Annotated in this window: 421 protein-coding genes, 9 tRNA genes and 1 riboswitch (2 of these 431 cut by a window edge); of the genes, 255 read left to right on the forward strand and 175 right to left on the reverse strand. The window is 65.1% G+C overall.

Annotated features, from left to right (window positions below):
* The 3 genes in view from thiB to thiQ are tightly spaced (at most 1 nt apart) and all read left to right on the forward strand, a layout consistent with a single transcriptional unit that may run on beyond the window.
* Positions 1-207, forward strand: the 3' end of a protein-coding gene (gene thiB / locus A8950_RS03685) for a thiamine ABC transporter substrate binding subunit (RefSeq protein ID WP_133612245.1). 831 nt of this gene lie to the left of the window's left edge; the window shows 207 of its 1,038 coding nt (coding positions 832-1,038); the start codon falls outside the window, past its left edge; the stop codon is at positions 205-207.
* A 1-nt stretch (position 208) separates the two neighbouring features.
* Complete coding sequence (thiP, locus tag A8950_RS03690; protein ID WP_166644979.1) at positions 209-1,783, forward strand: thiamine/thiamine pyrophosphate ABC transporter permease; 1,575 nt, start codon at positions 209-211, stop codon at positions 1,781-1,783.
* Positions 1,770-2,471 (forward strand): thiamine ABC transporter ATP-binding protein, encoded by a 702-nt coding sequence (gene thiQ / locus A8950_RS03695; RefSeq protein ID WP_133612247.1) that lies wholly within the window; start codon positions 1,770-1,772, stop codon positions 2,469-2,471. The genes thiP and thiQ overlap by 14 nt, the downstream gene beginning before the upstream one ends.
* 3 nt (positions 2,472-2,474) lie before the next feature.
* Here thiQ and A8950_RS03700 read toward each other — a convergent pair whose 3' ends face one another.
* Positions 2,475-3,782, reverse strand: a complete 1,308-nt coding sequence (locus tag A8950_RS03700; RefSeq protein WP_133612248.1) for an aspartate aminotransferase family protein — start codon at positions 3,780-3,782, stop codon at positions 2,475-2,477.
* 191 nt (positions 3,783-3,973) lie between these two features.
* On the opposite strand from A8950_RS03700, the gene A8950_RS03705 reads away from it, so the two are divergent.
* Positions 3,974-5,812: a S9 family peptidase gene (locus A8950_RS03705; protein ID WP_133612249.1), complete on the forward strand. Its 1,839-nt coding sequence runs from the start codon at positions 3,974-3,976 to the stop codon at positions 5,810-5,812.
* A 6-nt stretch (positions 5,813-5,818) separates the two neighbouring features.
* Here the strand turns inward: A8950_RS03705 and A8950_RS03710 are convergent, their stop codons facing one another.
* Positions 5,819-6,493, reverse strand: a complete 675-nt coding sequence (locus A8950_RS03710; RefSeq protein WP_133612250.1) for a Fe2+-dependent dioxygenase — start codon at positions 6,491-6,493, stop codon at positions 5,819-5,821.
* Between the two features lie 55 nt (positions 6,494-6,548).
* Positions 6,549-7,739 (reverse strand): aminotransferase class V-fold PLP-dependent enzyme, encoded by a 1,191-nt coding sequence (locus tag A8950_RS03715; RefSeq protein WP_243735521.1) that lies wholly within the window; start codon positions 7,737-7,739, stop codon positions 6,549-6,551.
* Positions 7,740-8,067: 328 nt separating this feature from the next.
* Here A8950_RS03715 and A8950_RS03720 point away from each other — a divergent pair, with 328 nt between their 5' ends.
* The 7 genes from A8950_RS03720 to A8950_RS03750 all read left to right on the forward strand — a co-directional run bounded on the left by A8950_RS03720 (position 8,068) and on the right by A8950_RS03750 (position 15,753).
* On the forward strand, positions 8,068-9,180 hold the full coding sequence (locus A8950_RS03720) for an ABC transporter substrate-binding protein (RefSeq protein WP_166644980.1): 1,113 nt from the start codon (positions 8,068-8,070) through the stop codon (positions 9,178-9,180).
* Between the two features lie 72 nt (positions 9,181-9,252).
* Entirely contained in the window at positions 9,253-10,116 is an 864-nt protein-coding gene (locus tag A8950_RS03725) for an ABC transporter permease (protein ID WP_133612253.1), read from the forward strand.
* Entirely contained in the window at positions 10,113-10,928 is an 816-nt protein-coding gene (locus A8950_RS03730; protein WP_133612254.1) for an ABC transporter permease, read from the forward strand. The genes A8950_RS03725 and A8950_RS03730 overlap by 4 nt, the downstream gene beginning before the upstream one ends.
* A complete protein-coding gene (locus A8950_RS03735; protein WP_133612255.1) occupies positions 10,921-11,985 on the forward strand; it encodes an ABC transporter ATP-binding protein in 1,065 nt (354 codons plus the stop codon). Before A8950_RS03730 ends, A8950_RS03735 begins: the two co-directional genes overlap by 8 nt.
* On the forward strand, positions 11,982-12,575 hold the full coding sequence (locus tag A8950_RS03740; RefSeq protein WP_166644981.1) for a cysteine hydrolase: 594 nt from the start codon (positions 11,982-11,984) through the stop codon (positions 12,573-12,575). The genes A8950_RS03735 and A8950_RS03740 overlap by 4 nt, the downstream gene beginning before the upstream one ends.
* Positions 12,572-14,830: an MGH1-like glycoside hydrolase domain-containing protein gene (locus A8950_RS03745; RefSeq protein WP_166644982.1), complete on the forward strand. Its 2,259-nt coding sequence runs from the start codon at positions 12,572-12,574 to the stop codon at positions 14,828-14,830. Before A8950_RS03740 ends, A8950_RS03745 begins: the two co-directional genes overlap by 4 nt.
* Positions 14,827-15,753: a ribokinase gene (locus A8950_RS03750; RefSeq protein ID WP_133612258.1), complete on the forward strand. Its 927-nt coding sequence runs from the start codon at positions 14,827-14,829 to the stop codon at positions 15,751-15,753. Before A8950_RS03745 ends, A8950_RS03750 begins: the two co-directional genes overlap by 4 nt.
* Here A8950_RS03750 and A8950_RS03755 read toward each other — a convergent pair.
* Positions 15,750-17,219, reverse strand: coding sequence for a M81 family metallopeptidase (locus A8950_RS03755; RefSeq protein ID WP_133612259.1), 1,470 nt, complete (start codon positions 17,217-17,219; stop codon positions 15,750-15,752). The genes A8950_RS03750 and A8950_RS03755 overlap by 4 nt on opposite strands.
* 120 nt (positions 17,220-17,339) lie before the next feature.
* On the opposite strand from A8950_RS03755, the gene A8950_RS03760 reads away from it, so the two are divergent.
* Positions 17,340-19,406 carry an oxidoreductase gene (locus A8950_RS03760; protein ID WP_133612260.1) on the forward strand — a complete coding sequence of 689 codons (2,067 nt, stop codon included), beginning with the start codon at positions 17,340-17,342 and terminating at the stop codon, positions 19,404-19,406.
* A 175-nt stretch (positions 19,407-19,581) separates the two neighbouring features.
* Here A8950_RS03760 and A8950_RS03765 read toward each other — a convergent pair whose 3' ends face one another.
* The 8 genes from A8950_RS03765 to cyaY all read right to left on the reverse strand — a co-directional run bounded on the left by A8950_RS03765 (position 19,582) and on the right by cyaY (position 28,570).
* Positions 19,582-20,856 carry an MFS transporter gene (locus A8950_RS03765; protein ID WP_133612261.1) on the reverse strand — a complete coding sequence of 425 codons (1,275 nt, stop codon included), beginning with the start codon at positions 20,854-20,856 and terminating at the stop codon, positions 19,582-19,584.
* Between the two features lie 158 nt (positions 20,857-21,014).
* Positions 21,015-22,190, reverse strand: coding sequence for an acyl-CoA dehydrogenase family protein (locus A8950_RS03770; RefSeq protein WP_133612262.1), 1,176 nt, complete (start codon positions 22,188-22,190; stop codon positions 21,015-21,017).
* Between the two features lie 27 nt (positions 22,191-22,217).
* Positions 22,218-22,925, reverse strand: coding sequence for a transcriptional regulator BetI (gene betI / locus A8950_RS03775; protein ID WP_166644983.1), 708 nt, complete (start codon positions 22,923-22,925; stop codon positions 22,218-22,220).
* A 14-nt stretch (positions 22,926-22,939) separates the two neighbouring features.
* Positions 22,940-24,172: an aromatic ring-hydroxylating oxygenase subunit alpha gene (locus tag A8950_RS03780; protein WP_133612264.1), complete on the reverse strand. Its 1,233-nt coding sequence runs from the start codon at positions 24,170-24,172 to the stop codon at positions 22,940-22,942.
* Positions 24,173-24,462: 290 nt separating this feature from the next.
* Positions 24,463-25,371, reverse strand: a complete 909-nt coding sequence (locus A8950_RS03785) for a pseudouridine-5'-phosphate glycosidase (RefSeq protein ID WP_133612265.1) — start codon at positions 25,369-25,371, stop codon at positions 24,463-24,465.
* A 35-nt stretch (positions 25,372-25,406) separates the two neighbouring features.
* On the reverse strand, positions 25,407-26,333 hold the full coding sequence (locus tag A8950_RS03790) for a carbohydrate kinase family protein (protein ID WP_133612266.1): 927 nt from the start codon (positions 26,331-26,333) through the stop codon (positions 25,407-25,409).
* A gap of 9 nt (positions 26,334-26,342) precedes the next feature.
* Complete coding sequence (locus A8950_RS03795; protein WP_407644222.1) at positions 26,343-28,208, reverse strand: ABC transporter transmembrane domain-containing protein; 1,866 nt, start codon at positions 28,206-28,208, stop codon at positions 26,343-26,345.
* Between the two features lie 8 nt (positions 28,209-28,216).
* Entirely contained in the window at positions 28,217-28,570 is a 354-nt protein-coding gene (gene cyaY / locus A8950_RS03800; protein ID WP_133612267.1) for an iron donor protein CyaY, read from the reverse strand.
* A 236-nt stretch (positions 28,571-28,806) separates the two neighbouring features.
* Here cyaY and A8950_RS19995 point away from each other — a divergent pair, with 236 nt between their 5' ends.
* The 3 genes from A8950_RS19995 to A8950_RS03815 are packed head-to-tail and all read left to right on the forward strand — an operon-like array spanning position 28,807 to position 31,632.
* Entirely contained in the window at positions 28,807-29,286 is a 480-nt protein-coding gene (locus A8950_RS19995; RefSeq protein WP_133612685.1) for a DUF6932 family protein, read from the forward strand.
* Positions 29,283-30,560 (forward strand): XRE family transcriptional regulator, encoded by a 1,278-nt coding sequence (locus tag A8950_RS03810; RefSeq protein WP_133612268.1) that lies wholly within the window; start codon positions 29,283-29,285, stop codon positions 30,558-30,560. The genes A8950_RS19995 and A8950_RS03810 overlap by 4 nt, the downstream gene beginning before the upstream one ends.
* Positions 30,547-31,632: a beta family protein gene (locus A8950_RS03815; protein WP_133612269.1), complete on the forward strand. Its 1,086-nt coding sequence runs from the start codon at positions 30,547-30,549 to the stop codon at positions 31,630-31,632. Before A8950_RS03810 ends, A8950_RS03815 begins: the two co-directional genes overlap by 14 nt.
* Here the strand turns inward: A8950_RS03815 and A8950_RS03820 are convergent.
* Positions 31,586-32,182, reverse strand: coding sequence for a sce7726 family protein (locus A8950_RS03820; RefSeq protein WP_133612270.1), 597 nt, complete (start codon positions 32,180-32,182; stop codon positions 31,586-31,588). The genes A8950_RS03815 and A8950_RS03820 overlap by 47 nt on opposite strands.
* A 384-nt stretch (positions 32,183-32,566) precedes the next feature.
* Between A8950_RS03820 and rpmE the strand changes: the two genes are divergently transcribed.
* On the forward strand, positions 32,567-32,791 hold the full coding sequence (rpmE, locus tag A8950_RS03825; protein WP_133612271.1) for a 50S ribosomal protein L31: 225 nt from the start codon (positions 32,567-32,569) through the stop codon (positions 32,789-32,791).
* A 98-nt stretch (positions 32,792-32,889) separates the two neighbouring features.
* Here the strand turns inward: rpmE and A8950_RS03830 are convergent, their stop codons facing one another.
* Positions 32,890-33,339 carry a DUF1465 family protein gene (locus tag A8950_RS03830; RefSeq protein ID WP_133612272.1) on the reverse strand — a complete coding sequence of 150 codons (450 nt, stop codon included), beginning with the start codon at positions 33,337-33,339 and terminating at the stop codon, positions 32,890-32,892.
* A gap of 270 nt (positions 33,340-33,609) precedes the next feature.
* Between A8950_RS03830 and A8950_RS03835 the strand changes: the two genes are divergently transcribed.
* Positions 33,610-34,071, forward strand: coding sequence for an Hsp20 family protein (locus tag A8950_RS03835; RefSeq protein WP_133612273.1), 462 nt, complete (start codon positions 33,610-33,612; stop codon positions 34,069-34,071).
* A gap of 468 nt (positions 34,072-34,539) precedes the next feature.
* Here the strand turns inward: A8950_RS03835 and A8950_RS03840 are convergent, their stop codons facing one another.
* Positions 34,540-34,734, reverse strand: coding sequence for a DUF1192 domain-containing protein (locus A8950_RS03840; RefSeq protein WP_243735522.1), 195 nt, complete (start codon positions 34,732-34,734; stop codon positions 34,540-34,542).
* Positions 34,735-34,829: 95 nt separating this feature from the next.
* On the opposite strand from A8950_RS03840, the gene A8950_RS03845 reads away from it, so the two are divergent.
* Both A8950_RS03845 and A8950_RS03850 read left to right on the forward strand, forming a co-directional pair.
* The gene (locus A8950_RS03845; RefSeq protein WP_208109728.1) at positions 34,830-35,828 is read left to right on the forward strand and encodes an NAD(P)H-quinone oxidoreductase; all 999 of its coding nucleotides are present in this window, start codon (positions 34,830-34,832) and stop codon (positions 35,826-35,828) included.
* 218 nt (positions 35,829-36,046) lie between these two features.
* On the forward strand, positions 36,047-36,706 hold the full coding sequence (locus tag A8950_RS03850) for a DUF1013 domain-containing protein (RefSeq protein WP_133612274.1): 660 nt from the start codon (positions 36,047-36,049) through the stop codon (positions 36,704-36,706).
* Between the two features lie 127 nt (positions 36,707-36,833).
* On the opposite strand, the gene A8950_RS03855 is transcribed toward A8950_RS03850, so the two are convergent.
* On the reverse strand, positions 36,834-37,412 hold the full coding sequence (locus A8950_RS03855) for a hypothetical protein (RefSeq protein WP_133612275.1): 579 nt from the start codon (positions 37,410-37,412) through the stop codon (positions 36,834-36,836).
* 140 nt (positions 37,413-37,552) lie between these two features.
* On the opposite strand from A8950_RS03855, the gene A8950_RS03860 reads away from it, so the two are divergent.
* The 4 genes from A8950_RS03860 to A8950_RS03875 are packed head-to-tail and all read left to right on the forward strand — an operon-like array spanning position 37,553 to position 39,660.
* The gene (locus A8950_RS03860; RefSeq protein WP_133612276.1) at positions 37,553-37,909 is read left to right on the forward strand and encodes an ArsR/SmtB family transcription factor; all 357 of its coding nucleotides are present in this window, start codon (positions 37,553-37,555) and stop codon (positions 37,907-37,909) included.
* The gene (locus tag A8950_RS03865; RefSeq protein ID WP_133612277.1) at positions 37,906-38,673 is read left to right on the forward strand and encodes a hypothetical protein; all 768 of its coding nucleotides are present in this window, start codon (positions 37,906-37,908) and stop codon (positions 38,671-38,673) included. The genes A8950_RS03860 and A8950_RS03865 overlap by 4 nt, the downstream gene beginning before the upstream one ends.
* Positions 38,674-38,686: 13 nt before the next feature.
* A complete protein-coding gene (locus tag A8950_RS03870) occupies positions 38,687-39,226 on the forward strand; it encodes an SRPBCC family protein (RefSeq protein WP_133612278.1) in 540 nt (179 codons plus the stop codon).
* A gap of 5 nt (positions 39,227-39,231) precedes the next feature.
* Positions 39,232-39,660 (forward strand): SRPBCC family protein, encoded by a 429-nt coding sequence (locus A8950_RS03875; protein WP_133612279.1) that lies wholly within the window; start codon positions 39,232-39,234, stop codon positions 39,658-39,660.
* 4 nt (positions 39,661-39,664) lie between these two features.
* Here the strand turns inward: A8950_RS03875 and A8950_RS03880 are convergent, their stop codons facing one another.
* The gene (locus A8950_RS03880; RefSeq protein ID WP_133612280.1) at positions 39,665-40,906 is read right to left on the reverse strand and encodes an MFS transporter; all 1,242 of its coding nucleotides are present in this window, start codon (positions 40,904-40,906) and stop codon (positions 39,665-39,667) included.
* A gap of 213 nt (positions 40,907-41,119) precedes the next feature.
* Here A8950_RS03880 and A8950_RS03885 point away from each other — a divergent pair, with 213 nt between their 5' ends.
* A complete protein-coding gene (locus tag A8950_RS03885; RefSeq protein WP_133612281.1) occupies positions 41,120-41,689 on the forward strand; it encodes a hypothetical protein in 570 nt (189 codons plus the stop codon).
* A 354-nt stretch (positions 41,690-42,043) separates the two neighbouring features.
* Positions 42,044-42,979: a GNAT family N-acetyltransferase gene (locus A8950_RS03890; protein WP_133612282.1), complete on the forward strand. Its 936-nt coding sequence runs from the start codon at positions 42,044-42,046 to the stop codon at positions 42,977-42,979.
* Between the two features lie 7 nt (positions 42,980-42,986).
* Here A8950_RS03890 and A8950_RS03895 read toward each other — a convergent pair whose 3' ends face one another.
* From A8950_RS03895 to A8950_RS03940, 10 genes are all read right to left on the reverse strand, one after another.
* Entirely contained in the window at positions 42,987-43,595 is a 609-nt protein-coding gene (locus A8950_RS03895) for a class I SAM-dependent methyltransferase (protein ID WP_133612283.1), read from the reverse strand.
* Between the two features lie 2 nt (positions 43,596-43,597).
* Entirely contained in the window at positions 43,598-44,749 is a 1,152-nt protein-coding gene (locus tag A8950_RS03900; RefSeq protein ID WP_133612284.1) for a peptidoglycan -binding protein, read from the reverse strand.
* 3 nt (positions 44,750-44,752) lie between these two features.
* On the reverse strand, positions 44,753-45,898 hold the full coding sequence (locus A8950_RS03905; RefSeq protein ID WP_133612285.1) for a flagellar motor protein MotA: 1,146 nt from the start codon (positions 45,896-45,898) through the stop codon (positions 44,753-44,755).
* Between the two features lie 58 nt (positions 45,899-45,956).
* Positions 45,957-47,222 (reverse strand): OmpA family protein, encoded by a 1,266-nt coding sequence (locus A8950_RS03910; protein ID WP_133612286.1) that lies wholly within the window; start codon positions 47,220-47,222, stop codon positions 45,957-45,959.
* A gap of 134 nt (positions 47,223-47,356) precedes the next feature.
* Entirely contained in the window at positions 47,357-48,148 is a 792-nt protein-coding gene (locus A8950_RS03915) for an inositol monophosphatase family protein (RefSeq protein WP_133612287.1), read from the reverse strand.
* Positions 48,149-48,169: 21 nt separating this feature from the next.
* Positions 48,170-48,736 (reverse strand): elongation factor P, encoded by a 567-nt coding sequence (efp, locus tag A8950_RS03920; RefSeq protein ID WP_133612288.1) that lies wholly within the window; start codon positions 48,734-48,736, stop codon positions 48,170-48,172.
* A 417-nt stretch (positions 48,737-49,153) separates the two neighbouring features.
* Complete coding sequence (locus A8950_RS03925) at positions 49,154-49,756, reverse strand: response regulator transcription factor (RefSeq protein ID WP_166644984.1); 603 nt, start codon at positions 49,754-49,756, stop codon at positions 49,154-49,156.
* 257 nt (positions 49,757-50,013) lie between these two features.
* Positions 50,014-51,720, reverse strand: a complete 1,707-nt coding sequence (locus A8950_RS03930) for a methyl-accepting chemotaxis protein (protein ID WP_133612290.1) — start codon at positions 51,718-51,720, stop codon at positions 50,014-50,016.
* Positions 51,721-52,219: 499 nt separating this feature from the next.
* Complete coding sequence (locus A8950_RS03935) at positions 52,220-53,227, reverse strand: M48 family metallopeptidase (RefSeq protein ID WP_133612291.1); 1,008 nt, start codon at positions 53,225-53,227, stop codon at positions 52,220-52,222.
* Positions 53,228-53,233: 6 nt separating this feature from the next.
* On the reverse strand, positions 53,234-53,812 hold the full coding sequence (locus A8950_RS03940) for a LemA family protein (protein WP_133612292.1): 579 nt from the start codon (positions 53,810-53,812) through the stop codon (positions 53,234-53,236).
* Positions 53,813-54,183: 371 nt separating this feature from the next.
* Here A8950_RS03940 and recA point away from each other — a divergent pair, with 371 nt between their 5' ends.
* Positions 54,184-55,257: a recombinase RecA gene (gene recA, locus A8950_RS03945; protein WP_133612293.1), complete on the forward strand. Its 1,074-nt coding sequence runs from the start codon at positions 54,184-54,186 to the stop codon at positions 55,255-55,257.
* A 154-nt stretch (positions 55,258-55,411) separates the two neighbouring features.
* Here recA and A8950_RS03950 read toward each other — a convergent pair whose 3' ends face one another.
* Positions 55,412-56,563 carry a helix-turn-helix transcriptional regulator gene (locus A8950_RS03950; protein WP_133612294.1) on the reverse strand — a complete coding sequence of 384 codons (1,152 nt, stop codon included), beginning with the start codon at positions 56,561-56,563 and terminating at the stop codon, positions 55,412-55,414.
* A 127-nt stretch (positions 56,564-56,690) separates the two neighbouring features.
* Between A8950_RS03950 and A8950_RS03955 the strand changes: the two genes are divergently transcribed.
* The 9 genes from A8950_RS03955 (at position 56,691) to A8950_RS03995 (ending at position 66,920) form a co-directional block, all read left to right on the forward strand.
* Positions 56,691-57,638 carry a hypothetical protein gene (locus A8950_RS03955; RefSeq protein ID WP_133612295.1) on the forward strand — a complete coding sequence of 316 codons (948 nt, stop codon included), beginning with the start codon at positions 56,691-56,693 and terminating at the stop codon, positions 57,636-57,638.
* Positions 57,635-58,684: a hypothetical protein gene (locus A8950_RS03960; protein WP_133612296.1), complete on the forward strand. Its 1,050-nt coding sequence runs from the start codon at positions 57,635-57,637 to the stop codon at positions 58,682-58,684. Before A8950_RS03955 ends, A8950_RS03960 begins: the two co-directional genes overlap by 4 nt.
* Entirely contained in the window at positions 58,672-59,199 is a 528-nt protein-coding gene (locus A8950_RS03965; protein ID WP_133612297.1) for a hypothetical protein, read from the forward strand. Before A8950_RS03960 ends, A8950_RS03965 begins: the two co-directional genes overlap by 13 nt.
* Positions 59,200-59,371: 172 nt before the next feature.
* The gene (gene mobA / locus A8950_RS03970) at positions 59,372-60,013 is read left to right on the forward strand and encodes a molybdenum cofactor guanylyltransferase MobA (protein ID WP_133612298.1); all 642 of its coding nucleotides are present in this window, start codon (positions 59,372-59,374) and stop codon (positions 60,011-60,013) included.
* The gene (locus A8950_RS03975) at positions 60,010-61,353 is read left to right on the forward strand and encodes a hypothetical protein (RefSeq protein WP_133612299.1); all 1,344 of its coding nucleotides are present in this window, start codon (positions 60,010-60,012) and stop codon (positions 61,351-61,353) included. Before mobA ends, A8950_RS03975 begins: the two co-directional genes overlap by 4 nt.
* Before the next feature lie 129 nt (positions 61,354-61,482).
* Entirely contained in the window at positions 61,483-63,648 is a 2,166-nt protein-coding gene (locus tag A8950_RS03980; RefSeq protein ID WP_166644985.1) for a methyl-accepting chemotaxis protein, read from the forward strand.
* Positions 63,649-63,672: 24 nt separating this feature from the next.
* Entirely contained in the window at positions 63,673-64,563 is an 891-nt protein-coding gene (locus A8950_RS03985) for a cache domain-containing protein (RefSeq protein WP_133612301.1), read from the forward strand.
* Positions 64,564-64,699: 136 nt separating this feature from the next.
* Positions 64,700-65,620: a 3-hydroxyacyl-CoA dehydrogenase family protein gene (locus tag A8950_RS03990; RefSeq protein ID WP_133612302.1), complete on the forward strand. Its 921-nt coding sequence runs from the start codon at positions 64,700-64,702 to the stop codon at positions 65,618-65,620.
* Between the two features lie 25 nt (positions 65,621-65,645).
* The gene (locus A8950_RS03995; RefSeq protein ID WP_133612303.1) at positions 65,646-66,920 is read left to right on the forward strand and encodes an NAD(P)/FAD-dependent oxidoreductase; all 1,275 of its coding nucleotides are present in this window, start codon (positions 65,646-65,648) and stop codon (positions 66,918-66,920) included.
* 26 nt (positions 66,921-66,946) lie between these two features.
* Here A8950_RS03995 and A8950_RS04000 read toward each other — a convergent pair whose 3' ends face one another.
* Positions 66,947-67,810, reverse strand: a complete 864-nt coding sequence (locus tag A8950_RS04000; RefSeq protein ID WP_133612304.1) for a lysophospholipid acyltransferase family protein — start codon at positions 67,808-67,810, stop codon at positions 66,947-66,949.
* Between the two features lie 338 nt (positions 67,811-68,148).
* Between A8950_RS04000 and A8950_RS04005 the strand changes: the two genes are divergently transcribed.
* The 3 genes from A8950_RS04005 to A8950_RS04015 are packed head-to-tail and all read left to right on the forward strand — an operon-like array spanning position 68,149 to position 72,534.
* Positions 68,149-69,390 carry an aminotransferase class I/II-fold pyridoxal phosphate-dependent enzyme gene (locus tag A8950_RS04005; protein ID WP_133612305.1) on the forward strand — a complete coding sequence of 414 codons (1,242 nt, stop codon included), beginning with the start codon at positions 68,149-68,151 and terminating at the stop codon, positions 69,388-69,390.
* 4 nt (positions 69,391-69,394) lie between these two features.
* Positions 69,395-71,857, forward strand: coding sequence for an FtsK/SpoIIIE family DNA translocase (locus A8950_RS04010; protein WP_133612306.1), 2,463 nt, complete (start codon positions 69,395-69,397; stop codon positions 71,855-71,857).
* 17 nt (positions 71,858-71,874) lie between these two features.
* Positions 71,875-72,534, forward strand: a complete 660-nt coding sequence (locus A8950_RS04015; protein ID WP_133612307.1) for a LolA family protein — start codon at positions 71,875-71,877, stop codon at positions 72,532-72,534.
* Positions 72,535-72,541: 7 nt separating this feature from the next.
* Here A8950_RS04015 and A8950_RS04020 read toward each other — a convergent pair whose 3' ends face one another.
* The 5 genes from A8950_RS04020 to zwf are packed head-to-tail and all read right to left on the reverse strand — an operon-like array spanning position 72,542 to position 78,053.
* Positions 72,542-73,018 (reverse strand): PAS domain-containing protein, encoded by a 477-nt coding sequence (locus A8950_RS04020; RefSeq protein WP_133612308.1) that lies wholly within the window; start codon positions 73,016-73,018, stop codon positions 72,542-72,544.
* A 32-nt stretch (positions 73,019-73,050) separates the two neighbouring features.
* Positions 73,051-74,010: a glucokinase gene (gene glk / locus A8950_RS04025; protein WP_133612309.1), complete on the reverse strand. Its 960-nt coding sequence runs from the start codon at positions 74,008-74,010 to the stop codon at positions 73,051-73,053.
* Entirely contained in the window at positions 74,007-75,827 is a 1,821-nt protein-coding gene (edd, locus tag A8950_RS04030; protein ID WP_133612310.1) for a phosphogluconate dehydratase, read from the reverse strand. Before edd ends, glk begins: the two co-directional genes overlap by 4 nt.
* A gap of 26 nt (positions 75,828-75,853) precedes the next feature.
* Positions 75,854-76,558 (reverse strand): 6-phosphogluconolactonase, encoded by a 705-nt coding sequence (gene pgl, locus A8950_RS04035; protein WP_166644986.1) that lies wholly within the window; start codon positions 76,556-76,558, stop codon positions 75,854-75,856.
* 1 nt (position 76,559) lies between these two features.
* Complete coding sequence (zwf, locus tag A8950_RS04040) at positions 76,560-78,053, reverse strand: glucose-6-phosphate dehydrogenase (protein ID WP_133612312.1); 1,494 nt, start codon at positions 78,051-78,053, stop codon at positions 76,560-76,562.
* Between the two features lie 492 nt (positions 78,054-78,545).
* Here zwf and A8950_RS04045 point away from each other — a divergent pair, with 492 nt between their 5' ends.
* Positions 78,546-79,373, forward strand: coding sequence for a sulfotransferase domain-containing protein (locus tag A8950_RS04045; RefSeq protein ID WP_133612313.1), 828 nt, complete (start codon positions 78,546-78,548; stop codon positions 79,371-79,373).
* Between the two features lie 46 nt (positions 79,374-79,419).
* On the opposite strand, the gene A8950_RS04050 is transcribed toward A8950_RS04045, so the two are convergent.
* Positions 79,420-81,066: an aldo/keto reductase gene (locus A8950_RS04050; RefSeq protein ID WP_133612314.1), complete on the reverse strand. Its 1,647-nt coding sequence runs from the start codon at positions 81,064-81,066 to the stop codon at positions 79,420-79,422.
* Positions 81,067-81,253: 187 nt separating this feature from the next.
* Here A8950_RS04050 and A8950_RS04055 point away from each other — a divergent pair, with 187 nt between their 5' ends.
* Together A8950_RS04055 and A8950_RS04060 are read left to right on the forward strand one after the other, a co-directional pair.
* Positions 81,254-81,949, forward strand: a complete 696-nt coding sequence (locus tag A8950_RS04055) for an acylneuraminate cytidylyltransferase family protein (RefSeq protein WP_133612315.1) — start codon at positions 81,254-81,256, stop codon at positions 81,947-81,949.
* A 161-nt stretch (positions 81,950-82,110) separates the two neighbouring features.
* Complete coding sequence (locus A8950_RS04060) at positions 82,111-82,872, forward strand: SDR family oxidoreductase (protein ID WP_166644987.1); 762 nt, start codon at positions 82,111-82,113, stop codon at positions 82,870-82,872.
* A gap of 57 nt (positions 82,873-82,929) precedes the next feature.
* On the opposite strand, the gene A8950_RS04065 is transcribed toward A8950_RS04060, so the two are convergent.
* Positions 82,930-83,004: transfer RNA gene (locus A8950_RS04065), tRNA-Val, on the reverse strand.
* Between the two features lie 208 nt (positions 83,005-83,212).
* Here A8950_RS04065 and A8950_RS04070 point away from each other — a divergent pair.
* Complete coding sequence (locus A8950_RS04070; protein ID WP_133612317.1) at positions 83,213-84,046, forward strand: DUF3108 domain-containing protein; 834 nt, start codon at positions 83,213-83,215, stop codon at positions 84,044-84,046.
* A gap of 3 nt (positions 84,047-84,049) precedes the next feature.
* On the opposite strand, the gene gph is transcribed toward A8950_RS04070, so the two are convergent.
* Positions 84,050-84,727 (reverse strand): phosphoglycolate phosphatase, encoded by a 678-nt coding sequence (gph, locus tag A8950_RS04075; RefSeq protein ID WP_133612318.1) that lies wholly within the window; start codon positions 84,725-84,727, stop codon positions 84,050-84,052.
* Between the two features lie 135 nt (positions 84,728-84,862).
* Between gph and glmU the strand changes: the two genes are divergently transcribed.
* Positions 84,863-86,218 carry a bifunctional UDP-N-acetylglucosamine diphosphorylase/glucosamine-1-phosphate N-acetyltransferase GlmU gene (gene glmU, locus A8950_RS04080; RefSeq protein WP_133612319.1) on the forward strand — a complete coding sequence of 452 codons (1,356 nt, stop codon included), beginning with the start codon at positions 84,863-84,865 and terminating at the stop codon, positions 86,216-86,218.
* A 20-nt stretch (positions 86,219-86,238) separates the two neighbouring features.
* Positions 86,239-88,059: a glutamine--fructose-6-phosphate transaminase (isomerizing) gene (gene glmS / locus A8950_RS04085; RefSeq protein WP_133612320.1), complete on the forward strand. Its 1,821-nt coding sequence runs from the start codon at positions 86,239-86,241 to the stop codon at positions 88,057-88,059.
* 6 nt (positions 88,060-88,065) lie between these two features.
* Here the strand turns inward: glmS and serB are convergent, their stop codons facing one another.
* Positions 88,066-88,971: a phosphoserine phosphatase SerB gene (gene serB / locus A8950_RS04090; RefSeq protein ID WP_166644988.1), complete on the reverse strand. Its 906-nt coding sequence runs from the start codon at positions 88,969-88,971 to the stop codon at positions 88,066-88,068.
* Between serB and miaA the strand changes: the two genes are divergently transcribed.
* The 4 genes from miaA to ilvC all read left to right on the forward strand — a co-directional run bounded on the left by miaA (position 88,970) and on the right by ilvC (position 93,548).
* A complete protein-coding gene (gene miaA, locus A8950_RS04095) occupies positions 88,970-89,974 on the forward strand; it encodes a tRNA (adenosine(37)-N6)-dimethylallyltransferase MiaA (protein ID WP_133612322.1) in 1,005 nt (334 codons plus the stop codon). The two genes, serB and miaA, sit on opposite strands and share 2 nt — an antisense overlap.
* Positions 89,975-90,091: 117 nt before the next feature.
* Entirely contained in the window at positions 90,092-91,852 is a 1,761-nt protein-coding gene (locus tag A8950_RS04100; RefSeq protein WP_133612323.1) for an acetolactate synthase 3 large subunit, read from the forward strand.
* Positions 91,853-91,961: 109 nt separating this feature from the next.
* Positions 91,962-92,462 (forward strand): acetolactate synthase small subunit, encoded by a 501-nt coding sequence (ilvN, locus tag A8950_RS04105; RefSeq protein ID WP_133612688.1) that lies wholly within the window; start codon positions 91,962-91,964, stop codon positions 92,460-92,462.
* A gap of 66 nt (positions 92,463-92,528) precedes the next feature.
* Positions 92,529-93,548, forward strand: a complete 1,020-nt coding sequence (gene ilvC, locus A8950_RS04110) for a ketol-acid reductoisomerase (RefSeq protein WP_133612324.1) — start codon at positions 92,529-92,531, stop codon at positions 93,546-93,548.
* A 77-nt stretch (positions 93,549-93,625) separates the two neighbouring features.
* Here the strand turns inward: ilvC and A8950_RS04115 are convergent, their stop codons facing one another.
* Complete coding sequence (locus A8950_RS04115; protein WP_133612325.1) at positions 93,626-93,952, reverse strand: YnfA family protein; 327 nt, start codon at positions 93,950-93,952, stop codon at positions 93,626-93,628.
* A gap of 452 nt (positions 93,953-94,404) precedes the next feature.
* Between A8950_RS04115 and A8950_RS04120 the strand changes: the two genes are divergently transcribed.
* From A8950_RS04120 to A8950_RS04210, 19 genes are all read left to right on the forward strand, one after another.
* Complete coding sequence (locus tag A8950_RS04120) at positions 94,405-95,448, forward strand: rod shape-determining protein (protein WP_133612326.1); 1,044 nt, start codon at positions 94,405-94,407, stop codon at positions 95,446-95,448.
* Between the two features lie 199 nt (positions 95,449-95,647).
* On the forward strand, positions 95,648-96,553 hold the full coding sequence (gene mreC / locus A8950_RS04125) for a rod shape-determining protein MreC (protein WP_133612327.1): 906 nt from the start codon (positions 95,648-95,650) through the stop codon (positions 96,551-96,553).
* Entirely contained in the window at positions 96,550-97,068 is a 519-nt protein-coding gene (mreD, locus tag A8950_RS04130) for a rod shape-determining protein MreD (RefSeq protein WP_133612328.1), read from the forward strand. The genes mreC and mreD overlap by 4 nt, the downstream gene beginning before the upstream one ends.
* A 10-nt stretch (positions 97,069-97,078) precedes the next feature.
* Entirely contained in the window at positions 97,079-99,001 is a 1,923-nt protein-coding gene (mrdA, locus tag A8950_RS04135; RefSeq protein ID WP_133612329.1) for a penicillin-binding protein 2, read from the forward strand.
* A gap of 25 nt (positions 99,002-99,026) precedes the next feature.
* Positions 99,027-100,181, forward strand: a complete 1,155-nt coding sequence (rodA, locus tag A8950_RS04140; protein WP_407644225.1) for a rod shape-determining protein RodA — start codon at positions 99,027-99,029, stop codon at positions 100,179-100,181.
* A 127-nt stretch (positions 100,182-100,308) separates the two neighbouring features.
* A tRNA-Lys gene (locus A8950_RS04145) sits at positions 100,309-100,384 on the forward strand.
* 226 nt (positions 100,385-100,610) lie between these two features.
* Entirely contained in the window at positions 100,611-101,081 is a 471-nt protein-coding gene (locus tag A8950_RS04150; protein ID WP_166644989.1) for a PAS domain-containing protein, read from the forward strand.
* A gap of 315 nt (positions 101,082-101,396) precedes the next feature.
* The gene (locus A8950_RS04155) at positions 101,397-102,005 is read left to right on the forward strand and encodes a hypothetical protein (RefSeq protein ID WP_133612331.1); all 609 of its coding nucleotides are present in this window, start codon (positions 101,397-101,399) and stop codon (positions 102,003-102,005) included.
* A 15-nt stretch (positions 102,006-102,020) separates the two neighbouring features.
* Positions 102,021-102,779 carry a response regulator transcription factor gene (locus A8950_RS04160; RefSeq protein ID WP_133612332.1) on the forward strand — a complete coding sequence of 253 codons (759 nt, stop codon included), beginning with the start codon at positions 102,021-102,023 and terminating at the stop codon, positions 102,777-102,779.
* A 53-nt stretch (positions 102,780-102,832) separates the two neighbouring features.
* Positions 102,833-104,320 carry a sensor histidine kinase gene (locus A8950_RS04165; RefSeq protein WP_133612333.1) on the forward strand — a complete coding sequence of 496 codons (1,488 nt, stop codon included), beginning with the start codon at positions 102,833-102,835 and terminating at the stop codon, positions 104,318-104,320.
* Positions 104,321-104,491: 171 nt separating this feature from the next.
* Positions 104,492-105,484 (forward strand): BMP family lipoprotein, encoded by a 993-nt coding sequence (locus tag A8950_RS04170; RefSeq protein ID WP_208109729.1) that lies wholly within the window; start codon positions 104,492-104,494, stop codon positions 105,482-105,484.
* Between the two features lie 21 nt (positions 105,485-105,505).
* Positions 105,506-107,089: an ABC transporter ATP-binding protein gene (locus A8950_RS04175; RefSeq protein ID WP_133612334.1), complete on the forward strand. Its 1,584-nt coding sequence runs from the start codon at positions 105,506-105,508 to the stop codon at positions 107,087-107,089.
* Positions 107,086-108,234 carry an ABC transporter permease gene (locus A8950_RS04180; protein WP_243735523.1) on the forward strand — a complete coding sequence of 383 codons (1,149 nt, stop codon included), beginning with the start codon at positions 107,086-107,088 and terminating at the stop codon, positions 108,232-108,234. Before A8950_RS04175 ends, A8950_RS04180 begins: the two co-directional genes overlap by 4 nt.
* Complete coding sequence (locus A8950_RS04185; protein WP_133612335.1) at positions 108,227-109,201, forward strand: ABC transporter permease; 975 nt, start codon at positions 108,227-108,229, stop codon at positions 109,199-109,201. Before A8950_RS04180 ends, A8950_RS04185 begins: the two co-directional genes overlap by 8 nt.
* Before the next feature lie 4 nt (positions 109,202-109,205).
* Positions 109,206-109,595, forward strand: a complete 390-nt coding sequence (locus A8950_RS04190) for a cytidine deaminase (protein WP_243735524.1) — start codon at positions 109,206-109,208, stop codon at positions 109,593-109,595.
* Positions 109,592-110,386 carry a purine-nucleoside phosphorylase gene (locus A8950_RS04195; protein WP_133612337.1) on the forward strand — a complete coding sequence of 265 codons (795 nt, stop codon included), beginning with the start codon at positions 109,592-109,594 and terminating at the stop codon, positions 110,384-110,386. Before A8950_RS04190 ends, A8950_RS04195 begins: the two co-directional genes overlap by 4 nt.
* Positions 110,386-111,702 (forward strand): thymidine phosphorylase, encoded by a 1,317-nt coding sequence (gene deoA, locus A8950_RS04200; protein WP_133612338.1) that lies wholly within the window; start codon positions 110,386-110,388, stop codon positions 111,700-111,702. The genes A8950_RS04195 and deoA overlap by 1 nt, the downstream gene beginning before the upstream one ends.
* 14 nt (positions 111,703-111,716) lie before the next feature.
* Positions 111,717-112,937, forward strand: a complete 1,221-nt coding sequence (locus A8950_RS04205) for a phosphopentomutase (RefSeq protein WP_133612339.1) — start codon at positions 111,717-111,719, stop codon at positions 112,935-112,937.
* Positions 112,937-113,800, forward strand: a complete 864-nt coding sequence (locus tag A8950_RS04210) for a phytanoyl-CoA dioxygenase family protein (protein ID WP_208109730.1) — start codon at positions 112,937-112,939, stop codon at positions 113,798-113,800. The genes A8950_RS04205 and A8950_RS04210 overlap by 1 nt, the downstream gene beginning before the upstream one ends.
* Here A8950_RS04210 and A8950_RS04215 read toward each other — a convergent pair.
* Positions 113,797-114,576 carry an AraC family transcriptional regulator gene (locus A8950_RS04215; RefSeq protein ID WP_133612340.1) on the reverse strand — a complete coding sequence of 260 codons (780 nt, stop codon included), beginning with the start codon at positions 114,574-114,576 and terminating at the stop codon, positions 113,797-113,799. The genes A8950_RS04210 and A8950_RS04215 overlap by 4 nt on opposite strands.
* A gap of 120 nt (positions 114,577-114,696) precedes the next feature.
* On the opposite strand from A8950_RS04215, the gene A8950_RS04220 reads away from it, so the two are divergent.
* The 3 genes from A8950_RS04220 to A8950_RS04230 all read left to right on the forward strand — a co-directional run bounded on the left by A8950_RS04220 (position 114,697) and on the right by A8950_RS04230 (position 117,919).
* Entirely contained in the window at positions 114,697-115,947 is a 1,251-nt protein-coding gene (locus A8950_RS04220; RefSeq protein ID WP_279513018.1) for an MFS transporter, read from the forward strand.
* Between the two features lie 137 nt (positions 115,948-116,084).
* Complete coding sequence (locus A8950_RS04225) at positions 116,085-116,570, forward strand: hypothetical protein (protein ID WP_133612341.1); 486 nt, start codon at positions 116,085-116,087, stop codon at positions 116,568-116,570.
* A gap of 131 nt (positions 116,571-116,701) precedes the next feature.
* Positions 116,702-117,919 (forward strand): multidrug effflux MFS transporter, encoded by a 1,218-nt coding sequence (locus A8950_RS04230; protein WP_133612342.1) that lies wholly within the window; start codon positions 116,702-116,704, stop codon positions 117,917-117,919.
* A gap of 41 nt (positions 117,920-117,960) precedes the next feature.
* On the opposite strand, the gene thpR is transcribed toward A8950_RS04230, so the two are convergent.
* From thpR to A8950_RS04250, 4 genes are all read right to left on the reverse strand, one after another.
* Positions 117,961-118,524 carry an RNA 2',3'-cyclic phosphodiesterase gene (thpR, locus tag A8950_RS04235; protein ID WP_133612343.1) on the reverse strand — a complete coding sequence of 188 codons (564 nt, stop codon included), beginning with the start codon at positions 118,522-118,524 and terminating at the stop codon, positions 117,961-117,963.
* Positions 118,525-118,639: 115 nt separating this feature from the next.
* Positions 118,640-119,683, reverse strand: a complete 1,044-nt coding sequence (locus tag A8950_RS04240; protein ID WP_133612344.1) for an NADP(H)-dependent aldo-keto reductase — start codon at positions 119,681-119,683, stop codon at positions 118,640-118,642.
* Positions 119,684-119,704: 21 nt separating this feature from the next.
* Positions 119,705-120,862, reverse strand: a complete 1,158-nt coding sequence (locus A8950_RS04245; protein WP_133612345.1) for an FIST signal transduction protein — start codon at positions 120,860-120,862, stop codon at positions 119,705-119,707.
* A complete protein-coding gene (locus tag A8950_RS04250; RefSeq protein ID WP_133612346.1) occupies positions 120,859-121,530 on the reverse strand; it encodes an arylesterase in 672 nt (223 codons plus the stop codon). The genes A8950_RS04245 and A8950_RS04250 overlap by 4 nt, the downstream gene beginning before the upstream one ends.
* Between A8950_RS04250 and A8950_RS04255 the strand changes: the two genes are divergently transcribed.
* Positions 121,529-122,206, forward strand: coding sequence for an ABC transporter ATP-binding protein (locus tag A8950_RS04255; protein WP_133612347.1), 678 nt, complete (start codon positions 121,529-121,531; stop codon positions 122,204-122,206). The genes A8950_RS04250 and A8950_RS04255 overlap by 2 nt on opposite strands.
* Positions 122,207-122,208: 2 nt before the next feature.
* Positions 122,209-124,746, forward strand: coding sequence for an ABC transporter permease (locus tag A8950_RS04260; protein WP_133612348.1), 2,538 nt, complete (start codon positions 122,209-122,211; stop codon positions 124,744-124,746).
* Positions 124,747-124,752: 6 nt separating this feature from the next.
* Here A8950_RS04260 and A8950_RS04265 read toward each other — a convergent pair whose 3' ends face one another.
* Together A8950_RS04265 and A8950_RS04270 are read right to left on the reverse strand one after the other, a co-directional pair.
* Positions 124,753-127,578 carry a [protein-PII] uridylyltransferase gene (locus A8950_RS04265; RefSeq protein WP_133612349.1) on the reverse strand — a complete coding sequence of 942 codons (2,826 nt, stop codon included), beginning with the start codon at positions 127,576-127,578 and terminating at the stop codon, positions 124,753-124,755.
* 62 nt (positions 127,579-127,640) lie between these two features.
* Positions 127,641-128,258, reverse strand: a complete 618-nt coding sequence (locus A8950_RS04270) for a hypothetical protein (protein ID WP_133612350.1) — start codon at positions 128,256-128,258, stop codon at positions 127,641-127,643.
* Positions 128,259-128,474: 216 nt separating this feature from the next.
* On the opposite strand from A8950_RS04270, the gene A8950_RS04275 reads away from it, so the two are divergent.
* Both A8950_RS04275 and A8950_RS04280 read left to right on the forward strand, forming a co-directional pair.
* Positions 128,475-129,248, forward strand: a complete 774-nt coding sequence (locus A8950_RS04275) for an ABC transporter ATP-binding protein (RefSeq protein ID WP_133612351.1) — start codon at positions 128,475-128,477, stop codon at positions 129,246-129,248.
* A gap of 168 nt (positions 129,249-129,416) precedes the next feature.
* Positions 129,417-130,772, forward strand: coding sequence for a sensor histidine kinase (locus A8950_RS04280; protein WP_133612352.1), 1,356 nt, complete (start codon positions 129,417-129,419; stop codon positions 130,770-130,772).
* A gap of 145 nt (positions 130,773-130,917) precedes the next feature.
* Here A8950_RS04280 and A8950_RS04285 read toward each other — a convergent pair whose 3' ends face one another.
* Positions 130,918-131,460, reverse strand: a complete 543-nt coding sequence (locus tag A8950_RS04285) for a PRC-barrel domain-containing protein (protein WP_133612353.1) — start codon at positions 131,458-131,460, stop codon at positions 130,918-130,920.
* A gap of 327 nt (positions 131,461-131,787) precedes the next feature.
* Between A8950_RS04285 and A8950_RS04290 the strand changes: the two genes are divergently transcribed.
* Positions 131,788-132,036: a GlsB/YeaQ/YmgE family stress response membrane protein gene (locus A8950_RS04290; protein WP_133612354.1), complete on the forward strand. Its 249-nt coding sequence runs from the start codon at positions 131,788-131,790 to the stop codon at positions 132,034-132,036.
* Between the two features lie 16 nt (positions 132,037-132,052).
* Positions 132,053-132,601 (forward strand): PAS domain-containing protein, encoded by a 549-nt coding sequence (locus A8950_RS04295; protein WP_133612355.1) that lies wholly within the window; start codon positions 132,053-132,055, stop codon positions 132,599-132,601.
* Between the two features lie 7 nt (positions 132,602-132,608).
* Here A8950_RS04295 and A8950_RS04300 read toward each other — a convergent pair whose 3' ends face one another.
* A complete protein-coding gene (locus tag A8950_RS04300; protein ID WP_133612356.1) occupies positions 132,609-133,307 on the reverse strand; it encodes an HAD family hydrolase in 699 nt (232 codons plus the stop codon).
* A 52-nt stretch (positions 133,308-133,359) separates the two neighbouring features.
* Complete coding sequence (locus tag A8950_RS04305) at positions 133,360-134,457, reverse strand: HPP family protein (RefSeq protein WP_208109731.1); 1,098 nt, start codon at positions 134,455-134,457, stop codon at positions 133,360-133,362.
* A gap of 262 nt (positions 134,458-134,719) precedes the next feature.
* On the opposite strand from A8950_RS04305, the gene A8950_RS19400 reads away from it, so the two are divergent.
* From A8950_RS19400 to A8950_RS04325, 4 genes are all read left to right on the forward strand, one after another.
* The gene (locus A8950_RS19400) at positions 134,720-135,265 is read left to right on the forward strand and encodes a class I SAM-dependent methyltransferase (RefSeq protein WP_166644990.1); all 546 of its coding nucleotides are present in this window, start codon (positions 134,720-134,722) and stop codon (positions 135,263-135,265) included.
* A gap of 109 nt (positions 135,266-135,374) precedes the next feature.
* Positions 135,375-135,566, forward strand: coding sequence for a hypothetical protein (locus A8950_RS04315; protein ID WP_133612359.1), 192 nt, complete (start codon positions 135,375-135,377; stop codon positions 135,564-135,566).
* Between the two features lie 53 nt (positions 135,567-135,619).
* Positions 135,620-136,894: an MFS transporter gene (locus tag A8950_RS04320; RefSeq protein WP_133612360.1), complete on the forward strand. Its 1,275-nt coding sequence runs from the start codon at positions 135,620-135,622 to the stop codon at positions 136,892-136,894.
* A 179-nt stretch (positions 136,895-137,073) separates the two neighbouring features.
* Complete coding sequence (locus A8950_RS04325) at positions 137,074-137,850, forward strand: substrate-binding periplasmic protein (RefSeq protein ID WP_243735541.1); 777 nt, start codon at positions 137,074-137,076, stop codon at positions 137,848-137,850.
* A 68-nt stretch (positions 137,851-137,918) separates the two neighbouring features.
* Here A8950_RS04325 and A8950_RS04330 read toward each other — a convergent pair.
* Positions 137,919-137,994, reverse strand: a tRNA-Ala gene (locus A8950_RS04330).
* Between the two features lie 226 nt (positions 137,995-138,220).
* On the opposite strand from A8950_RS04330, the gene A8950_RS04335 reads away from it, so the two are divergent.
* The 6 genes from A8950_RS04335 to A8950_RS04360 all read left to right on the forward strand — a co-directional run bounded on the left by A8950_RS04335 (position 138,221) and on the right by A8950_RS04360 (position 141,375).
* Positions 138,221-138,502, forward strand: coding sequence for a YggT family protein (locus A8950_RS04335; protein WP_133612362.1), 282 nt, complete (start codon positions 138,221-138,223; stop codon positions 138,500-138,502).
* Positions 138,503-138,549: 47 nt separating this feature from the next.
* Positions 138,550-138,900: a DUF167 domain-containing protein gene (locus tag A8950_RS04340; protein WP_133612363.1), complete on the forward strand. Its 351-nt coding sequence runs from the start codon at positions 138,550-138,552 to the stop codon at positions 138,898-138,900.
* The gene (gene folD, locus A8950_RS04345; protein WP_133612364.1) at positions 138,897-139,772 is read left to right on the forward strand and encodes a bifunctional methylenetetrahydrofolate dehydrogenase/methenyltetrahydrofolate cyclohydrolase FolD; all 876 of its coding nucleotides are present in this window, start codon (positions 138,897-138,899) and stop codon (positions 139,770-139,772) included. The genes A8950_RS04340 and folD overlap by 4 nt, the downstream gene beginning before the upstream one ends.
* A gap of 66 nt (positions 139,773-139,838) precedes the next feature.
* Positions 139,839-140,261 carry an alternative ribosome rescue aminoacyl-tRNA hydrolase ArfB gene (gene arfB, locus A8950_RS04350; protein ID WP_133612694.1) on the forward strand — a complete coding sequence of 141 codons (423 nt, stop codon included), beginning with the start codon at positions 139,839-139,841 and terminating at the stop codon, positions 140,259-140,261.
* 67 nt (positions 140,262-140,328) lie between these two features.
* Positions 140,329-140,862, forward strand: coding sequence for a PAS domain-containing protein (locus A8950_RS04355; protein WP_133612365.1), 534 nt, complete (start codon positions 140,329-140,331; stop codon positions 140,860-140,862).
* 279 nt (positions 140,863-141,141) lie between these two features.
* Positions 141,142-141,375, forward strand: a complete 234-nt coding sequence (locus A8950_RS04360; protein ID WP_133612366.1) for a hypothetical protein — start codon at positions 141,142-141,144, stop codon at positions 141,373-141,375.
* 193 nt (positions 141,376-141,568) lie between these two features.
* On the opposite strand, the gene A8950_RS04365 is transcribed toward A8950_RS04360, so the two are convergent.
* Positions 141,569-144,079: a VWA domain-containing protein gene (locus tag A8950_RS04365; protein WP_166644992.1), complete on the reverse strand. Its 2,511-nt coding sequence runs from the start codon at positions 144,077-144,079 to the stop codon at positions 141,569-141,571.
* Between the two features lie 426 nt (positions 144,080-144,505).
* Here A8950_RS04365 and A8950_RS04370 point away from each other — a divergent pair, with 426 nt between their 5' ends.
* The 6 genes from A8950_RS04370 to A8950_RS04395 all read left to right on the forward strand — a co-directional run bounded on the left by A8950_RS04370 (position 144,506) and on the right by A8950_RS04395 (position 151,398).
* Complete coding sequence (locus A8950_RS04370) at positions 144,506-145,144, forward strand: histidine phosphotransferase family protein (RefSeq protein ID WP_133612368.1); 639 nt, start codon at positions 144,506-144,508, stop codon at positions 145,142-145,144.
* 155 nt (positions 145,145-145,299) lie between these two features.
* Positions 145,300-148,251 carry a hybrid sensor histidine kinase/response regulator gene (locus A8950_RS04375; RefSeq protein WP_133612369.1) on the forward strand — a complete coding sequence of 984 codons (2,952 nt, stop codon included), beginning with the start codon at positions 145,300-145,302 and terminating at the stop codon, positions 148,249-148,251.
* Positions 148,248-148,745: a chemotaxis protein CheW gene (locus A8950_RS04380; protein WP_133612370.1), complete on the forward strand. Its 498-nt coding sequence runs from the start codon at positions 148,248-148,250 to the stop codon at positions 148,743-148,745. Before A8950_RS04375 ends, A8950_RS04380 begins: the two co-directional genes overlap by 4 nt.
* Positions 148,746-148,941: 196 nt before the next feature.
* Positions 148,942-149,307, forward strand: a complete 366-nt coding sequence (locus tag A8950_RS04385) for a response regulator (protein ID WP_133612371.1) — start codon at positions 148,942-148,944, stop codon at positions 149,305-149,307.
* Between the two features lie 40 nt (positions 149,308-149,347).
* Positions 149,348-150,523, forward strand: a complete 1,176-nt coding sequence (locus tag A8950_RS04390) for a protein-glutamate methylesterase/protein-glutamine glutaminase (RefSeq protein WP_407644223.1) — start codon at positions 149,348-149,350, stop codon at positions 150,521-150,523.
* Positions 150,524-150,534: 11 nt separating this feature from the next.
* On the forward strand, positions 150,535-151,398 hold the full coding sequence (locus A8950_RS04395) for a CheR family methyltransferase (protein ID WP_133612372.1): 864 nt from the start codon (positions 150,535-150,537) through the stop codon (positions 151,396-151,398).
* A gap of 95 nt (positions 151,399-151,493) precedes the next feature.
* Here A8950_RS04395 and ctrA read toward each other — a convergent pair whose 3' ends face one another.
* Entirely contained in the window at positions 151,494-152,207 is a 714-nt protein-coding gene (gene ctrA, locus A8950_RS04400; protein ID WP_133612373.1) for a response regulator transcription factor CtrA, read from the reverse strand.
* Between the two features lie 409 nt (positions 152,208-152,616).
* On the opposite strand from ctrA, the gene fliI reads away from it, so the two are divergent.
* The gene (fliI, locus tag A8950_RS04405; protein ID WP_133612374.1) at positions 152,617-154,020 is read left to right on the forward strand and encodes a flagellar protein export ATPase FliI; all 1,404 of its coding nucleotides are present in this window, start codon (positions 152,617-152,619) and stop codon (positions 154,018-154,020) included.
* Positions 154,017-154,445: a hypothetical protein gene (locus tag A8950_RS04410; RefSeq protein ID WP_133612375.1), complete on the forward strand. Its 429-nt coding sequence runs from the start codon at positions 154,017-154,019 to the stop codon at positions 154,443-154,445. Before fliI ends, A8950_RS04410 begins: the two co-directional genes overlap by 4 nt.
* 34 nt (positions 154,446-154,479) lie before the next feature.
* On the opposite strand, the gene A8950_RS04415 is transcribed toward A8950_RS04410, so the two are convergent.
* The 16 genes from A8950_RS04415 to A8950_RS04490 all read right to left on the reverse strand — a co-directional run bounded on the left by A8950_RS04415 (position 154,480) and on the right by A8950_RS04490 (position 176,680).
* Positions 154,480-156,612: a hypothetical protein gene (locus A8950_RS04415; RefSeq protein WP_133612376.1), complete on the reverse strand. Its 2,133-nt coding sequence runs from the start codon at positions 156,610-156,612 to the stop codon at positions 154,480-154,482.
* Positions 156,609-157,394 carry a nucleotide-binding protein gene (locus A8950_RS04420; protein ID WP_243735525.1) on the reverse strand — a complete coding sequence of 262 codons (786 nt, stop codon included), beginning with the start codon at positions 157,392-157,394 and terminating at the stop codon, positions 156,609-156,611. Before A8950_RS04420 ends, A8950_RS04415 begins: the two co-directional genes overlap by 4 nt.
* A 29-nt stretch (positions 157,395-157,423) precedes the next feature.
* Complete coding sequence (locus tag A8950_RS04425) at positions 157,424-158,413, reverse strand: flagellar biosynthesis protein FlhF (RefSeq protein WP_133612378.1); 990 nt, start codon at positions 158,411-158,413, stop codon at positions 157,424-157,426.
* Positions 158,414-158,429: 16 nt separating this feature from the next.
* Positions 158,430-160,550, reverse strand: coding sequence for a flagellar biosynthesis protein FlhA (gene flhA / locus A8950_RS04430; RefSeq protein ID WP_133612379.1), 2,121 nt, complete (start codon positions 160,548-160,550; stop codon positions 158,430-158,432).
* Between the two features lie 65 nt (positions 160,551-160,615).
* On the reverse strand, positions 160,616-162,004 hold the full coding sequence (flbD, locus tag A8950_RS04435; RefSeq protein WP_133612380.1) for a sigma-54-dependent transcriptional regulator FlbD: 1,389 nt from the start codon (positions 162,002-162,004) through the stop codon (positions 160,616-160,618).
* Positions 162,005-162,023: 19 nt separating this feature from the next.
* Positions 162,024-162,875, reverse strand: coding sequence for a motility protein A (locus A8950_RS04440; RefSeq protein ID WP_133612381.1), 852 nt, complete (start codon positions 162,873-162,875; stop codon positions 162,024-162,026).
* A gap of 28 nt (positions 162,876-162,903) precedes the next feature.
* Entirely contained in the window at positions 162,904-163,239 is a 336-nt protein-coding gene (gene fliN, locus A8950_RS04445) for a flagellar motor switch protein FliN (RefSeq protein ID WP_133612696.1), read from the reverse strand.
* Positions 163,239-164,072: a FliH/SctL family protein gene (locus A8950_RS04450; protein ID WP_166644993.1), complete on the reverse strand. Its 834-nt coding sequence runs from the start codon at positions 164,070-164,072 to the stop codon at positions 163,239-163,241. Before A8950_RS04450 ends, fliN begins: the two co-directional genes overlap by 1 nt.
* Positions 164,073-164,111: 39 nt before the next feature.
* A complete protein-coding gene (gene fliG, locus A8950_RS04455; RefSeq protein WP_133612383.1) occupies positions 164,112-165,128 on the reverse strand; it encodes a flagellar motor switch protein FliG in 1,017 nt (338 codons plus the stop codon).
* A gap of 1 nt (position 165,129) precedes the next feature.
* Complete coding sequence (gene fliF / locus A8950_RS04460; RefSeq protein ID WP_133612384.1) at positions 165,130-166,809, reverse strand: flagellar basal-body MS-ring/collar protein FliF; 1,680 nt, start codon at positions 166,807-166,809, stop codon at positions 165,130-165,132.
* A 278-nt stretch (positions 166,810-167,087) separates the two neighbouring features.
* Positions 167,088-167,459 carry a CtrA inhibitor SciP gene (gene sciP / locus A8950_RS04465; protein ID WP_456073073.1) on the reverse strand — a complete coding sequence of 124 codons (372 nt, stop codon included), beginning with the start codon at positions 167,457-167,459 and terminating at the stop codon, positions 167,088-167,090.
* Between the two features lie 145 nt (positions 167,460-167,604).
* Positions 167,605-168,306 (reverse strand): flagellar hook assembly protein FlgD, encoded by a 702-nt coding sequence (locus tag A8950_RS04470; protein ID WP_133612385.1) that lies wholly within the window; start codon positions 168,304-168,306, stop codon positions 167,605-167,607.
* Positions 168,307-168,349: 43 nt separating this feature from the next.
* Positions 168,350-170,086 (reverse strand): flagellar hook-length control protein FliK, encoded by a 1,737-nt coding sequence (locus A8950_RS04475; RefSeq protein WP_166644994.1) that lies wholly within the window; start codon positions 170,084-170,086, stop codon positions 168,350-168,352.
* Positions 170,087-170,103: 17 nt separating this feature from the next.
* A complete protein-coding gene (locus tag A8950_RS04480) occupies positions 170,104-172,647 on the reverse strand; it encodes a hypothetical protein (RefSeq protein ID WP_133612387.1) in 2,544 nt (847 codons plus the stop codon).
* 15 nt (positions 172,648-172,662) lie between these two features.
* Positions 172,663-174,378 carry a flagellar hook-associated protein FlgK gene (locus A8950_RS04485; RefSeq protein WP_133612388.1) on the reverse strand — a complete coding sequence of 572 codons (1,716 nt, stop codon included), beginning with the start codon at positions 174,376-174,378 and terminating at the stop codon, positions 172,663-172,665.
* Between the two features lie 28 nt (positions 174,379-174,406).
* Entirely contained in the window at positions 174,407-176,680 is a 2,274-nt protein-coding gene (locus A8950_RS04490; protein ID WP_133612389.1) for a flagellar hook-basal body complex protein, read from the reverse strand.
* A gap of 241 nt (positions 176,681-176,921) precedes the next feature.
* Here A8950_RS04490 and rfbB point away from each other — a divergent pair, with 241 nt between their 5' ends.
* The gene (gene rfbB, locus A8950_RS04495; RefSeq protein ID WP_133612390.1) at positions 176,922-177,989 is read left to right on the forward strand and encodes a dTDP-glucose 4,6-dehydratase; all 1,068 of its coding nucleotides are present in this window, start codon (positions 176,922-176,924) and stop codon (positions 177,987-177,989) included.
* Positions 177,990-178,041: 52 nt separating this feature from the next.
* Here the strand turns inward: rfbB and A8950_RS04500 are convergent, their stop codons facing one another.
* Together A8950_RS04500 and A8950_RS04505 are read right to left on the reverse strand one after the other, a co-directional pair.
* A complete protein-coding gene (locus A8950_RS04500) occupies positions 178,042-178,779 on the reverse strand; it encodes a hypothetical protein (RefSeq protein ID WP_133612391.1) in 738 nt (245 codons plus the stop codon).
* Positions 178,763-179,545, reverse strand: a complete 783-nt coding sequence (locus A8950_RS04505) for an FkbM family methyltransferase (protein WP_166644995.1) — start codon at positions 179,543-179,545, stop codon at positions 178,763-178,765. The genes A8950_RS04500 and A8950_RS04505 overlap by 17 nt, the downstream gene beginning before the upstream one ends.
* 214 nt (positions 179,546-179,759) lie before the next feature.
* Here A8950_RS04505 and A8950_RS04510 point away from each other — a divergent pair, with 214 nt between their 5' ends.
* Positions 179,760-180,323, forward strand: a complete 564-nt coding sequence (locus A8950_RS04510; RefSeq protein ID WP_166644996.1) for a class I SAM-dependent methyltransferase — start codon at positions 179,760-179,762, stop codon at positions 180,321-180,323.
* A gap of 73 nt (positions 180,324-180,396) precedes the next feature.
* On the opposite strand, the gene A8950_RS04515 is transcribed toward A8950_RS04510, so the two are convergent.
* The 5 genes from A8950_RS04515 to A8950_RS04535 all read right to left on the reverse strand — a co-directional run bounded on the left by A8950_RS04515 (position 180,397) and on the right by A8950_RS04535 (position 185,273).
* Positions 180,397-181,122 carry a hypothetical protein gene (locus A8950_RS04515; protein WP_208109732.1) on the reverse strand — a complete coding sequence of 242 codons (726 nt, stop codon included), beginning with the start codon at positions 181,120-181,122 and terminating at the stop codon, positions 180,397-180,399.
* 20 nt (positions 181,123-181,142) lie between these two features.
* Positions 181,143-181,946, reverse strand: a complete 804-nt coding sequence (locus tag A8950_RS04520; protein WP_133612394.1) for a hypothetical protein — start codon at positions 181,944-181,946, stop codon at positions 181,143-181,145.
* 25 nt (positions 181,947-181,971) lie between these two features.
* Complete coding sequence (gene flaF / locus A8950_RS04525) at positions 181,972-182,421, reverse strand: flagellar biosynthesis regulator FlaF (RefSeq protein ID WP_133612395.1); 450 nt, start codon at positions 182,419-182,421, stop codon at positions 181,972-181,974.
* Between the two features lie 72 nt (positions 182,422-182,493).
* Entirely contained in the window at positions 182,494-182,850 is a 357-nt protein-coding gene (locus tag A8950_RS04530; RefSeq protein WP_133612396.1) for a flagellar biosynthesis repressor FlbT, read from the reverse strand.
* A gap of 176 nt (positions 182,851-183,026) precedes the next feature.
* Positions 183,027-185,273 (reverse strand): flagellin N-terminal helical domain-containing protein, encoded by a 2,247-nt coding sequence (locus tag A8950_RS04535; RefSeq protein WP_133612397.1) that lies wholly within the window; start codon positions 185,271-185,273, stop codon positions 183,027-183,029.
* 343 nt (positions 185,274-185,616) lie between these two features.
* On the opposite strand from A8950_RS04535, the gene A8950_RS04540 reads away from it, so the two are divergent.
* Entirely contained in the window at positions 185,617-189,030 is a 3,414-nt protein-coding gene (locus tag A8950_RS04540; protein ID WP_166644997.1) for a tetratricopeptide repeat protein, read from the forward strand.
* Positions 189,031-189,115: 85 nt separating this feature from the next.
* Positions 189,116-190,258 (forward strand): tetratricopeptide repeat protein, encoded by a 1,143-nt coding sequence (locus A8950_RS04545; protein ID WP_133612399.1) that lies wholly within the window; start codon positions 189,116-189,118, stop codon positions 190,256-190,258.
* Between the two features lie 139 nt (positions 190,259-190,397).
* On the opposite strand, the gene A8950_RS19930 is transcribed toward A8950_RS04545, so the two are convergent.
* Positions 190,398-192,632, reverse strand: a complete 2,235-nt coding sequence (locus A8950_RS19930) for a flagellin N-terminal helical domain-containing protein (RefSeq protein WP_133612400.1) — start codon at positions 192,630-192,632, stop codon at positions 190,398-190,400.
* 673 nt (positions 192,633-193,305) lie between these two features.
* Between A8950_RS19930 and A8950_RS04555 the strand changes: the two genes are divergently transcribed.
* Positions 193,306-193,728, forward strand: a complete 423-nt coding sequence (locus tag A8950_RS04555; protein WP_133612401.1) for a hypothetical protein — start codon at positions 193,306-193,308, stop codon at positions 193,726-193,728.
* Positions 193,729-193,775: 47 nt separating this feature from the next.
* Here the strand turns inward: A8950_RS04555 and A8950_RS04560 are convergent, their stop codons facing one another.
* Genes A8950_RS04560 through A8950_RS04570 form a run of 3 tightly spaced genes read right to left on the reverse strand, consistent with a single transcriptional unit; the run spans position 193,776 to position 195,708 of the window.
* A complete protein-coding gene (locus tag A8950_RS04560) occupies positions 193,776-194,213 on the reverse strand; it encodes a hypothetical protein (protein ID WP_133612402.1) in 438 nt (145 codons plus the stop codon).
* Positions 194,210-194,533, reverse strand: a complete 324-nt coding sequence (locus tag A8950_RS04565; protein WP_166644998.1) for a rod-binding protein — start codon at positions 194,531-194,533, stop codon at positions 194,210-194,212. The genes A8950_RS04560 and A8950_RS04565 overlap by 4 nt, the downstream gene beginning before the upstream one ends.
* On the reverse strand, positions 194,533-195,708 hold the full coding sequence (locus A8950_RS04570; protein ID WP_133612404.1) for a flagellar basal body P-ring protein FlgI: 1,176 nt from the start codon (positions 195,706-195,708) through the stop codon (positions 194,533-194,535). The genes A8950_RS04565 and A8950_RS04570 overlap by 1 nt, the downstream gene beginning before the upstream one ends.
* A gap of 290 nt (positions 195,709-195,998) precedes the next feature.
* On the opposite strand from A8950_RS04570, the gene A8950_RS04575 reads away from it, so the two are divergent.
* Both A8950_RS04575 and dksA read left to right on the forward strand, forming a co-directional pair.
* Positions 195,999-196,430, forward strand: coding sequence for a flagellar assembly protein FliX (locus A8950_RS04575; RefSeq protein WP_133612405.1), 432 nt, complete (start codon positions 195,999-196,001; stop codon positions 196,428-196,430).
* Between the two features lie 203 nt (positions 196,431-196,633).
* Positions 196,634-197,050: an RNA polymerase-binding protein DksA gene (gene dksA / locus A8950_RS04580; RefSeq protein ID WP_133612406.1), complete on the forward strand. Its 417-nt coding sequence runs from the start codon at positions 196,634-196,636 to the stop codon at positions 197,048-197,050.
* Between the two features lie 51 nt (positions 197,051-197,101).
* Here dksA and A8950_RS04585 read toward each other — a convergent pair whose 3' ends face one another.
* From A8950_RS04585 to flgF, 5 genes are all read right to left on the reverse strand, one after another.
* Positions 197,102-197,671 carry a nucleotidyltransferase family protein gene (locus A8950_RS04585; RefSeq protein WP_133612407.1) on the reverse strand — a complete coding sequence of 190 codons (570 nt, stop codon included), beginning with the start codon at positions 197,669-197,671 and terminating at the stop codon, positions 197,102-197,104.
* 168 nt (positions 197,672-197,839) lie between these two features.
* The gene (gene flgH, locus A8950_RS04590) at positions 197,840-198,610 is read right to left on the reverse strand and encodes a flagellar basal body L-ring protein FlgH (protein WP_133612408.1); all 771 of its coding nucleotides are present in this window, start codon (positions 198,608-198,610) and stop codon (positions 197,840-197,842) included.
* 15 nt (positions 198,611-198,625) lie between these two features.
* Positions 198,626-199,648 (reverse strand): flagellar basal body P-ring formation chaperone FlgA, encoded by a 1,023-nt coding sequence (gene flgA / locus A8950_RS04595; protein ID WP_133612409.1) that lies wholly within the window; start codon positions 199,646-199,648, stop codon positions 198,626-198,628.
* Positions 199,649-199,659: 11 nt separating this feature from the next.
* A complete protein-coding gene (gene flgG / locus A8950_RS04600; RefSeq protein ID WP_133612410.1) occupies positions 199,660-200,445 on the reverse strand; it encodes a flagellar basal-body rod protein FlgG in 786 nt (261 codons plus the stop codon).
* A 29-nt stretch (positions 200,446-200,474) separates the two neighbouring features.
* Complete coding sequence (flgF, locus tag A8950_RS04605) at positions 200,475-201,218, reverse strand: flagellar basal-body rod protein FlgF (RefSeq protein ID WP_133612411.1); 744 nt, start codon at positions 201,216-201,218, stop codon at positions 200,475-200,477.
* 335 nt (positions 201,219-201,553) lie between these two features.
* On the opposite strand from flgF, the gene A8950_RS04610 reads away from it, so the two are divergent.
* The 9 genes from A8950_RS04610 (at position 201,554) to A8950_RS04650 (ending at position 211,171) form a co-directional block, all read left to right on the forward strand.
* Positions 201,554-202,072: a flagellar basal body-associated FliL family protein gene (locus A8950_RS04610; protein ID WP_133612412.1), complete on the forward strand. Its 519-nt coding sequence runs from the start codon at positions 201,554-201,556 to the stop codon at positions 202,070-202,072.
* Between the two features lie 124 nt (positions 202,073-202,196).
* Positions 202,197-203,264, forward strand: a complete 1,068-nt coding sequence (gene fliM, locus A8950_RS04615) for a flagellar motor switch protein FliM (protein WP_243735526.1) — start codon at positions 202,197-202,199, stop codon at positions 203,262-203,264.
* Positions 203,265-203,271: 7 nt separating this feature from the next.
* Positions 203,272-203,751: a DUF6468 domain-containing protein gene (locus tag A8950_RS04620; protein WP_133612413.1), complete on the forward strand. Its 480-nt coding sequence runs from the start codon at positions 203,272-203,274 to the stop codon at positions 203,749-203,751.
* 9 nt (positions 203,752-203,760) lie between these two features.
* Positions 203,761-204,537 carry a MotE family protein gene (locus A8950_RS04625; protein WP_133612414.1) on the forward strand — a complete coding sequence of 259 codons (777 nt, stop codon included), beginning with the start codon at positions 203,761-203,763 and terminating at the stop codon, positions 204,535-204,537.
* Positions 204,538-204,771: 234 nt separating this feature from the next.
* On the forward strand, positions 204,772-205,158 hold the full coding sequence (locus A8950_RS04630; protein ID WP_133612415.1) for a response regulator: 387 nt from the start codon (positions 204,772-204,774) through the stop codon (positions 205,156-205,158).
* A 41-nt stretch (positions 205,159-205,199) separates the two neighbouring features.
* Positions 205,200-205,862 (forward strand): protein phosphatase CheZ, encoded by a 663-nt coding sequence (locus A8950_RS04635; protein ID WP_133612416.1) that lies wholly within the window; start codon positions 205,200-205,202, stop codon positions 205,860-205,862.
* 58 nt (positions 205,863-205,920) lie between these two features.
* A complete protein-coding gene (locus A8950_RS04640; RefSeq protein ID WP_133612417.1) occupies positions 205,921-206,637 on the forward strand; it encodes a hypothetical protein in 717 nt (238 codons plus the stop codon).
* The gene (locus A8950_RS04645) at positions 206,634-207,380 is read left to right on the forward strand and encodes a flagellar motor protein MotB (RefSeq protein WP_133612418.1); all 747 of its coding nucleotides are present in this window, start codon (positions 206,634-206,636) and stop codon (positions 207,378-207,380) included. The genes A8950_RS04640 and A8950_RS04645 overlap by 4 nt, the downstream gene beginning before the upstream one ends.
* Positions 207,381-207,406: 26 nt before the next feature.
* A complete protein-coding gene (locus A8950_RS04650; RefSeq protein WP_133612419.1) occupies positions 207,407-211,171 on the forward strand; it encodes a hypothetical protein in 3,765 nt (1,254 codons plus the stop codon).
* A 74-nt stretch (positions 211,172-211,245) separates the two neighbouring features.
* Here A8950_RS04650 and fliP read toward each other — a convergent pair whose 3' ends face one another.
* Genes fliP through A8950_RS04670 form a run of 4 tightly spaced genes read right to left on the reverse strand, consistent with a single transcriptional unit; the run spans position 211,246 to position 213,149 of the window.
* The gene (gene fliP, locus A8950_RS04655; RefSeq protein WP_133612420.1) at positions 211,246-212,004 is read right to left on the reverse strand and encodes a flagellar type III secretion system pore protein FliP; all 759 of its coding nucleotides are present in this window, start codon (positions 212,002-212,004) and stop codon (positions 211,246-211,248) included.
* Entirely contained in the window at positions 212,004-212,375 is a 372-nt protein-coding gene (locus tag A8950_RS04660; protein ID WP_133612421.1) for a flagellar biosynthetic protein FliO, read from the reverse strand. Before A8950_RS04660 ends, fliP begins: the two co-directional genes overlap by 1 nt.
* Before the next feature lie 49 nt (positions 212,376-212,424).
* Positions 212,425-212,763, reverse strand: a complete 339-nt coding sequence (locus A8950_RS04665; RefSeq protein ID WP_133612422.1) for a hypothetical protein — start codon at positions 212,761-212,763, stop codon at positions 212,425-212,427.
* On the reverse strand, positions 212,760-213,149 hold the full coding sequence (locus A8950_RS04670) for an EscU/YscU/HrcU family type III secretion system export apparatus switch protein (protein ID WP_133612423.1): 390 nt from the start codon (positions 213,147-213,149) through the stop codon (positions 212,760-212,762). Before A8950_RS04670 ends, A8950_RS04665 begins: the two co-directional genes overlap by 4 nt.
* A gap of 290 nt (positions 213,150-213,439) precedes the next feature.
* Here A8950_RS04670 and A8950_RS04675 point away from each other — a divergent pair, with 290 nt between their 5' ends.
* From A8950_RS04675 to A8950_RS04705, 7 genes are all read left to right on the forward strand, one after another.
* On the forward strand, positions 213,440-213,844 hold the full coding sequence (locus A8950_RS04675) for a flagellar basal body rod protein FlgB (RefSeq protein WP_166644999.1): 405 nt from the start codon (positions 213,440-213,442) through the stop codon (positions 213,842-213,844).
* Positions 213,845-213,905: 61 nt separating this feature from the next.
* Positions 213,906-214,313, forward strand: coding sequence for a flagellar basal body rod protein FlgC (gene flgC / locus A8950_RS04680; protein ID WP_133612425.1), 408 nt, complete (start codon positions 213,906-213,908; stop codon positions 214,311-214,313).
* A gap of 48 nt (positions 214,314-214,361) precedes the next feature.
* A complete protein-coding gene (gene fliE, locus A8950_RS04685) occupies positions 214,362-214,676 on the forward strand; it encodes a flagellar hook-basal body complex protein FliE (RefSeq protein ID WP_133612426.1) in 315 nt (104 codons plus the stop codon).
* A 96-nt stretch (positions 214,677-214,772) separates the two neighbouring features.
* Complete coding sequence (gene fliQ, locus A8950_RS04690; protein ID WP_133612427.1) at positions 214,773-215,033, forward strand: flagellar biosynthesis protein FliQ; 261 nt, start codon at positions 214,773-214,775, stop codon at positions 215,031-215,033.
* A gap of 10 nt (positions 215,034-215,043) precedes the next feature.
* Positions 215,044-215,805, forward strand: coding sequence for a flagellar biosynthetic protein FliR (locus A8950_RS04695; protein WP_133612428.1), 762 nt, complete (start codon positions 215,044-215,046; stop codon positions 215,803-215,805).
* Between the two features lie 9 nt (positions 215,806-215,814).
* Entirely contained in the window at positions 215,815-216,885 is a 1,071-nt protein-coding gene (flhB, locus tag A8950_RS04700; protein WP_133612429.1) for a flagellar biosynthesis protein FlhB, read from the forward strand.
* Positions 216,886-216,971: 86 nt separating this feature from the next.
* Positions 216,972-219,452, forward strand: coding sequence for a response regulator (locus A8950_RS04705; protein ID WP_133612430.1), 2,481 nt, complete (start codon positions 216,972-216,974; stop codon positions 219,450-219,452).
* Between the two features lie 91 nt (positions 219,453-219,543).
* Here A8950_RS04705 and A8950_RS04710 read toward each other — a convergent pair whose 3' ends face one another.
* Positions 219,544-219,921 carry an HU family DNA-binding protein gene (locus A8950_RS04710; protein ID WP_322090924.1) on the reverse strand — a complete coding sequence of 126 codons (378 nt, stop codon included), beginning with the start codon at positions 219,919-219,921 and terminating at the stop codon, positions 219,544-219,546.
* A 189-nt stretch (positions 219,922-220,110) separates the two neighbouring features.
* Between A8950_RS04710 and A8950_RS04715 the strand changes: the two genes are divergently transcribed.
* From A8950_RS04715 to A8950_RS04725, 3 genes are all read left to right on the forward strand, one after another.
* A tRNA-Pro gene (locus tag A8950_RS04715) sits at positions 220,111-220,187 on the forward strand.
* Positions 220,188-220,418: 231 nt separating this feature from the next.
* Positions 220,419-220,727, forward strand: coding sequence for an ETC complex I subunit (locus A8950_RS04720; protein WP_133612432.1), 309 nt, complete (start codon positions 220,419-220,421; stop codon positions 220,725-220,727).
* Between the two features lie 58 nt (positions 220,728-220,785).
* A tRNA-Arg gene (locus tag A8950_RS04725) sits at positions 220,786-220,862 on the forward strand.
* A gap of 133 nt (positions 220,863-220,995) precedes the next feature.
* Here A8950_RS04725 and A8950_RS04730 read toward each other — a convergent pair.
* Together A8950_RS04730 and A8950_RS04735 are read right to left on the reverse strand one after the other, a co-directional pair.
* The gene (locus tag A8950_RS04730; protein ID WP_133612433.1) at positions 220,996-221,976 is read right to left on the reverse strand and encodes a TerC family protein; all 981 of its coding nucleotides are present in this window, start codon (positions 221,974-221,976) and stop codon (positions 220,996-220,998) included.
* 64 nt (positions 221,977-222,040) lie between these two features.
* Positions 222,041-222,880, reverse strand: a complete 840-nt coding sequence (locus tag A8950_RS04735) for a universal stress protein (protein WP_133612434.1) — start codon at positions 222,878-222,880, stop codon at positions 222,041-222,043.
* 243 nt (positions 222,881-223,123) lie between these two features.
* Between A8950_RS04735 and nhaR the strand changes: the two genes are divergently transcribed.
* Positions 223,124-224,116 (forward strand): transcriptional activator NhaR, encoded by a 993-nt coding sequence (gene nhaR / locus A8950_RS04740; RefSeq protein WP_243735527.1) that lies wholly within the window; start codon positions 223,124-223,126, stop codon positions 224,114-224,116.
* Between the two features lie 96 nt (positions 224,117-224,212).
* Here the strand turns inward: nhaR and A8950_RS04745 are convergent, their stop codons facing one another.
* Positions 224,213-224,647 carry a DoxX family protein gene (locus tag A8950_RS04745; RefSeq protein WP_133612435.1) on the reverse strand — a complete coding sequence of 145 codons (435 nt, stop codon included), beginning with the start codon at positions 224,645-224,647 and terminating at the stop codon, positions 224,213-224,215.
* A gap of 154 nt (positions 224,648-224,801) precedes the next feature.
* Here A8950_RS04745 and A8950_RS04750 point away from each other — a divergent pair, with 154 nt between their 5' ends.
* Positions 224,802-225,695, forward strand: coding sequence for a LysR family transcriptional regulator (locus tag A8950_RS04750; protein ID WP_133612436.1), 894 nt, complete (start codon positions 224,802-224,804; stop codon positions 225,693-225,695).
* 12 nt (positions 225,696-225,707) lie between these two features.
* Here A8950_RS04750 and A8950_RS04755 read toward each other — a convergent pair whose 3' ends face one another.
* On the reverse strand, positions 225,708-225,947 hold the full coding sequence (locus A8950_RS04755; protein ID WP_133612437.1) for a hypothetical protein: 240 nt from the start codon (positions 225,945-225,947) through the stop codon (positions 225,708-225,710).
* A 265-nt stretch (positions 225,948-226,212) separates the two neighbouring features.
* Between A8950_RS04755 and A8950_RS04760 the strand changes: the two genes are divergently transcribed.
* The 6 genes from A8950_RS04760 to A8950_RS04785 are packed head-to-tail and all read left to right on the forward strand — an operon-like array spanning position 226,213 to position 232,298.
* On the forward strand, positions 226,213-227,451 hold the full coding sequence (locus A8950_RS04760) for a dienelactone hydrolase family protein (RefSeq protein ID WP_133612438.1): 1,239 nt from the start codon (positions 226,213-226,215) through the stop codon (positions 227,449-227,451).
* 1 nt (position 227,452) lies between these two features.
* On the forward strand, positions 227,453-228,961 hold the full coding sequence (locus A8950_RS19630) for an SDR family oxidoreductase (protein WP_133612439.1): 1,509 nt from the start codon (positions 227,453-227,455) through the stop codon (positions 228,959-228,961).
* Positions 228,962-228,971: 10 nt separating this feature from the next.
* Positions 228,972-229,763, forward strand: coding sequence for an ABC transporter ATP-binding protein (locus A8950_RS04770; RefSeq protein WP_133612440.1), 792 nt, complete (start codon positions 228,972-228,974; stop codon positions 229,761-229,763).
* Positions 229,750-230,454 carry an ABC transporter ATP-binding protein gene (locus A8950_RS04775; protein ID WP_133612441.1) on the forward strand — a complete coding sequence of 235 codons (705 nt, stop codon included), beginning with the start codon at positions 229,750-229,752 and terminating at the stop codon, positions 230,452-230,454. Before A8950_RS04770 ends, A8950_RS04775 begins: the two co-directional genes overlap by 14 nt.
* Before the next feature lie 6 nt (positions 230,455-230,460).
* Positions 230,461-231,351 carry a branched-chain amino acid ABC transporter permease gene (locus tag A8950_RS04780; protein ID WP_133612442.1) on the forward strand — a complete coding sequence of 297 codons (891 nt, stop codon included), beginning with the start codon at positions 230,461-230,463 and terminating at the stop codon, positions 231,349-231,351.
* Between the two features lie 2 nt (positions 231,352-231,353).
* On the forward strand, positions 231,354-232,298 hold the full coding sequence (locus A8950_RS04785; RefSeq protein ID WP_243735528.1) for a branched-chain amino acid ABC transporter permease: 945 nt from the start codon (positions 231,354-231,356) through the stop codon (positions 232,296-232,298).
* Here the strand turns inward: A8950_RS04785 and A8950_RS04790 are convergent.
* The 8 genes from A8950_RS04790 to A8950_RS04825 all read right to left on the reverse strand — a co-directional run bounded on the left by A8950_RS04790 (position 232,295) and on the right by A8950_RS04825 (position 238,716).
* A complete protein-coding gene (locus A8950_RS04790) occupies positions 232,295-232,960 on the reverse strand; it encodes a haloacid dehalogenase type II (RefSeq protein WP_133612443.1) in 666 nt (221 codons plus the stop codon). The two genes, A8950_RS04785 and A8950_RS04790, sit on opposite strands and share 4 nt — an antisense overlap.
* 72 nt (positions 232,961-233,032) lie before the next feature.
* Entirely contained in the window at positions 233,033-234,238 is a 1,206-nt protein-coding gene (locus A8950_RS04795; RefSeq protein WP_208109734.1) for an ABC transporter substrate-binding protein, read from the reverse strand.
* A gap of 58 nt (positions 234,239-234,296) precedes the next feature.
* The gene (locus A8950_RS04800; RefSeq protein ID WP_133612444.1) at positions 234,297-234,539 is read right to left on the reverse strand and encodes an Lrp/AsnC ligand binding domain-containing protein; all 243 of its coding nucleotides are present in this window, start codon (positions 234,537-234,539) and stop codon (positions 234,297-234,299) included.
* Positions 234,540-234,709: 170 nt separating this feature from the next.
* Positions 234,710-235,951, reverse strand: coding sequence for a kynureninase (gene kynU, locus A8950_RS04805; protein WP_133612445.1), 1,242 nt, complete (start codon positions 235,949-235,951; stop codon positions 234,710-234,712).
* A 1-nt stretch (position 235,952) separates the two neighbouring features.
* A complete protein-coding gene (gene kynB, locus A8950_RS04810) occupies positions 235,953-236,579 on the reverse strand; it encodes an arylformamidase (RefSeq protein ID WP_133612446.1) in 627 nt (208 codons plus the stop codon).
* Positions 236,580-236,669: 90 nt separating this feature from the next.
* Positions 236,670-236,858 (reverse strand): hypothetical protein, encoded by a 189-nt coding sequence (locus tag A8950_RS04815; protein ID WP_133612447.1) that lies wholly within the window; start codon positions 236,856-236,858, stop codon positions 236,670-236,672.
* A gap of 122 nt (positions 236,859-236,980) precedes the next feature.
* The gene (gene hisI, locus A8950_RS04820) at positions 236,981-237,391 is read right to left on the reverse strand and encodes a phosphoribosyl-AMP cyclohydrolase (protein WP_133612448.1); all 411 of its coding nucleotides are present in this window, start codon (positions 237,389-237,391) and stop codon (positions 236,981-236,983) included.
* A gap of 5 nt (positions 237,392-237,396) precedes the next feature.
* On the reverse strand, positions 237,397-238,716 hold the full coding sequence (locus tag A8950_RS04825) for an NAD(P)/FAD-dependent oxidoreductase (RefSeq protein ID WP_208109735.1): 1,320 nt from the start codon (positions 238,714-238,716) through the stop codon (positions 237,397-237,399).
* 196 nt (positions 238,717-238,912) lie between these two features.
* Between A8950_RS04825 and A8950_RS04830 the strand changes: the two genes are divergently transcribed.
* Positions 238,913-239,839 (forward strand): DMT family transporter, encoded by a 927-nt coding sequence (locus A8950_RS04830; protein ID WP_133612450.1) that lies wholly within the window; start codon positions 238,913-238,915, stop codon positions 239,837-239,839.
* Positions 239,840-239,842: 3 nt separating this feature from the next.
* On the opposite strand, the gene speB (A8950_RS04835) is transcribed toward A8950_RS04830, so the two are convergent.
* Positions 239,843-240,832: an agmatinase gene (speB, locus tag A8950_RS04835; protein WP_133612451.1), complete on the reverse strand. Its 990-nt coding sequence runs from the start codon at positions 240,830-240,832 to the stop codon at positions 239,843-239,845.
* A 277-nt stretch (positions 240,833-241,109) separates the two neighbouring features.
* Here speB (A8950_RS04835) and A8950_RS04840 point away from each other — a divergent pair, with 277 nt between their 5' ends.
* Both A8950_RS04840 and A8950_RS04845 read left to right on the forward strand, forming a co-directional pair.
* Positions 241,110-242,060 carry a DMT family transporter gene (locus A8950_RS04840; protein WP_133612452.1) on the forward strand — a complete coding sequence of 317 codons (951 nt, stop codon included), beginning with the start codon at positions 241,110-241,112 and terminating at the stop codon, positions 242,058-242,060.
* 16 nt (positions 242,061-242,076) lie between these two features.
* Positions 242,077-242,427 (forward strand): ethanolamine utilization protein EutQ, encoded by a 351-nt coding sequence (locus tag A8950_RS04845; protein ID WP_133612453.1) that lies wholly within the window; start codon positions 242,077-242,079, stop codon positions 242,425-242,427.
* 12 nt (positions 242,428-242,439) lie between these two features.
* Here the strand turns inward: A8950_RS04845 and A8950_RS04850 are convergent, their stop codons facing one another.
* Positions 242,440-243,978: a UxaA family hydrolase gene (locus A8950_RS04850; RefSeq protein WP_133612454.1), complete on the reverse strand. Its 1,539-nt coding sequence runs from the start codon at positions 243,976-243,978 to the stop codon at positions 242,440-242,442.
* A gap of 95 nt (positions 243,979-244,073) precedes the next feature.
* Here A8950_RS04850 and A8950_RS04855 point away from each other — a divergent pair, with 95 nt between their 5' ends.
* The 3 genes from A8950_RS04855 to A8950_RS04865 are packed head-to-tail and all read left to right on the forward strand — an operon-like array spanning position 244,074 to position 246,663.
* Positions 244,074-244,808, forward strand: a complete 735-nt coding sequence (locus A8950_RS04855) for a GntR family transcriptional regulator (protein ID WP_133612455.1) — start codon at positions 244,074-244,076, stop codon at positions 244,806-244,808.
* A complete protein-coding gene (locus A8950_RS04860) occupies positions 244,805-245,836 on the forward strand; it encodes an aldo/keto reductase (RefSeq protein WP_133612456.1) in 1,032 nt (343 codons plus the stop codon). Before A8950_RS04855 ends, A8950_RS04860 begins: the two co-directional genes overlap by 4 nt.
* A gap of 2 nt (positions 245,837-245,838) precedes the next feature.
* A complete protein-coding gene (locus A8950_RS04865) occupies positions 245,839-246,663 on the forward strand; it encodes an amidohydrolase family protein (RefSeq protein ID WP_133612457.1) in 825 nt (274 codons plus the stop codon).
* Between the two features lie 81 nt (positions 246,664-246,744).
* On the opposite strand, the gene A8950_RS04870 is transcribed toward A8950_RS04865, so the two are convergent.
* Entirely contained in the window at positions 246,745-248,478 is a 1,734-nt protein-coding gene (locus A8950_RS04870; RefSeq protein WP_133612458.1) for a SulP family inorganic anion transporter, read from the reverse strand.
* On the reverse strand, positions 248,475-248,729 hold the full coding sequence (locus tag A8950_RS04875) for a helix-turn-helix domain-containing protein (protein WP_133612459.1): 255 nt from the start codon (positions 248,727-248,729) through the stop codon (positions 248,475-248,477). Before A8950_RS04875 ends, A8950_RS04870 begins: the two co-directional genes overlap by 4 nt.
* A 193-nt stretch (positions 248,730-248,922) precedes the next feature.
* Here A8950_RS04875 and A8950_RS04880 point away from each other — a divergent pair, with 193 nt between their 5' ends.
* The 5 genes from A8950_RS04880 to A8950_RS04900 all read left to right on the forward strand — a co-directional run bounded on the left by A8950_RS04880 (position 248,923) and on the right by A8950_RS04900 (position 254,708).
* Entirely contained in the window at positions 248,923-249,771 is an 849-nt protein-coding gene (locus A8950_RS04880; RefSeq protein WP_133612460.1) for a fumarylacetoacetate hydrolase family protein, read from the forward strand.
* 21 nt (positions 249,772-249,792) lie between these two features.
* Positions 249,793-250,740 carry a carbohydrate kinase family protein gene (locus A8950_RS04885; protein ID WP_133612461.1) on the forward strand — a complete coding sequence of 316 codons (948 nt, stop codon included), beginning with the start codon at positions 249,793-249,795 and terminating at the stop codon, positions 250,738-250,740.
* Positions 250,741-250,753: 13 nt separating this feature from the next.
* Positions 250,754-251,419, forward strand: coding sequence for a transaldolase family protein (locus A8950_RS04890; RefSeq protein WP_133612462.1), 666 nt, complete (start codon positions 250,754-250,756; stop codon positions 251,417-251,419).
* A 142-nt stretch (positions 251,420-251,561) separates the two neighbouring features.
* Positions 251,562-252,500, forward strand: a complete 939-nt coding sequence (locus A8950_RS04895) for a dihydrodipicolinate synthase family protein (RefSeq protein ID WP_133612463.1) — start codon at positions 251,562-251,564, stop codon at positions 252,498-252,500.
* A 72-nt stretch (positions 252,501-252,572) separates the two neighbouring features.
* Positions 252,573-254,708: a malate synthase G gene (locus tag A8950_RS04900; RefSeq protein WP_133612464.1), complete on the forward strand. Its 2,136-nt coding sequence runs from the start codon at positions 252,573-252,575 to the stop codon at positions 254,706-254,708.
* A 115-nt stretch (positions 254,709-254,823) separates the two neighbouring features.
* On the opposite strand, the gene A8950_RS04905 is transcribed toward A8950_RS04900, so the two are convergent.
* Both A8950_RS04905 and A8950_RS04910 read right to left on the reverse strand, forming a co-directional pair.
* A complete protein-coding gene (locus A8950_RS04905; protein ID WP_133612465.1) occupies positions 254,824-255,228 on the reverse strand; it encodes a DUF3775 domain-containing protein in 405 nt (134 codons plus the stop codon).
* A 100-nt stretch (positions 255,229-255,328) separates the two neighbouring features.
* Complete coding sequence (locus tag A8950_RS04910; protein ID WP_133612466.1) at positions 255,329-257,902, reverse strand: cation-translocating P-type ATPase; 2,574 nt, start codon at positions 257,900-257,902, stop codon at positions 255,329-255,331.
* A gap of 134 nt (positions 257,903-258,036) precedes the next feature.
* Between A8950_RS04910 and acsA the strand changes: the two genes are divergently transcribed.
* The 9 genes from acsA (at position 258,037) to A8950_RS04955 (ending at position 267,568) form a co-directional block, all read left to right on the forward strand.
* On the forward strand, positions 258,037-259,806 hold the full coding sequence (gene acsA, locus A8950_RS04915; protein ID WP_133612467.1) for an acetate--CoA ligase: 1,770 nt from the start codon (positions 258,037-258,039) through the stop codon (positions 259,804-259,806).
* A complete protein-coding gene (gene pdhA / locus A8950_RS04920) occupies positions 259,803-260,801 on the forward strand; it encodes a pyruvate dehydrogenase (acetyl-transferring) E1 component subunit alpha (RefSeq protein WP_133612468.1) in 999 nt (332 codons plus the stop codon). Before acsA ends, pdhA begins: the two co-directional genes overlap by 4 nt.
* Entirely contained in the window at positions 260,798-261,799 is a 1,002-nt protein-coding gene (locus tag A8950_RS04925; protein ID WP_133612469.1) for an alpha-ketoacid dehydrogenase subunit beta, read from the forward strand. Before pdhA ends, A8950_RS04925 begins: the two co-directional genes overlap by 4 nt.
* Positions 261,800-261,814: 15 nt before the next feature.
* Entirely contained in the window at positions 261,815-262,981 is a 1,167-nt protein-coding gene (locus A8950_RS04930; protein WP_243735529.1) for a dihydrolipoamide acetyltransferase family protein, read from the forward strand.
* Entirely contained in the window at positions 262,978-263,238 is a 261-nt protein-coding gene (locus tag A8950_RS04935) for an acyl carrier protein (protein WP_133612471.1), read from the forward strand. Before A8950_RS04930 ends, A8950_RS04935 begins: the two co-directional genes overlap by 4 nt.
* Before the next feature lie 17 nt (positions 263,239-263,255).
* The gene (locus tag A8950_RS04940; RefSeq protein WP_133612472.1) at positions 263,256-263,465 is read left to right on the forward strand and encodes a ChaB family protein; all 210 of its coding nucleotides are present in this window, start codon (positions 263,256-263,258) and stop codon (positions 263,463-263,465) included.
* A gap of 156 nt (positions 263,466-263,621) precedes the next feature.
* The gene (locus A8950_RS04945; protein WP_133612473.1) at positions 263,622-266,033 is read left to right on the forward strand and encodes a Lon protease family protein; all 2,412 of its coding nucleotides are present in this window, start codon (positions 263,622-263,624) and stop codon (positions 266,031-266,033) included.
* Entirely contained in the window at positions 266,030-266,848 is an 819-nt protein-coding gene (locus tag A8950_RS04950) for a hypothetical protein (RefSeq protein ID WP_133612474.1), read from the forward strand. The genes A8950_RS04945 and A8950_RS04950 overlap by 4 nt, the downstream gene beginning before the upstream one ends.
* A gap of 174 nt (positions 266,849-267,022) precedes the next feature.
* Complete coding sequence (locus A8950_RS04955; protein ID WP_133612475.1) at positions 267,023-267,568, forward strand: host attachment protein; 546 nt, start codon at positions 267,023-267,025, stop codon at positions 267,566-267,568.
* A gap of 110 nt (positions 267,569-267,678) precedes the next feature.
* Here the strand turns inward: A8950_RS04955 and A8950_RS04960 are convergent, their stop codons facing one another.
* Positions 267,679-268,236 (reverse strand): TetR/AcrR family transcriptional regulator, encoded by a 558-nt coding sequence (locus A8950_RS04960; protein ID WP_133612476.1) that lies wholly within the window; start codon positions 268,234-268,236, stop codon positions 267,679-267,681.
* 270 nt (positions 268,237-268,506) lie between these two features.
* Here A8950_RS04960 and A8950_RS04965 point away from each other — a divergent pair, with 270 nt between their 5' ends.
* The 7 genes from A8950_RS04965 to A8950_RS04995 all read left to right on the forward strand — a co-directional run bounded on the left by A8950_RS04965 (position 268,507) and on the right by A8950_RS04995 (position 274,992).
* Positions 268,507-269,055 (forward strand): carboxymuconolactone decarboxylase family protein, encoded by a 549-nt coding sequence (locus A8950_RS04965; RefSeq protein ID WP_133612477.1) that lies wholly within the window; start codon positions 268,507-268,509, stop codon positions 269,053-269,055.
* A 164-nt stretch (positions 269,056-269,219) separates the two neighbouring features.
* Complete coding sequence (locus A8950_RS04970; RefSeq protein ID WP_133612478.1) at positions 269,220-269,849, forward strand: uracil-DNA glycosylase family protein; 630 nt, start codon at positions 269,220-269,222, stop codon at positions 269,847-269,849.
* Between the two features lie 165 nt (positions 269,850-270,014).
* Complete coding sequence (locus tag A8950_RS04975; RefSeq protein ID WP_133612479.1) at positions 270,015-270,806, forward strand: phytanoyl-CoA dioxygenase family protein; 792 nt, start codon at positions 270,015-270,017, stop codon at positions 270,804-270,806.
* Between the two features lie 404 nt (positions 270,807-271,210).
* Positions 271,211-273,316 carry an ATP-dependent nuclease gene (locus A8950_RS04980; protein ID WP_166645000.1) on the forward strand — a complete coding sequence of 702 codons (2,106 nt, stop codon included), beginning with the start codon at positions 271,211-271,213 and terminating at the stop codon, positions 273,314-273,316.
* A gap of 46 nt (positions 273,317-273,362) precedes the next feature.
* Positions 273,363-273,629: a hypothetical protein gene (locus tag A8950_RS04985; protein WP_133612481.1), complete on the forward strand. Its 267-nt coding sequence runs from the start codon at positions 273,363-273,365 to the stop codon at positions 273,627-273,629.
* A gap of 65 nt (positions 273,630-273,694) precedes the next feature.
* Positions 273,695-274,282 (forward strand): AbiTii domain-containing protein, encoded by a 588-nt coding sequence (locus tag A8950_RS04990; RefSeq protein ID WP_133612482.1) that lies wholly within the window; start codon positions 273,695-273,697, stop codon positions 274,280-274,282.
* Positions 274,231-274,992, forward strand: coding sequence for a site-specific integrase (locus tag A8950_RS04995; RefSeq protein ID WP_133612483.1), 762 nt, complete (start codon positions 274,231-274,233; stop codon positions 274,990-274,992). The genes A8950_RS04990 and A8950_RS04995 overlap by 52 nt, the downstream gene beginning before the upstream one ends.
* Here A8950_RS04995 and A8950_RS05000 read toward each other — a convergent pair.
* Positions 274,971-275,045 (reverse strand) — tRNA-Val (locus A8950_RS05000). The two genes, A8950_RS04995 and A8950_RS05000, sit on opposite strands and share 22 nt — an antisense overlap.
* A gap of 249 nt (positions 275,046-275,294) precedes the next feature.
* Here A8950_RS05000 and A8950_RS05005 point away from each other — a divergent pair.
* The 3 genes from A8950_RS05005 (at position 275,295) to A8950_RS05015 (ending at position 277,880) form a co-directional block, all read left to right on the forward strand.
* The gene (locus A8950_RS05005; protein ID WP_133612484.1) at positions 275,295-276,215 is read left to right on the forward strand and encodes an N-formylglutamate amidohydrolase; all 921 of its coding nucleotides are present in this window, start codon (positions 275,295-275,297) and stop codon (positions 276,213-276,215) included.
* Between the two features lie 4 nt (positions 276,216-276,219).
* Complete coding sequence (locus tag A8950_RS05010; RefSeq protein WP_133612485.1) at positions 276,220-276,798, forward strand: GNAT family N-acetyltransferase; 579 nt, start codon at positions 276,220-276,222, stop codon at positions 276,796-276,798.
* 398 nt (positions 276,799-277,196) lie between these two features.
* The gene (locus tag A8950_RS05015; RefSeq protein WP_133612486.1) at positions 277,197-277,880 is read left to right on the forward strand and encodes a glutathione S-transferase family protein; all 684 of its coding nucleotides are present in this window, start codon (positions 277,197-277,199) and stop codon (positions 277,878-277,880) included.
* On the opposite strand, the gene A8950_RS05020 is transcribed toward A8950_RS05015, so the two are convergent.
* Positions 277,877-279,298: an MFS transporter gene (locus tag A8950_RS05020; RefSeq protein WP_133612487.1), complete on the reverse strand. Its 1,422-nt coding sequence runs from the start codon at positions 279,296-279,298 to the stop codon at positions 277,877-277,879. The genes A8950_RS05015 and A8950_RS05020 overlap by 4 nt on opposite strands.
* Before the next feature lie 261 nt (positions 279,299-279,559).
* Between A8950_RS05020 and A8950_RS05025 the strand changes: the two genes are divergently transcribed.
* Both A8950_RS05025 and A8950_RS05030 read left to right on the forward strand, forming a co-directional pair.
* Positions 279,560-279,913: a cupin domain-containing protein gene (locus tag A8950_RS05025; protein WP_166645001.1), complete on the forward strand. Its 354-nt coding sequence runs from the start codon at positions 279,560-279,562 to the stop codon at positions 279,911-279,913.
* Between the two features lie 52 nt (positions 279,914-279,965).
* On the forward strand, positions 279,966-281,150 hold the full coding sequence (locus A8950_RS05030; protein ID WP_166645002.1) for an EAL domain-containing response regulator: 1,185 nt from the start codon (positions 279,966-279,968) through the stop codon (positions 281,148-281,150).
* 32 nt (positions 281,151-281,182) lie between these two features.
* Here the strand turns inward: A8950_RS05030 and A8950_RS05035 are convergent, their stop codons facing one another.
* The 3 genes from A8950_RS05035 to A8950_RS05045 all read right to left on the reverse strand — a co-directional run bounded on the left by A8950_RS05035 (position 281,183) and on the right by A8950_RS05045 (position 284,319).
* Positions 281,183-281,548, reverse strand: coding sequence for a DUF983 domain-containing protein (locus tag A8950_RS05035; protein ID WP_133612490.1), 366 nt, complete (start codon positions 281,546-281,548; stop codon positions 281,183-281,185).
* Between the two features lie 90 nt (positions 281,549-281,638).
* On the reverse strand, positions 281,639-282,733 hold the full coding sequence (locus A8950_RS05040; RefSeq protein WP_133612491.1) for an extracellular solute-binding protein: 1,095 nt from the start codon (positions 282,731-282,733) through the stop codon (positions 281,639-281,641).
* A gap of 89 nt (positions 282,734-282,822) precedes the next feature.
* Positions 282,823-284,319 carry a CoA-acylating methylmalonate-semialdehyde dehydrogenase gene (locus A8950_RS05045; protein WP_133612492.1) on the reverse strand — a complete coding sequence of 499 codons (1,497 nt, stop codon included), beginning with the start codon at positions 284,317-284,319 and terminating at the stop codon, positions 282,823-282,825.
* Between the two features lie 345 nt (positions 284,320-284,664).
* Here A8950_RS05045 and A8950_RS05050 point away from each other — a divergent pair, with 345 nt between their 5' ends.
* The 3 genes from A8950_RS05050 (at position 284,665) to A8950_RS05060 (ending at position 287,881) form a co-directional block, all read left to right on the forward strand.
* A complete protein-coding gene (locus A8950_RS05050; RefSeq protein WP_133612493.1) occupies positions 284,665-286,461 on the forward strand; it encodes a sugar-transfer associated ATP-grasp domain-containing protein in 1,797 nt (598 codons plus the stop codon).
* A 64-nt stretch (positions 286,462-286,525) separates the two neighbouring features.
* Complete coding sequence (locus A8950_RS05055; RefSeq protein WP_133612494.1) at positions 286,526-287,554, forward strand: lysophospholipid acyltransferase family protein; 1,029 nt, start codon at positions 286,526-286,528, stop codon at positions 287,552-287,554.
* An 18-nt stretch (positions 287,555-287,572) separates the two neighbouring features.
* Entirely contained in the window at positions 287,573-287,881 is a 309-nt protein-coding gene (locus A8950_RS05060; protein ID WP_208109736.1) for a hypothetical protein, read from the forward strand.
* 16 nt (positions 287,882-287,897) lie between these two features.
* On the opposite strand, the gene A8950_RS05065 is transcribed toward A8950_RS05060, so the two are convergent.
* Positions 287,898-289,334, reverse strand: a complete 1,437-nt coding sequence (locus A8950_RS05065) for a PAS domain-containing methyl-accepting chemotaxis protein (RefSeq protein ID WP_208109753.1) — start codon at positions 289,332-289,334, stop codon at positions 287,898-287,900.
* Between the two features lie 369 nt (positions 289,335-289,703).
* Between A8950_RS05065 and A8950_RS05070 the strand changes: the two genes are divergently transcribed.
* Positions 289,704-290,936 (forward strand): amidase, encoded by a 1,233-nt coding sequence (locus tag A8950_RS05070; protein ID WP_133612496.1) that lies wholly within the window; start codon positions 289,704-289,706, stop codon positions 290,934-290,936.
* Positions 290,937-290,940: 4 nt separating this feature from the next.
* Here A8950_RS05070 and A8950_RS05075 read toward each other — a convergent pair whose 3' ends face one another.
* The gene (locus tag A8950_RS05075; protein WP_208109754.1) at positions 290,941-291,456 is read right to left on the reverse strand and encodes an adenine phosphoribosyltransferase; all 516 of its coding nucleotides are present in this window, start codon (positions 291,454-291,456) and stop codon (positions 290,941-290,943) included.
* A 100-nt stretch (positions 291,457-291,556) separates the two neighbouring features.
* Here A8950_RS05075 and A8950_RS05080 point away from each other — a divergent pair, with 100 nt between their 5' ends.
* The 10 genes from A8950_RS05080 (at position 291,557) to A8950_RS05125 (ending at position 300,514) form a co-directional block, all read left to right on the forward strand.
* Positions 291,557-292,060: an Lrp/AsnC family transcriptional regulator gene (locus A8950_RS05080; RefSeq protein ID WP_166645003.1), complete on the forward strand. Its 504-nt coding sequence runs from the start codon at positions 291,557-291,559 to the stop codon at positions 292,058-292,060.
* Positions 292,061-292,302: 242 nt separating this feature from the next.
* Positions 292,303-293,601, forward strand: a complete 1,299-nt coding sequence (locus tag A8950_RS05085) for a type III PLP-dependent enzyme (protein WP_133612499.1) — start codon at positions 292,303-292,305, stop codon at positions 293,599-293,601.
* A 78-nt stretch (positions 293,602-293,679) separates the two neighbouring features.
* Complete coding sequence (locus A8950_RS05090) at positions 293,680-294,819, forward strand: MlaE family ABC transporter permease (RefSeq protein WP_133612500.1); 1,140 nt, start codon at positions 293,680-293,682, stop codon at positions 294,817-294,819.
* Position 294,820: 1 nt separating this feature from the next.
* Complete coding sequence (locus tag A8950_RS05095; RefSeq protein WP_133612501.1) at positions 294,821-295,585, forward strand: ABC transporter ATP-binding protein; 765 nt, start codon at positions 294,821-294,823, stop codon at positions 295,583-295,585.
* Positions 295,586-295,631: 46 nt separating this feature from the next.
* A complete protein-coding gene (locus A8950_RS05100; RefSeq protein ID WP_133612502.1) occupies positions 295,632-296,570 on the forward strand; it encodes an MlaD family protein in 939 nt (312 codons plus the stop codon).
* On the forward strand, positions 296,567-297,214 hold the full coding sequence (locus A8950_RS05105) for an ABC-type transport auxiliary lipoprotein family protein (RefSeq protein ID WP_133612503.1): 648 nt from the start codon (positions 296,567-296,569) through the stop codon (positions 297,212-297,214). Before A8950_RS05100 ends, A8950_RS05105 begins: the two co-directional genes overlap by 4 nt.
* A gap of 36 nt (positions 297,215-297,250) precedes the next feature.
* Positions 297,251-298,573, forward strand: coding sequence for an aspartate aminotransferase family protein (locus tag A8950_RS05110; protein ID WP_133612504.1), 1,323 nt, complete (start codon positions 297,251-297,253; stop codon positions 298,571-298,573).
* A 92-nt stretch (positions 298,574-298,665) separates the two neighbouring features.
* Positions 298,666-299,805 carry a DUF2336 domain-containing protein gene (locus tag A8950_RS05115; protein ID WP_243735530.1) on the forward strand — a complete coding sequence of 380 codons (1,140 nt, stop codon included), beginning with the start codon at positions 298,666-298,668 and terminating at the stop codon, positions 299,803-299,805.
* Positions 299,802-300,077, forward strand: a complete 276-nt coding sequence (locus tag A8950_RS05120; protein WP_133612505.1) for a hypothetical protein — start codon at positions 299,802-299,804, stop codon at positions 300,075-300,077. The genes A8950_RS05115 and A8950_RS05120 overlap by 4 nt, the downstream gene beginning before the upstream one ends.
* Before the next feature lie 104 nt (positions 300,078-300,181).
* Positions 300,182-300,514 (forward strand): BON domain-containing protein, encoded by a 333-nt coding sequence (locus tag A8950_RS05125; protein ID WP_243735531.1) that lies wholly within the window; start codon positions 300,182-300,184, stop codon positions 300,512-300,514.
* Positions 300,515-300,577: 63 nt separating this feature from the next.
* On the opposite strand, the gene A8950_RS05130 is transcribed toward A8950_RS05125, so the two are convergent.
* Together A8950_RS05130 and A8950_RS05135 are read right to left on the reverse strand one after the other, a co-directional pair.
* A tRNA-Pro gene (locus tag A8950_RS05130) sits at positions 300,578-300,654 on the reverse strand.
* A gap of 150 nt (positions 300,655-300,804) precedes the next feature.
* Positions 300,805-301,827, reverse strand: coding sequence for a polyprenyl synthetase family protein (locus tag A8950_RS05135; RefSeq protein ID WP_133612506.1), 1,023 nt, complete (start codon positions 301,825-301,827; stop codon positions 300,805-300,807).
* Positions 301,828-301,991: 164 nt separating this feature from the next.
* Between A8950_RS05135 and A8950_RS05140 the strand changes: the two genes are divergently transcribed.
* The 10 genes from A8950_RS05140 (at position 301,992) to A8950_RS05185 (ending at position 312,235) form a co-directional block, all read left to right on the forward strand.
* Complete coding sequence (locus tag A8950_RS05140) at positions 301,992-302,222, forward strand: putative signal transducing protein (RefSeq protein ID WP_133612507.1); 231 nt, start codon at positions 301,992-301,994, stop codon at positions 302,220-302,222.
* Positions 302,219-302,989, forward strand: coding sequence for a tRNA1(Val) (adenine(37)-N6)-methyltransferase (locus tag A8950_RS05145; protein WP_133612508.1), 771 nt, complete (start codon positions 302,219-302,221; stop codon positions 302,987-302,989). Before A8950_RS05140 ends, A8950_RS05145 begins: the two co-directional genes overlap by 4 nt.
* A gap of 33 nt (positions 302,990-303,022) precedes the next feature.
* Positions 303,023-303,265, forward strand: a complete 243-nt coding sequence (locus A8950_RS05150) for a PP0621 family protein (protein WP_133612509.1) — start codon at positions 303,023-303,025, stop codon at positions 303,263-303,265.
* Between the two features lie 176 nt (positions 303,266-303,441).
* On the forward strand, positions 303,442-304,320 hold the full coding sequence (locus A8950_RS05155) for a glycine--tRNA ligase subunit alpha (RefSeq protein ID WP_133612510.1): 879 nt from the start codon (positions 303,442-303,444) through the stop codon (positions 304,318-304,320).
* 3 nt (positions 304,321-304,323) lie between these two features.
* On the forward strand, positions 304,324-306,417 hold the full coding sequence (glyS, locus tag A8950_RS05160) for a glycine--tRNA ligase subunit beta (RefSeq protein ID WP_133612511.1): 2,094 nt from the start codon (positions 304,324-304,326) through the stop codon (positions 306,415-306,417).
* 8 nt (positions 306,418-306,425) lie between these two features.
* Positions 306,426-309,113: a pyruvate, phosphate dikinase gene (gene ppdK, locus A8950_RS05165; protein WP_133612512.1), complete on the forward strand. Its 2,688-nt coding sequence runs from the start codon at positions 306,426-306,428 to the stop codon at positions 309,111-309,113.
* Positions 309,110-310,048 (forward strand): methylmalonyl Co-A mutase-associated GTPase MeaB, encoded by a 939-nt coding sequence (gene meaB, locus A8950_RS05170; protein ID WP_166645004.1) that lies wholly within the window; start codon positions 309,110-309,112, stop codon positions 310,046-310,048. Before ppdK ends, meaB begins: the two co-directional genes overlap by 4 nt.
* Before the next feature lie 8 nt (positions 310,049-310,056).
* Positions 310,057-310,665 carry a CDP-alcohol phosphatidyltransferase family protein gene (locus A8950_RS05175; protein ID WP_133612513.1) on the forward strand — a complete coding sequence of 203 codons (609 nt, stop codon included), beginning with the start codon at positions 310,057-310,059 and terminating at the stop codon, positions 310,663-310,665.
* Complete coding sequence (locus A8950_RS05180) at positions 310,662-311,588, forward strand: phosphatidate cytidylyltransferase (RefSeq protein ID WP_133612514.1); 927 nt, start codon at positions 310,662-310,664, stop codon at positions 311,586-311,588. The genes A8950_RS05175 and A8950_RS05180 overlap by 4 nt, the downstream gene beginning before the upstream one ends.
* A gap of 2 nt (positions 311,589-311,590) precedes the next feature.
* Positions 311,591-312,235, forward strand: a complete 645-nt coding sequence (locus A8950_RS05185; RefSeq protein WP_133612515.1) for a lysophospholipid acyltransferase family protein — start codon at positions 311,591-311,593, stop codon at positions 312,233-312,235.
* 97 nt (positions 312,236-312,332) lie between these two features.
* Here A8950_RS05185 and A8950_RS05190 read toward each other — a convergent pair whose 3' ends face one another.
* Positions 312,333-312,848 (reverse strand): cupin domain-containing protein, encoded by a 516-nt coding sequence (locus A8950_RS05190; RefSeq protein ID WP_133612516.1) that lies wholly within the window; start codon positions 312,846-312,848, stop codon positions 312,333-312,335.
* Positions 312,832-313,905 (reverse strand): DmpA family aminopeptidase, encoded by a 1,074-nt coding sequence (locus A8950_RS05195; RefSeq protein ID WP_133612517.1) that lies wholly within the window; start codon positions 313,903-313,905, stop codon positions 312,832-312,834. The genes A8950_RS05190 and A8950_RS05195 overlap by 17 nt, the downstream gene beginning before the upstream one ends.
* A 131-nt stretch (positions 313,906-314,036) precedes the next feature.
* Between A8950_RS05195 and A8950_RS05200 the strand changes: the two genes are divergently transcribed.
* On the forward strand, positions 314,037-314,531 hold the full coding sequence (locus tag A8950_RS05200) for a hypothetical protein (RefSeq protein WP_133612518.1): 495 nt from the start codon (positions 314,037-314,039) through the stop codon (positions 314,529-314,531).
* A 27-nt stretch (positions 314,532-314,558) separates the two neighbouring features.
* Here the strand turns inward: A8950_RS05200 and ygfZ are convergent, their stop codons facing one another.
* Positions 314,559-315,467 (reverse strand): CAF17-like 4Fe-4S cluster assembly/insertion protein YgfZ, encoded by a 909-nt coding sequence (gene ygfZ, locus A8950_RS05205; protein WP_133612519.1) that lies wholly within the window; start codon positions 315,465-315,467, stop codon positions 314,559-314,561.
* A gap of 77 nt (positions 315,468-315,544) precedes the next feature.
* Here ygfZ and A8950_RS05210 point away from each other — a divergent pair, with 77 nt between their 5' ends.
* Both A8950_RS05210 and A8950_RS05215 read left to right on the forward strand, forming a co-directional pair.
* Positions 315,545-316,636 carry an ATP-dependent 6-phosphofructokinase gene (locus A8950_RS05210; RefSeq protein ID WP_133612520.1) on the forward strand — a complete coding sequence of 364 codons (1,092 nt, stop codon included), beginning with the start codon at positions 315,545-315,547 and terminating at the stop codon, positions 316,634-316,636.
* Entirely contained in the window at positions 316,626-317,132 is a 507-nt protein-coding gene (locus A8950_RS05215) for a TIGR02444 family protein (RefSeq protein ID WP_166645005.1), read from the forward strand. The genes A8950_RS05210 and A8950_RS05215 overlap by 11 nt, the downstream gene beginning before the upstream one ends.
* A 6-nt stretch (positions 317,133-317,138) precedes the next feature.
* Here the strand turns inward: A8950_RS05215 and A8950_RS05220 are convergent, their stop codons facing one another.
* The gene (locus A8950_RS05220; protein WP_133612522.1) at positions 317,139-318,605 is read right to left on the reverse strand and encodes a sensor histidine kinase; all 1,467 of its coding nucleotides are present in this window, start codon (positions 318,603-318,605) and stop codon (positions 317,139-317,141) included.
* 240 nt (positions 318,606-318,845) lie between these two features.
* Here A8950_RS05220 and A8950_RS05225 point away from each other — a divergent pair, with 240 nt between their 5' ends.
* On the forward strand, positions 318,846-320,027 hold the full coding sequence (locus A8950_RS05225; protein WP_166645006.1) for an MFS transporter: 1,182 nt from the start codon (positions 318,846-318,848) through the stop codon (positions 320,025-320,027).
* Positions 320,028-320,040: 13 nt separating this feature from the next.
* Here A8950_RS05225 and A8950_RS05230 read toward each other — a convergent pair whose 3' ends face one another.
* Positions 320,041-320,661, reverse strand: a complete 621-nt coding sequence (locus A8950_RS05230; protein ID WP_133612524.1) for a UbiX family flavin prenyltransferase — start codon at positions 320,659-320,661, stop codon at positions 320,041-320,043.
* A 294-nt stretch (positions 320,662-320,955) separates the two neighbouring features.
* Between A8950_RS05230 and A8950_RS05235 the strand changes: the two genes are divergently transcribed.
* The 6 genes from A8950_RS05235 (at position 320,956) to A8950_RS05260 (ending at position 330,923) form a co-directional block, all read left to right on the forward strand.
* On the forward strand, positions 320,956-321,126 hold the full coding sequence (locus A8950_RS05235; protein ID WP_133612525.1) for a YdcH family protein: 171 nt from the start codon (positions 320,956-320,958) through the stop codon (positions 321,124-321,126).
* Between the two features lie 473 nt (positions 321,127-321,599).
* Positions 321,600-323,294 (forward strand): 2-isopropylmalate synthase, encoded by a 1,695-nt coding sequence (gene leuA / locus A8950_RS05240; RefSeq protein ID WP_133612526.1) that lies wholly within the window; start codon positions 321,600-321,602, stop codon positions 323,292-323,294.
* A gap of 172 nt (positions 323,295-323,466) precedes the next feature.
* Complete coding sequence (locus tag A8950_RS05245) at positions 323,467-325,368, forward strand: propionyl-CoA synthetase (protein WP_133612527.1); 1,902 nt, start codon at positions 323,467-323,469, stop codon at positions 325,366-325,368.
* A 94-nt stretch (positions 325,369-325,462) separates the two neighbouring features.
* On the forward strand, positions 325,463-326,824 hold the full coding sequence (locus A8950_RS05250) for a S1C family serine protease (protein WP_133612528.1): 1,362 nt from the start codon (positions 325,463-325,465) through the stop codon (positions 326,822-326,824).
* Between the two features lie 258 nt (positions 326,825-327,082).
* Complete coding sequence (locus tag A8950_RS05255) at positions 327,083-327,910, forward strand: substrate-binding periplasmic protein (protein ID WP_166645007.1); 828 nt, start codon at positions 327,083-327,085, stop codon at positions 327,908-327,910.
* Positions 327,911-327,917: 7 nt separating this feature from the next.
* Positions 327,918-330,923 carry an HD domain-containing phosphohydrolase gene (locus A8950_RS05260; protein ID WP_133612530.1) on the forward strand — a complete coding sequence of 1,002 codons (3,006 nt, stop codon included), beginning with the start codon at positions 327,918-327,920 and terminating at the stop codon, positions 330,921-330,923.
* A gap of 54 nt (positions 330,924-330,977) precedes the next feature.
* On the opposite strand, the gene A8950_RS05265 is transcribed toward A8950_RS05260, so the two are convergent.
* Complete coding sequence (locus tag A8950_RS05265) at positions 330,978-332,690, reverse strand: DEAD/DEAH box helicase (protein ID WP_322090926.1); 1,713 nt, start codon at positions 332,688-332,690, stop codon at positions 330,978-330,980.
* Between the two features lie 276 nt (positions 332,691-332,966).
* Positions 332,967-333,629: a papain-like cysteine protease family protein gene (locus tag A8950_RS05270; protein ID WP_133612531.1), complete on the reverse strand. Its 663-nt coding sequence runs from the start codon at positions 333,627-333,629 to the stop codon at positions 332,967-332,969.
* A 151-nt stretch (positions 333,630-333,780) separates the two neighbouring features.
* On the opposite strand from A8950_RS05270, the gene amaB reads away from it, so the two are divergent.
* Complete coding sequence (gene amaB, locus A8950_RS05275) at positions 333,781-335,298, forward strand: L-piperidine-6-carboxylate dehydrogenase (protein WP_133612532.1); 1,518 nt, start codon at positions 333,781-333,783, stop codon at positions 335,296-335,298.
* 69 nt (positions 335,299-335,367) lie between these two features.
* Here the strand turns inward: amaB and A8950_RS05280 are convergent, their stop codons facing one another.
* Both A8950_RS05280 and A8950_RS19940 read right to left on the reverse strand, forming a co-directional pair.
* Positions 335,368-336,531 carry an MFS transporter gene (locus A8950_RS05280; protein ID WP_133612533.1) on the reverse strand — a complete coding sequence of 388 codons (1,164 nt, stop codon included), beginning with the start codon at positions 336,529-336,531 and terminating at the stop codon, positions 335,368-335,370.
* Positions 336,532-336,692: 161 nt separating this feature from the next.
* Positions 336,693-336,815 (reverse strand): hypothetical protein, encoded by a 123-nt coding sequence (locus A8950_RS19940; RefSeq protein WP_279513022.1) that lies wholly within the window; start codon positions 336,813-336,815, stop codon positions 336,693-336,695.
* A gap of 215 nt (positions 336,816-337,030) precedes the next feature.
* Here A8950_RS19940 and A8950_RS05285 point away from each other — a divergent pair, with 215 nt between their 5' ends.
* From A8950_RS05285 to A8950_RS05300, 4 genes are all read left to right on the forward strand, one after another.
* Positions 337,031-337,279, forward strand: coding sequence for a hypothetical protein (locus tag A8950_RS05285; RefSeq protein ID WP_133612534.1), 249 nt, complete (start codon positions 337,031-337,033; stop codon positions 337,277-337,279).
* 193 nt (positions 337,280-337,472) lie between these two features.
* The gene (locus A8950_RS05290) at positions 337,473-339,128 is read left to right on the forward strand and encodes a hypothetical protein (RefSeq protein WP_133612535.1); all 1,656 of its coding nucleotides are present in this window, start codon (positions 337,473-337,475) and stop codon (positions 339,126-339,128) included.
* A gap of 97 nt (positions 339,129-339,225) precedes the next feature.
* Positions 339,226-339,840: a hypothetical protein gene (locus A8950_RS05295; protein WP_133612536.1), complete on the forward strand. Its 615-nt coding sequence runs from the start codon at positions 339,226-339,228 to the stop codon at positions 339,838-339,840.
* 126 nt (positions 339,841-339,966) lie between these two features.
* Positions 339,967-341,133, forward strand: a complete 1,167-nt coding sequence (locus A8950_RS05300; protein ID WP_133612537.1) for an acyl-CoA dehydrogenase family protein — start codon at positions 339,967-339,969, stop codon at positions 341,131-341,133.
* 19 nt (positions 341,134-341,152) lie between these two features.
* Here A8950_RS05300 and A8950_RS05305 read toward each other — a convergent pair whose 3' ends face one another.
* The 3 genes from A8950_RS05305 to A8950_RS05315 all read right to left on the reverse strand — a co-directional run bounded on the left by A8950_RS05305 (position 341,153) and on the right by A8950_RS05315 (position 344,638).
* Positions 341,153-342,019: a 5-formyltetrahydrofolate cyclo-ligase gene (locus A8950_RS05305; RefSeq protein ID WP_133612538.1), complete on the reverse strand. Its 867-nt coding sequence runs from the start codon at positions 342,017-342,019 to the stop codon at positions 341,153-341,155.
* Positions 342,016-343,038 carry an NAD(P)H-dependent flavin oxidoreductase gene (locus tag A8950_RS05310; RefSeq protein WP_133612539.1) on the reverse strand — a complete coding sequence of 341 codons (1,023 nt, stop codon included), beginning with the start codon at positions 343,036-343,038 and terminating at the stop codon, positions 342,016-342,018. The genes A8950_RS05305 and A8950_RS05310 overlap by 4 nt, the downstream gene beginning before the upstream one ends.
* A gap of 85 nt (positions 343,039-343,123) precedes the next feature.
* Complete coding sequence (locus A8950_RS05315; RefSeq protein ID WP_133612540.1) at positions 343,124-344,638, reverse strand: UbiD family decarboxylase; 1,515 nt, start codon at positions 344,636-344,638, stop codon at positions 343,124-343,126.
* Positions 344,639-344,733: 95 nt separating this feature from the next.
* Between A8950_RS05315 and A8950_RS05320 the strand changes: the two genes are divergently transcribed.
* On the forward strand, positions 344,734-346,416 hold the full coding sequence (locus tag A8950_RS05320) for an SUMF1/EgtB/PvdO family nonheme iron enzyme (RefSeq protein ID WP_133612541.1): 1,683 nt from the start codon (positions 344,734-344,736) through the stop codon (positions 346,414-346,416).
* A 3-nt stretch (positions 346,417-346,419) separates the two neighbouring features.
* On the opposite strand, the gene A8950_RS05325 is transcribed toward A8950_RS05320, so the two are convergent.
* On the reverse strand, positions 346,420-347,265 hold the full coding sequence (locus A8950_RS05325) for an SPOR domain-containing protein (RefSeq protein WP_133612542.1): 846 nt from the start codon (positions 347,263-347,265) through the stop codon (positions 346,420-346,422).
* A gap of 192 nt (positions 347,266-347,457) precedes the next feature.
* On the opposite strand from A8950_RS05325, the gene A8950_RS05330 reads away from it, so the two are divergent.
* Positions 347,458-347,772, forward strand: a complete 315-nt coding sequence (locus A8950_RS05330) for a hypothetical protein (RefSeq protein ID WP_133612543.1) — start codon at positions 347,458-347,460, stop codon at positions 347,770-347,772.
* Between the two features lie 7 nt (positions 347,773-347,779).
* Here A8950_RS05330 and cobT read toward each other — a convergent pair whose 3' ends face one another.
* The 3 genes from cobT to A8950_RS05345 all read right to left on the reverse strand — a co-directional run bounded on the left by cobT (position 347,780) and on the right by A8950_RS05345 (position 351,306).
* Positions 347,780-349,666: a cobaltochelatase subunit CobT gene (cobT, locus tag A8950_RS05335; protein ID WP_133612544.1), complete on the reverse strand. Its 1,887-nt coding sequence runs from the start codon at positions 349,664-349,666 to the stop codon at positions 347,780-347,782.
* 12 nt (positions 349,667-349,678) lie between these two features.
* The gene (cobS, locus tag A8950_RS05340) at positions 349,679-350,674 is read right to left on the reverse strand and encodes a cobaltochelatase subunit CobS (RefSeq protein WP_133612545.1); all 996 of its coding nucleotides are present in this window, start codon (positions 350,672-350,674) and stop codon (positions 349,679-349,681) included.
* Positions 350,675-350,817: 143 nt separating this feature from the next.
* Positions 350,818-351,306, reverse strand: a complete 489-nt coding sequence (locus A8950_RS05345; protein ID WP_243735532.1) for a J domain-containing protein — start codon at positions 351,304-351,306, stop codon at positions 350,818-350,820.
* A gap of 251 nt (positions 351,307-351,557) precedes the next feature.
* Between A8950_RS05345 and A8950_RS05350 the strand changes: the two genes are divergently transcribed.
* Complete coding sequence (locus A8950_RS05350) at positions 351,558-352,043, forward strand: YchJ family protein (RefSeq protein WP_133612547.1); 486 nt, start codon at positions 351,558-351,560, stop codon at positions 352,041-352,043.
* 24 nt (positions 352,044-352,067) lie between these two features.
* Positions 352,068-352,340 (forward strand): BolA family protein, encoded by a 273-nt coding sequence (locus A8950_RS05355; protein WP_133612548.1) that lies wholly within the window; start codon positions 352,068-352,070, stop codon positions 352,338-352,340.
* Here the strand turns inward: A8950_RS05355 and A8950_RS05360 are convergent.
* Genes A8950_RS05360 through A8950_RS05375 form a run of 4 tightly spaced genes read right to left on the reverse strand, consistent with a single transcriptional unit; the run spans position 352,337 to position 356,179 of the window.
* A complete protein-coding gene (locus A8950_RS05360) occupies positions 352,337-352,957 on the reverse strand; it encodes a DUF2889 domain-containing protein (RefSeq protein ID WP_133612549.1) in 621 nt (206 codons plus the stop codon). The genes A8950_RS05355 and A8950_RS05360 overlap by 4 nt on opposite strands.
* Positions 352,954-354,300 (reverse strand): HlyC/CorC family transporter, encoded by a 1,347-nt coding sequence (locus A8950_RS05365; protein ID WP_133612550.1) that lies wholly within the window; start codon positions 354,298-354,300, stop codon positions 352,954-352,956. Before A8950_RS05365 ends, A8950_RS05360 begins: the two co-directional genes overlap by 4 nt.
* Positions 354,301-354,359: 59 nt before the next feature.
* Positions 354,360-355,475: a 3-dehydroquinate synthase gene (gene aroB, locus A8950_RS05370; RefSeq protein WP_133612706.1), complete on the reverse strand. Its 1,116-nt coding sequence runs from the start codon at positions 355,473-355,475 to the stop codon at positions 354,360-354,362.
* A gap of 20 nt (positions 355,476-355,495) precedes the next feature.
* Entirely contained in the window at positions 355,496-356,179 is a 684-nt protein-coding gene (locus A8950_RS05375) for a shikimate kinase (RefSeq protein WP_133612551.1), read from the reverse strand.
* A 239-nt stretch (positions 356,180-356,418) separates the two neighbouring features.
* Between A8950_RS05375 and A8950_RS19410 the strand changes: the two genes are divergently transcribed.
* The 10 genes from A8950_RS19410 (at position 356,419) to A8950_RS05420 (ending at position 364,090) form a co-directional block, all read left to right on the forward strand.
* Entirely contained in the window at positions 356,419-356,562 is a 144-nt protein-coding gene (locus tag A8950_RS19410; protein ID WP_166645008.1) for a hypothetical protein, read from the forward strand.
* Positions 356,563-356,875: 313 nt separating this feature from the next.
* Positions 356,876-358,432, forward strand: a complete 1,557-nt coding sequence (locus A8950_RS05380) for a hypothetical protein (RefSeq protein WP_133612552.1) — start codon at positions 356,876-356,878, stop codon at positions 358,430-358,432.
* A 6-nt stretch (positions 358,433-358,438) separates the two neighbouring features.
* Positions 358,439-359,368 (forward strand): site-specific tyrosine recombinase XerD, encoded by a 930-nt coding sequence (locus A8950_RS05385; RefSeq protein ID WP_133612553.1) that lies wholly within the window; start codon positions 358,439-358,441, stop codon positions 359,366-359,368.
* Between the two features lie 138 nt (positions 359,369-359,506).
* Positions 359,507-360,487: an HpcH/HpaI aldolase/citrate lyase family protein gene (locus A8950_RS05390; RefSeq protein ID WP_133612554.1), complete on the forward strand. Its 981-nt coding sequence runs from the start codon at positions 359,507-359,509 to the stop codon at positions 360,485-360,487.
* 31 nt (positions 360,488-360,518) lie between these two features.
* Entirely contained in the window at positions 360,519-361,478 is a 960-nt protein-coding gene (locus A8950_RS05395; protein WP_133612555.1) for an acetyl-CoA carboxylase carboxyltransferase subunit alpha, read from the forward strand.
* Complete coding sequence (locus tag A8950_RS05400) at positions 361,471-361,842, forward strand: hypothetical protein (RefSeq protein WP_133612556.1); 372 nt, start codon at positions 361,471-361,473, stop codon at positions 361,840-361,842. The genes A8950_RS05395 and A8950_RS05400 overlap by 8 nt, the downstream gene beginning before the upstream one ends.
* A 96-nt stretch (positions 361,843-361,938) precedes the next feature.
* Complete coding sequence (locus tag A8950_RS05405) at positions 361,939-362,646, forward strand: EF-hand domain-containing protein (protein ID WP_166645009.1); 708 nt, start codon at positions 361,939-361,941, stop codon at positions 362,644-362,646.
* 126 nt (positions 362,647-362,772) lie between these two features.
* Complete coding sequence (locus tag A8950_RS05410) at positions 362,773-363,357, forward strand: RNA polymerase sigma factor (protein ID WP_243735543.1); 585 nt, start codon at positions 362,773-362,775, stop codon at positions 363,355-363,357.
* Positions 363,354-363,641, forward strand: coding sequence for a hypothetical protein (locus A8950_RS05415; RefSeq protein WP_133612559.1), 288 nt, complete (start codon positions 363,354-363,356; stop codon positions 363,639-363,641). The genes A8950_RS05410 and A8950_RS05415 overlap by 4 nt, the downstream gene beginning before the upstream one ends.
* A gap of 2 nt (positions 363,642-363,643) precedes the next feature.
* Complete coding sequence (locus A8950_RS05420; protein WP_133612560.1) at positions 363,644-364,090, forward strand: periplasmic heavy metal sensor; 447 nt, start codon at positions 363,644-363,646, stop codon at positions 364,088-364,090.
* Between the two features lie 2 nt (positions 364,091-364,092).
* On the opposite strand, the gene A8950_RS05425 is transcribed toward A8950_RS05420, so the two are convergent.
* A complete protein-coding gene (locus tag A8950_RS05425) occupies positions 364,093-367,578 on the reverse strand; it encodes an indolepyruvate ferredoxin oxidoreductase family protein (protein ID WP_133612561.1) in 3,486 nt (1,161 codons plus the stop codon).
* A 146-nt stretch (positions 367,579-367,724) separates the two neighbouring features.
* Between A8950_RS05425 and A8950_RS05430 the strand changes: the two genes are divergently transcribed.
* Positions 367,725-369,188: a phenylacetate--CoA ligase family protein gene (locus A8950_RS05430; protein WP_133612562.1), complete on the forward strand. Its 1,464-nt coding sequence runs from the start codon at positions 367,725-367,727 to the stop codon at positions 369,186-369,188.
* Positions 369,189-369,207: 19 nt separating this feature from the next.
* A complete protein-coding gene (locus A8950_RS05435) occupies positions 369,208-369,882 on the forward strand; it encodes a hypothetical protein (protein WP_133612563.1) in 675 nt (224 codons plus the stop codon).
* Positions 369,883-369,884: 2 nt separating this feature from the next.
* Here the strand turns inward: A8950_RS05435 and A8950_RS05440 are convergent, their stop codons facing one another.
* Positions 369,885-371,672, reverse strand: a complete 1,788-nt coding sequence (locus A8950_RS05440; RefSeq protein WP_133612564.1) for an AMP-dependent synthetase/ligase — start codon at positions 371,670-371,672, stop codon at positions 369,885-369,887.
* A 128-nt stretch (positions 371,673-371,800) separates the two neighbouring features.
* Between A8950_RS05440 and A8950_RS05445 the strand changes: the two genes are divergently transcribed.
* From A8950_RS05445 to A8950_RS05455, 3 genes are read left to right on the forward strand one after another with little or no spacing between them, the layout of a single operon-like run.
* Positions 371,801-373,609: a M3 family oligoendopeptidase gene (locus A8950_RS05445; RefSeq protein ID WP_133612565.1), complete on the forward strand. Its 1,809-nt coding sequence runs from the start codon at positions 371,801-371,803 to the stop codon at positions 373,607-373,609.
* Positions 373,606-374,361: a hypothetical protein gene (locus A8950_RS05450; RefSeq protein WP_133612566.1), complete on the forward strand. Its 756-nt coding sequence runs from the start codon at positions 373,606-373,608 to the stop codon at positions 374,359-374,361. Before A8950_RS05445 ends, A8950_RS05450 begins: the two co-directional genes overlap by 4 nt.
* 55 nt (positions 374,362-374,416) lie before the next feature.
* On the forward strand, positions 374,417-376,009 hold the full coding sequence (locus A8950_RS05455; protein WP_208109737.1) for a zinc-binding metallopeptidase family protein: 1,593 nt from the start codon (positions 374,417-374,419) through the stop codon (positions 376,007-376,009).
* A 12-nt stretch (positions 376,010-376,021) separates the two neighbouring features.
* On the opposite strand, the gene A8950_RS05460 is transcribed toward A8950_RS05455, so the two are convergent.
* From A8950_RS05460 to A8950_RS05470, 3 genes are all read right to left on the reverse strand, one after another.
* Positions 376,022-376,927 (reverse strand): homocysteine S-methyltransferase family protein, encoded by a 906-nt coding sequence (locus A8950_RS05460; protein WP_133612567.1) that lies wholly within the window; start codon positions 376,925-376,927, stop codon positions 376,022-376,024.
* A 75-nt stretch (positions 376,928-377,002) separates the two neighbouring features.
* Complete coding sequence (locus A8950_RS05465; protein ID WP_133612568.1) at positions 377,003-379,009, reverse strand: amidase; 2,007 nt, start codon at positions 379,007-379,009, stop codon at positions 377,003-377,005.
* Positions 379,010-379,158: 149 nt separating this feature from the next.
* Positions 379,159-379,232, reverse strand: a tRNA-Gly gene (locus tag A8950_RS05470).
* Positions 379,233-379,935: 703 nt separating this feature from the next.
* Between A8950_RS05470 and A8950_RS05480 the strand changes: the two genes are divergently transcribed.
* The 6 genes from A8950_RS05480 to A8950_RS05505 all read left to right on the forward strand — a co-directional run bounded on the left by A8950_RS05480 (position 379,936) and on the right by A8950_RS05505 (position 385,133).
* Entirely contained in the window at positions 379,936-380,850 is a 915-nt protein-coding gene (locus A8950_RS05480; protein WP_208109738.1) for an OmpA family protein, read from the forward strand.
* Positions 380,851-381,095: 245 nt separating this feature from the next.
* Complete coding sequence (gene apaG, locus A8950_RS05485) at positions 381,096-381,488, forward strand: Co2+/Mg2+ efflux protein ApaG (RefSeq protein ID WP_133612570.1); 393 nt, start codon at positions 381,096-381,098, stop codon at positions 381,486-381,488.
* Positions 381,489-381,585: 97 nt separating this feature from the next.
* Positions 381,586-382,230, forward strand: a complete 645-nt coding sequence (gene folE, locus A8950_RS05490; RefSeq protein ID WP_133612571.1) for a GTP cyclohydrolase I FolE — start codon at positions 381,586-381,588, stop codon at positions 382,228-382,230.
* Positions 382,231-383,388, forward strand: coding sequence for an acetylornithine deacetylase (gene argE, locus A8950_RS05495; RefSeq protein WP_133612572.1), 1,158 nt, complete (start codon positions 382,231-382,233; stop codon positions 383,386-383,388).
* A gap of 18 nt (positions 383,389-383,406) precedes the next feature.
* Positions 383,407-384,285 (forward strand): DUF4743 domain-containing protein, encoded by an 879-nt coding sequence (locus tag A8950_RS05500; protein ID WP_133612573.1) that lies wholly within the window; start codon positions 383,407-383,409, stop codon positions 384,283-384,285.
* Positions 384,282-385,133 carry a DUF4743 domain-containing protein gene (locus A8950_RS05505; RefSeq protein ID WP_133612574.1) on the forward strand — a complete coding sequence of 284 codons (852 nt, stop codon included), beginning with the start codon at positions 384,282-384,284 and terminating at the stop codon, positions 385,131-385,133. The genes A8950_RS05500 and A8950_RS05505 overlap by 4 nt, the downstream gene beginning before the upstream one ends.
* Positions 385,134-385,168: 35 nt before the next feature.
* On the opposite strand, the gene A8950_RS05510 is transcribed toward A8950_RS05505, so the two are convergent.
* The 3 genes from A8950_RS05510 to A8950_RS05520 all read right to left on the reverse strand — a co-directional run bounded on the left by A8950_RS05510 (position 385,169) and on the right by A8950_RS05520 (position 387,410).
* Complete coding sequence (locus tag A8950_RS05510) at positions 385,169-385,858, reverse strand: TerC family protein (protein WP_133612575.1); 690 nt, start codon at positions 385,856-385,858, stop codon at positions 385,169-385,171.
* 40 nt (positions 385,859-385,898) lie between these two features.
* A complete protein-coding gene (gene gluQRS, locus A8950_RS05515) occupies positions 385,899-386,732 on the reverse strand; it encodes a tRNA glutamyl-Q(34) synthetase GluQRS (protein WP_133612576.1) in 834 nt (277 codons plus the stop codon).
* A 114-nt stretch (positions 386,733-386,846) separates the two neighbouring features.
* Positions 386,847-387,410: a hypothetical protein gene (locus A8950_RS05520; RefSeq protein WP_133612577.1), complete on the reverse strand. Its 564-nt coding sequence runs from the start codon at positions 387,408-387,410 to the stop codon at positions 386,847-386,849.
* Positions 387,411-387,681: 271 nt separating this feature from the next.
* Between A8950_RS05520 and panB the strand changes: the two genes are divergently transcribed.
* A complete protein-coding gene (panB, locus tag A8950_RS05525) occupies positions 387,682-388,542 on the forward strand; it encodes a 3-methyl-2-oxobutanoate hydroxymethyltransferase (RefSeq protein ID WP_133612578.1) in 861 nt (286 codons plus the stop codon).
* 26 nt (positions 388,543-388,568) lie between these two features.
* Positions 388,569-389,417: a pantoate--beta-alanine ligase gene (gene panC / locus A8950_RS05530; RefSeq protein ID WP_133612579.1), complete on the forward strand. Its 849-nt coding sequence runs from the start codon at positions 388,569-388,571 to the stop codon at positions 389,415-389,417.
* A gap of 6 nt (positions 389,418-389,423) precedes the next feature.
* Here the strand turns inward: panC and gpt are convergent, their stop codons facing one another.
* On the reverse strand, positions 389,424-389,903 hold the full coding sequence (gene gpt / locus A8950_RS05535; RefSeq protein ID WP_133612580.1) for a xanthine phosphoribosyltransferase: 480 nt from the start codon (positions 389,901-389,903) through the stop codon (positions 389,424-389,426).
* A 390-nt stretch (positions 389,904-390,293) separates the two neighbouring features.
* On the opposite strand from gpt, the gene A8950_RS05540 reads away from it, so the two are divergent.
* Positions 390,294-392,219 carry a potassium transporter Kup gene (locus A8950_RS05540; protein WP_133612581.1) on the forward strand — a complete coding sequence of 642 codons (1,926 nt, stop codon included), beginning with the start codon at positions 390,294-390,296 and terminating at the stop codon, positions 392,217-392,219.
* 186 nt (positions 392,220-392,405) lie between these two features.
* Entirely contained in the window at positions 392,406-395,129 is a 2,724-nt protein-coding gene (locus A8950_RS05545) for an HAD-IC family P-type ATPase (RefSeq protein ID WP_133612582.1), read from the forward strand.
* A gap of 36 nt (positions 395,130-395,165) precedes the next feature.
* On the opposite strand, the gene A8950_RS05550 is transcribed toward A8950_RS05545, so the two are convergent.
* From A8950_RS05550 to A8950_RS05560, 3 genes are all read right to left on the reverse strand, one after another.
* Complete coding sequence (locus tag A8950_RS05550; RefSeq protein WP_133612583.1) at positions 395,166-395,921, reverse strand: DUF3750 domain-containing protein; 756 nt, start codon at positions 395,919-395,921, stop codon at positions 395,166-395,168.
* Positions 395,922-396,344, reverse strand: a complete 423-nt coding sequence (locus A8950_RS05555; protein WP_133612584.1) for a DUF4864 domain-containing protein — start codon at positions 396,342-396,344, stop codon at positions 395,922-395,924.
* 153 nt (positions 396,345-396,497) lie between these two features.
* Positions 396,498-397,553, reverse strand: a complete 1,056-nt coding sequence (locus A8950_RS05560) for a hypothetical protein (protein WP_133612585.1) — start codon at positions 397,551-397,553, stop codon at positions 396,498-396,500.
* Positions 397,554-397,999: 446 nt separating this feature from the next.
* Between A8950_RS05560 and A8950_RS05565 the strand changes: the two genes are divergently transcribed.
* Positions 398,000-398,076: transfer RNA gene (locus tag A8950_RS05565), tRNA-Arg, on the forward strand.
* 1,220 nt (positions 398,077-399,296) lie between these two features.
* Positions 399,297-400,283 carry a D-erythronate dehydrogenase gene (denD, locus tag A8950_RS05570; protein WP_133612586.1) on the forward strand — a complete coding sequence of 329 codons (987 nt, stop codon included), beginning with the start codon at positions 399,297-399,299 and terminating at the stop codon, positions 400,281-400,283.
* 11 nt (positions 400,284-400,294) lie between these two features.
* On the opposite strand, the gene otnI is transcribed toward denD, so the two are convergent.
* The gene (otnI, locus tag A8950_RS05575) at positions 400,295-401,062 is read right to left on the reverse strand and encodes a 2-oxo-tetronate isomerase (protein WP_133612587.1); all 768 of its coding nucleotides are present in this window, start codon (positions 401,060-401,062) and stop codon (positions 400,295-400,297) included.
* Positions 401,063-401,356: 294 nt separating this feature from the next.
* Between otnI and A8950_RS05580 the strand changes: the two genes are divergently transcribed.
* Entirely contained in the window at positions 401,357-402,613 is a 1,257-nt protein-coding gene (locus A8950_RS05580; protein ID WP_133612588.1) for a flavin-containing monooxygenase, read from the forward strand.
* A gap of 21 nt (positions 402,614-402,634) precedes the next feature.
* Here the strand turns inward: A8950_RS05580 and A8950_RS05585 are convergent, their stop codons facing one another.
* Positions 402,635-403,372: a type 1 glutamine amidotransferase domain-containing protein gene (locus A8950_RS05585; protein ID WP_166645010.1), complete on the reverse strand. Its 738-nt coding sequence runs from the start codon at positions 403,370-403,372 to the stop codon at positions 402,635-402,637.
* 205 nt (positions 403,373-403,577) lie between these two features.
* Here A8950_RS05585 and A8950_RS05590 point away from each other — a divergent pair, with 205 nt between their 5' ends.
* Positions 403,578-403,775: a hypothetical protein gene (locus A8950_RS05590; RefSeq protein ID WP_133612590.1), complete on the forward strand. Its 198-nt coding sequence runs from the start codon at positions 403,578-403,580 to the stop codon at positions 403,773-403,775.
* Here the strand turns inward: A8950_RS05590 and A8950_RS05595 are convergent.
* Positions 403,772-405,031 (reverse strand): MFS transporter, encoded by a 1,260-nt coding sequence (locus A8950_RS05595; RefSeq protein ID WP_133612591.1) that lies wholly within the window; start codon positions 405,029-405,031, stop codon positions 403,772-403,774. The two genes, A8950_RS05590 and A8950_RS05595, sit on opposite strands and share 4 nt — an antisense overlap.
* Before the next feature lie 233 nt (positions 405,032-405,264).
* Here A8950_RS05595 and A8950_RS05600 point away from each other — a divergent pair, with 233 nt between their 5' ends.
* The 5 genes from A8950_RS05600 to A8950_RS05620 all read left to right on the forward strand — a co-directional run bounded on the left by A8950_RS05600 (position 405,265) and on the right by A8950_RS05620 (position 411,939).
* On the forward strand, positions 405,265-405,501 hold the full coding sequence (locus A8950_RS05600; protein WP_133612592.1) for a DUF1127 domain-containing protein: 237 nt from the start codon (positions 405,265-405,267) through the stop codon (positions 405,499-405,501).
* Positions 405,502-405,556: 55 nt separating this feature from the next.
* Positions 405,557-406,471, forward strand: coding sequence for a hypothetical protein (locus A8950_RS05605; RefSeq protein WP_133612593.1), 915 nt, complete (start codon positions 405,557-405,559; stop codon positions 406,469-406,471).
* 107 nt (positions 406,472-406,578) lie between these two features.
* A complete protein-coding gene (locus A8950_RS05610) occupies positions 406,579-406,944 on the forward strand; it encodes a group I truncated hemoglobin (protein WP_133612594.1) in 366 nt (121 codons plus the stop codon).
* Positions 406,944-407,966, forward strand: coding sequence for an adenylate/guanylate cyclase domain-containing protein (locus A8950_RS05615; RefSeq protein ID WP_133612595.1), 1,023 nt, complete (start codon positions 406,944-406,946; stop codon positions 407,964-407,966). The genes A8950_RS05610 and A8950_RS05615 overlap by 1 nt, the downstream gene beginning before the upstream one ends.
* A gap of 127 nt (positions 407,967-408,093) precedes the next feature.
* Entirely contained in the window at positions 408,094-411,939 is a 3,846-nt protein-coding gene (locus A8950_RS05620) for an AAA family ATPase (RefSeq protein WP_166645011.1), read from the forward strand.
* A 5-nt stretch (positions 411,940-411,944) separates the two neighbouring features.
* On the opposite strand, the gene A8950_RS05625 is transcribed toward A8950_RS05620, so the two are convergent.
* Positions 411,945-412,793, reverse strand: a complete 849-nt coding sequence (locus A8950_RS05625) for a LysR family transcriptional regulator (RefSeq protein ID WP_166645012.1) — start codon at positions 412,791-412,793, stop codon at positions 411,945-411,947.
* A 138-nt stretch (positions 412,794-412,931) separates the two neighbouring features.
* Here A8950_RS05625 and A8950_RS05630 point away from each other — a divergent pair, with 138 nt between their 5' ends.
* Positions 412,932-413,492: a GNAT family N-acetyltransferase gene (locus A8950_RS05630; protein WP_133612598.1), complete on the forward strand. Its 561-nt coding sequence runs from the start codon at positions 412,932-412,934 to the stop codon at positions 413,490-413,492.
* 16 nt (positions 413,493-413,508) lie between these two features.
* Complete coding sequence (locus tag A8950_RS05635; RefSeq protein WP_133612599.1) at positions 413,509-414,261, forward strand: cobalt-precorrin-6A reductase; 753 nt, start codon at positions 413,509-413,511, stop codon at positions 414,259-414,261.
* 1 nt (position 414,262) lies between these two features.
* On the opposite strand, the gene cobJ is transcribed toward A8950_RS05635, so the two are convergent.
* The 4 genes from cobJ to cobG are packed head-to-tail and all read right to left on the reverse strand — an operon-like array spanning position 414,263 to position 418,684.
* The gene (cobJ, locus tag A8950_RS05640; RefSeq protein ID WP_133612600.1) at positions 414,263-415,945 is read right to left on the reverse strand and encodes a precorrin-3B C(17)-methyltransferase; all 1,683 of its coding nucleotides are present in this window, start codon (positions 415,943-415,945) and stop codon (positions 414,263-414,265) included.
* A complete protein-coding gene (locus A8950_RS05645) occupies positions 415,945-416,679 on the reverse strand; it encodes a precorrin-2 C(20)-methyltransferase (protein ID WP_208109739.1) in 735 nt (244 codons plus the stop codon). The genes cobJ and A8950_RS05645 overlap by 1 nt, the downstream gene beginning before the upstream one ends.
* Positions 416,676-417,302, reverse strand: coding sequence for a precorrin-8X methylmutase (locus A8950_RS05650; RefSeq protein ID WP_133612601.1), 627 nt, complete (start codon positions 417,300-417,302; stop codon positions 416,676-416,678). The genes A8950_RS05645 and A8950_RS05650 overlap by 4 nt, the downstream gene beginning before the upstream one ends.
* On the reverse strand, positions 417,302-418,684 hold the full coding sequence (gene cobG, locus A8950_RS05655; protein ID WP_133612602.1) for a precorrin-3B synthase: 1,383 nt from the start codon (positions 418,682-418,684) through the stop codon (positions 417,302-417,304). The genes A8950_RS05650 and cobG overlap by 1 nt, the downstream gene beginning before the upstream one ends.
* A 100-nt stretch (positions 418,685-418,784) precedes the next feature.
* Positions 418,785-418,999: riboswitch (cobalamin riboswitch) on the reverse strand.
* Positions 419,000-419,173: 174 nt separating this feature from the next.
* Between cobG and cbiE the strand changes: the two genes are divergently transcribed.
* The 3 genes from cbiE (at position 419,174) to A8950_RS05670 (ending at position 423,243) form a co-directional block, all read left to right on the forward strand.
* Positions 419,174-420,388, forward strand: a complete 1,215-nt coding sequence (gene cbiE / locus A8950_RS05660) for a precorrin-6y C5,15-methyltransferase (decarboxylating) subunit CbiE (RefSeq protein ID WP_133612603.1) — start codon at positions 419,174-419,176, stop codon at positions 420,386-420,388.
* Between the two features lie 177 nt (positions 420,389-420,565).
* Positions 420,566-421,480: a methylenetetrahydrofolate reductase [NAD(P)H] gene (gene metF, locus A8950_RS05665; protein ID WP_243735533.1), complete on the forward strand. Its 915-nt coding sequence runs from the start codon at positions 420,566-420,568 to the stop codon at positions 421,478-421,480.
* Between the two features lie 119 nt (positions 421,481-421,599).
* Positions 421,600-423,243: an amidohydrolase gene (locus tag A8950_RS05670; protein WP_133612605.1), complete on the forward strand. Its 1,644-nt coding sequence runs from the start codon at positions 421,600-421,602 to the stop codon at positions 423,241-423,243.
* Between the two features lie 3 nt (positions 423,244-423,246).
* Here the strand turns inward: A8950_RS05670 and speB (A8950_RS05675) are convergent, their stop codons facing one another.
* The gene (gene speB / locus A8950_RS05675) at positions 423,247-424,200 is read right to left on the reverse strand and encodes an agmatinase (RefSeq protein ID WP_133612606.1); all 954 of its coding nucleotides are present in this window, start codon (positions 424,198-424,200) and stop codon (positions 423,247-423,249) included.
* Between the two features lie 130 nt (positions 424,201-424,330).
* Here speB (A8950_RS05675) and A8950_RS05680 point away from each other — a divergent pair, with 130 nt between their 5' ends.
* Complete coding sequence (locus tag A8950_RS05680) at positions 424,331-424,681, forward strand: PilZ domain-containing protein (RefSeq protein ID WP_133612607.1); 351 nt, start codon at positions 424,331-424,333, stop codon at positions 424,679-424,681.
* A 10-nt stretch (positions 424,682-424,691) separates the two neighbouring features.
* Here the strand turns inward: A8950_RS05680 and A8950_RS05685 are convergent, their stop codons facing one another.
* The 3 genes from A8950_RS05685 to A8950_RS05695 all read right to left on the reverse strand — a co-directional run bounded on the left by A8950_RS05685 (position 424,692) and on the right by A8950_RS05695 (position 427,616).
* Positions 424,692-424,988, reverse strand: a complete 297-nt coding sequence (locus A8950_RS05685; protein ID WP_166645013.1) for a PilZ domain-containing protein — start codon at positions 424,986-424,988, stop codon at positions 424,692-424,694.
* A 130-nt stretch (positions 424,989-425,118) separates the two neighbouring features.
* Positions 425,119-426,255: an NAD(P)/FAD-dependent oxidoreductase gene (locus A8950_RS05690; protein WP_133612609.1), complete on the reverse strand. Its 1,137-nt coding sequence runs from the start codon at positions 426,253-426,255 to the stop codon at positions 425,119-425,121.
* Complete coding sequence (locus A8950_RS05695; protein ID WP_133612610.1) at positions 426,252-427,616, reverse strand: MATE family efflux transporter; 1,365 nt, start codon at positions 427,614-427,616, stop codon at positions 426,252-426,254. Before A8950_RS05695 ends, A8950_RS05690 begins: the two co-directional genes overlap by 4 nt.
* 118 nt (positions 427,617-427,734) lie before the next feature.
* Here A8950_RS05695 and A8950_RS05700 point away from each other — a divergent pair, with 118 nt between their 5' ends.
* From A8950_RS05700 to glcF, 5 genes are all read left to right on the forward strand, one after another.
* On the forward strand, positions 427,735-428,685 hold the full coding sequence (locus A8950_RS05700; RefSeq protein ID WP_133612611.1) for a methyltransferase domain-containing protein: 951 nt from the start codon (positions 427,735-427,737) through the stop codon (positions 428,683-428,685).
* A 117-nt stretch (positions 428,686-428,802) separates the two neighbouring features.
* Positions 428,803-428,928 carry a type B 50S ribosomal protein L36 gene (gene ykgO / locus A8950_RS05705; RefSeq protein WP_133612612.1) on the forward strand — a complete coding sequence of 42 codons (126 nt, stop codon included), beginning with the start codon at positions 428,803-428,805 and terminating at the stop codon, positions 428,926-428,928.
* A gap of 149 nt (positions 428,929-429,077) precedes the next feature.
* A complete protein-coding gene (locus A8950_RS05710; RefSeq protein ID WP_133612613.1) occupies positions 429,078-430,565 on the forward strand; it encodes an FAD-linked oxidase C-terminal domain-containing protein in 1,488 nt (495 codons plus the stop codon).
* 2 nt (positions 430,566-430,567) lie between these two features.
* The gene (locus tag A8950_RS05715) at positions 430,568-431,779 is read left to right on the forward strand and encodes an FAD-binding protein (RefSeq protein WP_133612614.1); all 1,212 of its coding nucleotides are present in this window, start codon (positions 430,568-430,570) and stop codon (positions 431,777-431,779) included.
* 4 nt (positions 431,780-431,783) lie between these two features.
* Positions 431,784-433,070, forward strand: a complete 1,287-nt coding sequence (gene glcF / locus A8950_RS05720; RefSeq protein ID WP_133612615.1) for a glycolate oxidase subunit GlcF — start codon at positions 431,784-431,786, stop codon at positions 433,068-433,070.
* 7 nt (positions 433,071-433,077) lie between these two features.
* Here the strand turns inward: glcF and A8950_RS05725 are convergent, their stop codons facing one another.
* Positions 433,078-434,178 carry a M14 family metallopeptidase gene (locus tag A8950_RS05725; RefSeq protein ID WP_133612616.1) on the reverse strand — a complete coding sequence of 367 codons (1,101 nt, stop codon included), beginning with the start codon at positions 434,176-434,178 and terminating at the stop codon, positions 433,078-433,080.
* A gap of 84 nt (positions 434,179-434,262) precedes the next feature.
* Here A8950_RS05725 and A8950_RS05730 point away from each other — a divergent pair, with 84 nt between their 5' ends.
* From A8950_RS05730 to A8950_RS05740, 3 genes are all read left to right on the forward strand, one after another.
* A complete protein-coding gene (locus A8950_RS05730; RefSeq protein ID WP_166645014.1) occupies positions 434,263-434,853 on the forward strand; it encodes a tetratricopeptide repeat protein in 591 nt (196 codons plus the stop codon).
* On the forward strand, positions 434,853-435,560 hold the full coding sequence (locus A8950_RS05735) for a hypothetical protein (RefSeq protein WP_133612618.1): 708 nt from the start codon (positions 434,853-434,855) through the stop codon (positions 435,558-435,560). Before A8950_RS05730 ends, A8950_RS05735 begins: the two co-directional genes overlap by 1 nt.
* A gap of 64 nt (positions 435,561-435,624) precedes the next feature.
* Entirely contained in the window at positions 435,625-438,078 is a 2,454-nt protein-coding gene (locus tag A8950_RS05740) for a DUF1989 domain-containing protein (protein ID WP_243735534.1), read from the forward strand.
* 71 nt (positions 438,079-438,149) lie between these two features.
* Here the strand turns inward: A8950_RS05740 and A8950_RS05745 are convergent, their stop codons facing one another.
* From A8950_RS05745 to A8950_RS05755, 3 genes are all read right to left on the reverse strand, one after another.
* On the reverse strand, positions 438,150-439,493 hold the full coding sequence (locus A8950_RS05745) for an NAD(P)-binding domain-containing protein (protein WP_133612619.1): 1,344 nt from the start codon (positions 439,491-439,493) through the stop codon (positions 438,150-438,152).
* A 231-nt stretch (positions 439,494-439,724) separates the two neighbouring features.
* Positions 439,725-440,579 carry a phytanoyl-CoA dioxygenase family protein gene (locus A8950_RS05750; RefSeq protein ID WP_208109740.1) on the reverse strand — a complete coding sequence of 285 codons (855 nt, stop codon included), beginning with the start codon at positions 440,577-440,579 and terminating at the stop codon, positions 439,725-439,727.
* 61 nt (positions 440,580-440,640) lie between these two features.
* A complete protein-coding gene (locus A8950_RS05755; RefSeq protein WP_133612621.1) occupies positions 440,641-442,344 on the reverse strand; it encodes an APC family permease in 1,704 nt (567 codons plus the stop codon).
* A gap of 432 nt (positions 442,345-442,776) precedes the next feature.
* Here A8950_RS05755 and A8950_RS05760 point away from each other — a divergent pair, with 432 nt between their 5' ends.
* Positions 442,777-443,379: a hypothetical protein gene (locus tag A8950_RS05760; protein WP_133612622.1), complete on the forward strand. Its 603-nt coding sequence runs from the start codon at positions 442,777-442,779 to the stop codon at positions 443,377-443,379.
* 56 nt (positions 443,380-443,435) lie between these two features.
* Here the strand turns inward: A8950_RS05760 and A8950_RS05765 are convergent, their stop codons facing one another.
* The 5 genes from A8950_RS05765 to A8950_RS05785 are packed head-to-tail and all read right to left on the reverse strand — an operon-like array spanning position 443,436 to position 448,601.
* Positions 443,436-443,828 (reverse strand): hypothetical protein, encoded by a 393-nt coding sequence (locus A8950_RS05765; RefSeq protein WP_133612623.1) that lies wholly within the window; start codon positions 443,826-443,828, stop codon positions 443,436-443,438.
* 12 nt (positions 443,829-443,840) lie between these two features.
* A complete protein-coding gene (locus A8950_RS05770; protein ID WP_133612624.1) occupies positions 443,841-445,223 on the reverse strand; it encodes an FMN-binding glutamate synthase family protein in 1,383 nt (460 codons plus the stop codon).
* A gap of 54 nt (positions 445,224-445,277) precedes the next feature.
* A complete protein-coding gene (locus tag A8950_RS05775; RefSeq protein WP_133612625.1) occupies positions 445,278-446,114 on the reverse strand; it encodes a GltB/FmdC/FwdC-like GXGXG domain-containing protein in 837 nt (278 codons plus the stop codon).
* A 28-nt stretch (positions 446,115-446,142) separates the two neighbouring features.
* Positions 446,143-447,078, reverse strand: a complete 936-nt coding sequence (locus A8950_RS05780; protein WP_133612626.1) for a class II glutamine amidotransferase domain-containing protein — start codon at positions 447,076-447,078, stop codon at positions 446,143-446,145.
* A gap of 56 nt (positions 447,079-447,134) precedes the next feature.
* Positions 447,135-448,601: a glutamine synthetase family protein gene (locus tag A8950_RS05785; RefSeq protein WP_133612627.1), complete on the reverse strand. Its 1,467-nt coding sequence runs from the start codon at positions 448,599-448,601 to the stop codon at positions 447,135-447,137.
* Between the two features lie 346 nt (positions 448,602-448,947).
* Here A8950_RS05785 and A8950_RS05790 point away from each other — a divergent pair, with 346 nt between their 5' ends.
* On the forward strand, positions 448,948-449,685 hold the full coding sequence (locus A8950_RS05790) for a FadR/GntR family transcriptional regulator (RefSeq protein WP_133612628.1): 738 nt from the start codon (positions 448,948-448,950) through the stop codon (positions 449,683-449,685).
* Positions 449,686-449,801: 116 nt separating this feature from the next.
* On the opposite strand, the gene A8950_RS05795 is transcribed toward A8950_RS05790, so the two are convergent.
* Positions 449,802-451,142, reverse strand: a complete 1,341-nt coding sequence (locus A8950_RS05795) for an NAD(P)/FAD-dependent oxidoreductase (protein WP_133612629.1) — start codon at positions 451,140-451,142, stop codon at positions 449,802-449,804.
* Positions 451,143-451,305: 163 nt separating this feature from the next.
* On the opposite strand from A8950_RS05795, the gene A8950_RS05800 reads away from it, so the two are divergent.
* Positions 451,306-451,647, forward strand: coding sequence for a hypothetical protein (locus A8950_RS05800; protein ID WP_133612630.1), 342 nt, complete (start codon positions 451,306-451,308; stop codon positions 451,645-451,647).
* 9 nt (positions 451,648-451,656) lie between these two features.
* Here A8950_RS05800 and A8950_RS05805 read toward each other — a convergent pair whose 3' ends face one another.
* From A8950_RS05805 to A8950_RS05815, 3 genes are all read right to left on the reverse strand, one after another.
* Entirely contained in the window at positions 451,657-452,607 is a 951-nt protein-coding gene (locus A8950_RS05805) for a GlxA family transcriptional regulator (protein ID WP_133612631.1), read from the reverse strand.
* A 10-nt stretch (positions 452,608-452,617) separates the two neighbouring features.
* Positions 452,618-453,148 carry a glycine cleavage system protein R gene (locus tag A8950_RS05810; protein ID WP_166645015.1) on the reverse strand — a complete coding sequence of 177 codons (531 nt, stop codon included), beginning with the start codon at positions 453,146-453,148 and terminating at the stop codon, positions 452,618-452,620.
* Positions 453,149-453,215: 67 nt separating this feature from the next.
* Positions 453,216-454,391, reverse strand: a complete 1,176-nt coding sequence (locus A8950_RS05815; protein WP_133612633.1) for an NAD(P)/FAD-dependent oxidoreductase — start codon at positions 454,389-454,391, stop codon at positions 453,216-453,218.
* Between the two features lie 255 nt (positions 454,392-454,646).
* On the opposite strand from A8950_RS05815, the gene A8950_RS05820 reads away from it, so the two are divergent.
* Positions 454,647-455,144, forward strand: a complete 498-nt coding sequence (locus A8950_RS05820; RefSeq protein ID WP_133612634.1) for a GreA/GreB family elongation factor — start codon at positions 454,647-454,649, stop codon at positions 455,142-455,144.
* 160 nt (positions 455,145-455,304) lie between these two features.
* Here the strand turns inward: A8950_RS05820 and A8950_RS19945 are convergent, their stop codons facing one another.
* On the reverse strand, positions 455,305-455,336 hold the 3' portion of the coding sequence (locus A8950_RS19945) for a cold-shock protein (RefSeq protein ID WP_133612635.1). Its footprint extends 334 nt past the window's final position; the window shows 32 of its 366 coding nt (coding positions 335-366); the start codon falls outside the window, past its right edge; its stop codon occupies positions 455,305-455,307.

Consider the following 455,336-nt stretch of genomic DNA (forward strand, 5'->3'; position numbering starts at 1 on the left):
TTCCTCGCCTTCCTGGTTTCGCCTGCGGCGCAGAAGGTCCTGCCCACCACCAATTACATGTATCCCGCGCGCGATATCGGTGCCGATCTGCCGCAGGCCTTCGCCGAGCTGCCGAAGCCGGAGAAGGCCCTGCTGCTTCCGGCCGAGGAAGCCGCCGCCAATCGCGATGCCTGGATCAAGGAATGGCTGGCGGCGATCAGCGAGTGACATGCCGCTTCTAGCCCGCATAGGCCTGGTCCTGGCGGCGGCACTGGCTGCCGCCACGATCCTGGTCTTCGTCCTGCTGCTGGGAGCGGGCGGTGCCGGCGCACCGCAATGGGATTATATCGGCCGGGTACTGGCCTTCACCTTCCAGCAGGCGCTGCTCTCGACGCTGCTGGCACTCCTCGGGGCGATGCCGATGACGCGGGCGCTGGCGCGGCGGGCGGTATTTCCCGGCCGGTCGCTCCTCCTCCGGCTCTGCGCCCTGCCGCTGGTGATGCCGACCATCGTCGGCATCTTCGGCGTGGTCGCGGTTTATGGCGGCAATGGCTATCTCGCGGCGGCGGCCAATGCCCTGGGGGCCGGTTGGCGACCCGGCATCTACGGCCTCACCGGCATTCTCATCGCCCATGTCTTCTTCAACCTGCCGCTCGCCATCCGCCTGCTGCTGCCGGCCTATGCCGCCATTCCGGCCGAGACTTGGCGCCTCACGGCCCAGCTCGGCATGGGCGGTGGCGACATCTTCCGCGTGATCGAATGGCCGCTCCTGCGCCAGCGCCTGCCCTCGGTGGCGCTGGTCGTCTTCATGCTCTGCTTTTCGACCTTCGCCGTGGCGCTGACGCTCGGCGGCGGCCCGCGCGCCACCACGCTGGAAGTCGCGATCTACCAGGCGCTGCGCTTCGATTTCGATCTCCAACTCGGCGCCGTCCTGGCGCTGATCCAGGCCGCCTGCTGTGCCGCCGGGGCCTGGGCGGTCTGGCATCTCGGGCGCGACATGGCGCTCGGCCAGACGGCGCGGCTGGTGGCGCCGCGCTTCGATGGGCAGAGGCGGGGGGCACGTCTCGCCGATGCCGCCGTCATTCTTCTGGGCACGTTGTTCGTGGCCTTGCCGCTCCTGGCCCTGGTGCAAAAGGGGCTTGCCGGCCTGCCGGCGGCGGCGGCACCGGCCAGCCTCATGCGGGCGGCTCTCGTCAGTCTCGGCCTCGGCCTCGGCGGCGGGCTGTTGGCGACGGCGATCGGCTACGCGCTGGCCACGGCGCGCCAGGCGGCCCGCGATGCCGGCCACCGGCAACGCGCCCTGGTCCTGGCACTCATCGGTCGCCTCGGCCTCTTCGTCTCGCCCATGGTGATCGGCACAGGTATCTTCCTTGCCGCCAGCGGCCAGGTCGATCTCTACCGCTTCGCCGCACTCGGCGTCATCGGCCTCAGTGCCGTCATGGCGCTGCCCTTCGTGCTCTCGGTCCTCGAACCGGCGCTGGCTGATTCGGCGGCACGTCACGACCGGCTCTGCCGGGCGCTCGGCATCCACGGCTGGCACCGCTTTCGCGCCGTCGACTGGCCGACCCTGCGCAAGCCGATCGCGACGGCGCTCGCCCTATCCAGCGTGCTCGCCATGGGCGATCTCGGCGCCATCGCGCTTTTCGGCCACAAGGACATGGTGAACCTGACTTTGCTTCTCTACCATCAGCTCGGCGCCTATCGCCTCGACGGCGCCGCGGCAACGGCTCTCATCCTGCTGGTGCTGGCGCTTCTCTTCTACTGGTCGATCGAAAGATGGGTGGGCGGTCGTGAGTTACATTGAGATATCCGGCCTCGCCTTCACCTATGAGGACATGGAGATGCGCTTCGACCTCGCGGTCGAGCAGGGCGAGTTGCTGGCGATCATCGGTCCCAGCGGCGCCGGCAAGAGCACGCTGCTGGCGCTGATCGGCGGATTCGAGCAGGCCCTGGCGGGGGCGATCCGAATCGGCGGAGACGACATTTCCGCCCTGCCGCCGGCGGCGCGGCCGGTGACGACCCTCTTTCAGGATCACAATCTCTTTGCCCATCTCGGCGTCGCACAGAATGTCGGCCTGGGGCTGCATCCGGGGCTGCGCCTCAGCAAGGCCGATCGCGACCAGGTGGCTTGGGCGCTCGGCGAAGTCGGTCTGACCGGTTTCGAGGATCGCCTGCCCGGCCAGTTGTCGGGCGGCGAGCGCCAGCGCGTCGCCATCGCCCGCTGCATCTTGCGGAAGCGCCCGGTCCTGATGCTGGACGAGGCCTTCGCGGCGTTGGGACCGGCGCTCCGGCGCGAGATGCTGGAACTTGTCCTCGCCATCAAGGCGCGCGAGAATTTGACCGTCCTCATGGTGACGCACGACCCCGAGGATGCCCGCTTCGCCGCCGATCGCACCGCCTTCATTGCCGACGGCCATGTCGTCCTCAGCGGTCCGACGGCAGACGTGCTTTCCTCGCCCGATCCCGCCATCCGCGCCTATCTCGGGAGCTGAGCGCTATTCCAGCAGGCCCTTGCGCGAGAGGATGAATTCCTCGGTCTGGGCGATGAAGCGGTCGATCTGCGCTTCCGTGAGGGCAAGGCTCAATGCCATGTAGCCGCGGCGCGCGAAGAACAGCCCGACATCGATGAAGTCGAGATGCATCAGCTTGTGCAGCTTGCCGTGCAGCGCCTCCACCTCGGCGCTCTCGTGTCGCGGCCGGTCCGGCATCTCGCGGCTGAAATGGATGCCGAGGAACGAGCCGGTTCCCGTCGCCACAAGCGGGACGTCATGCTTGCGCGCCAGGTGGTTGATGCCGTCGCGCAGCCGGTCGCCCTTGGCATTGAGCAGCACCGCCGCCTCCGGCGTGTAAATGTCGCGCAGCCCCGTGAGGCCTGCTGCCATGCTCAGCACATTGTTGTTGAAGGTGCCGGCATGGGGCCAGTAGCCGGGCCTTTCCGGGTCATAGTGATCCATGATGTCGCTGCGTCCGCCGAAGGCGCCGAACGAGGCGCCGCCACCCAGATATTTGCCCAGCGTCGTCATGTCGGGGGTGACCCCGGTCGCCGCCTGCAATCCGCCGGAGGAAAGGCGCGACGACATCACCTCGTCGAAGATCAGGATGATGCCGAGCTCGCTCGCCGCCTGGCGCAGAGCGCCCAGGAAATCGCGCCGTGCCGGCAGGCAGCCACCGCTTCCCAGCATCGGCTCGATCAGGATGGCGGCAAGGTCGGCGCCATGCTGCCGGATGAGGGCGAGCGTGCCCTCGGTGTCGTTATAAGGCGCCAGCACCCAGTCGAGCGGCAAATTGATTGGAATGCCGCCATGGCCGAAATAGAGGACACCGCCATGATAGCCGCCGTCGAACACCATGATCTTGCCGCGCTTGGTGACGGCGCGTGCCGTCATCAGGGCGAAGACATTGGCCTCGGTGCCGGAATTGCAGAAGCGCAGCTTCTGCAGCGAGGGAAAGCGGGCAGAGATGAGGGCCGCCAGTTCCGCCTCGTATCGGTTGGGGCCGCCCAACACGGTGCCGTCATCGATCGCCTTCTTCATCGCCGCCTGGATCTGCGGGTTGGAATGGCCATAGAGCCCAGCCGAATACTCGCCGAGATAATCCACATAATCGTGGCCATCGAAATCGGTCAGGATCGCACCTTCGCCTTTCGCCCAGGCGAGCGGAAAGGGCGAATAATGTAGCACCGTCCGGGTATTGCCGCCGGGCATCGGCTGGCGCGCCGCCGCATGGCGCGCGGCACTCTCCGGATTGGCGGCGGTATAGCGTGCCTCGGCCTCGGCAATGGCGGCATCCAGGGAAACGTTCATGAATTCACCCATCGGCAGATCGATCAATATGGAATGGCAGTCTTAGCCCATTCGACATCGCATCGTCATCCCCGGGCCGGGGGGCAGTCGATGGGAATGAGGGGCGCTTGCCATGCCTTGTTGCCCGCATGCTAAAACGGGCCCGCCTGTTAAAACGGGTTCGATACCCCCTTTGTGCTGGAAACCGGAAATTGACGCTCGACCTCACCCGCTTCGATCCATTCCTCGCCCGGCTGCTCAGCCTTCCCACCCTCTATGGCGCCGTGCTGTCGCCGGATGGCAGCCAGCTGGCCCTGATCTGGGGCAAGCTGGGTCCGACGGCCCAGCTCTGGCTGCAGCCGGCCGATGGCAGCGCCAGCCCACGCTGCCTCGTTTCCGATAAGTGGGATTGCGATTATGTCATCTGGTCGCGCGACGGTCGCTCGCTCATCGTCGGCCAGTCGCAGGAGGGCGACGAGCGCATCTCGCTCCTGCAGGTCTTCCTGGATGGCCGGCCGTCGCGGCGCCTGACACCGGAGGCGCCGGATTATTACATCCATGGTGGCCAGTTGCTGGGCGACAACCGGCACCTCGTCTATGCCGCCAATCTCGACCCCGAGACCGGTGCCGAGATCGAGGAATCGGTCGTCTATCTTCACGACATAGAGACCGGCGGAAAACGGGCATTGGCGCGGACCGAGAGGCCGGCCTTCTGCTGGCCCGTCGTTTCGCCCGACGATCAGCTAGTGCTCTACGAGCGCAAGGATCGCCATCCCGCCGGCTACCAGCTCTGGCTCGCCGCCATCGACGGCTCCTTCGATCGCGAGATCGTCAATCTCGGCGACGACATCAAGGTGGACGGCACTTGGTCACCTGATGGCGCTCATATCGTGCTGACCGCCGACAGCCGGCAGGGCCGCCGCATCGGCCTCTGGCATCGTGCAACCGAGGCCATCGACTGGCTGGTCGACGACCCCGCGCGCAATGTCGAGGATGCCGATTGGCCACGGCGCGCGCCGCATCTCGTCATCGAGGAGGTGCGCCATGCGCGATCGCATCACTTCCTGCTCGATCCGGTGACGCGCGGCGAGGCCGCCTTCCAGCCCGGACCCGGCACCTACGCGCCGATCGGCGTCGATGCCGGCGGCCATTGGCTCGCCTGGCATTACAGCGCCGCGATTCCGTCCCGTATCCTGCGCCTCGAGGGGCTGCCGCCATTCAGGGAAGTGAACCGCCTCGCCCGGCATCCCGCCGATCCCGGCCTGGCGCCCGACGAACTGGCAGCGGCCGAGGATTACCGTTGGCATTCCGTCGACGGGCTCGAGATTCAGGGCTGGCTCTATCGCGCCAAGGGCGCGCCGCACGGCACCATCCTTCTTGTGCATGGCGGTCCCACCCATCACGACGAGGATTCTTTCGATCCCGAAATTCAGTATTACGCCGCCTGCGGCTTCAACGTGCTGACGCCGAACTATCGCGGCTCGACCGGTTTCAGCCTCGCCTATGAGGAAGCGATCAAGCAGGAGGGATGGGGCGGTCTCGAGCAGGAGGACATCCGCACCGGCGCCGAATCCCTCATTCGCGACGGCATCGCCAGGCCCGGAAAAGTCGGCATCACCGGCACGTCCTATGGCGGGTACTCGTCCTGGTGGGCGATCACCCGTTTCCCGGTCGAAACCATCGCCGCGGCGGCACCCATCTGCGGCATGACCGACCTGGTAGTCGATTACGAGACGACGCGACCCGACCTCAGGCCCTATTCCGAGGAGATGATGGGTGGTTCGCCAGCGACCGCGCCCGCGCGCTATCGCGACCGTTCGCCGATCCATTTCGTCGAGAACATCAGGGGCCGCCTGCTGATCGTCCAGGGCGAGAACGATCCCAACGTGACGCCGCAGAACGTGACCGACGTGACGCGGCGCCTGGATGCGGCCGGGATATCCTTCGACCTGCTGACCTTCCCCGACGAGGGCCACGGCATTGCGCGTCCGGAGAACCAGCGCGTGCTCTATCGTCGCATCGCCGGCTTCTTTGCGGCGGCCTTCGACTGACCGCCCCTAGCCCTCGCTCCACAGGCGCGTCAGGTTGGTGTGGATGCGGAAGGCAAGGTCGGTTTCCTTGCCGTTGGGGTCGATCGCATGCAGCCGGTCGCGCACCTCCATCACGTCGCTCAGCAACTGGCGATGCCGCTCGTCGCGGATATAGGACTGCACCCAGGTGACGGCGACCAGCCGCTCGCCGCGGGTGACCTTCGCGACTTCATGCAGCGTGCCCGATGGATAGACGACGGCGGAGCGCGCCGGCAGCTTGATCTGCTGCGGCCCGAATGGCGAGTGGATCTTGAGTTCACCGCCGTCATAGTCGCTGGCATCGTTGATGAATACCGTGACCGAGACGTCGGAACGTTCGCGCTGGAACCCCTGGCCCATCATGGCGTCGTCCACATGCGTGCCGTAGGACATGCCCTCGCGGTAGCGGCTGATGAGCGGCGGCCGGATCTTGTGCGGAATGGCGGCCCGCCGGAAGCCGGGCGAACGGGCAAGGGCGCGCACGACGATCTCCTGCATGACGCGGCGCCCCTCGGCCTCGCGCGAGACCTGCTCGTTATGCTTCACCATCTTGGCCCGGAACCCGGCGGTTTCCTTGCCGTCGACGAAGGGCAGTTCCTTCGTCAGGCGCAGCAATTCCTGCTGCTCGGGCACTGTCAGCACTTCCGGAATGGTCACCAGCATGTCTCAACTTTCCCCAAAACCTGGTTTTGATGTCGGTCAATCACCTTGATTCCCGTCACCGCAGCATCTGACGGACTCGCGCCAGAGAGTCAACCAGACGGTCTATATCCGCCATGGAATTGTGCACGGCGAACGAAATCCGCGCGGTTCCGGCAAGGCCCAGATGCTCCATCAGCGGCTGTGCGCAATGATGGCCGGCACGCAGGCAGATTCCGCTTTCCCCCAGCAGGGAGCCGATATCGTGCGGGTGCAGGCCGTCGATGACGAAGGAGAGGATGCCGGCGCGGTGCCGCGGGCGTCCGATGATCCTGAGCCCGGAAATCTCCGGCAGGCGCTCTTCGGCATGGGCAAGGAGGGCGGCATCGTGGGCGACGATGCGCGCGAAGCCGATTGCCTCGATGAAATCCAGCGCCGCGGCCAGACCGATCGCCGCCCCGATTGCCGGCGTCCCGGCCTCGAAGCGGCGCGGCCCGTCGGCATAGTCGGTATGGGCGATGCTGACCGAGCGGATCATGCCGCCGCCGCCCAGGAAGGGCGGCAGGTCGGCAAGTATGTCCCGCCGCACATAGAGCGCGCCGATCCCGTCCGGGCCATAGAGCTTGTGTCCGGTGATGGCGAGGAAATCGCAGCCGAGATTGGCGACATTCAGATGCATGTGCGGCGCCGCCTGGGCGGCATCCACCATCACCAGGGCCCCGGCCGCATGGGCATCGGCAATCATGGATTTCAGCGGCGTCACGGTCCCGATCGTATTCGCCGTCGCCGTGATGCAGACCAGCTTGGGCCGGCGCTCAAGCAGGGCGGCAAAGGCGCCGAGGTCGATATCGCCGCGGTGGTCAACCGGTATTGCTTCCAGGCGGAGATGCCGGCGGTCGCGCAGCATCTGCCACGGCACGATATTGGCGTGGTGCTCCAGCAGCGAGACCAGGATGAGATCTCCGGGCCGGAGCCTGGAATCGCCATAGGCATGGGCGACAAGGTTGATGGCCGCGGTCGCATTGGCCGTGAAGATGACCTCGTCCTCGCCGGCGCCGAGAAAGCGCGCCACCCGCGCCCGCGCGTTCTCATAGGCCTCGCTAGCGGTTTCGCTGAGGGCATAGAGACCGCGATGAATGTTGGCATATTCGTGGCGGTAGAAGCGGTCGAGCCGCTCGAGCACGGCCGCCGGTTTCTGCGCGCTGGCAGCGGAATCGAGATAGACGAGGTCCGGCAGTTCCGCCAGCAACGGAAAGGTGGACCGTGGCACCAGGGGCTGACTGGTGTCGGCTCGACTGCTGTCAGGGCGGTTTCGGTCGGGTCGATTTTCCGGTGCGCTCATGCCCCTTTTATTACCAAGCCCGTCCGGCCATGGCCACCTCGGCTCGCGGGCGAAAGCCTTCACTGCCTTGTGATGGCCGCACCGGCATTCGCCGGCGGGGAGAATAAGGGGAAACCCGGCGGTTACGGCCGGCCCTTGACGCTGGCGGATGGCAGTGGAAAGATCGTTTGTACACAAATGAAACGGCTTGAATGCCGAAATGAACCGTGTTCTGCTCGGTGGGACGGCACGGAACGTGCCTATGGAGGAGGGAATAATGACTGGGAAGACAAACTACCGCCGGTTTGCACCGGTGACGCGCCGCCGCTTCGTGGCGGGTGCCTCGACCCTTGGCCTCGCGGCTGGCCTCGGGGTGGGGCCGTTCATCCGCAGGGCCTCGGCCAATACCGAGGTCAAGGTCCTCAACTGGCAGGGCTACGGCACCGACGAACCCTGGGCGCTCGAAGCCTTCAAGGCGGCAACCGGGCTCGACGTGGTGCACGACTACTACAACTCCGAATCGGAGATGATCACCAAGCTGCAGACCAATCCCGGCACCTATGACGTCATCGTCACCAATTCCGCCTGGAACGGCCGCGCTTCGGAACTCGGCGTCATCCAGCCGATCGACAGCTCGCTCATCAGCAATTTCGCCGACCTCAACCCGTCCTTCCGCGATTCCGCCGTGCTCTCGGCCGATGGCAAGCTCTATGGTGTGTCCTGGGTCTGGGGCATGACCGCCATCGCCTATTCGACCGATGTCTTCAAGGAAGCCCCGACCTCGGTCGAGATCCTGTGGGATCCCAGCCTGGCCAAGCGCGTCTGTGTCCGCGACGACGCGATCGAGGCCGTGAGCTTTGCCGCCATCGCCACCGGCCAGGACATGAACCATCCCGCCGACCACGACAAGATCAAGGAAAAGCTTCTCGCCCTGAAGCCCAACCTCGCCACCATGTGGTCGTCGGAAGACGACTGGAACAAGCAGTTCCAGGCCAAGGCCTTCGACGTCTCGATCTATTGGAGCGGTTCGGCCTTCCGCAGCAAGAACACCTTCAACCTGCCGGTCGGCTATTTCGTGCCGACCGAAGGCGCTATCGGCTGGTTCGACGGTCTCGCCATCGGCACCGATGCGCCGAATGCCGAGGGCGCGCATAAATTCATCGACTACATGGTCAGCCAGGAATTCTATTCCAAATGGGCCGAGGTCGGCCCGCCGGCCTCCGCCAACAACAAGGCGATGGAAGGGCTTCCCGACAGCGACCCCTCCAAGGCGTTCTATCTCGACCAGGAGAACGTCAAACGTCTCCAGTTCATGGCACCGCTTTCGGATAAGGAGCGTCAGGACTTTTCTGATATCTGGGCCGAAGTGAAGACCGAGTTCGCGAAGTAACGAACCCGGGGTGAACGTAACGCCGCCCCAGCTTGAGCAAGCGGGGCGGCGTCTGCGTTCTGGGGGAACCAGATGACACCAACGACGCGCACGCGCTGGGCGATCTTCAGCCTGACCGGGCCGGCCTATCTGTGGCTTGCCTGTACCATCTTCCTGCCCTTGCTCGCCATGCTGGCGCTGAGCTTCCTCGACAAATCGCCGCTGGTGCCCAAGCCGCCTGAATTTACTCTTGGCAATTACGGCGCCTTCTTCGCCAAGGATTTCTACTGGTCGCTCACCCGCTGGTCGGTCGAGCTTGGCCTCTGGGTAACCTTCTTCTGCCTCCTCATCGGCTATCCCGCCGCCTATGCGCTCGCCAAGCGCATCAAGGGCCGCTGGCGCGAAGCCATCTTCCTGCTGATCGTGCTGCCCTTCTGGTCCAACGCGCTGGTGCGCATCTTCTCCTGGACCATGGTGCTGCGCTCCAATGGCATCGTCGATCTGACCGTGCAATCCTTCTTTCCGGGTGCACCCGCTTTCGATCTCCTCTTCAGCTATCCCGCGGTCATCATCGGCCTCGTCCATTCCTATCTCCCCTACATGATTCTCACCTGCTACATCGCCCTGCAGGCGATCGATGACAGCCTGGTCGAGGCCGGGCGCTCGCTGGGGGCGACATCCTTCACCACCTTCCGCCGCGTCGTGCTGCCCCTGAGTTTGCCCGGCATCGTTTCGGGCTCGGCGCTCATCTTCGTGCCCGTGATCGGCTCCTTCATGGAGCCGCGCATCCTCGGCGGCACCAAGGGGGCAACGCTCGGCATGAATATCGAGGAACAGTTCACGGTCACGGCGAACTGGCCGCTGGGTGCGGCACTATCCTTTATCCTGCTTGCGATCGTATTGGTGATTTTCGGCATCATCTACCCGTTCCTCCGGCGACAGGGAGGCAACGCATGAGACGCTTCCTCGATGGCGGCATCCGGCTCTATCTCGTCCTGGTGCTGATCTTCCTCTATCTGCCGATCCTGGTGATGGCGCTGTTCGCCTTCAACAGATCGCCGCTCTATGGCCTGCCCTTCGAATTCGACCTGGTCTGGTTCGAGGCATTGGCCGGCAACAAGCGTCTGCTCCAGGCCGGCTGGAACTCGGTCTGGATCGCGCTCGCCAATACCGTGATCGCGACGACGCTGGGCACCATGGCGGCGGTCGCCTTCGGCCGCTACACTTTCCGCGGCAAGACGCTGATGCAGGCGCTGCTGTTCCCGCCCATCGCCATTCCCTGGCTGGTGATCGGCACCGCCATGCTGGTGTTCTTCTTCTGGGTCGGCCGTTCGGTTGGCGCGCCCGGCATGGCGCGCGGCCTGCACGCGATCCTGCTCGGCCACGTCGCCCTGTCACTGCCCTATGTGATTTTCGTGGTCGGTGCCCGCCTCAACGACTACCCGAAGGCGCTGGAGGAGGCGGCAGCGACATTGGGGGCGACACCCTGGCAGGTGTTCCGCCGCGTCTCGGTGCCGATCCTCGCGCCCGGTGTGGTCGCGGCGGCGCTTTTCGCCTTTGCCGTTTCCTTCGACCAGTTCGTCATTTCCTATTTCCTGGCGCCACCCGGCGTCACCACGCTGCCGGTCGAGATCTACACCTCGATCCGCAAGGGTTTCACGCCGGAAATCAACGCCATCTCGACCATCATCATCGCCGTTTCCATGGGATTGATGCTGGTCGTCGCCAGGTTCTACCGTTTCGGTGGGGAGAGGTCGGGTAATGAGTGAGGTTGCCGTCACCGGCGCCATCAAGCGCTATGGGCAGGTCGCCGCGCTGGACGGGGTCGATTTGACTTTTGCCGATGGCGAGTTCTTCGGCCTGCTGGGACCGTCCGGTTCCGGCAAGACCACGCTGCTGCGCGCCATTGCCGGCTTCATTGCGCTGGATGCCGGCGAGATCAGGGTCGACGGCACCGACATCGCCCGCATTCCTGTGCACAAGCGCAATATCGGCATGGTGTTCCAGAATTACGCACTCTTCCCGCATATGAGTGTCGCGGAGAATGTCGCCTTCGGCCTTGATGTGCGCGATGTGCCCGCGGCCGAGATCAAGGCGCGTGTTGCCGAGAGCCTCGATCTCGTGCGCCTCTCCGGCCTTGAGGCCAGGCGGCCGCGGCAATTGTCCGGCGGCCAGCAGCAGCGCGTGGCGTTGGCGCGCGCGCTGGTTACGCGGCCCAGCGTGCTGCTGTTGGATGAGCCCTTGTCCGCCCTCGACAAGCACCTCCGCCAGGAGATGCAGGTGGAGCTTCGCCGCATCCAACGGCAGATCGGCATCACGACGATCTTTGTCACCCACGACCAGGAGGAGGCGCTGACCCTCTCCGACCGTGTTGCCATCTTCAACCAGGGGCGGGTGGTGCAGGCCGGGGCCCCGCGCGCGGTATATGAGCGCCCGGTCAACCGCTTCGCCGCCGGCTTCCTGGGCGAGGCCAATTTCCTGGAGGGCCAGGTGACGGCGCTGAGTGGCGGCGAGGCGCGCGTGGCACTTGTCGGCGGCGGCGAGCTTGCGCTGCCGCAGGGTGATCTGGCCGCGGGATCAGCGGTTCTCATCGCCCTGCGACCCGAAAAAATATCCATCGAGCCCGGAATGGCGGTCGGTGCCAATGCGGTCGCCGGCCGCATCACCGCCGCGATCTTCTCCGGCTCCAGCCTGACCTATCGCGTGGCGGTGGGCGAGCGGCTGATGATCGTCTTCGAGCAGAACAAGAGCCGGGCACCCCTCACCGAGGGCAGTGAGGTAGTGCTGCGATGGAACGCTGCCGACAATGTCGTGGTGGCGCCATGACCGTCCATCTGCCCCTGACCGACCGCAGCCAGCACATCGTCGTCGACATGCAGGAGGTCTTCGCGACCAACCCGCAATGGGGCTTTGCCGGCATCTACGAGATCGTCCCGGCGATTTCCCGCCTTGCCGCCGCAAAGCCGCGCCAGACGCTCTGGACCCGCTTCATTTCCGCCCATTCGGCCGAGGAGGCGGTGGGCGCCTGGGCTGCTCTTTATCGCCTCTGGCCGGGGGCGACGCTCTCGGCCGGTGCGCAGATGGACATCCTGCCGGCGCTGCAACCATACATCGCCGATCCCGCCCAGGTATTCGACAAGCCGACCTATTCGTCCTTCCACAGCGCGGCCCTGATCGCCGAATTGAAGCGGCGCGGTGCCGACACGCTGGTCCTTTCCGGTGTCGAGACCGATGTCTGCGTGCTGGCGACCCTGATGGAGGCGGTCGATCGCGGCTACTTCGTGGTGCTGGCCACCGATGCGCTCACCAGCAGCGATCCCGACGGCCACCGGCAGATTCTCGATGTCATCCCGCGGCGCCTCAAATCCCAGGTCTTCACCGCGACGATCGACGACATCCTGGAGCAATGGCGATGAGTTCTCGTTACCCCGCGCTCGCCCCGGCGCGGCACTGGAATACTTGGCGCAGCGAATACCCGGCGCAGATGATGCATCTGCCCCTGGGCCTTACCGTCACCCTCTGCGCCTATTCCGGCGCCGCCAACAGCTTTACCGATTTCCCGGCCAATGCAGGCGGCATCACCTACGGCCCACGCGATGTTGGGGCGGCGCAGGTTGCCTTCACCGCTCGACATCACGGCACGACGGTTGAGTTCGAGTGGGACCGGCCAGCCGGCGATGGTTCAGCAGGATTGGGCCTGCGCGGTTCCTGGCGCAACACCGAGAACGGCGAATGGGGTTTGCGTTTCTGGCTGCAGCCGGTCTTCGAGGTGGCGGACCGCCCCGATCTCGTCTGGCGCTATGACGAGGCGAGCGGCGTGCTCTCCAGCGAAATCGACGGCACCCATGTGGCCGTCATCGGCGATGCAAAGCCGCTGATGGCGACCTTCCACGAGAGCCGCGCGGCGCTGGCCGACGAGTACCGGGTGAAGGGCTATTTCTACCTCGCCTCGCGCGGAGTCGAGGGCCGCGTTCCTGCGCTGCGCTACAATTTCGACGAGACGCCGACGATGCGCTTTGCCGTTGGCCTGGGGCAAAGCGCGGCGGCCGCGCTGGATCAGGCGCGGCGGACGCTCGCCGCCCCGGCGCCGGCCGATCTGCCCGTGCGCCAGGCGGGCCGCGACGGCGGCAGCCTTGATGCCATCCGCGACATCGTGGGCTGGAACTCGGTCCATGATTTCATCAACGACTGGCCCTATATGAGCCTAAGCCGCGCCTGGGTGGCGCAGAAATTCGGCGGCTTCGGCCTCTGGCTTGACGACATCTGCTATCACGCCCTCGGCACCGCCCTGTTCGATGCCGAGATGGCGAAAGAGAGCATCCGCGCCGTGCTGGCGACAGAAACACCGGAAGGCAATCTCGCCTGCCTCATCACTGGCAACGATGCCTGGATCGACCGCTCGCAACTGCCGGTCTGTTCCCTCGTCATCTGGAAGATCTGGCAGCATACGGGTGATGACAGCCTGGTCGCGCCCAGCTTCCGCCGCCTCTTGAAGAACCATGATTGGTGGTTCGCGCGCCGCTCGGGTGCCCCGAAGAACTCGCCGGTCGCGGGCCTCATGGGCTGGGGCACCTCGGCAAATGTCGGCAGCGGCCTCTACAAGGGCACCAAGCTGGGCGCCAAGAACGAATCCACCATGGACAATTCGCCGCTCCATGACGAGACGGTATTCGATGCTGCCACCGGCTGCCTCGATGCCGTCGACGTGGCCCTGAACTCCGCCTTGGTGGTGGATGCCGAGGTGCTGGCCCTCTTCGCCGACCGCCTGGGCGAGGCCGCGATTTCGACACGCCTGCGCGCCCGCGCCGCCGATCTGCGCCGGCGCATCCACGCCGATCTCTGGGACGACACGCGCCGGGTCTTCGCCAACCGCCGCTGGTCCGGCAAATTCGTGCAGCCGCTGGCCCCCACCAGCTTCTATCCGTTGCTGGCCGATGCTGCCGATGCGGCACAGCGCGATGGACTCGTTAGAATTCTCGACGATCCCAACAAGTTCGGCGGAGAATGGCGGCTGCCCTCGATCACCCGCGACGATCCGGCCTATCACGACAATGTCTATTGGCGCGGCCGCGCCTGGCCGCCGCTCAATTACCTCACCTATCAGGGGTTGAAGCGTGCCGGGCTCGATCGCGCGGCGGGTACGCTCGCCGCCGACAGCCAGATGCTCTTCGCCCAGGCCTGGGCCAGGCGGCAATGCCCGGAGAATTTCAATGCCGAGACGGGCCAGGCCGACGACCAGCCGGATACCGATCTCTTCTATGGCTGGGGCCTGCTGCTGCCGCTCATCGCCGTCAACGAGATCATCGACGTCACCCCCTGGCATGGCTGGGAACTGACGCATCATCCCGGCGATTGGCGCCTCGGTCCCGTGAATGCCTTCGGACGGCAGGCCGTGATCGTTGCCGAGGGGGGCGTGCTGACCCTCTCGCTTGATGGCGGCCGTGTCTTTGCGATTGACATTCCGGGTCGCTTCCGCCACCTCGAAATCAGTGGCAGTCGCCTTGTCTTGGAGCCGCCGGTTTCCGGCGGCACGATCCGCCTTGGCCGCAAGGTCGCACGCGCTCTCTATGGCGGGGCGGCACTTGCCGCCGTGGCAGCGGGTGGCGATCATGTCATCACGCTGCCGCCGGTAGCGCAGCCGCAAAAACTGGAAATCGAGTTCGCGTCATGATCCTCGTTTTCGGCTCGCTCAATGTCGATGTGATGATCGCCGTCAAGCACCTGCCGCTGCCGGGCGAGACGGTGCTGGGGCCGGGCTACGAGCTCACCGCCGGCGGCAAGGGCGCCAACCAGGCGCTGGCTGCAGCGCGGGCCGGCGGCAAGGTCGTCATGGTGGGCTCCATTGGCGGCGATCCGCTGGCGGCGACGGCGATTGCCGATCTCCAGGCGGCGGGTGTCGATCTTTCCCGTCTCGCGCGAGTCGCCGATCCCACCGGTCTCGCCGCCATCTGCGTCGACCAGGCCGGCGAAAACCACGTCGTCGTCGCTTCCGGCGCTAACCGCCGCACGACGGCAGCCCAGGTCCCCGACGCCTTGCTTGGCCCCGATACGGTGCTCGTCCTGCAAATGGAAGTGCCGCTCGCCGAGAACTGGGCACTGATCGCCCGCGCCGAGGCCAGGGGTGCCCGCATCATCCTCAACCTCGCCCCGGCGGGTGCCGTCACGCGCGCAGCACTCGGGAATGTCGACTGGCTGATCGTCAACGAGAACGAGGCGAAGCAGGTGGCCGGCCATCTCGGCCTAGATGTGCCGGCGCGCGCCCATGATGCGGCGAAAATGCTTGCGCGCGAGTGCGACACCACGGTGATCGTGACATTGGGTGCTGCCGGTGCGGCGGCGTTTCTGCCAGGTGGCAGCGGTTTTTCCGTACCGGCTCTTCCCATTAAGCCGGTCGACACCGTGGGGGCGGGCGATTCCTTCGTCGGCAGCTTTGCCGCCGCCATCGATCGCGGCCTCGGCCTGCCCGAGGCACTCCGCTACGCCGCAACCGGCGGGGCACTCGCCTGCCTCAAGACCGGGGCCCAGCCCAGCCTGCCCACCCGCGCCGAAATCGAGGCGCGCCTGCCGGAACTCCCGGCGGCGCAGGCGATCTAGCGCCCCAGCAACGCCTTCGGCGCATATTTAAAATCGTAATGCTCCAGCGAGACACCCGCCGGCCCCGGCGCGTCGCATTCGATGATGCAGCGGGTAAGGTCGGTGAACCCGGCGCGGAAATGGTTCTTCGCCTTGACGCAGAGCAGGCCGATCTGCGCAAGGTCGATACCGTGGAGCGCAAAATAGGCAGGATCGTTCGGCGTCTGGCAGCCGCTGGTGACGATGACGCGAATGCCCGCCACCTCGAACATCGCGGTCTGCCCGACATCCACTTCGAGGTGATGATCGTAGGGCCCGACATTGCGGAAACGCCCGTCGGTGAGAGTGAGTACCTTCGCGCGCGCCTCAATCGGGGCGCCAAATTTGTTGCTGACCCGTCCGCCGAGTTGCACCTCGATCTCGGCACCCACACCGGCCGCGCGGGCGCGGGCGACTAGGCCCGGATCCCAGAAAAAACCGAACACAGTCAGCACGTCCGGCTTCATCTCCAGAAGGGCCCGCAGCAGCCCCGGCGTGTCGCCGATGCCGCCCGAGAGCGGATTGTCGGCGGGGTCGGTGACCGCGGCGGGCTTGCTGCCCGGTGTCGCCAAGGCCTGCGCTATCGCCTCCCTGGGCGAGGGCGGCTTGATCTCGAAGCGCGCGCGGCGATTTGCCATCTCCGCCGCCAGTTGCTCGGCGGCGCGGCTCGCCAGCGCGGCATCGCCATCGGTGATGACCAGGGCCGTCGGTCCGGCGAAGGGTGAATCGCCATAGGCGAAGCCGCCGAAGACGGTCGCTTCCAGGACGCCAGGCTGGGCCCGCCATTCTTCGGCGAGTGCGGCCATCTCCGCCATCGGCCCGTCTGTCGTGCGCATGTTGAAGCTGGTATAGACGGCGCCCACCTTGGCAATCGCCGCAATCGGCTTGACGCGCCCCTTCACCATGGCGGCAAGACAGGTGAGCGCCTGGGTCGCGACAACGTCCTTGTCGATATGCGGATAGGTCTTGTAGCCGGTCGCGATATCGATCTGATCGATCATCGCCTGGCCGATATTAGCATGGAGATCGAAGCTGACCGCAAGCGGAGTCCGGCCGATGGTGCCACGCACTGCCATCAGCAGATCGAGATCCGGCGTCGGGTTGCTCTCGGTGATCATCGCCCCGTGCAGCGACAGATAGACCGCGTCCCACTTGTCGCGGCCGAGCCCCGCCACGATATCCGCCTTGATCCGCGCATAGGCGGAATCTGCCACCGGCCCGCCCGGGGGTGCCCCGGCACATCGCAGGAATGTCACCTCCCAATCGGGATGCGCCTCGGCAAAGCTGACCACGGCGCCCATCTCGGTCGCCGTGCCGCGATAGAGGTCGATGGCGCCCTCGCCCTCGCCCCATTCCCGCGTCTCGAATGTGTCGAGTCCGGTGACGCTGGGCGAGAATGAGTTGCCCTCGTACCACATGCGTGCAACCGCGAGTTTGCGCCTGGTCATGATTTCCCCCGATGCGTCCTGCGTCCGACCCTAGCCGACGGCGTGGCTTGCGTCCATGTTGTACGCCCGTTTAAAGTCGCGCCGAAAAGACGACCAGAACAACAGGCAGGGGGAGATTCCATGTCCCGCGACCCGCGTTACGACATCCTGTTCGAGCCGGTGAAGATCGGTCCGGTGACGGCCCGCAACCGGTTCTTCCAGGTGCCGCATTGCAACGGCATGGGGCACCAGCATCCCCAGGCCCATGCGGCCATGCGCGGCATGAAGGCGGAAGGCGGCTGGGCCGTGGTCGCGACCGAGGAGTGCGAGATCCATCCCTCCGGCGATGTCAGCCCCTATGTCGAGGCGCGCATCTGGGACGATCACGACATCCCCTATCTCTCCATGATGACGGAGGCGGTGCATCGCCACGGCTCGCTGGCCGCGGTCGAACTGGTGCATAACGGTCCCTCTGCCTCCAATCTCTACAGCCGCGAGGTGCCGCTGGGGCCTTCCCACCAGCCCACCAATTATTATCCGTTCCAGGTCCGCGCCATGGACCGCGAGGACATCCGCAACTATCGGCGCTGGCACCGCGAGGCAGCCCTGCGCGCCAAACGCGCCGGTTTCGATATCGTCTATGTCTATGCCGGCCATGATCTGTCGCTGCCCATGCATTTCCTGCAGCGGCGCCGCAACCAGCGCATCGACGAATATGGCGGTTCTCTCGAAAACCGTGTCAGGCTCTTCCGCGAGCTGATCGAGGAGGCCAAGGAGGCGGTGGGGGACACCTGCGGCGTCGTCGTGCGCTTCGCGGTCGACGAAATGATGGGCGAGGACGGCATTTCATCGGAGGGCGAGGCCAAGGACATCGTCGCCATGCTGGCCGAGCTGCCGGATCTCTGGGACGTCAACCTCTCCAACTGGAAATACGATTCGCAAACCTCGCGCTTTGCCGAGGAAGGCTATCAGGAGCCCTTCACCGCCTTTGTGAAGAAGCTGACCTCGAAACCGGTGGTGGGTGTGGGCCGCTATACTTCGCCCGACCGCATGGTCTCCTTGATCAAGAAGGGTGTGCTCGACATGATCGGCGCGGCGCGGCCCTCGATCGCCGACCCCTATCTCCCGAAAAAAATCGAGGAGGGCCGCCTCGAGGACATCCGCGAATGCATCGGCTGCAACATCTGCATCACCGGCGACATGACCATCACGCCGATGCGCTGTACCCAGAACCCGACCCAGGGCGAGGAATGGCGCAAGGGCTGGCACCCGGAGATCATGCCGGCGAAGGCCTCGAACGACCGCATCCTCATCATCGGCGGCGGGCCGGCGGGGCTCGAAGCCGCGCGGGCGCTCGGCCAGCGTGGGCATGAGGTCGCGTTGGCCGAGGCGTCGACTGAACTCGGCGGCCGCGTCAATCTGGAATCGCGCCTGCCCGGCCTTTCCGCCTGGGGCCGCGTGCGCGACTACCGCTTGGGACAGATTGCGAAGATGAGCAATGTCGAGACCTATCCGGGCAGCCCCATGGGAGTGACCGACATCCTCGACCAGGGCTTCGAGCGCGTGGTGCTGGCGACCGGCGCCACCTGGCGCAAGGATGGGGTCGGGCGCTCGCATGCCTTTCCCATTCCGGGTCTCGATACGGCGAAGGTCTTCTCGCCGGACGACATCATGGCGGGGCGCCTCCCCGACAAGGGCCCGATCCTGGTCTATGACGACGATCTCTTCTATCTGGCCGGCGTGCTGGCCGAGCGTCTGGCGAAGGCAGGGCTCGAGGTCATCTATGTGACCACCGCCGATACGGCGTCGAGCTGGACCAGCAACACGCTCGAAGTCTACTTCGTCAACAAGCGGCTGCATGCGCTTGGCGTGCGCGTCATCTGCCAGCACGACCTCGTTGCCGTCAGGAATGGTGTCGCCGAAATCGCGCCGGCCTATGGCGAGGCGGTGCAGCATATTCCCGTCGGCGCCATCGTGCCGGTGACGGCGCGGCTGCCGAACGACGCGCTTTATCAGGAATTGATGGCGGCACCGGAGAAGCTCAAGGATGCCGGCATCAAATCGGTCACCCGCATCGGCGATTGCCTCGCCCCGGGGCTCATCGCCTATGCCGTCTATGCCGGCCACCGCTACGCCCGCGAGCTGGACGCCCCCGACCTCGGCGAAGTCAAATTCCGCCGCGCCCTCCCGCTGGTGACGACGCCTTAGCAGGAAACGGTCGCCCAGGCCGTTGCAACCATCCCCACCCAACCCTCCCCCTGAAGGGAGAGGGCTTTTCGCCCGAACTCGCACCGATACCTCGCTTTAAACTCACTCTCCTCGCGCCGCCGACGCATGTCGGCATTCGCCTCCGGGCGGAGGGAGGGGCGGGGTGGGGGCATTTCTACTCTTCCGCCTTCGCCGGCGGCGTGTCCGGATGCTCGCCGCGCGGGTCAAGCTCAGGCGCTGCATAGGCGCCCTGGGCGGGGGGCACGGGAACGAAGTTGCTCTGTTCTTCCGGCGTCTTCGCCCGGCGCATGGCCACACGGTAGAAGGCGAAGACGCCGATGGCGCCATAGCCCAGGCCCACGAACAGGAAGAGGGCGTGATCGCCGATCAACTTCATGACGAAGCCGGCGATGGTGGGGCCGATCGAAGCGCCAAGGCCCCAGGCGAACAGCAGGCCGCTTGATGCCGCGACGAAATCCTCGCGCGCCACGTAATCGCTGGTCTGGCCGATGCCCAGCGCATAGAGCGGCGACTGCACCGAGGAGAGCAGGAAAAAGAGCACCAGCAGCAGGGTGAAGGAGAGGTCCGGCGTCGCATAGACCATCACGCTGAAAAGCGCGGTCAGGCCGACGGTCAGGATCATGACCGGGCGCCGGCCGTATTTGTCGGCGGCATAGCCCACGGGGATCTGCGAGGCGAGCACGGCGATTGTGCCAACTGAAATCAGGAAGGATAGTTCCTTTTCGCCCATGCCTTGCCCCGCAATGAAGGCCGGCAGCAAGCCGTACATCGAACTGGTGAGGAACCCGGCACCGAAGCAGGAGACGACACCCAAAGGCGAAATCTGGAACAGCTTCTTGAGGCTGAGATGGGTATGCTCGGTCATCACCGGGTTGCCGATCTTGGTGAGGCCGAGCGGGATCATGGCGCTGGCGAGGCAGAGGGCGCAGAGGGCGAAGAGCAGGATGCCCTCCGGGTCATGGATATTGAGCAGCAGCGGCGAGACGCCGGAGGCGCCCCAGGAAACGGCGGTATAGATGGCGAAGATGCGGCTCCGGGTGGTGTCGGTCGATTTGTCGTTGAGCCAGCTTTCGATCACCACGAAGCCGCCCGCCAGGGCAAAGCCGGCAATGGCGCGCAGGCCGATCCAGACATAGGCGTTCTGGAAGACGAGGTGCAGGATGGTGGCATCCGCCGCCAGCACCACGAAGACGCCGAAGGCGCGGATATGGCCGACGCGGCGGATGATGCGCTGGCAGGTGAGGGTGCCGGCGAGGAAACCGACGAAATAGGCGGAAGCCGCGATGCCGATGATGGCCGAGGAGGCGCCCCAGCGCGCCAGCTGGATGCCGATCAGCGGCATCAATATGCCGAGCGCCACCTCGATCAGCGTGATGCCGATGATGACCGGCAAAATCGGCTGCAACACGCGCCACAGCGCCTGCGTCATGGCAAACCCCCGGAAAGCCCGGGCGACAGGCCGGGTCAGGGGGCTGAGTCTAGCGGCTTGGTGCGGGTGTTGACTAGCGTGCCCCGGGCACCACCTGTCTCCGGAACGACGGGCCTCCCGTAGCCCCTGTCGTCAACCCGGCATGGCGGCCAGCCAGCCTATTCGACCATCGAGCGGACACCGCGCTTGTTAATGCCGTTGGCGATAATGAGGCGCTGGATTTCGCTGGCCCCTTCCCAGATGCGGTCCACCCGGAGCTCGCGAAAGAAGCGCTCGGCCACGTTCTCGCGCATATAGCCGCGCCCGCCGAAAATCTGCACGGCGCGGTCGGCGACGCGGCCGGCCATTTCCGAGGCATAGAGCTTCGCCATCGAGCATTGCGCATGGGCGGTCTTCAGATCGGCGCCGGCATCGATCGCCCGCGCCACCTCATGGACCATGAGGCGCGCCGCGAACAATTCGGTGGCCGAATCCGCCAGCATGAACTGAACTGCCTGTTTCTCGATCAGCGGCTCGCCGAAGACGATGCGCGCCTTGGCAAACGCCGTCGCCTCCTCGATCAGCCGCTCGGCGGCGCCGCAGCAGCGCGCCGCGATCATCAGTCGCTCATAGCGGAACCAGGCATAGGTGAAGTCCATGCCGTCGCCTTCTTCGCCGATGCGGTTGGCGACCGGCACGCGCACATCGTGGAAGCGATAGATCGGGTGATGGGCGCGGTAGTTGTGGGCATAGGCTGGGGTCCGCACCAGTTCGATGCCGGGTGTCCCCTGGTCGACGAAGAAGAGGGCATGGGCACCCGCATTGGGGCCGCCGTCGATCTTCGCCTGGAAGAACATGAAATCGGCGAGGTTGCCGGAGGTCACGTGCCACTTCTCGCCGTTGAGGATGTAAGTGTCGCCGTCCCGCCGCGCGGTCGAGCGGATCGCATCGACGTCCGAGCCGGCTTCGGCCTCGGTGATGGCGTAACATTCGTGCTTCCGGTCGGCAATGATCGGCTTGATCCAGGTCTCGATCTGGTAGTCCGAGCAGGCTTCCAGCATCCAGCGCTGCGGGTTGTTGGAGCACCAGCCGAGACCGTTGGTGACGCGGCCGATCTGCTCCTGCGCTACTGCCTGTTCCAGCAGCGAGTAGCCCCGCCCACCCAGGCTTTCGGGAATGTCCATGTTGTAGAGCCCGGCATCGCGGGCGCCGGCCTTCATCTGCTGCCAGACCTCGTCGGGTACCAGCCCGTCATGCATCTCGGCATGCACTTCCCAGGGGATCAGATCCCGGTCGACGAAGGCGCGGACACGCGCCTGGATCTCGCGGGCGCGGGGCGGAAGCGGCAGGGTCATGGATACTCCAGATTTCGTGGCGGGTTTTCAGGCGGCGCTGCCGGCCGCGTCATTGGCAGCGGGGCGGCGACCGAATTCATTCGGGAAAAGGCCGGCCAGGAAGGCGCGGACACTGGCCTTGGCGGTTTCTCGGTCGGTCTGCTTCGGGTTGATCAGCATGTCGAGCCAGAGACCGTCGATCATGGCATTGAAGCCGCGCGCGATGAGAGCGGGGTCAATGTCCCGGTAGCCGCCTTCCTCGATCAGCCGCCGCATGGCGTCGGTCATGCTCTCCTGGAACGAGGTCGACAGGTCGGCGCAGAGTTTCGAGAATTCCGGCCGCCAGCGCGTCTCGCCCCAGAAGGCGTACCAGACGGTGACGTATTTCCGGTTGGCGTGGGTGCGCGCGAAATCCGCCTCGATCATGGCGTCGATCTGGGCGGCGGCGGATTTGCCGGCGCGGGCCAGCGTCTCCTTCACATGGCGCTCGTAATCGTCGACCAGGTGTTTGAGGGTCGCGATGAGGAGCGCATCCTTGCTCTTGAAATAGAAGTTGACGATGCCGACGGACAGCCCCGCCGCCTCGGCCACATCGGCAATCTTCACGTCGGAGAATCCCTTGCGTGCGATGCCGTCGATGGTCGCTTCGATCAGCTGCTGGCGGCGCGCTTCCTTGGCCAGTTCCCGGCTCATGCTCCTCGCCTCGTCTGGCGACGATCGCCGGGCGATGCCGGAACCGGCGGGGAAAACCACCATGCGCCCCATCCCGGTCAGGCCGCCGGTCGATCCTCCGCCAGCAGGGCATCGTTGCGCCGCCGCACGGTCCCGGATTCCGGCGCCTGCTTCTGGTTGACGACCGGACAGGCGGCGCGAATCCGATTGTGGAAATCTACCACCGCGTGCTCGTAATTGGAAAGCGGGCCGGGCTCGTAGCCGTGGCTCAGCATGCCGAGCTGTACGCGCTCGCACAACTCCCGGTCCTCGGCGCCGACCTGGCGGTTGATGCGCTGGTTGAGATACTGCACCACGCGGCGCTCGCGGCTGATTTCGCCCCGGGAATCGGGCCGCACGAAGACCGGATAGCGCATGGTGCAGCTGGTCCCGGTGCGGGGCAGGATCTGGAAGATGTCGAAGCTGTCGGGATAGATGTCGAGGCCGATATTGGGGGCCATGGAATAGAACAGCCAGGTGCGGCGCGTCTCGGGATCGAGCTCCTCCAGCACTTCCGGCGCCATCTTCTGGTACATGCGCTCGGCCCAGTTGCTGGAGGGCTTGTCCTTCAGCACGCTGACGCTGTGGGCGACGCCGTGCCGGTTGATGACGCCGGCAAGGTCGCTGTCCAGCAGGCGATGATAGCCGGGATGGCCGACCGGCACATGGTAGTTCTCGAGATTGTTGTCGACCGCGATCTTCCAGTTGCAGTTCCAGGTGTCGATCCAGGGCTCGCCCGCCGGCACCATTTCCTCCAGGCGATAGGGGGCCAGCAGGTCTGCCGCCTCGCCGAAGCTCTCGCGCAGGCTGGGGCCGCCGGGAACGATGCGGATGAAGACGAGGCCATGCAGGATCTCCATCTCGACCGGTTTCAGGCCGAGCTTCTCCTTTTCCACGCCGGGAAAGGTGTGCTGCGACGGGATCGCCTTCAGCTCACCCGTCATGTCGTAGCTCCAGCCATGGTACGGGCAGGTGATGCGCCCCTTGCAGCTGCCGCTGCCGTCCAGCAGTTTGGCTGCGCGGTGCCGGCAGACATTCATGAAGGCGCGCAGATCCCCATCCTTGCCGCGCAGGACGACCACCGAATCCTTCATCATGTCGAGGGTGGCGAAATCGCCCGCCTCGCGGACCTGGGAGATGTGGCAGACGAACTGCCAGGAGGGCAGGATGACGCGCTCGTATTCCAGTTCCGCCAGTTCGTCACTGCCATAGGTCCAGGCCGGCAGGCTGACCGCCAGTTTGCCGTGCTGCGGACCATTCTGCTGTCCCGCGAGGTTTTGCATCATCGTCATGACCGGCTCCCGATTGATCGCGTCTATATAGTCGTGATCATCTATTATGATACAAACAAAGTCAATGAATTCATCTAAATAGAATACTTATGCTGAATGGTGGTTCAATCAAAAACTAGAGGATTCAAGGACTTGGCGGCCCAGTCCTAAGCGGGCTTTCGGCGCTGCGGGATGGGCAGCAGGCCCCCGCGCCTTGCAGGTCGGCAATCGCCCCCCGCATGCATCTTCGCCTTCGTCTCCGGGGACGTGTCGTGGGAGTGGGGTGGGGTGAGGTGAGGGAGCTGCGCCTGTCAGCTGGCGACGGCTGTGGCGATTTCCGCGGCGAGGCGGGCGTTGTTGCGGATGAGCGCAATATTGGCGGCGAGCGAGCGCCCCTCGGTGAGTGCTGCCACATGCTGCAGCAGGAAGGGCGTCACCGCCTTGCCCTTGATGCCCGTCGTATCGGCTTCGACCAGGGCGGCATGCACCTGGCGCTCGATCTCGAGGGCGGGGATGGCATCCTGTTCCGGGATCGGGTTGGCAATAACGAGGCCGCCCTTGAGGCCCATTGTCCATTTCGCCTTCATGATGGCGGCGATCTCGGCGGCGCTGTCGGCGCGGAAGGGCGATTTCAGCCCGCAGCCGCGCGAATAGAAGGCGGGGAAGTCGTCGCTGCCGAAGGTGATCACCGGGACGCCCAGCGTCTCAAGATATTCGAGCGTCAGGCCGAGGTCGAGGATCGCCTTCGCCCCCGCGCAGACCACCGCCACGTCGCTTTGCGCCATCTCCTGCAGATCGGCCGAGATGTCCATGCTCTTGGCGGCCCCGCGATGCACGCCGCCGATGCCACCGGTGGCAAAGACGCGGATACCCGCCATGGCGGCGATGCGCATGGTGGCGGCGACCGTGGTGGCGCCGTTGCCGCCGGTCGCCACCAGCACAGCCATGTCACGGACGCTCGCCTTCGCCAGCGCGGCTGATTGCGCGATATGCGCGAGCTGGCCGTCATCGAGCCCGACCTTCAGCCGCCCGTCGAGAATGGCGATGGTGGCGGGCACGGCGCCGCCGTCACGGATGATGCGCTCCAGTTCGCGGCCGGTCTCCAGGTTCTGCGGGTACGGCATGCCATGGGCGATGAGGGTGGATTCGAGGGCGACGACCGGCCTTCCGGCCTTGATGGCGTCGGCCACTTCCGGCGCCAGGTCGAGATAGTTCTGCATCGGCCGCCTCCCCATGGGCTTGATCCTGCCGGGTGTCATCCTGTTGCGACGCTGCGAGCCGACCGCACGGCGCGGGATGCCATTTCCTGGCCCTTCCGGGCAGACTGCAGGGCGCTGCGTCCGCTGGCAAGGCCGAGGGCGAAGCCCGCCACCATGGCATCGCCAGCCCCGGTCACGTCGAGGATGCGCCCCCTTCCCCGGGCAGGGATCGCCTGCTGCCGCCCGTCGGCGCCGGAGAGGAAGCAGCCGGCCTTGCCGAGCCCCACCAGCACCTGGTCGACGCCGCGCGCATGGAGCGCCTGCGCCGCCGCGGCGAGATCGCGCGCGCTTGCCACCGGCCGCCGGGTCAGGGCGGCCAATTCGTCGCGATTGGGGGTGAGGGCGGCGAGCGGCAGCCTTGCCTTCAGCACCGCGCCGAGGCGCGCCGCCTTCGGCACCGAAACCGGATCGATCACCAGCGGGCGCCCGGCATCCGCCGCGATCCGCGCCAGCGCTGTCAGGCAGGGGCCAGGCAGGTTGCAATCCGCCACCAGCAAATCGGCCGCCGCCAGCGTTTGCGCGTGACGCTCGATATCGGCGGGCGTCAGCGCGTCCATCAGGCGCATGTCGCTGACCGCGATGACCAGCTCGCCCTTTGCGTCCAGGATCGCGTTGTAGCTGCCGGTGGCACCGCGCCGCCAGGCGAGGAGGGTGGTATCGATGCCGGAGGCCCGCGCCTCGCGCCGCAGCCGGTCGCCCATCGCATCATTGCCGACGATACTGAACAGCGCGACATCCGCCCCCGCCAGCGCCAGATTCTCGGCGATATTGCGGGCGACGCCGCCGGCGCTGGTGACATTGCTGCCGGGGTTCGAGGTTCGCGGCACCGCCTTGCCGGCGATGCGGCTCTTGATGTCCAGATTGGCGCCGCCCAATACGATGATTTTCGGCCCGGTGATTTTTGGCGCGATGATTTTCGGCACGGTGCTGGCCTACTCCGCTGCGTCCGGCTCGGCGGCCCCGCTGGCAGCGGCCCCATTGCCTGTGACCGGGTCGGGCCGTGCCGGCTGGTCGAACTGCAATTCGGCGAGGCGCGCGTACAATCCGCCCTGGCGAATGAGCTCGGCATGGCTGCCGATGGCGACGATGCGCCCCTTGTCCATGACCACGATGCGGTCGGCCTTCAGCACGGTGGCGAGGCGATGCGCGATGACGATGGTGGTGCGCCCCTGCATGGCGCGGTCGAGCGCCGCCTGCACCATCTGTTCCGATTCCGCATCGAGCGCCGAGGTCGCCTCGTCGAGCAGCAGCAATGCGGGATCGCGCAGCACCGCGCGGGCAATGGCGATGCGCTGGCGCTGACCGCCGGAGAGGCGCACGCCGCGCTCGCCGAGATGGCTCGCCAGGCCCTGCGGCAGGCGATCGAGGAATTCGGCGGCATGGGCGGCGCTGGCGGCGGCGCGCACCTCCGCCTCGTTCGCCTCCGGCCGGCCATAGCGGATGTTGTCGGCGGCCGTGGTCGAGAAGATCACCGGGTCCTGCGGCACCAGCCCCATGGCGCCGCGCAGGGCTTCCGGCGCGAAGCTGCGGATGTCGCTGCCGTCCAGCGTGATGCCGCCCTCATCCGGGTCGTAGAAGCGCATCAAGAGCTGGATCACCGTGGTCTTGCCGGCACCGGACGGCCCCACCAGGGCGATCGTCTCGCCGGGCTGGATCTCCAGGCAGAAATCGTCGAGGGCCAGCGCCTCGGGTCGCGACGGATAGCGGAAGGTGACATGGTCGAATTTGATCCGCCCCGCCACCTTGGCCGGCAGCTGCTGCGGGTGCGCGGGTGCCGCTATCACCGGGCGCGTGTTGAGAAGCTCCAGGATGCGCTCCATCGCCCCCGCCGCGCGCTGCAGATCGCCCACCACCTCGGTGATGGCGCCCAGCGACCCCGCCGCCAGGATCGCATAGAAGACGAAGGCCGACAGCTGCCCGGCCGAGATGGCGCCGGTCAGCACGTCCCTGCCGCCGATCCATAGCACGATCGAGATGGCGCCGAAGATCAGCAGGATGACGATGCCGGTCAGGAACGCCCGCGCCTTCACCCGCTGGCGCGCCGCGTCGAAGGCCTCCTCGACCCGCGCGCCGAAGCGCGCGCGTTCGTGCACTTCATGGGCGAAGGCCTGCACGGTGCGGATGCCATAGAGGCTCTCGGCCGCATCGGCCGAGACTTCGGCGATCTTGTCCTGCGACAGGCGCGACAATTTGCGCACCTTGCGGCCATAGACGATGATCGGCGCCACCACGAAGGGGATCACCAGGAAGACAAGGCCGGTCAGCTTCGGGCTGGTGATGAACAGCATGATGGTCGCCCCCACCAACATGATCGCGTTCCTGAGCGCGATCGAGGCGGAGGAGCCGACCACCGTCTGCAGCAAGGTCGTGTCGGTGGTAAGGCGCGATATCACCTCGCCGGTGCGCGTCACCTCGAAAAATCCGGGCGACAGGCTGACGATATGGTCAAAGACGGCCTTCCGGATATCGGCCACCACGCGCTCGCCCACCCAGGTCACCAAATAGAATCGGGTATAGGTGGCGGCGGCCAGCAGCACGGTGACGCCGAACAGGCCCAGCACCGCCTGGTCCAGGATCGCGGGGTCGCCCAGGCCGAAGCCGTTATCGATCAGGTAGCGCATGCCGCTGCCGAGCGCCAGCACGGTGCCGGCGGTGATGGCAAGGGCCACGGTGCCGGCGGCGATCTGCCAGCGATAGGGTTTGACGAAGCGGATGAGGTCGAAGAGGTGCCGGTACTGGCGCGAAACCGGCCGGTCGGGCTGATTGCCCCGCGTCATGTCGGCCGGCATCCGCGCCATTCCGGTCCTCAGCCCCGGCTGCCGGGTGCAACGGGGGCGAGTTCCACCGCCGCGCCGGCGATGGCGGAAAACTCGGCCGAGAGCACGGCATGCAGATCCGCCCCGCCCCGCGTCGGCTGCCAGCGGCCGCTTGCCGGATCGAAGGCATAATGCGCCGCACCGCTTTTCGGGCTGGACAGCCAGATCTCCTTATTGGCGGCATGCTTGTTGATGACATAGGTGCCGCCGTCCTCAAGCTCGATAGTCAGCACCGAGCCCTGGAGGTCGATATCCTCGATCCCGTCGGCCACGCCATCCTCGATCTCGGCCATCAGGGCCTTCAGCGTGGCATCGGCCAGTTTGTCGAAGGTGGCTTCATCCATGGGGCGCTCCGGCATTTCGGCAGGCCGCCCCGGGGTCGGGCGCGCGGCCTTGATCGGCATCACATTAATGCCCTGACATACAAGGCTTAAGAATGCCTCGCAACGGGGAAAGCCCGGCGGCCGTTAACCATTTTGTCGCGGGCTTGGCGATCCCTTATCCGCTTTCACCGAGTCCGATCCGCGGGGACTTTCATGTGTCACTTGCCTTTCCATTCTTACAACATTATTGTTGTATTATGATTCCTCCTCTAATTCATTTTACCGGCTCTCCTTGGCCGCTTTTGCCTCCGGGCATACACGAAGCAAGCCTCGCTGAGGTCGCGGCGGCATTCGCGACTAATCCCTGGAGGCGAAGCCTCTTTGATGGGTTGGTTGATGCGTCAGGCAGACTTTTGCGCGCTGGATGTCTCAGGATTTATCTGGACGGCAGTTACGTGTCCGGGAAGCCTAAGCCAGGCGATTTCGATGCTTGCTGGGACCCAGTTGGGGTTGATCGATCGAAGCTCGATGATGTGTTTCTGGATTTTCGAAACGGACGTGCTGCGCAGAAAGAAAAGTTTAAGGGAGAGTTCTTTCCGTCTTCGATGACGTGTGCTGACGTCGGGCGAGCATTTGTCGAGTTTTTTCAGCAGGATCGTTATTCAGGGAAACAGAAGGGAGTCATTTCTATTCCGCTTTCGCACGATCCGCTCCTATTCGGGAAAGTAGAATCATGATCTACAGTGACAAGCAGTACAGCGTATCAAGCGCGCAGCTTGCAAAGTTGCAGCAGGCGCTTGCTGCCGCGAAGGAGCACACTTCAGATCAGTCTTGGCTCAAAGACGCGGAAATTAATGCGCTCAAAAGCCAGATTGCGGATATTGAGGCTGAGCTTCTGGAATATGAGTTGCTTAAGTCTGGCGAAGTTGCCTTCTCGAAGACATATGATCTTGAGGAGTTGCCAAGAGTATTGGTGCAGGCGCGGATCGCGGCTGGCATGAGTCAAACGGACCTCGCCGAGAAACTTAACATGAAGCCGCAACAAGTGCAGCGGTACGAATCGACCGACTACATGGGAGCGAGCCTTTCGCGATTGATCGAAGTATCGCGCGCACTTGGGGTAACAGCATCGGGAAGTTTTGAAGGTCCAAGGCATGCAAGCAATTCGGTATTCACGTGGGGTGACTTTCACAATGTCGCTTGGGGGCAATTTCCATACAAGGAAATGATAAAGCGCAGATGGTTTGATGTGCCGCGTGGTGCGAACCCAATTGAGAAAGTGAAAGAGTATTTTTTTAGTGCAGCCGGACCGCAATTTGCGACGGCATTGCATAGGAAGAAAGTTCATAGCGGAAACGTGCCCAATGAGTATGCGCTGCTAGCTTGGCAGGCACGTATACTGGAACGTGCACGTGCTAAAGTCGAAGCAGGCAAGATTGGCGCGTTTGAGTTTGATGATAGGTGGTTGAAAGACCTGGTCCATCTAACCCAAAGAAAAGATGGCCCGGCGCAAGCGAGAGAACTTCTGGCAGCGAAAGGTATCATCCTCGTCGTCGAACGACACCTGCCTGGATCATATCTGGACGGTGCCGCAATGCTTGCTGAAGGGGGTCTGCCAGTCATTGGCCTAACGCTGCGCTACGACCGATTGGATAATTTTTGGTTCGTGCTGATGCACGAACTGGGGCATGTCTTCCTCCATCTTTTCGATGGGTTCCGTTTTGACTTCTTCGATGAGGAGAGCGCCAGCGATAACGATGTGATCGAAGCAGAGGCCGACAGGTTTGCTCTCAATGCGTTGATATCGGAAGAATTGTGGGATCGGTGCCTATCCCGGTTTGCGCTATCAGAAGAAGCAGTAGAGATTGACGCACAAACTATTGGAATCGACCCCTGCATCATTGCCGGTCGTATCCGCAAAGAGCGCGGGAACTACACCATCCTAAACGAACTAGTCGGTCAAGGCCAAGTGCGGTCGCAACTTGATGAGGCGAGCGATGATCTTGACTAAGGACATGTACGTGCCCGCATTGCGCTGGCGCCAAGGTGAGTATCAAGCGCTGGCGAGTCTTCCGGCTGCAGCCAAGGATCGTGTCTTGCCCTATGTTATCATTCCAGAGGTCGAGTTCGATTTTGAGTTGTGGCAACCGAAGAAAACTGTTCAGGAACACGTTCACCCATTTGCGGCTCGCTTCAATGCCAAATGGGGGCGTCGGCCAGCGCTGGTCGGCGTGCATCCGAGCATTTCAGAGAAACCGATGGGTGACGGTCGGGACACCTTCACTTATGTATTTGAAGCCTTGCGTGCCTTTCAGGCTACTGCAATACCGGTTATCCCGCTTGATGCATCTGTTGCCATAACAGCCTCCGTTCGAACAATCATTGCTGTCGATGGACAGGGGGCAGCTATAGCAGTTCGAATTGTCGATCTTATGAAACCGGATGCGCGGGCGCGCCTTGAAGCCCTTGCGAAATCGCTTGGGGTGGGGCTCGACGATATAGATTTGATTGTTGATTTCGGGGCGGCAAATTTTGAGCCATACGATGCGTTCGCTGGGGCATTTATTTCTGCCATGCGCCGACTTGGTGACGTAAGCGCCTTCCGCAATTTCGTAGTAGTTGGCACTGCCATCCCTGAGAGCTTTAAAGACGTCGCGAAGGGAATGGATAAACTAACGCGGCATGATTGGCTATTTTATCAGACGCTTATCAGCCGACTGCCTGTTGGCATGCGACGTCCAAACTATGGAGACTACACGATTGTCCATCCGGAGTTTGCTCCTGTAGACATGCGCAAGGTCAAGTCGGCCGGCAAGTTGGTTTACACGACGTCGGAGGTTTGGGAAATCCGAAAAGGAGGGGCGTTTCGTGACAACCCGGAGCAGATGCATGATCATTGCGCTTCGATTTTGGCCTCCGGCAAATTCAGCGGCGCGAGTTTTTCAAGCGGCGACGATTACATAGCCAAATGTGCCATTCGAGCGAAAGGACCAAGCAATCAGCCTTGGTGGAAGTTTGTCACTATTAACCACCACATCACTCATGTGCTGAATGACCTCGCCATCTTTGCCGACGGGTCATGACGCGTCGAATAGTGCCTGTGAGTTCGCGTAGAGTCATGTTTTCGCAAAGCAACTCGTAAAGCTGTCTTCTCGGCTTCCGTAGATCCTTTGCTCTATATCCAGCCAGGCTAAGCAGGTCGATAACTTCATCACGCCAAAGTAGATGCGCCAGCATGATCGGATCTAAGTCGGGGTTAGTGGCCGAATCTCGTACTACACAAAAGTTGATCGCACCTCTTGGACCTTGCTCGGCGGCAATAACGCCGCTCCAGTTAGGTGCGCTAGCCAAAATGCTCGCTACATGCTTTGGTGCTGCAACGAAAGTGAGCTTTTCAAGTGTCTGGCGATAGATGTTGATCTGGGTCTCCAGTCGCTCGAGGGTATCGATTGCACTCTTTATTTCGTAACCGTGAATGCATCCATTAATGACTGCCACATCGATACGACTCTTAGCGTGCGCTAGTCCAAGTTCGTCGATAACAAGTGCGTCAGGGTGAGTTTTGAAGCGCCGCAGGCGCTTGGCATGCAGTGCGAGACGAATATCTGAGTCTCTTGTTCCGATCCCAATCATTGTCTACGCGTTTGGCCCTTCTAACGTTCCTCATCCAGAGTTTCTGCGTTGGATTGACACTCGAATTTGCACCCAATGTAAATGACGAAACGCGTCAGTCGCGCCCGCTCGGGCAGCGTCTGGACTCGTAGTGTTCTTAGCGGCGCTGGAGGTAGTGATCCTGGAGGCCAAGAGGTGTGGATTTCTGAGGCCTCTGAAGATTGATCCAAATATGGTTAATTTTTGCTTAAACGAGGGGAGGTTGCCAAGAAATGAGCGGCGGCGTCCCCAGCCCCCGGACCCTTGCCATCCCGGCCCCCCTTCGTTATAAACCGGCCCCAATTGGCCCAAGGGGGGAACCCTCTTCCGGGTCGTTTCCCATTGGAGCCGTTAGGAGTTCGCGCCATGAAGGCCAACATTCATCCCGACTACCACGAGATCAATGTCGTCATGACCGACGGCACCAAGTTCAAGACCAAGTCGACCTGGGGCAAGGAGGGGGACACCCTCAACCTCGACATCGACCCGAAATCGCACCCGGCCTGGACCGGCGTCCACCGCCTCCTGGATTCCGGCGGCCAGTTGGCCAAGTTCAACAAGCGCTTCTCGGGCCTCGGCCTCAAGAAGTAAGCCCGCGCTTCCCATCCAGCGCCGGCAAGGACCAACGGCCGCCCCTGGGGGCGGCCGTTTTCTGTTGGCGAACCGGAGATCTTGATCCGAGCTGGCGTTCAGTTCGGGCCGCTGCCGCGCTGCGGCGGCCAGGAGCCGGCCACCCCGCGCTGCTCCGCCCGGTCGCCGATCTGCGCGTCGAGATGGGCGATTCGCTCATAGAGGTCGAGGCTTTTCGCCAGCAGGGTCTGGAAGTCGCCCGGCATGTGGCGCATCTCTTCGGCGGTGTCGCGGCCGCAGAGGTCGTGGCCGCCGAGGCGGCGCTCGGGCTGCAGCGCCTCGTCGAGGGTGAGTTCGCCGGTCAGCACGGCGCGATGGGTCAGCAGCCAGGCGAGGGATTCGGTCAGGCGCGACACCAGGCGCATGGTCTCGACCGAGGTGGTGAGGCCCTGGTCGATGGTCAGTTGCCGGTTGTCGCTCTCGGCACGGTCACTGAGATAGCGCCGCGCCTCGACCAGCAGGCTCATCGTCTCCGACATGGTGCGATCATAGAATTCAATGCTGGCCAATTCAGTCTGCTCGCTTCTCGCCTGCAGTTCGCCGCCATTCCGTCCGCCGGCTGCCCATTTTTGCACGGTGCGCGGCTTTCGGTAACAGACATCCAAGTGGTTAACAAAGCGTGATGAACCCGCGCCGGGGGGGCTTGAATGGCACCGGCCACCACCTAGATGTAGCTCTGCCGGTACGCCCGATCGTGGGTGCCGGTTCAGTTCGCCGGGTCGATCATCGTGATGACCCGTATCGTTGAACCCATGTTGCTCAAACCGGAGGATATGGCCATGCGCAATCTCGACCTCTCTCCCCTGTTCCGTTCCTCGATCGGCTATGACCGCCTGTCGCGCCTGATGGATGCCGCGCTGCGGACCGACGAAAGCCAGCTTTCCTATCCGCCCTACAATATCGAGCAGGACGGTGAAGATTCCTACCGCATCACCATGGCCGTGGCCGGTTTCGCGGAAGCCGATCTCACCATCACCGCGCAGGAGAACCAGCTCGTTGTCGCCGGCAAGCCGGCCAAGGACGAGAAGCCGCGCAACTTCCTGCATCGCGGTATCGCTGGCCGCGCCTTCGAGCGTCGCTTCGAGCTTGCCGACCATATCCGTGTCGTCGGTGCCGAGTTGGTGAACGGCCTGCTGCATGTCGATCTGAAGCGCGAGGTGCCGGAGGCGATGAAGCCGCGCACCATCAAGATCGAGGCGGCGAAGCCGCAGCCGCGCGTGATCGAGAACGAAGCCGCGTAAATTGGCGGCTGGCATGATGGCCGGGCATTGTCTCGGCCGCTATGCCGAAGCCAGAAAAGCGGAGGGCCGCTAACCGGGATCATCCGGTTGCGGCCCTCTCTATTTTCGTAAAGCCTCAGACCTGTCTAACTTGTCGCAGGCGAAAGTTAGGGTTGGAAGGCCGATGAGGTCAAGCCAGATTCGCGCATTCTACGGGCCAAACGCGCATTCGTGATGACAGCGTAATCCTGATTCGATCTGTCGTGATTTGATGCCGCACCTGCAAAAAAGAAAACCGCCGATCAGTGGACCGGCGGCAAGTTAGACAGGGAGGCATGAAACTGGATCGGAGAGATCCAGGAGAGGAAGAACGAGGTTCTTCCTGTCTGCCAAAATATCCTGCACGCGTGAACAAAGTGTTAACGGGAATCGAAATTTTCTTGCGTTCTTGCTGCTTTTCTGGGCGCTCTGCCCAGACTGAATGCATGTTCACTTTTTGAACAGGCTTTCAGCCGCCGAAAGATGCTTCTTCTTGCGCGCGATGTCTTCCTCCACCCGCCGGATCTCGACCTGCAATTCGGCGATATAGGCGTGAAGTTCGTCGACCGACATCGGCTCCAGGTTCTTCGGCTTCGGTTTCGCCTTCAGGGGTTCGAGATCGTCGGTATCCATCGCCTTGCTCATGACTTACGGGGATATCCGCGCAGTCTAATGCCGGGCCTTGCCAATTGCCATTCCGTGCCGCTAGGTCGGGGAAACAGTTCTTCCAAGAGGTCGCCATGATTCCCGCCGAGATGAACGCCGTCGAGATCGCCAGCTTCGGCGGGCCCGAGGTCCTGAAGCCCGCGCGCCGTCCGGTGCCGCAACCGGGGCCAGGCGAGGTGCTGATCAAGGTGGCGGCGGCCGGCATCAACCGGCCCGACGTGCTGCAGCGCCAGGGCGGCTATGCGCCGCCGCCGGGTGCCTCCGACCTCCCCGGCCTCGAGGTTGCGGGCGAGATCGTGGCGATGGCGGCCGACGTCACCGGCTGGCGCATCGGCGACCGCGTCACGGCACTCGTCTCCGGTGGCGGCTATGCCGAATATTGCACGGCGCCGGCGCCGCAGGTGCTGCCCGTGCCGGCGGGCTTCGATATGGTGCTGGCGGCGGCGGTGCCGGAAACCTTCTTCACCGTCTGGACCAATGTCTTCGAGCGCGGGCAATTGCGACCCGGCGAGACCTTCCTGGTGCATGGCGGTTCCAGCGGCATCGGCACGACGGCCATCCAGCTGGCCCATCATTTCGGCGCGCGCGTCATCGCGACGGTGGGTTCGGATGACAAGGCGAAGGCCTGCCGCGACCTCGGCGCCGATCTCGCCATCAATTACCGCGCGCAGGATTTCGTGGCCGAGGTGATGGCGGCAACGCAGAAGAAGGGCGCCGACCTCATCCTCGACATGGTGGGCGGCGATTACATCAACCGCAATCTCTCCTGCCTCGCCCTGGATGGCCGCCTCGTCATGATCGCCTTCCTGCAAGGCTCGAAGGCCGAGGTCAATTTCGCCCAAGTGATGATGAAGCGGCAGACCATCACCGGCTCGACGCTCCGCCCCCGCTCGGTGGCGCAAAAGGGCGCCATCGCCGCCGCCCTCCGGGAGAAGGTCTGGCCGCTCCTCGAGGGTGGCCAGGTCAAGCCGGTGCTCTACCGCACCTTCCCGCTGGCGGAAGCAGCGGCAGCCCATGCCCTGATGGAATCCAGCGCCCATACCGGCAAGATCGTCCTCACCATAGACGCCTGATTCCAAGGGCTTAGCGCCGGGATCACCGTCTGGCGCCAGGATTGCCGCATGGATCGCCGCAAAGATTGCCCTTGAGCGCCACCGGGGCGGGTGCTATGTGCCTCGCTTGAGGATCGCTGGCTGTCGGCCAGCCGGGCGGTCGTTTTTCCAAACATGGTCAAGTCGTTAGCTTGACCGCCCGTCGGGGTTGCCGCCCCGGTGGCGAAGGAGGATGAGTCATGACCCAAGTTCTGATGCCCAAGGCGACCGCCGTCTGGCTGATCGACAACACGGGCCTTAGCTTCGAGCAGATTGGCGCCTTCTGCGGCCTGCACCCGCTGGAAGTCCAGGGCATCGCCGATGGCGAGGTCGCGATCGGCATTGTCGGCCAGGACCCGATCGCCAACGGCCAGCTCACCGCCGAAGAAATCAAGCGCTGCGAGGACGACACCACCGCCAACCTGAAGATGGCGAAGTCGGACATCCCGCAGCCGCTGACCCGCACCAAGGGCCCGCGCTATACCCCTGTCTCGAAGCGCCAGGACAAGCCGGATGCGGTGGCCTGGCTCATCCGCCATCACCCGGAACTTTCGGACGCGCAGATCTCGCGCCTCATCGGCACCACCAAGCAGACCATCGCCGCCATCCGCGACCGCAGCCACTGGAACACCGCCAATCTGCGCCCGCGCGATCCGGTGCTCCTCGGCCTCTGCACCCAGACCGACCTCAACGCCGCGATCCTCAAGGCGCGCAAGGCAGCTGGCAAGCCCGCGACCCTCGATCCGCTGCCCGGCGAACACGCCGAGGAAGCGCCGGAGCCGATGCAGCAGCCGCTCGAGGACCAGGGGCAGAGCTCGCGCTGGGGCGATCTCTCGGCGCTGTTCCCGACCAAGAATTGATCATCCGCGCGCCAGCGTGGAAATGACGACTGTAGAAAAGACGACGGCGCCGCGATAAGCGGCGCCGTTTTTTCTTCTGTGCGATGCGGATACTGCGCCGAAGAAAGGCCTCGGCGCCGTCATCCGGTTACAGTCGCGCCGTGGCGTAACGCCCCACAGGCACCTCGCGGTCATTGATCCCGGCCCAGAAGCGGCCGAGCAGGCGGCAGCCGTCGAGGGTCAGGCGGCAGAGATCTGCAGCACCCATCTCGACCAGCGCCGGCCGCTGGCCGCTTCCCGGCACGCCGCGCGCCAGGTCGCGGCAAAGAAACCGCGTCGCCTCCGCCGGCTCGCCGAGGCGCCGCGCATAGATCTCGATGCCGAGGCCTTCCTGCGTCGCGATCTCGATGAAAAGACGTGCATGCGAAAGCCGCAGATCGCTCCGTGCCGCCCGGAACAGGGCGAGGAGCGAATGCGGGCCAGGCTGCGCGCTCCTTTGCGGGGTGGCGACAACCCGCTGTGCGGCGCCGGCGGGGAAATAGACCGGTGTTTCGCCGTCCGGCAGCAGGCGCGCCGCCGCGCGCCCATCGGCTACCAGCCGGCTGCAGGCAAGGCCGATCTCCTGGCTTTGCGTCTGGCCGCCAAAAACCGCCTGGGCGAGTTCACGCGTCGTACGGCCCGGCCTTGCCACCAGCAGATATTCGATCACGTCGCCAAGATTGGCCATCCCCAGCCCCGATCCCCAGCCGCAATAATTGTCAGACTAGAGCACATTCATCGTGGCTGCCAGAGGGTCGCTGAAACAGACGCATTTTTACCTTATAATTTCGTATTGACTTAATTAAGTAAATCATGAAATAAAGGCGCATGGACAGTTTCGCAGCCCTTTCCGACCCGACCCGTCGCCGCATTGTCGAATTCCTGGCGCCGGGAGAACAGCAGGCGGGTGCCATTGCCGCCCAGTTCGATCTGTCGGCGCCGGCCATCTCGCAGCATCTCAAAACCCTGCGCGAGGCCGGGCTGGTGCGGGTGCGGGTGGACGGGCAGCGGCGCATCTACAGCCTCGACGTGCACGGACTTGCCGAGATGGACGCTTGGCTCGCGCGCGTGCGGGCGTTCTGGCAGGGGCGCCTCGATGCCCTTGAGGAAGCCTTGCGCGCGGAGGATGCGGCGGCAGCGCGCGGTCGCAGGAAGGGCCCCGCGAAGAAGGGAGAGCGGACATGATGCGGCATGGCGTCATCACGTTGCGATCGGCCTGCGCGTCGGCACTGCTCGCCCTTGGTCTCATCGCAGCGACAGATCGGGCGACTGCAACCGACACAACCATCGAGCGGATGCCGGCGGCCCTGGAATCCGCCTTTGCCTTGAGCGCCCTGCCGCCGACCCTGCGCGATGAGGCCGGCGTCTATCTGCTCGACCCGGGAAAGGGTTACTACCTCGCGGCTCAGGGCAGCAGCGGCATTGCCTGCCTGGTCCAGCGCACGGCCTGGGAAATGGCCGATTACCGCGACGACATCTATTTTCCGCTCTGCTACGACGCTGCGGGTACCGCAACCTATCTCAAGGTGATCATGGATACCGCCGCCTTGCGCAGCGAGGGGCTGGAGCCTTCGAAACTAAAGGCGCTGGTCGAGCAGCGCTACCGGGACGGTACCTATCGGGCGCCCGAGAAGGCGGGGCTCTCCTACATGGTCGGGCCGCTGATGCGCACGGTGGGGCCGCCGGACATGCAGGTCCATACCATGGCGATGCCGCATCTGATGTTCTATGCGCCGGGCCTCAGCAACGCAGATATCGGGGCGAAGCCCGACCTCGCCAACCCGGGAAGCCTTGCCAATCCCTTCGTCGACCGGCAGGGCAACGACGCCCAGAGCTACATCATCCAGATGATCGGTGAAGCGGAGAAAGCCCGCATCCTCGCCGACGAGAAGCCGCTGCTGGAGGCGCTTTGCGCCTATCGCGACATTCTCTGCCTGCATCACCCTTGAGAGGAGCCGACCCATGAGCCCGCAAGTCGCCGAAAGTCATGGCACCATCACCGAAGCCGGCACGATCGTCTTCGAACGCCTGCTGCCGGGTCCGATCGAGCGGGTCTGGGAATTCCTCACCGATTCGGAAAAGCGCGGGCTGTGGCTGGCGCGTGGGCCGATCGAGCCGCGCATCGGCGGCCGGGTGGAACTCAGCTTTCGCAACGCCGAACTGTCGCCGGTCAAGGCGCCGCCGCCGAAGAATTACGAGGACGCCGATTGCAGTTCGGTCACCGGCAAGGTGACGGCCTGGGAGAAGCCGCACCGTCTCGCCTATCTCTGGGGCGATGGCGGCTCGGAGGTGACCTTCGAACTCGCGCCCGCGGGCCGGCAGGTGCGCCTCACCCTGACGCACCGGCGTCTCGACAACCGCCCCATAATGGTGAGTGTTGCCGGCGGCTGGCATGCCCATCTCGGCATCCTCGCCGACCGGCTCGCAGGCAGGGCGCCGCAGCCCTTCTGGCCGACCCATACGGCGCTGGAACGCGACTATGATGCGCGCATTGCCGGGTGACCGCCATGCCCAGCATCGAGCAGATCCAGTATGTAAAGGCACCCATCGGCAAGGTTTTCGCGGCCCTCACCACCGAACCCGGCCTCGCCGCCGTGTGGACCGACAGATTGTCGGTGACCCCAGCGCTGGGTGCCGTCAACACCTTCCATTTCGGTGAAGGCAAGCCGGACCGCATGAAGGTGGTGGCCTTCGAGCCCGACCGGCGCGTCATCTGGGAATGCATCGATTCCGACCCGCAATGGATCGGCACCGAGATCAGCTTCGAGCTGGAACAGAGAAGGGACAAGGTGGCGGTCACGCTGAAACAGGAGAAATGGCGCGCCGTCACCGAGTTCTACCGCTTCTGCAATTACAATTGGGGCGTCTTCCTTTTGAGCCTCAAGGGCTATTGCGAGGACGGCAAGGGGCTGCCCTACCAGGACCGCAAGTTCTGAGCCCTCATTCCGCTGGGAGCGGGGCGAGGCGCCCGGTACCGCGGTCCCTCATCAGGAACACCATCAGTCCGGCGAGGATCGCGAGGAAGATGGAGGAGAGCCAGATCCACTCGTAGGTTCCGATATTGTCGAAGAGATAACCGCCGGCCATGGCGCCGAGTGCTCCGCCCAGGGAATGGCCGGCAGAGATGAGGCCCATGGCGAGGCCCATAACGCGGAGACCGAGATGCGAAGCGGCGAGACTCGCCGTGGGCGGCACGGTCGAATAGTCGAAGATGCCGAAGAGCACGGCAAAGACCATCAGCAGTTCGACCTCGACGCCGATGTTGAGGAGCACGATGAAGGTGAGGCCGCGCAGCACATAGATCCCGCCCAGCAGCGTCACCCGGTTCATGCGGTCGGTCAGCCAGCCGGAGAAGATCATCCCTAGCATGTTGACCGCCGAGAGCAGGCCATAGGCCGTGGCGCTGGTGACCGGCCCGAAGCCGCAGAACTGGGCATAGGGCATGAGATGCGTCTCGATCACCCCTGTCGTGGTGAAGCCGCAGAGGAGGAAGCTCCAGAACAATATGTGGAAGGCGGGTTTGGTCAGCAGATAGGCTGTGTCGGCGGCGAAGCTGCCCTGGCTGCCGTGATGCGCGGCGGCGCTGCCCGGGCGCGGCGCCAGCATGCGCCAGAGGAGCGGCGCCAGCATCAGGCAGGCGATGCCGATGGCGGCATAGCTCCAGCGCCAGCTGAATTGGGCAAGGACGAGGGCGATCAGCGGCACGATCAGGAATTGCCCGCCGGTCGAGCCCGAGGTGGCGATGCCAAGGGCGAGGCCGCGATTGCGCTCGAACAGGCGCGCGATCGCCGTCGAGACCACATGGGTGGCAACGATGCTGAAGCCGGCACCTGCGATCACGGCCAGCGCCAGGGAGAAAACGAAGCGGTTGCTGGTGGCGGCGATGGCGAGGCAGCCGATGCCGATGAGGACGAGGCCGCCCGCGAGCAGCACCCGGACACCATGCCGGTCGACCATCCGCCCGGCAATGGGGGCGAGGCCCGCCATGACGAGAAGCGTCACCGCGACCGTGTTGGAGACATGGCTCCTGGACCAGCCGAGCTCGCTTTCCCAGATCGGCATGACAAGGCCGGTCGCGGCGCGCGCCGAAAAGGCGAGGGCAAGTGCCAGGAAAGCAAAGCCGACCACCAGCCAGGGCAGCAGATTGAAAGTTGACTGGTCCGGTCTTGGTGCCTCGCTCATTCTCTCATCCAATTTTCTGTGATGCCGTTCGGATCTCGGACGGCGGGCGGTCGCATCGCACGATGACGCGGCGCGGTCCAGTACACAAGCCGTACCCGCCGGCAGGACAATCCTCGTCCCGCGAACCCGCAACGTGTGCCGCGTCATAGTCTTGGACCCCTGGTCCCGGCTAGTCTTGTCCATTCTTGCGCTCGATCCCGAGGAGGCCCTGCCATGCGCAGCCTGCGGTCCGTGCTCTCCCTCCTGTTCGCCCTGGGCCTTGCCGCCTGCTTCGTGCAGCACGCCGAGCCGATCGGGGTGGCCGAGCCGGCCCGCGCCGGGCAATGGTCCGGCCTTTGGGTGGCACAGCCAGTCGAGCCCGGTGGCGAGCCCGGTTTCTTTCGGGTCGAGGATGTCGAGCCGTCCTCCGGGCGGTTCAGCGTGGCCGAGGCGGATCCCGACGGGAACCCGATCGAGGATGCCATTCCCCTGTTGTTGCGGCGTGTCGACGACACCTTGTTCATCGAGGTGCAGGAGAAGGACGGCGACCCCTGGCGCCTCTTTGTCGTGGCGTCGATGCAAGCCGACCGGCTCGAATTGGCCTGGAAACCGGTGGGTGAGCGGTTTGCTGTCGCCTTTACCGACGGGGCATTGGCCGGCCGCCTGGTGGTGGGGAGTGAGGTCGTGCCGGACGAACTGGTCCTCACCGATTTCACGCCGCAACGGCAAGGCCAATTCGCACGCAACTGGGCCGGCTTCTTCCTGCCGGAGCGCCTTGTCCTCATCCGGCCGGTCAACGAGTGAACCGCCCTTTCGCGGCCGACAGATGATGGCGGCCTTCCGCCGACTCGCGAGGCGCGGCAGATTTTTTGGGCCAGAATTCCTCGAATTCACCCCTGGATGTGCTGGATGTCCTAAAAGCGTACACAATAAGTAACTCAATTAAAAAGAAAACTTGCCAAAAATTCACATAAAATTTTAACGACTTGCGCTTTAGGATTGATTTTGTTGAGAATGAGAACCGCATCCTGTCGGGTGATTGGCTAAGGGGACAGGATGCCTTGGGCGCGAGTCCTGACGGGAATCGTTCTTGCCAATGCCTGGGTCCAACAGAAGGGATTTCGGGCAGAAGGGATGGCGGGAGCGAGCGAGGGGTGCATGACGCGGATCGAGAGCCAGTCCCAGATCGGGGGCCAGATCGAGGTTTCCGTCATCAAGGAGGTTGCTGACCTCCTGGAGGCGATGGAGATTCGCCGGGCGGTCTTCGTGCATGAATTCGGCTGCGCCGAGCACGAGGAATTCGACGGCAACGATTTCAGTGCCACCCAGATCATTGCCCGCGTGCACGGCCAGGTGGCCGGCACCATGCGGCTGCGCTATTTCGCCGATTTCGTCATTCCCGAACGCCTTGCCGTGCTGCCGCAATTTCGCAAGGGCCGCTATGGCGCCCGCGGCGTCGCCTTCGCGCTCGGCACCTTCGGCTTCAATTTCGCCCGCATGAAGGGCTATCGCCGCTTTGTCGGCTATTCGGTCCTGGGGTTGGAGCGTTTCTGGGACCATCTTGCCATGGCCAGTGACGGTCGCGTCGAGCGCTATGGCGACCACAGCATCGAATGCTCCGGCTCGATCTGCATCGGCGTCTTCGGCGCCCTCGATCCGATGAGCGGTGCGGTCGAGGGACGCGAGAACCATCATCTGCTGACCGCCTGCGAGGCCGATCTGCCGATGCTGGTGGCGGCCCGCGCCGCCGACATCCGCCGCGTGGCGGCCGAACTCGACGCCGCCGAGCGCGATCGCCAGGCGCATCTGGAACTGGTCATGGCCGGTACTGCCGCCAGCGACCGCCGTGCCAGCGACCGGCGCGGGACCGACCGTCGCGCCGGCGACCGGCGCCGCAACGACCGGCGTGCCGGCGAATGGTGGAATGCCGCCCCCTATCCGGGCGACCGGCGCCTCGCCAACCGGCGCTTGGCCGAGCGCCGCGACACGGCACAGGATCGCCGCGCCGCGGACCGCCGCACCGGCGACCGCCGCCAGGAACTGCGCCTCAGCCCAGCCGGCCAGCCGCAATTCGAATTCCACCAGATGGCGTGACGGGGCGCTAGAAGCCCCGCCCGAATACCAGCCGCGACCAGGTGACTTCGTCGCGCTGGAACTTGTCCTTCTTCCCCGCGAGCATCAGTTTCGTCTCCAACCCCAGCGCCTCGCCGAGCGCGCGGATGTTGTCGTCATCGACCGGGAACATGCGTCGGCCCGGCGGCGTGGGGCCGTGACGCAAGGACAGCGCCAGGATGCCGCCGGGGGCGATCAGCTCCGCGACGTTCGCCAGGATAGAGCCGCGTTCTCCGGCGTCGAAATGCATCAGCACGGCGGTCAGCATGACGATGTCGAAGGTCTTGCCCCGTGCCCTGACCCGCGCGAGGTCGGGGAGGGAATCATCCAGCCACTCGATCAGCGGCGAGGGGTGCAGGCGCACGGCATGGGCGCGCATCTCGGCCACGGGCTCGACCGCCAGGACATGGTCGCCCATGGCCGCGAAACCGGCGGCGTCGCGCCCGGTGCCGGCGCCGATATCGAGCACGTGGCGCGGCTGCGGCGGAAAGAACGGAAAGATCGGCCGGTGCAGCGCCTCGAAGGTGAAGCTCTCATACTGGACGGCGAGCCGATCGGCTTCCCTGGCATAGCCATCCGTGCCGGGGATCGGCGTCATCCTCAGCGCTGGTCCAGCTTGAACTCGATGCGGCGGTTCTTGGTGAAGGCCTCGTCCGTATCGGCGGGGTCGAGCGGGCGGAACTCGGCGTAGCCGGCCGTCACCAGGCGGTCGGGCGGCAGGCCGCGATCGATCAGGTATTTGGCGACGGCGACGGCGCGGGCGGTGGAAAGCTCCCAATTGGACGGGAACTGATAGGTGGCGATCGGCCGCTTGTCGGTATGCCCGTCGATGCGCAGCACCCAGTCGAGGTCTTCCGGAATGTTGAGCGAGAGCAGGATCAGCGTCGTCGCCAATTCGTCGAGCTGCGCCTTGCCGGCCTCCTCAATGGTGGCCGAGCCTGAGGCGAACAGCACCTCCGACTGGAACACGAAACGGTCGCCGACGATGCGGATGTCGTCGCGATTGCCCAGCACCTCGCGCAGCCGGCCGAAGAATTCCGAGCGGTAGCGCGCCAGTTCCTCGACCTTCGACGCCAGCGCCGCGTTAAGGCGGTTGCCGAGATCGACGATCTGCACCTCCTGCTCCCTGGTCTTTGCCTCGGAAGCTTCGAGGAGGGCGGAGATGCGGGCCAGTTCCTGGCGGAGCGCCAGCGTCTGCTGATTGAGGATTTCCATCTGCAGCCTGGCCTCGTCGGTAATCTTCTGCTTCTCGTCATCGGCCGAGAGCAGTTTCTGTGAGAGATCGTCCTTGAGGCTCTGCAGGGCGGCGATGTCGGCCACCAGGGCGGCGATGCGCTCGCGGTCGGCGTCGATGGTCTGATAGGCCTCTGCCAGCTTTTTCGCCTGTTCCTCGGAAAGGGCCGATTGCCGCTGTGCCGCGTCGCGCTCGCCGATCACCACGGTGAGCTGGTCCTTCAACTGGTCGCGCTCGGCGGTGGAACTCGCCAGCTCGCCGGACATCTGCGACAGCTGGGCGCGGAGATCCTCGCTGGTCTTCTGCTCCATCGCCAGCATCGAGGCGATCTCCAGCACCTGCGCATTGAGCTTGGCGAGCGCGTCGTCGCGGCCGGAGAGGGCGAGCGAGAGGAACATCTGCGCCACCACGAAGACCATGAGGACGAAGACGATGACCATGAGAAGCGTCGACAGCACATCGACATAGCCCGGCCAGGCCTCGAGCGGTCTTGAGCGGCGGCCTCTGGCGGCGCTCATGCCTTACCGCTCGCTGCTGGCGGCGGCGGCGATGGTGCGGGCCAACACCTTGATCTCGGCGCGGATGTCCTGGACCGACTGGTTGCGGCCCTGGGCCACATCCTCGGCCAGACGCGCGAGATGCGTGTCGATATTCCTGAGATGGGTCCGGCTGTTGGCGTCGATGCCGAAGCCGCCGCTGGCGGCGAGGTCGCCGAGGCGGCCCAGCGCGCTGCGCATCTCGCCCTGCATCTCGGCCAGGCGCGCCGTCACCTGCTGCTGGTTGTTGAGCTGGTCGCCCAGCATGACCAGCTGGTCGGCCAGCAGCTTGAAGCCCTGGGCCGAGGCGCCGCGCGCCTCCTCCGAGCGCTGCATGATGCGCTGCAGCTCGCCCATCGATTCCGCGGTCTGCTCCAGTAGCGCCTGGATATAGGCCGGGATCGGCTGGTCGCCGGCATCGGCGAAGGCGCCGCTGCCACTGGTGAGCCGGGTCTGGCCGGAGAGCCAATCCTCGAGCTCGTTGAAGAATCGGTTCTGCGCCTGGCTCGCCTGCAGTTCCAGGAAGCCGATGATGAGCGAGCCGGCGAGGCCGAAGAGCGAGGAGGAAAAGGCGATGCCCATGCCGGAAAGCGGTGCCGCCAGGCTGGACTTCAGCGTGTCGAAGGTGACGGCGGGGTCCTGGCCGCCGACAATCTGCAGATTGGTGATGGCATCGGCCACCCCCTTGACCGTGCCAAGCAGGCCCCAGAAGGTGCCGAGCAACCCTAAGAAGATCAGCAGGCTGGCGAGGTAGCGGCTGATCTCGCGGCTGTCGTCGAGGCGCGACTGGATGCCGTCCAGCAGCGAGCGCAGCGAGGAGGCGTTGAGGGTGAACCGCCCGGTCTTGTCCTTCAGCATTGCCGCCATGGGGGCGAGCAGGCGCGGCTGGGCGAAGCTGGACGGATAGCCGGCCTTGCGGAAATCCTCCAGCCAGTTGATGTCGGTGTTGAGGCGGATCACCTGCCAGAAGGTGAAAATGATGCCGATCACCAGCACCACGATGATGCCGGAATTCAGGGCCGGATTGTGCGAGAAGGCAATCGAGATCGGCCCCGCCAACAGACCGGTGGTGAGGCCGACCGCCGCCAGCGCCACCAACATCCAGATCAGTTGACGTGTCGGTCGGCTCATCGCGGATGGCTCATGTCAGAATTGCGCTGGTCGCAATCGCTCGCTGCCGGCGCGCCGGTCAGCCGGCACTCGGCACGATATCGACCCGGTCGGCCGGGCCGCCCTCGCTCTTCGAGCCCAGCGCCCGCACGTCGATGCGGTTCGAGCGCACGCCCTTGTTGATGAGGTATTTGCGCACCTCGAGGCCGCGCGAGAGTGCCTTGCGGCGGGCCTGGCTCTCGTTCTCGCCGCTGGCGCTGCTATAGGCCAGCACCTGCACCTTGATGCTGTCATCCGCCATCATGCGGTCGGCAATGGCGTCGAGTTCGCCGTTGGCACCGGCCGGCAGATCGTCGGCGCCGGGGTCGAAGACGAGGCGTGCCGAGCCGGCGGGGAGCGCCGCGGCGGCGGCATCTTCGGCCGGCGCTTCCGCCTCGGCGGCGGGTTCGACCGATGCGGTTTGGGTTTCGCCCTCGGCCGGCGGCTCGATGGTGGCGGGCTCGGCCGGCGCTGCCTCGCTGACGGGTTCTTCCGCTGCCGGCGCGGCCGGGGTCGCCTGAGCTTCAGCGGCTGCGGGTGCCGGGGCTGCCGCGATGGCACCGGCGGCGGTCTCGGCGGGCGAGGGTACGCTGGCCGGCACCTCGCTCGGCGGGGCCGGCGGGGTTGGCGGGCCGGATTCAAGCTGGGCCTCGACCGCCGCGACCTGAGCCGCCGCGGCTTGCTCGACCGCATCGGTGCTGGCGGCCTCACTCGGGACCACCTTGCGCGTCGTCTTCCGGGCGAAGTTCGGGTCGAACGGCTTGGCGCCGGGCTGCGGTGTCCCGATCAGGGCGACCGGCGCCTGGCCGGGGACGTTGAGATAGCTTTGCGGCGCGCCGGGATAGCCAAGCCCCGCCTGCTGCGGGGCATAGGGGTTGGCATAGGGCGCCACGAAGGGCGCCTGGGGAATCGGCGCGTTATAGGTGATCGGGCTGACCGCCGCCGGCCGGCCGGCCGGTCCGGTCGTCACCTGACCGGGCAGGAACTGGCTGCTGGGCGCTGCATAGACCGGCTGATAGGCCGGCGTACCATAATAGACTGGCGCAGCATAGGCCGGGGCCGCACCCTGCGGCGTGAAGACCGATTGCGGCTGTGCGCCCGGCGTTCCATAGGGCTGGTAGCCGGGGACCGGGTAGCCCGGTGCCGCATAGGGATTGAGCGCGCTGTAGTTGACGGTGACCGGGCCGTTGCCTGCCTGCGGAAAATAATAGGCTTGCTGTGCCTCGGCCGTCCCGGCCAGCGCCATCAGCGATGCCGCCACCATGCCCGCCGCCAGAGCGCGTCCGGAAAAAGCCTTCTGGGTCATATCCCGCCTGCCACTGCCTTGATTTTGTAGATCGCGATTTGGCGGTGACTATAACCGATCCGATTTTGTCCCTACAACCCGCGCTTTTGCGAAGCGGCAGAAGATGTTAGCGCCCACAGCCATCGTCGCGCGCGTCAGCGGTGGCCGATCAGCGCCTGAATCGGTGCATGGAGGGTGTTGTTGCTGGCCAGGATCTCGCCCGACTTCAGCATGCTCTGCCCGCCCTTGAGATCGCTGACATAGCCGCCGGCCTCCTTCACCAGGACGATGCCGGCCGCCATGTCCCAGGGCGAAAGAAATTCTTCCCAGAAGCCGTCGTAACGGCCCGCCGCGACATAGGCGAGGTCGAGGGCGGCCGCCCCCAGGCGCCGCACGCCGGCGGTCTCGCGCATCGCCTTGTCCATCTGGCCGAGGAAGCGGTCGAAATGACCGTGGCCGCGGAACGGGATGCCGGTGCCGAGCAGGCATTCGTTCATGTTCTTGCGCCCCGAGACGCGCATGCGCCGCTCGTTGAGGAAGGCGCCTGCCCCCTTCTCGGCCCAGAACAACTCGTCCTTGATCGGGTCGAAGACGACGCCGGCCACGATCTCGCCCTTGGCTTCGAGGGCGATCGAGATGGCGAAATGCGGAATCCCGTGCAGGAAATTGGTGGTGCCGTCGAGTGGGTCGCAGATCCAGCGATGATCCGGGTCGGAGCCTGCCTCGGTCCCGCTCTCCTCCATCATGAAACCGAAGCCGGGCCGCGCCTTCTTCAGCTCTTCCTTGATGATGCGGTCGGCCTTGATGTCGGCATTGCTGACGAAATCGGCCGGCCCCTTCTGCGAGACCTGCAGCTGTTCCACCTCGCCGAAATCGCGGCGCAAGCTGCGGGCCGCCTTGTCGGCGGCCTTGCACATGACATTGATGAGGGCCGAACGGGTTGCCATCGCTGGGTCAATCGCCTCCGCTCAGTCGCGCGCGCGTTCGACGTATTCGGAATCGGCTGTACGCACGACGATCCGGGTGCCGCTTTCGACATGGGGCGGCACCAGCACGCGGACACCGTTCTCCAGTACCGCCGGCTTGTAGGAAGAGGAGGCGGTCTGGCCCTTCACCACGGCATCGGCCTCGGTGATCAGGCAGACCACGGTTTCCGGCAGGGTGACCGAGATGGGCGAATCCTCATAGCTCTCGACTGTCACCACCATGCCTTCCTGCAGATAGACCACCGGCTCGCCGATCAGATCTGCATTCACGGTCAATTGCTCGAAGGTCTCGTTGTCCATGAAGGTGTAGTCCTCGCCCGAGGAGAACAGGAACTGGTATTCCTTCTCATCGAGGCGCACGCGGTCGACCGTGTCCGACGAGCGGAAACGCTCGTTCAGCTTGGTCCCATCGCGGATGTCCTTCAGTTCCACCTGCAGGAAGGCGCCGCCCTTGCCGGGCTTCACATGCTGCGTCTTCACGGCGCGCCAGAGGCGGCCCTGGTGCTCGATGATGTTGCCGGGACGGATGGCGTTGCCGTTGATCTTCATGGCGACCTGGTCAGTTTCTCAAAAGTGGGGAAATAAGGGGAAATGGATTTTTTGCGAAAGCGGGCGGGTTCTAGCAGGAAGGACCCGGGGAGTAAACCGGGCCGCTGTTCGTTGGCAGACATCCCCGGCGATGTTCGCGGTTTGATCTAAGCAAGTTAACCGTTGCGGTCCAGAATGGCCAGGCGCTCAATCCGTGCCTCGTCGCACGCGACGCCGGGAAGCGGCCTGTCGAAAGTGTGTGGGGGGTGGGAGCGCATTGCGGCCTTTGCCTACAGAATCTCCCGATGGCGAGCTGGCCGTTGCCGGCCATCATTGGGCGCTTTCCGGTGCGGTTTGGGCCGGGAGATGACGGCGGGATGATGGCATCCCTCGCGGGGGCGTATCTGGTGAGTGGGAAACCAGTTCCAATTGGAAGATCTAGTTGTCGTCGCGGCGGAGCGCCAAGGCCACGGCCTGGAGGCGGTTACTGACGCCGAGTTTGCGGAAGATCGAGGTGAGATGCATCGCGACCGTCATCGGTGCCATGGCGAGGTCGCGGGCGATTTCCTTGTTGGATTGGCCGCGGATGAGGCGGTCAAGCACATCCCGTTCGCGGCGGGTCAGCTCCCTGTGCCTGGGTTGTTCGTGGGCAGCTGCGCTGCCGGCAAAAATGCGCTGTGCCCCGCCTAGATGCTTGATCAAGGCCATGAGTTCATCCCAGCCGGCCTGGTGCGACAGCACAGCTGCGGCGCCGAGTTCGCGGGCGCGGATCTGGAAGGCGGCGTCAGGCTGATCCGTCAGCAACAGGATCCGCGACAGGGGGCAGGCATCACGGATGGAGAGCAAGCCGCTAAGATTTGCCATGCCCGGCAGATTGTCCGAAAGCACGATGATGTCGAAAGACTCTTCGTCCCAGCAGAGATCGAGCGCGCGTTGCAGAGTGACGGCCAGAGTGGTCTGGATTTCGAGATCCTGGGTCTGCAAGGCGATGGCAATTGCCTCGCTCAGCAATACGCGGTGATCAGCAAAAAGAACCCGCATGATGGCGCTGTCCTCCATCACTGTTGCGGTTGATTGCCGTTCAACGGACCCTGTTCCGTCTATCACGATTGACCGCACTGTAACCGCAGCCAAAACGCCGACGGGCAGGCATCTGCCTCAGGGGCCTACCGGTGGTCGCACCGGAAGGCGATACGGGTGATCAACCGGTTAGTTCCAGGCCGACCACTCGAGTTCAGCAAAAAAATTGATGAACATCAAATCCGGCCCATCCGGCCTGTCGCCGGATGGGCAGATGTTCAGGCCGCGCGCACGGTGTTAAGGAATTGATCCACCTGCTTTCTCAACTCCTCGCCATATTGAGCCAGCGAGCCTGCGGCCCCCTGGACCTGGGTGGCGGCAGCACCCGTTTCACCGGCAGCCTGCTGGACACTGGTGATATTCGAGGACACTTCCCTGGTGCCGTGCGATGCCTCCTCGACATTGCGGGCGATTTCGGAGGTCGCGGCACCCTGCTCCTCCACGGCGGAGGCGATGGCAGTCGAGATCTCGCTAATGCGCATGATGATGGCGCTGATGCCCTGAATGGCCGAGACGGCATCATTGGTCGCAGATTGAATGGTGCCGATCTGCGAGGAGATGTCATCCGTGGCCTTGCTGGTTTGGGTGGCCAGGCTCTTGACCTCCGACGCGACCACAGCGAAGCCCCGCCCCGCCTCGCCCGCGCGTGCCGCCTCGATGGTGGCGTTTAGGGCAAGCAGGTTGGTCTGGCTGGCGATGTCGCTGATCAGCTGGACGACGGTGCCGATCTGCTGCGCGGCTTCGGACAGGCTTTTGACGCTGCCGCTGGTGCGTTCGGCCTCGCGCACCGCCTGGCCAGCCACCGCCGAGGCTTCCGATACCTGACGCGAGATTTCGGAGACCGAACTGGAAAGTTCCTGCGCGGCGCTGGCGACGGTCTGGACGTTGGTGGCGGCCTGGTCGGATGCCGCCGCAACCGTGACCGCCTGGCGGGTGGTTTCCTCGGCGGTGGAGGACATGGTGAGGGCGGTCGCCTGCAATTCGGTGGCGGCCGAGGACACATTGCCGACAATGCCGCCGACGCTCGACTGGAAGCGATCGGCAAGCGCCAGCATGGATTGGCGTTTTTCGGCAGCGGCCCGTTCTTCGGCGGCGAGTTGTTCCCGCTTCAGTCGGTCGACCTCGATCGCGTTGTCCTTGAACACCTGGAGGGTGGCTGAGATCTCACCCACTTCATCCTTTCGCTCGGTGCCGTAGACCTTGACATTGAGGTCGCCGTTGGCGAGGTCGCGCAAGCAGCCGACGATCAGGCGGATGGGCTTGACGATGCCGAAGCGCGATATGATCCAGCCGAGCAGAATGCCGAGCACTAGGCCAAGCATCGCGATGGCACCGATGAAAAGGCTGCTTTTTTCATATTCAGCAGTGGCAGAGGCAGAGAATGTATCCACCTTGTTGCTGGTGTATTCCGAGAAAGCAACAATTGCGTCTTCCAGGGCCTTGGCGTCATCCTGGCTGCTCAACGCTTCGGCAATAATTCGTTCCTGATGGCCCGTCACCTCAACTTGACCGCTTGCGGCTTCCGCTGCTGATAGCGTGCTGGCGAGATTGGCCATGTATTTCTGATATGCGGCTTCGAGATCCGACAGCAAATCGATCTGACGCGCGTCAGCCGTTTCCTTGACTTCAGCGAGGCGGTCCTTGAACTGTTCTTCCAGGGTGCCGATCGTAGCCTTGGTGTTGGTAACAAATTCGGTTGTCGGGTTCGCGGCGACCTGAAACTCAGCTCGATTGAGGGCGATAACACTCTGGCGCATGCGCGCACCGGTAAAGGCCTCGCGCGAGGCCAGCTCCATTTCATTGCTGGCGTCGCTGAGGCTTTTCAACGAGGTCATGGCAGTTACCGTGATGACCGCGCAGATTGCCAGCAGCACGCCAATAATGACGAATATCTTGGTAGAGATCTTGAAACGGGAGAGATTCATGACGGACGTTCCTCAATGCATATATTCGCATACCGGTTGCAAGCGGTGCGTTGCGGGCGACATTGCGGAGGGTCGCGTTAAAAATATCTGAAAAAGGTATGGCGCATGATGCGCCCCCTAATCCATTGGGTACGGCAAAGTGAACGACCCCTAAGTAGTTAGGGGCTCAAAATCGGGGCGCGTGCCGTGATCAGGCTTGGATGAAGTGCTTTTGCAGGGGGCGATGTAGCAGTCACTCGCCTTCTAAGGGTGAAGGGCGATGCAGCGAAACGGCGGAGAGTTTGAAGACTGTCTGGCGTCAGCGCCCATGAGACAGCTTGCAGGATCTAAGGAACGGAGGGTTTTGATCTCATCGTAACGACGCAGGTGTGAATATGAGGCCAAAACTAAACTCCCCAAAACCCCTAGAAGAAGGTGGATTAGCTACTGCGGCGAGCCACTCGGAAGCATCGGAAATCCAGGTTAGGGCAATACGTGCGAATCTTTTCACTCAGCCGTCCTAACCCCGCCCGAGATTTGTCAGTCGCTCAATCCGCTCGGCGAGCGACGGATGGGTGGCGAAGAGGGCGCTGCCACCGCTTTTGAAGGCCTTCACCGGGTTGACGATGAAGATGTGCTGGGTGGCGCGGTTGCCGATCTCCGGCGCCTTTTCCTTGTGGCCTTCCAGCACCTTGAGCGCGCCGATGAGGCCCAGCGGGTTGCGGGTCAATTGCACGGCGGTGGCGTCGGCCAGATATTCCCGCTGGCGCGAGACGGCAAAGCGCACCGCCTGGGCGGCGAGCGGCGCCAGGATCGCGAACAGGACCAGGATGAGGAGCACGATGAGCGCCCCGCCGCCCTTCTTGCCGGAGCTGCGCGAGCGGCCGCCCATGCGCAGCGAACGCAAGGCGAGGTCGGAAACGAGGGCGATCAGCCCCACCATGATACCGACCGCCGCCATGTAGCGGATATCGAGGTTGAGGACATGGCCCATTTCGTGGGCGACGACGCCCTGCAGCTGTTCGCGGTTGAGGGATTTCAGGAGGCCGCGGGTGACGCCGATGGTGGCCTTCTGCGGGCTCATGCCGGTGGCAAAGGCGTTGAGGGCCTCGGTTTCGATGACAGCGACGCGCGGCTTCGGCAGGCCGGCGGCGATCGCCATCTCCTCGACCACGTTGTGCAGCACCGGCTCGGTCTCGGCCGTCACTTCCTCGGCACCGGTCAGCTTCATGATAATGCGGTCGCCCGACGAGAAGGTGACGATGCTGGCGATGATGCCAATTCCGCCGAGGGCAAGGGCGCCGAGGATGCCGAGGGCGCTGATGTTGAGCGTATCGGCGACCTGGTAATCGGCACTCGCCCAGGCTTCCAGCGCCCAGCCGATGACATAGCCGAGGATGAGGCCGAGCAGGATCAGGATCAGTATCAGCCAGCGCGTGTTGCGCCGGTTCTCGGCCTGGGCGGAGAGGAAATCGGTGCCGTTGACGCGCGGCCCGGTGACCGGCTCCGCAGTGACGGCGGCGTTCATCGGCGCCTAGCGCAGATCGACCTTGGGGGCCGCCTCGACCGCGGCGCGTTCCGCTTCCGCCACCTGCCACAAAGTCGCCTGCTCGAAGCCGAAGCGGCCGGCGATGAGATTGTCCGGGAAGCTCAGCACGGCGGTGTTATAGGCGGTCGCGGAATCGTTGTAGAACTGGCGCGCGAAGCCGATCTTGTTCTCGGTGCTGGAGAGTTCCTCCATTAATTGCTGCACCGTCTCGTTGGCCTTCAGATTGGGGTAATTCTCGGAGAGGGCGAAGAGGCGGCCGAGCGAGGCGGTAAGCGCGCTCTCGGCATTGAGCGAGGCGGCGCTGGGTGTCGCCGTGCCGGCATTGGCCTTGACCGCGGAATTGCGCGCCTCGATCACCTGGCGCAGCGTCTCCTGCTCATAGCCCATGTAATCCTTGACGCTCTCGACCAGATTGGGAATGAGATCGTAGCGGCGCTTCAACTGCACATCGATCTGCGCCCAGCCATTGGCCACCTGGGTCTTGAGGCGCACCAGCCGGTTGTAGAGCGAAACGCCCCAGAACCCGATCGCCACGATCAGGCCGAGCACGATCCAGAATGCCATCGCTGTTTCCCTCGGGTTGAATGCCCAGATGTTGAATGCCCAGAATGCGCGCGCCCGCGTCCGCCAACCCCCGCATCAGACCCGGCGGCGCCATCCTGCCGCATTGGTCCCGGATCGGCAATCGGCCCGGCTGCGGGCGCGCGATTCGCGGGCCCACCCACCACCTCCGCGGGGCCCCGGGCGGTCGTTTTCCTCTGGTAGGCGGCGATGCCCAGAGGGCCCCATATCTAGTTGTTTTAATGTCGAAAAGGTTTATTTGTTCTCTTTTCGATCTAAATACTTTACAACCGGAACAAAGAATGTACATTGAGGCCATTCGGCGCCGAAATTGTCACCCCTCCGGTGCTGTGATCTAAGGTGGGAGAACGCTTATGTCGCAGAACGTGGTGCGTATTCCGGACAGGGACAATATGGACAAGAACAAGGCTTTGGACGCGGCGCTGGCCCAGATCGAGCGCGCCTTCGGCAAGGGCTCGATCATGAAGCTGGGCTCCAGTGAGCAGGCGGTCGAGACCGAGGTAGTGTCGACCGGCTCGCTCGGCCTCGATATCGCGCTTGGCATCGGCGGCCTGCCGCGCGGCCGCATCATCGAGATCTACGGCCCGGAAAGCTCCGGCAAGACCACGCTCGCGCTCCAGGCCTGCGCCGAGGCGCAGAAGGCCGGCGGCACCTGTGCCTATATCGATGCCGAACACGCCCTCGACCCCGCCTATGCCGCCAAGCTCGGCGTCAATGTGGGCGACCTCCTCATTTCGCAGCCTGATGCCGGCGAACAGGCGCTCGAGATCGCCGACACGCTGGTCCGCTCCGGCGCCATCGACATCCTGGTGGTTGACTCGGTTGCCGCCCTGGTTCCGCGCGCCGAGCTCGAGGGCGAGATGGGCGACAGCCATGTCGGCCTCCATGCCCGCCTGATGAGCCAGGCCTTGCGCAAGCTCACCGGCTCGATCAACCGCTCGCGCTGCATGGTCATCTTCATCAACCAGATCCGCATGAAGATCGGCGTCATGTTCGGCAATCCGGAAACGACGACCGGCGGCAATGCGCTCAAATTCTATGCCTCGGTGCGCCTCGACATCCGCCGCATCGGCGCCATCAAGGACAAGGACACCGTGGTTGGCAACCAGACCAAGGTGAAGGTGGTGAAGAACAAGCTGGCGCCGCCCTTCCGCGTGGTCGAGTTCGACATCATGTATGGCGAGGGCATCTCCAAGACCGGCGAACTGATCGATCTCGGCGTTGCCGCCGGGGTGGTCGAGAAATCCGGCGCCTGGTTCTCCTATGGCGGCCAGCGCATCGGCCAGGGCCGCGAGAATGCCAAGCAGTTCCTGCGCGACAATCCGGCCATCGCCAACGATATCGAGCAGAAGATCCGCGCCAATGCCGGCCTCGTGGCGGGTGCCATGATGGATGCCGGCGGCGACAAGGAAAGTTCGGACGACTGAGATTGGTCGCCCTGCGCGGGCGGCTCTGGTGACTTCCGCCGCCAGAAAGGTGGCAAGCGCTCTCTCTCCGGCAGGCGCGCCGGTCCGGGACCAACCCCTGGCCGGCGCGCTTCGTCGTCTGGAAGAATGTGTTGTCGCCGGCAAGCCGCCCGGCTCAGCGCGTGCGCAGGAAGCAGAATCGTTCGATCCGCCGCAGCAGATCCTTTTGTCCGCGACTTCCGGTCTTGGCGAGGGCCGCCTTCAACTGCTTCCGGGCGGTATCGCCCTTGATGCGGCGTGCGCGCGCGAAGCTCTCGACGTCCTCGCCTGCGGCGAGGGCACCCACCACGCGCAGTTCCGCGTCGGTAAGGTCGAACAGCGCGGCAAAACGCTGCAACTCCAGCTCCGAGAAACTGTGCTCCAGGTCGAGGGGCGTCACGGTGACCAGGATCATCTCGCCCGGGACGTCCATTTCGCCGGGACCGCTCAGCTGACGCATCAGGCGAACGCCGAACTGGCGCCCGGTCCGGGCATCGACCACCAGCGCGCCTGTCCCTGAAGCCGGATCGGCGGATGATGGCGTCGGGTTCCGCATCGTCGCGATCGCCCGCTGCAGTGCTGCATTCGTGCGACTGTCGCTGAAGGCCAGGGCGCCCTCCTGCTGCTGCATCATCCCGGCGCGGATCAGTTCCTCGGCCAGGCGATTGCTGAAGCGGATTCGACCGCGCGCATCGACCAGCAGCACGGCCTTGCCGCTGTCATGCCACAGCTGACCCAGCATGTCGCGCTGGGTCGCGATGTCGCGCAGATGAAGATGCAGCCGCAGGCTCTGCGCGATATGCGGCATGAAGGCCTGCAGCCGCATCGTCTCGCGGCGGGAGAAAACGCCGGGACGACCCTTCGCCACCCCATACCAGATGAGCGTGCCGCCCATCGACATATGCGCCCCGGTGATGTCGTGCAGCCCGTTCTTCAACTGAAAGTCCTGATAAACGGGACTGTTCTGCCGTTCCTCCGCCGACCAGATGTCCCGATCCGCGATGACGGCGCCGGCATCGGTGTGCAATCTGCGGGGAACCCGTGGATCGATCGGCAGGTAGTCGCGCATATAGGCGCGGATGGCCTCCGGTTCGCCATGTTCGAAGCGGTTCAGGATCTCGGTCCGGCGCGCGGCATCGTAGACCATCAGATGCGTCGATTCGGCGCCGATATCCGCGGCGATGCCGTTCATGATACGCGGCCACAATTCCGGTGCCGACGCCGCTTCGTAGATCTCCTGAACCAGGCGCGAAAACGCGTCCCCGGCCGCATCCAATCCGCAAATCATGACAGCATGATTAGCGGGATGAAACTCGAATGCAACGATCCATTCCCCAAATGGGGAATGCGCCGGCGCCAATCCGCCGCTATTCAGTACATAGACGTGAGATTTGCCATGGAACAGTCGAGGAAAGATGCGCCACAACATCCTGACGCTTGCCGTTCTGCTGCCCCTGGCCGGGGCGGTCCTTGTCGCCTGCGAGCCTGGCATGGGGCCGTTTCAGCCAAGCCCCTTTGCCGGTTTTCCGCCGAATTTTGCCGATGCCAAGCTGAACGCCTATCGTGCGCAGTATCTCTCCGACATCTCGCAACTTGAGGCCGATCCGACCGCCTTCATGGGCAGAAACCAGCCGGGGATTACCTGTGCCATGTCGGCAGAGGCGCAAAAGGCCTTTGCCGAGGCCAGCTATATGCCGCCGCTCAATGAACGGAGCCCGACCTGGGAAAAAGTCACCAGCGCCAACGACTACCAAAAGAGCCCGCCGATCTTCGACCAGGCCACCGTCAAACTGCTGGAAGGCGATTGCACCGGCGGCGCGATCAACGGCCGGGCAAGCGTGCATGCCCGCTACAATCGCCTCGATCGAAGCGGTTTCGTGGCCGCGCAGCAGGGCGAGTATGTGAGCTTTCAAATCCTGGCGGTCGAGCTTCGCGAGACCTGCGACTATCTACAGTCGCGGCGCGCTGGGAATTGTGCGCGATACCAAGTGCTGACGCTCTCGGGCGCCACCATGTTCGAGGGCAAGCTGCTGCCCGACCAGGGTGGCGTGGCCCACAAAATTTTCGTCTTCGATTACGGCGCCTATGCCGATGACCGCGAGCGCGGGGTAGGTGTCGCCTTCCAGACCTATGGCGACAGCCACCCATTTGCGGGCCAGAACACCACGCTTGCCCGCTTGCCCGATGGCGCCGATCTGATCCGCTATGAAGAATATGCCGGCGGCGAGCCGCCGTCAGTCATCTATTCCCGTCTGCTGCCGGACTATCTGTTGCACGGACCGCTCTATTGGGGCGGCGGCATCGAGATGTCCTGCTACGACCATGGCAAGGAGGTTATGCGCGTGGATTGCGGGAGCGAATGATGAGCATCATCCGCCTTATCCTTTTGCTGCTCCTCGCTGGCCCGTCGACGGCACTTGCCCAGGAAGGCATTGAGGTCAGCCCGGAAGCGCTGCAGCAACTCATCGACCAGCAGCCGCTGGTGCCAAAGATCCCCGCCCGGCGCGACGGCTACGAGCTGCGCGATACCGCCGGCGGCGGCAAGGAGGGCGTATCGTTCCACAATGGCGATGCCTTCATCGGCGCCTTCCGCAAGAGCGTGTCGCCAACCGGCCGCATGAGCCATTGGGTCTTCGATCGTGGCATCTACGCCACGCAAGACGGCGACCGCTACAGCGGAACCTTCTATTATTTCCACTTCATGTATACCGAACTGGAAAAGGCGGCGACGCTGCTGCCGCAGGATGGCACCTATATCCTGGTCGGCAGCCATCTGCCGAGGGGCGGGCTGCCGAAATCCGGGATATTCTATGGCTACGTCCAGCAGCAGAAGCAGTTGGACTGGCTGGAAGCGAGCGAGGCATTCCTGGCCGAGTTCGAGCAGGAACATGCGCAACAGGCCCAACTCTACGTCGCCAAGATCCGCCGGGAGGAGGCGGAAGCCGCGGCCGAGGCGGAGAGCGGGTTTTCCTTCGGGCAGGCTCTGGCGCTGGGCCTGGGTGCCGCCGTCATCGGCACGGCGGATATTCCCTCAGCCGATGCCCTTCAAATCGGCGCGGCCCTGGCGACGGATGTGCTGAGCGGCGGCCAGACAAACGCCCTCGGCCAGTATACGAACAACCAGCAATCGGCGCTGCAATCCGCCACCGCGAATTCGGCCGGTTCCGGCGCCGGCTCCCCGGCCGGGGAGCCGGCGGCGACGGCGCAGTCCAGCTATCAGAGCGAGCAGGTGACCATTACCTGTCCGTCCGGTGTCTCCAGCGTCATTCCCCTATCCTTCAAGACCCAGGCCTGTCGCAGTGCCATGATCTCGTTTGCCAAGGCCTATGCCTGCAACATGATCGATGACATGAACGCCGCGGCGGCGAGCTGCCAGAATGCGTGCGGAAACGCCCAATGCCGCGAATGAACCTGAAAAACCTGCTGGCGGCGCCGCTGCTGTCCGGCGCGCTGTTGTCCGGCACGCTGCTGGCGCATTCCGCCCGCGCCGAGACGGTCGACTATGTTATGCTGGACGAGGCCACCAGGGCTGCCATCAAGCAGGCGTGCCATGGCTGGATCCTCCAGGACGCGGTCGACCGCATTGCCTCCTGGATCGATGCCGTCGCGCCGCTCTGCGATGCCGAGGAAGCGGCCCGGCTGCGCGCCTTGGCACAGCCGGCGCAGCCCGTTCCGCCTAAGCAGGCGATCGGCCAGGTGCCGAGCGATATCGGCGGCACCGGCTCCTGGGACCCGATCCGCATCGAGTGCCAGAACGAATACATGTGCGTCACCCAGCGCAAGCGGGCCGAGGTCATGGGCCGGCCGGTCAACCTCGCCGAATACCAGCGCATCGCCGCAGATTGCGATGGCGAGTATTGGTGCATCGAGGCCGCCTTCGACAAGTTGCCCGATCTCGATATCCCGCCGGCGGCGCAGCAATAGGTGGACACCGCGCGGAACACGGCGATAGAACTTCCATCTGCGCCGGTGGTGACGACGCCCGTCGGCAGGAGGCCAAGCGTGGAATAACCTATCCCGCCTGGACGGCTGCCCTCGCCTGAACGCCGCAGCGCGGTGCTGTACGGAAGGTTCGCCTGCGGCTATCTTGCCGGCCATGAACGGGACCATTCCAGCCATCATCCTGGCCGGCGGGCGTGCGTCCCGCCTCGGCGGTGGGGACAAATGTCTGCGGGTGCTTGGCGGGCGGCCGCTGCTCGCCCATGTGATCGACGCGATCGCGCCGCAGGCCTCGCCCCTCATCCTCAACGCCAATGGCGACGCGTTGCGCTTTGCCGCCTTCAATCTGCCGGTGGTGGCCGATGACCTGCCCGACCAGCCGGGACCGCTCGCCGGCATCCTCGCCGGGCTCGATTGGGTGGCGGCACAGCGGCCCGGGACCGAATGCGCGCTCAGCGTCCCGGCCGATTGCCCTTTCCTGCCGCCCGATCTGGTGGTGCGCCTCGCCGACGTCCGGGCCCGGCACGATGCCGAGATCGCGCTCGCCGAAAGCGACGGGCGTCTGCACCCCGTGATCGGCCTCTGGTCCGTCGCCTTGCGCAGTGATCTGCGCCGCGCCCTGACCGTCGACGGCTTGCGCAAGGTCGAACGCTTCTGTGACCGCCGTCGCAGCATCCGCGTGAACTTCGGCACGGTTGGCGGCGACCCCTTCTTCAACATCAACACGGATGCAGACCTTGTGGCGGCGGAGCGCCGCCTCGCATCGGTCGGTCCAGCCGCAGCCGGAGTTTCATCTTGACCTGCCGTTCCCTTGTCACCCCAGGTGCCGTCCTCGGCGCCTGCACCTTCCTGTTGCCGTTGCCGGGGCTCGCAGCCGATCTCGCCGCGTCCGAAATGGACGCCATCTGCGGCGACCGCGCCGGCTGCCAGATCATCGCGGTCAGCGACGCGGGCCGCGGCGCCACTGGCGCCGACCAGCGTGTCGCCGAGATCGTCCTTGCCCTGGACCCGGCGATGGTGGAACAGGGGGAGGTCGGCTGTCGCTCGACCGAGGCGGCGCTGGCGGGTGGCGATCCCGATGGCGGGCGCGAGTTCTGGCTGCTGGCCGGCGATGCCGCGCCGGTCCAGATCCTGTCGCTCTGCAATGACGGCTATGGCGCATCCGGCGTTGGGGAGGATCTGGTCGAGATCGGCGACAACATCGTCACCCACAGCCAGTATGGCGGCTCCGCCTGGCGCTGGCAGGTGAGCAAGACCATCCGGCTCGACCCGCTCGCGGTGCTGCGCGAGGAAAGCTGCTCCTATCACAACGTGGCGCCGGGCAGCGGCCGCCTGACCTTGGTCGATCACACGACCCTGTCGGCGCGCGAATATGGCTGGGTGGTTGCCGGCAGGGCGGAGGATGACCTGCCGATGGGCTGTCCCGAGGCGCCGGCGGATGCCACCCTTCCTTTGCCGCCACAGCCCGCAGGTGAAACGCTGGCGGGATATGCCGTGCCGGCACCCTTCGCCGCCGATGCCAGCCAAATGCCGGAGGGGACCACGCTGGGAAGCTGCGGCCTGTCGCTGGCGACCGATGGCGCCAGGGGCTTCCTCATTCACGGTGCGGCGGCGGCGCCCGAGCGTGCCGCGGAACTTCGCGTCATCGCCGAGACCGAAAACGCGCTCCTCATTCAGGTGCGCGACCCGTTGGCCAGCGACAATGCCGGGGCGACGTCATGGGTCGGCCAGCCCCATGTCGAGATCTGGACGGCGCAGGAGGGCGCCGGCGATGGCGCCACCGAGCACGTCCAGATCGGCATCACCCTGGACGGCCTGGTGCATGAGGGCAAGGGCAAGCTGGCGCAGCCGCCGGCGGTCACGTCATGGCCGGCGCTGGACGAGTTGGGCCGCGAGGTCACGGTCCTGCGCGTGGTCTGGGCCGATCCCTATGGCTTCCTCGCCGGGCTCGGCGTGGTCTATTCGCAAGCAGAAGGGGGCCGGCAGAAGCGCCTCGTCGCCAATGCGCCGATCCGCAAGAACACGCCGCTCTTCCTGCCCGGCGTCTGGAGCCATTATCCGGATGATTCCGGCATTCCCAATGGTGGTTGCGCTTTCACCGGCGAGCCGCCGCGACTTGACCTCGACTCCACTCCCTGATTGGTCGCGCAATGTTAACGCAGATTTAAGCTTCTCGACGGATTAATTCCCTATTCTCGATTTCTGAAATCGCCAAATTCAGGTCGCCAGCTATCGATCGCCAGCTGTTGATCGCCAGGGGGAATGATCATGTCCGTCGCAGAACAATCAAGTGGCACCGGCAAGGGGCGCATGGGCTTGCGCGCTCGCGTTTTGCTGTCCGGCATTCTGGTGATGTTTGCCGGTATCGGCGGTGCCGGCGGATTTGCCGGCTGGACCGCCTACAAGCAGGCGGAAAGCGACGCGATCGACAATCTGCAAGCGATCGCACAGGGTGCGGCACGGCAGGTGACCGGCGCCATCCAGCCGGCCATCGACATTGCCGAAACCATCGGCCGCGCCATGGAAGGCGCCAAGCAATCCGCCATGCCGCGCACCCAGATCAAGGATCTGGTGGTGCCGGTGATCGGCGCCAAGCCGGATTATGCCGGCAGCACGGTGGCCTTCGAGCCCAACGGCTATGACGGCAACGATGCCGCCTTCGCCGGCCAGGCACCGGAGCAGGATGCCGAGGGCCGCTTCGTGCCCTATTACTACAATTCCGATTCGGGCGTCGCGATCGAGACGCTGGTGATGACGATCGACGCCGGCATCGAGGGCTGGTACTCGGTCCCGCTCGCCAACAAGCGCACCACGCTGACGCCACCCTATATCTATCCGATCGACAACGTGCCGGTGCTGATGGCGACGGTGAGCGTGCCGATGATGGATGGCAGTACCGCCTTCGGCATCGCCACGATCGACATGAAGATGACCAAGTTGACCGAGGAACTCGGCCGCATCCGCCCGATGGAGAGCGGCGAGGTTCTGTTGCTCAGCGACAACGGAATCTGGGCTGCCAATCCCGACGCCAACCGGCTGGGCGAGGTCATCGCCACCGAAAGCTTTGTCGAGAAGAATGCCGCCGGCGAAGATGAAACCAAGACCCGCGACTTCGCCGCCGAATTGCCGCTGAAATCGCAATACGACCAGTTCCTGGCGAGCAAGGCCACCACACCCTGGGTCAAGGTGGATGCCACCAGCGGCAATTACCTGGTCTTCATGCCGATCAGCTTTGCCGGCCCCAGCGAGATCTGGACGCTGGTCATTCGCGTGCCGGTCGCGACCGTGCTGGCCAAGGCAAACCAGCTGCTCTGGACCATCGCCGCCATCGTGGTGGCGGCGCTGCTGCTTGGTGCCATCGTCTTCGCCTGGGTCGGCAACCGCATCGCCAAGCCGATCGTCGCCCTGGCCCAGGTGACCAGCGATGTGGCCCACGGCAACTTCGCCGCCGATGTCAGGGGCACCGAACGCGGCGACGAAATCGGCGAACTGGCGCGGTCGGTTGAGGTGCTGAAGCAGGGCCAGCAGGAAAAGGTGCAGCTCGAGGCCGAGCAGAAGGCCGCCGCCGCCCGCGCCGCCGAGGAGAAGCGCGCCGCCATGCAGGCGCTGGCCGATTCCTTCGAACGTTCGGTCAAGGGCGTGGTCGACATGGTCGCCAAATCCGCCCAGCAATTGCAGGACCATGCCCGCTCGATGACCGATGTCGCGGAGGGTGCGACCCACCGGATCGGCGAGGCCTCCGGCGCCACCGACCAGGCCTCGGGCAGCGTCGATGCCGTGGCCGCGGCGGCGGAACAGCTCTCCGCCTCGATCAGCGAAATCAGCCGCCAGGTGGCGAGTTCGTCCGAGGTGGCACGTGCCGCCGTGGGCGAGATCGGCAGCGCCAACGAGACCATGAAAGGCCTGGTCGCCGTCTCGCAGCGGATCGGCGAGGTGGTGAAGCTGATCACGGCGATCGCCGAGCAGACCAATCTGTTGGCGCTCAATGCCACCATCGAGGCGGCGCGCGCCGGCGAGGCCGGTAAGGGCTTTGCCGTCGTCGCCAACGAGGTGAAGGCGCTGGCCAGCCAGACTACCAAGGCGACCGAGGGTATTTCGGTCGAGATCCAGGCGATCCAGGGCTCGACCGACAATGTCGCCAAGGCGATGGCGACGGTGACGCGCACGATCGAGCGCATCGACGAGATCTCGAGCTCGATCGCGGCCGCGGTCGAGGAGCAATCGGCGGCGACGCGGGAAATCTCCAGCAACGCGCAGCAGGCTTCCGGCGGCACCCAGGCGGTGCGCCAGAACGTCACCGGCGTCGAGACGGCCGTGCGCTCGGCGCGCGACACCGCTTCCGGCGTGCTGAGTGCGGCCGAGATGATGGCCGAGCAGGCCCGCTCGCTCAATCGCGAGGTCGAATCCTTCATCAGCCAAATCCGCGCCGGGTAGCGTCATCCGATGCGGGGAAAGCCTATGCCGGAACGCCGCACGACAGCATGGTCGGCGGCAGCATGTATCCTGCTGGCGCTGGCTCTGACGGGATGTGCCGATGACGGAAGGCGCGCGGCGCAACGCACCGAAGCCGAGGCCGTGGCGCGCCTGGCCGCTACCTTCGTGGCCGATCTGCGGGGCGATGCGGAAAGGCTCGCGGCGGAGGTCGTGACGGCACGAACTGCCGGACGGCCGCGCACCGACATCTCGGCGATCGCCGAGGCGGTGCTGCGGGATAAACCCGATCGCCTCGGGATCAGTGTGGCCTTCGAGCCCGATGGCTATGACGGCGACGACGCCGGTCACGAGAGTCAGCGCCCCGTGGGCGACAAATCGGGCAGATTTGGTGTCTACTATTTTCGCAGCGGGGATGGATCTGTGGTGGCCGATAATCTTCAGATGACGGCCGAGGCGGGTATCGATCTCTGGTACTCGCCGGTCATTGCGACCGGAAGAAAGAGACTGGACGAGCCGTTCCGCTATCCGCTGGGTGGTGTCGAGCAGCCGATCTCGTCGATCCTTCTGCCGCTTGTCGCCGATGGAAACATTATTGGCGTAGCCACTGTCGAAACGCTGATGACGCCCGTGATTGACGAGATCGCGGCGCGCGATCAGGCCTGGCCCGGCCGGATCTGGGTGATCAGCGAGGCCGGGAACTGGATCGTTCATGCCGATGCGTCGCGGAACGGAACAACAATCGACAGCGCCACGGCTCAATCGCCAGAGGAAGTAGTCGCGCTGGAAACCTATCGCGATCTGCTGAGCAGCGACCGGACAGTGTCCGACGGTACCGCGGGTCCCTTCGCGCTGCGTGTCACCTTCGAGGATTTGCAGCAGAGCTGGATCGTCATCACCACGCCGATCGGAGAGTAACCGGAACCTGCCGCGAGGCGCGAAACACTCCGGTCAGGTGTCAGGGAAGAAAATCAGAAAATCCTCGACCGCCACCGCGCTCTTGGCCTAGCCTCGCTGCCGGTTCAATCGTTCTGGTTCCGGGGAGTCTCGCAAAATGGGACAGGCACGCATTGCCGTCATCGGCAACGGCATCATCGGGCATGGTGTCGCCCAGGTCTTCGCCGCCGCGGGACACCCGGTGACGATGGTTGGGCGCAGTGCCGCGAGCCTCGATGGCGCGCTCGCCAATATCCGCAAGAGCCTCGCCGACTTCGTCGCCAACGACCTGCTGAGCGGATCCGAAGCGGATGCCGCGGTGGCGCGGATCAGGACCAGCACGCAACTCGCTGACGCGGCCGATGCCGAGATGGTGATCGAGGCGGTGACCGAGGATCTGCCGCTGAAGCTGGAGATCTTCGGCGAGCTTGACCGGCTCTGTCCGCCGCAGACCATCCTCGGTTCCTCGAGCGGCCAGCCGGCGAGCGCGCTCGTCGCCAAGGTGCGCCACCGTGAACGCGTCATCGCCACCCATTTCTGGTATCCGCCCCAGCTCATCCCACTGGTCGAAATCTGCGGCGGGCCTTTTTGCGCGCCCGACATACTCCAGCGCACCGTGGCCCTTATCCGCGGCGCCGGCAAGGAGCCGGTGGTGATCGAGAAGGAAGTGAAGGGCTTCATCGGCAACCGCCTGCAATTCGCGCTGTTGCGCGAGGCCTGGGCTTTGTGGGCCGATGGCGTCGCCTCGGCGGATGCCATCGATGCGGTGGTTAAGGCCAGCTTCGGCCGCCGCATCGACATCACCGGTCCGATCGAATCCGCCGATATCGGCGGCCTCGCCACCATGGTGGCCTTCGGCAATTCGCTCATCCCCGATCTCTCGACCGCATCGCAGGCGCCAGAGAAGGTGGCGGCCAGGCTGCAATCGGGTGCCGCCATGCCGGGCATCTACGACTGGTCGAGGCGCGACGCCGGTGAATTGCGGGCCCAGCGCATGGCGGAATTGTTCCGCTGGCTGAAGGCCGACCGCGCGAAATAGTCAGGCAACAGGTTTTGGCAGCAAGATGAAGACAGATCCCTTCTGGTGGGAAGCCGCCCCGCGCCCTGAGATTGCCCCGCCCGACCTGCCGCTTCAGGCCGATATCGTCATCATCGGCTCGGGCTATACTGGCCTCATCGCGGCGCTCAAGCTGACCGAGGCGGGGTGTCATGTGGTGGTGCTGGAGGCGGGCCAGATCGGCAGCGGTGCCTCCAGCCGCAATTCCGGCTTCGTTGGCCGGACGCTCAAATACTCTTTCGGCGATCTGGTGAAGGCAAAGGGGCTCGATCACGCCATCGCCACCTATCGCGAGATGCAGACAGCGTTCGAGGCGGTCGCGCTCACGGTCGCGGAATACCGCATCGATTGCGGCTTCAAGCAGCACGGCCGGCTGGTGCTGGCCGAGACGGCGGCGCAATTCGAGGACCTGAAGCGCGAATACGAGCTGCGCCACAAGCATCTGGGTGCGCCTTTCGAGGTGCTGGACCGGCCGGCACTCACTGGCGAGATCGGCTCGGACCGCTATGTCGGCGGCGTCATCCTGCCGGATCTGGGATCGATCCATCCCGGGCTCTATCACCAGGGCCTGGTTGCGGCCGCGCAGAAACTCGGTATCGCCCTGCATCCCCTGACCCGCGCCAGCAGCATCCGGCGCGGCGCGGGCGGCTTTGCCGTGAAGACGTCGCGCGGCGACATCGCGGCGCGCGACGTCATCCTGGCGACCAATGGCTATACCGACGGTCTGGTGCCCTGGCTGCAGCGACGCCTCATTCCCTTCGATGCCTGGAAGGTGGCGACCGAGGAATTGCCGCCGGGCCTCATCGACCAGTTGCTGCCGAAGGACCGCACCTATATCGATTCCTACATGAACATCGACGCCATCCGCCGCTCGCCGGACGGCCGTCGGATCCTCTATTGCGGCAAGACGGGCCAGCGCAGCAACCAACAGATGATGGCGCGGCGCCTGCTGGGCGAGTTGCAGGCGATCTTCCCGGCACTGGGCGATGTCGAACTGACGCATTCCTGGACCGGTCGCTGCGCCGCCAGCTTCGACCTGCTGCCGCATATCGGCACCCATGAGGGCATGCATTACGCCGTCGGCTATTGCTTCGCCGGCCTGCCGATGGGCTCGCATTTCGGCCGCCTGCTGGCGCAGCGCATCCTGGCGCCGGGGACGGCGCCATCGGTCTTTGCCGATCAGCCCTTCCCGACCGTGCCGCTTTACGGCGGCAACAACTGGTTCGTGCCCTGGATGATGCGCTGGTACGATTTCAAGGAAGGCAAGAAGCACGCCGCCTGAGGCGGCCTTGCGTCAGCAGATGGAAGTCAGGCGATGATGCCGTGGAAGCCGGGCCGCGAGGCCGGGTTGCCGAGCCATTCGGTGCGGGCGCGGAGATGCCGGCTCAGTTCATGCGGGTCGCGCATGGCGGCAAGGCCCTCATAGGGCAGTACATCGCCGATGGTGACGCGGAACTCGCCGCCGATCTTGTTGGCGATCTCATGCACCAGGAAGGCGAGCCTGGCCGTCATGCTGATATGGCTGGCGATCTGGAAGAGGCGGCTGTTCTGGCCGTGGAAATACATCGGCACAACATTGGCCTGGGCGGCATGGATCAGGCGCGCGGTGAACGGTTTCCAGTCGAAATCCACGGCGCGCCTGGCAAACGGTGTGGGCGTGGTCGCGACGGCTCCGGCCGGGAACACGACCAGGCAACCGCCTGCCATGATGTGTTCGCGGGCGATGGCGCGCGATTGCAGCGTCGTCGCCCTGGCCGCCGGGGTGGGATCGAAATCGACCGGCAGGATGAAGCGCTGGATCTCGGCATCGGGCGGATAGAGGCGGGCATGGGTCAGCACCTTGAAGTCACCGCGCACACGGTTGGCGAGGTGCCCGATCAGGATGCCGTCGACCAGGCCGAAGGGGTGGTTGGCGACGATGACCAGCGGCCCGGATGCCGGCAGGCGGGCGAGTTTCTGGGAATCGTAGTCGAGGCTGAGTTCGAGGAGGCGCATCGCCGCCTCCCAGAAATCGACCGATCCCTTCATCTCGGCCTCGTAGAGGTCGTAGAGCCGCCGCAGACGGGTCTGGCCGGTCAGGGTCTCGATGACCCGGATGGCGCAGCGCGACAGGCGCGTGTCGGCAGGGCTGGCATAGGAGAGGTCGATCGTGTCATCAGCGGTGGTAGCCATGGTTCCTGGATAGGCCGCCAAGGTTGCACGCACATCTCAACAGGATGACATTTATGTTGTTGTTTCACGTGAAATAAATAATTACGCATAAAATCAATTGATTGAATCCGTAAATTGTAGCGGGGGAACGCCGGCGGAACCTTTCGCGATCATGCAGGGCGAATGTCCTTGTGCCTCGAAACTGCGTAAATACAATCACTTGATGCCACACTCTTAAGATATTACTCTCGTTCGCTGCTTGTGCCGGTTTGTACTCATTTCGAGTCGCCGCCGAGTCGCACCCGAGTCGCGCTTTGATATCGCTTGCTTTTCTGCCCCTGGCGGCCAAGGTTTCCGGAATGAATCAGGATCGTGTCGAGTCGCTGGCCCAGTTCCATCCCTTCACGCGGCTCAACAAGCTGTTGGAAGGTGTCGCCCCCGGGGGCGGGAATACGCCTTTGCTGTTATCCCTGGGCGAGCCGCAATTCCAGCCGCCGGGCTTTGCCGTCGAGGCCATCGCTAGCGCAAAGGACGCCTGGAGCAAATACCCGCCGACGGCAGGGAATGAGGCTTTCCGGGCGGCGGTCGCCGCCTGGCTCGGCCGCCGCTATGGCCTGGAACCGGGCTTCGTCGATCCCGAGGGGATGATCCTGCCCGTTTCCGGCACGCGCGAGGCCCTGTTCCACATCGCCCTCTCAGCGGTAGCCAGCGGCCTGCCCCGCGGCAAGGGCAGGGTGCTGATGGGCAATCCATTCTATCACACCTATGCCGGGGCGGCCGTGGTGGCGGGGGGCGAACCCGCCTTCCTGCCAGCCGGCCGCGCCACGGATTTCCTGCCGGACCCGGATGCGGTGCCGGCCGAGCTCCTCTCGCAGACGGCGATGGTCTATCTCTGCTCGCCGGCCAACCCGCAGGGTGCCGTCGCCGGAAAGGATTTCTGGCGGCGCTGGATTGCGCTTGCGCGCCGGCATGATTTCATCATCGCGGCCGACGAATGTTATGCCGAGATCTATTCTGCCGCGCCGCCGCCCGGTGCCCTCGAGGCCGCGCAGGAAACCGGCGCGTGCGATCATGTCGTGGCCTTTCATTCCCTTTCCAAGCGATCCTCGGCGCCGGGCATGCGCTCCGGCTTCGTCGCCGGCGACCGCCGGCAACTGGCCCGTATCGCCCAGCTGATCAATTATGGCGGCGTCGCCGTGCCGCTGCCGGTGCTGGCCGCTTCGACCGCACTCTGGTCGGACGAGGCGCATGTGGCCGAGAACCGCGCCCGCTACCGGCAGACCTTCGACATCGCCGAGCGCGTTCTCTCCCCTCTCTTCGGAACCGTGCGGCCGGCCGGCGGTTTCTTCCTCTGGCTCGAGGTCGGCGACGGCGAGGCGGCGGCGAGGGCGCTCTGGCAGGAGGCAGCGATCAAGGTATTGCCGGGCGGCTATATGAGCCGGGTCGACGAACAGGGGCGCAACCCGGGTGCCGGTTTCATTCGCGTGGCGCTGGTCTACGAGCCGGCGATGATGGAAGGCGCCCTCGGTCGCATGGCCCAGGTGCTGGCCCGTCTCGAAGGCAGGCGATCCGTGGCCCGGGCCGCGGGACAAGGGGGGTAAGATTATGGCGGCAAATGGCGGCATGACGCTGCAATCCGGTTTCGGGCTCGGCAATCTGGGGCCGTTCCTGAAGCGGCGGATGACCGAACTGCTCGGCTTCGCCCTCATCCTCGCCGGTCTCGCCTATCTCCTCGCCCTGCTGACGGCAAGCGGCAGCGATCCCAGCCTCAACCGCGCCTCGGACCAGCCGATCGCCAATATCTTCGGGGCGGGCGGCGCCATCTTTGCCGATTTCGTCCTGCAGGGACTGGGGCTGGCCGCCCTGGTGGTGCCCGGCGCATTTTTCGCCTGGGGCGTCCTTTTGCTGCGCGACCACCATCTGCGCCGGATCTGGGCCAAGCTGGTGCTGCTGCCGGTGGGTGCGCTGCTGCTCGCCGCCGCCTTTGCCGTCCTGCCGGGTACCGGCCAATGGCCCTGGCTGACTGGGCTCGGCGGCCTAGCCGGGCAGATGATCCTGGCCGGCTCGGCGGGCGATGGCGGCCTGGTGGCGCTGGTCGCCGGCATCGCCGCCGGTACGGATCCGGCGCTGGTCGAGCGGCTGGCGGCGCTGGGCCTCTTCGCGCTCGGGCTTTTCGTTCTCTATCATGTGCTCGGCATCGGCGTCGGCGGCTATCTCCGCTTCGGCCGGGGTGTCGCGCGCATGGGCCGCAATGTCGGCGAGGCGATCGATCGCGGTCGCAGCAGCATAGGCGAAGGCGGGCCCCGGCTGCCGCGCTTCTCGTTCCGCCTGCCGCGCCTCGGCGGCGGGCAGCGGCCGGCGGCTGCGCCGCGACGCGAACCGCGCTTCGACGACGATGCCGAGGATCACCGGCCGGCCATCGAGATGCCGCATGAACCGGAACAGCCCGAGCGCGCTGGCCGGCTGGTCGTGGCGCCGGTGCAGAAGCCGCGCGAGAAGGCAAAGCCTGCCAAGGTGGCGAAGAACACGCGCCAGGCCAAGCTGGCGCTGGACGAAAGCGATTTCGAACTGCCGCCGGTCGATATCCTCTCCCTGCCCACGGCCAATCTGGCCGTGCAGCGCATCAACGAAGAGAGCCTGGAGAAGAACGCGCGCCTGCTCGAGACCGTGCTGGATGATTTCGGCGTCAAGGGCGAGATCGTGAAGGTGCGGCCCGGTCCGGTGGTGACGCTCTATGAACTGGAACCGGCACCTGGCACCAAGACCAGCCGCGTGGTCGGTCTCGCCGACGACGTCGCGCGCTCGATGAGCGCCGTCTCGGTCCGCATCGCGGTGGTGCCGGGGCGCAGCGTCATCGGGATCGAACTGCCCAATCGAGAGCGCGAGGTGGTCGCCTTCCGCGAGCTCATCGAGGATGACAGCTACCAGTCGACGCAGAGCCGCCTCGCCCTGGTCCTCGGCAAGGATATCGGCGGGGCCCCCATCGTGGTCGATCTCGCGCGCATGCCGCATCTGCTCATCGCCGGCACCACCGGCTCGGGCAAGTCGGTCGCCATCAACACCATGATCCTGTCGCTGCTCTACCGGCTGACGCCGGAGCAGTGCAAGTTCATCATGATCGATCCCAAGATGCTGGAACTTTCCGTCTATGACGGTATCCCCCACCTGCTCTCGCCCGTGGTGACCGAACCGAAGAAGGCGATCGTGGCGCTCCGCTGGGTGGTGCGCGAGATGGAGAACCGCTATCGCGCCATGTCGCGCCTGGGTGTCCGCAACATCGACGGCTTCAACCAGCGCCTGGAACAGGCGCGCGCCGCCGGCGAGACGCTGACCCGGCGGGTGCAGACCGGCTTCGATCCAGAGACCGGCCAGCCGGTCTATGAGGAGGAGCCGTTCGATCTCACCGCCCTGCCGTTCATCGTCGTCGTGGTCGACGAGATGGCGGATCTGATGCTGGTGGCGGGGAAGGAGATCGAGGCGGCGATCCAGCGCCTGGCGCAGATGGCGCGCGCCGCCGGGATCCACATCATCATGGCCACCCAGCGCCCCTCGGTCGACGTCATCACCGGCACGATCAAGGCCAACTTCCCGACCCGCATCAGCTTCCATGTCACCACCAAGATCGACAGCCGAACAATTCTTGGTGAAATGGGGGCCGAACAACTGTTGGGACAGGGTGACATGCTCTATATGGCCAATGGCGGGCGCATCACCCGCGTTCACGGCCCGTTCGTTTCCGACCGCGAGGTGGAATCGATCGTGCGCTTCCTGAAGGAGCAGGGCGAGCCGTCCTATATCGAGGAAGTGACGCAGGATGACGAGGAGGGTGGTGGCCTTGACGGCTTCGACGGTGAACCCGGCGGTGGTTCGGGCGACGAGCTCTACGACCGCGCCATCGCCATCGTCACGCGCGAGAAAAAGGCCTCGGTCAGCTTCGTGCAGCGCCATCTGCAGATCGGCTATAACCGGGCGGCCCGCATCATCGAGCGGATGGAAAAGGAAGGCGTGGTCAGCCCCGCCAATCATGTCGGCAAGCGCGAAGTTCTGGCGCGCGGCCTCGACGACTAGGAAAGGATTGCCGCAACGTGACTGATCTAATCGCCACCCGGCGCCGGGTGCTGGCCCTTGCCGGCGGACTCGCCGTCCTGCCGCTGCTGGCCAGCCCGCATTTCGGCGGACTGGCCGCGGCAGATGCCGTGCCGGCGAACCTGACCCCGGAGGATCGGAGCGATATCGGCCGCATCGAGGACTACCTCAACGGCATCACCACGATGCAGGCCAAGTTCCAGCAATACTCGGCCAAGGGCGGCATCGCCTTCGGCACGATCTATCTGAAGCGGCCAGGCTTCATCCGCATCGAATATGATCCGCCTTCGCCGATGCTGATCGTCTCGGACAGCGTCTCGCTGCACTATTACGACCCGGAGCTGGACCAGATCAACCGCGTGCCGGTGTCGTCGTCGCCGATCTGGTTCCTGCTGAAGGATGAAGTGCGTTTCGGCGGCGACGTCACGGTGACCGCATTCCAGCGCGCCCCCAATTCCTTTGCCATCACCATCCGCCAGACCGACGACGCCGAGGAAGGCGCGGTCATGCTTGAGCTGGGCGACCGGCCGCTGGAACTGCGGCAATGGACGGTGACGGATGCCAAGAGCCAGGAAGTGCGCGTCGGCCTGTTCAACGCGCAATTCGGCATGGATCTGGACCAGCAGCTGTTCCGCGTCCCGCGCAAGCGGAACAACTGACGCCGGATCAGCGGTTGCGCCGGTAGTCGACGAAGGCGAACAGCATGTTGACCGTCTCGCCGTCGGACGAGAGCGGCATGGCCAGCGATCCCACTTCGCTCAGCCTTGGATTGGGCGCCAGCACCTCTTCCTGGTCGTAGATCGGGCGGCGCATCTCGACCACCGTCCGATAGGTACGGAATCCCTCCTCCGGCGTCACCGCGAAGACATGCTCGCGCACATCCTTGCCGGTCGGGTCATAGCCACGGGCCTCGACCTCGTCCGTTCCCACCAGCCGGTAAGTCAGGCGCAGCGGATCCTGGGCGACATCGATCAGGATGATGCCCGGCAGCAGGTCGCGGATTTCGCTGGGATCGATATCGGCGCGCGACGGCATCAGCCGCGTGCCGCGCTTGGCATTCCAATAGTCATAGGCCCTGCGCACCTTGGCGCTGCACAGAGTGAGGAAGGAATCGTCGGTAATGCGGCGAAAAGGCGTACTCATGGGCAATATCTGGCAGAAGACCGGGGATTTGGCTACGCCTCATCCTGTCGCAAGGTGACAGCGGCCCCGAGCAGGGCCAAGGTGTGGTCGAGGATGACGAAGATCGGCATCGCCTGCAACAGCGAGGAAAGGCGCCCCTTGTCGAGAAAACGCCGCTCGAACGGGCTGTCCGGCAGGACCGGCAGCAGCCGCGGCACGATGCCGCCGCCGAGATAGACGCCGCCGCTGGAGCCGAGGGTGAGGGCGAGGTCGCCGGCGACCGATCCCAGGATGGCGCAGAACCGCGTCAGCGCTTCGCGGGCGGTCCGCTCGCCCCGCTCGAGGCCGCGGGCGGAGATTTCGGCGGGGCTCGGGCGTTCCGCCGGCTCGCCCGCGCGGTGGCGGAGGAATTCGTAGATGTTGACGAGGCCGTCGCCGGAGAGCAGCCGCTCGTTGGAGACGCGACCGATGCGCAGTTGCAGGAAGCGCAGCAACTCCATCTCGAGATCGTCCTGGGGCGCGAAGCCGACATGCCCCCCTTCGCCGGCCAGCGCCACCCATCCGCCATGCCGGTCGCAGACCAGGCCGGAGACGCCGAGGCCGGTGCCGGGCCCGAGAACGGCGCAGGCGCCCCGGGGCTCGGCGATGCCCGCGCGCAATCGGTGCAATCCGTCGGGCTTGGCCTGGGGGATGCCCAGCGAGAGCGCCTCGAAATCGTTGACCGTGCGGAAGTGCCGCCAGCCGAACTCGGCCGCCAGTGCCTGGCGCGAAAAACGCCAGGTCGAGTTGGTGAACTCGATCTGGTCGTCGCGCGCCGGGCAGGCGACGGCGAAGCAGGCATCGACCGGTTTTTCGCCGGCCCAGTCCAGATAGGTGGCGATGGCGGCGCCGATATCGGGGAAATCGCGCGCCGAGAGCGTCTTCATCCGCTCGACCGACGTCGCGTCGCGGCGGCAGAGCGCGAAGCGCGCATTGGTGCCGCCGATATCCGCCACCAGGAAAAGCCCGCTCATGCGAGGCCGTCCCAGCCGAAGCTGGCGGCACCCGCGTCGGCGGCTCCCACGGCGGCGCGGAATCCGGCGAACAGCTCGCGGCCGCAGCCATGTGTGTAAGGCGACAGATCGGGTATATCGGCGGCGCGGGCGGCAAGTTCGGCGGCGTCGACCTTGAGCGTCAGCTGGTCGGACTCGGTATCGAGGCGGATGATATCGCCATCGCGGATGCGCGCGATCGGCCCACCGACGGCCGCCTCCGGCGAGAGGTGGATGGCGGCCGGCACCTTGCCCGAGGCGCCGGACATGCGCCCATCGGTCAGCAACGCCACCTTGTAGCCGAGATCGAGCAGCACGCCGAGGGCCGGTGTCAGCTGGTGCAGTTCCGGCATGCCGTTGGCGCGCGGGCCCTGGCCCTTCACCACCACGATCACGTCGCGATGCAGCCTGCCTTCCTTGAACGCCGCCTTCACCGCCTCCTGGCTGGAGAAAACCATGGCCGGCGCCTCGATCACGCGATGCGCCGGCTTCACCGCCGATACCTTGATGATCGCGGCGCCCAGATTGCCGCCCAGGACGCGGATGCCGCCCTCCAGCGCAAAGGGATCCCGCACCGGGCGCAGCACATCCTTGTCGAGAGAGTCTGCCGGCGCTGCGCGCCATTTCAACCTTCCGCCGTCGAGCCAGGGTTCCTCGGCATAGGCCGAGAGATCGTCACCCGCCAGCGTCTTGACGTCGCGATGCAGCAGGCCGGCATCGATCAATTCCCGCACCAGGAAGCCGAAGCCGCCCGCCGCCTGGAAATGATTCACGTCGGCCTGGCCGTTGGGATAGATGCGGCAGAGGAGGGGGGTGACGCCGGAGATCTCGGCGAAATCGGCCCAGGTGATCCGGATGCCGGCAGCGGCGGCGACCGCGATCAGATGGATGGTGTGGTTGGTCGAGCCGCCGGTCGCGGTGAGGCCGACGATGGCATTGACGATCGCCTTCTCGTCGACGATCTCGCCGATCGGCCGGTAATCGTTGCCGAGCGCCGTCGCCCCGGCGACGCGCTTCGCCGCGGCGGCCGTGAGGGCGGCGCGCAAAGGGGTTCCCGGATTGACGAAAGCGGCGCCCGGCAGATGCAGGCCCATCAATTCCATCAGCATCTGGTTGCTGTTGGCCGTGCCGTAGAAGGTGCAGGTGCCCGGCGCGTGGTAGGAGGCGGATTCCGCCGCCAGCAATTCCTGACGTCCGACCTTGCCCTCGGCATAGAGCTGTCGGATGCGCGACTTCTCGGCGTTTGGCAGGCCAGAGGGCATCGGTCCCGCCGGCACGAAGACGGTCGGCAGATGGCCGAAGGCGAGGGCCCCGATGAGGAGACCCGGCACGATCTTGTCGCAGACGCCCAGCATCAGGGCGGCGTCGAACATGTCGTGGGAGAGCGAGACAGCCGTCGCCATCGCGATCACGTCGCGGCTGAACAGAGATAGCTCCATGCCGGCCTGGCCCTGGGTGACACCGTCGCACATCGCGGGGACGCCGCCGGCAAACTGCGCGGTCGCCTGGCCCGCAACAGCCTGCCTGATGATCTCCGGATACTCCTTCAACGGCTGGTGCGCCGAGAGCATGTCGTTATAGGCCGAGACGATGCCGAGATTGGGCAGGGTGACGCCAGCCAGCGCTTCCTTCTCGGCAGGAGAGCAGGCGGCATAGCCATGGGCGAGGTTGCCGCAGGAAAGCCGGGCGCGCTGCACACCCTTGCCGCGCGCGGCGGCGACGCGTTCAAGATAGGCGGCACGGGACTCCAGGCTGCGGGCGCGGATTCGCTCGGTCACGGCTTGGATGGTGGGATGCATGGTGGTCCTCATGCTTGGCAATTGCGTCAGATGCAGGTCAGGATCTCGACCGGCACGCGGTCCTGGCGCAGCAGCGCCGTTAACGGCAGGCGATCGTCACCCTTCTCGATATTGGCCATCGCCTGCGCCAAGACAACCCGCTTTTCCGCGCCCGGCACGGCGAGGAAGAGGTGCCGCGTGTCGGTGAGGGCGCGCAGAGTCAGCCCGATGCGCGGATGGCCCTTGGCCGGGGCGGTCAGGACCATGAGGTCCAAGGCGGCGTCGATCCGCAGGGCCGGCCCGGTCTCGGCACGGCCCGGAAACAGTGACGCGATATGTCCATCCTCGCCCATGCCGAGGAAGACGGCGTCGAACGGGCGCGGGATCGCGCCCAGTGCGCGGGCGATATCCGGCAGGGCATCGGCCGGCGACGGCAGTTGCCGGTAGAGGCTGCAGGCCTGTGCCGTGTCAGCTTTGTCCCGCAGCAGATGGCGGCGGATCAGGCCCTCATTGCTGTCGGGATGGTCGGAGGCAACCCAGCGCTCGTCGCAGGGAATGACGGTGACCTTCGCCCAGGGGATATCGGCACGTGACAAATGGTCGAACACGGCCACCGGCGTGCTGCCGCCCGGCACCACCAAGCTGGCCGCCCCGCGTGCCGCGACGGCCTCGCGCAAGATTTGGGCGAGGCGTGCAGCCAGCGCGACAGCGAGGGCGTCGCGGCTGTCGAATGTCCGCTCGTGGACCGTCACGTCAGAAATCGTCCTCGTGCCAGGTCCGGCCGTCACGTTCGATCAGGGCGATGGCGGCATTGGGGCCCCAGGAGCCGGCGGCATAGGGCTTCGGCGTCAAGCCGGTTTCCGCCCAGCCCTCGCGGATGCGATCGATCCACTGCCAGGCGGCTTCCAGCTCGTCCACCCGCATGAAAAGCGCGGGCCGGCCGCGGATCACGTCCAACAGCAGGCGCTCATAGGCGTCCGGCGAGCGGCCGCCGAAGGTCTCATTGAAGGAAAGGTCGAGCGCCGTCTGGCGCAGCTTCAACTCGCCCGGGCCGCGCCCCTTGTTGAGCATGACGAGGCGTATACCCTCGTCCGGCTGCAGGCGCATCACCAGCTTGTTGGGGTGGATGATGCCGGCCGAGGCGGGGTAGGGCGAATGCGGCGGCGTCTTGAACTGCACCACGATCTCGGACGAGCGCGCCGGCAGGCGCTTGCCGGTGCGGACATAGAACGGCACGCCGGCCCAGCGCCAGTTGTCGATGGCGATCCTGATGGCGACGAAGGTCTCGGTATTACTGGCGGCTCCCGAATCGGTTTCCTCTAGATAGCCGGGCACGCCATTGCCCTCGACCGTGCCGGCGCGATATTGGCCGCGGACGGTGGATTGCGCGACATCCTCGACCCCGATCGGGTGCAATGCGCGCAGGACCTTCAGCTTCTCGTCGCGGATCATATCCGCGTCCAGCGTCGACGGCGGCTCCATGGCAGCGAGGCAGACCAGCTGCAGCAGGTGGTTCTGCACCATGTCGCGCAGCGCGCCGGATTCGTTGTAATAGGTCCAGCGCCCGCCGACCCCCACCGTTTCCGCCACCGAGATCTGCACGTGGTCGATATGGGTGCGGTTCCACAGGGGCTCGAACAGGGCGTTGGCGAAGCGCAGCACCATCAGGTTCTGCACCGTCTCCTTGCCGAGATAATGGTCGATCCGGTAGGTCTGCGGTTCGGTGAAGGCAGCGGCGACGGCGGCGTTGATGGCCTGGGCCGTAGCGAGGTCCTTGCCGAGCGGCTTTTCCAGCACGAGGCGGGATTCCGGAGTCACCAGGCCGAGGGATTTGAGATGTGCGGCAATCGGGCCGAAGAGATCCGGCGCCGTCGCCAGATAGAACGCGCGCACGACATCGGCGCGTCCCTGCAGCGCGGCGACGAGATCGCGATAGGATGCCGCATCGGTAGCGTCCAGGCTGATATAGTGCAGGCGGCCGGCGAAGCGTTCCCAGGCGGCCTCGTCGAACGGGCCATGAATCGCGTCGCCCGGCGAATGGACGACGCATTCGTCATGCATCAGGCGCAGGAAATCCGCTTTCTCCATTTGGCCGCGGGAAACGGCAATGATGCGCCCGTCATCCGGCAGCCGCCGCTCGCGGTCGAGATGATAGAGCGCCGGAATGAGCTTGCGGCGCGCGAGGTCGCCGCGTCCGCCGAATACGATCATGTCGAACGGGTGTGAGATAAGCGTCTTGGCGGTCATTTCTGTCCTTATGGATATCCCCTTGCGGGTAGCGGGCGGGAAGCGGGACCGGATCGACCGGTGGCGGTGGCGCAAGCAAACCCTGCCCCAGTTGCAGCCAAATCTTGTCGCGGCCCAATCTTGCATGGTTGCGCTGTCATATTCCAGTGTCGCAATGGCGTCCGCATCGGCTCGGCAGAGGTGGGCCGGGGTGGCGGGCCGGGCGGTGGCGGGCCGGGCGGTGGCAAGGCGGTAACCGCCGGCAATCGGATCCGCGGCCGGCATCCCGCTTGCGGGGGGGTGTTGCCGCGCTTCAACCCGGGCACGTTCTGATTGCAGATGACGGAACAGTAGCCGGTGTGCCCCGTGCCGGAAGGTGCCTGGCATGTCCCCTGGGCATTTCCGCTGGCGACCGCCTGCGCGGGACGGCTATATTGCGCCACAATTTCCGCGCACCCACGTCTCCAGTCGACATCTCCGGCCCACATCTCCAACCCACATCTCCAGGTTGCCATGTTCTTGTCCCCTCGCCGTGCCCGCAAGCTCATCGACCAGGTCGACCGGCTGAGCGCGCGGGCCCACAGCCTCCTGGAGCGGCGCGCCTATCCCGGGCGCGGGACACATTTCCCGCCGATCATCATTTTCGCCCAGCCGAAATCCGCCAGCGTCTTCATCCATCGTGCCATAAGGCGCACTTTGCAGGTGCCGTTCTATCGTGTCGGGGTCGGCGGGATACATCATTCCTCGATCGGCTATTCCCAACTCGCGCATTTTTCCAAGGGAAACGTGGTTTCGCGCGAACATCTTCCGGGCAGTCCGTTCATGCTGCAGGCCCTGGCGGCCGCCGGCATCGGCAAGGCTGTGCTGCATGTCCGCAATCCCAGTGATTCCGTCGTCTCCTGGACCAGGATGGTCGACCGGACGCTGGAGACGCGGGGCATGGCGGGGGCGGCATTGCTGTGCGAACGGGTCCTGCCCGCCGACTATCCGCAGTGGTCGTTCCCCGACAAGCTGCGTTGGCAGATCGCAAACTATCTCCCGCTGCAAGTCGCGTGGATCGAGAATTGGCTGCAACTGGCTGATTCGCAGCAGGACGTGAATCTGCTGGTGACGACCTACGAGGAGTTTGCCGCCGATCCCCGCGCCTATGTGGCGAGGGTGCTTGAGCATTTCGACATTCATTTGCCGGCCTCGGAAATCTCGCTGCCTTCAGCCGAGATTGGTCGCAGCAATATCTTCAGCGCCGACGGAAACAAATGGGCCGGCCTCGATAGCGAATTGCACGACATGGCGCGCGACCGGGTACCGGAGTCCTTGCGGGCGGGCTTCGGCTGGGGGTGACGCTGCAGCGACGACTGGCTTCCCGCGCTGCGCATTCGCCGTGCGTCTAGTTCCAGGCGCCGCCCTTCCAGCGCCCGGGATCGAGCAGCCAGTCGGGAAAGTGCGGTCGGGATTGCTCGATGCGTTCGATCGCCTCGCGGCTGAGCAGGGGTGCTTCGAACAGTCGCATGTTGGCGGCCAGCTGTGCCTCGTTCTCGACCCCCAGTACCAGGCCATGAATCCAGCCGAGCGAGCGCAGATAGCCGACCAGGAGATGCGCAACGCTGGCCAATCCCAGTTCCCGGGTCAGGCCCTGCAGCCAGTCGATCAGGCGCTGCGCCATCGCCGGATCGCGGGCCGGCCAGCCGCCGACATCGCCGCTCAAAAGGACGCCCTGCAGAAAGACGCTGCGAGCATGTACGACGATGTCCGGGCGCTCGGCCAGCAGGGCAGGAATGCCGGCCTGCCGCCAGCGGTGGTCGAGGATGTTGGCGGGCAGCTGGATCTGTTCGACATCGGGGTCGCCGATCGCCTGTTCCGCCTCGATTGCGTTCTGCACCGAGATGCCGAGCCGGCCGATGATGCCCTGGTCGCGCATCTCCAGCAGGCAGCGCCAGGCGGCGCCGTTCCAGGAGGTCCTGGTATGGGCGAGGTGCAGCAGCAGGACCGGCAAATGCCTGGTTCGCAAGGCGCGGCATGACGCGAAAACGCTGGCCTGGACGGCGCTGCGGACAGCCCATTCGGGTGCGTCGGCGGGCACGAAGAAGAACGGGTCCAGCTTGGTGACGACTGCCGGCGCCGCCGACCCGAGCCCGGCCAGGGCGTCGCCGACGCGTTCCTCGCTGCGGCCGTAATTGCGTGCCGTGTCGAACTGGCGGACGCCGATTTCGGCGGCCCTGTGCAGCAGGGATGTGGCACCGGCATCATCCGGCATGGAAAATTTGCGCAGTGTGCCGTAGGGCAGGCCGATCTGTACGGTGCCGAGGACGAATTCGGCCGCCCGATCGGGTGCGGCGGGCCGCGGCCCCAGCAGCCAGTCCTTCTCCGGCGTCTGCGCAAGGCGCTCGACCAGCTGGCGCCAGGGCACCGTGATTGGATCGGCGATGCCGGCGAACAGGGCCTTGATGCGGACGTAATCGGCGAAACTGACGACGGCACAGCGATAGCGGGCGGTGTCGATCCCGCCGGCGAGATCGTTGACGGCGGCGACGCGGCCAAGCCGCCAAAGCACGGCAGTAGGCAGTTGTCTCTCCGCCGCATTTGCCTGACCCGCGAAGCGGCGCAGGGCACCGACGCGAATTGCCTCGCCCCGGACACCGAAGGGCAGCCCGGCTTCGGGCCAGGCCGTGCCGAGGATGTCGCCATCCCCGCCGGCAAGCCCGTCCGCCAGCATTGCCGCGAAATCGCCGTCCGGCACGACATCGTCGTCCGTGAAGCGAACCACGATGTCGTCGTCCGCCAAATCGCCGGCGCAGGTTAGGAGTAGAGCCAGACCGTCATCGCCGGCGCCGCGGACAACTTTCAGCCCCCTGGCAATTGCTGCGGCGCAAAGGCTGTCGTTGCCCGGATCGCGCGACGCGGCCAGCACCGTCTGGTGACCGCCATTGCCCGCCCGGAGTGCCGCCAGCACGGCGAGGGGAATCCCGGCCACGGGCAGCAGCGGCCTGCCCGGCAGGCGTTGTGGCGGCGACCTCACTTCGACGACAATGCGCATTTGCAACTCTTGAACGAAATTGCCGGGCCGGATAAGGCTAGGGCCGAGCCCGCGCGAAATCTACCCGGTGGGTTTCCACGAAAGCAACCAGGGTAGAGTGGCGGCACCCCTGGCCGGGGGCGCAGCCAGCCTGGAACGGTAGGCCAGCAGACCGTCGGCCAAGGGCGGCGCAATCCGGGGCGAGAGTATGTTATCAGCCATCAGCCTTGCAGTGATCCCGGCGCGCGGCGGCTCGCGCCGCATCCCGCGCAAGAACATCGTCGATTTCCGGGGCCGCCCGCTGATCGCCTGGACCATCGAGGCGGCGCGCGAGAGCGGCTGCTTTGCCGACGTGCTGGTCAGTACGGACGACGCCGAGATCGCGGAAATCGCCCGCTCCTGTGGGGCCGCCGCGCCCTTCCTGCGCCGCAATAACAGCGACGACCAGGCGCCCTCCTCGCTGGCGACGATCGAGGCGCTGGCGCAATATGCCGACTGGTCCGGAGGGATGCCGGCGGTGGTGGCACAATTGCTGCCGACCTGCCCGCTGCGCGGGGCAAGTCTGGTGCGCGATGCGTTCGCCGATTTCGCGGCCCACGATGCCGATTTCCTGTTGAGTTGCACCGATTTCGGCCCGCTCAACCCGTGGTGGGCCGCAACCCTTGATGCCGATGGGTGCCCGCGCCCGCTCTTTCCCGAGGCAATGACGAAGCGCTCTCAGGACCTGCCGCCGGTCTTCATGCCGTCTGGCGCCATCTGGCTGGCGCGGGTGCCCGCACTCCTCGCGGCGCGCAGCTTCTATGGTCCCGGCCATCGCTACTGGCCGATGGACTGGCTGGCCGGATTCGACATCGACACGCCGGAAGACCTTGCCATCGCCCGGGCGTTGGCAACCCGGGGTTAGGGGGCTGAGGTCGACGTGAGGCTTGGAACTGGATAGCCTGACGCGCATCCGCCAACGCCGCGCCGAGCGGCCGGGATCATCAAGGGGAACAGCAGCCAGTGGCATCAACTGCAAGACGCAAATCGCCGATCAAGGGTTCGGCCAGCAAAGAATCTGATGGGGTGCGGGCCGGCGCTGTCCTGGTGACGGGTGCCAGCGGCCTCCTGGGCAGCGCCCTGGTCGATCGTCTGCTGGCTTCCGGCCGCTCTGTGGTCGCGGTCTATCGGACGCAGGCCAGTCTGGCGGCGGCGCGCGCGCGGCTGCAGCCCCATATCGCGGAGAACCGCGTCTTTCCGGTGGTCGCCGATCTGATGAAGACAGGTGCGGAAAGCCGGCTGGTGGCGGATCTCCGCCGCCGGCATCTGCCTGTCGCCGCCTTCGTCCATTGCGCCCGCAGCCGCGACAAGCTGAAGGTGCAGGGCGTGCCCACCGCCCAGCAATGGAGCGAGGAATACCTGCTCGCCGTGGGCGTGCCGCACAACCTCGCCCTCGCGCTGGCGGCCGACCCCGCGATCGGCCTTCGCCGTGTGGTGCTGATCGGTTCGATGTACGGTGTGGTGGCGGTTTCGCCGCATCTCTATCCGAAGGGTGCCGTGCCGGCGCCGATCCATTACGGCGTGGCCCGGGCTGCCCTCATTCATCTCGCTAGGGAGATGGCGGTGCGTCTGGCGCCGAATGGGGTCACGGTCAATGCCGTTTCGCTGGGCGGGATCGAGGGACGTGCCGCGACGGACTTCAAGAGACGCTATGCCAGATTGTGTCCGGCCGGGCGCATGCTGAAGGTGACTGAGGCCGTGGCGCCGATCGAATTCCTCCTCAGCGATGACGCGGAAGGGATCACCGGACAGAACCTGATCGTGGATGGCGGCTGGTCGATTTGGTGAGAGCTGCCGAGTTGCCACAGGATGGCGACGGCCGTAGGCGTAGGAATCGGCGCGCGATGGTGGGTGCGACAGGGATTGAACCTGTGACCCCTACCGTGTGAAGGTAGTGCTCTCCCGCTGAGCTACGCACCCGACCGGAGCTGGCGGCCAGATGCGAGAGGCGGCCGCCGCTGTGAGGGGCGTTGTTTAGCTTCCGGCCTGCCGCCTGTCAATTGACCGCGCAAATGACCCCGTCGTGTTTCTGTCACGCTGACGTGAGGTCCGTGCTTGCACCTTGACAGGATGCGGTGGAAGGCCGATCTCAGAGACCTGGATCCCGGAGATTCCCTGAGGCAGATCAATGCGTTACTTTGGGCGGCAGTTCGCGAGCCTGGCATCTGGCCTAGCATCCGGCCTGATATCCGGTCTGGCGTTCTGGCTGAGCCTTGGTGCGTTGCCTGCTCAGGCCGCCGAGCCGGTGACGCTGACCTATACCGGATATATGGCCGGACTGCCGGTCTTTTCCCTGACCGCGCAGGTGAAGCTGCCGGGCGAGGGCAAGGCCGCCGGCAATGGCGCCTACAGCCTCAATGCCGATGCCGCGACCAGCGGCAATTTCCGCCTGCTCTATCCCTATCGCGCGACAATGGTGAGCAGCGGCAGCCTGGCCGAGCAGAAGGCGGCGCCGAAGCAGTTCCGATCGGTTGCCGAAATCATGGGCAGGCAGGAGGCGGTGACGCTGACCTATGGCCAGGGCGGCGCCGTCGCCATCGAGGCGGTGCCGCTGACCCGCCAGGCGCAGGATGCCGCGAACCGCGGCTTTGCGCGTGGCACCATCGACCCCGCCAGTGCCATCGTGGCGGCGGTGGCGAAATTCGCCGCCACGGCCAGCTGCGCCGGCACCTATCAGTTGTTCGACGGGGTGCGCCGCTATGACCTCGAACTCAGCCAGGGCGGCTTTGCCGATCTCGCCCCATTGGCACAATCCTATTACGATGGTTCCGCCACCGAATGCGTGGCCCAGCCGAGGCTGCTGGAAGGCTTCGCGCCCAGTGCCATGAGTTCGCAATTCTATCCGCAATCGGCGCGGCTGTTCCTGGCGCCGGCCGTGCCCGGCTTCCCCGCGGTGCCGGTCCGCATCGAGGCGCAGAACGCGCTGGGCCTGATGACGCTGGATCTGACCGGAGTCAGATAGGAATCAGGTGCGGTCCAGTCTCTCGATCAGCGGCGGCAGATCGGCAAAGCGCGCCACCTCGTGATAGGCACCCTGTTCGGCGGCATCGGCCGGTCTGCCATAACCCGATGGAATGATCACAGCCTCAATTGCGGCCGCCCTGGCGGTGGCGAGGTCGGTATAACTGTCGCCGATCATCAGCGCACATTCCGGCGCCGCATCGTCGCCGCCGGCGGCCGCGATTGCCGCCAGCAGCGGTTCCCTGGCGGGCTTGCGCTGCGGCAGCGAGTCGCCGCCGATGATCGCGGCGAACAATTCCACCAGGCCGAAATGCCGCAGCACCAGTTCGGTGGCGGCCTTCGGCTTGTTGGTGCAAAGCGCCAGGCGGCGGCCCTCGCGCCGGAACCCTTCCAGGCTCTCGCGTACCTTGGGATAAAGCACCGTGCGTCGGGTCGAGGCCGCCTCGTAGAATACCTTGAAGCGCGGCATGAAGCCGGCGGCCGCCTCCTGGATGCCGGCGGCGGCAAGCGCCCGCTCGAGCAGTACCGGCGCGCCGTCGCCAATCATGCGCTTGACGGCGGCCAGTTCGAGCGGCGCCCGGCCCAACTCGCCCAGCAGAACGTTGACGGCATCGGCGATGTCGGGCGCCGAATCGATCAGCGTCCCGTCCAGATCGAACACCAGATATTGCCGCCGCGCCATATTTCCGCCCTTTTCGCCTGTATTCTGGAGTGATCTTCCGCCGAACGGATTGCTGGGGGTTGGATTGCCGGGGGTGGATATGGCATTTTCCGCCCCGTCGCAAGCCTGCCTCAGCACTCGGGAATATCATCCATCATGTCCGCCCAGGATCGGATCGCCGCCATTATCCTTGCCGCCGGCAAGGGCACGCGCATGAAATCGACGCTGCCCAAGGTGATGCACCGCATCGCCGGGCGCAGCATGATCGGCCATGTCCTGGCCAATCTGGCGCCGCTGCAGCCGCAACGCGTCGCCGTCGTCGTGGCGCCGGGCATGGAGGGGGTCAAGGCCGAGGTGGCGCCGGCGCCGATCGCCGTCCAGGGCGAGCAATTGGGCACCGGCCACGCAGTGCGCTCAGCCCGCGATGCGGTAGGTGCCTTCGCCGGCACCATACTGATCCTGTTCGGCGACACCCCCTTCGTCTCGACCGAGACCCTGCGCCGCCTGGTAGAGCGGCGCGGCGCGAAGGACGAGCCTGCCGTGGTCGTGCTGGGCATGCGCCCGGCCGATGCCGGCGCCTATGGCCGCCTGGTGCTGGACGGGCAGGGCAATCTCGAGCGCATCGTCGAGTTCAAGGAGGCGACGGCCGCCGAGCGCGCCATCGGCCTGTGCAATTCCGGCGTCATGGCGGTCGACGGCACCATCCTTTGGACGCTGCTGGATCTCATCAGGAACGACAATGCCAAGGGCGAATACTATCTCACCGATATCGTGGCGCTGGCCCGTGCCGACGGGCGCAATTGCGCCGTGGTCGAGGCGCCGGAGACCGAATTGCTGGGGGTCAATTCCCGCGCCGAACTCGCCGTCGCGGAAGCGCTCTACCAGGACCAGCGGCGACAGGCTGCAATGGAAGCGGGTGCCACGCTGATTGATCCAGGGACGGTCTATTTCGCAGCCGATACCGAACTCGGCCGCGATGTGGTGGTCGGCCCCAATGTCGTCTTCGGTGCCGGTGTCCGGGTTGCCGACAATGTCGAGATCCGTGCCTTCTGCCATATCGAGGGTGCGGTGATCGGTGCGGGCGCCGTGATCGGCCCATTCGCGCGGCTGCGAACGGGAACGACGATCGGCGAAGGTGCCCATGTCGGCAATTTCGTCGAGGTGAAGAACAGCGAGCTTGGCGCCGGAGCTAAGGCCAATCACCTTTCCTATCTGGGCGATGCCGATGTGGGGGCAAAATCCAACATCGGTGCCGGCACCATTACCTGCAATTACGACGGCTTCCTGAAGGCGCGGACCGAGATCGGCCAAGACGCCTTCATCGGCTCGAATTCCGCCCTGGTAGCGCCGGTCCGCATCGGCGCCGGGGCGATCGTCGGTGCTGGCTCCGTCATCACCCGCGACGTCGAGGCGGATGCGATTGCGGTGGCGCGCGGCGAGCAGGTGGCGCGCGCAGGCAAGGCGAGGGAGTTTCGCGACCGCCGCCGCAAGATGAAATCGGACAAGAAGTAATCCTCGAGGAGAGCGCCAGCATGTGCGGCATCGTCGGCATCATCGGCAAGGCGGAAGTGGCGCCACTTTTGTTTGACGGACTGAAGCGGCTGGAATATCGCGGCTACGATTCGGCCGGCATCGCCACGCTGAAGGATGGCCGCATCGACCGACGCCGCGCCGAGGGCAAGCTCGGCAATCTCGGCGCCGTGCTGCAAGCGCAGCCGCTCGCCGGCACCATCGGCATCGGCCACACCCGCTGGGCGACCCATGGCCGTCCGTCCGAGAACAACGCGCATCCCCATGCCACCGACAAGGTCGCCATCGTCCATAACGGCATCATCGAGAACTTCCAGGAATTGCGCGACGAACTGGGGTCGCTCGGCAAGAAGTTCACCACCGACACCGACACCGAGGTGGTGGCGCATCTGCTGACCCATTATGTCGAGCACGGCCATTCGCCGGAACAGGCGATGGAACGCGCCATGGGTCGCCTGCACGGCGCCTTCTCGCTTGCCATCCTGTTCGCCGACCGGCCGGATATCATCGTCGGCGCGCGCCGCGGCTCGCCGCTGGCGATCGGCTTCGGCGACGGCGAGATGTTCCTGGGTTCGGATGCGATGGCGCTGGCCCCATTCACCAACCGCATCTGCTATCTCGAGGAGGACGACTGGGCGGTCCTCTCGATGGATGGCGCCACGATCTATAACGACGGCCGCCGGGTCAATCGCGAGATTGTGCAGACGGCGCTCTCTGGCGCCCTCATCGGCAAGGGCAACCACCGCCATTTCATGATGAAGGAGATCGCCGAGCAGCCGACCGTGATCGGCGACACGCTGCAGGCCTTCATGAATCCGCTGGAACGGCGCATCCAATTGCCGGACCTGCCGGTCGATCTCGCCGGGCTCTCGCGCCTTACCATCGTTGCCTGCGGCACGGCGAGCCTTGCCGGCCATGTCGCCAAATACTGGCTGGAGAGTGTCGCCCGGCTGCCGGTCGAACTCGACGTCGCCTCGGAATTCCGCTATCGCCAGGCGCCGATGGATCCGGACGGCGCCCTGATGGTGATCTCGCAATCGGGCGAGACGGCGGACACGCTGGCGGCCCTGCGCTACGCCAAATCGCTGGGTCAGAAGGTGCTGGCCGTGCTCAACGTGCCGGAAAGCACGATCGGCCGCGAAAGCGATGTGGTCCTGCATACCCTGGCCGGGCCTGAGATCGGTGTCGCCTCGACCAAGGCCTTCACCACGCAATTGGTGCTGCTGGCCTGCTTCGCCATAGCGGTGGCGCGAGCGCGCGGTGTCATCGATGCGGCTCGCGAGGCGGAATTGTCGTCGGCCCTGACCGAGTTGCCGGCGCGCATTGCCGAGGTGCTCAATCACGATGTGCATATCCGCGAAATCGCGCTCAAGGTGGCAGAGGCACGCGACGTGCTATTCCTCGGTCGCGGCACCTCCTATCCGATCGCGCTGGAGGGGGCACTGAAGCTGAAGGAGATCTCCTACATCCATGCCGAGGGCTATGCTGCCGGCGAGATGAAGCACGGCCCCATCGCCCTTATCGACGAGAATGTGCCGGTGATCGTGGTGGCGCCGTCGGACGAACTGTTCGACAAGACCTTCTCGAACCTGCAGGAGGTGATGGCGCGCGGCGGCAGGGTGGTGTTCCTGTCGGATGCCGACGGTATCCGCAAGCTGGGTGGACAGGCGATGGCGGCGGTGGAACTGCCGAGGGTCGACCCCTTCGTGGCGCCGATCCTCTATACCATTCCGGTGCAGCTGCTCGCCTATCACGCGGCGGTCGCCAAGGGCACCGATGTCGACCAGCCGCGCAACCTCGCCAAGAGTGTCACGGTGGAATGAGCGCCGCTATTCGGTGAAATCGGTTCGCCGATAGCCCATGTAATAGAGCAGGCCGGTCAAGTCGGCGTGGTTGAGCTGGCAGCGGATGGCGCCGCGGACCCTTTCCTTGCCGCGATAGGCGCAGCCCATGCCGGCGGCGGAAAGCATCGGGATGTCATTGGCGCCGTCGCCGATGGCGGCTGCGGCGTCGAGATCGAGGCCGAGCTTTTTTGCGAGGTGCTTGAGCCGTCCCAATTTGCCGTATTCGCCGTCGGGATCGACGATCGGCGGCACCAGCTTGCCGGTGGTCCTGCCGTCCTTCATCTCGAAATCATTGGCGATGTCGGCGAAGAAGCCGACCCGGTCGCGCACCCGGCTGGTGAAATAGCGGAAACCGCCGGATACGAGGGCGGTATAGGCGCCGTCGGCGCGCAGGGTGCGGATGAGGGTGGTGGCGCCAGGCGACAATTCCACCTTGGCATAGGCGGCGGCGAACTGCTCCTCGCCAAGGCCGGCGAGCAGCTTTGCGCGCTCGATCAGGCTCTCGGTGAAGCCGATCTCGCCATTGACCGATTTCCGGGTGAGAGCGTCGATCGCTGCCTTGTCCCTGGCGAAGACCGAAAGATCGTCCAGCGTTTCGCCGGTGACGATGGTGGCGTCCATGTCGCAGATCAGCAGGCGCTTCTTGCGCCCGAGCACCGGCTGGGCATAACAATCGACTGGCCGGGCCTGCAGCAGCGACCGGGCGATGTCCTGTGCCGCTGCCGGTGCGATCTGGCCGAAGCCGATGTCGCAGGCAAGGCCCGGCGCCAGCCAGTCGGCCTCGCCCGGCGATCCGCCGGCCCCGGCAAGGGCGCCGCGGATGGCGCGAATGATGCCGTCATCAAGGCCCGAGGCCTTGGGTGCGGAAACAAGGGTAAGAACGCAATTCATGGTCGGTGGCCGTATAGAGGAATCCAAACTGCCCGACAAGGGCAGCGCAGTACCGGCCGGCAGGGTCGTGATCCTGGCCGGCCCGACCGCCAGCGGAAAATCGGCGCTGGCCCTGGCCCTGGCCGAGGAGTTTGGCGGCGAGATCGTGAATGCGGATTCCATGCAGGTCTATCGCGATCTGCCGATCCTGACGGCGCAGCCCGATGCCGCCGAGCGGGCCCGCGTTCCGCATCACCTTTATGGCTTCCTGTCGCTGGCCGACACCTGCGACGCGCAGGGCTGGGCGCAGCGGGCGGCGGCCGAGATCGCGGCGATCCTGGCGCGCGGCGGCCTGCCGATCGTGGTCGGCGGCACCGGCCTCTATCTCCGGGCACTGATCGAGGGCTTCAGCCCGATGCCGGCAATTCCCGCAGCGATCCGGGATCAGGCGCGCGATGCAGTCGCCCAACAGGGGAGTGCCGCCATCCATGCCGAATTGCGGCGCCATGACCCGGAATTGGCGGCGAAGCTGCCGCCGGGCGACCGGCAGCGCATCGCCCGCGCCCATGAAGTCTGGCTGGCGACGGGACGGCCGCTTTCCTGGTGGCAGGCCCAGCCCAGGATCGCGCCGACGCCGCACCGTTTTCACGCCTTCGCCCTGATGCCGGAACGGGCAGCACTCTATGCCGGGATCGATGCCCGCTTCCTCGGCATGCTCGCCCGGGGCGCCTTTGACGAGGTGCGGCAGGCGCTGGCCCAGCCGGGTCGGCCGGAGGCGGGCGGTCGGAAGGCGCTCGGTTTTGCCGAACTCGCCGCCTGGGCAACCGGGCGCATCGACCGGGAGACCGCCGTCGCTGCCGCCCAGACCGCCAGCCGGCGCTATGCCAAGCGGCAGCTGACCTGGCTGCGGTACCAAATGCCCTCGGCGAACATTATATCGCCTGATGAGCCAGCCATGAAATTTTCGCAAAGTTCTATGGCGCAAATGCGCCAGAAAATTCGCGATTTGATGTTGACCCCCTGAGGGTCTGACACTAAGGTCCGCCGCACCGCAGCGCGATCTCGCTCTGCGACATGTATTTTTTTGCCCGCAAGGGTCGGCAACAGACGGCGCGAACGGAAAGAGCGCGAGGATCGGATCATGGCTGCAGAACCAATCACCGGTGCGGAAATCATCGTCAAAGCACTGATTGATCAAGGGGTTGAGGTCATTTTCGGCTATCCCGGCGGGGCCGTGCTGCCCCTCTATGACGCGCTCTTCAAGCAGAACAAGGTGCGACATATCCTTGTGCGCCATGAGCAGGCGGCAGTCCATGCGGCCGAGGGCTATGCCCGTTCGACCGGCAAGGTCGGTGTCGTCCTGGTGACCTCGGGTCCCGGTGCCACCAATGCGGTGACGGGTCTCACCGATGCGCTCATGGATTCAATTCCCATTGTCTGCCTGACCGGCCAGGTGCCAACTCACCTGATTGGCAACGACGCCTTCCAGGAAGCGGACACGACCGGCATTACCCGACCCTGCACCAAGCACAATTACCTGGTGAAGTCGGTCGAGGACCTGTCGCGCAAGATCCACGAGGCCTTCTATGTGGCCCGCTCCGGCCGGCCAGGCCCCGTCGTCATCGACCTGCCCAAGGACGTGCAGCAGGCGAAGTATGAATATGTCAATCATGCCGGCCAGCGTCACCGCACCTACAACCCGCAGCAGAAGCCGGACCGCGCAGCGGTCGAGCGCGCGGTGGAGTTGATGGCGCAGGCCAAGCGGCCGCTCTTCTATGTGGGCGGTGGCGCGGTCAATTCCGGCCCGCTCGCCTGCAAGATGCTGACCGATTTCGTGCGCCTGACCGGCTTCCCCTGCACGCAGACGCTGATGGGCCTCGGCGCTTTCCCGGGTTCCGATCCGCTCTCGCTCGGCATGGTCGGCATGCACGGCATGTACGAATCCAATCTCGCGATGCACGATTGCGACGTCATGATCAATATCGGCGCGCGCTTCGACGACCGCGTCACCGGCCGCCTCAACGCGTTCTCGCCGGGCTCGAAGAAGATCCATGTCGATATCGATCCCAGTTCGATCAACAAATCGGTCCGCGTCGACATCCCGGTGGTGGGTGATGTCGGCCATGTGGTCGAGGAGATGATGCGCATCTGGAAGGCCCGCCAGGTGAAGACCGATAGCAAGGCGCTGGCGGCCTGGTGGGACCAGATCAACCAGTGGCGCGCCCGCGACTGCCTGAAGTTCAAGCCGTCGGATTCGATCATCAAGCCGCAGTTTGCGCTGCAGCGCCTCTATGAGGCAGTGAAGCAGAAGGATTTCTACATCACCACGGAGGTCGGCCAGCACCAGATGTGGGCGGCGCAGTTCCTCAAGTTCGAGAAGCCCAACCGCTGGATGACTTCGGGCGGCCTCGGCACCATGGGTTATGGCCTGCCGGCCGCCTATGGCGTGCAGGTGGCGCATCCGGAGGCATTGGTCATCGACGTCGCCGGCGAGGCCTCGATCCTGATGAACATCCAGGAGATGGCGACGCTGGTGCAGTACCGCCTGCCGGTCAAGATCTTCATTCTCAACAACAAGTGGATGGGGATGGTGCGCCAGTGGCAGGAATTGTTGCATGGCGGGCGCTATTCCGAATCCTATTCCGACGCGCTGCCTGACTTCGTGAAACTCGCCGAGGCCTTCGGCGCCCGCGGCCTGCGCGCGGAGAAGACCGGCGACCTCGACGACGTCATCAAGGAGATGATCGCCATCAAGGGGCCGGTCATCGTCGACGTCTGTGTCGACGAGAAGGAAAACTGCTTCCCGATGATTCCGTCGGGCGCGCCGCACAACGAAATGCTCCTCGGCCCCGAAGACCAGAGCGCCAAGCCGGTCTCGGAAGAGGGCATGGTGCTGGTCTGAGCGAACCGGACCGGCCATGAGCGGCGCCAAGCGGCAATTGGGGGTTATCTCGGGCGTCGCCGCTTTTCCGGCGGCGGCGCAGGATGGGGCAATAGCAAGCGTGAAAGACATGACGATCGAACGCCATACCATGTCCGTGCTGGTCGACAACGAGGCGGGTGTCCTGGCCCGTGTCATCGGCCTGTTCTCGGGGCGCGGCTACAACATCGAAAGCCTGACAGTGGCCGAGGTCGATGCAGCGAAGCATCTCTCGCGCATCACCGTGGTGACCACCGGCACGCCGATGATCATCGAGCAGATCAAGAACCAGCTGCAGCGCCTGGTGCCGGTCCACGGCGTCACCGACCTCACCGTCGAAGGGCCGTCGCTGGAACGCGAGATGGCGCTGGTCAAGGTGGTGGGCAGCGGCGAGAAGCGCGTGGAATCCCTGCGCATCGCCGATATCTTTCGTGCCCGCGTGGTCGATTCCACCATCGAGAGCTTCGTCTTCGAGATGACCGGCTCGACCGAGAAGCTCAACGCGTTCATCAACCTGATGCAGCCTCTGGGCCTCGCCGACGTATCGCGCACCGGCATCGTCGCCATGAAGCGCGGCACCGAATCCAACTGATCCGACAACCGATGCGACAGGCCGGCCTTGCGCGGCCGGCAGACGTTATACTGAAAGGGAAAGACCATGCGTGTTTATTACGATCGCGACGCCGATGTGAACCTGATCAAGGGCAAGAAGATTGCCGTGGTCGGTTTCGGCAGCCAGGGCCATGCCCATGCGCTCAACCTCAAGGACAGCGGCGTCAAGGATGTGCGCGTGGCGCTGCGCCCGGGTTCCGCTTCGGCGCAGAAGGCGACCTCGCAGGGCCTCGAGGTGATGAGCCCGGCGGAAGCCGCCAAATGGGCGGACCTGGTGATGATCCTGACCCCCGACGAATTGCAGGCCAAGCTCTATGCCGATGAACTCGGCCCCAACATGCGGCAGGGTGCGGCGATCGCCTTCGCCCACGGCCTCAACATCCATTTCAAGCTGATCGAGCCCCGCGCCGACCTCGACGTCATCATGATCGCGCCCAAGGGTCCGGGCCACACGGTGCGCGGCGAGTTCGTCAAGGGCGGCGGCGTGCCCTGCCTCGTCGCCGTGGCGCAGAACCCGAGCGGCAATGCGCTCGAGATCGCGCTCTCCTATGCCAGCGCCATCGGCGGCGGTCGTTCCGGCATCATCGAGACCAATTTCCGCGAAGAATGCGAGACCGACCTCTTTGGCGAGCAGGTGGTGCTCTGCGGCGGCCTCGTGGCGCTGATCCAGGCCGGCTACGAGACCCTGGTCGAGGCCGGCTATGCCCCCGAGATGGCCTATTTCGAATGCCTCCACGAAGTGAAGCTGATCGTCGACCTGATCTATGAGGGCGGCATCGCCAACATGCGCTACTCGATCTCGAACACCGCCGAATATGGCGACTACAAGACCGGTCCGCGCATCGTCACCGAGGAAACGAAGAAGGAGATGAAGCGCGTGCTGGAGGACATCCAGTCCGGCCGCTTCGTGCGCGACTTCGTGCTCGAAAATGCCGCCGGCCAGCCGAGCTTCAAGGCCACGCGCCGCCGCCAGGCCGAGCATCCGATCGAGGACGTCGGCGCCAGGCTGCGCGCCATGATGCCCTGGATCACGAAGAACCGCCTGGTCGATAAGACCAAAAACTAAAAGGTTTTTTTGCAGCTGAAGAGACGGCGCCGGGCGCTTCCGGCGCCGTTTTTCTTGCCGGGCGCCCAACCGCCGGTCTAGGCGGTACGGGGCCCCAGCAGGATGATGCCGGCGCCGATCAGGCAGATCGCGACGCCAATCATGTCCCAGCGATCGGGCCTTACCCCTTCGACCGCCCAGAGCCAGAACAGCGATGCCGCGATGTAGACGCCGCCATAGGCGGCATAGGCGCGGCCCGCCGCATCGCTGTCGACCAGGGTCAGCAGCCAGGCAAAGAGGATCAACGACACGACGCCCAGCGGCAGCCACCAGATCGACTTGCCCATGCGTGCCCAGGCCCAGAAGGCAAAACACCCGCCGATCTCCGCAAGGGCTGCGCCGATATAGGCGGCAATGCTGGCCATTTCCTTATGCGTCCTCTTTGCCACCGCGAGGTCCCCGGTTTGCGAGATCGGCGGGAAACTGTCAGCGCGTCGGATGTGGTGCCGCCACCACGCCGTGACAGCGATGTGCGATTGTTGTGATCGGCATCGCCAAGGGCGCTGCTTTGCCTCGCCTTTCCCCGAAAAAGCTGCAAATCCTCTTGTCCCGACTTGTTACGGGCGGTAAAAGCAAGCCCGTACCGGGCCGCACAGGCCCTCCGGAGTCGCTTGCTTAAGGCCGACAAGGCATTGAAAATCCTTGGATTTGTGCCTGTGGCCACAAGGCCGGCCGGCTCTCGGCGGGAAGCATCTTGGGGCAAGCCGACGCAGATGAGAGAGATCGGGTGCATATCCGCCCGATTGCATCCGTGCAAATCGCGCTTCACCGGTGACGCGTTGCAACGCCGCCACGTCGCGGCAATTGGGTGGTGCTGATGTTATCGAAGCTGATGGGCATGTTCTCCGCCGATATGGCGATCGACCTCGGTACTGCCAACACGCTGGTCTACGTCAAGGGTCGCGGGATCGTGCTCAACGAGCCATCGGTCGTCGCCATTGCCGACGTCAAGGGCAAGAAGCATGTGCTGGCAGTCGGCGACGAAGCCAAGCTGATGCTGGGCCGCACGCCCGGAAACATCCAGGCCATCCGCCCCTTGCGCGACGGCGTCATCGCCGATTTCGAAGTCGCCGAAGAGATGATCAAGCACTTCATCCGCAAGGTGCACAACAATCGCCGGTCCTTCGCCCGGCCGCAGATCATCGTCTGCGTGCCGTCCGGCTCGACCGCGGTGGAACGCCGCGCCATCCAGGAATCGGCAGAATCTGCTGGCGCATCAAAGGTTTACCTGATCGAGGAGCCGATGGCCGCGGCGATTGGCGCCGGCCTGCCGGTGACCGAGCCCACGGGTTCCATGGTGGTCGATATCGGCGGCGGGACAACCGAGGTGGCGGTGCTCAGCCTGGGCGGCATCGTGTATTCGCGCTCGGTCCGCGTCGGCGGCGACAAGATGGATGAGGCGATCATCGCCTATATCCGCCGCAACCATAACCTTCTGGTGGGCGAAGGCTCGGCCGAGCGTATCAAGAAGGAGATCGGCTCGGCCTGCCCGCCGGAAGACGGCGAGGGCAGGGTCATGGAGATCAAGGGCCGCGATCTGATGAACGGCGTGCCCAAGGAACTGGTGATCACCGAGCGCCAGGTAGCGGAAGCGCTGGCCGAACCGGTCGGCGCCATCATTGAGGCGGTGAAAGTGGCGCTGGAACACACGGCGCCGGAACTGGCGGCCGATATCGTCGACAAGGGCATTGTCCTGACCGGCGGCGGCGCGCTCCTGGCCAATCTGGATTTCGTCCTGCGCCATGCGACCGGCCTGCCGGTCTCGATCGCCGACGATGCACTGTCCTGCGTCGCCCTCGGCACCGGCCGCTGCCTCGAGGACATCAAGGCCCACCGCCACGTCCTCATCAACATGTATTGAAGGGCAGTTCCGGCGGCGGAAGTTTTTTTTGAGAATTTGCCCGCTGCAGCCCGGCTTGGTAATTGCGCTTTAACCCTGCCTGTGGAAAAATGCTCTAAGTGGTTGATCGGGTTCATCGTGACGGATGATATTCCTGTGTCGGCCGGTTTGCGGCAATATTGTTACCGGGCGGTGACGCACACGCCGGGAGGGTGCTTCGGTGAATAAGCGTACGGGCGCGATCGGAACCGCTGCCATTACCCGATCCTGGACCCAGCGATTCACTTTCGGCCTGATGATCGCCTTTGCTTTCGGCCTGATGCTGGTCGGAAAGCCGGATTCCGTTCTGGTCAGTCATGTCCGCATGATGACGATCGATCTAGCGGCGCCGGTGATCAACGCGGTCTCGCAGCCGATCGATGCGGCGCGCGAAACCGTCGGCGATGTCAGCGACTATCTCCAGTTGAAGGCTGAAAACGAGGCATTGCGGCGGCAGAACGAGACGCTGATCGAATGGCAGCGCGTCGCCCGCGAATTGCAGGCCGAGAATGCCGGGCTGCGTGACCTGCTGCATTTCCAGCCGTCGCCGCGCGCCAGTTTCATCTCGGCGCCGGTGGTTTCCGACACCTCGTCGAGCTTCCTGCGCTCGCTCATTGTGCTCGCCGGCAAGCGGGCCGGGGTCGAGAAGGGGCAGGCGGCGGTGACCGGCGCCGGCCTCGCCGGTCGTGTGCTCGAGGTGGGCGAGAAATCGGCGCGCATCCTCCTGATCACCGATATCAGCGCGCGCGTGCCCGTGGTGGCCGAGCGCAGCCGCGACCAGGCGGTGCTGGCCGGGCGCAATTCCGGCCTGCCGGAACTGCTCTATTTGCCGCGCGACAGCGATCTCAAGGTCGGCGACCGCATCGTGACGTCTGGGCAGGGCGGAGTCTTCCCGGCGGGCCTGCCGGTGGGCGAGGTGACGAGCGTCGCCGGCGGCAGGGTCGAAGTACGGCCGTTCGTGGATTTCAGCCGGCTCGAGATGCTGCGCATCATCGATTTCAACCTGCCGGGCATCCTGAAGCAGGATCTCGGTGTCGACACGACGCAAGTGCTCGAGCCGTGGGCGTCCGGCGAGGATGAGCGGTGATCAGGCCGACCATCGGGCAGCAGCTTGATTTCGCCTGGCGCGCGGCACTACCCGTCACCCTGACCCTGCTGCTGCTGTTCCTGACCATGCTGCCCTGGCACCTGCCCAAGCTCGGCACGGTGGGTGCGGCCTGTGTTTTCGTCTCGGTCTTCTTTTGGTCGCTGCATCAGCCGGGGCTGATGTCCATGTGGGGCGCACTGGCGATCGGGCTTGTCCACGACCTGATGACGCTGGCGCCGTTCGGCATCGGTCTCCTCGTCATCCTGCTGGTTCATGGCGTCGCGGTTTCGCGCCGCAAGGCGGTCATCGCCCTGCCGTTCCTGCTGGAATGGCTGGTCTTCGGCCTGGTGGCGGCCGGCGCTTCGCTGCTGACCTGGCTGCTGGTCTCGCTGCTGCACGAGCAGTTCGTCGATCTCGGCGAGGCTCTGCAACTGTTCCTGCTGGCCTTCACCTGCTATCCCCCGCTCGCCGCCGTCTTCGCCTGGGTGGAGCGGCGCTACATTTCCGGCGCCTGAGGTCGCGGACGTGGCCGGCACCAAGCAGCAATCCCAGAATCAGGCGAAAGTGTTTTCGCGCCGCGTCGCCATCCTGGGCGGCCTGCAAACCGTGCTGGTAGGTGCGCTGGCCTCGCGCCTCTACTACCTGCAGGTGGTCGAGGCGGACAAATACGCGCTGCTGGCGGAGGAGAACCGCATCAGCGTCCGGTTGCTGCCGCCGCCGCGCGGCCTCATCCTGGACCGGTTCGGTGTGCCGCTGGCCGCCAATTTCCCCAACTACCGGGCCATCCTTGTGGCCGAGCGGACCAAGGATCTCGATCGGACGCTGGGCGATTTCGCCCGCCTTATTCCGCTCTCCGAGCGCGAGCGTGCCAAGGTCATGCGCGAGCTGAAACGAAACCGGGCCTTCACGCCGATCCCGATCAAGGAGGACCTGACCTGGGAACAGATGAGCCAGGTCGAACTGAACCTGCCGGAACTGCCGGGCGTTTCGATCGAAGCCGACCAGAAGCGCTATTATCCCTATGCCGGCCTGACCGCCCATATCCTCGGCTATGTGCAGATACCGAACGAGAAGGAAGTGGCGGCGGATCCGGATCCGCTGCTGACACTGCCCGGCTTCCGCATCGGCCGGAACGGTCTCGAGAAATTCTACGACCGGGCGCTGCGCGGCAGTGCCGGCCGCTCGGCGCAGGAAGTCAATTCCGTCGGCCGCGTCATCCGGGAGTTGTCGCGCGACGAGGGCCAGCCGGGCAACGACCTCGTCACCACCATCGATATCGGCCTGCAGGAATTCGCCCAGCAGCGTATTTCGGCCGAACAATCATGTTCCTGCGTCGTCATGGACATCTTTACCGGCGAGGTATTGACCATGGCCTCGACGCCGACCTTCGACCCGGCGTCGTTCTACAACGGCATCACGCCCGAGGAATGGCAGAGCCTCAATGCCGACATGTACCGACCGCTCACCAACAAGACCATTTCCGACGGCTATGCGCCAGGCTCGACGTTCAAGATGATGACGACCCTGGCTGCGTTGGAGGCCGGCATCAGCCCGAATTTCAGTGTTTTCTGCCCGGGCCACTACATCTTCGGCCCGATGCGGCTGCATTGCTGGAAGAAGGAGGGGCACGGCCATGTCGACATGCTGGACGCGCTCCAGCATTCCTGCGACGTCTATTATTACGACATCTCGCGCCGGGTCGGCGTCGATGCCATCGCGGAGGTGTCGCGGCGGTTCGGCCTCGGCCAGCCGACCGGGATCGATCTTCCCGGCGAGAAGCCGGGCGTTATTCCGGACCAGGCCTGGAAGCTGGGTACGCTGGGCGAGAAATGGTATCCCGGCGAGACACTGGTCGCCGGCATCGGCCAGGGCTTCATCCTGACGACGCCGTTGCAGCTTTGCGTCATGACGGCGCGCATCGCCAATGGCGGCTATGCGGTAACGCCGCATATCTTCAAGCGTTTCGGTGCCTCGGCGCCGCCCAGTTCCGATCCGCTGGTCGCCGCCGCGCAATCCGGCCGCGCCGACGCGCTGGGCTTTCCCGCCATGGCGGTCAACCAGGAACATCTCGCCATCCTGCGGCGCGGGATGGATCTAGTCACCAACGAGGCGCGCGGTACCGCCTATCGCCGCCGCATCGAGATTCCCGGCATGGAAATGGCCGGCAAGACCGGCACCAGTCAGGTACGGCGCATCACCATGGCGGAACGATCGACCGGCGTACGCAAGAATGAGGACCTGCCCTGGCAGTTCCGCGACCACGCGCTGTTCGTCGCCTATGCGCCGGTGCACCAGCCGCGCTATGCCATCTCGGTCGTGGTCGAGCATGGCGGCGGCGGCTCGACCTATGCCGCGCCGATCGCGCGCGACATCCTGATCGAGTGCCAGCGCCGCGATCCGTCGCGCCGCAATCCAAATGCCGAAGGCGGCCGCCGGGAAATGCCATGACGAGGGAGACTTCCTGATGTTCGTCATGACGCCGATGGGGCGCAACCAGCAGAAGAAGCTGACCCTTAAGGAGAAGCTGCTGGGCCTCAACTGGAGCCTGATCGTGCTGATCACGATCGTCGCCTCGGTCGGCTTCGCGACGCTCTATTCCGCCGCTTACGGCAATGCCGAACCGTGGATGGTCGCGCATATGAAGCGGTACGGGCTGGCGGTCGTCGGCATGATCATCCTGGCGATGATCGATCTCAGGCTCTACATGCGCTTTGCCTACGCCTTCTACGCTTTTGCGCTCGTGCTCCTCGTCTATGTCGAGTTTTTTGGCGAGATCGGCATGGGCGCCCAGCGCTGGATCAACCTGGGCTTCATGCAACTGCAGCCGTCGGAAATGATGAAGATCGCGCTGGTGCTGAGCCTCGCCCGCTATTTCCACGGCCTCGGCTGGGATGCGGTCGGCAAGCCCTGGGTACTCATCCCGCCGCTCGGCCTCGTGCTGATGCCGGCCGGTCTGGTCATGAAGCAGCCGGATCTCGGCACCGCCGGTACGCTCATCATCTGCGGCGGCGCCATGTTCTTTGCCGCCGGCGTGCGCTGGTGGAAGTTCGTCATCGTGCTGGCGCTCGGCATCGGTGCGGCCTATTTCGCCTGGCATTCCGACCTGATGCACGACTACCAGAAGGCCCGCGTCCTGACCTTCCTCAACCCGGAAGCCGATCCGCGCGGTGCCGGCTATCACACGATCCAGTCGAAGATCGCACTGGGATCGGGCGGTGTCTGGGGCAAGGGATTCCTGCAGGGCACCCAGAGCCATCTCGACTTCCTGCCGGAACGGCAGACCGATTTCATCTTCACCATGTTCGCCGAGGAATGGGGCCTCGTGGGCGGGCTGGTCCTGCTGGCGCTCTATTCCCTGCTGGTCTGCTATGGCATTGCGATTGCGCTCCGCTGCCGCTCGGAATTCGGCAAGTTCCTGGCCTATGGGCTCAGCTTCAACCTGTTCACCTATTTCTTCATCAATACAGCCATGGTCATGGGGCTCATTCCGGTGGTCGGCGTGCCGTTGCCGCTGATTTCCTATGGCGGCACGGCAATGCTGACCGTTATGGCCGGATTCGGCCTGATGATGTCGGTCTATCTGCACCGGGACACCAAACTGACCCGCAGCGGCCGGGAAGAGGACTGACGCCAGGCTGGCGGAACGGCGATTTTCGTTGCCGGATCAAGGTATTATTTTGTTGTCGACAGGGCATGGTGCGTTTGCTATACCGCGCGCCGGCCGGCCGACAACCCGGTCTTCCGCGCGATCTGGCGGGCGCATAGCTCAGTTGGTAGAGCAGCTGACTCTTAATCAGCGGGTCCAAGGTTCGAGTCCTTGTGCGCCCACCATTTTCTCCGATGAAAATGCTGGGGTTTGTGAGATCCGGCGGGAAGCTTCCCGACCGACATCGGCTCTCCTTTGCGCCTGGCAATCGGTCCGGATCCGATCTTGCGTCGGCGCCGAGCTCATGTTGCTCTGGCCGGGTGCAAAACCTCTCCAGGGCGAGTTGCGGTGATGGATCGAAGCGGGAGTGAGAGGGTCAGGACGGAAAGGATCGAGGCGGGAGAGGGCGGCATGCGCCCGAACGTCGCGCGGCTCTTCGATTTCTGGCTGCGCATCGGTGGCGGCACGACGCCGGAGCGGGCCGCGGTCGATCCTGTCGACCTCAAGGACATTCTGCCGAACCTGATGCTGGTCGAATTCACGCCGGCACCGTTCCGCGTGCGCTATCGCCTGACGGGTACTTTTGTGGACCAGCAGACCGGCCTCAACCTCACGGGGCGCTATCTCGACGAGTTCTGCCATGGCGACGGGCGCGACAGCGTGCAGCAACTGATCGACGGCTACCGGCTTTGTGCCGAAACGGGCCGGCCATACCACGGCGTCTATGAATGGCCGACCGTGCACGGTTACCCGCGCCAGATCGGTTTTGGCCTTTTTCCCCTGCTGGTTGGCGGCAGGGTTACCCAGGCGCTCTCGATCGAGGACTATTCGGACATCACGCCGGACATCCACCTCACCAACTGGGTGGCGCCCGTACGCTAGCTCCCCGGCGTTTGTCTTCGGCGTTCGCCGCCTGATTCCGGCCCGATTTCGGCCGATGTGCGATCGCCGAAAAAATATTTTCGCCACGATGGAACCCATTGTCTGCCAGCGCATTCAGCAGTTGCTCCAGGCGTGTCCGCGTGGTCACTATCTTGATCTTGCCCCCGACGGGCAGGTCGGATATCAGCACCGACGCTCCAATCCGGGGGACCAGCAGGCGCTGCCTAGGGCAACGGTATGAAAGTTCACGTTTTTTCTCAGTTGTTCAAAGGAACGGTAGCTGCCTTGCTCCTGTCTGCCTGCGCTCAGACCGGCATGGAACCGCAGCCGGCTGCGCCGGCGCAGTCGGCCACCACGGCTGTCGTCGCCCCATCGCCCGAACCGCTGCTTCCGGTCCTGAAACCGGGTACCAAGGTGCGCGCGCCAGCCAAGCCGAAGCTCGACGCCGACGCCCCCGACAGCGGCGCGGCCGGTACCGGGGCGGAAGCGGCGGGTGGATCGGGTTCCGAGGCGTCCGGCACGGAATCGCCCGGCAATACGTCGCCGGGCAATGCAGGCACCAATGTGCCGGAAATGCCGGCCGTGCCCGAAGGCGGCGCGCCGCTGTCCGGCAGTCTCACCGAACCCGTCTATCAGCCGGCCGAGCCGGAACCGGTCGAGACCGGATCGCCGGACGACCTGCGCGGCCAGACCGAAATCCAGGTGATGGCTGCGCTGGGCTCGCCGGCCAGCACGCGCGCCGACGGGGCCAGCACCATCTGGAGCTATCAAGCCGGCGACTGCACACTGGATATCTATTTCTTTCTCGACGTGGCCGACAATCAGCGCCGGGCGCTGAGCTATGAACTGGCCGCACCGCAACCAGGGACGCCGGCGGCGGAGCGCTGTTACCAGGCGCTGAAGGCAGCTGCGGCTTCGCGCTAGGACGAAAGGAATTCTATGGCGGAAGGCACCCGTATCGTCGTGGTTGACGACGACGATCTGTTTCGTCCGATGCTGGTCGGCAACCTGACCGAGGCAGGCTTTGTCGTGCGCGAGTTCCCGGCGCCGGACCAGGCGCTGGATGCTCTCAGCGCCGACAGTGTCGCCGCCGATACTGCGCTTGACCTCTTGATCCTCGACTGGAAGATGCCGGGCCTGACCGGGCTCGAACTGCTGCAGCGCCTGCGTCAGATCGGCGTCATGACCCCGGCCATCTTCCTTACCTCGCTCGACGATGTGATCTACGAGGAGGCGGCGCTCAAGGCGGGGGCCATCGATTTCGTCGGCAAGACGCGCAGCTTTGCCATCCTTCAGCGGCGCATCGAACTTGCGCTGAGCCGCAGCGAAACCGGCGAAACGAGCGAAAGCCCCAGGGATGGCGGCGATGCGGTGGTCGAAATCGGGCCGCTGACCCTCGACGCCGGTTCGCATGCGATCACCTGGCAGAACCAGCCGGTCAGCCTGACGCTGGGCGAGTTCAAATCGGTGGCGCTGATGGTGCGTGCCGGGCGCGACGTCAGCTATCGCGAGATCTACGACGCCTTGCGCGGCGAGAATTTCGCGGCCGGGCAGGGACCCGACGGCTACCGCGCCAATGTGCGGGCGCTGATCAAGCGGGTGCGCCAGAAATTCCTTGCCGTCGATCCGGGCTTCGACGCGATCGAGAATTTCCCCGGCTTCGGCTATCGCTGGCGCACCGCCGACAAGGATGCCTGATGCCGTCACGCCAGACAGATGACGCCGGCTGAGGGGCGGCTGGGGGTAGGGGGATGCTGAAGACACTGCTTGGATCGGTTCTCGTCAAGCTGGTTCTGATCGGCCTCGTCTTCCTGACCGTGCCGATGATCCTCTATGCCCGCTTTGCCGCCGTCGACGAGGAGCGGCAGCAATTGCTGCTCGCTAACCTGCAGAACCAGGGTTACCTGCTGGCACAGGGGCTGGAACTGTCGCTGCGCGCCGAGGGGGCGAAGGCGCCGGTCGCCGCGTCGTCATGGGTTGCGCGCTTCGGCACCTCGTCGCTGCGCATCAAGCTGCTGCTGCGGCCGGTGGGCGAGCAGCAGAGCTTCTATTATGTCGCCGCCTATCCCGCCATCGATGCCGCCTATCTCGACGCCGAGAGGCAGGCGCTGGTCAATGCGGGCCTCCTCAGCAAGGTCGAGGAAAGCTGTGCCGGCAACCGCTCATTGAGCCAGACCTTCACCGGGCCCACCGGCACGATCGAGATCCTGACCTCCATCTCGCCCTTCCATACCGAGGTCGGGTGCTGGGCGGTGATCACCGCCTATGCCGAGAGCGACCCGGCCGGCGCCACGCTGTCGCGTCCCTTCGCCGCGGCCCCTGAGGTTCGTTGGGCGGCCCTGTTCTACGGTGTCATGGCACTGCTGATTCTGGCGGTCGCGGTATCGGTGACACTTGGTCTGCGCCGCTTCGCGCGACTGGCGCGGCTCATCCGCCGCCTGCCCGGTCGGCGGCAGATCAGCTTTGCCCAGGCGACGCCGGTGCCGGAACTGAAACCCGTCGCGGTCGAGTTCGACAGCCTCGTCACCACGCTGGAGACATCGGCCCGCTCGATCCGCGAGGCGGCGGAGGAGAACGCGCATGCCCTGAAGGCGCCCATCGCTGCCATGGCGCAGGCGGTCGAGCCCGTGCGCCGCATGGCGGCCCAGACCGGCGATCCGCAGGGCAAGCGCGCCGTCGACACAATCGAGCGCGCACTCGAGCGGCTCGAGGACCTGGTGGCGTCGGCGCGGCGGATCGACGAGGCCATCGCCGAGATGATCGATGCGCCGGCGGCACCCATCAAGCTCTCCGACATGGTGATCAATACCGGCCGCGCCTTTGCCGAGGCGCATGGCAACAATGTGAAGATCGTCACCGACGTCGAGCCCGGCATCAAGGTGGCGGCGAGCGAAGAGGCGCTGGAGACAGCCATCGAAAATCTGGTCGACAATGCGGTGAGCTTTGCGCCGCAGGGCTCTACCGTTCGGCTGGAACTGAAGCAGGGCGGCGGCCGGGTCCGTTTTTCGGTGACCGATCAGGGGCCGGGTGTTCCGGTCGAACTGCTCCCCGCGATCTTCGAGCGGCACGTTTCGCACCGCCCGGCCGGCAATGGCAGCGGCTCGGCCGGCGGGCCGCATTTCGGCCTCGGTCTCGCCATCGTACGGCGGAACATCGAACTTATGGGCGGCAAGGTCGCGGCCAAGAATCGTCCCGGGGGCGGTTTCGAGGTCACCATCAGCCTGCCGGCAGGCGCCTAGCCGAGGGGTCGCCCAGGCCAACGCTGCGGCTAACCGATTCATAACCATTGATTCCTGTCCGAAGGGTCAGCATTATTCCCGCAACCACGCCGGCATTGCATGGGCGAACGGCGCGGGCTTTAGTCCAGGGAATGCAACCGGCCATCGCGGCCAGGACGCGGGAGACGAAATATGACTGCGAAGATGTTGGCCGCCGCCACGGCGGTGGGGCTGTTGCTCGGCATCGGCCATGCGCTGGCGGAACCTGCCGTCGTCTATGATGCCGGCGGCAAGTTCGACAAGTCGTTCAACGAAGCGGCCTATAACGGCATCGAGAAGTACAAGTCGGACACCGGCGATTCCTATGCCGAGTTCGAGGTGCAGACCGATGCGCAGCGCGAACAGGCATTTCGCCGCATGGCGCAGCGCGGCGCAGACCCGGTCATCGGCATCGGCTTCAGCCAGGCGCCGGCGCTCGAGAAGGTGGCAAAGGAATTCCCCGACCGGCATTTCGCCATCATCGACATGGTGGTCAATCTGCCCAATGTGCAGTCGATCGTGTTCAAGGAGCATGAGGGTTCGTTCCTGGTCGGCATGCTGGCGGCGATGGCCAGCAAGTCGGCCAAGGTCGGCTTCGTCGGCGGCATGGACATCCCGCTCATCCGTCGTTTCGCCTGCGGCTACGCGCAGGGCGCCAAATATGCCAATCCGGCCGTCGCCGTGACCGAGAACATGACCGGGACCACGCCGGCCGCCTGGAACGATCCGACCAAGGGTGCGGAACTGGCGAAGGGCCAGTTCGATGCCGGCGTCGACGTGATCTTCGCGGCGGCGGGCGGCACCGGTACCGGTGTCTACCAGGCGGCCAAGGATGCCGGCAAGCTGGCCATCGGCGTCGACAGCAACCAGAACCACCTGCACCCCGGTACCATGCTGACCTCGATGCTGAAGCGCGTCGATGTCGCGGTCTATGATTCAGCCATGGCGGTGAAGAACGGCAACTGGCAGGCCGGTGTCACCGAACTGGGCCTGGCGCAAGACGGCGTCGGCTGGGCGCTGGACGAGCACAATGCCGCGCTCATCAGCGAAGAGATGAAGGCGAAGGTCGAGGCGGCGAAGGCGGATATCATCGCCGGCAAGATCCAGGTGCATGACTACATGGCGGACAACACCTGCCCGCTCTGATCGCTGGCGATCGACCGTAGAATGCCGGCGGCAGAGACAGCGCATGCAACGGCGGCGACCGCAGGGGCGCCGCCGTTCGCCGTTGAACTGGTCGGCATCGACAAGAGGTTCGGCCCCGTCCACGCCAACCGCGACGTCTCGATCGCCATCGCGCGCGGCGAAATTCACGGCATCATCGGCGAGAACGGGGCCGGCAAGTCGACCTTGATGTCGATCCTCTACGGCTTCTACGAGGCGGATCGCGGCGAGGTCCGCGTCGCCGGCCGGTCCTGTTCGATCCGCTCGTCGGCCGATGCCATCGCCGCCGGGATCGGCATGGTGCACCAGCATTTCATGCTGGTCGACGGCTTCACGGTGCTGGAGAACGTCATGCTGGGCGCCGAGGGCGGCGCCCTGCTGAAGAAACACGAATCAGCGGCGCGCGCCGAGTTGCGGCGCCTCGCCGGGGAATTCGGCCTCGACCTCGATCTCGATGCCACGGTCGGTGAATTGCCGGTCGGCGACCAGCAACGCGTCGAGATATTGAAGGCGCTCTATCGCCATTGCGAGGTGCTGATCCTGGACGAGCCGACGGGCGTGCTGACGCCGCAGGAGACCGACCAGCTATTCCGCATCCTGCGCTCGCTGAAGTCACGCGGTGTGACGGTTCTCCTCATCACGCACAAGCTGAAGGAAGTGCTGGCGATCACCGACCACGTCACCGTCATGCGGCGGGGCGAAGTGGTGGCCGACCGTCGCACCGCCGAAACCGACGCGGCCGAACTCGCCGAACTGATGGTGGGCCGCAAGGTCAGGCTTGATATCGACAAGACGCCGGCCCGCCCCGGTAAAGCGGAAATGGTGGTGGAAAACCTGGCACTCACCGATGCGCGTGGTATCACCCGGCTCAGCGACATCAGCTTTTCCCTGCATGGCGGCGAGATCGTCGGCATCGCCGGCGTTTCCGGAAACGGCCAAAGCGAATTGCTCGAAGTACTTGCCGGCATGCGGCCGCCCGGTAGCGGACGGATCCGGCTGGGCGATGCGGAGGTTACCTCCACGCAGCCCACCGATCCGGCCGCACTTCGACGCCTCGGCGTTGCCCATGTGCCGGAGGATCGCCATCGCCTGGGTCTGGTGCCGGGATTTGCCGCCTATGAATCGGCCGTTCTTGGTTATCAGGCGGATGACGATATTGGCAGCCGCCTGTTGCTGGCGCCCGCGGCGATGCGCGCGCGCTGCGCCAAGCTGATGCAGGGATTCGACGTGCGTCCGCCGGATCCGCTGCTGGGATCCACCAAATTCAGCGGCGGGAACCAGCAGAAGCTGATCCTTGCGCGCGAGATGGCGCGGACGCCCCGCGTGCTGCTGGTCGGCCAGCCGACACGCGGCGTCGATATCGGCGCCATCGAATTCATCCACCGCGAGATCCTGGCCATGCGCGACCAGGGCTGTGCCGTATTGTTGGTGTCGGTCGAACTCGACGAGATCCTGGCACTGGCCGACCGCATCCTGGTGATGAACCAGGGCCGCATCGTAGGCGAGGTCGCGGCGGCGGAAGCGGACGAGCGCAAGATCGGCATCCTGATGGCCGGCTGTGATCCGGCAACGGGGGCGCCGCTGTGAGTGCGCATGCCGGCAATCTGTCGCCGGGCCAGTTGCCGGCCTGGATCGATATCGGCGTCCTGCCGGTCCTCAATGTCGCGATGGCGCTGATTGTCGCCGGCATCATCGTGGCATTGATCGGCGCCGATCCCTGGGAGGCGATCTACTGGCTGGTCCAGGGTGCCTTCGGCAGCGGCTATGCCTGGGGCTATACGCTCTATTATGCCACCAGCTTCATCTTTACCGGCCTTGCTGTCGCCGTTGCCTTCCATGCCGGCCTCTTCAACATCGGCGGCGAGGGGCAGGCCTATATCGGTGGGCTCGGTGCCGGGCTGGTGGCGCTGGCTGGTGATTCATTCCTGCCGGCGCCGGTCCTGCTGCCGCTCGCCGTTCTGGGCGCTGCGCTGTTCGGTGCGAGCTGGGCCTTCATTCCCGCCTGCCTGCAGGCCTATCGCGGCAGCCACATTGTCATCACCACCATCATGTTCAACTTCCTCGCTTCGGCGCTGATGGTCTATCTGATGGTGGACGTGCTGATCGAGCCCGGGCAGATGTCGGCCCACAGCCGCGAATTCGCCGAGACGGCCTGGCTGCCCACCATGCGCGAGATGCTGGGCCTGGTCGGCATCGACATGGCGGACTCGCCGCTCAACCTCTCGCTTCTCTGGGCGCTAATCTGCTGCGGCCTGGTCTGGGTGTTCATCTGGCGCGCGCGTCTCGGCTACGAGATCCGGGCGACCGGCCTCTCGCCCAGCGCCGCGCTCTATGCCGGTATCCGCCCGGCACGGGTGACGTTGATCGCCATGGCGCTGTCAGGCGCACTCGCCGGCTCTGTCGGCGTCAACGAGATCCTTGGGCTGCAGCACCGGCTGCTGCTGGATTTCGTCGCCGGGGCCGGCTTCACCGGCATCGCTGTGGCGCTCATGGGGCGCAACCATCCCTTCGGCATCGTGCTGGCCAGCCTGCTGTTCGGTGCGCTCTACCAGGGTGGCGCCGAACTGGCTTTCGAGATTCCGACCATCACGCGCGACATGATCGTCACCATTCAGGGCCTCATCATCCTGTTCTCGGGCGCCCTTGCCTATATGAACCGGCCCTGGGTCGCGCGCCTCTATCAGTATATCGCGACCCGCCGGTCGGGCGCCGGAGTGCCGGCCCATGGATGACCTGTTCTACCTTGGCATCTCGACCCTGGCTGCGACGCTTCGCCTGGCGACACCGCTCATCCTCTGCGCCATGGCGGGCCTGCTGTCGGAACGCGCCGGAGTGATCGATATCGGCCTCGAGGGCAAGATGCTGGCCGGCGCCTTTGCCGCGGCGGTGACGGCGGCGCTGACCGGCTCGCCCTATCTGGCGCTGCTCGCCGGCCTCACCATCGCTGCCGCCCTCTCGCTGCTGCACGGCCTGGCCAGCATCACCTATCGCGGCGACCAGGTGGTCTCGGGGGTCGCCATCAACATCATCGCGATGGGGCTGACGGTGGTGCTTGGCAATGCCTGGTTCGGCCGCGGCGGCAACACACCGGACCTCAACCCGGAACAGCGCTTCATGCCGCTGCAACTGCCGGGTGCCGCCGACCTGCGCGAGGTGCCGCTCATCGGGCCGTTCTATGCCGATGTTGTGAGCGGCCATTCGCTGCTGACCTATCTTGCATTGCTGCTGGTGCCGCTGATCTGGTTCCTGCTCTATCGCACCCGCTTCGGTCTGCGGCTGCGGGCGGTCGGCGAGGCGCCGGCCGTGGTCGACACAGCGGGCATTTCGGTGCTGCGCCTGCGCTATTCCGCGGTGATCCTGGCCGGGCTGCTCTGCGGCCTTGCCGGCACTTTCCTTGCCATCGCGCAGAATGCCGCCTTTCAGCGCGAGATGACCGCCGGACGGGGCTTTATCGCGCTGGCCGCCATGATCTTCGGCAAGTGGCGGCCATGGCCGGCCTTCTTCGCCTGCCTGCTGTTCGGTTTCCTGGATGCGGTTGCCATCCGCCTGCAGGGCGCGGTCATTCCCGGCATCGGTCCCGTGCCGGTTCCCCTGATCCAGGCCCTGCCGTATATCCTCACCGTCATTCTGCTGGCCGGTTTCATCGGCAAGGCCCTGGCGCCGAAAGCGCTGGGGCGACCCTATGTCAAGGAGCGTTGATTCCATGAAATCCGAGCTTTTCGCGGCAGCCAAGGCAGCGATGGACCGCGCCTATGCGCCCTATTCGCACTTCCCGGTGGGGGCCGCGATCCTGGCCGAGGACGGCCGGGTCTATGCCGGCTGCAATGTCGAGAACGCATCCTTCCCGGAAGGCTGGTGTGCCGAGACCTCGGCGCTCGGCGCCATGGTGACGGCCGGCGCCAGGCGCATCCGCGCGGTCGCGGTGATTGGCACTGCGGCACTGACGACACCCTGCGGCGGCTGCCGCCAGCGCTTGGCCGAGTTCGCCGCCGCCGACACGCCGGTCCATATCTGCGGGCCGGAAGGGGTACGGCAGACCTTCCGCCTGGACGAGCTGCTGCCGGCGGCCTTCGACAAGGAACACCTGCCGTGAGTGCGGCCGAGATCATTGCCACCCGCGCCCCCGGTTTCCGCGCGCGGATCGGCCTCGTCCTCGGCTCCGGCATGGGCGGCTTTGCCGATACGATATCGGAGGCGGTTGCCATACCCTATGGCGATCTGCCTGGCTTCGGCCGGTCCGGTGTCACCGGCCATGCCGGCCACCTGGTGCTGGGGCGGATCGGCCAGGTGCCGGTTGCCGCCCTGCAGGGCCGCGTGCATTTCTACGAACGCGGCGATGCGACGGCGATGCAGGTTCCGATCGCGTGCCTGAAGGCGCTTGGCTGCGATATCCTGGTCGCCACCAATGCCGCCGGTTCGCTGAAACCGGATATGGGGCCGGGCAGCCTGATGCTGATCGCCGACCATCTCAACCTGGTCCAGGCCTCGCCGCTCTTCGGAATCGAGGGGGACGGCCGTTTCGTCGACATGGTGAACGCCTATGACCCGGAGCTCCGCGTTACCTTGCGCGAACAGGCGAAGGCGCTCGACCTCGTCCTCCATGACGGTGTCTATGCCTGGGTGTCGGGGCCGCAATTCGAGACGCCGGCCGAAATCCGCATGCTGCGCGCGATGGGTGCGGATGCAGTCGGCATGTCGACCGTGCCGGATGTGATCCTGGCCCGTCATCACGGGTTGCGCGTGCTGGGGGTCAGCGCCATCACCAATCTGGCTGCCGGGCTGGGTGCGGCGCCGCTCAGCCACCAGCACACGATGGCGGAAATGGCGGCCGCTTCCGGTCGGTTGTCGCGCCTGCTGCGCGCCTGGATCGAGGGGCTTGCCTGATGCTGCCGCAGGAGATCATCCGCAAGAAGCGCGACCGCCAGCGCCTGACCGAGGCGGAAATCGCGTTCTTCGTTGCCGGCATAACCTCGGGTGGGGTCAGCGAGGGGCAGATCGCGGCCTTCGCCATGGCGGTCTTCTTCAACGGTATGGACATGACCGAGCGGGTCGCCCTGACGCGCGCCATGATGCGATCGGGCAGCGTGCTCGACTGGTCGTCGCTGGGCCTCGGCGGCCCGGTCCTCGACAAGCATTCGACCGGCGGCGTCGGCGACAAGACCTCGCTGATCCTGGGGCCGATCATGGCGGCTTGCGGCACCTATGTGCCGATGATCTCGGGCCGCGGTCTCGGCCATACCGGCGGTACGCTCGACAAGTTCGATGCCATTCCCGGCTATCGCACCGCGCCCGATCTTGGCACCTTCCGGGACGTCGTGAAGCAGGCTGGCTGTGCGATCATCGGCCAGACTGCCGACCTGGCGCCGGCCGACCGGCGCTTCTATGCCATCCGCGACGTCACGGCGACGGTGGAATCCATCGCCCTCATCACCGCTTCGATCCTGTCGAAGAAGCTGGCCGCCGGCCTCGAGGGGCTGGTGATGGACGTCAAGACCGGCAGCGGTGCCTTTGCTGCCGAACTCGAGATGGCGCGGGAACTGGCCGATTCCATTGTCCGTGTCGCCAATGGGGCGGGGGTGCGTACCAGCGCGCTCATCACCGACATGAACCAGGTGCTGGGCCGGACGGCCGGCAATGCCCTCGAGATGATGGAGGCGATCGACTGCCTGAAGGGCGAGGCGACCGATCCGCGCCTGCTTGACTGCACGCTGGCGCTTGCGGCGGAACTGCTGGTCATCGGCGGCAAGGCGGCTGATGCGCGCGAGGGGCGGCACATGGCCGAGCGCGCCCTGGCCGATGGCCGCGCCGCCGAGCGTTTCCGCCGCATGGTCGAAGGGCTGGGCGGCCCGGCCGATATCCTCGAGCGGCCGGCGCATCATCTCGCTCCTGCGCCCATTGTGCTGCCCTGCTATCCGGAAGCGGCGGGTCGACTGCTCAGCATGGATGTCCGAGCCATCGGCATGGCCGTGGTCGCGCTGGGCGGCGGTCGCGTGCGGCCCGAGGATGCGATCGACCATCGCGTCGGCCTGAGCGAGATCGCCGGCCTCGGCGAGGAGATCGGTCCGCAGCGCCCCATCGCCCTGGTTCATGCCGCCGATGCCGCGGCTGCCGAGGCGGCGATGGAACGTCTGCGGCGCGCAGTGCGCATCGTCGGCGAGCCCGGCCGCAACGGCCCGGTGGTGATCGAGCAGCTGCATTGAGCTAGACTGATCCTATGGAACGCCGCGCCTTCATTCTGGTCATGGATTCCTTCGGCATCGGCGCTGCACCTGACGCGGCGCGCTTCGGTGACGAGGCAGCCGATACCCTCGGCCATATCGCGGCTGCCTGCGCCAGCGGGCTGGCCGATCGCCCCGGCTTGCGCGCCGGACCCCTGCGCCTCCCAAACCTGGCGCAACTGGGCCTCGGCCGCGCGGCGGAACTGGCGACAGGTCATATACCCGCCGGGCTGCAGATTGCGCATGTTTCGGGGGCCTTCGGCGCCGCCGCCGAAAAATCCGCCGGCAAGGATACGCCAAGCGGACATTGGGAAATGGCAGGCTGCCCGGTACCGGTAGACTGGGGCTATTTCCCGCAATCGGTTCCGGCTTTTCCGGCGGATTTTGTCGCGGCGTTCCTGAAGGAAACCGGGCTTCCCGGCATCCTCGGCAATTGTCATGCCTCCGGCACCGAGATCCTCGACCGCCTGGGTGAGGAGCATATCCGGACCGGGTATCCGATCTGCTACACCTCGGCGGATTCCGTGTTCCAGGTGGCCGCGCATGAGGTGCATTTCGGCCTCGAGCGCCTGCTCGCGATTTGCGCCGTCGCCAAGCGCCTGCTGGAGCCCTGGCGCATCGCCCGCGTCATCGCGCGGCCCTTCCTGGGCGAGGCGCGCGGCACCTTCATCCGTACTGCCAACCGCCGCGACCTGACGACACCGCCGCCGGAGGACACGCTGCTCGACCGGCTGGTGGCTGAGGGGCGCGAGGTGATCTCGGTCGGCAAGATCGCGGACATCTTCGGCGGCCGCGGCATCAGCCGGAAGGTCAAGGCGGCGGACAATCAGGCGCTGTTCGACGCGACGCTGGATTGTGTGGCGACGGCGCCCGCCGGCAGCCTGACTTTCACCAATTTCGTCGATTTCGACACGCTGTTCGGCCATCGCCGCGACGTCGCCGGCTATGCCGCGGCGCTCGAGGCCTTCGATACGCGCCTGCCGGCATTCCTGGCCGCGCTGCGGCCCGGGGACCTCGCCCTCATCAGCGCCGATCACGGCTGCGACCCGACTGCGCCCGGCAGCGATCACACGCGCGAATTCGTGCCGGCGCTGTTCTTCGGGCCGGCGGCGCCGGTCGGCAGCCTCGGTCGGCGAGACAGCTTTGCCGATCTCGGCCAGACTCTCGCCGCGCATCTCGGCCTCGACCGGCTTGCCCATGGGGAGGCCTGCTTCTGATGCAACCGCGCCGCTTAGCCGCCACCGATGCTGGGCTGACGCCGGAGATGCGCGCCGCCTTCGATGCCGAAGGTTATCTGCTGATCGAGGATTTCGTGGCGCCGGATCTGTGCGACGCCCTGGTGGCGCGAGCCCGCGAGCTGGTCGACGGTTTCGACGCGGCGGCGCACCGCACGGTATTCTCGACGACATCGGTGGCGCATGCCGCGGATCGCTATTTCCAGGAATCGGGGGACGCCATCCGCTTCTTCCTCGAGGAAGAGGCGGTTGATGCCGAGGGAAACCTGACCAGGCCGAAGGCGCTGGCGGTCAACAAGATCGGCCATGCCATGCACGACCTTGATCCGGTCTTCTCGGCCTTCTCGCGCCAGCCGCGGCTCGCCGCACTTGCCGGCGGGCTGTTCCGCGATCCGCTGCTGCTGCAATCCATGTACATCTTCAAGCAGCCCGGCATCGGCGGCGAGGTGTCCTGGCACCAGGATTCCACTTACCTCTATACCGATCCCTTGAGCTGCATCGGATTCTGGTTTGCGCTGGAGGACGCGGATTCGTCGAATGGCGGCATGCTGGCACTGCCCGGAGCGCATAAGGGGCCCTTGCGCAAGCGATTCCGGCGCATGGGCGAGGCGATGGTGACGGAGACGCTCGACAACACGCCCTGGCCCGAGGCCGAACCGGTCGCGCTCGACGCCCGCAAGGGGACGCTGGTCGTGCTTCACGGTCTGTTGCCGCATTACAGCAGCGCCAACCGTTCGGCGCGCTCGCGCCATGCCTATACCCTGCATGTGATCGACGGTGCTGCCGGTTACCCGGCCGATAACTGGCTGCGGCGTGGCAAGGAACTGCCACTGCGCGGATTCTAGCCGGCGGCAAGGCCGGGATAACGGCTAGGGGGGAAGCCCAGAGTCCTGCGGAACATGGTGGTGAAGGCGGCCGGGCTGTCATAGCCGAGGTCGAGGGCGATCGCGGTCACCTTTTCGCCGCCGGCAAGGCGCGGCAGCGCGGCAAAGAGACAGGCTCGCCGCGCCCAGGCGGCGAGGCTCATGCCGCATTCCAGCTTGAAGTGACGCGTCAGGGTCCGGCGGCTCATCGCCAGATCCGCCGCCCAATGATCGAGTTTCACATCGGCCCGCGGTGCCTGCAGGAAGCGACGGCAACGCTTGACGAGGCGCGTATCGCGCGGCAGGGGCAGCGAGAGCGGCAGGGTCGGCAGGGCGCGCAACTCCATCAGCAGCAGGTCCGCCGCCAGACCGTCGCGGCCGGCAATGTCGTATTCCACCGGCATATCCACGGCGGCATTGACCAGTGCGCGCATCAGCGGCGACATGGCAAGCACCTGGCACTTGTCGTGAAACCCGGAAAGTCGGTCCGGCGTCACGTAGACGCTGCGCATCGCCACCGGGCCGATCGCGCGGACGCTATGGATGATGCCGGGCGGAATCCAGACGGCCTGGTCCGGCGGCACGATCCAGGTGCCGTGTTCGGTGACCACTGTCATCACGCCGGAGACCCCGTGGAGTAGCTGGCCCCTGGCGTGGCTGTGGCTGCCAATCTCGTGATCCGCCGGCATGTCGATGCCGACCGCCACAATCGGGCGCGGGATGCTTTCGTAATCGGCGCTACGGACGTTGCGAACCATGGCTGCCTCAATCTTTGGCCCAAAATCGAAAGAAAATGGCCTATTATGGCAAGCAGGCCGCAATCCGTTGAGTAGATTCTGCGCAATTCACAGAATCCAGCGGATTTTCAGGAGTTCAGCGTGGCCGTCGAAGCCAATCAAGCGATATCGACCCCGGGCCAGGCAGCCAGGCCTGCGGCACCGGCGCAAGACGATACCGGGCAAACCCGGACCCTGGTCCTGGTGACGATCAGCATCTGCCACATGCTTAACGACATGATGCAGTCGCTGCTGCTGGCCATCTATCCGATCCTGAAATCCAATTACGCACTCGACTTCGGGCAGATCGGTCTCATCACGCTGACCTTCCAGGTGACGGCTTCGCTCCTGCAGCCGGCCATCGGCCTCTATACCGATCACCGGCCCAAGAACTATGCGCTCTCGCTCGGCATGGGGTTCACCTTTGCCGGCCTCATCCTGCTGGCCTTCGCCACCACCTTTCCGCTGATCCTCTGCGCGGCGGCGCTGGTGGGTATGGGCTCGTCGATCTTCCACCCCGAATCCTCGCGCATCGCGCGTCTGGCCTCGGGCGGTCGGCATGGTTTCGCACAATCCCTGTTCCAGGTGGGCGGCAATGTCGGTTCCGCGATCGGGCCGCTGGTTGCGGCCTGGTTCATCGTGCCGCATGGCCAGGGGGCGATCGGCTGGTTCTCGATCACGGCGCTGGTCGCCATCGTGCTGCTGGCGGGTATCGGCAACTGGTACAAGAATCACCGCGCCGCCGCCGCGCGGCGGAAGCGCCCGCCGGTTGAAGGGCACGGCCTGTCGCGCCGCCGTGTCGCCTTCGTGATCGGCATGCTGCTGGTGCTGCTGTTCTCGAAATACTTCTATACGGCAAGCCTCAGTTCCTACTACACCTTCTATCTGATCGAGACCTTCGGTGTCGGAATCGCCGACGCGCAGATCTATCTGTTCCTGTTCCTCGGCGCCTTTGCCCTCGGCACCGTGCTCGGCGGACCGGTGGCGGACCGCATCGGGCCGAAGCGTGTCATCTGGGGATCGATCTTCGGCGCATTGCCCTTCACGCTGGTGCTGCCTCATGTTGGGCTCGTTTGGACGGTAATCCTGACCGTGCCGATCGGCATGATCATCGCATCTGCCTTCGCCTCGATCGTCGTTTATGGTCAGGAACTCATCCCGGGCAAGGTCGGCATGGTCGCCGGGCTGTTTTTCGGCTTTGCCTTCGGCATGGGCGGCATCGGCGCCGCGGTACTCGGGCAACTGGCCGATCTCACCGACATCGCGTTCGTCTATCAGATCTGTGCCTTCTTGCCGGCACTGGGCTTCTGCGCCGCCTTCCTGCCGGATCTCGGCGGCAGGCGGCGCCGATAGCAGGGCGCCCGCGCTCTTGTGACTGCCGGGTGACAGGGCTCACAGTTGCTGCCGTTGCACATCGCCCCGGGGCGGGTTAGTTAGGCGTCGGGGATTGCTGAGTTCGCCGGCCGGGGATGGCCGGCCGGAGATGTGTGATGACGCGCAAGTTGCTGCTGGTGGGCGCCGTGACGCTGGCAAGCCTCGCCGGTTTGGCCGGTACGCTGCTGCAGATCGGTCCGGCCGATGCGCAGGAGCCGTTCGCCGGTTCCTGGGACGTCGTCGACGTGGTCCAGGCGCCCTGGGTGGAGGCGGACTACAAGGGACCGGTCAATGCCGAGATCGCGCAGGGCCGGATAACCTTCATGGCGCAGGCCGTGCAGGCGCCGGGCTTTCTCAATTGCGACAAGGCCAGGTTCGAAGTGGCGGAGGTGCCGGCGGCGTTCCTGTTCCAGGGCAATCTCAGCGACCCTGCCCGGCAGGCGGCCGATCTTGGCCACGATGGCGGCGACATCCTCAACCTCGCCATGACCTGCCAATCGGGCGATGCCGATGTCTATATGGATTTCAGCCTGCTGGCCGACGATCTCCTGGTCTTCGCCCTCGACAACATGATCTATCGCCTGCGCCGCGTCGCCGAGTGAGGCGCCAACGCCGCATGGCACCCATACGGTGAGCGCGGTGGTGGCGGCGTAGCGCGTCGGCCATCATGCCCGGAGCGGGCCGCCATATCGGGCGGCCCGCTGTTTTTGTCTCGCGTCATCGAGTGCCAGTCATGCAGCCCAGTTCCCCCAATCCGTCCGCGCCGAATCCCGGCATCGAGTTCGTCCTGCTGCTGGCCTTCACCATCTCGCTGGTGGCGCTCTCGATCGATTCCATGCTGCCGGCGCTACCCGAGATCGCGCGCGACCTCGGAGCCGCCGATCCCAATGACCGGCAGATGGTGATAACGGTGCTGTTTGCCGGCTTTGGCATTGCACAGATCCTGTATGGCCCGGTTTCGGACAGTGTCGGGCGCAAGCCCGCGATCTATGCCGGCTTTGCCATCTTCACGCTGGGCAGCGTCATCTGCCTGCTGGCGCGCGATTTCGACACCATGCTGCTGGGCCGCTTTCTGCAGGGTTTCGGCGCTGCCGGCCCACGCACCGTGGTGGTGGCGATGGTCCGCGACCGCTTCGAGGGGCGCGCCATGGCGCGCATCATGTCGCTGGTGACCTCGGTCTTTATCCTGGTGCCGGTGCTGGCGCCGGCCCTGGGTCAGGGTATTCTGCTGGTTGCGCATTGGCGGGCGATCTATTGGATGCTGCTGATCCTGGGGCTTGGCACGGGCCTGTGGTTCGCGCTGCGGCAGGAGGAGACGCTGGACATCTCGCGGCGACGCGAATTGTCGCTGGGCCGCATCCTGCGTGCCGTCATCGAAGTATTCCGCAACCGCATCTCGTTCGGCTATATGACGGCGACCGGCCTCGTCTTCGGCGCCTTCATCGGCTATCTCGCCTCCTCGCAGCAGATCTTCCAGGAGATGTACGGCGTCGGCAAGTGGTTCGCCGTCTATTTCGGCATCCTGGCGATCTCGTTCGGCGCAGCCTCGCTGCTCAATGCCAGGCTGGTCATGCGCTTTGGCATGCGCCTCCTCTCGGGCCGGGCGCAATGGGCGCATACGCTGCTCTCGATCGCTTTCGCCGTCGCGGTCGTCGCCCTGGACGGCGTGCCGCCGCTGCCGCTCTTCGTCGGCTACATGATGGCGACCTTCTTCCTGATCGGCATCCTGTTCGGCAATTTCAATGCGCTCGCCATGTCGCCACTCGGTCACATAGCGGGCGTCGGCGCCGCCGTGATCGGCGCCTGCACGACTTTCATCTCGGTCGGTTGCGGCGCCATTATCGGCGCTGCCTATCAGGGCACCGTGCTGCCCCTGGTGGTCGGCTTTGCCGTTCTTGGCGCCTGTTCGCTGGCCGTCACCTGGTGGGCTGAGCAGAAGGGCCGCGGCTAGGCGATCATCAGTCCTGGGCGATCATTGATCCCGGCCTATGGTCAGGCTCGTGCCTGGCGATAGGCGTAGCTGGTCGAGAGGTCGTAGGAACGCTCGGCGTGATAGATCGGCGTCTCGCCGCCGAGATGGCTCGAGAACAGGGTGAATTGCGTCACCTCGAATGGCTCCGAGCGGAAGAGATTGTGCATGGCAAGGTATTGCTGCAGCTTGTGCGGCGGCGGGTCCTTGGGGCGCGCCAGCGTCACATGCGGCCGATAGTTCTGGCCCTCCGGCGGCAGGCCCGCCCGCACCACGGCCGACTCGATCTTTTCCTGAAGATGCATCAGCGCCGGCTCCTTGGCGACGCCGGCCCAGATCGCCTTGACGCGGCCGCCGCTGGCGAAATGCCCGACTTCGGCGAGGCGCAGCGTGAAGCCTGGCGCCCGGATACCGGCGAGGGCGGCGTCGACATAATCCATCTCGCGCCCGTCCAGTTCGCCCAGGAAACGCAGCGTGATGTGGAAATTCTCCGGCGGCACCCATTTGGTGGTCGGCAGGCCGCCGCACAGCAGGCGCAGTTGCCAGCGCACCGGGTCGGGCAGGGAAAGGGCCACGAAGAGGCGCATCACACACCTGCCGAAGGAAACGGCCGAATCGCCAATGGCACGATCATATCAGCGATCCCGGTGACAGAACAATGAAACCGCCCGCCGGAGCCGGCCGGGGTCAAAGGACGGGCCTTCACGGGCAGGGATAGGTATGTTCCTTGTGGATCGCCTCGATCCCGTTAACCACTTCCGCCGACAGGCGGATATCGGCGCTGTCGATATTGCGCCCCAGTTGCGCGAGATTGGTCGCGCCGATGATATTGCTGGTAACGAAGGGGCGCGAATTGACGAAGGCGAGCGCCATCTGCGCGGGGTCTAGCCCGTGACTGCGTGCCAGGGCGACATACTTGGCCGTCGACGGATCGGCATGCGGGCCGCGATAGCGCTTGAAATGCGGGTATCGGTTGAGCCGGTCGGCGGGCGAGGCGCTGCCGTCCAGATATTTGCCGGTGAGCGCTCCCATGCCGAGCGGCGAATAGGCGAGCAGGCCGCAATTCTCGCGATGCGCGACTTCGGCCAGGCCCACCTCGAAGCTGCGGTTGAGCAGGGAATAGGCATTCTGGATCGAAGCCATGCGCGGCAGGCCGAGGCGCTCCGATTCCGCCATCCAGCGCGTCGTACCCCAGGCGCTTTCGTTGGACAAACCGATGGCGCGGATGCGGCCGGCCTTGATCTCGTCGGCGAAAACGGCCAGCACTTCTGCAAAGGGTGTGAAGGTTTCTTCCGTCTTGTGCTCGTAGCCAAGGCGGCCGAAGCTGTTGGTGCTGCGCTCGGTCCAGTGCAACTGATAGAGGTCAATGTAGTCGGTGCCGAGACGCCGGAGGCTTTCGTCGAGCGCCGCCCGGATGCTGGCGCGCGAGAAATCCAGCTTGCCGCCGCGCACATAGGTCAGGCGCTCGTCCGGCCCGGCGATCTTGCTGGCCAGGACCACCTTGTCCCGCTTGCCGGGGTTCCGCCGGAACCAGGAGCCGATGATCCGTTCCGTGGCGCCATAGGTTTCGGCGCGGGGTGGCACGGCATACATCTCGGCCGTGTCCCAGAAATTGACGCCGCGCTCCAGCGCCATGTCCATCTGCTGGTGACCCTCGGCTTCGCTGTTCTGCTCGCCGAAGGTCATCGTGCCGAGGCAGATCAGGCTGACATTGATGTCGGTACGCCCGAGGCGGCGGAATTCCATGGATTGTTTCCTGTCGCAGGATCAGAGGAAGAGGGTGAGGACGCCGGTATAGGCGTAGCAGCGGTCGTGGCTGATCTCGCCATTGGCGAAGAAGCCCGTCAACGGAAAATCGCCGAGATGCTGGCGGATGATGCCGGTCTCGACGGCATGAGGGCCGAACAGACTGGGCCCGCGTGCAACGCAGGAGACATAGAGGCCGCCCTTGACGGGTCGGTCGAGGCGGGCCTTGAGGCGCTGCAGCATGCGCGCAAGATCCGCTTCCGCACCGGCCCGGTCGCGCCTGGTGAACATGATTGACTGGCCCTCGGCAAGATCGGCGCCGATCGCCAGCCACTGACGGTTCGAATCGATACCGGTGATGTTGCGCACCAGAAAGTCGCCGGTGTCGGAACCGGGGACGGGCAGGGCGGCGAAGATGAATCCGGCGATGCGGTTTAGGTCACGCGACAGCACCTCGCCGATTTCGCGCTTCAGCACGGCAAGAGCCGGTTCGCCGTCCAGCGATTTGATGATGCTGTCCTCGACCTCCGTCACGACGTGCTGCGGGCCGATCGGCGAGCAACCCTGGCTGAGTCCCGTTGCCACGCTCACTGCATCGGTCAGCAGGGCGCCCGACAGGGCGGCCTCGCCGGTCTCGCCGGCCACCTGCAGGTAGCCGTGGCGCGACGCGGTCAGGCCGCCCAGCAGGAACAGCCCCGCCGAACTGCTCAGCTGGCGCATAAGTGCCGGCAGGTGTCCGTTGGTCGGGTTGCCATGAACGATGCCGACGCAGGGGTGCCGCGCTGCCATCCAGTCTGAAATCGCGCGCAAGCGGCTGGATGATCCGCCGGGATTGGGGTCGAGCAGGCGGAAGGAATCCGGCGCGACCGGCAGCGCCATCAGACTGATGGCCGGTTCGTCGAAGTATTCGGCGACATCGCCGGCGCCGTCATTGCCCAGCACACCAAGGCCCAGCGTGCCGATCCAGCTGTCGTGGCCGCTGGCCAGGCGCAACTGGTCGACGATGGCCGGGAGATGCGGCGCCAGATGGTCGCTGGCATAGACGAATCCCAGTTCGTCGCGCTGCAGGGGTCCGATGCGGGCGAGGCAGTGGCGCGTGAGGTCCGCCCAATGTGTGCCGATCCGGCTGGCGCCGGCATGAGCGGCGCGGCAGACCCGGGTCTGGCGGCCGTCACTCACGACGCGTTGTCCAGCAATCTGGCCAGCTGGGGCATGATCCCCTCGACGATCACGGCGACGCCTTCCCTGGTCGGATGGATGCCGTCGCCCTGGTTGAGCTCGGGCCGCGTCGCGACGCCCTCGAGGAAGAAGGGGTAGAGTTCCAGCTGGTGGGCGGCGGCGAGGTCGGGATAGATCGCGTCGAAGGCATCGGCATAATCCTCGCCCATGTTGCGCGGCGCCAGCATGCCCGCCAGCAGGATCTCGGCGCCGGTGTCCTTGATGCGCTGGATGATGGTCTCGAGATTGCGCCGGGCTTCCTCCGGCGGCAGGCCGCGGAGGGCGTCATTGGCGCCCAGTTCCAGGATGACGATATCGGGCCGGTCGGCCAGCATCCAGTCCAGCCGGGCGACGCCGCCGGCCGTCGTGTCGCCGGAGACACCCCCATTGATTACCTGGGCCCTGCGCCCCATCTTATCGAGGGCCTGCTGCAGCTGGGGGACAAATCCATCCTCCTGGGGAAGACCGTATCCAGCGGTGAGGCTGTCGCCAAAGGCGAGGATGCGCACCGGTTCGGCAGCCTGCGCCCGGTCCGAAACCGGGACCACGGCAGCGGCCAGCAGGAGCAATCCGGCGGCAAGGACGGGAACGAGACGTGAAAAACTGGGGATTCCGGAAAAGGACGGCATGATCGAACTCTCTCAGGTTGCCCTTAAACTGGGCAGTGCCGCTGGCGAGGTCAATATCCTCAACGGCATCGATTTGGGCATCGCGGCCGGGGAGACGGTCGGTCTGGTCGGGCCGTCGGGCTCGGGCAAGACCTCGCTCATGCTGCTGCTCGCGGGCCTCGAGAGCGCAACTTCGGGGCGCATCCGGATCGACGGGGCCGAAATTACCCGCATGAACGAGGATGAACTGGCCCTGTTCCGACGCCGGCAGATTGGCATCGTTTTCCAGTCCTTCCACCTCATCCCCACCATGAACGCGCTGGAGAACGTGGCGGTGCCGCTGGAACTGGCCGGCATCGACGACCCGTTCACGATTGCGTCAAGGGCGCTGGAGGAGGTGGGGCTGGGCCACCGTGTCACACACTATCCCTCACAGCTTTCCGGCGGCGAACAGCAGCGTGTCGCCTTGGCGCGGGCGATCGCGCCGCGGCCGAAGCTGCTGCTGGCCGACGAACCCACCGGCAATCTCGACCACGATACCGGCGAGAGGATCATCGAACTGCTGTTTGCCCTGCGCGAGCAGGTGGGGGCGACCCTGCTGCTGATCACCCATGATCCGGGCCTCGCCCGGCGCTGCGACCGGACCCTGCGCATGGCCGACGGCCATATCGTCGGCGACGAACGGATGGCGGCCTGACCATGCGGCAGCTCGTTCTCGCCGCCCGGCTGGCGCGACGCGAATTGCGCGGCGGCATCCGCCGCTTCGGCATCGTCATTGCGGCGCTGGCATTGGGCGTCGGCATCATCGCCGGCGTGGGCTCACTGTCGGCCGCGATCGAGGCCGGCTTTGCCGCCGATGCGCGCGCGATTCTGGGGGGCGATGCCGAGTTGCGCCTGGCCTATCGCGAAGCCGATGCCACCGAGCGGAATGCGATGGAAGCGGGCGGCCGCGTCTCGCATGCCATGGAAATGCGCGCCATGGTGAAGGTCGCCGACCCCGATGTCGCGCCAACCCTGGCCGAGGTAAAGTCGGTCGACGACGCCTATCCGCTCTATGGCGCACTGGAACTGGAGCCAGCCGTGAGCCTTGCGGCAGCACTGGCGCCGCAAACTGACGGCCTCTATGGCGCTGTCCTGGAGCCGACTCTTGCTGATCGTCTCGGCGTCAAGGTAGGCGATGCCATTTCAGTCGGCAGTGCCACTTTCCATGTAGCGGCCCTGGTGACCTACGAGCCGGATCGCGGCCTGCGCGGATTCTCGCTGGGGCCGCGACTGATGCTGCGGCCGGAAGCGCTGGCCGAGACCGGCCTGCTGCAGCCGGGCGCCCTGGTCTATCACCTCTATCGCATCGCCTATGCCGAGGGTGTCGACGGCAAGGCCTTCCTCGACGGATTGCGCAGCGACCTGCCCAAGGCCGGCTGGCGCATCCGCGAATTGAAGGACGCCAATTCCGGCGCCAAGCGGTTCATCGACCGCACGGCCCAGTTTCTCAACGTCGTCGGCTTTGCCGCGCTTCTCATCGGCGGCATCGGCATCGCCAATGCGGTCCGCGCCTATCTGGAAAGCCGCGCCCAGTCGCTGGCCATCCTGCGCTGTGTCGGTGCCACCTCATCGCTGCTGTTCATGATCTATGGCATGCAGGTCCTGGCAATGACCCTGGTCGGCGTGCTGGTGGGCCTTGCCATTGGCGTGGCACTTCCCTATGCCGCCCAATCCGTGCTGGCGGGCTATGGCCTGCGGCTGCTGCCCGGCCTCTATGCGGCGCCGATGCTCTTTGCCGCTGCCGTCGGTCTGCTGACGGCTTCGTCCTTCGCCCTGCTGCCGCTGCTGCGGGCCCAGCGCGTGCGCCCGGCACAGCTCTTCCGCGCGCTCTCGCTCGAACTTGGTGCGATGAAGCGGATCGACCTCGTCCCGCTCGCGCTCATCGGCGTGGCGCTGGCCGGGCTGATCCTGCTCGGCAGCAACGACCGCATGCTCGGTTTCTATTTCATCCTGGCAGCGCTCGGCGCGCTGGCCCTCTTCCGCCTGCTCGCCATGGCGATCCACGGCGCCGCGGCCAGGCTCAGGGCCAGGGGTCAGGCGGCAGGCTGGCCGCAGGCGATCCGCTTCGCCCTCGGCGCCATGGTGCGGCCGCAATCGCCAGCTGCCGGCATCGTCGTCTCGCTGGGCCTTGGCCTGACCGTGCTGGTGGCGGTGGGCCTGATCCAGCGCGGCCTGACCCAGGACATACGCGAGACCCTGCCGCAGCAGGCGCCGAGTTTTTATTTCATCGACATCCAGCCCGGGCAGCTGGCGGAGTTTGGCGCCGATGTGGGGGCCTTCCCCAGTTCTGCCGATTTCGCCTCGGTGCCGATGCTGCGCGGCCGTGTCGCGCGCGTCAACGACGTGCCGTCGGAGGAGGTCGAGGCCGACCCCAATGTCGCCTGGGTGCTGCGCGGGGATCGCGGCGTCACCTGGTCGGCGGAACGGCCGGCCAATGCCAATGTGGTCGAGGGCGAATGGTGGCCGGCCAACTATCAGGGTGAGCCGCTGGTCTCGCTCGATGTCGAGGCGGCGCGCGGCCTCGGCCTTGGCGTCGGCGATACCATCACCGTCAACATCCTGGGGCGCGAGATCGGCGCCAGGATCGCCAATCTGCGCGAGATCGACTGGGCGCATCTCGACATCAACTTCGTGATGATCTTCTCGCCCGGGCTCATTGGCTCGGCACCACAGACCCATATCGCCACGGTCCGGGTCGATCCCGAACGCGAGAGCGAATTGGTCAAGGTACTGGCCGCCAAGTATCCGAATGTCTCGGCGATTCGCGTCAAGGACGCGATCTCGACGGCGACGCGGATTCTGGAAGCGGTCGGCGTCGCGGTCAGGACCGCGGCCGGCATCGCGCTCATCGTTGGCGCTCTGGTCCTCGCTGGCGCCATGGCAACCGGACAGCAGCGGCGCATCTACGAGGCGGTGCTCCTCAAGATGCTGGGCGGGACGCGGCGCGATGTGGCGCTCGGATACGTCACCGAATTCGCCTTCCTGGCCACGCTGAGCGCCGGTCTGGCGCTGGTCATCGGCAGCATCGGCGCCTGGGCGTTCCTCACCCGGGTGATGGAGAGCAGCTGGACCTTCGATCCGCCGCTTGCCCTCGGTATCCTGGGCGTCGCGCTCGTGCTGGCACTGGGCCTCGGCTTCGCCGGATCCTGGCGCGCGCTGGGGGCCCGGGCGGCGCCATATTTGCGGAACGAGTAAAGACGCCTACTGCGCCGCCGTGACGTTCTGCGGCGGGCGCGGCGGCCAGGAATCGAGGGTGGTGACCCGGGTCGCGGCATCGCCCGGTTCCTCGATCTCGGTCAGTACCTCCATCAGCGCGGCGCGGATCGCCTTGCGGCGCTCCTCGCTTTCGATCTTCAGGCCGAACTGGTCCTTCACGTAGAACACGTCGACGGCGCGATGGCCGAAGGTCGACACCTTGGCGCTGGAAATCTGGCAGTTGAGCCGGGTAAGGCAAGCGGTCAGGCGATGCAGCAGGCCGCGCCGGTCTCGGCCGTTGACCTCGATCACGGTATGGGTGGCGCTGGCCCGGTTGTCGATTAGGACGCGCGGGATAATCGGAAAATTGCGCGCTGCCGGATCAGCCAGCTGGGGCAGGGCATCGAGCTGGGGCAGCAAGCGCTGCGGCTGTTCCAGCACCAGGCGGATAGTCGCAGTCAGCTTGGCAAGGCGGGCTGGCTGATCGAAGGGGCCGCCCTGGCCATCCTGGACGAAGAAGGTGTCGAGCGCCTTGCCGTTCCTCAGCGTGAAGATGCGCCCGTCGACGATGCTGGCACCCGACAGGGCCACGGCACCCGCCAGTTGCGAGAACAGGCCCTTGGCATCGGCGGTGTATATCGTGATCTCGGTCATCGCCCGCCACTTGTCGATATGGAACTCGACCGAAAGTGGCTGGCTGTCGGCATCGGCGGCACGGATCATGCGGGCATGGCGGGCGAGAGTCGCTGCTGGAAAAGCGAGCCAATAGGCCGGGTGGCCCCGCGCGAGATGTGCCTGCCAGTCGGCATCGGGCCAGTCCTGCAGTTCGGCGCGCAGCTGCGCCAGTGCGGCCGTGGCGCGTTCCTCGCGCGCATCCGAATGCACGCCGCCCAGCATCAGATCCTCGGCACGGTGATAGAGTTCGCGCAGCAATTGCGCCTTCCAGCCGTTCCAGGTCTTCGGCCCGACGGCGCGGATGTCGGCCACGGTGAGGACCAGCAGCAGGCGCAGGCGCTCGGGCGATTGCACCAGATCGACGAAATCTGCGATGGTTTTGGAATCGTCGATGTCGCGCCGGAACGCGGTATTGCTCATCAGCAGGTGATAGCGCACCAGCCAGGCGACCTGTTCGGTTTCCTCGGCATCCAGGCCCAGGCGCGGGCACAGCTTCTCGGCAACTTCGCCGCCCAGCTCCGAGTGGTCGCCGGCACGGCCCTTGGCAATGTCGTGCAGCAGCACGGCCAGATAGAGCACCCGGCGTGAGAGCACGTCCTTCACTACCTGGCTGGCGATCGGCGCCTCGTCTTTCAGTTCGCCCCGCTCGATGCGCGAGAGGATGCCGATGGCGAAGATTGTGTGCTCGTCGACCGTATAGGAATGATACATGTCGTATTGCATCTGCGCCACGACGCGGCCGAAATCCGGCAGGAAACGGCCCAGCACGCCGACCTCGTTCATGCGGCGCAGAGTCAGCTCGGCTCGCGCCGGCGCCGTCAGCATGTCGAGGAAAAGCGCATTGGCGGCAGCCTCCTCGCGCAGCTGGTCGACGAGGCGCAGGCAATGCGAGATCGCCGTCATGGCCGTGGGGTGGATCTCGACATCATGCTTCTGCGCGACCCGGAAGATGCGCAGCAGATCTATCGGGAGCTGGTTGAAATGGTCGGCGCGCGGAATGGTGAGGCGGCCGTTCTCCAGCGGAAAGCCGTCGAGCTCCTTCCTGAGGATGCCGAGGGTCGGCAGCCGCAGCAGCGGCTTGCGGAAGCAATGGCTCTCGATCGCCGCGCAGACATAGCGGGTGAGGCCGCCGACCGATTTCGCCACCAGAAAATAGTGTTTCATCAGCCGCTCGACGCCCTTCGAGCCGGCATGGTCGGTATAGCCGAGGCGGCGCGCGATTTCCGGTTGCAGATCGAAGGTCAGCCGTTCCTCGCCGCGCCCGGTCAGATAGTGGAGATGGCAGCGCAGCGTCCACAGGAAGTTGAAAGCCTTGTCATAGGTGGCCCGCTCGGCACCGGTGAGCAGGCCCTGATCGACCAGCGCAGCAATCGATTCCGCGCGCACGACGAAGCGCGACAGCCACAGCAGGGTCTGCAGATCGCGCAAGCCACCCTTGCCGTCCTTGATGTTGGGCTGCAACTCGTAGCGCGAGCCGCCCTGATGGGCATGGCGCGCCTGTCGTTCGGCCAGCTTTTCGTGATAGAAAGCCTCACCCCGGCCCTTGACGATGCGCCTCGCGAAGGCGCTGCGGAATTCCTCATAGAGCGTCTGGTCACCCCAGATATAGCGTGCTTCCAGCAAGGTGGTGCGGATGGTGAGGTCGGCATCGGCCTGGCGCAGGCAATCCTCGACCGATCGTGCAGCCTGCCCGACCTTGAGGCCAAGGTCCCACAGCCGATAGAGCATGAACTCGACCACCTGCTCGCAATAGGGCGCCATCTTGTAGGGCAGCAGGAACAGGATATCGATATCCGAATGAGGGGCGAGTTCGCCGCGCCCGTAACCGCCGACCGCAACCACGCTGAGGCGCTCGGCCGCCGTGGGATTGCCGAGCGGAAAGGCCTTCAATGTCGTGAAATCGAAAAGTGCGCGCAGGATCTGGTCGATCAGGAAGGCCGCTTCGTGGGCGTTCCTGAGTCCGGCCTGGGCGCCCCGGCTGTTGCTCGTGAAGCGCGCCCGGATTTCGTCGCGACCGGCGGCCAGATGGCGTTTCAGGATGGCGGATACGGCCGGCCCCTGATCGGCCGCGCTGGCGCTTTCTGCCGCCAGCGCGTCAAGCTCTGCCATCAGGCGTCGCCGGTCGATGATGGCGCGCTGGTCGTCGATATCGATCATGGAGTGGAATGTAGCAGGAACAGCCCGGTTCGGGGAAGTTGATCAGGAATCCGGGAAGTTGATCAGGAATCCGGGAAGTTGATCAGGCCGAGCGCCTCGTAGACCTGTTCGCGATCGCCGGCGCGGCTGCAGCCGAAACCGATGATGCGACGGCGCCAACCGGTCCATTGCCGACGGACGTATTTCTCGAACGCCACGCAATCAGACGGGATCGACTTGAAATCGCTGACGAACTCAGCGGTGCGAAAGCCCATATGCACACCGCTGGCACCCCATTTTTCGATCTCCAGATTGTTGAAATAATCCTTGAGACCGCTCTGCAGGGACCCGCCGCCCCGGAAGATGTAGCGATGGCCGGTCATGTGGTCGATCACCACGACGAAATGCGAGCCATCCACCGCATTGCTCTCCAGCACTTCGACCGCATCGGTCGAGGTGCTGATGATCTCGCAGGTACTGTCATACCGGCTGTCTTCGAGCTTCAGTCGGATCGAACTGCATTCCACCTCGTTCGACTGGGCATGGGCGACGCCCCCCATGCCAGGGAACTGGCCCGGCACCGCAACGGCCAGGAACAGGGTTGCCAGCAGGATCGTCGAAAAGAACTGGTGTTCGGCCGGGGCGAGAAAGTGGCGCAAGGACTGTAATAATGCCGCTGGGCGGCGCTGGCTGGGGGCCATTCGGTGATTTCCCGGAGTGGTTGCTGGTGTCACTCTGCAAAAATCAAAAGTCGAAGTCAATTCAAGGTGTTCGCCGTTCGCCTGCGTGCCCGGCACGAAGGGCTTGGCGCGGCGGGTCGGATCGGCTTACCTTGCCCCCGAGGGGCGGCCGCAACGGTCGTCCCCCCCAATAAGCTGAACAGGGCATCTATTTTGACAGGGATGGAAGGGGGGCGCATGGCGCAGCCGGCACTGGTCGTCGAGGACCTGCACAAGAAATTCGGCAATCTCGAAGTGCTGAAAGGGGTGTCCGTCACCGCCCATACCGGCGATGTCATCGCCATGATCGGCTCCTCCGGTTCCGGCAAGAGCACGCTGCTCCGCTGCATCAACCTCTTGGAAACGCCGGATTCCGGCCGGGTCACGGTCAACGGCGAACTCATCCGCATGCGGCCAACCAAGGGTGGCCATGCCGTGCCGGAGGATTGGAAGCAGGTCGACCGCATCCGCTCCAGCCTCGGCATGGTGTTCCAGAGCTTCAACCTCTGGTCGCACATGACCATCCTGGAGAACGTGATCGAAGCCCCGATCCATGTCCTCAAGGTGCCTAAGCGCGAGGCGATCGAGCGAGCCGAGCAATTGCTCGCCAAGGTCGGCATCGCCGACAAGCGCAACCATTACCCGAGCCACCTTTCCGGCGGCCAGCAGCAGCGCGCGGCAATTGCCCGGGCGCTCGCCATGGAACCCAAGGTAATGCTGTTCGACGAGCCCACCTCGGCGCTCGACCCCGAACTCGTGGGCGAGGTGCTGCGCGTCATGCGGCAACTGGCCGAGGAGGGGCGCACCATGCTGGTGGTGACTCACGAAATGGGTTTTGCCCGCGAAGTCGCCAACAAGGTGATTTTCCTGCATCAAGGCCGGATCGAGGAGGAAGGCAACCCGAAGGAGGTTTTCGCCAATCCCAGTTCCGACCGACTGCGGCAATTCCTGCAATCGACCCAACATCACTGAGCAGCCTCTATTGTGCTTTTTTTCCTTCCCGGCGACATCTTGTCCGGGGAAATGAATAATTTCTTAACCCAATTGTCTCAAGCTGCCCGGATGAAGACATAGGCCGGTCGGGCAATTTGCCTGATTCGGCTGCCACAACCCCATGTCGTCACAACCGGCTGGAATCGTGTGAGCAATCGAGCCAAGGGGATTATCCGCGATCAGCGACAGCACCGCTTTGCCTCGGTGACCATGCTGGTCGTCAACATTGTCGGCATCGCGGCGGCCCTGCTGGCGCTGTGGCGGTTGACGGCAGGCGATGAATCGGCGGCATTCTGGCCGCTGGCCGTGACCATTGCCGTGCTGGCCGTCAATATCGCCGCCTTCTGGCTGTTTCGCGCCTTGCGGCTGCGCAACAGCGCCTATCGCGGCGCCTTCGTCTCGCTGATCCTCGATTCCATCGATGCCGCCGTGACGGTCTATGACGCCGACGGGCGCCTGGTCAGGGTCAATCGCGGCGCCGAGCGCCTGTCCGGCTATAGCGAGGCGGAGCTGAAGCAGCCGGAAACCTGGCGGCATATCCTCCCCGGCGGCAGCCACCAGCAGGTGATGCAGATCGTGGCCGGCCGTCCGGCCAGCGAATACCCGATCACCAATATCAATCCCTGGGTCTCGCGCGATGGTACCGAGCGGTTGATGCGCTGGTCCAATGTCGCGCTGACCGACGACGACGGCAAGGTCGCGCTCGTCGTCTGCATCGGATTCGACATCACCGAACAGCGGCGTTTCGAAAGGGATCTCATCAACGCCAAGAACGATGCCGTGCTGGCGAACCGCGCGAAATCCGAGTTCCTGGCTAATATGAGCCACGAATTGCGCACGCCTTTGAATGCGATCCTGGGCTTTGCGGAAGTGATCCGCGACCAGCGCATGGGCGCCGACGCCGAGACCTATCGCTCGTATGCGGTCGACATCTACGAGAGCGGGCAACTACTGCTGCAACTGATCACCGACCTCCTCGACATGGCCAAGCTGGAATCCGGCCAGGTTGCCCTGCACGAAACCGAGCTCGACCTTGCCGACATCGTCGCCGCCTCGCGGCGCATGGTGCAGGCGCGGGCGGAGGAGGGCAGCGTACGGCTTGCCGTGGACATCGCGCCGAACCTGCCCGCCTTTCGCGGCGGCGAGCGGGCGCTGAAGCAGATCGTCCTCAATCTTCTGTCCAACGCCGTCAAATTCACGCCCCAGGGTGGCATGGCGTCAATCCGCATCGGGCTCAACGTCCAGGGCGGTGTCCAGATCGACGTCACCGACACCGGCATCGGTATCCCCCCGGAATCGATAGAACGACTGTTCCAGCCGTTCTATCAGGTCGACGCGAAGATCTCGCGGCGCTATGGCGGTACCGGACTCGGCCTCGCCATCACCAAGAAGCTGGTCGACGCCCATGAGGGGCAGATCGCGGTCTCAAGCGAGCTTGGCCGGGGTACGCGGGTGACGGTTTCCTTCCCGCCGTCGCGCACTCTGCAGCCGGTCGGCCGCTGACAAAGGAACCCGGCGCCGGGTCGCAGATAGACCCCGGCGCCGGGTCGTGGGCCGCCAACACCTGGCCGTCATTATCTGGCCATCATCACCCGGGCATCACCCGGGCATCACCCCGGCATCATCGGTCGACGCCCGGACGGCATCGTCATTGCTGGTCCGGCGGGTTCTCTGCCGGCAGCGGCTCGACCTGCGGCTGCCGGGCGCTCTCCTCGGCCGCCTGGGCTTCCGCCGTCTTGAATGGCGGTGCCGCTTCAAGCTGCGCCTTGGAGTAGTTCACCCGGACGACATCGACCGGTTCGGGGCGCATGTCGACCTCCTCCCAATTGAGGCCGACATCCTTGGCGCCGACACCCAGGATACCGCCAACCGAGAGCACGATTCCGGTGGCCGCACCGCTGGTATCGAACAGGACGTCCTTCACCTTGCCGACCTCCTCGCCGTCGGGATTGATCACCGTGGCGCCGATCAGGTTCTCGACCCGCATCTCGGTCGGCCGCTGGGCCTCGATGATGGCTTCGGCCGGCGGCGGCGCCTGGTCGAGCGGGGCCAAGTCAGCCGGGTATTGCTCCTGGGCCGGGGGCAGCAAGGGCTCCTGGGTGCCGTCCTGCTCGAGGTTTTCCTGGGCGAGAGCGGCCGGCGCCAGTGCGACGGCGGCGATGCCGGCAAGCAGTGTCAGTCGCATCCGCATGTCGATTCTCCATGGCTTTGGGTTGCATCGGTTGCCACGCGCCGGCCCGCCGGCCGGCCCGTTCCAGAGGTCCCGGCCGCAGATCCTGCGATGCCGGTCCCATGGCAGCCGAATGCGCCTGCCAGGAACACGTTCCAATACCCGTGGCGTCGATTGCAGATCGGTCACCAAGGCGTGGCAAAGGGGGTTCCGGCCGGTGACAAAGCCGGGACATGGCGCGCAACTAAGCTTTGGCCTAGAATCACCCAGCTACATTCGGGCATTGGGGCAGCCGACACCGTGCGGTAAGGTGGCGGCCGCGGCAAACAAACGATGGGGGAATTGCAGATGGGGTGGCTGTCCTGGATCCTGTTCGGCCTGATCGCCGGTATCGTGGCCAAGTTCATCATGCCGGGCCGCGATCCCGGCGGCTTCGTGATCACGATCCTGATTGGGATTGCAGGCGCCTTTGTCGGCGGCTGGCTGGCCACCCAGCTGGGGCTTGGCAGCATCACCGGCTTCGACATTCGCAGCTTCATCATCGCCGTGGCCGGCGCCCTCATCCTGTTGTTCGCCTATCGCCGCCTGCGTTCCTGAGGCGCGTTCCTGCGCCATGGCACCGGGCCAGGAAGGGGACCAGAAACTGCCCGATTTCTGCGTCATCGACGCGGCGGTGGCGGAGGTGCCGTTCCGTTCGCCGCGGGTGGCCCATCTCTACCGCTACTGGCGCGAGCTGTGCGGCGGGCGACAGATGCCGAGCCGTGTCGATCTAGACCCCGCTGCCATCCGCGACCTGCTGCCCTACCTTTTGCTGGTTGATATGGTTGGCACACCGCCGCGGGCGCGCTATCGCGTGGTTGGTACCGTTATCGTCGAGATGGCCAAATTTGATTTCACCGGCCTCTTCGCCGACGAGATCGACTTCAAGGAATCCGAGGAATTCGATTACGGCGGCGCTTACGCAAATGTTGCCTCCTGGGGCAAACCGGGCCTTGGCCATTCGGCCATGCTGGTCGAGGGTTTCAAGTCGCGCTGGGTCGAGTTCGTCATCTGCCCGCTGTCCGAGGATGGTCAAACGGTATCGCAATGCGTCGCGCTGGAGGATTACGAGCCGACCGACCTGATCGAGCGCGATTCCATGATCCCGGCGGTCCGGCGCTGAGTGCCGGTCAGGCAATCGCCGGCTGGCGTCCGGCGACGAAGGGGCGGATGCGGGAATCGTGAAAGTCGGCGATGGCAAAGGTGGCCCCGGCATCGACCAGTGCCGCCTCGGACAGCGTCGTCATCAGTCCCAGTACGGGCAATCCAGCCCTGCTGCCGGCGACAATGCCCGAAGGCGAGTCTTCGAACACGACCGATTGTGACGCTGCGGCTCCGAGACGCTCCAAAGCCGTCAGATAGGGCAGCGGATGCGGTTTCATCTCCGGCAATTCGTCGGCGATGACAATGGTGGCAAAGCGATCGGCCAGCCGCAGTGCGGCCAGCACCAGATCGGCGTTCCGGCGTGGTGCATTGGTGACGACTGCGCTGCGGATTCCCCGCGCATCGGCCCAGTCGAGCAGGGAGATGAGGCCCGCGATCGGCGTAAGGCCGGCACCCGGCTGTGGCGCGGCCTCGGCCAGGCGCCGGGTAAGGCTCCGATAGGCTTCTTCCTTCTCCGCCAGCAGCCGCATGGCCTCGGCCGTTGGCAAGGCCGGCAGCAGCTCGGCGGCGATGGCGGCGTTCGCCCTGCCCATCACCCGCTTCACATAGTCCGCCCTGTCGAGCTGGATGCCATGCCCCGCCAGAACCTCATTGAACGCGGCAATATGCAGATGGTCGGTATCGACGAGCGTGCCGTCGAGATCGAACAGGAGGGCGGCATTCATTGGCGTCAATCCTGGAATGAAGGGCGTATTTGCGCAGTCGCGCCGGCTCACGCTAGATCGAATAGTCGATCCTTGCCACCAGCGCACGGGCGAGTGCAGCCAGCAAGTCGGTCTGCGTGATGAGGCCGCAAACGCCGCCGTTCTCGTCGGTGATGACGACTGCATGGCTGCGGCCGTCGCTGAGTCGGGGCACCAGATTCATGGCGAGTTCGTTAAGTGGCGCAGTGGCGGCCGGCGAGGCAAGCGCAGCAACCGTGGCGTCTTCGCCACCGGCCGCCAGTTCGCGCAGGCCGACGCTGCCCAGCAACCTGCCGTCGCTGTCGACCACCGGAAGGGTCCGGACGTTGTGCCGCAGCAACAGGTCGCGGGCGGCAGCCGGCGCCGCATTGCCGGCGACCGTCACCACATCGCGCGACATGATTTCCTGGCAGGCCAGGTTGCTATGCGCCCGCAGCAGGGCCTGGTGCTCGACCTCACGGAACAGCCGGTCGAGATCGGCCCGGTCGATATCGAAGGTCTCGTCGAGCCGCGCCAGAGCGGCGTCGATATCCGCCGCCTGGAATCCGGCGCGCAACTGTGGCGGCAGGTCGCCCGTCCCCCGCGTATTGGCCGGGGCAGGTGGCGCAACATGCGGGTAGGCGCGACGGGTGAAGCGGTGTACCGCGATGCCGATGGCGACCAGCAGCAATGAATTGGCCCCGACCGGAATGAAAGGATAGAGCAGACCGGCGCCGGCCACTGTTTGCCCGCCGAGCACGGCCGACAGCGCCGCGGCGCCGCCCGGCGGATGCAGCGAACGGGTCAGGGACATGGCAAGGAAAGCAAGGGCGACGGCGATTCCCGCGGCAAATGACGGGTCCGGCACCATATGGCCAATGGCGACGCCAACGGCAGCCGAGATCGTATTGCCACCGATGATCGGCCATGGCTGGGCCATGGGGCTCGCCGGCACGGCGAAAAGGAGCAGGGCAGACGCGCCCACCGGCGCCACCAGGAAGGGCAAATGCAGCCAGTCACCAAGCACCGCATGGCTGAGGTAGCTGGTGGCGGCAACGCCGATAAGGACGCCGAGACAGCCAATGAGCCGCTCGCGCAAGGTGGCGCCGGCAAGGATCGGGGCAAACAGACGCCATGGCCGGCGAAGCGGCAAGGCGGAATCTGGTTGGAGTGGGGGCTGGCTGGGCGTTGACATTGCGACTTGGCTGAACTCGGGAGGGAACCGAGCCGCAACCATGCGTCATCCGCCAATTCATCCGCAATCCGGCAGTGTGCAGGGCACACCAGCCATTAATGCAGGGCTGGCACAGGCGGGAGCCAGTCGCGCAGCGCATCCACATGGCTGGCGCGTGGCTGGACGGAACGCGGATTTCCCGACACCATGTGCGCCAACAGGCGCAATCGAGCGGACCACCATGGAGCAGGACAAGCTACCGCAACGCATCCACCTGGCGCTCGAACTCCTAGCACCTCTCGCCGGGGACCGGCTGCTGGAGTTGGGTTGCGGGCCCGGGATAGCGGCGATCGGCTGCGCGCAACGGACCGAAGTTGCCTCCTATCTTGGCATTGACCGATCGCCGACAGCGATAGCGAGGGCCAGGAAGGCCGTTTCTACTTCCGGACTCCCGGATGCCAGGCGCTCCCGCCTTGCCTTTCGCCAAGCGGCTGTTGCCGCGTTCAACCCGGGCGCCATGAAGTTTGATCGGATCTTCGCCATCAACCTCAACCTGTTCTGGCTGGATGCCGGGCGGGAACTGGCCGCAATCAAGGGCTGCCTGACGCGTCGGGGGCGCCTGCTATTGTTCTTCGAGCCACCCGTGGCCGCCAAGTGTCGCCGCATCGTATCGGGCTGCGAGGCACAACTGGCGGCGGGCGGGTTTGCCATGATGGATATCCATGAATTGCGGGGTGGGGTGGCGCCCTTCGTTGCCATCGCCGCCGCGCCGACCGGCGCAAGCTGAGCGGGGGTTTCCCGATGTGAACGAGTCTCCCGCATTGCCTGATGCAAAGCAGACTGGTCGGTGGGACGATCCTGCTGCGGCACGGCCCCATTGCAGGAGAGCGAAAACAATGGCCAGCAGGAAGGTACATAGCTTCTACATCGCCGTCGGGTTCGTCGCCCTCATCTGCGCCGGGTCGGCGGCATTGGCAGCTTGGCGTTCCGTCCAGGATCTGCCACAGCACGTGCAACTGGCGTCGGCCGGCTCGGCACAACTGGTCGCCCTCTACACGTTCGACGGGATGCGTATCGTCCGGCGATAGTCTGAAACACGAGGCTGCCGAGGGCTTGCGTCGATACCGGCGGTCGGACCAGAATGCGCCGCTCCCCGCCCCCGCCCTCGGGACCGGATTCGATGTCGACCAAGCCCACCATGATCTCGGTCCTGCGGAACAGGGATTTCCTGTTCCTCGAGATCAACGCTTTCTTCGGCAATCTCGCCGCCGAGATCCTGATCGTCGCGGTCACCTGGATGATCTATGACCGCACGCAGGATCCGGTCCTGCTCGGCCTGACCGGCATCGTCCAGTTCCTGCCCTTTCTCTGCCTGGTGCTGGTGACGGGCTCGGTCGCCGACCGCTATTCGCGCCGCAACATCATCGCAGCGTCCATGGTGGTCGAATTCGTCGCCATGCTGGGCATCGCGCTGGTATCGGAAAGTGCGACAACAGACGTCTGGCCGATCATGGCCTTGCTGGCACTCCTGGCCGTGGGGCGCGCCTTCTTCACGCCGGCGGCGCGGGCGCTGGCACCCAATCTGGTGCGGCGCGACGAGATCGGCGCCGCCATCGCCTGCTCGACCGCCACCTGGCAGTTCTGCTCGATCGCCGGGCCGGCGCTGGGCGGGCTGCTCTATGGCATCTCGTCACTCTTCGCCTTTATGACCGCCCTGGCCATGGTCGCCCTGGCGACCGTGGCGACGCTCATGATCCGGCCGGTGCCGCAGCGCGAGGTGGGCGAGCATGGCATGCTGGCCTCGCTTCTTGGCGGGGTGCGCTACATGAAGGCCGAGAAGATCGTGCTCGGCGCCACGACGCTCGATCTATTTGCGGTCCTCTTCGGTACCACCATCATCCTGCTGCCGATCTATGCCCGCGACATCCTGATGGCGGGGCCGTGGGAACTGGGTGTCCTGCGGGCGGCGATCGGTGTAGGCGCGCTGTTGATGGCCCTTGCCCTCGGCCTCTATCCGATCCGCCGCCGTGCCGGGCATCTGATGTTCGCCGCCGTCGCCATCTTCGGCCTCGGCACAATCGTGTTTGGCTTTTCGACCTCGCTCATCCTCTCCGCCCTGGCGCTGGCCCTGATGGGCGCCAGCGACATGGTCAGCGTTTATATCCGCGAGGTGCTGATCCAGCTATGGACACCGGACGAACTCAGGGGGCGAGTCGGCGCGGTTAATTCGGTGCTCATCAACGCCTCCAATGAACTGGGTACTTTCCGGGCCGGCATCGCCGCCGGGGCCATCGGGCCGGTGGCAGCGACAGTCCTCGGCGGAATCTGCACCCTGGCCGTCACCGGCCTCTGGATGTGGTGGTTCCCCAAGCTGCGCCAGGCCGACGACATATCTGGCGCCGACAGCGGCAAATAGGATTGGCGGCGCGGGGGATAGGCGGCCCAGCAGGGCGAAGCTGCCAGGAAGATATTGCCATCGCCGCTTGCGCCGGCCGTTAACCCGGTAGAAACGAATGTCCGGGCATCCTGCCGCCCGACCATTCAAGGAAGTGTTGGACAGCTTCAGCTTCGGCGGTCGGTGCCAAATTGACTGAGATGATCCTGACCCGTCGCCGCCTTCTACTTGCCGCCGGCATGATGGCCGCATTCGGCGGCCGGCCCGCCAGGGCACATGCCAAGCTCACCATCGCCTATCCCGACAAATCCCCGCCCAATTCCTGGGTGGCGGAGGATGGCCGCATGCAAGGCATCCTGGTCGATCTGACGGCCGAACTGGCGCGCCTTGCCGGCTATGATTTCGTGGCCAAGCCGCTACCCCTGCCACGCGTCCAGGCCGAGGTCGAGAGCGGCGCCGTCGACGGCATGTGCCTGGTCGTGACGCCGGCGCGTCTGCGCTATGCGGCGCCGACGGCCGAACCGCTGACCGCCGGCAATGTCACCCTGTTCGTGCGGCGCGACAATCCGATGCGCGACCGGTTGGCGGCGGTGCAATCGCTCGATGACCTGGCCGCGACCGGAGCCACGGTCATCGCCAGCGAGGGCAATGGCTGGATCCGCGCCAATGTGGAAAGCCGCGGCATCCGCACGGTCTTTGCGAACGGCACCATCGGCACGGTGCGCATGCTGGTGGGCGGACGCGGCGACGTCATCGCCGACATGTCGCACCAGATCAGATTTCTGCTGGAAGAAGTGGCAGGCGGCGAGGCGGTCGAGAAACTGCCGGCGGTGATGGACGTGGTCGATTGGCACCTGCTGATCAGCCGTAAATCGCCGGTCTTCGCCGATCTGCAGCGCCTCGACGAGGCCAACCGGGTCATGCAGGCATCGGGCCTTGCCAGCAGCATTTTCGAGAAATACGGCATCAAGGTGTGACGCGGCGGCATCGATGGCCGGCCGAAAACGAAAAAGCCGCCCTTGCGGCGGCTCAAATCCCTCAGCTTTGGTGGACCCGATCAGAATCGAACTGACGACCTCCTCATTGCGAACGAGGCGCTCTCCCAACTGAGCTACGGGCCCACCCGCTGGGAATCCGGGGGGTGCCCGGAACCGGGCGGAATATGGTGGCGCCGCCGGAATTAGTCAAGCCTGGGTTAAGCGCTTGAAAACGGACGGGAAATACCCATCTCCCGGAGGCCGTCGGGGACCCCGCCGGGACAGTGACGGGTCGCCTCTGGGCTTGCACCTCGCGGGAGTGCTGGCTTAGCCTGCCGCCCGGCCCGTTTTCACCAGCAGCGGACAGCACATGCAATCCTTCGGCCTCCTGATCGATACCGTCATCTGGATCTTCACCTGGGTCCTCATAATCAACATCGCGCTGACCTGGCTCATCCATTTCGGCATCGTCAACCCGCGCCAGCAATTCGTGCGCATGCTGGGCGAGGTGACCTACCGCATCACCGAACCGCTGCTGGCGCCCATTCGCCGCTTCATGCCCAATCTGGGCGGTATCGACCTCTCGCCCGTCGTGCTCATCCTGCTGCTGCAATTCGCCCGCAACCTGATGTGGGAATACGTGATCTTTTGACGCCGGCCCTTTGACGGCGGCTCCTTGACGCTGGCGGAAAGGCGACGGTGACGCCGAGACAAGTCTTCACGTCCTATCCCGGCGGCATCCGCCTGCGCCTGCGAGTCCAGCCGAAATCCCGCCGCGAGGGGCCGCAGGGTTTCGTCGCCGAGCCCGACGGCGAATGGGCACTCAAATTCGGCATCAATGCGGCGCCCGAGGACGGCAAGGCCAATGCCGCCATCCTGGCGCTGCTGGCGAAACGGCTGAAGGTCGCAAAAACGGCCATTTCGGTCGCCGCTGGGGCAAAAGACCGGCGCAAGCTGATAGACATTCGGGGCCATGAAGGGGAACTGGCAGCGGCCCTTGCGGCTTGGCTCGCCCCCCTATGCGCAGATAGCACGGAGCAGGAATCATGAGCGAGCAGAAGATCATCGACGGCAAGGCTTTCGCGGCGAAGCTCCGTACCAAGATCGCGGCCCAGGTCGCGGTGGCGAAGAGCAAGCACGGCTTCACGCCCGGCCTCGCCGTGGTGCTGGTGGGCGAGGACCCGGCCTCCAAGGTCTATGTCCGCAACAAGGGTGAGCAGACCAAGGAAGCCGGCATGGCGAGCTTCGAGTACAAGCTGCCCGAGAGCACGTCCCAGGCCGAACTGCTGGCCCTTATCGACAAGCTCAACAAGGATGCTGCCGTGCACGGCATCCTGGTGCAACTGCCGCTGCCGAAGCAGATCGACAGTCAGGCGGTGATCAACGCGATCGATCCGGACAAGGATGTCGACGGCTTCCATGTGGTGAATGCCGGGCGCCTCGCCACAGGCGGCAAGGGGCTGGTGCCCTGCACTCCCTTCGGCTGCCTGCTGCTGCTGAAGGATCTGCTCGGCGATCTTGCCGGCAAGCATGCCGTCGTGATTGGCCGCTCCAACATCGTCGGCAAGCCGATGGCGCAGCTGCTGCTCAACGAAAGCTGTACCGTCACCATCGCCCATTCGAAGACCAGGGACCTGCCGGGCGAAGTGCGCCGCGCCGACATCGTGGTGGCCGCCGTCGGCCGACCGGAGATGGTGAAGGGCGACTGGCTGAAGGAGGGGGCTGTGGTGATCGATGTCGGCATCAACCGCATCGAGCGCGACGGCAAGGGCAAGCTGGTAGGCGATTGCGACTTCCAGTCCTGTCTGCCCAAGGTATCCGCGATCACGCCGGTGCCGGGCGGCGTGGGGCCGATGACCATCGCACTGCTGCTGAACAACACGCTGATCGCGGCCGCGCGCCAGAAGGGCGTCGAACTGTAATCGTTGCCGCGCCGCCTTCCCCCGCACGGGTCGCCGGTTGGGGTGGAAACTGCTAGGGTGGCTGCCATGATCGAGGTCACCCACCGCATTCGCCTGGACGAAAGCGAAATCCGCGAGAGCTTCATCCGCGCCTCCGGCCCCGGCGGGCAGAATGTCAACAAGGTGTCGAGCGCCGTCGAACTGCGCTTCGACGCCAAACATTCGCCCAATCTGCCGGAAGGGGTGCGCGCGCGCCTGATGAAGCTGGCCGGGCGGCGCCTGACTCTGGCGGGCGAGATCGTCATCACCGCGCAGAGCCATCGCAGCCAGGAACTCAACCGGGCCGAGGCGCTGGAGAAGCTCCTCGACCTCATCCGCCGGGCGACCGTCGTGCCCAAGACCCGGCGCGCCACCAAGCCGACCAGGGCGTCGCAGGAACGGCGGATGGAAGGCAAGGCCAAGCGCGGCGCGGTCAAGAAATTGCGGGGCGGGCGCCCGGAGCTGGATTGATCCAGGTCAAGCGCGCATTCCGGGAAGAGAGATACTTTCTTAACCCGGCTTGGCTAGGGTGGGCGCCATGCGCAAGGAACAGCAACTGACCGGTGTCGAGCGGCATTTCGCAGCGGACGATGTCATCGTCACCAAGACCGATCTCAAGGGCCGGATCACCTATGTCAACCGGACCTTCCTCGATATCGCCGGGCTGACCCTGGATCAGGCCCTCGGTGCGCCGCACTCCATCATCCGCCACCCCGCCATGCCGCGCTGCGTGTTCAAGCTGCTGTGGGACACGATCGAGGGCGGTCGCGAGATCTTCGCTTTCGTCGTCAACCGGGCGGTGAACGGCGACCATTACTGGGTGCTGGCGCATGTGACGCCCAGCTTCGGTCCGGACGGAAAAATCATCGGCTATCACTCCAACCGCCGCGTCGCCGATCCGCGCCTGGTGCGCGACGTGGTGACCCCGCTCTATGCCGAATTATGTGCCGTCGAGAACGCACAGGCCGATCGCAAGCAGGGCATGCTGGCGGCCCATGCCGCCCTGGTTGCCAAGTTGCAGGCGGCTGGCGTCAGCTATGACCGGTTCTTCTTTTCCCTGCTCGACAAATAGGGCTGCCAACCGACCTCATATGAATCTGGCCGCTGCCATCCGCCGGGGACAATTCCGGCTTTCGAGGTGATCCCGGCTGGGTATCGGCTGCGTCGGCCGACGATCGAGCAGCCGCAAATGAAACGCACGATCGAGTGTCCTGACGCCCGGCCAGCAGATATCAGGCTCGAACCCGAATTGGATGCCTATCCAAAGCTGAGCTGGGGGCCATTCTCTCCCATGGTCAAGATCACACCCGGAATGCCGGCCCTGCGTCAGGAATTCGGAACCTGCAATTGCATGGCGACCATCTATGCAAAATTCAAGCAGACCGGACAGGTGACCCAGCAGGGAGAGGCGATGCTGATGCTGATGCTGAATCGCAAGGGAATCCTGCCGGTCGATTGCTTTGTCAGGGCTGGCAGCTCGGTCCATGTCACTAATGCCGAGATCGAGCAACTGGTTGCGGCCCTCAACGGGCAGTCGATCGATCTGAAGGGCGGCAGGCTCTCTCCGCTATCGCCTGGTCGGTAGATGGCGAAACGGGCGCGAATGAGGCCAGGATCCAAGGTGCTGACACATGGCCGGCATGGTGTCGCCGCGATAGGGCGCCATCAGGTCGCGGAGAATGTCGAAAGTCTCGCCCGACAGGTCCTTCGCCGGCGATGCGCTGGGCAGCAGCGCCAGCAACAGGCCGAGGCAAAAACAGATCAGGCCCCGGATCGGTTCAGGGGCTGGGCGTGCCATATAGCTTGAACTCCGTCGCGACGAAGTAGCCGTCCTGACCGTGGTTCGAAACCAGGCGCACCTTGAGGTAACGCGCCGTCACAGGGGCGAAGGTGCAAGACTGATAGGGCTGCGTCACGATACGGATGTTGTTGAAGGTACAGGTCGCGATCGATCGGAACTGGCCGGTCGGGCCTTCGTCGCCGGCCAGAATTTCGATCTCTTTCGGGTTGCCGTTGCCGGCTTCCGTGACCAGAACGGCGAATGTGTCGAATGTTGCCGCCTTTTCGCCGGCAAACGCATAGACAGCCTCCTCGTTCGCCCTGAGCCATGTGTGCTGGCTTTCGCGATCATCGGCCGTATTCAGCCAGACATCGTTCGGCGCCATCAGCAGCGCGCCGCCCTGACCCGAGGAAAGAAGGTTGACCATCCCGGCGCTTGCATCCGCTGCGGCCGCAGCCGGAGCTGACCCGGCGTCGATGTCGCCCCAGAGCTGGAACTCGGTCGCTGCGATGTATCCGTCGCCCCCCTGGTTCGACAACAGTTTGATCTTGAGATAGCGCGCCGAGGTGGGCGGCAAGGCGCACAGCTGATAGGGCGACTGGCTCAGTTTGACATTCTGGAAGCTGCACGTGCCGATCGAGCGGAACTGGCCGGTCGGACCGTCATCACCCGCCAGGAGTTCGATCTCCTTTGGGTTGCCGTTGTTCGCTGCCGGCACCAGTACGCCAAAGGTGTCGAAGGTCGCGGACTTGCCTTCGGCGAAAGCATAGACCCCCTCCTGACCGGCCAACATCCAGGTGCGGCCTTCCTCCTGGTCATCCGCAGTGTGGAGCCAGACATCGTTCGGGATGGCCAGAATCTGTCCCCCGCTCTGTGGCGACAGCAGGTTGATGCCGGTGGGGGCGTGAGCTGCCGCAGCGACGTCACCGCCGGCATTCTCGTCGACCTTGCCCCAGAGCTGGAATTCGCTCGCTATCAGATAGCCGTCGCCGCCATGGTTCATCACCATCTTGACCTTGAGATGACGTGCGGTGACTGGCGGAAAGCGACAGAGTTGGTAGGGGTCCTCCAGAATCTTGATGTTCTGGAAGCTGCAGGTGGTCACCGAACGGAACTGCCCGGTCGGGCCGTCATCGCCGGCCAGCAGTTCGATCTCCCTGGCAACGCCGTTGTCGGCCTGCATGACCAGCATGCCGAATGCCTCGAATGTGGCGGGCCTGCCCTCGGCAAAGCCATAGACGGCTTCCTCGCCCGCCCGCAGCCAGGTGACGTTGGTTTCCTGGTCGTCGTTCGTCGCCAGCCAGACGTCGCTCGGCGTCGATAGGATGGCACCGCCATTCCGGGGTGAGAGCAGGTTGATGCCGGCGGGAGCCGCCGCGGCCGCAGCGCCGCCGTCATCGGCGACGAGGGAGCCCATCAACTGAAATTCGGTGGCGCGGACATAACCGTCGCCACCATGGTTCGAGACCAGCTTGACCTTCAGGTAGCGCGCGGTGACCGGCGGCATCTGGCATTCCTGGTAAGGCGCCTGCTGCATCTTGACGTTCTGGAAGGCGCAGATGCCGATGGCCCTGAACTGGCCCGTCGGTCCTTCATCGCCGGCCAGGATTTCGATTTCCTTCGGGTTGCCATTGTCGGCTTCGTTGATCAGCACGCCGAAGGAATCGAAGGTGGCGCTGCGCCGGTCCTCGAAGGCATAGACCGCCTCCTGGCCGCTGCGCATCCAGGTCTGCGCGTTCTCCTCGCCATCATTCGTGGCCAGCCAGACATCGCTCGGCGTGGTCAGGATCTGGCCGCCGTTCTTGACGGAAATGAGATTGAAGCGTTCCGGCCGCTGCTGAATCTGGATCTGCGAGACGGGTGCCGCCGGCGCCACCGTTTGCTGTACCTGGGTAAGCGCCGCCGTCAGCCCGGAGACGTCCTGGGCGTCATAGTATTGCCCCCCGGTCGTCTCCGGTACGCATTGCATGAGTGCGCGCTGTGCCTCGGTCAGGGTGAAGCCAACCAAATCGACCTTGAGATCGAGACCGGCATCGCGGATCGCCGCCGCCGCGGCGCAGGGATCGCCCTGGCATTCCTCGATGCCGTCGGTCACCAGGATGATGCGATTGTCCTGACCCTTGAGTGCGGCAAAGCTGCGCAAGGCCTGCATCAGCGAATCCGCGATCGGTGTTTCCCCCTTTGCCACCAGATTGTCGATGCGCTGCGCAATCGTCGCCGCGTCGTCGGCACCTATCGGCGAGACCAGCTCGATATCGGTGCAGTCCTTGGCCTTGCGATGGCCGTAGAGCAGCAGGCCAAGACGCACTTCGCCGGGGATCGAGGCAAGCGTATCGCGCATCGCCGCCTTGGCGGCATCCATGCGCGTGTCGCCGCTGGCGAGCTTCTTTTTCATGGAGCCCGAGCCATCGACGATGAACAGCACATTGGTATCGGCGGTCGCTGCGCGTGGCGACAGGGTGATCCAGGTGCAGGCGAAAATCACTGCCAGGCAAATGCGAAACAACATCTTGGCCCCCGCTGTCCGACCGTCGGAAACGCCACAAATGTTCGATTGCGCGGAAGTATACATCAGGGATGGTGAGAAACAAAAAATTCGCCCCGACGCATCGTCAGCGCCAGCAAGCTGACACCAAGATGTGGCCGGTCAGGATGTCGCCGGCACGGCGCCGAGAACCGCTCCTATTTCGTGCTCGGATTACGGGCAGGAACCGGATGCCCCGGGGCTGTGGGGGCGGCAAGTTCGGAACCAGCCGCCGCACCGTTCGCGCGCCAGCCAGCCGCTTGCGTCAGGTCGCCCGAAACCGGGACAGGGGGTGCTCGTCAAACCTGGCCGAAAGCACGGTCCGACACGCCGGGGTTGCGCGGGAAGGCGCCGGGTGCAAGGTTCTCCAGCATCGCACTTTCCTGACCCAGCAATCACGGATTACCGCCCATGAACATCGATATCGCCGTGCTCGAATTGGCCTGCTCGCGTTTCTGCCATGACCTGATCTCGCCCATCGGCGCGGTCAATAATGGGTTGGAATTGCTGGAGGATGAGGAGGACCCGGCCCTGGTGGCCGAAGCGCGGGGTCTGGCCGAACGCTCTGCCAAGCGCGCCAGCGCCTTGCTGCAGACCTATCGCTGTGCCTTCGGCAATGCCGGCAACCAGGCCGGGTTCGGCCTGGGCGAATCCCTGAAGTTGGCGCGCGACTTCCTCGAGGGAGCCCGCGTGACCATGGGCAGCCTGCCGGCAGTGCTGCCAAGTGATGCGCCGGCCGGCCTCGGCAAATTGCTGCTGCTCGGCGTGATGGTCCTCGCCGAGACGCTGCCCCGCGGCGGCACCATCGCCGTTACTTTCGCCGGAGAGGGGGCGACGGCCGGCTTCCTGCTGGCCGGCGAGGGGCCGCAGGTGGCGGCGGCCGAGGAGAGCCGGAACGGGCTTGCGGGGATCTCCCCGGCACAGCTCGACGCCCGCAACGTGCTGCCCTTTTTCGCCGGCCTGAGTGCCCAGCGGATCGGGTATTCGCTGACGCTGAGTCAGGGGCAGAACGGCCGGATTGAACTTGCCGCCAATCCGCGAAGCGCCTGAGATCAAAAGCAGATTCCCGACACTTGCGCGCATTCCGATAATTCGCCTCGGCTTCACGCAAAATTAATTCTTTTAAGGAAGTCTGGGATCGCGAAATCCGCCCCGGCTGGTCGGCGAACCGGCCCGGTTTGGCCCGAAGGGATGAGGCAGGCGTCATGGACGATTTGTTGAGCGAGTTTCTGACCGAAACCAACGAGAATCTCGCTGTGCTCGACGTTGAACTGGTCAAGCTCGAGCAGAATCCGAACGACAATGAACTTCTGTCGAACATTTTCCGGCTGGTTCATACGGTCAAGGGTACGTGCGGCTTTCTCGGCCTGCCGCGGCTCGAATCGGTCGCTCATGCCGGCGAGAACGTCCTCGGCAAGGTGCGCGACGGCGAACTGGAAGTGACGGCCGAGGCCGTCACCCTGATTCTCGCCTGCCTCGATCGCATCCGCTCGATCATGGGCGATCTCGAAGCCTCGGGCAGCGAACCGGCCGGCGATGATTCCGAACTGATCAAGAGCCTCAACGCCTTCGCCGATGGCGGCAGGGCCGCCGCCCCGGCGCCGGCTGCCGCACCCGCCGCGCCGCCGCCCGCCGCCGCTCCCGCACCCAGCGGCGCCTCGATCTACGAGCAGATCGGCGGCATGGGCACGATCGACGCCGTCGTCGAGGTTGCCTTTGCCCGGATCCTGGGGGATTTGCGCGTCAAATCGGTGTTCGAGGGCGACAGCATCGACCACATTCAGGGCTACATGCGCGACCATCTCGCCAAGATGTGCGGCGGCCCGGATACCACTGCGCCGCATCCGCTCGCCGGCCGCGCCATGTCCGACACCCAATTCGAGGCCATCTGCGGTCATCTGCAGGCCGGCCTCAACACGCTGGAGGTCCCGCAGCAGATCGCGGCCATGATCATGGGCCTGGTCTATGCCGAGCGCGATTCCGCCACCGGCGGCAGCACATCGGCCGCCGAACCGCCGGCTGCTGAAGCCGCGCCGCCGCCTGCCGCCGCCAAGGCGCCGCCGCCCGCCAAGAAGGAAGCCGATGGCGACGCCAAGGAATCCGCGGTCGCCAACCAGAGCATCCGCGTCAATGTGGAGCTGCTCGAGAACCTGATGACCATGGTCAGCGAACTCGTGCTGACCCGCAACCAGGTCCTGCAGATCCTGCGGAAGCACAAGGACAGCGAATTCGCGGCGCCCCTGCAGCGCCTCAACCACGTCACCTCGGAACTGCAGGAAGGCGTCATGAAGACGCGCATGCAGCCGATCGGCAATGCCTGGGCCAAGCTGCCGCGCATCATCCGCGACCTCAGCCACGAACTGAAGAAAAAGATCGACCTGGTCATGATCGGCCAGGACACCGAGTTGGATCGCCAGGTCCTCGAGATGATCAAGGACCCGCTCACCCACATGGTGCGCAACTCGGCCGATCACGCGATCGAGACGCCGGAGGAGCGTCGCCGCGCCGGCAAGCCCGAAACCGGAAAAATCACTCTCAACGCCTATCACGAGGGCGGCCATATCATCATCGAAGTCAACGATGACGGCAAAGGCCTGCCGATCGACAAGATCAAGGCGAAGATCGTGCAGAACGGCCTGGCCACCGAGGCCGAGCTCGAGAACATGTCGGATCAGCAGATCCAGCAATACATCTTCAAGCCCGGCTTCTCCACCGCCGCCAAGGTGACCAGCGTTTCCGGACGCGGCGTCGGCATGGACGTGGTGCGCACAAACATCGAAAAGATCGGCGGCACCATCGAACTCCGGAGCCAGGAAGGCAAGGGCACGCGCTTCTCGATCAAGATCCCGCTGACGCTGGCAATTGTGTCGGCGCTGGTCGTCGAATGCGCCGGCGAACGCTTCGCCATCCCGCAGATTAGCGTGGTGGAACTGGTACGCGCCAGCTCCAACGGCGAGCTCAAGGTCGAGCGCATCAACGACACGCCGGTCCTGCGCCTGCGCAACAAGCTTCTGCCGCTGGTTTCCCTGCGCGAGAAGCTGCAACTGGAGCTGGAGGCCGAGCGCGACAGCGATGATACTTTCGTCGTGGTCACCCAGGTCGGCACCTATCAATTCGGCATCATGGTCGACCGCGTGTTCGATACCGAGGAAATCGTGGTGAAGCCGGTCTCGCCGATCCTGCGCCATATCGAGGTGTTCTCGGGCAATACCATCCTGGGCGACGGCTCGGTGATCATGATCCTGGATCCCAACGGCATCGCGGCGGCCTCCGGCCAGATCAGCATGGGCGATGCGGACGCTGCCGAGAAGCAGATGCTGCGCAGCCGCGCCATCAATGACGAGGCGGTGCCGCTGCTGCTGTTCCGGGCCGGCCAGGGTGCGCCGAAGGCCGTGCCGCTGGCGCTGGTGGCTCGCCTCGAGGAGATCGACCGCAAGACGATCGAGCGCTCGAACGACCGCCTAGTGGTGCAGTATCGCGGCCAGTTGATGCCGCTGGTTGCGCTCGATCCCTATCAGGACAATTCGGCGGTGGAGGGCCAGCAGCCGGTCCTCGTCTTCTCCGACCGGGACCATTCCATGGGTCTGATGGTCGACGAGATCGTCGACATCGTCGAGGCGAAGCTGAATGTCGATCTGGCGGCGGAAACGCCCGGCCGAATCGGCAGCGCCATTATCGCCGGCCAGGCTACGGACATCATCGATACCGGGCACTACCTGTCGCAGGCATTTGCCGACTGGTTCGGGTCGCGCCGTGCCGACAGCGTCGGCGACAATGCGAAGCGCGTGCTGATGGTCGATGACAGCGCCTTCTTCCGCAACCTGCTGTCGCCGCAGTTGCAGGCCGCCGGCTTCATCGTCACCGCCGTCGACAGCGGCGACAAGGCGCTGGCCCTGGCCGAGGCGGGCGAGCATTTCGACCTGATCATCTCCGATATCGAGATGCCAGGCATGGACGGCTTCGCCTTCTGCGAGGCGGTGAAGAAGAGCGGCCACTGGCAGCAGACGCCGATCATCGCGCTGTCCTCGCACGCCAGCCCCAAGGAACTGGCCAAGGGCCGTGCCGTCGGCTTTGACGACTATGTCGCCAAATACGACCGCGAAGGCTTGGTTCATACCCTCAACGAAGCCCTTTCCGAAGTCAGAGGTGCAGCATGAGTGCCGCGAAGAACGGGGCCGACCGCAGCGTCGCCCCGACCGCCGCAAGCGGCGAGCAGCGCGATTACGTGACCATGACCATCGCCGACCAGCTGTTCGGCATTCCAGTTTTGACCGTGCAGGATGTATTGGGGCCGCAGAACATCGCGCGCGTGCCGCTGGCGCCCAAGGAGGTGGCCGGCAGCCTCAACCTCCGCGGTCGCATTGTGACGGCGATCGACGCCAGGCCGCGCCTTGGCCTGCCGCCGCGCGACAACAGCAAGCCGCCGATGTCGGTCGTGGTCGAGCACGAGGGCGAGCTCTATAGCCTCCTGGTCGACAGCGTCGGCGAGGTTTTGAGTCTCAATTCGCGCGACTACCAGCGCAACCCGCCGACACTGGATCCCAGGTTGCGCGACTTCTCGGATGGAATCTATCGGCTCAACGGATCGCTGCTGGTGGTGCTGAGCGTCGCCTCGCTGCTGGATTTCGGCAACCGCTCCGACGCCGCTTGACGGACAATGCTTTCCGGATCGGCGCGGTTCGGGGCGCCGTCCGACCGGATGGCGGGGGTTGACAGGCCAGGCGTACCGGGTGCGATCGGCGCAATTTCTGGCAAATGCCCGTGACGGTGATTGACGCGACCCGGCCTGCCTGACTAATGATGGTGGGGTGGCATGGCGGTGCTGTCCCTGCAGACGGAGCTGATGGATGAAATCGTGCCTGGTGGTTGATGACTCCAAGGTCGTTAGGATGGTCGCTCGGAAGATTCTCGAGGGCCTCAATTTCCAGGTCGTCGAGGCCGATAACGGCCAGACCGCCATGGACCAGTGCGTCAAGGAAATGCCGGACGCCATTCTGCTCGACTGGAACATGCCGGTGATGAGCGGGATCGACTTCCTGCGCCTGTTGCGCAAGGCCGACGGCGGTCAGACGCCGATCGTCGTCTTCTGCACCACCGAGAATGACATCCAGCATATCCAGGAAGCCATCGCGGCCGGTGCCAACGAATACATCATGAAGCCCTTCGACAGCGAGATCATCGAGTCCAAGTTCTCGCAGGTTGGCTTGATTTGACGCGGCCGGCGCGCCTGGCAGACCGGATCGGTAGAGGCTCATGACCGCATTCAAGGCCGCGTCAGGGACAACCGCCGGAAGTGCCGCGGGAAGTGCCGCGGACGGGCCCTATCGGGTGATGGTGGTCGACGATTCCGCCGTTATCCGCGGATTGCTGACGCGCGCACTGGAAAGCGATCCCACCATCAAAGTGGTCACTACCGTCGGCAACGGGCAATTGGCTATCGACGCCCTGACGCGCCCCGGCAGCGACATCGAGGTGGCCGTCCTCGACATCGAGATGCCGGTGATGGATGGTATTACGGCCTTGCCCAAGATGCTGGCGGCGCGGCCCGGCCTTGCCGTCATCATGGCCTCGACGCTGACACTGAAGGGCGCCTCGGTCTCGATGAAGGCCATGTCCCTGGGTGCAGCGGACTACGTGCCGAAACCGACAACCACTGGCGCCATTTCCGCCGCCGCCGATTTCAAGGCGGATCTGGTGGCCAAGGTCAAATCCTGGGGCGAGGCGGGGCGGCGCAAGCGCGGCCTGCCGCCGGCATCCCCCAATGCTTCAGCGCCGCAACGGGTCGAGGCGCCCAAGCGGCTCTATGGTGCGCAGCCAGTCAAGCTGCGGCCGATGCCGCCGATACTGAAGCCGGAATGCCTCGTGATCGGGTCGTCCACCGGCGGTCCGCAGGCTCTCTTCAAGGTGTTCCAGGCGATCGGCAAGGTGGGGCATCTGCCGATCTTCATCACCCAGCACATGCCGGCGACCTTCACCACGATACTGGCCGAACATCTCGGCCAGGCGTCGGGCATGCCCTCGGCCGAGGCGAAGGACAACGAACCGGTGGTGCCCGGCCGCATCTATGTGGCGCCCGGCGATTTCCACATGGTGGTCGAAGGCAACGCGGCGGCTCGCGTCGTCCGCCTCAACAAGAATCCGCCTGAGAATTTTTGCCGCCCCGCGGTCGATCCCATGTTGCGCTCCATCGCGAAGGTCTATGGCAACAAGACTTTGTTTGTCATGCTGACGGGAATGGGGCAGGATGGCCTCAAGGGGGCGACGGAACTGGTAAATGCCGGGGGAACCGTGATCGCTCAGGACGAACAGAGTTCCGTGGTTTGGGGTATGCCCGGTGCGGTGGCCACTGCCGGGCTCTGCTCCGCGGTGCTTCCCCTCTCAGAGATCGGCCCCTTCGTCAAAAAGACGATCGGCCGTGGTACGGCATGAGGCAGACGTCGATGACGATCACGGATTTCGACTTCATCTGCCAGATCCTCAAGGCCAGATCCGGTCTGGTACTGACCAACGACAAGGCCTATCTGCTGGAAAGCCGCCTGCTGCCGGTTGCACGCAAATGGAAGCTGGCGACCTTCGACGATCTAGTGCGCCTGATCCGAAGCAAGAACGACGAGGCGGTGATCCGCGACGTGGTCGAGGCGATGACCACGAACGAATCCTTTTTCTTCCGTGATACCAAGCCGTTCGACCAGTTCAAGCAGATCTGCCTGCCGGCCATGCTGAAGTCGCGCGCCGGAGCGAAGAGCCTGCGCATCTGGTCGGCAGCCTGTTCCTCGGGGCAGGAGGCCTATTCGCTCGCCATGATCCTGACCGAGATGGCGCCGCAGCTGGCCGGCTGGCGGATCGACATCGTCGGCACTGACCTCTCCAACGAGATCCTGCAGCGCGCCAAGGACGGCATGTACTCGCAGTTCGAGGTGCAGCGCGGGCTGCCCATCACGCTGCTGGTCAAGTATTTCACCCAGGTGGGCGACCGCTGGAAGATCTCGGACAAGATCCGCCAGATGGTGCAGTACAAGGAATGGAACCTGCTCAACGATCCAGCGCCGCTCGGAAAGTTCGATATCGTCTTCTGTCGCAACGTGCTGATCTATTTCGACCAGCCGACCAAGGCGAAGGTCCTGGCCGGCATTGCCAAGCAGATGCCGGATGACGGCTATCTGTTCCTCGGCGGCGCGGAAACGGTGCTCGGCATTTCCGACAAGTTCCAGCTGCTGCCCGGCCAGCGCGGCATCTATGGCCTGACCGGCGGGATCAAGCCGCCGGCCTCGCTGACGCCGCCGGGCTTTGCCACGCCACGCTGAACCCGGGCGCGGCGTCGATCGGGATGCGGAAAAGCCCGGGCCATGGCCCGGGCTTTTCGCATGAGGTGATGGGAGGGGGAGCCCAGCCGCAAATGTCAGGCACTCTCGGCCGTTTTCGCCGGCATGCCGCTTTCTTCCGGGTCGCGCAGCACATAGCCGCGGCCCCACACCGTCTCGATGTAGTTCTCGCCGCCGGTCGCGGTGCTCAGCTTCTTCCGCAGCTTGCAGACGAAGACGTCGATGATTTTCAGCTCCGGCTCGTCCATGCCGCCATAGAGATGGTTGAGGAACATCTCCTTGGTGAGGGTCGTGCCCTTCCTGAGCGAGAGCAGTTCGAGGATGCCGTATTCCTTGCCGGTCAGATGCAGCGGCTGGTTTTCGACCTCGACCGTGCGGGTATCGAGATTGACGGTGAGGCGGCCGGTCTTGATGACCGAGTCCGAATGCCCCTTCGAGCGGCGCACGATGGCCTGCAGGCGCGCGATCAGCTCACGGCGGTCAAATGGCTTGGTCAGGTAATCGTCGGCGCCGAAGCCGAGTCCCTTGATCTTGGAATCAAGTTCGTTGAGGCCCGAGAGGATCAGGATCGGCGTGTTGACACGAGCCGCCCGGAAGCGGCGCAGGACTTCATAGCCGTCGATGTCGGGCAGCATCAGGTCGAGAATGATGATGTCGTAATCGTAGAGCTTACCGATCTCGAGCCCATCCTCGCCGAGATTGGTCGTGTCGACGATATAGCCTTCGGCTTTGAGCATCAGTTCGATGCTTTGGGCGGTGTTCGAATCGTCCTCGACGACTAGCACGCGCATGGCCCGGATCCCGTTCGGTTGTCAACCTCAGCCGATTAATGAAGGAATCTTAATCATTAATGCGGGGTTATGTAAAGGACTTGAGGTTAATATTGAAGCGGGCCACTAGTCCGGCAGCGCCTGCGAGCTGCCTCTCGCAATGTGTGATTAATCATTTAACAATTTGAAAAGACGTTGGAATTTCGACTCTGCCGCCGGCGGTTGATATTGTTAACGACGCATTAAGGTCGAATCGCCTAAGCTGCTGGAAACAGGGATTTTTGGCCCCGGTGGCCGTAAAATCCTCGGACAAGATGAATGCCCGTTGGCAGGTTGGCCTGCTGGCCGGGCAACCCCCGGTGAGGGTGCCGCTGCCCTTGTTGAAGAGCGCAACGGAACCGGCAAAGAGGGTCATGCGGATTTGAGCGGAATGATACAGGGCCTGGAGCCGTTCTTCCACGAACTGGACCGCATCCCCGATATCGGCATGCACGGTCGGGTCGCCGCCGTGGTCGGCATGCTGGTCGAGATCGTCGGAATTGAGGGTGCGCTGGCGATCGGCGCGCGCTGTGCCCTGGTCGACCGCAATCAGCGCCGCGTCCCCTGCGAGGTCGTCGGCTTTCGCGAAGGCCGCGCGTTGGCCATGACCTATGGTTCGCTGGAGGGTGTCGGCCTCGGCTCGAAGGTGGTCCTGGTCGACAGCGAGCCGGTGGTGCGGCCATCCCGCGCCTGGCTTGGCCGGGTGATCAACGCTTTCGGGGAGCCGATCGACGGCAAGGGACCGTTGCCGAGTGGCGCCGAACCGTGCCGCATCCGCAACCAGCCGCCGCCAGCCCATGCCCGCGCCCGCGTCGGCGCCAAGATCGACCTCGGCATCCGCTCGATCAACGCCTTTGCCAGCGTCTGCCGCGGCCAGCGCCTCGGCATCTTTGCCGCGTCGGGCATCGGCAAGTCGGTCCTCATGTCGATGATGGCGCGCTATGCCTCGCTCGACGTCAACGTCATCGGCCTGATCGGTGAGCGCGGCCGCGAGGTGCAGGAATTCATCGAGGATGAACTGGGCCCCGAGGGTCTCGCACGCTCCGTCGTCGTGGTGGCCACATCGGACGAATCGCCGCTGCTGCGCCGCCAGGCTGCCCAGGTGACCATGGCACTCGCCGAGTTCTTCCGCGACGAGGGGCTGCACGTGCTGTGCCTGATGGATTCGGTCACGCGCTTTGCCATGGCGATGCGCGAGATCGGCCTTTCCGTCGGCGAACCGCCGGCCTCGAAGGGCTATACGCCGTCGGTCTTCGCCGAATTGCCGCGCCTGCTGGAGCGCGCCGGCCCCGGCGTCGCTGGCTCGGGATCGATCACCGGCCTCTTTACCGTGCTGGTCGAGGGCGACGATCACAACGAACCCATCGCCGATGCCTGCCGCGGCATCCTCGACGGCCATATCGTGCTCGAACGTTCGATCGCCGAGCGCGGCCGCTATCCGGCGGTCAACATCCTGCGCTCGCTCTCGCGTACCATGCCGGGCTGCAATACCGACTACGAGAACCGGGTCGTGCGCGAGGCGCGGCGGCACATGTCAGTCTATGACGACATGGCCGAACTGATCCGTCTCGGCGCCTATCGGCGCGGCACCGATCCGGCGGTGGACCAGGCGATCCAGCTTTACCCGCAGATCGAGGCATTCCTCGCCCAGGGCCGCGACGAGAAGGCGGATCTTGAACTCGGCTATCTGCAGCTGGCCGCCATTCTCGGCATCGGTCCGGAGGAACCGGCGGCGCCACAGCCGGCCGCCATGGCGCCGCCTTCGGCAACGGACGAAGGTGATACAGCGGCATGAGCGGACTTGACCAGCTCCTGCGCCTGCAGAAATGGAACCTCGACGAGAAACGCCGCCAGGCGGCGGATCTCGAGGGGCTGATCCAGCGCCTGCAGGGCGACGTCGCGCGGCTCGACGCCGAAGTGGCGCGCGAGATCGAGGCGGCGCGCAACGATCTGCAGGCGGCTCGGGTGCTGCCGCCCTATCGCGCGGTGATGGCGAGCCGGCGCGAGCGGCTGGAGCAATCGATCGCCGACGTCACCATCGAGCTCGACCGGGTTCGCGAGGAGATTGCGGAAACCTTCTCCGACATCAAGAAGACGGAACAGGCAATCCAGCTTCGCCAGGAGCGGCGGCGCCAGGAACTGGCGAGGCGCGAGCAGATCGTGGCCGACGAGATGGGGCTGGAACAGCACCGGCGCAACCGCGGCAAGATGGACAGCTGACCCAGCAGCTCGATCCACCCGGTCCTTCCCGAGGTCAGATCGTCACCTCGTCGCGCGCCTGCTTCAGTTCCTCCAGCGGGGCCACCGGGAACTCATCGACCGTCTGGAAGGCGATGGCGCCGGCAAAGCCGGTGAGGCCGCGCGCCTCCTCGTAGATCGCCTCGATATCGCGGCGCATGCGCTCGTCGAGGCGCTGCTGGCTGCGCACCATCAGGTCGAACCGGTTCCGGCGCATGAGACCGTCCAGCTGGAACGCACCCAGCCGACTGAAACTGGCCTCCACTACGAAACGCGTGCCGCCATCGCCATCCTCGCCGCCCACGCCGCGCCTGCCGTGGCGTCGATAGAACAGATTGATCCTTTGCACGCGCTGCTGGTCGTCGAGATAGGGCAGAAAGAAAGCGCGCCATTCTCCTTCCGGCCGGTCCTGGGCAAGGGCGGCCAGTTGCTGGAACTCGCCGCGCAGGCGGCCGACCAGTTCCTCGCGCTCGGCGCCAAGGCCGCGTGCCGCGAAGAGCGGCCCAAGCAGCCGCCCGATATCGCCGCTGCGCAGGGCAGCCATCGCCGCGACCATGCCGGCGCCCAGCCTGGCGCCGATCTGCGGCAGGCTGGCCATTACCTCGCGCATGACGGCGGGGTCGACGCCCGGTTTGCCGGCGGCATGCGGGGCGCTGCCCTGCAGGATGGCGATGAGGTCGGCTAGCGTGGGCCAGCTGCGCGACAGCGACAGCAAGGCCTGCTGCGGTGTCTGCACCACCGGCAGTGCTGCCGCGGCGGCGGTCGGCGGCGGTGCCTCGACGACGTCAATTGCCAGCGCGAGCTGGGCGCCGACCGGCAGGCTGCTGCGCTGCTGCAGCATGATGGTTCCGACCGGGGTGTTGATGATGGCATGGCCCGCCGGGGTGAGCGCGATGACCCGGCCATAGACAATCGGCGCCTCGCCTGCCGCGCCTCGGCCCTGCTGTGCCGTGCCGATTGCGGGATCGATCTGGATCGGGTGCTGGTCGCCGATCCGCACCGCGAGGACCCGCAATTGCAGCTCCGCAGATGCGGGCAGGGCGGGTGGTGTCGCCGGTGCCAACTGCCCTGACTGGATGGCTGGTGCTTGCGTGCCGGCGAACAGCGCCAGGATGCGCTGCTGCATTTCCCCCGGCAGCAGGCTGGCGGCAGGAGCTGGATTGCCGGCAGGCGACGCTGCCGGCGTTGCCGGTGGTGCCAATGGTATTTGTCCCGCTGGCGGCGCCTGTCCCACTTGCGGCGCCTGTCCCACTTGCGGTGCCTGTCCCGCTTGCGGTGCCTGTCCGGGTTGGGGCGTTTGCGGAACCGGCGCGGCGCCGGCCGGCGGCTGCCAAGCCGCGGCTGGACCGGTCGATAGGGGAGGCGTTGCTGCCGCATTCGCCTGAGCCCCTGGCGCCGGTGCCGCGGCACCGCCTGGCAGTACGATGACCTGGCCGTTCGGCAACTGGATGCGGAGCGGCGAAGCAGCCTCGCCGGCGGCGGTGCCCGGCACAGCCGGGGTCAGGGCGCCGGGATGGAGGACAATGGCCGCGTGGCTCGCGCCGACCACCTGGATGATCGGTGCCTGGCTGGACGGTGGCGGAACAGCCGGACCTCCACTAACACCGCCAGCCGTACCAGTACCGCTGCCCGGTGGCGGGGTGCTCGGCGCCCCGGCCGCCGGCTGTCCCGGCGCATTGCTGCTGCCGGGTGACGGCGGCTGCGGGGTAGGCGCGGTTGGATTGGCGGCGCCCGCCCTGGGGGGTGATGCGGGCTCGGCTGGGCCGGCGGGAATGCCGGCGGGTGGCTGCCCATGACTGCTTTGCGCCGGCGGCGTTCCAGGTTGGGGTTGCGCCCCGGGGCCGCGTCCTGCGTCGCTGGCCAGGATCAGCACCTGCAGGCGGTCGCCGGTCGGCCGTACCTCCAGCGTCACATGGGTGCCGGGCGGCAGTGGCGCATTGCTGGCGACGCGCACGGTTCCCTTGTCGGTGGCGATGTTCACCTGGCCGTCGGCTTCGCGCCCCAGGACGACGCCCTTGATGATGGTGCCGGGGTCAAGTTGCTGGAAACTGCGCGGCGGGTCGGGAATGGTGCCGGTGATGCTGATCGGCGCCACCGGTCCGGTGCGGCCGAGGAAGCGGCCGCCCAGCGGATTGAGGAAGTCGCTCATGTCCCCGTCGAGCTTGCGGCACTGCTGGATTCCGCGATCAGCAGGGCGGCAAGGGCTTCGATATCGGCGGCGGCGATGCTGGCGGGGTGCCGGGTCAACAGGGGCACCTGAGCGCGGATCGCATCCTTCACCTTGGCATCGCGCCGGATGATACCGAACAGGGCCGGGCTGAATTTCAGGAAGGAGCGGCAGGCCTTGGCCAGGGTTTCAAAGGTATGGCGGCCCTGGGCCACGTCCTGGGCCGAATTGACCACGATGCCGATGCGGCCCGTGGCGCCGTCGGCGCGGAGCATCTTGATGAAAGCATAGGCGTCGGTCAGGGTTGTCGGCTCGTCGTTGGCGACGATGATGACGGTGGCGGCAAGTGCCGCCAGTTGCCGCGCCGGCCGGTCGATGCCGGCACCGATATCGATCACCAACCGCTGATGCGCCGCAGATAGTTCCCGCAATCCGGCGACGAGGTGCGCGAGGCGCGCCGGCGGCATGTGGGCGAGGCCGCCGGAACCGGAACGTCCGGCGATCACCGAGAACCCGGCACCGGAAGGCGTTACCGCCCGGGACAACGGCAGGTCGCGTTCCAGCACGGCACCGAGGTCGAGGGCCGGCGTCAGCCCCAGCTGGATGTCGACATTGGCCAGACCGAGATCGCCGTCGAACAGCAGCACCTCCTCGCCCTGCTGCGACAGAGCCTGGGCGAGCGAGATGGCAAGCCAGGTCTTGCCGACGCCGCCCTTGCCGGAGGCAATCGCGATGGCATTCGGAAGTGGCGCGGTCTCGGTCATGTTCTCTCGCCCAATCTGCTTTTGCCCGATCATCTGCCCGTGGCGCGGGATACGGCACCGGTCGTCCGGTCCCCGGATGCGCCGCCCCCGGCTTGTACCGGCCGCAACAGCATGTCCGCCAGCCGCTCGGCCGTGACGCTTTCCAGCCCGGTCGCAATTTCCGGCGACACGCCGAATTCGGCCAGCCGCAACTTCCCCGCGTCGCACGCAGACAGAATACCACCCAGGCGTCGGGCGGCGTCAATCCGCGTCGGCACCAGGCGCTCGACACCGGCTTCGGCATAGAGTTGCGCCAGTTCGGCGGATTCGACCACGCAGCCGCCAGCGGCCATGACCAGCACCATCTCGGCGTCGACATAGGCCGCCAGTTCCGCCAATTGGTCGAGGTCGCCTGTCTCCAGCGGGTTGCTGCCGACCGTGTCGATCAGCACGAGGGATCCCGCCGGGGCGAGCGCGACCGCCCGGCGCAGCATGTCGGCATCCTTGGCGCGATAGGCCGGCACCTGCAGCGCCTTGGCATAGGTGCCGAGCTGTTCGACCGCACCGGCCTTGACGAGATCGCACGTCACTGCAACGGCCTGCCATTCCTTCATGCGCGCGCGCGCCAGCAGCTTGGCAAGCGTTGCCGTCTTGCCGGCACCGGGCAGGCCGACCAGCATCAGTGGCCGCTCCGGCTGCCGCTCGACCACCGGCTGGCCGGGGAAGCGAATGCGCAGGGCTCCGGCGAGCGCCTGGCGGGGCGATTCCAGCAGGAAGCCGCTCGACAGCTGGGTCAGGCGCTCGGCGAGGCCGGCCGGAACACGGTGAAACTCCAGCGCCCGGGCGATAAGTTCCAGCGGATCTGCAGTCGCGGCGGTCGGCGGGTCGGTCAGGATCGCGTCACGGTCAAGTGCTGCCGTGATCTTGACGGCCTGTCCCACCTGCTCGGTGTTGAGGATGACGGCATCCGGCCCCAGCTCGGCTTTCACCAGAGCCATCGCCTCGGCCATCGTTGGCGCGCTGAAATTGCGCAGGCGCATCTTCCGTTACCTGCCGTCAGATCTGGCCCAGCGTGCGAATCTTCGCCTTGGGATGGATCTCGTTCTGTGACATGACCGTGGTAGACGGCCGGAACCGTTCGACGATCGAACGGACGAAGGGTCGGATGCCGGGACTGGTCAGCAGGACCGGACTCTCGCCCATGATGGCAAAGCGCTCGAAATTCTGGCGGACGTTCTGGATGAACTGCTGCAAATCCGTGGGCGCCATGACCAGCTGCCGGTCTTCGCCCTCGCCGCGGATCGCATTGGCGAAGGCGTTCTCCCATTCTGGCGACAGGGTGATGAGGGGGACGACGCCGTTGGCGTCGCTGGCCGCATCCGAAATCTGCCGCGCCAGACGCGCCCGCACATGTTCGACGATCGCATTGACATTGCGCGAATAGCCCGTCGCCTCGGCGATGCCTTCCAAAATGTTGGCAAGGTCGCGGATCGAGACACGTTCGGACAGCAGCGCCTGCAACACGCGCTGCACGCCGCCTACCGAAATCTGCCCGGGAATGAGGTCGCCGACCAGCTTCTGGTGCTCCTTCGGCAACTCGTCCAGCAGTTTCTGGGTTTCGGCGTGAGACAGCAGCTCGGCCATGTTGTCCTTGACGATCTCGGTCAGATGCGTGGTGATGACCGTCGACGGGTCGACCACGGTATAGCCGCGGAACAGCGCCTCTTCGCGCGCACTGGGATCGACCCACATGGCCGGCAGGCCGAAGGTCGGTTCGGTCGTTTCCTCGCCCGCCATGTTGATCTTGTCGCCGCGCGGGTCCATCACCAGGATCATGTTGGGCCGGAGGTCGCCGCGGCCGGATTCGATCTCCTTGATGCGGATGATGTAGGAATTGGCATTGATCTGCAGGTTGTCCTGGATGCGGACGGCCGGCAGGATGAAGCCCATCTCGCCGGCCAGCTGGCGGCGCAGGGCCTTCACCTGGTCGGTGAGGCGATGCCCGCGCTCGGTATTGATCAGCCCCAGCAGGCCATAGCCGAGTTCCAGGCGGATTGCATCCAGCTGCAGGGCGGTCGAGATCGGCTCCTCGGCCACCGGTGCCTGCACCTGCTGGGCCGCCTCCTCCTGCACGGCGACTGCCTCGATCTTTTTCTGGTGCCGCATGACCAGCCAGGCCATGCCGCCAGTGATCAGCGCGAGGCCGAAGAAAGGCAGGGCTGGAATGCCCGGCATCACCGCCAGCACCATCATCAGGAAGGCGGCAAGACCGAGTGCAGAAGGATAGCCGGCCAACTGGCGGAACAGCGCCTTGTCGGTCGACCCGGCGACGCCCGCCTTGGTCACCAGCATGCCGGCAGCAGTCGAGACGATCAGGGCCGGAATCTGCGAAACCAGGCCGTCGCCGACGGTCAGGAGGGTATAGGTCTGGGCGGCATCCGCCATCGACAGATCCTGCTGCGCCACGCCGATGATGATGCCGCCGATGACATTGATGAAGACGATGATGAGGCCGGCAATGGCATCGCCACGCACGAATTTGGCGGCACCGTCCATCGAGCCGAAGAAGTTGCTCTCGTCCTCCAGCGTCTTGCGACGCGCCTTCGCCTCCTTCTCGTCGATCAGCCCGGCCGAAAGATCGGCGTCGACCGCCATCTGCTTGCCCGGCATGGCGTCCAGGCTGAACCGGGCCGAGACCTCGGCGATGCGACCCGAACCCTTGGTGATGACCACGAAATTGACCAGGACCAGGATGGCAAAGACGATGATGCCGATGACATAGTTGCCACCCATGATGAAGCCGCCGAAGGCCTCGATTACATGGCCCGCCGCGTCGGTTCCCTCGTGGCCGTAGGTCAGGATGAGGCGCGTCGAGGCCAGATTGAGCGCCAGGCGCAGCATCGTGACGATCAGCAGCAGGGTCGGAAAGCTGGACAGGTCGAGCGGCTTCTCGATGAACAGCACCACCATCAGGATCAGTACGGAGACCGTAATCGAGAAGGCGAGCGAGATGTCCAGCAGCCAGGCCGGCATCGGGAAGATGAGCACCGTGAGAACCGCGACCAGGCCGAGGGCCAGCGCGATTTCGCCGCGGCGCAGGAACTTGGTGTTGCGGTCGAGTGAACCCAGCAGTGTGCCGCCGGCACTCCCGGTCGCGTTGCCTGTGGCGTCGCTCATCGCACCGTCACCATGATGCAACCGGACTCACTCATCTCGCCCCCCGATCAAGATCTGTCGCGATGTCAGTAGCCGGCCGGCTCGCCTTCGCCGTGCGCCGCGGGAACGGCCACACCTTCCTCGCTGTACTGCTTGAGCTTGTTGCGCAGGGTCCGGATGGAGATGCCGAGGATGTTGGCGGCATGGGTCCGGTTGCCGAGACAATGGCTGAGCGTATCGATGATGAGATCGCGCTCGACCGCGGCGACGGTGCGGCCGACCAGGCCGGCGGTTCCGGCTGCGGCCACCGCCGCCGCCTTGGCAACGGCACTCTCGGCGGCGGTCGGCGCCGGTGTTGCACCGACGGGCAACCCGCGGCCGCCGGTCAGCAGGATGGCTTCCGGCCCGATCACCGGGCCCTGCGTCAGCAGGACCGCGCGATGCATGGTGTTTTCCAGTTCGCGCACATTGCCGCGCCATTCGTGTGCGCGCAGCATGTCTAGCACCTCGGGCGAGATGCCGCTGAAGGCAACGCCGTTGGCGGCGGCATACTTCTTGGCGAAATGCTCGGCCAGAAGCGCAATGTCACCCGGCCGCTCGCGCAGCGGCGGCAGTTCCAGCGACATGACATTGAGCCGGAAGTAGAGATCCTCGCGGAAGGTGCCCTTGCGCACCTCCTCCTGCATGTCGCGGTTCGAGGTGGCGATCAGGCGAATGTCGACCTTGACCGGCTGCGAGCCGCCGACCCGGTCGATGACCCGCTCCTGAATCGCACGCAGCAGTTTGGCCTGCAGCCTCGGGTGCATTTCGCTGATCTCGTCGAGCAGCAGCGTACCGCCATTGGCTTCCTCGAACTTGCCGATGCGCCGGGCGATGGCGCCGGTGAAGGCGCCCTTTTCATGGCCGAACAGCTCGGATTCCAGAAGGTTTTCCGGGATCGCCGCGCAATTCACGGAAATGAACGCCTTGGCGCTGCGCTTGGAATGGGTGTGGATGTAGCGCGCCATGACCTCCTTGCCGGTGCCGCTCTCGCCGGTGATGAGGATGCTGGCGTCGGAGGGCGCCACCTGGTCGGCCAGCTTGATTGTTGCCAGCATGCGTGGATCGCTGAAGATGAAGGCGGCGCTTTCCTCGGTAACGGCGGCAAGGACAGCGGCGATCAGTTCGGCGTCGGGCGGCAGCGGGATGTATTCCTTGGCGCCAGCCTTGATCGCCCGCACGGCGATCTCGGCGGAGGTGCCGATGCCGCAGGCGACCACCGGTATGTTGATCCGCTCGCGCTTCAGGCTGTCGATCATCTGCTGGATGTCCAGATTGACATCGAACATGATGAGTTCGGCGCCCTGGCCGTTGCGCAGCGCCGCCATCGCCTGATCGACGTCGTGAACATGGGCGACCTTGGCGCCGCGGCTGAGCGCGATCTTGCCGGCCGCCGTGATGTGGCCGTCCAAGGATCCGACAATGAGAAGGCGCATCGCAGTAACTCCCGTTCCGTCAGTCGAAATAGCGCACGCGCTGGTTGGCCGGCAAAATCGTGTTGAGGACCAGTTCCAGGCGTCGCGGGTTCTCCTGGCGACCGATCGACAGGGCGCCCAGGATAAAGATCTGGTTGTTCATGAGTTCGATCGCCGAATTGCGCTCCAGCTTGCTGGCGATCGGCAGGAAGAAGACGTTGGCCATTACCGCGCCGTAGAATGTGGTCAGCAGGGCCACCGCCATGGCCGGGCCGATCGCATCCGGCCGGTCGAGGGCGCCCAGCATCTGTACCAGGCCAACCAGCGTGCCAATAAGGCCCATGGCCGGAGAAACTTCGGCGGCGCGCCGCAGGATGCCGGTCGAGCGCTGATGCCGCTGCGACATGGCCTGGGTCTCGAACGAAAGATTGCGCTCGATCTCCTCCAGCGGCATGCCGTCGACCAGCATGGTCATGGCACGCTGCAGATAGGGCTCGTTGCGCAGGCCGGCAAACTCGCTCTGCATGGCGAGGAGGCCACGGCGGCGCGCGCGCTCGGCCAGCTGCAGCACCTTCATGGCGGCCTCGTGGGGCGACTGACCGCGGTGGAACAGTGTGCGCCACATGATCGGTTGCGCCTGGACCACTTCGGACCAGGAATAGGACACGGTGGTAATCGCGAACGTGCCGAGGATGACCATCAGGATGGACGGAAGGTCGATGAACGCGGTCCAGTTGCCGCCCAGCCAGATCGCGATGGATATGAGCAAGACGGCGCCGACCAGGCCTAGCACCGTCGCCAGGTCGAATCCCTTCTGCTGCGGCTCCAGCCGCACCGGCGCATCGCTGCGCGCGGTAAAGTTCTGGATCGGCTCGTTGGCGGTGTCGGACATCGTGGCGCTCCGGTTCGGGGGCTGGCTGCTAGCCGCGGTCCGACTTGATGATCTCGGTCATGGTGACGCCCAGCCGGTCCTCCACGACGACTACCTCGCCGCGCGCCACCAGCCGGTTGTTGACATAGATGTCGACCGCTTCGCCGACCTTGCGGTCGAGTTCGACCACGGCACCGCGACCCAGCTTCAGCAACTGGCTGACCTGCATGGTGGCGCGGCCGAGAACGGCCGAGACCTGGACCGGCACGTCATAGACGGCATCCAGCTCCTTGGTGTTGACCGGCGTCCGGGCCGCCTCGGCCAGATCGCCGCCGGCATTCTGTTCCTCGAATTCCTGCAGCTGCAGGTTCTCTTCGTCGCCCATCATTCGCTCCTCATCGCTTCGGCGTCGCTCGCTGCGGCGAGATTGCCTGCCGGTTCAACTTCATCGGTTCGTGACGCCGGGGCCGCCGCCGCCTCGGGTGGTGGCGATGGCGCTACGCCCTGCAGACTGAGGCACCGATCCAGGGCCGCGGCGATCTCGCCCCAGAGCGCATCGGCGTGGCGCTCCAGCCCGCCATCCGCCCATTCGATAGCGCAATCGGCCGGGCCCAGCCGGTCGTCGGGAATGAGGAACAGGCGACCCTCGAAGGCGGTCTTCGCGCTGAGCGCGGTCAGGCCCGGCTCCAGCAGCGGCACCAGATCCGGCGCCACGCGCGCGACCAGCCGCGCTTCGTGCCGCTGGTCGCGCAGGCACTGCTCCAGCGCCGCCTCGATCTCGGCAATGCCGCCGCGCCGCGAAAACTCCGGCAGCATCTTGCGCAGGATGGCAAGGGCGAGGGCGCTGGCATCGGCCAGGATGGCAGCACGGTCATGTGCCAGGCCGGCCTGCAGGGCAGCGATCTGGCCGGCAATCGATTCCAGTGCGGCGGCGCTGCGTTGTTCCGCTTCTGCGGCGGCGGCGGCGCGGCCCTTGGCCTCGCCGCTGCGCTGGCCCTCGGCTCGGGCCTTGGCGGCCGCGGCCTTCAATTCGGCCTCGCTGAAGGTGGGTTCGGGCGGTGGCGGCGGTTCGACCGGCTCCGGCGGTGCGGCCTGGGCAGCCTCCTTGGCTGACGGCTTGGCCGACGATTTGGCGGCGGCCTCGGCCGGCGCGTCGGGCCGCGCGGACGCCGAGCCGGCTGCGGCGCCGGCGACGGCGTCGAAGTCGTTCTCGAACATGAATTTCCGCACTGTCGCCACGCTGCGCTCCGTCATTGCCTAGTAGATCAGTTCGTCCTCGCCCTTGGCATCCGCCAGGACCAATTCGCCTTTCGCCGCCAGCTCCTTGGCCAGGTTCACCATGGCCATCTGCGCCTCCTCGACATCCTTGAGACGGACCGGTCCCATTGCCGCCATGTCTTCCTTTAGCATCTTCGATGCGCGTTCCGACATATTGGCGAGGAACAGGTCGCGTACTGCTTCCGAGGCACCCTTGAGGGCGATCGGCAGCTTGGTCTTGTCGACGCCGCGCATCAGGGTCTGCACGCCGCCCGGGTCGAGCTTGCCGAGGTCGTCGAAGGTGAACATCAGCGACTTGACCTTCTCGGCGGAATCGCGGTTCCGCTCCTCCAGTGCCGAGATGAAGCGCTGCTCGGTATTGCGGTCGAGATTGTTGAAGATCTCGGCGATGAGTTCGTGCGCGTCGCGGCGCGACGACCGGGCAAGGTTCGAGAGGAACTCGTTGCGCAGGGTGCGCTCGACGTCGTCGATGACCTCCTTCTGGATCGATTCCATGCGCAGCATGCGCATGATGACTTCCATGGCGAAGGCCTCGGGCAGCAGCGCGAGCACGCGGGCGGCGTGATCCGGCTTGACCTTGGAGAGGACCACGGCGACCGTCTGCGGATACTCGTTCTTCAGATAGTTCGCCAGCACGCTCTCGTTCACATTGGAGAGCTTGTCCCACATGGTCCGGCCGGCGGGACCGCGGATTTCCTCCATGATCTGGTCGACCTTGGACTTGTCCAGCACCTTCATCAGCAGGCGTTCGGTGCTCTCGAAGGTGCCGGTCAGCGTGCCGGTCGAGGAAATGCCGTCGGCGAATTCGACGAACAGCCGTTCGACCACGGTCGCTGAAACGGTGCCGAGATTGGCCATGGTCTGCGAGATTTCGCGAATCTCGTCGTCATGCATCAGCGCGAACAGCTTGGAAGCCGATTCCTCGCCCACGGAGAGGAGCAGGAGGGCCGCCTTCTGCGAGCCGGTCAGCGATCTGTAGTCGTCCTTGACGCGCATCTCAGGCTTCCTGGTAGATCCACTGGCGCATGATGTTCACCGCCTGCTCGGGGTGCTGGTCGACCAGTTCCGAGATGCGTTTCAGCGACGAAGCGCGGACGCGGCCCTCGACCTGGTTGATGTCGATCATCTGCTCGATCTCGTTGGCGATATTGGTGATGTCGCCGAGCGTACCGCCATCGGCGCCAGGCAAGGCAGCCAGGTCGGCGCCTCCGGTGCCGGGCAGGGCCAGCGCCGCGGCGGCGCCCGGCGGCAGCGCTGCGCCGCCGGGTCCAGCCAGGGCGAATTGCTCGGGTGCTGCGCCCGGAATGGCGAGCACACGGTTGAGCAGGGGGCGCACCACCAGCAGCAGCACCAGGATAGCGACCAGCGACAGCACGACCAGTTCGGCGATGCGCATCAGGTCGGTCTTGTCGAGGCCCAGGAGGGAAACTTCCTCGGGCAGTTCGGGGGCGACAAACTGCATGTTGATGACCTCGACGACGTCGCCGCGTTCGGCATTGTAGCCGATGGCGGAGCGCACCAGGGTGGCGATCTTGTCGAGTTCTTCCTGCGGAAGCGGGGCATAGGCCTGGTTGCCGTTGGCATCCGCGGTATAGGTGCCGTCGACCAGGATCGCCGCCGAGATCTTGCGCACGTCGCCGCTGTGCTTGACCTCGGTCTGGCTTGTCTTCGAGATCTCGAAATTGACGGTCTCTTCCGTCCGCTGCAGCGTCGAACTGGCCGAGGTTTCCGCACCGGCGGCGGCACCCGGGGGATTGGGCACGTTGTTGGCGACGGTGACGTTGTTCTGCGGTTCGCGCTCCTGGCTCTGCTCGTTTTCCTCGACCGTCTGCGTGGAGCGCACCACCTGGCCTTCAGGGTCATAGGTCTCGGTATTGGTGGTGACCTGGTTGAAGTCCAGTTCGGCGGTCACCTCGGCGCGTACCTTGCCGGGCCCCAGCGTCCGGCTCAGCAATTCCTCGATCGACTGGGTCAGGCGCAATTCGTAGGAGCGGCGCATTTCCTCGGCATTGAGCTGAGTCAGCTCGCCCTCGGCGCCGCCACGGGCCAGCAGGCGACCCTTGTCGTCGATGATCGAGACGGCGCTGGTCTTCATGCCGGGAACCGAGGAGGCGACCAGATGCTGGATCGCGGCGATCTGTTCCTTTTCCAGCGTCCCCTGCAGAGTGACCACCACCGAGGCGGAGGGCTCGGCCCGGTCGCGCGAGAACAATTCCCGCTTCGGCATGACCAGATGGACCCGGGCGCCCTTGACCTGGCGCAGCGCGCGGACGGTGCGCGCCAATTCGCCTTCGAGTGCGCGCATCTGATTGATTTGCTGAACAAAATTCGTGGTGCCGAGGGCGCCGGGACGATCGAATATCTCGTATCCCACGGTACCGCCATTGGGCAGGCCCTCGCCTGCCATGACCAGGCGCAGCTGGCCGACGCGATCGGCCGCGACATAAATCTGCGACCCGTCGCCCTTTACCTCGAAGGGCACCTGCTGCTCCTGCAGTCGCGCCGCGATGGCCGCAGAATCCGTGGAATCGAGGCCACCATAGAGCAGGGACATGCCGGGCGAGGTGAGGCGGGCGCCGATAAAGAAGAAGAAGGCGATGAGGGCCAGCGCAGTCGCCCCCAAGGCGGCCAGACGCAGGGGGCCGAGATTGCGTAAGGTCTCCAGCAATGGATTCACGTTGCCCTCGCTCCTCTAGGCAGTATTTGCCGACTCGGCCGCACGAATTCGACTAAAATTTTATATACTAAAATTTTCGACGAATTGCTTATGTTCGGGCAAAACTCCCCGGAAAGGCGGCGGGCCGACGGGGGGAAGTCTAGGGGCGAGGCTTTAATGAGAGGTTAATGGGCGGAAGTTTTTGCCTAGAGGGCTGCAAAAAGTGCCCAGCTAGGTAGCTGATATGGTTAACAAAATCTACTTATCCACAGCGCGTTAAGGAATATTACCCGAGCCTCTCATGAATGTGGTGACTTTTCGTCCTGTGAACTGCGGTCGATAGACCGATAGTCCTGAATGCGGGTGGTTCTGAGGCCGCGCAGGCCATGCCGGTCGATCGACCGTTGCCAGGACAGGAACTCCTCAACCGAGAGGGAGTAGCGCTGGCAAGCTTCTTCCAAGGAAATTAGTCCTGCACGAACGCCAGCGACGACTTCCGCCTTGCGCCGGATGACCCAGCGTCGTGTGCCGGGCGGCGGCAGATCGTCCAAGCTTTTCGGCAGATCGGCATCTGCGTCGGTAATGTCCGGTCTCTGCGCCATGGCTATCCGCATATTTCCGTCGGCTACCGCGCCCGGTTGCCGATCCATGTCCGCCAATTCATACGCCATGGCCGTTTAACAAAGTCCTAAACTGCATCCGCATTCGCCTCAGTCGAGCAATCATCGCCATGTAAAATAAGGATAAAATGCCGCCCATCGTCGACGGGGATCCGGTTCCGACGTGGCATCTCCATTGGTCCGAGGAATTCCCTCGTCAGGCGGTCTGGCCGGCGCCGCGCATGATCTTCGTCACGTCGGCAAGGGGAATGCGCAGGCTGCCGATGTTGAGGAGGACCTGCCCGTCGAGGATCTCGGCGGCGTCGACTGTGCCATAGGAGGTGATATCGGCGGTGTACGACCTCCCGGCCTGGTCCTCATAGGCGACCGCGACGCGGTATTCGCCGTCCGGCAATTGGTTGCCGAAGTAGTCGGTGCCGTCCCACAGCGCGCGATGGGTGCCGACGGTCTTGTTGGCGTCCATCACCATCACCAACTGGTTGTTGCTGTTATAGATGTTGAGGACCGCCTTGCTGGCATTGGTATCCAGCGTGTAGTCGAAGCGGACCTCGCCGTCGCTCAACATCAGCTTGTCGCTGGCAACGGCAACGTCGCTGCCGATGAAGCTGGCGGCGGCATAGGCATTGGTCGAGGATTGCAGCGAGATGAGCTGGTCCAGCTTGGCGTTCTGCTGGATCATCTGCTCGACCGAGGCGAAGGAGACCAGCTGCTCGGTGAACTGCGCCGTGTCCATGGGAGACAGCGGGTCCTGGTTCTGCAACTGCTTGGTCAGCAGCAGGAGGAAATTGTCATAGGTCTCGGACAGATCGCCGAGGGCATTGCCGCCGCTGGCCTTGGCCGCGGCGGCGTTTTCCGCCCGCAGCTTATCGAGCGTATCGCTGATGCTGGGGATTTCCATCGTCACTCACTCCCAAGTCCAATGCCGGCAAATCCGAACCCGGCTAGATCTGCACGTCCACCATGCCGTCGCCGGTCGCCAGCACATCCGTGCGGCCGGCCAGCGGCGTCGGCTCATCCTCGCCCTCGCCAAGGGCGCCATTGCCACGCGCCGCCTGCTGCCCGCCGTCACTGCCGAATTCCTGGGCAAAGGAGTCACGTTCGCCGCCATGCAGGCTGAAGTTCAAATCGTTCCGGTCCATCTTCAGCCCGGCCTCTTGCAAGGCGCGTTCCAACGCCCTGCTGTCGCGCTGCAGCAAATCCAGCGTCGCCGGGCGCTCCACCGTTACGCTGGCGCGGGCGTTGTTTTCCCGGTCGATCTCGAGCTTCACATGGATGCGGCCCAGTTCCGCCGGTGAGAGCTGGAGCGAGATGCGGCCGCCACCCTCGCGGGCGGCTCGCTGGATGCCAAGCGCCACCTGCTCATGGGCCGGCAGATTCTGCAGGTGCTGGCGCAGATTGGCGACGAAATCCGTCCGCCGCGATGCCGCCCCCTGGGCGAGATGCAGCTGCCAGCCGGGCAGGCCCGATGACTGGCCGAAGGCCGTATCGAAGGACAGGCCCGGCGGCAGGACCGTGCTCGGCGCCTGGCCAGCCGCGAGGGGCGAACCGGCAGGAACATTGGCCGCGCCGGCCGGTGAGCCGCTGGCGCCAATCTGGGCCGCATTGCCGGCGGCGCCCTGGCTGGCGGCGCCCTGGCCGGCGGCCGCACTACGCTGCCGCGCCTCGTGCTGTGCCCCCTGCTGCATTTGGCGAAACATGGCGGCCTGGTCTTCGCTCGGCCTCTGGCCGCGCCTTGAAAGAAGGCCGGCCTGGGCGGCGGCGTCATCCCAGGAATCGACCGGCAAGACTGTCGGTGTCCCGCCCTCGGCCGATGCCATGCGTCCGGCGGATCTTGGCGCCGCGGCGATCTCGCCCGGCGCGGCATCCTCAGCCTGTTGCGAACCCGCCGCATCGCCGTCTTCTGCCGCAACCTCGGTATCGGGCAGCGGTTCCCCGGCAATGTCGCCAGCAAGATCGACCGGCAATCTGCCAGCCAAGCCGGCATCGTCGTCGGCGGCGGCGACTGGTGCCGCAGCTTCGGCAGGGATTGCGGCTGCGGCGGCTGCCGGTGCCGGCGCCGGCGCCGGTGTACCGGGCTGGGATGGCTGCGGCGTCGGCAGCTGCGCTGCCGCCCACTCGCCGCTGTCACCCATGTCGGCACCGGAATCCGCCGCGAACGGATCGCCATCCTCCGCCTGGCCCTCTTCGCCTTCGGGCGGCGTGGTGTCGTCCGCTTCCGTGGCCTCGCCTTCGCTCGCCACGTCGCTGCCGGCTCCGGCCGGCGTTACTTCTTCGTCGGGCTCCGCCGTCTCCGCCGACGCCCGGGTGCCGCGCTCCGTGTCGTCGACGGTGACAGTCCCGTGTGCCGGCGATCTCTCGCCGGAGGCCGGTACCGCGCCGGTCCGCAAATCAGCCCGGGAATCCGCTCCCGGTGCGCATCGCATCACGCCGCAGCTTGCCGGGGCGCCGGCGCCCGGGGTTGCAACGGCAGTACCGGCCAATGTCCCAACCGCGCGGTCGCTTGCCAGATAGGGGTTTGCCCGGCTCGGCGCCACCGGTTGCTGTACCGTGCTGGCCCGCTTGTTCATGATCCCGAACATCAGTTCGGCGAAGCCGCCTCTTTCCGTGCCCGCATTTCCGGAGGCATTGCCGAGGCGCGGTGCCAGGCCGAAGAACTGGCTGATCTTGCTGCTGTCCATCTGTTCGATCGTCTCTCTCATGCCAGGAAGTTGACCAGCGACAGCTGGCTGGTGGTGCCCACGGCGGCGAACACCGCCTGCAGCTGCAGCTGCACACTGGAAAGCTTGGCCGCAACCTCGGCCGCGTCGACCGCCTCGATCTTTGCCGAGCCGTCCTTGGACAGGTTGATGGTCGTCTGGTGCGACAACAAGGTTGCGCCGATGACCGCGTCGTTGACCGTGTTGTCGGCGTGCAGCGCGCGCAATCCCTCGAGTGCTTCTCGGGCGAGACCGCGCGCCACCTCGATCTTGTCCTGGTAATTGTCAAGGTCGTTGATGGCCGATTGCGCGTAGCGCAGGGCCAGCTGCAGCTTCTGGATCGCGGTCTCGTTGGCCGAGAAGGAACTGCGGATGGTCAGTTGGTCGGCGATCGTCACCCGGCTGCGCTGCCAGGCATTGGCGGAATCACCAGGTTCCTGGTGTTCGTTGTAGTCCGGGGCAATCGGATTGGGGACCGTGAAGGGCTTGATCACGTTGAGAGTGGTTTCAAGGACCACGCCCGGGGTGGTGGCGGTGATCGAGAACGAGCCGGAGCCCGTTGCCCCGGCGGTCGCAGTGACTTCCATCGGTGGCGTTGCCGCATTGACCAGCGCGGTCAGATGGATGGCGATGGCATCCATGTCCCGCTCGCTGCCATCGGTGACATAGCGTACCGTGCGGCCGTTCACCGTCAGCTCATAGGCATCACCCTTGCGCCCGACCGGGCCGGAGAGGTCGATCCGGTCGATCTGCGGCAGCGGGCCTGCCGGAATATTGGCGATGGTGGTCGTTGTCGTCGGCGCCGCCGAGACCTGTCCAACATCGGTGGTCAAGGCCGCCGTATAGGTGAACGGCGTTCCCGGCGTGTCCGATGTCAGGGTCAGCTTGCCGCTCTTGATCGAGGCGGTTACCCCGATTGCCGCCGCGTTGATGATGCCGACGAATTTCTGCGCGACCGACAGCTCGTCGTCGACCGACGTCGTGGTCACGGTGAAGGGGCCAGCCACCGGTGCCGTGAACGTGATCTCGTAGATGTCGCCGGCATCGCCGAAGGGGCCGTCGAATTCGACCCTTTCCTCCTGGGCCACGGCGACCACCGTGCGTTGGGCAGTCGTCACCTCGGCAGCGTTCTGGACCGCGGCATGGGCAGTGAAGGCGGTTGCCGAGGAGAGGCGTATCTCGCCATTGCCGGCGAGGCTTGCAGTGACATTGAAGGCCGGCTGGTATTGCGCCAGCTGATTGGCCAGCTTCTGCGCGATCTCGTCCAGGCTCTGCTCGTCGCCGGTGGTGCGATAGCTGAGTGTCACCGGCAGCGGATGCGTTGGCGGATCGGTGACTGTCAGGCTAAAGACCTCGTTGATGATGCCGACCGGACCGGACAGCTGGATGCTGTCGACCTGCGTGGCGCCCAGCGGTACGTTCGGCTGAACCACGTCGACTGTGGCCGGGGTTGGGTCGGTTCCGGTGATGACCGCGCTGAAGGCCGTGCCGGCGACATCCGCGGTGAGGGTGAGGCCAAAGGCGTCGACATCGCTGACCGTGACAACGCCGGTCAGCGGCACGTTGGCATTGATCGCGGTGCGCAGCTGGTCGGCGGTTTCCTGGGCCGTCAACGGACCGTTGAGCGTGAATATCTCGGCGTTGATGGTGAAGGTCTGGGACTGGCCGGCGCCGATGTAATCGGTCGTGATGCGCACCTGCTGGAAGATCGTGCCGGGTGCCAGCTGCTGCAGGGTCGAACTGGCGGCAGCATTGGCGCTGCCGGACGGGTCCGGCAGGCGTCGCAAATCGACCACCGGCAGCCGGTCATTGGCCGTGACGCCGCCGAACAGGAAGCGGTCATTGACCTGCTCGTTGAGCAGCGAGTTGAGATTGGCGAGGGCGCCGTCGACCTGGCCGATGATCGGGGACAGCCGGCTGGCTCGGGTCAATTCCGAGATGATAGTGTTCTCGGCACCGCCGGCGACATTGTTGATCGAGGTCGACACCGAATAGGCGTCGCCGGCGACTCGTCCGGTCAGCTTCAGGCTGATGCCGTCGGCGACCGCCGTGATGCGGGTACCGAAGGCCGCGTTGACCTGGGCGGCGAGGTTCCTGCTCACATCCTCGACGCTGCCCTCGACGCCGGAGGTGACATAGGTGAACAACTGCCCGTCCACGACCAGTCGATAGACGTCGCCGACGTCGCCGAGATCGCCGTCCAGGGTGATGGTATTCAGCTGCGCCTGCGGCGGCTCGGTCATCGGGTCGAGAAGTGCCGTGTTCAGATCCGCGGCGATCTTCTCCATGTCGGTGAAGATCCGGTCATAGGCCTTGATGTCGGTCTGCGTCACCTTGACGGCCTCGATATAGCCCTCGCGCCGCTGGATCTCGGTGCGCAGGCTCAGCAATTGGCTGCCCTGGACGCCGTAATTCACCAGGCTGATCGACTTCTTCTGTGAACTGAGCTGTTGCGTCAGGTCCGCCAGAGAGGTCTGCAGGTTCTTGAACCCGGCGACATTGCTGAGATAGGTGGCGTAGGTGCTGTATGCGTTCACTGTCATGATTTCACCTCGCCACTAGCGAACCGCTGCCTGCAGCGTATCGAACAGCTGCTGCACCACGGTCATCAAACGGGCGGATGCGGCATAGGCGTTCTGCAGCACCTGCAGATTGGCGATTTCCTCGTCCAGATTCACCGCGACATCCGCCTGGTAGCGCTGTTCGGTCTGCGTCACGCTTTCGGCGTTGAATTTGCTCTGGTCCAGGATGAACTTGGCGCCGAGCAGCGAGGTACCTACCATGCCGGTGAAGATGCCCTTGTAGGAAACGCCGGAGAGGGCGATGCCGGCGGCGGTAAAGGTGCGGTCGGTCGCGTTGAGTGCATTTACCACATCGTTGGCGGCGTTCTTCTTGAGCTGCTGGGTGCCGTCGAGAAGGGCCTGGTTGACCTGGAACGTATAGCGGTCCGTGCCGGTGAAGAAGCTGCTGCGCAGTTCCGGCAACTCGCCATTGGCTCGGGACAGGATCGAGAACGGGACGTCGCTGGCATTGGCAACGATCTGCAGCGAGGCGACGCCGTTGATCGCGGTCACGCCCAGCGTGGTATCGGTATTGATCCGGGCGGCGAGGCCCGCCGCGATCTGGTCGAGCGAGGTATCCGTCTCCTGCGCCGTGTAGCTGAAGATCTTGCCGTTGATCTCCACCTCGAAGATGTCACCAGGCCTGAGGTCGCCGGCGAGGAATACGGTCGAGTGCTGGGCCGAAGCCGGGGTTGCCGCGATCGTGGTCTGGAAGGATGCCTCGATGCGCAGCGAACTGCCGGCCCCGTCATAGGCGGCGCTGAAGGTGGTCGATTGGCCGATCGTGGTAGTCATCACCGAGACGACCGCATCGAGCTGCGAGCGCATCTTGCGGATGATCTCGGTCGCCGGGTCGGAACTGGCCGGCAATCCCTTGGCGCTGTTGTCGAGGCGCAGGTCGAGCAGCGCGCGAAGCTTGCCGTCCCGGAACAGCAGGTCGACCGCCTGCGTCGGGTCGTCACTGCGGAAAATGTTGACCCCGTCATAGGTGAAGCGCGAAGGCGGACCGTCGATCAGGCTGAGGCCGGAGGCGGTGAAGACGGCGATGGCGCCGTTTTCGCGCTCGACCGTCCGCACGTCGGCGTATTGCGAGATCTGCCGCACGAGAGCATCGCGCTGGTCGATCAGTTCGGTCTGGCCGGCGCTGCCGCTCTGCGAGGAACGCAGGCGCAGATTGACCTCGAACAGCTTCTCCAGCAGGCCATTGAAGTCCTCGAGCGATCCCTCGATGTCGGTCTTGATGTCGCGGTCGATGGCATCGACCGCGCCGGCAATCCGGGCAACCTCGTCGGCCAGCTGGTCGCCGTACTGTATCACCATCTGCTGGGCGGCATCGGAATCCGGCGACGTCTGCAGGTTCTGCCACGCGGTCAGGAACTGGGTATAGAGCGTGGGCAGGCCGGCCTGGTCGGTACTGGTGCCGAGGACCTGCTGCAACTGCTGCATGTACTTGTTCTGCGCGCTGGTCGTGCCGTCCTTCGCGATCAGGCTTTCCCATTGCTTGCGCAGGCTGTCGTTGACCGCCGAGGCATAGTTGGCGATGGCCACGCCGCCGACCTGGTTTTCGCCGAGATAGATCGATTCCCGCGACAGCGACTTCTTGGTGTAATTGGGGTCGTTGGCACGGGCGATGTTGGCCGACAGGACCTGGATGTTGGCCTGATTGACCCGCAGGCTGGAAATCGCGGCATTGAGGGCGCCGGTCAGTGACATGGCGGTCTGATCCGTCCTCTAAATCAGGTTAACGCTTGATGTTGATGACCTCGGCCAGCATCTCGTCAGCCGTCGTGATGACGCGGGTATTGGCGGCATAGGATCGTTGCGTCACGATCATCTTCGAGAATTCCTCGGCGATGTCGACGTTCGAACCTTCCACCGCACTGGCGCGCAGGCTACCGCCGCCGTTCTCGCCGGCACCGGCAATACGCGCCGAGCCGCTGTCGAAGGTTTCGGTGAAGGCCTGGCCGGTCTCGCGCTTCAGGCTGTTGGGATCATAGAACTGGGCGAGCGGTATCTTGAAGTAGACCCGGGTATTGCCGTTGTCGTAGTTGAGCTCGACATCGCCGTTGTCACGGATAGTCAGGTCCTTGAAGATGCCCTGCGGCAGGCCGTCCTGGGTGAAACGGCGGACGTCGATCGTCTCGCCGCCGAACTGCGTGACGCCGACCGTCGTCTGGAACTGGCCGAGGTTCAGTTCGATGGTCTGCGGGCCGACGCCGTAATCGACCTGGAAGGTGATGATGGCGTCGTCGCCCTGGCTCTGTGCCGTCGGGGTCGTTGCGTTGCCGGTAATGTTGTAGGCGTTGCTGAGGCCGACCAGCATGCCGGCCGCCGTGCCGGTGCCGAACTGCACGTCGATGAAGGCATCCGCCGAGCCGTTGGTGGCGCTTACGGTCGCCGTGAAGGGTGTTCCGGCATCGATCGCCGTCAGCTGGATGGTGCCACCAAGCGCCGTGGCGGTGACGCCAAGGGCGGAATTGGTATTGATAAGGTTGGCGATGCCCTGGGCTACGTCGTTGAGGCTGGTTTCCGTGCCGTTGGAGACGTAGTTGATCGAAAGCGTGCCCACATTGACGGTCCAGGTATCGCCGATTTCGCTGGGTCCGACGGTGCCGGCCAAGGTGACCGTGTCGACCTGGGCGGTCGGCAGTCCATTCGGCGTGGTGTTGGCGCTGGAAGCGCCCAGGAAGTCGGTGTTGGTAACGTTGCCAGAGGTGATCACGGCATCGGTGAAGGCAAAGGCAAAGGTGCCAAGGGGCGCATCGGCATTGATCGAAAGGGTGTCGCCGTCGACGATGGAGGCGGTCACCAGCGGACCGACGGTGACGTCACCATTGATGGCGGCGATCAGCGCATCGCGCGCCTGGGCCGTGGTGTAGCCGGCGAGCGGCGCCGTTATCGTGATCGGGTTGCCGTTGATTGTGATGGTCACGTCGTCGCCGGGATTCATGGCACCCGGGAAGTCGACCACGGTCGTCTGCCCGGAGCCGGTTCCGCCGAGGGTGGCGGTATAGGGCGTGCCTGGATCGTCGGCGGTGACGTCGAAGGTGGTGGCGGTGAGGTTGCCGGCGGTGACCTGGGCGGCCAGGCCGGGATTGCCGTTGATGGCCGAAACCAGGGCCGCCCCCACCTGGGCCTGGGTATAGCCGCCGACCGGTGCGGTGACGGTGACGGAATTAGAGCCGATGGTGAAGGAGAGGGTTTGGCCGAAGGCAAGGCCGTCGGCCGGCATGGTAAAGGTGTCGATCTGGGCGACTGCCGGAACATTGGCCGTGGTGTTGGCGATGGCCATGTTCTGGTCATTGACGCCGACGATGGTACCGGACACCGGGTCCAGCGTGCTGTCAGCGGCGATGATGTCCAGCTGCCAGAGATTGTCGGCGCGCTTCACCCATTCGAGCGAAATGGTGTGCGGATTGCCGAGCGCGTCATAGACCCGGATGTTGGTGGGCGCCAGCGGCGGCTGCGGGTTCACGACGGATGAGGCTGGCAGGTTGCCGACGAATTCGAGTTCCGAGGTCGGTTCGGGCGCATCGATCGTCTGGACGATCTGGATCGGTGCCAGGCTGGCGGTGTCGGGCACGCCGGTATCCTGGTCGACTGCCCAGCCGTTCAGGAAGTAGCCGCCGTTGTTGACCAGATAGCCGTCGCGGTTGACCTCGAAGTCGCCGGCGCGGGTGTAGTACTGGATCTCGTCGAACAGGGTCTGGTTGGCGTTCTGGATCGTCGGCCGGCTGACGATGAAGAAGCCCTGGCCGCTGATCGCCATGTTCGAGATGCTTTGGGTCTGATTGACGTTGCCTTGCAGTGCGTTGGCATAGGAGGGCGAGGCGATGACGCCGCCGGGCTGGTGGAGCGCGGCATTCGACACCGTGATCAGCGTCTCGAAACGGGTGTCGATCTTCTTGTAACCCGTGGTCTGCGAATTGGCGATGTTATCGGAAATATGGCCAAGCGACCGCGACTGCGCGTTGACGCCGCTGACCGCCGTGAACATGGCCCCGAGAATGCTCATCAGATACCTCACCCGTTTGGCGCAATGGGATTCCTTCTGGGGGCTCGGTATGCAAACAACGGGCCAAGAAAATTATCGTTGTTTGCCAAAATATTAGTCCTGCTCCGGGAAAGTGAGTGCCAGGCGCGGAGGGTGCCGCCGGGGCGAAAGGTTCCGCGTCGTGGCACAAACTGCCGGGTGCCCGGCGGCAAGGCGGCTGTGTTAAGAAGATGCCGACTTCAGGTCAAAGTGCAGGAGCAACATGGCGATCGGCGGCAGACGGGTCCTGGTGACCGGTGGTGCGGGATTCATCGGTTCGGCGCTCTGCCGCCGCCTGGTGGCGCGGGAAGGGTGCGAGACGCTCAATTTCGACAAACTGACCTATGCCGCCAGTCTCGATTCCCTTGCGCCCGTGGCGCATGACAGGCATTACCGGCTTTCGGTCAGCGACATCTGCGACCGCGCCGCACTCGACGCCGCCTTCGCCGATTTCCGGCCGGAGATCGTCTTTCACCTGGCGGCAGAAAGCCATGTCGACCGCTCGATCGACGGGCCGGAGGCGTTCATCGAAACCAATGTGGTGGGTACCCAGCGCCTGCTCGCCGCTGCGCTGCAGTACTGGCGCGGGCTCCCCGTCGCGGCGCGGGACGCGTTCCGCTTCGTCCATGTCTCGACCGACGAGGTTTATGGCAGCCTGGGCCCGACCGGCTGCTTCACCGAGCAAAGCCCCTATCGGCCGAGTTCACCCTATGCCGCCAGCAAGGCGGCGTCCGACCATCTGGCGCTGGCCTGGCATGCAACCTACGGCCTGCCCGTCATCGTCAGCAATTGCTCGAACAATTACGGCCCTTGCCAGTTTCCGGAAAAGCTCATCCCGCACATGATCATCCGGGCGCTGGCCGGCGATACGCTGCCGGTCTATGGAAGCGGCGAAAACGTGCGCGACTGGCTGCATGTCGAGGACCATGTGGCGGCACTGATCGCTGTCGCGACGGGCGGCCGCGCGGGCGAGAAATACAATATCGGCGGCCATCAGGAGCGGCGCAACATCGACGTGGTCGGGGCGGTTTGCGATGCGCTCGACCGGCTGCAGCCGCTCGCCGCCGGCTCCTACCGAGACCGCATCGCCTTCGTCAGCGACCGGCCGGGCCACGATTTCCGCTATGCCATCGATCCGGCCAAGGCCGAGGCGGAAATCGGCTGGCGGTCGACCATCGGGTTCGATGCCGGCATCGACCTGACCGTGCGCTGGTATCTCGACAACCAGGGCTGGTGGCGCAACATTCTTTCCGGCGGTTATCGCGCCGAGCGGCTCGGCCATAGCGCGTGAGGCACCGCCGGGCGTCCTGACGCCGTTTACGACAAAGCCGTCGGGGCCGGCACTATTTCTCCTCCAGCTTGCCCTTCAGGTCGAAAAACAGGATGTCGCGCTGTTTCTTCGGCCCCTTGACCGGCTCGACGCCGTGGAAGCAGGCAGCCGTCTTCGGAAAGGACACGACCACATTGGGTGCATAGGGTGCCGTGTAGACATGGTCGAAATCCTCGAAGTCGAGGTGCGGCCCGCCTTCCTGGGTGAAGCGCCGGTCCTTCGGCACATAAAGCGCGGTGCCGAGCTCCTGCGAGGAATCGTCCTCGGCCAGGTAGAACAGCATGGAAACCAGCTTGGTGATGTTGTCGGTATGGGGGCCGAGGCTGTAGGTTTCCATGTCGCGCATCAGGAAGGTCTCGTGCCAGACCTTCAGCCCGCGCCCGCCGCCCTTGCCGGTGTCGCGAAAGCGCCCCTCGATATAGGGGCGGAACAGGTTGAACACCGCGCCGGAAAACTCGCCGTCGCCCAATGTCTCGAACATGTGGCGCCAGAAATCCCGCTGCGCCGGGGCCAGGTTGGTCTTGTCGAGATCGCTTGGGAACAGGGAGAGGCGGGCGCGGGAATAGCCCGTGCCGACACGGCCCGTATCCGCCAGGACGGCATATTCCTCATGCGCCGGCAGGTTGCGCCGCAATTCCTGAAAGAAGCCGGCGGGGAAGACGTCGGTGACATAGATGTGTGCGAAGGGATAGGTCCGGATCTGGGCATTGGCGATCCGGTAGATGAGGTGGAACTTAACGTCGGAAAACATACTCGCCCACTCCGGTAAAGGCGCCCTCGGTGCGTGCCGCCCGCGCGACCTGGGCGGGATCATAGCTGAAACCCAGTTCCGACAAATGGTCCAGAATGCCGCGGTGCTCGGCCAGATGCGGGTTGATCTCGATGATCAGCGACTTCACGGCGGGATTGCGCAGCGTCTCGGCGGCGCCGGCGATCACCTTGTGCTCGAAGCCGTCGACGTCGAGCTTGATGTGGCTGGGGACCGGCATCACGCCATCCGCGATCAGTTGGTCGATCCGGGCCGAGAAGCAGCCCTGGATGAAGGGCGATTTGCGCTGCTCCAGCTTGAAATCGACCGATTCGTCGAAACTGTGGCAGGAGCCGCCGATGGTGAAGTCCGAGAGGTGGATGGTGCTGAACTTGGCCTCGTCCGACAGCGCACAGCAGAAGGCGGTCACCCGCTCCGACAGGCTGTTGCTGACGATGTTCCGGCAGAGCAGGGCGTAGTTCTGCGATTCGGGCTCGAAGGCGAAGACCCGGGCGTCCCGGATGACGGCGGCGAACACCGTATACATGCCGACATTGGCGCCCACATCCAGCAGCGTCCCGCCCATCTCGATGGATTCCAGCCACTCGATGGTCGAGGGTTCCTTGGTGAACAGCGTCTGCACCCGCCAGAGCGGAGTCTTGCCCGGCAGGGCATAGCGCAGCTTCTTGCCCTTGTAGGGAATGCCGATCACCGGCATGCCGGCATCGTATCGCTTCACCGCCTCGATGACGCGCGGGTCGATCTGCATATTCGGTCGCCTCGGCTCTGTCTCTGCCAGCATCTGGAGCATGCCATTACCTCAACCGTAGGGGGGCGTTAACAAATTGTCCAGATTTGGTCAGCATAATCCGTGCCATCGGGAATCACGGACATTAAATATTGCCGGGCATTAAATGCCGGGCCGTGGCATGCTTCCTGCTTGGTTATCCGGCAGCCTTGGCACGTCAGAGATGGAGCGACAGATGGCCAGCCCCAGCGGACAGATCAGCGAAGAATACCGGCGCATGCAGGAGAAATTGCACGAGAACCCCAATTACGGGGTGGCTTCGGTGCAATACGCCCCCGTTGTCGCCAAGATCATGCAGCAGACCGGGACCACCGAATTGCTGGATTACGGCGCCGGCAAGGGGCGCCTCGGCGAGACCCTGCGCCAGATCATCTCGACGCCGCTCAAAATCCATCATTACGACCCGGCGCGGCCGGAATGGGCGGCCGAGCCCAGCCCCTGCGGCTTCGTCTGCTGCATCGACGTGCTGGAGCATATCGAGCCGGATTTCCTGGACAATGTACTGGACCACCTGAAACGCCTGGTGATGAAGCGCGGCTTCTTCACCGTCCATACCGGTCCGGCCATCAAGATCCTGCCGGACGGCCGCAACGCGCATCTGATCCAGGAGCCGCCCTCCTGGTGGCTGCCGAAATTCATGGAACGCTTCGACCTCACGGTCTTCCAGAAGATGCCCCAGGGATTCTGGGTCCTGGTGGAGCGCAAGCCGGAAAAGCCGGTCCTGGTCGAGCCGGTCTGAGCCGGTCGAGCGCTGCCGGAACGAAAAAAGGGCCCGGAAATCCGGGCCCTTTTTGTTGCTGCGGGCGTGGCCCTCAGTTGCTGAGGATGGCGTCCTTGTGCAGCTTGGCGACGCGGCCGCCGCCGGCCGTTTTCGCCGAGTGCACCGAATGCGCCATCAGTTCCTGCCAGCCGCGGGTTTGGTTGGCGGCCTGGTGTTCCGCCTTCCATTCCTCGGTGTATTCGCTGCCCGCGGTTTCCGGGAAGATCGGCATGCCCTGGGTGTAATGCACCAGCTTGGCGTCGCTGCGCGGCGGGTCATAGCCGACCAGGTGGTTCCATTCGCGCGGCAGGTCACCGACCAGTTCCTCCGGCAGCCAGTCGAGGCCGTGCGGCGCCTTGCACTGCTTCGGATCCTCGACATAGTCCGGGGTGAGGATGCGGTTCGCCGGATGGCCGCAATTGAACAGGATCATCGAGGCCCATTCGAACCGCTTCACGTTCTTCGAGACCATGGCGGCGTAGCGGTCGTCGGTCAGGGCAAACAGCTCGGCCAGATCGGCAAGGCACAGATAGTCGATGTCCATGAACATCGCCCAGCCCTGATAGCCGCCGAGCCAGGGGGTGAGAAAGCGGCTGAAGGTGAAGGGGGTCAGGCCCTTGCGGGTCATCGGCAGGGTGGGGAGAACCAGTGGCGTGATCGCAACCGGCTTGGAGCAGCGGCGCAGGATGCTGAACTGCAGCACGTTGTAGGCGACCGCCTGGCGGTGGTCATAGCCGATGAAGATGCGCAGGGGCTGCTCGTAGGTCTGTCCGGACATCGCCGAAACTCCGTTATCTCTCAAAACAACGCGTCGTACAGGGCACCGTTCAGCTTGCTGGTGGCCGAGGTGCCGATCGCCGGCAGGTTGGCGATGAAGGAATAGCTGGAACTGAGGCTGCTGATCAACGCGTCGGTGCCGGCGCCCAGGCTGGTCGAAAAGCCGAACTGGTCCTGGTTGGGGTTATAGCCCTGTTCGATCGTGTCGTAATCGTTGACATAGGTGCCCTGGGTCAACTGGACCGCATACTGGATGTTGTTCTTCATGTTGGGATCGGCCCCGGGCATGCGCGACAGGCGCATGATGTAGTCGCCCTGCTTCATTTCCAGCCTGCCTTCCCGCAGGACGGTGTAGCGGGCATAGGCGTCGCCGGCCTTGGGATCACTGTCGACCAGCAGCTGGCCGCTCGATTTGGAAAAGACCTGGACGCGGAGCTGGTCCTTGTAGGTCGGGTCCGCGATCAGGGTGCCGAGCTTGGTTGCCGCCGTGGTGTTGATGCGAAACTTGAACACATCGACGGCGTCAGACTGCGACAGCGCGCTGAACAGGTTGAGGCGCGAATTGTTCTTCCGCAGCACGCCGATGTCGCGTGCCGTCATGTTGTTGTCAATCCGGACGTCGTAGCTGGTCTTCTCGAACTCCTGCACTTGGCCGGATTGGGACAGCTTGATCTGGTCGATGATCTCGGTGATCTCGTCCGTGATGCCGGACAGGTCCGGCCCGCTGGTCGTCGCCGCGTTATTCGCGCCCGAGGTGGTGTTGAACAGCGACGAGGTGTCGCTGGTCAGCAATCCGGTCGGGGCTGCGGTGATTGCGGTCGACATCGTCGGCTCTCCGGTTCAGTGGCCGTCAGGCGGTCACGTTCATGACGGGCCTGGCCTGGCTGCCCACCAAGGGGGCTTCCGTCGATCGCGGCGCCGCCGGTTGCGCGGAATCCGCCGGCGGGGTCATCGACAGGCCCTCGGCAATGGCGCGGTTGATATCGATGATCGGCTGGATCTTGCTGCCGTCGAGATCGGCCAGGCGCTGCATGATGTGGCGATCCATCAGGACCGACAGGGCGAGGACGTTGTCCCTGATTTCCTTGGGCAATTCGTTGCCGGGGTCGATCAGCGAGGCCTGGAAGATCGACCAGAGCCGCTGATTGAGAATGAGGGCCGCGCGCAGGCTCTCGCCGGCGTCATCGATGATCCGCGCGGCCGCCATCAGGCGGCGCGACGCCTCGGCCAGCGCCCAGGCCTCGGTGCTGCGCGGGTCCATATCCTTCGGCTGACTGGCGTAACCGACCGCTGCCTTCATTCTTGTTCCCTCCGGGGGTTGCTCCGGCCGGATCTGATCCGGCCAGCGACCCGCTTATCCCTAGAAACTCGTCTAGAAGAGCTTCGCCGTCGCTTTGAGGGCCCGGTAATAGTCCCCAGAATGCACTAACCGTGCCACCTCGGTGAGCTCGGTCAGGGAATCCGGCCGGTGACGCATGGTTTCCGCCAGGATGATCTCGAATTTCTCAAGATTTCCAGGCGCATCTTCCGGGAAGAGGTAGATCAACTGAATGATCAGATAGAGCTTCTTCTCGATCGTATCGGCCTTTTCTTCCTTCATGACCTCGCGGCCGCGCAGGAAATTGGCCTTGTTGAAGAGATAGAAACTTCCTGGTTCCTCGCCCCGTCCGATGACGGCACCGTTAACAATTACCTTTTCCCCGGGTCGCAGGGTGAACTTGAGTGGCAAGACAGGCCTCCGGCATTTCTGGCACCTAGCCTGTCACCCCTTTGGTCGTTCTCCTGAAACCCATCGAACGCCACGACGCTCTTCGATGATACCTCAGTCGGCAGCCATCAGGCTGCCTGGGGGGAGACGGGCAGCGGCGACGCCGCCGCTGCCCGATCCTACCCAACCACCGGCGGTTAGAACAACCGCAGGATGGCCTGCTGCGCCTGGTTGGCCAGAGAAAGCGAGATCGTACCCAACTGCTGCCTGGTCTGCAGCGTCAGGATGTTCGCGCCCTCTTCGTTCTGGTCAGCCGCGGTCAGCTTGTTGGCACCCTCAATCAGCACGTTCGAGAACTCCGCGGTATAGGTTTCTCGAGTCTGGATGATGTTGAGGTTGGTACTGAGGTTCGACGATGCGGCACGCAGTGTCAGCTTTGCAGCATCCAACTGCCTGATCGCATTGTCGATGTCAGCCCGGTCGTTCCAGCCGTTCTGGGCGAAGTCGAGCTTCAATCCCTGACCGTTGGTCTGAACGTTCTGACTGATCACCGTGACGTTGCTGGTGTTGTTCTCGTTGAGCTGCACCTGCAGGTTGTTGGCGTCACTGGCATCGGTCACCTGCTGGGTCTTGATGGTGGCCGTATCGCCGGTATTGGCTTTGCGGACATCGAACAAGACTTCGCGTTCGGCGGTGAATTCGCCGCGGACCTTGTAGTTGATCTCCTGCCCGGTTTCGACGAGTGTCGTCGCCGAAAGCGAGAAGGCAAAGACCGCGCCGCTGTTCAGGCCGCCCTGGACGCTGAAGGTCAGCGTGGACGCCGCCGCCAGCGAGAAGCCGGACAGCGTGATGGTCACCGACGCCGTACCGCCGAACTCGTCGGTGTACTGGAAGGTGGCCGAGGTCGAGGTCAGGTCGGTGACGGCGATGTTGATGCTGGTCACCGTATTGTCGGTAAAGCTGCTGGCGCTCGTGATGCCGATGAGGCCAACATTGATACCGTTGGTTTCGATCGTGTTGCTGACTTCGGTCAGGTCGGCCGAGGCAGCGGAGGCCACGAACTTCAGCTCGCTGACGTTGAACGCCACCGACGCTTCCGCATCACCCGAGATCAGGCCGGCGAAGGCGAATTCGCGGCTGGTCTGGCCGACGCTGAAGGCGAGCGACACGGAGGTGCCCGATTCGGTGTCGGTTGCGGTGATGTTGAACTGCGTGAAGTTGCCGGTCTCGTAGTCGAACGAGGTGCCGACCACGGCAAAGGAAACCGTGGTATTGGCCGAGACCGTCGAAACGCTCGCCACCTTGATTTCGCTGATGGCGGTCGCACCGGTACCATAGGCGAGGCCGACCTTGGCGTCGTACTTCGACGATTGCAGCAGGGCGCGCTCGTCGACGGAGACACGGGCCGTGCCGGAATCGAACGCGAACGCGTTCTCGCCATTGGCCAGCTTGCTCTGGCCCAGAAGGTTGAGGCCATCACGGGTGATGACTTCGCCGTTCTGGTTGGTCACGATCAGCTGCAGATCGACGTTCTTCTCGATCACCGAGGTGCCGACGCCGGCGGTATCCGGCACGTCCTCGATGGCGTCGAAATCGACGTCGAAGCTGACATTGGTGCCCGTGGTGAAGCTGTGCGCGAAGCGCAGCGTGACACCATTGGACTGGGCGATCTGCCAATCCAGCGACGTGAAGGTCTGGGTGACCGTCTCGTTGCCTTCGGTGACCGTGAAGGTCTTGTCCTTGCCCTGGCCGCCCGTCAGCTTGATCGAAACCGAATCGTAGTTGAAGCGGGTGGTCGAAGCAAAGCCGCTGATCTCGAGGTTCGAGATGCCGCGGTCGGTCTGCGCGCGGGCGATGTCCGCGGTCGAGCCGGAGACGGTGCCCTCGCCGGTGACCGAGATCTTGTACTCGTCCGCCGAGACGACGTTGGTGACGCGGGCGCCACCGATGCCGGGCAGGGCGTTGACCAAGGCCTTCGAGGAAGCCGTGGCGTCGAGCGACAGACCGGAACCGACCAGCAGGTTCTTGCCCTGGTAGCCCGAATCGGCCGCGAGGCGGTCGATCTGGCGCAGCAGCGAGTTGTACTGGTTGGCAAGGTTGTTGCGCAGTGCGACGGACGAAGCGTCGGTGCCCAACGAGCCGAGAGCCTGGGTGGTCAGACCGCGGGCCTGTTCAACCAGTTCCTCGATCTTGGTGATGCCGGTATCGGCAGACTTGATCGTGCTGATCGCCTGGCCGAGGCCGTCCTTGAGGCCGTTCAGATCGCCCGCGCGCTGGGTCAGGCCCTTGGCGGCAAAGAAGCTTGCCGGGCCGTCGAGTGCGCTGTTGATCTTGTTGCCGGTCGCCAGGCGGAGCTGGGTGCGCTCCAGGCTGACGGTGGTCTGTTGCAGCAGCAGGAGGTTGCTGCGGATGCCAGCGGTAAGCTGGACGTCGTTGGTTGCCATGAAATTGCTCCCTTTGGAGGCAAATTGCGCTGAAACTTTGTTTCAACGGCCGCAAGCGGAATGCGGGCGGCTGGATCTAGGAAGCAATTTCCCTGCCAGATGGAAAATTCTGCCGAATTCCCGGTATTTGGCGGTTTTTCGGGGGCCAATCCGGCGCTGGCTGGGCAATTGTTGCCGGGCACGGCAAGAATTGCCTAGGCAAGATCGATCAGGGGGAAAATCCTGCCGATTCTTCAATGACTTAGGATTAACAAAATGTTAATTTTGCCGATCTAGACCGGATCCGGCTGGTACAGGATGTGCATGAGGGGTGCAGATTATGCCTGGGCAGGAGCGAAGTGTCATGGATGCGATGCTGGACATCATCGATTTTACCGGCCAGGGAGTGGCCGGCGGCAAGACGGGTGCCCTCGCGCGTCCGGTCCAGCCAGTTGCGGCGGCGCCGAAACCGGCTCCGGCGCTGAGCCGCGAGGCGCAGGCCAGGGTCCAGAAACTGCTGCAGGATTCGGCCCAGTACCATCGCCAGGGAAAGCTGGCCAAGGTACGCCAGGCACTCGAGCAAGTGCTTGAAATCGAACCGGAAAACGATACCGCGCTGTTCAATCTGGGGATCATCTATCGCGACGAGAAGGAGACCGCCAAGGCGGAACTGACCCTGCGCCGGGCGATCAAGTCCAATCCCGAGCGGATCGAGGCCTATCACGCGCTGGGCGACCTGCTGTTCAATGCCAAGCACGCGCTGACGGCGGTCAAGGCCTATGAATCCGGCCTCGAGCGCGCGCCGAACCATCTCAAGATCCTGATCAACCTGCTGCGCGCCCGCGTCGCCTTGCGCCAGTTCAGGGAGATCGAGGCGCTCAGCCGCCGCATCCTGGCGATCGAACCCGACGAGGCGGACATTCTCTGCTATCTGGCGCTGGCCATCCTGCGCCAGGAAAAGAGCCTGTCGGAGGCCCTGCAACTGGTCGACAAGGCGATCGGGCTGGATCCCAATCATGTGCGCTCGATGGTCGTCAAGGAACGGATCGCTGCGGCGATCCCTGACCCTGCCATGCAGAAGGCGGCGCAGGACTGGCTGATGGAACGGGCCAGGACGGGCGACATCACCGATATTCGCGACATGAAGGAATTGTACAACTGGGCCGACGCCGTCAAGGAATGCGCGCCCTATATTCACGAATACCTGCAGCGCCACCCGGATGATTCCGAGGCCGAGAGTGCGCTGATGCATACCATCATCGCCGATGGCGACTTCGAAGAAGCGCACCGCATGATCGAAAAGCTGGCGGCGCAGTTTCCGGACAAGCCGCAGCTCGAGATGTCGCGCTGTCTCAATCTGTTCCGGCTCGGCCGCTTCGAAGACGCCATGGCCAAGATGGAGTGCCGCTGGGCCCGCGACCAGGCCGGCGCCAAGCTGGATTTTCCCTGCCCCGACTGGAAGGGGGAGGATGTCCGGGACGGCAAGCTGGTGATCTATGCCGAACAGGGTGTCGGCGACCACATCATGTATGCCGGGCACATGATCCCGGTGCGCGAGCGGGCCAATCACATCGTGTTCGAGGTGACGTCGCGCCAGACCACCCTGTTCCAGCGCAGTTTCCCCGATTTCGAGATCATCGACCGGGTCAACCTGCCGCCGAACTGGCGCAAGGGCGACGTCAAGGCGAAGGTGGCGGCCGGCGATCTCGCCTATGTCATGGGCGAGGATTACCGCGACCTGCCGGGCCGCGCCGGCTTCCTTATTCCGCATCCCGGCCTGCTGCAGCGGTTGCGCAAGAAGTACCAGGCGCAGTTCCCGGGCAAGATCCTGGTCGGAATTTCGTGGCGCTCGGGCAATCGCGACAGTTCTGCCGTCAGGTCGCTGGAGCTCGAGAACTGGCTGCCGATCCTGAAGAATCCCAATTGCGGCTTCGTCAGCCTGCAATACGGCGATGTCGCGCGCGACATCGAGGACCTGAAGTCCGAATTCGGCATCGAGGTCCTGCACGACCAGAGCGTCGATGCGATGGGCAACATGGACCCGTTCACCGCCCAGGTGGCGGCGATGGACATCGTCATCTCGGTCGACAACAGCACGGTGCATTATGCCGCCGGTCTCGGCAAGCCGGTCTGGGCCATGCTGCCGATCAATTCCGACTGGCGCTGGCTGACCGAGGGCGACAAGTCGATCTGGTACGATTCCCTGCGCCTGCTCCGGCAGCACAGGGGCGATACCTGGGAAGGCCTAGTCGAGAATGTCGGCAGCATGGTCGCCGGCCTCGATGCCGGCGAATTGCAGGCCGCCCATATCGCCATGCTGCGGCGCTGCGCCGAGACGCTGCAGCGCTTTGGGCGCACTTCCGAGAACGAGGATTACTGCAGGATGCTGCTGGCCGAGGACGCCTGCAAGGATGTCGCCCTGCACGGCATCGCCCAGGCGGCCATGAAGGTGGGCAAGGCCGAGGACGCCGTCGCCATCCTCGCCCGGGCGATCGAACTGGCGCCGGATCGCGCGGAACTGCGGGCGGAATTGGCCGTGGCGCTGAATGCCGCCGGCGAGCATGAGCGCGCCGAGCGGCTGGCGCGCGACACGCTCCGCCAGTTCGGCGACAGCGAAGCGGCGCTGATTGCGATGGGGCGCGTACTCATGCGCCTGGAGCGTTTCGACGAGGCGAGCGATTTCTTCGCGCGCGTCCTGCGCATGAAACCCAATCACGTTCAAAGCCGCGTCAACCTGGCCAAGCTGCTGGGAGCCCAGGGCGAATGGGATCTGGCGCGCAGCAACTATGCCAAGGCGCTGGCCTTTGCCCCCACCTCGGCGGTGGCTCATGTCGGGGCCGCTGAGGCAGCTCTGCGCCAGCGCGACTGGAAAACCGGCTGGCAGCATTTCGGCTGGCGCTTCGGCGTCGCCCCGGGGCGGCTGCCGCGCCACCTGGAGACCATCGATCCGAAGAACTATCCGCCGGAATGGAACGGCGCCCATCTCAAGCGCAAGCGCATATTCCTGCGCGCCGAGCGCTCGATGAGCGAGCAATTGCTGTTTGCGCCGCTGCTGAACCAGGCGATGGCCGAAGCGCGCTACATCCTCGCCGAATGCCATCCCAACCTGTTGCCGCTGTTGCGGACGCTCTTTCCCAAGATCGATTTCGTCCCCCAGGAGACGCTGCAGCCCAAGGATATCGTCGAGAAGCGCATCCAGATCCAGACCAGTCTCGGCGATCTTGCCGCGCGCTACCGCGCATCGGCGGCCGATTTCGCGTCCAGCGAGAATTTCCGCCTGCCGGTCGACCCTGGCCTGGCGCGGCAGTTCGAAACCGAGTATCGCGAGGTCATGCCGGGCCGCCGCCTGATCGGCCTCAGCTGGCGCGGCGGCGACGGCGCGCTGAAGGCCGCATTGACCGACTGGCTGGGCCTGTTCGATGCCGAGGACGTGGCGGTCGTGGCCTTGCAGCACAGCCCGCGCCAGGCTGAACTCGATGCGCTGGCGGCAACCGGGCGCAACATGATCATCGACCCGCGCGGGGCCGAAAGCCTGGCGTCGGCGGCGGCCCAGATTGCGGCCCTCGATGCGGTGATCGCGGTCAATGACGTCACCGCCCATCTGGCGGCCCATCTCGGCAAGCGGGTGGTCAAGCCCGTGTCGCGGGTCGACCATTGGTGCTGGGGGGCTCCGGAGACGCCGCAACTGTGGTACAAGAACGTCACCACGATCTGCCAGCAGACCGGCGGCGACGATACCATCGCGCGGGCCGTGCGCGCCGCCATCGGCCAGGCCTAGGTGGTGACCAGCCGGGACACGTCACGGGCGGGGTCGGTTGCGCTCTGGCGCCGGCGCAAATTCGTGGGAGCTGAGGTAGGGTGACATGAATCGCAAATCCCGCCGCACCGCGGCGAAACACCTGCGGACCGCCGATACCAGGCGCGCCGATGCGGCGACCTCCCAGGTCCTGATCGACCAGGCGGTGGCGGCCGCCCAGTCCGGCCGCTGGCAGGAGGCCGAGAAGGTCCTCCGCTATCTGCTCTCGGTCGATCCCGACAATGCCGAGGCGCTCCACATGATGGGGATGGCCCTGGGCAGCACGGGCCGCGCCACGGAGGGCATCGACATGCTCCGCCGTGCGACCGAACTGAAGCCCTCGGAGGCGCTCTACTGGCAAAATCTTGCGGCCTGCCTCTTGGGTGCCGAACAGCCGCACAAGGCGGCCGAGGCAGCGCGGCATGCGGTCACGCTGGAGCCGGGCTACGTCGCCGCCTGGAGTCGTCTGGGTGACGCGCTGGCGGAGACCCAGGATTTCAACGGCGCCTGCGGCGCCTATGAGCGCGTGCAGGCGCTGGCCGGACAGGAACTTGGCAACCTGAAGCGGATCGCCAATTGCCAGATGAATCTCGGCAGGCTCGACATTGCCGAAGCGACGTTGAAGAGCGCCGATGCCATGGCGCCGGATGACCCCGAGATCCTCGCCAATCTTGGCGCCGTCTTGGTCGCGCGCAGCAATTATGTCGACGCCGTCGAAGTACTGGCGAAGGCGGTCGAGCATGACAGCAAGAAATTTACCGTCGTCTATCATTACGCCCGGGCCCTGGCCGGTGCCGGCAAGGCGGAACCCGCCCTGCTCTGGGCGCGCAAGGCGACGGCACTCGAACACCGCTCGCTCAATGCCTGGGTGCTGCTCGGCAAGCTCGCGCTCGATCTCGGGCATCTCGCCGAAGCCGAAGTTGCCGCCCGGCGCGCGACGCAGCTGGGGCCCGACACCAGTGAAGCGAGGCAGCTGAACCAGCGGCTGAAAGGCGTCGCGCCGGCGACCAAGCAGACCCCGGCCTACATGGATTTCCACCTGGGCGATCCGGATGCAGTCGCGCCGGTTCCGGGCGTGCCGCTCAATGTCACCTTCACCGACGCGCCGGTTCAGAAAGTTCCGTCTCCGAAGGATCCGATGAAAAAGGACGACGCGAAAGCGCCCGCACCTGACGGCACTTTCGATTTCACCATCCTGAAAATCGACTGAGCTTCTGCCGGCAGGAATGGAAGCGGCCGCCCAGGGATCCCTGGGCGGCCGCCTGCCGTTCGGCGCAACAGAAAGCCGGCCCGGTGGGAGCGAATCACCGGGCCGGCTGCTGGGCGCGTCGCAGGTAACCCGCGACGGCCTAGAACAGGCGCAGAATGGCCTGCTGCGCCTGGTTGGCGAGGCTGAGCGAGATGGTGCCGAGCTGCTGCCTGGTCTGCAGCTGCAGCATGTTGGCGCCTTCCTCGTTCTGGTCGGCCTGGACCAACTTGTTGGCGCCCTCGGCCAGCACGTCGGTGAACTCCTTGGTGTATTCGAGACGCGTGGTGATGACATCCAGGTTGTTGTTGAGTGCCGAGGCGGTGGATCGCAGCCTGATCTTGGCGGCATCCAGCATCGCCTTGGCGTTGTCGATGTCGGCCCGGTCGCGCCACTCGTTCTGCGAGAAGTCGACAGCCAGACCCTGACCATCGGTCCTGACGTTGCGGCTGACCACGGTCAGCTGATTGGTGTTGGTCTCGTTCAGCTGGACGGTCAGGTTGTTCTGGTCGGTGCCGTCCGTCACCTGGATCGTGTTCAGGGTCGAGGTGATGCCGGCCTGGGCCGCCCGCACGTCAAAGCGCAGGTCGTCGGGGGCGGTGAAGGCACCGATGGCGTTGTAGGTCAGCGTCGCCTCGGCATCCTCACGCAGTGACGTGCCGCCGATCGTGATCTGCACCACGGCACCGCTGTTGACGCCGCCCTCGATGACGAAGCTCAAGACCTGGGCGGAATCGAGGGTGCCCGTCACCGTCGCCTTGCCGCCATAGCCGTCGTCAAGCACGAAGGTCGAGGCCGAGGCATCCGTCTTCAGCGAGATGGTGATCTTGTGGGCAAGGTTGTCGCCGAGGCCGGTGATGCTGGTCAGGCCCACATTGCCGGCGGAGATTGCGCCGCCGAGGACCTGCTCGGTCGCGTCGGCCTGGGTTGCATCCGAGGCCGATGCCACGGTGACGCCGTTGAGCCCGGCCCGCAACAGGTTGATCTCGACGCTGGTGCCGTTATCCGCGATGGAGCTGAAGGTCGCGAGGCCATCGGCGCTGATCGACAATGCGGCGGTCGAGAACGGTCCGGTGGCCGCCACCGTATAGGTGTTGAACCGTCCGGAGATGAAGTCGAAATCGGCCGGGTCGGCGGTGGCGGCGACGGTGTAGGTATAATCGTTGGAGATGCCCGTCGTCGCGATCGACGGCGTGCCGACGATGGCCGACGCGGCCCGGCCATAGGCCTCGCCCACCGCGGCGCTGTAGGCCGCGGATTGCAGGATGGTGCGTTCGTCGATGGTCAGGCGCGGCGTGCCGGTGTCGAAATTCCAGCTGTTCTCGCCGTTGGCGAGCTTCTCCTGGCCGAGCAGGTTGTCGGCCGAGCGGGTGATGTTCTGCCCGACGCCGTTGAAATTGGCGACACTGACGCCGAGGTCGACGAACTTCTCGATAATCGACGTGCCAAGACCGTTGGTGTCCGGCACATCGTCGATCAGGTCGAAATCGATGTCGAAATTGATGTGGGTGCCGCTGGCAAACTGGTGGTCGAAGTTCAGCAGCTTGCCGGTCGCCTTGGCGATGTCCCACTGTTCCGTGGTGAAGGTCTTGGTGACGGAAACGCCGCCTTCGGTGACCGTGAACGTCTTGTCCTTGCCCACGCCGCCGGTATAGCGGACGACCACGGGGTCAAAATTGCCGGACGTCTTGCTCTGGAAGCCGGAGACGCGCAGGTTGGTGATGCCGCGGTCGCGCTCGGCATTGGCGATGTCGCTGGCATTCGCGGAAATGGCGCCGTTGCCGCTGATGTCGATGACGTAGTCGTCCGCCTTGGTGACATTCGTCACGCGCGACGCGGTGACGCCGGGCAGCGCGTTGGTCGCCGATTTGGAGGACGAGGTCGCGTCGAGCCGGATACCGGAGCCGAGCAGCAGGTTCTTGCCCTGGTACTGCGAATCCTCGGCCAGTTTGTCGATCTGGCGCAGCAGCGTGTTGTACTGCTCGGCCAGGGATTTGCGCAGCTCGACCGAATTCGAATCGCTGCCGAGATTCTGATAGGCGGTGGTGATGAGGCCGCTCGCCTGTTCGAGCAAACTCTCGATCTTGGTCATGCCGGTATCGGCGGCCTTGATCGTCGAGATCGACTGGTCGATCGAATCCTTCAGGATGGAAAGATCATCGGCGCGGCGGTTGAGGCCCTTGGCGGCAAAGAAGGCGACCGGGCCGTCCAGCGCAGAGTTGATCTTGTTGCCGGTCGCCAGGCGCTGCTGCGTGCGATCGAGCAGCGATGTCGTCTGCTGCAGCAGAAGCAGGTTGCTGCGGATACCCGCCGTCAATTGAATGTCGTTGGTCGCCATCTGGGTTCTCCCGAATGTGTTTGCGACGCAGGCGGCCTTTTTGACCGCCCAGGCGGCGATATCGCCACGTCTCGGAAGCACTAATGCAGGGCGCGTGCCAACTCATAAATTATTGATTTAAAACAAAAAAAATGAATTTTTGGCTCGTGCGGCGGGCTGCAGAGTCTGCGCGGCGCGGCATCTTCCGCCGGGTTTGACCGGCATTTTCTGCAGTTTTGTGGCAGTGGCGGCACCTGCCGGCGGCGGCGGCGTGGGGCGATGGTCGGGATGGCGCCGGCCGGCGACGCGCCTTGGCTTTACCTGAAAGGTGAACGGCCAGGGCTAACCGAATATGGGGCCGTCATATCCAGAGGTGAGCAAAAAGGAATAGGCATCGACGCCTATTGAATTTTTTGACGGCAATACCTATGCTGGAATCTGGGTAACTTTAAGCTGCGCCAAGTGGGCCCTGCCAACCGCCCCTGTGCGTGGTATCGATCTGGTTTTGTGGTGATGCCTGGATCGATGACCGGAATGGTCGATGTGGAGACTTCCGGCCATATACCTAGGCGAGGAATGTTGCTGAATGGTAAACGCTGCGGCGGCAATTGACACAGGGTCGGGCGGGTTCGCGCGGGTCGCGGCGGCCGATGCTGTCTTGCCGTCGGCGGCGGTGGACAGTGGGGCCGAGGTTTTGTCCGCCCAACCGGCCGAGACGCCGGCCAATCTGCTCCAATCCTTCCGCTACAACAGCTTCGAATTCTCCTACCGCCAGGATTTTGGCAAGATCGTGCTGTTGCGCCAGGAGCCGCAGACGGGCGAAGTCGTCCAGCAATTCCCCACCGATTACTATCTTGAGCGCTATGCCCAGAGCGAGCGCGCGTCTCGCCAGCTGGCGCAGGGTGCCAACCAGGCCGAGACGGGCGGATCCCGGACGGCCGAGGCGACCACGGCGGATGGAGAGGGCGCTGTCGCGCTGGCATCGGTCGGCTCCACGCCGGCGTCCGGCAGCGTTCCCGCGGCACCGGCTGCCGGCGGCGTTGCCGCGGCGTCACCCAGTGCCCCTGCCTTGCCGGGTGGTGGAGCAGGCGGTGGCCGGGTGGACATTACGATCTGACGCTGTCGACGTGATTGCGCGGGGCGGCCGGCTTGATGCCGGTTTTTTTATGCCCGCTGCTGAACGGCGACCGGGCAGGAAGCTGGCTGACGACGCGACTTGGTCACCGAGCCGCGGGCGTTGTAGCCGGTGACCGCCGCGCGCTTTTCCTCCAGCGCCTGCACCACGGCACGCATCACGCGCTCGTTGACGTCCCGCATCGCCTTGAGGGCGCGCAGATTGTCCTGCACGGCGCCCTGGAATCGCTCGGTCGCTTCGGTCAGTTCATCGCGCAGCGCCTGATTGACCGAGGCCAGGTCCTCGCCCGGCTCCTTTAGCGCCATGGTGAATGCCTGATAGGCATCGGCCAGCGCCACCTTGTCCAGTTGCAGTTGCTTAAGCTCGGTCGGCTTCAGGCTGCGCAGCAACTCAAGCTCACGTTCCATGCAGCCGATCAGCTGGGAGGTAATGGCCAGCAGTTCGGTCACCCGGGTTGACTTGTTCATGAACCAATCTCCTGAAGCTGAAGCAACTGGCGCTGCACGACGTCGGCGATGCCGAGCGAGCCGTTGCGCGCGACGCTCTTGCCGAATTCCTGGTTGAGCAGCGACCGGAACATATCCTCGCCGATACCGCCGCCGGTCAGCGGATCCGGCTCCAGCCCGGCGGTCATCTCGTCGAACACCAGGCCGGCGAAGAAGGCCTCGAAATCCTCTGCCAGCTTGCGGATTTCGCCGGCATTGCGGTCGCCTGCCTGCGGCGCCGGCGGCTTTGGGCTGCCGACCAGATTGGGGACCAGATGGCTGGGCAGGTTGATCTCGCTCATCATTGCACCGTGATGTCGGCTTGCATCGCGCCGGCTGTCTTGATCGATTGCAGGATCGAGATGAGATCGCGCGGCCCGACGCCGAGCGAATTGAGACCGGCGACCAGTTCCTCGAGGGTGACGCTGTCCTCGAGGATGGCCAGCTTTCGGTCCGGGTCTTCTTCGACATCGATATTCGTGCGCGGCACGACCGTGGTCACGCCGGTATTGGAGAAGGGCGAGGGCTGCGAGACCTGCGGCGTCTCGGTGATGCGGATCGTGAGGTTGCCCTGTGCGATCGCCACCTTGCTGATGCGGACATTCTGGCCGATCACAACGACACCGGTATTCTCGTCGATCACGACCCGCGCCTGCTGGTCGGGCACCACCGGCAATTGCTCGATATCGGTCAGCAGGGCGGCTGGGTCGCCGCCGTAATTGGCAAGGTTTAGCTGCACCGTGCCGGGATCGGTGGCGTAGGCGGTGCCGCTGCCAATGAAATCGTTGATCGCTTCGGCGACGCGGCGCGACGTGGTGAAGTCGGGATTGCGCAGCGCGATCCGGATCGATTGCAGCTGGGCCAGGGCGAACGGCACTTCGCGTTCGACGATGCCGCCTCGGGTGATGCGACCGGACGTCGGAACGCCGCGCACCACCGTTTCGGCATCGCCCTGCGCCTTGAAGCCGCCGATGGTGATCTGGCCCTGGCCCACGGCGTAGATTTCGCCATCGGCACCCAGCATCGGCGTCGCCAGCAGCGTGCCGCCCTGCAGGCTGGTGGCATCGCCCAGCGACGAGACCGTGATGTCGATCTCGCTGCCCTGGCGCGCGAAGGGCGGCAGGGTGGCGGTTACCATGACGGCCGCGACATTCTTCGGCTCGAGATCGGCATTGGCCTGGTTCACCTTGACACCCAGGCGCTCCAGCATGCCGATCAGGCTCTCACGGGTGAACGGCGCCTTCTTCTTGACGTCGTCGCCGGTCCCGTCCAGTCCGACTACCAGGCCATAGCCCACCAGCTGGTTTTCGCGGACCCCCTCGAACTCGGCAATATCCTTGATGCGCGACAGGGCCAGGGCGCCATCCGGGCGCAACAGGGTCAGCGCCGTAACCAGGGCGAGGGCAAGCCGCGCCCCGCGCCGGCAATGACGGCCGAGACGGGGGAGGAATCCGGAATTTGCTGTCGCTTTGAACATGACCGGCATCTGCCTGTTTAGGCGTGGTTATCCTTGGCAATCCAGGGATGCGAGTTCCGTGCCAGTCGCCACAGGATATAAGAATAAATAAAATCAATGTATTGGGTGGGGCAGAAGGCGGCCGGCCGGCGGCAGCTTGTCGCCGCATTGCGAACCTGGCGGGCAAAAAATGCCGTCGTGAACCTTGCATTGCCGCCATGCATCAAGGGATTAATTCTGTTTAATCTTTCATTAGCGCCGGGTGGTATTATATGTGGGCTGCCATGATCGAACCCAGCGGATGAACCAGCGTGCCGATCAAGATTGATCCCATTGCTCCAAAGCCAGTGGCAGCCGGTCGGCGGGTCGGCCAGGCCACCGCGCCCGGTTCCGGGACGGAATTTGCCCGTGCCCTCGGCGACAGCCATGCCGCTCAGGGCCAGCAGGTTTCGAGCAGCCTCAGCGTCAGTTCCCTGTCGGTTGTTCTGGCGGTGCAGGAAACGCCGGATTCCACCCAGGGCCGGGCACGGCAGCGGGCGCGCGAGCGTGGTTTCAAGATGCTCGACTATCTTGAGGAGATCCGACTGGGTCTGCTGCTCGGCATGGTGCCGCGGGACAAATTGGAGCAGCTGGCGCAGATGGTCAGGGCCCGCCGCGAGCAGGTGGATGATCCCCGGCTGACGGCGATCCTGGATGATATCGAATTGCGAGCGGCGGTCGAATTGGCCAAGCTGAGCCGCTGAGAAGCTGACAAAGTTCTGCGGCCCGTCACGAGAATTTAATTTTTTCAATGGGTTGGAATGTAGCCCAAGGCGTAAATCGCGCTTGCGGGTGGCGCCCTTTTGCCTATACTCCGCGCCAAATTCGCCCTGCCGAATCCGGCCAAGTGATTGAGTTATTGGGCGGGCGGGCGCGGCGGAGTGGCAACGATCAGTCGAGACCACGCATGAAGCCTTTGCTGTCGCCAGATTACCGTCCTACCGACAAAGAACCCTTTATGAATCCAGTCCAGCTCGAGTACTTCCGCCAGAAGCTGCTGGCCTGGAAGGGCGAGTTGCTGCGGGAATCGGGCGAAACGCTGAGCCATCTGCAGGAAGAAAGCCTGTCCGAGCCGGATCTTGCCGACCGGGCCTCGCTCGAAACCGACCGCTCGCTCGAATTGCGTACCCGCGACCGCGAACGCAAGCTGATCCAGAAGATCGACGAGGCCCTCGGCCGCATCGAGGACGGTACCTATGGTTATTGCGAGGAAACCGGCGAGCCTATCTCGCTGAAGCGCCTGGAGGCCCGGCCGATCGCGACATTGTCGCTGGAAGCCCAGGAGCGTCACGAGCGCATGGAGCGGACCCACCGCGACGACTGACGTCGATCGCAAGGAATTTCCGGCGACGGCGGGCCGAAGGGCCCGCCGTTTTCATGTCCGCCCTGTCTCGGGGATGACGAGCCAGGGCCAGCGCGCGCGAAGGCTCTCCGCCTTCTCCCGGAATCCGTTTCTGGCGGGGCAGGCATCATTGGCGGCAAGGACGCCCCTTTCCAGTTCGTCGATTCCGTAGGGTGCGTGCAGTTCGAGGGTGCCGTCCGGCAGCGGCTGCAGGCCGACGCAAGTACAGCGAATCTGAAACCGCCCGATGGCCGCGCGCGCCGAGGCGACCGGCGGCCACTCGGCGCCAAAACGATCATGATACCACAGATGCACACGCGCCTGATTCTTGACATCGATGATGGCGTCGAGATCGGCGAAGACCAGCGCCGCGCGTTTCACCACGGCGTCCTCGGCCGCATATGAAAGGTCGCGATCGTCGAAGTAGAAGATATCGTAATCCTTGATGCCCGAGGTAGGCGGTCGGCCGCCCAACGCATTCCAATAGGATTGATAGACGGCGCCGGCAACCAGCCAGGCATCCCCGATTCCCAGCATCGGCAGGCGGGTCAGGATGGCGCGGTTGATCGGATTGGCCAAGGCGGCGGCGGCGAGGTCGGTCATCACACCAGTCTAGCAGAGCGGCAAAAAAAGTGCCCTTCCACCGGATGGGTGGAAGGGCGCGAGTTGCCGTCATGAAACGGTCGTCCGTCGTCGGTCCCAGCCCGGACCGTCGCGGCAGTTCTTGGCCTCGAGATGAAGCTGGTTCCTGGCGCCCCTTAGCTGCTGGTCTCAGAACGGAAAGAAGATGTCGTAGACCTGCTGGCCATAGCGTGGCTGCTGGATGTCCGACAGTGTTCCCTTGCCGCCATAGGCGATGCGCGCCTCGGCGATCTTGTCATAGTTGATCTCGTTGACGTTGTTGATGTCCTCCGGGCGGATCACGCCGCCTACGGTCAGTGCGCGCAATTCGTAGTTCACGCGCACCTGCTGCGTACCCTGCAGCACCATGTTGCCATTGGGCAGGACCTGGGTGATGACCGCGGCGACGCGCAGGCGAATGGCCTCGGAGCGGTTGACGGAGCCGGTGCCGCTGGTGCTCGACTCGCTGTCGGAATTGACCAGGTTGCCGGCATCGATACCGTCCGGGAACAGGTCGCTCAGCAATTGCTCGTAGCCCAGCAGATTGTCGAGGCCGGCGCTGTTGCTGCCGTCGCGCTCCTGCGTCGTGCCGTTGCTCAGCGTCGCCTGGTCCTGGATCTCGATCACCACGGTGAGGATATCGCCGACCTTGCCGGCGCGCTGGTCCTTGAAAAAGGCGCGGCTGCCCTGGCGCCAGAGCGAGGCCGGCTGCCGAATGTCCTGCATCGGAGCCGGCATCGGCAGGCTGACCGGCTGGTAGCCGACCTGCTGCGTCGGGTTCTCGATCGGGTCCATGCTCGGCTCCTTGCCGATCTCGGACACCCGGTCGATCAAATTGCCGCAGCCGGCCAGCGGCAGCGCGAGGGCAAGGGCGAGGAGCCCGGCCTTCCGCCCGTGCGAGGCGATGCTATGTCGGTTCATCGCGGCTTCCTTTCCTCAGTTCAGGGTCAAATGGCCGACCAGCGGGATTTCGATCGTTCCCGCGTCGCGCACCACGCCGACCAGTTCCTTCTTGCTCTTGACGTTGAGGACCCGCACCGGCTGGCCGATTGCCGCGTCCTCCAATACCTTCCCGGTCAGGGACAGGCTCATCGCCCCGCTCTGCAGGGCCAGCGTCACCAGGCTGTTCTTGCGTACCGCCGGCGTCATCACCAGATCGCTGGCGCGCAGGATCTGGTTCGAGCGCAGCGGGCGCCGCGTGCTCATGCCGATCAACTGGCGCGCATCCGTCACCACATTGCCGACCAGGCGCTCCGCCCGGACCGACAGCCAGTCGAGATCGCCCTGCTGCACGGTGGTGCCGGCGGGCAGGGCGCGATTGAGAACGGGAATCTCGACGGTCTCATACGCCCAGCCGGTGACCGACCGTTGCAGCGCGGTCGGGCCCTCGGCCGGCACCACCAGCATGGCGGCAAAGCGCCGGCTGGCCGGATCGTATTGCAGGTTCCGGATGCCGATATCGGCCGCAACATTGGTCGGCAGCACGAATTCGAACTCGCCGCCGTCGAACATTACGTCCAGGCCGCCGGCATGGCCGCCGCGATCGCGCAATGCTTCCGCCACGGCGGCGGTGATCTCGGGCGCGGCGATATGATGGCTGAGACGGCCGACCAGGACGCGTTCGAGCCTCGTTTCCGGTTCCCAGTCCAGCCGGTAGGCCCGCGCCACCTGGCGCAGGAAGCGCGCATCGAGCGAGATGGTCTGGCCCGGCGCCGGCGCCCGTGCCACCGGTGTGTCGCCCAGCGACAGGGTTTCCATGAACAGATCGCCCAGCCGGACGACGTCGTCGTCGACCATGATGCTGCTGCGCAGGGTCAGCGGGCTGGATTCCTGCCATTCATAGCCGAAGACGTCGGCTGACGCGGTTTCCTGGGCGCGTGCGGCATCGGCGGCGAAACCAGCCAGCAGGGAACTGGCCATCAGATAGGCGAGTCGGCGCGAGGGGGGACGGCGGATCATGGTGCCACTCCTCAGCGGATGTTGGTGGTGGTCTGCATCATGTCGTCCGATGCCTGGATCACCTTGGAGTTGATTTCATAGGCGCGCTGCGCGGTGATGAGATCGGTCATCTCGCTCACCATGTTGACGTTCGACTGCTCGAGGAAGTTCTGCTGCAGCGTGCCGAATCCGATGGCGCCGGGATTGCCGACCACCGGCCCGCCGGAGGCCTCGGTCTCCAGCAGCAGGTTGTCGCCGGACTGTTCCATGCCGGCCTCGTTGATGAAGGTGGCGAGCTGCAACTGGCCCAGCAGGGTCGGCGCAATCTGGCCCGGGATGGTCACCTCGACCTGGCCGTTCGCGTTGATGCTGATGCCGGTGGCGTTGTCGGGTACCACGATGTTGGGAATGAGGGCGAACCCGTCCGCCGTCACGATGGTGCCGTCATTGGAAAGGCGCAGGGCACCGTCGCGGGTATAGGCCGTGGTGCCGTCCGGCAGCGTTACCTGGAAATAGCCGCGCCCCTTGATGGCGACGTCGAGCGGATTGTTGGTCGGGATGAGCGAGCCCTGCTCGGTGATGCGGTAGATGGCGATCGGCTTCACGCCGACGCCGACGCGTACGCCGGCCGGTACGATCGTGGCGGTATCGGAGGATTGCGTGCCGACGCGGCGCAGGTCCTGGTACAACAGGTCCGCGAATTCGGTGCGGCTGCGCTTGAAGCCGGTCGTCGTCACGTTCGCGATATTGTGCGCGATGACGTCGACGTTGAGCTGCTGGGCCATCATGCCGGTGGCGGCGGTGGTCAAGGATCGCATCTTTCTCTCCCGTTCTCGGGTCGCGGCTCTTATGAGCTGGGAATGATGTAGTTGACGGCCCGGCGCATGCGGTCGTGCTCGCCTTCAAGGAAACGCTGGATGGATTGATAGGAGCGCTGCACCTGGATCATGCTGGTCATCTCCAGGATCGTGCGCACGTTCGAGCCTTCCAGCATGCGCTGCTGGACCTTGAACGTGTTGGCGACCGCCGGCTGGGCCGGCTGCTCGCTGGTGAAGCCGCTGGCGCCAACCGGCTTGAGCAACTGGTCGTCGGCGAAGGTGACGACGTCGAGCTGCCCATAGATGACCGGCACATTGCCGCCCTGGGTGACGTCGGCCGAGAGCATGCCGTCGGCGGAAACGTTGAGCGGGCCATCCTCCGGGTTGACGATGACGGGGGCGCCCCCGGCCAGGACCGGATAGCCGGCCTGGTTCACCACTTCGCCGGCGGCGTTCAGCTGGAAGCGGCCGTTCCGGGTATAGATCGGCCCTTCGGGGCCCTGGACGACGAACCAGCCCTCGCCCTGGATGGCAAGGTCGAGATCATTGCCGGTCGGCTGCAATTCGCCTTCGCGTTGATCCCGCCAGGTGGCGAGATCCTGCACATAGGACAATTCGACCGGTCGCTCGGCGGGGATCAGGTACTCGCTGAACACCATTCCCTCGGCCTTGAAGCCGTTGGTATTGGCGTTGGCCAGATTGTTGGCCACGACTTCCATATTCCTTACCAGACCGAGCTGCCGGGACAGCGCGATATAGGTCGGTGTTTCCATGACGGTGCCCTCGATGGGGTCGGTTCAATCCGGCTCTGCGGCCGGTCGGACATCGTCATGCACCTTGCGTGCCACAAAAAATAATTGATTATTTACAATAAGTTAAATGATACGCGGACGCTGGTCGCGCAGATTGTGCCGGGTCGCCATGCGGTGACTGCCGGGCATGAAGTGCAGGGTTGCATCGCGGGTGTTTTATGGGATGTTAACCATCCCGACCTATTGTCCCTCCGGTCGCAGGGTATGCGAAGCGGTTAACTGGGGGCGCCTTTTTTGCCTCTGGCACGCTTTGCGCATTGGGTGGCGCGAGGATCGAACAGGGAATTGGATGATTCATGGCTGAGGCAGAAGGCGCAAGCGAGCCGCAAGCAACCAAGAAGAAGATGAGCGGCAAGAAACTGGTGCTGTTCATTGTCCTGCCGCTGCTGCTGCTGGCCGGCGGCGGCGCGGCGGCATTCCTGCTGCTGGGCTCGGAGGAGCCGGAGAAGGCGGTGGCAGATGGCGAGGAGGCGGCCGAGGAAGAACATGCCGCTGATCCTGGCGCGCCGCCAATCTTTGTCGAATTGCCGGAAATGACCGCCAACCTGATTTCGAACGGCAAGAAGGGAGCGTTCCTGCGCACGACCCTGGTGCTTGAATTGGGCAACCCTGAGGATCAGCCGGTCTTCGAAGGCGTACAGCCCCGGGTGGAGAACGAGATTCAAACCTATCTGCGTTCGCTGCGTCCCGAGGACCTCCAGGGTGCCGAGGGCATGAAGCGCCTGCGCGATGAACTCATGCTGCGGGTGAAAGACGCCGCAAAACCTGCTAGGGTAAAAGACATTCTGTTCAAGCAGATCCTGGTTCAGCAATAGCCGGCGGAAGGGCCGGCACCGAGCGTCGTACGGCGATGGTTGCCCCGATTTTCGAGCCCGGATTTTTGCCACCGGAAGTTTGACCCCGGGAGTTTGACCCCCGGGAGTTTGATAAGGCGCAGTGATGATCGACGACCCCGAAGAGGAAATGTCCGAGGAAGAGAAGGCCGCTGCCGCCGCCTGGGAGGCGATGGGCGACGAAGCCGCCGCGGAGGAACCGGCCGCTGCCGGACCGATGTCCAACCGCGTCCTCGACCAGGACGAGATCGACAGCCTGCTCGGCATTTCCAAAGGGGATGCCGGCGAAGAGAAGCAGTCCGGCATCCAGGCAATGCTCAACAGCGCGCTCGTTTCCTACGAGCGCCTGCCGATGCTGGAGATCATCTTTGATCGCCTGGTGCGCATGCTTTCGACCAGCCTGCGCAACTTCACGACCGACAATGTCGAGGTCAGCCTCGACAACATCACGGCGATCCGCTTCGGCGACTATCTGAATTCGATTCCGCTGCCAGCCATGATGGGCGTCTTCAAGGCCGAGGAATGGGACAATTACGGCCTGCTGATGGTCGATTCCTCGCTCACCTACTCGATCGTCGACGTGCTGCTGGGCGGCCGTCGCGGCACGGCAGCGATGCGCATCGAGGGCCGGCCCTATACCACGATCGAGCGCAACCTGGTCGAGCGCCTGATCAGCGTCGTTCTCAACGACCTCACCGCCACTTTCGATGTGATCTCGCCGGTCACCTTCCGCTTCGAGCGGCTGGAAACCAATCCGCGCTTTGCCGCCATTGCGCGGCCGGCCAACGCCGCCATCCTGGCGCGGCTGCGGGTCGACATGGAGGATCGCGGCGGACGGCTCGAACTGATGTTGCCGTATGCGACGCTGGAGCCGGTCCGCGAATTGCTGCTGCAGATGTTCATGGGCGAGAAGTTCGGCCGCGATTCGATCTGGGAGACGCATCTCTCCGGCGAGCTCTGGCAGACCGAGGTCAATATCAATGCCGTGCTGGACGAGGTCCAGGTGTCGCTCAACGACGTCCTCAACTGGAAGCCGGGCAGCCGGCTCGACCTCGAGGTGACGCCTGATTCGCTCGTCGAATTGCGCTGCGGCGATGTGCAACTCTTCCGCGGCCAGATGGGTCGCAAGGGCCAGCATATCGCGGTCAAGATCCAGGACCGACTGATCAAATAGGCCTGCCATGCTGAATTGGGGCTTCATTGCCGACGCGGTGCTGATCGTCCTCCTCGTGGCGACGCTGTTGCATGTGGTGCGCCTGTCGCGCCGGCTGGCGGAACTGCGCAAGGATCGTGCCGCCTTCGAGGGATTGATCGCGGATTTTGCCAAGGCGACTGCCGACGCCCAGCGCGGCGTCGCCGAGTTGCGCCAGAGCAGCGAGGGAATTGGCCGCGATCTCACTCACCATATCGAGCGCGGCCAGGGCGTCGTCGGCGAGTTGCAGCACAGCGCCGACGATCTCAGGATGCTGATCAACCGTGCCGAAGCCGCCGCAGGCCGGCTGGAAGCGGCAATCGGCGCGGCGCGCCCGCTCGCCGCCGGAGCCACCACGCCGCGGGGTGGCGGGACCGAGGCCAAGGCCGCCGCCGAAAACCCGGCCGGGGGCTTGACCGACGATCCGCAGACCCGTGCCCTGCTGTCGGCACTGGGCCGCATTCGCTAGGAAGGCAACATGACCACATCTACATCCAGTCAGCCGCAGAACGAGGCCGCTCGCCCGGCGCCGCAGCGCGGTCCGCGCCTGCTGCCGTTGCTGGCGTTGATGCTTGGCCTGGTGATCTCAATCCGGGTGGGCGACATGTGGCAGGACGTCACCCTTGGCATCGGCGGCGAATTGCAGGCCCAGGAGGGCCAGCCCCAGGAAGGTCAGCCCCAGGAAGGCCAGGCCCAGGAAGAAAATACGGCCGGAAACGGCACTGTACCAGCGCCGGCGGAGGCGGTTCCCGGCGAGACCCAGGAGGCGGCAACCGATGGCGGTGAGCCCACGGCGGAGGCCGGGGCGGCTCCCGCGGCGCCGACGCCGGATCCGCTCGATTTCACTGACGAGGAAGTCGAGGTGCTGCAGCAACTGGCCAAGCGACGCGAGGAACTGGAAGTGCGGGCGCGGCAACTCGACGAGCGCGAGGCGATCGTTGCCGCGGCGGAGCAGCGCATGGAACAGAAAATGGCCGAACTCCGCGCTTTGCAGACGATCGTCGAAGACCTCCTGGCGAAACGGTCCGAACAGGAGGAGGCGACGCTGCAGACTCTCGTCCAGACCTACGAGAAGATGAAGCCGAAGGATGCCGCCCAGGTGTTCGAGGAGATGGACATGGACCTGCTCAAGGACCTGGTGAGCCGGATGAAGACCAGCCGGGCGGCGCCGATCCTGGCCCTGGTTTCGCCCACCAAGGTCAAGGAACTGACCCTTGAACTCGCCGAGAAGGATACCCTGCCTTTCGCCCCCTGACGGGTTTCCCCGTCACGGTGCCGTTCGCCAGTCGGCGCGGCCCTGATATGTCCGGCCGGGTGAGGTTTTGCCGGATGTATTTGAGCGAGGGGTGAAAAATTAACCTTTATGTCCGGTCGGCTTAACCCCGACTTAACCTATTTGTCCCAGATTTGAGCCGGTTACGAGTTGTCGCTCGCCTGGAATCCCGCTGTGCCGGGGGCGAGACTGACGCGGATGAGCGAGAGGGTAAGAATGGCGGTCGATCTCAACATGAATGTTCTCATCGTCGACGACTACAAGACGATGCTGCGGATCATTCGGAATTTGCTCAAGCAATTGGGCTTCAACAATGTCGACGAGGCGACGGACGGTTCCGCCGCCCTGCAAAAGCTGCGTGACAAGGAATACGGCCTCGTCATCTCGGACTGGAACATGGAGCCGATGACCGGAATCCAGCTGCTGCGCGAGGTGCGCGCGGACGCCAAGCTGAAGAACATGCCGTTCATCATGATCACGGCCGAAAGCAAGACCGAGAACGTCATCGCGGCCAAGGAAGCCGGCGTCAACAACTACATCGTGAAGCCGTTCAACGCCGCCACGCTGAAGACCAAGCTGGTTACCGTTCTGGGCAATTTCTGACGCCGAGGGCCGCGCGCCAATCGATCGAAAGGGCCGCCAACATGACCGCAACCGTGCCCGCCGAGCTGATCGGTCGCCTGAGTGAATTGCAGGGTCGCATGCAGACTGTGAGCCGAGCCGAAATCGCCGAAGTCGTATCCACCCTGCTGGCGGAAATGGAAGGCGATCTGTCGGAAGACAATCTCAAGCTCTATGCCGAGCTGGAATCCCTCTCTCGCTATATCCTCGCGGCAAAATCCGAGATCGCCGCCCTGCGCCCGGACGAAATTACGGCGCAGCACCTGCCCAAGGCCACCGACGAGCTCGATGCCATTGTTGGCGCCACCGAAGAGGCGACCAATTCGATCCTGGCGGCAATGGAAACGCTGGAGACACTGGCCGGCGAATTGCCGCCGGAACAGGGCGACAAGGTAACGGAGGCCGTGACTCAGGTCTATGAAGCCTGTAATTTCCAGGACATCACCGGCCAGCGCATTACCAAGGTCGTGCGGACGCTGAAGCATATCGAGGAGAAGGTCGAGGCTCTGGTCGCGGCCTTCGGGGACGAGATCGCAAAATACAAGGCGACCCATCCCGAAGCGGCGGAAGAACCGGAGCAAAAGCCGGCCAAGCCGACCGATGCCGATCTTCTCAACGGGCCGCAATTGCCGGATGATGCGTCCAAGCAGGCCGAGATCGACGCCTTGCTGGCCAGTTTCGATTAAGCGCTCCTGACGGCGGCGTCACCGCCTCAGGGTGAGCGCGCCGGAAGGAGGGGCTGTCATGGCTGCGCCGCCGCGGGCGGATTCCAATGGAGGCACCGATCGCGTGGCAGTCGGGCGTCAGGGCACCAGGGCGCCCGCGCTGCCACCGTCGCTGCTGGGGCCCCTGCCTGCGCCACCCCGGCGCGATCCCAGCCTGATGCCGTTCCTCTCCATCATGCTGCTGGTACTGGCCTTCTTCATCATTCTCACCTCGAAGGCTAGTTTCGATGCAGACAAGGCGCGCGCCGTGACCGAAAGCGTGCAGCGCAAGTTCGCCGGGCAGCAGGCCGCGGTGGTCGACGGGCCACAGGGCGGTGCCCTGCAACCTGAGGCGCGCGACGTGCTGGAGAATGTGCGGGTGCTGTTCCAGGGATTGGTCCCGCTTGACCGCAACGCGCGCCAGATCGGCGCGCATGAAATGGCCCTCTCGTTGCCGGTCGACCTGTTCTTTGCGGCGGACACGGCCGATGTTCTGCCGGCCCGCCGCAGCCTGATGGACGAGGTCATGCGCGCGATCGCCTTGCGCCCGGCGGGCTGGGAATATGAACTCGAGATCCGCCTGCAGGGCGATCCGCCGGGGCCGCTGACGCTCGACCGGGCGGCCAACCTTGCCGCCACCCTGGCGGGCGAGCGGCCGGCCGAGCCCGGCATCCTCGTGGCGCTGGGCCCGGGCAGTCCCGACTGGATGGCGCTGATGATCCGGCTGCGGCCGACGCCGGGCGAGTCGCTTCCATGAAGCTGGACCGGGACTTCCTGAAGGCCGTCTATCCCAAGGTCGACGAGGGCCGCACACCGCCCTGGCTGATCACCTTTGCCGATCTCGTCTCGCTGATGCTGGTCTTTTTTGTGATGTTGTTCGCGATGTCCAGCCTGGAACGCGAGGAATGGCAACAGATCCTCGGCCGCGATCCGGTCCCCCAGGTGATCGAAGTTCCCGATCCGCTGGAAAGCGAACGTTCGCTGGAGCGGGCACAGGTGGAACAGGCGCGCGATCCGGATTATCTTCTCTCCGTGTTCAAGACCAAACTGGAGTCGGAGCCGTTGCTGAAGGACCTGCCGCTGCGCAGCATGGGCGATCGAATCGTCCTGACGATTTCAGCCGATCGCTTGGCCGCGGACCTTGCCGCCGGAGCGCCCGGCGGGGCTGATTCGCTGGTACATGCCCTGGGCGGCGCCCTGCAGACATTGCCGAACCAGATCGTGGTCGACGGTTTTGCGCCGGCCGATGCCGCGGGGAATGCCTGGCGGACCGCCTTGCGCCTCGCCTATTTCGTTGCCAGCGGCCTCGAGACATCCGGCGTCAACGGTCCGGTGCTGGCGCGTGGCCAGGTTGCGCCGCGGCTAGCCGGCCAGGGGAATTCCGGCCAGGAAACCTCGGGCCAGAATGGTTCCGGTCTGGATGGCGGCGGGGTCGAAGTGGTGCTGCTGGACAATACGACGCCGATCCTGGCTCCGGTCGGCGCCGCGCCGGCGCCCTGACCATGCGCCCCTGCGCGATGCGTACCATGCCGCTTGCCCTGTTGCGGTTCGCCTTGTGCCAGTTGCTGGCGGTGACCTTCTTCTTCTGCACGGCCAGTGCTTTCGCCCAGGACGCCGCTTCGGTTCGCGGCGAGTTGCGCGACGATTTCGGCCGCCTGGTAATGGATTGGGGGAGTGTGGCCCCACCGGCCATGGCGATCGAGTTGCAGCCGAACCAGATGGTTCTGCGATTCGACCGGCCGGTGCGCATCGACACGGCGGCCCTGCGCGCCAATCTAAAAGCCTATTTTCGCGACGCGACACTTTCCGGCGACAGCCGTTCCCTTCTGCTCGGGCTGAAAAAGCCCGTGACCTATCGCGCCAGAACCGAGGGCAATCGCATCACGCTTGATGTCGGCCAGCCCGGCGAGGCCGTATTCGCGAACGAGAACAACAGCGCCGCAATACCGGCCGCCCCGGCCCCGGCAACGGCAGAGCTTCCTCCTGCGGTGCCGTCTCCGTTACCGCCAGAAACCACGGCGGCAGCTGAAACACCGCCCGCCGGCGCGCCTGCCGTGCGCGTCCGGACCGGCGAGCATGACGGCTATTCGCGCCTGGCGATCGATTGGCCGGGGGTGGATTTTTCCATCAGCCAGGATGGACGCGCGGTCGAACTGGTCTTTGACGGGGTGGCCGATATCGACCTGGCGGCGTTGCAGCGCCGCCAGCCGAAGCGACTTGCCGAAGCCGTGCTGCGGCGGGATGCGGCCGGCAAGCAGGTCCTTGCCCTGCGCGTGCCGGACAATGTGACGGCAATCAGCTTCCGCAACGGCGATACCATTGTACTCGACCTCAAGGACGGTGCGCCCCCACCTGCAACGGCACCGTCCGTATCGGCGCCGGACCTGGTGGCGACCGCACCGGCCGGCGCCGTAGCACAGCCGGCGGCACCGGTCATGGCCTCGCCGGGCGAGCCGCCGCCGGCGCAGGCCGGGACGCCGCCGGCGCAGGCCGAGACGCCGCCCGCACAGGCCGAGGTGCCGGCACAGCAGCCCACACCACCGGCCGGGCTGGCGACCCTCGGCGGCGACCCGCTGCAGCCCGACCTGCAATCGGCGCCGCCGGTGGGCGATGGCGCAGGGGATGGCGCCGCGCCACCGGTTGCTCAGGCGCCGGTGCCGCAGATCGTGACGCCCGTCGTAATCACCAAGGAACCGGCAGCGACCCCAGCCGCCGCGCCACCGGCGCCGGTTGCCATCAGCGCCAGTGCGGTCCCTGCCGACAATGGCGCCGTGCTGCGTTTCGCCTTCCCGCAAGCGACGGCACTTGCCGCCTTTCGCCGAGGCGACGCCTTCTGGCTGGTCTTTGCCCGGCCCGGAGAGGTCGATCCAGCGGCCCTGGTGCGTGCTGCGCCGATCCTCACCGGATTGGCGCGCATCGATACGCCCTATGGCACCGTCTTGCGCCTGCCAGCGACCGGTCGGCTGGGCGGCGCCAATATGGGCGCCGACATCATCGGCGACGGACGCAGCTGGCAGATCAGCCTTGGCCCGGGGCGCAATCTGCGACCGGCGACCGAGCTTGGCCAGCGCCGCGAGACCCTGGGCAATGGCGGCACCTCGCTGCTGTTCCAGGTGCCGGAGCCGGGGGCCGCCATTGCTCTGGTGGATCCGGAAGGCGGCGATCGCCTCGCGGTGATCCCGGTCCTGGAGCCGGGGCTCGGCCTGGCCACCGGCGCCGACTGGCCGGATTTCCGGGTTCTTGGCAGCTTCCAGGGCGTGGCGGTGATCCCGGTCAGCGACCGCGCGCGGGTGGAATCGCTGCCCAACGGCGTTGTCGTCACGACGGTGGGTGACATGTCACCGCCCTTGATGGCCGAGACGGCGCCACCACCCCTGGACGAAACCACAGCCCCGCCCGGCGAGGCGGTGGTCCCGCAGGATGCGACTTCCCCGGCTGCGGCGCCGGTCGAGGCCGTGGCGCCAGCGGGAGAAGTCGCGGGTCTGTTCGATCTGCCGGCCTGGCGGCGCGGCGGGGAGGCAACCTATGCCGCGGACGATGCGGCACTGCGGGCGGCGGTCGAGGCCGCGCCGCCTTCGCAGAAGCCGGCCGCCAACCTGGCGCTGGCACAATTCCGGTTTGCCCATGGCCGCAATGCCGAAGCGGTCGAGGCACTCGATCAACTGCGTGGAACGCCGCTCGGCGGCGATCCACTGGCGCAGACATTGCGCGGCGCGGCACTGGCCCTTATGGGCCGCGACCAGGATGCGGCCGAAACCCTGTCGGACCAGCGTCTGGCCGCTATTCCCGAGGCCCGTCTGTTCCGCGGCTATCTGGCGGCGCGCGCCCGCGACTGGCCGGCTGCCGCCGATGCCTTCAAGGCGGTGCTGCCGAAACTCGACGACTATCCCAAGCCGGCGCGCATGACCCTGCGCCGTGCCGGCGCCGAGGCGCTGATCGTCGCGGGCGACCCGCTCACCGCGCAGACCTTCCTCGACGGCATGCGCCTCGATTCTCCCAATTCGGAAGAGCGCGCCTATCACGACTATCTCAGCGGGCGCCAGCAATTGCGTCTGGGGGCGAGGGACAAGGCGGCCGAGGTCTGGCAGGGCCTGGCGCAAAGCCCGGTGCCGGAAGTGCGCGCCCGCTCGCAATTCGACCTCACCGAGATGCTGCTTGAAGACGGTGCCATCGACGCGCGCGCGGCTGCGGCCAATCTCGAGGCGCTGCGTTTCGTCTGGCGTGGTGATGATTTCGAGTTCGACTTGCTCAATCGCCTGGGGCAGCTCTATCTCGCCTCCGACCAGCCGCGGCGCGGCCTCACCACGCTGCGCCAGGCGGCGACGAATTTCCCCACCAACCCGGGCGCCAAATCGGCCACCGATGCAATGTCCCAGGCGTTCCACGATCTCTATCTCGGCAATCGGGCCGACCGGCTGCCGCCGCTGACTGCGGTCGCTCTCTATGACGAGTTCCGCGAACTCACCCCGAGCGGAAGCGAGGGGGACCGCATGATCACCGCGCTGGCCGACCGGCTGGTGAAGGTTGACTTGCTCGACAACGCCGCACGTCTGCTGGAGAATCAGGTGACCAAGCGCCTCTCCGGCCTCGACAAGGCGCGTGCCGGCACGCGCTGGGCGGCGGTCTCGCTGCTCAACGGACAGCCCGGCCAGGCGCTGGTCGCGATCCAAGAGAGCGAGATGCCGGATATGCCGCCGGAACTAATGCGCGAACGCCGCCGCCTTCAGGCGCGCGCGCTGTTCGAGACCGGCGATACGCTGCGCGGCCTTGCCCTCGTGCGCGACGACAGCAGTCTCGACGGGCTGTGGCTGAAGGCGGATCTGCAATGGCGGCTGCGCGAATGGCCGGCGGCGGCGGTGGCGCTGGATGACCTGGTTCGCGCCGAGGCGGCGCGGCTGCGGCTGGCCCTGCCCAGTGAACCGACGGCCGAGGATTTGGCCGATGATCCCGCCACTGCGCTGACCGATCCCGGCGATGCCGAGGCGATCGCAGCGCAGCGTGACAATTCGTTCAACGAAGTGCTGGCGCCGCTCATTCTCAACCAGGCGACGGCGCTTTCGCTTGCCAACGACCGCGCCGGCCTGCGGCGCCTCGCCCGGCTGCACGGCCAGCAGATGGCCAAGGGACCCTATGCCACCGCCTTCGCCACGCTGACCTCGCCGCGCACCAATCTGGCCGACAGCATTACAGCGGCGATGGAAAGCGTGGACCAGCTGGGCGCCTTCGTCGAGGATTACCGTGCCAGACTGCGCGCGTCCTCCCTCAGCGCACCGGGTGAACCGGCCCTGTGACGCTGGACTTGTGAAGCTGGACTTGTGAAGCAGACCCAGTAACGCGCGCGCCGCGATGCGATGGCGCGGCGGCGCTATCCGCCGAGGCTGAAGCTCCGCACCAGGCTGCCGGCGACAAGATACCAGCCGTCTACCATGACGAAGAAGATCAGCTTGAAGGGCAGGGCGATCATCACCGGCGGCAGCATCATCATGCCCATCGACATGAGGACCGAGGCTACCACCATGTCGATGATCAGGAACGGCAGAAAGACCAGAAAGCCGATTTCGAAGGCACGCCGCAATTCCGAGATCATGAAGGCCGGGATCAGCACCTGAAAGGGCGTGTCGGCCGGCGTCGCCACCTCGTCGATATCGGCGATGTCCATGAACAGGGTGAGGTCCTTTTCGCGCACCTGACTCAGCATGAAGGTGTGGAACGGGGCGGTGGCCGCGGCAAAGGCCTGCTCCTCGGTGATCTCCTCGGCGATCAGCGGCGCGATGCCGTCCTCATAGGCCCTCTGGAAGGTGGGCGCCATGACGAAGCTGGTCAGGAACAGGGCAAGGCTGACCAGCACCATGTTGGGCGGCGTCTGCTGGGCGCCGAGTGCCGCGCGCAGCAGCGACAGAACGACGACGATGCGGGTGAAGCTGGTCACCGTGATGAGGATGCCGGGTGCCACCGAAAGCACGGTGATCAGCGCGACGAGTTGGATGATGCGGCCGGTCGTTCCGCCGCCCGGATCGTCGCCGAGGTCGAAGGTGAAGCTCTGGGCCAGGGCTGGCGCAGTCAGGAGCGCCGCCAGCGCGGCCAGTGACAGGGCGGCGAGGAGCGATCGCTGCACGAGGGGCATCAGACATCGCCCCCTTTCGGCGGCAAATTGTCCGGCCGTTCTGCCCGCAAGGTCGGGCCCTCGCTCCTGTGGCGGCCAAGCTCGTCGCCGAAACTCAGGGACGCGGCGACGCCGCCATTGCGAATGCCGCGTTCCACCACGAGGTCGCCATTCGGTCCCATGAGGATGAGATGCTCGGTGTCGTCGCGTCGCACCAGCATCAGGCGGTGGCGCGGGCCCGCCATGGCGCTCTCGACGACATGGAGGCGACGCCGGCCGCCGGGTCTGACCAGACCGCCCGCGCCGAACCGGCGCAGCACCCAGGCGAGCAGCAGGATGAGGCCGAGGACCAGGACGAGCGCCAGTATGAAACGCAGATATTCGGAATCCATGGCGGGCTGTCTCGGTCCTTGTTGGCAGGCCTTATTGGCAGGCAGCGATTTATTTCTTGTCAGGCTTGGCACCATAGACCGCCTGGGCGCGCAGGCGGCGTTCGGCTTCGGCCATATCCAGCGACAGATCGACATTGCGTCGCCGCAGCGCGAAGTCGAGGGCGTCCAGTTCCTGCATGACGGCGCCGAGGGCAGGGCGCAGTGGCCGCGCGATGGATGGGTCCAGGCCACCGACGGCATCGCATAACACGGCGATTCGCATGGCAACGATGTCCAGTTCGACCAACTCGCCGGCTTCCGTGGCCTGGCGCGCGGCAGCGATCAGCCCGGCCAGATCGGCGATGGCGGCCGGGAGATCGTCGTGCTTATGGCCGGCGGGCGTGCTCACAGCCCGGCTCCCCGCGGCGGGCCGTCATCCCGCGCGGAATCGCCGGCGGCGGCGCGGTTGGCGCGATAGACATAACTCAGGATCTCGGCGACCGCGGCGATGGCGTCGATCGGCACTTCGGCATCGAGTTCGAGAGTGGCCAGCAATTCAACCAGATCCGGGTCTTCGCGCACCGGGACGCCCTGGGCGAAGGCGATGGCGAGGATCTGCTCGGCCACCGCACCGCGGCCGGTCGCGACCACGCGCGGCGCGCCGGGTCGGGGATTCGCCGCCGCATCCGGCCGGGGCTTCTGGTCGAGCGCCACGGCCAGCGGGACGCGCTCCCTGGGTTGTGGCCAGCGCGGACGCCGTGGGCCAATCTCGTCCTCGTCGCTGTGGCGGGCCATCCGGCTCTCCCCATCGAATCGCCCGGGCCGACGCCCGAGCCTTGCCGAAGCCTTATACTATGGGTCGGCGAGCTTAACGAGGTCTTAACGGGTGCGCTAAATATGATGGAAAATCAATATGTTCTGCCGCAGACCCGGCTTCCGGAGAATTTGTCGAGATTTTTCATAGCATTTTAGACAATTTAACTGGATGTTAAGACGTGGCCCCGACAATCGGGCCCTGATGCCGTAATGGCCGGCGGGCGGTTCCGACCCGGCTGGGCCCGATCGGCATGAATGGAGCGAAGCGGATGGATATCAGCAACATCCCGTTGTTCGAGCGGATTTCGCAGCGCATGGCCTGGCTGGGCGAGCGCACCCGCGTATTGTCGCAGAACATTGCCAATGCCGATACCCCCGGCTATCGCCCGAAGGATGTCGTGCCGCTCGATTTCGACGCCGAGATGCGCCGGCTCGAGCCGGTGGAGCCGCGCCGCACCAGCGAGCGCCATCTCACCGGCACCGTGCCGCCGGCGGGTGGTTTCGACGCCAGAAAATCAAAGAAGTTCTATGAGCAGGCGCGCGAGGAGAATGCGGTGGTGATCGAGGAGCAGATGATGAAGCTCTCCGAGACGCAGGTGACTTACAACATGATGGTCAATCTCTACCGCAAGCATATCGATATGTTCAAATCGGCGATCGGCCGCAATGTTTGACCCGGGTACTTCCGGGGTGTGATCTGGCAGCGGCCGCGTTCGGCCGCCATGGGAGCGAGCCATGGAGTTTTTCGATTCGATGTTTATCTCGGCATCAGGCATGCGCGCCCAGGGCCAGCGCCTGCGCGTCATCGCCGAGAACATCGCCAACGCCGAATCCGTGGGCGAAACCCCGGGCCAGGATCCCTATCGCCGCAAGGTGATCGCCTTCAAGAACTACCTCGACCGCGGCCTGCAGGCGGACGTGGTCAAGGTCTCCAAGGTCGGCACCGATCCCAGCGAATTCCGCCGCCGCTACGAGCCGGGCCATCCGGCCGCGGATGACCAGGGTTATGTCAGCTATCCCAACGTGAATTCGCTGGTCGAGATGACCGACATGCGCGAGGCGCAGCGCTCCTACGAAGCCAATCTGAAGGTCATCGAGACGTCGCGCGCAATGCTGTCGCGCGCCATCGACATTCTGCGCTGATGCGCGCGCCGGAAAGCGGCCCAGAAAGCTACAAGGAGCCGATAAGCCATGGCTGATCCGATTACCGCCGGCAATGCCGTCAGCGCCTACAACGCGGCGGCAAAATCGATGGGCGTTCGCGGCATGGAGCCGCGCGAGGAAATCGGCGTCAGCTTCGGCGAGTTGCTGCAGAGCGTCAAGGACAAGGCGATCGCGACCGGCAAGGCCGACGAGCAGCAGGCCATGAAGGCGACGGCGGGCGACGCCAATGTGACCGACGTGGTGAGCGCGGTGTCTGCCGCCGAGGTGACGCTCCAGGCGGTCACGGCGGTACGCGACCGGGTGATTTCCGCCTATCAGGAAATCCTGCGCATGCCCATATGATCGCGCCGGATGTCGTTCCGTCCGCGGTTGATGCTATAGTGAATTTTTGAGGCGACGGCGACCGGTGCCGGCGCGGGCAAGCGCGGAACGCGTGTCATGGATGAGGCGGCACTTCTCGAGATCACCCGGCAGTCGGTCATTACGCTGCTGAAGATCGCCACGCCGATCATGCTGGTGGCGCTGGTGGTCGGCCTCATCATATCGCTGTTCCAGGCACTGACCCAGATCCAGGAAGCGACGCTCACCTTCGTGCCGAAGATCCTGGTGGTCTTCGTCTCGCTGCTGCTGTTCGCGCCATTCATGCTGCATACCCTGGTCGATTTCGCCGAGGAACTGATGGCGCGGGTTACCGGCTGAACGGGCGGCGATGTCGATCACCGAATTCCTGACCGCCTCGGTCTTCCAGTATTTCCTGGTTTTCGCGCGGGTCGGCGGCGCCATCGCGTTCCTGCCTGGCTTCGGCGAAGGCTATGTGGCGGTCCGGGCTCGTCTGGTCTTCGCGCTGTTCTTCACGCTGGTCCTCTTTCCCATGCTGCGCGACAGTGTGCCGCCGACACCGACCCATCCGACGGCACTCGGCCTGTTGGTCCTTGGCGAGGTTACGATCGGCGTGTTCTTCGGGCTGATCTGCCGGGTGTTGCTGATGGCGGCCCTCGCTGCCGGCATGGTGATCGCTCTCCAGATCGGCATCGCCAATGCCTTCACCAATGACCCGACAACGGCGCAGCAGGGCGCCGTCACGGGCAATTTCCTGGTCGCGGCGGCGGTGGTGCTGATCTTCGCGACCGGACTCGATCACGTCACCCTGCGCGCCTTGGTCGGGACCTATGGCGTCTTTCCGGTCGGCGAAATGCCCAATCTCGGCGACATGGCCGACATGTTCACGCGCATCGCCGGAGACAGTTTTCTGCTGGCCCTGCAGATGACGGCCCCGTTCCTGGTCTATGGCCTCATCGTTCAGGTCGGCATGGGATTGCTGGCACGATTGATGCCGACGCTGCAGGTTTTCTTCGTCATCATGCCGCTGCAGCTCCTGGTCGGCTTCGGTCTGATGTCGGTCACCGTTTCGGCATCGCTGATCTGGCTGCTCAACGTCTATCAGGACCGGCTGTCGCCGTTCCTGAACTGAGAGGACGTCGTGGCGGAAGATACCGACGACTCACAAAAAACCGAGGACCCGACCAGCAAGCGCCTGGACGAAGCACGGACCGAGGGCAATGTCGCGCGCTCGCAGGAGGTCAACCATCTCCTGATGATCCTGGCCTTCACGATCTCCATCATCATGTTCTCGGCAATGGTGGCTGGCGCCATCCGCGACGCCTCCATGCCGTTCCTGGCCTCGCCGGACCAGGTGCCGAGCGACCTCGGCCACCTGATCGACACAGCCTGGAAGCTGCTTGGCCTGATCATGCTGGCCGGCATCGGCCCGCTGGTGCTGGCCGTGCTGGCGGCCTTCGGCTCCAGCTATCTGCAATTCGGCCTGCTCTGGTCGCCGGCTAATTTGATGCCAAAGCTCAGCAAGATCTCGCTCCTGGCCGGCTTCAAGCGCATGTTCTCGCTGCGTTCGGTGACCGAGTTGCTCAAGGGCGTGCTCAAGCTCAGCATCGTCGCCGCCATCATCGGCTATCTGGTCATGCCCTCCATCGGCGATCTGCATGCGCTGATTGGCATGGAAATCGTGCAGCTGCTGGCGGCGATGCGCGACAATGTCTATATCGTCCTGATCGGCGTCACCGCGGTCATGGCGGCGGTAGCCGGCGCCGATTTTCTCTATCAGCGCTACGAGTACATCAAGGGCCTGCGCATGTCGCGCCAGGAACTGAAGGACGAGTTCAAGCAGACCGAGGGCGATCCGCTGGTCAAGGGCAGGCTGCGCCAGTTGCGCATGGAGCGCGCGCGCCGGCGCATGATGGGCGAGGTGCCGAAGGCCGATGTGGTGGTGACCAACCCGACGCATTTCGCCGTGGCGCTGAAGTACAGCCAGCTGGAGATGGCCGCCCCGAAGGTCATCGCCAAGGGCGTTGACAAGATGGCACAGCGCATCCGCGAGGTGGCGAAGGAGGCGGATGTGCCGGTGATCGAGAATCCGCCGCTGGCGCGCGGCCTCTACGCCGCGGTCGATATCGATGAGGAGATTCCGGCCGAATATTACAAGGCGGTCGCCGAGATCATCTCCTATGTCTACAAGCTGAAAAAACGGCGATACTGATCGTCGGCATTGCTGCCGGCACCCTGTGGACGCCGCGGCGGGATCGGTTAAACTCGCGGACCGATCATGACCAACCGGGGCGGTGCATGGCATCCAGATCCAGCTTTTGTCGCAACCGCGTGCTGCTTGCGGGATCGATCGGCTGCTGCGTCGCGACCGTTCCGCTGACGGCCATCGGCCAGGACGGCCCGGGAGCCTTGGCGACCGAGACCGGGCCCGTCGTCCCGCTGGTCCTTTTCCTGGCCGTGATCGGGGCTGCATTGCTGGCTGGGGGAGCTCTTGCTCTGGCCTGGTGGCGGGCTATGCGCCGGCGCGACCTGGTCCTTGCCAGCCTGAATGCGACCGGCCGGGCGCGGCAGCTGGTGGATGCGCGCGGGCGCGTACTGCTGGCCAATCTTGCCTTCGAGCGGCTGTTCGGCCGCCGCGACGAGCCCCTGCCGCGCCTGCTGGAAAGCCGCCTGGCGCCGGAATCCGACGCCGCCGAGATCCTGCGCCAGCTCAAGCGCAGCGTGGTCGAGGGGGGGCGCGGCCGCAGCGAGATCGAGATCGCCGGCAGCGACGGCAACAGCGACTGGTACGACGTATCCGCCCGCGCGATCGCCGAATTTCCGGGCCACATCTTGTGGGGCGCCGAACTGGTCACCGCGCAGCGCCAGATCGAGGAATTCATCCGCTCCGACCACGAGAAATTCGCCGATCTCATCGAACATGCGCCGATCGGCTTCTATTCCGTGGACGAGGCCGGCCGCTTCCTGTTCGTCAATTCGACCCTGGCCAGCTGGCTGGGTTTCCTGCCGAGTGACGACGGCGGCTATCGCCAGTGCCTGCACGATCTGGTCGCGGAACCGCTGCCGCCGGGGCATCCGCCCCATAGCCCGTTTCGCGACCCCAAGGCCAGTAGCGGCGAGGTGGTTCTGTGCGGACCCAACGGGCGCAGCTTCCAGGCCTTCGTCCGTCACGACGTCGCCACCATGCAATCCGCGCCGAGCGGGCAGCCGCGCCTGCGCACACGCTCGGTGGTGCACGATCTCTCCCGCGAACGCGAGCTGGAAAGTGCGGTCCAGGTCTCCGAACAGTATTTCCAGCGCTTTTTCGAAGAGGCGCCGGCCAGCATCGTGATGCTGGATTCGGCCGGCCGGATCGAACAGGCAAACCCGGCCTTCCAGCAGCTGATCATCGGCGCCGAGTGGGCGCAGGCACGTTTCGTCGATCTGGTGCAGCCGGAGGAACGCGCGCTCGCGGAGGCGCATCTGACCCAGGTTATGGAGAAGGGGCGCGCTGGGCAGCCACTCACCGTGCGCCTGGTCGGCGATACGCCACGATCGGTAACGATTTATGCCTCACGCCGCGAGGACAAGGGGCGCGCCATCGGCCAGATTCTGCACCTGATCGATGCCACCGAGCAGAAGCGGCTCGAGGCGCAATTCGCCCAGTCACAGAAGATGCAGGCCGTCGGACTTTTGGCCGGCGGCATTGCGCATGATTTCAACAACCTGCTGACCGCGATGATCGGGTTCTGCGACCTGCTGCTGCTGCGGCACAAGGCCGGCGACCAGTCCTTCGCCGACATCATGCAGATCAAGCAGAATGCCAACCGTGCGGCCAACCTGGTGCGACAGCTGCTGGCCTTCTCGCGGCAACAGACCCTGCAGCCGCGCGTGCTTGATGTCACCGACGTTCTGGCCGAGCTGTCGCATCTCATCCGGCGATTGATCGGCGAGAATATCGAGCTTGCCATGGAGCATGGCCGCGACCTAGCTTCGGTGCGTGCCGATGCCGGCCAGTTGGAACAGGTCATCATCAATCTCGCGGTCAATGCGCGCGATGCCATGCCGGATGGCGGCCGTCTGCTGATCAGGACCCGCAACACGACGACGACCGAGCCGATCAGCCGCGGCGTTGAGGTAATGCCGCCCGGCACCTACGTGCTGATCGAGATGGCTGATACCGGTTCCGGTATCCCGCCAGAGATACTCGACCGCATTTTCGAACCGTTCTTCTCCACCAAGGCGGTGGGCTCCGGCACCGGCCTCGGCCTGTCCACGGTCTATGGCATCGTGCGGCAGACCGGTGGCTTCGTCTTCGTCGACAGCCAGCTGGGCCGCGGCACCACCTTCCGCATCTATCTGCCGCAGCACGCCGCGAACGGCGCCGCGACGACGCGGCTCGACCATGCCGAGGACCAGCCCCGCGACCTCACCGGCATTGGCACCGTGCTGCTGGTGGAGGACGAGGATGCCGTGCGCCTGTTCTCGGCCCGCGCGCTGCGGAACAAGGGCTACAAGGTGCTGGAAGCGCGCAGCGGCGAGGCGGCGCTGGAGATCATGAACGAGCAGGTCGACGGTATCGATCTTATCATCAGCGATGTGGTCATGCCCAACATGGACGGGCCGACGCTGATCAAGCTGGTGCGCCAGAGACGGCCGGATCTCAAGGTGATCTTCATCTCTGGCTATGCCGAGGACGACTTCCGGCGCAAGATCGACGCCGGCGAGGAGGCCCATTTCCTGATGAAGCCGTTCACGCTGAAGCAACTCGCCGCCAAGGTGAAGGACGTGCTTGAGTGATCCTGGCCGGCGATGATCCATCCCCCAAAAGACAACGCCGCGCCCGGTGGGGCGCGGCGTTATCGAAAGACCTGATCGGCCGGGGGAACTGTTAGATCGAGTCCTTCAGTTCCTTGGCGGCGCGGAAGGCGATCTTCTTCGAGGCCTTGATCTTGATGGCTTCGCCGGTCGCCGGATTGCGGCCCATGCGCGCCGGACGCTTGCGCACCTGGAAGATGCCGAGGCCGGGAATGCGAATCTTGTCGCCCTTCTTCAGGTGCTTGCCGACGGCGGCGATCAGGTCGCCCAGCAGCTCGTTGGCCGCCTTCTTCGACAATTCATGCTTTTCGGCGAGATCGTTGCCGAGCTGTTTCAGGGTGACGGTCTTTTGCGGTGCAGTAGCCATGATAAGCCCCTCTGTCTCCAATGATGCCCAAACGGGTGGTCCCGAGGATCGAGCATAAACGCCGTCAGAATGAGTCGCAAACAAAGAAAGCGCTGCCTACGCGACAGAAATGCGCTTGACGCGGGGCTTTCTGATGGGGCGAGGGGTGGGCGGGAATCGGCCGTGGCGTGGGCGCTGCGGGCGAATCGATGTCTGGCACGGCCATCCGAAATCCGCCTTTGCACTTTGCTCGCGGTTTGATAAAAGGGCCCGAAATGCTTGATTTTGCGGGATCGGGGTGTAGCTCAGCCTGGTAGAGTACCTGCTTTGGGAGCAGGGTGTCGCTGGTTCGAATCCAGTCACCCCGACCATTCCGGGTCAAGCATGCGGCGTTGGCCGTTGGCCACGGAGCAAAGGGAACGGTCAGGTTTTCCGGCATTTGATGGCTGGCATTCCGACGCTCCGCGATGCAACAAATCTGTGACGGGCGGGGCCCGGTGCGACTGCGTAGGATCAGGGGCGACCGCTTCGGATCAGTTGCGACCGGGCCGGATGGCCAGACAGCGCGGTCGGCGGGGCAAGGACAAGGAACGAGGTGGATCATGGTGGCGCGCATCTTTCGGCCGGCGAAATCGGCCATGCAATCGGGCCGCGGCGGACGCGGCGCCGACTGGGTGCTGGAATTTGCCCCGCAATCCCGGCGCGAGGCCGATCCGCTGATGGGCTGGACGTCGAGCAATGACACGCGCCGCCAGGTGCGGCTGACCTTTGCCAGCAAGGACGAGGCGGTGGCCTATGCGACGCGCGAGGGCATCGCCTTCGAGATACAGGAGCCCAAGGAGCGCGGCGTGGCGCCGAAAGCCTATGCCGACAATTTCCGCTTCGACCGCATCGGCCGCTGGACCCATTGAAACCGTCGCGCCGACAGCGGATGGCCCCAGTGGCCGATCCTTTGGCCGATCAAGCGCCGACCCCGTAGCTCAGCTGGATAGAGCAATTGCCTTCTAAGCAATAGGTCGCAGGTTCGAATCCTGCCGGGGTCGCCAATGCCCGCAAGATCGGAGGTTCCGGTACTTGCCGGGCAGGTGGGCAATACTCGGGGCAACCCGGGTTCGGATCCACCTGATGAGAAACCCGGCCAGGCCCTCCGGCAGGTGCGATCCCGGGCTCCCCGCTCGCCTAATGCGTCGTTCCGGCGCGGCTCTTCCAGAGTGAAAACACGACACCGCCGGCGATCAGGGCGAGCGTGATGCTGAGCGAGATCCCCGGATCGAGTTTGCCGACGATCTGGTTCCAGAAGATCTTGATGCCGATGAAGATCAGCACGATGGCAAGCGCGTATTTCAGATATTCAAAGCGGTGCACCATGGCAGCGAGTGCGAAGTAGAGCGCGCGCAGGCCCAGGATCGCCATGATGTTGGCGGTAAAGACGATGTAGGTGTCGGTCGTGATGGCGAAGATCGCCGGCACGGAATCAACCGCGAAGATGAGGTCGGCAACGTTGATGACCACCAGCGCGAGGAAGAGCGGCGTCGCGCAGCGGACCAGTTTGCCGGTCTGCGGATCCGGCTTGCGGACGAAGAAATGCGATCCATGCAGCTCGCTGGAGATCGGCATGCGCTTGGAGAGAAAGCGCACGATGGGGTTCTTCGAGACGTCCATGTCCCCTTCGCCGACGACGAGGATCTTGATTCCCGTGGCGATCAGGAAGACCCCGAAAATATAGAGGATCCACTCATATTGCTGAACGAGGGCGGCGCCCAGCCCGATCATGATGCCGCGCAGCACCAATACGGCGATGATCCCCCAGAGCAGCGCGCGATATTGATACCGGGCAGGAATGGCAAAATAGCTGAAGATCAGCGAAATGACGAAGACATTGTCGATCGACAGGGCTTTCTCGAGGGCATAGCCGGTAAAGTACTCCATGCCTGACTTGGGCCCCATCGACCACCATAGCCACCCACCGAAAACGAGCGCGATCGCGATATAGAAGGCCGAAAGGATCAGGCTCTCGACAACGCCGAGTTCCTTGTCCTGGCGGTGCAGAACGCCAAGATCGAAGGCGAGCAGGGCACCGACAATGGCCAGGAAGGTGAGCCAGAGCCAGACCGACTTTCCGAGGAAGCTGCTGGTCAGGAATTCAACGAGTAGTTCCATGGAAAAATCCTTGCTTTCCTATGCCCGTCAACGCGCGATGGCGCATGGCGGTGTCCGCTGCTGCTCAGTGCGACAGGAGTACCGGCAGTTTCGGGTGGGAGATGACCGATTTCGTCGCCCCGCCCAGGATGAAATTGCGCAGGCGCGAGTGGCCGTAGGCGCCCATCACGAGCAGGTCGATGCGATGCCGGGCTACATATTCATCGAACACCTGCCCGATGCTCCGCCCACCGGCCTGCTCCTCGTCCAGGATGATTTCGATACCGTGACGGGCGAAATGCTGGCTGAGTTCGACGCCCGAGCGCTTGGTCTCAATCGTCTTCTCCTGCGTGACCGTCATCACGCGTATGGATTTGGCGCGCTGCAGGATCGGCATGGCATCCGCGATTGCCCGGGCCGCAGGCCGGCTAAAATCCCATGCCACGCCGATGACGTCGGCAGAAAGGGCGCCGTGGGATTCCGGAAGGATGATCGTCGGCCTGCCGGAACCGAAGACGACGTTCTCGGCGATGTATTGCTGGAGCCCCAACTCGGCGCCGATCGGGATCAGCGTGATATCGTGCAGCCTGGCGTGCTCGGTGACGATGCCGGCGACTTCGGACGTCGTGCATGTTTCGACGATATGCTCGTGCGGAAGGCCGCGCTTCGTCGCCGCGGCCTCAAATGCGGCAATGAGTTTTTCCGTATTCGCCACGCTCTTCTGCCGCTCGGCCGCGACCATCCCGGACAGGTTCAGCAGAGAGCTGGCCAGAGGATTGCCGGCACTTGGAATTTCGATCTTGAAGGCCAGTGCCGTGAGGTGAGCCCCGCATGTCGCGGCGAAATCGACCGCCTGCTCGATGACGGCATCAGGGGTTGCGGTCGGATAGCTGTTGAGCTGGAGCAGGACATCCTTGATGGCCATTCTATGTTCTCCTTGATTGACCCGGCGCCGCACGAGCCAGCGCCGCTGCCGAGACACTGACGTAGTTCATTCTGTCTGCCAGGAATACCTGCTGCAATTGGGCCATGCGGCCGAGAAAGGCACCCGGATGCCGCTGCCCATGGGTGTGTCCGGGCCAACCGCATGGGGCGGGTTGCCGGGGCAAGACCTATCTCTGCTTTGATGGCAGTCCCGCCGCGCGCCAAGCCGACGCGGTATGTAGGCTTGATCGAAACCCAGAAAAAGCAGATAATTTGCAGCAGAAAGTTCGGAAAAAACTGCGATTCACACTGGTTGGACGTGCTCAACTACCGGCAGCTTCATTACTTCTGGAAGGTGGCAAGGGCTGGCAGCATTGCCCGCGCCGCCGAACAGCTGAACCTTGCCCCCCAGACCATCAGCGCGCAGATCGACACGCTGGAGGAAGGGCTGGGAACGGAATTGTTCCGGCGTGTTGGGCGCCGGCTGGAATTGACGGCGGCGGGTCAACTGACGCTTTCCTATGCCGACGAGATATTCCAGATCGGCAGGGAACTCGAGGAGACCGTGCGCAACCGCCCGGGCCGGGGCGATATGCTCTTCCGGGTAGGGATCGCGGATGTCGTGCCAAAGTCGATCGCCTATCGGCTGCTGGCGCCGGCTCTGGGCAGTGCCGGGCGGGTGCGCCTGATCTGCCGCGAAGACAAGCTGGATCGGTTGTTTGGCGAACTGGCAATTCACAAACTCGATCTCGTGATCGCCGACCGGCCGCTGCCGTCCGGCCTGGGTGTCAAGGGGTACAGCCACGTTCTGGGAAGCACGCCGATGGCTTTTTTTGCGGTCCGCAGCCTCGCCGCGCGCTATCGCGGGGAGTTTCCGCAATCCCTTCGTGGTGCTCCCATGTTGATCCCGGGTGACGGCGCGGCGGTGCGCGGCGCGCTCATCCGCTGGTTCAGCGAGTATGCGGTGGATCCGCATATCGTCGGCGAGTTCGACGACACGGCGCTGATGAATGCCTTCGGCAAGGCCGGCGCCGGCCTGTTTCCGGCACCGACGATCCTGGCGGAGGAAATGGACCGCCAATATAACGGCGAGCTTGTCGGCCAGGCCGAGGGTGTCAGCGCGAAGTACTTCGCCATCTCGGTCGAGCGCAGGCTGACCCACCCTGCCGTCGTCGCGATCACCGCGGCGGCAAAGACGGACCTCTTCGTCGAGGCCAAGCCGGCCAACTCATCTTGAGTGTGTGAGGCAGCCTGCGCGGTTGCCGATGGCACCGGGCGACAAGGGACGCCGGTGGCATGGCGCCGGTGCCCCTTTGCCGAGGTCGCCGATCGGTCAGGCCCGGGCCGCCTGCGACGCTGCCTTGACCTTGCCCGACACGTTGTCGAGCGCATAGGCGCCGCTGCCAAGGAGCGCAGCCGCCAGCGACACGACAATCAGGAAAATCGGATATTCCCAGCCGCCATTGGCTGCGCTGAAAACCCAGCCATTGCCGATATGGACCCAAGTAGCGCCGAGAAGGACCGGCAGCAAAGCGAGGGCAACGAGCCGGGTGCGGAAACCGAGGATGAGGGCGATACCGCCCAGCGTCTCGGCGGCGAAGGTGAGATAGGCGAGAAAGGCCGGAAGCCCGATCGATTCGAAGAACTGGGCGGTGCCGGCCAGGGTGAAGGTCAGGTATTTCAGGATGAAGCCGTGGGCAAGAAACATGATGCCGAGGGAGACCCGCAGCAGCAGGGCGGCGAGGTCGGCTTTGCTGATAGCATTCATGGGTTGTGGTCCTTTCCAGGTCGTTGGCTGCAACGGATGGGGCCGTCGGAAGTGAAACCCGTGCAGTAAGTCACCGCAGCAATATCGTGCGTTGTGTTTTCGCGATGAACTGGCCATAAATGGGCATCTGTCATTGCAATAGCGCACAGGTCGAATGGCCAACGCACTGGAATGGAACGATTACCGGGTCGTGCTGGCAATTCAGCGGACCGGTGGCCTGGCGCCCGCGGCACGCTTGCTGGGCGTCAACCATGCGACGGTCTTCCGCCAGGTGAATGCGATGGAGGCGCGGCTGGGTGCGCGGCTTTTCGACCGGCACCGCAGCGGCTATGGCCTCACCGCCGTGGGCGAGGTGGCACTGGCCGCGGCCGAGGTGATGGAGACCCAGGTCCTGGCCGCCGAGCGCCGCATGGCTGGCGGCGATCTCAGCCTAAACGGCACCATCCGCGTCACCGCGCCCGACGACATGGTTGAGCATCTGCTGCTGCCCATCTTTGCCGATTTCCAGGGGCGCTACCCGCAGATCGAGTTGGAGATCATTGTCGACAATCGCTTTCTCAACCTCTCCCGGCGCGAAGCGGACATCGCGATCCGGCCTACCGCCGCGGCGCCCGAAGCGATGGTCGGCGTCAATGTGGGGCCGCTGGCCATGGCGATCTATGGCGCGGCTGCGCTGGCGGACCGCGCCGCAGCCGGTGCGCGCGTGACGGATCTGCCCTGGGTCGGATGGGAGGATGGCGCCGATTCAATTGCTTTCGGCGGCTACTTCCGGCGTCTCGATCCGCGTCCTGCGTTTCTCTACCGCGCCAATTCGCTGCTGGCCCAGATTTCCGCCGTGGAACGTGGCCTCGGCGTCGCCTTGTTGCCGTGCTTTGCCGGCGATTCGATCGCTGGGCTGGTGCGGATCGGTCCGCCCGACAGCAGCACGGGATCCTTCCTGTGGCTGCTGACGCATCCGGATCTGCGCCGCGCGGCACGCATCCGCGCCTTTATCGACTTCGTTGCGGCGGCGTTGCGCCGCAAGCGTCGCCTGCTGGCGGGTAGTTGACGGGGGAGCCAGCTATCTGATGCCGCAGGTTCCGATCGCCTGTACCGGGCAATCGGGAAATTCCGGCAGATCGATCGGCGCGCTTTCATAGATCGCGAAAATGGCGAACCCGGCGAGGAACAGGCCGAACAAGGCAGCGCCGCCGCGCTCGTGCCGCACATTCTCCTCCCGGGGCTCCGGGCGCAGGAGATCGTCCCGTCTTCCTTCCTGCGGGCGGGCATCGCGGGTCAGCACATCCAATCTTGCGGCCATGGCTTGGCTTTCGTCAGGTCTTTCGGTCAGGGTCCGGATTACTCCGGGCACTCTTGGGATATATGGCGTCGGCCGGCCGAATCTGGTAGCGGCAAGGCGTCACAGGGGGGCATTCTGGGCAACGCGCAGCAAGGAGCGGGCCGGCACCTCAAGCCGGCCGAATTCTTGCCAAGAACGGAGCGATCGGGCAGTTTTCTTGCCAATCCCGGCAGCTCCGTTGCGGCAGCCGCAAGGACGAAAAACGACCAACAGGGAGCAAGGCACCATGGCGGGCACCTACATCACCATCGACGCACCCGGCGGCGGCCAGTTCCGCGCCTATCTGGCTGAGCCGAGGGGGAAGAAGGGCAAGGCGCCAGGCATCGTGCTGTGCCAGGAAATCTTCGGTATCAATGCCTATGTACGCGAGACGGCGGATTATTATGCTGAGGAGGGCTATGTCGTCCTTGCCCCCGATCTCTTCTGGCGCATGGAGCCCGGTGTCGACATGGGCTATTCGCCCGAGGAATGGCAGCGCGCCTTCGGCTTCTTCCAGAAATTCGACGTCGACCAGGGCATCGAGGATGTCCGCGCCACGGTGAAGGCGCTGCGTGCGCGTGCCGATTGCAGCGGCAAGGTCGGCGTGCTCGGTCATTGCCTCGGCGGCAAGCTGGCCTATCTGACGGCGGCCCGCGTCGATGTCGATGCCGCGGTCGGCTATTACGGCGTCGGCATCGAGGCGGCGCTGGACGAGGCGAAGAACATCAAATGCCCGACCGTCCTGCATTTCGCCGAACTTGACCAGTATTGCGGCAACGAGGCGCGCGACCAGATCTATGCCGCGCTCAAGGACCGGCCGGAGATCGAACTCTATACCTATCCCGGCGTCGACCACGCCTTTGCCCGTACCATGGGCGATCACTACGACAAGCCCAGCAGCATCATGGCGCATTCGCGCTCGATTGCCGTGTTCCGCAAGGCGATCGGGCCGCGTTACGATCTCTCTGGCCTGTGGGACCAGCACTGCTATCACGAATTCGCCACGCGCGATGTCGCCGCCACCATGAAGACCATGGTGGATGAGCCCTATGTCAACCACATCCCGACCATGACCGGCGGTGTCGGGGCGAAGGAACTGGCGCGCTTCTATCAGCACCATTTTGTCAACGCCAATCCGGCCGACACCAAGCTCATTCCGATTTCGCGGACCATTGGCGCTGACCGTGTCGTCGACGAGATGCTGTTCTGCTTTACTCACGACCGCGAGATAGACTGGATGCTGCCGGGCGTAAAACCCACCGGCAAGTACGTCGAAATTCCCCTGGTCGCCATCGTCTGCTTTCGCGGCGACAAGCTCTATAACGAGCACATCTATTGGGACCAGGCCTCGGTCCTGGTTCAGATCGGTCTTCTGGACCCGAAAAACCTGCCGACCGCAGGCGCCGAGACGGCGAAGAAGCTGCTGGATGAGAAGCTGCCCTCGAACACGCTGATGCAGCGTTGGGCGGAAAGCGCCGGCAAGTAACATGGGCAATCCGCTGAAAGTGAAGCTGGCTGCCGGTGGATGCATCACCTGCCACTGGGCAACGATCGGGTCGCCATCGGTGGCCGAAATCATGGCGGAGTCCGGCCCGGACAGCGTCGTCTTCGATCTGCAGCATGGTCTTTGGGACCGCGCCGGGCTGGAGCACGCGATCGGGCTGGTGCGGCATCGCGCCGTGCCGGTGGTGCGCAGCGCCGATGACAGCGACTTCGCCATCGGCTCGGTCCTGGATGCCGGTGCCGGTGCCCTCATCGTGCCGATGGTCGATACCGCCGAGCAGGCGCGCGCGGTCGTGCGCAAGGCCAAGTACCCGCCGCTGGGCAGCCGCTCCGGCGGCGGCACGCGGCCGATGCTGGACTACAAGAGCTATATCGGCGGCGCCAATGACGACATCCTGGTGGCCGTCATGATCGAGACCGCCGAGGCGGTCGCCAATGCCGCCGAGATCGCGGCCGTGCCCGGTATCGACATTCTTTTCATCGGCCCGTTCGACCTCTCCATGTCGCTCGGCACCTTCCCCGAATTCGGCCCCAGGCACGAGGCGGCGGTGCAATCCGTGCTGGCCGCCGCCAGGGCCCATGGCAAGGCCTGCGGCATCTTCACGCCCTATGCCACAATGGCGGCCGAGCGCCGTGCCCAGGGTTTCCAGTGGGTCGTCCTCGCCTATGACCAGGGCCTGGTGCAGGACGGCGCCAAGGGTGCCGTCGCCCGCGCGGCCACGGGCAGCGGTCCCGACCTGCTGCGCAACGCCGTCGCGCTGGTCAGCGGCGCCAATGGCGGCATCGGCAGCGAGATTGTGCGCGCGCTGCTGCGCGCCGGGGTTGCCAGAATCCATTGCGCCGCGCGCCATCCGGACAGCCTGCGCAGCCTGACCGCGGTGGCGCCGGACCGGCTGGTGCCGCTGGCGCTCGACGTCACCGATCCCGCCAGCATCGCGGCAGCGGCCAAATCCTGCGGCGACGTCACCCTGCTCATCAACAATGCCGGCTGGAATTCCAACGAAGGGCTGTTCGTCGAGAACGCGCTCGCCAATGCGCGGCGCGAGATGGAGACCAACTATCTCGGTACGCTGGCCATGGCGCAGGCGTTCCAGCCGATCCTGGCGAAGAACGGCGGCGGCGCCATGGTCAACCTCGTCACCATCGTTGCCCATGTGAACCTGCCCCTGATGTCGACCTATGCCGCTTCCAAGGCGGCGTTGCTGTCGCTGACGCAAGGCTTGCGCGCCGAGCTGAAGCAGCAGGGTACCCATGTCATGGGCGTGCTGCCGGGGGCGGTGGACACGCCGATGACGCCCGGTTTCGAGGGCATGAAGATGCGCCCGCATGCGGTCGCCGAGGCGATCATCGAGGGATTGCGCGTCCGGCAGGAGGATATCTATCCGGGCGCCATGGCCGCCGGCGTCGCCGCCGGCCTGGCGCTCAACGCCAAGGGCGTCGAGCACGAGTTCGCCAACTACCTGCCGGAGCGCTCCGCGGCGCGGCCGCAGTGAACCGCCAAGGATGATCCGCGTCGACAATATCACGAAGCGGTTCGGCGGCATTCGCGCCGTCGACGACTGCTCGCTGCACGTGACGAAGGGATCGATCACCGGGCTGATCGGGCCCAACGGTGCGGGCAAGTCGACCCTCTTCAATATCATCGCCGGGACGTTCCCGCCGGATGGCGGCTCGGTCCAGCTCGACGGCGTGGACGTGACCGGCTGGCCGGCGCATCGCCTGTTCCGAGCCGGCCTCGCCCGCACCTTCCAGATCGCCCACGAATTCGCACGCATGACTGTGCTGGAGAACCTGCTTGCGGTGCCGGCCGGCCAGGCGGGCGAGAACCTGCTGACCGCCTGGACCGGCTGGGCACGGGTGCGACGCGAGGAAGCCGCCATCCGGCAGCGCGCCGAGGCGGTGCTCGGCGAATTGCGCCTCGAGCATGTCGCCCACGAACTGGCCGGCAATCTCTCCGGCGGCCAGAAGAAGCTGGTGGAACTGGCTCGTACCATGATGTGGCAGCCCAAGGTCGTGCTGCTGGACGAAATCGGCGCCGGCGTCAACCGCACGCTGCTTTCCGAGATTGCCGGCGAGATCGAGCGGCTGAACCGCGATCACGGCTATACCTTCTTCGTCATCGAACACGACATGGACCTGATCGCGCGGCTGTGCCACCCGGTCATCGTCATGGCCGAGGGGCGTGTCCTCACGCAGGGCTCGATGGCGGAGATCCGCCGCAACGAGGCGGTGATCGAGGCCTATCTCGGCGGCGGCAGGACCAACCAGAACGGGGCAGGAATTGGCGCTGCTTGAAGCACAGGGGATGGTCGGCGGCTATGGCGGGATGGACATCCTCAACGGGGTCGACATCACGGTCGATACGCAGGAGATCGTGGTCATCATCGGTGCCAATGGCGCCGGCAAGTCGACCGCGATGAAGGCATTATTCGGCCTGGTCGCCCTGCGCGGCGGCAATGTCCGCTTCGACGGCGCCGACGTAACCGGGCTTGCCCCCAATCATCTCGTGGCGCGCGGCATGGGCTATGTGCCACAGGAGCGCAATGTCTTTCGCAACCTGACGGTGCGCGAGAATCTGGAGATGGGCGCCTTCCTCAAACCGGCCGCGACGGCACGCGTCATGGCGCAGGTCTTCGACCTCTTCCCCGTCCTGGCCGAGAAGGCGAAGCAGCCGGCAGGCGAGCTTTCCGGCGGGCAGCGTCAGATGGTGGCGGTCGGCCGCGCGCTGATGGCCGAGCCCAGGCTCCTCATGCTGGACGAACCGACGGCGGGTCTGTCGCCGCTGGTGATGGAGCAGATCTTCGAGCGCATCGTCGCCGTCAACCGGGCCGGCATCGGCATCCTGCTGGTCGAGCAGAACGCCCGCCAGGCGCTTGCCATCGCCCATCGCGGCTATGTGCTGGCCACCGGACGCAACCGCTTTGCCGGCACCGCCGCGGCCCTGCTCGGCAATCCCGATATTGGCCAATCCTTCCTGGGCGGGTGAGGCGACATGGCCGAGTTCATCAACCTCTATCTCATTCCCGGTATCGCCATCGGTTGCATCTATGCGCTGGGTGCCGTCGGCATCTCGCTGGTCTTTGCCATCCTGCGCTTCGCCCATTTCGCCCATGGCGACGTGATGACGCTGGGCGCCTATATCGCCTATTCGCTGGTGGCGGCGTTCGGCTGGTCAGTCTATGCGGCGCTGCCCTTTGCCCTGCTGGGCGGTGCCATCGCCTGCGTCGCCATCGATCGCACGGTCTATCGGCCGTTCCGCCGGGCGCCCGGCATCATCGTGGTGATCGCATCCTTCGGCGTCATGCTGGTACTGCGTTCGGCCATCCAGCTTGGCTGGGGTGTCGACGTGCTGGCCTACGAGACCGGCATCCGCCGGCCCCTGCCGCTCTTCGGCGACATCAGGATGGCGCAGAAGCACATCATCATCATCGCCGTATCAATTGCCATTGCCGCGGCGCTGCACTGGTTCCTGAGTTCCAGCCGCATGGGCAAGGCGATGCGCGCGATGAGCGATGACGCCGATCTCGCCCGGGTCTCCGGTATCGACACGGAACGGGTGGTGCGCTGGACCTGGCTCATCGGCGGCGGGCTGGCAGCCGCAGCCGGCATCTTCGCCGGCATCAATACCAAGCTGCATCCCGGCATCGGCTGGGATCTGCTGCTGCCGCTCTTCGCGGCGGCGATCCTGGGCGGCATCGGCCGGCCCTATGGCGCCATTGTCGGCGGGCTTTCTATCGGCATCGCGCAGGAAGTGGCGACCTATCCCTGGATCGGCGGCGATCCCCTGGTGCCGCCGGCCTACAAGAACGCGGTCGCCTTCTTCGTCATGGTGGCGATGCTGGTCTGGCGCCCGACCGGCCTGTTCAAGGGCAGGGTGCTCTAGCCATGGATATCACGCTCTACGGCCTGATGATGTACGGCCTTGCCCTCCTCACCATGATGGCGATCTATGGGGTGCTCTGCCTCGCCCTCAACCTGCAATGGGGTTTTGCCGGGCTGTTCAATGCCGGCATTGCCGGCTTCTTCGCTGTCGGCGCCTACGCCACCGCGATCCTGACGGCGCCGGAAAGCCCCAATCACCTCGGCGGCTATGGCTGGCCGCCGCTTCTCGCCTTGCCGGTCGCCATGGCGCTGGCCGGCATCATTGCCTGGCCGGTCGGTCGCATCTGCCTCGGCCTCAAGGGCGACTACCTCGCCATGGCGACTATCGGTATCGCCGAGATCATCCGCCTTGTCTTCAAGAACGAGAGCTGGCTCGCCAACGGCACCATGGGTATTTCCACCGTGCCGCGGCCGTTCGAAAGTCTCGGCCAGCCCTGGGGCAATCTCGCCTTCCTGGCCCTGGTCCTCGCGATCGTGATCGCCCTCTATTTCTCTGCCGAGCGCGCCTGGGTGTCGCCCTGGGGCCGCGCCATGCGTGCCATCCGCGACAACGAGACGGCCGCCGCCGCCATCGGCAAGGACGTGGTCCGCTTCCGCCTCGAGGCCTTCGTCCTCGGCGCCATGGTGATGGGGCTGGGCGGCGGCCTCTCCGCCATGTATTTCAAGTTCATCGGCGCCACCGCGACCGAGCCGCTGCTGACCACCTTCCTGGTCTGGGTGATGCTGATCATCGGCGGCAGCGGCAACAACAAGGGCGCATTGCTGGGTGCGGCACTGGTCTGGCTGATTTGGTCGGGGACCGAGCTCTTTACCAACCGCCTGCCGGCGGAATGGATCACGCGCTCGTCCTATATCCGTACCTTGCTGATCGGCGTACTGCTGATTGTGGTGCTGCAGCGCTTCGCAAAGGGCGTGCTGCCGGAACGGCCGCCGAAACGGATCGACTAGGCGATCTGCTCTGCCAGCAAATCAAGCGTCGGAATCTGCCGCGCCACGCGTGGCAGATCATATTCCACCGGTCCAATTTGGCGGCGCAGCCAGAACACCTGGAAGCCGAAACGCGCGGCCCCCATGGCATCCCAGGCATTGCTGGAAACAAAGCCGATCCGGTTGGGCGGCAGGTCCAGTCTCTCGCAGGCCATCCGGTAGACCCGGGGATCCGGCTTGTAGAGTTGCAATCCCTCGACCGATAGGAGCGGATCGAGCTGTCGGTCGAGGCCGGCTGCCGCGAAGGCTTCGCGCAGCATGGCGCCGGTACCGTTGGAGAGGACGCCAACGGTCAGCTTGCGCGCTCGCAGCTTTTGCAGGGTCGCGGCGACGTCGGGATAGGCATCCAGCACGCTATAGGCATCGAGGAGATCGATGCGCAGAGCCGCATCCGTGACGCCGTGCTGCGCCAGCGCGAAATCGAGCGCGCGGGCGGTGAGCAGGTCGAAGGGCTGGTAGTCGCCGGCAAGGGTCAGCGTCCAGGTGTATTCCAGCTGCTTCTGCCGCCACAGAACGGACACCGCCGTTGCCGCGTCGCCCAGCCGCGCACGATGCCGGGCCACGCTGGCATGGACGTCCAGCAGGGTGCCATAGGCATCGAACAGCACGGCTCCTAGATTCACGTCGCCTCCCGGAAATGACGAACGGCCCGCCCGTCAACCTTGCAGGCGGGCCGTTCCGGATCTGTCCGGCCGTTACGGGTTGACCAAGCCGACCTGCTTGTAGCCGTCGCCCTCGACCACGAAGTGGCCGATCACGCCGGGGATGTCGCCATTACCATCGAATTCCATCTCGCCGGTGGCGCCGGAATAGTCGATGTCCTTGCCGGCGGCCAGCAGTTCCTTGGCCTTCTTCCATTCGCCGGGCAGGATCTTCTCGCCCGGGGCGCTCGCCACTTCGCGCAGGGCGTCGCGCACCTTGGCGCGGTCGGTGGAACCCGCCTTTTCGACCGCGAGCGCAGCCAGCATCACCGAATCATAGGTCTGGCCGATGAAAATCTTGTCCTTCGTGGTCTGGAACTTCGCCGTATAGAGCGCCTCGAAGGCCGCTGCCGCCTCGCTTTCCGGTGCGGAGGGCGAGGTGAAGAAGGAATCCGCAAGGTTCTCGGCGCCGATCTGTTCGATCAGCTTGTTGTCGCGCAGGCCGTCGGTGCCGACAAAGCGGGTGAAGAGCCCGTTCTCCAACGCTTCCTTGACGATGGTGGTGCCGGAATCGCCGGCATAGGCGATTAGCACCAGCGCCTCCGGCTTGTCCTTGGCAAGGGTGCCGAGTTCGGACATGTAGCTTTGCTGCTTCTCCTCATGCTTCACCTCGGCCGCGATGGTTCCGCCGCCGGCCTTGTAGGCCGCGGCGAAGCCGGTCGCGAGCGGGGTCGCGTAATCGTTGTTGGCATAGGTGAGGGCCACCGTCTTGATGCCCTGGTCGAGCACCAGTCTCGCCAGCACGACCCCCTGATAGGCGTCGGAGGGCACGATGCGGAAGACGAAATCATTGTCATTCAGCGTGGTGAAATCGGGCGAGGTCGCGGTCGGCGAGATCTGCGGCACGCCGGCCGGGATGGTGACCGCGTTGGCGGCTGCCAGCGTGGTGCCCGACATCAGTGCGCCGGCAATCACCGGCACGTTCTCGATGTTGACCAGCTTGGTGGCGGCGTCGACGGCGCCCTGCGTGGTGCCGGTGGTATCGCCTACTGCCGCCACAGCCTTGCCACCCAGCAGACCGCCACCGTCATTAATCTCGTCGATGGCCAGGGTCACCGAATCCATCATCGGCGGGATGAAGCTGGCGATGGGGCCCGTGATGTCGAACAGGATGCCGATCTTGGTGTCGTCGGCCGCTGCCGGCGCGGCGGCAAGGATGGCGGCGCTGGCGGTCGCCAGCAGGATTGCACGCATGTTCATGATCCTATGTCTCCCAGATTGTTGCCCGCCTTGTGCCGGACGCGCCGGCCGGCGGGTTTTAGGTGAAGGCGTTGAAGGTGATGATGGTAAGGGTGTCCTTGACGAAGGGCAGGGTCTGCAATTCAGAAGTGACGAAACGGCCGACATCCATCTCGGCCGGCAGATAGCATTTCACCAGCAGGTCGTACTGGCCGGAGATCGAATAGAGCTCGGCGATCTGTTGCACGGAATCCAGCGCCTTCTCGGCTACCTCATAGGATTTGCCGGGTTCGCATTTCACCATCACAAAGATCGGCCGCATACTCTGGCTCCCATTCCCACTGCTTGCTCAACCGATGGCGCCGCCGCCAGTCGCCGCCATGTTGCCCCGGCGGCCGGGCAAAATCCAGCCCTGCCCGGCAGTCTGCCGACCGGCCCGGCGGCGAAACACGCCCATGTGATGGGTTCCGGACGATCGGATCGGCGGTCAGTTCAGGTGACGGCGGCGCGCTGGTGGAATTCCGGCCGGCGCCATTCCTCCTGCATCAGGACAGTCCTTAGCACGGCGACCGCGTCCCAGATGTCGGCAAAGCGCAGGTAAAGCGGGGTGAAGCCGAAGCGCAGCAGGTCGGGCGCCCGGAAATCGCCGATGACACCGCGCGCGATCAGCGCCTGCATGACCGCATAGCCGTGGCCGTGCGCATAGGAGACCTGGCTGCCGCGTGCGGCGCCGGCAGGCGGGCTCGCAAGGCTGAGGCCAAAACCGGCGCATTGCTGTTCCACCAGCCGGATCATCAGATCGCCGAGTGCCAGCGACTTCGCGCGCACCTGCTGCAGGTCGATCCCGGCAAAGGTGTCGAGGCCACATTCCAGGGCGGCCATGCTGATCACCGGCGGGGTGCCGACCTGAAAGCGGTCGATGCCGTCTCGCGGTGCGTAGCTGGTATCGAAATCGAACGGGCGCGCATGGCCGAACCAGCCGAACAGCGGCTGTTGCGCCCGGTCCTGCCAGTGCCGCGCCACAAACAGGAAGGCCGGCGCGCCCGGGCCGCCATTGAGGTATTTGTAACCGCAGCCGACGGCAAAATCCGCGCCGGTGCGGTCGAGTTCCACCGGCATGGCACCGGCGGAATGGGCAAGGTCCCACAAGGTAAGCACGCCATGGCTGCGCGCGCGTTCGTTGATCGCCGCCATGTCGTGGCGCCGGCCGGTGCGATAGTCCACCTCGGTCAGCATGACCACCGCCACATCCTCGGCGAGGCGTTCCATGACACCTTCCGGCGGCACCAGCTCAAGCCGGTGGTCGCGTCCCAGCAGCGCCGCCAGTCCCTGTGCCATGTAAAGGTCGGTCGGGAAATTGCCGCTGTCGGATAGGATCAACCGGCGCTGCGGATTGGCAGAGAGCGCGGCACTCAGCAGCTTGAAGACATTGAGCGAGGTGGAGTCGCAGACCAATACCTCGTCGGCCTGGGCGCCGACCAGCGGCGCGATCTTGGCGCCGAGGCGCCGTGGCAATTCCACCCAGCCATGCTTGTTCCACCCGGTAATGAGATCGTCGCCCCATTCCCGGGTGACCAGCCGGGCCAGCCTCTCCGGAGTCGCGCGCGGCAACGCACCCAGGGAATTGCCGTCCAGGTAGATGACGCCATCCGGCAGATGGAAGCGCACGCGGGCCGGGGCGAGGGGGTCGTCGCGATCCATCGCTTCGCAGGCTGCACGGTCGATTGTCGGCATCTTACAGACTCCGCAGAATGGCGCGCACAGGGCTGGAATCTGCGCCGGCAATCTTCAGGGGCAGGGCGATGAGTTCATGAATGCCGAACGGCACGGCATCCAGCACCAGCCCCTCGAGGATCGCCATGCGATGCCGCGCCACGGCCCGATGTGCATCCATGGTCTTGGAATCCTGCGGGTCGAGCGACGGCGTGTCGGTGCCGATGAGGCGGATACCGCATCCGGCCAGCGCGTCGATCAGGCTGGCATCGAGCGCCTTGAACTGGGCGTCCCAGTTCTCCTGCGGTGCGTGCTGGTAGGTACAGAGCAGGACCCGCACAATGCCATCCTGCAATTGCGGCAGGACGTCATCCGCGGTAATCAGCCTGCCGGCACCACGCGCGTCCACCACCAGTGCCGGGCCAAGATAGAGGCCGGGATCGACCGCTTCCATGGTGGCGCCGCCGGCATCGTAATGGAACGGCGCATCGGCATGGCTGCCGCTATGGGTCGAGAGGGTGAGGGCGGAGACATTGACCGGCACACCCGGGCCCATCTGCCAGGTCCGGCGAAGGTCGAACGCAGTATCACCCGGCCAGACCGGCAGGCCGTTACGGAGTGTCTGCGAGATGTCGTAGATCTTGGTCATGATGCGCCCTGGGAGGCGGCAACCATAACCGAGCCGGCGGCCGCATTAAAGCCGCGCCGTTGGACTATCTGAGCGGGCGGTCCGGGCGGATTATTTGGGTGCCAGCACGAAGAAATAGGCGGCAGCGCCGCCGCCGGCCACGATTACCAGCAGCCAGAGCAGGATGCCCATCGTCTCGACTGCGCCCAGCCCCTTCTTGACAGGCTTGGCCGCGGTCGTTTCGGGCTTGCGCCCGGCAACCAGGTCGAGGGCCTTCTGTTCGTTCTCTTGACGGCTCATGGGGCCAGCTCAGCCTTGCTCATCATGCCGGAAATGGCATTTGAGGCTAGCGCGCCCGGGCTTAACAAGCCCTTAACCCTGTTGGCGGGATCGGCGATTTGGCGGCTGTCGGCGCCTCCGGGTCAGGACCGGTAGAGCGCCTCCGGGTCCGCGATGATTTCCGCCACGATCCGGGGGGCGCCATCGCGGATGGCGGTGAAAAAACAGGAACGTCTTCCCGTATGGCAGGCGGCGCCCTTCTGGTCGACCAGCAGCAGCAGGCAGTCCCGGTCGCAATCCACGCGCAATTCGACCAGATGCTGGACCTGACCGGAACTGTCGCCCTTGCGCCACAGCGCCTGGCGCGAGCGCGACCAGTAGACCACACGCCCGCCGGCCAGCGTTTCGCGGATGCTCTCCCGGTTCATCCAGGCCAGCATCAGGACTTCGCCGCTGTCATGCTGCTGGGCGATGGCGGGGATAAGGCCATCGGCGTCGAATTTCAGCGCGTCGACGAAGCCGGCAGTTTCCGGCGTCAGGGTGGTTTCCGGCATAGGCGTCACCAGATCGACATGGGTTGCTTGACATCGCCCTCGGCAAAGCGCGAGAGGCGGAAGGCGCGACTGACAAGGTTGTTGGCCCGGCCCAAGGCAAGATCGCTCATCACCTTGCCGACGACTGGCCCCAGGGCAAAGCCATGGCCGCAGAAGCCGGTGGCGATCAGCAGTCCGGGATGATCCGCCGGCGCGTCCAGCACGGGGATGCCGTCCGGCAACGAGTCGATGTTGCCGGCCCATTGCTCGGCGATGCCGACCCGGCCGATTGCCGGGAAGTCGCGCTGCAGGACCGAGACCGCATCCTTGAGACGGTTTTGGACCGGCGGGATCAGCGGTTCGCGTTCGTGAATGGCCGGCTTCTTCGCCTCGTCGCGCCAGGGCAGGCGCTGCGCGAGGTCGCGCAGCATCGGCGCACCCACATGCAGATCGATCCCCTTCTTGCTGTCGAGATAGGGCCGCCAGTACCAATGCGCGAGGCGGATGTGATCGAGCGTCAGGTCGACATCGCCGTGCAGGCTGGAGGCAATGTTGAACGACCCGTCCTTGCGCATCCTGAAGGCGACGTTGTCGCCGACAAAGGCACTGTTGGTGAGATGCGGCAGGATGTTGGTGCGCGCCACCGAGGCGCGGATCCAGGATTGCGGCAGGAAGATGCCGATCCGCTTCAGGATTCGCCAGGAACTGGCCCCGGCCGAAACCATGACCTTGTCGGCTCTGACTGTGCCCCATTCGGTGACGACCCCGGAGACGCGGCCGCCGCTTCGCTCGATGTCGAGGGCGCCGCAGCCTTCCAGCACCGCGGCGCCGAGATCGCGTGCCCGCAGGGCGAAGGCCAGCGCTACCTTGCGCGGTTCGGCATGGCCATCACTCTCGGTATAGAGGCCGCCGATGTTCGGATTGGTCATGCCGGGCAGCAGCCGTCCCACCTCGGCGGGCGAGAGCAGCCTGGAGTCAAGGCCGAAGCCACGGGTGTCGTTGTACCACTTTTCGCGATAGGCCATGGTGGCTGGGCGGTTGGTCACATAAAGCGCGCCGCCCTGGTTCCATTCGAGATCGGCGTTGAGCTCGGCTTCAAGCCCGCGCCAGATCTCCTTGCCGGCCTGCATCAGCGGGATCTCGTCCGGGTCGCGCATCTGCACGCGCACGAAGCCCCAGGCGCGCGAACTCTGCTGCGCGGCGACCCGCGACTTGTCAATGAGGACCACCTTCATGCCGGCCTTGGCCAGACAATAGGCAGTGGCGCAGCCCTGGATGCCGGCGCCGATAATGACGATATCGGCCCGCTCGGGCAGGGCGTTGGGCGCAATCGGCTGGCTGGTCACCGGGTTTCCTCGTACTGGGCAATTGCGTGGCGCATGGCGCTTCGGGAATGTCCGTTCTGGCCGTCCTCCTGTCAATCGGCCGCGGCATGCAGGAATCATCCGCAGGCCATGTGCTGGCGGCATTTGACGCCTGCCATCACGCTCTGGGAAAGTGCCGCGCCTTCGCCCATGCCGGGCTGGCCGGATCGGGGGAAAAATGGGTCGCGGTGCGGGAGTTGCCGGGCTGCTTCTGGCGGCGCTGTTCTGGGGCGGGATGATTCCGCTCAACAAGTTCCAGCTGGAGCGCTGGGATCCCTATTTCCTGATCGCCATCCGCTCCCTCGGCGCGGTGCCATTGCTCTACCTGCTCATGCTGTGGACCGACCGCGCCCGGCCGCGCCCGAGCCCCGTGCCGCAATCGAGGGTCTGGCTCTTCGGCGTGGTCGGCAATGGCGGCTTCGCACTCCTTTATACCCTCGGGGTCAAGTTCAGCGATCCGATCCTGGCCGCCATCATCACGGCGGCGGCGCCGGCTATCGCCGCGGTGACCGACCGCGTCTTTTTCCGCCTGCCATTCAACCACCTGATGCTGCCCGGCATCGTCGCCAGTGCCGTCGGCTGCACACTCGCCTCGATCGATGTCAGCGGCGGGCGTGTCGGCGGCATCGCCTTCGGCGGCGGTGAGTTGCTGGTGCTGGCATCGACCGTGTGCTGGGCCTGGTATTCCACCGTGGCGCAGCGCTGGTGTCCCGACTGGTCGCAGCCGCGCATCACCTTCGCCACCATGGCGACCTCTGGCGTCGCCGCCTGCCTGCTCTATGCCGTGCTGATGCTGGCGGGAGAGGTCACGTTTCCGCCCCCGCCGCCGGCGCGCTGGGAGGAAAGCTTCAGCCTCGCCTGGTATGTCGTGACCGTGATGGTGCTGGGCGTCGTACTGTGGAATGCCGGCGTGCGTGCCGTCGGCGTGGTCACGGCCTCGCTCTATGCGAACCTCACGCCGTGCATCGCCATCCTGATCCTGGTCCTGCTGCAGGGGGCGGAACCCACCGCCCAGCAGATGCTGGGCGGTGCGCTGGTCCTTGCTGGCATCGTCTATTCCGAATGGCGCATCCTGGCCGCAAGGCGGCAGATGCGGCCGATCTGAACCTCAGCCGCGCCGGAACTTGCCGGACGCCTTGCGTTTGGCCAGCAGGCAGATGAGGTCGCAGGCGATATGCGCGGCGGCCAACGCCGTGATCTGGCTCTGGTCGAAGGGCGGCGCCACCTCGACCACATCCATGCCGACGAGGTCCAATTCGGTGAAGCCGCGCACGATCTCGAAGGCCTGGGCGCTCGACAATCCACCTGACACAGGCGTGCCCGTCCCGGGCGCGAAGGCGGGATCGAGGCAGTCGATGTCAAAGGTGAAATAGGCCGGGCGGTCGCCGACGATCCGGTTCACTTCGCTGATCGCCGCCTGCGGCCCGTGGCTGTGGACCCATTGCGCATCCAGGATGTTGATGCCCATGAAATCGTCATTCCAGGTGCGGATGCCGATCTGCACGGAATGCTTGGGATCGATCAGCCCCTCTTTCACCGCCTTGTAGAACATGGTGCCGTGGTTGAGCGAATCCGGCGTATCGTCCGCCCAGGTATCACAATGCGCGTCGAAATGGATGAGCGACAGCGGCTTGCCGAATTTTTCGACATGGGCTTTCAGCAGCGGATAGGTGATGTAGTGGTCGCCGCCGAAGGTCAGCATGCGCGCGCCTGATTTCAGGATGTGCCGCGCATGATCGACAATCGCGTCGTGGATCGTCATCGGATTGTGCGGATCGAGGTAACAGTCACCAAAATCGATCACCGCCAGGCTTTCGAACGGATCGAAGCCCCAGGGATAGGGCTTCAGCGAGGCCACTTCGGCCGAGGCGAGGCGGATGCCCTGCGGACCGAGGCGGGCGCCAGGCCGGTGCGTGGTGGCAAGATCCAGCGGCACGCCGCTGATTGCCAGGTCGGCGCCGGAAAGGTCCTTGCTGTAGTTGCGCCGCATGAAGGAGAGCACGCCGGCAAAGGTCGGCTCGAGGGCGAGGCCATAGGGTGATTTTCGGGCAATGGCGCCGTCGATCTTGATGTCGTCGTCGTGCTGGCTGCTGGACATGCTTTCTTCCGTTCCTGGGCTGCTGGCCTGGGTCTCCCGCTTGTCGAACTTCGTCAAGCGGTTGATGGCTATGTGTTGTCTGATGTTCGGGGCTCTCCCCCGGATGGTCGTTTCTGATCGTGGAATTCTGCATCCGACGGGGCTCTCCCCCGCCTGGTCTTGTTGTCGCGTCCCGCTTTCCAGGCCGGACGCGACCTTGACGAAAATAGAAAAGCCCGCGCAGAGTGTCGAGCCATAGTTTTGTGGCAGCGCTTTCCTCAACACTTTCTCGCGTATCATGACCAAATGGATCGGCTATGGCGGGCTGGTGCTTCTGGCCCTGCTCTGGGGCACGATGGTGCCGTCGGTCGCGCATCTGTTGCTGGTCTGGGATCCCTATTTCCTTGCCGCCTTCCGCTATATCGGCGCCGTCCCGCTGATGTGGCTGGCCTTGAAGATGGTCGAGCGGCGGGTGCCGCCGGCGGCAGCTGAAGCGAGGGCATCCGCCACCGGCTGGCGCATCTGGCTGCTGGGCTTTCTCGGCATTGCCTTCTATGCCACCGCCTTCACCGTCGGCATCCGCTATTGCCATCCGGTCACGGCCGCGATCCTCAGCGCTGCCAGTCCGGTGGTGGCGGTGCTGGTCGACCGCTTTGTCTTCCGCATCCCGGTCGATCCGCGCATGCTGCCGGCGATCGTGCTGGCGATTCTCGGCGGCTGCCTCGCCACGGTGCATTTCGACGGTGGCGCCATGTTCGATTTCCGCGGCGGCGAACTCTTGATCATCGCCGCCATCGCCAGCTGGTCCTGGTATTCGACCGCGGCACAACGCTGGTGCCGGGGCTGGGGCCAGTTGCGCATCACCACGGTAACGATGACCACCGGCAGCGTCGGCCTGGGCTGTGTCTACCTGGTTGCCGTACTGATCGGCGCGGCGCCGTTTCCGCCGGCGCTTTCGGCCGAACCGCTGGACTGGGCGATCCTGGCCTGGGTCACGGCCGTACTCGTCGCCTTCGGCGTCTATCTGTGGAATTTCGGCGTCAAGCGTACCGGTGTCGTGGTGGCCAGCCTCTACCTCAACCTGGTGCCGATCGTGGCGATCGGCATCTTCGCCCTTTCCGGCACGGTGCCGAGCTGGCCGCAGGTCATCGGCGGTATCCTGGTGATCCTTGGCGTGGCATTGTCGGAATGGGCGCTGCTGAAGGCGCGCAAACAGGACCCGGCCCTGCGCGCGGCACGGTCGACCTGAGCAAGGAGGATGTGACATGGCCGAGGTGAGGCATTTCAAGCGCGGCGAGATGAAGTTCGAGACCTATGGCGGCCCGCCGGGGACGGCCGAGATCAGCCGCCTGGTCGGGCCCGAGCTTTCGCATACGATGGGTGTCGGTATCGCCAAATTCGACGGCTGCTCGATCGACTGGACCGTGCTTTATGACGAGATGATCATCGTCATCGAAGGCTGGTTCCGCCTGAAGCATCCGGGCGGCGTCATCGAGGCCGGACCCGGCGACGTGATCTGGTTGCCGGAAAAAACCCCGATCACCTACGAGGGCGAAAAGGCGATCGTCTGCTACGCGCTCTACCCGGTCGACTGGAGGAAGCGGCACAATCTCTAGGCTGCCGCGCCTTCACATCGTGGCGCCGATCTGCCAGGGCACGAATTCGTTGTCGCCGTAGCCGAGCTGCTCGGACTTCGATTTCTCGCCCGAGGCCACGCGCAGGACAAGGTCGAAGATCTCGCGGCCCTTTTCCTCGATGCTCACGCCGTCCAGCACGTCGCCGCAATTGATGTCCATGTCCTCGACCATGCGGCGATACATGTCGGTATTGGTGGCGAGCTTGATGGACGGGGTCGGCTTGCAGCCATAGGCCGAGCCGCGGCCGGTGGTGAAACACAGAATATTGGCGCCGCCCGCCACCTGGCCGGTGGCCGAGACCGGGTCGTAGCCCGGCGTGTCCATGAAGACGAAGCCCTTTGCCGTCACCTTCTCGGCATATTCATAGACTGCGGTGAGGTTCGTGGTGCCGCCCTTGGCGGCGGCACCCAGCGATTTCTCCAGGATAGTGGTAAGGCCGCCGGCCTTGTTGCCGGGCGAGGGGTTGTTGTTCATCTCGCCGCCATTGCGGGCGGCATACTCTTCCCACCACTTGATGCGCGCGATCAGCTTCTCGCCCACCTCCCGACTGATGGCGCGGCGGGTTAGCAGATGCTCGGCGCCATAGATCTCCGGCGTTTCCGAAAGGATGCCGGTCCCGCCGTGGCGGACCAGCAGATCGACCGCCGCCCCCAGCGCCGGATTGGCGGTGATGCCGGAATAGCCATCCGACCCGCCGCATTGCAGGGCGAGGATGAGTTCCGAGGCCGGGATGGTCTCGCGCCTGACGTTATTGGCCTTCGGCAGCATTTCGCGGATTGCGGCCACACCGGCTTCGATGGTCTTCCTGGTGCCGCCGCTATCCTGGATGGTCATGGTGCGGAAGGTGTCGCTCTCGACGATGTCGTAGGCTTCCTTCATGCGATGGATCTGGAACACCTCGCAGCCGAGGCCGACCAGCAGCACGCCGGCAAGGTTCGGGTTGGTGGCATAGCCCCATTGCGTGCGTTTCAGGATCTCGAAGCCCTCGCCCCTGGCCGCCATGCCGCAGCCGGTGCCGTGCACGAAGGGGATGATGCCATCGATATTGGGGTAGTCGTCCAGCATGCCGGAACGTGTGACGGCCTCCGCCATGAAGCGCGCGACCGAGGCCGAGCAATTCACCGAGGTGAGGATGCCGATATAGTTGCGCGTGCCGGCACGCCCGTCGGCGCGGCGATAGCCCTGGAAGGTCGCGCGCTCATGGAGGGGCAGCGGCGCCTCGTTCCGCGCGCCCGCACCGAAGGCATAGTCGCGCTCGAATTCGCCCATGGCCGTGTTGTGCTCATGCACCCAATCGCCGGGCAGGATCGCCGCGGTGGCGAAGCCGATGATCTGGCCGAATTTGAGGATCGGCGCGCCCTTGGCGATGTTTGCCACCGCCATCTTGTGGCCCCTGCCGATGCGGCCATTGGCGGCGATGCCATTGCTCACCGCGCCTTGCGCAATCTCGTCGACGGCGACCACGACATTGTCGACGGGCGAAAGGCGGATCGCGCGGGGCTGGGTGGCGACGGCGGAAAGCTGGCTCATGGCTCGGGTTCCTGTGACCGGCGGCGCGAGGCCCAAGCCCCGCGAATGGGTCAGAAAGGTGTTGCGTTTTGAAAGCCACATTCTAACATGCTAGTATGAATTCGGAAGCGAAATCATATGATTTCCTCGGTGACGTCAGCGGGCCGGGCCGTGGCGGCACCACCGCGCGGGTCGTCGAGGCTATCCGCGAAGCCATTGTTTCGCTTGATCTTCCGCCCGGAACCCAGCTCGACAAGGCGGCTCTCTGTACGCGCCTTGGCGTCTCGCGCTTTCCGGTTTCCGAGGCGCTCTCGCGCCTCCAGGCCGAGGGTCTGGTCGAGATCCGGCCGCAATCCGGCACCATCGTCGCCCGCATCCGCCTCGCCGATGTGCGCGAGAATCTGTTCATCCGCCGCGCCCTCGAGGCCGAGGCGGTGCGCAGCCTTGCCGGCACCTGCCGGGCGGATTTGCTGGATTCACTCCGGCGCAATCTGCGCTATCAGAAGGCCGCCGCCGAAGCCGGGGACCGCAAGGGGTTCCATGTCCTCGATCTCGCGTTCCACGACATCATCTTTCAGGCACTCGGCTTCGAGCGGGTGAAGGCAATGGTCGAATCCGCGCGCCTCGGCCTTGACCGCATCCGCCGCCTGCTCTCCAGTCGCCGGCGCCATGAACTGACCTTCCAGGAACATGAAGCCGTGCTGCAGGCACTGGCGGCCCATGACGGCGAGGCTGCCGCGCGCGCCATGGTGGCGCATCTCGATGCCGTCATGGCCGAATTGCTGACTCTCGCTGAAGCGCAGCCGGACATCTTTGCCGATCAAGCGAGAACACAAGGGTTGGCGACATGAAGACACGACGCTTCCGCGCACCGTCGGGTGCGACGATCGAATTCACCGAACTCGGCTTCGGTACGGCACCCTTGGGCAACCTCTATCGCGCCTTGTCGGAAGCGGAGGCGCAGGCGACGCTGCAGGCCGCCTGGGATGCGGGCCTGCGCTATATCGACACGGCACCGCTCTATGGCCTGGGGCTTTCCGAAACCCGGATCAATCACTTCCTGCGCGGCAAGCCGCGCGATTCCTATGTGCTCTCCACCAAGGTCGGCCGGCTGCTCGAAGCCTGCCCGCCCGAGCGGCGCACCGGTATCGGCAAGTTCTTCGACACGCCGTCGCGGCGCGAGGTCTACGATTACAGCCATGACGGCATCCTGCGCTCGGTCGAGGCATCGCTGGAACGCCTCGGCATCGATCGTATCGACATCCTCTTCGTCCACGATATCGACGTCTTCAACCACAAGAGCGTCGCGGCACGGGACGCGAAGGTGGCGGAGCTGATGAAGAGCGGCTATGGCGCGCTGGTCAAGCTGCGCGACCAGGGCATCATCAAGGCCTTCGGCGCCGGTGTCAACGAATGGGAAGTGTGCGAGATCCTGGCGCGCCGGGGCGATTTCGATCTCTTCCTCCTGGCCGGGCGCTACACGCTGCTGGAACAGGAATCGCTCAATTCCTTCCTGCCGCTCTGCGTCGAGCGCGGCATCGGCATCGTCATCGGCGGCGCCTACAATTCCGGCATCCTGGCGAGCGGCGCGAAACCCGGCGCCTTCTACAATTACGATCCGGCACCGCAACACATTCTCGAGCGGGTCGCCGGCATCGAGCAGATCTGCAAGCGCCATGGCGTGCAGTTGGTCGAGGCGGCCTTGCGCTTCCCGCTGGTGCATCCTGCCGTGGTCAGCGTCATTCCCGGGGCCAGCCGCCCGGAGGAAGTGACCCTCAACATGCGCATACTGGCGGCCGAGATCCCGTCTGCCCTCTGGGCCGAGCTCAAGGCCGCAGGCTTCATCCGCGCCGAAGCACCGGTACCGGCGGGGGCGTGAACATGCGGATCGACGCGCATCAGCATTTCTGGGCTCCGGCCCGCGGCGATTACGGCTGGATGGTTGCGAGCCCGGCGCTGGCGCCGATCCGGCGCGATTTTCTGCCCGCCGACTACGAGTCCTTCCGCAGGCGCTACAACATCGAGCGCACCGTGCTGGTGCAGGCGGCACCCAGCATCGAGGAAACCGAATACATGCTGGGCCTCGCCGACGCGACGCCCTGGATCGCCAAGGTGGTGGGCTGGGTCGATTTCGAGGACCGCCTCCATCGCCGCCATCTCGAGCGCTGGGCGCGGCATGGCAAATTCTCCGGCGTACGGCCGATGATCCAGGACATCGCCGATCCCGACTGGATGCTCCGGCCCGACGTGCAATGGGGCTATGACGCGATCTGCGCCCTCGACCTCACCTTCGATGCGCTTGGCTTCCCGCGCCATCTCGGCAATTTCCGGCGCCTGTTCGACCGCTATCCGAAGATGCGCATTGTCATCGACCATTGCCTGAAGCCGGAGATTCGCAGCGGCGCCTTCGAGCCGTGGGCCGCGGGCATCGCCGAGATCGCGGCGAAGACCCCGGTCTATTGCAAGCTCTCCGGCCTCGCCACCGAGGCGAAGGCGGATTGGACGGTCGATACCCTGCGGCCCTATGCCGAACATGTCATCAGGAGCTTCGGCCCCGACCGCGTCATCTGGGGCTCCGACTGGCCGGTGGTCAATCTGGCCGGCGGCTTCGACCTCTGGCGCGACGCGGCGGTGAAGATCGTCGGCCAGGCGGATGCCGCGCGCATCTTTGGCCACAACGCTGCCGGCTTCTACCGGATCGGGTGATCGATTTTCCGTTCGTCATCCCCGGGGCGAAGTCGCGGGAATCGGGTGTCGCGGTTTAAGGACAGGTTTCAGTCGCTCCGCCTAGGCCGCCGGCTTTTCTTCCAGCGGGCGCCCGATCGCCGTCAGCGCATCCTCGATCGATTTCTCGAACCTCACCAGCGGCGGCTTCACCCCATGGGCCCAGAGGGTGTGGCGGACGGCGGGGGCGGCCCCCGTGACGATGAAGGTGACGCCTTTGCGATGTGCCTTCCTGGCATTGCCCTCGATCGTGTTGGCGGCGGTGGAATCCAGGAAGGGCACGGAGGCGAAATCCAGGATGAAGGTCTGCGGCCGGTCGGCGATGCGATCCAGCACGGCGCCGACCGTTGACGCGGCGCCGAAGAAGAACGCGCCGGTGATGCGATAGATCACCAGATCGGGATCGCTGCTGAGTGCCGCATCATAACTGGCGCGGTCGCCGTTGGCATTGTCGGCGCGATCCTCGGCAATGACGGGGGCATGACTCTCGACGCTGATCGATTGCGCCATGCGATGCAGGAACAGCAGGGAACCCAGCGCGAAGCCGACCAGGATGCCCTCGGTCAGATCGCGGAACACAGTCAGCAGGAAGGTCGCCAGCACCACCACCGCATCGCCGCGCGAGGAACGCAGCAGGGTACCGAAGGCGTGCCGTTCCGCCATGTTCCAGGCGACCACCGCCAGCACGCCGGCAAGGGCCGCCAGCGGGATGAAATCGGCCAAGGGCGCCGCCACCAGGATGAATACCAGCAGGAAGAGGGCATGCAGTATGCCGGCGATGGGGCCATGGGCGCCGGCGCGCACATTGGTGGCGGTGCGGGCGATGGTGCCGGTGGCGCAGATACCGCCGAAGAGGGCCGAGCCGATATTGGCGATTCCCTGCGCCACGAGTTCGCAATTCGAGCGATGCCGCCGCCCGGTCATGCCGTCGGCGACCACTGCCGAGAGCAGGGATTCGATGGCGCCCAGCAACGCGAAGGCGAACGCATCCGGCAGCACGGCCATGGCGAGTTCCGGCGTGAAGTGGGGCAGGCTGGGCAGCGGCAGGGTTTGCGGAATGCCGCCGAAGCGCGCGCCGATGGTGTCGACCGGGAGATTGAACGCCCAGCCGGCGATGCCGGCAGTTGCGACGGCAATCAGCATACCCGGCCAATGCGGCCGATACCGCTTCAATCCGGCGATAATCGCGATCACCAGGAGGGCGATGCCGAAAGCGGCCGGGGTGAAGGTGTCGCGCGCCACGACCAGCGCTTTCACCTTGGCGACGATCTCGCCCGGTTCCGGCCCGGCCAGCGAGAGGCCGAGGATCTCCTTGATCTGGCTGGCGAAGATGATGACCGCGATGCCGGCTGTGAAACCGACCGTTACCGGATAGGGGATGAATTTGATGTAGGAACCGAGGCGCAGGAAACCGAGCGCCATCAGCAACACACCGGCCATCAGTGTCGCCAGCAGCAGGCCGTCGATGCCGTGGCGCGAAACGGTGGCGGCCACCAGGATGATGAAGGCGCCGGCCGGCCCACCGATCTGGAAGCGGCTGCCGCCCAGGGCCGAGATCAGGAAACCGCCGATGACGGCGGTATAAAGACCCCGGTCCGGGGTCGTCCCGGAAGCGATGGCGATCGCCATGGAAAGCGGCAGGGCGACGATGGCGACGGTCAGGCCGGCAATGGCATCGGCCTTGAAGTTCTGCGCGCTATAGCCCTCGCGCAGGATGGTCACCAGCTTCGGCGTGAACATCTCGGCAAAGCTGGGGCGCGCGGCGCCGGCGATGCCGTCCTGCGTGGTGCCGGTCATGGCTGCTTCTCCCTGAGGCGCACGCCGCGCCCCCTACCCGTGCTCGGCGCGTCATCCCCGATCAGTTCCAGCCCGGCGACACCCAGGGCTGTGACCAGCTTCATCAGCGAATCCACATTGGCGCGGACGACGCCCGGGCTAGCTTCCATTCGCTGGATCGTGGGCAGCGAAAGCGAGGCCATTTCGGCCAGCGTTTTCTGATCGATTCCGAGCAGGGCGCGCGCTGCTCGCATCTGTGCGCCAGTGATCATCCGGCACCTCTTCATTGGGTGGCGTGCTAGATATCTAGTGTGTTCATTATGATATGCTAAGCATCACTTATGCTGTTTTCAATATCAATGTTTGCGCTTGCATTGTTGCCTTCCGTTGGCGCGAAAAATCTGGTCTATATCAAGGCCTTCGGCCATCTGCCGATGGCTCCGGTTTCCCAATTAGAGGCGAGTGATGAAACTCCTGCGATACGGTCCACGCGGCGCCGAGAAGCCCGGCATGCTCGACAAGGATGGCGCCATCCGCGATCTCTCCAAGGTGGTCGACGACATCGCCGGCAGCGTGCTGACGCCGGAAGGCCTGGCCAAGCTGAAGGCGCTTGATCCGGCAAGCCTGCCCAAGGTGGAGGGCCCGGTCCGCTATGGTCCCTGCGTCGCCCGCACCGGCAAGTTCATCTGCGTCGGCCTCAATTACTCGGACCATGCCAAGGAAACTGGCGCCGAGCCGCCCAAGGAGCCGATCCTGTTCATGAAGGCGACCAGCGCCATCGTCGGTCCCGATGACGAGGTGATGATCCCGAGGAATTCGAGGAAGACCGATTGGGAGGTCGAGCTTGGCGTCATCATCGGTCGCGAGGCGCGTTATGTCTCGGAGAAGGACGCGATGGATCACGTCGCCGGCTATTGCGTTGTCAACGATGTGTCGGAACGGGAATTCCAGGCCGAGCGCGGCGGCCAGTGGACCAAGGGCAAGTCGGCCGACACATTCGGTCCGATCGGCCCCTGGCTGGTGACCAGGGACGAGGTTGCGGACCCGCAGAATCTTGCTCTCTGGCTTGAGGTCGATGGCCATCGCTACCAGAACGGCTCGACCAAGACGATGATCTTCGGTGTCCGCCATCTGGTGCACTACATCTCGCAATTCATGAGCCTGCAGCCGGGCGACGTGATCTCGACCGGGACGCCGCCGGGTGTCGGCCTCGGCATCAAGCCCAATCCAATCTTCCTGAAGCCGGGCCAGGTGATGCGCCTCGGCATCGAAGGCCTCGGCGAACAGCGCCAGCAGGTCATCGCAACACCCTGATTGCCGGCGGGGAACGCGCCCATGTTCCTGTGCTGCGGCGACGCGCTGTTCGATCTCTTCTCCCTGCCGGGCGATGGTCCCGCGACCATTCGCCTGGAGGGAAGGGTGGGCGGCTCGCCCCTCAATGTTGCCATCGGCCTGGCGCGCCTCGGCCGGCCGGTTGCCTATTTCACCAAGAACTCGCGCGACCTCTTCGGCCAGCGCATTGCGGCGACCCTGCGGGCCGAGGGCGTCGATACGAATCTGATGCTCGAGGTCGACAACAATTCGACCCTGGCGGTGGTCGAACTCGATGCGGCGGGCGTGCCGGCCTATGCCTTCTATACCGGCGGCACGGCGGACCGGTCGCTGACCGAGGCCGAATTGCCGGCCAGCCTGCCGCCGGCGATCCGCGCCATCCATATCGGCTCCTACACCACGGCGACCGAACCGACCGCCTCCAGCCTGGTGGCATTGGTGAAGCGCGAGGGCGGGCGGCGCTTCATCTCATATGACCCCAATATCCGCCCTTCGATCGAACCGGACCTTGAAGTCTGGCGCCGGCGCATTGCCTCGCTCGCGGGCACGGCGCATCTCCTGAAGCTGAGCGCCGAGGATGCGGCACTGCTGTTTCCCGGCCAGAGGCCGGAGCATCTCGCCGCCGACTGGATTCGCGGCGGCGTGCGCATGGTCGTGGTGACGCGGGGTGCGGATGGCGCCATCGCCTTCACCGGCGGCGGCTGTTCGGCGGCCGTGTCCGGCTACCACGTCGAGGTGGTCGACACGGTGGGGGCGGGCGATACTTTCCAGGCCGCGATGCTGGCTTGGCTGGAACGGCATGACGCGCTCACCGCCGCCGATGCCGCCGCCCTTGATTCCGACGACCTGCGCGCCATGCTGAATTTCGGTGCCCGCGCCGCCGCCATCACCTGCGGTCGCCGCGGCGCCGACATGCCGCGCCTCGGCGAACTCGCCCATCTCGCCTGGTAACGAAAGCGATCCGATGACCTACCGACTTTTCATTGACAGCGCCAAGCCGCAGGAATGGGATCTCGCCCGGGCGCGCGGCTGGCTCCACGGCGTCACCACCAACCCGCTTATCATCCAGCGCGCCGGTTTGCGGGTCGAGCTGGCGACAGCGCGGGATCTGGTCGAGGCCGCGAAGGAACGCGCGCTGGCCGAGATCCAGCTGCAGGTCACTGGCCATGGCGCCGAGGAGATGCTGGCGAGCGGCCGGGCCCTGCGCGCGCTCTGGGGCCATGTCACGGTCAAGGTGCCGGCGACCGCCGCCGGTTTCGCGGCGGCGACGCAGCTCATCCGCGACGGCGCCCATGTCACCATCACCGCCTGTTATTCGGCGCAGCAGACCATGCTGGCGGCCGCCATCGGCGCCCGCTATGTCGCCCCCTATTATGCACGCATGCTGGATGCCGGGCTCGACGCGGATGAGCGCCTGGATGCCATGCAGCGCATTGCCGGGCAGCAGCAGAACCTGTCGGTCCTGGTCGCCAGCATCCGCTCCGTCGACCAGTTGGAGACCCTGGCCCGGCGCGGCTTCGATACCTTCACCCTTTCCGCACCCATCGCCGCGGCGTTCGGGCAGACAGCCGAGAGTGACGCCGCAGCGGCTGATTTCATGAAGGCGGCGGAGGATTCCCTAAAATCCTGAATATCCGTTCAGTTTCTGAACGCCTGTTCAGCCTGGAACCCGCCCCGTCGGACCCGCTTGCCTTGCGCCCGCCGATGACCTTATCTGTCCCGGCCGCGCGATGGGGCGCGGTCACAGGCTGACAAAAGGATCCACCCGCATCATGGCCGCCAACATCTTCCAGGGCACCATTCCCGCCCTCATGACCCCCTGCAAGCCCGACCGTTCGCCCGATTTCGACAAGTTGGTGGAAACGGGGGCGGGCCTTATCAAGGCCGGCATGTCGGCAGTGGTCTATTGCGGCTCCATGGGCGACTGGCCGCTCCTCACCGACGAGCAGCGCATGGAAGGGGTCGAGCGGCTGGTCAAGGCCGGCATCCCCGTGGTCGTTGGCACCGGCGCCCAGAACCCGGCACGGGCGGCGGCCCTGGCGGCGCACGCCAAGAAGGTGGGGGCGGGCGGCCTGATGATTATCCCGCGCGTGCTTTCGCGCGGTCCTTCGGCCGCTGCCCAGCGCGCGCATTTCGCCGGCATCCTCGAGGCGGCCGTCGATCTGCCCTCGGTCATCTACAACAGCCCCTATTACGGCTTCGAGACCAAGGCCGATCTGTTCTTCGACCTGCGCGCGAGGTACAAGCACCTGGTCGGCTTCAAGGAATTCGGCGGCGCGGAATCGCTGAGCTATGCCGCCCAGCACATCACCGGCAAGGACCCGTCGCTCACCCTGATGATCGGCGTCGACACCCAGGTGTTCCACGGCTTCGTCAACTGCAATGCCGGCGGCGCCATCACCGGCATCGGCAACGCGCTGCCCAAGGAAGTGCTGCATCTGGTGGCGCTGTGCGAGAAGGCCGCGACGGGAGACGTCGCCGCGCGGGCACACGCGAAGGAGCTGGAAGCGGCACTCATGGTGCTCTCGACCTTCGACGAGGGACCGGATCTGGTCCTCTTCTACAAGCACCTGATGACCCTCGAGGGCCACAAGGGTTACGAACTGCATTTCAACGCCAGCGATGCCCTGAGCCCGGCGCAGAAGAGCTTCGTCGAGAGCCAGTGGCAGCTCTTCAAGACCTGGTATGCGGCCTGGGCCAAGGGAAAATAGCAACCGGCCGATCCATGAAACGACAGGCCGGCGACAGCGCCCGGTAACCGCAACAAGGATGGTTCAATGGGCATGACGAACTACCATGGTCTCAAGGTCGACCCGAAGCTGGCCGGTTTCATCGTCGAGAAGGCATTGCCCGGTACCGGGATCGATGCCGACCGCTTCTGGCAGGGTTTCTCGGACCTGGTGCACGAACTTGCGCCCAGGAACCGGGATCTGCTGGCCAAACGCGACGCGCTGCAGGCCAGGATCGATGCCTGGTTCAAGGCCCATCCGGAGGCCGGCATTCCGGCGCAGAAGGCCTTCCTGACCGAGATCGGCTACCTGTTGCCGGAAGGTCCGGCTTTCACCATCGAGACCAGGAATGTCGATCCGGAGATCGCGCTGGTGGCCGGTCCGCAATTGGTCGTGCCGGTCACCAATGCGCGCTACGCCGCCAACGCTGCCAATGCTCGCTGGGGCAGCCTTTATGACTGCCTCTACGGCACCGATGTCATGGGGCCACTTCCCCCGGGCGGCGCCTATGACCGGGGGCGGGGTGCCCGCGTGGTCGCACGGGTACGGGTGTTTCTGGACGAAGCCTTTCCGATCGAGGGCACGTCCCATGCCGATGTCCGCCGCTATCACGTGAAGGATGGTGCGCTGCTGGTCGATGATCTGCCGTTGATGCAGCCGGAAAAATTCGTCGGCTATCGCGGCAATCCGAAGGCGCCGGATTCGGTCCTGCTGCGCAACAACGGCCTCCATGTCGAGTTGGTCTTCGACCGCGCGCATCCGATCGGCAGCCGCGACCAGGCGCTGCTGGCCGATGTGGTGGTCGAAAGCGCCCTTTCCGCCATCATGGATTGCGAGGATTCGGTCGCCTGCGTCGATGCCGAGGACAAGGTGCTGGCCTATGCCAATTGGCTGGGGCTGATGAAGGGCGATCTCGCGGCCAGCGTGGAGAAGGGCGGCAGGACCTTCACCCGGCGGCTCAACGACGACCGCGTGTTCACAAAGCCGGATGGCGGCGAGCTTACCCTCAAGGGGCGGGCCCTCCTTTGGGTGCGCAATGTCGGCCACCTGATGACCAACCCGGCCGTCCTGGACAGGGACGGCAACGAGGTGCCGGAAGGCATCATGGACGCGATGGTGACGACCCTAATCGCCATGCATGACCTCAAGAAAACGTCAGGCCCGCGCAATTCCGCCCATGGTTCGGTCTATGTGGTGAAGCCCAAGATGCACGGGCCGGAGGAAGTGGCCTTTGCCGACCGGATCTTCGATCGCGTCGAGGATATCCTCGGCCTGCCACGCCACACCGTGAAGCTCGGCATCATGGACGAGGAGCGCCGCACCTCGGTCAATCTCAAGGAATGCATTCGCGCCGCGAAGCACCGTGTTGCCTTCATCAACACCGGCTTCCTCGACCGTACCGGTGATGAAATCCACACCTCGATGGAGGCCGGGCCCTTCTCGCGCAAGGACTTCATCAAGCGCAAGGGCTGGATCACGGCCTACGAGAATCTCAATGTCGATATCGGCCTGGAATGCGGCCTTTCCGGCAAGGCGCAGATCGGCAAGGGCATGTGGGCGGCGCCCGATCTGATGGCGGCGATGCTGGAACAGAAGATCGAGCACCCGAAAGCCGGCGCCAGTTGCGCCTGGGTGCCCTCGCCGACGGCGGCCACCCTGCACGCCCTTCATTATCACCGGATCGACGTGTTCGCGGTGCAGAAGAGACTGGCTGCCGGCGGGCGTCGCGCCCATGTCGATGCCATCCTCGACATTCCCGTGGCCTCCTTCCGCAAATGGACAGAGGCGCAGATCCTGCGCGAGGTCGAAAACAACGCGCAAGGCATCCTCGGTTATGTCGTGCGCTGGATCGACCAGGGCATCGGCTGCTCCAAGGTGCCGGACATCAACAATGTGGGCCTGATGGAGGATCGCGCCACCTTGCGCATTTCCTCGCAGCACATCGCCAACTGGCTGCATCATGGCATCTGTACCCAGCAACAGGTGACCGAGACCATGAAGCGGATGGCCGTCGTGGTCGACAAGCAGAATGCCGGCGATCCGGCGTACAAGCCGATGGCGCCCGATTTCGACCTCTCCATCGCCTTCCAGACCGCCTGCGACCTCGTCTTCAAGGGCAGGGAACAGCCCAACGGTTATACCGAGCCGCTGCTGCATGCGGCGCGTCTGCGGGTGAAGGGCGGGAATTAGGCGCGGCAGGCATGGAGCTAAGCTGCCCGGCGCATCACCGGCAAGGACCCGTCGGTTATCCTGATGATTGGAGTCGCCACCCAAATGTGCTGCGGCCTCGGCCCCTGCCCCTGCCTCAAAGCCGGCCCGATTCCAGCGCTTCGCCGGAGATGCCGAATTGCGAAAGCGCCTCTTCCAGGTAGTCCGCCAGCAGGGGTGTGCCGGCCAGATAGCCGACTTCGCGGCCGTTATGCCGCTCGCGCGCTGCGGCAACCGCCTGGGTCCATTCCTGCGGTGTAAAATCGCCGCGCCCGATCCAGACCAGAGCCACCAATTCGCTGCGCTCGTCAACGTTGAGGTCGCGGATTGCAGTGCGCAATTCGGTGTAGGTCGGGTTGCGCCGACTGTCCTCGAGGATGTCGTCGATCTCGTCGTCCGCGCTATCGGCCCGTTCCTGTTCGTTGACCGGGGCAGCTTCCGCATCGAACTCGCGGGCGCGCTCGATGATGAAGGCCAGCTTGTCGAGTGAAATGGAGATCATGGTGTCCTGCCTCCCTCTTGCGGATGTGCCGGCGCCACGACGCCAGTGTCTCACCAAATGGCATTGTCAGGCCAGATCGCTCTACCGGCGTTGATCCAGGTCAGGGTTGCTGCCGGTCTGCCGCCTCCACCTGTTCGCGCGGTCGCGGGCGGCAGAAATAGGTCAGCGCACCAGCGGCCATGCCGGCGACGGCGGCGCCCAGCCAGAAAAGGACCGGCAGCGGCTCAAGGTGCATCCATCCTGCCAGCGACGGCACCTGCACCAGAATGACGGCACTTGCCAGGCTGCCGAGGACGACCACCCAACCGATTGTGCCCAGTCGTGGCTGCAGTGCAAGGGTCATGGCGGCGCCGGCGCTGATCAGGGCAGTCAACGCCAGGGCGCGCGCGGCACCGATATCCGCAAGCTGCGTCAGCCCAAGTATGAAGAATGCCATCACGATGCCAGCAACGATGGCGCCAACCGCCAGCAACCGGAAGCCGGTCAGTCGATCGAAGAAGAAGGAGGTGCTGCCCTTGCGCCAGACCGGGATTCCGGCGCCTGCAGCCTGCTGGAAGACGAGCAGGGCGGTGGGATGGATGATGAGTTCCAGCCAGACGATATGGATCGGCAGGTAGAGCAGCGGAAAACCGAGCAGCGGGATCAAAGCCGCCGTCGATACGAAGGCGATATGGAACGCGATGAGGTAGAGAAAGCTGCGGGTCAGGTTGGCGAACAGTTGCCGCCCTTCGGCGATCGCCTGGGTGATGGTGCGGAAATTATCATCGAGCAGGACGATGGCGGCGATCTCGCGCGCGCTCTGCGTGCCGCGCTCGCCCATGGCGATGCCGATGTCAGCCGCCTGCAGCGCCGGCACGTCGTTAATGCCGTCTCCCGTCACGGCGACGATCTCGCCCTGCCGCTGCAACGCTCGCACCAGCCGCAGCTTGTCGTCCGGCGTTGCCCGCGCGATCACGTCAACCTGGGCAGGGACCGAAGCGGCCGTCAAGCCGGCGGTTTCTGCGGGCAATACGGCGGCTGCCGTCACGACCACCGGATCGCCGCCGCCCAGGCCGATTTCGGCGCCGATGGCACGCGCCGTCAACGGATGATCGCCAGTGACGACAACAACCCGGATGCCGGCGGCGCGACAAGCGTTGACCGCCTCCGCAACCCCCTCGCGCAGGCGATCCTCGAAGGCCAGCAGGCCAATGCAGCCGAACCCACGTTCCGGCTCGGTACCGTTCCATGCGGCCGCGTCGATCCGCTGCGTTGCGCAGGCAATCACCTTGTGACCGCCCTCGGCGTAGCGTTCGACCATGGCCATCCAGGCCGCCTTGCGGATGTCGTCATCGGCGCACATCGCGAGGATGGTTTCCGGCGCGCCCTTGGCGATCGCCAGCAGCGTGCCGTCCTCCTGCCGGAAGATGGCGCTCTCACGACGCCGCGCCTCGGTGAAGGGATAGGCGGCAATCCGGCTTACCGGACCAGCGATCAAATTTCCGAGGCCAGCAGGGAGTCCGGCGGCCAAGGCCTGGTCCAGCGGGTCGGTGCTGGCGGGGTCGGCCACTGCGGCAGCCAGCGCCGCCAGTTCGCCGGCGGTGCGGCCTGGCGCCGGCTCGCAATGCGCAAGGTCGAGGCGTCCTTCGGTCAGCGTGCCGGTCTTGTCACTGCAGATGCAGGTGATCCGACCGATGTTCTCGACAGCCACGGCGCGGCGCACCAGGGCCTTGCGCTGTGCCAGGCGATAGACGCCGAGGCCGAGATAGAAGGTGAAGACAACCGGGAATTCTTCCGGCAGCGCGGCGATGGCAAGGGTCAGGGCGCTGACGATTGCATCGAATGCCCCGTATCCCTGCAATAGGCGGATCGCGGCGAGGGCGAAGCAGAAGATGACCGCTATTGCCAGCAACATCCCGACCAGGCGTCGGATCGCTGCCTGCAGCGGTGTTGTTGCCCCGCCGCCGAGGATTGCGGCGCGGGCGATCTGACCATAAAGGGTGGCCGAACCGGTATGGACGACCCGGACCAGCGCCGTTCCGGCAAGAAGTCTGGTGCCGGCCAGCAGCCAGTTCTCCCCGGTCGTAACTGGTATCGCCGCTTTCGCCACAAGCGGGGCCTTGCGAACGGGGAAGGACTCGCCGGTCACGCTGGATTCGTCGGCCTGGATCTCGTTGCCGTGCACAATCACTGCATCGGCGGGAATGAGATCTCCGGGCAACAGGCGCGCGAGATCGCCCGGCACCAGATCGCGCGCCGCTATTTCGGCCTCGGAGCCATCCCGAGTTACCCGGCAGGTTGCGGCGAGGCGCCGGGAAAGGCCCAGGGTGGAGGCCTGGGTGCGGTGGTGGAGGTAGGCGTCGAGGCCCAGCAGCGGCAGCAATGCCGCCGCGAGTATAAGCGCATCGCGAAACTCGCCGATGCTTGCATAAAGGATGCCCATGCCCGCCAGAAACCAGATCATCGGGTCTCGCGCAGTATCCGCCAGCAACTGGCGCCAGGGCGATTTCGCCGGTGCCAGGATGTCGTTGCTGCCATATCTGGCGCGTCGGACCGTTACTTCCCCAGCGGAAAGGCCGAATTTGTCGTGTAGTCCGGCTGCGACAATGTCGTCTGGCAGGTCACGATTGATCATCGTCGCGCAGGATCCTTCGCCATCGAAGCCGGGATACAGCACGCCACGCGGCCCAGCCATCAACCGCGTCCTGCCACTGGCAGCGGCCGGTCAGTAACGCCTTCTACCTTGCAGACAGGCAAGTGCCTTGATCCGGATCAAGGCCGATCGGTCCGATTCCGTGTCATGATGAATCTAACATTGTGGGGTTGCCAATGCCCTTCGCCACGATCAGGAAGTTGCCTGCTGCCGGGGAACGCCAGCCAGGCCTGCCGGAATACGAGACCAGCCGACGCGGCTTTCGCTGGGAGCAGGCGCGCCGGGAGTTGAGTTTCCTGCCGGGTGGGGCACTCAACATTGCCCATGAGGCGGTTGTCCGCCATGCCCGCGGGGGGCGCGGCGGCCAACTGGCCTTGCGCTGGCTTGGCAAGGATGGTGCCTGCCGCGATTTCAGCTATCGCGACCTGGACGAGGCGACCGGCCGTTTTGCCAATCTGCTGCGACGTCTCGGAATCGGGCGCGGCGAGGCGGTGTTCTCGCTGTTGGGGCGGCAGCCGGCGCTCTATATCGCGGCACTGGGGGCCCTGAGGGCGGGATGCGTGTTCTCGCCGCTGTTTGCCGCTTTTGGCCCCGAACCGGTCCTGGCCCGTGTGTCGCGCGGCCATGGCCGCGTGCTGGTGACGACAGAAGCCCTCTACCGCAAGAAGGTGGCGCCGATCATGGATCGCCTGCCGGAATTGCGCCATATCCTGCTGGTGGGCGGTGTGGCCGGGAACGAGGGCGAGGAATCAAGGCTGATCGATCACGACGCGGCCCTGGCGCGGGAGGACGCGCATTTCGAGACCGCCGCCACCCAGCCGCAGGAGCCCGCCCTGCTGCATTTCACCAGTGGCACCACCGGCCGGCCCAAAGGGGCGATCCATGTGCATGAAGCCGTGGTGGCACATCACATCACCGGCCGGTATGCCCTCGACCTGCGCGCGGGCGACGTTTTCTGGTGCACGGCCGATCCGGGCTGGGTCACGGGCACGTCCTACGGCATCATCGCCCCACTCAGCATCGGCGCCACGCTGATCGTCGACGAAGCCGAATACGAACCGGAGCGCTGGTTCGACATCCTGACGCGGGAGCGCGTCAACGTCTGGTACACGGCGCCGACCGCCATTCGCATGATGATGAAACTGGGCGCGAAACCGGCCGGAGGCCGGACCTTTCCCGATCTTCGTTTCATGGCAAGTGTCGGCGAGCCCCTCAATCCCGAGGCGGTGGTCTGGGGCCTCGGCGCCTTCGGCCTGCCGTTCCATGACAATTGGTGGCAGACCGAGACCGGCGGCATCATGATCGCGAACTATGCATCCATGGACATCAAGCCGGGCTCCATGGGGCGACCGCTGCCTGGGATCGAGGCGGCAATCGTCACCCGTTCGGGTGACGGGCATGTTGCCGAACTGAACGCGCCGGACACGATCGGCGAACTTGCCCTCCGTGCCGGCTGGCCGTCGATGTTCCGCGGTTATCTGGAGGAGGACGAGCGCTACCGCAAATGCTTCGACGATGGCTGGTACCTGACCGGTGACCTCGCCACGCGCGACGCCGACGGTTACTTCTGGTTCGTTGGCCGCTCGGACGATGTCATCAAATCCGCCGGCCACCTGATCGGACCGTTCGAAGTCGAAAGCGCGCTGATGGAACATGACGCTGTCGCCGAGGCGGCGGTGATCGGCCTGCCTGATGCCATCGCCGGCGAAATCGTGAAGGCCTATGTGGTGCTGAAGGCCGGTCGGCTCGAGGACGACGCGCTGCGCAAGGACATTCTCGCCCATGCGCGCCGGCGCCTGGGGCCGGCCGTGGCGCCGCGCGAGGTGATGTTCCGTCGCGACCTACCGCGGACGCGCAGCGGCAAGATCATGCGGCGCCTGTTGAAGGCGCGGGAACTGGGCCTGCCGGAAGGCGATCTCTCCACTCTGGAAGGCGGGGCAACATGACCGGGAAAATTCAGGCAAAGGCTCATCTCACCCGAGAACGCGTCTGCGAATTGTTGCGCTCCCTGCTGCGCATCCGCAGGTTCGAGGAGAAATGCGCGGAACTCTACACAACCGAGAAGATCCGTGGGTTCCTACACCTCTATATCGGCGAGGAGGCGATTGCCGCCGGCATCATTCCGGTGCTTGAGCCGCAGGATGCCGTCGTGGCGACCTATCGCGAGCACGGCCACGCTCTGGCGCGCGGCATCGCCATGGGTCCGTTGATGGCCGAGATGTTCGGCAAGCAGGAGGGCTGCAGCCGGGGGCGCGGCGGCTCGATGCATGTGTTCGACGCCGCGACCCGCTTCTATGGCGGCAACGCGATCGTTGGCGGCGGATTGCCGCTGGCGGTTGGCCTTGCCCTCGCCGATCGGATGCAGGGGCGCAACAACGTCACTGCCTGCTTTTTTGGCGAAGGCGCCGTGGCGGAAGGCGAGTTCCACGAAAGCATGAACCTTGCCGCCCTGTGGCGCCTGCCCGTCCTTTTCGTCTGCGAGAACAACCTCTATGCCATGGGCACGGCCTTGGCGATCTCCGAATCGGAAACGGATATCCACCGCAAGGCCGAGAGCTATCGCATGCCGGCGGCTGTGGTCGACGGCATGGACGTGATTGCTGTCGAGGCGGCGGGGAGGAAGGCGATCGAGCTGGTGCGCGGTGGCGCTGGTCCGGCTTTCCTGGAATGTCGCACCTATCGATTCCGCGCGCATTCGATGTTCGACGCGCAGCTTTACCGCAGTAAGGATGAGGTCGAGGCCTGGCGCGAAAAATGCCCAATCGAGCATCTGAAGACATGGGCCCTGGGTGCCGGATTGCTGCATGCCGAAGAAACCGCCCAAATCGAGGGCGAAGTGGCGCGCGAGGTCGCGGCGGCGGTTGCCTTTGCCGAGGCCGGCACCTGGGAACCGGTCGGCGATCTGGCCAGGGATGTTCATTCACCTGGAGCGTTGGCATGACGACTGATCAGGGCGGAACCGTCGCCACGGTGACCTATCGCGATGCCGTCAGGATGGCGCTCCAGGATGCGCTGCGTCGCGATCCGCGCGTCTTCCTGATGGGCGAGGATGTCGGCCGCTATGGCGGCTGCTATGCCGTCAGCAAGGGTCTCCTGGATGAGTTCGGTCCGGAGCGGATCCGCGACACGCCGCTGTCGGAAGGCGGATTCGTCGGGGCGGGAATCGGCGCCGCCCTGGGTGGCATGCGGCCGATCGTCGAGGTCATGACGGTCAATTTCAGCATGCTCTGCCTCGATCAAATCCTGAACACCGCGGCCACGCTTCGCCATATGTCGGGCGGCCAGTTCTCGGTTCCGCTGGTGATCCGCATGGCGACCGGTGCCGGCCGGCAGCTGGCGGCACAGCATTCGCATTCGCTGGAGAACTGGTATGCGCATATCCCGGGCATCCGCGTCCTTGCCCCGGCCACGGTCGAGGATGCGCGCGGCATGCTGTGGTCGGGGCTGGTCGATCCTGATCCGGTGATCATCTTCGAGAACGTCATGCTCTACAATATGAGCGGGGAACTGGCCGAGGACGCCGGCGGCGTCGCAATCGACCGTGCCGCCCTGCGCCGACGCGGGCGGGACCTGTCGCTCATCACCTATGGCGGATCGCTGTGGAAGACCCTGGGGGCGGCACGGCAATTGGCGGGCGAAGGCATCGAGGCCGACGTCATCGACTTGCGCAGCCTGCGCCCACTGGACGATGCCACCATCATGGAATCGGTCGCGCGCACGCGGCGCGCGGTGATCGTCGACGAGAGCTGGCGCAGCGGCAGCCTGGCGGCGGAAATCACGGCCCGCATCGTCGAGCAATGCTTCTGGTCACTGGACGCCCCGGTGGCGCGTGTCTGCACTGCCGAGGTGCCGATTCCCTATCCCAAGCATCTCGAAGACGCCGCCCTGCCGCAGCCCGCCGCGATCGTGGCTGCCGCGCGCGCCGTGATGGGGCGCTGAATGGGCGTTTTCCGCATGCCGTCACTCGGCGCCGACATGGAAGCCGGCACCCTGGTGGAATGGCTGAAACAGCCCGGCGATACCGTGCGCTCAGGTGACATCATCGCCGTGATCGAGACCCAGAAGGGCGCGATCGAGGTCGAGGTGTTTGAATCCGGGACGCTGGAGCGCCATCTGGTCGAGGTCGGCGCGACCGTGCCTGTTGGCACCGGCCTCGCCGTGATCCGCTCGGACGGTACACCGGCCGGGGCGCACAATGACTTACCGCCAGTCGCCCCCGTAGCCGTTGCACCGCCGTCCGCGCCCGCTACCCCACCGCCGTTGGAGCGAACAGCCCTGGCGGGTTCGTTCGGGCCCAAGGCATCGCCGGCGGCCCGGCGCCTTGCGCAGGAGCGCGGCATCGACCTCGACACCCTCACTGGAAGCGGGCCGGAAGGTGCCATCGTCTTTGTCGACGTCGAACAGGCTTGGTTGCGACGCGGCGCGTCGGTCGTGACGGGGCCGGCCAAAAGCAGCGGCGTCGATGGGATGCGCGCGGCGATCGCCGCCGCCATGGCCCGCGCCAAGCGCGAGATCCCGCATTACTACCTCGGCCATTCGGTCGATGTCAGCGACAGCCTCGACTGGATGGGCAGGTGGAACGATAGCCACCCGCCGGCCGACCGCCTGGTCTTCTCGGCGCTTTTGGCGAAGGCCGTAGCCCTGGCGCTGGACGGCTTTGCCGAGTTCAATGGTCAGTATCGCGATGGGCAGTTTCACGCCGCGGCGCAGGTGCATCTTGGCATCGCCATCGCCCTGCGGGGCGGCGGCCTGGTGGCGCCGGCCATTCACGATGCCGCCCGTCTTTCTCTGCCGCAACTGATGACTGCCCTGCGGGACCTGACCAACCGGGTGCGGGCCGGCCGCTTCCGCGGCTCCGAACTGGCCGATTCCACCGTGACCCTGACCAGCCTCGGCGAGCGTGGTGTCGATTGGGTGCAGCCGGTGATCTATCCGCCGCAGGTGGCGATCATCGGCGCCGGCGCCATTCAGCGGCGGCCCTGGCTGGTGGGCGACAGCATCGTTCCCCGCGAAATCTGCCAACTGACCCTTGCCGCCGATCACCGGGTGAGCGACGGCCATCGCGGTGGCCTGCTTTTGCGCGAGATCGAGGCCCGTCTGCAAGCACCGGAGGCGCTATGACTGAACCCGAGATCAGGCAAATCCTGCTGGAGGAGATCGGCAATGTGGCGCCCGAGATCGACCTGGCCAGGCTGCGATCCGATCGGGATCTGCGCGAGGAACTCGACATCGATTCGATCGGCTTCCTCAATCTGGTCATCGCTCTTGGCCGGCGTCTCGGCGTCGAGATTGCCGAGCGCGATTATCCGCGGCTGCGGACGCTGGAAAGCAGCCTCGCCTTCCTGGCTGAGATCACCGGCCCCAGGGCCAGGGCATGAGTGCGAGGTGAGGTGGCATGCCCTATCCGTCGAATGACGATCTGCCGCCACCGATCCGCCGGGCACTCCCCCAGCACGCGCAGGACATCTACCGGGCGGCGTTCAACAACGCCTTTGAACATTACGGCGAGGAATCCGCCCGGCGCATCGCCTGGGCGGCGGTAAAGCGGCAGTACCGCAAGGTTGCGGGCAAATGGATCCCGATCGTGCCGACGGCAATTTCTTGATCTGCATCAAGACGGCGCGTCACCTGCCAGGCTAGGAAGGATGCCGGGCGACACGGCGGGCGGGATCGTACCGGCGGCAGTTCAGGTGCGCGCCCGTCGCGGTTGGTCGACGGGCGACCCCAGAGAAAGAAATCAGGCGAGGCCAGAGGCGAGGACATGGGGAAATCCCTGACACCGGACCAGCTATTCACCACCTGCGATCCGGACCTGCTGCCGGGCGACACGACGAACGACCTTGATGAACTTCCAGGCCTCATCGGCCAGGAGCGGGCGATCGAGGCCGTCTCCTTCGGCATCGGCCTGCGTCGGGCTGGCTACAATCTCTATGCGCTTGGCATGAGCGGCACCGGCAAGCATTCGGTCATCGCCGACTACCTGCGCCGCGAGGCTGCCAAGCAGCCGACCCCCGACGATTGGTGCTATGTCAACAACTTTGCCGACCCGCAGCGGCCCAATGCGCTGCGACTGCCGGCCGGGCGCGCCGGGCCATTGCGCGATGCGATGCGGAAGCTGGTCGAGGAATTGACCGCCGTGCTGCCGGCGACCTTCGAAAGCGAGGATTATCGCGCGCGGCGCGAGGTCATCAACGAGCAGTTCAAGCAGCAGAGCGAGCAGGCATTCGGCGATCTGCAGGAGCGGGCGAAGGCGCGTCAGATCGCCCTCATCCGCACGCCCGTCGGCCTCGCTTTGGCACCCCTCAAGGGTGGCGAGGTCCTGCCGCCGGAGGAGTTCGAGAAACTGCCGGAGCCGGAGCAGAAGAAGATCAGGGAGGCGATCGAGACCCTGCAGGGTCAACTCGAGGCGCTGGTCCGCCGCATCCCGGATTGGGAGCGCAAGCACCGCGAGGCGGTCCGCGCCCTCAACCACGAGGTCACCAAGTTTGCGGTCGATCACCTGATCCAGGAGGTACGCAACCAGTATGGCGATCTGCCGGAGGTGCTCGCCTATCTTGCGGACGTGGAACGCGACTTGGTCGAGAATGCCGGCGATTTCATGCCGCAGATGCAGCCGGGAATGGCTGCCGTCGGTGCCGAAGGCGGTGACGGGCCCGGCCGCGCCTTTCGGCGCTATCAGGTGAATGTGCTGGTGGAGCACGAACCCGGCAAGGGGGCGCCGATCTATTACGAGGACCGGCCGAACCACCAGATGATCGTCGGCCGCGTCGAGCATATTGCCCGTTTCGGCACGCTGACGACGGATTTCACCCTGCTGAAGCCGGGCGCGCTGCACAAGGCCAATGGCGGCTATCTCATCCTCGACGCGGTCAAGCTGCTGGGGAACGGCTTTGCCTATGAAAGCCTGAAGCGCGCACTTCGTGCCGGCGAGATCCGCATCGAGACGATCGAGCAGATGCTGAGCCTCGCCACCACCATCTCGCTGGAGCCGGAGGCGATCCCCCTCGACCTCAAGATCGTCCTGGTGGGCGAGGCCGAGCTCTATCACATGCTGCATGCATACGACCCCGACTTTGCCGAGTTGTTCAAGGTGCCGGTTGATTTCGAGGAACGGATCGACCGCAGCAGCCGCAATACGATCCTGATGGCGCGCCTGATTGCAACCTCGGTCAAGCGCGAGAAGCTGAGGCCGTTCAATCGAAGCGGCATGGCGCGCGTGATCGAGCAGGCCTCGCGCATGGTCGAGGATGCGCAGAAGCTCTCGGTCCATATGCGCAGCCTCAACGATCTGCTGGTGGAGGCGGATCACCATGCCGGCCTGGCCGGCGCCACCGAGGTCGATGGCGGCCACGTGCAGCAGGCGATCGACGCCCAGCGACGCTGGCTCGACCGCATTCCGCAGCGCCTGCGGGAGGAGATGCTGCGCGGCACCTATCGCATCGAGACCAGCGGCCAGGTGGTCGGTCAGATCAACGGGCTGTCTGTCTTCGGGCTGGGCGGGCGCAGCTTCGGCAGGCCCAGCCGAATCAGTGCCCGGGTCCGGGTCGGACGCGGCGAACTTATCGACATCGAGCGCGAGGTCGAGCTTGGCGGGCCGCTCCATTCCAAGGGCGTGCTGATCCTTTCCGGTTTTCTCGGCGGCCGTTTCGGCTTGAACCGCCCGCTGGCATTGGGCGCCAGCCTGGTGTTCGAGCAATCCTATGGCGGTGTCGAGGGCGACAGCGCCTCGATGGCGGAACTCTGCGCCCTGATGTCGGCCCTGTCCGATCTGCCGATCCGGCAGGGTCTTGCCATGACCGGCTCGGTCGACCAGAGCGGCCAGTCGCAGGCGATCGGCGGCGTCAACGAGAAGATCGAGGGTTTCTTCGAGTTGTGCGCGGCGCGCGGTCTCACCGGCGAGCAGGGCGTCATCATCCCGGCGAGCAACGTCAAGCATCTGATGCTGCGCGAGGCGGTGGTGGCGGCGGTGCGGCGTGGCGAGTTCCATATCCATGCCATCGACCATGTCGATGAGGCGCTGGAAATCCTGACCGGCGAGATCGCCGGCAGCCCAGGTGCCGACGGCTCCTATCCGCCGGGAACGATCAATGCCAAGGCGGCGAAGCGCCTCGCCGACTTTGCCGAGCGCGCGGCGGCCTTCGGTCGCAAGCTCGAACCGGGCCGCGGCGCATGAACCAGCGGGACTCAGGCTTCCCCGTCAGGCGCATCGTCATTGCGCTGGAATCGATCTGCGAGAACCTCACGGCGCTCGAAGCTGCCGCCGAGATGGCGCAGCGCATGCAGGCGGAACTGCACGGCATCTTCATCGAGGATGCCGATCTGCTGAGTGCCGCCAATCTGCACTTCGTCAAACAGGTGACCCTTTATTCCGGCGCCAGGTCCAGCCTCGACCCGGCCGAGATCGAGCGGGAATTCCGCGCCAAGGCGGAACGGGCGCGCCGCCAGCTGGAGGATCTCGCCACCAGGATCCGGGTGCCCTGGTCGTTCCAGGTACATCGCGGCCGGCGCACATCCCTGATCGAAATGACGGAGCATTCCGACCTGCTGGTGGTCGCGGCGGTCGCCCGGCAGGTCGCCGGATTCATGGCGCTGCCCAGCGAATGGCCCGACATCTCGCTAGGGAGTGGCCGCTCCTGCCTGTTGCTGGGGGCGCCGGGGCAGCACAAGCGCGGCGTGCTGGCGATCTTCGACGGGACGGCGGCTGGTTCGCGCGCGATTGCCGCCGCCCTCGCGCTCGACGGGACAGTGCATCCCCTGACGCTGGCCGTCGCCGCCGGCAGCGAGCAGGCGGCAGCCGTGAATCCGGTGCTGCAGCAGGCTGCCACAAAAGGCGGGGTCGAGCGCGTCGTCCTGCCGGAAAAGGTCGATCTCAAGCGCCTGCTGCAGAAACGGCAATGCGCGCTGGCGGTGGTTCCAGGGGGCTTGGCCGGGCACGGGCTGCGTGATCTCCTAGTGGCCCCGCCCTGTCCCGTCCTGCTGGTCAATTGATCTGGCCGCGATTGGGGCGGCCTGCTTGATTTGTGTCAATGCGCCGGCGACGGGCCGGATCAGAATTGTTCACGGAGAACTCGTGCGGGCGTCGCAAGGGACGTGCAGGCGAGAGGGTGCGGTCGGCGGTTTCCGTTGCCATTGCGACCCGCCGGATCGCGGAAAGGATGAAAGATGGCAAAGATGGTTCGTGACCACCGGGCGAAGGATCGCTCGGCGCAGGATCGTCCGGCACAGGACCGACTGGCGCGGGCGAAGAAAGCGGAGCGAACCTGGATCGTGGTCGCCGATGGCGGCCATGCCCGCATCATGGAGAGTGCCGAGGCGCATTCCGGCGTCACGGTTCGGCTAGAGGCGCAATCCGCGGCGCGCGTTACCGGCGGCAAGCTGGCATCCGATCGGCTGCCGCGCGCCCAGGAAAGCGCCAATGCGGCGCGCCACGGCATTGAGCCGCGGCTCAGCCTGAAGGATCACGAGAAGCGGCTGTTCGCGTCGCGCCTCGCCGGCTATCTGAAGGGCGGCGCTGCCCAGTACGACCGCCTGATCCTGGTCGCGCCGGCGCGCTTCCTCACGCTTCTCGACCAGGAATTGCCGGCCGCGGTGGCGCGCAAGGTGGCGGTCACGCGCAAGCAGGATCTGACCTGGATGTCGGAAGCGGAAGTCTTGAAGCGCCTCGGCACCGTCGGCAGCAAGGTGCAGCGCGCCCGCGTGGCCCGCTGAGCAGCGTACCCGCCCGGTATCTCCAGCGAGGCGGCGCTTCCCGGGCTCCAGGAACGCCTTGGACCAGGAATTGTTGAGATCCGCCGCTATACCTTCCCGGCGACAATCCTTCATGTCGCCAGCAGCCTTCGCGCCATTTTCTTGGCGAACTGTGCCGAACTGGTTTCGCGGGCGATCTGGGCCACGGCCACGGCGCCTTCGTGCAACAGGTTGATCTCCCGGGCAATGTCGTCGGCATCACCATAGCCGGCCGCCACGGCCAGTTCGCGGAAATAGGCGAGGACTTTGCGCTTGTGGTGGACGGCAGCCTGAAAGACAGGGTCGTCCGCTTCGCCGTGTTCGCCCGCGGCACTGATGAAGGGGCAGCCCTTGAAACTGTCCGTCGCGAACCAGGCCTCCAGATAGTCGAAGGTGACAAGCAGCCGCTCGCGGGGATCACTGGCGCGAGTCTCCACGAATTTTCGCATCTCGCCGCGGCCGAACTCGTCCCGCCGCTTGAGGGCGGCGAGGATCAGTGCCTCCTTGGTGGGGAAGTGGCGATAGAGGGTGGTCTTGGCGACCTTGGCCTCGGCGATGATGAGGTCGATGCCGGCCGCGTGAAAGCCTCGCTTGTTGAAAAGCGCGATAGCGGTATCGAGCAGGTGGTCGCGAATTTCAGATCGCTTCATCAGGCGGTCCAGTTTGGGTCAATCGTCGATACTATTTTGTAGCGATTCTAACGCCGATAGCCCCGCCGCAGCAAGGCCGGGCAGCTACAGTCCAACAATATTTTTCATTTGAATCATTGTGTTATGGCGGAATTCCGGTGCGCTCGGGAAGAATCTGCTGACTCCTCTTGAAAATAGATACAGATCTGTCTACATAACTGAACGATACAATTCTGTATCGTTTTAAGGGGAGCCGCCGACCGGTTCGCCCGAACTCAAGGAGACAAAATCATGCAGCGTATTGCTTCGGTCGATCCGGCGACCGCCACTGGCCCCGCTAAGGATTTGCTGGACGGCCTCAAGGCCAAGATCGGCATGGTGCCGAATCTCTATCGGTTGCTGGCGCAAAGCCCCGAGACCCTGGGCGGTGTCCTGGGGCTGAGCGGCGCGCTCGCCAAGGGCCGCCTTGACGCCGCGACCCGCGAACGGATTGCGCTCGCCGTCGCCAACGTGAACGGTTGCGACTATTGCAACGCGGCCCATAGCGCCATCGCCAAGGGCCACAAGCTGAGCGAGGCGGAAATCCAGGCGAACCGCACCGGCCGATCCACCGATCCGCATGCCGATGCCGCCGTGGCGTTCGCGCGCAAGGTCGCCCTGACCCGCGCCGATGTGAGCGAGGCCGATCTCGCGGCCTTGCGCAATGCCGGCTATTCGGACGCGCAGATCGTCGAGATCGTCGTCAACGTTGCCGCCAATGTCGTCACCAATTACGTGAACGAGGTCTTTAAGACCGAGATAGACTTCCCGGCGACGGCACCCGCGACCCGCGCCGCCTGACGGTCGCGTCCCCGCATCGCCCGGGCGCTCGATCATGCCCCACTCTCCGGCATGGAGTTTTCCGGGCATGATTGGCCCGCCTCGCCAGCCCCCGGGCGAGGCGGGCCACGTCATTCCGGTCGCGCAATTGAACGCGTTGCCCCAAATGTCGTAGTGAGTTGTGAATGCCCTCGCCGAGCCCCAGCAGGACGAAAGCCGCCGCCCTTTATCGCTCGCTCGGTGCCTGCCGCCTGTGTGCGGACCTGCCGCTGGGGCCGAAGCCCATTTACCAGTTGGATCCCCGCGCACGCATTCTGATCGCGGGCCAGGCGCCCGGCCGCCTTGCCCATGAAGCGGGCTTTCCCTTTGCCGATATATCGGGCGACCGGCTGCGCGACTGGCTGGGGGTCGGCAGGAAGGAATTCTACGACCCAACGCGCTTTGCCATCCTGCCGATGGGCTTCTGCTTTCCAGGAAGCGGGAAGGGTGGCGATGCGCCGCCGCGCCCCATTTGTGCCGCGCATTGGCGGACACAGCTTCTGGCAACACTTCCCAACATCGGGCTCACCGTGGCGCTCGGCCGCCATGCGGTGAACTGGCACCTGCCGGCGGCGGGCCCGGCGCTGCGCCTTGCGGAAGTCGTCGCCGGCTGGCGCAGCCATCTGCCCGCCCTCATGCCGCTGCCGCATCCATCGCCCCGCAACCAGATCTGGCTGCGGCGTCATCCGTGGTTCGAACAGGAACTGGTCCCGGCACTCCGCCAGCGCGTCGGCGAATTGCAACGGGCTGGCTTTGCGAGGGGACCCGGACGATGACCACGGCGCCTTCGGGCAGCGCGTTGATCCGGCGCGCGATATGCGACTTCGCCGAAGAAAAGATCTGCCTAGCGGCAAGAACCGGTGCTGACAAACGCAACGGACTGCGCGACATTCGGCGGGTCCTTGCCGGCATGACCGGCAGTCGAAAAGGGAGGCGTCCGGATGGACCTCACCGAGATCGGCCGTCAATACCGCGAGAATGGTTTCGTCTCCGGCCTGGAAATCCTGAGCGAAGCCGAGGCGCGTCGTCACCGCGACGCCCTGGAGAAGGCGGAGGCAGCATTCGGAAAGCTGCATTACAAGGCCAAGATCCACACGGTCCTGCGATCACCTCTCGAACTGGCGACTCATCCCAGAATCCTGGATGTGGTCGAAGCGCTGATCGGCCCCGACATACTTCTCTACGACGTTGAATACATCATCAAGGAGCCGCATGCGCCGTCGCATGTAAGCTGGCACCAGGACCTGACCTATTGGGGGTTCAGCGACGATGCCCAGGTTTCGCTGTGGCTGGCCCTGTCGCCGGCCTCGGCCGAGAGTGGCTGCATGCGGATGATCCCGGGCAGTCACCGACGTGGCAGACATGACCACGTCACGACGCAAGACAGCAGCAATGTGCTGTTGCAGGGACAGACGGTAATGAATGTGCGCGAGGAAGAGGCAGTGCTGTGCCCGCTGGCGCCAGGCCAGGCGTCGTTCCATCACGGCTGGACGCTGCATGCCTCGACGCCGAACAGAAGTGCAGATCGCCGTATCGGCTTGAATGCGCAGTTCATCGCGCCACATATGCGCCAGACGAAACACGATCGCGACAGCGCCCTGCTGGTACGCGGCGAGGACCGGTTCAACCATTTCAGGAAGGATCGTGCGGCCCGTGCCGATTTCGAGCCGGTGGCCCTACAGAGATGGGGCGAACTGGACAAGCTGCACCTAGAGACGCAGGGAAACGGCTAGATTTGGGCAATCGGGTCGAGAATGTCGATGAAGAAAATGGTGGGCGCGACAGGGATTGAACCTGTGACCCCTACCATGTCAACGCTGGGTTCGGGCTGGAAGGCCCGCAAATATGGCCGCAAACATGGAAAAATTCGCCTTCGTCGGTCGTCAAAACGCTTCGATTAAGGCGATTTGGCACTACAGTGCACCACAGAATCGAGCGCATTTTGGATACGACTTGCCCACTAGAAAGCTGCGCGAGGCTGCCATCTTTGCGATGATCTATACTAACACATATTACCTTCAGTTGACATTGGTTCAATATTTGTTCTCTACTTCGTAGCCTAGCACATTGTTGGCATTGAGACGCCCTCTGGCATTGGTGTCGATGATCAGGCGATGGACTGTCGGGGATGGAGAAAATGATCAGAGCACTTCGATTTCGAGTTCAAAATTATCGCAACATCAACGATAGCGGTTGGATTCCTCTTGAACGGGTTACCAATTTTGTTGGTAGAAACGAATCTGGCAAAACGACCCTGCTAAAGGCATTTCACAAATTTAACCCGGCGACGCCAGAGCCCTATGACCCACAGCGAGAGTTTCCGCGTGATCGTTACACTCGTGACTACATCGCTGGCGGCGCAAAAGGCGGCGACTGGCCTGTATGCTCAGTTGCCTTCGCGCTTCCCGAGGAAGTAAAAATAGAACTCGCCGCAGTACTAACGACGGAACAGCATGCACCGGACGAGGCTATTCTTACGCGGTACTATGATGGCTCTCTCTCGTTTGAATATGAGCCAGCGCTTCGCGAGAAGCCTCTTACTCCGGAACCAGTTTTAAAGAGCCTCGAGGCTTTTGCTGCTGCTGCCCGCCGAATTCCAGCGCCGAGCGCAGAGCAGGAAGAGGCGGCTGCAGCGCAGCGCTCGGCGCTATCGACCTGGGCGATTGGTTGGCAGGACAGATTGAAGGCAGCTGGCGATCTTCGCAACGAAGACGGTGCAAAGCTGCTTAATTTGCTGCGTGGCGAAGCAGAAAAAAAGAGTAGCCCACAAACTGCAGACATGGTCGAGGCATTGCAGGCCGATCTTGCACCGTTATTAGATGCAGCGAAAATTGGCCCAGTTCTCGACCAAATTGACGCCATCATCGAAGACCGCATTCCTGTTCTTGTCTACTTTGAGAACTACGGCATCTTAGACAGCGCAATATGGTTGCCTCGTTTCCTTGAAGATAGAAAGCGCGCTCCTGCTGATGCGCGAATTCGAACTATCGATGCCATGTTCCGGCACGTCGGTCTAGATCCTCAGGATATTGCCAGCCTTGGTAATGAAGAGGCAGAGACTCAACGTCGCCAAGGCCATCAACCGACTGCTGAAATGATCTCCAACGATCAGCGCCGCAAAGAGGCGCGTGCTATCCAACTCAATTCAGCATCTTTGGATATTAGTGCGAAATTCTCAAATTGGTGGTCGCAACGGCGACATAAAATCCGTTACCACGCGGACGGTGACTATTTCAGAATTTGGGTTGCCGATGATCGTCGGCCCGATGTTGAAATTGAACTTGAGGCTCGCAGCAAGGGTTTCCAATGGTTTTTCTCGTTTTACCTTGTGTTTCTTGTGGAATCGGGCGACGGGCATAAGGATGCGATATTGCTCCTCGATGAACCTGGAATGCATCTGCACCCGACCGCACAGCAGGAGCTGATTGGATTCTTTGAGACCCTTGCTGAAAAGAACCAACTTCTTTACTCCACTCATTCTCCGTTCTTAATCGACGGGGAACATCTGCATCGCGTTCGACCGGTAACCGAGGATAATGCCGGCAATTCGCATATAAGCGTTGAGACGTGGCCAAAGGATCGCGAAACCATATTTCCCCTTCAGGCGGCCGCAGGCTACGCGATGGCTCGTGGGCTGTTCCAACATCATAAGAATGTCCTCGTCGAAGGAATGAGCGACTACTATTATCTTCACGCACTGGCGCATCAGTGTGTAACGACGAATCGTATGTCCTTGCCTACCGACATCTACGTAACGCCATGTGGTGGCACCAAGCTCGTCAGCCAATTCGCATCGTTGTTTCTCGGGCAGGAAGTCCGCCCACTCATACTCCTTGACGGTGATGATGCCGGCCGTGTCCGCCGCGATGCGCTGATGAAAGAAATGTATATCGGCCACGATAGTGCTGTTCTCATGTTGGATGAGGTCCTCGGTCGTCCTGGCGATGAAATTGAGGTGGAAGATATTCTTGGTGAAGCCCTGATTCTGCCCGCTCTAAAGGTCGTGATAGGAAAGTCCATCAAGCTTACTGAATTGGATCGGAAAGCGGGAAGCCTTCCAAGTATGATAAAGTCCGCCGCAAAACGTCTAGGCATAGAGCTACCAGAGGGCTGGAAAGCTTCCGTGGCGATCCAACTTGTTTCGGAATGGGCCGAGAAGAAAACAACCTTGCCTACGGAGGTACTTGCTAGAGCGGAGATGCTCTTCAGGGCCATCAGCGAAAGATTCCGCAAAGGGAGCTAGAAGCTGCGTTGCGCGGCTGGACAGTAAGAGACGAATTGCCAATGACATGCCGCTTTTGGAGTGGATAAAAATGGAATGGGTATCAGCAATACTAGCTCTATCGACTCTAGCTGTTGTGATTGGCGGTTTCATCAATCGAGCCGGCGGTGCCAAGGGGATCGGATGGCAATACATACGCTTCACTGTTCTGACGACAGCCATTCCAATCGTAGGCTTGCTTGCGCTCAATGGAGCTCTTAGCGGGGAAGCCGCCACGGTCATCAGTGCCGCAATGGCTTATGCATTTGGAAAATCCAGTGAGAACGGTAGCTGAAGTATTGGCCAGGCGTTGCAACAGTCTTTTAATACTTCCTAGTCGCTGTATTGGAGATGGTAACTGTGAGTCTTCTAAGCGAGATTCAGGCATCAATCCTCGATTCCAAGAGCGCGATAGCTCCCATACTTTTGAAGTTGCGTTTCCTTGCTTCGCGACTCGGAAGTACTCAGCTAGAGGTATGGGTCAAGCATGAGTCGGAAGGTTATCCGAGTGAAGCGCCAGTCCCGGATTATCGAAAATTGGGCATAAGCTACTATGGAACTTTCAGCGGCCCATTCGGCTCTGGAATTAGCAATGCCCCCATTCCACCATATCTCATCGAGAAAATTGCCGGCAAAGCGTGGGCAGCGAGTGAAATGCGGGAGAGCATTGCTGCCGTTGACGATCTTGTGCGCGGCGATGATGACGTGATTGAGATAGACGCTTCAAACCTCATGTTGTTGCTGCAAGGCAAAGTCTACCGGAACTACTCGTGCAATTCGGTGACCGGGCGGATATCGAAAACCGCAATGTGTGAAATCCAAAATGCAGTCCGCAACCGGGTTCTGGAATTGACGATTGAACTGGAAAGAGCCGCTCCTGGCATATTCGCCTGTTCATGGAGATCGCACTGGAGACTGGCTCGCGCCCCTCTGCTATTCTCGATCTGACATGGAGCCGAATCGATTTCAAACAGTGCCGGATCGACTTCAATCCGGTCGGTCGCAAGAGGACGGCAAAGGCGCGCCCAACGATTCCGATTTCTCCGGCTTTGCGCGATCGCCTTCTTGCGGCTCGGGAGCACGACAAGAAGAATGCAAAGCGAAAAAAGCGTCCGCTCTGCGACTACGTTATCGCTTACGCCGGTTACCCAGTTGGTTCGATAAAGAAGGCATTTCGCGCGACGGCCGTTGAAGCTGGGTTCCTTGATGTCACGCCTTACGTCCTTCGCCACACCGCAGCGACCTGGATGGCTCAGGATGGTGTTGCCCTTTGGGATATCGCGGCCTATCTCGGCACGTCGTTGAAGATGGTGGAGGAGCACTACGCTCATCACCACCCGGATCACATGAAGAAGGCGGTCAAAGCGATTGCCAAGGCCGTTGCGGCAGTCAACAAGAAGGCTGAGCCGTTGTCCTTGCGCAAGGGTCGGAAGAGCCGCAAAGAAATGCGATTGCTTGCCGCTCCGGAAGGAAACTTGGAGGCAGGAGCCGGTCGCAACGCCGGCTCCGAATCCATCGTCGTCGATCAGCGCCAGCTTGGAAGTGCACCACAGATGCACCACAGCAATGCAGAACGTCCTGTTGCGCCACAGCGTGGTGGTGACAAGAAACGCAATGAAATCAACACTGAATCGAATGGTGGGCGCGACAGGGATTGAACCTGTGACCCCTACCATGTCAAGGTAGTGCTCTCCCGCTGAGCTACGCGCCCGCCTGATGTGGCCTCTCCGCCTGGATCCCGGGGGAGGCGAGGTTGCTCGGGCAAAAAGGGAAGGGCCCGAACCCATCGGCGGGTGGCGAAATAGCATCCCCCCACAACGATTGCAAGCACGGGAATCTCCGCCCCGGTCCGGCGGCGGCCCTGCATCTGTCCGGCACCCTTCCGGCACCTTTGCGTCACCCGGGAGGGCTTGCTGCCGCCGCGTGACAGAAGCCGCATTTTTCATTAAACCAGAAGGCGATGAGCACGCTGCGACCCCTTGTCGAGCCGCCGGAAGCCGCCGCCGAACCGGATGATGCCGTGATCCGCCTGCTGCGCCCCGAGATCTGGCGGGCGCCCCTCATCCTTGCCTCGCCCCATTCCGGCAATTCCTACCGGTCGGATTTCCTGGCCCAGGCGGCCCTGACGCGCCAGGAATTGCGCCTTTCCGAGGACGGCCATGTCGACGAGCTGGTTTCCGCCGGGCCGGATCTCGGCGTGCCGCTGCTGACCGCCCTGTTCCCGCGTTCCTATTGCGACGTCAATCGCGAGCCGCTGGAACTCGACCCGGCCATGTTCGCCGACCGCCTGCCGGCCGAGGCCAATACCAGATCACCGCGCGTCGCCGCCGGGCTCGGCGTGGTGCCGCGGCTCGGTGCCAATGACCGCGAGATCTACCGCGACAAGCTCTCCTTCGCCGAGGCCGAGTTCCGCCTGGCCTTGTGCTACCGGCCCTATCACGCGGCCCTGCGCGGGGTGATCGACGAGGCGGTGGCGCGCTTTGGCCATTGCCTGGTGCTGGATTGCCATTCGATGCCGTCCCATGGCGGCGGACATGACCGCGAGGCGGCCGAACGCGGGCGCAATGCGCGCGTCGATTTCGTCCTCGGCGATTGCTTCGGCGCCTCCTGCGCGCCCGCCATCACCGCAGCGATCGATGCGCATCTGCGCGGCGGCGGCGCCCAGATGCGGCGCAATTCGCCCTATTCCGGCGGCTATGTGACGCAGCATTACGGCCAGCCCCAATCCGGCGTTCACGTGCTGCAGATCGAGATCAACCGTTCGCTCTACATGCATGAGCGGACGCTGGAGCCGCATGCCGGCTTTGCTGCCATGCAGGCCACCATGCGGGGCCTCATCGCCATGCTGGTCGAGCGCGCCGACGCGCTGCTGCGGGGCTGACGCCATGGCGGTCCTCGCTTCCGCGAGCCCCGGCCTGGTCCTGCGACCCGCCCTTGCCGCTGACCTGCCGGCCATCCAGGCGATCTATGCGCATCATGTCCTGACCGGATCGGCCAGTTTCGAGGAGCTACCGCCGGACGTGGCCGAGATGACCCGGCGCTGGCAGGCGATCCAGGCGGCGGGCCTGCCCTATCTGGTGGCGGAAGATCAGTTCGGCGCGGGCGCTGGCATTGCTGGCTATGCCTATGCCGGGCCTTACCGTCCGCGCGCCGCCTATCGCTTCACGGTCGAGGATTCGATCTATCTGGCGCCCCAAGCCCAGGGGCGCGGCATCGGCCGGGCCTTGCTGGCCCGGATCATCGATGATGCCACAGCGCTTGGCCTGCGGCAGATGATCGCGGTCATCGGCGATTCCGCCAACCAGGCCTCGGTCGGCCTGCATCGCGCGCTCGGCTTCGATTCGGTCGGGACCTTCCGGGCGGTCGGCTTCAAGTTCGGCCGCTGGGTGGATTCGGTCCTGATGCAGCGTGCCCTGGGCGCCGGCGCCACAACCCAGCCGGACGCTTCTGCTCCGATAAATTAACGAATTCAGGCGCTTGTGTGTCGCGCGGGCGCGTTGCCGCGCGGCCAAGAAAAAAGGGCCGTACCGAACGGCACGGCCCAAGTTCTGGGAGGAAACGCCCATGAGGGGCGCCTTGCGACGACGCCTGTCAGGGGAGAAATGCGCCGTCGCAAGGCAAAGATGGCTCTTGTGCGGTGCGATGTCAAGCAATTATCCGCTGGTTATTAAAGCGTCATCATGCTGAAAAAACTAGCAAAAATGCTGTTGCTGCTATGCAACACTATTTGCTTGGTAGGGTTTACTTTTCCCAAGCTCTGCCGAGCGCCCGCAACGGCCACGGAGCACCGGGAGCAGTCCCTGTTGGCCTACCCGCGGGGCCAGATTGACCGGCCTTCCATCCCCTCGCTAACGTCCTCTGCATGACCGATCTCCAACTCAGCGGCCCCATTAATGGCACCCATGTCGTGGCGGCCCGGCTGGCCTGTGAGGAAAAAGGTCTTAGCTTTGCCTTCGAGGAGCCGGACCTTCTCAAGGCCGGCGGCTTCCGCCTCAACGATCTCCTGTCCTATCTGTGCGAAAGACAGCCGACCCTGACGCATCAGGGCCTGATGCTGTTCGACCTCGAGGCGATCCTGCGCTATCTCGACGAGGCGTTCCCGGGCCCGATCCTGCAGCCGGAGAAAGCGCGCGAACGGGCGTTGATGACCCAGATCATGGCCGTCATCCGCCAGCATCTCTGCCCCAGCGCCGTCTCGGTGGTCATCGGCCAGCGCCTGTTCACGCCCTTCCTTGGCGGTGCCATGGATCTCGCCCCGGTGACCCGTATCCTGCCGGCCATGCGCGACACGCTCTATGCGATCGAACAATTGTCGCTGCTCTGCCATGACGGCGAGCGCTCGGATTTCCTGGTTGGCGGCGATGTCACCCTGGCCGACATCATGCTGCTGCCGATTGCCGGCTATCTGATGGTCACGCCGGAGGGACGCGAGGCGATCCATGCCTCGACGCGCCTTGCGCGCTGGTGGGTGGTGGCATCGCGCCGCGCCGCCTGGGCCAGGGCCAAGCCGCCCCTGCTGGCCGGCCGCGACGGGGGAATGCGCTAGGGCCGGTTCTTCTGCCGCAGCAGGGCGGCGAAGCGCAGCACGAACAGGAAGCCGCAAAACGGCGCCAGCGCGCCCACACCCAGCACCCAGCCGATCGCCCCGGCGACATCGGCCGCCAACAGATCGTCGGTCAGTCCGGCCGCATTGGCGATCGCCCCCGCCGCGGCGGCACCGAACGCGATGCCGAGCGAGCGGATGGTCGGGATGGAGGACGCGGTGATCGATTCCTCGCCCGGCGCCGCGTGGCGCATGGCAGCAGCGACGATATGGAGGTTCGAGGCGCCGAGGCCGACTCCGACCACGGCGTTGTACACCGTCAGCAGCCAGGCCGGCTGGCTGTTGATGCCGAGGGCGAGCGCCACCAGGCCAAGGACGCAGAGCAGCAGGCCGCCGATCATCGCGACATACATGGCGCGTCCGTGCCAGCGTGCGGTGACGAGAGAGGCAGAAGTCCAGCCGATCGCCAGCACCGCCATCATGTAGCCGGCGACGATGGGCGTCATACCCTTCAGCACCTGTAGCGCCAGCGGCAGGAAGACGCCGATCACGGTATGGGTGATGGAGGCCAGGAACATGGCCCAGTAGGCGCTGCCGGTGGTGGTCGAAGGCGAGAGCGGATTGCTGGGAAAGATCCGGTTTTCGCCGCGGCGGTCGAGCAGGAAGGTGCCGTAAAGCAGCAGGATAGCAACGAGGATGAGGCCGCCGCGGCCCAGCGCCGAGCCGCCCTCGCTGGCAATGCCGACGCACATGACGCCGGCCGTCAGAAGCGCCATGCGGCGATAGGGAAAACCGAAGACGGCCGGCCGCTCGGGCTTGTCGGCGGGCAGACGCAGCAGCGCTGCGCCGAGAAAGAGAAGGATGAAGGGCAGGTTGAACCAGAAGGCGCCGCGCCAGAAGCCGAGTTCGGCGAAGGTCCCGCCAAGCGCCGGGCCGATCAGCGCCGCGATACCCCAGGTCGAGGAGACGAGGGCGAGGACCGGTTTCTTCATGTTCTCCGGAAACAGCTCGCCCACCATGGTCATGGATCGGGCGAGCACGACGCCGCCGCCGAAACCCTGGATCGCGCGCGACAGGATGAAGAGCGCCATGTCGGGCGAGGCGGCGCAGGCAGCCGAGCCGAGCAGGAACAGGACGGCGCCGATGCAATATGACTGGCGGCCGCCGCGCGCACGGCGCAGCGGTGCGGTCGCCGCCGCACCGATGATCGAGGCCACCATATAGAGCATGGTCGACCAAGCATAGAAATGTGCGCGACCAAGATCGCGCACCACGTCGGGCATGATGGTCGAGACGACGAAGACGTCGAGCGCGTGCAGCCCGATGCCGAGGTTGAGCATGACGACGTAAAGGCCGCGGCCGCCGGTGAACAGGCTGCGCCAGGGTACTGCGGCGGCGCTGCTGTCGCCCGGACTGGTCATGGGGGGACTCCTCGGCTGATGCGCCCGGCAATCTAGGTCCTTGGCCTGGCGCCGTCAAAGCAGCGACACGCCGGCGGCGGGCGGTTTTCTGGTGGATTCCGCACATGCGTGTGGGCGGAACCGGTGTGCCGCCGGTGGCGCAGCCCCGGCAATGGTGATAGATATCCGACCGCATCCCCGGGGGCATGAGTTGCGGGCAAAGTTCCGGCGGCTGGGATGCGACAAGGGGCGCCCGTTTCGGGAACTGCAAGGGGAAGTCTGATGAGCGCGAAATTGATCCGATTCGGCAGCAACCCGCCACCGGTGGAGACGGGAGAGCCTGGCAACATCGTCGCCGGCCAGCCGAAGACCAAGCTGCAGAACTACTATACCGACCCGACCGGGCAGTTCTTCTCGGGCATCTGGGAATGCAGCCCCGGCAAGTGGCGCGTGAATTACGGCGAGGAGGAATTCTGCGCCATCCTTTCAGGCAAGGCGATCCTGACCGACAGCGATGGCCACGCCGAGACCTTTGCGGCCGGCGACGCCTTCATCATCCCCAAGGGCTTCACCGGTACCTGGGAGACCGTCGAGGCAGTCCGCAAATGGTACGCGATCTTCGAGCCGAAATCCTGAGCGCGATGCGGGCCGCGACCGGCGCTGCGCCGCAACGGAGGCCACGGTCGCGATGCGCGTGATGGTCGTCGACGGACAGGTCGTGCCGCGCCGCATGGCGGCAAAATTGATCCGCGATTGCGGTGTCGCCGACGTGCTGGAAGCGGAAAGCGGCGACCAGGCGCTGGCTATGCTCGCCAAGGATGCGGCGATCGACCTGGTCGTCACCGATATCCGCCTCGAGGGCATGGACGGGGTCACCTTCGTTCGCCGGATCGCGGAGCAGAGCCTGGCGACGCATCTGCTGCTAATCAGCAATGTCGACGAGCCTCTGGCGCGCACGGTCATGGCGCTGGCGCGCAGCCTCAACCTCGACGCCGCCGGCCATATCCGCAAGCCGGCGACGCCGGAGACGCTGCGCGCCTGCGTGCAGCGTCTGCTTGTGCGTCGCGCGGCGTCGCCGATCCTGGGTGCGCGGGCGATCCACGTCACCGCCGAGGAACTGCGCCAGGCCATCGCGTTGCGGCAATTCGTCCCCTATTTCCAGCCACGTTTGCGCGGCGCCGACGGCAGCCTCACTGCGGTCGAGGCACTGATCCGCTGGCAGCACCCGCAACGCGGCCTCATTCCGCCCGGCGCCTTCATCCCGCTGGCCGATTCAGCCGGACTCATCGACGGCATCACCGGCCTGGTTCTGGAAATGTCGCTGGCCTGGGCGCGGCGCTGGCACGAGGCGGGCGTCGCCCCCAGCATCTCGGTCAACCTGACCGAAACCGCCCTGAAGAACGCGCATCTGCCGAACGAGCTTTTGGCCCTGGCCGACGAATACGGCATTCCGCCAGCGCGCATCCTGCTGGAAGTGACCGAGAGCGACGCCATCACCGAGGCACCCGCCGCGCTGGAGACGCTGGCGCGGCTGCGCCTGATGGAGTTCGGTCTGTCGATCGACGATTTCGGCACCGGCGTTGCGACCCCGGACCAACTGGCCGCGGTGCCCTTTACCGAGGCCAAGATCGACCAGTCGCTGGTTACCGGCGTGTCCGACCAGCCGCAATATGTCGGCGTCCTCGCGCAGACCCTGCGCCAGGCGCGCGATCTCGGCCTCAAGACCGTGGCCGAGGGGGTCGAGAGCAAGGCTGATTGGGAATTGCTGAACGAACTCGGCTGCGACGAAATGCAGGGCTTTTACGTCGCGCGACCGATGCCGGGCGAGGAGATCGAGGGCTGGGCCCTCGGCTGGCATCGCCAGCCGCTCTAAAGGGTGCTGGCATCGCCAGCCGCGCCGGCGTTTCAGTGCTCGCGATTGGCGCAGAAGATCGCGGCCATCACCGCCCCCTTGATATAGGGCAACAGGCCCAGCGTCATGGCCAGTGTCAGGGGCAGCCAGATGGCAAGCTGCACCCAGGTCGGCGGGTGCGCATAACTTTCCAGTGCCAGCAAGCCGCTTACGACTACATGGCCGACGATGGCGATGGTGAAATAGGCCGGCGCGTCATCGGCGCGCAAGGGTTCGAAGGGCAGGGTGCATTTGGCGCAGGAATCGGCGATCGACAGATAGCCGCGGAACATGGCGCCGGAGCCGCAGCGCGGGCAGCAGCGGCGCCAGCCGCGCAGGAGTGCCGTCGTCAGGCTGGGATGGTTGGTGGCTTCGCTCATCGTCACGTTTTCCGCTCTCCGGGCAATCTGCCACAATAAGCCGGTCCGACCACCCTTTGCCTATGCGTCGCAATGTCGCCGGGTGGCGCCTCAGTTCCGCTCCAGCATGTCGTTGAAATCGGTGCGCGCCTTGTCGAAATGCTCAGCCCACCAGTGGCTGTCGGCGACCACCTGCTGTGCCAGATTGCCAGGCTGCGTCGGGTCGTAATCGCGCAGCCGCTGCGGCATCGCCGCCGTCGCCGCGGGGTTCGCCGGGCCGACGCCGCGCAGGCGGGCGAACTCGATCTGCCGGCCGGGGTCCTGCATATGTGCGATCAATCTGAAGGCGTCATTGCCACCGGGATTGCCCTTCGGCACCACCCAGCAGCCGGGATAGAGAATGCCGCCAGCCCAGGTGAAGGCGATCTTGCCCTCGCTTTCCCTGGCCAGCGCCGTCGCCCGCGTGTGCCAGATGCAGGCCATGGAGATTGTCTTGTCGCGGAACATCTGCTCGACCTGGTCGCCGCCTTCCCACAATTGCAGGAGCGGCTTCAGCCGGGCGAGGCGGGTGACCGCGCGGCCGATGTCGATCGGATAGGGGTTGGTCAGGCCGTCACCCTCGGCCATCATCGCCGCCTCGAAGCCGCCATTCATCCAGCGATAGACGGCCCGCCCGCCGGGAAATGCCCGGGTATCGAAGAAGTCGCGCCAGGTCATCGGCGGCCGGGCGGCGAAACGCTCGCTGTCGAAGGCGAGGACGTAGGAATAGGTATAGCCGCAGGCGCCATGGCTGAAGTTGAAGGGCGGCATGATTCCGCCGGCATCGACGGTGCGATAGTCGACGGCGCTGAGATGGCCGGACTGGCCGAGGCGGATGGCGGTGAAACCGTCGGCGTCGCAGACGTCCCAGGCGACATTGCCGGAATCGACCATGGCGCGGATTGCCCCTTCGGCCGGGCCGGTGCCGTCGAACAGCACCGGCGTACCGGTCTCGGCCGAATAACTCCTGGCGAAGGCCTGGGTCAGGCTTTTGATCTCGTCGCCACCCCAACTGGCAAAGACCAGTTCCTTGGCCTGGGCGGCGGCGGAGTACGGCAAGGACGATGCCGCCACGCCGGTGCCGATGGCGGCCAGGAAGCGGCGCCGCGACCAGCCCTGCCGGCGGGCGAGATCGATGGCGTCGGAGAGAAACGGCGAAAGCGGCATGGGCGGGCCCGAAGCGAAACGACCGGATCGGTGTAGCCGATCCGGTCGCCGAATCAAACGATGATCCGCAATGCCTGCTTTACCGGTGCCTATTTCATCGTCGGCATGACGAACTCGGCGCCGGAGCGGATGCCCGTCGGCCAGCGCGCGGTCACGGTCTTGAGGCGGGTGAAGAAGCGGATGCCCTCGAGCCCGTGCATGTGGTGATCGCCGAACAGCGAGCGCTTCCAGCCGCCGAAGCTGTTGAAGGCCATCGGCACCGGGATTGGCACGTTGACGCCGACCATGCCGATGCGGATGCGCGAGACGAAGTCGCGGGCGGCGTCGCCGTCGCGGGTGAAGATCGCCGTGCCGTTGCCGAATTCGTGGTCGTTAACCAGCTTCACGGCGGCGGCATAGTCCGGCACGCGCACGACCGAGAGGACCGGGCCGAAGATCTCTTCCTTGTAGATCTTCATCTCCGGCGTCACGTTGTCGAACAGGCAGCCGCCGAGGAAGAACCCGTTCTCGTAGCCCTGCAGCTTGAGCGAACGGCCGTCGACCACCAGCTTGGCGCCTTCCTTGACGCCCTGGTCGACATAGCCCTTGACCTTCTCGAAATGCTGCCTGGTAACCAGCGGGCCCATCTCGGCCTCCGGGTCGGTGCCGGGTGCCACCTTCATGCTGCGCACGCGGGGGGCGAGCTTGTCGATGATGGCGTCACCCACCTTGTCGCCGACCGCCACCGCGACCGAGATCGCCATGCAGCGTTCGCCGGCCGAGCCGTAGCCCGCACCCATGAGGGCGTCGGCCACCTGGTCCATGTCGGCATCCGGCATGACGATCATGTGGTTCTTGGCGCCGCCCAGCGCCTGTACGCGCTTGCCGTGGGCGGTGCCGGTCGCATAGATGTATTCCGCGATCGGGGTCGAGCCGACGAAGCTGATCGCCTCGATCTGCGGATGGGTGAGGAGGGCGTCGACCGCCGTCTTGTCGCCATGGACGACGTTGAAGACGCCGTCGGGAAGGCCTGCCTTCTTGAGAAGGTCGGCGATCAGCAGCGAGGCGGAAGGGTCGCGCTCGGAGGGCTTCAGGATGAAGCAATTTCCGGCGACGAGCGCCACCGGGAACATCCACATCGGCACCATGGCCGGGAAGTTGAAGGGCGTGATGCCGGCGACGACGCCGAGCGGCTGGCGCATTGCCCAGCTGTCGACATTGGTGCCGACATTCTCGCAGAACTCGCCCTTCAGAAGCTGCGGCGCGCCGCAGGCGAATTCCACCACCTCGATGCCGCGGGTCAACTCGCCCTTGGCATCGGACAGGACCTTGCCGTGTTCCGAGGTGATGGCGGCAACGATCCTGTCGGCATTGTCCTCGAGCAGCGCCTTGAACTTGAACATGATGCGTGCGCGGGTGAGGGGCGGCGTCGTGGCCCAGGCCGGGAAGGCGGCAGCGGCATTCTTCACCGCGGCGTCGACTTCGGCATCGGTCGCCAGCGCCACCTTGGCCTGGACCTCGCCGGTCGCCGGATTGAACACGTCGGCGAAGCGACCGCTGGTGCCGGCCACTTCCTTGCCGCCGATGAAATGGTTGATGGTACGCATGTGCTGCTCTCTCCCCGCACGGTCAGTGTTGCGGCCCGTTCCGGGGCCGGTCCAGAAGATTGGCGCATATAAAAGCAGGGCTGAGAGATGGTCAAGATGTTAATCAGAATGATCAATATATTGATCAAATGAAGCTGTCGGACAGCGGGAGAGGTGCTGGATGTGAAGGAACAACTGCGCCGAGGAAAACGCGCAAACCGTCACCCCCGCACGGCCACCGCCTGACAGCGAATCGTCAGTCGATGGCGGGCAATAATCCCGCCCTGCTCACCGACAGGTTTGCGGTCGCCAAGGCTGGCCGCCCCGTGTCAATCTGCGACCCCAACACACAAGGCCGGCTTCTTGATGAAACGCGCGTTATCACCCGGAATTACCTCGCTGTTTCTGGGCGTCACCTTGCTGCTGGCAGCCTATGCCATCCTTGCGATGCAGGTGCCGGCCAGCCAATGGGCGCTGGATTTCCTGAGCGGCATGGTCGCGGCGGTGACTGCCGTCATGATCGCCGGTCGACTGGCGCTCCACCTGCCCAGCGCTGCGGCGCGCTATCAATGGCTTGCCGTGCTGGCGCTGATGGTGCTGGTGAGCGTGGGCGAGTTCGTGGAGCCGGGTCTCAGCGCCTCGCAGACTGACGGCTGGGTCGGCTACCTGCTGCTGGCGGCCGCCCTCGGCATCGTCCTGCTAACCGGGCGCTTCGATCCGGTGCCGCGCGCGTCACAGCGCGCCATGTGGCTGGGCCTGATGCTGCAATTGGGCAGCGTGCTGGCGGATCTGCTGCGCGAGCAGCCGGACACCATCTTCGGTCCCATCGACGGGTCCGAGATCGCCGATCTGGCCCTGCTACTGGCCCTGCAATGCTATCTGGTGGCCGCCGTCCTCTTCATAGCCTATCTGCGCCGGCAGATGTTCGTGGTGCGCCGATCGCCGAGCGACGTCGGCGACGTTGCCCGCTATCTGTTCGCGACTTCGCGGCTGTTCCACAAGCAGCGTTATCCGCGCATCGGCAATTTCGTTGTACCGGGCGGGTCGATCGGTCTTGGTGTCGCCCGCTTCTTCTACTGGTATCCCCAGTTGGCGCCGCTGGTGCGGGCGCGGTTCGGCCGTGGCCTCTTCGCGCAGTTCATCGATCTATGCGCCATCGGCTTCCGCCACGGCCTCGACGCTCAGGCCTATTACATGCTCCAGCTCTATCAGCCGGGTCCGCGATCGCGCGCCTCCGGGTTCATGACTCGATACGAAACCAAGAACGGCCTGTTCAAGGTGCTGAACCGGCAACTGCTGAAATACGGCAAGCGCACGCCACTGGGCGACAAGCACGCCATGCAGCAGTTCTGTGAGGCACATGATATTCCAATCGTGCCGACGCTGGTCTATGCGGCCGATGGCGTGCTCGACATCCGCGACGTCCGGCCGGATGCGCTTGCCCGCGACCTGTTCGTGAAACCGCAGCAGCTCAAGGGCGCGCGCGGGACCGAGCTCGTGCGGTTTGTCGACGGCTACTACGTCATGGAGGATGGTGCGCGCCTCAGTCGGGCGGAATTGCTCGATCACGTCGCCCGCCGGTCGCGCGAAGCGGCACTGCTGGTGCAGCCGCGTCTGCTGCCGCATCCGGCGCTGGCCGGCATGGTCGGCCAATCGCTGCCGCCGCTGCGGGTGATTACCTGCCTTGATGAGCGCGACGAACCGGTGGTGACCCATGGCATGCTGCGGGTGCTGTGCAAACTGGAACCCGATTGGTCGCTCGATCTCGAACTGGGGGCCCCGGTCGATCTGGCGACCGGCCGGATCGGCGAGATGACAGGAGACAAGCCGGAGATGGCGTTCGACTGGCACGCGAGGCATCCGGTGACCGGCGCTCCGGTCAGCGGCGTCATTTTGCCCTTCTGGCAGGAGGCCTGTGCGATCGCGCGGGCGGCGCACCGGCATTGCCCGGACCGCCTGGTGATCGGCTGGGACATCGCGATCACGCCCGAAGGCGCGCTGATGCTGGAGGGCAATTCCTACGCCGACGTCGATTTTCCGCAGCGCGTGCATCGTTGCCCGATCGGCGATTCGCCGCTGGGGCCGCTGCTGTTCCATCGCATCGCCGATCTGGAGGATCGCATCGCCAGGGGTACCCTGCGGCGCAGCGGGCAAAGCAAGTGAATCCGTGCTAGGCTGAGCCGCGCAGCGCGACGCTGCGGAACATCGGACGAGAACGCCGCCAATCATGCCGAACGACCAACCCACGCCCGCCTCACCCGACCAGGTTGCGTCGACGCCGGCTGCTTCGGGCGATGCCGCCGGACGCGTGGTCCATCGCGGCCGCAAGGTGTTCGCCCGCGAATCATGGAATGGGTCGGATGTCGTGACCGTGCTGGGATTGGCTGCCCTGCTGCTGCCAGCCTGGCTGCTGCCGGAGCGCTGCTGGCACCCGTTCTGGCGGACGCTGGCGCGCCTGCCGCTCGTCACCAACGGCCGCGCCGCGCGCAAGACGGGTGCCGTCATCGGCAAGGCGCTGGGCAGGAAGGGCTGCGCAGGCATCGCCCGCGACCTCAAGGCCAATGTTTATGAAATGCGGATGCAGGATCTGCGCAGCTTCCGCCCGGCCATTCTCGGCGGTGGCTGGCGACCGGCCATGTCGTTGGAGGGCGAGGAACATCTCAAGGCGGCGCTGGCTGGCGGCAAGGGTGCCGTGCTGTGGCTGGCCCCCTTCGTCTTCAACAGCGGGCCGACCAAGATCGTCCTGCATGAGCGCGGCTATCGCGTGTCGCATCTCAGTTCGCCGCATCACGGTTATTCCGAGACGAAATTCGGTGTGGCCTGGCTCAACAGGGTGCGTTGCCGCTGGGAGGACCGCTATATCACGGAGCGCGTCGTCTATGACCGCGAGGCGCCGGCCTCGGCCATGCGCCGGCTGATGCGCGCGGTGAAGGGCGGCGACATTGCCACCATCGTGGCCGCGTCGACGGAAGGCAGCGAACTGATCAAGGCGCCGGTCTTTGGCGGATTTCTGCCGGTGGCCGTGGGGGCGCCGCGCCTCGCCGGCCTGACCGGTGCGCCATTGCTGCCGGTCTTCACGATGCGCGATCCGGCGCTGGGCTTCCGCATCGTCATCGAGGCGCCGATCGAAATCGCGCCCGGCCTGAGCGGAGACCAGCGGGTGGTCGCCGCCGCGGCCGAATTCCTGCGCCGGAGTGAACCCTGGGTGCGCCGCTATCCCGAGCAGTGGCGCGCCTGGAGCAAGTGGCGCGGCTGAATGGAAGGGGGCTCTGCCATGGCAGCAAAATGGGCGAGGTCGGTCCTGGCGGCCGCTTTTATCCTGTCTCTGCATCCCGGCATTGCCCAGGCTCAGGCTGAGGACGGCACAACCGGCAACGAGGCCGAGCGGCTGATGGGCGAGGGCCTGCAGAAGATCCTGCAGGCCCTCGATCTGCTCCTGAAAACGGTGCCGCAATATTCGGCGCCCGAAGTGCTGCCCAATGGCGACATCATCATCCGTCGCGTCCATCCCGAGGATGAGGGGGACGAGGAACTGGAAGAGCCGGCAGAACCGGCGCCCACGGAGGACAGTACCGAGACCTGACCCCAGGCGCGCCTGCCTACATTGCCCGAACGGTGGCGAGGAATCGCTCCACCCGTTCTTCCAGATTGCCGGCCTGATCCGCCAGGGTCGAGGCCAGTTGCAGCATTTGGCCGGAGGACCGGCCGGTCGATTCCGCGGCATGGGTGACACCGGTGATATTGCCGGCGACCTCGCGCGTGGCAGCCGATTGCTCCTCGACGGCGCCCGAGATCGAGACACTGATGCCGCTGACGCGCGAGATCACCGCGCCGATCTCGTTGATGCTGCTGGCGGCGGTCTGGCTGGCTTCCTGGATGCTGCGGATCTGCTGGGAAATCTCCTCGGTGGCTCGTGCCGTCTGGGTGGCAAGCGACTTCACCTCTGATGCCACCACGGCAAAGCCCTTGCCGGCCTCGCCAGCCCTGGCCGCCTCGATCGTCGCATTGAGGGCGAGCAGGTTGGTCTGGCCGGCTATGCCATTGATCAGTTCTGTCACCGCGCCGATCCGTTCCGCGGCAGTGACGAGCGCCGATACCATCTGCTCGGAATTCCGCGCCTGATCGACGGCACGCCCGACGATGCTGCCGGATTCGGCAGTCTGCCGGGCAATCTCGCCCACCGACGCGGAAAGCTGCTCGGTGGCGCTCGCGACCGAGTTGGATTGCTGGTTGGTCAGGTCGGCCGAGGTGGCGAGGTCCTGCGCCGTCAGTTTGACTTGTTCCGCAGCGCCGGCCAGCGACTGGACCAGCGATTTCACATTGGCCTCGAAATCACTGGCAAGTGCCGCCGTCTGCGCCTTGCGCGGCGACAGGTCGGTGGCAAACTTCACGACCTTGTAGGGTTGGCCCTTGGCATCGAAGATCGGGTTGTAGGAAGCCTCGATCCAGACTTCCCTGCCACCCTTGCCAAGGCGGCGGAACTGGCCGGCCTGGAACTTGCCGGCCTGCAACGCCAGCCAAAAGCTCCGATACTCCTCGGACTGGCGATAGGCCGGGTCGGCGAACATGCCGTGATGCTTGCCCTTGATCTCCTCGAGTTCGTAGCCCATCACATCGAGGAAATTCCGGTTGGCATCAATAATGGTGCCGTCGAGTTGGAACTGGATCACCGCCTGCGATCGGTTGAGTGCCTCGATCTGCCCCTGCAGATCGGCGGCCTGGTTTTTCTTCTGCGTGATGTCGGTGGCGTATTTCACGATGCTGGTCACCCGGCCGCGCCGGTCGAGGATCGGGTTGTAGCTTGCCTCGATCCAGATCTGCCGGCCGCCCTTGGCGATGCGCGGGAATTCGGCGGCCTGGAATTCGCCGCGGCGCAGGCTCTCCCAGAACTGGCGATAGGCATCACTGTCGCGATGGGCCGGCTCGACGAACATTGCGTGATGGCGGCCGCGGATTTCCTCCAGGCCATAGCCCATCGCTGCCAGGAAATTGGCGTTGGCGTTGAGAATGGTGCCGTCGGGCATGAATTCGATCATCGCCTGGGAGCGGTCGAGGGCGTTGAGGATTGCGGCCTGATTGCCACGCCAAAATCGGAACAATTTTTTCTCCGTTCGCTGGAAGCAGGATGGGTACGGGCGCCGAGCGGACCGGATCAGTCGCGAAAACGACTTTCGCAAATAAGATACAATATTGTGATGGTTTTCTTTGATGCATGTGGTCACCGGATGTCTGTCACCGCTCCTGAATATTTGTAGATGCAGCCGATCTCGATCGACGTTGGCCGCGCGCCCGTCACCTCGCGCTTGCCGGGTCCGGATAAGTGGGCGGACCGGGCGAGCACGTATCCGGTTGACCTTGCGAGGCTGATTGGCTCCTCTCCAGCAATATTGATGGAGGGTCGGGACATGGGGTTGGGGCGAACAGGGGTTGCTGCGGCGCAGCTCAAGGAACTGGGGGCATTGGCGGCGGAGGGCGAGGTCGTCCTGGCGCCGACGGGCGGCGGCCCGCTCGATGGTCTCACTTTCGCGATCAAGGACCTGTTCGACGTCGCCGGTCGTGTCACGGGCTGCGGCAATCCCGACTGGCGCCGCAGCCATGAACCGGCCGCCGACCATGCCGGCGTCGTCAAGGCGTTGCTGGCGGCCGGCGCGCAGGCGATCGGTATCACCATCACCGACGAACTGGCCTTCAGCCTCAACGGACAGAACTTCCATTACGGCACGCCGCGCAACCCGGCGGCGCCGGAGCGCATACCGGGTGGCTCATCGGCGGGATCGGCTTCTGCGGTCGCCGGACATGCCTGCGATTTCGCCCTCGGCACAGATACCGGCGGGTCGGTGCGCATTCCCGCGGCACTCAATGGCATTTTTGGCATCCGACCCAGCCATGATGCGGTCGATGAGACGGGCTGCATGACGCTGGCCGAGAGCTTCGACACCGTTGGCTGGTTCGCCCGTGACGCCGGCCTGCTGCGCCGTGTCGGCGACGTGCTGCTGCCACCCGACCGCACCGGCGAGGCTGCCTTTGCGGAGGCCTATGTCGCGCGCGACGCGTGGCTATTGGCGCGGCCGGAAGTGGTGGCGGCACTGAAACCGGCCTGTGACCGTGTCGTCGCTGCGCTGGGCAGGCGCATCGACGTCACCCTGGCGGCCGATTGCGGCGGACTCGCCGCCTGGCGCCAGGCGTTCCGCTTCCTGCAGATGCGCGAGATTTGGGCCCGGCACGGCGCTTGGATCGAAGCGACGCGGCCGCATTTCGGGCCGGAAATTGCCGAGCGCTTTGCCCTGTCGCGGGAGACGGCGGCCAAGCCGATGGGCGGGGAGGCGGAACTGCGCGCCACCGTCACGGCGCGACTCGACGACATGCTGGCGGCGGGCGGTATCCTCGTCATGCCGACGGCAGCCGACATCGCGCCGCTGAAATCCATGAGTGCGGCGCAATCAGCCGCCTTCCGCGACAGCACCTTGAGCCTGACCAGCATCGCCGGCATGGCACGCCTGCCGCAGGTGACGCTACCGGCCGGGCTGGTCGATGGCGCGCCGGTCGGCCTGTCGCTGGTGGCGCGGCGCGGGCGGGATCGTGCCCTGCTGGATCTTGCCGCGCGGCTGGCGCCGGAGGTCTGCCCTCAGTTGTCGTAGGCCCTCAGTTGTCGTAGGCGAGGAGGGCGTGAACCGGCACTCTGAGCCGTTCGCGCCCCTTGAGGAAGGTGAGCTCGATCAGGCAGCCGATCGCCGCCACCTCGGCGCCGACCTTTTCCAGCAAGGTAACCGCTGCCGCCATGGTGCCGCCGGTCGCCAGCAGGTCATCGAGCACCACGACGCGCTGGCCGGGTTGCACCGCTTCCGCCTGGATCTCGATGACATCCTCGCCGTATTCGAGGTCATAGGCATGGCGGATCACCTCGCCCGGCAGCTTGCCGCGCTTGCGGATCATGACGAAGCCTGTGCCGAGACGGTCTGCCAGCGGTGCCGCCACCAGGAAGCCGCGCGATTCGATACCCACCAGCAGATCGGGCTGGTAGGGAGCAAGCGCCGCCGCCAGCCGGTCGAGCGCCTCGTGCCAGGCACCGGCATGGGCCAGCAGGGTCGAGATGTCATAAAATAGGATGCCCGGCTTGGGAAAATCCGGTACGTGGCGGATATGCTGCTTGAGGTCCAGCTTTGCGGGGGCCATGGGGTCTCATTTGGGCTGTGACGCGAGGGTAGGATCGAACGGGCTGTATAGGCCATCAAGAGGCAAGGGGAAAGGGCGGAACGGCATGCGGAAGTCGCAGCGCGTGGACAAGACCGATCTCAAGATCCTGACGGCCCTGCAGGCCGCAGGGCGGATCAGCAATCTCGACCTGGCCGCCAAGGTGGGCCTCTCGGCCAGCCCCTGCCATGCCCGCCATCGGCAGATGGAGAAGCAGAAGATCATCCGCGGCTACCGGGCCGATATCGACCTCGACAAGGTGGCCGACCATGTCGAGATCCTGTCCTTCGTGACGTTGCACAAGCATGGCCGGGCGCAGCAGGGCGCCTTCGAGCAACTGATCGAGGAAACGCCGGAGGCGATTGCCTGCTACCAGATTTCCGGTAATTTCGATTACATCGTGCATTTCGTCTGCCGCTCGGTCGGCGACTACGTGAAGCTGCACAACGCCCTCATCGAGCAGGATCCCAACATCGCCTCGGTGACCACCAACGTGATCATGTCCGAGACCAAGAAGTTCACGGGCTATCCCCTGAAGGAACTGATCGAGCCGGTGGAATCGGGCAGCTGAGGGCAAGGGGATCTGGCAGCAGGAAATTCTGCTCCTGCCGCCCCCCTGGCTGCGCAGAAATTCTGCAACCGGGCCGATCAAAAACCACAAATCCTGGAATTCCGCGCCTATCTTCCGTTTCGCCAAGACAAAGGCAGATCGCCGCGTCGGAAGCACCCTCACGGGTCCTCCCACGCGGCGTTTTCTTTTTTCAGCCACTTTGCGGGACCGCGCGGTCCCCGGAACGCCGAAGGTTGCCGCCGATGACCAAGATTGCCGCCGCCAGCGCCAACGCCCCCCGCCAGCGACGCAGCCGCGCCGATACGACCCAGCCGGTCAACGCTCCGGCCGTCAGCGGCCCGGCCGTGAACAGTCAGGTTCGGGCGCAATTGGCGCCGCAGGCGCAGGTCGCCAACGATCCGGCGCCGCGACCCGAGGGCGCCCTGCGCTTTCTGTCGGAAGCGCAGCCGGCGACCCCCTGCCTGGTGGTCGACCTCGGCGTCGTCGCGCGGAAATATGCCGAATTGCAAGCCGCGCTGCCGCGGGCCGAGATCTTCTATGCCGTGAAGGCCAATCCGGCACCCGAGATCCTCGGCCGCCTTGCCGCTGCCGGTTCCTCCTTCGACACGGCCTCGGCCGGGGAGATTCGGGCCGTCTTTGCCAGCGGCGCCCGGCCGGAACGCGTCTCCTTCGGCAACACCATCAAGAAGCCGGCCGACATCGCCTGGGCCTATGGCGAGGGCGTGCGGCTGTTCGCCTTCGATGCCATCGAGGAATTGCGCAAGATCGCAGCCCACGCGCCGGGTGCCGAGGTCTATTGCCGCATCCTGGTCGAGGCGGAAGGGGCCCTCTGGCCGCTGAACCGCAAATTCGGCTGCGTCCCCGACATGGCGGTCGAACTTTTGACCGAGGCGCAGGCGCTGGGGCTGAAGCCGGCCGGCGTCTCGTTCCATGTAGGCTCGCAGCAGCAGGACCCGACGCAGTGGAACCGCGCCATTGCCGCCGCGGGTAGCGTCTTCCGGCGCTGCGCCGATGCCGGCGTCAGGCTCTCGATGATCGATCTCGGCGGCGGTTTCCCGGCCGACTACGCGGCGGGTATCGCCGGGATCGGCGCCTATGGCGCCGCCATCGCCGCGGCGATGAACGCGCAGTTCGGCGACGCGTGGCCGCGCCTCATCATCGAGCCGGGCCGCTACATGGTGGCCGATGCCGGCATCATCGAAGCCGAGGTGCTGCTCGTCTCGCGCAAATCCGCAGGTGACGACCGGCGCTGGGTCTATCTCGATATCGGCCGCTTCGGCGGCCTCGCCGAGACCGAGGGCGAGGCGATCCGCTATCGGGTCGAGGCCCTGGGCACGGTGGCGAAGGCTACCGGCCCGGTCATTCTGGCCGGGCCGACCTGCGATTCCGCCGACATCCTCTATGACAAGGCGGATTACCGCCTGCCGCTCGACCTGAAGGCGGGCGACCGGGTTCGCCTCTATTCCACCGGCGCCTATACGACCACCTATTCGGCGGTCAACTTCAACGGCTTCGATCCGCTCAGGGCCTATTTCGTCTGAACAATTTCCGACCGGCACCGGCTTGCCGGGGCAAAGCGGGCTGCTAGACTGCAGCCCGTTTTGCTTTTTGAGGTTGCGATGTCCGCCCCTGGGTCAAACGCCGGTTGGGTCAAACTGTCGCTCGATGCCGGCCGTGCCACTTGGTCCTTCGGCGGGGCATGGACCATCGACCATGCCGCCTCCCTGGCGCGCGATATCGAGGCGGCTGGCGGCGCCTCGGCCCGGGCGGCGCTGTTCGACCTCACTCAATTGCAGCAGCTGGACACCTCCGGGGCCTGGCTGATCGCGCGGCTCGGCCACGCGCTGGAGGCGGCGGGAGTCGCGGTCGAGACCCGACCCGGCGATCCGGCCCTGGCGGCCCTGCTTACCCGCGTGGCAGAAACCCGCGACGTGCTGCCGACGCCACCCCGCCACCGCAGTCTTGGCGACAAGATCGCTGAGCTCGGCGCGGCGGTCGAGCATGTGGTCCTGGAATCGCGCGATCTCGTCGCCTTTCTCGGCCATCTCGTCCTGGCGCTCGGCCGGCTCGTGCTGCGGCCCTGGAAGCTGCGCTGGAACGCGGTCTTCGCGCATCTCGAGCAGACCGGGCTCAACGCTCTGCCGATCGTCGGCCTGATCAACCTGCTGGTGGGCGTCGTGCTGGCCTTCCAGGGCGCCGACCAGCTGGCGCGGTTCGGCGCGCAGACCTTCACCATCAACATGCTGGGCATCTCGGTCCTGCGCGAGATGGCCGTACTGCTGACCGCGATCGTGGTGGCGGGCCGCTCCGGCTCGGCCTTCACCGCGCAGATCGGCACCATGCAGGTCAACGAGGAGGTCGATGCGCTTCGCACCATCGGCCTCGACCCGATGGATGTGCTGGTGGTGCCGCGCGTGCTGGCCCTGGTGATTGCCCTGCCGCTGCTGACCTTCTTCGCCGACATGATGGGGCTGCTGGGCGGCGGCCTGATGTGCGTCGTGTTGCTCGACATCAGCTTCCAGCAATATCTCAGCCTGCTCAACCAGGCCATCACGATCAACCATTTCTGGGTCGGCATGTCGAAGGCGCCGGTCTTTGCCATTCTCATCGCCCTGGTCGGCTGTTTCGAGGGGCTGCGCGTCTCGGGCAGCGCCGAAAGCGTCGGCCGCCTGACCACACGCTCGGTGGTCGAGGCGATCTTCCTCGTCATCATCGTCGACGCGCTGTTCTCCATCATGTTCTCCTATCTCGACATCTGACATGGCAGACGAATCCGACATCGCCATTTCGCTGCGGGGCATCGTCAACCGCTTCGGCCAGCAGGTCGTGCATGACGGCCTCGACCTCGACATCCGCAAGGGTGAGGTGATCGGCATTGTCGGCGGCTCTGGCACCGGCAAATCGGTGCTGATGCGGACGGTGATCGGTCTCAACCGGCCGGCTGCCGGCAGCATCACCGTGCTGGGCACGCGCATGGACAAGGCCAGCGATGCCGAAAGGGCGCGGATCGAGGCCAGCTGGGGCGTCCTGTTCCAGAACGGCGCCCTGTTCAGTTCGCTGACCGTCGCCGAGAACGTTCAGGCGCCGATGCGCGAGCACACCGACCTGCCGGCCGAGCTGATGGGCGAACTTGCTGCCCTCAAGATCCGCCTGGCCGGTCTGCCGGCCGATGCCGGGGCCAAGTTCCCCTCGCAACTGTCGGGCGGCATGAAGAAGCGCGCCGGCATCGCGCGCGCGCTGGCGCTCGATCCGGAGATTCTCTTCCTCGACGAGCCCACGGCCGGGCTCGACCCGATCGGCGCCGCCGAGTTCGACGACCTCATCCGCGACCTGCAGCGGAGCCTCGGCCTTACCGTGGTCATGATTACCCACGATCTGGACTCTCTGGTGGCGATCTGCGACCGTATCGGCGTTCTGATCGACCGCCGCATCCGGGTCGGAACGCTGGCCGAACATCTGCAGGACGAGCATCCGTGGATCAGGCAGTATTTCCACGGCAAGCGGGCGCGGGCCGCCGGTATCTGAGACGGGACCCAATGGCAAGGCAGCAGCGGATCATGGAAGCGCGGTAATGGAAACTCACGCACGACATCTGGCGGTGGGCGGCTTCGTGCTGCTGCTGGTGGCCGGCATCTTCGTCTTCATCCTGTGGGTGGCAAAATTCCAGGGCGAGACGGTCTATGATTCCTATTTTGCGCGGTTTTCCGGCTCGGTCTCGCAGCTGCGTGTGAACACCACGGTCAATTTCGGTGGCATACCGGTCGGCCGCGTGACCGATGTGCGTATCGATCCGGAGGACAGCGCGCTGGCGCGGGTCGATTTCGAGGTGCGCAGCGGCACGCCGATCCGCGTCGATTCGCGCGCCACGCTGGAAATGCAGAGCATCGCCGGCGGCGTCGGGCTGGCCATCAGCCGCGGCAGCTCGGAAGCGGAACTGCTGGTGCCCGGCAGCGAGGTGCAGGCAGCGCAATCGGCCCTTGAGCGGCTGACGCGCCAGGCACCGGACATCCTGGCCAAGATCGACGGCATCGCCAACAACGTCAACGAGATGTTGTCGCCCGCCAACCGGCAGGCGCTGACCGAGACGCTGAGCAATCTGCGCGACGTGTCGCAGCATCTGAAGGACCGCAAGGAGGATATCGATGTCTTCCTCAGCGACAGCGATACCGCGATGAAGGAGATTGCCCTGGCCGGGACCGAGTTCCGCAAGCTGGCCGAGCAACTGCAGGAGAGCGTCGGCCCGGCCACCACGGAGGCGCAGCAGGCGCTCAAGGCGTTCGGCGACATGGCGCGCTCCTTCGAAACCACCTCGGCCCAGATGAGCGCCCTGCTGGCGGAGAACCGGGAACCCTTGCGGCAATTTTCCGGTACCGCGCTCTACGAGGCGACCGACCTCCTGTCGCAGTTGCGCGAACTGGTCGCCTCGATGGCGCGCATCACGCAGGAGATCGAACGCGACCCGGCGCGCTTCTTCCTGTCAGACCGCAGCAAAGGTGTGGTTGCACCATGACCGAACCCAAGATCCATACCAATTCCCTGGCCTATTCCCTGACCCGCCGCCAGGCGCTGGCATTGCTGGCGGGCACCCCGCTGCTGGCGGCCTGTGGCGTCGTCCCCGAGGTGAACGAGCCGCTCACCCTCTATTCGCTCTCTCCCAGCGTCGCGCCGCTGGCCGATCCGCCGCCGCTCGACTGGCAGCTGGTGGTGGCGACGCCGAATGCGAGTGCGGACATCAACACCAACCGCATCGCGCTCAGCCGGGCGGCCAACCGGATCGAGTATTTCGCCGACGGCGTCTGGGCCGATGCAGCGCCGGTGCTGGTCCAGGCAAAGCTGATCGAGGCTTTCGAGGCGGCGGTGCCGCCGCTGCCGGTCGGCCGTGATGCCAGCGGCTTGCGGCCCGATTTCATCCTGCAATCGGATCTGCGCGGCTTCCAGGCGGAATACCAGGGCGGCAGCGCCATTGCCGTGGTCAGGATCGCCGCCCGCCTCGTCAAGATGCCGGAGCGGCGGATCATGGGCTCGGTCGTCACCGAATCCCGCCAGCCCGCCAGTGCCGGCGGCTTGCCGGGCGTGATCGCCGCCTTCGAGGCGGCGCTCGGCCAGGCCTTCAATGAACTCATTCCCCGCGTCCTGGCCGCGGCAAACTCCTGACCCGTCAACACCTGACCAACCAGACCGGACCACATCATGAGCCATGTTCTGCATCGCGATCTGAAACATGTCCTGCCGAGAGCGGTGAAGGGCGAGGGCGCCTATATCATCGACAGTACCGGCAAGCGCTATCTGGATGCCTCCGGCGGCCCGGCGGTTTCCTGCCTCGGCCATTCGCATCCCCGGGTGATCGAGGCGGTGCGGCGCCAGGTCGGCGAGATCGCCTTTGCCTATTCCGCCTTCTTCACCCATGAGGCGATGGAGCAGCTGGCCGATATCCTGGTGGCGCAGGCGCCGGCTGGACTTTCCCGTGCCTTCTTCGTCTCGGGCGGGTCGGAAGCCAGCGAGGCCGCACTCAAGCTGGCGCGACAGTATTTCCTCGAGATCGGCCAGCCGCAGCGGCGCCATTACATCGCCCGCGAGCGCTCCTATCACGGCAACACGATGGGCGCGCTGTCGCTCGGCCATGATGTCAACCGGCGGCAGACCTATGAGCCACTCCTGCTGCCGATGACCCATATCGCCCCCTGTTACGAATATCGCGAGCGGCGCGAAGATGAATCGACCGAACAATATGGCCGCCGCGTTGCCGACGAGCTGGAGGCGGCGATCCTGAAGATTGGTCCCGACCAGGTCGCCGCCTTTTTTGCCGAGCCGGTGGCCGGCTCGTCGCTGGGCTGTGCCGAGCCGGTGCCGGGGTATCTGGCGCGATTGCGCGAAATCTGCGACCGCTACGGCGTGCTGCTGGTGTTCGACGAGGTGATGTGCGGCATGGGTCGCACGGGGCATCTCTTTACCTGCGCCGAAGACGGTGTCACGCCGGACATCCTCACCATGGCGAAGGGATTGGGCGCCGGGTATCAGCCGATCGGCGGCTTCCTGGTCCATGACAAGATCGTGCGCGCGCTCGAGAGTGGCTCCGGCCAGCTGAAGCACGGGCATACCTATGCCGGGCACACCGTTGCCTGTGCCGCGGCCCTTGCCGTGCAGCAGGCGTTCCAGGAGGAAAATCTTATTTCCCGGGTGCGCGACCTGGCAGCCGGCCTGCGCGCGCGCCTCGATGACACTTTCGGGCAGCATCCGCATATCGGCGATATCCGCGGCCGCGGCCTGTTCATCGGCCTGGAGATGGTGGCGGATCGCGAGACAAAGCAACCCTTTGATCCGTCCGAGAAAAAATGGCTTAAGCTGCGCCAGGCGGCGTTTGCCGAAGGGCTGGTCTGCTATCCAGCCGGAGGCTGCGTCGACGGCAAGAGTGGCGATCACATCCTGCTGGCGCCCCCCTTCAATCTGGCGGATTCGCAGCTCGACGAAATCGTCGACAAGCTCGGCCGCGCCCTTGGGGCGAGCCTCGCATGAGGCGCTAAGTGTGTGATTGCGCAAAATTTTAAATGTCGACGGTGTTCGGCGTTATCGGTACCTTAACCAATGGAGCGGTACTGGATTGACCAGTGAGTCCCGCCCCGGATCTGGAGAACGTGCCGATGCCAGCCATGCTGACGGAAGCTGATGTCCGCAAGCTGATGACCGACCCGTCGCCCGACGCTCGTGTCGAGACGGCGACCAAGGTCTCGCAGGCTTTCTATGGCGGGGAACTCTCCGCGGCGGAACGCGAGCTGGCGGCAGAGATCTTCCGCATCATGGTGATGGATGCCGAGGTGCGCGTGCGCGAGGCGCTGGCGATCAACCTGAAAGCCAGCCCGGAACTGCCGAAGGATGTAGCGCTCGGCCTTGCCAAGGATGTGGAATCCGTCGCCCTGCCGGTGCTGGAATTCTCCACCGTGCTGAACGACACGGACCTCATCGACATCGTGCGTTCCTCGGGAATCGAGAAGCAGGCGGCGGTTGCGCGCCGCGCCGATGTCTCCAATAACGTCGCCAACGCCCTTATCGACCACGCCCGGGCCGGCAAGGTGGTGGCGACCCTGGTCAACAATCCGGGCGCCGATCTGAAGCCGGCCGATCTCGAAAAGGCCTTCGCCAAGCACGGCAACGATCCGGCCGTCTCCAATTCGCTGGTCAGCCGCGGCAACGTGCCCCTGACCGTGTCCGAGAAGATCGTCGCGCGCGTCTCCGAGGCGCTGCGCGAGCATCTGCTCTCGCATCGCGAGATCCCTGCCGAGATGGCCGCCGATCTGGTGATGCAGGCGCGCGAGCGCGCCACGGCTGGCCTGTTGCCGCCCGGCATCAAATCCGCCGACGTGGTCGATCTGGTTAAGCAGTTGCGCGACAACAAGCGTCTGACACCGTCCCTGATCCTGCGCACGCTTTGCACCGGCGACATCACGTTCTTCGAGGCGAGCCTCGCCGTGCTTGCCAACATGCCCATCGTCAATGCCCGTGTCCTCATTCACGACGAGGGCAAGCTTGGCCTGCAATCGCTCTACCAGCGGACGCCGCTGCCGGCCAACCTTTATCCCGCCTTTCGCGTCGCCTTCGACGTGGCGCGCGAAATGCAGTACGACGGTGGCGACAACGACCGGCAGCGCTTCTCGGCCCGCGTCATCGAACGGGTGCTGACCCAGTTCGAGGATATCGGCAACGACAACCTCGAATATCTGATGAAGAAGCTGAAGCAGCTCGCGGCATGAAGCGGTTCCTCGCCGTCCTTGTGGTCCTTGCCGCGGGTGCAGCCCAGCCGGCCTTTGCCTGTGACCAGCAGGAAGCCGTCGACATGATGGTCAAGCTGACCACGGCCCTCGGGCAGAAGGCCGGGGCCGCCGCCACGGCGGAGGAAAGCCAGGCCGTCGTCGATGCCAATGCGCGCGTCAACGAGGCGGGCGCGGCACTCGCCGCGGGTGATCCGGAGAAGGCCTGCGAGATCTATCGCGCGGTCGCCGCGGAACAGGGTATCAGCCTCTAAAATCAGGGTTTCTGCGAACGCGCGGAACGACCGCCGCGAGGCGGCGTTAGGTCCATCGATGCCTGCGCCCCGGAAGGGCGCTACCAGACGATGGAGGTCTTTAGATGAGTAAATCCCATTCGGTCATGCGTTTCGTCCTGCCGGTCCTGGCAGCCCTGGCGGCGGGTGGCGTTGTCGCCGCTTGTTCGGTGACGTCGGGCCGCGAGAGCGGCGAGGAATATGCCGACAACGCGGCGATCACCGCCAAGGTGAAGACGGCACTGGCCAATGACGGCGGGCTCGGCCTCTTCTCGCGGGTAAGCGTGGAGACGCTGGATCGGGTCGTGCAGCTGAGCGGCTTTGTTCCCAGCTTCGACGACAAGATGCGCGCCGGGCAGATTGCGCAGGGTGTCGAGGGCGTGCGCTCGGTGCGGAACGATCTGGTCGTGCAGCCCTGATCGCAGCCCGGCTGGGGCGCGCGGCGCGGAATTGGAAATCGGAAATCGGAATTGGGAATGAAATGGTCGGAGTGAGAGGATTCGAACCTCCGGCCCCTACGTCCCGAACGTAGTGCTCTACCAGGCTGAGCTACACTCCGACCGGATCGGCCCGGGTCCTGGAAAACTCCCGGGTGGCGTCAAACGCGGGGCTGCTTATAGCCGTTGGCCGGGTCCCGTGCAAGCCTGCCATTGCGCTCCTGGCATCTTTTTGGGGTGCCGCAAGCCCTTGGGCCTACTCGCTTTTCGGGTCAGAAGCCGCGCTGGATGCAGAAATCGACCACGTCGATGAGGGCGCGCTTCTCGGCATTGTCCGGGAAGATGCCGAGGGCATCCCGGGCGATGGCGCCGTAATGGGCGGCGCGGTTCACGGTGTCCTTCAACGTGCCGTGACGTTCCATCAACTGGATGGCGTGGCGCAAATCCGCCTCGTCCTGTTCGACCTTTTCCAGCGTGCGCTGCCAGAAGCCGCGCTCCTCGGCATCGCCGCGCAGATAGGCAAGGATGACGGGCAGCGTGATCTTGCCCTCGCGGAAATCGTCGCCCACGGTCTTGCCGAGCGCCTCCTGCCGGGCCGAATAGTCGAGGGCGTCGTCGATCAGCTGGAAGGCGATGCCGAGATTGAGGCCGAACGTGTCGAGGGCCTGCTGCTCGACCTTCGGCCGGTCGGCGACCACGGCGCCAACTTCGCAGGCGGCGGCGAAAAGCGCTGCAGTCTTGCCCTTGATCACCTCGAGATAGGCCTGCTCCGTGGTCGTCGTGTCGTTGCTGGTCATCAGCTGCAGCACCTCGCCCTCGGCGATGACGGCGGAGGCGCCGGAGAGGATCTCGAGTACGCGCAGGGAGCCGTCCTGCACCATCAGCTGGAAGGCGCGGCTGAACAGGAAGTCGCCCACCAGAACCGAGGCCTTGTTGCCCCAGAGCACATTGGCCGAGGCCTCGCCGCGCCGGAGCGCGCTTTCATCGACCACGTCGTCATGCAGCAGGGTGGCGGTGTGGATGAACTCGACACAGGCGGCGAGCCCGGCCGCGCGCGGGCCGTGATAGCCGCACATGCGGGCGCTGGCCAGGGTCAGCAGCGGGCGCAGGCGCTTGCCGCCGGCGGCGATGATGTGGCCGGCCAGCTGCGGGATCAGCTGCACGTCGCTCTGCATATGCTGCAGGATCAGCTGGTTTACCTGGGCGAGATCGCCGCTCACGAGATGAGTCAGCCGGTCGAGCGCATCCTCGCTCCCCTTGTCGCGCCCGGTTTCCAGATTGACGATGACAGCCACGTTCCTGCTTCCCAACGATAACACCTTGAGCGGATTGCGCTCTTCGGCAAGCATAGTAGCTGGGCCGATGCGGTCAAGCTTTCGCCATGGCGAAATCGGCCCCGACCCGGCCGAGCGTGCGACATTTGGGCGCAAGCGCGGCCATCCGGCAGGATAAGTGACGCATGAAGGAACTGATCCGCAGCACCGACTCCGTTAGGCTGTCCTTCCTGACGGCTCTCCTGGCCGATGCCGGGATCGATGCCCTGCTGCTGGATACCCATACCAGCATCATGCAGGGCAGCCTGGATCTGCTGCCGCAGCGCCTGATGGTGGATGACGACGACCTCGCCGAGGCCCGCAAGATCCTGCTCGAGGCGGCACAGGTGGCGCCGGACCACGAGTGGCAGCCGTGACCGACGCAGCCGGCATGAAAGTCAGTAGCGATCGTTTCCTCGGCGGGCGCCTGCAACTCGCCCAGCCGGCAGAGGGCTACCGCGCGGCGATCGATCCGGTGCTGCTGGCGGCTGCCGTGCCGGCGGCACCCGGCGACAGCGCTCTCGACCTCGGTTGCGGCATCGGCACCGCCGGCCTTTGCCTGGCAAGGCGGGTCGAGGGTGTCCGAGTCACCGGCATCGACCTGCAAGGCATGCTGATCGACCTGGCCCGGCGCAACGCGCGCGACAATCACCTGGCGGACCGTGTCGCCTTCGCCTGCGGCGATGTCCGTGACGAGCACCATCGCGGCTTCGATCATGTGCTGGCGAACCCGCCTTATCTGGAGCGCGCGCGCGCCTCGGTTTCGCCGAACCCGATCAAGGCAATGGCCAATGTCGAGGGTGACGCACGCCTTGCCGATTGGGTGGTGGCGGCCATCCGGGCCGTGCGCCCGGGCGGCACCGTTACCTTCATCCACCGCGCCGATCGCGGCCCGGAGCTGCGCCGGCTGATGGCAGAGGGACTGGGCCATCTGCGCCAATGCGATCTGTTGCCCAGGGCCGGTGCCGCGCCGAAGCGGATCATCCTCCAGGGGGTGAAAGGCGCTGCCGCCGAAACCGTCGCCACCACGACGCTGATCCTGCATGAACCGGATGGGCGCTTCACCGCTGCGGCCGATTCCATCCTGCGTGATGCCGCACCCCTGAGGCTCGCTCCTCAACCGCTCGATCCGGTCGCAGCTTGACCCGGCCCGGCACACGCCCTACATCATTTGCCCATGTTCTCCGTACCGACTATCCCGAAGCTGCTCATCGTCGTCGCCATCATCGCGGTGGTCTGGTACTTTTTCCGCCGCAATCGGGTGGCGAAGGGCGGCGGCGGTCAGGACAGCCGCTCCGGCGGCAGTACCGCCAGCCAGGCCGGCGGCCGGAATGCCAAACCGATCGAGGACATGGTGCAATGCCGGTCCTGTGGCGCCTATATTCCGGCCAATACCACCTGCTCGTGCAAGAATGGCTGACGGCCACCGACTTTCCCGTTAAGTCACACAAAATGCACTGATTCCGGGACCGGTGCCTTTCGGCGTCGCCCGCCCGCGTGGCTTGATTCTCCCAGTTCGCGCCAGTATGTTGCGCCGCACACAGAATCCGGCGGCAAAAGCCGGCAGGACGAGCCAAATTTGGGGGAATGCCGATCATGGCGGCGCGGCCAAATCCCGAGACCTGTTTCCAGAACCTGATCCTGAAGCTGCACCGCTATTGGGCCGGCCATGGCTGCGTCATCCTGCAGCCCTATGACATGGAAGTGGGCGCCGGCACCTTCCATTGGGCGACCACCTTGCGCGCCCTCGGCCCCAAGCCCTGGCGCGCCGCCTATGTCCAGGCCTCGCGCCGGCCGAAGGACGGCCGCTATGGCGAGAACCCCAACCGCCTGCAGCACTACTACCAGTACCAGGTGATCCTGAAACCCTCGCCCGCCGACAGCCAGGACCTCTATCTGGGCTCGCTGAAGGAGATCGGTATCGATCCCAATGCGCATGACATCCGCTTTGTCGAGGACGATTGGGAAAGCCCGACGCTCGGCGCCTGGGGCCTTGGCTGGGAGGTCTGGTGCGACGGCATGGAGGTGAGCCAGTTCACCTATTTCCAGCAGGTGGGTGGCTTGGAATGCGACCCGGTCTCGACCGAGCTTACCTATGGCCTCGAGCGCCTCGCCATGTATGTGCAGGGGGTCGAGAATATCTATGACCTCGATTTCAATGGGCACGGGATGAGCTATGGCGACGTGTTCCTGCAATCCGAGCAGGAGCACTCGGCCTTCAATTTCGAACGCGCCAATACCGAGGCGCTGTTCCAGCATTTTGCCGATGCCGAGAAGGAATGCGCGGCCCTCCTCCAGGACAAGGCGCTGCCGCTGCCGGCCTATGACCAGGCGCTGAAGGCCAGCCATCTCTTCAACCTGCTCGATGCGCGCGGGGTAATTTCGGTGACCGAGCGGCAGGCCTATATCGGCCGCGTCCGGACGCTCGCCAAGGCGTGCTGCGAAGCGTGGGAAGCCACGCAGAGGGCGGGCTGAGCCATGGCCGAGTTTCTCCTCGAACTCTTTTCCGAAGAAATCCCGGCCCGCATGCAGGCGCGCGCCGCCGAGGATCTGCAGCGTCTTGTCACCGACAAGCTGAAGACTGCGGGTCTTACTTTCACATCGGCGAGATCCTTCGTGACGCCGCGCCGCCTTGCCCTCGTCATCGACGGCCTGCCGCTGGCACAGCCCGATGTGAAGGAGGAGAAGAAGGGCCCGCGCGTCGGCTCGCCGCAACAGGCAATCGACGGCTTCCTGAAATCGGCCGGATTGGCCTCGCTCGACCAGGCCGAGAAGCGCGATACGGGCAAGGGCGAGTTCTATTTCGCCGTGATCGAGAAGAAGGGTGTGGCGACCGATGCGGTCCTCGCCGGCCTCATCGCCGCGGCGATCAACGAGCTGCCCTGGCCCAAATCCATGCGCTGGATGGGCAATACCCAGCGCTGGGTGCGGCCGCTGCACAGCATCATTGCCCTGCTCGACGGCAAGGTGGTGCCTGGCGCGTTCAATCTCGGCGGCTCAACCGTGCCTTTCGGCGACAAGACGCACGGCCATCGCTTCCTGTCGCCTGGCGCAATCACGGTCACGTCCTTTGCCGATTACCAGGCGAAGCTGAAAGCGTCCAAGGTCATCCTGGACCAGGCCGAGCGCAAGGCCAGCATCAAGGTGCAGGCCGAGAAGGCCGCGGCGGCCGAAGGCCTCAGCGTGAAGCCGGACGAAGGGCTACTCGACGAAGTGACCGGCCTTGTTGAATGGCCGGTCGTCCTCATGGGCCGGATCGACGACGAATTCATGGCCGTGCCGCATGAGGTGCTGACGACGTCCATGCGCGTCAACCAGAAGTATTTCGCGCTGCTCGACAAGGCCGGCAATCTGGCGCCGCGCTTCCTGGTGACCGCCAATATCGAAGCCCATGACGGCGGCAAGGCGATCATCCACGGCAATGAACGCGTGCTGCGCGCGCGCCTGTCGGACGCCAAGTTCTTCTGGGACCAGGATCTGAAGGTGGGGCTCTCGTCGCGGGTACCGCTGCTCGACCCCATCACCTACCACGCCAGACTGGGCTCGGTCGGCGACAAGGGCCGGCGCATCAAGGCGCTGGCGCGCGAGATTGCGAAATACGTGCCGGGCTGCGAGGCGGGGCTGGCCAACCAGGCAGCAGGACTTGCGAAGGCCGATCTCGTTTCCGGCATGGTTGGCGAGTTCCCGGAACTCCAGGGCATCATGGGGCGTTACTACGCGCGCGCGGAGAAACTGCCCGATGAAGTTGCCGATGCCATCGCCGATCACTACAAGCCGCTGGGGCCGAACGATTCCTGCCCCCGGGCGCCGGTGAGCGTCGCCGTGGCACTCGCGGACAAGATCGATACGCTGACCGGCTTCTTCGCCATCGACGAGAAGCCGACCGGGTCGAAGGATCCGTACGCCCTGCGCCGTGCGGCGCTGGGCATCATCCGCCTTATCCTCGAGAACCAGCTGCGCCTGCCGCTGCGCGGGATTCTGGCCGCGGCCTATCGCGGTTATCAGGGCATTGCCGGTTTCGGCGACACCGTGCCGCGCGAGGTGCAGACTGATCTCATGGAGTTCTTCGCCGACCGCCTCAAGGTTGCGTTGAAGGAGCAGGGGGTGCGGCATGACCTCATTGCGGCAGTCTTTGCATTGGGCGACGAGGATGACCTGACGCGACTGCTGGCGCGGGTCGAGGCGCTGAAGGGGCTGATCGACAGCGAGGATGGCGCCAATCTGCTGGCCGGCTACAAGCGTGCTGCCAATATCCTCCGCATCGAGGAAAAGAAGGACGGCATCGCCTATGGAGAGGCGCCGGACGCGGCCTGGCTGCAACAGGACGAGGAAAAGGCGCTGCATGACGCGCTGAACGCCGCCGAGGCCACCCTCGCCAAGGCGATCGGCGCCGAGGATTTCGCTTCGGCCATGGTGGCGCTGGCCGGGCTGCGCGGCCCGGTCGATGCGTTTTTCGACAAGGTCACGGTGAATGCGGACGAGAAGGAGTTGCGGGCCAACCGCCTGCGGCTGCTGAATGCGATCCGGCTCGGTTTCAACCGGGTCGCCGATTTTTCCAGAATCGAAGGGTGAGCGGGATCATGACGAAATGGGTCTATCATTTCGGGGGCGGTTCGGCAGAGGGCCGGGCCGACATGCGCAACCTTCTGGGCGGCAAGGGCGCCAATCTGGCCGAGATGTCGGCCCTCGGCCTGCCGGTGCCGCCCGGCTTTACCGCGACCACCGAAGTCTGCACCTATTTCTATGCCAACGGGAAGAAATACCCGGCGGAACTCACCGCCCAGGTCGAGGCCGGTGTCGCCCACATCGAGAAAATCGTCGGCCTGAAATTCGGCGACGCCAAGGCGCCCCTGCTGGTCTCGGTGCGCTCGGGTGCCCGCGTCTCGATGCCGGGCATGATGGATACCGTGCTCAATCTCGGCCTCACCGACGAGACGGTGAAAGGTCTTGCGGAAATGTCCGGCGATGCGCGGTTCGCCTATGATTCCTATCGCCGCTTCATCCAGATGTTCGGCAATGTGGTGCTGGGCGTCGAGCACCACAATTTCGAGGACATCCTGGATTTCCACAAGCAGGAGAAGGGTGTCGACCTCGACACCGAACTCACCGCCAAGGACTGGCAGAAGGTGATCGCCGATTACAAGGCGAAGGTCGAGGAGGAGCTGGGCAAGCCCTTCCCGCAGGACCCGAAGGAACAGCTCTGGTCCGCGATCGGTGCCGTCTTTGGCAGCTGGAACATCCCGCGCGCCATCACCTATCGCAAGATCAACGACATCCCCGAGGATTGGGGGACCGCGGTCAATGTCCAGGCCATGGTGTTCGGCAATATGGGCGAGGATTGCGCGACCGGCGTCGCCTTCACCCGCAACCCCTCGACCGGCGCCAACGAATTCTACGGCGAATACCTGATCAATGCCCAGGGCGAGGACGTGGTGGCGGGCATCCGCACGCCGCAGCACCTGACCATCGCCGGGAAGAAAGCCAACAACTCGACCCTCCCCGCCATGGAAGAGACCATGCCGGAGGTGTTCCAGCAGCTCAACGCCGTGCGTGCGCAGCTGGAGAAGCATTATACCGACATGCAGGATATCGAGTTCACCGTGCAGCGCGGCACGCTCTATATGCTGCAGACCCGCAACGGCAAGCGCACGGCGCCGGCCGCCTTGAAGATCGCCGTCGACATGTGCAACGAGGGGCTGATCGACCGCAAGACGGCGGTGGCGCGCATCGATCCCGCATCGCTGGACCAGCTGCTGCATCCGACGCTGGACCCCAAGGCGAAAAAGGACGTCATCGCCCGCGGCCTGCCGGCCAGTCCGGGTGCCGCCTCCGGCAAGGTGGTCTTCACCGCCGACGAGGCGGAGGACCGCGCCTCGAAGGGCGAAAAGGTGATCCTGGTGCGCGTGGAGACCAGCCCCGAGGACATCCACGGCATGCATGCGGCGGTCGGCATCCTGACCACGCGCGGCGGCATGACCAGCCACGCCGCCGTGGTGGCGCGCGGCATGGGCCGGCCCTGCGTTTCCGGCGCCGGCGATCTGCGCGTCGACGCGGCGCAGAAGCTGCTGGTCGCCAAGGGCCACAAGATCGCCGAGGGCGAGGTCATCACCATCGATGGGGGCACCGGCGAGGTGATGGCGGGCGCGGTGCCGACCATCGAGCCGGTGCTTTCCGGCGATTTTGCCACCCTGATGGGCTGGGCGGACGAGGTGCGCAAGCTGAGGATCCGCACCAATGCCGAGACCCCGCTGGATGCCCGCACGGCGCGTCAGTTCGGCGCCGAGGGCATCGGCCTCTGTCGCACCGAGCACATGTTCTTCGACGGTGCGCGCATCATCGCCATGCGCGAGATGATCATGGCCGAGGATGTCGCGGGGCGGAAGAAGGCGCTGGCCAAGATCCTCCCCATGCAGCGCCAGGATTTTGTCGAGCTGTTCCACATCATGAAGGGGCTGCCGGTCACCATTCGCCTGCTCGACCCGCCGCTGCATGAATTCCTGCCGCACAGCCGCGAGGAAATGGCGGAGGTGGCGGCGGCTTCCGGCATCACCACCGATGCGGTCGCCTACCGGGCCTCGCAACTCCATGAATCCAACCCGATGCTGGGCCATCGCGGCTGCCGCCTCGGCATCACCTACCCCGAAATCTACGAGATGCAGGCCCGCGCCATCTTCGAGGCGGCGGCCGAGGTGAAGGCCAAGCAGGGCGAAACGGCGGAACCGGAAATCATGATCCCGCTGGTCGGCATCCCCAAGGAGCTGACCCTCATGAAGGCGATCATCGACCGCGTCGCCGAGGAGGTTGCCAAGGAAACCGGCCACAAGGTGCCCTATTCGGTCGGCACCATGATCGAGCTGCCGCGCGCAGCCCTGCTGGCGGGCGAGATCGCCAGGGATGCGGCATTCTTCAGCTTCGGCACCAACGACCTCACCCAGACCACCTATGGTCTCAGCCGCGACGATGCCGCGCGCTTCATCCAATCCTATGAGCGCCAGGGCATCATCGAGCGCGACCCCTTCATCTCGCTCGATACCGAGGGCGTCGGCGAACTGGTGAAGATCGCCGCCGAACGCGGCCGCAAGACGCGGAGCAATATCAAGCTCGGCATCTGCGGCGAGCATGGCGGTGATCCGGCCTCGATCCATTTCTGCGCCCAGGTCGGGCTCGACTATGTCTCCTGCTCGCCCTACCGCGTGCCGATCGCCAAGCTGGCGGCGGCCCAGGCGGCGCTGAGCGGCGACCAGTCCGGCCGCAAGGGCGAGGGGTGATCCACGCGACGCCGCTGGCGGCTCTCCGCGCCGGCGGCAAGACCGCCTTGGCGCGGGCGCTGGCGCAGCTTGAGAGCAGCCCGGACGAGGCCGCGATCACGGCGCTGCTGGATGAAGCCCATGCGTTGCCGACGGCCCATGTGATCGGCCTGACCGGCCCCCCTGGCGTCGGCAAGTCGACCCTGGCCGGCGCCCTCATCCAGGCCTATCGCGCTGCCGGAAAGCGCATCGCGGTGATCGCCATCGACCCTTCCTCGAAGCGCTCCGGCGGAGCCCTGCTGGGCGACCGCACGCGGCTCCGCACCGATCCCGAGGATGACGGCATCTTCGTCCGCTCGATGGCGGCGCGCGATCAGCTGGGCGGCCTGGCCGAGATCACCTATGCCGCCATGGTGTTGATGCGCGCGCTCTATGACGTGGTGCTGATCGAGACCGTGGGGGTCGGCCAGTCGGAAACGGATATCGCGCTCGCTGCCGATACCGTGCTGTTCTGCGTGCAGCCCGGCTCGGGCGATTCGCTCCAGTTCATGAAGGCCGGCATCGTCGAGATTCCGGATGTCGTTGCCGTCACCAAGGGCGATCTTGGCCGGGCGGCTATCCGGGCGCGGGCGGATGTGAAGGGGGCACTCGGCCTCGGCGCCGGCCGGCAGGAGGAAGGCGCCTGGCAGGTGCCGGTACTCATCGTCTCGGCCAATGCCGCCGAGGGTATCGACCGGCTGGTAGCGGCGATGGACGAGCATGCCGCCTGGCTGCGCGAAGCGGGACGGCTGGCGCGGAAGCGTGCAGCCCAGGCCTCGGCCTGGATCGAGGCGGCGATCCGCGAGCGCTGGGGCCGGGAAGGGCTGAAGCGCCTGGCCGGTTCGCTCGCAGATGTGACGGCCGACACGCGGCAATCGCCGTTTCGCATCTTGGCGGAACTCGCCCGCCGGCTATAGTGGCGGCCATGCCGTCGATCTACGATCTCAAGCCCCGCTTCGTCGCCCTGCTGCGCCCGCTGGCCGCCCGCCTCGCACAAGGCGGCGTTACCGCCAATGGCATGACGCTGGCGGCGATGGCGGATTCCATGATCGTCGGGCTGGTGCTGGCGATCTGGCCGGAGGTGACCTGGCTGTGGCTCCTCCTCCCGCTCTTCCTCTTCATCCGCATGGCGGCCAATGCAATCGACGGCATACTCGCTCGCGAATTCGGGATGAAGTCGCGCCTCGGCGCCATCCTCAACGAAGTGGGCGATGTGGTGTCGGATGCCGCCCTCTATCTGCCCTTCGCGCTGCTGCCGGGGGTGACGCCGTTCTGGGTCATCCTCGCCGTCGTCATCGCCGTCATCGGCGAGATGACCGGCATCCTCGGCCAGGTGGTAGGCGCCAGCCGGCGTTATGACGGGCCGATGGGCAAGAGCGACCGCGCCGCAATCTTCGGCATCCTCGGCCTTGCCATTGGCATTGGTGCCCCCATCGGCGGCTGGATCGACTGGATCATGGCGGCGATCTGCCTGCTCGGTCTGGTCACCATCCTCAACCGCGCCCGCCAGGCGCTCAAGGAAGCCGCCGGATGAACTATCTCGACATCACGCCGAATGTCGCCATCGCCGTGGCGGCGGTGATCGGCCTGCTGGCCGTGGCGACCGCCATCGCCTGGCCGCAGCGGAAGAAGAAGCAGGAATTGTGGCTGCGCACCCGCACCTGGTGGGTGATCGTGCTGCTGATCGCCGCCTCGATCGCACTCCCTTCCTGGGTGCCGGTGGCGCTTTTCGGTCTCATCAGCTTCCTCGCCTTCAAGGAATTCGTGACCCTGATCCCGACGCGCCGTGCCGATCACCGCGTCCTCTTCTGGGCCTATTTCGCGATCCCGATCCAGTATTACTGGGTCTCGGTCGGCTGGTATGGCGTCTTTATCATCTTCATTCCGGTCTACATGTTCCTGGCGCTCCCCTTGCGCATGGTGATCGCGGGCGAGACGCAGGGTTTCATCAAGGCGGCGGGGACGCTGCATTGGGGCCTGATGGTGACGGTGTTCTCGCTGAGCCATGCAGCCTATCTCCTCGCCTTGCCGCACGAGGTCAATCCGCTGGCGGGCGGTGACGGGCTGCTGCTCTATCTGCTGCTCCTCACCGAAATCAACGATGTCGGCCAGTATTGCAGCGGCAAGCTGCTGGGCCGGCACAAGGTGGTGCCGAAGGTCAGCCCCAACAAGACCATCGAGGGCCTGCTGGGCGGTGTCGCCATCACCACCCTGGTGGCGGTCCTGGCGGCGCCCTATCTCACGCCGCTCTCCTGGCTGCAGGCGGCGACCATCGGCTGCGTGCTGGCGCTGGCGGGTTTTGCCGGCGATGTCACCGTCTCCGCCGTGAAGCGGGACCTGAAGCTGAAGGACAGCGGCTCGCTGCTGCCGGGCCATGGCGGCGTGCTCGACCGGGTCGACAGCCTGACCTTCACCGCGCCGCTCTTCTTCCACATGATCTATTACCTGCATTACTGACCATGGACGGTCTGCTGCGCCGCCTTTTCGCGCTGCTGGTGCTTCGCCCCGTCGCCATGTTGATGCTGGGTGTCACCCTGCGCGGGCGCGACAACCTGCCGAATCAAGGCCCGGCCATCGTCGTCGCCAACCACAACAGCCATCTCGACACCCTGGTGCTGCTCTCGCTGATGCCGCTTCGCCTCATCGACAAGGTGCGGCCGGTGGCGGCGGCGGATTACTTCCTGAAGAATCCGCTGCTCGCCTGGTTCAGCCTGCGCATCCTCAATATCCTGCCGCTGGAGCGCGGCAATGCCGCGCGCGGCGAGGATCCGCTGGCGGAAAGTGCCGCGGCGATCGGGCGTGGCGAGATCCTGATCGTCTTTCCCGAAGGCTCGCGCGGCAGCGCCGAGGTAATGGGCCGCTTCAAGGGCGGCGTGGCGCGGCTCAAGGAACGCTTTCCGGAGGTGCCGGTGATCCCGGTCTTCCTGCAGGGCGCCGGCAAGGCCCTGCCGCGCGGCGAGATCGTGCTGGTGCCGGTCGCGGTCGATGCGGTGGTCGGCGTACCTGTGGCCTGGAACGGGAACCGCGCCGGCTTCACCGCGGCGCTGGAAGACGCCGTGCGCTCGCTCGGCGCCGCGCTGCCAAAGGTGTTCGACGAGGATTAGGGTATTGCGTGTCGGCTTTGGCGAGCTTCTCTTGTTGTCATGCCCCGGCTCGGCCGGGCCGGGCCATGACACAAAGCATGTCGGGACGAAAGGCATCCTAAGTCAGCCGCTCGATCCAGTCCCGGTGTTGCGGAAAGGACGACAGCAGCGCAGCGCGCTCCGCCAGTTCGAAATCAGCAAAATCGAATCCGGGTGCGACCGTGCAGCCGGTCAGGGCATAGGCGCTGCCACCCGCGGGGATGGCGCCGAACCAATAACCGGCAGGCACCACATGTTGCGGCACATGACCGGCTGCGAAGTCGCGGCCCAATGTTGTCACCGACAGAGCGCCATCGGGCGCAAGAGCGACGATCAGCAAGGGATCGCCGGCATAAAAATGCCAGATCTCGTCGGCGGCGATGCGGTGCAGTTTCGACCGGTCGCCCGCCGCCAGCAGGTAATAAATGGCCGTACCGTGGGACCGGTCGCCGACGAAGCGGTCGGGCAGCGCAGCCCGCGCAATGCTTTCACCCGCGCGATAGGTCTCGCGGTAGAAGCCACCCTCGGGATGCGGCAGCAGGCCGAGGCTGGCTACGAGCTGATCAATCTCGCCTTTGTCAGTCTCTGCGGGCATAGCGGGCGACCGCCTCCTTCACCAGATCATGCGGGATGGCATGGGCCGTGCGGCCCTTGTAGCCGGTCATGGTTTCGGCGGCGCAGAGCGCATTCCAGATCGCTTCCTCGGTGGCCTCAGCCGCCGCCTGGAAGAGGGGCGTGCATTCCTCCATGCCCAGCATCCGCACCTCCGCCATCTTCGATTTGAGGGGGATGCGGTTGCCGGTGGAAAAGGCGAGGAAGATGTCGCCCGATCCATTGGAGCCGATGCCGCCCACCCAGGCAAGGCCGGTGGTGGCGCGGCGTGCCAGGCGCTGGCACTGGATGGGAAGCAGCGGTGCATCGGTTGCCAGGATGACGATGATCGAGCCCTGTTCGGCGGTACGCTCGGCATGGGCCGAGGGGACGATATCGTTGGTGATCTCCAGCCCCACCGGCGCATGACCGCAGCGCAGCAGATTACGCTTGCCGTAATTCGATTGCACCAGCGCGCCCACCGTCCAGCCACCGAGTTCCGCCGGCAGCTTGCGCGAGGCGGTCCCGGTGCCACCCTTGAACTCATGGGTGATCATGCCGGTGCCGCCGCCGATATTGCCCTCCGGCACGGGTCCCGCCTTGGCCGCGTCCAGCGCCTCGATCGCCATGTCCAGGGTGACCGGATAGGTCTCGGCATCCGAGAGCCAGCCATCCCAGGTCTCGGCCGCCACCGGCAGATGCCAGGGCTGGTCGATGCCGCGCCGCGTCGCATGCTGGCAAATGGCGTCGCGCGCGATGCCGGTCGCATGGGTGTTGGTGATGGTGATAGGAGCCGCCAGCAGGCCCTGCTCGGCAAGCCAGTGGCTGCCGGTCATTTCACCATTGCCGTTGAAGGAGTGAATGCCGGCGAACATGAAATCGGTATAGATGTCGTCCGCCGGCCACAGCGCCGTGACGCCGGTGCGCACAATGTGTGGCTCGTCGCGGATCAGCGTCGAGAAGCCGACGCGAATGCCGGGAATGTCGGTGATGGCATTGAGCGGCCCCGGCGGCAATTGCCCGAGCGTGATGCCGAGATCGCGAAGACGCGCCCTTGTCATGATTCTCCCCTGTCAGCCAGAGCGCAGACTAGGTGAGCTACACCTCCAGCTCAAGTCGGGGACGTCGCTTGAATCGCCGTTGCAACAAATGGTAGTGTTCGGGTGCGGATTGTAGCAGGAGAGAAATCGCTGTGGGGCTCATCAATGCGCTGACAGAAAACGCGTTCGGGCTTGATATAGAAGGCCGTCCGATTTATCGCCCCTTGTTTGGCCGGGAGGGGCCGCGTCTGTTGCCCTCAAATGAGACAGAACGTTTCTTGCGGCTGTCGGTGAAAAATTTCTACCGCTACATCGTCTTTGTCGTTTTTCCGATTGTCATCATCCTGGTGACCGCCACGCCTATTCTTGTTGATTCCTATGCAGATATCCTTCCTGCCGGTTTGGCGGCAGAACGAATGCATTATATCGTCAGTACTGCGGTCGGAATTGTCCTGGCTTTGCCGGCGATGCTCTGGATCAGACGGCTCGGCCGAGACTATCCGCCCATTGCCGCAGATCAAGTCGTAACGGAGGAAAACCGGACATCGCTGGGTGGGGCGTTTGTCCTGATGGCCTTGACGCTTATGGTCGGCTCGTGCGCCTTGATTGTCGTCTGCATTTTGATTGCTGACCAATTGGGCTACTGACGGATCCGTCCCGGCTCAGCACCGATTTCAGACGGGTTCCGGCAATTTCATCCAGCCCGGCACATCTGCAATGACGGATGTGCCGAAATGGCTAAGTCCGGCGCCCTTCAGGGCATCGAGATGCTCGAGGCGGATGAGCGCCAGGCCCACCGAACCGTCGACGGCGCGCACCTCGCCGGCTTCCTTGCCGCCGGAGTCGAGGATCGTGCCGGGCACAAGGGCCGGTCCCTCGAAGCGCACCGGCAGCAGGCGCTTGCGGACGAGGCCCCGGTATTTGGTGCGGGCCGTCAGTTCCTGGCCCATATAGCAGCCCTTCTGCCAGTCGATGCCGTGCATCTCGTCAAAGCCGCATTCGAGGAGGATCGACTTGTCGGGGGTGAGGTCGGTGCTGCCTTCCGGCACGCCGAGGCCGTAACGGTGTTGGCGGAAGGCGCCGGGTGCCGCCGCTTCGAAGCCGAGTTCCTGTAGCGTCTGTTGCGCACTGGCGCGCGGCAGGAAGGAGCGGGCGCCCAGGGTGGCGAGGCGCGGATCGACAAAAACGACGCCGCCCGCCAACCTTTTCGCCTGGCCGGGTTCGGCGGCGAGGCCGAGGCGGGCGAGTGTGTCTCCGCCAAAGAGATGCACGACGACGAGATCGGCGTCGAGATCGTCGAGCGTCACCTGCGAGCGTAGCTTGAACATCTTGAGGCGCTTCAGCAGATCGGCGCGGCGCCCGGCCTCGGCATCGACCAGATAACGCTCCCCATCACCCACCAGCATCAAATCGAAGGCGAACTTGCCCTGGGGCGTCAGCAGGGCGGCGAAAATGGCGCAGGAATCGCCGATTCGTGTTGTGTCGTTGCTGATGAGACCCTGCAGGAAGGTGGCACGGTCGGCGCCACCGATGCCGAGCACGGCGCGCTCTGTGCTGATCTCGAAAAAAGCCTTGTCGCTCATGTGGCTATGCGTTTCTCTGGAATGCCTGTGCTAATAGTTGGAAGCAGGATCGGAAAAGGCAAGGGAGAACTCGCGGCATGAGCGTGAAGCGGATCGGCATCCTGACCAGCGGCGGCGATTGTGCCGGCTTGAATGCGGTCATCCGCGCCGTCTATGCCCATGCCAGGGGCCATTTCGGCTGGGATGTCGTCGGTATCCACAACGGCACGGCGGGATTGCTGGCGCGGCCCGTCGAGGCGACCGAGCTTGATGACCGCGTACTGGGTTCCGACATGCTGCGCCAGGGCGGCACCATCCTCGGCACCACCAACAAGGGCGACCCCTTCGCCTTTCCGATGGAAGACGGCAACAAGGTCGACCGCTCGGCCGAGGTCATCGCCGGTTATCGCGACTTGCACCTCGATGCGCTGATCGGCATCGGCGGCGACGGTTCCATGGCGATCCTGCGGCGCCTGGCGGCACTGGGCGGGATCAATCTGGTGACGGTCCCGAAGACCATCGACAATGATGTTGGCGTCACCGAGGAATCGATCGGCTTCGAGACCGCGGTGCAGACCGCGACCGAGGCGCTCGACCATCTGCAGCCGACCGCCGCCAGCCACAGCCGCGTTATGGTGCTGGAGGTGATGGGGCGCGATGCCGGGCATATCGCGCTTTCGGCCGGCATCGCCGGCGGTGCCGATGTCATTCTTATCCCCGAAATCCCCTACCGCTTCGCGGCGATCGAGGAAAAACTCAAAGCCCTGCGCCAGCGCGGCCGCAACTTCGCCCTCATCATCGTCGCCGAGGCCGTCAAGACCGAGGACGGGCAATCGATCACCGCCGTTCATAGCGGCGGCGGCAAGGGGGCCAGGACCTATGGCGGCATCGGGCACTATATCGGCGAGGAGATCGCCCGGCGGAGCGGTGCCGAGACGCGGGTGACGGTGCTGGGCCATGTGCAGCGCGGCGGCACGCCGGAGCCGAAGGACCGGCTGCTGGGCTCGGCCTTCGGTGTGCATGCGGTCGATCTCATCGCCGCCGGCAAGTTTGACCGCATGGTGGCCTGGCGCGAGCGGGAAGTGATCGACGTGCCGATCGAGGCGGCAATCGCGCATTACCAGGCGGTCGATCCCGCCGGCGCCCTGGTCAAGACCGCGCGCGGCCTGGGGATCAGCTTTGGCGATTAGGCTCGACCCGGCGGATTTCTGGTCCTTCAGCCTGGCGCTCTATTGCCGGCCGCCAGTGGCCCAGGCCTGCCTCGACCTGCAGGACCGGCGTGGCGCGGATGTCAATCTGCTGCTCGCCATATGCTGGCTGGCGGCGCGCGGCTACGAGACCGGTGTCGACGGGATCGAGGCGGCCGAAAGGGCCATCGCCAGTTGGAACGAAGCGGTGTTGAAGCCCCTGCGGACAACGCGGCGACGGCTGGTCAACGATTTTCCGGATCTTGCCAGGGCCGACCGGCAATCGATCAAGCACGGCATTCTGTCGGTCGAATTGGAATGCGAAAAGGTAGCGCAGGTCTGGATCGCCAAGGCGCTGGAGCCGCATGCCGGGTCACTGAGCACGCTGCCGGCGCGGCAACTCGCGACGGCGGGCTTCGATCGCTATCTGTCCAAGCTGGTCGGAATAGCCGACGGCCAGGACCGAACCGCCATCGACACGATCCTGAACCAGCTTTGAACGGTGCTATTCAGCGGCGCCGGGGGCGAGCCGCGCGGCCAGCGCGGATGCGGCCTCGGTGTTGCTTTCCGGCGACGGCCGCGGCGGCGAGGCGAGGCGTTCTGGCGGCAACAGGACGGTGACGGTCGTACCGGTTCCCGGCCGGCTCTCGATCTTCAACTCGCCGCCATGCAGTTCGACCAGCAGGCGCGAGATGGGCAGGCCAAGACCGGTTGCAGTCTGGCCGGTATCGTTCCTGAGCGGGGTGTCCCGCTTCATGTGGTCCTGACTTTCCAGCCGGTGGAAGGGGATGGTCGCCTGTTCAATCTCGGCCGGCGACATGCCGATCCCGCCATCACTGACGGCAATGGCAAGGCGGCCGTCCGGCAGTTTCTCGGCGCCGACCGTGACGCGGTTTTCGTCGGTTGTGAACTTGATCGCATTGCCAAGGAGATTGCGCAGGACCTGCCGCAGCTTGCCATGATCGCCGACAAGCTGCGGAAGATCGGTGGCTACCTCGGCATTGACGATGATGCCCTCGGCGATGGCAGCCGGAATGGCCTCCTCGACCGCCTCGACCACCAGCTTGGTCACGTCGATCCGGTCCGCGGCCAGGTCGATGTCGCCGGCCTCCAACTGCGACAGGTCGAAGACCTGGGTGACGAAATGCAGCAGGTGCCGGCCGCGGTCATGGATATGACCGACATATTCGGCGTATTGCGGGTTGTCGATCGGGCCGAGGATCTGCAGTTTCATCATCTCGGAATAGCCGATCACCGCATTGAGCGGGGTGCGCAATTCGTGGCTCATATTGCCGAGGAAGCGCGACTTGGCGAGGTTGGCCAACTCGGCACGCTCCTTGGCGGCGGAAAGATGCCGGATCAGGTTCTGGTTGCCGAGCAGCAGCGCCACGTTCTCCTTGAAGCCGTCATTGAGGTGGCGCGCCATCGACCACAGCAGCAGGCCCCAGAACAGCACGAAGGCGCCGATCAGCCAGCTGGGTTCACCGTCGAACCAGATGAGGTGATAACCGAAGGGAGCGAGGGCGGGAAGCGTGAAGGCGCCGAAGGCGACCAGGCTGTTGGTATAGCCGGCGATGGCGGAGGCGGAGAGGGCGGCCATCATGAAGGCGATCACGAGCCGGCCGTAATCGGGGCCCATGGCGGTGATGAGCAGGACCGAGGAACCCCACAGCATCCCGGCGACCCCCGATCCGACGGCGAAGGCATAGACCCAATGCTTGGCCTCGCCGACGCTGCGCGGGCGGGAGAGATAGAGTTTGGCCAGGGCGAAGCGGAGCATGGTCCAGCAGAACAATGTGCCGGCCCAGAGCAGCACATAGGCATGGTCGGCGCTGCGCCAGAGTGAGAGGCTGAGGAGCAGCATTGCACCGATATTGGCGATCAGCAGCGGGCGCGTACGCTTGTAGAGGCCGGAGATCAGCTCCGCCTCGATTTCCTCCCGGTTCACTTTTGCCATGACGGCTGGTGCCATCTGGACCACCTGCTGCAAACTCCGACCCTCGTCTGTCGTTGAATACGGGCAAGATGGCCGTGGCAGATTAACGCCCCGCTAAACCTGCGGGAATTGCCTTGAATTTCACACAAAATCCCCATCATGGTGTGCGCCTAGGCGGGTGTATACAGTTGAGCTATGGTGCCCGCCGCGCCGATTCCGTATCGGCGCCCGGATTGGGCGCCCGGATCAGGCGGCGTATCAGACGGCGGAATGACGATGACGAAGGAATACCCAGCGGCGGGACCGGCGGACGGATATGACCAGGGCCGGCGCCTGCAGGCCCTGATCGGCCTCTATGCCGCCATTTTCGCCTTCAGCATTTCCTTCGGCGGCCTGGTGCCGTGGATGGCCCTCGACATGGAGACCCGCGGCATCGACGCCGTGATGATCGGCGTGGTCGGTGCGGCGCATCCGCTCGGCGTCCTCCTCATGTCACCCTTCACGCAGCGGATCGTGCGCCGTTTCGGCAGCGGCAATGCCATGGTCTGGTGCACGGTGATTTCACTGGTGACCCTGGTGCCGATGATGTTCACCGATTCCGTGGCGATCTGGCTGGTGCTGCGGTTCGTCAGCGGCCTGTCCGGCAGCGTCCCCTGGGTCGTGACCGAAACCTGGATCAATGTGGCCTCGACTGACCGCAACCGCGGCCGGACCGTGGCGCTCTACGCCGCCATCATGGCCGGTGGCTTCGCGGCCGGACCGCTCACCCTCGATTACGCGCTGCGGCTCGGCACCTCGCCCTTGCCGATCTTCATCGCCCTGCAATTGCTCTCGCTGCTGATCGTCATCTGGCTGCGCCGTCTGGCCCCGGCGCTGTCGGAACACGGGCAGGGCGGCTTCGGCGCGATCTTCGTGGCGCTGCCGGCCCTGCTGGCGGGGGCGTTCCTCTCCGGCGCGCTGGATGCGACGTTCTTCAGCTTCCTCCACATCTGGGGCCAGCGCATCGGCTTCGACGAGGGCTTCGCGCTGCGTCTGCTCAGCATCTTCATCGCCGGCAACATCCTGCTGCAATTTCCGATCGGCTGGCTGGCCGATCGCTGGGGGCCGCACCCGGTGCTGGTCGGCTGCGGCATCGCCTGTGTCGTGGCGCCGGCCCTGATCCTGCTGGGGCTCCCGGCCTATCCCCTGCCGCTGGTATTCGTGGTCTTTGCCTGGGGCGGTTTTGTCTGGGGTGCCTATTCGGTCGCGCTGGTGGCGATGGGCCGCAGATATGCCGGCGGCCAGCTGGTGATGATCAATGCCGCCTTCGTGATGGTCTATACCTTCGCCAATGTCGTCGGTCCGCCGATCGGCGGTGCATCGATCGATATCTGGGGGGCCAACGGCGTGATGGTCATGGCGCTCGTCGTCGCGGCGGCATTCACCCTGCTGGTGATGGCGCGCCGGCGCGAGTTCTGATCAGCCACGATTGTCAATCGCGGGGCCGCGGCGCCTTCTTCTTGTTCCAGCGGGTAACGCTGTCGAGGTGCAGGCCAAAGAGGTCGAGAACGCGGCCCAGGCTTTGATCGACCATCTCGTCGATGGATTGCGGCTGGGCATACATGGCGGGTACCGGCGGCGCGATGATGCCGCCCATTTCGGTCACCGCCGCCATGTTGCGGATATGGCCCAGATGCAGCGGCGTCTCGCGCAGCATCAGCACGAGGCGTCGGCGTTCCTTGAGGGCGACGTCGGCCGCGCGCGCGATCAGCGTCGGCGTGACACCGCTGGCGATCTCGGCCAGCGACTTGGCCGAGCAGGGCGCCACGATCATGCCGAGGGTCAGGAAGGAACCCGACGAAATCGGCGCAGCCAGATCTTCGTTGCTGTGGCAGAAATCGGCCAGCGCGCGGACCGCCGCCACCTTGCGGTCGGTCTCATAGGCCAGCGTGACTTCGGCCGCGCGCGACATGACGAGATGCGTCTCGATCATGGTGTCCTTGAGCAATTCCAGGAGACGGATGCCGTAGATGATGCCGGATGCGCCGGTGATGCCGATGATCAGGCGCGAGGGCGGATGTTGGGTTTGCGGGCTATTTTTCTGTCGGACCATTGGCTTGCTGTCAGGAATTGAAGGTCGGGTTGGGCTCGGACCCGGAATTCAGTCAGAGTTGCATGATCAATTTGGGCATTTTTGCCGCGTCACCTTGAAGCACGCGGCACACTCGCTCATTTACTTGGGGACGATATTGGCGTTAGCATCTTCACAATCTGCCGCAAAGGCAATTCCAGGCCCGTCCCCGGACCACCGGTCCCAGGGCCATATTGAACCGGAGGAACCGCAAACCAGCAGCACATCAGCAATTCCACTGCAAATCTGAGTTCCGCAATAGCATGGGAGAAAGATATGGCTACCAATGCCCACGCCGAGTCACTCAAGGCCAAGCACGCCGATCTGGACGCGAAGATTGCCGCCGAGGAACGTCGACCCCATCCGGATGACGCCGCCATCCACGAACTCAAGAAGCAGAAGCTGAGGATCAAGGACGAACTGGCCGTACTCGAGAGGGTGCACTGACCGCAGGTCAGCCAGGCCGGACAAAGAAAGTCTATCTCTTCCAACCGCCGTCGCTGGGCCAAATCGGCCCGCCGGCGGTTATTTTATTGCTACTTGACCCGGCCGGGACGGCTGATTAAGTGTAGTTCATGAGCAAACTGACGCAAAATCTGGCGCTTTCGCTTCGACTTACCGCCCCGGCGTGCTGAATCGCGCCGGCCGCGTGGGCAATTTGCCCCTCCCAGCCAGATTATCCTAAGTCGTCAGGATTTGCCGATGTTCCGCAAATTCATCATGAGCAGCAATAAGTTAGGGGTTGGCAGCGGATTGCTTCCGGGCCTGCGCTCGCTTAGCGGCCGCCGTCGGTAGCCAAGCGACCTTCCCCAGACCGGCACCCCATCGGGCGCCTTGGGGAAGACCGGCGGCGGCGCAAGAGTCGCAATCCAGGAGCCCCGAACGGACCCCGTCCGCCCCCCTTTCCAAGGAAATTCGCTATGCGTATCGACCCTTCCGGCAAGTACAAACCCTTCCAGCCGATCGTCCTGCCCGACCGGCAATGGCCCGCCCGGAGCATCACCAAGGCACCGATCTGGTGCTCGGTGGATCTGCGCGATGGCAACCAGGCGCTGATCGAGCCGATGGGCCCGGAGCGCAAGCTGCGCATGTTCCGGACGCTGGTGAAGATGGGCTACAAGGAGATCGAGATCGGTTTCCCGTCCGCCAGCCAGACCGATTTCGATTTCTGCCGCGAACTGATCGAGGGCGGGCATATCCCGGACGACGTCTCCGTCCAGGTGCTGACCCAGGCGCGCGACCACCTCATCACGCGGACCTATGAGGCGCTGCTGGGGGCGAAGCGCGCCATCGTCCATGTCTACAATTCAACCTCGACCTTGCAGCGGCGCGTTGTCTTCAACCAGGACATGAAGGGGATCAAGGAGATCGCCGTCAATGGCGCGACGCTGGTGCGGGAACTGGCCGAGAAGCAACTGGGCAAGACCGAGTTCGTCTTTCAGTACAGCCCGGAGAGCTTTACCGGCACCGAGATCGATTACGCGATCGAGGTGTGCGAGGCGGTGATGGATGTGTGGCAGCCGACCCCGGCGAAGCGCTGCATCCTCAACCTGCCGGCAACGGTCGAGATGTCGACGCCCAACATCTATGCCGACCAGATCGAGTATTTCTGCCGCAACATGACACGGCGGGATGCCGCCATCATCTCACTGCACCCGCATAATGATCGCGGCACCGGCGTCGCCGCGGCGGAACTCGGCATCATGGCCGGCGCCGACCGCATCGAGGGAACGCTGTTCGGCAATGGCGAGCGCACCGGCAATGTCGACCTGGTGACCCTGGGGCTCAACCTCTTCACCCAGGGCGTCGATCCGGAGGTGGATTTCTCCGATATCAACGAGTTGGTGCGCACGGCCGAATACTGCAACCAGTTGCCGGTGCATCCGCGCCACCCCTATGCCGGCGATTTGGTCTTCACGGCTTTCTCCGGCTCGCATCAGGATGCGATCAAGAAGGGCTTCGCCGCCATGAAGCAGTCGAACAGCGGCGAATGGGCGGTGCCCTATCTGCCGATCGACCCAGCCGATGTCGGGCGCTCGTATGAAGCGGTCATCCGCATCAACAGCCAGTCCGGCAAGGGCGGTGTCGCCTATGTGCTGGAAACCGACTATGGCCTGCAATTGCCGCGCCGGCTGCAGATGGAGTTCAGCCAGGTGGTGCAGGACATCGCCGACAAGACCGGCAAGGAGATCACCGCCAGCCAGATCTGGCAGGCCTTCAACGACGAGTATCTGTCGCTGGAGACGCCCTATACCTTCGTCAACCACCAGACCCAGTCGGACTCCCATGCCAGCGAGATCCGCAACCTGACTGGAGTCATCCGCGAGAATGGCAAGGAAATGACCATCAGCGGTCGTGGCAACGGGCCGATCGACGCCTTCATGGATGCGCTGCGGCGCCATTCCGGCATCCAGCTCAAAGTGGTTGATTACCGGGAACATTCGGTCGGCGTCGGCAATGACGCGGCGGCGGTTTCCTATCTCGAGACCCAATTGCCCGACGGCCGCACGGTCTTCGGCGTCGGCAAGGACTCGAACATTGTGACCGCGTCGCTGAAGGCCATCATCAGCGCCACCAATCGCGTGGCGGCTGGCAAGGTGCGGGACGCCGCCTGACCGCATCGGTCGTGGCTGAAAGCAGGCCGCCCGGGGCATCGGCCGCGGGCGGCCTTTTTCATTGACGCGACCAATCGACACCTCGACCCTGTGCCCGAGAGCCTGCTATTTGTAGGGGCATAGGAAGCGCCGGAGCAGCGGCCGATTGGATGCAAAGGGGAGACGGCACGCCATGTCAGGATCATTCGACACCCTCTATCGCCAGTCCATCGCGGACCGGGAGGGATTCTGGGGCAAGGCAGCCGAGGCCATCGACTGGCACCGGAAATGGGACCGGGTCCTCGATGACAGCAATCCACCGTTCTATCGTTGGTTTGCCGGGGCCGAGCTCAACACCGCACATAACTGCCTCGACCGTCATGTAGCAGCCGGGCGCGGCGACCAGGTGGCGGTCATCCACGATAGCCCGGTGACGCAGACCATTGCCCGCATCACCTATCGCGAGATGACCGACCGCGTCGCCCGTTTCGCCGGTGCCCTGGCGAAACTCGGCGTGACCAAGGGAGACCGGGTTATCATCTACATGCCGATGGTGCCGGAGGCGCTGGTCGCCATGCTGGCCTGCGCGCGCCTCGGTGCCATTCACTCGGTCGTATTCGGCGGTTTCGCGGCCAAGGAACTGGCGACCCGGGTCGACGATTGCAAGCCGAAGGTCATCGTCAGTGCCTCCTGCGGCATTGAAGTCTCGCGGGTGGTGCCCTACAAGCCGCTGCTCGATGCTGCCATCGAGATGGCCGCCCACAAGCCCGCCCATTGCGTCATCCTGCAGCGGCCGATGGAGCAGGCGCGCCTGATCTCGGGGCGCGATCTCGAATGGAGCGAGGCCGAGGCGGGCGTTGTACCGCATCCTTGCGTGCCGGTCGCCGCCACCGATCCGCTCTATATCCTCTACACCTCCGGCACCACCGGCCAGCCCAAGGGTGTGGTGCGCGACAATGGCGGCCACGCCGTGGCGCTCAACTGGACCATGCGGCATATCTATGACATGCAGCCGGGCGAGGTGTATTGGTCTGCCTCCGATGTCGGCTGGGTGGTGGGCCATTCCTACATCGTCTATGCGCCGCTGCTCCATGGCTCCACCACCATCGTCTATGAAGGGAAGCCCGTGGGCACGCCTGACGCCGGTGCCTTCTGGCGGGTGATCGCCGAGCACAAGGTGCGCGTCCTCTTTACCGCGCCCACGGCCTTTCGCGCCATCAAGCGCGACGATCCGAATGGCGAACACATCGGCAAATACGATATCTCCTCGCTGCGCGCCTTGTTCCTGGCGGGCGAGCGTTCGGACCCGGCGACGCTGGAATGGGCCGAGGCCAAGCTGAAGGTGCCGGTGATCGACCACTGGTGGCAGACCGAGACCGGCTGGGCCATTGCCGCCAATTGCCTGGGCATCGAGAAACTGCCGGTGAAGCACGGCTCGCCGACGCGCGCGGCGCCCGGCTGGGATGTGCAGGTCCTGGGCGATGACGGACATCCGGCCAAGCCGGGCGAGATCGGCAACATCGTCTGCAAGCTGCCGCTGCCACCAGGCGCCTTCCCCACGCTATGGAATGCCGAGGAGCGCTATCGCAAGAGCTACATGACGACCTTCCCCGGCTACTACCAGACGGCGGATGCGGGTTTCCTCGACGAGGACGGTTACGTCTACATCATGGCCCGCACCGACGACATCATCAACGTCGCCGGCCATCGCCTCTCCACCGGCGGCATGGAGGAAGTACTGGCGAGCCATCCCGACGTTGCCGAATGCGCGGTGATCGGCGCCCATGACGAGTTGAAGGGCCAGGTGCCGCTGGGTTTCCTGGTGCTGAAGGCCGGCGTCGACAAGCCGGCCGAGAAGGTGGTGGCCGAGGTGGTGCAACTGGTGCGGGACAAGATCGGTCCGGTGGCGGCCTTCAAGAGTGCCACCGTGGTGGCGCGCCTGCCCAAGACCCGCTCCGGCAAGATCCTGCGCGGCACGATGCAGAAGATCGCCGACGGGAAGGAATACAACATGCCGGCGACCATCGACGATCCGGCCATTCTGGGCGAGATCGAAGGCGCACTCCGGGGCATCGGCTTCGCTCGCAAGGAATAGTCACGCGGCAGGCTTTGCCTGTTTACAACCCGACGCAGAATTCGCATAGTATTTTCTACCATCGCGCGAATTAACTGTCGGGGGAACCGAAACCATGCTGTTGCGGCCGGGTGGTTGTTCGAGCGGGCCCTGCCGCCCGGTCACGGCAATTGTGCTCCTGGCCGTTGCCCTGCTGGCTGTTTCCGGCTGCCGCGGGATCAGCGTGCCGCCGGTGCCTGTCTTGCAGAGCGCCGCCGGGGCGAATGACCGGCTTGCGCCGATCCAGATCGATCGCATCGTCTTCAACCTGACACGGGGCCAGCAAGTCGGCTCCTATCGCGGCGGCCACGTCTATACCGGCTGCGGCGCCACGCTGTCGCCCGAGCCGATCTACTGGAAGGCCGGGCGGGTCAGCGCCGACGATGCCGAGACGCAGGACGTTCTCGGCGATGCCTTGCGCGGGGCCGGCTACAATGTCGTGGGTCCGTCGGAGGATCTGTTCGTCGATACCGGAAGCCAAGCCGAGTTCCTGGTGGGTGGCCGCGTCGACCGGATGCTGATGGATGTCTGCGACGAGGTCAGCATGATGAATGCGCGGTGGCTTGGCACCCAATCCGGCGAAATCTCCGTCGACGTCACCTGGCAGGTCTATTCCCTGCTCGATCGGCGCGTCGTCCTCGAGACTCGATCGCAGGGTTTTGCGGCCATGCAGGACGGCATGCCCGACGGCGAAGTTGAACTGATCCTGCGCGGCCTGGCGGCGGCGGCCCGCAATCTGGCGGCGGACCGGCAGCTCCATGCCCTGCTGCGGCAGGATCGCCAGCAACTGGCGGCTGCCGCCGCTCCCACTTCGGCCGATCCCCGAACGCAACCGGCCGTGGTCCTGCGGCCGGTGGCGCTGCCGGAAGGCGCGCTGTCGGAAAGGATGAGGCGGGTACAGGCCTCGGTTGTCACCATCAGGTCCAGCCGGGGCCAGGGCTCGGGCTTCTTCGTGGCGCCGGACCTCGTGCTCACCAATGCGCATGTCGTGGGTGGCGCCGAGCGTGTGCGCGTGGTGCTCCTCGATGGCAGGGCGATCGATGCCAGGGTCTTGCGCCGTGCACCAAACCGCGACGTCGCCCTGGTTCAGATCATCCAGGGATCCCATGCGCCGCTGTCGTTGCGCCTCGAGCCACCGGACCTGGCGGAGGAGGTCTATGCCGTCGGCTCGCCCCTCGACGAGAGCCTGGCCGGCACGATCACCCGCGGCATCGTCAGCCGCTATCAAAGGGATGCCGAAGGCTTCGAACTGATCCAGGCCGACGCCACGATCCAGCAGGGCAGCAGCGGCGGCCCGTTGCTCGATGCCGCGGGACGGGTGGTCGGTCTGTCTCAATCCGTGCTGGCGGGCGAGGATGAACTCTCTCTCGGCATCAATTTCTTCATCCCCATCGCGGACGCCTTGCTGCATTTGAATGTGAGAATTGACGGAAGTTGATAAGACATTGGCCTGGACAGGGAATCTTGTCCCGTTGCCATGACCCGCGCCTGCGCGCTGTGGTCGAATACAGTCGATTTCCTGATCCTTTCCGCGGGCGACAGCGTATACTTATTTATCCGCATCCCGAGCGGGGCGCCGGTCAACTCGCTGGACCGGTGTCGACGGCGTTCCGATGGATCCGTTGCGAGGATGCTGGGCAAATCCAATCGATACGTGGCTTTCGTCCCGATAAGACATTGCTGGCAAAGGCTTCCTTTGCGCCGGCAACCGGCCTTTGCGGTGCTTTTGCCGGTACTGTTGTGCACTGCACTTCTTTTCCTGGTCGGCCCGTTACCTGCCCGTGCTGGCCCGCAGGGCGACGATCTCGGCTGCAACCGACCGCTCCGCGTCGCCGTGTTCGAGTTCGGTCCCTGGTATCGTGCCGGCAACGGCATCACGATCGATCTGCTTGAGGCCATCGCCGCCAGAACCGGCTGCGCGTTCCAGCCGGTCAGCCTCTCGCGCGTCGCCGCCTGGGATGCGCTGCGCGACGGCACCGTCGACATCATCCCCAACAGCATCCGGACAGCCGAGCGGGACAGGCTCGCACGCTTCGTGCCGTTCCTGCGTATCCGCAACCTGATGATCGTGCGTGCCGATGCGGGAAATAATCTTGATTCGATCGATTCCTTTGTCGCCGATCGTACTGCGCGCCTCGGAGTCATCAGGGGGTTCCGCTATGGCAGTTTTTTCGATCTGCGCCTGCAATCCCTGCTCGGCGACGATCGCATGACCGCCGCCGACGATCCGCGCGACCTCGTCGAGCAATTGCGCCGGGGTGCCCTCGATGCAATCCTGCTGCCGTCGGGGCATTTCTTTGCCTATGTCGCCGAAATGGACCGGCAGCGCGCCTTCCGCGTGCTGGACACTACGGCCGCCGGGCCGGTCCCCAGCGGTCTCGCGCTTTCGCGCGACCAGTTCTCGGGCGTCCAGGTCGACAACTGGCTGCGGCTGGTGGAGGCGATGGTCCTCGACCGCAGCATGGAGAACCTGATCGCCAACCATCTGCCGCCACGCATTGCCGCAACGATTCCCCACAGGTGAGCGCAACATGCCGCAGCCATCGACCACAGTTCCACTGATCGACGACACCACGGTCAAGTCGCGCTTCACCCTGCCACTGCATCTGTTGGGGGCGGTTGGCGTCGCCGTGCTGCTCGGCCTCATGGTGTCGCTGTTTGCCTGGGCCGGCTATCGCGGCTCCCAGGAGATGCTGCTGGATGCGTCGCAGGAGACCAATCGCTACATCCGCGAGGCAGTCGGCGAAAAAGTGCAGCGCGTTCTGGCGCCCGCCCGCAATCAGCTGACCCTGTTGTCGCACAGTGAACTGGCCACCGCCGACAATCTTGCCGGTCGGCTGGGTGTCCTGCCGATCGTGTTTGACGCCCTGGAGAGCGACCCCATCACGGATGCGCTCTATGCCGGTTATCCCAATGGCGAGTTCATCCTGTTTCGTGCCTTGCGGGACCGTGCCACGATCGAACGGGTTGCTGCGCCGCCGGGTGCTGCCTTCGTGGTCCAATCGGTGACGCTGGATTCCGTCGGCGCCCGGCTTGGCGAATTCCGCTTCTACGGAGCTGATCGACGGTTGATCGATGCCAGGTTCGTGCCCGACTACCAGTTCGATCCACGAGCCCGGCCGTGGTACAGCCTGGCGCAGCAGCAGGAAGGCTATGTCTTCACCGAGCCCTATGTCTTCTTCACCACGAAGAAGGTGGGTGCCACGATGGCGACGCGCTCGGCCAATGGGGCGATCGTGGTCGGTATCGATCTGACGCTGGATTCTATCGCCACCGAAATTGGCGCGCTGCGGACAACACCCTCCAGCGAACTGGTGCTGCTCGGGCCTGGTGGCAAGATCATCGGCTATCACGACGTTGCCAAGATGACGCGTCCACGCCAGGACGGTTCCTTGCGCCTGGTATCGCTGGACGAGATGGACGTTCCTGTCCTGCAGGCAGCTGCGGCGTATGCCGATACGGCGCTTGCCACAGCTTCAGTCAGTGTCGCGGGCAGAAGCTGGCGCCTCAATGTGTCGAGCGTGCCGATCCATGGCAGTACCCTGCTGACGCTGGTATCCGCCATTCCGGACGAGGAGCTGTTTGCCGGCGCGCGCCGCATGGTCATCGACCAGATCAAGCTGGCGGTCGCCATCCTGTTGATGTTCGTCGCGCTCGGCTGGCTGGGGACGCGCCAGCTGGTGAAGCCTCTCAACCGTCTGGCGCAGGAAACCAAGGCCATCGCCGCCTTCGATTTCCGTCGCAACGTGCGGCTGCGGACGCGCGTCAAGGAAGTCGCCGAACTCGGTGCCTCGCTCAATATCATGAAGGGGACCATTCGTCGCTTTCTGGAGATCGGCCACGCCCTGACGACCGAGCGCGAGACCAGGTCTCTGCTGGACCGGGTGCTGCGCGAGACGATCGATCTGGTCGCCTGCGATGGCGGCGCCATCTTCCTGCTGGACGAAAAGGCGCGGCGCCTGGAGCCCGAGGTCGTCCGCTGGCGCGGCGACATGGTGGGAGAGGGTGACTTTTATATTCACGCGATTCCGCTCGATGGAGCCGGTGTTCAGGGGGAACTCGTAGCCCTGGCGCGCAACAAGAAGATCGGCAAGTTGGAACGCCGCCTCGAATACGACGAGCTTGACTCGCTCGGGTTGCGCGCCCTGGTCGAGCGCGAGAATGCCGTGCGCATGGCCCTCGTCGTCGTGCCGCTGTTCAACCGCAACCAGGACCTGCTCGGCATCATGCTGCTGATCAATGCGGTGCATGCCGGCGAGCGCAACTGGAAGATCAATCATCGCCTGATGGAACTGGTTAGGGCGGTGAGCGGCAGCGCCGGGATCGCCATCGAGAACAACCTGCTGCTGCAGGCGCAGAAGGACCTGATGAACGCCCTCATCCAGCTGATCGCCGGCGCCATTGACGCGAAATCAGCCTATACCGGCGGCCATTGTGCCCGCGTGCCGGCGCTCACCCGCATGCTGGCGGAGGCCGCCTGTCGCCAGGAGAACGGCCCCTTTGCCGATTTCAATCTGAGTGTCGAGCAATGGGAAGCGGTCGATATCGGCTCCTGGCTGCATGATTGCGGCAAGGTGACGACGCCGGAATACGTGGTCGACAAGGCGACCAAGCTGGAGACGATCTATGACCGCATCCACGAAGTGCGCATGCGTTTCGAGGTGCTGAAGCGCGATGCCGAGATCGCCTACTGGCAGGGCCTCGCCGAGGGCAGGCCGGAGCCGGAACTGCGGACGGCAATGGAAGCTGAAAAGGCCCAGCTGGATGCTGATTTCGCCTTCATCGCGACCTGCAATGAAGGCGGCGAATTCATGGATCCGGCCCATATCGAGCGACTGAAGGGGATCGCGGCGCGGCACTGGCGGCGGACGCTAAGCGATCGCATCGGCATCTCCTATGAAGAGAAGCGGCGCAAGGATCGAACACCGGAGCCTGCCCTGCCGGTGGCAGAGCCGCTGCTGGCCGACCGCGATGACCATATCACCTATCGCGAGGAGAAGGAGCGCTATGGCCCCGACAATCCGTGGGGATTCCGTCTCGACGTGCCGGCCTGCAAGATGAATCGCGGCGAGGTCTATAATCTGAGCATCGGCCGCGGCACGCTGACCGAGGAAGAACGTTTCGCCATCAACGATCACATCATGCAGACCATCATCATGCTGGAAAGCCTGCCGCTGCCACCGCATCTGCGCGCGGTGCCGGAGATTGCCGGCGGCCACCACGAGAAAATGAACGGTACCGGGTACCCGAAGCGGCTGAAGCGGGACGAGATGTCGCCGGTCGCGCGCATGATGGCAATCGCCGACGTGTTCGAGGCGCTGACGGCGGCTGACCGACCCTACAAGAAGGCGAAGAAGCTATCCGAGGCGATCAAGATCATGGGCTTCATGAAGAAGGACCAGCATCTTGATCCCGACCTACTGGATCTTTTCCTGACCGATGGCGTCTGGAAGCGCTATGCCGAACAGTTCCTGGACCCGGCGCAGATCGACGAACCAGATATCGCCGCGGTACTGAACACGAAACCGGCGGCCTGAAAGAAAGCCCCGCCGGCGTTGCCGCCGGCGGGGCTGTTTCAAAGCCGAGATATGTCAGCGGCGGCGGCTGCGCTGCTGCCCGGAATTGCCGCTTGCCACTTCCTCCGCCCGGCTGCGGTAGTCGATCCGGCCGCGGTCGCTGCCCCGGCGTTCATTCGACTGGCGTTCACCCGACTGGCGTTCACCGCCCTGGCGGACAGGCGCCTGCTGCCGCTCGCTGCGGCCATTGCCGCGCGCCGCCTGGGCGCGGCGCAACTCAGCCTCGAAGCGGCTTTCGCCGCCGGGTGTCGCGTCCTCGGCCATGCGCTGCGACCTGCCGTCATGGGGGCGTCGCTGCGGCCGCTCTTCGCGGCGCGGCTGTTGCGGCCTCGCCTGGCGTTCCTGGCCGTCGGCCTGCACGTCGCGCCCGCGGGCATCATCGCGCCGGTTGTTGCGGCGGTCATTGCGCTGCCCGTTGCGTTGGCCGTCGCGCTGGCTGCTGTTGCTGCGGCCCTGCTGCGGCTTGCGCGGCTGCTGGCGCTCGCGCTTCTCGCGGATCTGCTGGGCGCGCTGCAGGGTTACCTGCTCGGCGCCGTCGGTACCGTCGCTGGCGGCGACGGCCAGCGGGTGGTCGTCAACCACGGGCAGCTTCATGCGCACGATCTTCTCGATGTCGCGCAGCAGGCTGCGCTCCTCGGAGTCGCACAGGCTGAGGGCAACGCCGGCATTGCCGGCGCGCGCCGTGCGGCCGATGCGGTGGACATAGCTCTCGGGCTCCAGCGGCAGTTCGAAATTGATCACATGGCTGATGCCGTCGATATCGATGCCGCGCGCCGCGATGTCGGTCGCGACCAGAACCTTGACGGTGCCATTGCGGAAGGCGGCCAATGCCTGCTGCCGGGCGTTCTGGCCCTTATTGCCATGGATGGCGGCGCTGGTGTGGCCGTTTCGCTCCAGATATTCCGACACCTTGTCGGCGCCGCGCTTGGTGCGAGTGAAGACGATGGCGCGGGCGACATCCGGCGCCTGCAGCAGGTCAGCCAGCAGACGGCGCTTGTTCGCCTTGGGCACAAGATAGATCAACTGGTCGATTCGTTCGGCCGTGGTCGATTGCGGCACAACCTCGACGCGCTTCGGCTTGGTCAGGAGTGAGTTGGCAAGCTCGGCCACATCCTTCGGCATGGTGGCCGAGAACAGAAGTGTCTGGCGGCGGGTCGGCAGGACGGCCGTGATCTTGCGGATGTCGCGGATGAAGCCCATGTCGAGCATGCGGTCGGCCTCGTCGAGGACGAAGAACTCGACCGAGGTCAGCGTCACATGCCCCTGATTCATGAGGTCGAGCAGGCGGCCCGGGGTAGCGACGACGAAGTCGATGCCACGGCGCATCTTCTCGACCTGCGGCGCCTGGCCGACGCCGCCGAAAATGACGGTCGAACGCAGCGGCAGGTGCCGCCCATAGGTCTTGATGCTATCGGCGATCTGAACCGCGAGTTCGCGGGTGGGCGTGAGGATCAACGCGCGCATGGATTTCGGCTGCGCCTGCTTGCGATGCTCCATCATGCGCTGGAGCATGGGCAGCACGAAGGCCGCGGTCTTGCCGGTACCAGTCTGGGCGAGGCCCAGCAGGTCGTGGCCTTCAAGCAGATGCGGGATCGACTGCGCCTGGATCGGCGTCGGGGTCACATAGCCCGATTCAGCCACAGCTTCCATCAGCGGAGCAACGAGGTTGAGATCGGCAAATTTGGTCAGCGGCCCGGTCGGGGCGGTGTGGATGGTCTGGGTATTCAAGATCGTTTCCTTAAGGCAATGGGTGTCATGCCACCAGGAAACATGCGCGCAATGACCAGGGCGGTCGCGCGGACGGAATCCGGCGGGCGAGCCCGAGGCGCGCCGCTCAGGAATCTATGACTGGGTTTCTGGATCTCAGGACGGACGCCGGTTAAAGGCCGTTAACTATGTGGCCGATGTCATGGCGTAAGCGCGCAGTCGCGAGAAATGCACGTGATATATGAGGGTACGTGGGTAATAAGTCAAGCCCCCTGACTAAAAGGCGGGTTCCGGGCCTCAATCCGGCTTGATCTTGTAGAGCGTCGCCGACCATTTGAGGAAAGTGCGAAAATCCTCGTAGCCGAGCTGATACTGGCCGCTTTCATCGCGAATCCGGCCGCCGGCTTCGATATAGGGGTTTTCGGTGAGGCTGTAGACCTTGGGGTCGTTGACGATGACCTGCAGATTCTCGCCGTCACCATCCACGCCGACGATCAGGACCGCGCGTTTGCTGAACTCGGTTTCGCCTTCATTGCGGGGCGGCTGTACTTCCACCAGGACCGGGCGCTCGAAGCGGATTTCATGGGCCAGTTCGTCAGGCGGGATGACCTTGGCCGATTCCCACCGCATGGCGATGGGCAACTCGCCAAAGGTCTCGCGGGCGAACTGCGAGTAGCCCTTGACCACGCGGCTCACCGCGCTGAACTCGCTCTCGCCCGCCGGCTTGCGGCAATCCTCGTTGCCGGTGAGGAAGTAGGCAAGGCTGCATTGCATCTCGACCGGCCCGGTATTGGGTACGTCGTAATAGACCATGATCATCTCCGCGACTGCGGCCCAAGCCTCGCCCGGCGCTGCCTCGGGATTGGGGGCGATGTCCAGCACCTGCTCGGCATGTGCAGGTGCCGCGGCACACAAGGTCATCAGCGCGGCACCGGCCAGGCTCGCGAACTTGGGGGACATCGGTAATTCTCCTGCCAGTTGCGGAAAAACCGGATTGTCGCCGCAGAGATGCGGCATGGCAAGGCCGCCCGGTTGACAAAATCGCGAGGGCTGGCGCATGCATGGGCCCGACCCGGCCGCGTTTTCGGCCATTTTCCGGAGCATTCCACCCATGAAGATCGATACTGTCCTGCAGGCCCTCGGACTCGACGCGAAATCGCTGAAGAAGGGCGACCTCGCAATCCATACCCCGATCAGCGGGGCGGAGATCGCGCGCCTGGCCAGCGACGATTCCAAGGCGGCTGCCAAGAAGATCGCGCGCGCCCAGGCGGCATATCTCGCCTGGCGCGAGGTGCCGGCGCCCAGGCGCGGCGAACTGGTGCGGCTGCTGGGCGAGGAACTGCGCCGCCACAAGGCCGATCTCGGCGCGCTTGTCTCGATTGAAGCCGGCAAGATCACTACCGAGGGCCTTGGCGAAGTACAGGAGATGATCGACATCTGCGATTTCGCCGTCGGACTGTCGCGCCAGCTCTATGGCCTCACCATCGCCTCCGAGCGGCCCGGCCACCGCATGGCAGAGACCTGGCATCCGCTGGGTGTCGTCGGCGTCATCACGGCCTTCAATTTCCCGGTCGCGGTCTGGTCGTGGAACTCGGCCCTGGCCCTGGTCTGCGGCAATGCGGTGGTCTGGAAGCCGTCCGAGAAGACGCCGCTCACCTCCCTTGCCTGCGGCCAGATCCTCAAGAAAGCGGCGCAGCGATTCACCCGGGAGACGGATACCGCGGTGCCAGACGGCCTGCTCGAGATCCTGATCGGCGGCCGCGAGGTGGGCGAGACGCTGGTCGATGATCCGCGCGTGGCGCTGGTCTCTGCCACCGGGTCCACCCGCATGGGCCGCGAGGTGGCGCCGCGCGTGGCCAAACGCTTCGGCCGCTCGCTGCTGGAACTCGGCGGCAACAACGCCATGATCGTCTGCCCCACTGCCGACCTGAAACTGGCCGAGCGGGCCATCCTGTTCAGTGCCGTCGGCACGGCGGGCCAGCGCTGCACCACCTTGCGCCGCCTCTTCGTCCACGCCGATGTCTATGGCAAGCTGATGCCGCGGCTCAAGAAGCTCTATGGCCTCGTCACCATCGGCGATCCCCTTGATGCGAGGACACTGGTGGGACCGCTGATCGATGCGGCTTCGTTCGGGAACATGCAGGCTGCGCTGAAGCAGGCCAGGGAAGAGGGCGGCAAGGTGACCGGCGGCGAGCGCGTGGCCGTGCGCGGCAAGGCCGGCGGCTATTACGTGAAGCCTGCCCTGGTCGAATTGCCGAAGCAAAGTGCCGTCATGAAGCACGAAACCTTCGCGCCAATCCTCTATGTCGTGAAGTACAAGGATCTGGGTGACGCGATCCGCCTGCAGAACGACGTGCCACAGGGGCTTTCCTCCTGCATCTTCACCCGCGACGTGCGCGAGGCCGAGCTGTTCACTTCGGATGTCGGGTCGGATTGCGGCATCGCCAATGTCAATATCGGCCCGTCGGGTGCCGAAATCGGCGGCGCGTTTGGTGGCGAGAAGGAGACGGGCGGCGGGCGCGAAAGTGGTTCCGACGCCTGGAAGGCCTATATGCGCCGCGCCACCAACACCATCAACTACTCGAACCATCTGCCGCTGGCCCAGGGCGTCAAGTTCGATATCGGTTAAGTGCGTCAAGGATCGGTGCGGGAAAACGGGGGCGTTGTCGCCCCCGTCATCCTTTGCCAATTCGCCTGCCTAGGCCGCGGCCGGGCGCCACAGGCGCTCGACCCGGCGGTGATTGGCAACGACCAGTGCGATCATGGCCGCCGAGCCGGTGAGGAACAGGAACAGACCGTCCGGCCCCCAGGCCTGCATGGCAAGGCCGGCGCCGATCGGCCCCAGCGCATTGCCGATGCCGTTGACGAAAAGCAGCACGCCGGCGGTGCCGACCGCGCAGCCATTGCCGACGCGGTCGTTGGCAAGTGCTGCGCCGAGGCCATAGATCGGCGCCATGATTGCGGTCAGCAGGCCGAACAGGATCACCATCAGCGTGAAGCTGGCGTCTGAGAACAGGAACAGGCAAAGGCTGAGCAGCGTGCCCAGCACGATGGTCGCCTTGGCGACCGAGACGCGCTCGCGCGCGCGGTCGGAGATGAGGCCGATCGGGAATTGCCCGGCGATGCCGGCGATGGCGGCCACGGTCAGCATCAGCGAGAGCGCATTGGTATCTAGCCCGGTCTCGACGGCGTAGCTCGGCAGCAGGCCATGGAGGCCGCCGCCCTCCAGGCCGGAGCCGAAGCAGATGATCATGGCCACGGGCGAGACGCTGCGGAACTGGCGCAGGCTGATGGCGCCATGGCGCGGGACCGGCAGTTCGGTGCTGCGTGACATCACCACCGGAATGACGGCGACGCAGACCAATGCACCGGCGATGATGAAGCTGACCATGCCGCCGGTGCCTTCGGCCAGCACCGCCATCGGCGAGGCGCCGGCGGTCAGCCAGGAGGCGGTCATGTAGACACTGTAGAGTCGGCCGCGGTTGCTGCTGGTGGCCAGCGTGTTGAGCAGGCTCTCCGCGATCGTGTAGACGCCGGCCATGGCGAAACCGCAGACGGCCGAGAGGACGATCCAGAAGAGGAGGTCGAACAACGCGGCATGGAGGAACAGGCTGGCCCCGGCGAGGGCGGCCAGCACCGCCACCGTCTGGCGGCCACCGAGGCTGGCGATCAGGTGCCGGCAGATCTGGGTGCCAGCCAGATAACCGATGGAATAGGCTGAGGCGACCAGGCCGATCATGCCGGTCGAGACGCCGTTATCCTCGAGGCGCAGCGAGATCAGCGGCGAGACCAGGGCGAGGGCGGTCTCGAAGCCGGCGACGGCGATGAGGGCCGGGAGGAACAGGATGAGGGGCGCGCGCATGGCGGTACTCCGGAACTCGGTATCCGGGCAGCGCCCCTTTTACTCGAGGCGCCGTCCGTGAAGGCGAATAAAGGGGAGATGCGGGCAAGCCGTCGGGCTTCCCGTCTCGGAACGTCTGGAGGCTCCTGGGAAAAGGTGGCCGAGGGGCCCCGGCCGGCGCTCTAGCGTTCGATGTCGCCGCGTTCGAGTGGGCCGCTTGGCGGCAGGTCCGGCAGGCGCACGCGCAGATGCCGGCCGAGCCAGAGCCCGGCGGCAATCTCGTATATGGCGTGTGCGATGGTCATGGCCGTTACCTTGTGGAGACGCCCGCATTCTATCGTTGAAGCGTTAATAAGTCAATAATACTGGTATGATAGTCCACATTGATTGAATGATAGTTCAATGACGTGCGCTTTTGCCGCGTCGCCTTTTCAAGGGCTTGCCGGCAGTTAATTACCTGAGTAGGGGGCTTGGATTTGTGCAAGGATCCAGGCGCCAACCCGGGCAACAGGAGGAATGAATGCGGCGCTGGATCCTGGCCTATATGGCCGGCTGCATTGGTCTTGTCGGTTTCGTCTGCTTCCTCATGTGGGCCAGCAACGACTTCCAGGGCCTGCCGATCAGCTGGCAGGGCATGCTGGCCATCATCCTCGGCTCGGCCCTGACCGCTGCCCTCAGTATCGGCCTGATGGCCGCCGTCTTCTGGAGCAATCGCGGCGGCCATGACGAGATCGCCTACCGCACGCGCCGGCAGGACGAAACTCGGTAAGGCGCCATCCGCGCGCCTCGCCGTGACGAAGCGGCACTCGGCTAAAACCAATAAATCATAATGTGTTAGACGCTGCACGCGGCAAATCCAGGCCGCGATCGACGGCCAAAACTCCATTATGTTTCTATTTTGTTCTCTACATTCGCCGCAATTTGTAGTACGTTAAAAGAGTACAATGCGGGAGTGAAACTCCATGGCCGTGTCGCCGCGTCCCCGAACTTTCACCGAGAGACCGAGTTCCGTCCTGCCACCGCGGGTGCCGGCAAATGAAAATGGCGGCACCCTCAATCCCCTGGGCTCCATGCAAGACGGTGTCTTCCGCTTTGCATCGCTGGAAGCCGAAGAGCAATGGGTTCGCGCGGCATACCAGGCCGGTGTCAATGCCGAGACTTGGCAGTTGGGCGATGAGATCGATGACGAGACGGCTGGCTTGATCCTTGCCGGCCTCGGTGGTCCGGCGCCAGCAATCTATCGCGGGCCGGATGAAAAATATCGCACGATCAACCAGCGAACCATCGAGACGGCCGCTGTGCGTGAACACCGCAACAAACATCTCGCTGGCAAATCCATCGACCAGATCGCAGCGGCGGGAAAATTGCCCGGCGAGGATGAAAGGGTCGAGCAGTGGCGGGCGGCGCGGGTGGCGAACGCAAATCAGACATCGTCCAACCCAAAGGGTGCAGGTGCCTCACTGCCGAACCACTCTGCATTTGAGCCACAGGAAGAACGGCCGGGCTTGGCTAAACGATTCGAGGCCGCGGCACGCAGGGCGATCGTTGACGAGACCGTTTTCGGCAATGTCTATCAGCAGTTCGCCTCCGGGCATGCGGTCTCTCCAGATGTTCTGGCAACGCGCCCGTCCGATCGATTCCTGCAGTTGGGATCGCACGGCATACTCGAATGGCACCGCATGTTTGAACCACTGGGGATTGCCGGCGGCAAGCGACGGATCGATTTTCTGAGCCCGCAGGAACGCAGGCAATGGGAAACCATGTGGGAGGCGATGCCGGCAGAACAGCAGGCGGCCTATCGCGGCATGTGGGAGGAAAAGCAGAAGAGTTATCGCCCCTGGCGCGAAAAGTTCGAGCGTGAAACGAGTCTGCCACCGCCGGAAACCATCGGCGAAGTCGCCATTGATATTGCAGGCTCGATTGCCGGCTCCATGGCTTCGCCGGAGAGCTGGATTGGGATCTTGCCGAGAACCCCGGCGCAGGCTGCGCGCGCGGCGGTCAAGGGTTCCGCAGAAGCATTGGCAACCAGTGGCGGCGGGCTGGCCGCAAGCCATGGCACAAAAAGTCAATTCGGAGCAGGTCTGGTTTCCAGCCAGGCAAAACGCAAGGAAGCCCTGAACAAGTTACTGCCCAATGAAACGACGCCAAGGTTAACGGAAAGAGACACTTACCATCTGACCGGCGATGATCGTGGTTTTGCCTTTGTGCTGGAAACACCGCGCGGGAAGCCAGAGTCAATCGCATGGGAAGAAGGAGTGCGTGGCCGTCTAAAAGACATCGAAACTCATAAGACGCTGTCGCCTTCCTTGCTGTATCGCAATTCAAACGAAAACGGCCTGCATGTAGTGAAATTCGATGGTTATGAGCCGTCTGATGATGAGTTGTTGGTTTTTGTCATCGATGCAAAGAGAAGATATCCCTTCTACTTTAACGAGGGGGCGCGCACGGATACCGCGCTGACGGTTGCTCGATGGGTGGAAGCTCTGAAGCAGAACCCCGACTATGGCATTGTAATCGAGTTCCCCGGTGCCGTGGAAATGTTACTTGCGCAGTTGGCTCTGAAAGAACTTCGCGTAAAAAATCGCATCTATGCGAGAGTGAGGCCTTATGAGTGGTAGGATTTCACGTTTTGCCAATGTTCGAAGATTGAACTGCTACCGTCGCCCAGATTCACGGGAGAGCATTTCTATTCGTCACGAGGAACTATCAAGCCGTATGGAGCAGGTTGGCGCACCGCTTGGCTGGTCGAGTGCTGTTGTTCCGCCGGCGCCGAAATTCGGTAAGGAGATCTATGCTAGCTTCAACGTCAGGTATCAGAACAAGCGAGTAAAGTGTACTGGTGGCTACGCATATCGCAGCGCTGCATACCTAAGTGATGATTGTGCGGCGCATGATGACCGTCTGTTTTTTCGGTTCGACGTTCGAGATTCAGCTATAAACTATCAACAGTTGCTCCGAAAAAATGCGCCAGAGGTGATCGAGGCATTTGGAGCATATAGGGCCGACCTTTGTTTCTTTCTGTACGAGGTATTCTTTGAGCAAAAAAATGCAGGAGTGTTGCAGCGTCTTCGTAGCGACGCATCCATAGATATTGATGGTCGGAACAACATATTTACCCTTCAAGCCGTCAACTACTGGGACGGCGAACTCTGCCAGCGCGCCCTTGGCTATGGTCGCGACGAAGTGATCCGTCGCCTGACGGGCAAGGTGCCGCGGGTCGAGCCGCTGATGGATGGGGTCTATGTCGTGTTCAGCGACAACCCGGACCTCACTTTCGAGGAATACTGCGCCTATAACGATGCGTTAAAACCGGTGCTCGGCCTGGTCTGATCCTGATTATTTTACGGTCGTAAAATAACACTTCCATCAGGCGCCTGCCGGCGCTATAGCTGGCCTTTCGGGTCGGCCTCTGCTGCCCGGCCCGTCCATTTTTTTTGCCTGCCCGAGAGGAATGTCATGCCGTTCGATTTCCAGCCCAGTGACGAGCAGCGCATGCTGGTCGAGACCACGCGCGCCTTCATCGAGAAGGAGCTCTATCCGCTGGAGCGGCAGATCGACAAGCTGGGCCACGTGCCGCCCGAGATCGGCAAGGAGCTGAAGGAAAAGGCGAAGGCGGTCGGCCTCTACGCCGCCAACATGCCGGAGGAAGTGGGCGGCGGTGGGCTCGACGTGATGTCGCAGATGCTGTTCGAGCGCGAGCTCGGCAAGGTCAACTGGGCGCTGCAGAAATTCGTCGGCCGCCCGTCCTATATCCTGATGGCCTGCAAGGGCGAGCAGATCGAGAAATACCTGCTGCCCACCGTGCGCGGCGACAAGTCGGAGGTCTTCGCGCTCACCGAGCCCGGCGCCGGCTCGGACGCCATGTCGATCACCACCCGGGCCGAGCAGGATGGCGACGACTACATCCTCAACGGCGGCAAGCATTTCATCACCGGCGTCGGCGAGCCGGATTTCGCCATCGTCTTCACCGTCACGGGCATGGACGAAACCAAGCGCGGGCCCAGGAAGCGAATCACCGCCTTCCTGGTCGATCGCGGCACGCCGGGCTTCACCATCCGCCGCGGGCCCCGCTGCGTCTCCTACCGCGCCTATGACAATTGGGAACTGTTCTTCGACAACGTGCGGCTCAACAAGCGGCAGATCCTGGGCGAGGAGGGCAAGGGCTTTGCCGTCGCCAGCGAATGGCTGCTGGGTGGGCGCGTCTTCATCGCCGCCAATTGCTGCGGCAAGGCCGAGCGCGCGATGGAACTGGCACTCGACTGGGCGGCGACCCGCAAGCAATTCGGCCAGACCATCGGCAAGTTCCAGGGCGTCTCCTTCAAGCTTGCCGACATGAAGACCGAGATCGCGGCCGCCGACGCGCTCACCGCCTATGTCTGCTGGAAGCTGCAGAACGGCACAATGACCGACGGCGATGCCGGCATGGCCAAGCTGTTCGCGACCGAGATGCTGGGCCGCGTCACCGACCAGGCGATCCAGATTTTCGGCGGCATGGGGCTGATGGAGGAGCTGCCGCTGGAGATGATGTGGCGCGACGCCCGCGTCGAGCGCATCTGGGAAGGCACGTCGGAGATCCAGCGCCACATCATTTCGCGCGAGATGCTGCGCGCCAAGGAACAGTAAAGCCCGAAGAACCGGGCCGCTACGGCACGAGGGCCGCGCGCAGCGCCTTCAGGGCATAGTGCAGCCCGTCATCGCGCACGCGCGGAATGATGGCGCCGAGATGGCTGTCGACATCCCTGGGTGCCGCCGCCGGCGTCTCGGGAAAATGCATGCCGAGGCGCCAGCCGATGAAGTCGAGCAGCGGCTTGCGTTCCGGCGGCAGGCCGGCTTCCAGCGGCGCCAACGCCAGGGCCAGTTCCTCGGGGCCGAGATCGCCGGCATAGGCCGGATCCATCTCGCCTGCATAGCAGACCGGCGAGGCGCCGCTGCCGCCGAGGGCCAGCGCCGAGGAGCGCTCGGTCAGGATGCGGTCCATGGCGATGTCATGGGGCTGCGGCCGGATGCTGGGCAGCTGGAACATGGCATAACCGAGACCGATGACATCCGCTGGCTCCCTCATGGCGGCCAGCGTGCGGTCGAAGAAACCGCCGCCATAGCCGAGGCGATAGAGTTCGCCGTCGAAGCCCACCAGCGGTGCCAGGATCGTGCGCGGCAGGATCTCGATATCGGTCGCCGGAATGGGAATGTCCCAGATGCCGCGCGTCATGGCACAGCCCGGCTCCCAGGGGCGGAAGGTCAGCGGTTCGCCGAGCCGACTGCCAACCGGCAGGGCCAGTTCGATGCCCTCGCCGGCGAGCACGCGCATCAGCGGGCGCAGATCCGGCTCGCCCCGGAAGGGCCAGTAGAAGCTGATCGGCGCCGCCGCTTCCTTCAGCAGCGGGTGCAGCCGTTCCATCAGGGCCGCCGTCATGCCCTGGCGCAGGGTCGGCGGCAGGGCGACACGTGCGCTGATGATCATCTGCCGCGCCTGCTTGCGCCACGACTTGACCTGATCCCAGGAGGTCATGCCGGCCGCACCATCTGCTGGACGCGCCTCAGTGCATCGACGGCGTCGGTGACCATGTCATGGAGGATGGCGGAGGCTGGCCGGATGGTTCGTTCCATGCCGACACCCTGGCCGGCATAAAGCGCCATCTGCTCGAAATCACCGCTCATCGATTGCAGGGGTGAATCCGTGCTGAACTTCATGATCGGCCGCCCTTCCTCCTCGCCGATGGCGATGCGCGGCATCTCATCGGGATGATGGCCCCAGAGCTTGTCGCCGGCCCCCTCGACCACGCTGTTGCGCAACACGCGGACCGGTGCATGGGGCGGCCAGTTGATGCAGAACAGGTCGGTCAGCACGGTATCCTCGGGCTGCGCCGCGATCAGGCGCTGCTTGTGATAGTCGTGGGCGAAGGATTCGGTCGCGCCCAGAAAGGCGGTGCCGCAATGCACGCCATCGGCACCCATCGCCAGCGCGGCGGCGAGGCCCCTGCCATTCGCGATGCCACCCGATGCCGCCATCGGAATGTCGATGGCATCGAGCACGCGGGGCAGCAGGCTGGCCAGCGGCAGTTTCGCCTTCACATGGCCGCCGGCCTCGATGCCCTGCACGATGACGATATCCGCGCCGGCCCTGGCCGCCAGGCGCGCATCATCGACCGACCCCACCTGGTAGAGGACCATGGCGCCGGCCTTCTTGGTGCGTTCGATCAGCGCCGGATAGACCTCCCAGAAATAGCACATCGCCGGAACGCGCGCGTTGAAACAGACGGCGAGCTCGTCCTCCAGCAATTGCGGCGCGGTCGAGAACGGGATGAGGTTGACACCGAAAGGTCGTTCGGTCGCCGCGCGCAGGGCTGCGATCTCGCGCTCGATCAGGGCCGGCGGCTCGCGCACCATGCCGAGGAGGCCGAAGCCGCCGGCCGCTGAAATCGCCGCCGCAAGCGCCGCGCGCGCCGGGCCACCCATGCCGGCGGAGATGACCGGGTGGCGGCATTCCAGCGCCGCGGTCAGTCTGGTGACGAGCTGCTGCTCGGGCATCGGCGTCTCCCCCGCAAGTCTCAGCGTCACAGCCTAGCGCCCATCGACGCCGTCTGGCCTGCGTTTTGCGCAAGGCACCGATGCATCACTTCTTCCAGATCGGCTTGCCGCTGCCGGGCAGGCCGAGCTCCGCCCAGCGCGCGCTCACGCGTTCGACCACGTCATCGGACATGGCGATCTTCTCGCCCCATTCGCGATGCGTCTCGGGCGGCAGCTTGTTGGTGGCGTCGAGGCCGATCTTGCCGCCGAGCCCGCTCTCCGGCGAGGCGAAGTCGAGGTAATCGATCGGCGTGCGCTCGACCAGGGTGAGGTCGCGCACCGGGTCCATGCGTGTCGAGATCGCCCACATGACGTCCTTCCAGTCGCGGGCATTGATGTCGTCATCCACCACGATGACAAATTTCGTATACATGAACTGTCGCAGAAACGACCAGACGCCGAACATCACGCGCTTGGCGTGGCCGGGATAGGCCTTCTTCATCGAGACGACGGCGATACGATAGGAACAGCCTTCCGGCGGCAGCCAGAAATCGACGATCTCCGGAAACTGCTGGGTGAGGAGCGGGATGAAGACCTCGTTGAGCGCCTCGCCGAGGACCGAGGGCTCGTCCGGCGGACGGCCGGTGAAGGTCGAGAGATAGATCGGGTCCTTGCGCATGGTGACGGCACTCACCGTGAAGACCGGGAAGGGCTCGACCGAGTTGTAATAGCCGGTATGGTCGCCATAGGGCCCCTCGTCGCGGTAGTCCTCCAGCGAGACATGGCCCTCCAGCACGATCTCGGCCTGAGCCGGGACCTGCAGCGGCACGGTCTTGCAATCGACCAGTTCGACTTTCTTGCCCCGCAGCATGCCGGCGAAGTGATATTCCGACATCGTGTCGGGAACTGGTGTCACGGCGGCAAGGATGGTGCCGGGATCGGCGCCGATGACGACGGCGGCCGGCAGCGGGTCGCGCTTCTCCTTGCCCCAGCGGGCGTGATGCTGCGCGCCGCCGCGATGCTTCAGCCAGCGCATCAGGGTCTGGTTCCGGTTCAGCACCTGCATGCGATAGATGCCGAGGTTGAAGTCGTCCGATTTGCCCTTGCCCGGCCCCCGGGTGACGACCAGTGGCCAGGTGATGAGCGGCGCCGGCTCGCCCGGCCAGCAGCCCTGCACCGGCAATTGCGAAAGATCGATCTCATCGCCGGTGAGCACGACATCCTGCACCGGGCCGTAGCCCGACAGCTTCGGCTTCATGGCGAGCGCCGTCTTGAGGAGGGGCAGCATCTCCCAGGCCTCCCTGAAGCCGCCGGGCGGTTCCGGCTGTTTCAGGAAGGCCAGCATCTCGCCCAATGCCCGGAGCTGATGCGGCTCGCGATCCATGCCCCAGGCGACGCGCTCCACCGTGCCGAACAGATTGACCAGGACGGACATCGCGTAGCGCTTGCCCGTTGCCCGCGAGACCGGATTCTCGAAGATCACCGCCGGGCCGCCCTCGGCCAGCAGGCGGGTCTGGATCTCGGTCATCTCCAGATGCGGGTCGACCGGCGCCGCGACGCGCTTCAGCCGGCCACAGCTCTCAAGTTTCTGGATGAAATCACGCAGGGATTCATAGGGCATGGGGCAATCTCTCGATGATTGCCGGCAATCTAGCGGGATTTGCCCGACTGGGCTAGGATTCCGAGCATGAGACAATAACGCAGACGAGAGGTGCCATGCTTCGATTGATCCTCGCAGTCTTCGCAGTTTCCTGGCTTTCGCTGCAGGGTGCCATGGCCGAACCGCGCCTTGCCCTCGTGATCGGCAATTCGAATTACGGCCAGGAGATGGGACGCCTTGCCAATCCCGCCAATGACGCCGAACTGATGGCGGCGACGCTGCAGAAGCTGGGCTTCGAGGTGACCAGGCTGGTCGATGCCGACCAGAAGCAGATGAAGCGCGCCATTGCCGATTTCGGTTCCGCCTTGCTGGCGGCGGGGCCGGATGCGGCCGGGCTCTTCTTCTATGCCGGGCACGGCATCCAGATCGCCGGCGAGAACTATCTCATCCCCCTGAAGGCCGAGATCGAGAAGGAGGCCGATGCCGAGATCGAGGCGGTTTCGGCCAATTGGGTGCTGACGCAGATGGAATTCGCCGGCAACCGCATCAACATCGTTATCCTGGACGCCTGCCGCAACAACCCGATGGCCCGCTCGATGCGCTCGGCCTCGCGCGGCCTGGCCCGCATGGATGCGCCCAAGGGCAGCTTCATCGCCTATTCGACCGCACCCGGCGAAGTGGCGGCCGATGGCGACGGCAGGAACTCGCCCTATACCGCAGCGCTCGCCAAATCCATGTTGCAGCCGGGCATCGCCATCGAGGAGACGTTCCGCAACACGCGCGTCTCGGTCCTGCAGGCGACGGGCGAGAAACAGGTGCCGTGGGAATCCTCGTCATTGACCGGCGCCTTCTTCTTCCAGGCCGGTTCTGCGCCGGCCGCGGCTGCGGCCCCGGCCCCGGCACAACCGGCGGCGCAGGTTGCAGCCGTGGAGCCATCCGCCACCACAAAATCCCTACCGGCGGGCGTCGCGGCGGGTGCCGTCATCAAGGATTGTCCCACCTGTCCGGAACTGGCCGCGCTGGCGCCCGGTCGCTATCGCATGGGGGCGCTCGATGGCGAGCGCGGTTCCAGCGATGCCGAACGCCCGCAGGCGAATATCGATGTGGGCGCCTTCGCCATCGGCAAATACGAGGTGACGCGCGGTGAGTTCGCGGCCTTTGTCGCGGCCACCGGGCACAGGGCCAGCCGAAGCTGCTGGTCCGAACGCAACGGCAGTTACGATTTCATCGACGGCAGGAATTGGGAAGAGCCGGGCTTCAGCCAGGGCGACCGGGACCCCGTCGTCTGTGTCACCGCCGAGGATGCCGAGGCTTACGTTGCATGGCTGACGGAAGCGACGGGCAAACGATATCGCCTGCCCTCGGAGGCGGAATGGGAATACGCCGCGCGGGCCGGAGCCACCGGACCCTATCACTGGGGCAGCGACATCGACGATATCTGCACTTTCGGCAACATCACAGACGCTGCCGCGATCCGCAAGTTTTCCGGCTGGAGTGGTGTCGGCTGCGACGACGGCAAGGTCTATACGGCACCGGTCGGCAGCTACCAGCCCAATGCCAACGGCCTCCATGACGTGCTGGGCAATGTCAAGGAATGGGTGGCCGATTGCTGGAACGATGATCTCGGCGGTATCGGCCCGACGGCCAAGGCGCGGCGCTCGGGCAAATGCAGCATGCGCGTGGTGCGCGGCAGTGCCTGGGATTCGCCTTCGCAGATCGCGCGCCTTGCCTATCGCGAGGGCAACAACGCGCCGACCGCCTATTTCAACTACGGTTTCCGCGTGGCGCGCGATTTCTGAAGATCAGGGCGCCACGACAAGGCAATCGGCGCCGCCGGCCTTGATCCGGGCGCAGGCGTCTGCTGCGTCCTGTTTCGTGGCGAAGGGGCCGACCTGGAGGCGATGATAGATACCCTGTGCGCCCAGATCGGCTTCCTGGACATGGAGTGCGAGGCCGTCGAGCGGCGCGCCGATCCGCTTCCTGAGCCGCATCCATTCGCCCTCGACCTCGCCCGGGTTGCGCACCGAGGCCAACTGGACGCGATAGCTGGCGGCCAGGGACGGCGCTTCAGCTTCGGTCGTAGGGGTGGCCGTCGGTGCCAGCGGCTCTGGGGCTGTCTGTTCCGGTACTGTCGTCTCCGGCGCTGCCGGTGCCGGCTGGTAGGTCGTGGCCGCGGTATCGGCATCAGCCAGGGCACTCTCGCGCTGCGCGGGCGTCAGGCGCTGCGACACCACGGTGAGGTTGGTCTCGGCCAGGGTCAGCGCGCGGCCCGGTGCCAGGCCGTGTGTCGCCAGGGTCAGCCACTGAAAGGCCGCCGCATCGTCCTGGGCGAGGCCCTCGCCCTTGGCATAGAGCACGCCCAGCCGCGCCTGTGCCTCCGGCTCGCCGGCTTCTGCCGATTTCTGCAGCAGGGCGATGCCTTCCGGCACCGATCCGCCATGGCCGGCGAGGTAAAGCTCGGCCAGTTTCCAGCCGGCATAACTGTCGCCGGCCGCGGCCATCGGCGTGAGCTCGGCGATGGCGGCGTCGTAATCCCTGGCGGCGATCATCGCCTCGGCGACGGCGATATCGGCCATGGCCGCAGGCTGGCACAGGGCAAGGCCAACGCCGAAGACAAGCGTACCGAGAAGGGTTTGGACGGGCTGCATGGGGTGGCTCGCGGCTGAGATGCTGGAATCTCAGTATCCTAGCCGGCGCCATCGAGTCGGGTCGACGGGCTGGCTCACACGATTTGGGGCGGACCGTTGCGGCATTTCTCGGCCAGTTGGAGCGGCATTCCGCCGCTGGACGATGGCAAGGCCGCGTGCCAGACTTTTTGCAGTCCAGACAGCGAGGCCGCCATGCCGGAACCGGTCAGATTCATGCTGAAGCACGCCCTCTTCGGCTATGCCGCGGCGCTGGTCTTCGTGACATTGTTCCTGGTACTCGATCTGGGCGGCCTTGCCAGCCTGATGCGATCTTCCGAGTTCGGCCTTCTCGCCATGGCCCTGCTGTTCTTCTTTACCGGCCTCACCTTCGCCAGCCTGCAGATGGGCATTGCGGTCATGAGCCTGCGGCCCCGGCGCGAGGGGGAAGATTCAGGCGGTGACGCCGGCGGTGCCAATGCGCTGGCAAGTGCGCTGCCGGTCCGCATCCATAGCCGCCACCGCCGGTGACATCGCCTCAGGCGGCGAAGCCGCTCCTGCCGCCACGACCGCCGCGCTGGTCCTCGTCGAAAAGGGCGGCCAATTGTTCCAGTACGGTTCCGCCCAGCTGTTCCGCATCCACCAGGGTGACGGCGCGCCGGTAATAGCGCGTCACGTCATGGCCGATGCCGATCGCCACCAGCTCGACCGGCGAGCGCGTCTCGATCCAGTCGATCACGTCGCGCAGATGATGCTCGAGGTAGTTGCCGGGATTGACCGAGAGGGTTGAATCGTCGACCGGCGCGCCGTCCGAGATCACCATCAGGATCTTGCGCTGTTCGGGCCGCACCACCAGGCGGTTATGCGCCCAGAGCAAGGCCTCGCCGTCGATGTTCTCCTTGAGGATGCCCTCGCGCAGCATCAGGCCCAGGTTCTTGCGCGCCCGGCGCCACGGCGCATCCGCTGCCTTGTAGACGATGTGGCGAAGGTCGTTGAGGCGGCCGGGATTGCCGGGCTTGCCGGCGGCGATCCAACTTTCGCGCGACTGGCCGCCCTTCCACATGCGCGTGGTGAAGCCGAGGATCTCGACCTTGACGCCGCAGCGCTCCAGCGTGCGCGCGAGGATGTCGCCGGTCATGGCGGCGACCGTGATCGGCCGGCCGCGCATCGAGCCCGAATTGTCGATCAGCAATGACACGACCGTGTCGCGGAACTCGGTATCGCTCTCCTGCTTGTAGGAGAGCGGCGTTTCCGGATTGACCACGACGCGTGGCAAACGCGCCGCGTCGAGGATGCCTTCCTCGAGGTCGAAATGCCATGAGCGGTTCTGCTTGGCGAGCAGGCGCCGCTGCAAACGATTGGCAAGCTTCGCCACCACGGTCTGCAGGGCGGTCAGCTGCTGGTCCAGCAACTGGCGCAGGCGGGCAAGTTCCTCAGGGTCGCAGAGTTCGGCGGCATCCACCACCTCGTCGAACTGCGTGGTGAAGGGCTTGTAGGGCGCCTCGTTGCGGCGGCTGAAATCCGGCTCGTTGCGTCGCTTCGGACTGCCGGGCTTCTCGTCGCCAGCCTCGGCATCCATCTCCATATCGGTGTCTTCGGAATCGACGTCCTCGGCTTCCGCGGCAGCACTTTCCGCAGCCTCCGATTCCAGTTCCATCTGGCTGTCGGATTGCTGCTGGTCCTTGCCCTTGGTTTCCTGCTTGTCGTCCGGGTTCTGCTGGTCCTGGTCGTCCTCGTTCTCAGGCTGTTCCTCATCCGGCTCGAACTCGTCATCGGCCGCTTCGAGTTCCATGTCGGCCAAGAGGCGCCGCGTCGCTTTGGCATAGGCCGCCTGGTTGGTAAGCGACTGCGTCAGCTGCTCGATATCCTCGCGCACCTTCTGCGGCAGGTCGCCCCGCCACAGATCGACCATGCCCCTGGCGAGATCCGGCACCGCCTGGCCGGTCAGGCTTTCGCGGGCGAGGAGACGCAGTACGTCGGGCAGCGAGCCTTCCTGCTGGCTGACGACGCGGACGAACCCTTTCTGCCGGCAATGCTCGTCGAGGGCGGCGTTGAGGTTCTGCCGCACGCCGTCCATGCGTTTGGCGCCGATCGCCTCGACCCGCGCGGTTTCGAGAGCTTGAAAGATGTCTCTCGCCAATTGGCTCTTTGGCGCTTCGCGGGCGTGGATCTTCGGGTTGTGGTGGCGCAGCTTGAGGGCAATGGCATCCGCCTCGCCGCGCGCCAGCGCCACATCGGCCGCCGGCAGGTTGCGCGCGGGCAGGGGCAGGCGCGCCTCGTTGCCGCTGAGGCCGCCCATGCCAGGGTTATGACCCTGATTGGGTGCGAAGCTCACCTGCAGTTCGGGATTGCGCGCAATCGCGCGCATGGTCGCCCCGGTGACGCGGCGAAACTCCTCGACCGGATTCTTCGGACCCGACGACATGCCGTCCTGCCGTTATGCCCGGATCTGCGCCTGCACGGCGTCCTTCAGATCCTGGCCGAAGCAGCGCTGGTAGTACTCGGCCACCACCGGGCGCTCCAGTTCGTCGCATTTGTTGAGGAAGGAGACGCGGAAGGCAAAGCCGACATCACCGAAGATGCGGGCATTCTCGGCCCAGGTGATGACGGTCCGCGGGCTCATCACGGTCGAGATGTCGCCGTTGATGAAGCCGGAACGGGTCAGCTCGGCGCAGGCCACCATGGCGTTCAGGGTCTTGCGGCCCTGCTCGTTGTCATAGGTCGGCGATTTCGCCAGCGCGATATTCACTTCGTCGTCATGCGGCAGGTAGTTGAGGGTCGCCACGATGTTCCAGCGGTCCATCTGCCCCTGGTTGATCTGCTGCGTGCCGTGATAGAGGCCGCTGGTATCGCCGAGGCCGACCGTGTTGGCGGTGGCGAACAGGCGGAAGGCGGGATGCGGGCGGATGACCTTGTTCTGGTCGAGCAGCGTCAGCTTGCCCTCGACCTCAAGCACGCGCTGGATCACGAACATCACGTCGGGGCGGCCGGCATCGTATTCGTCGAAGACCAGTGCCGTCGGGTGCTGCAGCGCCCAGGGCAGCAGGCCCTCGCGGTATTCCGTCACCTGCTTGCCGTCCTTGAGGACGATGGCGTCCTTGCCGATGAGGTCGATGCGGCTGATGTGGGAATCGAGGTTGATGCGGATGCAGGGCCAGTTGAGGCGGGCCGCCACCTGCTCGATATGGGTCGATTTGCCGGTGCCGTGATAGCCCTGGATCATGACGCGGCGGTTGAAGGCGAAACCGGCCAGGATCGCCATCGTCGTGTCATGGTCGAAACGGTAATTCTCGTCCAGATCGGGCACGTGCTCGGTGCGCTGGCTGAAGGCCGGCACCTGCAGGTCGGTATCGAGGCCGAACAGCTGGCGCACCGAAATGGTGATGTCGGGCAGGGCGCTGGGGTCGGCGGGGGCGAGATTCTGGGTCACCATGATCGGACTCGTTCGGCTCGTTAAGGTCTTCAAAGGGCGCCTTTTTAGGGCAATTCGCGCGGGGTGGCTAGGTCAATCCCTGCAAGGCAGCCCTGCTTGGACGAGGGATTTGCCCGATGTTACGCGGCCCGGGCGGGGTCGGTTCAGGCGATGGCCGCCCGCTTCAGCGTGCTGTAGGCCTGATTGACCACCTTCAGCCGCTCTTCCGCCTCCCGGTCGCCGCCATTGGCATCGGGATGCAGCTGTTTCACCAGCGTCTTGTAGCGCAACTTGATCGTGTCCCAATCCACCGGTGCGGTGAGGTCGAGGACAGCCAGCGCCTTGTCTTCCGCCGACAATTTGCGCCGCGCCCGGGCCTCGGCATCGCGTTCGGCCTTGCGCTTGGCCTGGCCCATGCGCGCCTCGACATGGGCCTTCACCTCGTCGGGGAAAAGATCAAAGCGTGTGCCGTTGGCAAATTTGTACTGCCGGCCGCTGGCGCTGCGCTGGCCGAGCTTCCAGGTCGGCCGGTCGCCCACTACGGATGAGCGGACGGATTTCTCGATCTCCTCCGGCCCCATGCCGGCATAATAGTCCCACGAGCCGTTATAGGCGCGCACATGGTCGAGGCAGAACCAGTAGTAATCGTTCAATTTTTCCCGCGACTTAGGGGCGCGATAGAGGCCTTCTGAGGCGCATTCGGGATGGTCGCAGCCCCGCGCCACCGGCGGTGGGTCGGGGTCATAATGCCGTCGCCGGCGAACGCGAATGGTCTGTTCTTTCGACATAAAGATAAGTATGAGGGGGGCGACCTCATCCTGCAAGGGTGCAGCCTGTCACCCGGCTGGTCTGTCGCAGGTCAAGCCTTTCGTTTGATTGTCGAATTCGGAACGGAACCGATCTCATGGACAAGTGCCCCTGTGGCTCCGGCAAGGACCTCGCGCAATGCTGCGGCCCGCTGATTGCGGGCGCCGCCGCCCCCACCGCCGAGGCGCTGATGCGCTCGCGCTACACCGCCTTCACCCAGGGCAATCTCGATTACATCGACAGTACCCATGCCAGCGATATGGCCGAACCGTTCGACCGCGGGGAAGGCCAGAGCATGGTGGATGATTTCAAGTGGCGCGGGCTGGAGATCGTGCGGGTGAAGGATGGCGGCCCCGCCGACCAGACCGGCGAGGTCGAATTCACGGCCAAGTTCCGCCACAACGGCCAGATCGGCCTCCATCACGAGCGCGCCACCTTCAAGCGCGAAGAGGGGCGCTGGGTCTATGTCGATGGCGAACTCAACCCGAAGCCGCAGACCGTGGTGCGCGACAGCAAGGTCGGCCGCAATGACCCATGCCCCTGCGGTTCCGGCAAGAAATACAAGAAATGCCACGGCGCGTGAGGGCCGCATCATGAGGGTGACAGCATGGGTCAGGTAGCCGAGGGCATGACGGCGAAACTGGTGGCGGCCTTCGCGCCGGAGCATCTCGCCGTCATCGACGAGACCAACCAGCATCACGGCCATGCCGGCTGGAAGGAAAGCGGCGAGACCCATTTCAAGGTCGAGATCACCGCGGCCGCCTTCGCCGGCAAGGGCCGCGTCGAGCGCCAGCGCATGGTCTACCAAATCCTCGCCGCCGACCTCGCCGGCCCGGTCCACGCCCTCGCCCTTGTGGTCAAGGCCCCGGGCGAGGCCTAGATTTCCCGATTTCCGGTATAAAACTCCGGCCAGTGCTCGCGCACCACATCGCCGTCGCTGGCCAGGGCGTGGCAGGTGTCGAGGAATCCGGGGCGCTTGCCGGGGGTGGTCGTGGTCGGGCCCGCTGACGTGGCGCCACCCATCTCGCGTTTCCGCTTTTCCTTCCAGCCGAACAGGGTCTGGAAGGCGACCGTGCCCATGGCCCGCAGCATCTCGATATGGTGGGTGCAACCGTGGGCCCCGCCGAACGTCGCGATCAGGTTCTTCGACCAGCCCTTGCTGACGCTCATGCCCTTGACCGCGTCGAAGGCGGGCGTGATCGCGGGGCAGATCGAATAGGGCGCCGCCGCCGTCACCACCGCGATGTCGTGGACCACGAAATCGAGATCGATGGTCAGGCGGATGATCATGTCGTGAAGCGGCTCACCCGGCTCGACCATGCCGCGGAACTCGTTGGGGAAGGCATAGTCCTTGGTATCGACCATGCGCCCTTCGATGTCGAAGAGGCCGTCGGCGCGGTGGAAGCCGCGGAAATGATAGGTCCTGGTATGCAGTGCCTCGCGCTCGACCGGCGGCGGCAGGTCGGTTAGCGGGGCAGTGCCGGCCTTTGCGGTCATGGCTTCGGCCCGCTGGCCGCTGGGTCGACCGGCTTCGCCTGGGTCTTGCCGAGCACGATCTTGCCGACCTTGGCGACCTGATCGAAGGGCGGCGTCACCTTGATCCGCTTCAACTGGTTGCGCTGGCGCTCGAGGATCTCGAAGCGGAAGCCGTGGAAGGAGAAGACCTGACCTTCCGAGGGGATCTGCTGCGCCTCGTGCAGCACCAGGCCGGCAATGGTCGAGGCCTGCTCGTCCGGCAGGCGCCAGCCATATTCGCGGTTGAGGTCGCGCAGGGTCACCGTGCCTTCCATGGTGAAGCTGCCGTCGGCCTGGGGCTGCACGCCCTCGACCTTGACGTCGTGCTCGTCGGCGATGTCGCCGACGATCTCTTCGAGAATATCCTCCAGCGTGACGATGCCCATGAGCGCGCCATATTCGTCGACCACGATGGCGAAATGCTCGCGCCGCTTGCGGAAGGCGTCCATCTGGGTGAGGAGATCGGTCTGGTCGGGGATGAACCAGGGCTTGGTCGCCAGCGTCTCGATGTCGAGCCCGTCCAGCTTCCATTGATTGGCCTGGATCGCCCGCAGCAGTGCCTTGGCGTGCAGCACGCCGATGATGTTGTCCGGCTCGCCGCGATAGAGCGGAATGCGGGTGTGCGGACTCTGCAATGCCTCCGAGACGATCTCCTCGATCGGCTGGTCGGCGTCCAGCATGGTCATGTTGCGCCGATGCACCATGATGTCGGAGACCGGCACGTCCTCGAGATCGAGGATCGAATGCAGCATTTGCCCCGCGTCGCGGGTTTCCGCATCGGCATCGGTGTGGAGCGCGATGGCGCCGCGCAACTCTTCCATGCGTTCTTCGGCACCCGGCTCGTTGATCACCTTGACGCCCAGCAGGCGCAGCAACCCGCTGCAGATCATCTGGGTGAAATGGGTCACCGGATAGCTGATCCGCACCAGCGCCTCGATGATCGGTGCCAGGGTGAGGGCGGAGCGATCGGCGTTGTTGATGGCGAAGGTCTTGGGCAGTACCTCGCCGACGACGAAGATCACGGCGGTGGCGGCAATGCCGGCATAGATGGCTCCGATTTCGCCGAAATAGCGGCCGAAGATCTGCGCCGAGACGATGGCGATGAAGCTGTTCACGCAGGCATTGCCCAGCAGGATCGTGCTGATGACATGTTCCATCCGGGCGCGCAGGCGGTTGACCACGATGGCGCGGCGATAGCCCTGGGTCTCGAGCTGCGCCATGCGCCCCTTGGACGCAGCGGTCAGCGCGGTCTCGGAGCTGGAGAAGAAGCCGGAGCCGATGATGAGCAGGAGCAGCAGGATGGCATTCAGTAGCATCGAGTCCATGATGGTTCCCTGTGCGGACGGATTCCCCGGATCAAGCGGCGCCGTCGATAGCTGCCGGTTCAGGCCGCAATGGCGGCGTTGAGGCTGGCGGTGAGCGCGCCGATATCGACCTGGGCCGGATGGAAGCAGCGGCCGATGCCGCGCGCCAGCACGAAGCCGATGCGGCCGTCCTTCACCTTCTTGTCGCGCCCCATATGCTCGATCAGCCGTTCGGCCGTCCAGACCCGACCCTGCAGTGCCAGCGGCGAGGTCGGCAGGCCGACACTGGCCAGATGCCGCTGCACGCGGGCGGAATCCTCCAGCGGACACAGGCCGAGCGAGGCGGAAAGGTCGAAGGCCATGACCATACCGATGGCGACGCCTTCGCCATGCAGCAATTCGTCACTGAAGCCGCATTCGGCCTCCAGCGCGTGGCCGAAGGTATGGCCGAGATTGAGCAGCGCCCGGGCGCCGCTCTCGCGTTCGTCGGTGCCGACGATGCGCGCCTTGGCGCGGCAGGAGACGCTGATGGCATGGCGCCGCGCGGTTTCGTCGCCCTCGATCACGTCAAGGCCGTTGGTCTCCAGCCAGGTGAAGAAGTCCGGTTCGTCGATCAGGCCGTATTTGACGATCTCGGCATAGCCGGCCAGCAGCTCGCGTCGCCCCAGGGTGTCGAGCGTGCCGGTATCGGCCAGCACCAGGCGCGGCTGGTAGAAGGCGCCGACCAGGTTCTTGCCATGGGGCATGTTGATGCCGGTCTTGCCGCCGACCGAGGAATCGACCTGGGCCAACAGGGTGGTGGGCATCTGGATGAAGTTGATGCCGCGCAGCACGATCGCGGCGGCAAAGCCGGTCAGGTCGCCGATGACGCCGCCGCCAAGGGCGACGAGCGTGCTCGACCGCTCGACCTTGAGCTCAAGCAGCAGGCCGCACAGACGCTCCAGTTCGGCAAAGCTCTTGGTTGCCTCGCCGGCCGGCAGGATGATGCTGTCGACCGCAATGCCGCCGGCCTTCAGCGCCTGCTCAAGCGGTTCCAGATGCAGCCGGGCGACATGGGCATCCGTCACGATGACGACGTGGCGCTTGCCGAGCAGCGGCCCGATATGCTCGGCCGCGGTATTGATCAGGTTGCGGCCCACCAGGATATCGTAGGAGCGCTGACCGAGATCGACGGTGATGTGGTCGGTGGCGGCCATGGCGGCGCTGTGGAGCACACTCACGGCTTTTCTCCGGATTTTCGTAGAAGATGGGCCTCCAGGGCTTCCAGCACCCGACCCAGCGTGACCTCCGGCGGGCCGTCGGCACTGTCGACGATAATGTCCGCCTCGGCATAGAACGGATCGCGCAGCGTCATCAATTCGGCCAGCTTGGTGCGCGGATCCACGTTTTGCAGCAGCGGCCGGTTGTTGCGCCGCGAGACGCGCTTTACCAGCAGGTCGAGATCGGCGCGGATCCAGATGGAGAGGCCGCGTTCCTTGACCAGGGCGCGCGTATTGGGATCGACGAAGGCGCCGCCGCCGGTGGCCAGGATATGCACCGGATTGCCCAGCAGGCGCTGGATCACGCGCCGCTCCCCGTCGCGGAAGGCGGCTTCGCCATGCATGGCGAAGATCTCGGGAATGGTGCAGCCGCCGGCGGCGATCTCGATCTCGCGATCGGCGTCGACGAAGGGCAGGCCGAGATGGCTGGCAAGCCGCTTGCCGATGCAGCTCTTGCCGGCACCCATCAGGCCGACCAGAACGACCGGCCGGTCGAGCCGTGCCAGGATGCTGCGAACGGCGTCCCGATCACCCCGCTGGTCGGTCTGGGTTGCGGAGTCGCGGCCGCGCTCCGGTATACGCTCCGGGGCGCGGCTTGCGGCGGGATCCTGTCTGGGACTATCCGGTTCTGCGTCGACCATGCGGCGTGGGTAACAGGCAGCCGGGCAAGGCGTCAAGCGACGGGACCTATCCTGTCGTCGCGGCAGCCCGGCCGCCGGCGGTCACAGTGAAGTGACACGCGGCCGGCCCCGTTATCTGCTTATATTTCAACCTAGTATTCGAATCCGGCCATGTGGCATGATTCCGCTGCAGTCGGAAAGCGGGCCGAAGGCTTCGAGTATTCCGGAACCGAACTTCTAACCTGTTGAATTATATAGACATGAACAAGATGATGCTGAGCCTCCTTGGCGGGGTTTTCGTGATTCTGGTGGGCGGGATCGTGTTTCTCGGTACCTTCAAGCTGCCGGCGCCGACACAGGCCATGGAAGTGCAGATCCCGAATGACCGCCTCTCGCTGCAGTAACGCGGCCGCAGGCGCCATGAGGCGCCACCGATTTCTGGCCCTGGCGGCGGGGGTAGTCCTGGCGGCACCCTTCCTGCAATCACTGCCCGCAGCGGCCCTGTCCAGCGAACCGACGCAGCTTGGCGTGCCGCAGCAGGCTGCTCCGGCGAATCCGCCGGCCGGTGGCGTCAGCGGCAGCGATATCGAGGCGGCGCCCTTGCCCCCAGTCCAGACCGCTCCGGTCCAGCCTGCTCCGGCCCAGCTTCCGCCTGGCCAATTGCCTCCCGGCCAGCCAATGCCAGATCAGCCAATTCCCGATCAGGCAATGCCCGGCATGCCGGCACCCGATGCGCCGGCACCCGCCGGCGCGGCACTACCCGGCGCGGCGGCGCCGATCCCGGGCGATCTCGGCAGCGATCTGTGGATGGGGTCCGAGGTTTCGCGCCTGATGACGCTGATGCCGCGCCTGCCAAGCCCGGTCACCATTCCCGGCCTCAGGGATTTGCAGGTCCGCCTGCTTGCCAGCAATGCGCCCAGTGCCGCTGCCTCGACCGGCATCGATCCGCTGCAGCCGATCCGCGCCGACAAGCTCTACCAGATGGGCTTCGGCGACCTCGCGATGGCAATCGTGCAGGGAAATGTCGCGGCGGCGGCCGCGGCGAGCGACCCGCTCGAAGTGGTGGCGCGCGCCGTCACCGAGCGCAACGATGCCGCAGCCTGCCAACAGGTCGATGCCGTCCTCGCCGGCGGACAGGCGCTCGACGGATTCTTCCAGCGCGCCGTGATCTATTGCCAGATCGTGCGCGATCAGGGTGACGCCGCATCGCTTGGCCTCGGGCTGCTGCGCGAAACCGGGGGCGGGGACGCGGTGACGAGGGATTTCATCGCCCTTGCCGCCCTGGCCAACGGCGAGACCAAGCGGCAGCCGAAGCTGGCGGCGGAACCGGATGCGCTGAACCAGGGATTGATGCGCCGTGTCGGCATGGCCGTACCCGGCGAGGGCGTCCAGGCCGGCGGTCGCCTCGGCCCGCTGGCCATTGCCCGCGATCCGGCACGGCCGCTGCCCGAACGCGTGGCCGCCGCCGAGCAGGCCCACCGCAACGGCCTGCTGCCGGCCGCGGAACTCGCTGAACTCTACCTGCAGATGCCGGCGGGCAATGCCGATCCGGCGACCGCGATCGCCATCTCGGACTCGGTCGAAACGCGGGCGCAACTCTACCAGCAGGCCCGGCGCAGCATGCAGCCCGCCGCGACCGCGAAAGCCATTCAGGCCGCCTTGCGGCAGGCAAGGCAGCGCGGCGATTACCTCAACCAGGCCGAGCTCTATGCCGCTCTTGCCGATGCGATCAGCCCGAACCGCGATCTCGCCAGTTTCGCGCCAGAAGCGGCGCGCCTGATGTTTCTCTCCGGCAAGCCGGATAAGGGCGGCTATTGGCTCAACACCGTCGCCGCCAATCCCAATGCCTTTGCCCGTCCGGGCGAGCGCGAGGGTCTGGAATTGCTGGGCCGGATCGCCGGCCTTGCCGGCAGTTCCGCCGCCGACCCGATTGCCGCCTGGCGCCAGGCCAGCGGCACCGCCGATGGCCGTGTCGACCTGATCTATGCGCTGCTGTCCGGGACCGGGCAGCCGGTCACCGGCGAGGTCGCCGGCGGTTTTGCCGCCTCGCCCGTGGTCCAGGTGGGCTCGGCCAGCACCGAAATCGCCGCCGCCGCCGCCGGCAACCGCAAGGGCGAGGCGATCATCCTCGCCCTCACGGCGCTGAAGGGCGACCAGGTGCTCACCGCCGATCCGGCGGTGGTCGATACGTCGCTCAGAAGCCTGTCGGCGATCGGCCAAGCGGCCGAGGCGCGCCGCATCGCGCGCGAGATCGCGGTGCTGGCGGGGCTCTGACCGCCGATGGCCCGGTCGCAGCCGCAACTCGAAGCGTTTCTCGAGATGCTGTCGGCCGAGCGCAACGCGGCGGCCAATACGTTGGCCGCCTACCGCCGCGACCTCGCGGATGCCGCCGCCTTTCTCGGCCGGTTGGGACTGGAACTGGTTGCGGCCGACACGGCCAGCCTGCGCCGCTATCTGGCTGCCCTCGCGGGTACGATGTCGCCGCGGACCCAGGCCCGGCGGCTCTCAGCCCTGCGCCAGTTCTTTCGCTTCCTGGTCGAAGACGGGCAGCGCAAGGACGACCCGACGGCGGCGCTGGATGCGCCGAAACTGGGCCGGCCCTTGCCCAAGCTGCTTTCCGAAGAGGAAATGCTGGCCGTCATCGCTGCCTGCCGCGAACTGGAGTCGGCCGAGGGTGTGCGGCTACTGGCCATGGTCGAACTGCTCTATGCCACCGGCCTCCGGGTGAGCGAATTGGTGCGCCTGCCATTAGCGGCCGCCTTGCGCGACCAGCCTTTCATGACGGTCCATGGCAAGGGTGGCAAGGAACGCCTGGTGCCGCTCAATCCACCTGCCAAGGCGGCGCTCGGCGCCTATCTTGAAATCCGCTCGCGATATCTGGCCAAGGCGGCGCCGTCGCCCTTCCTGTTTCCGTCGCGCGGCAAGGAGGGACACCTCACCCGGCAGCGCTTCGGCCAGTTGCTGAAGGAGATCGGCATCAGGGCCGGGATCGATCCTGCGCGCATCTCGCCCCATGTTCTGCGCCACGCTTTTGCCACGCATCTACTCGATCACGGCGCCGATCTTCGCAGCCTACAGAAGATGCTGGGCCATGCCGATATCGCCACCACGCAGATCTACACCCATGTCCAGGAGGAGCGCCTCAAATCCCTTGTCGAGGCACATCATCCCCTGGGCGGTGGCAAGCGGGGCCGAGCCGGCGGCGCGTGACCGGTCCTTTCTCGACAAAGTTTGCCGTTCCCGGAGGGGCCGTCGGGGCGCCGTTCATTGTGCAGTGCAGAGGCAAGGATTGACAGCAGCCCGAGCCTCGGGCCAATAACGGTCAAAGAATGGGGAGGACACCCGCAAATGAGCTTCAAGATCGTCGAACAGGCGCCCGCTCGCCTCAACCGCAGCGAATTGGCGGTTCCAGGGTCGCAGCCGCAACTATTTGAAAAAGCGGCAAAATCTTCCGCAGACGTGATCTTCCTCGATCTCGAGGACGCGGTCGCTCCGGATGACAAGGTGCAGGCCCGCAAGAACGTCATCGAAGCTCTGCGCGACATCGATTGGGGCACCAAGACCATGTCGGTCAGAATCAACGGCCTCGACACCCATTTCATGTATCGCGACGTGGTCGACGTGATCGAGCAGGGCGGCGAGCGGCTCGATCTCATCATGATCCCGAAAGTGGGCACGCCGGAGGATGTCTATGCGGTCGACATGCTGGTGACGCAATGCGAGGCAGCGGTCGGGCGCAAGAAGCGCATCGGCTTCGAGATGATCATCGAGACTGCCCTCGGCATGCAGAACGTACATGCAATCTCGGCCGCCTCGAAACGCAATGAGAGCCTGCATTTCGGTGTCGCCGACTACGCCGCCTCGACCAAGGCCAAGACCACCAATATCGGCGGCGCCAACCCGGCTTATTCAATCCTGACCGACAAGGACGAGAAGGGCGGCCGCGACGTGCATTGGGGCGACATGTGGCATTATGCCATCGCCCGCATGGTGGTGGCGGCGCGTGCCAACGGCCTCCGCCCGGTCGACGGCCCGTTCGGCGATTTCGGCGATGCCGACGGCTACAAGGCCGCAGGCGGCCGCGCCAATGTGCTGGGCTGCGAGGGCAAGTGGGCGATTCACCCCTCGCAGGTCGCCTTGGCCAACGAGATTTTCAGCCCGGCGGAGGCCGAGGTGAAGAAGGCCGAGCGCATCATGGAGGCGATGGCCCAGGCGCAGAAGGAAGGCAAGGGTGCCGTTTCGCTGGACGGCCGCCTGATCGATCTGGCTTCCATCCGCCAGGCCGAGGTGCTACTGGCCAAGGCACGGCAGATTTCAGGCGCGCGTTAAGCCCGCGCACCGCAAGGAGTGATGTCTGAAGATGGCGACCTATCTCGAATTCGAGAAGCCGATTGCGGAACTGGACGGCAAGATTGCCGAGTTGAAGCATGTGGCCAATGGCGGTGACATCAACATTGCCGAGGAAGTCGCCAAGCTGCAGGCCAAGACGGAAAAGCTGCTGAAGCAGACCTATGCCAAACTGACGCCGTGGCAGAAGACGCTGGTGGCGCGCCATCCCGAGCGGCCGCATTTCTGCGATTACGTTGCGGCTCTGGTCAGCGACTTCGTGCCGCTGGCCGGTGATCGCGCCTTCGCCGACGATCGTGCCATCATTGGCGGGCTCGGTCGCTTCCGCGGCCGCCCCGTCCTGATCATGGGCCACGAAAAGGGCAACGACACCCAGAGTCGCGTGCGCCATAATTTCGGCATGGCCAAGCCGGAAGGCTATCGCAAGGCGATCCGCCTGATGGAACTGGCCGAGCGCTTCGGCCTGCCGATCGTGACGCTGGTCGACACGCCGGGTGCCTATCCCGGCGTCGAGGCGGAGGCACGCGGCCAGGCGGAAGCGATTGCCCGCTCGATCGAGACCTGCCTCCGGGTGAAGGTGCCGCTGGTATCGGTCATCATCGGCGAGGGCGGCTCGGGCGGTGCCATCGCGCTCGCCGCCGGCAATTACGTGATCATGTTGGAGCATTCGGTCTATTCCGTGATTTCGCCCGAGGGCTGCGCCTCGATCCTCTGGCGCAGCGCCGAGCAGGCCAAGGAAGCGGCCGAGGCGCTCCGCCTCACCGCCGAGGATCTGAAGCAGCTCGGCATCATCGACGAGATCGTGAACGAGCCGCTGGGCGGCGCCCATCGCAGCCGCGCCGACACCGCGACGCGGCTCGGCGAGGCGCTGGAGGCAGCGCTGGCCCGCTTCGACGGGATGGACGGCGACGAGATTCGCCGGCAGCGCCGCGAGAAATTCCTGGAAATGGGGCGGCAGGGGCTCAATGCCTGACCTGCGCCAGAGTGTTTTGGCCGTCGTCATGGCGGCCGCAGCCGGGAGCGCTGCCGCAACCCCCGCTGCAGCCCAGGAGGCAATGGATCTCGGAATCGTCGGCGGCGAAATCGGCATGAGCGCCATGGATTTCGATGCCGCGCGCACCAGTTTCTTCTATCAGCACGACCGCGACGGCGATTTTGCGCTGTCCTTTGCCGAGATGTCGGACGCCATGCTGCACGGTGCCGCCCGGCTGTTCGACGGCTATGACCTCGACGGCGACGGCCTCATTACCTTCGACGAATATTTGCAGTCCGGGCTCGACATCTTCCGCAGCATGGACCTCGATGGCGACGGGGTGCTGTCCGGCCACGAGATGTAGCTGCCATGATGTAGCGGCGCAGGGTTTGCCGCGCATCGGCGTGTAACTCCGCAACAGAGCGCCTTGGCGCGCCCAATGTTGAAGGAGTACGTATTCATGAGAATTTCCAACCGCCTCATGCTGTTAGCTGGGGTCATGGGCGTGGTGATGACGGCAACGCAGGGCCTACAGGCCCAGAGCGCCACGCCCCCCACGCCGGGCGGCATGGCGCCGCGACATGCCTGGATGTGGCAGGAGGCCGACAGCGATCAGGACGGCATCGTCAGCCGCGCCGAATTCGATTCATGGCGTGGTGCCCGCTTTGCGACAATCGATACCGATGGCGACGGAAAACTCTCGAAGGATGAGTTCAAGGCCCATCGGGCCCAGCGCCAGGCTGGCATGATGCCCCAGGCTGGCATGATGCCGCAGGATGGCATGGCTCACGGCAAGGGCCGGCATGGGCATGGTGCTGGTTGGCTCGAACGGGCGGATGCCAGCGGCGACGGGCGCGTGACGGCGGATGAATGGCAGGCGGAATCCCTGCGCCGCTTCCTTCGCATGGATGCCAATGGCGATGGCGCGGTGACGGCCGAGGAGATCGCCTCCCGGCACGACCGGAAGATGACGCAGGGCCAGACGGGCCGCGGTGACGTGCCGCGCATGGATGCCGATGGCGACGGGATGGTGACGCGGCCGGAATGGGATGCCGCCGGAGCCACCATGTTTGCCCGCATGGATACGAATGGCGACGGTCGGATCGAACTGGGCGAATTGCCGCGGCATGACCGGCTGCGCTCGGACGGACCTGTGCCGCAACCCTGAGGCCGATCAGGCGGCGGCATGGCGGATGATGGGGCTGGCGCAATGCGCGAGAGCACGGCCATAATCGGGTTTAATCTGGGTCCCGGCCTTGCGGACGGGATGAAACGGGTCGGGGCCGTCTTGGCAGTGACGACAAACAGCGAAGCGCGCGGCCGCGCACCTGCCGGCTCGCCACCGGCCGAGGATGACGGATTGCTGGGCGAAATTGCCGCCGGCAGCGAAGCCGCTTTCGCGGCTCTCATGCAGCGGCATCTGGGTCGCGTCTATGCGCTGGCCCTGCGCATTACCGGTTCGCGCAGCGACGCCGAGGACGCGGCCCAGGAAGTATTCGCCCGGGTCTGGCGCAAGGCGCCGGATTGGCAGCCGGGTGCCGCGCGCTTCTCGACCTGGCTCTACCGGGTGACCATGAACCTCTGCATCGACGCCCGGCGACGGCCGCGGGTCGAGCAGCTGGATCCCGACCTGCCCCTGGCCGATCCCGGCGTGGGTGCGGACGAGCAGTTGATCGCCCGCGAACGCGAGCAGCAGGTCCTGGCGGCGATGGCGCAGCTGCCCGAGCGGCAGCGTCAGGCGATGGTACTCTGCTACACGGCGGGCCTCAGCAATGCGGCGGCAGCCGAGGCGATGGAAATATCGGTCAAGGCCTATGAAGCCTTGCTGGTGCGGGCCAAACGCGAGATCCGCGCCAAACTGGAAGGAACGGAACCATGAAGCGAATGCTCGGTGATGAAGCGTTCGAGGAATTGCTGGGTCGCGCCCTGCGACCCGAAGCGGTGCCGGAGGGCCTGCACGAGCGCCTGCTGGCGCAATCACGCCCGCCGCGTCCGCATTGGCTGGCTGCCCTGCTGTCGCCAGCGCGCATTGCCGCCGGGGCGGGCGTCCTGTCGCTGCTCCTCGGCTTTGCGCTCGGGGCGGGAAATGCGGCGGTGGCCGAGGAATCGGATGTCGCGATGGTGACGGCGCTCTATGCCGCCGCCGAGATCGGAGATCTGTGACCATGCAACCGCAGACAAAACGCAGATGGCTGCTGGGCGGGTTGATCGCCTCGCTCTGTCTCAACCTGTTCCTGCTGGGCGGCATATTCGGCGGCCATTTCGGCGCCCCCTGGGGCGGGCCCCCGCGCGGCCACGGCATCATCATGTCGACCGTGCCGCCAGAGCTCAAATCGGTGATTCGTGACAGGTTCAAGGAGATGGGCGAGGGCAGCCGGGCCGAACGCGACGCGATGAAGCAGGAGATGGCGGCCAAGCGCCAGCAGGTTGCCGATGCCCTGGCGGCGGAGCCGTTCGATAGCACCCGCCTGGAGGCCGAACTGGCCGAACTTGGCGTCAGTGCCACCGCCATGCTGGAGCGGGCGCATCACCGCATCGCGGAGATTGCCGCCGGTCTGACGCCGGAACAGCGCAAGCTATGGGCCGATGGCTGGCGCAAGATGAAGCGCTGAACCTATTTCGCGGCGTGGTGCCGGGGCGCATCCGCCAACGATTGCGCCGCAAACTGCGCCGTCAGTTTGCGGCGTTTTTCATGGGCCAGCGCGATCGCCGCCGCCTTGACGTGGCCGAAGCCGCGGATGTCAAGCGGCAGCTGCGCAAGCGCTACCGCGGTATCGTAGCTGGCCACGGTAAGCCCGTCGATGATGGCCGAGATGTCAGCCTCGTAATCGGTGATCAAGCGGCGCTCGGTGCGCCGCTCTTCGGTGCGGCCGAAAATGTCGAAGGGGGTGCCGCGCAATCCCTTCAGCCGTGCCAGCAGGCGAAACGCCCACAGGGCGCTGCCGCCAAACGCCATCTTGCGCGGGTGGCCGTCGGCGCCGGGCCTGGCAATCAGTGGTGGCGCGAGATGGTAGCGGAGCTTGAAATCGCCCTCGAACTGCGCCGCGATGGCGGTTGCGAAGCTGCCGTCGGTGAATAGCCGGGCCACTTCATACTCGTCCTTGTAGGCGAGCAGCTTGGCATAGCCCAGCGCAACAGCACGGGCGAGAGCCTCGGATTCCGGCGCCAGCTTGCGTTCCACGGCGGCAACTCTCGCCACCAATGTCCGGTAGCGCTCGGCCAGCGCCGTGTCCTGGTAGGCAGCAAGATGGGCCGCGCGGTGCCGGACGATCTCGTCCAGCGTTTGCGGGGTCGGTTCTGAAGCACTCGTCGGCGCTGCCGCCGCAGCGACGCCGGCGGGGTCGTGCACCGAATTGCGTCCCCAGGCGAAGGCCTGGCGGTTGAAGTCTACCGCGACACCGTTAAGTTCGATGGCGCGCTCGATCGCCGCCGCGCTGACCGGCACGAGGCCGCGCTGATAGGCGTGGCCCAGAACGAAAAGATTGGTCGCGATGGAATCGCCCAGCAGGGCCGCGGCGATCCCGGTCGCATCGATGAAATCGATGCCGCCCTTGCCGATTGCCGACTGCAGGTCGCGCTGCAGCCGCGTCGCCGGAAAGTCCCAGTCGGGATCGCGCGTGAAGGCGCCGGTCGCCACTTCATGCGTGTTGACGACGGCGCGAGAATGACCCGCCTGCAGCGTCGCCAGCGCGTCGTTCGAGGCCGAGACCACGATGTCGCAGCCCAGCAGCAGATCGGCAGCGCCGGTTGCGATGCGGGTCGCGTGAAGCTGACCCTCGGCCGCCGCGATGCGGACATGGCTGAAGACCGCGCCGCCCTTCTGGGCGAGGCCCGCCAGATCCATGACCGAGCAATGTTTGCCCTCGAGATGCGCCGCCATGCCGAGGATGGCGCCGATGGTGACGATCCCGGTACCGCCGATCCCGGTCACCAGGATGTTGTAGGGTCGCGTCAATTCGGGCAGCGCGGGGTCCGGCAGGTCGGCGGCGTCCATTGTCGCCACACGGGGTTTGCGCAACCGGCCGCCATGCACCGTCACGAAACTGGGGCAGAAGCCCTCGACACAGGAGAAGTCCTTGTTGCAGCTCGACTGGTCGATCTGGCGCTTGCGTCCCATGGCGGTTTCTAGCGGCGCCACGCTGACGCAATTCGAGGTCCGGCCGCAATCGCCGCAGCCCTCGCAGACGGCCGTATTGATGAAGGCGCGCTTGGGCGGGTCTTCCATCAGGCCCCGCTTGCGCCGCCGCCTTTTCTCGGCAGCGCAGGTCTGGTCGTAGATGAGGACCGAGACGCCCGCGACCTCGCGCAACTCGCGCTGCACCTCGTCGAGCGCATCGCGGTGGTGGATGCTGGTCCCGGCGGGCAGATTGCTTTCGCCGGCGAACTTTTCCGGCTCGTCGCTAACGATGGCGATGCGTCTGACTCCCTCCGCCGCCACCTGGCGCGCCATGGCGGGGACGGTCAAGGGCCCGTCCATCGGCTGGCCGCCGGTCAGCGCCACGGCATCGTTGTAAAGCAGCTTGAAGGTCATGGTGGTCTCGGCCGCGCAGGCGGCGCGGATCGCCAGCAGGCCGGAATGGTAATAGGTGCCGTCGCCCATGTTCTGGAAGATGTGCGGGCGAGTCGAGAAGGGGGCGGCGCCGATCCAGGTGCCGCCTTCACCGCCCATCTGGGTATAGGTTGCCGTCTCCCGGTCCATCCATTGCGCCATGAAATGGCAGCCGATCCCGGCCAGCGCCCGGCTGCCTTCCGGCACACGGGTCGAGGTGTTGTGCGGGCAGCCCGAGCAGAAATAGGCGATGCGCTTTGTGGGCGGTGGCGGCGCCTCGCTTGCGGCACGCTCGATCGCCTCGATGCGGGCGATCGCCTGGTCGAGGGGCGGATCGGTGACGAATTGGCGGAGGCGAGCGCCAATCACCAGCGCGATGCGGCCGGGGCTGAGATCGCCGGCCGAGGGCAGGATCCAGTTGCTGGCCTCGTCGTGTTTGCCGATGACGCGCGGCCGCTCGGGCAGCGCATAGAGATGTTCCTTGATCTGCGGCTCCAGCAGCGCCCGCTTTTCCTCGACCACCAGGATCTCGTCGAGGCCGCGCGCGAAGTCGCGGATGATGCCGGGGTCCATCGGCCAGACGAAACCGATCTTGAGCAGGCTGATGCCGAATTCGGCGGCGCGTCGTTCGTCGATGCCCAGATCCTCGAGCGCCTGCCGGACATCGGCATAGGACTTGCCGCAGGTGACGATGCCGAGGCGCCGTCCGGGACTGTCCAGCACCACGCGGTCGACCTTGTTGGCGCGGGCAAAGGCGGTGGCGGCGGCCAGCTTGTCGCGATGCAGGCGCAATTCCTGTTCAAGGGCCTGGGCCTGGGCCATGGGCGAGGCTGGCAGACGGATATTGAGCCCTTCGGTCGGCATCGCGTAATCGGTCGGCACGACGAAATCGAGCCGCGCCGGGTCGATATCGACCGAGGCCGCTGTCTCCGCCGTTTCGGAGACCAGTTTCATTGCCACCCAGCAGCCGGAATAGCGCGACATGGCCCAGCCCAAAAGGCCGAAATCGAAGATCTCCTGCACGTTCGACGGGTTCAGGATCGGGATGCAGGAATCGACCAGCGCGAACTCGCTCTGATGCGCCGTGGTCGAGGATTTGCAGGTATGGTCGTCCCCGGCCAGCAGCAGCACGCCACCATGCCGCGCCGAACCGGCAAGATTGCCGTGGCGCAAGGCATCGCCCGAGCGGTCGACGCCGGGACCCTTGGCGTACCACATGGCAAAGACGCCGTCATACTTGCCGTCGCCGAACAGATTGGTCTGTTGCGTACCCCAGACCGCCGTTGCTGCGATGTCCTCGTTGACGCCGGGCTGGAAATGGATGTGCTGTCGCGCAAGGAAGGCCTTCGCCTGGGTAAAGGCGAAATCGATGCTCCCCAGCGGCGAGCCGCGATAGCCGGTGACATAGCCGGCGGTATTGAGGCCGGCCCGCTCGTCCCGCTGCCGCTGCATCAGCGGCAGGCGCGCCAGCGCCTGTGTGCCGGTGAGATAGACGCGGCTCGCCCCGAGGTCGTATTTGTCGTCGAGCGAGACGGCGGCAAGCTTGGGCAAAATCCACTCCCGGGCTGGCTTCGATCATTGGCTTGACGGCACGATCCAACGATTTGCAGCCCATGTCCAGTTGCTTGGCGCCCTTGTATATTGCGCCGCCGGCCCATCAGTTCCGGAATGCGGACCGGCCCCCACAAGGAGCAAGCATGCAGAGTAGAGATCACTTTCTGGGAACGCCGCTCGACGCCTTGCTGGCGCCGGGCGAGGCCTCGGACGGCTTTGCCGCTTCCCGCACCCTGCTGCAGCGTGTCGTCGCCGAGGTGCCGGCCTATCGCACCTTGCTGGCCGAAGCCGCGATTGACCCCGCGACGATCGGATCACCGGCGGATTTCAGGCTTCTGCCACTCCTCACCAAGGACAATTACGTCAGGCGCTTTCCGCTCGACCAGCTGCTCAAAGGCGGCCGCGCCAATGGCGATTTCTTCGCCGTTTCCTCGGGCTCGACCGGCGAACCGACCTTCTGGCCGCGCGGGGCGGCTGACGAGTATCCGATCGCGGCGCGTTTCGAACAGGTGTTCCGCGACGCCTTCGCCGCCCATGAGAAGACCACGCTGGCGGTGGTCTGTTTTGCCCTCGGCACCTGGGTGGGCGGCATGTTCACCACCTTCTGCCTGCGCGCCCTCGCCGAAAAAGGCTACCGGGTGATGATTGCGACACCCGGAAACAAGCCGGACGAGATCCTGCGCACGGTCGAACGTCTGGCGCCGCAATTCGAGCAGACCGTGCTGTTGGGCTATCCGCCCTTCCTGAAAGAGGTGATCGATGCCGGAATTGCCCGTGACGGCTTCGATTGGGCAAAGCACGACATCCGCCTCGTTCTGGCGGGCGAGGTGTTCAGCGAGACCTGGCGCGACCTGGTGGCGGAACGGGTGGGTGCACGCGATATCCTCGGCTTCGCTGCCTCGCTCTACGGCACGGCCGATGCCGGCGTGCTGGCGCAGGAGACGCCGCTTTCGGTTGCGATCCGCCGCTTCGTCAGCGCCCGGCCCGATCTCGCCCGTGATATCTTCGGCGAGACGCGCATGCCAACTCTCTGCCAATACGATCCGACGAATCGATATTTCGAAACGGTCGACGGCACGCTGGCCTTCAGCGGCGACAATGGCGTGCCGTTGATCCGCTACCACATAGCCGATAGGGGCGGCATCATGCCCTGTGCGGAGATGCTGCGTCGTCTCGGCGAGGCCGGATTTTCACCCGAGGGGGCTGGGGTGTCCCACCATCGCCGGCAACCTTTCGTCTGGGTGTTCGGACGGGCAAACTTCACCATCTCCTATTTCGGCGCCAACATCTTCCCCGAAACCGTCAGTCTCGGCCTCGAGCAGCCGGAGATATGCGACTTCGCCACCGGCAAATTCGTCATGGAGGTCAAGGAGGGGATCGGGGCCAAGCCCGCTTTTGCGCTCGCGGTTGAACTGGCCCATGGTATTGCGCCGGTACCTGAAATCGCGGACAAGGCCGCCGATTCAGTGCTTGCAGTCCTGCGCCGCCTCAACAGCGAATTCGCAAACTACGTCCCGGTCGACCTGCAGCGACCGGTGGTGACGCTCTACCCACAGGGACATCCCGACTATTTCCCGGTTGGGGTCAAGCACCGCTATAGTCGCTGATGCAGAAGGAGGTGGCACAATGGGAACCGGCGTCATTTTGCCATTTCGTCTGGTGCCGCGGCGCGGGCAGGCCATTCTGCTGGTCGTTCTTTCCCTTGCCTGGTGTGGTTTCGTCGTCTACTGGGCCGTCGCCTTTTTCGATACCCCGGTGTTGGATTTATCTCGACTGGTTTCTGACCGAGTGCAGCCGGAAACAGTTTTTGCCGCCGCTATTTCCGGCCTAATGCTGAGCCTCGGCATATTCAATCTGTTCAGGAGTATCTACCAGTTACTGCCGGGCAGCCCCTTAGACTACATATTCTTGACGCGAGATATGTTTGGTCGCGTTCGTCTCGGTCGTCGGCGGGGGGTGCGCTGGTCCGAAATCCGACGTTTCATCGGTGTGCGCAAGCGTGTCGGCAAGTCCCTGCGCTGGCTGCTGCAGGTTGAAGGTATGGATGCGGCCGGACGATTTCAGACCTTGCTCACAATTGCCCTCAACGGATACCTCCCGGCCTTCCACCGTGAGCGGGATCGCGATGAAATCGTCGTCTGGCTCAACGCGCTCCTGGAATTGGCATCGGATGGAAAGCTGCCGGAACGCGTTCAAATACCCGACCTGTTGCGGCCAAGCATCTATCAGCCAAGAGGCTCGGGGCATGCCGCCGCCGTCACGTCATCATCCCCTCGCCGCAAGAGCGTCATCGAACGCTGAATTCAGCCCCGGTCGTAGAGCCTACCGATGACATGGCCCCAGCGTTCGCGGATCTTGTGGCGGCGGATCTTTAGGCTGGGGGTCAGCATGGCGTTCTCGATGGTGAAGCCTTCGCCCAGCAGGGCGAAGCGGCGGATCTTCTCGATCGGCGAAAGCGAGGTGTTGACGCGGTCGATCACTGCCGCCATCGCCTTGTGAAAGGCGGCGTTGTCGGCCAGATCGGCGATTTCGCCGGAGGCCTTGTTGGCGGCCGCCCAGTCGCGGGCGAAATCCGCATCCGGTACCACCAGGGCGACCAGATGCGGGTGCTTGTCGCCATGCACCATGGCCTGGGCGATTTCGGGCTGCAGCGCCAGGAATCCCTCCACCCGCGCCGGCGAGACATTGTCGCCGCCGGAAAGCACGATGATGTCCTTCTTGCGGTCGGTGATCTTGAGGTACCCGTCGGCGTCGAACTCGCCGATATCGCCGGTATGGAGCCAGCCGCCCACGACGGTCTTCGCAGTCGATTCCGGATCGCGCCAATATCCGTTCATCACCGCCTCGCCGCGCACCAGGATCTCGCCATCCTCGGCGATCTTCGCCTCGAGCCCGTCGAAGATGGGACCGACGGTCTCGATCTTGATGCGGCTCGGCATGTTGGCGCTGATGACCGGCGAGGCCTCGGTCTGGCCATAGCCCTGCAGCAGGCGGACACCCAGTGCCAGGAAGAAGACGCCGATTTCGTAATTGAGCGCGGCCCCGCCGGAAACGAAGGCCTTGAGGTGGCCGCCGAACCGCTTTCTCACCTTGCGCCGGACCAGTACCTCGCAGACGAGATTGAGAAAATTGTCGGCGAGGGTCATCTCCGCCGGTTTTTCATACTTCTTGCGCCCAAGGCGATAGGCCAGCCAGAACAGCTTCTGCCGCGCCTTCGGTGCCTTTTCCAGGCCGCGCAGGATCTTTGCATGCATCGCCTCATAGAGGCGCGGCACGGCGGTCATGATGGTGGGGCGGGCCTCCGCCATGTTGTCGACCAGCTTCTCGACGCTCTCGGCATACCAGATCTCGGCGCCGATCGAGATGGGCAGGAACTGGCCGGCGGTGTGTTCGTAGGAATGCGACAGTGGCAGGAAGGAGAGGAAGCGGTCATGGCCGAGCCCGACATCAAGCAGCAGGCGATAGGCGCCCTTGATGTTGGCCATGATCGAGCCATGGCTGAGCATGACACCCTTGGGCACGCCGCCGGTGCCGGAGGTGTAGATGATGCAGCTGGTGTCGCGGCGGGTGAGGGCGGCGAGGCGCCGGTCGAGTTCGGCATCGTCGCTGGAAAGGGCCAGCGCCTCCTGCCAGCCAATCTGCCGGAATGGCAGTTGTGCCGGCTTCTCGGCGGGGTCGATAGCGATGTGGAACTGTATGTCGGCATGCAGGGCGGCCGGCAGCAGGCGTTTGGCGATCGTCTCTCCGGCCGAAATCATGCCGCGGGCACCGCTATGGGTCAGGATATGGCGGTGGTCCTCGGTCGTGTTGGTGGTGAAGGCGGGGACGGTGATGGCGCCGGCACTCATGATGGCAAGGTCGGCGACCAGCCATTCCGGCCGATTCTCGGCCACCAGGGCAACGCGGTCACCGGGCTGGATGCCCAGCGCCACCAGGCCGCGGGCCAGGGCGCGCACCTGCCCGGATATCTCGCGCCAGCTCAGCGAATGCCAGGAGCCGTCCCGGCGCTGATAGGTCAGCGGCTTGTCGCCCAGAGCCTGCGCCTGATCGAAGAAAAGGCGCGGCAGGCTTGGAATCCGGTCATAATCCATGATCTGGCGCCTCCCCCGCGCCGCTTTGCCGCGCCCGTTCCGGGTCTATCCAGGCGGCGCTTGGCGCGCCCTCCCCAATCCCCATATAAGTGCATCTGACAGCAATCAAGCGTGGGAATTTGAAATTCATGACCGCTGCACCTGCGAAAGCCGAAACCAAGCATCAGCTGGGAAACCTGCCGAACTGGAATCTGAGTGACCTTTATGCCGGTATCGATGCGCCCGAGATCGAGCGCGATCTGCAGCGCCTCGCCGCCCAATCCGGCGAATTCAAGCGTTCCTATGAAGGCAGGCTGGCGGGGCTCGCCGGGGCCGAGATGCTGGCTGCCCTGCTGGCCTATGAAAAGATGCAGGACCTCGCCGGGCGCGTCGGCTCCTTCGCCCAGCTGTCCTATTCCGGCAACATGACCGACCCGACCCTGGCCCGCTTCCAGCAGAATATTTCCGAGCGCCTCAACAACATCTCGGTCGAGACGCTGTTCTTCACCCTGGAACTCAACCGCATCGAGGACGACGTACTCGAAAGGCAGCTGCAGCACGCGCCGCTGCAACGCTACCGGCCCTGGCTGGAGGCGGTGCGCGCCTTCCGCCCGCATCAGCTCTCCGACGAGGCCGAGCGCCTGCTGCACGAGAAATCGATCTCCGGCCGCCAGGCCTGGAACCGCATGTTCGACGAGACCATGGCGGAACTGCGCTTCGAGGTGGAAGGCGAGGCGGAGAAGCTCAGCAGCAACGAAGTCCTCAACCTGCTGACCGACAAGGACGGCAGGAAGCGCAAGGCAGCGGCCATGGGTCTCGCGAAGGGGCTGAAAGAGAACCAGCGCATCTTCGCCCTCGTCACCAATACGCTCGCCAAGGACAAGGAGATCGAGGACAAGTGGCGGAAGTTCCCGCGGCCGGTATCCTCGCGCAATCTCGCCAACCAGGTCGAGGATGCGGTGGTCGACGCGCTGGTGACGGCGGTGAAGCAGAGCTATCCGAAGCTCAGCCATCGCTATTACAGGTTGAAGGCCAAATGGATGGGCGTCGACGCGCTCGATTTCTGGGACCGCAACGCACCGCTGCCGCGGGACGATGATCGCCTGATTCCCTGGGAGGAGGCGCGCGCGACCGTGCTCGACGCCTATCACGCCTTCTCGCCAGAGCTGGCCGATGTCGGCCGCCAGTTCTTCGACAAGAATTGGATCGATGCGCCGTCACGTCCCGGCAAGGATCCGGGGGCCTTCGCCCATCCGACCGTGCCTTCGGCGCATCCCTATCTGCTCCTCAACTATCACGGCCGCACGCGCGACGTGATGACGCTCGCCCACGAGCTCGGCCACGGCGTCCATCAGGTGCTGGCGGGGCCGCAGGGCGCGCTGCTCGCCGATACGCCGCTGACCCTTGCCGAGACGGCCTCGGTCTTCGGCGAGATGCTGACCTTCCAGTCGCTGCTGTCGCGCGAGACCGATCCCGCCAGGCGACGGATTCTCCTTGCCGGCAAGGTCGAGGACATGCTGAACACGGTGGTGCGCCAGATCGCCATGCACAATTTCGAGACCGTGCTACATGACGAGCGCCGCAACGGCGAATTGATGCCGGAGCGCATCGCCGAGATCTGGCTGGAAACCCAGCGCGCGGCCCTGGGCGACGGCATCAAATTGCCCAAGGACAGCGAATATGGCATCTTCTGGTCCTATATTCCGCATTTCATCCATGTGCCGTTCTATGTCTATGCCTATGCCTTTGGCGATTGCCTGGTGAACTCGCTCTATGCGGTCTATCGCCAGGCCAATGCCGGCTTCGCCGCAAAATATCTCGACTTGCTGAAGGCGGGCGGCAGCAAGCGGCACAAGGAATTGCTGGCTCCCTTCGGCCTCGACGCCACCGATCCCGCCTTCTGGTCGAAGGGCCTCGGTGTCGTCGCCGGCTTCATCGACGAGCTGGAGGCCATGTGACGGCAGCAGGCGCGGTCCCGCGCGAGTTCGAGGATCTGCTGACACGGGAAGGCCGCCGCATCCTTTCGGGTGCGGCGGATTTCTGCGGTGCGCTCGCCGATCCCCGGCGGCGCTTCCTGCGCCTTGAGGGCATGGTGGCGGCGGGCCGGGCCGAGAAGCTGCGCCGCGCCCTCGAAACCGGGTTGCTGCCGCATCTCGAAACCATGGCGATGCCAATTCCCCCCGAGACCATCTGGGAGATGCAGCACGATTACGAGGAATGGCTGCCGAAGACGGCACGCGTGCGCACCGCCTATCTCGAACGCAAGCGCAGTGCCGCCTATCGCGCGGCGGCGGAAATCGGTCTTATCGATCTGCTGACCTCCGAGAGCCTCGCCGTTTTTGCCGAGAACATCGCCGGCCGTAAGCTCGACCGGAAAAACGGCCAGCAGGCGCTCTGCTACGGTCCCGGCGATTATGCCGGGCCGCATAACGACCATCACCCCGAGAATGCGCGCGCCGCCAGCGGCTATCTCGACCTCCACCTCAGCTTGAGCAGCAAGGCGGTCGACCACCAGTACCTGGTCTACGCCAAGGGTGGCCATTTCACCGAGATGCTGCCGGTCCACGGTCTTGGCACGCTCACCATCTATCGCCTGCCGTTCTGGCATTACACGACGCCGTTGCTGGCCAGGCCGGAACAGGAGGCAAAGGCGCGGCGCTGGGTCCTGCTCGCCACCTATCTATACGCGCGCGAGAAGAAATCGGCATAGCTCCCAGTAACTCCCTGCGCTAGCATCCGGCGCCAATTTTGCCTTGGGGATTCTGATGCCGAAGATCGATACCAGGAAACAATTCGTGCTGGACTGGGTAAGGGATCATGCCGGCCAGTTATCCGACTGGCACCAGATCATCTGGCATTTCGCCGAACCCGCATTCCGGGAATATAAATCCGCCGCCTGGTATGTGGCGAAGCTGCGCGCGTTCGGCTTTACGGTCGAGGAAGGCTCGGGCGGCATGCCGACCGCCTTCATGGCAAGCTGGTCGAATGGCGATGGACCCACCATCGCCACCTATGCCGAATACGATGCCGTGCCCGGCAACTGCCAGGCCGCGACCACGCGCCAGCAGCCGCGCGGGAACCTCTCCAGATACGCGCCGGGCCATACCGACCCGCATTCGGCGCTTGGCATGAGCGCCTTCGGTGGCCTGCTGGCGACCAAGGCTGCCATGGAGAAGTTCGGCATCAATGGAACGCTCAAATTCTTCGGCGAGCCGGCCGAGAAGCTGCGGGCCTCCAAGCCCATCCATGCCGCCAAGGGCTACTACGACGATCTCGATGCGGCGGTCAGCTTTCATCCCGCCTATATGCTGCCAATGGTCAACACCACGATCTGGGACAGCCATTGCGGCGTCGGCTACAATTACATCTATACCTTCACCTGCGACGAGCCGCAGAACTGGATCGCGTCCGACAAGTATTCACCGATCCCGCAGAACCACCTGGCGGCGCGCGCGCCAGGCGCCAATGACGCCCTCATCCATTTCTATTCGCTCAACGAGAGTCTGCGCCGCTCCATGCTGCCCTTCACGGGGCTCTGGAGTTTCAACGAGGCGATCCTCGCTGCCGGCCAGGCAACCGCCGACAATCTCACGCCGCAGATCGCGCAGATCAATTACATGCTACGCACGGATTCGGTCGAACAGGCCGAGATCGTCAGCAGCGTCATGGACAACAACGCGGACGCCGCGGCGAAGGCGACCTTCTGCAAATGGAAGAAAACCTGGATCTCGAAAAGCCGACCGGGCCTTGCCAATCATGTCCTGGCGCAGGCGACCTTCGACAACCTCGCTTTGGTCGGGGCACCGCAATGGGGCGAGGACGCCATCGTCATCGCGCAGGAGATGCAGAAGAATCTGGGGCTCGAGCCGATGGCAAAGCCCTTTCTGCCGGCGACCGAGGCGCTCATCACGCCGCAGGATTGCGAGCGCGAACTCCGGAAACAGATGCCGGAATGGCAGAAATACATCACCTCCGACGACTACCCGGACTACACCTGGCATTGCCCGACGGTGCGCCTCATCGTGGCGCGGCCGATGCTCTCGGCGCCGACCGGCTATACCTATCCGGATTGGGTCGCCAACGCGCTGGGCGGCATTCCGGCCACCATCGATCCGATGATCGAGACCGCGGCGAAAACCATCGGTGCCACCCTGCTCGACCTCTTCATCGACGAGAAGCTGCTGGCCTTCGCCCGCGCCGAATTCGAGGAGCGCACCGGCGGGGGCGTCGGCGGTACCAAATGGATGGCGCCGCTCTTGCCCAGGGATTTCAAGGTGCCGCACCAGTACCGCTGGCCGGAATATGTGACCACTGCCCGCGGCGAGGAATGGACCATTCCCTGGCGCGATGACGAGTGAGCCGCTACCGGGTCAGCGCAGCGCCGCCTTGATCGCTGCGATATGCTCGGGGCCGATGCCGCAGCAGCCGCCGATCATGTCGGCGCCGCGCTTCTGCCAGTCGCGGGCGAAGGCGAGATAGCCCTTTGGATCGAGATCGGCACGGATGTCGCTCAGTGTGCCATTGGCCTCGGCATCCTCGCTTTGCGGCGGGAAGGCATTCGCGTAACAGCCGATCTTGAGGCCGAGGCCGAGCTTCGCCGCCTCTGCCCTGGCGACATCGATGGCGTGGCCCATGACCTCGGGCTGGCTGCAATTGAAGAGGAGGGCGGCGGCCCCCGCCTCGCCGGCAAAGCGCACCGCTTCGACGACGCTTTCGCCTGAGCGCAGGGCCGGGCGCTTGGGGTCGGGATGCTCGTCATGCAGCGTGAAGGAGAACCAGCGCGGCCTGGTGTCACCCTTCAGCGCCTTGGCCACCTCGCGCGCCTCGGCAATGGCGCTCTGCGTCTCCGCAAGCCACAGATCGACATGGGGTGAGAGGCCGGCAATGAGCGGCTTCAGCAACGCCTGTGCTTCCGCCGGCTTGAAGAGGTCTGGGCGATAGGAACCGAAAAGCGGCGGCAGGGAGCCGGCGACGCGAACCTTCCGGCCGGATTCCGTGGCGGCCTGTCGCGCGAGGCGGCCGGCGAGATCGGCCAGTTCCTCGCCGCGCGCCCTGAATCTCTCCTCGCCGATATGGAAGGGTACCACGGCGTAGGAATTGGTCGTGATGACCTCGGCGCCGGCTGCGATGAAGGCGGCATGGGCGCGGCGCACGAAATCCGGGCCTTCGATCAGCGCCAGGGCCGACCATTCAGGCTGGCGGAAGGGAGCGCCCATCCGGTTGAGTTCGCGGCCCATTCCGCCATCCAGCAGGACGATCCCGGCGCGGTCGGTCATGATGAGTTCTCCATCGCATAAATCTGTGCTGGGACCCTAATATGGCATCCTTGGCTTCGCAACTGCTTCACCCGCTCATTCGATTCCGCCGACAACGCAGTAGCTGCCGCTTGGCAGGTGCCGTGCATCATCGGCGAGGGCGATCACGATCGATCCATAGGGTTGGCGCCATTCGCTGTGCATGACACAATATTTTTCCAGCGGCACAGGCAGGCGCGCGGTGAAACTGGCGCCGTTGCGCGCCGGTGCGACGGCGAGACCGTCGATGAAGAGCCGGAGATTGTCGGCGGTCGTCTCGCCCTCGACCAGGATATCGGCTTGATCGCCGCTCGCGTTGACGAGGCTTGCCCGGAGGCTGAGCGGGGCAGGCTCGGTCGCCCGTCGAGGGCCCATGCCCGCCATCCTATCGCTGGGCAAAGGGGGTGTGCGCGGCGGTGCCTGGCGCCGCTGGCCGGAATGCTCGAAGGCATAGGCATAGCGCAGCAGATTGGCATCGTCATAGGCCTTGCCGGCGAAGGTCAGGCCGACCGGCATGCCGGTATCCGCCATGATGCCCATCGGCACGGTGACGGTCGGAATGCCGAGATGGCGGATCACCAGGTTGCCGTTGGCGACCCAGGTGCCGTTGCGGAAGGCGATGTCGTAGGACACGGGATTGACGTCGGAATCGGCGGGTGCCACGTCGGCCACGGCGGGGAAGACGACGCCGTCCAGCTTCTCGGCATCGAGCCAGTCCTCAAGATCGATCTTGCGTGCGCGCTCCAGCCCGCGCAGGCCGTCGGGCAGGGTCGGTATCTCGTCAAGCTTCGGCACCTTTCTTGCCGCGCGGGCCGGGTATTCGGCGAGGTCGCTGGCGAAATTGCGCTCGGCGAGGCGGCCGGGCAGGGCGCCGGTCGGCAGCGGAAAGATCTTCTCGCCGGCGACATCGGCAAGGCGGTTGAGCGCCGGGTCGCCATTGGCCTGCAGGAAATCGTCCCAGGAAAACACCGCGAGGTCCCAGAACTCGTCCTGGAAATAGGTTGGGGGCACCAGCCCGCGCCTGGCCATGGCGGTCCCGTCGATCCCCTCGCGCTCGTAATTGGAGACGGCCGGGAAGTCGACCTCGACGACCACGGCGCCCCGGGCCTCGAGATCGCGCCGCGCCTGCTCCCAGAGTGCGATGACGCTGGCACGCGTCTCGATCGGTTCGGGCAGATCCGTCTTGCCGTTGATATACATGCGCGGGATGCCGAAGCGTTTGCCCTTGAGGGCAACCGCATCGGCCAGCGATTGGTAGCTGGCCGGCCGCATTGCGGAACTCTTCGGCAGGTCGATCCAGGGCTGCATGCGCCAGAAATCACCGCGCGGCTCGGGATCGTCGGCGACGACCACGTCGAGCACTTCCAGCATGTCGGCGACAGTCCGGGTATGCGGCACCACCACGTCCATGGTGGGGATGAGCGGCCAGTTGCCGCGCACCGAGATGACGCCGCGCGAGGGCGTATAGGCGACGAGGCCGTTGAGCGAGGCGGGCGCGCGGCCAGACGACCAGGTCTCCTCGCCGAGGCCGAAGGCGGCAAAGCTCGCCGCCGTCGCCGTGCCGGAGCCGTTGGAAGAGCCGGAGAAGAAACAGGCGGTGAGGAAGTCGCCGTTATAAGGACTTTCGGCGCGGCCATAGACGCCACGCTCCATGCCGCCATTGGCCATCGGCGGCATGTTGGTGAGGCCGATGAGCACGGCACCCCCGGCGCGCAATTGCGCGATGGTGAAGGCGTCGTCGCTGGCGACGAGGCGCTCGAAGGCAGGCGAACCGGAGGCGACGGTGAGGCCCTTTGCCTTGTAGCTATCCTTCGCCGTGTAGGGAACGCCGTCCAGCGGACCGAGCAGGCGCCCTTCTGCCCGGCGCAGATCGGACGCCTGCGCATCGGCGAACATCTGCGGATTGAAGACCGGCACGGCGTTGAGCCGGATGCCCTGCCGGTCGTAATGCGCAATGCGGTTGAGATAGGCCGCAACCAATTCGACGCTGGTCACAGTGCCGGCCTCGAGGGCCGCGCGGATCTCGGCAATGCCGGCTTCGACCAACTGGAAAGATGTCGCCATGATTGAGAAATTCCCCCTGAGACCAGGCCTGCTTGTCCCGGCCGTCATACACCGTGACCGGGGCCGGGAAAAAGGGTGCCGGATTTTGTGGCCGGGATGGATTGACCGAATCAGTGACGGGGATCGGCGGCAAACTGGGCTGGAGAGAATGGAGCGGGTGAGGGGAATCGAACCCCCGTCGTAAGCTTGGGAAGCTTCTGCTCTACCATTGAGCTACACCCGCATCCGGCCTGGACTGCGGCACGGCAGGTGGATCGCTTTATAGGCGATCGCCGGCACGCGTTCAACAACGGGCATTCGAAGACGGGTGCCCAGCGGCCGGGTGCAGCAAAGCGGAGCCGAGTGGGCGCGGCAGGAAATTTGCCGCCGGGGGAACTGGGCTGGGGCGGTCGGCGTTGACCTCGGGCGGATCGCATTGGGCATCCCACCCATCGACAGGAACCGGGGCGCCAGGAACCGGGGCGCCAGGAACCGGGGCGCCAGGAACCGGGGCGCCAGGAACCGGGGCGCCAGGAACCGGGGCGCCAGGAACCGGGGCCGTCGGCAAAGTAGCCAGGCAGAGTCCTGCGCCACGCTGTCGCAGCGAATCGGCCATCGTCCGCTGACGACCAAACAGGGGAACCGGAAAGGGGGGCAAGCCGGCCATATAGTCAACCGCTGGTAGTGCAAATGTAAACAATTCGTTAACACCACGTCGGTCCTGAACTGGGCTGGTGCGGGGCTGGTGCACGCATGGCCGCGGGCACGTGGAAGTGACTAGAATGACAGCGAAACTTGCGCGAAACGCGCAATCGTTCTTTTGACATGGGAGGGTGGTTTACCTATAGTGCGCGAGATGTCAGTGCTCTGGCTGGCTACGACCCGGGGGATGTCTCAAGAAGCGATCCGGAAAACTCAAGGCAGCTGAGACGAAGGCATAAGCCGAAATGGATTGGCGGGACGTGGTTGGACGTCAGGCCGGCTCCCATGAAATCGGCAAGGACAAGAAGCGAGGAGACGACAAAATGAAAATGTTGCGACTTCTGGCGGTTGTGGGGGCAGTTGGATTTCTGGCGGCCTGCACCACCGATCTCGATCGGATCCGTACCACCGAAGCAAGCGGCGGTACGCCGTTCACCCAGGCCCTGACCAATGAGTACCGTGACCTCGCCGTGTTCGAGGCCGACGAGATGTTCGACTGGCGTGATGCCGGTTACTTCGCCCGCCGCGGCCTTGCCGCTGCCGGTGGCGAAGTCGTGCAGCCGGAAGATCCGGCCAACCGCGACCTCCCGGCCGCTGCGCTCGGCGAGGTGACCGACATCCGTGGCCGCCTGCTGGCGGCACTCGATGGCGGCGCCCGCGACAACAAGCCGGAACTGGCCGCCCGCGCCCAGGCCCGCTTCGATTGCTGGCTCGAGCAGCAGGAAGAGAACTTCCAGTATGACCACATCAGTGCCTGCAAGGACGAGCTCCTCGCGGCCCTGGCCGAGCTTGAAGCCGCTCCGGCGCCCGTCGCCGAACCGGCCCCGGCTCCGAACGTCTATCTGGTGCTGTTCGACTTCGACCGGTCGAACATCAACGACGCGGCCCAGGCCGTGATCAACCAGGTGGTGGCGGACTTCCAGTCGAACCAGTCCTCCGCCATCTCGGTCACCGGTCACACCGACCGTGCCGGCTCCGATGCCTATAACGAGAAGCTCTCCGAGCGCCGCGCCGACGCGGTCCGCGAAGCGCTGATCGCCGCGGGCATCCCGGCCGAAGCCATCGCCACCGCGTGGCGTGGTGAGTCGGAGAACGCGGTCCCGACCGCTGATGGTGTTCGCGAGCAGGCCAACCGCCGCGCCGAGATCATCGTTCAGTAATCGACCAGTACACGCGTAACGCGGAACGGCGCCGGGGCAACCCGGCGCCGTTTCCGTTTGCGCTTTCCGGTTCCCTGCCTTTTCTGCCAGATGCGTCCAGGAATGCCGGCCAGGGCCGGGCGATGCCGCAAGGATCCCCGGGCCCTGCTAGCGGTGACGCTGCCGGTTGGATTCCCGCCGGCAATCGGTCTAAAATCCCGCTCTGACCGGCCCCGCGCGGGCCAATTCATTTCCCGTTGAAGTGCATGTACCAGCAGACAACTCGATCCATTACCGTCAGTGTCGAACCGACCTATCTTGATGACCAGTCCGCTCCGGACGAGGCGCATTTCGTCTGGAAATACCATGTCCGAATCGAGAATCGCGGCGACGAGACGGTGCAGCTGCGCAACCGCCACTGGCGCATCACGGATTCGCTGGGTCGCGTGCAGGAGGTGCGCGGCGCCGGCGTGGTCGGCGAGCAACCCGTGCTGCACCCGGGCGAGGCCTATGAATATACCAGCGGCACGCCGCTCAAGACGCCGTCAGGCATCATGGTTGGCACCTACGAGATGGAAAGTGCCAGCGGCGAGATGTTCAGCATCGGCATTCCCGCCTTTTCGCTGGACAGCCCCTACCAGCCGAAGCAGCTGAACTGACTCGAGCGACCGACGCCGTCGGCGGACGGCCGCATGGCAGTAGACTGGATATCCGCGCCAGATATCCAGTCGAAGGTGCCGGAAAGGATCCCAGGAAATGGCCAAGTCCACATCGAAACCGCGTCGCGCACCGACGAGGAGTCGCAGCGCCCGACCCAGCCAGGCCGAGGCCGAGGAGGCCGTGCGCACGCTGCTGCGCTGGGCGGGCGACAATCCTGCGCGCGAGGGATTGCTGGACACGCCCCGCCGCGTGGTGAAGGCCTATCGCGAATATTTCAGCGGCTACGACCTCGACCCGTCGCAGATCCTGAAACGCACGTTTGAGGAAACGGATGGCTATGACGAGATGATCGTCCTCAAGGACATCCGCTTCGAGAGCCATTGTGAGCATCATATGGCGCCGATCATCGGCCGCGCCCACATCGCCTATCTGCCGCGCAAACGCGTGGTCGGCATCTCCAAACTGGCGCGCCTGCTGGAATGCTATGCCAAGCGCCTGCAGATCCAGGAGAAGATGACGGCGCAGATCGCCAACACGCTGAATGACGAGTTGCAGCCGCGCGGCGTCGCCGTGGTGATCGATGCCAGCCATCATTGCATGACGACCCGCGGCATCCACAAGCCCGGCAGCTCGATGATCACCAGCCGCATGCTGGGCGCCTTTCGCACGGATGCCTCGACGCGGCGGGAATTCCTGGCCTTCATCGGCCTGCCGCCATCCAGCATCGGTACCGGTTCCTAAATGCTGCCGGCGACGGTTGCGCTGCTCGACCGGCTGGTCGCCTTCGACACGGTCTCGTCGCGGTCCAATCTTGGTCTCATTCGCTGGATCGGCGACTATCTCGCCGAACGCGGGGTGGCGGTCGAGATCGTGCCGGCGCCCGACGGCCAGCCAAAGGCCAATCTCTGGGCTACCATCGGGCCGCAGAAGGACGGCGGAATCGTGCTTTCGGGCCATACCGATGTCGTGCCGGTGGAGGGCCAGCCCTGGAGCAGTGATCCCTTCAAGCTGCTGGCAGCGAATGACCGTCTCTACGGCCGCGGCACCAGCGACATGAAGGGCTTCATCGCCCTCTGCCTTGCCCTGGTGCCGGAGATGCTGGCTCAACCTCTGATGACGCCGCTGCATTTCGCCTTCTCCTTTGACGAGGAGATTGGTTGCCTGGGTGCGCCGCATCTCCTGAAGGCGATCGGCGCCAAATTGCCGCGGCCGCGCCTTGCCATCATAGGCGAGCCGACCGGCATGAAACTGGGGGTGCGGCATAAGGGCGTCTATTCCTTCCGGACCGAGATCACCGGTCGCGACGGCCATTCGAGCCAGCCGGAACGTGGCCTCAACGCCATCAGCCTTGCCGCCGAGTTGATCGGCGAGATCACGCGCCTCTATGACGGGCTGCGGCGCGACGGGCCGTTCGATCACGCCTTCGATCCACCGCATTCCTCGCTCAATATCGGTGTGATCGAGGGTGGGACGGCGGTGAACATCATCGCGCGGCACTGCCATTTCCTGTGGGATTTCCGCGCCGTGCCGGGCGGCCATCCCGACCAGATTCTTCTGCCGCTGGCCGATTTCGCGGCGCGTCGGCTTGCCGCCATCCGGCGCGATTTTGCCGATGCCGCCATCGTCACGACGCCGCGCGTATCGGCGCCACCCCTGCTGGAGGAGCATGACGGCGCGGCCGAAGCGCTGTTGCGGCTGCTGACCGGCGCCAATGAAACCGTGAGTCTGCCCTTTGCCACCGAGGCCGGGCAGTTCCAGGAAGCAGGCATGTCCGCCATCGTCTGCGGCCCGGGCCATATCGCCCAGGCGCACCAGCCCGACGAGTATATCGACCTCGATCAGCTTGCCGCCGGCGAGGCGCTGCTGCGGCGCCTGATCGCCTGGGCGCGCGAGAACTGAGCGGAGATCCGCCCTGCGATGAGCCTGCTGCGGCAATTCCAACGCCACCCGGCCCCCGACTTTTCCGCCTATCGCCGCTTCATCGTGGCCGGACGCCATGTCGGCTGGGTGCGGCCTGCATTGATGGAGCGGCTGCGCCGCTTCGCACACTGCTTCGAGGCTGATCGCGAGACGCTGCGCCTGCATCCGGGGCTGGCCGAACCGCCGGCACGCAGCGCCGCCCTGGCCGAGGTTGTCGAGGCTTTGCGCAACGAGGGGCTGGTTCCCGGCTGGCGTGGCGAACTCTATCCGGTGACGACCGACTTTTTTGCCGAACCGCTGCTTGCCATCGAGCGCGCGTCGGCGCCGCTGTTCGGCACGCTGGCCTTCGGCATCAACGTCAACGGCTATGTCGGCCGCGGCTGGGGCATGAAGGTGTGGGTGGCCCGCCGCGCGCCCAGCAAGGCGGTCGACCCCGACATGCTCGACCTCCTGGTCGGCGGCGGTCAGCCGCTCGGTCTTGGTATCGAGGAGAACTTGCGCAAGGAATGCTGGGAGGAAGCCGGCATCCCGGCCGAACTGGCATTGGCGGCGCGGCCGACCGGGATCATCACGCTGCTGCAGGAGCGCGCCGAGGGGTTGCGTGTCGATCTGCAATTCAATTTCGACCTCGAACTCGATGCCGACTTCCGTCCGGTCAACCAGGACGGCGAGGTTGCCGGCTTCGAATGCCTCCCGGTCTCCGACCTCCTCCACCTTCTGCGCTCGACCGACGAATTCATGTATGACAGCGCCATCGTGAATCTCGACTTCCTGGTCCGCCAGGGCTTCATCGGTCCCGACGATCCGGAATACCTGCCGCTGGTGGCCGGAATCCGGCCGCCCTTGCCATATGCCTCGGCGGGAGACACGACATGAGTCTGCTCGAGCGTATCGAAAGCTGCCATCGCCACGATGTCGCCGGTTACCGGCCGTTCCTGGTGGAAGACCGGCGCGTCGGCTTCATGCGGCAGGATCTCGCGGTAGAACTGGCTCGCTATCCCAGTGTGTTTCGCGTCGACCCCGACCAGGTTTCCGTCGCCGAGCATCTCGACACGTTCGACTACCGCTCGGCCGCGATCGATTCCGTGATGCGCGAGATGCGCCAGCAGGGGCTGATCCGCGGCTGGCGCGACGAACTGTTCCCGGTGGCCGAGAGTTACGGCCGACCGCCGCTTTTCGACCTCGAGCGCGCGGCGGTGCCGCTCTTCGGTGTCAAGGCCTATGGCGTGCACGTCAACGGCTATGTCCAGCGCGATGGCGAAACCTGGCTCTGGGTCGGTCGTCGTGCCGCCAACCGGCCGATCGAACCCGGCAAGCTCGACCATCTGGTGGCCGGCGGATTGCCCGCCGGGATGAAGCCCTTCGACAACCTCATCAAGGAGGCGGCCGAAGAGGCATCGGTGCCGAAGGAACTGGCACGCCGGGCGCGGCCCTGCGGTGCTCTCAGCTATCGCATGGAACTGGATTCCTGCCTGCGCGACGACACGATCTTCGTCTATGACCTGGAACTGCCGGCCGATTTCGTGCCGCAGAACCATGACGGCGAGATCGCCGACTTCCAATTGATGTCACTGGGCGAAGTCGAGCGGCTGCTGGCCGAAACCACCAGCTTCAAATTCAATGTCGGGCTGGTGATCGTGGATTTCCTCATCCGGCACGGCCATATCGCCCCGGACCGTCCGGACTACGCCCAACTTGCCATGGCGGTCGCGCGCAAGCCCTGAGCAGAGCCGGACAGCAGGCAATCGGCGCAAGCCGCTCACACGCCGTTCATGACCTGCATCGAGCCGCGCCAGATCATGTCGATCGCGACATAGAAGATCACGGCAAGCCCGAAATAGGCGATCCAGGGATAGCGCTTCAGCAGGCTGGCGATGAGCGAGGCAGCGAGGCCCATCAGCGCGACCGACAAGGCGAGGCCGAAAATCAGGATGTTGGGATGGTCGTGCGCCGCACCGGCCACCGCCAGCACGTTGTCGAGCGACATGGAAACGTCGGCGATGACGATCTGCACGATGGCCTGGCGCATGGTCTTGGCGGGTGCCGCCCCGGGCAGGGCGCTCTCCCCCGCGGCAAGTTCCTTCCGCTCGTCGCTGCTCAGCCTCTCGCCCCTGCGCTGCGCCTCCAGCTTCCGCTCCCGGCGCTGGTGCTCGATCTCGCGCCAGAACTTCCAGCAGACCCAGAGCAGCAGCACGCCGCCGGCCAGAGTCAGGCCGAAGACAAGCAGGAGTTGGCTCGTCGCCAGCGCAAAGCCGATGCGCATCAGGGTGGCGGCGCCGATGCCGATCAGGATGACCTTGGTGCGTTGGTGCGCCGGCAGGCCGGCGGCCGCCAGGCCGACGACGATCGCGTTGTCGCCGGCCAGCACTAGATCGATGAAGATCACCTGGCCGAAGGCAACCATCTCTGGGCCGGTCAGCAGGCTGACGATGGTATCGAGGTCGAACATGCAGGCTTGGCTTTCCTGAAAGTGGCGGGGTGCGGTCGATCTAGTCCTGGAAACCTGCCAGTCGTCTGACATCGGCAGGTGAACGGCCCATCTCCCGCAGGGCGCGCAGGCTGGTGGCGTTGTCGCGCTTGGCGAGGCGGGTGCCGGTGCCATCGGTCAGCAGGCGATGATGCGCATAGGCCGGAACCGGCAGCTCAAGCAGCGCCTGCAGCAGGCGATGGATATGGGTGGCAGGCAGCAGGTCCATGCCGCGCGTGACCAGCGTAACACCCTGCCAGGCATCGTCCAGGGTGACGCAAAGGTGATAGCTGGCGGGAATGTCCTTGCGGGCCAGCACGACGTCACCCAGAAGTTCGGGCGTCGCGGCGATGCGGCCCTCGGTTTCATCCTCGAAGAAGAGATCGCCGACCAATGCCCGGGCCCTGGCCATGTCGAGGCGCAGGGCGAACGGCCGGCCGGCATTCCGCAGCGCCGCCGCCTGATCCGGGTCGAGGTGGCGGCAGGTCCCAGGATAAAGCGGCCCGTCGGGACCCTGCGGTGCCGCGCCGGCGGAAGCGATGTCCTTGCGCGTGCAGAAGCAGGGATAGAGCAGGCCGGCTGCTTCGAGGCGCTCTAGGGCCGCGTCATATTCGGCAAAGTGGTCCGACTGGCGGCGTATTTCCCCGTCCCAGTCGAGCCCGAGCCAGGCGAGGTCCTCGATCAGTGCCGTTTCGAATTCCGGCCGAGATCGGGTCCGGTCGATATCCTCGATCCGCAGCAAGAAACTTCCCCCCGAACGGCGCGCCCGCGACCAGCCGACCAGTGCTGAAAATGCGTGTCCCAGATGAAGCAGCCCGGTCGGGCTGGGCGCAAATCTTGTTACCGGCGGGTGCATCCAGTTCTAGTAGGTCGGACTGCCGGCGCATGCAATGGCAAACCCCAGTGAACTGGCGTGAAATATGGTCGCGACTTGGCGAGAGCGCCGGAATGCCGGCGCCGGTGCTTCGGGTCATCCGCGGGAGGAAGTTTCGATCCGGGCGGCGAGGGTTGCGAACCAGTGCCGGCGCCCCTCGATTTCCGCAATCTCCAGTTCCAGCCAGGATGACAGGTAGCTGTCTTTGCGGATGGCCGGGGCATAGGCGCGCAGATCGCCGAGCCGTGCCAGTTCCTTGTCGCAGGCCTCGATCATCAGCTGCAATTGCTGGCACTGGCTCTCCGGCGGCAGGCAGTTCAGGAAATGCATCTTGAGGGCGATGATCAGCTTGTTGACCTCGCCCAGCGACCCGCGCAGGCGCGTCGTCATCAGGCGATGCAGTTCCGCCCGACCGTCCTCGGTCAGGCGCATGATCTGGGCCTCGGGTGGCTGCCGCGGATCGGAAGCCTCGATCAGACCCTCGATCTTGAAAAGTTCCAGGGAGGGGCCGAGCAATTCCAGCGACGGCCCGACGATGCGGCCGATGAAGTGCCGGATTTCCCGGGCGAGGTCGGCATAGCTCTGCTCGCCCTGCCACAGCAGGCCGAGGGCGGCCAGGCGCACCGCTTCCGACGGGATGAGGCTGTTATCCTTGTACATGCCGGCTCGACTGGCCCCTTCAACGTGATTGCGGGGATGGATGTAGCGCGTTTGCACCCGCGGCGGAACCACGAACCGGCATGTCATGTCCCCGCCGGCGCCGAACTGCCTGGAACGGACCTGCCTGGAACGGACCTGCCTGGGGCGAACCGGCATGACCATGCCATGATTGCGGTTGTGCGGTGCAGCATTTTACGCCAGAATGACGGGAAAGATAAAGGCCGGCCGCCCATCGGGCGCCGGCAAAAGAAGGCCGCAGGAGGAAGACGAGATGAGTGTGCATGCCTCGTCCGGTTCAGCACCGGCAGCCGGTGCTACGACCAAGCGCCTGACCGCGCCCGAGTTCTCGGCCCGCAAGGGTGGTGAGCCGCTGGTCTGCCTTACCGCCTATACGACGCCCATGGCGCAGCGGCTCGATTCCCATGTCGATCTGCTGATGGTGGGCGATTCGCTCGGCATGGTCCTCTACGGTTTCGACAGCACCCTGCCGGTGACGCTCGAGATGATGATCCAGCACGGCGCTGCCGTGGTGCGCGGCTCGAAGCAGGCGCTGGTGGTGGTCGACATGCCGTTCGGTTCCTATCAGGAAAGCCACGAGCAGGCGTTCCGTTCCGCTGCGCGCATCATGAAGGAAACCGGCTGCCAGGCCGTCAAGATGGAAGGTGGGCGCGAGATGGCCGAAACCGTCGCCTTCCTGACGCGCCGCGGCATTCCCGTGATGGGCCATGTCGGCCTGATGCCGCAATCGGTCAACACGCTGGGCGGCTACCGCGCGCGCGGCCGCGGCGACCAGGAAGCGGCAGGCGTCATGGCCGATGCCATCGCCATCGCCGAGGCCGGTGCCTTTTCGATCGTCCTAGAGGGCGTGATGGAACAGATCGGCCAGGCAGTCACCAGCCGCATTCCGGTGCCGGTGATCGGTATCGGCGCGTCTGCCGCCTGTGACGGCCAGGTGCTGGTGGCGGAGGACGTTTTCGGCCTGTTCAGTTCGTTCAAGCCGCGCTTCGTCAAGCGCTATGCCGATCTCGGCAGCGAGATCGAGGAAGCGGCGGCGCGCTATGCCGCCGAAGTGCGCGGTCGCGACTTTCCGGGGCCCGAGCACATCTTCGGCGCCGTGAAAAAGCACGGTTGAGCCGGAGGTTCCGGGCGCATTTCCGAATGTCTGGTCCAGCCATCGTTCACCGGGTCGCCGACCTGCGCGCCCAGATTCATGCCTGGCGCGCCGGCGGCGAGACGATCGGCCTGGTGCCGACCATGGGCGCGCTGCATGACGGACACCTCTCACTGGTGGCCGCGGCCAGGCGCGACAACACCCGCACGGTGGCCACGATCTTTGTCAATCCGACCCAATTCGCGCCGCATGAGGACCTTGCCGCCTATCCGCGCGATCCCGCGGGCGATGCGGCCAAGCTCGGCGCCGCTTCCTGCGATCTCCTGTTCGCGCCTGAAATCGGCGAGATGTATCCCGATGGCTTCGCCACCTCGGTCGCGGTTTCGGGCCTGACGCGGCATCTCTGCGGCGCCACGCGCCCGGGACATTTCGGCGGCGTCGCCACGATCGTCACCAAACTGCTGTTGCAGGCACTGCCGGACCGCGCCTATTTCGGCGAAAAGGATTTCCAGCAATTGCAGGTGATCCGCCGCCTGGTGCGCGACCTCGATATTCCGGTCAAGGTGGTAGGCGTGCCGACACTGCGCGAGGCCGATGGCCTCGCCATGTCGTCGCGCAACCGCTATCTTTCCGCCGAAGATCGGACAATGGCGGCGCAACTGCCGCGAACCTTGCGCGAGAGTGCTGCCCGGATCGCATCGGGCGGCGAGGTCGCACCGATCCTGGCGGATGCGGCGGCTGCCCTGCGTGCCGCCGGTTTCACCACGATCGACTATATCGAACTCTGCGATGCCGAGACGCTGCAACCGATCGCCGGGCCGGCTCCCGGTGCCCGCCTCTTTGTGGCCGCCTGGCTGGGGCGGACGCGCCTCATCGACAACTGGCCGGTCGGCTAGGCGGCGTCAGCCCTTCTTCAGTTTGACGATCGGCTGCGCGAACTGCAGTTCGATGTCCCATGGAAAATAGATCCAGGTATCCTGCGACACCTCGGTGACGAAGGTGTCGACCAGCGGTCGCCCCGATGGCTTCGCATAGATCGTGGCGAAATGCGCCTTGGGCAGCATGTCGCGCACCACGCGCGCCGTGCGGCCGGTATCGACCAGGTCGTCGATGATCAGCCAGCCCGAGCCGTCGCCCGGCACGTCCTTCAGCACCTTGATCTGGCCCGGGCGGTGGTCGTCGGAATAGCTCTGCATGCACACGGTATCGAGCAGCCGGATGTCGAGTTCGCGGGCGATGATCGCGGCCGGCACCAGGCCGCCGCGGGTGATGGCGACGATGCCGTTGAACGGACCCTTCTCGATAAGTCGCCAGGCGAGCGCCTTGGCTGTCCTGTGCAATTCTTCCCATGAGACGGGAAAGGTTTTCTGCGGGTCCGACATGGTGGTTCCTCAATGTGTTAACGGGCCCAGGACGGTGATTCCGCCCGCGGCCACTCGGTCACAGCAATATCCGAAGGCCGCGGCAGCGGCAATTGCCGTGCCGTCTCCGGGCCCGGCAAAATGCCGGAATCGCGCGCCGCGACAACCTGTCAAGGGTCGATATTGCAGTGCAAAAATCCCTATTGCGCCCATTGCCGTCGGATGACAGGATGCGCACCCATTGAGGGCCGAGCCCGGATTGCAGTACCGGGCCGCGCCGATGTGAGACAGGGCCTCAAGCAAGGGATGGAGTTACACGTTTGATCCGGCGCCCGTAAAACCGGGCAGCGACCGGAGACAGCGTGCCACCAAACCGAAGTGACCAGTACAAGCCAATCAGAAAGTGGCGCGGTGGCCGAACCGCCGCGCGTAGACACATCAGCGTCCGGCCGTGAAGGCGGCGAAGGCGGGCCGACGCCGGGCGGCCGGCTAGCGCCGCTGGCCATCGGCGCACTCGGCGTGGTGTTCGGCGATATCGGTACATCGCCCCTTTATACCTTCCGCGAGGCGTTTCACGGCGCGCGCGAGACGGTGGCCGTGCCCGAGCATGTGTTCGGCATTCTGTCGCTGATCTTCTGGACCGTCACCATCATCGTGAGTTTCAAATACGCGCTGCTGATGCTGCGTGCCGACAACCAGGGGCAGGGCGGCCTGCTGGCGCTGATCGGCCTTGCCATCCGCTCGGCGGCGAAATCCGGCCGGCGCGAGAAGTTCCTCGCCCTCGGCATCGTCGGCGCTGCGCTGTTCTACGGTGACGGCATGATCACGCCGGCAATCTCGATCCTCTCTGCCGTCGAGGGCCTGGAGGTTGCCAGGCCGGAACTTGGCTTTCTGGTGATCCCGATCACGATCGCCATCGTCATCGCGCTGTTCGCGGTGCAGCGCTTTGGCACCGGCCATGTCGGTATCTTCTTCGGTCCCATCATCATGCTGTGGTTCACGACCCTTGGCGTGCTTGGCATTCTGCAGATCGTGCATCATCCGGAGATTTTGCTGGCGCTGTCGCCGCACTATGCGATCGCTTTCCTGGCGCAGAATATCGGGCTCGCTTTCCCGGTCATGGGCGCCGTGCTGCTGGCGGTGACCGGTGCCGAGGCGCTCTATGCCGATCTCGGGCATTTCGGCCGCAAGCCGATCCAGCTTGGCTGGTTCGCCTTCGTCCTGCCCTGCCTGATGCTGAACTATTTCGGCCAGGGCGCGCTGGTGCTGGAGCGGCCGGAGGCGGTCAGCAACCCATTCTACCTGCTGGCGCCCGAATGGTTCCTCTATCCGCTGATCGGTCTTGCCACCCTGGCAACCATCATCGCTTCGCAGGCGGTGATCTCGGGCGCCTTCTCGCTCTCCTGGCAGGCGATGCGCATGGGCATTTGTCCCCGCCTGCTGATCGAGCATACCTCGGCCCACCATCACGGCCAGATCTACGTCCCGCAGATCAACTGGATCCTGATGGTCTGCGTCATCCTGCTGGTGATCGGCTTCAAATCCTCGAGCGGCCTTGCCAGCGCCTATGGCATCGCCGTCACCGGCACCATGATCATCGACACCGTCATCGCCTTCTTCGTCTTCCGGGCGCTGTGGAAGTGGAGCCTGCGGCGCACCCTGCTGGTCTGTGGCTTCATCCTGCTGGTGGAGAGCATGCTGTTGGGCTCGAGCCTCCTCAAGGTGATGGATGGCGGCTGGTTCCCCCTGCTGATTGGCGCCGTCATCATTTTCATCCTGTCGACCTGGATGGATGGGCGTGGCCTGCTGGCGCGCCGCCACGGCGCCGGTTCGTTGACCGAGGAGGAGTTCCTGGGGGCGCTGTCCGAACGGCACCTCAAGCGCGTGCCCGGCACCTCCCTGTTCCTGACGGCGCAAACCGACCGCGTGCCCTTCGCGCTGCTCCACAACATGCGCCACAACCGTGTGCTGCACGAACGCATCGTCATGACCACCCTGACGACCGAGGCGCGGCCCTTCGTGCCGGAGGCCGAGCGCGTCGAGGTCCGGCATTTCGATCGCGGCTTCTCGCGCCTCATCGTGCATTACGGTTTTGCCGACGAACCCGACCTGCCGGCGGCCATGCGCCTCGCTTCACGGTACGGCCTTGAGCTTGACCCGGAGGGTGTCTCGTATTTCATCGGGCGCGAACGCATCGTCCCGCGCCAGAAATCTGCCATGTCGGGCTGGCGCCGCTGGCTCTTCATCCTGTTGTCGGACACCGAGATCTCGGCATCCGACTACTTCAAGATTCCCGTCGGTCGCATCATCGAACTGGGCGCCCGCACCGAGATCTGACGCTTTCCTGTAGCATTGCATCGCGTCTTGATATGAATCAAGACGCGAACCGCCAGCAACCGCCAGACTGCCAAGGTGGCTGCGGGCAGCCACATCCCCCAACCCGTTCCGCCGGGATTCGGCCGGTGATGGAGGCAAGCGACAGGGATGCATCCTGCCAACGACGCTCAATCGGCAGAAACCCCGATGGCCGCTCTCGGCCGCCGGCTCGCTGCCAGTCCGGACTGGCACGCCCATCCTGCCAGCGAGGCGGTGGCGACACTGGCCGGCAGCCAGCAAGGTCTGGCCGAAGCAGAGGCCGCGCGCCGGCTGGCCGCATTCGGGCCGAACCAGTTGCCGGCAAAGCCCGGGCGCCATCCGGCGCTGCGCTTCCTGCTGCAGTTCCATAACGCTCTCATCTATTTCCTTCTGGTGGCCGCCATCGGCGCGACGCTGCTGGGGCATTTGGTCGACGCCGCCGTCATTTTCGCCGTCGTCACGGTGAACGCCATCGTCGGCTTCGTCCAGGAGGGCAAGGCCGAGAATGCGCTGAACGCCATCCGGCGCATGGTCTCCGCCCACAGCCAGGTGCTGCGCGACGGCCAGCGCCGCGCGATCGATGTCGCCGGCCTTGTCCCCGGCGATATCGTCATGCTGGAAGCCGGCGACCGCGTGCCGGCCGATTTGCGCCTGCTGCGATCGCGCTCGCTGCGCATCGATGAGGCGATGCTGACCGGTGAATCCGTCGCCGTCGATAAGGGCGAGGCGCCGGTCGCCACCGTTGCCATGCTGGGCGACCGTACCTGCATGGCCTATTCCGGCACGCTCGTGGTGATGGGGCAGGGCACGGGTGTCGTCGTCGCGACTGGTGCCGCGACCGAGATCGGCAGGATCGGCACGCTGATCGAACAGGCCGAGGATCTGAGCACGCCGCTGCTACGCCAGATCAATCGCTTCGGCCGCACCTTCACCTGGGTGACCGCCGGTGTGGCGGCGGCGCTGATGGCCTTTGCCGTCCTGGTGCGCGGCTTCGACTGGGTCGATGCGCTGATGGCCGTCGTGGCACTTGCTGTGGGCGCGGTGCCGGAAGGATTGCCGGCCGTCATCACCATCACGCTGGCAATCGGTGTGCAGCGCATGGCGCTGCGCAAGGCCGTCGTCCGCCGCCTGCCTGCAGTCGAGACGCTGGGTGCCACATCGGTGATCTGCTCCGACAAGACCGGCACGCTGACCCTCAACGAGATGCTGGCGCGCCGCGTGGTCATCCCGGGCCACGACATCCGCGCCGGCGGCACCGGCTATGTGCCGAGCGGCCCGCTCGAGGTCGAGGCGGGTGACGACGATATCAATTCGGTCGCCGCGGCGGCGGCGATCCTGCGCTGCGCCATCCTGTGCAACGATGCCGAGATCAACCGCCGGGAGGAGGAGTGGCTGGTGACCGGCGACCCCATGGAGGGGGCGCTGGTCGTCCTCGGCATGAAGGCCGGCTTCGATTTCCGCCATGTGCGCCATGAATGGCCGCGCCTGGACGAGGTGCCGTTCGATGCGCAGCATCGCTATATGGCGACGCTGCATCGCGGTCTCGCCGGCGAGAAGTTCGTCTTCGTCAAGGGCGCGCCGGAACGGCTGCTGGCCATGTGCGGCGGCCAGATCGGCCATGGCGAGCGGCAGGTCCTCGACCATTCCCATTGGGAGGCGCAGGTCTCGCGCGCCGCGGCCGAGGGCGAGCGTGTCCTGGGCTTCGCCATGATGATAGCGGCCGACAGCGTGAGCGACCTGCAATCGCTGCGGCTGGACGGCAATCTGACCTTCCTCGGCATCGTCGGCTTCATCGATCCGCCGCGACCCGAAGCGATCGCGGCGGTGGCCGAATGCCATTCGGCGGGCATCGCCGTGAAGATGATCACCGGTGACCATGCCATGACGGCGGCCGCCATCGCGCGACAGCTGGGCCTTGCCGACAATCCCGAGGTGGCTACCGGCGCCGATATCGACGGGGTGGCGGATTCGGATCTGCCGGCGCTGGCCGCCCGCACCAGCGTCTTTGCCCGCACCAGTCCGGAGCACAAGCTGCGCATCGTGCGCGCGCTGCAGAGCAACGGCGCCGTCGTCGGCATGACCGGCGACGGCGTCAATGACGCGCCCGCCCTCAAGCAGGCGGATATCGGCATCGCCATGGGGCGCAAGGGTACCGAGGCGGCGAAGGAGGCGTCCAACATGGTATTGTTGGACGACAATTTCGCCTCCATCGTCGCCGCCGTGCGCGAGGGGCGCACGGTCTATGACAACATCCGCAAGGTGATCGCCTGGACGCTGCCGACCAATGGCGGCGAGGTGATCGCCGTCATCGCCGCGATCCTGTTCGGCTTCACCATGCCGATGACCGCAGCCCAGATTCTCTGGATCAATCTGGTGACCTCGGTGACGCTGGGCCTGGTACTGGCCTTCGAACCGGCCGAACCCGGGATCATGCGGCGGCGGCCGCGCCGGCCGGATGCGCCGCTGCTCTCCCGCTTTCTGGTGTGGCGGTTGGCGCTGGTCTCGTTCCTGTTCATGGGCGGTGTGTTGTCGGTGTTCTTCTTCGCCCTGGCGAGGGGCGAGGGCGTCGAGGTGGCGCGCACCATGGTGGTGAATGTCATCGTGGTGATGGAGATCTTCTATCTCTTCAACGTGCGCTATCTGCACACCACCTCGTTTTCCCTGACCGGTATCCTCGGCACGCGCTCGGTGCTGGTTGCGGTCGGCATCGTGACAGCGGGGCAGATCGCCTTCACCTATCTGCCCTTCATGAACTGGGCCTTCGCGACCGCGCCGCTGGGGGTGGCCGATGCCGCCCTGGTGATCGCGCTCGGCATCCTGCTGCTGGTGGTCCTCGAGATCGAAAAGGTCGTGACGCGGCGCTGGCGGCTGTTCGGCGAGGAAATCAACTGAGCCGGCGATCGGCGCACCTCCGCCAGAGCATTGTTGTCAGAGCATATCCATCTGCCGTTCGGTCTCCTCCGGCCAGCCTAGGCGTCCCAATCCGGGCACGCGCAGGGCCGGCTGCAGCACGTCGACCCCGAAATTGAGGCCGAGGAGGTTGATCTCGATCCCCTCCTCGAGGCCGAGGGTCAGGCCGGCGACACCCAGCAGCGATGCCTGCACGCCGGTGCCGCTCGGCGCCCAGGCGAAGCTGGCGTCGAGCGCGCGGTAATCCTTGCCGATCGCATTGGCCGGAATGTCGAGGCGCAGTTCCGGCACGCTGCGCGCGACATGGGCGAGGAAAGTGTTGCTGTTGGGGCCGGGCCAGGAGCGGTAGGTGTCGCGATGCGGATAGGCCTCGATCGCGGCCTCGATCCGTTCGATGAGGGCGTCGACATTGGCGCCGCGATAGCTTGCCATCAGCTGCGGCTCGGCGCCGAACCAATAGGCGTCGGGGGCCGCGTAATTGCGCTTCACCACATCGCCGCCGCCCCAGCCCACCACCTCATAGCGGGTATAGCGGCTCTCGCCGCTCCGCTTCAGGATGATCCAGGGATGGGTCGCCACATAGCCGCGCCAGTTGAAGGCGCGGGCGGTATAGAACTGCACCACCGCTTCCGGCGTCTGCGCGGGATCGGGGGCGAGGCCGGCGGAATGGCGCGGCGCATCCCGCCAGGTGCCGTCATAGGCGACCCCGCGCGCGATGCTGAAGGCGAGCGGCACCAGGATGAGGGCGGCGAGGGACCAGAACAGGATCTTCATTCACACACTTTCTTCCCGAAGCGGTTCCAGGTAGCAGCCGCTGATCCGCCAGGAGCCGTCCGGCTGTTGCTGCATTATATAGTGGGCGATGTAGCCCTTGCCATCCGGGCCGATCACGAAGACCTGCTGATCGGGCCCCCGCGGGGTATCGACCAGGTCGCGGAACTCGACCGCCTGGGGCCGGTAGACCGGGGCATAGCCGGTCCGCACCATTTCCATGAAATTGGCCGGCGAGCCGAACTTCACCTGCAGGTCGGGCGAGGCGAAGGAAAAGGCGGTTCCGGCATCATCCGCCTGGAAGGCCTGCATCTGCGCCCGGATGATCCGCTCGGCGGCGGCGCGGGGTGTTTCCTCCGCCCTGGCCAGTTGCGGCCCGGCGAAGACCAGGAGGGCGGTCAGGACAAGGGTGGCGAGGCGGGTCATCGGCGTTCCTCCCCTAACTTCACCCCCTGATTACGGCGATTTTCCGGCGCCGGATCGGCTGCAAAAGCAAACCGGCGCCCTTTCGCAAGGGCGCCGGTTGCTGTTCGAGGTTGGGTTTGTAGAGGGTTAAGCCGTTGTCAGATCACGCAAATATCAGCGCACATAGACATGCACTTCGTTGACCTGGGTATTGGGGTCGTTGACCTGGGCGATGCCGATGCGGTCCGGCGGCAGGCCCATATTGAGGAGCGAGCGCGAGACACGGTTGGCATTGGTCCGGGCGATGTCGCTGTTGAGCGCCACCTGGGCTGGCTGGCCCATGGCGGGGGCGACACCGACCACGTCGAAGGCGGCGTTGGGGCGCATCTCCAGGGCCTTGGACGCGGCCTGGTAGAGCGCCTGCTCGTAGGAAACATTGGGCCGGTCGAAGCGGATGACGACCAGCGGCCGGCCGGTGCTCATCCCGGCCAAGGGCGGCAAAGCGGGCTGGGCCGGCGGCGCATAGGCGCGGCTGGCCAGCGTGGTGCCATAGATCTGGCCGGTGCTGACCGAGCTGGCCAGCATGGTCAAATTGCTGCGCTCGGTGCCGAGGAAATTGGTCTGGCGCGAAATGTCCTCGGAGAGCTGGTTCAGCAGCCGGTCGATCGAGACCGTGGTCTGGTTGGTCTGGTCCTCGAGGATGCGCAGCTGCCGGTGGTCCTCGTCGACGGCGCCGGAAACCGTATAGGCGGCACGGATCGAATCCAGCAGATAGCTGGAAAAGGCCGCGTTATTGGCGACGTCGTTGGACAGGCGGTTCATCTGGTCGAGGTCGGAGCCGATCTGGTCCAGCTGCGACTGCGCCTGCTGCCAGGCGGTGGTGACCATCGGATTGCCCGGGGTGGTGCCCATCTGCAGCTTGCCGTTGATGGCCCCGACCGTGGTCTGGTAGCCGGCGGCATTACGCTCGGCGCTGGCCCGCAATTCCTGGTGCTTCAGGGCCTGCTGCTGCACCGCCTGCTGCAAGCGGTTGAGATCGCTGCGAACCTCGATCACCTTCTGGCCGACCAGGGTGCCCGTCGGCTGCCCCGGCACGTTCGAGACGCCGGTCGCCACATTGGCGCCGACCGGTGCGCCGGAGACCGACGGCACCACCGCATTGTTGACGAATTCGCAGCCACCCAACAGCAGCGGAGCGGCCACAGCCGCCAGCCAGACATGTTTCTTCATGCGTGCCGAACCCCGAAAAGCAGCGAACTGACCCATGACCCCATACCCATCCCGGGCCGCTCAAACCGTTACCCTACAAGATTTCTTGGCAGCTTTCAGGACAAGAATCAACCAAACAAGTCGCTTGCGGCCGGGCGACTCCGTGTGATGCCGGCAACAGGGTGGCGCAAGGGTCACAGAGCGAGGGTCACAGATGCCCCCGATGCCGATCGAGCCCGGGCGCCCGGACGCGCCCGGCCGGCGAATCGCCGCAGCAGCCAGGGGTGCCCCGGCAGGCCCCCGATCGCCCCCAAAGGATGCAGAATCAGGTGCTTGACCCCGGTCGGCACCGGCAAATCCGGCGCCAGCCAAAGGGCTTGCAATCGCCGGCGCCTTTCGGCTAGTTTCCGCCACCGTTTGGCACCGCCCGGCCCTGGCCGGCGCCCTTTCTCAAAGCCAGACCCAGCGCGCCCGTAGCTCAATTGGATAGAGCATCTGACTACGGATCAGAAGGTTAGGAGTTCGAATCTTCTCGGGCGCGCCATTATGTCGAATTTTCAGCCGCACAGCATTTAGAACAGCTCGAGCCAAACTTTGGCTCTGGGTAGCCATGTAAGACCCTAAGAAAATATCGGGCTTGAGTGCTGCTTTTGCGGCATCGGTTCGTCGCGTGGCGAGATAATGCCGAGATGCGTTCGGTTTTGGTCGTTCGCCCGCGGCTCGGCCGCCTTCCGGTGTGCTGAGATTTTCGACTAGGCTGAGCAATTCACGCAGTCATACTGTGGCCCTGTTCAGGTCGGACTATTGATGGTCTGCGACGCAGGCATTCAACAATCAGCAAAGGGGAGGGCGTGATTGAAACCTCGGTTCCCGCCTACTACTCCATTGATGCCGGCTCATTTTGTCGAGCCTATCGGATACGTAATGATTGCTCATGCTGATCTGGATGAGACACTTAGGAATGCAATAATCTTGCTGTCTGGCATGGACCCGAATGCTGGCTGCGCTGTGCTGTCCGGAATGATGATTCGAGCTCGGGTTGACATCTTTCAGAAACTCGTACGCACAAAGGCTCAGTCAATCGATGACCTAGCGAAAATGCTCACAATTGGCGATGTGATAAACCAAGTTTCGGACGAGAGAAACACCCTCGCGCACCGCTTACTCTACAGTTGGAGTCCCGAAACGAACGAGATTGTTTACTTTAGGGACGTCAATTTGACGAACCCGCAAATCAGGATCTCTAGGCCGTATGTGGCGTCGGTCGATAGCATTTGCGACTTATCCTGGAGAATTGCTCGCGCTGCTGCGTGGCTCGGGATGTTGCAGCAAAGGTGGTTGCCGAATGATGCAAAGATGCCGATAGATGATTCTACAGCTCGGCGTCATCCGGACTGGGAGCAAAACGATCGCCTCCCTTGGCAAGCAGAGTTTCTGAAGAAGCTTGAGAGCGAAAGAAAAAGCCTCAGAACGTGCACTTACTAAATGAGTGAGGGGGACAAATCAGCGCGTTCATTCACTCCTATCTCGTCCGCGCTGCTGAATTTTGGCCTCGTATGTGCCAAGTGACCTGAGCCCGCGAACATCCTTCATGCGTGCGCCGAATCCACCCCTGGATTGAGCCCCCAATTCCCGATCTGCGCCGATCTGAAACGGCCCACTCCGCCCGGGCCGGTTGCACATGGCCCGCAGGCGCGTTATCGAGTTCCCCGGCCATGCCGCCCTGCGGCGCATCGCGATTGATCTCTGGAAGGGAAATTTCCCATGCATGTTCTCATCATCGGTGCCGCCGGCATGGTCGGGTCGAAGCTGATCGGGCGGCTGGTGGCCGATGGCGGCCTGGGCGGCCGGGCAATCGAGGCGCTGACCCTGGTCGATGTCATGCCGCCGGCGGCACCTGCCGGGTTCGGCGGCAAGGTGGCGACGCTGACCGCGGATTTGTCGCAGCCGGGGGCAGCTGAGAAACTGATCGCCGCGCGGCCGGATTTGATCTTCCATCTGGCCGCCATCGTCTCGGGCGAGGCGGAGGCCGATTTCGAGAAGGGCTATCGCATCAATCTCGACGGCACCCGCGATCTCTTCGAGGCGATCCGCCGCGAAGGCCTGCGCGCACCCTATCGGCCGCGCCTCGTCTTCACCTCCTCGATCGCCGTCTTCGGCGCACCTTTCCCGGAGAAGATCGACGACAACTTCCTCAGCACGCCGCTCACCTCCTACGGCACGCAGAAGGCGATCGGCGAATTGCTGCTCTCCGATTATGCGCGGCGCGGCTTCTTCGACGGCATCGGCATCCGCCTTCCCACCATCTGCATCCGGCCGGGGAAGCCGAACAAGGCGGCCTCCGGCTTCTTCTCCAACATCCTGCGCGAGCCGCTTTCGGGCATCGAGGCCGTGCTGCCGGTGGCCGAGACTGTCCGCCACTGGCATGCCAGCCCGCGCGCCGCCGTCGGTTTTCTGCTGCACGCCGCCACCCTTGACCTGGCGCAGGTAGGACCCCGCCGCAATCTCTCCATGCCGGGCCTCTCGGCGACAATCGGCGAGCAGATCGAGGCGCTGCGCCGGGTGGCGGGTGAGAAGGCGGTGAAGCTCATTCGCCACGAACCGGATCCGGTGATCCAGAAGATCGTCGCGGGCTGGCCCAGCAATTTTGATCCGGCCCGCGCGCTCTCGCTCGGCTTCCGCGCCGAAAGCAATTTCGACGAGATCATCCGGGTCCATATCGAGGACGAACTGGGCGGCCGGATCGGCTGATCCAGCCGCTGCTAAATCCGATCGCGCCAGGCAAGGCCGGCCACGGTCCCCGCCGCCGGCCGGTATTCGCAGCCGACGAAACCCTGATAGCCGAGGGCCTCCAGTTCGCGCAGGATTCGGATGTCATCGAGTTCGCCGCTGCCGGGCTCGTGGCGCTCCGGCACGCCGGCGATCTGCACATGGCCGATCAGGGGAAAGAGCGCCTGCAGGCCGCGGATCACGTCGCCCTGCAGGATCTGGCGGTGATAGATGTCGAATTGCAGGCGCAGATTGGGCCGCGCCAGTTCGGCGATGAGGTCGGCGGCGAAGGCGAAATCGTCGAGGAAATAGCCGGGCATGTCGCGCCGGTTGATGGGCTCGATCATGATCTCGATTCCGGCCGGGCCGGCTTCGTCGCAGGCGTATCGGAGCGCATCGCGATAGGCGGAACAGGCGGCGGCATCGCGCCGCTCGGCGCGGCCGCTCATGACATGGAGGCGCCTGGTGCCGAAGATTTCGGCATAGCGCAGGGCCAGTGCCACGCCGCTGCGGAATTCCAGCATGCGGTCGGGCAGCGCGGCGATGCCACGCTCGCCCGCCTCCCAATCGCCCGGCGGCAGGTTGAAGAGTGCCTGGGTGAGCCCGTTCTTCTGCAGGGCGGCAGCAATCTCGTCCGCGGCGAAGTCATAGGGAAAGAGAAACTCGACCGCGTCGAAGCCGTTGTCGCGCGCCGCCCGGAAGCGCTCCATGAAGGGCCATTCGTTGAACATCATCGAGAGGTTGGCCGCGAGCCGAATCATGGGCGTCATCCGCGAAAGGAACGGGCAGGCGGCGCCACTATCACAGGCGCCCTGCGGCCGGGCAACCGAAACCGCGCCGGCACGCAGGGCCAGCGTCATGCGATGGGGTCGGTTTTTCCGATCCGCGGCTTTGGAGTTTCGTAATAGGCAGCGGCAAGCCACCCTGTTAAGCGTGTGCCATCTCATCGTCCGGCGCCGCAACCCGTGGGCATGGGTCGCGCGGGGGGCGCGCCAGCCGGATCCTGGCCGGACAATGTGTCCGGCACAGGCGTGGCGCCAACAGAGGAAGCAGAGATGCAGGTCGAGAAGGTTGATACGCTCGTCATCGGCGGCGGGCAGGCGGGTCTCGCCATGAGCGAGCATCTGAGTGCCAGCGGCCTGTCGCATCTGGTCCTCGAACGGCACCGGATCGCCGAACGCTGGCGTTCGGAGCGGTGGGATTCGCTGGTCGCCAACGGCCCCGCCTGGCACGACCGCTTCCCCGGCATGACCTTTCCCCGCACCGGGCCGGACGGCTTCCCGCCCAAGGAGGAGGTGGCCGATTACTTCGTCGCCTATGCCGAGAAGATCGCGGCCCCGATCCGCTGCGGCGTCGCCGTGACGAAGGTCGAGCCGCATGCCGGCCGGCCTGGTTTCCGCGTTGAAACCTCGGCCGGTGTTATCGAGGCCGACAATGTCGTCGCCGCCACCGGCCCGTTCCAGGTGCCGCTCATTCCTTCCGTGGTGCCGGCGGATACCGGCATCCAGCAGATGCATTCCAGCGCCTACCGCAATCCCGGCCAGTTGCCGGCGGGTGCCGTCCTGGTGGTCGGTGCCGGCTCCTCCGGCGTGCAGATCGCCGACGAGCTGATGCGGGCGGGACGGCGCGTCTATCTGTCGGTCGGTCCACATGAGCGGCCGCCGCGCGCCTATCGCGGGCGCGATTTCTGCTGGTGGCTGGGCGTCCTCGGCTTGTGGGATCTCGAGACGCGCGAGCCCGGCATGGAGCATGTCACGATTGCAGTGAGCGGCGCCCATGGCGGCTATACCATCGACTTCCGCCGCCTGGCCGAGATGGGCATGATTCTGGTCGGCCGCACCGAAGGCTGCCGCGACGGCGTGATGAGCTTCGCCCCCGACCTTGCCGAGAACCTCGCCCGGGGTGATGCCAGCTATCTTTCGCTGCTGGATGCCGCCGATGCCTTTGTCGCCGCCAACGGCCTCGACCTGCCGGAGGAGCCGGAGGCGCGCAGGATCGGGCCCGACCCGGATTGCGTCACCCATCCGATCCGGCAACTGAACCTGGCCGATGCCGGCATTACCGCGATCATCTGGGCGACCGGGTTCGGCGTCGATTATTCCTGGCTGAAGGCCGACATCTTCGATGAGCGCGGCCGGCCCCGCCATGTCCGCGGTGTCACCGCTTTGCCGGGGCTCTATTTCCTCGGCCTGCCCTGGCAGTCGCGGCGCGGCTCAAGCTTTATCTGGGGCGTGTGGCACGACGCCAAGTTCCTGGCCGACCGCATCGCCACCAGGCACAAATACATGGCCTATCACGAAGCCGCCGGCTAATTCCCGCGGCTTCGCCGCCGGTCAGCGACCGACCAGCTGCTGCGCCATGGCCCGGATGAGGCGCGGCAGGTCATAGGGAAAGCGCGCGGTAATCAGGTTGCCATCGACAACGCAGGGTTCGTCGAGCACCGTCGCCCCGGCATTCTCGAGATCGATCTGGATGTTCCAGACGGCGGTGGCGCGTTTCCCCTTGAGGATGCGCGCACTCACCATCACCCATTGCCCGTGGCAGATGGCGGTGGTCGGCTTGCCGGCATCGAACATGGCGCGCACGAAGGCGGTGGCGTGCTTGTCGGCGCGCAGGGCGTCCGGGTTCCAGCAGCCGCCGGGCAGCAGCACGGCATCGTAATCGGCGGCCTTCGCCTCGTCGGTATAGCGATCGATCTTCAGCCAGCCGGCATTCTCCATCAGGCGGATCGCCAGCACATGGGTGGCGCATTGCGGCGGGAAGCGCAGGCCCAGCGTCGGGTGGAACTCGCCGATCCGGGGCGAGACGATATGCACCGTGGCGCCATGTTCGTTCAGCCAGCGCTGCGCGCCGATGATCTCGACCTCCTCGACGCCGTTGGTGCAGCAGATGGCGATGCGCTTGCCCTTCAGCAGGTTGGGATCCGTGGGCGGATCGAACAGGAAGCTCTTCAGTTCGCGGTTGAGCTCGCCATCGGCCGTGACCAGTAATTCGGTCGAGATCGTCGGCACCGGCGAACTCGACATCAATTGCTGCATGCGCTGGAAGGCGGCTTGCGAGGATGCGTTCATGTTTTCCTGCCCCTGATTTTTCTGATCGTTTGACGCGCTGATCTTGCGCGCCTGATCGAACCACCGGCGCCGCGGCATTTCAATGAAAAGTTCAGCTTTTGCAAGGCGTTGAATGATGTGAAATCCCTCACCGCCAGCCCTCCCCGGTGGAACCGTTGAGTGCTTGCGCCGTTACGTTGGGACGATCCCGATAAAAGAGGTGTTCATGGCACAGAACCACGCGACCAAGGCGGTGCCGCCTCAAGGCACCAAGGCGCCACCGATCTTCACGGGAGAGACCATTGCTGCCATCGCACGGATGGAGCGGGTCAGCCCGGCCATCGTCAAGGCGACGGCAATGAGCGTCGGTGGAAGCCGGCCGCAACTCATCGCCGCCATCCGCGCCGGCAAGGCACGCAACTAGCGTCGCCCGCCGGCCAGCCGGCTGGCTTCCGGCAGGCCGCGCAGCCGCGCCATGGCGATGATGCCGATGACGGGCCCCAGCGCCAGGAAGATGAAGGCATAGCGCCAGCCAAGGGCCTCGGCGAAGAACGGCACCAGATGGATGGTGACGAGGGTCAGCAGGAAACCGGCACAGGTCTGGATGGTCAGCATCGTGCCGGTGAGGTCCGGCCGCGCCAATTCGCTGATGCTGGCCGAGAACTGGGCTGAATCGGCCACGATGCTGAAACCCCAGACGAGGCAGAGGGCGAGCAGCGCCACGAGCGGTCCGCCGAAAACGGCACCGGAGAGGAGGGCGCAGCTGCCGCTGACAGCGAGCGCGCCGATGGTGAGCGTGGTGCGGCCCCAGCGATCAGCCAGCCAGCCGCCGGCGACGCAGCCCAGAGCACCGGCGGCGATGGCGGCGAAGGCGCCAAGGAGCGGTGCCTGCGCCAGTTCCGCGCCGGCGAGGCCGTCCGGGTTGAGCGCAAGGCTGGCCTGCAGGAAGAGGGCGATCCACGCCCACATCGCATAGAGCTCCCACATATGGCCGAGATAGCCGAGATTGGCGAGCCGCAGCGGCCGCTCGCGCCAGGCCGCCAGGACCTCGCGCGGATGGAACGCCCGCGGCGTCGCCCTGGCTGGCCCGATCTCCGCCAGCAGGATGAGACCGGCGGCGGCGAGAGCGGCGCCGGAGGTGGTGGCGATGGCAAAGCGCCAGTCGAGCCCGCCCGGTGCGTTCACGAGCTGGGCGTTCACCAGATGCGGCAGGGCGGAGCCGAGGGTGAGGGCACCGACCAGCAACCCGACCAGCCGGCCGAGATCGCTCCGGCCATCGCCCGACCTCGCCCAGGTCGCCGCCAGCTTCATGCCGACGGGATAGATTCCGGCCATCGCCATGCCGGTGACGAAGCGCAGCAGGGGTACGAGATAGGGGCCGTTGAGCTGCGCCGGCGGGAGGATCAGGATCGCCGCATTGGCGCCGGCGGCCACCAAACAGGCGGCGGCAAAAAAGCGCCGCGGGTCGAGGCGATCTGCGAGGCCCAGCAACGCGCTCAGCAGCGTGCCGGCGACGAAGCCGGCCTGGACCGCGCTGGTGAAGAGGGCGGCCACCAGCGCATCGAGGCCCACTTCCCGCCGCAAGGCCGGGACGACCGCCGTGGCCGAGAACCACAGCGATAGCGCCAGGATCTCGGCCAGCAGCAGCAGGCTCAGGGCGCGCCATTTCCGGTTCAGCATGACCCGATTGCTCTCCGCACTCCGTCCGGCCCAAGACCAGGTTCAGTGATATCGGTCACAAATTGGGCAATAATTCCGCCTAAATCCACTTTTTTCCACGCTTTTCCCTGCATTTCCACGCTCATTCACACGCTGTCGCACATGGGCCGCCGCCATCTTCCAGCCATCCCGCGCCGGGGAAGGCGATTGACCGCCGACCCGCCGTGCACGGACGGAACTTGGGAGTTCAAGAGATGGAAACGACGATATTCCTGAAAGTCGGCAATCGCCAGGTCAGCCCCTACCAGCCGGTCGTCTGGCTGGCGCTCGCCCTGCGTCATTTTGTTGACCAGATGATCAAGCGCCGCAACGAGCGCCGCTCGATCGCAGTCTTGTCGGCGATGTCCGACTACCAGCTGCGCGACCTCGGCATCGGCCGCTCGCAGATCGTCCGCACGGTCCGCCAGGGCCGCCCAGCGAGCGATTTCTGATCCAGCACCACCCGCATCACAACGACGTCTTTACCCCGAAGCAGAGGAAGCCACCATGCTCAACCACGGCTACAGCTACAAGGAAACCCTCGACACCGCGCAGAAGATCAACTGGCGCATCGAGGACATCATCGGCGGCGAGAAGCAGCTCGATTTCTCGCGGCCCTTCATGCCGGAAACCATGGCGCGGGTCGAGCCGCTCACCTTCCTGAAGCCTGGCGAGCGGATCGTGCTGAACCAGATCCGCGGCTATGGCTATCTTGCCACCTTCGGCCTGTCGGAAGAATTCATCCTGCCCTTCGTCATGGACCATGCCCGCCAGGTGACGAGCGGCGACGACTGGCAGATCCGCGCTTTGCTGCAATTCGCCGGCGAGGAGGCGAAGCATATCCACCTCTTCAAGCGCTTCTGCGCCGAGTTCGAGGACGGTTTCGGCACGGATTGCCAGGTCATCGGCCCGGCCGAGGACATCGCCAAGGCGATCCTGGCGCATCCGCCGCTCGCCGTGGCGCTCCTCATCCTCCATATCGAATGGATGACGCAGTCGCATTATCTCGACAGCGTCAAGGATGATCGCGGCCTCGATGCGCAGTTCAAGAGCCTGCTGCGCCATCACTGGATGGAGGAGGCGCAGCACGCCAAGCTCGACACCATGATCGTCGCGCATTTGGCGGCCCGTACCGATGCAGCCGGCATTGCCGAGGCGGTCGACGGCTACATGTCGATCGGCGCCTTCCTCGATGCGGGCCTCGCGCAGCAGAGCAAGTTCGACCTGGAGAGCTTCCAGGAGGCGACCGGACGGCGCCTCGGCGCGGACGAGCAGGAGACCTTTCTCAATGTCCAGCACCAGGCCCTGCGCTGGACCTTCATCGGCTCCGGCATGACCCACCAGAACTTCATCGGCACGCTCGGCCAGATGGCCCCGGACGGCCGCAAGCGCGTCGAGGAGGTGGCCCCAGCCTTCTGCTGAGGCGCCTGCCAGTAAAGAGGTCGCTGGCAAGCACCAGCAGTCAACCGGCAACGGGCCGGGGCGGCCGATCCGGCCGCCCCGGCCGCAATTCAAGTCAGGACAAGGTGATGAGCGAGACCATCTATGACCGTCTCGGCGGTTTCCCCGGTGTGCGCCGGGTGGTTACTGCCTTCTACAAGCGTATCCTCGATTCGGTGGTGCTGGAGCACCATTTCCGCCATGCCGATATGCGGCGGCTGGTCGATCACCAGACCAAGTTTATGGCCGCCCTCATGGGTGGTCCCTATGCGATCGACGAGATCGGCCTGCGCAAGGCGCATCGGCACCTCGGCATCACGCGCGGCGAATTCCGCGAGATGAGCGCGCTGCTGCGCGAGACGCTGGCCGAGGAAGGTGTGCCGCCCGGTGATATCGAACTGGTCCTGGCCAGGATGGCGCGCCTCGAGCCGGCCGTCATCGCCGAGGCTGCCTGATGGCCCGCGACATGACCGCCGAGACCGCCCTCTCGATCGATCCGGTGCTCTGCCTGCAGCACGGCGAGGCCGCCCTGGCGCTGCTGCGTCTGGCGGACCGATCCCTTGTCTATGCCTCCGCCGCCTTCGAGCGGCTTTTGCCACCGCCCGAGCGGGCGGCCCTGCTGGCCGGCCTCGACCCGGCGCGGCCGCGGCGCGAAATCGAAATGCGGGTCGGGTCCCGCCAGCTCTGCCTCGACATCAGCCTGCGGCTGCTGGAAGGCGCAGCGGCAGGCCTTGCCGTTCTCACGCTCACCGATATCGGTGGCCAGCGGGAAGCCGAGTACATGCTGGATTCCTATGCCAAGCTGGCGGAGCGTCACGCGCGCGACCTCGAGCGCGAGAAGACCCGGGCCGAGAAGCTCCTGCTCAACATGATGCCGCGCAGCGTCTATGAGGAATTGCGCGAATACGGCACCACGACGCCGCAGCGTTTCGAGCATGCCACCGTCCTGATGCTGGACCTGGTCGGTTTCACCGAGATGAGCATGGCGCGCGAGCCGAGCCAGCTGGTGGCGGAGCTCAACGACATCTTCTCGGCCTTCGACCGGGTCGTCGAGCTGTTCGGCTGCGAGCGGATCAAGACCATCGGCGACGCTTATCTGGCAGTCTCCGGCGTACCCGAACCCAGCCCCGAGCATGTGGTCAATGCCGCCAAGGTGGCTTTGCGCATGCGCCGCTACCTCGATCGGCGCAATGCCAGCGGCCCGCAGGAGTGGAAATGCCGCATCGGTATCGCGACCGGCCCCCTGATCGGCTCGGTGGTGGGAATCCACCGCTACGTTTATGATGTGTTCGGACCGGCGGTGAACATGGCAGCCAGGCTCGAGGCGACAGCCAAACCGGGCGAAATTCTGCTTTGCAACAATGCCATGCTCCAGCTGGGTGGCCAGTTCGAGATCGGACCGGCGCAGATGGTCGAGCTCAAGGGCTTCGGCTCCTGCGCCGCGGCAGCGTTGATCGGCGAGCAGCGCCACGCCTGAGTCGCGCCGCCGCGCCTGAGCCGCGGCACCGCGCCGGGGCGATGACGTCCTTGCCCGATTGCGGCATGATGGCGATGCTGCCGAATACGTGCAGCTTGAGGTCGGACCATTGAACCAAGCCGGGCCATTGAACCAAGCCGGGTCAGACAGCCAGCCCCGCCTGCGCCTGCTGGGCGAAATCGCCCTGTTTCGGGACGGGGCCTATCTTGCCCTGCCGCCCTCAAAGAAGACCCGGGCGCTGCTCGCCTATCTGGCCGCAACGGCGCGGCCGCACCGGCGCGAACGCCTGTGCAGCCTGTTCTGGGATATCCCGGACGACCCGCGCGGGGCGCTGCGCTGGAGCCTCAGCCGGCTGCGGCCGCTGCTCGATTCGGAAAACGCAACGCGCATCATCGCCGATCGCGACAATGTCGCCTTGGCCGTGGACAGCCTCTCGGTCGATTTCCATGAATTCGGCAGGGTACTGGCACGGCCGGAGGCAAGCCCGACCGAGCTTGCCGCCGCCGCCGATCTGGTCGAAGGCGAGTTCGCCGAGGGGCTGGAGCTTGGCGCCTGTGCGGATTTCCAGCTCTGGCTGACGACCCAGCGGGAAGCGGTGCGGCGCCAGCATCTCGACCTGCTGCAGCGGGTCGTGGCCACCCTGCCGCCCGAAGCGGCGCTGCCCTATGCGCAGCGGCGCCTGTCGCTCGATCCCGATGCCGAGGCGCACCACGCCGACCTGCTGCGCCTGCTGCTTGCGGCGGGCCGGCGGCGCGAGGCCGAGAAGCAGTTCGAATTATCGCTCGCGCGCCTGCGCGAAAGCGGCGCCGAGCCGGTCGATTCGTTGACGCTTTTCTGGCGCCAGGCGCTGGCGGCGGGCCCGGCTGCGCCGATCACATCTCGGGCCGAGGTGGGCGTCGCCGCGGTTGACCGTGCGGCGCCTGCCCAGGCCGGGCCGGCGCCACCGGCGGAATGGTCGGAGGAGCGCAAGCAGGTTTCCGTCCTGCACGTCAACCTGCGCGATGCGCCCCTGACCGACGACCCGGAAATCGTCGCCGCGCGCATGGCGCCGCTGATGGATTGCATGACCAGCGCCATCGAGCGCTATGGCGGTCATGTCACGCAAAGGCGGCAGGAGGGCCTCACCGCCCTTTTCGGGGCGCCGGTCGCCTGCCAGAACCACACCATGCGCGCCTGCCTCGCCGCGCTGGCGATGCGCGAGGGTACCGGCGATGCCTCGCTGGCGATTGCGATCCATGCCGGGGAAATCCTGGTGCGCAGCAATGGCCCGGCGGTTGAGGCATTCGGGCCGCCGCTGAAGATCGCGCAGGAGATCGAGCGCATGACGCCGCCGCACGGCATCAGCCTCTCGCGCCAGGCCTACCAGCTGGTGGATGGCATGCTCCAGGCCGAAGCTGGCGGCGCGCTCGCCCTGCCGGGGCTTGCCGAACCGCTGGAACTGCTGCTGCTGTCCGGCGAGGCGGCCATGGCCGGTGCCTGGTATGCGCGCACGATCCGCGGCCTCTCCGCCTTTGTCGGCCGGCAGCCGGAATTGTCGGCCCTGGTGCGGATCGCGCAGCGCGCCGCTTCCGGCACCGGCCAGGTTGCGGTCATCGTCGGCGAGCCCGGCCTCGGCAAGTCGCGCCTGTTGCATGAACTTGTCCAGCAAGGCGAGATTGCGCAGGGCGGCTGGCGGCGCATCGAAGGGGCGGCGACGCCCTATGACCAGGACACGGCCTATTTCCTGGTCGGCCGCCTGCTGCGCCACTGGCTGCAGGTCGACCGCCGGCTGCCGGCCGCTGACTTGCGCCGCCGGCTCGAGGCCGCGATCGCCGCCCTGGATCCGGCCCTGCTCTGGGCGGCACCGGCGCTCGGCATACCGCTCGACCTGCCGGTCGACGCGACCTGGCACAGCCTCGATGCCGGCCAGCGGCGGCGCCAGGTGATTGACGCGGTCGACGCCGTGCTGGCCGCCCTGGCGGCGCAGCAGCCGCTGCTGCTCGTCATCGAGGATCTGCATTGGGCCGACGCCGACAGTGCCGCCATCATCGAGAACACCGTCAACCGGCTGGCGCGGCGGCGCATCGCCATCTGCGTGACGACAAGGCCGGAGGGCGCGCCGGGCTGGATCGCCAAGAGCACCTGTCACCCGCTGCGCCTCATGGCGCTCGACGCCGCCGCCGCCGAGGCGATGGCGGATGCGCTGCTGGGCGACGACACCTCGCTGGCCGACCTGAAGCGGCGCCTCATCGAGCGCACGGCGGGAACGCCGCTGTTCCTCGAGGAAGCCATCAATGCGCTGGTGGAATCGGGCTCGCTGCTCGGCCAGCGCGGCGCCTACCGGCTGACCGGCGGGCAGGCCGAATTGCGCCTGCCGGCGACGGTACAGGCGGTGCTCGGCGAGCGCATCGATCGCCTGCCGCGGCATCTGAAGCTCCTGCTCCAGGTTGCGGCCGTGATCGGCGACGACGTACCGCTCAATGTCCTGCTGCCGCTGATGGAACTTCCGCCGGCGGATCTCGATGCGCAGCTCGATGCGTTGCAGGACGCGGAATTTCTGTTCGAAACCCAGCCGGCACCCAATCGCCGCTTCTCGTTCAAGCACGCGCTGACGCGCGACGTGGCCTATGCCAGCCTGCTGGTGGCGCAGCGCCGCCGCCTGCATCAGCGGGTCCTCAAGATCATGCTGCGGCGGCTGCGGCCGCGCGGCGACGAACTGGTCGAACGCCTCGCCCACCATGCCGTCAATGGCGAGCGCTGGGCGCTTGCGGTGAAGTTTCTGCGCCAGGCCGGCGACAAATGCTTCCGGCGCTCCGCCTATCGCGAATCCGTCCGCTTCTACGAGGCGGCGCTGAAGGCGCTGGAAAATCTGCCGGATGCGGCAGCCGCGCAGAAATTCTCAGCCACCTTGCGCCTCCGCCTGCGGCCGCCGCTGGGTGCGATCGCCGCCTTCGGCCAGGCCTTCGCTCATCTAGACGTGGCCGAGCGAATCGTGGCGGCGCGCGGCGACCTGCCGCGCATGATCTCGATCGCCATCCACAAGAGCTATATCCTGAGTTCGCAAGGGCGCATCGAAGACGCCATCTCGGCGGCGGAGCGGGCGCGGTCACTTGCAGCCGGCACCGAGGACCAGCTGGCGCAGCTGGAGGCCAGGCTGGCCCACAGTCAGGCGCTGGCGTTCCGCGGCGACGTCGCGGGCGCCCTCGAACTGGCCAGCCCGATCCGCCAGCGACTGGTCACCGAATTGCGCCACGAACGGCTCGGCCAGACCGGATTGCGCTCGGTCTGGTGCCTGATGCATCTGGCCGACGCCTTGACCCTGAAGGGCGACCTGAATGCGGCCCGGGCGGTCACTGCCGAAGCAATCGCGATCGCCGAGGAGGTCAACAAACCCTATGACCGCGCGGTGGCGCATCTGCGCGAGGGGTTCATCGAGATTCAGGATGCCAATCCGCAACGCGCCGTCGCCGCCTTCGACCGCAGCCGGGCGCTGGCCGAAGGCAGCGATCTGGGCTGGGTTGCTGCCTGGGCGCGGACCGGTCTCGGCTATGCCTATTTCCTGAGCGGCCATGCCGAGGCCGGCACGCATCTCCTCGAGGCGACCAAGCGCCAGGCGGTGGCTGCGGAGTTTGTCGCGGTCGAGGCGATGAGTTCCGTCTTCCTCGCCGACACGCGTCGCCGCGCCGGGCAGTGGCGCGATGCGGAGAACGAGGCCCGGTCGGCACTCGAAGGGGCGCGGCACTGGGGCTATTGGGATATCGAGGTGATGGCGCTCATCTGCCTCGGCCGGGTGGCGCTCGACCGCCGCGACGATGCTGCCGTGGCTCTCCGGCATCTGCGCGAGGCGGCGCAGCTTGCGGAAAGTCGCTCCTACCGCCTGATGCTGGCCGAGATCAACCAGTTGATGGCGCCCGTGCTTGATGGAATCGGCGAGCGGGAGGCGGCGGCGGCGGCGACGCTGCTGGCCGACCGGCTGCTGCGCGAGTTGCGCTGAAACGACTAGCGCGGCAAAAAGAGATTGAGCAGATGCTGCTCCAGCCGGTCGATCACCGGCGCCCGGCGCTTCAGTGCCTTCACCAGTTTGATCGTCACCTGTGGCAGGGCCGGAAAGCCGTCTTCCGGCGTCAGTTCGACCATGTCGTCCGTCTTGCTGCTTTCCACCATGACCGTGATGGCAAGGCCGCTGGAAACAACCGCGCGCAGGCCTGCCATGCTGCGGGTCTGGGTGGCGACGCGACAGGGCCGTCCCTCGCGCGCCAGCGCATCGAAGATGATGCGGGCATAGGTGTCGTCCTCGCGCCAGATGGCTATTGGCAGGGGTTCCCTGAGGTGCAGTCTCGCATCTGCCGGCCCGACCCAGACCAGTCGATCGGTGAATACCTCCGTTCCATTATGGGCGATCCCTTCGCCGGCGGTGACGAAGGCGAGATCGACGGTGCCGTCAACGATCAGCTGCGACAGCCGCTTTGACTCATCCAGCAGCAGGTCCAGCCTTGCGTCCGGATAGAGGTCGGCAAAGCCGGCCAGGCCCGCGGTCAGGATGCGTGGCGCATAATCCTCGGGCAGTCCCAGCACCACGGTACCGGCGATCGACGAACGGTCGAACGAACGCAGCGCATCGTCATAGGTGGCGATGATGCGTCGGGCGGCACTGAGAAAGCTCTCGCCGTGCGGCGTCAGTTCGATAGTTCCCTTGGCGCGCGCAAAAATCGGGCGGCCGAGTTGCTCCTCGAGGCGCCGGATCTGCAGGCTGACCGCCGACTGGGTCCGCCCCACGCGCCGCGCCGCGGCGGTGAAGCTGCCAAGATCGCAGATGGCGGTGAAGGTGCGCAGATAGTCGATTTCCATGGCCTCCATCATTTTTGCTAATGGGCACGATTGCAACTACTCGTTGGCCACGGCGCCCCCCTTCGCGGCAATGAACGGGTTCACAGACGGGGTTGCCGAAAGCGGACAATCTCGCGCCAACCAACCGATAGGACGACCATGTGGACCTTTGATTTCCGCATTCGCCGGGCGGACATGATCGACATTCCCGGCCTGCGCCTGATGCAGGAACGCTCCCTGCGCATTCTCGGCCGCGACTTCTACACAGCCAAGGTTCTGGATGCCTTCCTGCAACGGATGTCGACGATGGACGAATCCGTCGTGGCCGAGGGGCACTACTTCACCGCCATCGATGTCAGCGGCCGTTTCGTCGGCAGCGGCGGCTGGTCGCGGCGGCGGCCGGGATATGACGGCGGCGGATTGCAGGCTGGCCTGCCGGCCGATACGGGCCTGGTGCGATCCGTCTTCGTCGAGCCGGACTGGGCGCGCCGCGGCGTCGCCTCGGCACTGATGCGGCAGGTGGAAAGCGACGCCATGCGGTGCGGCATCCGCCATTTGCGGCTTGCTGCCACGCTTTCCGGCGTGGATTTCTATCGCAGCCGCGGCTATCGTGCCGTCAATGCTGGTGCGTTCGATCTCGGACCTGACGAAGCCTTCGGTTATGTCGACATGACGAAGGCGCTGATGCAGATGGACGAGTTGAATTCGCTGGCGTCCTGACAATCGGTCCTCGGCGATGGTGCAACAGAGAGTTCTCATCCTCGGCGGCACCGGCGACGCGGCCTCCCTGGCGGAATCGCTGGCGCAGGCTGAAACAGGCTGGCACGTGATCTCGTCGCTGGCCGGCCGGGTCGGCAATCCCCGCCTGCCGCCCGGCGAGGTCAGGATCGGCGGCTTCGGCGGCGCTCTCGGCCTCGCGGATTATCTGCGCGTGCAGGGGATCGCGGCCTTGGTGGACGCAACCCATCCTTTCGCCCGTCGCATGGGGTGGAACGCCGCTGCCGCCGCACATGAAGCCGGTGTGCCACTGCTGCGCCTCGGCCGCCCGCCCTGGCAAGCGGGGCCGGGCGACCGCTGGACCGAAATCGACGATTGGGACGCAGCCGTCGCCCTGTTGCGCACCCGGCCGCGCCGCGTGTTCCTGGCGCTCGGCCGGCAGGAACTCGCCCCCTTCGCGACGCTCGCCGATACCAGCTTCGTTATCCGCTCGGTGGAGCAGCCGGACGCCGGCCTGTGCTTTGCCGATGCGCAATTCGTGCTGGCCCGCGGTCCCTTCCGGCTGGAGGACGAGCGCACACTGCTCCGCGAGCACCGGATCGACTGCATCGTCTGCAAGAACAGCGGCGGGGAGGCGACCTTCGCCAAGCTGCTGGCGGCGCGCGAGATGGGTATCGAGGTGATCATGCAACGCCGCCCGCCGCGCCCCGTCGTGCCGGAAGTGGTGGATGCGGCCGGCGCCATCGCCTGGCTGCGCGCCCTGCCGGCCTAGGTCACGCCTGCTTCTTGGCGGGCTCGTTGCCGTACCAGCGCGGCGTGTAGACCCAGCTGCCGCCATCCGGTCGCGCGACCAGCCTCGTGGTCGACGAGCCGACGATCACCACGGTGCGCATGTCGACCATCTCGGGCCGAAGTTCGCCCAGGCTGGTGACGCGGAGACTTTCCGCCGGTCGGCCGATATCGCGTCCCAGCACCACCGGCGTCGCTGGCGCGCGGTGGCGGCGCAGGATCTCGATCGCCTCGCCCAGTTGCCAGGGCCGCGCCTTCGAGATCGGGTTGTAGAAGGCCATGGCGAAATCGCCTTCCGCCGCATGGGCCAGGCGATCGGTGATAACGGACCACGGCTTCAGATTGTCGGAGAGGGAGATCAGGCAGAAATCATGGCCGAGCGGCGCACCGGCCTTGGCCGCGGCCGCCAGCGCCGCCGAGACACCTGGCAGCACCTCCAGCTCGACCGCGCGCCAGGCTGGATCGTCGCTGCCGTCGAGCGCCTCCAGCACCGCCGCCGCCATGGCGAAGACGCCGGGGTCGCCGGACGAGACGACGGCAACGCGGCGGCCCTGCGCGGCGAGGTCGAATGCCTGGCGCGCGCGCCACAATTCCTCGCGGTTGTCGGAGGCATGGACCACCTGGTCGGCACGCAACGGCCTCGCCATCCTCACATAGGTCTCGTAGCCGACGATGTCTTCGGCGGCGTCGAGCGCGGCGCGCGCCGCCGGGATCATCATCAGGGGATCGCCCGGTCCGAGGCCGATGACGCTGAGCCGGCCGCGGCGGCGGCCGAGGCCAGCCAGATCGGCCGGGTGTGCGAAGACCAGAAGTTCGATGCCGTCACCGGCATGGCGCGCGGCTGGTTCCGGATGCTGGCTGTCGCCCGCCATTCGCAACGGAATCTCGAAGGCCGCAGCAGCCGAGGCAATATCCCGGTCGGCAATCGAATTGTCCGGCACCAGCAGCAGGGCAAGCGATTCGCGGGCGAGGCGGGCAGTGGCGAGGGCAGCATCGATCCGTGCGACAAGGTCGCCGCCGCCGCGCCGGACGGCGACCGCGATCACGGCGGGGCGAAACAGCAATTCGTTCGTTTGCGCGGCGCGGGCCTCGGTCGTGACGCTGGCAACCAGCTTGCCCGCATCGTCGAGCGGCAGTTTCGCCTCGCGCAGCCAGGGGGCCTCGCCGGCAATGCGCATGGTGGCGCCCGCCAGCAGATCGGCGATGAAGGTCTTGCCATCGGCCATGTTGGCCAGCCTGAAGCCCGGCGGCGGATTGAGGAGGCAGGTGCCGAAGCGCAATTCGCCGGTGGTGGTGATGGCGGGTGCCACAGCGAGCGCCGCCGCGATCCTGCGTGCCAGCACATTGACGCCACTGAGGCCGCCCAGCAGCGGCACCACGGCGCTGCCGTCCTCGGCGACGGCAAGGACCGGCGGCTCGGCACCCTTGTCCTGCAGAAGGCTGGCGAGCGCGCGGATCACGATCCCGGCGGCACAGAGCACGACGAGGGGATGCCCGGCACGATAGAGGTTGCGCAAAGTATCGCCGAAATCGTCGAAGGTGACGTCGGCGCCGCTGACCCGCGCGGCGAGGCCGTGTATGCGCGCATCCGGCAGGATCGCCTGGACGCGCCGCGCGGTCTCAAGGCTGTTGGCGCCGAGGATCAGGATGGCGGGCTCGGCCGACATCAGGATTGCCACTTCCGGCCCGGCACCAGGACGATCGAGAAATAGGGCGCCGAGGCCGGGTCAACCTCGGCCAGGGGCAGGACGCGCTCGTTCTTCATGGTGGCGCGCTCGACATAGAGCGCGCGATCACCGAGGCCGAGCTCGTTCACCACCTTGCGCACCTTGGGGAAATTGCTGCCGAGCTTCATGATGGCGGCGGCATCGCTATCGGCGAGGCGCCGCTTCAACTCCTCCTCCGGCAGCACGCCGGAGATGATCGAGAGGCTCTGGTTGCGATAGACCAGCGGCGCGCCCAGAACGGCGGCGGCGCCCAGGACCGAGCAGACGCCGGGAACCACCACGGTCTCATAGCTGCCGGCAAGCCGGTCATGCAGATACATGAAGGAACCGTAGAAGAAGGGGTCACCTTCGCAGATCACCGCGACGTCGCGCCCGGCATCGAGATGCGCCGCCACTTCCGCGGCCGACTGGTCGTAGAAATCGGCGACCAGGGTTTCGTAATTGAGATGCGCCGGCAGCTTCTCCGTCGTCACCGGATAGATGAGCGGCAACGTCACCTGATCCGGCTTCAGATAAGATTCGATGATGGTCAGCGCATTGCCCTTCTTCCCCCTGGCGGCGAGATAGGCGACGATCGGCGATTGCTGCAGCAGCCGCACCGCCTTCACCGTCATCAGTTCCGGATCGCCCGGACCGACGCCGAGGCCATAGAGCTTTCCCTTCGCCGACATCATTCGCGCTCCGTCGCCAGGGCGTTGACGGCGGCGGCGGCCATGGCGCTGCCGCCGCGCCGCCCCCGTACGATGACGAAGGGCACGCCGCGGCTGTCCGCCGCCAGCATGTCCTTGGATTCGGCGGCGCCGACGAAGCCGACCGGAAAGCCGAGGATGAGTGCCGGTTTCGGCGCACCGGCGTCGAGCAATTCAAGGAGGCGGAAGAGGGCGGTCGGCGCATTGCCGATGGCGACGACGCTACCGGGGAGGTGCTCGTGCCAGAAATCGAGCGCGGCGGCCGAGCGGGTATTGCCGATCTCGCTGGCGCGTTCCGGCACGCGCGGATCCTGCAGTGTGCAGATGACCGCATTGTCGGCGGGCAGGCGCGATCGGGTGACGCCCTCGGCCACCATGCGGCAATCGGCGATGATCGGCGCACCCCGCTGCAATGCCGCGCGCCCGGCGCTGCCGGCGCCGGGCGAGAAGCGCAGATCGCGGATCACATCCACCATGCCCGAGGCATGGGCGACGCGCACCGCCAGCTTTTCCAGGTCCGCCGGAATGCCGGCAAGATCAGCCTCCGCCCGGATGGTGGCGAAGGATTGGCGATAGATCGCCTGGCCATCGCGCTCGTACTCGATCATCAATTCCGTCCTTGGGTTCGCAGGGATGGGTCGGCAAGCAAGCCTGCCACCTGGTTGATATCCTTATCGGCCCCGAGGCAGGCGCCGAATTTGCCCGCCGCGCCGCTTTCCCGCCGGAACACGTCGTAGCGGCCGGGGGCGAGGGCCAGCAGCGTGATCGAAGCTGGTCGCGGTGCGGCGCAGGATTTGGCGCAGCCGGTGAGGTGAAGGCCGGAAACCGGCACCTGCCTCTCCGCCAGCAGGCCGGCGAGGTGCAGCGCATCCGCCTTCACGTCGGCAAGCCCCGAGGCGCAGCCGGTATTGCCGGCGCAGGCGATCATCGCGGCCAGCGGCGCCGCTGCATCGGTGACGAGGCCAAGCCGCCCGAGGCTGGCCAGAACGGTGTCAGCAGTCTCCGCGGCCACGCTTGGCAGCAGCAGGCTCTGCCAGGGCGTCAGGCGGATGGCGCCCCCGGTATGGACATCCGCCAGATCCGCGACACCCAGCAATTGTGCCGGCGAAAGGCGCCCGAGCGGCGCTGCGGCACCCACCGCCCGGCGGCCGTCGCGCTGCGTCAGGATGCCGATCGGGCTCTGCTCCCGTGCCGGCTTGCGGCGCCATGCCTCGGTCACCCGGTCGCGCCGCACGGTGATCGGCAGGGCGGCGACGATCTTGGCTGCCGGCAGATCGGCGAGCAGGTGCCGGAAGCGGGTGATCTCCTCTCCCTTGCCGTTGCTTTTGCCCCGATGGTTGAGGAAGAGGTCGAGGCAGGCGAGGACCAGTGCCACGGCATCGCGTGCCGCCACGAAACCGGCGGCGTGGTCGCCGGTATCGCCGGTGGGCGGGCAGCCGGCAAAGCCGAAGGCGAAGGTGCCGGAATCGACGGCGGCCAGCCAGATGTCGTTGGGGTGTGCCAGCATCGCCGCATCTTCGCCGCCATCGACCAGCAACGCGAATTTGGGCGAGAGCAGGTGATAGCGCGCATCCCGTTCCAGGGCGGCCAGCAGCGCACCGGCCGGCCCGCGCGCATCCAGCACCTGATCCGGGTCGTCGCCCGCCAGCGGGTTCACCATCACATTGCGGATGTCGTCGGCCCCCGCGCTCGCACCGCCGAGATCGGCGGCGCGCAATGCGGCGATCACCCGGTCTTCGCTGCCGGCCGGAATGCCGCGGATCTGCAGATTGGCACGGTTGGTGGCCTCGATGGCGCCGGCCTTCACGTCCTCGGCAATCGCCGCCACGGTGCGGGCCTGGGCGCTGGTGAGGCAGCCCAGCGCCAGCTTTATGCGGCAGATGCCGCCATCCTTCGACGGCACGATGCGGAACAGGCCGGGGCAGGCGAAGCTGCGGCTGTCCTTGCCGGCGATGGCCTGGTCGATCTGCTGAACTGCCTTCTGGGGCATTGGCGCACCGGTCTTTCACCGTCGCTGTGGATGTGCGCCGGACTTCCCGCGCGGGAAGTAGGGCGCCGCCGCATCGGCTCTCCCCGGCCGATGGTTCCACGGGCGACAAGCATCACCGGCAGGTTTCCTGGCTCGCGGGTCCCGGCCCATCGCCGCCTTCCCGGGTGTGCCGGTTTCCCGGCATGGCCCAGTGGCGTTTGGCGATGCGGCTCGCCGCTCACAGTTGCGGGGGCAGCCATGGCGTTCCGGGCGTCGCCCCGGTTTCCATGTTCCCTCAAAGGCCCCCGAGGGGGCACCGATGATGCGCCACTTCTATAGGAGGGTCCCCGGCAGCGGAAGCGGATTCTCGGTGTCTGCCGGGCCCCGTGAAAGCTTGCCGCAGGGAGCGCCATCACGTATTGAGGCCGGAATCGGGCCCTTGGACCAAGGGCATAGGTCCGCCGGCACCAGGCCCCTGGGTGGGGTCTGGGCCGGTTGCGGGAGTGGGCGATGACGGTCTGGCTGACGGTGATCGGTATCGGCGAAGACGGGCTTGCCGGCCTCGGCGAGGCGGCGCGCGATGCCCTCGGCGCGGCGCGGGTCGTGTTCGGCGGCCAGCGCCATCTCGCCATGCTGCCGGATTCCGTGTTGGCCGAGCGACATCCCTGGCCCAGTCCCTTTACCGACGGGCTGAAGGCGCTGCTGGCCCGGCGTGGCCAGCCGGTCTGTGTGCTGGCCAGTGGCGATCCCATGCTGTTCGGCGTCGGCGCCACCTTGTCGCGCGAGGTGCCGGCGGCAGAAATGCGCGTGCTGCCGGCACCCTCCGCCTTTTCGCTGGCAGCCGCGCGCCTTGGCTGGGCGTTGCAGGAGGTGGCGCAGGTCAGCATTCACGGTCGCGCCCTGGAACTGGTGCATCCCCATCTCCATCACGGCGCCCGCCTGCTGGTACTTGCTCATGACGGGTCGTCGCCGGCGGCGCTCGCGGCGCTGCTGCGGGCGCGCGGCTTCGGCGACAGCCGCCTCGTTGTGCTGGAACATCTCGGTGGCGCGCTGGAGCGGCGCGTCGAAACCACCGCCGCCGCCTGGCGCGAGGATGATGCGGTGGCACCGCTCAATGTCATTGCCGTGCAATGCCGCGCCGATGCCGGCGTGCGGCCGATGTCATTGCTGGCGGGCTTGCCTGACGCCGCCTATCGCCATGACGGGCAATTGACCAAGCGCGACGTGCGCGCGGTGACGCTGGCGCATCTCGGCCCCTGTCCGGGCGAATTGCTGTGGGATGTCGGCGCTGGTTGTGGCTCCATCTCGATCGAATGGATGCGCGCCCATCCTTCCTGCCGCGCCATCGCCATCGAGGAAAATGCCGGCCGTCAGGGCCTCATCCGCGCCAATGCCGCCGCGCTCGGCGTACCCGGTCTCCAGCTCGTCGCCGGATCTGCGCCGGGCGCGCTTGCCGGCCTTGCCGAACCCGATGCCATCTTCATCGGCGGTGGTGTCACGGAGGCCGGCCTGCTCGAGGCCTGCTGGGCGGCGCTGCGGCCCGGCGGGCGCCTCGTCGCCAATGCCGTGACCTTGCAGAGCGAGACCCTGCTGGTCGCCTGGCGGCAGCGGCTCGGGGGCGATCTCATTCGCCTTGCCGTCTCCCATGCGGCACCGCTGGGCAGTTTCGATGCCTGGCGCGGCGCCCTGCCGGTGACCTTGCTTTCCGTCGCCAAGGATCTCTAGTGGCTTGATTAATATGGTATATATGACCCGCGTTAGCTGCTGACGGGGGCTAGGGCGGGGCCTAATTATTCGTTTGTCCACTAGATATAAACATATCATTATGTCGCGATCTCAACCTGGAACCGAGGTCGCCAGATGCTGCTATCCCCGACCCCTGAGCCAACCCCGGACCCGGCCGTGGCACGATCGGCGCCGGCTGATTTTCGCCGGCGGCCGGATCGCCCGGCGGCACCGCGCCTCAGTTTCGAGTTCTTTCCGCCCAAGCCGGACCAGCCTGTCGCCGCCTTCTGGCGCACGGTCGCGGATCTCGCGGCGCTCGATCCGCAATTCTGCTCGGTGACCTTTGGCGCCGGCGGCTCGACCCGGCGCGCCACCGGCACCATCGCCGCGGAGATCCAGGATCGCCATGGTTTGCCGGCGGCAGCACATCTCACCTGCGTTGACGCAACCCGCGCCGAGATCGACGCCATCGCTTCAGGTTACTGGCAGACCGGCATCCGCCATATCGTCGCCTTGCGCGGCGACCCGCGCGGTGGGGCCGGGGGCGCCTATAGTCCGGCCCGCGACGGCTATGCCTATGCCGACGCGCTGGTAGCCGGCCTCGCCCGTCGCCACGCCTTCGAGATCAGCGTTGCCGCTTATCCCGAAACGCATCCGCAGGCGGCGAGTGCGGCAGCCGACACGGATAACCTGAAGCGAAAGATCGACAACGGCGCCAGCCGCGCCATCACCCAGTTCTGTTTTGACATGGCGGCTTTCGAGCGCTTTCTCGATCGCGCTGCCCGCGCCGGTGTTGCGGTACCGATTGCCGCCGGTATCCTGCCCATCGTCAACTTCGCGCGCCTGGAAAGTTTCGCCGCTGCCTGCGGCGCCCATCTTCCGGCCGATCTGCGGCGCGCTGCGGCCGGCATCGACGACGAGCCACTGCGGCGACATCGCTTTGCCGTCGATCTGGCCATCGCGCAATGCGATGCGCTCTATCGTCTCGGCATCCGCGACTTCCACTTTTATACCCTCAACCGCGCTGAACTGGTGAAGGAGATCTGCGACGGGATGGGCTGGTCGCCGCTGGTGCAACGCGCCGCGAACTAGCGACGACCGGAGTGCGGGCGCTGTTTTACAGTTGCAAGATTGCCATTGTCTTTTGCCGGATGCGCTGATTTGATCCTCGCGGCCATCCGACAACGCATCAGCGAAAGGCAGCAGGCATCATGGCATCCGCATCGGCTCCCGACCTCATCCTCTACAATGCCGATATCCGCACCATGGATCCGCTGCAGCCGCGCGCCGAGGCGCTGGCTGCAAGAAACGGGCGCATCGTCGCTTTGGGCAGCAGCGCCGAGATGCGGGCGCTGGCCAATGGCGCGGCGCGGAAGATCGATGCTGGCGGCCGCCTGGTGCTGCCCGGATTCCAGGACACGCATATCCATCTGCAGGACAGCGGCACCGATTTTTGCACCAGTGCCAATCTGGAGGGCGCGCGCACGGTCGATGAATTGCAGCGCCTGATCCGCGACTTCGCGGCGACGCGCAACGATCACTGGGTGCGCGGCACCGGCTGGTATTCCGGCATTTTCGGCGCCCACAATCTCAACCGCCAGGTGCTGGATGCTGCCGTGCCGGACCGGCCGGTTTTCATATTTGCGTCAGACGGCCACAATGCAGCGGTGAACACCAAGGCCTGCGAGGAATTGGGCCTTGATGCCAGTGTCGCCGACCCCTTCGGCGGTCAGTTCGTGCGCGACAAGGATGGCCGGCCGACCGGTCTTGCCTACGAACTCGCCATCGACTGGATCCGGGCGCGCATGCCGAAACGGCCGCTCGATGCCTATTTCGACGGCGTGCGCTATGGCCAGAAGCTGGCCAACAGCCATGGCATCACCGGCGTGCTCGACGCGCTGGTGCGCGAGCGGCACATGGTGGTCTATCGCGGTCTCGAGGAGAAGGGCGAACTCAATGTGCGCCTGCGCGCCACCGCCATCGTCAATCCGGGTGACAGCGTGCGGGATTCCCTCGGCCGCCTCGAGGCGCTGCGCCGCGATTTCCGTTCCGACAACATCTATGTCCATTCGGCCAAATTCTTCCTTGACGGCGTTCTCGAGAACCGCACGGCGGCAATGATCGAGGATTATTCCGATGCCACCGGCGGCAATGCCGCGATCATGTTCGACGAGGCCTTGTTGAAGGAACTGATGATCGCCTTCGACGCGGCCCGTTTCCAGCTGCATGTCCATGTCATCGGCGATCGCGCGACCAGGATCGCCCTCGACAATATCGCGGCCGCGCGGGCGCTCAACGGCGCTTGGCCCAGCCTGCACCAGTTGGCCCATGTGCAGGTGATTCACCCCGACGACATTCCGCGCCTGCGTGATCTTGGCGTTGTCACCAACATGCAGCCGCTCTGGGCCCGCAACGAGCCCTCGGTGACCGAGATGGCGCTGCCGCTCATCGGCGAGAAGCGCGGTCGCTGGATGTATCCCTGGCGCACCATCGTCGACAGCGGCGCCCCCTATGCGGTCTCCAGCGATTGGGGCGTCTCCACCCTCAATCCCTTCAAGATCATGCAGACGGCCGTTACCCGGCAACCGGAAAAGGTGGCGCCCGATTTTCCCGCCTTCGTCCCGGAGGAGCGCATGAATGTGGAGCAGGTCGTGCGCGGCTATACCACCAAGGCGGCCGAGGCCGCCTGGCGCGCCGACGAGACCGGCTCGCTGACGCCGGGCCGTTACGCCGATCTTATCCTGCTCGACCGCGACATCTTTTCGATCGATCCCTATGAGATTGGCGGTACCCAGGTGGATCTGACGCTGCTCGGCGGCCGCGAAGTGCACCGGTCGGAGGGTTTTGCGGGGTAGGACCTATCTCGTCGCCGCCAGCCGCTCCGCGATCAGGCAGAGCATCTCGTACATCAGCGTCGCCGCGACCAGTGCCGTATTGCCGGTGGTGTCGTAATTGGGCGCCACCTCGACCACATCGGCGCCGATGTAATTTAGCCCGCGCAGGCCGCGCAGCAGCTTCTGCGCCTCCAGCGTGGTGATGCCGCCGATCTCCGGCGTGCCGGTGCCGGGCGTGTAGATGGGGTCGAGGCCGTCGACATCGAAGGTGAGATAGACCGGTGCGTCGCCCACCACGCGCCGCGCCTCGGCGATCACCGCGTCGACGCCGATCTCGGCGAATTCCTCCATGAACACCACGCGCATACCTTTCTCGCGCGAGAAGTCCCAGCCATCGGTCGTGTTCTGCGCGCCGCGAATGCCGATCTGAATCACCTTGGTGGGGTCGATCAGCCCTTCCTCGGTGGCGCGGCGAAAGGGCGAGCCGTGGCTGAACTTCGAGCCCTGGAACTCGTCCCAGGTGTCGGTATGCGCATCGATATGGACCATGGCGACCGGCCTGTCCTTGGCCAGCGCGCGCAAGATAGGCAGCGAGATGGTGTGATCGCCGCCGGCCGCAATCGGGATGATGCCGTGGCTCTTCACCCGGGCGAACACCGCCTCGATCTCGTCAAGTGCTTCCGGGTGCTTCAGCAGGCGCTGGAACAACACGTCGCCGAGATCGGCGACCCGGGCCAGGGCATAGGGGTTGATGCGCGTGACATGGTGCATGGTGCGCATCAGGGATGACTGGTTGCGGATCTCGCGCGGGCCGTGGCGGGCGCCGGCGCGGTTGGTGACGCCGCCGTCATAAGGCACGCCGATCAGGCCGATGTCGACGTCATCCCAATTGTCGGCAAGGGCCACGCGCATGAAGGTCGGAATGCCGGTATAGCGCGGCTGCATCATGGCGTGGGTGTCGGTCGTGTGCTGGCTCATCTCGCGATCTCTGGCTGGCTGTTCCGGTGGATATTGGCGCGCAATCTTAATCATCCCGGGCCGGATTGCGAATCCGCGGGGCCGGTTTTATCCTCTGGCCCCACTGAACAGCCTTGGTGGGGGCCAGGCGATGACGATCTGGAACGGATTGCAGGAGCATCGGCAGCATCCGCGCTATCTCTTCGCCGGGACGGCGATGCTGCTGTTCGACGATGCCGCGCGCGGCCGCACGCTGGCGCTGACCAATTACCGGAACATCTCCCAGGGCGGCGCCTGCATCCTGTCGCCGGACATTCGCGGCTTTGCTGCGGGCGACCGCCTGTTTCTGATGCCCGAGCGCTATCGGCGCAAGCGCGAGGCGGTCGTCGTCAGCCTGGGCGGCGGGCGCATGCATCTGGAAATTCCGCGCACGCAGGCGCTGAGCGAATTCGAGGTGGCGGAGATCCTGGAACAGGTCGGCCACCTGGCGGCGCAGGCCTGACCTGCCGGAATCAGCGGACGATGCTGGAAATGATGATGGCGCCGGGAAATGCCATGGCGATGTGAGAAGGGCTGACACGGACCACCGTGGCGATGGTCGGGCCTACTTTCGGCAGGTCGAGCGACACCTTGTCGCCGACCGTCACCGGTCCGGACGTCTCGACCAGCGCGCCGCCTTCCGAGATATCGACCAGCTTGCAGGTGACGCGCCGCCCCTTGATCATCACATCGGTCGGCAGATTGACGATGTAGCGCTCGGCGCGTCGACGATCGGCGGCCTGCTGGCCATCCTTCTGCAGGTCATTCATCTTTTCATTGTCCGCAAACTGTTCTCCCACGCGGCAATCTGACATGGCAGCGGTGTCGCGCCAAGCCCTTCACCGCATCCAGAGCGGCATTTTTTCATCTTTTGTTTACCATATCTCGCGAATTGCCGTCTCAGGCTGGTCGGCAGCGGTCGGGACCCAGCGCCGCTGCCGTGATGCCGCGACCGGTAAAGGCCGATCCCAGCGCGCCATCGCAGATCAGGTCGCGGGTGATTCGGCCAAGGCCGGGCGCCAGCATGATGCCGTAGCCGCCCTGGCCAGCCAGCCAGAAGAATCCATCCGTGCCCGGATCGAACCCGGCCACCGGCTGGTGGTCGGCCACGAAGCAGCGCAGGCCGGCCCAGCTGTGTTCGATGCGTCGCACGGTCAGATGCGTCTTGCGCTCCAGCCAGTCGACGATCATCGCCATGTCGAGATCCTCCGGCTGCGCGTCGCAGGGCGGGCTTGGCGTGGCATCGCCCAGCGAGGCCATCAGGCGGCCGGCATCCGGTTTCACATAGGATTCCGCGGCGCCGTCATCCACCGCTGGCAGGCTGGCTGGCGCGAGGGCCGGATCGCCGGCGATGATGATGGCGGTGCGCCGCATGGGCTGCAGCCCGATCGGCAGGAGCCCGGCCATCCGGCCGATCTCGTCGGCCCAGGCGCCGGCGGCATTGATCAGGACCGGCGCGCCGAAGACTTCGCCTGACGCGCTGGTGGCCAGCCAGTTGCCGGCGGCCCGCTCCAGCCCGACGATTCTCTGGTCGCAGGCCAGCGTGCCGCCGCGCGCTTTGAACAGCTTGAGATAGCCCTGGTGGATGGCGTTCGCATCCATGTCGGTGACATGGCGGTCCAGCATCGCCCGCGCCACCGCCTCGCGCCTGAGCAGCGGGGCGAGGTCGCAGGCCTGTTGCGGAGAGATTTCCTCGACCGGTGTTTCGGGCGCGGCTTCCGCCATGAACTGATCGATCAGCGCCTCGTCGCCGGCGCCGACGAAGGTGACCGCCTGGCGCGGGCTGAGCAGGGGCTCGCTGGCAAAGCCGCTGGGCGGCGTGCGCAGGAAAGCGGTGCCGGAAGCGACGATGGCACGGACCAGGGGAGGACCGTAATTCGGGGTGAAGAGGGCGGCCGACCGGCCGGAACTGTGATAGCCCGGCCGCTCCTCCATTTCGACCATGGTGACCTTGCCGTCGGCCGCCAGTTCGGCTGCCGCCGCGGCGCCCGAGACGCCGGCGCCGATCACCAGGAAATCGCTGTCGCGCACGCTCATCGCCACAAGCCCTCCTGTCGCCTGGAGACCCAGTGGAAGCGCGCACCCAGCCCCAATGTGGCCAGGGCGAGGGCTGCGACGAGCGCCCAGATCAGGGCGGGGACGCCCATGCCGGCTTGGTAGCCCAGGAAATAACCCATCGGAATGCCCACGAATGCGAAACTGACGATGTAGACGGCGGTCGGGACCAGCGTGTCCGCCGTGCCGCGCAGCGCGCCCATCAGCACACCCTGCAGTCCGTCCACCAGGAACAGCAGCGCGGTCAGATTGAGCGCCGGCACCAGCAGCCCCAGAACTGCCGGGTCCTGGCTATAGAGACTGGCGATCCGGGGGGCGAGGAAAATCGTCAGCGTGGCGATGGCGGCCATCACCGCGAATTCGAGGCCGACCGCGATCCAGCCCGCGCGCCGAATATCGCCGGCATTGCGCCGGCCAATGGCATTGCCGACGCGGACGGATGCCGCGGTCGATAGGCCCAGGGTCAGCATGTAGACGAAGCTGGTATAGTTGATCGCGGCATACATGGTGGCGAGTTCCGCCGTGCCGAGCCAGCCCGCCATGACCACCATGAAATTGAAGCAGCCGGTCTCTGCGCCGATGGCAAAGGCCAGCGGCAGGCCGAGGACGATCAGGCGCCGCAAGGTGGCGGCATCCACCCTGAGCCAGCCCGGGCGCAGGTATCGATCCCGCCCGGGCATGGTCAGGATATAGCCCAGCATCCCGGCCAGCATGAAAAAGCGGGTGATGCTCGTGGCAAGCGCCGAGCCGGCGGCGCCCATTTCAGGCGCCCCCAGATTGCCCAGGACGAAGACCCAGTTGAGCAGCAGGTTGAGGAGATTGGCGGCAAGGGTCGCAATCATTCCCGGAAGCGGCCGGTTGATGCCCTCGAGAAAGAACGAGCAGGCCGTGAACATCAGGATGGCCGGTAGCGAATAACCAAGTATGCGCAGGGCGTCACTGGCGGCCGGGATCGTTTCCACCGGTTGCCCCAGCAGGTCGAGCCAGTATTCCGCGGGCAGCAGCAACGCCGCGCAGAAGGTGCCGAATCCCGCCGCAATGACCAGCCCTCCGGCCAGGGCGCGGCCGCAGGCGCCATGGTTTCCGGCGCCATCGGCCTGGGCGGTCAGGATGATGGTGCCGATGAGGAGGCCGACGCCCACCACCATCAGCGTGACCTGCGGCACGGCGGCGGCGCCGAAGGCAGCCAGGACCTCCTTCCCCTGCCAGCCGCAGAATATGGCGTTCACCGACAGCATGATGACGAGCCCGGCCCTGGCTGCCATGACCGGCAGGGCCAGCTGCACGGTGCGGCGGAAATGATGGCCGATGCCAAGGGTCGGGGTGGTGGCGGTGGCGTTCATCCTGGTTCCGGATCGGTTGCAGCTGGCTCTGGGCGCCTAACCTTGCGGATGAGCCACGGTGCGATTAATCTTAACTAGTTGATTCTGCGAGAATCGACAATGGAGCCGCGGGGGGAAGATGGGCTCTGAATCCGGCGCCAAGGCGCCCTGGAACGTCAGGTTGCGCGCGTGGTGGGATGGGGTCGATCTGCCCGTCGCCGGGACTGCGACTGCGGCCAAGGAGGCCGAGGCGGAACGGACGCCGGCGACTGATCCCCGCATCCCGCCGCTGCAGGAATGGGAAACCGAGGACATCCGCATCCAGCAGCAGGTCTGGGGCCAGGGTTACTGCCGGCCGGGCGGCGACGATCATGTCCTCGGCCTCGCCAAGCCCTTCGCCCTCAACCCCTCGCTGACGGTGATGGAATTCGGCTCAGGCCTCGGTGGCGGCACGCGTGCCCTGGTCAACGAATTCGGGGTCTGGGTCAGCGGGCTGGAACCGGTCGGCAAGCTGGCGCGGGCGGCCAAGGAAATGTCGATCCGGGCCGGGCTCGAGAAAAAGGCCGATATCATTCGTTTCGACCCGGAAGGCTACGAGCCGAAGCCATCCTCGGTCGACTGCATCCTGTCCTCCGAATCGCTTTTTCTGATTGAGGACAAGCTGAAGCTGCTGAAAACCTTCGAGCGCTGCCTGAAACCGCGCGGGCAGCTTTCGCTGACCGATTTCGTGCGCCGCGACGACCTGGCCGCAGACGATCCGCAATTGGCCGGACTCGGACCGGAGCCCGACATGCCGGCCTATTTCTGCAGCGGGGCGGATTATGTCCGCTGGTTGCGCGAACTCAATTTCGATCTCCGGGTCAATGAGGACATCACCGAGCGCTATCGCAAGATGATCATGGATGGCTGGGTGGATTTTACCCAGGCCGGCGGCGAACGGGCGGCCCATGCCCGCGCCATGCCCCAGCCACTGGTCAAGGAAGTGGAATTGTGGACCAGGCGGGTCGCCGCCATGGATGCGGGCGCCCTTAAAGTCATGCGCTACTACGCGATCAAGCTCGGCGGCTCCAAGCTGATGTCCAATTGGTAGAAAAATTATTATTCTTATCAATAAGTTGGCTAGAATTCGCCAGTGGTTGACACTGTCCGTCTGGGTCACTATGTTGCGCCACCATTTCAGACTCGTTGTTTCTCAAGGAACCGGACCATGAAGGTTGTTAATTCACTGAAATCGGCCAAGGCGCGGCACAAGGACTGCCGCATCGTGCGCCGCAAGGGCCGGGTCTATGTGATCAACAAGACCAATCCGCGCTTCAAGGCGCGCCAGGGCTGATGGGCTTGCCCGTCACCGGCCAAGGATTGGGCCGCCAGGACTAGCCAATTGACTGGTCCGGCGCGTTGATCGAGCTGGACCCGATTTGAAGATCAGGAACCGCGCGTGGCGCTTGCCCGCGCGGTTCCTTTTTGCGCTATAGAGGTGGCATGTTGATGCCGCCGCCAGACCAAGCCGCGCTCGCAGCGGCACCCCGTTTCGCCGCCGCCCTGCGTGAGGCCCTGGGGCCGGCTGGCGTCATCACCGATCCCGTCGCCCTGCGCCCCTATGAAAGCGATGGCCTCACCGCCTATCGCCAGGTGCCGCTCGCCGTCGCCCTGCCGCGCTCGACGGCAGAGGTTGCGGCGGCTCTGCGCATCGCCCATGAATCCGGCATCAAGGTGGTGCCGCGCGGCTCCGGCACCTCACTCTCGGGCGGGGCGCTGCCGCTGGCCGACGGGCTGCTGCTTGGCCTCGGCAAGCTCAACCGGATTCTCGAGATCGACCTGCCCAATCGCTGCGCCGTGGTGCAGCCGGGCGTCACCAATCTCGCCATCAGTCACGCGGTGGCGGCCGATGGCTATTATTACGCGCCCGATCCTTCCAGCCAGATCGCCTGCTCGATCGGCGGCAATGTGGCGGAAAATTCGGGCGGCGTGCATTGCCTGAAATACGGCCTCACCACCAACAATCTGCTGGGGCTCGAGATCGTGCTCATCACCGGCGAGGTGCTGCGCATCGGCGGCCGGCATCTCGATGCCGGGCTCTATGACATCCTCGGCCTGATGACCGGTTCCGAAGGTCTGCTCGGTGTCGTCACCGAGGTGACCGTGCGCCTCCTCAAGAAGCCGGAGACGGCGCGTGCCATGATGGCGGGCTTTGCCAGCAGCGAGGCGGCGGGGGCGGCGGTCGCCGCCATCATCGGCGCCGGCATCATCCCGGCCGGCATGGAAATGATGGACCGGCCGGCGATCCACGCCGCCGAGGATTTTGTCCATGCCGGTTATCCGCTGGAAGCCGAGGCCCTGCTGATCGTCGAACTCGACGGGCCGAAGGTCGAGGTCGATGACCTCATCGCGCGGGTCGGTGCCATCGTCGCCTCCCATGGCGGCAGCGGCCTGCGGGTGAGCGAGAGCGAGGCGGAGCGTCTTACCATCTGGGCCGGGCGCAAGGCGGCCTTCCCGGCGGTGGGCCGCATCTCGCCCGATTACTACTGCATGGACGGCACCATTCCGCGCGGGCGCCTGCCCGAGGTGCTGCGCCGCATGACGCAGCTTTCCGCGCAATACGGCCTGCGTGTCGCCAATGTGTTTCATGCCGGCGACGGCAATCTGCACCCGCTTATCCTCTATGATGCCAATAAGCCGGGCGAGCTTGAAGCCGCCGAGGCCTTTGGCTCCGATATCCTGCGCCTCTGCGTCGAGGTGGGTGGCGTGCTGACCGGCGAGCATGGTGTCGGCGTCGAGAAGCGCGACCTGATGCCGACGATGTTCGGCGAGGTCGACCTCAACCAGCAGCAGCGCGTCAAATGCGCCTTCGATGCCGATTTGCTGCTCAATCCCGGCAAGGTCTTCCCCACTCTCCGTCGCTGCGCCGAACTGGGCGCCATGCATGTCAGGGGCGGACAATTGCCGCATCCCGATTTGCCGCGGTTCTGACCATGCAGGTACTCAACCCGACGACCGAGGCGGAACTCGGCGAGATGGTGGCAGCGGCCCACGCCGCCGACGCGCCGCTCGAGATCGCGGGGCAAGGCAGCAAGGCGGATTGGGGCAGGGCGGTGGCGTTGCCGACGCGGCTTTGCCTCGCCGGGCTTGCCGGCATCCGCGACTATGCGCCGGCCGAACTGGTGCTGACCGCCGGCGCCGGGACAAGCCTGCGCGACATCCGCCGCGCCGTCGCGTCGGAAGGCCAGCATCTCGCCTTCGAGCCTCCTGATCTCGGCCCGCTCTTCGGCAAGGCGCCGGACGATTCCACCATCGGCGGTGTCATCGCCACCAATCTCAGCGGGTCGCGGCGACCCTTTGCCGGCGCCGCGCGCGACTTCTTTCTCGGCTTTCGCGCCGTCAATGGTCGCGGCGAGCTGTTCAAGGCCGGTGGCAAGGTGGTCAAGAACGTGACCGGCTATGACCTGCCGAAGCTGCTGGCCGGCTCCTTCGGCACGCTGGGTGCCATGGCCGAGGTAACGCTGAAGATCGTGCCGGCGCCGGAGACCAGCCTGTCTCTGGTCCTCATCGGCCAGGACCTCGTGGCGGCGCAGGCGGCGATGACGGCGGCGCTCGGCAGCAATGCGGATCCGACCGGCGCCGTCTATCTGCCGGATGGCATGGCTGGACATCACCCGAGCCTTGCCGGCCATGTCGGCGCAGGGTCCGCGACGGTGCTGCGCCTCGAAGGGTCGGCGGCGTCCATCGCCTATCGTCGCGGCGAGTTGGAGAGGATATGCGCTGGCCCCAGCATGTATCTGGACCACCATGAATCCACCGCCTTCTGGATCGAATGCGGCGCACTGCAGGCCCTGCTGCCGATGCGCGACGCGGCCATCTGGCTCCTCTCCGTGCCGCCGGCCGGTGGGGCCGATGTGGTGCTGGCGCTCCGGCGGCTTCTGCCGGATTGCCGCTACATGATGGATTGGGGCGGCGGCCGCATCTGGCTGGCGGTGCCGGGCACCGCGCCCGACGCGCATGGCAGCGCCATCCGCGGCGTCCTGGTTGACGGCGGCCACGCAACCCTGATCCGTGCCGGTCAACAGCAGCGCGGCGGCGACCATGTCTTCCAGCCGGAGGCGCCGATCGACCTGTTGCGCCGCCTGCGCCGCTCCTTCGATCCCAAATGCCTCTTCAACCGCGGTCGCCTGCATTCGGAATTGTGACACCATGCAGACCAGCTTCACTGCCGCCCAGCTTGCCGATCCGGATATCGCCGCCGCCGACCGCATCCTGCGCAATTGCGTGCATTGCGGCTTCTGCACGGCGACCTGTCCCACCTATGTAACGCTGGGCGACGAGAATGATTCGCCGCGCGGGCGCATCTATCTGGTCAAGAACATGCTGGAGGCGGAAGCGGCACCCGACGCGGTGCTGACCAAACATATCGACCGCTGCCTCACCTGCCTTTCCTGCATGACGACCTGCCCGTCGGGGGTCGACTACATGCATCTCGTCGACATCGCCCGGGTGCGGATCGAGGAACAATTCGTGCGGCCGCTGCCGGACCGCCTGCTGCGCCGCCTGCTGGCCTTCCTGCTGCCGCGCCCGGGCTTATTCCGCCTGGCGCTCAGGGGCGGCATGCTGGCCCGGGCCTTTGGTGTCGCCAGTCTGCTCCGGGGCAGACTGCGCGCGCTCCTCGATCTGCTGCCGCAGCGCTTGCCTTCGGCGGCGGCTACGGACCGGCCCGGTATTTTCGGAGCCGCAGGCGTGCGGCGTGGTCGCGTCGCCCTGCTGGCAGGCTGCGCGCAGCCGGTGCTCGATCCCGGCATCAATGCCGCCGCCATCCGCCTCCTCAACCGCGCCGGGATCGAAGTCGTGGTGGCGAAAGGGGCGGGCTGCTGCGGCGCGCTCACCCAGCATATGGGGCGGGAACACGAGGCGCGGGAAACCGCGCGCCGCAATCTCCACGCCTGGGCGGCCGAGGCGGACGGCGCCGGGCTCGACGCCATCCTGGTGACGACGTCGGGCTGTGGCACCACGCTCAAGGATTACGGCCATCTCTTTCGCGGCGATCGCGACGAGAAGCTGGCCCGGCGCATCGCCGGCCTCGCCCGCGATGTCAGCGAATACCTCGCCGAGATCAAACTGCCGCCGACGACCAATGCCTCAGGCTTGAAGGTCGCCTATCACGCCGCCTGCTCGCTGCAGCACGGCCAGCGCGTGCGCGAGGCGCCGAAGGACCTGCTGCGCGCCGCCGGCTTCGAGCTTTGCGAGATCGCCGAATCGCATCTCTGCTGCGGCTCGGCCGGCACCTACAATCTGCTGCAGCCGGAGATCGCCGGCCAGCTGCGCGCTCGCAAGATCGCCAATATCAGGGAGACCGGCGCCGATTTGGTCAGTGCCGGCAATATCGGCTGCCTGCAGCAATTGCGCGGCGGCCTCGACCGGCCGGTCGTCCATACCGTGCAATTGCTCGACTGGGCCACCGGCGGCCCGAAACCGTCCGGATTGTAGCTGGCGCCTAGGCTGCTTCGCGGGCGGCGCCGGCGAGGCCTCGCCGCGTGCGGTCGAGAACGTCCATCGCCCGTGCGATGACGGCTTCCTTCCAGGCCGCGGTATCGGTGTAGAACGCGTCGCGGATCTGCCGCTTGATGCGGCGGCCGAGCTCGCTCTCGAGATCGCCGTGGATGTGCAGCCAGTTGTCCGCGCGCACGGCCTGGGTCATTTCCGGGACCGAGACCGTGCCGTATTCCAGCGTGATGCCGGTGATCGCGGTCCGCGGCAGGGCGGCATTGACGCCAAGCTGGGTGTCGCCGGTGACGGCCGTCGAGGTGGAGGAGCCGTCATCGATCATCGTTGCCTCGCTGCCGAACCAGTCGCGCACGCGGCCTGCGCCGGGAAGGTTGCCGAAATGGTTCGAGATGATTTCGCCATAGCCGCTGGGACCAAGGCCGGTATGGAGGTCGATGAAGGCGGCGTACCGCGCGCTGTCGGCAAAGGGCGCCAGGATCGTCAACAGGGTCCGGTGCGACCAGTTGGGCGCATTGCCGCCATAAAAGACCCCTTCCTTGTCCCAGTACTGGCCGTTCATGATGGCAGCCTGCAGATCGATCGCCGAATGCCGCGCGGCATAGTCGGCCAGTTTCGCTTCCGCCACGGCAAGCGTGGCGTCGTCCCAGGCAGGCGGGCAGATATAGTCGCGCAACTCGCGATAGCCGGGGTTTTCCGGATAGGGCTTGGTGTGATCGATGAAATTGCGGTTAAGGTCGATATTGTCCTCATTCACCCGCCTGACCCAGGCAAAGCCATGGGGATTGATGGCATGGATCAGCAGCACGGCGGTATCGGCCGGCAGATCGGCGAAGCGCCGTTCGGCCAGCCAGGCTGTCTGGATCGCCGAGCCGCAGAAGCCCTCGACGCCATGCGTCGCCGACATGGCGATCAGCAGATGCGGTGCATCCGGCCGGCCAATGAGGGCGGTGTCGGTCGCCAGTTCGCCGCCATCGGGGCCCAGAGTCGGATTGACATGTGCTGCGGCCACGGCGCCATGGGCCCGCGCAGCGGCAAGGAACTTGTCACGGGCCTCGGCATAGGTGGCGGAGAAATGGGGGACGGCACGCATGGTCGGAAACTCGCTCGCTGGTGTATCGGATGGCCGGCGGGAAGGGTATGCCCCGTGCCCGGATTGCTGCTAGACTACACGGCCATGAAGCGGTTTCGGAACCCGGTTTTGGCGGCGTTGCTGGCTGGCGGGGCATGCCTCTCCGGCATGGCGGCAGGCTTTTCTGCGGCCATGCCAGCCTGGGCCGACCAGACCGATCCGCGCCTCAATCCGCTGTTCGAACGCCTGCGCGCGACCGAAAGCCCGGAACCGGCGCGGCTGGTCGAACTCATGATCTGGCGTTTCTGGACCGAGAGCGGCAGTGCCGAAATCGACGATCTGATGTCGGCAGGAGCGGCGGCGATGGAGCAGGGCGATTTTGCCGAAGCCCGCAACCTGCTCGACCAGGTGATTGCGGCGCGGCCAACCTTCGCCGAGGCCTGGAATCGCCGCGCCACGATGTTCTACCTGGCCGGCGATTATCCGGCCTCGCTCGCCGATATCGAGCATGTGCTGGAACTGGAGCCGCGCCATTTCGGCGCCCTTTCCGGCCTCGGCCTGGTCAATCTCGCCCTGGGCAGGGAGGAGGCGGCGCTGGATGCCTTTGGCCGCGTGCTCGCCCTCTATCCAGCCAACGAGGCGGCGCGCAGCAACCGCGACGCGATCGAACGGCAGTTGAAGGAACGCGACATCTGATGCCGGCAATCTTGCGCGTCCTCCTGCTGCTTGTTCTTCCCGTTCTTTCGCCGTTGCTGCCAGCCATGGCGCGGGCCGAAGGGTGCGGCCCGGCGCCGGGCGAGCCGCAAGTGGAAGTGCGGCTGGAAACCCAGGCGACGAAACTCGACCGCGGCCGGGGCCTGCGTGCGCTGATCGACGACCCGTCATTCGCGCATCTGCGCAGCGACGCCTTTCCCTACACCCTCGGCGTGACGCAGATGAGCCTCGCCGGCGGTCTCAACATGAATATCAGCGGCGATCCGCGCGACGGTGGCACCTATTGCTGGTCGGCAAAATCCATCGAGATTTCCCTGCGCGCCAGCAATACCGTCTACATCGCCGGCGAAATACCGCGCGACGGTTGTCTCTGGCGCGAGGTGCGGCAACACGAGGATCGGCATGTCGCGGTGAACCGCGCGTTCTTTCCGAGGCTTGCCGAATTGATCCGTCCGGCGCTGCTGGATATCAGCCGGCGGACGATTTCGGCATCCTCTGCCGATGCGGCAAAGGCCTTCTTCGGCAAGGCCGTCAATGACGCCATCGACGCGGCGCAGCGTGACTTCGAGGCGGCGATCAACGAATACCATGGCGACATCGACACCCCGGAAGAGTATGGCCGCGTCAGCAATGCCTGCGGGGAGACGGAAATGCGCGCCATCCTGACCCGCGCCGGGCTCTTGCGATAGCCGGGAATCCGCGCCTCGTCGTCGATTGACCGCTTGAGCGGCAATTCGGCGCCGGTTTATCATCATGGCACGGGTTTTTCTGGGTGGCCGGCAGGGTCCGGCGGCCATGGCGAGGAAGCCGATGAACATTGCCGCTTCGGTGCTGCCGCTGACCCGGCCGCGCGTGATCCAGCCCGGGCTCGACCGCTGGGATCCCCAGGTCGAGACCTATCGTGTGCCCGGTCTGGGCGCACTGGTCCTGCGGCTTCAGGGCGGCGATCGCCTGACCATCACCGACCGCGAGGGGCGGCAGCCGGCGGAACTGGCCGTCTTCACCGTGGCAACGCCTGGCAGCAACGATCCGGCACGCGCCGATTTTGCCGCCCTTGACCTCAAGCCCGGCGCGGAATCGGCCGGCATCGCCCGGCTGCTGGCGGGCGACATCGCCGATGCCGACGGACCGGACCAGGTGGCGGAATGGCGCCGGCAGTTGCGCCGCTGGAACCTTCCCGGCGGCATCGATCGTGTGGCGCGGGTGCTGGAGGGGGATACGCGGGCGGGCGAAGCCGTCACCTTCACCGCCGGGCGCGACGCCGTTGTCGTGATCCACGCCCCCGGCGCGCCGATGGCCCCGGCCGAGCAATCGCCGGCGACCGATCTCGGCGTCACCCTGCAGCGCCACGCCGCCAATCCCGCGCCGCTGCCGGAGCTGCCGGCACCGCTGGGCGATATCGTCGCCGAATTCCGCGTCGATCGCTGCACCGCCCTCTCCTACGAGGTGAAGGAGGGCCAGTTCATCCAGGTGATCGACGTCGCCGGGCGGCAATGCTCGGATTTTGTTGCCTTCGATGCACGTCAGCTGCAGCGCGGCAAGGAACGCGGCATCGACATGACCACGACCCGCACCATGCTGGGGTCGATCTATCCCGGTCCGGGCCTCGCCTCGAAATTCTTCGACATGGACATGCAGGCCCTCACCGAGGTGATCCGCGACACCTGCGGCCGCCACGACACCTTCGGCCTCGCCTGCACGTCGCGCTTCTACGAGGATGCGGGCTATCCCGGCCATCCCTCCTGTTCCGAGAATTTCAACAATGCGCTGGAGCGGTTCGGCCTCGATCGGCGCCGCGGCTGGCAGGCCGTCAATCTTTTCTACAACACCGGAATCAGCGCCACGAATGCCATCTTCCTCGACGATCCCTGGTCGCGGCCGGGCGATTACGTGCTGATGCGGGCGCTGAAGGACCTGGTCTGCGGCTCCTCGGCCTGTCCCGACGATATCGACGCCACCAATGCCTGGAATCCGACCGACATTCACGTTCGCATCTATGATGCGAAGCATAGTTTCTCCAAAGCCATGGCCTTTCGCATGACCCCGGATGCCGAACCGAGACTGACCCGCGAAACCGGGTTCCATCCGCGCATTTCGGCGCTGACCAGGAACTTCACCGAATATCGCGGCTTCTGGCTGCCCAACCGCTTCAACAATGCCGGTCCCACGGCGGAATACTGGGCCTGCCGCGAGGCGGCGGCGGTGATGGACCTGTCGCCGCTCCGGAAGTTCGAGGTACTGGGCGCCGATGCCGAGGACCTGCTGCAGATCGCCTGCACCCGCAACATCCGCAAGCTGTCGGACGGGCAGGTGGTCTATACCGCCATGTGCTATCCACATGGCGGCATGGTCGATGACGGCACCGTCTTCCGCCTCGGGCCCGACCGCTATCGCTGGATCGGCGGCGACGAGTTCGGCGGCAAATGGCTGCGCGACCTTGCTGAACAGCGCGGCCTCAAACAGGTCTGGGTGAAATCGGCGACCGACCAGTTGCACAACATCGCGCTGCAGGGACCGAAGAGCCGCGACATATTGAAGGAGATCATCTGGACGCCGCCGGCTAGGCCGCGGGTCGACGAGATCCAGTGGTTCCACTTTACCGTGGGCCGCATCGGCGATTTCAACGGCATCGCCGTGGTCGTCTCGCGCACCGGCTATTCCGGCGAGCTGGGCTACGAGATATTCTGCCATCCGAAGGACGCGCCCGCCGTCTGGGACGCGATCTGGGAGGCGGGCCGACCGCACGGCCTGGAGCCGCTGGGACTGGAAGCGCTCGATATTCTGCGCATCGAGGCCGGGCTGATCTTTGCCCACTACGAATTCAACGACCAGACCGACCCTTACGAGGCCGGCATCGGCTTCACGGTTGCCGCCAAGGGCAATGAGGAATTCGTCGGCCGCGAGGCGGTATTGCGCCGCAAGGAGAACCCGCGCCAGCAGCTGGTGGGGCTCGAGATCGATGCCAAGCAGGCAGTAGGCCATGGCGATTGCGTCCATGTCGGCCGTGCCCAGGTGGGTATTGTCACCTCCGGCTGCATCTCGCCGATCCTGGGCAAGAACATCGCGCTCTGCCGCATGGACGTGGCCTATGCGGCCATCGGCACCGAGGTCGAGGTGGGCAAGATCGACGGCCATCAGAAGCGCCTGCCGGCCCGCGTCGTGCGCTTCCCGTTCTATGATCCGGAAAAACTGAAGCCGCGCAGCTGAACCGGGTCGATTCCGGCCATGGCTTCCGGGCGCAGCCTCTTCAGGCTGCGCCCGGTTCTCATTTCAGCGCTTCACTTCGTCTGCAGATAGGATTCCAGCGAATCGTCCATCGCCTGCAGCCAGGGGGTGTGGTGCTTGGGCGACATGGTGCCGGTCATGATCGAGCGGTAGGAATTGTTGCGGAAGCCCATGATGTCCTCGGCCTTGTGGTGCTCCCATTCCATGAAGGTCTTGTTGACCGTCTCGATGTCGAAGCTGGGATAGTCCGTGGCATCGATCAGTTCCTTGGTGTAGTCGCCCTGGAACCAGATCATCTGCTCGGCGTCTTCCAGCGTCTCCTCGCGGGCGCGCCATTCGGCGCTGTTCTTCTGCATCTCGGCCTTGGCCGGCAGGGCGATGCGGCCCAGGATGACGTCGCGTGAATACCAGGCCTGGGCGTCGAACATGTTGAAGGTATAGAACTGGTCCTGCATGCCAATGTAGTGGAGCTTCGGGTTGTGCTCCCAGACGACGCCCTTGTAGAGGTCGAGCGGCCACAGGCGGTTGCTGGTCTTCAGGCGCAGGCTGTCTTCCAGGAAGGGGAAGGTGTGCAGATAGCCGGTGCACAGGATGATGGCATCGACTTCCTTCGAGGTCCCGTCCTTGAAATAGGCGGTCTTGTTCTCGACCCGCTGCAGCAGCGGCTTCTCCTCCCAGTTCGCCGGCCATTTGAAGCCCATCGGCTTGGAGCGGTAGGAGGAGGTGATCGATTTGGCGCCGTATTTGTAGCATTGCGAGCCGACATCCTCGGCCGAATACGAGCGGCCGATGATCAGGATGTCCTTGCCCTTGAATTCCAGCGCGTCGCGGAAATCGTGGCTGTGCAGGACGCGGCCGTTGAAGGTGCTGAAGCCGGGAAACTCCGGCACATTGGGGACCGAGAAATGGCCCGAGCAGACGATGACGTGGTCGAATTCCTCGCTCGTCATCTGGTCTTTCGGCAGGTTGTGGGCGACCACGGTGAACTTGCCCGACTTGCCGTCATAGGTGACGTTGCGCACCGGGGTCCGGAAGCGGACCCAGCCGCGCACCCCGGCCTTCTCGACGCGGCCCTTGATATAGTCCCAGAGCACGGCACGCGGCGGATAGGAGGCAATCGGCTTGCCGAAATGCTCCTCGAAGGTGTAGTCGGCGAATTCCAGGCATTCTTTCGGGCCGTTCGACCACAGATAGCGATACATGCTGCCATGGACCGGCTCGCCGAATTCGTCGAGCCCGGTGCGCCAGGTATAGTTCCACAGCCCGCCCCAATCCTCCTGCTTCTCGAAACAGACCACTTCGGGGATGTCGGCGCCTTTCGCGGCGGCTGACTGGAAGGCGCGCAGGACGGCTGTTCCCGACGGGCCTGCACCGATGACGGCAACTCGCTTTTTCATGTGCTCTCCCTCGACTTGGCTGTTTCTGGTTATGGGCTGATCGTGCGTGAAATGCTGGCGCGGATTCCTTGCATGCGATGGCTGGCCGGGTGCCTGCCGCGGGCGGATGCCCGCCTGCAACACCTGCGGCCGTGTCGGCAAAAACAATAGCCCAAGGCTTGAAGGGCTTTCAACAGCGCACTTACCAAAGGCGTACAATAATCGACCAATTCCGGCCCAATTTGATCGCGATCATTCCGCCGCCGGTGCGAGGTCGAGATAGCGCGCGAGCCAGGGCGAGCGATAGCCGTCCGCCCGCCACAGGATCGGGAAATAGCTCTCATCCATGGCGAGGTCGTCCCGGCGGCGATAGCGTGAATAGATGTAGGAAACTTCGGTCGGGTGGAAGCGTGCCTCCGATGACAGGCAATGCGCCACCAGCGAACGCCTTGGCCGCGTCTCGCGGTTGGGGCCGGAGCCGTGCCAGGTGCGGCCGTGATGGATCACAGCATCGCCGGCCCTGACCTCGATCGGCACGATCTCGATCTCCCTGCCGGCATGGGCGGCCGCCTCGCGCAAGCTCGCATGGTAGTCGTCCGGGGCATGGAATTTGCCCATCGGCGGGCTCAGCGGCCAGAGATGCGAGCCGCGGGCATATTCGATCGTGCCGCCCGATGCTGCCGTGTCGTCCAGCGTCATCCAGCAGGTGATGTAGCCAGCCGGTACCACCCAGTGGCAATAGCTGTCATCCTGGTGGAAGCCCAGCGACTTGGCCCCGGGCGGTTTCCACAGCACGTTGTCCTGGCCCATGCGGGCACCCGGCCAGCCGCCGAGGCGGGCGCAGAGCTCGCCCACCTTCGGCGACAGCACGATGCGGGCGATGGTGCGGTCGGATTTCCAGCCGTTGCAGATCTGGCGCGTCCGGTCGGCGGGGTCGCGCCCCTCCTGCCAGTTCCATTCATCGGGATAGAGCCCGGTCTCGAACTTGCCCTTGAACAGGGGTTCGAAGCGATCCCGCGCCGCGGCGATATCGTCGTCATCCAGCAGGTTGCGGATGATCACGAAACCGTCGCGGCGGAACGTATCGATGATCTCGGAATGCAGCATGTCACCCATCGCGACAGGGAGAACGGGCGGGGCATGGCGCCCCGCCCATCCTTCCGCTTTTTCACTCCAGCGTAAAGACCACGTTGGCAATCAGCACGACGGCGATGCCGGCGGCGAGGGTCAGATAGGGCAGCATCCCCGCCTTCTTCTCGCCGAGGTCGCGGGAGTTCTTGACCCCGAGATCGGCCAGCATCTGCGGCGGAAACTGGCCCTTGTCCTGGATGTAGTGGCGGAAGGCGAAGACCGGGATGATCAGCGCCGCCGCCCCCAGCCCGTACCACAGCGCATCCGGGTTCCAGACCTTGGCGCCGGCGCCCATGAAGGCGGCGTTGACGAAGGCCAGCACGGTCCCCGCGGCCAGGATCACGGTCGGTGCCTTGAAGGGCCGCTTGACGTGGCCCGCATCCATGCGGTGAATCCAGCCGGAATTGAGGTTGAGGAAGTTGAAGATGATATAGCCGCAATTCGACACCGCCAGGATGAAGAAATAGGCGGTGGCGTCGGATGCCGCGATCGCCAGCAGGATCAGGTTGAAGCCCAGATCCGTCCACATCGCCGCGGTCGGCGCGCCGTTGTGGTTCACATGGCTCAGATAGCGCGGCAGCCAGCCATCGACCGAACCCTGGTAAAGGGTGCGCGACGAGCCGGCCATGGCGGTGATGATGATCAGGATCAGCGAGCCGATAATGAGGAAGACGAACAGCGGTGTGAAGGCACCGCCGCCCACCATGTGCGCCATGGCGTCGGCGACCCCCGAACCGTCGGCGATCGCGGGCGCCAGCATGCCCTCGAGGCCGAGATAGCCCTGGACGGTGATCGGCACCAGGATGAACAGCACCAAGCAGAGCAGGCCGGAATAGAAGATCGCCTTGAAGGTGTCGGTCTCCGGGTTCTTGAACTCGCTGGTGTAGCAGATCGCCGTCTCGAAGCCGTAGGTCGACCAGGCGGCGATGAACATGGCGCCCAGCACCAGGGTCCAACCGGCGATGTTCCAACTGCCGGGTGCCGGCTCATAGGCCACCGCCAGCGGCACGAAGGGCGAGAAGTTGTCGGCGTTGAAATTGCCGTTGAAGAACGGCACCACGCCGATCACGAACAGTGTGATGACGATGATGAGGCCCACCACCATCTGCACCTTGGCCGTACCCAGGATGCCGCGATGCTGGATGGCGAAGGCCAGCAGCATCAGGATCGTGCCGATGAAGAAGATCCAGTTGAAGGACATGGAGACGATGCCGAGGTCGATGGTGAACAGTGACCATTGATGCAGCGGCATCAACTGGGCTACCGCCGCGGCCTCGTCCAGTACCTGGCCGTTGGCGGCGGCGGCGGCAATCGCCGCCTGGACGGCCTCGGCGCCCGGGACCGGTTCCATTGCATTCAGCAGATACCCGGCCGCGATGGCGCTGCCCAGCGAGAGGACCGGCGTCCAGGCGATCCAGTTGCACCAGACCGAGAGCGGCGCGATGAACTTACCGTATTTCAGCCAGGCCGCGGCGCCATAGACCGAGGCGCCGCCGGATTTGTTCGGGAACAGGCCGGCGATCTCGGCATAGGTGAAGGACTGGATGAAGCCCATCACCATGGAGACGCCCCAGATGGCAAAGGCCACGTTGCCAACCGTGCCGGCGATGCCGCCGATGGAAAAGAGGACGAGGGCCGGCACGCCGCTCGCCACCCAGAATGCCCCGCGCCAGTCGATGGAGCGGATCAATTGCCCGCTTGAGCGCCCGCCCGCGGTCCCCGATACCGTTTCAGTCGTCATGATGTTTCCCCTGACATGTAAGACTCATGTGCTGCGCGGTGCGGCCGGTTCCCGGCCATTGCTGCGCCGGACCGGCCGCGCTGCCGGTCCGGAAAGGGGGCACCCAAACCGCGCCGTGCGTGGTCGCGGCGGCGCGGCAGGAAGTGGTCTGATTTTGGTCTCGAACCGGCGTGACTTTCGGCGCAGGTGCTAATGGGCAAAAGGGGAGTGCAGCGGCATGCCGATCTCCGCGCTGTCACGACTTCACTGGGTAAACGCCGTAAATCCAAGCGACTCTCCCTCGCCGGTCACGCGTCGAACCTGTCGTCATCCAAAGCGATGATGCGCCGCCAGGTTCCGCCAATCCAGTACAATCTTGCCAGATATGGCCCGCGATTGGTTGCCAGTTGTGTTGCGGAGCGATATCGTGGCGCAATATGGCGGAGGGCGCTCATGGCATCTGATTCCGACAAGATCATTCGTATCGGCGAGGCGGCGGCGCAGCTGCGCGAGGAATTCCTGCACTGGCAATGCCGCCTGCGGCAGATGGCGATGCGCGAGGGCGGCGGCCGGCCCAGTCCCGGCATGCGGCCGCTGATCTTCACCACCGACGACCAGCAGATCGCCGGCTCGACCGTGGTGCTCCTGCACAAGCTCGATCCCGAGGACAGCACCGCCTTCTTCCGCCACCAGGTGCTGAAGACGCAGGATCCGGTGGAACGCTGGGAAAAGGCGACCGAGCATATGGCAGCCGGCTATTTCCAGCGCTATCGCGATTTCGACGACACGCTGACGGCGCTGTTCGGGCCCGGCTCGGCCCTGGTCGACCGCATGCTGGGGCTGGACAAGGTCCATCTCGACTTCGCCGAGCTCAACCAGCGCTTCCGGCTGCTCTGCCATGTGCGCGAACTCGCCGAGCATGACGCCCTGTTCCAGGCCACCTACTGGCACAACCGCATGTTCAACCCGAACATTCCGGCCGGGATCCGCGTCGTCACCTTCGCCCCCGATTGGGGCCGCTCGACCGCCGAAAGCGGTTTCGCGGACGAGGAATAAAAAAAGCCCCGCTGCTCGCACAAGCAGCGGGGCAGGACCTTGAGCCGGTCGTTGCGTCAGAACTTCCGATAGGCCTTGTTGAGGTCGACCATCGGATGCTTCCTCGACATCTGGAACTTGATCAGCAACTCGCGCGCGATCATGTCGCGATCCTGCTGGTTGTCGGGCAGCTTGAGGTCGGCCGGCACCGTCACCCAGCCGTTGATGTTCCGGTCGAACACGGCGGCGCGGCCTTCCTCATAGCCCATATGGACGTCTTCCAGCCAGTTGAGGTCGTCCCAGCCCATCGTCTCCAGATACTTCTTCAGGAACGGCGTCAGGCGGGAGTAGTCGGGCACCAGATTGACATCGTAGCGATAGCCGATGTGCTGGCCGATTTCCTTCTCGCGCGATGAATCGAGTCCGTCGCCCTTCAGGTACTTGTCGACATCTTCCTTTTTCTCAGCCATTTCCAGCCTCCATCAATAGCGGGTCATGTCGGGGCGACCGACGGTGTGCTGCGAACCGGCCAGCGGCACCTGGGCCAGGGCCGAGGCCTCCATGGTAAGAGCGGCGAGGTCCTCCGGCTCCAGCGAGTGGACATTGGTCTTGCCGCAGGCGCGCGCCATCATCTGCGCCTCGATGGTGAGGCAGTGCAGGAAGTTGTAGACGCGCTCGGCCGCCTCGTCGGGATCGAGGCGCTTGCGGAGCACCGGGTCCTGCGTCGCCACACCGACCGGGCAGCGGCCGGTATGGCAGTGATAGCAATAGCCCGCCTCGCAGCCGATCTCCTTCTCGAAATCGGCCTCCGGGATGTCCTTGTTGCAGTTCAAAGCCATCAGCGCCGAATGGCCGATGGCGACCGCGTCGGCACCCAGCGCCAGCGCCTTGGCGACGTCGCCGCCATTGCGGATGCCGCCGGCATAGACCAGGCTGATCTCGCCCGACTTGCCCACATCGTCGAGCGCCTTCCTGGCCTGGCGGATCGCGGCGATGCCGGGGACACCAGTTTCCTCGGTCGCGATATGCGGACCGGCACCGGTGCCGCCTTCCATGCCGTCGATATAGATCGAATCCGGGCCGGTCTTCGCCGCCATGCGCACGTCGTCATAGACGCGCGCCGCACCGAGCTTCAGCTGGATCGGGATCTCCCAATTGGTCGCCTCGCGGATTTCCTGGATCTTGAGGGCGAGGTCGTCCGGCCCCAGCCAGTCGGGATGGCGCGCCGGCGAGCGCTGGTCGATGCCGGCGGGCAGCGAGCGCATCTCGGCCACCTGGTCGGTCACCTTCTGGCCCATCAGATGCCCGCCCAGGCCCACCTTGCAGCCCTGGCCGATGAAGAACTCGACCGCGTCGGCCAATTGCAGATGGTGCGGGTTGAAGCCATAGCGCGACTGGATGCACTGGTAGAACCATTTCGAGCTGAAGCGGCGCTCGTCCGGGATCATGCCGCCTTCGCCGGAACAGGTCGCGGTGCCGGCCATGGTGGCACCGCGCGCCAGCGCGATCTTGGCCTCGTAGGACAGCGCGCCGAAGCTCATGCCCGTAATGTAGACCGGCACGTCCAGCACCAGCGGACGCTTGGCCTTCGGGCCGATGATCGTCTTGGTTTCGCACTTCTCGCGATAGCCCTCGATCACGAAGCGGGTGAGGGTGCCGGGCAGGAAGGTGAGGTCGTCCCAACTCGGGATCTTCTTGAACAGCGAGAAGCCGCGCATGCGATATCGGCCGAGCTCGGACTTGATGTGGATGTCGTCGATGACGGTCGGCGGGAACATGAAGCTGTTGCCGAGGCGCGAGGTGTCGCGCGACAGCGGCTTCTTGGTCTTCGGTTCGCTGGCCGGGGCCTTCTTCTCTTTTGCCATCTTGGCGGTTCCTTGTGTCTCGAATGAAGCTGTGGCGAATGGCTGGGCCTGCGGCTACAGGATCAGCTTCTTCTCCGATGGTTCGAGATTGTCGTAGTTCCAGAGCTGCTTGCCGGCGACGATCTTGGTCATGTTCTTGACGCCCTTGGGCGCGCTGAGGCCGTATTGCTTCAGCTTGCGCTCCAGCCACTGGCAATCGAGGTCGGTCATCTCGCCCGGCACCGCATCGACGCCGAGGCCCTCGATCTTGCCGCCGACATAGATCGTGCCGTCATACATGGAATCGCCCAGGTTCTTGCCGGCATCGCCCAGAATCACCATGCGGCCGCGCTGCATCATAAAGCCGCAGAAAGCGCCACAGCGGCCGCCGACGATGATGGTGCCACCCTTCTGGTCGATGCCCATGCGCGCACCCACATCGCCCTTGCAGACCAGGTCGCCGCCGCGGATGGCGGCGCCGAAGGTCGAGCCGGCATTCTTCTCGATCACCACGGTGCCGGCCAGCATGTTCTCGGCGCAGGACCAGCCGACGCGGCCCTTGATGTGGATGTTGGGGCCATCGATCAGGCCGCAGCCGAAATAGCCGAGGCTGCCTTCGATCTGCAGGTTCAGCTTGTTGAGGATGCCGACCGCGACCGCATGCTTGGCACCCGGATTCTTCATCACGATGGTGCCGTAGCCCTGTCGCATCAGGTCGCGGATCTTGAGGTTGATCTCGTTGGTCGAGAGCTTGTCGGCGTCGAACTCGGCGCGCTTGTTGAAGTCGACATCGAAGGCGCCGGGATAGGTGAAGTTCTCCTCTTCCGAGGCCGAGAAGAAACGCTGCTGGGTACGCCCGCCGAGTTTCTCGGTATGCATCCCCATCTCGTGGGATTTGGTGCGAAGTGCCATCTTGCGGCTCCTCCTTGAATTGACCCGATTACCGCTTCCAGACGCGCACTTCGCCCTCATAGGGGTCGAAGGTGTCGATCTCGTGCGGGAAGACGCTGCGGATGGCGACCTCTTCCGAGGCGAGGCCGATGAAGTCGTCGCTCTCGTAGAGCACCATCGGTTTTGCCGCCATGACATCCTTGGCCATGCCGAGGCTGTCGGCGGTCGCCACCAGATAGGTGAAGACGCCGTCGAGTTCCTCGATCGAGTCCTTCATTGCGTCCTTCAGGTCGGCGCCCTGGCTCATCTTGTCGGCGAGATAGACGGCGATGAGTTCGCTGTCGCAGTTGGACATGAAGCGATGGCCGCGACGCTCGAGGTCGCGGCGGCCGGTCCAGTAATTGGTCAGCTGGCCGTTATGCACCACCGAGACGTCGGCGAAGGGATAGGCCCAATAGGGATGGGCCGAGCGGATGTCGACGTCGGATTCCGTCGCCATGCGCGTATGGCCGAGCGCGTGGCTGCCCTTGAAGCCCTTCAGGTGGTACTGGTCGGCGACCACGGTGGCGTCGCCCAGATCCTTGATCAGTTCCAGGCCATAGCCCAGCGACAGGATCTCGGCACCATCGATATCCTCGATATAGTTGGCGAGCTTGCGCTTGTCGCCGCCGTAATCGAGGGTATAGCGATAGGCGTATTCGGTCGCGTCCTCGGCCGAGACGATGGTGGCGCCCAACTCCTTCAGGCGCTTGTCGACCTCGGCCTTGCGCTCCTTGACCTGGTCATGGATCTTGAAGCCGTGCTTCATGTCGTCCTGTTCGGCGACCTTGAAGCGCATCACCAGGGTATTTCCCTTGGGGCTGCCATAGAGGGCGAAACCGGTCGAGTCCGGCCCGCGATGCTTCAGGCTCTGCAGCATCGCGGTCATCTCGGTGCCGATATCCCCGGTCTTGCCGCGGTGGATCAATCCTGCGATTCCACACATGGGTAACTCTCCTTGGAGGTTGAACGGCGGAGAAGTGCCTGGGGAAGTCCTGCCCGTCAGGGCAGGATGTCCCAGTACTGCTCCAGGTCCCAATGCGTGACGGTGGCCATGAACTTCTCATGCTCGTCGCGCTTGTAGTGCATGTAGACGCGCATCATGTCCCCCGGCAGGGCCGAGTTGATGACGCTGTCCTTCTCGAGATGGTCGAGCGCCTCGCCGAGGCTCATCGGCAGCTTCTTCACCTTTTTGCCGGCGGCAATCGCCTCGTACATGTTGCGCTCTTCCGGCTCGCCCGGATCCAGCTTGTTGGTGATGCCGTCGTCGAACGCCTTGAGCAGCGCCGCCGCCATCAGATAGGGATTGACCGCGGAATCGACCGAGCGGTACTCGAAGCGCCCCGGGGCCGAGATGCGCAGCGCGCAGGTGCGGTTCTGATAGCCCCAATCGGCGAAGACCGGTGCCCAGAAGCCGGTATCCCACAGGCGGCGATAGGAATTGACCGTCGACGAACCGATCGCGGTCAGCGCGTTCAGGTGCTTGATCACGCCGCCGATCGAATAGAGCCCGATCGGGCCCGGCTTGCCGCCGCCCTTGCCCGGCATGAAGGTGTTGACCCCGCCCTTGCGGTAGGAGAACACGTCCTTGCTGCCCGGCAGCTTGTCGTTATGCAGCGTGTTGACCACATCCTCGCCGCCGGTCCAGAGCGAGAGGTTGTGATGGCAGCCGGATGCCGAGACGCCCATGAAGGGCTTCGGCATGAAGCAGGCGATCAGGTTGAACTCGCGCGCCACCTGGGCGCAGATCTGGCGATAGGTGGTGAGCCGGTCCGCGGTCCGCAGGCAGTCGTCGAACATGAAGTTGAGCTCGAGCTGGCCCGGCGCGTCCTCATGGTCGCCCTGGATCATGTCGAGACCCATCGCCTGGGCGTATTCGATCACCTTCATGAAGACCGGGCGCAGGCTCTCGAACTGGTCGATGTGATAGCAGTTGGGCTTGGAGAAGCCGCCATGGGGCAGGCCGTCCTCGCCCTTCTTCAGCCACATCATCTCGGGCTCGCAGCCGTGACGGAGATGCAGGCCCTTGTGCTTCTTCTGGAATTCCTGGTGGATGAGGCGCAGATTGCCGCGGCAATCCGAGGTCAGGTGACCGCCCGGATTCTCGCGTTCCTCGCGGTTGCGGAAGCAGGTGCAGAAGACGCGCGCCACGCGCTTGTCCCAGGGCAGCTGCACGAAGGTCTCGGGATCGGGAATGCCGACCAGCTCCGAGGCTTCCGGGCCATAGCCGATATAGTTCTTGCGCCGGTCGACGAAGAGATTGGCGGTCGAGCCGTAGACCAGCTGGAAGCCCTTTTCGGCGACGCTTTCCCAATGGTCCGCCGGCACACCCTTGCCGACGATGCGGCCGGTGACGGAGACGAACTGGTAGTAGATGTACTTGATACCGAGTTGATTGATCTGGGCGCGGACTTGTTTGACGAGTTCTTTGCGCCCTTTTTGTGCGACGTAAGCCTCAAGGTCAGTCATATCACCCTCCCCAAAGCGGCGGCGTGGGCAGCCGCCGTTGACTGCCACCGGGACGAATTCCCGGCGCGCAATCCGTTGCTGCAACAACACTTCAACTTCGTTCGGTTGGACCGGTCTTGGCGCCGGTTCGGTGATCCTTGCGGAGCGGGCACAGAAACTTCCGAGCGGTCATTCCGTCGGCCCGATCCAATTGGGCCTGCGTGGTTGACCGCTCTGCCGCCCCGCTCGCATAATCACTCTGGCACGGCGCCGGGAGGGCTGCCAACCACTTTTTTGTAAAGGAACAGAATTGGGCCGAATTGGTACACCTCGGCGCGAGCCGACGGCATCCCGCCCGGCGCAGCCGGTGCCGCGGCGCAAGAAAGCCGAGGGTGGGCGCGACGGCGCCGGTCAGGGCGGTCTGCCGGTCGATGCCAATCGCGGTTCCGTCTGGATCGCCGGCCAGCTGCGCCAGGCCATCATGGACGGGACCTATAAGTTCGGCGAGAAGCTGCCGGCCGAGCGCCATCTCGCGGATGCGTTCGACGCCAGCCGGACGACGATCCGCCTCGCCCTCGATCAATTGGAACAGGAACGGTTGCTGACCCGGCGGGTCGGCAGCGGCACCTTTGTCAGCCACCGGGTGGTGAGCGAACTCGACAATATCGCCGACTCGACCTCGCCGCTGGAACTGATCGAGGCGCGGCTCGGCATCGAGCCGCACATGACGCGGCTTGCCGTGCTGAATGCCAGCAACCGCGACATCGAGAAGATGACCGAGGCGCTGGAACGGGCCGAGGCCGCCAGCGACAATTCCGAGGCCTGGACCGAATGGGACACCCAGTTCCATTTGCTGCTGGCGGAGGCCGCGCATAACCGCCTCGTGCTGTGGCTCTACCAGCACGTCAACGAGATCCGCTCCCACGACCAGTGGAAGTCGATGCGCGACAAGGTGCTGACCGCGGCGCGCATCGCCGAATACAACCGCCAGCACCGCGCCCTCCTCGGCGCCATCGCCAGCCGCGATGTGGAAGGTGCCGCCGCCATGGTCACCAGCCATCTGCATTTCGCGCGGCGGCAATTGATGGGGATCGAAGGGGCCTGAAACGGAAAGGCCTGAAACGGAAAGGCCTGAAACGGAAAGGCCTGAAACGGAAAGGCCTGAAACTGAAAGGCCGGCGCATTGCGGCGCCGGCCTTGCGTTGCACCCAGCGGAGCGGCTCAGCTCCAGGGGAAGGGCGAGTTCGAGGTCGGGTGCAGCTTCCCTTCCGCGAAGCGCGAGAAGCGGAACGGGCGCAGCAACTCGTCGCCCATGCCGCAGATGTCGTCCGCTACCAGCTTGCCGACGCCGATCATCTTGTACCCGTGATTCGAGTCGGCGATGATGTAGACGTTCTCGGCGAACTTGTCGAAGACCGGGAAGCTGTCGGCGGTGAAGCAGCCGATGCCGCCCGAGGGTTCCTTCTTGTATTTCGGCATCGTGCCCATGAAGCGCTTCTGGCAGAAGGCCAGCGCCGACACCCACATATGGGCGAAATCGTCGCCAACGATGAATTCCGGGCTTTCCGGACCATAGGGGTCGACGCGGACCTGGTCGGTCGGGGTCTGCACCTTGAACGGCATGGCACCGCCCTGGACGCCGCCAAAATGGAAGTCGGGCTTGTAATAGATGCCCCACAGCTTGTCGGTGATGAGCGAGCCGTCCTCGTCGGAATAGAGCGGTGCGTCGGTGTCGACATGGATCACCGGCGGCATCTTGCCGTCATTGGTCTTCTGCAGGTCGGGATCGACGCCGAGGGTGCCTTCCTGCAGCGACCAGTAGACCCACATCGGCACGTTATCGTGCATCTTGCCGTCGCGGCCCTTGATCGAAATGGTGTCGGGCAGATCCAGCATCTTCCAGACCGATCGCACCCAGGGTCCCATGCCGGCGATCACATAGTCGCATTTGATCTCGCCCTGATTGGTCTCGACCGCGGTCACCGCACCCTTGCCGTCGCGCTTCAACCCCTTCACCTCGACTCCGGTGACGATGCGCACTCCCTCGGCCTCGGCCTTCTTGGCAAGGCCATACATCGCCGCCGTGTTGTTGGCATAGCCGCCCTTCTTCTCGTGCAGTACCGAGGTGATGCCCTTGGCCTGCCAGTCGTCGAAGATGCCCTTCATATAGGTCATGCAATCCTTCTCGCCCTCGATGAAGACCGAGGTGTAGCCGATCTCCTTCTGCTGCTGGTAGATCGAGGCGACATCCTGGTGCATCACTTCCGGGCTGATCTGCATGTAGCCGACCGGGTGGTAGGAGAAGGCTTCCGGGTCGGTCTCCCAGACGCTGACTGAATGCGCCATCAGGCGGCGCATGGCCGGCTGGAAGTAGTTGTTGCGCACGACGCCGCAGGCGATGCCGGAGGCACCCGCCGCGATCGAGGTCTTGTCGATGATGAGGACGTCGGCGCCCGAGCCCTTGCCGCTCTTGCGCAGATTCTCCGCCAGATGCCAGGCGGAAGAGAGGCCGTGAATACCGGCTCCGATGACGACATATTTGACGTGGGTTGGCAGGGCCATGGCGGGTGACTCCGGAAAGTCGGTTGCGGATGGCCAAACTCTGCGCCCGGCCTGACCCGGTCGATATGTCAAATTCGTCATTCGATACCACTTTTTCGACGTCCGGTGAATCCGGGCGGCGGGCTATAAAGGGGACTGGAACCAGGCTTGAGGGGGCAGGGAGATGACGGAGAAAGCGGGCGGAGAGAACGGCGCGGGCGCGCCGCCCAATTGGGTGCAATCGGTCGGGCGCCGCAACCTCGCCTATATCGCCTTCGTCATCCTGCTGATCCCATTGGCCAATATCCTGGAGGCGAACGGCCCCCAGGGGCCCGATGCCGGTGGCGGCATCATGCTGGGCATCATCGTCTGGGCGCTGGTTTCGCTGGTCTTCTTCGGCGTCAACCTGGTCCTGCTCTTTATCGCACTGGCCAAGCAGCGCGAATTCCACAAGCCGCTGGTCGCCTGCCTGCTGCCTATCGCGGTGATCGTCGCCACCGTCATGGCCGAGGAACTCTGGCTCTAGGCGGCACGCTCAGCCGCGGTCGGCATTGGGCAGGCGCCCGAAGCGGTCGCGATAGAGCCTGGCGAAATGCGAGGGCGAGCCGAAGCCGCAGGAGAGCGCGATCTCGGTCACCGGAAGGGCGGTCTGCGACAGTAGTCGGCGCGCCTGGTCGAGGCGCAGCTCGCGGTGATAGGCGACCGGCGTGCGGCCCAGCTGGCGGCGGAACTGGCGCTCCAGCTGGCGCTGCGAGATGCCGAGATCGCGGGCGAGTTCGGCCGGCGACAGCGCCCGGTCCAGCGTCTCCTCCATCCGCTTCACCGCGGCGATCAGTTGTGGTCGCGCCGTGCCGAGGCGGTGGACGAGGTCGCTGCGCTGGTGCTCGGCGGCACCGCGCGCCCGCGCATGGACGAACTGCTCGCTCACCATCTTCGAGAAGGCGAGGCTGTGCTGGTCGGCGATGAGGCGCAGCATCAGATCGAGGGCGGCGATCGAGCCACCCGAGGTGACGATGCCGCGATCGATCACATAGAGGTCGTCGCTGATCTCGAGCGCCGGATAGAGCTCGGCCAGCGCGCCGCGATAGTCCCAATGCACCGTGCAGCGATGCCCGTCGAGCAGCCCGGCCCGCGCCAGGATGAAGGTGCCGGTCGACACCGCCCCCACCATGCGGCCGAGGCGATGATGGCGCCGGAGCCAGTTGAGCATCACCGCCTGGCGGAAGCGCTCGGGGTGAAAGCCGGCGCAGACCAGCGACAGGTCGAAGGTGATCTGGGCGAATTCGGCGATCGGCCGCGTCGCCAGATCGATGCCGGCGCTCGAGGCGATGTCGCCACCCTCGGCCGAGAGCAGCGACCAGTCATAGAGCCGGCTGCCGGCCAGCCGGTTGGCGACGCGCAGCGGTTCGATCACCATGGCGAAGGAGGCCAGGGCGAAGCCCGGCACCAGGACGATGCCGACCTGCCGCGCCGGCGCTTCGCTCATCGAGCGCTCTTCAGCGAATGACCTGCTGCCACTGGCATTTGAGGTTAAGTTGCGAGGCGGTGTTGGCGACGGTCGCCATGCAGCTTGCCTCCTTGCCGGCGGGCACCGAAAGCGCCATGCGCAGCAGGAAGCGCGCCCCCGATTCCGAGGGGATCGATTCCGAATTGAGGCGCACGATGTTGGCGCCGAATTTGGGCAGGGCCTCGGAGAGGCGCGCGATCAGGCCCGGGCTGTCATCGCCGGTGATCTCGACGCGGTGGGTGATCATCGCCTGTTCGTCGTGGGTCTCGCGATAGGCGAAGGGCGCCACCGACAGCTTGGCGTCCTTGAGCAGCTTCAGCGATTTCAATTCCTGCTCGATCTCGGCAAAGCCGAGGCCCGAGGGCAGCTTCGCCACCAGGGTGAATTCGGCGCCGCCGCCCAGCACGGCAAAGGTGGCGTCGCCGAGATTGACGCCAAGGTCGAACAGCCGGCCGCTGACCTCGGCGATCAGTCCCGGGTGGTCCGCGCACAGAATCGAGATAACGGCGGTGTTGTTCATCCGGCTTTCTCCCCGTTTTCCATCCGTCCTTGCAATGCCACCGCGGCCGTTCCCCCGGGCCATCCGCTCAGACGACGTTGATCTCCTGCAGCGCGGCACCGCTGGCAAGGCGCTCGAAGCCGAAGCGGCGCAGATCCAGCGAGCGATACTGGCCGAATGTCACCAGTTCGCTCAAGGCCCGGCCGATGGCCGGCGATTGCTGCAAACCGTGGCCGGAAAAACCGTTGGCCAGCAGCAGGTTGTCGAAGCCCGGCGCGAAACCGATGATGACGTTCTGGTCGAACGCATTGTAGTCGTAATGACCGGCCCAGGCACGCACCAGCTTGATCGCCTCGAAGGCGGGGACGCGCTCGGCCAGGGTCGGCCAGATCAGTTCCTCGAACAGGCGATAGTCGAGTTCGAAATCCTCGGCATCGGGATCGTCGCTTTCGTCCGGCGAGACGCCGGCGATGAATTGCGGGCCTTCCGGGCGGAACCAGACGCCGCTTGGGTCGATGGTCAGCGGCACATTCTCGATTTCGTCGCGGCAATCGAACACATAGACGAAACGCTTCCGGGGATGGACCGGCAGGTCGATACCGGCCATGGCGGCAATCCGGCGCCCCTGGATGCCGGCCGCGTTGATGACATGGCCGCAGGCGATGCTTTCGCCGCCGGCAAGCTGCACCGCAGTCACCCGGCCGCCGGCGTGTTCGAGGCCGACCGCCGTGTCCTTGAAATAGGTGGCGCCCTGCGCCCGCGCCTTGCGCTTGAACGCCTGCAGCAGGCTGTAGGGGTCGGTCCAGCCCTCGTTGACCGGGCCGAAACTGCCGCCGGCGATGTCGGCCACGTTGAGCCAGGGAAAGCGCGACGACAATTCGCGCGGGTTCATCAGTTCAGTGGCGGCGCCAAGCTCATGTTGCAGGCGCTGGTTGGCCAGCAGGATCTTGAGGCCAGCGCCGGTCGCCAGGAAAAGATAGCCCTGCTCCCGGAACTCGACGCCGGCGCCCTCGCCGCCGACGCCCAGATGCTGGTCGGCTGCCTTGATGAAGGCGGCGCCGAATTGCGAGATCAGTACGTTCTCGGCGGTGGAGAATTGCAGGCGGATGCCGCCGGCCGAGCGCGGCGTCGCCGCTTCGGCATAGGTCGGGTCCTTCTCGATCACCGCGATCGAGCCGGTGAAATCGGGCTGCGCCCCCAGAAAATAGGCCGCCGAGGATCCGATCACGCCGCCGCCGATGATGACGACATCAAAACGCTTCATGCTGCTGAACCATCCCACCTGAAATCGCCGTCGCCGGCGCGGCCACTTATAGGCGGGTGCCGCGGCACGGTCCATATATTCGCACATCCCGGATCGTCCCCCGGCGGCTGAGGCAACGGACTGTTCCGGCAGGGAAAGCCGGGCCTCCTTGTCGCGGGAAAGGCGCGGAGATGCCGAGTTTTCCACAATTTAACTGTGTGATTGTCCTTGACCTTTGCCGGGACCGACCTAGGTTTAATGGAGAGGTGACATGACATGAGCAGAGCGTTCGTCAAGGAAAGCGACGATCAGGCAACCGAATTGCCGGAGCGGCCGCAAAGCCCCTATCCCGTGATGGTGACGCCGCGCGGGCTGCAGAAGCTGCGCGCCCATGAAACGGAGCTCGAGGAGCAGAAGCGGGCGATCACGGCGGAAGAGGATCTGCTCGACAAGGAGCAACTGCTGGTGGTCGACCGCGACCTGCGCTATGTCCAGGACCGCATCGCCAAGGCCGTGGTTGTGGACCTGGCGGCACAGCCGCGCGACCGGGTCGATTTCGGCGCCATCGTCGACACGGTGGATGCGAACGACCAGCGCGGCCATTTCCAGATCGTCGGCGAGGACGAGGCCGATCCCAATGCCGGGCTTGTTTCCTGGGTTTCGCCCCTCGGCCTGGCGCTGAAGGATGCCAGGGTCGGCGACAATGTGATCTGGAAGCGGCCGATCGGCGATCTGGAACTGGAAGTCGTCGGGATCCGCTATCCGACCGAATAGGGCGCGGTCGGCAGGCCGGCTCGCGCACCTGCGGCACGCCGGAAACCTATCGAGTGAAAAGAGAAAAAGCGCGCGACAGCGGCCTAAGCCGTGTCGCGCGCGGCATTCCGTAACCCTGGATCAGCCGCCTTGCGGCGACCGGTCAATCGTCACAGGTCGGTCAATCGTCGTGATACTGACGCGGGCCGCGGT

Source organism: Dongia mobilis (genome assembly GCF_004363235.1).
Lineage (GTDB): Bacteria > Pseudomonadota > Alphaproteobacteria > Dongiales > Dongiaceae > Dongia > Dongia mobilis.

Coding starts and splice junctions, on each gene's coding strand:
- thiP (WP_166644979.1), top strand. CDS start 209: ATGCCGCTTCTAGCCCGCATAGGCCTGGTCCTGGCGGCGGCACTGGCT.
- A8950_RS03700 (WP_133612248.1), bottom strand. CDS start 3,782: ATGAACGTTTCCCTGGATGCCGCCATTGCCGAGGCCGAGGCACGCTAT.
- A8950_RS03710 (WP_133612250.1), bottom strand. CDS start 6,493: ATGCTGGTGACCATTCCGGAAGTGCTGACAGTGCCCGAGCAGCAGGAA.
- A8950_RS03720 (WP_166644980.1), top strand. CDS start 8,068: ATGACTGGGAAGACAAACTACCGCCGGTTTGCACCGGTGACGCGCCGC.
- A8950_RS03725 (WP_133612253.1), top strand. CDS start 9,253: ATGACACCAACGACGCGCACGCGCTGGGCGATCTTCAGCCTGACCGGG.
- A8950_RS03730 (WP_133612254.1), top strand. CDS start 10,113: ATGAGACGCTTCCTCGATGGCGGCATCCGGCTCTATCTCGTCCTGGTG.
- A8950_RS03735 (WP_133612255.1), top strand. CDS start 10,921: ATGAGTGAGGTTGCCGTCACCGGCGCCATCAAGCGCTATGGGCAGGTC.
- A8950_RS03740 (WP_166644981.1), top strand. CDS start 11,982: ATGACCGTCCATCTGCCCCTGACCGACCGCAGCCAGCACATCGTCGTC.
- A8950_RS03745 (WP_166644982.1), top strand. CDS start 12,572: ATGAGTTCTCGTTACCCCGCGCTCGCCCCGGCGCGGCACTGGAATACT.
- A8950_RS03750 (WP_133612258.1), top strand. CDS start 14,827: ATGATCCTCGTTTTCGGCTCGCTCAATGTCGATGTGATGATCGCCGTC.
- A8950_RS03755 (WP_133612259.1), bottom strand. CDS start 17,219: ATGACCAGGCGCAAACTCGCGGTTGCACGCATGTGGTACGAGGGCAAC.
- A8950_RS03760 (WP_133612260.1), top strand. CDS start 17,340: ATGTCCCGCGACCCGCGTTACGACATCCTGTTCGAGCCGGTGAAGATC.
- A8950_RS03765 (WP_133612261.1), bottom strand. CDS start 20,856: ATGACGCAGGCGCTGTGGCGCGTGTTGCAGCCGATTTTGCCGGTCATC.
- A8950_RS03770 (WP_133612262.1), bottom strand. CDS start 22,190: ATGACCCTGCCGCTTCCGCCCCGCGCCCGCGAGATCCAGGCGCGTGTC.
- betI (WP_166644983.1), bottom strand. CDS start 22,925: ATGGTGGTTTTCCCCGCCGGTTCCGGCATCGCCCGGCGATCGTCGCCA.
- A8950_RS03780 (WP_133612264.1), bottom strand. CDS start 24,172: ATGACGATGATGCAAAACCTCGCGGGACAGCAGAATGGTCCGCAGCAC.
- A8950_RS03785 (WP_133612265.1), bottom strand. CDS start 25,371: ATGCAGAACTATCTCGACCTGGCGCCGGAAGTGGCCGACGCCATCAAG.
- A8950_RS03795 (WP_407644222.1), bottom strand. CDS start 28,208: ATGGCGCGGATGCCGGCCGACATGACGCGGGGCAATCAGCCCGACCGG.
- cyaY (WP_133612267.1), bottom strand. CDS start 28,570: ATGGATGAAGCCACCTTCGACAAACTGGCCGATGCCACGCTGAAGGCC.
- A8950_RS19995 (WP_133612685.1), top strand. CDS start 28,807: ATGATTCCTCCTCTAATTCATTTTACCGGCTCTCCTTGGCCGCTTTTG.
- A8950_RS03810 (WP_133612268.1), top strand. CDS start 29,283: ATGATCTACAGTGACAAGCAGTACAGCGTATCAAGCGCGCAGCTTGCA.
- A8950_RS03815 (WP_133612269.1), top strand. CDS start 30,547: ATGATCTTGACTAAGGACATGTACGTGCCCGCATTGCGCTGGCGCCAA.
- A8950_RS03820 (WP_133612270.1), bottom strand. CDS start 32,182: ATGATTGGGATCGGAACAAGAGACTCAGATATTCGTCTCGCACTGCAT.
- rpmE (WP_133612271.1), top strand. CDS start 32,567: ATGAAGGCCAACATTCATCCCGACTACCACGAGATCAATGTCGTCATG.
- A8950_RS03835 (WP_133612273.1), top strand. CDS start 33,610: ATGCGCAATCTCGACCTCTCTCCCCTGTTCCGTTCCTCGATCGGCTAT.
- A8950_RS03840 (WP_243735522.1), bottom strand. CDS start 34,734: ATGAGCAAGGCGATGGATACCGACGATCTCGAACCCCTGAAGGCGAAA.
- A8950_RS03845 (WP_208109728.1), top strand. CDS start 34,830: ATGATTCCCGCCGAGATGAACGCCGTCGAGATCGCCAGCTTCGGCGGG.
- A8950_RS03850 (WP_133612274.1), top strand. CDS start 36,047: ATGACCCAAGTTCTGATGCCCAAGGCGACCGCCGTCTGGCTGATCGAC.
- A8950_RS03855 (WP_133612275.1), bottom strand. CDS start 37,412: ATGGCCAATCTTGGCGACGTGATCGAATATCTGCTGGTGGCAAGGCCG.
- A8950_RS03860 (WP_133612276.1), top strand. CDS start 37,553: ATGGACAGTTTCGCAGCCCTTTCCGACCCGACCCGTCGCCGCATTGTC.
- A8950_RS03865 (WP_133612277.1), top strand. CDS start 37,906: ATGATGCGGCATGGCGTCATCACGTTGCGATCGGCCTGCGCGTCGGCA.
- A8950_RS03870 (WP_133612278.1), top strand. CDS start 38,687: ATGAGCCCGCAAGTCGCCGAAAGTCATGGCACCATCACCGAAGCCGGC.
- A8950_RS03875 (WP_133612279.1), top strand. CDS start 39,232: ATGCCCAGCATCGAGCAGATCCAGTATGTAAAGGCACCCATCGGCAAG.
- A8950_RS03880 (WP_133612280.1), bottom strand. CDS start 40,906: ATGAGCGAGGCACCAAGACCGGACCAGTCAACTTTCAATCTGCTGCCC.
- A8950_RS03885 (WP_133612281.1), top strand. CDS start 41,120: ATGCGCAGCCTGCGGTCCGTGCTCTCCCTCCTGTTCGCCCTGGGCCTT.
- A8950_RS03890 (WP_133612282.1), top strand. CDS start 42,044: ATGACGCGGATCGAGAGCCAGTCCCAGATCGGGGGCCAGATCGAGGTT.
- A8950_RS03895 (WP_133612283.1), bottom strand. CDS start 43,595: ATGACGCCGATCCCCGGCACGGATGGCTATGCCAGGGAAGCCGATCGG.
- A8950_RS03900 (WP_133612284.1), bottom strand. CDS start 44,749: ATGAGCGCCGCCAGAGGCCGCCGCTCAAGACCGCTCGAGGCCTGGCCG.
- A8950_RS03905 (WP_133612285.1), bottom strand. CDS start 45,898: ATGAGCCGACCGACACGTCAACTGATCTGGATGTTGGTGGCGCTGGCG.
- A8950_RS03910 (WP_133612286.1), bottom strand. CDS start 47,222: ATGACCCAGAAGGCTTTTTCCGGACGCGCTCTGGCGGCGGGCATGGTG.
- A8950_RS03915 (WP_133612287.1), bottom strand. CDS start 48,148: ATGGCAACCCGTTCGGCCCTCATCAATGTCATGTGCAAGGCCGCCGAC.
- efp (WP_133612288.1), bottom strand. CDS start 48,736: ATGAAGATCAACGGCAACGCCATCCGTCCCGGCAACATCATCGAGCAC.
- A8950_RS03925 (WP_166644984.1), bottom strand. CDS start 49,756: ATGCGGGTTCTTTTTGCTGATCACCGCGTATTGCTGAGCGAGGCAATT.
- A8950_RS03930 (WP_133612290.1), bottom strand. CDS start 51,720: ATGAATCTCTCCCGTTTCAAGATCTCTACCAAGATATTCGTCATTATT.
- A8950_RS03935 (WP_133612291.1), bottom strand. CDS start 53,227: ATGAACGCCGCCGTCACTGCGGAGCCGGTCACCGGGCCGCGCGTCAAC.
- A8950_RS03940 (WP_133612292.1), bottom strand. CDS start 53,812: ATGGCATTCTGGATCGTGCTCGGCCTGATCGTGGCGATCGGGTTCTGG.
- recA (WP_133612293.1), top strand. CDS start 54,184: ATGTCGCAGAACGTGGTGCGTATTCCGGACAGGGACAATATGGACAAG.
- A8950_RS03950 (WP_133612294.1), bottom strand. CDS start 56,563: ATGATTTGCGGATTGGATGCGGCCGGGGACGCGTTTTCGCGCCTGGTT.
- A8950_RS03955 (WP_133612295.1), top strand. CDS start 56,691: ATGCGCCACAACATCCTGACGCTTGCCGTTCTGCTGCCCCTGGCCGGG.
- A8950_RS03960 (WP_133612296.1), top strand. CDS start 57,635: ATGATGAGCATCATCCGCCTTATCCTTTTGCTGCTCCTCGCTGGCCCG.
- A8950_RS03965 (WP_133612297.1), top strand. CDS start 58,672: ATGCCGCGAATGAACCTGAAAAACCTGCTGGCGGCGCCGCTGCTGTCC.
- mobA (WP_133612298.1), top strand. CDS start 59,372: ATGAACGGGACCATTCCAGCCATCATCCTGGCCGGCGGGCGTGCGTCC.
- A8950_RS03980 (WP_166644985.1), top strand. CDS start 61,483: ATGTCCGTCGCAGAACAATCAAGTGGCACCGGCAAGGGGCGCATGGGC.
- A8950_RS03985 (WP_133612301.1), top strand. CDS start 63,673: ATGCCGGAACGCCGCACGACAGCATGGTCGGCGGCAGCATGTATCCTG.
- A8950_RS03990 (WP_133612302.1), top strand. CDS start 64,700: ATGGGACAGGCACGCATTGCCGTCATCGGCAACGGCATCATCGGGCAT.
- A8950_RS03995 (WP_133612303.1), top strand. CDS start 65,646: ATGAAGACAGATCCCTTCTGGTGGGAAGCCGCCCCGCGCCCTGAGATT.
- A8950_RS04000 (WP_133612304.1), bottom strand. CDS start 67,810: ATGGCTACCACCGCTGATGACACGATCGACCTCTCCTATGCCAGCCCT.
- A8950_RS04005 (WP_133612305.1), top strand. CDS start 68,149: ATGAATCAGGATCGTGTCGAGTCGCTGGCCCAGTTCCATCCCTTCACG.
- A8950_RS04010 (WP_133612306.1), top strand. CDS start 69,395: ATGGCGGCAAATGGCGGCATGACGCTGCAATCCGGTTTCGGGCTCGGC.
- A8950_RS04020 (WP_133612308.1), bottom strand. CDS start 73,018: ATGAGTACGCCTTTTCGCCGCATTACCGACGATTCCTTCCTCACTCTG.
- glk (WP_133612309.1), bottom strand. CDS start 74,010: ATGAGCGGGCTTTTCCTGGTGGCGGATATCGGCGGCACCAATGCGCGC.
- edd (WP_133612310.1), bottom strand. CDS start 75,827: ATGCATCCCACCATCCAAGCCGTGACCGAGCGAATCCGCGCCCGCAGC.
- zwf (WP_133612312.1), bottom strand. CDS start 78,053: ATGACCGCCAAGACGCTTATCTCACACCCGTTCGACATGATCGTATTC.
- A8950_RS04045 (WP_133612313.1), top strand. CDS start 78,546: ATGTTCTTGTCCCCTCGCCGTGCCCGCAAGCTCATCGACCAGGTCGAC.
- A8950_RS04050 (WP_133612314.1), bottom strand. CDS start 81,066: ATGCGCATTGTCGTCGAAGTGAGGTCGCCGCCACAACGCCTGCCGGGC.
- A8950_RS04055 (WP_133612315.1), top strand. CDS start 81,254: ATGTTATCAGCCATCAGCCTTGCAGTGATCCCGGCGCGCGGCGGCTCG.
- A8950_RS04070 (WP_133612317.1), top strand. CDS start 83,213: ATGCGTTACTTTGGGCGGCAGTTCGCGAGCCTGGCATCTGGCCTAGCA.
- gph (WP_133612318.1), bottom strand. CDS start 84,727: ATGGCGCGGCGGCAATATCTGGTGTTCGATCTGGACGGGACGCTGATC.
- glmU (WP_133612319.1), top strand. CDS start 84,863: ATGTCCGCCCAGGATCGGATCGCCGCCATTATCCTTGCCGCCGGCAAG.
- glmS (WP_133612320.1), top strand. CDS start 86,239: ATGTGCGGCATCGTCGGCATCATCGGCAAGGCGGAAGTGGCGCCACTT.
- miaA (WP_133612322.1), top strand. CDS start 88,970: ATGGTCGGTGGCCGTATAGAGGAATCCAAACTGCCCGACAAGGGCAGC.
- serB (WP_166644988.1), bottom strand. CDS start 88,971: ATGAATTGCGTTCTTACCCTTGTTTCCGCACCCAAGGCCTCGGGCCTT.
- A8950_RS04100 (WP_133612323.1), top strand. CDS start 90,092: ATGGCTGCAGAACCAATCACCGGTGCGGAAATCATCGTCAAAGCACTG.
- ilvN (WP_133612688.1), top strand. CDS start 91,962: ATGACGATCGAACGCCATACCATGTCCGTGCTGGTCGACAACGAGGCG.
- ilvC (WP_133612324.1), top strand. CDS start 92,529: ATGCGTGTTTATTACGATCGCGACGCCGATGTGAACCTGATCAAGGGC.
- A8950_RS04115 (WP_133612325.1), bottom strand. CDS start 93,952: ATGGCCAGCATTGCCGCCTATATCGGCGCAGCCCTTGCGGAGATCGGC.
- A8950_RS04120 (WP_133612326.1), top strand. CDS start 94,405: ATGTTATCGAAGCTGATGGGCATGTTCTCCGCCGATATGGCGATCGAC.
- rodA (WP_407644225.1), top strand. CDS start 99,027: ATGACGCCGATGGGGCGCAACCAGCAGAAGAAGCTGACCCTTAAGGAG.
- A8950_RS04150 (WP_166644989.1), top strand. CDS start 100,611: ATGCGCCCGAACGTCGCGCGGCTCTTCGATTTCTGGCTGCGCATCGGT.
- A8950_RS04155 (WP_133612331.1), top strand. CDS start 101,397: ATGGAACCGCAGCCGGCTGCGCCGGCGCAGTCGGCCACCACGGCTGTC.
- A8950_RS04160 (WP_133612332.1), top strand. CDS start 102,021: ATGGCGGAAGGCACCCGTATCGTCGTGGTTGACGACGACGATCTGTTT.
- A8950_RS04165 (WP_133612333.1), top strand. CDS start 102,833: ATGCTGAAGACACTGCTTGGATCGGTTCTCGTCAAGCTGGTTCTGATC.
- A8950_RS04170 (WP_208109729.1), top strand. CDS start 104,492: ATGACTGCGAAGATGTTGGCCGCCGCCACGGCGGTGGGGCTGTTGCTC.
- A8950_RS04175 (WP_133612334.1), top strand. CDS start 105,506: ATGCCGGCGGCAGAGACAGCGCATGCAACGGCGGCGACCGCAGGGGCG.
- A8950_RS04185 (WP_133612335.1), top strand. CDS start 108,227: ATGGATGACCTGTTCTACCTTGGCATCTCGACCCTGGCTGCGACGCTT.
- A8950_RS04190 (WP_243735524.1), top strand. CDS start 109,206: ATGAAATCCGAGCTTTTCGCGGCAGCCAAGGCAGCGATGGACCGCGCC.
- deoA (WP_133612338.1), top strand. CDS start 110,386: ATGCTGCCGCAGGAGATCATCCGCAAGAAGCGCGACCGCCAGCGCCTG.
- A8950_RS04205 (WP_133612339.1), top strand. CDS start 111,717: ATGGAACGCCGCGCCTTCATTCTGGTCATGGATTCCTTCGGCATCGGC.
- A8950_RS04210 (WP_208109730.1), top strand. CDS start 112,937: ATGCAACCGCGCCGCTTAGCCGCCACCGATGCTGGGCTGACGCCGGAG.
- A8950_RS04215 (WP_133612340.1), bottom strand. CDS start 114,576: ATGGTTCGCAACGTCCGTAGCGCCGATTACGAAAGCATCCCGCGCCCG.
- A8950_RS04225 (WP_133612341.1), top strand. CDS start 116,085: ATGACGCGCAAGTTGCTGCTGGTGGGCGCCGTGACGCTGGCAAGCCTC.
- A8950_RS04230 (WP_133612342.1), top strand. CDS start 116,702: ATGCAGCCCAGTTCCCCCAATCCGTCCGCGCCGAATCCCGGCATCGAG.
- thpR (WP_133612343.1), bottom strand. CDS start 118,524: ATGCGCCTCTTCGTGGCCCTTTCCCTGCCCGACCCGGTGCGCTGGCAA.
- A8950_RS04240 (WP_133612344.1), bottom strand. CDS start 119,683: ATGGAATTCCGCCGCCTCGGGCGTACCGACATCAATGTCAGCCTGATC.
- A8950_RS04255 (WP_133612347.1), top strand. CDS start 121,529: ATGATCGAACTCTCTCAGGTTGCCCTTAAACTGGGCAGTGCCGCTGGC.
- A8950_RS04250 (WP_133612346.1), bottom strand. CDS start 121,530: ATGCCGTCCTTTTCCGGAATCCCCAGTTTTTCACGTCTCGTTCCCGTC.
- A8950_RS04260 (WP_133612348.1), top strand. CDS start 122,209: ATGCGGCAGCTCGTTCTCGCCGCCCGGCTGGCGCGACGCGAATTGCGC.
- A8950_RS04265 (WP_133612349.1), bottom strand. CDS start 127,578: ATGATCGATATCGACGACCAGCGCGCCATCATCGACCGGCGACGCCTG.
- A8950_RS04270 (WP_133612350.1), bottom strand. CDS start 128,258: ATGGCCCCCAGCCAGCGCCGCCCAGCGGCATTATTACAGTCCTTGCGC.
- A8950_RS04275 (WP_133612351.1), top strand. CDS start 128,475: ATGGCGCAGCCGGCACTGGTCGTCGAGGACCTGCACAAGAAATTCGGC.
- A8950_RS04285 (WP_133612353.1), bottom strand. CDS start 131,460: ATGCGGATGCGACTGACACTGCTTGCCGGCATCGCCGCCGTCGCACTG.
- A8950_RS04290 (WP_133612354.1), top strand. CDS start 131,788: ATGGGGTGGCTGTCCTGGATCCTGTTCGGCCTGATCGCCGGTATCGTG.
- A8950_RS04295 (WP_133612355.1), top strand. CDS start 132,053: ATGGCACCGGGCCAGGAAGGGGACCAGAAACTGCCCGATTTCTGCGTC.
- A8950_RS04300 (WP_133612356.1), bottom strand. CDS start 133,307: ATGAATGCCGCCCTCCTGTTCGATCTCGACGGCACGCTCGTCGATACC.
- A8950_RS19400 (WP_166644990.1), top strand. CDS start 134,720: ATGGAGCAGGACAAGCTACCGCAACGCATCCACCTGGCGCTCGAACTC.
- A8950_RS04315 (WP_133612359.1), top strand. CDS start 135,375: ATGGCCAGCAGGAAGGTACATAGCTTCTACATCGCCGTCGGGTTCGTC.
- A8950_RS04320 (WP_133612360.1), top strand. CDS start 135,620: ATGCGCCGCTCCCCGCCCCCGCCCTCGGGACCGGATTCGATGTCGACC.
- A8950_RS04325 (WP_243735541.1), top strand. CDS start 137,074: ATGATCCTGACCCGTCGCCGCCTTCTACTTGCCGCCGGCATGATGGCC.
- A8950_RS04335 (WP_133612362.1), top strand. CDS start 138,221: ATGCAATCCTTCGGCCTCCTGATCGATACCGTCATCTGGATCTTCACC.
- folD (WP_133612364.1), top strand. CDS start 138,897: ATGAGCGAGCAGAAGATCATCGACGGCAAGGCTTTCGCGGCGAAGCTC.
- arfB (WP_133612694.1), top strand. CDS start 139,839: ATGATCGAGGTCACCCACCGCATTCGCCTGGACGAAAGCGAAATCCGC.
- A8950_RS04355 (WP_133612365.1), top strand. CDS start 140,329: ATGCGCAAGGAACAGCAACTGACCGGTGTCGAGCGGCATTTCGCAGCG.
- A8950_RS04360 (WP_133612366.1), top strand. CDS start 141,142: ATGGCGACCATCTATGCAAAATTCAAGCAGACCGGACAGGTGACCCAG.
- A8950_RS04365 (WP_166644992.1), bottom strand. CDS start 144,079: ATGTTGTTTCGCATTTGCCTGGCAGTGATTTTCGCCTGCACCTGGATC.
- A8950_RS04370 (WP_133612368.1), top strand. CDS start 144,506: ATGAACATCGATATCGCCGTGCTCGAATTGGCCTGCTCGCGTTTCTGC.
- A8950_RS04375 (WP_133612369.1), top strand. CDS start 145,300: ATGGACGATTTGTTGAGCGAGTTTCTGACCGAAACCAACGAGAATCTC.
- A8950_RS04380 (WP_133612370.1), top strand. CDS start 148,248: ATGAGTGCCGCGAAGAACGGGGCCGACCGCAGCGTCGCCCCGACCGCC.
- A8950_RS04385 (WP_133612371.1), top strand. CDS start 148,942: ATGAAATCGTGCCTGGTGGTTGATGACTCCAAGGTCGTTAGGATGGTC.
- A8950_RS04390 (WP_407644223.1), top strand. CDS start 149,348: ATGACCGCATTCAAGGCCGCGTCAGGGACAACCGCCGGAAGTGCCGCG.
- A8950_RS04395 (WP_133612372.1), top strand. CDS start 150,535: ATGACGATCACGGATTTCGACTTCATCTGCCAGATCCTCAAGGCCAGA.
- ctrA (WP_133612373.1), bottom strand. CDS start 152,207: ATGCGCGTGCTAGTCGTCGAGGACGATTCGAACACCGCCCAAAGCATC.
- fliI (WP_133612374.1), top strand. CDS start 152,617: ATGATACAGGGCCTGGAGCCGTTCTTCCACGAACTGGACCGCATCCCC.
- A8950_RS04410 (WP_133612375.1), top strand. CDS start 154,017: ATGAGCGGACTTGACCAGCTCCTGCGCCTGCAGAAATGGAACCTCGAC.
- A8950_RS04415 (WP_133612376.1), bottom strand. CDS start 156,612: ATGAGCGACTTCCTCAATCCGCTGGGCGGCCGCTTCCTCGGCCGCACC.
- A8950_RS04420 (WP_243735525.1), bottom strand. CDS start 157,394: ATGACCGAGACCGCGCCACTTCCGAATGCCATCGCGATTGCCTCCGGC.
- A8950_RS04425 (WP_133612378.1), bottom strand. CDS start 158,413: ATGCGCCTGCGCAATTTCAGCGCGCCAACGATGGCCGAGGCGATGGCT.
- flhA (WP_133612379.1), bottom strand. CDS start 160,550: ATGAGCGACGCCACAGGCAACGCGACCGGGAGTGCCGGCGGCACACTG.
- flbD (WP_133612380.1), bottom strand. CDS start 162,004: ATGCGCCTTCTCATTGTCGGATCCTTGGACGGCCACATCACGGCGGCC.
- A8950_RS04440 (WP_133612381.1), bottom strand. CDS start 162,875: ATGTCCGACACCGCCAACGAGCCGATCCAGAACTTTACCGCGCGCAGC.
- fliN (WP_133612696.1), bottom strand. CDS start 163,239: ATGGGCGACGAAGAGAACCTGCAGCTGCAGGAATTCGAGGAACAGAAT.
- A8950_RS04450 (WP_166644993.1), bottom strand. CDS start 164,072: ATGTTCGAGAACGACTTCGACGCCGTCGCCGGCGCCGCAGCCGGCTCG.
- fliG (WP_133612383.1), bottom strand. CDS start 165,128: ATGCGCGTCAAGGACGACTACAGATCGCTGACCGGCTCGCAGAAGGCG.
- sciP (WP_456073073.1), bottom strand. CDS start 167,459: ATGGCGTATGAATTGGCGGACATGGATCGGCAACCGGGCGCGGTAGCC.
- A8950_RS04470 (WP_133612385.1), bottom strand. CDS start 168,306: ATGGAAATCCCCAGCATCAGCGATACGCTCGATAAGCTGCGGGCGGAA.
- A8950_RS04475 (WP_166644994.1), bottom strand. CDS start 170,086: ATGGACAGCAGCAAGATCAGCCAGTTCTTCGGCCTGGCACCGCGCCTC.
- A8950_RS04480 (WP_133612387.1), bottom strand. CDS start 172,647: ATGACAGTGAACGCATACAGCACCTACGCCACCTATCTCAGCAATGTC.
- A8950_RS04485 (WP_133612388.1), bottom strand. CDS start 174,378: ATGTCACTGACCGGCGCCCTCAATGCCGCGATTTCCAGCCTGCGGGTC.
- A8950_RS04490 (WP_133612389.1), bottom strand. CDS start 176,680: ATGAGCATTCTCGGGGCCATGTTCACGGCGGTCAGCGGCGTCAACGCG.
- rfbB (WP_133612390.1), top strand. CDS start 176,922: ATGGCGATCGGCGGCAGACGGGTCCTGGTGACCGGTGGTGCGGGATTC.
- A8950_RS04500 (WP_133612391.1), bottom strand. CDS start 178,779: ATGTTTTCCGACGTTAAGTTCCACCTCATCTACCGGATCGCCAATGCC.
- A8950_RS04505 (WP_166644995.1), bottom strand. CDS start 179,545: ATGCAGATCGACCCGCGCGTCATCGAGGCGGTGAAGCGATACGATGCC.
- A8950_RS04510 (WP_166644996.1), top strand. CDS start 179,760: ATGGCCAGCCCCAGCGGACAGATCAGCGAAGAATACCGGCGCATGCAG.
- A8950_RS04515 (WP_208109732.1), bottom strand. CDS start 181,122: ATGTCCGGACAGACCTACGAGCAGCCCCTGCGCATCTTCATCGGCTAT.
- A8950_RS04520 (WP_133612394.1), bottom strand. CDS start 181,946: ATGTCGACCGCAATCACCGCAGCCCCGACCGGATTGCTGACCAGCGAC.
- flaF (WP_133612395.1), bottom strand. CDS start 182,421: ATGAAGGCAGCGGTCGGTTACGCCAGTCAGCCGAAGGATATGGACCCG.
- A8950_RS04535 (WP_133612397.1), bottom strand. CDS start 185,273: ATGGCAACCAACGACGTCCAGCTTACCGCTGGCATCCGCAGCAACCTC.
- A8950_RS04540 (WP_166644997.1), top strand. CDS start 185,617: ATGGATGCGATGCTGGACATCATCGATTTTACCGGCCAGGGAGTGGCC.
- A8950_RS04545 (WP_133612399.1), top strand. CDS start 189,116: ATGAATCGCAAATCCCGCCGCACCGCGGCGAAACACCTGCGGACCGCC.
- A8950_RS19930 (WP_133612400.1), bottom strand. CDS start 192,632: ATGGCGACCAACGACATTCAATTGACGGCGGGTATCCGCAGCAACCTG.
- A8950_RS04560 (WP_133612402.1), bottom strand. CDS start 194,213: ATGAACAAGTCAACCCGGGTGACCGAACTGCTGGCCATTACCTCCCAG.
- A8950_RS04565 (WP_166644998.1), bottom strand. CDS start 194,533: ATGAGCGAGATCAACCTGCCCAGCCATCTGGTCCCCAATCTGGTCGGC.
- A8950_RS04570 (WP_133612404.1), bottom strand. CDS start 195,708: ATGTTCAAAGCGACAGCAAATTCCGGATTCCTCCCCCGTCTCGGCCGT.
- dksA (WP_133612406.1), top strand. CDS start 196,634: ATGAAGCCTTTGCTGTCGCCAGATTACCGTCCTACCGACAAAGAACCC.
- A8950_RS04585 (WP_133612407.1), bottom strand. CDS start 197,671: ATGACCGACCTCGCCGCCGCCGCCTTGGCCAATCCGATCAACCGCGCC.
- flgH (WP_133612408.1), bottom strand. CDS start 198,610: ATGAACCGACATAGCATCGCCTCGCACGGGCGGAAGGCCGGGCTCCTC.
- flgA (WP_133612409.1), bottom strand. CDS start 199,648: ATGATCCGCCGTCCCCCCTCGCGCCGACTCGCCTATCTGATGGCCAGT.
- flgG (WP_133612410.1), bottom strand. CDS start 200,445: ATGCGATCCTTGACCACCGCCGCCACCGGCATGATGGCCCAGCAGCTC.
- flgF (WP_133612411.1), bottom strand. CDS start 201,218: ATGGAAACACCGACCTATATCGCGCTGTCCCGGCAGCTCGGTCTGGTA.
- A8950_RS04610 (WP_133612412.1), top strand. CDS start 201,554: ATGGCTGAGGCAGAAGGCGCAAGCGAGCCGCAAGCAACCAAGAAGAAG.
- fliM (WP_243735526.1), top strand. CDS start 202,197: ATGATCGACGACCCCGAAGAGGAAATGTCCGAGGAAGAGAAGGCCGCT.
- A8950_RS04620 (WP_133612413.1), top strand. CDS start 203,272: ATGCTGAATTGGGGCTTCATTGCCGACGCGGTGCTGATCGTCCTCCTC.
- A8950_RS04625 (WP_133612414.1), top strand. CDS start 203,761: ATGACCACATCTACATCCAGTCAGCCGCAGAACGAGGCCGCTCGCCCG.
- A8950_RS04630 (WP_133612415.1), top strand. CDS start 204,772: ATGGCGGTCGATCTCAACATGAATGTTCTCATCGTCGACGACTACAAG.
- A8950_RS04635 (WP_133612416.1), top strand. CDS start 205,200: ATGACCGCAACCGTGCCCGCCGAGCTGATCGGTCGCCTGAGTGAATTG.
- A8950_RS04640 (WP_133612417.1), top strand. CDS start 205,921: ATGGCTGCGCCGCCGCGGGCGGATTCCAATGGAGGCACCGATCGCGTG.
- A8950_RS04645 (WP_133612418.1), top strand. CDS start 206,634: ATGAAGCTGGACCGGGACTTCCTGAAGGCCGTCTATCCCAAGGTCGAC.
- A8950_RS04650 (WP_133612419.1), top strand. CDS start 207,407: ATGCCGCTTGCCCTGTTGCGGTTCGCCTTGTGCCAGTTGCTGGCGGTG.
- fliP (WP_133612420.1), bottom strand. CDS start 212,004: ATGCCCCTCGTGCAGCGATCGCTCCTCGCCGCCCTGTCACTGGCCGCG.
- A8950_RS04660 (WP_133612421.1), bottom strand. CDS start 212,375: ATGGATTCCGAATATCTGCGTTTCATACTGGCGCTCGTCCTGGTCCTC.
- A8950_RS04670 (WP_133612423.1), bottom strand. CDS start 213,149: ATGGCCCGCCACAGCGACGAGGACGAGATTGGCCCACGGCGTCCGCGC.
- A8950_RS04675 (WP_166644999.1), top strand. CDS start 213,440: ATGGATATCAGCAACATCCCGTTGTTCGAGCGGATTTCGCAGCGCATG.
- flgC (WP_133612425.1), top strand. CDS start 213,906: ATGGAGTTTTTCGATTCGATGTTTATCTCGGCATCAGGCATGCGCGCC.
- fliE (WP_133612426.1), top strand. CDS start 214,362: ATGGCTGATCCGATTACCGCCGGCAATGCCGTCAGCGCCTACAACGCG.
- fliQ (WP_133612427.1), top strand. CDS start 214,773: ATGGATGAGGCGGCACTTCTCGAGATCACCCGGCAGTCGGTCATTACG.
- A8950_RS04695 (WP_133612428.1), top strand. CDS start 215,044: ATGTCGATCACCGAATTCCTGACCGCCTCGGTCTTCCAGTATTTCCTG.
- A8950_RS04705 (WP_133612430.1), top strand. CDS start 216,972: ATGGCATCCAGATCCAGCTTTTGTCGCAACCGCGTGCTGCTTGCGGGA.
- A8950_RS04720 (WP_133612432.1), top strand. CDS start 220,419: ATGGTGGCGCGCATCTTTCGGCCGGCGAAATCGGCCATGCAATCGGGC.
- A8950_RS04730 (WP_133612433.1), bottom strand. CDS start 221,976: ATGGAACTACTCGTTGAATTCCTGACCAGCAGCTTCCTCGGAAAGTCG.
- A8950_RS04735 (WP_133612434.1), bottom strand. CDS start 222,880: ATGGCCATCAAGGATGTCCTGCTCCAGCTCAACAGCTATCCGACCGCA.
- A8950_RS04745 (WP_133612435.1), bottom strand. CDS start 224,647: ATGAATGCTATCAGCAAAGCCGACCTCGCCGCCCTGCTGCTGCGGGTC.
- A8950_RS04750 (WP_133612436.1), top strand. CDS start 224,802: ATGGCCAACGCACTGGAATGGAACGATTACCGGGTCGTGCTGGCAATT.
- A8950_RS04755 (WP_133612437.1), bottom strand. CDS start 225,947: ATGGCCGCAAGATTGGATGTGCTGACCCGCGATGCCCGCCCGCAGGAA.
- A8950_RS04760 (WP_133612438.1), top strand. CDS start 226,213: ATGGCGGGCACCTACATCACCATCGACGCACCCGGCGGCGGCCAGTTC.
- A8950_RS19630 (WP_133612439.1), top strand. CDS start 227,453: ATGGGCAATCCGCTGAAAGTGAAGCTGGCTGCCGGTGGATGCATCACC.
- A8950_RS04770 (WP_133612440.1), top strand. CDS start 228,972: ATGATCCGCGTCGACAATATCACGAAGCGGTTCGGCGGCATTCGCGCC.
- A8950_RS04780 (WP_133612442.1), top strand. CDS start 230,461: ATGGCCGAGTTCATCAACCTCTATCTCATTCCCGGTATCGCCATCGGT.
- A8950_RS04785 (WP_243735528.1), top strand. CDS start 231,354: ATGGATATCACGCTCTACGGCCTGATGATGTACGGCCTTGCCCTCCTC.
- A8950_RS04795 (WP_208109734.1), bottom strand. CDS start 234,238: ATGAACATGCGTGCAATCCTGCTGGCGACCGCCAGCGCCGCCATCCTT.
- A8950_RS04800 (WP_133612444.1), bottom strand. CDS start 234,539: ATGCGGCCGATCTTTGTGATGGTGAAATGCGAACCCGGCAAATCCTAT.
- kynU (WP_133612445.1), bottom strand. CDS start 235,951: ATGCCGACAATCGACCGTGCAGCCTGCGAAGCGATGGATCGCGACGAC.
- kynB (WP_133612446.1), bottom strand. CDS start 236,579: ATGACCAAGATCTACGACATCTCGCAGACACTCCGTAACGGCCTGCCG.
- A8950_RS04815 (WP_133612447.1), bottom strand. CDS start 236,858: ATGAGCCGTCAAGAGAACGAACAGAAGGCCCTCGACCTGGTTGCCGGG.
- hisI (WP_133612448.1), bottom strand. CDS start 237,391: ATGCCGGAAACCACCCTGACGCCGGAAACTGCCGGCTTCGTCGACGCG.
- A8950_RS04830 (WP_133612450.1), top strand. CDS start 238,913: ATGGGTCGCGGTGCGGGAGTTGCCGGGCTGCTTCTGGCGGCGCTGTTC.
- speB (WP_133612451.1), bottom strand. CDS start 240,832: ATGTCCAGCAGCCAGCACGACGACGACATCAAGATCGACGGCGCCATT.
- A8950_RS04840 (WP_133612452.1), top strand. CDS start 241,110: ATGACCAAATGGATCGGCTATGGCGGGCTGGTGCTTCTGGCCCTGCTC.
- A8950_RS04845 (WP_133612453.1), top strand. CDS start 242,077: ATGGCCGAGGTGAGGCATTTCAAGCGCGGCGAGATGAAGTTCGAGACC.
- A8950_RS04850 (WP_133612454.1), bottom strand. CDS start 243,978: ATGAGCCAGCTTTCCGCCGTCGCCACCCAGCCCCGCGCGATCCGCCTT.
- A8950_RS04855 (WP_133612455.1), top strand. CDS start 244,074: ATGAATTCGGAAGCGAAATCATATGATTTCCTCGGTGACGTCAGCGGG.
- A8950_RS04860 (WP_133612456.1), top strand. CDS start 244,805: ATGAAGACACGACGCTTCCGCGCACCGTCGGGTGCGACGATCGAATTC.
- A8950_RS04865 (WP_133612457.1), top strand. CDS start 245,839: ATGCGGATCGACGCGCATCAGCATTTCTGGGCTCCGGCCCGCGGCGAT.
- A8950_RS04870 (WP_133612458.1), bottom strand. CDS start 248,478: ATGACCGGCACCACGCAGGACGGCATCGCCGGCGCCGCGCGCCCCAGC.
- A8950_RS04875 (WP_133612459.1), bottom strand. CDS start 248,729: ATGATCACTGGCGCACAGATGCGAGCAGCGCGCGCCCTGCTCGGAATC.
- A8950_RS04880 (WP_133612460.1), top strand. CDS start 248,923: ATGAAACTCCTGCGATACGGTCCACGCGGCGCCGAGAAGCCCGGCATG.
- A8950_RS04885 (WP_133612461.1), top strand. CDS start 249,793: ATGTTCCTGTGCTGCGGCGACGCGCTGTTCGATCTCTTCTCCCTGCCG.
- A8950_RS04890 (WP_133612462.1), top strand. CDS start 250,754: ATGACCTACCGACTTTTCATTGACAGCGCCAAGCCGCAGGAATGGGAT.
- A8950_RS04895 (WP_133612463.1), top strand. CDS start 251,562: ATGGCCGCCAACATCTTCCAGGGCACCATTCCCGCCCTCATGACCCCC.
- A8950_RS04900 (WP_133612464.1), top strand. CDS start 252,573: ATGACGAACTACCATGGTCTCAAGGTCGACCCGAAGCTGGCCGGTTTC.
- A8950_RS04905 (WP_133612465.1), bottom strand. CDS start 255,228: ATGATCTCCATTTCACTCGACAAGCTGGCCTTCATCATCGAGCGCGCC.
- A8950_RS04910 (WP_133612466.1), bottom strand. CDS start 257,902: ATGGCTGGGCCGCGTGGCGTGCTGTATCCCGGCTTCGATGGCGAAGGA.
- acsA (WP_133612467.1), top strand. CDS start 258,037: ATGCCCTTCGCCACGATCAGGAAGTTGCCTGCTGCCGGGGAACGCCAG.
- pdhA (WP_133612468.1), top strand. CDS start 259,803: ATGACCGGGAAAATTCAGGCAAAGGCTCATCTCACCCGAGAACGCGTC.
- A8950_RS04925 (WP_133612469.1), top strand. CDS start 260,798: ATGACGACTGATCAGGGCGGAACCGTCGCCACGGTGACCTATCGCGAT.
- A8950_RS04930 (WP_243735529.1), top strand. CDS start 261,815: ATGCCGTCACTCGGCGCCGACATGGAAGCCGGCACCCTGGTGGAATGG.
- A8950_RS04935 (WP_133612471.1), top strand. CDS start 262,978: ATGACTGAACCCGAGATCAGGCAAATCCTGCTGGAGGAGATCGGCAAT.
- A8950_RS04940 (WP_133612472.1), top strand. CDS start 263,256: ATGCCCTATCCGTCGAATGACGATCTGCCGCCACCGATCCGCCGGGCA.
- A8950_RS04945 (WP_133612473.1), top strand. CDS start 263,622: ATGGGGAAATCCCTGACACCGGACCAGCTATTCACCACCTGCGATCCG.
- A8950_RS04950 (WP_133612474.1), top strand. CDS start 266,030: ATGAACCAGCGGGACTCAGGCTTCCCCGTCAGGCGCATCGTCATTGCG.
- A8950_RS04955 (WP_133612475.1), top strand. CDS start 267,023: ATGGCAAAGATGGTTCGTGACCACCGGGCGAAGGATCGCTCGGCGCAG.
- A8950_RS04960 (WP_133612476.1), bottom strand. CDS start 268,236: ATGAAGCGATCTGAAATTCGCGACCACCTGCTCGATACCGCTATCGCG.
- A8950_RS04965 (WP_133612477.1), top strand. CDS start 268,507: ATGCAGCGTATTGCTTCGGTCGATCCGGCGACCGCCACTGGCCCCGCT.
- A8950_RS04970 (WP_133612478.1), top strand. CDS start 269,220: ATGCCCTCGCCGAGCCCCAGCAGGACGAAAGCCGCCGCCCTTTATCGC.
- A8950_RS04975 (WP_133612479.1), top strand. CDS start 270,015: ATGGACCTCACCGAGATCGGCCGTCAATACCGCGAGAATGGTTTCGTC.
- A8950_RS04980 (WP_166645000.1), top strand. CDS start 271,211: ATGATCAGAGCACTTCGATTTCGAGTTCAAAATTATCGCAACATCAAC.
- A8950_RS04985 (WP_133612481.1), top strand. CDS start 273,363: ATGCCGCTTTTGGAGTGGATAAAAATGGAATGGGTATCAGCAATACTA.
- A8950_RS04995 (WP_133612483.1), top strand. CDS start 274,231: ATGGAGATCGCACTGGAGACTGGCTCGCGCCCCTCTGCTATTCTCGAT.
- A8950_RS05005 (WP_133612484.1), top strand. CDS start 275,295: ATGAGCACGCTGCGACCCCTTGTCGAGCCGCCGGAAGCCGCCGCCGAA.
- A8950_RS05010 (WP_133612485.1), top strand. CDS start 276,220: ATGGCGGTCCTCGCTTCCGCGAGCCCCGGCCTGGTCCTGCGACCCGCC.
- A8950_RS05015 (WP_133612486.1), top strand. CDS start 277,197: ATGACCGATCTCCAACTCAGCGGCCCCATTAATGGCACCCATGTCGTG.
- A8950_RS05020 (WP_133612487.1), bottom strand. CDS start 279,298: ATGACCAGTCCGGGCGACAGCAGCGCCGCCGCAGTACCCTGGCGCAGC.
- A8950_RS05025 (WP_166645001.1), top strand. CDS start 279,560: ATGAGCGCGAAATTGATCCGATTCGGCAGCAACCCGCCACCGGTGGAG.
- A8950_RS05030 (WP_166645002.1), top strand. CDS start 279,966: ATGCGCGTGATGGTCGTCGACGGACAGGTCGTGCCGCGCCGCATGGCG.
- A8950_RS05035 (WP_133612490.1), bottom strand. CDS start 281,548: ATGAGCGAAGCCACCAACCATCCCAGCCTGACGACGGCACTCCTGCGC.
- A8950_RS05040 (WP_133612491.1), bottom strand. CDS start 282,733: ATGCCGCTTTCGCCGTTTCTCTCCGACGCCATCGATCTCGCCCGCCGG.
- A8950_RS05045 (WP_133612492.1), bottom strand. CDS start 284,319: ATGCGTACCATCAACCATTTCATCGGCGGCAAGGAAGTGGCCGGCACC.
- A8950_RS05050 (WP_133612493.1), top strand. CDS start 284,665: ATGAAACGCGCGTTATCACCCGGAATTACCTCGCTGTTTCTGGGCGTC.
- A8950_RS05055 (WP_133612494.1), top strand. CDS start 286,526: ATGCCGAACGACCAACCCACGCCCGCCTCACCCGACCAGGTTGCGTCG.
- A8950_RS05060 (WP_208109736.1), top strand. CDS start 287,573: ATGGCAGCAAAATGGGCGAGGTCGGTCCTGGCGGCCGCTTTTATCCTG.
- A8950_RS05065 (WP_208109753.1), bottom strand. CDS start 289,334: ATGATCGAATTCATGCCCGACGGCACCATTCTCAACGCCAACGCCAAT.
- A8950_RS05070 (WP_133612496.1), top strand. CDS start 289,704: ATGGGGTTGGGGCGAACAGGGGTTGCTGCGGCGCAGCTCAAGGAACTG.
- A8950_RS05080 (WP_166645003.1), top strand. CDS start 291,557: ATGCGGAAGTCGCAGCGCGTGGACAAGACCGATCTCAAGATCCTGACG.
- A8950_RS05085 (WP_133612499.1), top strand. CDS start 292,303: ATGACCAAGATTGCCGCCGCCAGCGCCAACGCCCCCCGCCAGCGACGC.
- A8950_RS05090 (WP_133612500.1), top strand. CDS start 293,680: ATGTCCGCCCCTGGGTCAAACGCCGGTTGGGTCAAACTGTCGCTCGAT.
- A8950_RS05095 (WP_133612501.1), top strand. CDS start 294,821: ATGGCAGACGAATCCGACATCGCCATTTCGCTGCGGGGCATCGTCAAC.
- A8950_RS05100 (WP_133612502.1), top strand. CDS start 295,632: ATGGAAACTCACGCACGACATCTGGCGGTGGGCGGCTTCGTGCTGCTG.
- A8950_RS05105 (WP_133612503.1), top strand. CDS start 296,567: ATGACCGAACCCAAGATCCATACCAATTCCCTGGCCTATTCCCTGACC.
- A8950_RS05110 (WP_133612504.1), top strand. CDS start 297,251: ATGAGCCATGTTCTGCATCGCGATCTGAAACATGTCCTGCCGAGAGCG.
- A8950_RS05120 (WP_133612505.1), top strand. CDS start 299,802: ATGAAGCGGTTCCTCGCCGTCCTTGTGGTCCTTGCCGCGGGTGCAGCC.
- A8950_RS05125 (WP_243735531.1), top strand. CDS start 300,182: ATGAGTAAATCCCATTCGGTCATGCGTTTCGTCCTGCCGGTCCTGGCA.
- A8950_RS05140 (WP_133612507.1), top strand. CDS start 301,992: ATGAAGGAACTGATCCGCAGCACCGACTCCGTTAGGCTGTCCTTCCTG.
- A8950_RS05150 (WP_133612509.1), top strand. CDS start 303,023: ATGTTCTCCGTACCGACTATCCCGAAGCTGCTCATCGTCGTCGCCATC.
- A8950_RS05155 (WP_133612510.1), top strand. CDS start 303,442: ATGGCGGCGCGGCCAAATCCCGAGACCTGTTTCCAGAACCTGATCCTG.
- glyS (WP_133612511.1), top strand. CDS start 304,324: ATGGCCGAGTTTCTCCTCGAACTCTTTTCCGAAGAAATCCCGGCCCGC.
- ppdK (WP_133612512.1), top strand. CDS start 306,426: ATGACGAAATGGGTCTATCATTTCGGGGGCGGTTCGGCAGAGGGCCGG.
- A8950_RS05175 (WP_133612513.1), top strand. CDS start 310,057: ATGCCGTCGATCTACGATCTCAAGCCCCGCTTCGTCGCCCTGCTGCGC.
- A8950_RS05180 (WP_133612514.1), top strand. CDS start 310,662: ATGAACTATCTCGACATCACGCCGAATGTCGCCATCGCCGTGGCGGCG.
- A8950_RS05185 (WP_133612515.1), top strand. CDS start 311,591: ATGGACGGTCTGCTGCGCCGCCTTTTCGCGCTGCTGGTGCTTCGCCCC.
- A8950_RS05190 (WP_133612516.1), bottom strand. CDS start 312,848: ATGCCCGCAGAGACTGACAAAGGCGAGATTGATCAGCTCGTAGCCAGC.
- A8950_RS05195 (WP_133612517.1), bottom strand. CDS start 313,905: ATGACAAGGGCGCGTCTTCGCGATCTCGGCATCACGCTCGGGCAATTG.
- ygfZ (WP_133612519.1), bottom strand. CDS start 315,467: ATGAGCGACAAGGCTTTTTTCGAGATCAGCACAGAGCGCGCCGTGCTC.
- A8950_RS05210 (WP_133612520.1), top strand. CDS start 315,545: ATGAGCGTGAAGCGGATCGGCATCCTGACCAGCGGCGGCGATTGTGCC.
- A8950_RS05220 (WP_133612522.1), bottom strand. CDS start 318,605: ATGGCACCAGCCGTCATGGCAAAAGTGAACCGGGAGGAAATCGAGGCG.
- A8950_RS05225 (WP_166645006.1), top strand. CDS start 318,846: ATGACGAAGGAATACCCAGCGGCGGGACCGGCGGACGGATATGACCAG.
- A8950_RS05230 (WP_133612524.1), bottom strand. CDS start 320,661: ATGGTCCGACAGAAAAATAGCCCGCAAACCCAACATCCGCCCTCGCGC.
- A8950_RS05235 (WP_133612525.1), top strand. CDS start 320,956: ATGGCTACCAATGCCCACGCCGAGTCACTCAAGGCCAAGCACGCCGAT.
- leuA (WP_133612526.1), top strand. CDS start 321,600: ATGCGTATCGACCCTTCCGGCAAGTACAAACCCTTCCAGCCGATCGTC.
- A8950_RS05245 (WP_133612527.1), top strand. CDS start 323,467: ATGTCAGGATCATTCGACACCCTCTATCGCCAGTCCATCGCGGACCGG.
- A8950_RS05250 (WP_133612528.1), top strand. CDS start 325,463: ATGCTGTTGCGGCCGGGTGGTTGTTCGAGCGGGCCCTGCCGCCCGGTC.
- A8950_RS05260 (WP_133612530.1), top strand. CDS start 327,918: ATGCCGCAGCCATCGACCACAGTTCCACTGATCGACGACACCACGGTC.
- A8950_RS05270 (WP_133612531.1), bottom strand. CDS start 333,629: ATGTCCCCCAAGTTCGCGAGCCTGGCCGGTGCCGCGCTGATGACCTTG.
- amaB (WP_133612532.1), top strand. CDS start 333,781: ATGAAGATCGATACTGTCCTGCAGGCCCTCGGACTCGACGCGAAATCG.
- A8950_RS05280 (WP_133612533.1), bottom strand. CDS start 336,531: ATGCGCGCGCCCCTCATCCTGTTCCTCCCGGCCCTCATCGCCGTCGCC.
- A8950_RS19940 (WP_279513022.1), bottom strand. CDS start 336,815: ATGACCATCGCACACGCCATATACGAGATTGCCGCCGGGCTCTGGCTC.
- A8950_RS05285 (WP_133612534.1), top strand. CDS start 337,031: ATGCGGCGCTGGATCCTGGCCTATATGGCCGGCTGCATTGGTCTTGTC.
- A8950_RS05290 (WP_133612535.1), top strand. CDS start 337,473: ATGGCCGTGTCGCCGCGTCCCCGAACTTTCACCGAGAGACCGAGTTCC.
- A8950_RS05295 (WP_133612536.1), top strand. CDS start 339,226: ATGGAGCAGGTTGGCGCACCGCTTGGCTGGTCGAGTGCTGTTGTTCCG.
- A8950_RS05300 (WP_133612537.1), top strand. CDS start 339,967: ATGCCGTTCGATTTCCAGCCCAGTGACGAGCAGCGCATGCTGGTCGAG.
- A8950_RS05305 (WP_133612538.1), bottom strand. CDS start 342,019: ATGACCTCCTGGGATCAGGTCAAGTCGTGGCGCAAGCAGGCGCGGCAG.
- A8950_RS05310 (WP_133612539.1), bottom strand. CDS start 343,038: ATGCCCGAGCAGCAGCTCGTCACCAGACTGACCGCGGCGCTGGAATGC.
- A8950_RS05315 (WP_133612540.1), bottom strand. CDS start 344,638: ATGCCCTATGAATCCCTGCGTGATTTCATCCAGAAACTTGAGAGCTGT.
- A8950_RS05320 (WP_133612541.1), top strand. CDS start 344,734: ATGCTTCGATTGATCCTCGCAGTCTTCGCAGTTTCCTGGCTTTCGCTG.
- A8950_RS05325 (WP_133612542.1), bottom strand. CDS start 347,265: ATGCAGCCCGTCCAAACCCTTCTCGGTACGCTTGTCTTCGGCGTTGGC.
- A8950_RS05330 (WP_133612543.1), top strand. CDS start 347,458: ATGCCGGAACCGGTCAGATTCATGCTGAAGCACGCCCTCTTCGGCTAT.
- cobT (WP_133612544.1), bottom strand. CDS start 349,666: ATGTCGTCGGGTCCGAAGAATCCGGTCGAGGAGTTTCGCCGCGTCACC.
- cobS (WP_133612545.1), bottom strand. CDS start 350,674: ATGGTGACCCAGAATCTCGCCCCCGCCGACCCCAGCGCCCTGCCCGAC.
- A8950_RS05350 (WP_133612547.1), top strand. CDS start 351,558: ATGGACAAGTGCCCCTGTGGCTCCGGCAAGGACCTCGCGCAATGCTGC.
- A8950_RS05355 (WP_133612548.1), top strand. CDS start 352,068: ATGGGTCAGGTAGCCGAGGGCATGACGGCGAAACTGGTGGCGGCCTTC.
- A8950_RS05360 (WP_133612549.1), bottom strand. CDS start 352,957: ATGACCGCAAAGGCCGGCACTGCCCCGCTAACCGACCTGCCGCCGCCG.
- A8950_RS05365 (WP_133612550.1), bottom strand. CDS start 354,300: ATGGACTCGATGCTACTGAATGCCATCCTGCTGCTCCTGCTCATCATC.
- aroB (WP_133612706.1), bottom strand. CDS start 355,475: ATGGCCGCCACCGACCACATCACCGTCGATCTCGGTCAGCGCTCCTAC.
- A8950_RS05375 (WP_133612551.1), bottom strand. CDS start 356,179: ATGGTCGACGCAGAACCGGATAGTCCCAGACAGGATCCCGCCGCAAGC.
- A8950_RS19410 (WP_166645008.1), top strand. CDS start 356,419: ATGAACAAGATGATGCTGAGCCTCCTTGGCGGGGTTTTCGTGATTCTG.
- A8950_RS05380 (WP_133612552.1), top strand. CDS start 356,876: ATGCCGGCACCCGATGCGCCGGCACCCGCCGGCGCGGCACTACCCGGC.
- A8950_RS05385 (WP_133612553.1), top strand. CDS start 358,439: ATGGCCCGGTCGCAGCCGCAACTCGAAGCGTTTCTCGAGATGCTGTCG.
- A8950_RS05390 (WP_133612554.1), top strand. CDS start 359,507: ATGAGCTTCAAGATCGTCGAACAGGCGCCCGCTCGCCTCAACCGCAGC.
- A8950_RS05395 (WP_133612555.1), top strand. CDS start 360,519: ATGGCGACCTATCTCGAATTCGAGAAGCCGATTGCGGAACTGGACGGC.
- A8950_RS05400 (WP_133612556.1), top strand. CDS start 361,471: ATGCCTGACCTGCGCCAGAGTGTTTTGGCCGTCGTCATGGCGGCCGCA.
- A8950_RS05405 (WP_166645009.1), top strand. CDS start 361,939: ATGAGAATTTCCAACCGCCTCATGCTGTTAGCTGGGGTCATGGGCGTG.
- A8950_RS05415 (WP_133612559.1), top strand. CDS start 363,354: ATGAAGCGAATGCTCGGTGATGAAGCGTTCGAGGAATTGCTGGGTCGC.
- A8950_RS05420 (WP_133612560.1), top strand. CDS start 363,644: ATGCAACCGCAGACAAAACGCAGATGGCTGCTGGGCGGGTTGATCGCC.
- A8950_RS05430 (WP_133612562.1), top strand. CDS start 367,725: ATGCAGAGTAGAGATCACTTTCTGGGAACGCCGCTCGACGCCTTGCTG.
- A8950_RS05435 (WP_133612563.1), top strand. CDS start 369,208: ATGGGAACCGGCGTCATTTTGCCATTTCGTCTGGTGCCGCGGCGCGGG.
- A8950_RS05440 (WP_133612564.1), bottom strand. CDS start 371,672: ATGGATTATGACCGGATTCCAAGCCTGCCGCGCCTTTTCTTCGATCAG.
- A8950_RS05445 (WP_133612565.1), top strand. CDS start 371,801: ATGACCGCTGCACCTGCGAAAGCCGAAACCAAGCATCAGCTGGGAAAC.
- A8950_RS05455 (WP_208109737.1), top strand. CDS start 374,417: ATGCCGAAGATCGATACCAGGAAACAATTCGTGCTGGACTGGGTAAGG.
- A8950_RS05460 (WP_133612567.1), bottom strand. CDS start 376,927: ATGACCGACCGCGCCGGGATCGTCCTGCTGGATGGCGGAATGGGCCGC.
- A8950_RS05465 (WP_133612568.1), bottom strand. CDS start 379,009: ATGGCGACATCTTTCCAGTTGGTCGAAGCCGGCATTGCCGAGATCCGC.
- A8950_RS05480 (WP_208109738.1), top strand. CDS start 379,936: ATGGATTGGCGGGACGTGGTTGGACGTCAGGCCGGCTCCCATGAAATC.
- apaG (WP_133612570.1), top strand. CDS start 381,096: ATGTACCAGCAGACAACTCGATCCATTACCGTCAGTGTCGAACCGACC.
- folE (WP_133612571.1), top strand. CDS start 381,586: ATGGCCAAGTCCACATCGAAACCGCGTCGCGCACCGACGAGGAGTCGC.
- argE (WP_133612572.1), top strand. CDS start 382,231: ATGCTGCCGGCGACGGTTGCGCTGCTCGACCGGCTGGTCGCCTTCGAC.
- A8950_RS05500 (WP_133612573.1), top strand. CDS start 383,407: ATGAGCCTGCTGCGGCAATTCCAACGCCACCCGGCCCCCGACTTTTCC.
- A8950_RS05505 (WP_133612574.1), top strand. CDS start 384,282: ATGAGTCTGCTCGAGCGTATCGAAAGCTGCCATCGCCACGATGTCGCC.
- A8950_RS05510 (WP_133612575.1), bottom strand. CDS start 385,858: ATGTTCGACCTCGATACCATCGTCAGCCTGCTGACCGGCCCAGAGATG.
- gluQRS (WP_133612576.1), bottom strand. CDS start 386,732: ATGCACCCGCCGGTAACAAGATTTGCGCCCAGCCCGACCGGGCTGCTT.
- A8950_RS05520 (WP_133612577.1), bottom strand. CDS start 387,410: ATGTACAAGGATAACAGCCTCATCCCGTCGGAAGCGGTGCGCCTGGCC.
- panB (WP_133612578.1), top strand. CDS start 387,682: ATGAGTGTGCATGCCTCGTCCGGTTCAGCACCGGCAGCCGGTGCTACG.
- panC (WP_133612579.1), top strand. CDS start 388,569: ATGTCTGGTCCAGCCATCGTTCACCGGGTCGCCGACCTGCGCGCCCAG.
- gpt (WP_133612580.1), bottom strand. CDS start 389,903: ATGTCGGACCCGCAGAAAACCTTTCCCGTCTCATGGGAAGAATTGCAC.
- A8950_RS05545 (WP_133612582.1), top strand. CDS start 392,406: ATGGCCGCTCTCGGCCGCCGGCTCGCTGCCAGTCCGGACTGGCACGCC.
- A8950_RS05550 (WP_133612583.1), bottom strand. CDS start 395,921: ATGAAGATCCTGTTCTGGTCCCTCGCCGCCCTCATCCTGGTGCCGCTC.
- A8950_RS05555 (WP_133612584.1), bottom strand. CDS start 396,344: ATGACCCGCCTCGCCACCCTTGTCCTGACCGCCCTCCTGGTCTTCGCC.
- A8950_RS05560 (WP_133612585.1), bottom strand. CDS start 397,553: ATGAAGAAACATGTCTGGCTGGCGGCTGTGGCCGCTCCGCTGCTGTTG.
- denD (WP_133612586.1), top strand. CDS start 399,297: ATGCATGTTCTCATCATCGGTGCCGCCGGCATGGTCGGGTCGAAGCTG.
- otnI (WP_133612587.1), bottom strand. CDS start 401,062: ATGATTCGGCTCGCGGCCAACCTCTCGATGATGTTCAACGAATGGCCC.
- A8950_RS05580 (WP_133612588.1), top strand. CDS start 401,357: ATGCAGGTCGAGAAGGTTGATACGCTCGTCATCGGCGGCGGGCAGGCG.
- A8950_RS05585 (WP_166645010.1), bottom strand. CDS start 403,372: ATGAACGCATCCTCGCAAGCCGCCTTCCAGCGCATGCAGCAATTGATG.
- A8950_RS05590 (WP_133612590.1), top strand. CDS start 403,578: ATGGCACAGAACCACGCGACCAAGGCGGTGCCGCCTCAAGGCACCAAG.
- A8950_RS05595 (WP_133612591.1), bottom strand. CDS start 405,031: ATGCTGAACCGGAAATGGCGCGCCCTGAGCCTGCTGCTGCTGGCCGAG.
- A8950_RS05600 (WP_133612592.1), top strand. CDS start 405,265: ATGGAAACGACGATATTCCTGAAAGTCGGCAATCGCCAGGTCAGCCCC.
- A8950_RS05605 (WP_133612593.1), top strand. CDS start 405,557: ATGCTCAACCACGGCTACAGCTACAAGGAAACCCTCGACACCGCGCAG.
- A8950_RS05610 (WP_133612594.1), top strand. CDS start 406,579: ATGAGCGAGACCATCTATGACCGTCTCGGCGGTTTCCCCGGTGTGCGC.
- A8950_RS05615 (WP_133612595.1), top strand. CDS start 406,944: ATGGCCCGCGACATGACCGCCGAGACCGCCCTCTCGATCGATCCGGTG.
- A8950_RS05625 (WP_166645012.1), bottom strand. CDS start 412,793: ATGGAAATCGACTATCTGCGCACCTTCACCGCCATCTGCGATCTTGGC.
- A8950_RS05630 (WP_133612598.1), top strand. CDS start 412,932: ATGTGGACCTTTGATTTCCGCATTCGCCGGGCGGACATGATCGACATT.
- A8950_RS05635 (WP_133612599.1), top strand. CDS start 413,509: ATGGTGCAACAGAGAGTTCTCATCCTCGGCGGCACCGGCGACGCGGCC.
- cobJ (WP_133612600.1), bottom strand. CDS start 415,945: ATGTCGGCCGAGCCCGCCATCCTGATCCTCGGCGCCAACAGCCTTGAG.
- A8950_RS05645 (WP_208109739.1), bottom strand. CDS start 416,679: ATGATGTCGGCGAAGGGAAAGCTCTATGGCCTCGGCGTCGGTCCGGGC.
- A8950_RS05650 (WP_133612601.1), bottom strand. CDS start 417,302: ATGATCGAGTACGAGCGCGATGGCCAGGCGATCTATCGCCAATCCTTC.
- cobG (WP_133612602.1), bottom strand. CDS start 418,684: ATGCCCCAGAAGGCAGTTCAGCAGATCGACCAGGCCATCGCCGGCAAG.
- cbiE (WP_133612603.1), top strand. CDS start 419,174: ATGACGGTCTGGCTGACGGTGATCGGTATCGGCGAAGACGGGCTTGCC.
- A8950_RS05670 (WP_133612605.1), top strand. CDS start 421,600: ATGGCATCCGCATCGGCTCCCGACCTCATCCTCTACAATGCCGATATC.
- speB (WP_133612606.1), bottom strand. CDS start 424,200: ATGAGCCAGCACACGACCGACACCCACGCCATGATGCAGCCGCGCTAT.
- A8950_RS05680 (WP_133612607.1), top strand. CDS start 424,331: ATGACGATCTGGAACGGATTGCAGGAGCATCGGCAGCATCCGCGCTAT.
- A8950_RS05685 (WP_166645013.1), bottom strand. CDS start 424,988: ATGAATGACCTGCAGAAGGATGGCCAGCAGGCCGCCGATCGTCGACGC.
- A8950_RS05690 (WP_133612609.1), bottom strand. CDS start 426,255: ATGAGCGTGCGCGACAGCGATTTCCTGGTGATCGGCGCCGGCGTCTCG.
- A8950_RS05695 (WP_133612610.1), bottom strand. CDS start 427,616: ATGAACGCCACCGCCACCACCCCGACCCTTGGCATCGGCCATCATTTC.
- A8950_RS05700 (WP_133612611.1), top strand. CDS start 427,735: ATGGGCTCTGAATCCGGCGCCAAGGCGCCCTGGAACGTCAGGTTGCGC.
- ykgO (WP_133612612.1), top strand. CDS start 428,803: ATGAAGGTTGTTAATTCACTGAAATCGGCCAAGGCGCGGCACAAGGAC.
- A8950_RS05710 (WP_133612613.1), top strand. CDS start 429,078: ATGTTGATGCCGCCGCCAGACCAAGCCGCGCTCGCAGCGGCACCCCGT.
- A8950_RS05715 (WP_133612614.1), top strand. CDS start 430,568: ATGCAGGTACTCAACCCGACGACCGAGGCGGAACTCGGCGAGATGGTG.
- glcF (WP_133612615.1), top strand. CDS start 431,784: ATGCAGACCAGCTTCACTGCCGCCCAGCTTGCCGATCCGGATATCGCC.
- A8950_RS05725 (WP_133612616.1), bottom strand. CDS start 434,178: ATGCGTGCCGTCCCCCATTTCTCCGCCACCTATGCCGAGGCCCGTGAC.
- A8950_RS05730 (WP_166645014.1), top strand. CDS start 434,263: ATGAAGCGGTTTCGGAACCCGGTTTTGGCGGCGTTGCTGGCTGGCGGG.
- A8950_RS05735 (WP_133612618.1), top strand. CDS start 434,853: ATGCCGGCAATCTTGCGCGTCCTCCTGCTGCTTGTTCTTCCCGTTCTT.
- A8950_RS05740 (WP_243735534.1), top strand. CDS start 435,625: ATGGCACGGGTTTTTCTGGGTGGCCGGCAGGGTCCGGCGGCCATGGCG.
- A8950_RS05745 (WP_133612619.1), bottom strand. CDS start 439,493: ATGAAAAAGCGAGTTGCCGTCATCGGTGCAGGCCCGTCGGGAACAGCC.
- A8950_RS05750 (WP_208109740.1), bottom strand. CDS start 440,579: ATGCTGCATTCCGAGATCATCGATACGTTCCGCCGCGACGGTTTCGTG.
- A8950_RS05755 (WP_133612621.1), bottom strand. CDS start 442,344: ATGACGACTGAAACGGTATCGGGGACCGCGGGCGGGCGCTCAAGCGGG.
- A8950_RS05760 (WP_133612622.1), top strand. CDS start 442,777: ATGGCATCTGATTCCGACAAGATCATTCGTATCGGCGAGGCGGCGGCG.
- A8950_RS05765 (WP_133612623.1), bottom strand. CDS start 443,828: ATGGCTGAGAAAAAGGAAGATGTCGACAAGTACCTGAAGGGCGACGGA.
- A8950_RS05770 (WP_133612624.1), bottom strand. CDS start 445,223: ATGGCAAAAGAGAAGAAGGCCCCGGCCAGCGAACCGAAGACCAAGAAG.
- A8950_RS05775 (WP_133612625.1), bottom strand. CDS start 446,114: ATGGCACTTCGCACCAAATCCCACGAGATGGGGATGCATACCGAGAAA.
- A8950_RS05780 (WP_133612626.1), bottom strand. CDS start 447,078: ATGTGTGGAATCGCAGGATTGATCCACCGCGGCAAGACCGGGGATATC.
- A8950_RS05785 (WP_133612627.1), bottom strand. CDS start 448,601: ATGACTGACCTTGAGGCTTACGTCGCACAAAAAGGGCGCAAAGAACTC.
- A8950_RS05795 (WP_133612629.1), bottom strand. CDS start 451,142: ATGGCCCTGCCAACCCACGTCAAATATGTCGTCATCGGAGCCGGTATT.
- A8950_RS05800 (WP_133612630.1), top strand. CDS start 451,306: ATGACGGAGAAAGCGGGCGGAGAGAACGGCGCGGGCGCGCCGCCCAAT.
- A8950_RS05805 (WP_133612631.1), bottom strand. CDS start 452,607: ATGAGCGAAGCGCCGGCGCGGCAGGTCGGCATCGTCCTGGTGCCGGGC.
- A8950_RS05810 (WP_166645015.1), bottom strand. CDS start 453,148: ATGAACAACACCGCCGTTATCTCGATTCTGTGCGCGGACCACCCGGGA.
- A8950_RS05815 (WP_133612633.1), bottom strand. CDS start 454,391: ATGAAGCGTTTTGATGTCGTCATCATCGGCGGCGGCGTGATCGGATCC.
- A8950_RS05820 (WP_133612634.1), top strand. CDS start 454,647: ATGAGCAGAGCGTTCGTCAAGGAAAGCGACGATCAGGCAACCGAATTG.